Source organism: Bradyrhizobium sp. LMG 9283, assembly GCF_045571415.1.
In the GTDB taxonomy this organism is placed as follows: Bacteria; Pseudomonadota; Alphaproteobacteria; order Rhizobiales; family Xanthobacteraceae; genus Bradyrhizobium.
This window is the reverse complement of the sequence record NZ_CP120691.1, coordinates 7,894,628-8,350,124: the sequence shown is the minus strand read 5'-3', so window position 1 is coordinate 8,350,124 and position 455,497 is coordinate 7,894,628. Positions and strand designations below refer to the sequence as shown.

Below are 455,497 nucleotides of genomic sequence, written 5' to 3'. Positions count from 1 at the left end.
GTGATTGAAACGGTCGAACAGTTAGAAGCCATTTACGGCGCCACCAACGACGCCTCGACCGTGAAAGTCGCCGATCATGTCACGCCGCTCTACCGCATCTTCATCGAGAGGGCGCCGTTCGCCGCGCTCGCCACCATTGGCCCGGAGGGCATCGATTGCTCGCCGCGCGGCGACGTGCCCGGCTTCGTCCGCATTCACGATCCCAAGACGCTGATGCTGCCGGACCGTCGCGGCAACAACCGGGTCGATTCCCTGCGCAACATCGTGCGCGATCCCAGGGTGTCGCTGATGTTCCTGATCCCCGGCTCCGGTAACGCCGTCCGCGCCAACGGCCGCGCGCATCTGTCGATCAATCCGGAGTTGCTGGCCTCGTTCAAGGTCGAGGGCAAGGCGCCGCGCAGCGTCATGGTGATGAACGTGGAGGAAATCTACTTCCAATGCGCCCGCGCCATCGTCCGCTCCGATCTCTGGAATCCCGACAAGCGCGTCGATCCGAAGACCCTGCCGACGCCAGGACAGATCCTCGCAGAGATGAGCCAGAACAAGATCGGCGGCGCGGAGTACGACCGCATCTGGCCCCAGCGCGCTGCCGCGACGATGTGGTGAGAGTCCCGGCTCTCTCGTCTCCTCGCCCCGCTCTCTTGTCCGCCGAAGCCCGCCTTCGGGCGAAGGCGGATGCGGGGAGAGGGCGGGGTGAGGGGCTGCTTCCGCACGTGAGATCGTTGTGGGACCTGTATCCCCTCACCCGGATTGCATCTTGGATGCAATCCGACCCCTCCCCGCAAGCGGGGAGGGGTGAAGGAAGCGCCATTCCGCTTCAATTGAACGCCATCCCACCGCTCAGCGCGACCGTCTGCCCGGTCATGTAGGCGTTGTCCACCAGCAGCATCACCGCTTTCGCCACTTCCTCCGCCGTGCCGAAGCGGCCGAGGGGGATGCGGTTGACGAGGTCGGGTTGGCCGCTCATCATGTCGGTCTCGATCAGCGAGGGCGCCACCGCATTGACGGTGATGCCTTCCTTCACCAGCCGCGCCGCATAGCCTCGCGTGAGACCCTCCATGCCGGCCTTGGATGCATTGTAATGCGGGCCGATCGAGCCGGCGCCGCGCGCTGCGCCCGAGGAGATGTTGACGATACGGCCCCATTTCCGCGCGCGCATCGAAGGCAGCACCGCCTGCGTGCACAGAAAGGCCGATTTCAGATTGACCAGGATGGTGCGGTCGAAATCGTCCTCGGTGAGATCGTCGACGCCGCGCGCGATGGCGATGCCGGCATTGTTGACGAGGATGTCGATCGGGCCCAGCCCAGCCGTGACGCGCTCGACCATTCCGGCCACGGCCTCGCGCTGCGAGACGTCGGCGGCGACGACGATGGCGCGGCCGCCCTGCTTGCCGATCTCGCCCGCCAGTTGCTCGGCCTCGCCAATTCTTTCGCGGCAGTTGATCGCCACCCCCGCACCTGCTTCGGCCAGCGCACGGCAGACGGCAGCGCCAATTCCGCGCGAGCCGCCGGTGACGAGCGCCGTGCGCCTCTTCAGAGCATCCGCCATGCCTGGAACCTCCCAATCAATCCGCCTTGTCATGCATCGATCGTATCATGCTTGCAGCTTGCGCGCGTTGAACTCATCGCGAGATGAATCCGTCTGCCAGTGCTTGCGGCGGGAGAAGCGCCCGCGCGCGGCGGTCGCAAATATGGATAGCCATTTCATTGACCAATCGCGCCAACCGCTTGATATTCAGAGCATCAAAACTGCTCCTCGAGCCCAAGCCGCACCATGACAACCGATCGCCAGCGCAATCAGAACGACATGCAAGCATGCATGCCGCGGCGCTGCTTCTCGGCGGCGACGGGCGCCTGTTGTTGTCGCTGACCGCCTCCTAGCAGCACCTCACACTGAAAATTCGTAGACAGGAACGCCGAATTCCGGCGAACGAGCAGTCATGTCCCAAGCCCAGTCCAACGCCTACATCATCGAAATCCACGACCGCGCCGCCGGCATCATCACAAGGGATCAGCGCGGCTTCCGCTTCTTCTCCTCCGAGCGCCTGTTCGACAGCCTCGAAGGGCGCCAGTTCCGTTCGGCGCGCGAGGTCGAGCGCGCCGCCCGTGCCGTATTCTCCGAGCGTAGCCGTCGCGCGAGCTCGCAACTCTTCGCCAACTGATCCCATCGAAAGGACCATGTTATGATCACCCGACGACACATTCTGGCAGCGACGCTCCTGATTGCGACGGCCCTTGCGACCCCTGCGCGCGCCGAGGAGAAGCCGGCGGAAATCCGCATCGGCACGCAGAAGGGCGGCTTCTTTCCTGCGGTACGTCAGCGTCAGACGCTCGAGCGCGCCTTCAAGCCGCTCGGCATCGAGATCAAGTGGGTCGATTTCCAGTTCGGACCGCCGCTGCTGGAGGCCATCAATGTCGGCAGCGTCGATTTCGGCTATGTCGGCGACTCCCCGCCCATCTTTGCACAGGCCGGCGACGCCAAGATCCGCTATGTCGCCGCGGTGAAATCCGAAGGCAATACCCAGGCGATCATCGTGCCGAAGGACTCGCCGATCAAGACGCTTGGCGATCTCAAGGGCAAGCGCGTCGCCTTCGGCAAGGGATCGAGCGCGCATAATCTCCTGGTCGCGGCACTCGAAAAGGCCGGCCTGTCCTGGTCGGACATCACGCCGGCACCGCTCGGGCCGGCGGATGCGACGGCCGCCTTCGTCAAGGGCTCGGTCGATGCCTGGTCGATCTGGGATCCTTATCTCGCGCTCGCCGAATTGAAGGAGAACGCACGCGTCATCGCTTTCGACAAGGACGTCCACAAGCCGAACGCCTTCTACATCGCAGGCGCCGATTTCGTGGACAAGTATCCCGCGCTGATTGCGAAGCTCAACACGACCTTCGCGTCCGAAGGCGTCTGGGCGGACTCGCACCATGAAGATGTGGCGAAAGCGCAAGCCGATGCGACCGGCGTCGACATCGAGGCTGTCAGGCGCTTCGTCGACCGTTCCAACTATCGCGTGGTGCCGCTCGATGCCGAGGTGGTCAGGAGCCAACAGGCGGTAGCCGATCGTTTCGCAAAGCTCGGCCTGATCCCGAAGCCCGTCCACGTCTCCGACATCGTCTGGAAGTGGACGCCGGGCTCCTGATCTTTATCAACGCCGCCGACGCGCCCTGGTGCGCGCCGCCTTCTTTGCGGCGGCGGAGCGGACCTTGGCGCCTTTGGTGTGGCTCGCTTTCCGCGCGGCGGCCGAACGCGAGGCGGCGCTCCGGCTCTTTGCGGCGCGCTTGCCCTGCTTCGACAGTGCGCCGCGCGAGGCAGTCGAGCGCGGCTCCTTCTTCAGGACGTTCTCGACGGCACGCGAGACGCGCGGCCGCCGCTTCGGAGTGCGCTTGCCCTGACCGACCTCATAGGCATATTTGGCGCTGCGGCGTGTCGCCTTCTTGGTGCGCCCTTTGCGCGGCGGCGGCAGATCGACGCCCGCGCGCCGCGCTTCGGACAGGCCGATCGCGATGGCCTGCTTGGTCGAGCGCGCGCCGTGCTTGCCCTTGCGAATTTTGTCGATCTCGTCCTTGACGAATTCGCCGGCCTGCGTGCTGGCCGACTTGCCGGCTTGCTTGTCCCGCCTGGCTTTGCGAATGACTTCTTGTCTTGGCATGGTCGAGTTCCCCTTCGTGATTGGCAGGGATATCTGACGCAACGCGCAAGAGAGAAGATCGATCCGTTTTAGTTCCTCAGGGCGGCCAGCAACTCATCCGGTCGCTCGGCCATGATCATGTGGCCGGCGCCGGGCACCACGACGGTCTTTGCGTGCGGGATCGCGGCGGCGAGCGCCTTGCCCGCCTTGGCCGGTGTCATCATGTCCCGCTCGCCAAGAATGAGCGTCGCCGGCACCTTCACGCTTGCGGCAGCGGTCAGCGCATTGGCGTAGGCATTGCAGGCCGACAGATCCTTGAAAAGGACGCCCGGCTCGCAAGCCCTCAGCACCGCCTGCGCACCGCCATGCATCCACAGACCCGGCGCGAGGCTGCCGCCGAGCTCGGCCCTGAAGCCGAGGCCCCAGATCGCGACCATGTCGTTTGCATCCTGCGAGTTGGCCTCGGCGGCTTTCAAGAGATCCGGCCCGACCGTCATGGTCGCGGCGGTGCCGATCAGGCTCAGCGCCGAGACCTTGTCCGGATGCCGCGCGGCGGTCTCCAGCGAGATCAGCGAGCCCATGGAATGGCCGATCAGATGCGCCCTCGCGGCTCCCGCGGCATCGAGCAGCGCCGCCGTCCAGTCGGCCATCTCAGCGATGCTGCCAAGCGAAGGTCCGGCCGAGCGGCCGTGGCCGGGCAGGTCGGGCGCGAGAACGGAAAAGCCATGATGGGCGAACCAGCGCGTATGCAGCGCCCAGGTCGAATGATCGAAGCCGGCACCATGGATGAAGACCACGGCGGGCAGGGACTTGTCGAAATCGCGGCCGCCGGTTGCGACGAATACATCAGCGCCGTTGACGGAAAGCTTCATGATGTCAGGCCTTTTGCGAGATGCGCAGCGCTTGGTTGAGGTCGTCGATGATGTCGCTTGCCGTCTCGATACCGACTGAGAGGCGCACCAGCTCCTCGCCGATGCCGGCGGCCTTGAGCTGCTCGGCGTCCATCTGCTGATGCGTGGTCGAGGCAGGGTGGATCACCAGCGTCTTGGCATCGCCGACATTGGCGAGATGGCTGATCATGCGCAGCGATTCGATGAATTTGCGCCCGGCGGGTCGCCCGCCCTTGATGCCGAACGAGACGATCGAGCCGGCGCCGCGCGGTAGCAGCGTCTTAGCAAGCTGATAGTCCGGGTGGTTCTCCAGCGAGGGGTGCAGCACCCAGTCGACGGCCTTGTTGACCTTCAGCGCGTCCAGCACGGCGTGCGTGTTCTGCATGTGGCGGTCCATGCGTACACCGAGCGTCTCGACGCCCTGCAAGAGCTGGAACGCATTGGTCGGCGACAGGCAGGCGCCGAAATCGCGCAGGCCCTCGGTGCGGGCGCGCATGATGAAGGCGGCGGTGCCGAATTGCTCGTCGAAGACGATGCCGTGATAACCGCCATAGGGCTCAGTCAGCACGCCGAACTTGCCCGATGCGCGCCAGTCGAACCGGCCGCCGTCGATGATGGCGCCGCCGATTGCGATGCCGTGGCCGCCGATCCATTTGGTCGCCGAATGCATCACGACGTCCGCGCCAAGCTCGATCGGACGGCTGAGATAGGGCGTGGCAAAGGTGTTGTCGATCAGCAGCGGGATTTTTGCATCATGCGCGATCGCCGCGACCTTGGGGATGTCGAGCACCTCGAGCCCGGGATTTCCGATGGTCTCGCCGATCACGAGCTTCGTGTTCGGCCTGATCGCCGCGCGGAACGCGTCGAGATCGCGCGGCTTTACAAACGTGGTGGTGATGCCGAAGCGCGGCAGCGTGTGTGCCAGGAGATTGATGGTGCCGCCATAGAGCGAGCTCGACGCCACGATGTGGTCGCCGGCGCTCAGCAGCGTCGCGATGGCAAGATGCATCGCCGCCTGGCCGCTCGCCGTGCAGATCGCGCCGACGCCGCCCTCGAGCGCGGCAAGCCGCTCCTCCAGCACGCCGGTGGTCGGGTTGGAGATGCGGGTATAGATGTGGCCGGCGCGCTCCAGGTTGAACAGCGCCGCGGCGTGGTCGGAATCCTGGAACACGTAGGACGTGGTCTGGTAGATCGGCACCGCGCGGGCGCCGGTCACGGGATCCGGATGCTGGCCCGCATGCAGGCTCAGGGTCTCGAAGGCAGGCGGTTTTGGCGCGGGCATGCGTGGCCTCGTTGGTCAGTCGGCGATGGCGGCCGTTGTGCCATAAAAGGGCGCGCGAAGTCAGCCATTGACAGCGCCGCAGCGGTAGTGCGCCCCCTCGCCCCGCTTGCGGGGAGAGGCGAAGAAGCGCCGTCCGCGTGTCCCGCTCAGCCGCCGATCGCCTGCTCAATAATTCGCGCCTCCCGCAGCAGGATTTCCGCGACTTCCTGCTCGCGGCGGGGGCCAAGCCTCGTGCGAACGGCGGAGACGGTCATCGCCGCGGCGGGCTGTCCGTCCGGAGTCTTGATCCAGGTCGAGATCGATTTCGTCCCCTGCACCAGGCCAATCTCCCTCTTGCCGTAGCCCAACCGTCGCGCGGCGGTGACCTCGCCGAGCACCGTCGCGACGTCGGTCTTGTAGGCCTCGAACCGCTTCTCGTTCGCCGCGACGATCTTGCGCGCCTCCTGCGCCGGCATTGCGGCGAGGATGGCGACGCCGGCGCTGGAGACGCCGAGCGGCCGGCGCGCGCCGATCTCGATCGACAGCACCTGGATCGGATAAACGCCGATCCGGCGATCGACGCAGAGCGTGTCGTTCCCGGTGCGCACCGTCAGGAATAGCGTGTCGCCGATCTCCGCAGACGCGCGCTGCAGCGACGGATTTGCGGCGACCAGCAGCCGCGAGGGCCGCGGCCGTGCCAGCGCCAGCTCCGGCACCTGGTTGCCGATCGCGTAGCGGCCGCTCCTGCCATGCCGCTCGACGATGCCTTCCTCGATCAGCACGTGGACGATGCGATGCACGGTCGGGCGGGTGAGGCCCGTCGCCCGGATCACCTCGGCCAAGGGCACACCCTCCTCGCGACCTGCGGCAAGGATGCGCAGCACCGCGAGCGCGCGCCGGATCGCCTGCGCGCCCTGTCGCGGTTCCACGGTGCTGCGGACGGATTTCACTGATCGCCCCTTGTCCATAATATGGACAAGAACGCCACAATTCACTCGACAGGGCAAGCGCGCATCTGAAGATTGCGCTCCGATCGGAATGCCTTGAGATCTGTCTTGCACGACATCAAAGCATTCGACGTGAGTTGGAAGCGCCGCCGGGAGGTTAACATGAGATTAATCTGGATTGCCATAGCTGCCGTCACCGCGATGCTGGCGGGGCCGGCATCGGGCCAGCAATGGCCGGCGCGCAACGTCAAGCTGATCGTGCCTTATCCGGCCGGCGGCAATGTCGATAGCGCCGCACGCATCATCGCCGACAAGCTCCAGGAAAAGCTCGGCCAGCCCTTCGTCATCGAGAACAAGGCCGGTGCCGGCGGCATGATCGCGGGCGAGGCCTTCGCGAAGTCGGCACCCGACGGCTACACCCTGTTCGTCGGCGCCAATGGCCCGGTGCTGTTCGCGACCGAGATCAACAAGCGCGACGCCTATAACTGGAAGAAGGATTTTCTCCCGATCTCGACCATCTCGATGACACCGCTGGTGCTCGAGGTGCATCCGTCGGTGCAGGCCAACACTTTCAAGGAATTCAACGATCTCGCCAAGCGCGAGCCCGGCAAGCTGACCATGGCTTCGCCCGGCCCCGGCACCACCAATCATCTGCTCAGCGAGCTGATGCAGTCCAGCCTCGATCTGCAATGGGTCACGGCGCACTACCGCGGCAACGCGCCGGCCATCAACGATCTCCTAGGCGGCCAGGTGCAGTTCGCGTTCGACCAGCTCACGGTCAGCCTGCAGCACATCAAGGCCGGCCTGTTCCGCGCGCTCGCCGTCACCAGCCCGCATCGCCTGAAGTCGCTGCCTGACGTGCCGACCTTCGCGGAGCTCGGCTACAAGGATTTCGACGGCCAGACGTTCACGGGGCTGTTCGCGCCCGCAGGCACGCCGGCGCCGATCGTCGACAAGCTGCACGAAACGCTCGTCGCAATCCTCAAGGACCCCGCCGTGATCGACAAGTTCGAGAAGCTCGGCGGCGAAGCCACCGCAATGTCGCCGGACGAGTTCAAGGCCTATCTCGAACGCGAGGACGCCAAGTGGATTCCGGTGGTGCGCAAGGCCAATATCCGGGCGGATTGATCGATGCGCATCGATCCCACCGAGCTCGGCGCCGAGCGCATCTACCGGCTGATGACCGGCATCGTGGTGCCGCGCCCCATCGCGTGGGTGACGAGCCTGTCGCGCAGCGGTGTGCTCAACCTCGCCCCCTTCAGCGCCTTCACCTTCGTCTCGCAGAAGCCGCCGATGCTCGCCATCAGCGTCGGGCGCAAGGGCGCCGGCTACAAGGACACCGCGCACAATATCCTCGATACCGAGGAATATGTGATTCATATCGCCGACACCCCGCTGATGTCAGCGGTGCACGACAGCTCCGTCGAGCATCCGCCCGAGATCAGCGAGGTCGAGCATCTCGGCCTCGAGACGCTTGCCTGCGAGCGCATCAAGGTACCGCGGCTTGCCGCCGCGCCGGTCGCGATGGAGTGTCGCTTCCGGCAATGCCTCGAATTTGGCGACGCCAAGAGCCGGCTCATCGTCGGCGAGGTCGTGATGTTCCATTTGCGCGACGGTCTGGTGAACGACGGCAAGGTCGAGACCAAGGCGCTCGACCCGATCGCACGCATCGGCGGCCCGCGTTACGCCCGCCTCGGCGAGATCGTGACGCTCAACACCGTCTTCCAGACTCCCAAATCGAAAGACTGAGTGGGTCTGTCTCGGGCCCAGCTGCCTCAAGATCATTGGAGGGAAATGCAATGCGACTCCTGAGCTATCTCCTGGACGGAGAGCTGCGCTACGGCGCGGCGGTGGAAGGCGGCGTGGTCGATCTGACCAGGCGCATCGGTCGCGACTTTTCCGATATGAAAGCGCTGATCGCAGCCAATGCGCTCGCCGATGCGCAGGAGGCGGTGGCCGGACGGAAGCCGGACTATGCGCTCGACGAGCTCGTCCTGTTGCCGCCGGTGCTGGCGCCGGAAAAGCTCTGGTGCATCGGCGTCAACTACGCCGAGCGCAATGCAGAATATAAAGACAATTCCGACCTGCCCAAATATCCCAGCCTGTTCGTGCGCAGCATGTCCTCCATGACCGGCTCCGGCCATCCGATCGAGAAGCCAGGGGTCTCGGACCAGCTCGACTATGAAGGCGAGCTCGTCATCGTGATCGGGCAGGGCGGCCGTCACATCCCGCGCGAGAAGGCGTGGTCGCACATCTTCGGCATGACCTTGTGCAACGAGGGCACGGTCCGCGACTGGCTGCGTCACGGCAAGTTTAACGTCACGCAGGGCAAGAACTTTGACCGCTCCGGCAGCATCGGCCCGTGGATCGTGACGGCGGATGAGCTCGATCCGCGCGGACCGCATGACATCATCACGCGCGTCAATGGCGAGGTGCGGCAGCAGGACACCACCGAGCGGCTGATGTTCCCGTTCGATTTCCTGATCACCTATCTCTCGACCTTCGCCACGCTCAAGCCCGGCGACATGATCGTCACGGGCACGCCGACCGGCGCGGGCGCGCGCTTCGATCCGCCGCGCTGGCTGAAGGTCGGCGACGTCGTCGAGGTCGAGTCCAGCCGCATCGGCGTGCTGCGCAACACCGTCGTCGCGGAGAGTTAAATCATGCTGGACGCTGCCACGATCGAGCGCCTCGCCGCGCGCCTCGATGAAGCCGAACGCACCAAGACACTGATCCCGATGTTCTCCAAGGAATATCCCGATTTCAGCATCGACGACGCCTATGCCATTCAGCGCGCCTGGACCAAGCTCCAGCTCGGCCGCGGCCGCATTATCAGGGGACACAAGATCGGCCTGACCTCGAAGGCGATGCAGAACGCGGTCGGCATCAACGAGCCCGACTACGGCGTGCTGTTCGCCGACATGTTCTATGCCGACGCCACGCCTGTTCCGTTCGACCGCTTTCACGCGCCGCGCATCGAGGTCGAGCTCGCCTTCGTGCTGAAGGCGCCGCTGCGCGGGCCCGACTGCACCATCTTCGACGTGCTCAATGCCACAGATTACGTGACGCCCGCGCTGGAGATTTTGGAGACGCGCATGCATCGCGTCGACCCAGAGACCGGCAAGACGCGCAAGGTGATGGACACGATCTCGGACAATGCGGCCAATGCCGCGCTGGTGCTCGGCGGCCGGCCGATCCGCCCGATGGATGCGGACCTGCGCTGGATCGGCGCGCTCTTGTTCCGCAACGGTGAGGTCGAGGAGACCGGCCTTGCCGCCGGCGTGCTCAACCATCCCGCCAACGGCATCGCCTGGCTCGCCAACCGCCTCGCGCCGCATGACGAACATCTCGCCGCCGGCGAGGTCGTGCTGGCGGGATCGTTCACGCGGCCTGTCGACATCCGCCGTGGCGATACGTTTCACGCCGACTACGGCGCCTTCGGCTCGGTGTCGTGTCAGTTCGTCTGAACCAACAACAAACAGGGAGCGCACCATGAGTGGTCAAACGCGGCGCAAGAGCATCCACATCGGCGGCTTCAAGCACGTCAATCCGATTCCGAACGCCTGCCGCATCGGCAATCTCGTGATGTCGGGCGTCATCTTGGGGCGCGATCCCGCGACCAATGCGATGCCGGAAAGCCTCGACGCGCAGTGCGCCAACATGTTCGCGCACATGAAGGCGACGGTGGAGGCCGCCGGCGGCACCACCGACGACATCATCAAGATGACGGTGTGGCTGAAGGACCGCTCGCAGCGCGGCCCCGTCAATGTCGAATGGCTCAAGATGTTCCCGGACGAGCATTCGCGGCCCGCGCGCCACGCGCTGCCGATGGACAACATGGATGGCGGCGCGCTGGTGCAGTGCGACTTCACCGCCGTGATCGACTGAGGAGTTGCGCATGCCAACCTATCTGCCGTTCGATCCCAATCCGCGACGCCCGGTGAAGGCACCGCCGCCGAAGACCATCGACAGCCAATTCCATGTGTTAGGTCCGATCGACAAATATCCGGAGCGTCCCGGCGCCGCCTATCGGATGCCGACCGCGACCTGGGAAGCGGCGCTGCGCATGCACAAGACGCTCGGCATCGAGCACGGCATCATCGTGCAGACCACGACCTATGGCGCCGACCATGCCGTCGTGCTCGACGGCCTCGCCGCGATGGGCCCGAACTACCGCGGCTGCGCCAACGCGCTGGTGTTCGCGGAGGCGAGCGACTCCTATCTCGCCAAGCTGCATGATGCGGGCGTGCGCGGCGCGCGCTTCAGCTTCCGTCAGGAGCTCGGCGCCGTGCTGTCGGACGCCGATTTCGCCCGTGCCATCGCGCGCATCCGCGAGCTCGGTTGGTACGTCAAGATCCAGCCGGAGAAGGACGGCATCATGTCCAGCGTCGCCAATTACGAGAACCTCGACGTGCCCGTGCTGATCGACCACATGGCGCGCCCCGATCCGGAAGCCGGCAAGAACGATCCGAATTTGCGCAAGATGCTGGAGCTGCTCAAGAAGGGCAATTTCTGGGTTATGCTGTCGCTCGGCGAGAAGACGTCGAAGACTGGGGCTCCCTACGACGACGTGATCCCGATCGCGCGCGCCTATATCGAGGCCGCTCCCGACCGCTGCGTCTGGGCCAGCGACTGGCCGCACCCCGTCTCGGTGAAGCAGCCGCCGAACGACGCCGATCTGTTAGAGCTGATGTACCGCTACGCGCCCGACCAGGCGGAGCTGGAGAAGATCTTGGTGCACAATCCGGCCAGGCTGTTCGGGTTTGCGGATTAGAGGAGGATTGGGCTGAGCACCTCGCCACGCGCGCGGTGCGCTCCCTCTCCCGCTTGCGGGAGAGGGTCGGGGTGAGGGCTCTTTCCTCTAGGGGATTGTCCCATCGCGGAGACACCCTCTCCCCAACCCTCCCCCGCAAGCGGGGGAGGGAGCACAGCTCGCTTGGAGCGCCATCCTCACCTCACCAATTGCTTGGCCAACCTGTCGCGCACCTCCGCTGCGATCTCGAACGAGCGCAGCCGCGCGGAATGGTCGTAGATCTGCCCCGTCGTCATCAGCTCGTCCGCGCCGGTCTCGAGGATGAGCGCCTTCAGCTTCTCTTCGACCACATCAGGCGAGCCGATCGCGGAGCACGACAGTGCTTGCGCAACGCCGGCCTTCTCGCCCGGCGACCACAGCGCGTCCATGTCATCCACCGGTGGCGGCAGCGGCCCGGGCGTGCCGCGGCGCAGGTTGATGAACTGCTGCTGCAGCGATGAGAACATCCGCTGCGCCTCCGCCTCGCTGTCCGCCGCGAAGACGTTGACGCCGACCATCGCATAGGGCTTGTCGAGCTGCGCCGACGGCTCGAAGCGCGCACGATATTCGCGCAACGCAGGCATCATCATCTGCGGCGCGAAATGCGAGGCAAACGCAAAGGGCAGGCCGAGCATCGCCGCAAGCTGCGCGCCAAAGGTGCTCGATCCGAGGATCCAGAGCGGCACCTTGGTGCCCATGCCGGGCACGGCGCGGATCGCCTGGTTCGGCTGCACGTCGCCGAGCAGCGCCTGCAATTCCAAGACGTCGTGCGGAAAATTCTCGGACGTGGTGGCGAGGTCGCGCCGCAGTGCCCTTGCCGTGAACTGGTCAGTGCCCGGCGCCCGCCCGAGCCCGAGATCAATCCGCCCGGGATAAAGCGATTCCAGCGTGCCGAACTGCTCGGCGATGACCAGCGGCGAATGGTTCGGCAGCATGATCCCGCCGGAGCCGACGCGGATCGTCTTGGTCCCGCCCGCGACATGACCGATCACCACTGAGGTCGCCGCGCTCGCGATCCCCGTCATGTTGTGATGCTCGGCCAGCCAGAAGCGTTTGTAGCCCCACTTCTCCGCATGCTGGGCGAGATCGAGCGAGTTGCGAAAGGCCTGCGAGGCGTCGCCGCCCTGGCGGATGGGCGCGAGGTCGAGCACGGAGAAGGGGATCATGTGGGGAAACCTGACGTGAAAGGATCTGCGGGCGATGCGCGCAGGGACAGATGTAGTGTCAGGAAGACACCGTTGCTCGAAGGTTCGAGCAGGCCGCGCGCCCGTTCACAACACTGTTATTGCGACTTATGGCGCCCTTCGTCTGAACTGGGCGTTTTGCGCCTGTTGTTGTAGCTTGCGGGAGCAACCGCTGGGTTGCCGGGAGGAACCGACATGACCACGGTCGTAATCAACCGCCGGAGCCTGCTCGCCGCTGGCGGCTCCGTCCTCGCAACCGGGGCTTTGGTATCAGGCGTTTCCGGTCTGCTGCTGCCGGCTCGCGCGAGCGGCCTTGCGCCGACCGAGTCGATGTTGGGCGGAGCGAACAATTACCGCAAGGGCGCACCGATCGTGGAGCGGATCGGCAAGGGTGGCTTCTGGATGAGCGGCACCGTCCGCCGCGCCGGCGACGGCGCTCCGCTCGCGGGACAGCGCATCCAGATCTGGGCGCACACCGTCGAATGTCGGGAGCACGAGCCGCAGAGTCATGGCGCCACGCTCACCGACAAGGACGGCAAGTTCCGGCTCGAGATGCCGCAGATCATCCCCATCTTCGGCCAGCCGCATGGTCACCTCGCCTATGACAGCGGTGAATTCAAAACCGTTTTCCTGCGGCCGGTGATGCGGAGCGCAAAGGAAACCAGCCTCGAAGCGCACTTCGTTCTGCAGCCGGCTTGAATTCAAATTGCACATGAAGGGATCGAGATCGGCCCGGGCGATCCTGATCTGGGTTGCCCTTGCTTTGGCCATTGGCGTGCCGATCGCGCTAGCCGCGACAAGCGAGCAGCTGGCATGGCGCGGCCCAGTCTACATTCTCGCCAGCTTCGCCGGCATCATCGCCCTCGGTCTCGTGCTCGTTCAGCCCTTGCTGATCGGCGGATATCTGCCGGGATTGTCGGCTTACCGCGGGCGGCGTGCCCATCACTGGATCGGCGGCTCCTTGCTTGTGGCGATCGTGATCCACGTCGCCGGCCTCTGGATCACCAGTCCCCCTGATATGATCGACGCGCTGACCTACTCATCGCCGACGCCGTTCTCCCCCTTTGGCGTCACCGCGATGTGGGCCATCTTCGCTGTTGCGCTATTGGCTCCCCTGCGTCGGCGACTGGGACTGCGGCCGCGAACCTGGCGCTACGTTCATATGCCGCTGGCGATCGTCATCGTGGCAGGCAGCGTGGTCCATTGCCTGCTGATCGAGGGGACGATGGAGACAATCTCGAAGGCGGCGCTGTGTGCGCTCGTCCTCGCGGCAACCGTGAAAGTCATGATTGACCTGCAGGTGTGGCGAAAGCGACGGACGTTGCGCGGGGAGAGCATTGCGCGGCAGTAATCCGGGCGGACCAGGTCACATCCGAGACTTCCCCAGTTCCATCCTTTGTGTGCAGAATGGCGCGCGCCAAGGATTGTCATCGGGCCGGGAGGATCTCGAAATGGCAGAGCGGACAATTCACTTCGACGACGGTGCCGCCTATGAGCAGATGATGGGAATCTGGAGCCGGTTCGCTGGCGAGATATTCCTTGATTGGCTGGCACCTCCTGCCGGCTTGCGGTGGATCGACATCGGATGCGGCAACGGGGCCTTCACTGAACTCCTGGTCGAGCGCTGCAGCCCCGTCGAGGTCCAGGGCATTGACCCCTCCGCAGAGCAGCTTGCTTTTGCGCGCACGCGACCTGCGGCGCGCGTGGCAAAGTTTCGCCAAGGTGATGCCATGGCGCTCCCTTTCGCCGACGGCAGCTTCGATGCGGCCGTGATGGCGTTGGTTCTCGTGTTCGTTCCGGATCCCGCCAAGGGCGTCAGCGAAATGGTGCGAGTCGTTGTCCCTGGTGGTGCGGTCATGACGTACATGTGGGATATGTTGGGTGGCGGCTTTCCGCTTGATCCGATCTACGATGCGATAAAGGCAATGGGCCTTGCGGCGACCCGCCCACCACGGATGGACGCGTCTCGCATGGGAACATTGCGCGAGCTGTGGACCGGAGCAGGTCTCGAGGACGTGCAAACGCGAGAGATTGCGGTGCAACGGACTTTTTCAGGTTTCGATGACTTTTGGGCAACCAGTCTGAAGTCTCCTGCGCTTCGGCCTGCCGTTGCAGCGATGAAACCGGCAGACGTCGAGACTCTCATCTCGCGGGTTCGGGCACGCGTGCCGGCGGATGCCAATGGTCGCATCACCTGCAGTGCGCGCGCACACGCGATCAAGGGGCGCCGGCCCAAATAGCTTGCGGCGCGGAGGATGGGTAGCGCACTTGCGAAACCCATCATCTTCGCCACCGAACGCGTCTGATGGGTTTCGCTTCGCTCTACCCATCCTGCGCGCTAAAGTGATCCCCTCGACATTTTTCGAAGGCAACTCATCGCCATGGCTTTCTGGACAGCGGGCTCGTTTGCATTGGCGATCGCCTATGTCCTTGGTTCGATCCCCACGGGCTATCTGGCCGGGAAACTCCTTCGAGACATTGATATTCGTCAGCATGGTTCCAGATCCACCCGCGCTACGAATGTCTTGCGGACCCTTGGAAAATGGCCTGCGTTGCTGGTGCTGGTCGCCGACGTGCTGAAAGGCGTGGCGGCCATCATCGTTGCCCGCGCGTTCTGTCCTTGGCTCTATGCCGTGCCCTCCTCGATGCCGCCGACAGTATCTGACCTGCAAGTCTGGGTGCCGTGGGCCGTTTGCCTGGCGGGAGTTGCCGTGTTGCTCGGGCATAGCCGCTCGATCTGGTTGAATTTCACAGGCGGCAAATCGGCCGCGACCGGGCTCGGCGTGTTGCTGGCGATGTCGTAGCCCGTGGGACTGGGATCTGCCGCGGTCTTCGGCCTCGTGCTGGCCATTGCGAGGATCGTCTCCCTGAGCTCGATGCTCGCGGCATTGACCGCAATCGTTCTGGTCTGCGCCTTCGCGCAGCCGCTGCCCTATCGGTTGCTGGTGATCGGAGGCGGCATCTACGTGATCTTTCGCCATCGCGCCAACATTCAGCGGCTGTTGAGGGGGACGGAGCCGCGCCTAGGTCGAAATGGCCCCGACACGAAGGCAGAAGCGCAGGTGTAGCCATATGCAGGCCCTCAAAAACAAGCCGGGCGCGTGACGGCGTCGTCAGCGCCGATATGTGCTCTGCTTGCCGCAAATGGCGGCGGGGCGTATCCTTGTGCGATGCCTGCCACGGCTCCCGATCTGAAAGCGTTTCTGCTCGCGACGCCGTTCTTCGGTGGGCTCCCCGAGCCAAGTCTCGACCTCCTGATCTCGATGCTGGTCGAGTGCCGCTTCGATGCCAACGCGACCGTCGTGGCGGAGGGCGAGCCGGGACGTTCGATGTTCATCGTCAAATCCGGCCGGCTGGCGGTGAGCAAACGGACGAATGCGGGGAGCGTCATCCCAATATCCCGTTTGGAGCCAGGCGATTTCTTCGGCGAGATGACGCTGATCGAAATGCAGAACCGCTCCGCCACGGTGGTCGCGGAGGCGCCGACTGTGCTGTACGAGCTGACGGCCCAGAAGCTTTACGCGTGCTACAAGGACGACATCCACGCCTACGTGATCATCCTGCAGAACGTCAATCGCGAGCTTTGCCGGCGGCTACGCCGGGCGGACGATCGCTTCGCGGCACTGTCGGTGGATGACGGCAATGATCGTGCGTAGGGACAGAGCAGTTGCGAAACCATCATGTTTCGCCACTGAGCAAAGCCTCGACGGGTCTTAGCGATCACGACTTATCGTGCGCGTACTTCTCCAAGACCAGCCGATTATACTCATCCCTTACTGCTCTTCGGGAAATATGCCCCTTCCGGTCTTTGGCGATTTTCAGAAGGTCGGGGTCGGTCGGTGCCCTTGATTTCCGCCTAAATCTCGCAAAGAGGGGGGTCGTAGGCTCCGACATCCTCCCAAACAGCCGGTCAAACCATCCCATTGTGTCCTCCCGGACAGGCCGCAGGCTACAACATTATCACCCGGAATTTGGGGGTCAAACGGACAGTGCGGCTGCATTTTTTCGAAAAGCTCGACGCCACATAGTCCGCAACGGGTGCAGGCCTTAAGCGATGCAGTTCAGTGTCAGAGGCGGACATGGATGCTTCCTTGCTGCGCCGCGTCGAACCATTTCCGGAGGGGCAGTTGGTTTGCCGTGCGGCACGCTTTTGGATAGCTTTGGTTCAATCGTACGATCCTTACTTGCGTCATCTGAAGTACAGATGGACGGCGGCCGGAGCCCCTCATGATCACCCCGGGACGTCATCGTCCGCTTGCCCAGGACGCCTGGAACGAATCGGCTGTCAGGGTCACGATTGAAGAAATTGCGACCGATGCGATCACGCATTTCCATCCCGACACCTTCTGGCCGGCTCATCCGAGTGACGATGGGGTGGGAGATGGTGACCCCAGCCTCTACAAGGGGCACTAGATTACCTACATCGCATAGGGGCTACCCGCGCCGCCGAAGACTTTCGCTCTGTGCTGCCAAAGCTGATCGAGCGAACAATCATCGACCACGAAGCCAGTTCGCCGACCGATTATGAGAAGCATGGCTCGCTGCTTCGCGGCGATATGGGTGCCGCACTTCTCGCAATGCGCCTTGAGCCGACATCGAGCCTCGCCGACCTGGTTTATAGGCGCGCCGAAGCAAATAATGGACTGCCAATCCGAGAACTCATGTGGGGTATGCCGGGATCGATGATAGCTGCAGTCCATATGAGCGAGATGACGAGGGAAGAGCGATGGCGCGGACTCTTTGAAGTGCAGGCAGCGCGGCTGTTGGCCGAATTGGAGGACACGCCGCAAGGTCCTCTTTGGACCCAGGATTTTTATGGTGCCAAAGATCGCTTTCTCGGGCCCGTTCACGGCTTCGCCGGCAACGTCATTCCGTTATTGCTCGGATGGGATTGGTTGACGGCGGCGCAGCAAGCGTACGTAGCCGAATTTGTGCCGAAGTCGCTTGAAGCGAATGCGTGGCGATACGAACTTGGAACAACATGGGGCCCGAGAAGCAAGCGCGAGAAGCGGCTTTTCATATGTCAGCACTGTCACGGTGCACCGGGGATGGTGACGACTTTTGCTGACGCGCCTTTCAGTACGCCAGAATTTGACGCGCTTTTGCTGGATGGTGGGCGTTTTGCCTGGGCCGCCGGACCACTAACAAAGGGGTCGAACCTTTGCCATGGTACGGGTGGAAATGGCTACGCATTCCTCAAGCTCTACCGACGCACGCATGATCCCATTTGGCTCGACCGCGCGCGCCAGTTCGCCATGACTGCCATCCTCCAGTACCGCGGCGCTCAGATGGTGGCTGGCCGCGGTCGGTATTCGCTTTGGACTGGTGACATCGGTCTTGCGATCTACCTTTGGGACTGCATCACAGGGGATGCTCGGTTCCCGACTATCGATGTGTTCTGACATTAGGGAGCCGGGACCGTTTCAGGTCCGAAAGCTGATATCGATCGCAACGCTTCTGACCCGTCGGGCAAAACACCCCGCCTCCCGCCAAAACCCGTCAACTCCCTTCCGTAAAAATATTCCACTTTACCGAAATTCGGATTTGCGGCACTATTCCGCCATCCCGGTCCTCGAAGAGGGGCGATCGTACGTCGTAACGAACGTGGATCGGGGTGCGGTGGACGCGGCTGCGTCGGGCACGCGAAGGCGGGACCAGGGCGAGATGAACCTCGTGAGGTTTTGGCTAGCGTGCAGACGAACGGCGCCAATGCTCTGCAAAACCCTTCGGGGTGGAGCGGGGCGAAGCTGCGTACGGCAAAACGTGTGGTCCTGACCGTCGTTGCTACGGTCAAGCCTTGCGGAGATGCTTCGAGGCTCAACCGGGCCTGGAGGTATCGTCAATTCGCGAGGTGACGGAGGCCAGAAGGAACTCGGCTCCGGGGAGAGCAGGCATAAGCCGTCAAACCACTGCGCAGGGAAGGCCGTGTGTTGGGCTTCACCTGTATGCCGCTGTGCAGTTTTCTGCGTGTGCTTTCGCGCAGCGGACCGTGGGTGCCAGCCGGCACCCGGCCTTTCCTGCGCCCTCTTCACAGAAGAGGGACAAGGAAACGAGCAAAACTCGGGCGTTTCAGGCCGCGAGAATGCCGAGCCATGTGTGGAACATTGGTGCCGGCGAAACGACCAAGCTTTCTCGCCCCGCCGGTGTCGCTTGTGTATCAGCGGCGGGCGGCGATCGCCGTCAGCTCCAGTTTGATGCCCGGACCGAGATCCGCAACGCCAATGGCGGCGCGCGCCGGCAGACGGTCCGCGGTGAAATAGCGCTTCCACACCTGGTTGAACGCCGCCTTGTCGGCGAGATCCGTCAAAAAGATCGTCACCTGCAGAACGCAGGAGAGATCGGAGCCGGCCCCATCAAGCAGGGTCTTCAACTGGCGAAGCACATCCTCGGCCTGACCTGCCATATCGAGCCCCGCATCCTCGGGAACGATGCCGCCGAGATAGAGCACACCGTTATGCTCAACGATCTCGTGGAGCAGTCCTTCATAGGGTAGGGAACGTTTGATCACGATCGCGTCTTCGAGTGTTGCGGGCACGCTGGCCGGGCGAGAGCTCGCTTGGGGAAAGCTGGTGCTGCCAGACAGGATTGAACTGTCGACCTCTCCATTACCAATGGAGTGCTCTACCACTGAGCTACGGCAGCATGTGCTGGGATCAGAATCGGCCGCCACGGGGGCCTACCAAGCGGGCCGATATCTGCCACAAGCCCCCCTCCTGTGCAAGCTTGCAAGCCCCGCCAAAACGAGAAAATCGAGCCGATATCGAGGGCAAAATGCCCGTTTTCGCTCGAAACGACCGACTTTCTGCCGATTCGGGGACCGATATCCCCGCCCAACTGGCCAGTTGGACCAGGGCGCAGATTCAATCCATTTCGAGTTTCGCACGATCGGATCGCGCCGGCCTCTTGAGCTGCCATGTTCGTTGGGCATGTTATGGCCGATCGCTGCGGTGGACCTTTGATGACGGACCGGAACGACAAGAACTCGAGACAGAGCCGGGCGTCCCGAGACGACCGGCTGAAATCGGCGCTGCGCGAAAACCTGAAGCGGCGGAAGCTGCAGGCGCGCGAGCGTGCCGCAATCGCCGAGCCCTCGCAGAACGAGGATGGTTCCCTAAATGAGGGGACCGCCGGCAAGACCGACAGCTAGAATGGAATGAGCGGGAATGACGATGGCGCAGGACGAGGTGCAACGAACCGACAGGGAGGCGCTGATGGCGCAGTTCACGCGTCCTGAGCAGACCTTTCCGACGCTGACACAAGTCGAGATCGAGCGCCTGCGCCAGTTCGGCGAGCTCAGGCGGTATAAGGACGGCGAGCTGCTGTTCGAGACCGGCAAGCAAGGGCCGGGCATGTTCGTGGTGCTGGCGGGCTACGTCGCCATCACCCAGCGCGACGGGCTCGGTCACGTCACCCCGGTGATCGATCAGGGCCCCGGGCAATTTCTGGCGGAGCTCGGCCAGCTCTCGGGCCGGCCGGCGCTGGTCGATGGCCGCGCCGAGGGCGATGTCGAGGTGCTTCTCGTTCCGCCGGACCGGCTGCGCGCGCTGCTTGTGGCCGAAGCCGAGCTTGGCGAGCGCATCATGCGCGCGCTGATCCTGCGCCGGGTCAATCTGATCCAGGGCGGCATCGGTGGTCCCGTGCTGATCGGGCCGTCGAACTCCGCCGGCGTGGTGCGCCTGCAAGGCTTTCTCACCCGCAACGGCCAGCCGCATCATCTGCTCGATCCCAACAGCGAGCATGACGCCGCCGAACTGATCGCGCGCTATTCGCCGAAGCCGGAGGATTGGCCGCTCGTCGTCACGGCTGGCGGCACGGTGCTGCGCAATCCCAGCGAGACCGAGCTCGGCCGCGCCATCGGCATGATCGGCGGTGCCAAGGACAACCGCATCTACGACGTCGCCATCGTCGGCTGCGGGCCGGCAGGGCTCGCGACCGCGGTCTACGCGGCCTCCGAAGGTCTCTCGGTTGCCGTGCTCGACACTCGCGCGTTCGGCGGACAGGCCGGCGCCAGTGCGCGCATCGAGAATTATCTGGGTTTTCCGACCGGCATCTCCGGCCAGGCGCTGGCGGGCCGCGCCTTCACCCAGGCGCAGAAGTTCGGCGCGGACATCATGATTCCGATGTCGGTGCGCTCGCTGGATTGCTCGCGCGCCAACGGCACCTTCGCGCTGGCACTGGATTGCGGCGACACCTTGCGCTCACGCGCGGTGGTGGTCGCGAGCGGCGCGCGCTATCGCCGGCCCGACATCGCGAACCTCGACAAGTTCGAGGGGCGCGGCGTCTGGTACTGGGCCTCGCCGGTGGAGGCGCGGCTCTGCGCCGGCGAGGAGGTGGCGCTAGTCGGTGCCGGCAATTCGGCAGGGCAGGCCGCGGTGTTCCTGTCGGGCCACGCGAAAAAAGTGCTGATGATCATCCGCGGCGGAGGCCTCGGGGCCAGCATGTCGCGCTATCTCATCGAGCGCATCGAAGCGACGCCGAACATCGAATTGATGTTCAACACCGAGATCACGGCGCTCGAGGGCGACGAGGCCTCGCTGCTACGGCGCATCCGCTGGAAGAGTCGGCTGTCCGACGACGAGGATTCCGCCGACATCCGCAATCTCTTCCTGTTCGTCGGTGCGGATCCGGCCACCTCATGGCTCGACGGCTGCGGCGTCACGCTCGATCGCGGCGGCTTCGTCGTAACAGGCGCGCAGTCCGAGCAGAACCAGGGCAAGCTCGTGGCGCCGCTGGAAACCTCCGTGCCCGGCGTCTACGCCGTCGGTGACGTCCGCTCCGGATCGGTCAAGCGCGTCGGCGGCGCCATCGGCGAGGGCGCGCAGGTCGTCGCCTCCCTGCACGGCTATCTCGGCGACGCCGCAAAACCGGCGCTTTAGTCAAGGAGAAGGCAAGCAGATGGCAAGCCGAATCCGGCTTGCCATCTTGCGGCATCCCACAGACTATCGTCTCGTCGTGAGGCCAATCGCACGTGGAAAAACAAAGATTCCCGAGGGAGGACTAAATGGCTGAAGTCGTCGTGCTGTACAAAACACCCAAGGATGCTGCCGCCTTCGACAAGTATTATGCGGAGACGCACATCCCGCTCGCCAAGAAGCTTCCCGGCCTGAAGAAATACGCCGTCAGCAAGGGGCCGGTCGCATCTCCCGCAGGTCCTTCCGGAATCCATCTCGTCGCCATCCTCACCTTCGACAGCGTGGCCGACATCCAGGCGGCCTTCGCCAGTCCGGAAGGCAAGGCGACCGGCGCCGACGTGCCGAAATTCGCCAGTGGTGGTGCCGACATCCTGATCTTCGACACCAAGGAAGTGTGAAGGGTCGCTTCAACTTTCGTCAAAAGCCTGCAGCCCGGATGGAGCGAAGCGTAATCCGGGACTGCTGTCGCTTGTGGCAGGATTCCCGGATTTCGCTGCGCGCTCCATCCGGGCTACAACTGCTATCGTCTGTGACAGCGCTGCAAGAAATTCAGCCATGCGTTTGTCGATTCGCACGATGACGCGTGGCTGCGCCTCTGCATGTGACGACAACGTAGGTGGCAATCCCATGAGGGCCACAATACTACTCTCATCATTCAATGCGGAGAGTAGGAGGGATGTCATGGTCCTTGGGTTGAGCCTGCCTGCCTTCACGCTGGTCCATGTCGTCATCAGCCTGATCGCCATCGTCGCCGGCCTGGTCGTGATGTTCGGTCTGCTCGGCTCGAAGCCGATGCGCGGCTTCACCGCGATCTTCCTGCTGTTCACCATCCTCACCAGCGCCACCGGATTCCTATTCCCGTTCAAGGAGGTGCTGCCCTCGCACATCATCGGCATCATCTCGCTGGTGCTGCTCGCGATCGCCTGCGTCGCGCTCTACGGCATGCGGCTCGCCGGGGTCTGGCGCCCGGTCTACATCGTGACCGCGATGATCTCGCTGTATTTCAACGTCTTCGTGCTGGTGATCCAGTCGTTCCTGAAGGTGCCGGCGCTCGCTGCGCTGGCGCCTGCCGTGCCACCGGCTCCGCCATCGGGTCCGGTGTTCGCCGTCGTGCAGGGTATTGTGCTGGTGTTTTTCGTCGTGCTCACGATCGGCGCCTGGCGGCGCTACAAGCCGATGGCGTTTGCCTGATCACACGATTCTCAACGTTCGCAGGTGATGCGAGGCATCGCATTCGGGACGTCGCATAACCATCTGCAGATCGTCGGCGCGTGCCTGTTCGCGCGTAAACAATTTCACCGAAAGAGAGTAGTCTATGCCCACCATCACCACCAAAGACGGCGTCGAGATCTTCTACAAGGACTGGGGCGCGGGCCAGCCGATCGTGTTCAGCCATGGCTGGCCGCTGTCGTCGGACGATTGGGACGCGCAGATGCTATATTTCGTCACGCGCGGCTATCGCGTCATCGCCCATGACCGCCGCGGCCACGGCCGCTCGGCGCAGGTCGCCGACGGCCACGATATGGATCATTATGCGGACGATCTCGCCGCGCTCACCGCGCATCTCGACCTCAAGAACGCCATTCATGTCGGGCATTCCACCGGGGGCGGCGAAGTCGTGCACTACATCGCGCGCCATGGCGAGAGCCGGGTGGCGAAAGCCGCGATCCTCTCGGCGGTGCCGCCGCTGATGGTGCAGACGGCGGCCAATCCCGGCGGGCTCCCGAAGAGCGTGTTCGACGATCTCCAGAAGCAGCTCGCCGCCAGCCGCACGCAATTCTATCGCGACCTCCCCGCCGGCCCGTTCTACGGCTACAACCGCCCCGGCGCAAAACCGTCGGAAGCCGTGATCCAGAACTGGTGGCGCCAGGGCATGATGGGCGGTGCGAAAGCGCACTACGACGGCATCGTCGCATTCTCGCAAACCGATTTCACCGAAGACCTCAAGAAGATCAACGTGCCGGTGCTGGTGATGCACGGGGACGACGACCAGATCGTGCCCTATGCCGATTCGGCGCCGCTCTCGGCCAAGCTGCTCAAGAACGGCATCCTGAAAACGTACAAGGGATTTCCTCACGGCATGCCGACAACCCACGCCGAAACGATCAACGCGGACCTCCTGGCGTTTTTCAGGGAGTGACGCGCACTTACCCTTCCTGGAGGGGGAGGGTCGATCGCGCGCAGCGCGAACGGGGTGGGGTGATCTCTCCATTCGGGCACGGAGACATGGCATGACCGCAGGCTGTCTATGCTGTGTGCGGTCCGCTCTGGTCGGTGCTGCGCCGGATTTCGCCGCGGCTCGTGACCTCGACCGAGCAGGTCGGCCCCACCATGGTCCGCGTTGCCCGGGGAAGGGTATCCGCGCAAGGTGCTTGGAGATGGAGGATATCGATAGCCTCTGACCGGCTAATTTGTGCGGAAATTTCGAGGCCCGCGCGCGTTGAGTCCTGTCCACTCCAAAGGAGAAGCGTCGGCGATGTCGCCCCATCTCAAACTGATCGCACTCGACGCCGACGATCTCGCCGTGATCTCGACCCATGTCCAGGACGCCCGAGTCCAGACGTCCGACATCATCTGGCGGCAGAGCGAGAAGCGGCTTGTGGTCGGAATGAGCCGGCTGGACTGGGAGCAGACATTGGAGGGCGAGACCGAGCCACGCCGGCTGGTCGCCGCGCTCCGTTTCGACCGTGTGCTCGCCTGCAAGTCGCGCAACATCGACCTCGCCGCGCTGGACAAGGTGCTGGATCTCGTCGGCATTGAATTTCACCCCCAGGACGGGCGCCACGAGGAGCCCGGCGGCAGCGCCCTGCTTTTGTTCGCTCAGGGCGGCGCCATCCGCCTGGAGGTCGAGTGCCTGGAATGCGAGCTGACCGACCTCGGGGACGACGCGCTGGGAACGGGAATTGAGGGGAAGGGGTGAAGTGGCCGGTATACCAGCCAAACGGGCTCAGTCTCTCGTCGGAACGGCCTCTCCCGAGGGTTGACGCAGCTTCCCCGCCGCGCCATTGAGCAGGGGACCTGGTGCGCCGATCCGCCCCCCAAGACCAGCCAGAAGCCAAGCGAAACATGCCCGTTCGCCTCGACCGCAGCAGCGCCGATTTTGACCAGCGATTCGCCGCCTTCCTCGCCGCCAAGCGCGAGGCTTCGGCCGACGTCGAGGCCGCCGCGCGCGCGATTGTCGATGATGTGGCCAGGCGCGGCGACGCCGCCCTGCTCGAAGCAACGGCAAAGTTCGACCGCTTGACGCTGGATGCATCCTCCTTGCGCGTCTCGGCCGCCGAGATCGAGGCCGCCGTGAAGGCCTGCGATGCCGCGACGCTGGACGCGCTGAAACTCGCGCGGGACCGCATCGAGACCTATCACCGCCGTCAGCTTCCGAAGGACGAGCGCTTCACCGACCCGCTCGGCGTCGAGCTCGGCTGGCGCTACACGGCGATCGAATCGGCCGGCCTCTACGTGCCCGGCGGCACCGCGGCCTATCCGTCCTCGGTGCTGATGAACGCCGTGCCGGCGAAAGTCGCCGGCGTTGCGCGCCTCGTGATGGTGGTGCCCTCGCCGGACGGCAAGCTCAATCCGCTGGTGCTGGCGGCAGCGTATCTCGGTGGCGTCACCGAGATCTACCGTGTCGGCGGTGCGCAGGCCGTCGCCGCGCTCGCGCACGGCACCGCGACGATCGCACCGGTCGCAAAGATCGTTGGGCCTGGCAACGCCTATGTCGCCGCCGCAAAGCGGCTGGTGTTCGGCAAAGTCGGTATCGACATGATCGCGGGCCCCTCGGAGGTGCTCGTCATCGCCGATGAGACCGGCAACGCCGACTGGATCGCTGCTGACCTGCTGGCGCAGGCCGAGCACGACGCGAGCGCGCAGTCGATCCTGATCACGGATTCGGTGCGCCTTGCCGCCGATGTCGAAAAGGCGGTCGAGGCGCAGCTGAAGACGCTTCCGCGTGCCGCGATCGCAAGCAGCTCCTGGGCCGATTTCGGCGCCGTCATCATGGTGAAGAACCTCAACGACGCGATCCCGCTCGCGGACGCCATCGCTGCCGAGCATCTCGAGATCATGACGGCGGATCCGGACGCGCTCGCCGTCGAGATCCGCAATGCCGGCGCGGTATTCCTTGGGCCGCATACGCCTGAAGCGATCGGCGACTATGTCGGCGGCTCCAACCACGTGCTGCCGACGGCGCGCTCGGCGCGATTTTCCTCGGGGCTCTCGGTGCACGACTTCATGAAGCGCACCTCGATCCTGAAATGCGGGCCCGATCAATTGCGTGCGCTGGGTCCAGCCGCGATGACGCTCGGCAAGGCGGAGGGGCTGGATGCCCATTCGCGCTCGATTGGACTGCGCCTCAATCTGTCATGACAAAGCCGCCCGAACAGGACGACTCGACCAATCGCATCGTCGGTGTCACGCTCGACGAGGACTCGATCGGCCGCTCCGGGCCGGACATCGAGCATGAGCGGGCGATCGCGATCTACGATCTGATCGAGCAGAATTTGTTCGCGCCCGAGGGCGCGGAGGGCAACGGCCCGTTCACGCTGCATATCGGCATCACCGGCAATCGGCTGATGTTCGACATCCGCCACGAGGACGGCACGCCCGTGGTCGCGCATCTGCTGTCGCTGACGCCGTTCCGGCGGATCGTGAAGGACTATTTCATGATATGCGACAGCTACTACCAGGCGATCCGCACCGCGACCCCGGACAAGATCGAGGCCATCGACATGGGCCGCCGCGGCATCCATGACGAGGGATCGCGCACGCTGCAGGAGCGGCTGAAAGGCAAGGTGCGGGTCGATTTCGAGACCTCGCGCCGCCTGTTCACGCTCATTACCGTCCTGCATTGGAAGGGTTGAGCGCGCATGATCCCGAAAAATGGGAACCGGTTTTCGGATCGGATCATGCGCCAAAACAAAAGAGCGTAAGCGATGGCTGCGCCCGCACGCGCGCGCGATCCGCAATCGGTGCTGTTCGCCTGTGCGATGAACAGCGTGCGCTCGCCGATGGCCGAGAGCCTGTTGCAGCACATGTTTCCGCAGGGCCTCTATGTGAAGTCGGCCGGCACCAGGAAGGGCGAGCTCGATCCATTTGCAGTGGCCGTGATGGCCGAGCTTGGCCAGGACATCTCGGCTCACAAGCCGCAGACCTTCGAGGAGCTGGAGGACTGGGAGGGGCTGAATTTCGACCTCATCATCACGCTCTCGCCCGAGGCGCATCACAAGGCGCTGGAGCTGACGCGAACGCTCGCGGCCGATGTCGAGTACTGGCCGACGCAGGATCCTACCACCATCGAAGGCAGCCGCGACCAGAAGCTCGCGGCCTATCGCGAGGTCTGCGACCAGCTCCTGATGCGCATCCGGCGGCGCTTTGCCAAGGCGGGCGCGGCTTCGGGCTGATCTCGTGCCCCGGACGCGGCGCAGCGTGCAACGATGCGCTGCAGAGCCGGGGCCCATCTCACCGCAAGCCAAGCTCCTGGGTCCCGGCTCAGCGTCGCAGCATTCATGCCCGCCGCGTCCGGGACACGGGACCGGCGTAACACCCGCGTCACAGAGCGTAGGCACATGCGTGCTGAGGAAGCCTCGAATCACCTAACCTCCGGGTTCCCGGGTTGTGAAATCAGCCCCCTTCCGATAGGTTCCGCGCGCAATTCACCCCTGCCTCATTCCCCAAATCACCTGATGCTCGGCCGCCCCAAATTCGTACTTGCCTCCGGTTCGCCGCGTCGGCTGTCGCTGCTCAATCAGGCCGGCATCGAGCCGGACGCGCTCCGGCCAGCCGACGTCGACGAGACGCCGAGGCGGGGTGAGCTGCCGCGCGCCTGCGCCAATCGGCTCGCGAGGGCAAAGGCCGATGCAGCACTCAAATCGGTGCAGCTCGACGACGAGTTGCGCGGCGCCTTCATCCTCGCCGCCGACACCGTGGTGGCGGTCGGCCGCCGCATCCTGCCCAAGGCCAATCTGGTCGACGAGGCCGCGCAGTGCCTGCGGCTGCTGTCGGGCCGCAACCATCGCGTCTACACCGCGATCTGCCTCGTCACGCCGCGCGAAGCCTTCCGCCAGCGCCTGGTCGAGACCCGCGTGCGCTTCAAGCGTCTCTCGGAGGACGACATCCAGGCCTATATCGGCTCCGGTGAATGGCGCGGCAAAGCCGGCGGCTATGCCGTGCAAGGCATCGCCGGGTCCTTCGTGGTCAAGATGGTGGGGTCCTACACCAACGTCGTCGGCCTGCCGCTCTACGAGACCGCGACGCTGCTCGGCGGCGAAGGCTTTCCGATCCGTTTCGGCTGGCTCAACGCCACCGCAGTGTGAGCCGACAGGCCGCGATCCAACAAAAATCGCGAAAACAACCCCATGCACAGTAGAATGGCCTGAAGGCGCGCATGCGCCGCCGCCCGAGGAACTCGTTCGCCGACAGGCGCTTGAACCCCTTCACCCCGTGCAAGCTGCCGACATCATGGACGACCAAGTCAAAAAGCCCGCCAGCCCCCTCAAAGCCTGCCCGATCTGCGGCAAGCCGCAATCGGAAGCCACCCGTCCGTTCTGCTCGTCGCGCTGCCGCGACGTCGATCTGAACCGCTGGCTGAAAGGCTCCTACGTCATCCACGGCCGCGACGACGAAGTGGATGACGTCGAATAAATAAATAATATCAAGTATTTATGGAGATGTTCGATCCGCCGCGCGCCAGCCGCGGCAAGCCCGTTCTCCCTTGTGCACAGGCGGGCTGTCCCCGGCGAAGTCTCTTGGCGAAGCCGGGTGGACAGGCCGCCCCGAGCCCACTATAAACCGCCCGCTCGATGGGCTTTGGCCCCTCTCTTGGAGCACGCCCAGGTAGCTCAGTTGGTAGAGCATGCGACTGAAAATCGCAGTGTCGGTGGTTCGATTCCGCCCCTGGGCACCATTCTACGCTTGAGCACGATTTTGTACGATTGCGTTCGCTAGATGATCGCCGCCAAGGCGCTCGCGGATTTCTCTCCGTAGTAGAGCTCCGTACTTTCAAATCCAGATTAGCAACCACCGATTCTAACGATATCGGCGCAGGCTCCTGCTGCCGGCTCGAGATCGCGCCGACGATTGGACGGGCTTCGCGAGCTACGGAGCTGCGCCGGAGGAGTGCATTGAGAGGTAGCCGCTTTCGGAGGGGCGGCAAGTGGAAGCGGCGGGGGAACACGCGCGCCACGTCGAAGCGCGCATCATCAGTCAGCGAAGCACGCCGTTCGTCCGTAGCGAATGCACGAAATCGATCACCGCCAGAATCATCACGCCAACAACAATGACGATGAGCGGGATGGCCTTGATCCAAACCACCAGGATTCCAAGAAATGTCATCACAAGCGCGAGGCCGATGATTCCGGTGATCAGATTGGTCATCGCACTTTCCTTTTCTCCGCACCGGGGCTCGATTGCGACCCAGCGCTCGGGGCTTTGCGCCGACCGCCACGACGAGTGTGCCCGACATTCTTGACGAGCCAGTGCGCCGTGCGCAAGAGGCGGGCATCGTTTCCGCGACGGCCGACAAGCTGAACGCCCAGCGGAAGGCCGGTTTCGGAACTCATCAATGGCAGGCTGATAGCGGGCACACCGAGATAGGTCCAGGTCGTGCAGAAAATCGGGGTGCCGGTCGTCTCAATTCCGGGCGCCTCGCCTGGCGCGGCGGGCGTCAGGACGGCGTCGTATTCGTCGAAAACATGGTCCAGACCCTGGTTGAGCGGTGTAATCCCGGCCAGGGCGTTACAATAATCCACCGCGAGATGCGTGCGGCCGCGCTCGATCGCCTGCCGCAGCCGAGTGCTGAGCTTGTCGCCGCCTCGTTGGTAGTCACGCCGCAGATTGTGCGCCATATCAACTTCCATGATGATGCGGTGCATATCGACGACCTTATCGAAGCTTGGACCAAGCTCGACTTCGCTCGAAGCCTCGCCCAAAGCCCCGACAAGCTCAGCAAAGGCTTCACGTGTCACCGGCTCGGCCTGATCCCAGACCGCAGAGCGCACAAAGGCAAAGCGCGGTGGCAACGGCGGCTCGCTCGCCGCTACCGCAGAGAATGGCGGACGCGCAACAGGCCGCGTGTCCAGATCCTCCTGATCGAACCCGACCAATACCTCGGCCAGCAGCGCCACGTCCTCGACGCTGCGCCCGAACACGCCGACATGATCGAGTGTGCGCGACAATTCGAGCGCGCCACTGCGCGGAATGAGGCCGTGCGTGGGCTTGAAGCCGACCACGCCGCAGAAGGCGGCAGGACGAATTACCGAGCCGTTGGTCTGCGAGCCGATGGCACCTGGCACCATGAGCGCCGCAACGGCCGCGGCGGAGCCCGAGGACGATCCGCCGGGCGTGTGATCCCGGTTGTGCGGATTCCGGGTCTTGCCCGGATTGTAATACGCGTACTCGGTGGTCACCGTCTTGCCGAGGATCACAGCTCCTGCCGCGCGCAGACGCGCCACGGCCGCCGCATCGCGTCGCGGCGTGCGTCCGGCCCAAAGACTTGATCCGAATTCCGTCGGCATGTCGCCGGTGTCGAAGATATCCTTGATGCCGACCGGCACGCCGTGCAGCGGCCCCGTCGCCTTGCCTTGCTTGCGATGATCGTCGGCGGCCAAGGCCTGCCGCATCGCGTGCTCGCGATCGAGGAACGCCCAGGCCTCGATCTCGCGATCGACCTCGTCGATGCGCTTGAGGCAATCGGCGACAAGCTCCACCGAGCTGAAGCGGCCGTCGCGAATGCCGGCCGCGGCTTCAGTGAGGCTCAGCGCGGCAAGACTCATGCGCAACCTTTCAGCAGTTTACCGGGCCCGCTCATCTCGATCCATAGAGATAGCCGGGCAACCACAATGCGATGTCCGGGAAGATATAGACCAGTGCCATGGTGAGGAAGACGAGGCCAACAAAGGGAAGGGCGCCGGAGAAGATGTCGGTTAGCTTCACCTGCGGCGGTGCCACGCCCTTCAGATAGAAGGCGGCCATTGCGACTGGCGGCGTATTGAACGCGGTCTGCGTGTTCAGTGCCACCAGGATGCCGAAGAAGATCGGATCGATGCCGTACTGCGGAAGCAGCGGCAGGAAGATCGGCACAAAGATGATGATGATCTCGGTCCATTCCAGCGGCCAGCCGAGCAGAAAGATGATCACCTGGGTCAACAGCAGGAACTGGACCGGCGAAAGGTTCAGCGAGGTGAAGAACTGCTCGACCACCGCCTGTCCGCCAAGGACGGCAAAAACCGCGGAAAACGTCCAGGATCCGATGAACAGGTAGCAGACCATGGCTGTGGCGCGCACGGTCAGATACACCGATTCGCGGATCATCTCGTAATTGAGCGAACGATAGGCGGCAGCCAGAACGATGCTCATGAGGGCGCCTACTGCGGCCGCCTCCGAAGGCGTCGCCAGGCCAAACAGGATCGCGCCGAGCACCGAAACGATGAGCAACGCAAGCGGCAGGAATGACGTGACAAGCGCCCAGACCACCTTGGAGATCGGCACGTCGGTCTGCTCGGGCGGCAGCTTCGGTGCGAGCGCGGGATTGATGATCGCGCGGGTCATCGCATAGAGGACGTAGAAGCCAGCCAGCATGAACCCCGGAAAGAACGCGGCCGCATAAAGCTTGACCGCCGAAACGCCGGCGGTCGCCGCATAGACGATCAGGAGAATGCTCGGCGGAATCAGGATGCCGAGGCAGCCACCGGCGCAGACCACGCCTGCCGACAGCTTGGTGTCGTAGCCGGCTCGCAACATCGCGGGCAAGGCCAGCAGGCCCATCAGCGTGACAACGGCGCCGACAATGCCGGTGGCGGTCGCGAACATCGCGCAGGTGATCAGCGTGGCCACCGCAAGCGCGCCCGGCACGTTCTTCATCGACAACTGCAGCGAGTAGAACAGGCGGTCGAGAATGTTGGCGCGCTCGATCAAATAGCCCATGAACAGGAACAGCGGAACCGCGACCAGAACGTCGCTGGATGTGACCTCGAACGTCTTCTGCACCAGCAGCGTGAAGATGCGATTCTGGAAGAAGTCCTGACCGGGGGTGTAGTAGGCATAGTAGCCGAACGAGACGCCCATCGCCATCAGCGTGAAGGCTATCGGGAAGCCGAGCATGATGATGAAGATGAAGAGGCCCAACATCAGCATGCCGAGTTGAGGATCGGTCATGCGCCTGGTCCCTTCTCGCGCTGCGGCTCAACCGCCTGCTGCTGATGCTCGCGGATGACGAGGCTCTCGGTTTCTTCCACGTCGTGCAGGCGTTGCGGCCATCGGCCGGTGCGGATGCACAGCACACAGCGAATGATTTCAGCGAACCCTTGCAGAAACAGAAGAAAGCCGGTGAGCGGGATCAGCGCTTTCAGCGGAAACACCGGCACGCCAGCCGGACTGAAGATGCTGACCTCGCGGAAGCGCACCGACATCTGGGCGTAGTTCCAGCCCGAATACATCAGCGCCGCGATCGCCGGTAGGAAGAACAGAATATACAGGACGAGGTCCATCGTCGCCTGGGTGCGCGGCGACCAGAGGCGGTAGACTACATCTGCGCGCACATGGCCGTTGCGTGAGAGGGTATATGCGCCGGCCATCAGGAACATCGCGCCATAGGTGATGTAGCTGATGTCGAAAGCCCAAGTGGTCGGCGCACGCAGCACGTAGCGCACGAACACCTCGTAGCTGACACCCAGCGTAAGAACAAGAATCAGCCAAGCGAACGCCTTGCCGATCCAGGCGCTGAGCGCATCAATGAAGAAGAGAAATTTCGTCATGCGAGCTGAACTCGCCGCGAGCAGCACATCCGGATGTCCCCCTCCCATTCGTGGGCGGCGCTTCAGTTGCGCCGCCCGTCATCATACAGCGTCAGCGATGCCCCAAGACGTCAGACCTTGAGCACGCCCGGGAAGTGATGCTCGAAGGCACCGCGGTAGTCCGTCGCGTTGTACATGTTGTAGTAAACCACGCGGCGCACCCATTCCTTCTGCGAGTCCATCACCTTCTTCATGAATGGATCCGAACCGAGCTGGGCGATCAGACCGTCCCATGCCTTGATCTGCGCGTCGAACACCGACTTCGGTGTCCGCAGGACGTTGACCTTGTCCTTTTTGATCAGCTCCTGCAGGTCCTTGGAGTAGTAGTCCATGCCTTTCCATTCGTTGGCGGAGGAAGCAGCTTCGGCGGCGTATTGCAGGATCGCCTGCTGTTCTTTCGGCAGACCGTTGAACTTCGTCCGGTTGAACATGATCTCGAAGTATTCGGTCGCCTGATGGTGGCTACCCATCATGTAGTTCTTGGCGACATCCTGCGCGCCGAAGCGCCGGTCCGAGGTCGGATTGTTGAACTCGAACCCATCGATCACGCCGCGCTCCATCGCGGGTACGATCTCGCCGCCGGGAAGCTGCGCGACGGATGCACCCATCGCCTGGAAGAGATCGGCGGCAAGTCCCACCGTGCGATACTTCAAGCCCTTAAGATCAGCGTCGCTGGTGATGGGCTTCTTGAACCAGCCGAGCGGCTGGGTCGGCATCGGCATGGCGAAGAAGCTCTTAATGTTGACGTTCATGATTTTGGTTTGTAGTTCCTCGAACAGCTCCTTGCCGCCGCCGTTGTGGATCCAGCCGAGGCCTTCGTTGGCGTTGAAGCCGAATACGGGGCCTGTTCCGAACAGCGATGCTGCTTTGTGCTTGCCGTACCAGTAGACGGTCACCGTGTGCGCCGCATCGAGCTGGCCGCCATGCACGCCGTCGAATACCTGGAATGGATGCACGACCGAGCCGCCGACCAGATAGTCTATGCGCAGCCGGCCCCCGGCCATATCGTTGACTCGCTTCACATAATCTTCCGCCATCTCGTTGAAGACATCGGCCTTGCCCCACGAGCCCTGCATCCTCATGGTCACCGTCTGCGCCCGGCTGACTTGCGGCATGGCGATGGTAGCAGCGCCGGTCGCGCCGGCGGCCAGCAGGAATTTGCGACGAGTTGATCTGGTCTTTTCAGACTTTGCAGTCATGGACGTCCTCCCTAGCGGCCTTGTTGTTCGAACGCGCTTCGGTGCGCTTTTCGTTGATAACCGCTGGAGGTGTGCCGCATTCCAGCGACTTTGATCACAGTTTGGACGCATTGCCGTCATTCGACAAGCCGCCCGATGTCGCATCTTAGTCTTAGGCGATCCCATTCGGGCTCTGAGCAGCCGGATATTCACGCGTCCGTCGCGGCGCAGCAAAGATGCAGGCGGACTTCTGCCATTGGGGCGGCGTCCAGCTGCCCGACGAGTTGCTGCAGGATTGAGCGGCGCGCTGACCCGTCAGATACGGAGTGCAACAACGAACCTGAAGGAGTTCTGTGGCTGCCCAACTGTATCTACGGGAATCGACGCAGTGCGAACGCTCGCCGCCGAGTGCGGTGATCCGAACTGCGGTGACAGTGCGCTCATGCACGCTCGCGAGAACTCCGCGGCCGCGGGGGCTGCGAGCGATCCGGCGAAGCTTCGGAATCGAGCCGATGTTACCTCAATGGTGGGCCGACACGCTCTTGACGCATTGCGTCAGCAGATCAGGGGTGGCGGATTGGCTGATATCACCGAGACTGATCATGCCGACCATCCGCTTGCTCTTGTTGATCACGGGTAGCCTGCGGATTTTCAGCGTCTCCATGTGGTGCACGGCTTTCGCCAGATCGTCGTCTTCCCGGCAGCAATGGATGCCTTCGGTCATCACGTCCCGCGCTGTCATGCGCGCGGCATTGAAGTCCTTGCGCGCCAGCCCTTTGCAGACGATGTCGCGGTCGGTCACCATCCCGATCAAATGGTCGTCTTCGCCGATCGGAATGCAGCCGATGTCGTGCCCTTGCATCAACTTCGCGATCTCGGTGATCGGGGTGTCGGGGCTGACCCAATCGACGCCCTTGTGCATCACGTCCTTGACTTTCATGGAGGACCTCCGTTGCGAACGCAGCCCCCGCGAGTTTGACTATACAACGAACCGGGCGCGACCGCACGCGTCGCGGCGACGGCGTGCCGGGAATCTTCCCGCTGTCATGCCGCGTCAGTCGTGCGCACTGAAGCGTCCATGCGGTGCACTGGCCGTCAGGCGCGCGAACTGCGCCTGGGTGAGCTGAAGCAGCGTCTCGTGATCGCCGGCTTCGATATAGACCTGAGGCTGGGCGCGGATGCTGTCGTCGACGACGAGATCGAGCCCGTAGCACCGGCCGACCGCCGGAACGGCTCCCTGCGCGCAGTCCGCGAACAGCCGGTTGATCTCAGTCTCGTTGGCCATCACAAGATCTTCGCCGAGCCTCTCCTTCAAGTCCGGCAGGTTGAGATGGTGCGATGCCGGCAAGACCGCGAGCATATAGCCGCCGTCGTGCCGCAGCACGACGGCCTTGGCGAGGTGATCGCCCGAGATGTGGCAAGCCTGCGCCGTGCGCGCGGATGACATTGTGAGGGTGTGCGGGATCTCGGCATACTCGATGTTCTCGGCAGCCAGATATCGGTGCAATGTGGGGGCAATGGTCATGGCGTAGCCTTTCGGATGGATGTGCGAGCCATCCACCGTGAGGCTGCCCCCGCCGCACGATGGGCGGCCGCGTGATTGCCGGGCTTCAGCATAGGCCTTGCCTTCGAACGCCGCAATCAGAGCGTTTTTCCAGCAAAATGGCCCCGTTTGCTGGACGAATTGTATTTATATCTCAAATGGATAGGAGTTCGCAGCTTTGTTTGAATGGGGCGCCATGTCCCTGAGGTCGGACATCCCCGGGATGTGGCTGCGCCTGAGCCACTACCGCCGTTCGCTATACGTGCCCGGCTGTCGCTGATATGATGCCGGGACGGTAAACGGCAGCTCGCCACCATACTTTTCTGCGATGCCGGTCTTCTGATCGGATTCGATCCCGCTCGCGCCTTTTCGCATTGCCTCGACAAGAACGCTGAACAAATTCGTCAACGGCTGCTGTGTCCCCGCTCACATTGGGAGATGTGCCATGGCTGCATCGGACTGGCGTCTCGAAGGCGAATGGATGAAGAATTGCAATTGCGCGTTTGGCTGCCCCTGCGATTTCAATGCTCTACCGACCCACGGCTATTGCAAGGGCATGGTCGGCATGCGGATCACGAAGGGGCATTTTGAAGGCGTCAAGCTCGACGGCCTCTGTTTTGCGGTCGTGGTGGATTTCCCCGGTGCACTGCATCAAGGCAACGGCACGATGCAGCCCATCGTGGACCAGCGGGCCACGCCGGAGCAGCAACAGGCGTTGTTCAACATTCTGTCGGGCAAGCATTCGGCCGAGGGCACGCTGTTCCACATCTTCAGCCTGATCGTGACGACCATTCGCGATCCGATTTTCGTGCCGTTCGAATTTTCCTTCGACAAGAATGGCCGTATCGCAAAACTCGTCGCCGGCGATGTACTCGAGACCCAGGTGGAGCCGATCAAGAATCCCGTGACCGGCGCTCCCCATCGCGTTCAGGTGGTCATGCCCGAGGGCTTCGAGCACAGGGCTGCCGAGGTCGCGTCCGCCAATATCCGCTCGAGCGGTGCGATCTCGTTCGAGACCCAGGGCACGCACAGCTCGCTCGCCAATGTCGTGCAGACGCCCGAGGGCGTTGCGGCGTGATGCGGCGCTGACACCGAGACGACATCCCGGTGTCAGCTCCTCATCGCCATCCTGGACACGTCGATGCAGGGGCACCTGATGTTGGAACAGCTGCTCCACCGCGACCGGCTGATCGTCGCGATCGGGACCGCCGCAGTGGTGGCGCTCGCCTGGGCCTATCTCGCCGCGGGCGCCGGCATGGATACCGAGATGATGGCTGACATGCCGGACATGGCGCCGATGCCATGGACGCCGCTCTATGCAGTGCTGCTGTTCGTGATGTGGTGGGTGATGATGATCGCGATGATGGCGCCGAGCGCGGCGCCCACCGTTCTCTTGTATGCGACCGTCAAGCGCAAGCAGGAGACTGCCTCCCCCGCCGCGATCGATAGCTGGATCTTTCTCGCCGGCTATCTCGTGACGTGGGCCGGGTTCAGTCTCGCTGCGGCTCTGGTGCAAGGAGCGTTCGAACGCTTCGGGTTGCTGTCGATGGCGATGGCAAGCACCAGCGCGATGCTGGGCGGTGGTGTTCTGATTGCCGCAGGGCTTTATCAGTTCACGCCGCTCAAACAGGCCTGCTTGCGCTACTGCGAGAATCCGCTGTTGTTTCTCAGCAGGCATTGGCGGCCTGGCACGCGAGGGGCGTTCCGCATGGGGCTGCGCCACGGCAGTTACTGCGTGGGCTGCTGTTGGTTTCTGATGATATTGCTGTTCGTCGGTGGCGTGATGAACCTGTTCTGGATCATCGCGATCGCGCTCTATGTCGCCGCGGAGAAGCTGCTGCCGTTCGGCCGAAGATTGAGCTATGCGGCAGGCGGGATCCTCATCCTGTCCGGCGCGATCGTTCTTGTGCGCGGGGTGTGAGGCCGCGTAACCGCGGCGGCTACTGAGATACCGCCATCCAATATGCCAATCCCGGTTGCTCGAGAAACGGCTGACCTCCGTGATCATACGGGGTCGATAGTCGAAGAACTGAGCTTTGTCCCAACCGAAACTTAAGGCTGTCCCGCCTAGCTTCGGCGCCATGGACAAGCCCGCGTCCCGTTTTCCGCCCCTGGCCGTCCCGATGCAATCGAGGCGGAGACGGGCGGTGCCGTTTTCGGCGAGGAGCACTGTTCTGCCCCTGTGGCTGACACGGGAATGGGCACGATGATGCTCGCGAGATCAATCCGCAAGGCAGCGCTGACGATTCTGCGCAATGCCCCCCTGCAGATTGCATTATTCTTCCTGCCCCTCGTCTGGATCGGTTATTTCGCGATCACCTCGTCGGAGCGCGCGGATGCCGTCCAGCAGGCGCGGTCGCACGGCGACAGCGTCGCCGAACTGTTCGAGGAGAACACCGAGCGCATCTTCGAGCGCGTCGATCAGGCGCTGCTGGTGGTGCGCGCACTCTACGCCCAGGACCCGGCGACATTCAGCATGAAGTTCTGGTCCGACAAGACCCGCATTGCGACGGGCGACGTGCTTCAGTTCTCCCTGATCGGGCTGGACGGCTACATGCTCGATACGACCGCGGGCTATTCCGGTCCGCCGCTCTATCTCGGCGATCGCGAGCACTTCATTGAGGTCATGGCGCAAGCCGATGATCGTCTCTACGTGGCGAAGCCGGTGGTGGGGCGGGTGTCGCACCAATGGACCATCCAGCTCGCAAGAAAGGTGTTCGATCTCGCCAGGAATCCGGCGGGCGTGGTCGTCGGCTCGCTTAGTGTCGACGTTGTCGGCAGATTCTACGAGAACGCAAAGCTCGGCGCAGGAGGAACGCTGATGCTGAGAAATGCGAACCATGTCGTGCTTGCCGCGCGCGGCGTGGACCAAAACACCGTCCTGGGACGGCGGGCGCCGAACCGGGTCGAAGGGGAGCTGCGGGACCGCTTCTATGCGCAATACTGGAACGAGAACCGCCCGAACCGCAGTGACCGGCTGATCACCGCGCGCAAGTCGCGCGTATTTCCGCTCATCTTCACCGTCGGCATTTCGGAGCAGGAGATTTATTCCCGCGCCGCTTTGAGGCAGAAGGTCTATCTCGGCGGCGTGCTGCTGCTCACGTTCATCATCCTGGCCGCGACCACATTCCATTGGTGGCGGCAGCAGGCGCTGGATCGTGCCCACCGTGAGCTGCGCGATTTTGCCAGCAAGTTCGAGGATGCGCTCCGCAACCTTCCGCAGGGCTTGAGCATGTTCGACGGCCGCGATCGCCTGATCGCGTTCAACCGGCAATGGCTCGAACTCTATGGGCTGGTGCCTGAGGATATCCGGATCGGCATGGATTTCCGGGATGTATTCGCAAAACAGACCGCCGTGCTCGACGTCGAGGCCTACCTCGTCGATTTGAAGAACCGGCTCGCCCAATCGGAGCAGATCTCGAATACCGTGCAGTTTCCGGATGGGCGGGTCGTCTACATCTCCTACGGCCGGCGGGAGGGTGGCGGCTGGGTTGCTACCCATGAGGACATCACCGAACGCAAGGCGTCGGCGGATCGCATCGAGCGGCTGGCGCATTATGATAGCCTGACCGGCCTTGCCAATCGCAACCTGTTCAAGGAGCGCCTCGACGAGGCGCTGGTTCGCTCGCGCCGGCTGGAGCCCGCGTTCGCGGTACTCCTGCTGGATCTCGACAAGTTCAAGACGGTCAATGATGCGCTCGGCCATCAATGCGGCGACGCGTTGCTGAAGCAGGTTGCCGACCGGATCAAGTCGCAAATTCGCGACGCCGATACGGCGGCGCGAATCGGTGGCGACGAGTTTGCCGTGATCGTGGCACCAAGCCGGGCCGCGATGTGCGACGCCGCTGCGGGCCTGGCGGCGCGGCTGGTCCAGGCCATTGCCGAGCCCTATCACATCGATGGCCATCCCGTCGTGATCGGCTGTAGCATTGGCCTTGCGCTCGTGCCCGAGCACGGCACGCGGGTCGACGAGATACTTCGCAATGCCGATCTTGCACTCTACAGGTCGAAGAATGCCGGCCGAAGCTGCTTCCACGTCTATTCAGCGGAGCTCAAGGCCGAAGCGGATCAGCGCAACGTGCTCGAGATCGAGCTGCGCGAAGCGATCTGGCGCGAGGAGATCGAGGTATTTTATCAGCCCGTGGTCGAGCTCGGCACCGGTCGGGTCAAATCGGTCGAGGCCCTGGCGCGCTGGCATCACGGCACCAGGGGCTACATTCCTCCGGCGGAGTTCATTGCGGTTGCCGAGGCGGGGGGACTGATCGTCGAACTCGGCAATCAGGTGCTCGCCAGGGCATGTCGCGATGCGACGAGCATGCCGGCCGACGTCAAGGTCGCTGTCAACCTCTCCGCCCTGCAATTTGCCTGCACCAATCTCGTCGACACCGTGACGTTTGCGTTGGCGCAGAGCGGTCTTCCGCAAACCCGGCTCGAGCTCGAGATCACCGAGAGCGTATTTCTCGCCGACACCGAGGAGAACCTCAAGACGCTCCAACGCCTCAAGGCGCTCGGCGTCTCGATTGCCCTCGATGATTTCGGTGTCGGTTACTCCTCATTGTCCTATCTGACGGCGTTTCCGTTCGATAAGGTCAAGATCGACAAGTCGTTCATCGACAGGATCGATCGCAGCGAGACCGTCGCCGTGCTGAAGTCCATCGTGCAGCTCGCCAAGACGTTGAAGCTGTCGATCCTCGCAGAGGGGGTCGAGTCCTCCGAACAGGTCAGACGGCTCCAGTCACTCGGCATCCCGCTCGGCCAGGGATTTCACTTCGGCAAGCCCGTGCCGCTCGCCGGCCTGTCCTGGCGAGGCCCCACCGCGCGCCGGAAACGCCGGGCGGCGTGAGCTGAATGACTTCGGCGTTTGTCATCATGGCGCGCCACTGCAGCCCTTGCGTCCAAGAGAAGGAAGCTGAGCAGGTGATCTTCCTTCGTCTAAATTATCTCGCATTATTAATAGCTTGGACGATAAGACCTCGGTCGGCCCCCCGGGCATGGGCGGCTTCCGCCGAGAGCGGAAACACCGCGCCGCGCGGAGCTAATTCCTAAGCCAGATCGCGGCCCGCCATTTCCTGGCACTCTGCTTGCTCAGTCAGGGCTCAAGCCAGGCCTCGGCGGAGAGGCCGTTTCAGGTTGAGGCAAGCGATGCAGGAAATGTCCCGTTCTGGTGCTGCCGATGAACTCCGGCTCGACGCGTTGATCGCGGATTTGTGGTGGCGCGTTCGGCTGATTAACACCGATATTCTCGAGGAAGAGGCTCGCGCCGGGGTGTTCGACGTGCACCAGCCGACCTATCCGCTTCTCGCGCTCAATCTTCGCGCCCGACGCGACAACCTGGTCGCGACCATCGGGATGCTCGAGCAGCGTGCACGATCAACGTCGGAAGCGGCTTGAGAGCAGTCTCCGGTTGCGCCGGGATCGTCGGCGACTTCGCGGGCCCTTGCCAGGTTTATGTGGCGCCGGACAGGCAGCGTGGCTGTTTGGTTGCAAGAACTTGCGCTTCAACTCACGTGCGAACGTGATATCCTCGTCCTGGGGATGGAGTGGACCGTCCTCACATTTGGAAGGATGGGCCATGATGTTGTTGTCACGCTTCGCTGCCGGTGGCTGCCAGTCGAGCTTCAAGTCGGGCGACAAGCCGTTGGTCAGCTGCAACGTGTCAGGCGGTGTATATTCGGCAACGTGCCGCAACATCGGCAACTACAAGAGCTATGACGAGTGCAAGGAAGCCGGGCGCATCACCGGCTGGAGGTCGGGCGAGACCTCGGCGTATTGCAGCAGCGTTGGCCGCGGGCTGGCGTTGAAGAGGCCGCGGAGCGCGGCCGAAACGTGACGAATCGCGATGGTCATTGCGTGACCTCTCTCTGCGCCCGGTGACCGTCTGCGTATAGCGCCTAAGTCCATTCGCAATTGTGAGACTTGAGCGCGAGCCGCAGACGCGCCTCCGTGCTATGGCTGCTCCTCGTAGTTTTGCGCGAGGGCCTCCATGCTTCCCATTCCCGCCGATATCTTCACCGAGCCCGAGGACGTCTCGCCCGACGGACTTGCCAATCTCGGCCCGCTTCGCCGTCTCGCCGGCGTCTGGCAGGCGGACAAGGGCATCGACATCAATCCAAAGGCGGAAGGGCCGGAGCGGCGGACGTTCATCGAGCGCATCCGCATGGATCCTATCGATCCGCAGGCCAACGGGCCGCAGCTGCTGTACGGGCTGCGCTATCACATCCACATCAACACGCCCGAGGAAGACATTACGTTCCACGACCAGGTCGGCTACTGGCTGTGGGAGCCGGCGACCGGGCTGATCATGCAGACGCTGGCGATCCCGCGCGGACAGGTGCTGCTGGCCTCGGGCCAGGCCCAGCCTGATGACAGGACGATCTCGGTCACGGCCAAGCGCGGCGACACCGGATACGGGATCTGCTCGACCGATTTTCTGGAACAGGCCTTCCGCACCGATGCGTACCGCTGCGACATCACCTTCAACGACGACGGCAGCTGGACCTATCTGATCCAGACCGAGTTGTTCGTGCGCGGCGCGCCGTTCAATCATCACGACACCAACACGCTCCAGCTCGTCGCGCCGCCAAAGCTCAATCCGCTGGCGGTGATCGTGAACGATCGCGCCAAGGGGAATGCAGGTGGCGATGGATCGGCGGCCTGAGCGCTGTCCGGAGGATTGCATGAAACCGTATGTCATCTGCCTGATGCACTCCAGCCTCGACGGCCGCACACATCCCAGTCGCTGGCGTCCGAAGGGCGCAGGCACGGATTGGTTCGAGAAGATCCACGACGAGCTCGGCGGCGATGCCTGGGTGATCGGCCGCGTCACCGGGTCGGAGTTCGCCAAGGGCAAGTCCTATCCCGCGGCGGGCGCGAAATTTCCACGCGAGAACTGGTTTGCGCGGCGCGATGCGAAGACCTATGGTGTCGTGCTCGATGCGCAAGGCAAGATCGGCTGGGGGCGCGCGGACATCGGCGGCGATCCGATCGTCGTCGTGCTGACCGAGAACGTCCCGGATTCGCATCTCGCTGGCCTCCGCGGCGAGGGCGTGTCCTACATCTTTGCCGGCAAATCCGAGATCGACCTGGCCCTGACGCTGGACATCCTCGCCCGCGAGCTCGGCGTGAAACGTCTGCTGGTCGAGGGCGGCGGTGTCGCCAACGGCGCGTTCCTGCGCGCCGGCCTCATCGACGAATTCGATCTGATCCTCAGCCCCGCGATCGACGGTGCAAAGGGCGCCCCCTTCGTGTTCGATTCAACGGAGGCGGACAGCGAGCGGCGCGCGCCGATCGCCGCGATGACGCTGGAGAGCACGCGCCAACTCGGCGGCGGCGTCCTGCTGCTGCGATATCTGATCGAGAACGATCCGCATGCCGCGAGCCGGTAAGGCGCGGCCATGTCCGATACATCCGAGCACATCGTCATCGTCGGCGCTGGCGCGGCGGGCCTGATGGCGGCGCGCGAGCTGGCGCGTGCCGGCCGCAAGGTGACGATCCTGGAGGCGCGCCAGCGCTGTGGCGGTCGCATTCATCCGCTGCCGGCCTCGGAGTTCGGCTATCCCGCCGATGGCGGCGCTGAGTTCGTTCATGGCGAGGCGCCGGTCACGCGCGCACTCCTGCGCGAGGCCGGGCTATCGCTTCAGGAGATCGAAGGCGAGCAGTGGAGTTTTGACGGGACGAAGCTCTCCCGCGAGGAGCGCCTCGATCCGCATGAGGCCGAGCTTCAAGCGGTGCTGCGGGACTTGAAGGACGACCTCACGGTCGCCGACCTCCTGCGCCGGCATTTTTCCGGGGACGACTACGCGCCGATGCGCCATTCGATCGAACGGATGGTCGAGGGTTATGACGCGGCCGATCCTGAGCGCGCGTCCACGCTGGCGCTGCGCGCGGAATGGATGGATGGCGGACACGCTCCGCAGGCGCGCATCAATGGCGGATACGGCGCGATGATCGACGTGCTGGCCGCCGACTGCCGCAGGCACGGCGTGACTATCCGCCTCGGCTGCGTCGTGTCGGCCATTGCGGAGGAGGGCGGCGCGGTGGCCGTTCGCAGCACCGGCGGTGATGTGCATGCCTGCGATCGCGTGATCCTCACCGTGCCGCTGCCGCTGCTGCGCGAGATCGCGCTGCCGCCGGGGGCGCGGGCGAAGCTTGCTGCTGCCGACGACATCGGCTTTGGCAATGTCATCAAGATCCTGCTGCGCTTCGCACGGCCATGGTGGCGCGAGCGCAAGGAAGACCTTACGGACATGACCTTCCTGCTGTCGGATGAGGCGATCCCGGTATGGTGGACGCAATATCCGAGTCAGCACGCCGTGCTCACGGGCTGGTTCGGTGGTCCGCGCACGACGGAGCTGGAAAGCCTCGATCCCCAAGGACTGATCGATGCCGGGCTCGCCTCGCTCGCCGCCGTCTTCGTCCTGCCGCGCGATGACATCGCGCGCCAGCTGGTGGCGGGGGCTGCGACCAACTGGGCGCATGATCGCTTCGCGCGCGGCGCCTATTCGTGGGCGACGCCGCGGACGCGGGAGGCACAAGCGATCCTCTCGCGTGCAGACGGGCGGGTGCTGTTTTCCGGCGAAGCACTCTATTGCGGCCGCGACATGGGCACGGTCGAGGCGGCACTCGCGAGTGGCCTTGTGACGGCGCGGACGATCTTGCAGGGATAACAAAAGAGGCCCGCATCTCTGCGGGCCGCTTGTCTTTACCAGCTCTGTGTCTTACCAGCGTCCGCCGCCGAAGCTGAACGTCACGCCGGGACCGCCGCCATAGTAACCATAGGGGCCGCCGCCGTAATAGCCGTGGCGCGGGTAATAGCCGTAGCTTCTGTAATACGGCCGGTAATAGCCGTGATGCCGCCAGTGATGGTGACCATGCCAGCGATGGTGCCTGCGGTGCGCGCTGATGTCGGTGGATTGGCTTTCCTGCGCGGTCTGCTTGGCGCTTACGCTGCCGGCCGCGTTCGCCGATCCGCCGGCAAACGCCGCCGCACCGAGGGCGATCGCGGCAATGAGATATTTCATGTCATCACTCCAGTTGAATGTCGTGTGACAACACATGGGGATCCAGCGCGTTCCCGCCAGTGCGGGCGTCCAAACGACGCATATGTGAGTTCCGATGAATACGCGTTAACGTCTGTGGATGTTTGAAGGCCGCGCGTTCTATTGTCGCGTGACGGTGCATCGCCTGCGGATTCGTGCTCCGGATACAGCGCAGCCTCTCGTCGACGATGCGCTGCTGAACCGGGTCCCATGTTGCTGGTGTGCCGCTGCATGGGTCCCGGCTCTGCGCAGCAGCGCAAAGAGCGCTGAGCGCGTCCGGGACACCAGAGTGGGCACGCATTTTCGCACACACTCTCACGGATGCGGATCGGGAAAGCCGTGGCGCTCGGAGAGCGCGGCGAGCATTGCGTCCTTGTCGGCGAGAAGGCGCAGCCCTGGTGGCCGCCGGTCTGGTGCGGCGAAGTCGCCCCAATCGCGAGCACGAGCCGCGGCAGCGATTGGTTCTCCTCGCCAACCAGCGTGATCACGGCTTGCCGCGGCGGTGGCCAAGGAATCCGTTCGCGGCGCAGATGGCGGTCTATCAGCTCATGAAGGTCGATCGCCCTGTGCCGCCGGTAACGCGGCACGATAAGTCGCTCGCCGTGATCTTCGCGACGCTGGAAAAGGCGTTCGCATGATGGATGGAGCTACTTGAACGGATCCTGGATCGACGGTGCCGATTGGCGGATGCGGCGCACGCTGACCGGCGTGCCGTCGGAGACGAACAGGAGCTCGTATTTGCGTCCCTCGCTGTCGGTTGCCGAGCAGGTGACATCGTTCACCTTCCTGGCGGCGAAATTGCCGGTCTGTCGGCAGATGCCGGTGGAGGTCTGCTCGGCCGGCACCGGCAGGCCGTCGACCCTCGGGCGGTCCTTGGAGTTGAGCAGCATGCGGTCGATCGGCAGCTCGTAGGAATTGTCATCGGCGCGCTTGCCGTTCTCGCCGGAGAACGACACGACGTGGCTGTCATCGGAGGGATCGTCGACCGCGACCGCGAAATTGACCCGGCCCTTGTCGCCGTGAGCATAGGCCACCGTCTTGCACGCGAAGGGGCGGCCTGCGACCCTCAACGTCTTGCAGTGGCCGGACATCAGCGCGAGCAGATCGATGAAGGCGTTCTGCTGCGCCTGCGGATTGTCGAGCGGGATGGGTTTGGAAGTCTCGGCAAAACAAGGACTTGCCGAGGCCACGAGCAACGCGGCGAGGACCGCTCGACAGAAGCGCATCTTGAGGCTCATGTGCCAGAGGGCCGTGGCGGCGGACAAGTTCCGCATCATAACAATCGAACCGTAAATTGGTTGCGATCCCGTTTGTTCTGCAATTCCCGTCTGGAATACCACCGTGTCACCCCGACAGCGATTCGCCCAAATCGCCCAATCCGTTCCAAGAGGCACCTGCCATCACAGCGGTGTTTTTTTCGTGGCGGAGCTAGCTGTCGCCGCCTGCCAGCGCGCATCGCGTAGGGACGGCCGGCGGTGCAGGCGGGCGTCCAGTAGGGCACGGGCGCGGGGCAGCTCACCGCTGCGCACGAGCGCGACAATAAAGGTATCCTCGATCAGCTCGCGTTGGGCATGGCTGCCGCCGATGCGCACGACCTCGCCGAGGACCGGCGCGAGCATCTGCACGCAAGTCCCGTAATCCTCGCCGGCAAAAGCCGCGAGCGCCCGGAAGATCGCCGGCACCACGGGGCCCGCCGGCAGCTTACCGTCAGCGAGCCGCTGCTCGATCACTGCAAGGCGCGCGGCGAGCGCCTCGCGGTTCTGCGTCGCCGCCGCGAACAGCGCCATGTGGACGTCCGCAAAGGACAGGCTCGACTTCGGAAACAGCTTTTGCGCAGCGGCGTCGGCCTCGCGCCACAGCGCCTGCGGCACGGTATGACCGTAAGCCGACAGGCGCCAGAGCAGGGACGCGCTGTCGGTGATGACGTTGAGTGGCGGCGCCTGCGTCGCGGCGGGCTGAAGCACGTCGGCATAGATCGCAAGCGCCCGTGCGGCATCGCCATGTTCGAGCGCACCGAGCGCCTGATGCCAGCGGATATGGCCGTGCAGGATTCCGGCGCGATCGTAAGTCGGGATCCATTCGTCGACGAGACGATCGGCTGCGTCGATCGATCCATCCTCGAACATCGCGTGCAGCATCGCGTGCGCCCCGTGGGCATTGGCCCGGCGCAGATTGAAGCCGCGCTCGGTGACGGCGCGGCCGCGCGCGACCTCGCCATTCTCCGTCATCGCCCAGCCGAACATGGTGAGGAACCACCAGTCCTCGCCGTAATGCTGCGCCACGCGTTCGCAGAGCTCATGCCGGGCGCGATCATGGTCGGCCATGCCGGAGAAGGCGAACAGGCCGAACGCGCCGAGAGGCAGCGACAGCACCACGGCGTCGCGGGGCCATTCGTCGATGTGCTTCAGCGTCGATGCGATCGCCTCCGGCAGCCGGCCCTCGATCGCGAGCGCCAGCGTCTCGACATGCGAGCGCTCGCGCTCGGTGCCGCGCCTGGCCACCAGCTCGCGGGCGAGCGCCGCCTTGCCTCGGGCGAGATCGCCCTGCTGGTAGAAGGCATGCACGCGGCCGCGAGCGATATGGGCCAGCGCAAAATCCGGGTCAGTCGCAATCGCGCGCTCCAGCGTCTCCGCGGTGCCGGTCCACCCAGAGAGCATCAGGTCGACGCCCTCGCGATAGGCGCTTGCTGTCTCATGCGAGGTGGTGGAGAGCGGCAGGCCGTAGCGGTCTTCAAAGGCCATCGTGGTCTCCCTCTCTCACGCCGTCCGCGCGCGGCGGCCTTCGATCGGATAGGCCGGGTCGTTATAGCCCGGCGTTGAGGGATGGCCTGGCGTCACCAGGCGGTCGATCAGCGCCTCGTCCTCCGCGGTGAAACGATAATCGAGCGCGCTGATGTAGCCGTCCCATTGCTCCTCGGTGCGGGGGCCGGCGATCACGGACGAGACGAAGGCGGAGTTCAATACCCATGCGACCGCGAACTGGCCAGCGGTGATGCCATTCTTCTCCGCGTGCGTCTTGATCTCCTGCGCGAGCTGAAGCGATTCCGCTCGCCATTCGGTCTGCATCATGCGGGTGTCGTTGCGGCCCGCGCGCGTCTCCTTGTCAGGGGCCGCATCGGGCTTGTATTTGCCTGTCAGCACGCCGCGCGCCAAGGGACTATAGGGAACGATGCCGAGACCGTAATAGGAACAGGCCGGGAAGTGCTCGACCTCGGGCATGCGATTCATAGCGTTGTAATAGGGCTGGCTCACCGCGGGCCGGTCGATGCCGAGCCGATCGCAGATGTTGCAGATCTCGGCAACGCGCCAGGCGCGGTAATTCGAGACGCCGAAATAGCGCACCTTGCCCGCGCGGATCAGGTCGCCCATCGCGCGCACCGTTTCCTCCAGCGGCGTCGCATGATCTTCCTTGTGCAGATAGTAGATGTCGATGTGATCCGTGCCGAGCCGCTTCAAGCTCTCGTCAGCCGCCTGCAGCACCCAGCGCCGCGACAACCCGCCGCGATTGGGATCATCGCCCATGGGGTTGGCAAGTTTCGTCGCGAGCACCCAGGCGCTGCGATTGCTGGCGATCGCGCGGCCGACGACTTCCTCGGACGCGCCCTTCGAATAGGCGTCCGCGGTATCGATGAAATTGATCCCGGCATCACGCGCCTTCGCGATGATCTGTCTTGACGCGGCTTCATCGGTCGGCCCGCCGAACATCATTGTGCCGAGACAGATCGGCGACACTTTCAGGCCGCTGCGGCCGAGCTGACGGTATTGCATGGGCGGGTCCTCGGTGCGTCTTCATGCACCAGCATAGCCGCCCAGTACGGTCATTGCGAGCGCAGCGAAGATTCCATGGGGAGTGGATAGCGACCGGGTCTGAGGCCAGACTGAGGTTGCTGAAGCACTCAACCTGGAGACAACGATGTTGCTCGATCATCTTTCCGACGGACTGGCCGCTATCCGGACGCAGATTGGCGCAATTTTTGTGTCATTGGAACTGAGCCGTTCGACATGGCTGGTTACATCGCTGTCGCCCGGCAAGGGCGAGAAGATGTCCAAACACAGCGTGAAGGCCGGCGCTATTGCGGAGCTTTTGAAGCTCTTTGCAGCGCTGAAGCGTAAGGCACAGGCGCGAACGGGCGAGAGTTATCCGATCATCACCATCCAGGAGGCGGGGCTGGATGGGTTCTGGCTTCACCGCACTCTGCAGTCGGAGGGCGTCGAGAGCTACGTGGTCGATCCGGCCTCGATCGCGACGCCGCGCCGGCGCCGGCGGGCCAAGACGGACCGGTTGGACGGCGAGACGCTGTTGCGGTCGCTTCTGGCCTACAAGCGCGGCGAGCCACGGGTCTGCGCGATGGTCGTTGCCCCCTCTCCGGAAGAAGAGGACCGCCGCAGGCTTTGCCAGGAGCGGCGGACCTTGATCGCGGAGCGGATCGTGCATGTGAACCGGATCAAGGGTGTTCTGTTTGCGCAAGGGATATTCGACTACGTGCCGCTGCGGCGCGATCGACGGACGCGGCTTGAGGCCTTGCGCACGGGGGACGGGCGGCTGCTGCCGGCGCATTTGAAGGCGCAGATCAGCCGCGAGCTCGACCGGCTCGAACTTCTGCTTGACCAGATCGCGGCGGTAGAGCGCGAGCAGGATGCATTGCTGGCTGCAAGCCGACCAGCAGGCGAGAAGGCTGCATCGAACCCGGTCGCGATGCTGCTCGACTTGAAGGGCCTGGGCCCGAACTTTGCTGCCATTCTCTGGTCGGAGGCCTTCCACCGTCAGTTCACCAACCGCCGCCAGGTTGCGTCCTATGCCGGTCTTGCGGCCACGCCATGGCGCAGTGGCGGCATTGAGCGTGAGCAGGGCGTGTCGAAGGCCGGCAATCCGCGCCTGAGAACCACGATGATCCAGCTCGCCTGGCTGTGGATACGTCACCAGCCTCAATCGGCTCTGACCCAGTGGTTCAAGGCCAACAGCCAGCGCGGCCGCAAGCGCACAATCGTGGCGCTGGCGCGCAAGCTGCTCGTGGCCCTGTGGAAATACGTGACCGCCGGCGTCGTGATCGAGGGAGCCGTGGTGAAGCCCGGCGCCTGACACCACGCCTCTCAGCCTCAAAACCAATCCGCCGAGGTTGATCAGCCTCGGCCGATCCGGGTGGACGAACCGATGGATTGCATGGCTTCAAACGCCGTAACGAAGAAGGGTCTCGTCCTCTCGAGCCTGCCCGCCGCAAGCGGAATGTTGGTGCAGTCGCCACCGCGCAACGACCGAATGTGAGTTTGATCTGGCATGCAAACCAGATTGCCAAAACCGGCTCGACCCTTGGATCGCCAACCATAGGAGTAGTTCACGCCGCACTTCCCGACCTAACGAGCCTGAAGGCGTGCTCGCTCAGGTCAAGACCAAGCCGCTTCGCGGCGGCCCTCACGGGCCGGTCTTGACCTGATCTGCGCGCGCCATCCGAAAAGTTCCGCGGTCGGGACGAAGAGCTGGCCTGCAATCGAACAAAGAGCTGACCATAAATCTTGACACATCAAATCCCCATGTGAGCAATCCAGAGTGCCTCCGCGGGAAGATTCCGGATTGCTTCGCTTCGCTCGCAATGACGCGAGGGCGGAGCGACCTGACCGCGTAATCCTACGCCGGCCCCTTCAAGATCTTGAACACGCCATTCGCCATCACGATGCAGCGGTCGTCCACCGTCACTTCTGTGCTCATGAAGATCAGGCTGCGGGTCGAGCGGACCACGCGCGGACGGGAGATCAGGATGTCGCCGATCTGGCCGGCTTCCACGAAGTGCGTGTCGAGCTGCACCGTCGCCATATACTCCTTGCCGGAGACATAGCGGGCAGTCATGCCGCAGGTGCGATCGGCGAAGGTCATCATCACGCCGCCCTGGACCATGCCGCGGCGGTTGTGGTGCTTGTCTTCGGTGGCGAGTGCGAACTCGTAATGGCCGTCGACCTTGCGCTCCCACAACGGGCCGATCAGGTGCAGGAAGCCCGTGGTCTCCAAGATGCTCCAGCCGTCGGATTTCAGCCTTGCGGCGGCCTTGTTGGTCATGTCGTCGTCCGTTGCTGTGCGGGCCTTGCGAGCTCATTTCATCGGGGCCGGACGTGGTGTAGTCAAGCATCATGAGATCGTTCGACGATGCCACACGACGGAATATCGCGGATGCCTGCGCAGCCTTCACGCGGCTGCGGGAGGATGATGCGCCGGCGGCGCTGAAGCGCGCCGCGGTCGCGGTTGCGCTGACCGCGAGCGAGGGCGAGGACACTGCGCTGCTGCTCACGCTGCGGGCATCGCATCTGCGCGCCCATCGTGGCCAATGGGCGCTGCCTGGCGGCCGCTGCGATTCCGGCGAGACGCCGGTCGAAGCGGCGCTGCGCGAGCTCGACGAGGAGCTTGGCCTTCGCCTCACGTATGCGGATGTGCTCGGTACGCTGGACGATTACCCGACACGTTCCGGCTATCTGATCACGCCGGTCGTGGTCTGGGCGGCCGATAGCGCCGCGATCAGACCGAACCCGGACGAGGTCGCGTCCGTCCATCGCATCGCGCTCGCCACGATCGAGCGCGATGACGCTTTCGATTTCGTAGCGATTCCCGAAAGCAGCCGCCGCGTGATCCGCTTCCATCACCAGATGAGCCTGATCCATGCCCCGACGGCAGCGCTGATCTACCAGTTCCGCGAGGTGCTGGCGGGGCGGCATACCCGCGTCACCGACTTGGAACAACCGGTATTCGCCTGGAAGTGACGATGGTAAACGGCGCGTTAACGTGACGGTTACCGGATGCCTGCTAAGAGGGCAGCATGCATCACATACCGATTCGACGCGTCCTGACGCTGGTTCCATTCGCGCTCGTGCTGCTCGCGCCGGCCGCACGCGGCGGCGAGGCCGACACGCTGCCGCCGGCCGTTCGCAATGCCAACGCCCAGCTGCTCTCGCAGTTTTTCGCGCAAGGTGGGGCCTCGCCGGCGGTGCTCGAATATCGCCGCAAGCTCGCGGAATATCAGGCCGCGCGCGCTGCCTTCGACGCCGAGGCTGGCGCCTATTGGAGCCAGATCGCCGAGAAGCGGAAAACGCGCAATGCCAAGCGGCGCAGCGGACAGCAGATCACGTTAGATGATTACGTGCTGGAGCATCCGCCGATTTACACCGGGCCGAAGCGGCCGGTGAACCCGGAGCCGGAGGAAACGCCGGAGCGCCCGCCCCGAAAGCCCATTCCGGTGGTTGCCGATTTGCTGCGCGCGGCGCAGGAGCTCTATCAGTTTGTGCCGCAGCGCCCGTCAAGCGAGGTCGAGTTCAAGCGCGCCTATGCGCGCTACGCGCTGGCCTCGGGGTTGACGCGCGAGCAGGCGGTGCGGGTCTATTCGTTCGAAACCGGCGGTACCGGCAGTTACGACGTGCAGGCGGGCATCGAGCATGGCGGCAGGCGCGCGATCTCGACCGCGATGGGCTACAACCAGCTGCTGACCACCAACAGCGTCGAGCTGCTCGCCGAGCAGGGGCATGAATTCATCCGCGCGCTCTCGGACAAGGTGGCGCGGACGTCGGGGCCGACGCGCCAGACGCTCGAGCACAAGCTCGCCGTGCTGAAGAAAATGGTCGCGCATGCGAAGTCGGTGCCCGACACTTGGTCGGAGCACGAGAAGATCGGCAACACCGCGCAGGGCTGGGCCATGCATGCGATGGTGCTGGACATCGACATCGGGCCGATGCTGCAGACCCACAAGCTGCTGACTTCGGTGCTGTTCGCCCGCGCCAAGGGCTACAGCCGCCCGCTCACCGCGGCCGAGCTCGAGATGATGAACCTCACCGGCGACGGTACCGGCCTCGACATGGTGACGATGCCGCGGGCGATGCGCGAGCAGGTGCCGACCTCGAACTTCTTCCAGCGCGGAGGCTATGAGCGCAACCCCGTCGCGATCCGCCACAACACGGTGGCGAAGTTGCTCGCGGTGACGGATGAGCGCATGGACTCGAACAGCAGCAAAGCCGGCGCAAGGGAGCTGGCGGCGGCGTTTTAGATCTTCCTGCCTCAACCTCCGCTGTCACGCCCCGGCTTGCCGCCTTCGCTAAAGCTCCGGCGGGCCGAGCACCCTTGCAGGCCCGGCGTAGCCCTGGCGAAGACGGGACTGGGGCATCCAGTACGCCGCGGCCTCTCGATTCAACCACCACCGCCTCTGGAATACTGGATCACCCGCTTTCGCGGGTGATGACACCAGCTGTGTGGCGCTGCAACCGCCGGCCAGCCCAATCAAGCTTCTACTGGTCCGGCCCGAACTTGAACTTGCCGTCGCCCTCGAGATATGGGCCGGTGCGCATATAGAGCTGGCCGTTATGGCCGATGAAGAACAGCGTGCCCTTGGGCACCTTCTTGGCGCCCTTCAGCAGCTCGCCGGCGTTGCTGGTGCCCATCTTGTAGGAATAAGTCTTGCCGTCCTTGTCGTAGGCGTAGCCCGTATCGGGCTTGAGCTCCCAGGGCGTCGCTCCGGTTTGCGCCAATGCGGGCCCTGCGAATGCGCCGAGCGCGGCTGCGATTGCAAATGTCTTGATTAAAAATGCCGTCATCCCATCCTCCCACGGTCGGGACATTCCAGGCTTGAACAAATCACGAACGATGCGTCCGGGTCAATTTGCGAAAGCGCCGCAGCGCATCACGTCTTGCCCAGCAGCTTGTGATTTTCCCTTCGTCCCCTCGCGACTATGTTCCGCTTTCCGTCTAGAACGCAACTCGACAAAATTATTGGCAGGGATGATTCGGATGCGCCATGTGATCAAGCTTTGCTGGGCCGCTGTAATGTCGCTGACGGCGCTGGCGCCGGCAGCCCGGGCCGATGATTACCAGCTCAGCCACAACCAGCGAATCTCGTGCAGCCGCGGCCTTGCGCCGGGCAAGCTGAACACGGCGACCTGCAAGTCCTACACCTATCTCTTCAACACCAAGACCTCGGAATATTTCCGCTGCCAGGTCTCCCTGGCGCTGACCCGCGACAACAAGGAGGTCATCAACGTCCAGGCCGACGGCGGCTGCACCAAGAAGCCGCGCATCTTCGAGACCGACGGCCGTTATGACTTCGATGCCACCGAGACCGAGCCGCCGAACACCAACTCGTTCTTCGGCCCCGGCGGCTATTCGGTCTGGGCCGCCGAGGTCACCGCACGGAAGGTGCGCGGCTGCATCATCATCTCTTCCGGCCTCGGCTCCGACATCTCTAAATGCCTGGACATGACGTTCCAGTAGGACTTGCGACCGACAGTGCGCCACCTCGCCGCACCTGCTGGTTCCCTGGAATCGAACCAAAACGGCCATTTGCCGCAGTCCTGTTTTGCCTTTTGGATGGGTTGACCCGCACCCCTCATCCGGCCAATTTCGCCGCCGGTTTGGGGAGTACAACAACCATGAAACGAACAATTTTCGGCGTGGCCGCGGCTCTTGCTTTGGCGGCGTCGGCACCTTGCGCGCATGCGCAATCCTTCATCAACGTGCTGACCGGCGGCACTTCGGGGGTCTACTATCCGCTCGGGGTCGCGATCGGAAAGATCTATGGCGACAAGATTCCGAACGTGAAGACGCAGGTGCAGGCCACCAAGGCGTCGGTCGAGAACCTGATCCTGCTGCAGCAGGGGCGCGGCGAGCTGGCGTTCACGCTGGGCGACTCGCTGAAAGCGGCCTGGGACGGCGAGGAAGAGGCGGGCTTCAAGACCAAGCTCGACAAGCTGCGCGTGATCGGCGCGATCTATCCGAACTACATCCAGATCGTCGCGACTGCCGACAGCGGCATCAAGACGCTCGCCGACCTCAAGGGCAAGAGCCTGTCGGTCGGCGCGCCGAAGTCGGGCACCGAGTTGAACTCGCGCGCGATCCTCGCCGCGGCCGGCATGAGCTACAAGGATCTCGGCAAGGTCGAATATCTGCCGTTCGCCGAATCCGTCGATCTCATGAAGAACCGGCAGCTCAACGCCACGCTGCAATCGGCCGGGCTCGGCGTCGCCTCGCTGAAGGACCTGTCGACCTCGAGCCCGATCACGGTGGTATCGGTGCCGAAGGAGACCGTGGACAAGATCGGCCCGCCCTTCGTCTCGGCGATCATTCCGGCCAACACCTATACTGGCCAGGACAAGGACGTCCCGACTGCGGCCGTGATCAATTATCTCGTCACGAGCTCCGCCATATCGGACGATCTCGCCTATCAGATGACCAAGCTGGTTTACGAGTCGCTGCCGGAACTCGCCAACGCGCACGCCGCCGGCAAGGAGATCAAGCTCGAGACCGCGGCCACCGGCAGCCCGGTTCCGCTGCACCCCGGCGCGATCCGCTATTACAAGGAAAAGGGGCTGATCAAGTAATTCTCCGCTGTCATTCCGGGGCGGCTCGTCAGAGCCGAACCCGGAATCTCGAGATTCCGGGTTCGATGCTGCGCATCGCCCCGGAATGACGAAGAGGGAGTTTCGCAAATGCCCGGGAAAATCCCGGGCATGACGTTTTTAGGGCGCTGTGCCAACGCTAAGGCGCACGGACAGGCTGAGGACGAATGAAATGCTGGAAAAGGCAGAGGCCACCGAGGCCCCCATCAAGGTCGAGTTCGACAATTTCGAGCATGGCTTCCCGGAAGGCTTTGGCCCGGGCTGGTGGGGCCAGCTCGCCTACTGGATCGGCATCGCATTCGCGACCTTCCAGCTCTATGTCGCCGCCTTCAACTACTTGCCGAGCCAGGTGGTGCGCGGCGTCCATGTCGGCTTCCTAATCCTGCTTACCTTCGGCCTGATCGCGAATTTCACCGCGAAGAGCAATTTTGGCCGTGCGCTCGGCTGGCTGATCGGCGGCGCCGGCTTCCTCTGCGGTCTCTACCAATGGATCTTCTACGCCGACCTGATCGCCCGCGACGGCGATCCGACCCGACTCGATCTCGTGGTCGGCACGCTGCTGGCGGTGCTGATCTTCGAGGGCACGCGGCGGCTGATGGGCGCGGCGCTGCCGCTGATGTGCGGCGCGTGTCTGGTCTACTGGTTCTTTGGCCAGTACCTGCCGTCGCCGCTCAACCATCGCGGCTATGATTTCGACCAGATCGTCACCCATCTGTCGTTCGGCACCGAAGGATTCTACGGGGTGCCGATCTACGTTTCGGCGACCTACATCTTCCTGTTCATCCTGTTCGGCTCGTTTCTGGAGCGCGCCGGCATGATTCAGCTGTTCACCGATGTCTCGCTCGGCCTGTTCGGCCGCACCCGCGGCGGCCCGGCGAAAGTTGCGGTGTTCGCCTCGGGCATGATGGGCACGATCTCGGGCTCGGGCGTCGCCAATGTCGTGACCGTCGGCCAGTTCACGATTCCGCTGATGATCAGGTTCGGCTATCGCCGGGCGTTCGCCGCCGGCGTCGAGGCGACGGCCTCGATGGGCGGGCAGATCATGCCGCCAGTGATGGGCGCGGTCGCCTTCATCATGGCCGAGACGCTCGGCGTGCAATATTCGGAGATCGTCAAGGCGGCTGCGATCCCGGCGATCCTCTACTTCGCTTCGGCCTTCTGGATGGTTCATCTGGAGGCTGGCAAGCATGGCCTCACCGGCATGAAGCGCTCGGAAACACCGAGCGCCTGGCGGGCGCTGGTGAAGGGCTGGTACCTCGTGCTGCCGCTCGCAGCCCTGATCTACATGCTGTTCGAGGGCTTCACGCCGCTCTATGCCGGCAGCATGGGCCTGGCGCTGACCGTGGCATTGATCCTGGGGACCAGCATCACGGCGGGCGTCTCGGCGACCGTCATCCGCTACATCTTCTGGATCGGACTTGCCCTCGTCGTCGCCGCGCTGTCGCGTGACGGCCTCAAGATCGTGCCGGTCGCCTGCGTCGTGGTCGGACTGATCGTGATCACCGCCTTCGTGCGCGGCGGCTTCGCCGCCTTGCGCGCCTGCCGCGACGCGCTGGCCGAGAGCGCGAAATCCGCCATCACGGTCGGCATGGCCTGCGCCATCGTCGGCGTCATCATCGGGATGATGTCGCAGACCGGCGTCGGCACCATCTTCGGCGGCTGGGTGATCGGTCTCGGCGAGAAGAGCCTGTTCCTGGCGTTGGTCATGACCATGCTGCTGTCGATCCTGCTCGGTACCGGCATCCCGACCATCCCGACCTACATCATCACCGCCGCGCTCGCCGCGCCGGCGCTGGCCAAACTCGGCGTACCCCTGATCGCGAGCCACATGTTCGCGTTCTACTACGGCATCATGGCCGACCTGTCGCCGCCGGTGGCGCTCGCCGCGCTCGCGGCCGCGCCGATCGCCAAGGAGAACCCGGACAAGATCGGCTGGGAGGCGATGCGCATCGCGCTCGCCGGTTATGTCATCCCCTTCATCTTCGTCTATTCGCCAGCCTTGATGCTGCAGGCCGGCGATCCCATGGCCGCCAAGCTCGGCTTCTACGGCGCGGTGGCGCTGGCGAGCTTGAAGGCGCTGGTGGCGATCGCGCTGTTCGGCATGGTCGCGATCGGCTTCCTGTTCACGCGGCTGACGCTGATCGAGCGCCTGGGCGCGCTCGGCGCCGCGTTCTGCCTGCTCGGCGAATTCCCGTTCAGCGACACCGCGGGCTTCGTGCTCGCTGCGGCGCTCGTGCTGTGGCAATGGCGGCAGCGTCCGCCGGCGGCGGTCGAGGCGGCGTGAGCCTCTGCTTCGCAACGGCGCTCGGCGTGAAGGCGCTGGCGCTGTCCGCGTTCACGCTTGTCTGGACGCATTCGATTGCGAAGGTCGATTGGCAGGAAGACTGGCGCGTCACGCCCGCCGGCCTTGAGCTGGTGCAGGCACGCGTCAAGGGCACCGGACCCGGCATGGAGCCGCCGCCTGAGGCGCGGCTCGTCGACGGCTGGTTTCAATGGCAGCCGCAGCGTGCGCCGATGCCGGAGGTGGTGCTGGGCAATTCGGGTGAGGCCGGGGAATGGCGGTTGTGCCATGAGGGAAAGTGCCGGACATTGTCGGAGATTGTCGGGCATCCGATCGGTGCTAACGTCACGACGATGAGAGTTTGCAAGGATCCGTAGCCCGGATGGAGCGAAGCGTAATCCGGGACCGCTGCCCCGGATTGCGCTGCGCTCCATCCGGGCTACAAGAACAACAACGAGGAGACATACGATGGATCGGCTCAAGGGCAAGGTTGCGATGGTGGTGGGGGCCGGCTCGATCGGACCCGGTTGGGGTAATGGCAAGGCGACCGCCGTGACCTTCGCGCGCGAGGGCGCGCAGGTGTTTTGCGTCGATCGCAACGGTGCTGCGGCCGAGGAGACCGCGAAGATCATCACCGGCGAAGGCGGCAAGGCGATGGCTTTCACGGCCGACGTCTCTCGCGCCAGTGAGATCGAGGCGATGGTGGCGGCGTGCCTGAAGGCCTATGGCCGCATCGACGTGCTCGACAACAATGTCGGCATCGCCGAGATGGGCAGCGTTGTCGAGGTGAGCGAGGAGAGCTGGGACCGTGTCTTCAGCGTCAATCTCAAGAGCGCCTATCTGGCCATGAAGCACGTCATCCCCGTCATGGTGAAGCAGGGCGGCGGCTCGATCATCAACATCTCATCGATCGCCTCGATCCGCCACATGGGCATCTCCTATGTCACCTACGGCACCTCGAAGGCGGCGATGAACCAGATGACACGCACCACCGCGATCGAGTTCGCGCGCCATCATGTCCGCGTCAACGCGATCCTGCCCGGCCTGATGAAAACGCCGATGGTCGAGCACTCCGCCGGCCTCGCCGCCAGCTACGCCAAGGGCGACGTCGAAGCGATGTGGCGCGCACGCGATGCGCAAGTGCCGATGGGCCACATGGGCGATGCCTTCGATGTCGCCAACGCTGCGCTGTTCCTGGCCTCGGACGAGTCGAAATATGTGACGGGCATCGAGCTCGTGGTCGATGGCGGGATCACGTGCAAGGCAGGGGCGTAGCCTCAACCTCCCCCGTCGTCCCGGACAAGCGCGCGCCGATCCGGTACGACAGCGGAGTTTGTCGCTGCCTACTGCGCCAGCGCCAGAATCCCGCCGGCAAACGCGTGCCACGCTGCCGTCTCGCTGACCGGCCAGTTCAGCACCTTCACCGCCAGAAGCGCGAGCGTGCCGTAGATGTAGACCGGATGCACACGACCGTCGGTGCGCCAGTCGCGCACCATGGCGACGACGAGCAGAAGGGAGGCGACCACAGCCGGCGTAATCGTCACGGGCACCGGCGGCGGGCCGGGCGGTCCGGGAGGTGCGAGGAAGGTCAGGAACCAGCGCGCAATCGCGGCATCGAGGATCGAGACCGCCGCCAGCAGCATCAGGCGCTTGTGAATCTCGGGCCTGCGCGTGTTCATGATCGCCAGCACGAACACGACTGCGAAGAACGCGATTCCGCTCATCGGCACGATCGAAAAACCGATGCCGGCGTCCTTCTGCCCGAGCGCGGCGGAATGTTGCATCACGTGCACGGAGGCGAGGAAGCCGAAAATCGTCATCGCCGTCGCGAGCGATACGCCGGCGACGCCGAGCGAACGGTGATTGATCACACGGCCGGAGGCCGCGAGCCAGGTCTGGAGCACGAAATAAAGCGACCAGGTGAAGAACAACAGTCCGTGACAGTGAATCACTGGACTTGCGGAGAAGGTCCGCTGGGCGAGCGGCACCCAATAGGTCGGTGCGAAGCCGAGAAAGGCGGTGGCCGCGCAGGCCAGGGCCATGTGGAAATAAAAATATCGTGCAGGCGACGCATCACGCGCGCGTACACGACGGTCGTCGATCAGAGTCGTCATCAGGAATGAGTCTGGTGAAGCGGGGTTTGGTTCAAACGCCGGCCGTCACCCTCTGACGTCGTCCCGGACAAGCGCAAGCGCAGATCCGGGACCCCTAATCACAGGACGTGGTTCTGTCGCTGGCTGGCAACTCCGAGTTTTCGGCAAACATAATTTCGTGGCTATGGGTCCCGGATCTGCGCGCTTTGGGCGCGCTTATCCGGGACGACACGGAGTTTAACCCCCCGCGCTCAATTCTGCGCGATCGAGCTCTTCCTCGAGCCGGTGAAAAGCATCGTCGCCGATCACCTCGGTGGCGCGCAAATCGAAGATCGCCTTGCGCGCCGCTTCGATGGCGCGGCGGCGCAGGGGATCGGCGGGCAATTCGCCGTTGGCAATGCCTCCGTTCGGATCGGTCTCGGTCTGCATCAGGATGGCGCGGTATTCGAGCCGCAGAATTTCCGCCTCCTCCGACGGATCGCTTTCGATGGCATCGAGCGCCGCGCGATAGGCGACGGCGCGACCGCGCGCGACCTCGACGCCGACCGGATCGTCGTCCTTGAGGTCGAAGGCGAGGATCAGTGGCCGCAACGTCAAGCCCTGGATCACCAGCGAACCAAGCACCACCGCAAAGGCAATGAAGACGATGAAGTCGCGATAGGGAAAATTCTCCGGCAGGGCAAAGGCAGTGGCGAGCGTGACGAGGCCGCGCATGCCGCACCAGGAGATGATGAGGCCGCCCTTGGGCGAAGCGACGGCCCTCGGGTCCTTCGGATGATAGATCCCCTGCGCTACCAGCACACGCAAGGTCGTGCGGTAGAACGTTACCCAGCCAAGGCGCACCAGCATTACCGTGAGCAGGATCCAGGCGGCGGCCACGCAATATTCCCAACGCACGTCCGCGTCGAGCCGCGTCCAGATCGGCCGCATCTGCATGCCGATCAACATGAAGGCGAGCACGTTGAGCACGAACACCATCGTCTCCCAGACCGCATAGGAGGGCACCCGCAGCCGCGCCGGGATGCGCGCGGGCGCCGTGCGTGCGACGGTGATGGCATAGACCACGATGGTGAGGATGCCGGAGAGGCCGAGATGCTCGGCGGCGATCCAGACCAGGAAGGTGGTGGCGAACTGCACGATGATGGCGCTCGGCGCCTCCGTCACCTGCTCCATGAACAGCGGAATGATTCGGCCCGCGAGCAGGCCGGCGATGACGCTGCCGACCAGCGCCAGCGCCATGGTCGGACCGACCTGGCTCCACGTCAGGTGCTGAGTGGCGACCGCGCCGACCGCGATGCGATAGATCAGCAGCGCGGTCGCGTCGTTGAGCAGGCTCTCACCTTCCAGCACCTTGACCATGCGATGGGGCAGCTTCACCTGGCTCAGGATCGCGACCGCCGCCGCGGCGTCCGGCGGCGCGACGATGGCGCCGAGCGCGACCGCGGCGGCCCAGGGCATGTCAGGCATCAGCCGGTGCGCGACATAGGCCACGCCGGCCGTGGTCAGGCCGACCGCGGCGACGACCAGGGTTGAGACCGGAACCCAGTTGTTGCGCAGATCGCGCAGCGAGGTGTCGAAGGCGGCATCGAGCAGGACTGGTGCGACAAAAAGCGCCAAGGCGAGGTCCGGCTCCAGCACCCAGGACGGGCTCGATGGCACGAAGGCGACCAGCGCGCCGCCGATGGCGAGGAAGGTCGGGTAGGGGACCTTGATCCGCCGCGCCAGCGCCGATAAGGCAACAGCGCCGAGCAGCAGTGCAATGATCCATTCGAATGTCGACACGACGATCCCCGAAGCCGGTTTGAGCCGCGCCACAAGCTAGCACCAATCTGGCGGTATGATGGATAGTACGGCTCTAAAACAAGACCTTGAGACAAGACCTCCGACTGCAACGAGCATGCGTTTTCTCATTCACCTGTTCGGCGCCGGGCTGCTCTATGCATTCTCGCTGGCCCCGGCCAATGCTGCGACCGGCGGCGAGCCGGTGGCCGTGACGCAGGTCGATGTCGCGCCCTGCCTCACGGCGGCCGCGGCCGATGACATGGACAAGGCGGCCACTGACTGCGCCGCCGTGATCGACAATGAGAAGACGGCGAAGGACGACCTGATCAAGGCACTGATCGCGCGCGGCGCATTGTATGCGCGGCACGATCAGGTCGATCGTGCCATCGCCGACGACAGCCGTGCGCTTTTGCTCGATCCGGGCCTTGCGGATATCTTCAATGCACGTGGCGAGCTCTGGCTGAAGAAGGGCGACAAGCCCAAGGCGGTGCAGGATTTCGGCGCAGCGCTCAGAATCGATCCGAACCACGCGAAGGCTAAGGCCAATCACAAGGCGATGGCGCGTGAGCTCGAGCGGATCGGCGCGCAGATGGCGGTCGCTGGCAAGCCTAGCTTCAATTGCGCGCGAGCGCGTCGCGCGGTGGAAAGGGCGATCTGCGGCAACCGCGAACTCGCCGATCTCGATCGCGAGGTTTTTGCCTCCAATGCCCGTGCGATCCGGCAGGCGCGCGATGCAGCTGAAGTGAAGGTGCTCCAGCGCGAGCAGGATGAATTCATCGCCCGCCGCAACGCCCAATTCGGGCGGCCGGGTTACGATCTGAAAAATGCGATGCGGGAGCGCTTGCAACAGATCAACGGCGTCGACGGATATTGATGCCGCCCTTAGCCCTTCCTGCCGCCGGTGGAGAGGGAGAGCGCGCGGTTTGAACCTGTTGCCGGATGGCGGCGACAATGGGGAAAGCCCTTGTCACGGAGTCCAAAGCCATGTGCGGCATGCCCCGTTCCGCGCAAATGTCCTCGCTTGCCAAAATCTCGCTTCGCGCCTTCTTCCTCGGCGCGGCTATGGGCCTGACCTTCATCAGTCCGGCTTCCGCCGGCACCGATTGCGTGCCGGGGAGCAAGGCTGCTCCCGCAGAACTGGTCTCCGCGTGTAGCGCCATCATCGACCAGACCGCAAATCCGGCGTCTGAACGCTCCATGGCGCTCGTCGCTCGCGCCGAAGCCAATGCGCGAACCTCCGGAGGCCAGTCGCAGGCGCTGCGCGATCTGGACCGCGCCGTCGCGCTCGACGGCAAGAACGCAAAGGCCTGGCGCGTGCGCGGCAACCTCCTGCGCGAGGCCGGCGGCGACCTCAATCGCGCCGCGGCGGATCTGACCAAGGCGATCGAGCTCGATCCGCAGGATGCGGAAGCTTACGAGCTGCGCGGCGTCGTCTACACCAATCAGCATCGTTTCGACCGTGCCATTGCAGACTACGATCAGGCCATCAAGCTGAAGGCGGATTTCGCCCAGGCCTGGTCCGACCGCGGCGCGACCTTCTATCTGCGCGGCGACTACGACAAGGCCGTCGCTGACCTCAGCGAGGCGCTGCGGCTCGATCCGAACCGCGCGCGCAGTTACACTAACCGGGGCGCCGCCTACAAGAAGCTCGGCGAGCTCGACAGGGCGATCGCAGACGACAGCGAGGCGATCCGGCTCGATCCAAAGGTGCCGGAGTATTTCGACAACCGCGGTCTCACCTATGCCGCGATGAAGGAGTACGACAAGGCGATCGCCGATTACGATCAGGCGATCCGTCTCGAGCAGCGGGTGAACTTCCTGACCAACCGCGGCGACTCCTACCAATTCAAGGGCGAACTCGGTGCTGCGCTGTCGGACTACAACGACGCGCTGAAGCTCGATCCGAATTTTGCCAAGACCTACAACAACCGCGCCGTGCTCTACAAGAAGATGGGCGAGCGCAAGAAGGCGCTGGCCGACTACGAGGCGACGCTGCGGCTTGATCCCGCCAATGAGAACGCGCTGAGCGGCCGCCGCGCGATGATCGCCGAGATCGCAAAATTCGGCGGCGAGCCGGCCCGTGTGCTGAACGCCGCCGCCAGCCACCCGTCCTTCGATTGCGCCACCGCGAAGCGCGAGGTCGAGAAAGTGATCTGCGCCGATCCGCAGCTCGGCGTGCTCGACCGCCAGATCGCCGAGGCTTACGAGCGTGTGCTGAAATCCGCGAGCAAGCGCTCGGCGGATGGCCTGCGCAAGTCCCAGCGCGATTTTCTCGTCACGCGCGATGCGAGTTTCCGTCGCCCCGGCTATGACCTGAAAAAGGTCATGCAGCAGCGGTTGCAGAAGTTGAATGCGATCGAGAGCTGAGGCCCTCCTCGCCTCTTCCCGCCTGCGGGGAGCGGCCGGAATGCGCGCTGAAAGCGCGGATTCCGGGTGAGGGGGACTCTCCGCAAACTCATCTCTTACCGTCTTTTGCAGCCCCTCACCCCAACCCTCTCAGCGCGAGCGAAGCTCGTCGCGGCCCCGTAAAAACGGGGCGAGGGAGCGCACCGCCCGCCCGCCTCCGCCGAAAGGCCCATCCTTTTCGGCTTGAACCGCGGCCCATTCCCGCGAAAATATGCCCACAACACGGCCGGCAATTGATCCTGGTCATGGCGGGGCGCCTGTCCTGCCACAAGGGTCAGGGCCAGGCGAATAAAAGCACGGGAGCGCGGCAATGAACGTCCAGGGAAACGTCGACGGCAAACGTCGTTATCATGAGGTCCATGCGCGCTCGCTGGCCGATCCCGAAGGCTTTTGGGCCGAGGTGGCCAAGGAGATCGACTGGATCGAGCCTCCGACGAAGATCTTCGATCCCTCGCAAGGACCCTATGGCCGTTGGTTTGCCGGCGGCGTCGTCAACACCTGCTACAACGCGCTCGACCGCCATGTCGAACGCGGCCGTGCCGATCAGGTCGCGCTGATCCATGATTCGCCATTGACCAATTCGGTCACCAAATTCACCTATGCCGAACTGCTGAACGAAGTCCAGGCGCTCGCCGCCATCATGCAGGACTTCGGTGTTAGCAAGGGCGATCGTGTCATTCTCTATATGCCGATGGTGCCGGAGGCGGTGGTCGCGATGCTGGCCTGCGCGCGGCTCGGCGCGGTGCACTCCGTGGTGTTCGGCGGTTTTGCCGCGAAAGAGCTCGCCACACGGATCGACGATGCGCAGCCGAAGCTCATCCTCTCCGCAAGCTGCGGCATCGAACCCGGCCGCATCGTGCAGTACAAGCCGCTGCTCGACGAGGCGATCAGGCTTGCCGGCAGCAAGCCGAAAGCCTGTATCGTGCTGCAACGTCCGCAGCTCACCTGTGAGATGACGCCAACTCGCGACTACGACTGGGCCAGCCTGCGCCGCAGGGCGCTGAACGACGGCAAGAGCGCGGCTTGCGTGCCTGTCGCCGCCACCGATCCGCTCTACATCCTCTATACGTCGGGCACGACCGGCGTGCCGAAGGGCGTCGTGCGCGACAATGGCGGTCATCTCGTCGCGGTGAAATGGTCGATGTTCAACCTCTATGGCGTCAAGCCGGGTGAGGTCTGGTGGTGCGGCTCCGACATCGGTTGGGTGGTCGGCCACAGCTACATCGTCTACGGGCCGCTGCTTCATGGCGCGACCTCGATCATGTACGAGGGCAAGCCGGTCGGCACGCCCGATGCCGGCGCGTTCTGGCGCGTGATCTCCGAGCATAAGGCGGTGGCTTTCTTCACCGCGCCGACCGCGTTCCGCGCGATCCGAAAAGAGGATCCGGAAGGAAAGTTCATCCGGCAGTACGACCTCTCCAAATTCCGCACGCTGTTCCTGGCCGGCGAGCGTGCCGATCCGCCGACGGTGGAATGGGCGGAGCAGCAGCTGAAGGTGCCGGTGATCGACCATTGGTGGCAGACCGAGACCGGCTGGTGCATTGCCGGCAATCCGGTCGGCCTCGGCATGCTGCCGGTGAAGCACGGCTCGCCGACGGTGCCGATGCCGGGCTACCAAGTCGATGTCGTCGATGAAGCGGCAAAGCCAGTGGGGCCCAACACCATGGGCTCGATCGTCATCAAGCTGCCGATGCCGCCGGGCTGCCTGCCGACGCTGTGGAATCAGGACCAGCGCTTCAAGGAGGCTTACCTCAGCGAATTCCCCGGCTACTACAAAACCTCTGATGCCGGCTACAAGGACGAGGACGGCTATGTCTTCGTCATGGGCCGCACCGATGACATCATCAACGTCGCCGGCCATCGGCTCTCCACCGGCGGCATGGAGGAGATCTTGGCTTCGCATCCCGACGTCGCCGAATGCGCCGTGCTCGGCGTCAAGGACGCGATCAAGGGCGAGGTGCCCTGCGGCTTCCTGGTGCTCAAGGCCGGCGTGAAGCGCCCGCCTGCCGAGATCGAGAAGGAGATCGTCGCGCTGGTGCGCGACAAGCTCGGCCCGGTCGCCGCCTTCAAGCTCGCTATCACCGTCGGCCGCCTGCCCAAGACGCGCTCCGGAAAGATCCTGCGCGGCACCATCAAGAAGATCGCCGATGGCGAATCCTGGACCATGCCGGCGACGATCGAGGATCCCAAGGCGCTCGACGAGATCGGCGAGGCGCTGAAGGGAAGGGTGTGACGCGAAGCGTCTTCCCGGGGCGGTCCGCAGGACCGAACTATGGTGCGCAACTGCGCACCTGAGGATCTCGAGATTCGGGGTCTGGTGCTAACGCACCATCCCGGAATGACGGTGTATCGACTTACATTCTCCTCATTCCGCGCTAAACAGGGGCGGTCAACAAGGGATCCTCGATGCCACTTGCCGCCGCGCCACGCCTGCTGACCGCCTTAGCTCTCGCCATCGCTCTCTCCGCCTGCTCGGCGCGCTACCAGACACCGGTGGCGATGGGTGGCGATGATGACGATGCGGTCTGCCAGAGCCGGGGCTATGCGCAAGGTTCGCCGGAATACGTGGCCTGCCGCAAGGACCGCGACGTCCAGCGCAACGCCGCCACCGCGCGCGCCGACCGTCGCCAGCGCGATCTCGGCGAGTACATGCTGAACCACCCCGAGCGGCCGTAGGTCGTCCCGGTCAACGGAGGCCGTCATGAACGAGGACCAATTCAACACGTCTTTGCGTAAATACCTCAAGCAGGTCGGGGTCACCTCACAGCGCGAGATAGAGAAGGCCGTGCGCGATGCGATCGCAGCCGGCCGGATCAAGGGACACGAGAAGCTCAACGCGAAAATGGTGCTGACCATCGATGGCGTCGGGCTCGTCCACGAGGTCGACGACGTGATCGAGCTCGGCTGAGCTGCGACCTGCCGTGTAATACGCGTCAGTCCGACTTTCATCTTGGGGCTCGACTGTTCAGCCCGTGTCGTTCTGTGTGCCGTGCCCCAAAGCAAGAACGCGGCGGATGGTTCCGCCGCATTCGAGTCGATTTGGACGTTTGGCGCGAAGCCCGGAGTCTTATTCCTCCTCGTCTTCGTGCTTCTTGCCGCCGAGCGTCTTCAGCTTGGCGAACACGGCGTCGACATTGAGATCGTCGCTGGACTTTTCCGCGGGCTCGTACTCGTCCTTGCGGGTGGTCTCGGAGGCCGGCAGCAGGGTCGCGCCGCCATAGGCCGCGTCGATCGGCTTTTCCTTGGCGGCGCGCTGCACTTCGAAATCGAGTTCGATCTGCGAGCAGAGGCCGAGGGTGACCGGGTCGATCGGGGTCAGGGACGACGTGTTCCAGTGGGTACGGTCGCGCACGCTCGCGATCGTGCTCTTGGTGGTGCCGACCAGGCGCATGATCTGGGCGTCCTTGAGCTCCGGATGGTTGCGCAGCAGCCAGAGGATCGCGCTCGGACGTTCGTGGCGGCGCGAGACCGGGGTGTAACGCGGTCCCTTGCGCTTGGGCTGGGGCGGCAGCACCACCTTGCTCTCCTGGAGGCGGAGCCGGTAGTCCGGGTTCTTCTCACCCTTCTCGATCTCCTCGCGGGTCAGCTGGCCGTTGGAGAGGGGATCCATGCCTTTGATGCCCTGGGCGGCGTCGCCATCGGCGATGGCGCGGACCTCGAGGGGGTGCATTTTGGTGAAATCGGCGACCTGGTCGAAGGTCAGCGCGGTGTTGTCGAGCAGCCAGACGGCGGTCGCCTTGGGCATCAGAGGTGCGTTGCTCATGGCAAATCTCCTTTGTGCTTCGCCCACCCCTCTGGAGGCGAAACCGGTGGTCATCAGCGATGACAGGGAATTCGCGCTATATAAGCCCGGAGGGGGTAGCCATGCAATGGTTCTGCTATAGATAGTGCCTTGACACCGCCCGAAAGGGGGCCCAATTCCCTTTGAACCGCTGTAAGGTTCAAGCCGACAGTTTTAAGCCCTATTCCATCCCATCGACCGCCCCCGCCAGAAGGCGAAACGGGTGATTCGGTCACGAGATCGCCAATGTCAGCCAAACCAGACCTCAAGATCGTGCTTTGTTCTCCTCGCGGCTTCTGTGCCGGGGTGGTTCGGGCGATCGACACCGTGGAACGGGCGCTCGATAAGTACGGCGCCCCCGTCTATGTTCGCCACGAGATTGTGCATAACAAGTACGTCGTCGATGGGTTGAAGAAGAAGGGCGCCATCTTCGTCGAGGAACTCGCAGAGATTCCCGAAAATACCACCGCCCCGGTGGTGTTCTCGGCCCACGGCGTGCCGAAGTCGGTTCCCGCCGACGCCCAGTCCCGCAATCTGTTCTCGCTGGATGCGACCTGCCCGTTGGTGACCAAGGTGCACCGCGAGGCTGCGATCCACTTCAAGCGCGGCCGGGAGATCTTCCTGATCGGCCATTCCCACCATCCCGAGGTGGTCGGCACGCTCGGCCAGCTTCCGCCCGGCGCCGTGACGTTGATCGAGACCGCCGAGGACGCCAAGACCATCACGCCGAAGGACCCCGACAACCTCGCCTTCGTGACCCAGACCACGCTGTCGATCGACGACACCGCGGAGATCGTGGCGCTGCTCAAGGAGCGTTTCCCGAACATCAACGGGCCGCACAAGGAAGACATCTGCTACGCCACGACCAACCGCCAGCTCGCGGTGAAGAAGGTGGCGCCGGTGGTGGATGCGCTGATCGTGGTCGGTGCCCCCAATTCGTCGAACTCGCAGCGCCTGCGCGAGGTCGCCGAGCGCGAGGGCTGCAAGATCGCGGTGCTGGCGCAGCGCGCCACCGACATCGACTGGGCCAAGTTCGGCAACATCAAGAGCCTTGGTATCACTGCAGGCGCCTCCGCGCCTGAAGTGATCGTCGAGGAGATCATGGACGCCTTCGCCGAGCGCTACACGCTGCACGTGGAGACGGTCTCGGCCGCGGAGGAGAACGAGTTCTTCCCGCTGCCGCGTCAGGTGCGCCCCGAAGCTGCCGCCGAGTAGATCTTTATGGCGGTCTACACCGACGTCGCCGCCGACGAGCTTGCGGATTTCCTGAAGCAATACGATCTCGGCGAATTGCTCTCCTACAAGGGCATCGCCGAGGGCGTCGAAAACTCCAACTTCCTGCTGCACACCAGCCAGGGTTCGTTCATCCTCACGCTCTACGAGAAGCGCGTGGCGAAGAACGATCTGCCGTTCTTCCTTGCGCTGATGACGCATCTCGCCGAGCACGGCGTCAATTGCCCGCTGCCGGTGAAGGGACGCGACGGCGAGGCGCTGCGCGAGCTGGCGGGCCGCCCCGCCGCGATCATCACCTTTCTCGAAGGGGTCTGGCCGCGCAAGCCGAACGCGACCCATTGCGCCGGCGTCGGCGAGGGACTGGCGCGGATGCATCTGGCCGGCGCCAATTTCGCGGTTCGGCGCGCCAATGCGCTGTCGGTCTCGGGCTGGCGGCCGCTGTTCGACGCGGCGTCAAGCCGCGCCGACGAGGTGCAGCCGGGCCTGCGCGCATTCCTCGCCGCCGAGCTCGATCATCTCTCCAGCGGCATCTGGCCGACCAACCTGCCAGAGGGCGTGATCCACGCCGACCTCTTCAACGACAACGTCTTCTTCCTCGGCGACAAGCTCTCGGGGATCATCGACTTCACCTTCGCCTGCAACGACATGCTGGCCTATGACGTCGCGATCTGCCTCAATGCCTGGTGCTTCGAGCCGGATCATTCCTTCAACGTCACCAAGGCGCGCGCCTTCCTCAATGCCTATGGTCGCGTGCGCAAGCTCACAGAGGCGGAAGAGACGGCGCTTCCGCTGCTGGCGCGCGGCGCTGCGATCCGCTTCCTGCTGACGCGGCTGGTCGACTGGCTCAACGTGCCGCCGGGCGCGCTGGTCAAGCCGAAGGATCCCGTCGAATATGTCCGCAAGCTGCGCTTCCACCAGAGCGTGACGAGCGCGCGCGACTATGGGCTGACGCCGTCGGGGCTGGTGGCGTGAGCGAGCTTCCCAATGTCACGATCTATACCGATGGCGCCTGCTCGGGAAATCCAGGGCCGGGCGGCTGGGGCGCGATCCTGAAGTTCGGTGACAAGGAAAAGGAGCTGAACGGCGGCCAGCCGCACACCACCAACAACCAGATGGAGCTGATGGCGGCGATCTCCGCGCTCGAGGCGCTGAAGAAGCCGTGCACGGTCGATCTCTACACCGACAGCCAGTATGTCCGGCAGGGCATCACCGGCTGGATCTTCGGCTGGAAGCGCAATGGCTGGCGCACCGCCGACAAGAAGCCGGTGAAGAATGTCGAGCTATGGCAGCGCCTGGACGCCGCGCTGAAGCAGCACGAGGTCCGCTGGCACTGGGTCAAGGGCCACGCCGGCCACCCCGAGAACGAGCGCGCCGATCAGCTGGCGCGCGACGGGATCGCGATGGCGCGCTTGCAGCAGCGGGTGCGGGAGTAGCGCCGCGCGGTTGTGGTTCTACTCTCAACTGTCATCGCCCGCGACGGCGGGCGATCCAGTATCCCAGAGGGAGTTGTGATTCAGCCGAGAGGTCTCGGCGTACTGGATGCCCCGGTCAAGCCGGGGCATGACAGTGTCATTTGCGGCTAAGAACTGCGCGTATAGCTCACAGCTGCCCGAGCAGCGTATCCCCGCCGGAGACTTCGACCTTACCGGGCATCGCCTCGAGGTTCAGCTTCTTCACCACGCCGTCCTCGACCAGCATCGAATAGCGCTTGGAGCGGATGCCGAGGCCGTTGGCGGAGGCGTCCAGCTCCATGCCGATCGCCTTGGTGAAGTCGGCATTGCCGTCTGCCAGGAAGACGGCCTCGTCGCGCTGGTCGGTGTCGCGCTTCCAGGCGTTCATGACGAAGGCGTCGTTGACCGAGACGATGGCAATGGTGTCGACGCCTTTGTCCTTGATGGCGTAAGCATTGAGGAAGATGCTCGGCAGATGCATCTTGTGGCAGGTGCCGGTGTAGGCGCCGGGCACCGCGAACAGCGCCACCTTCTTGCCCTTGAAGATATCGTCGGTGGTCTTCACCTGCGGGCCGTCCGCAGTCATCACGCGGAATTTCGCCTCGGGCAGCTTGTCGCCAGTCTGGATCGCCATCGTCAGTCTCCCTGAAAATCGGTCCCGCTTTTTAGACCGGGCGGCGGACCTGCACAATATTGCCGGCGGCGGAAGCGACGAAGGCGGCGGCCGTTCACCATGATGTCATCAGCCGGAAAAGCCGCCATGATCGAGGAAGGCCTGCTCTTCCTCCGTCGTGTCGCGGCCGAGGAGGCGGTTGCGGTGGGGAAAGCGGCCGAACCGCTGGATGATGTCGGCGTGCTCGCGAGCGTATTTCAGGTTCTCGGCATTGTCGGTGTTTTGAAACAGCGCGACGCAGTGCAGCTGGTCAGCCAGATGCTCGGAATGCATGAAGGGCAAATAGAGGAATTCGAGCAGCATGGGATCGATCCTGCGGTCGACACCCCGATCGATGGCCCGGCGGGCGACGTCGCGCGCCAGCGCGTCACTGGCAAAAGTTTGTGGCGTGCCGCGGAACATGTTGCGGGGGAACTGGTCGAGCACGATGACGAGCGCGAGTGTGCCCCCGTCCGTCGTCTCCCATGATCCGAGCTCACCGGCGACCGCCTTCTGCCATACAGCGAGAAAGCGGCGCCTGACCTCTGCATCGAAAGCGTCGTCGCGCTTATACCAACGCTCGCGGCCGGCCTCGCGCCAGAAGGCGAGAATGCCTGATGGCTCGATGTCGCCAACCTCAGTCATCGGCCAGAAGCGTCGCCTTACGCCGCTTCCGCATTTTTCTCGGCGCGAAGCTGCCGGCGCAGGATCTTGCCGACATTGGTCTTCGGCAGGTCGTTGCGGAATTCGATTTGCTTGGGCACCTTGTAGCCGGTGAGCTGCTCGTTACAGAACTTGATCACGGCTTCCCCGGTGAGGTTCGGGTCCTTCCTGACCACGAAGGCCTTCACCGCCTCGCCCGACTTGGAATCGGGGATGCCGATCACGGCGCATTCCAGCACGCCCGGATGGCTCGCGATCACTTCCTCGATCTCGTTGGGATAGACGTTGAAGCCGGAGACCAGGATCATGTCCTTCTTGCGGTCGACGATCTTGGTGTAGCCCTTCTCGTCCATGATGCCGATGTCGCCGGTGCGGAAATATCCGTCGGCGGTCATCACCTTCGCGGTCTCTTCCGGCCTATTCCAGTAGCCGGACATGATTTGCGGGCCCTTGGCGCAGATCTCGCCGGGCTGGCCGAGCGGGACTTCGTTGCCGTCGTCGTCACGGATCGAGATCCAGGTCGAAGGCACGGGGATGCCGATCGTACCCGTGAACTCCGTTGCCGTCGCCGGATTGCAGGTCAGCGTCGGCGAGGTCTCCGACAGGCCGTAACCTTCGGCAATGAAGCAGCCGGTGATCGCCTTCCACTGATCGGCGACGGGGCGCTGCACCGCCATGCCGCCGCCGTTGGAAATCTTCAGCTTGGAGAAGTCGAGCTTCTTGAAATCGGGATGGTGCATCAACCCGTTGTAGAGCGTGTTCACGGCCGGGAAGCTGTTGACCTGATACTTCGCGAGCTCCTTGACGAAGCCTGCGATATCGCGCGGGTTCGGGATCAGGAGATTGCAGCCGCCGGCGCGCACCGCCAGCAGGTAGCAGGCCGTCAGCGCGAAGATGTGATAGAGCGGCAGCGCGCAGACGATCATGAGCTGGTCGACATGCGGCGGCGCGGCGAGCGCCGGCTGGAGCCAGGCGTCGTTCTGCAAGACGTTGGCGACGATGTTGCGATGGAGCAGCGTGGCGCCCTTGGAAACGCCGGTGGTGCCGCCGGTATATTGCAGGAAGGCGACGTCGCCGGGCGACAGCTTCGGCTTGTTGAAGGTCATGCCGCGTCCGGCCGACAGCGCGTCATTGAAGGGCACCGCGCCCGGCAGCGACCAGGCCGGTACCATCTTCTTGACCCGGCGGACGACGAGATTGACGATCACGCCCTTGAAGCCGAGCAGGTCGCCCATGCTGGCGACAATGACGTGCTTGACCTGCGTCCTGGCGATCACCTGCTCGACGGTGTGGGCAAAGTTCTCCAGCACGATGATGGCTTCCGCGCCGGAATCCTTGAGCTGATGCTCGAGCTCGCGCGGGGTGTAGAGCGGATTGACGTTGACCACGGCGAAACCGGCACGCAGCACGGCGGCGGTCGCGACCGGATATTGCAGCACGTTCGGCATCATGATGGCGACGCGGGCGCCGCGCTGGAGCCCGCGGCCTTGCAAGTAGGCGGCGAGCGCAATCGACATCTGGTCGAGGTCGCGATAGCTGATCGACTTGTCCATGCAGATGAACGCCTTGCGGTCGGCGAACTTGGTGAAGCTCTCCTCCAGCAGGTCGACCAGCGATGCGTATTGCGTCGGCTCGATATCGGCGGGCACGCCGGGCGGATATTGCTTGAGCCAGATGCGCTCCATGAAAGACTCCCCTCATTGACCAGAGCCCGTTGTGTCTCGGGCTTGCCTCGTTGCCGCCAGTATCCAGCTTGCCGGAACGGGTGGCAAGCCGTCGTGGCTTAGGGCAAAGGTCAGGTCGTCGCTATTGGAATCGTCGCAAACAGCACTGCCGCAGGTGCGAAGCGCGGGCTGCGGTGCAATTCCCGGGGGACGTTAACTGTTGTTCGCCGGCTTGGCGGCAGCGGCGGGCTTCGTCGCAGCCTTGGGCTTGGCGGGCTTCGCCGCCTGATCGCCGCCTGCCACAGGCTTCTCGGCAGGTTTGGCCGCATCGGGCTTGGCCGCAGCATGCTTCGCTCCGGCCGGCTTGGCAGCGGCCGGTTTGGCCGCGCTCTTACCGTCAGCCTGCTTGGCGTCCGGCTTCGCCGCTGCCGTCTTGCTGTCTTTGCCCGCGTCCTTGCTCGCGTCCCTGGGCTTGTCGGCCGCGTCGGGCTTCTTGGCGACGCGCGACTTCTTGCCACGCGGTTTGGACGCGGCCTGCTGGTCGGCGTCGGCCGCGACCGCCGCGATCAGCGCGGTGCCGGTGCGGGTCGGGCCGGTATAGACCAGCACGGGCTCGACCGCCGCGGGGGCCGAGGCCATCAGCTCGGAAGCCTTCATCAGCGGCGGCTGCAGGCCCGCCGTGAAGAAGGTGACCTGGGCCTCGCCGCCGGTGGCTGAGGCCGATCCGGTTGCACCGCCATTGGCCGCAATCAGCGCATCGTCGTCGTCACTGGCCGGCCGCTTGCGGTTGGGGCCGCACATCTCGTCTCGCAAATTCGGCGGCGAGGCGTCGACCGGCACGAGATTGTCGACAGTGCCGAGCGAGGGGCGCAGCCACGTCAGATTGTCTTGAGCGAAGCCTCGCTCGAGCAGCTGCGCGGCCTTCACCGCACGCGCGGTGCCGGAATTGGCACCCAGCACCACCGCGATCAGCCGGCGGCCGTTGCGCGTGGCCGAGGCGACGAGGTTGTAGCCGGAGGCGCAGATGAAGCCGGTCTTGAACCCGTCGGCGCCGGGATAACGGCCGATCAGCTTGTTGAAATTGCCGGTGATGCGTTTGCCGAAGCGGATCGCCGGAATGTGCACGAAGTATTCGTATTCCGGCAGGTCGCGCAGGAACGAGCGCGCCAAAATGCCGAGGTCACGCGCCGAAGTGATCTGGCCGTCGGCGGGCAAGCCGTTCGGATTGACGTAGCTCGTCTGCGTCATGCCGAGCTTCTTCGCGGTGTCGTTCATCATCGCGGAGAAGCCGTCGATCGAGCCGCCGACGCCTTCGGCGAGCACCACGGCCATGTCGTTCGCCGACTTGACCATCATCATCTTCAGCGCGTTGTCGACGGTGACCTGCGTTCCCGGGCGAAATCCCATCTTCGAGGGCGATTGCGAGGCCGCGGTCGGCGATACCGTGAGCAGCGTGTCGAGCGTGAGCCTGCCGTCCTTAACCGCCTTCAGGGTGACATAGGCGGTCATGATCTTGGTGACGGAGGCCGGGTACCAAGGGATGGTCGCGTTATCTGCCTGTAACACCTTGCCGCTGTCGGCCTCGATCAGCAGCAGCGCTTCGGCGCTCGCCGCGCGCGGCGCGAGCAATGCGGCACATGCGAGCGTCGCAGCGAACAGGTTGAACAGGGATTTGCGAAGCAGCGGGCGAAGGGCGTGCACTATCCGATTCCGGTCCTTGGAGATCCGTCTGATACGGACGGCTCTCGTGATCTGATTGTCGGTTCTGAAATCCGGCGCCGCCGCTTGCGGCGTCGCAAACCTATACCGGCTGGTGCGTCGAGAATAGGGGGATGGGCGCGGTATTCCGCAATGAAATAGGCCGAATTTCGACGGTGCTGTGGGCGCTTGCTAGGGAGATTTGGCCGTCGTCGCGGCAGTCTCGGCCGTCGTCACGCTGGCCCGCGCGTTCTCCTGAACCATGAACTGGGCCCTGGCCAGCTCGGCGAAATGGCCGCCTTTGGCCACGAGTTCATCGAAAGTTCCGCTTTCGATCACCCGGCCGTTCTCGAACACCAGGATCCGCGTGGCGTTGCGGATGGTGGAGAGGCGATGGGCGATCACGAAGGTGGTGCGGCCCTTCATCACTTCGTCGAGAGCGGCATTCACCTTGGCTTCGGTGACGGCGTCGAGCGCGCTGGTCGCTTCGTCCAGGATCAGGATCGGCGGATCTTTCAGCAGCGCGCGGGCGATGGAAAGGCGCTGGCGCTCGCCACCGGACAGCATGCGGCCGCGCTCGCCGGCATTCGTCTCGAAGCCGCCGCTGCGCTCGATGAAGTCGAGCGCCTGCGCGCGCTCGGCTGCCTTGCGCATCTCGTCTTCGGTCGCATCCGGCTTGCCGACCAGCAGATTCTCCGCAATCGAGCGGTTGAACAGCAGCGCCTCCTGGAACACCACGCCGATGTTCCGCCGCAGCGATGTCAGTGTGATCCCGCGCACGTCCATGCCGTCGATCCGGATGAAGCCGGATTGCGGGTCGAAGGCGCGATGCAAGAGCGCGATCGCGGTCGACTTGCCGGCGCCGGTCGGACCGACCAGTGCGATGGTCTGACCGGGCAGTGCGGAGAAGGAGAGGTCCTCGACCGCAGGGCGCTTGCCGTCATAGGAGAAGGTGACGTCGTGGAACTCGACGAGGCCGGACAACCTGCCGGCATCGATCGCGTCGGGCCTGTCGTGCACTGCGGGCACGGCGTCGAGCACATTGAAGAATTCGCGCAGCCGCGGCGCCTCCATGAACACGTTGTTGATGAAGCTCACGACCTGTTCGAGCCTCTGGATCAGCATCGTCGCAAAGCTCACGAACATCACGATCTCGCCGACTGATGTCAGCCCCTTGTCGTGCAGCGCGATACCTATGGTGAAGATCGTGAGCACCGTGATGGTGGTCGAGGCGCGCGTGATGACGGTGACGAGCGCCCACCAGGACAACACCGGCATCTGCGCGGCCAGCAGCTCGTCGGCGACGGAGCGCAGCCCTTTGACCTCGGATTCGACGCGGACGAAGCTCTGCACCAGCGCGACATTGCCGAGCGCGTCGGAGGCGCGCGCGGAGAGCTCGCTGTAATGCTCCTCGACCTCCATCTGCATGCCGAAGGTCTTGCGTACCACGAAGGTCGTCAGCGCGGTGAAGACGATGCAGAGCACGAACAGCAGGATTGCGAGCCGCCAGTTCAGGTACAGCGACAGCGGCAGCAGCACCACGACCGAAAGGATCGCGGCAAAGTGCTCACGGAAGAAGCCGAGCCATAGCCGCCACAGCGCATCCGTGCCGTTGAGCATCACCTTCATCAGTCGGCCCGAATGGGTACCGGAGTGGAAGGTCAACGGCAGTTGCAGGATGTGCTCGAAATAGTCGGTCAGCACCGCCTGGCGCTGGCGGTGCGAGAGCCGGTCGGCCTGCAAGGCCACGAGCGCGCTGCACGCGATGGTGAAGAGCCCGAACGCGACCCAGGCGGCCAGGAATGGCCAGGCCGAGTTCGACCCGGCCACCGTCTTGCCCGAGAGCACGTCGACAATACGGCCGAACAGCACAGGCTCGGCGAATTGCGAGCCCGCGAGTAGGAGATTGGCGACCGCGAGCAGCCAGCCCAGTCGCGCCTCCTTGCCGAGCAGCTCGAGAACGCGGGTGTAGAGACGGAGCATGGACATGCGGACGACGAGCTTGAGCGGATAACGGAGCCCGTATTCTAAGCAGGAATTGTGCTGTAGATACAGCGGAAGCTGCCAGTTTTGCTCAGTTGATCAGCCGCTCCGCCACGGCCGGCAGGAACTGGTCGTCGAAGACGTCGCGAGCCATGGGCCGCTTGCGGAATTTGAAGTCCTGCGCGATCTGGTCGATCGAGCGCTCCAGGCGCGCCGGCTCGACGCCGCCGAGGCCGTTGCGCTTGACCTCATCGGTCAGGATGTTGTCGGCGAGGACGGTGTGCAGGCGCTCCAGCTCCAGGTTGCGGTCGCCGTCGTCGATGCGGCTCGCCGCCTCCTCCGCCGCACGCCCCGGCTCCCTGACGGTGGCGTTGATGCCCGCGATCAAGGCGCGAAGGAAGCCCTTCACGGCGTCCGGCTTTGCTGCGGCGAAGGCCGGATTGACCACCACGGCAAAGCCATAGGCTTCGCAGCCATAGTCCGCATAGCGCAGCACGACGAGATCGGCTCCGGGCACGCCGCGGTCGCGCAGATTCACCGCCGAGAGAAAGCTGAAGCCGGCGACCGCATCGACTTGGCCCGCGGACAGGATCGGCTCGCGTACCGCCGCGCCGATCTTGTGGAATTTGACGCGTGATGCCTTGATGCCGTTCTGCTGCGCCAGCGCCGGCCACAGCCGCATCGACAGATCACTGTCGGCAACGCCGACGGTCTTGCCGTCGAGATCGGGCAGGAGGTGGATGCCGCGGCTCCTGCGCGCGACGATCGCATAGGGAGCGCGGTTGAACAGCACGAACACCGCCTTGACCGGCGCCGCGTCGTCCTTGTCACGAAAGCGGATCAGCTCGTTGATGTCGACGAGCGCAAGCTCGCTGTCGCCCTTGGCGACGCGTGCGAGCGCCTCCGGCGATCCGCTCGCACTGTTGAAGGACACGTTGAGACGTTCGGCGCCGAAGCTGCCGTCTTTCGCCGCAAGGAAGAACGGCGCCATACTCGCATCAATGGGACGGTCGAAGGTGAAGTGGATCGCTGTGGAGGGGACGCCGCTCTCGGCCCCTGTGGCCTCGCGCGCAGTCAATGCTGCGAACGAGATTGCAAGGGCCAGCAGGCCGTGAAGGGCGATCGTCTTGAATCCTGACATCGATTGCGCCGGTCCCGCATTGTTATGGTTTCGTGACGCTTGCAGCGCCGGCCCTCGGCGAGCGTGCGCGCGCCAACATGAACGGCGGATGAGCGCGGTTGCGTCACGATTGCGCAACCCCGTTCAGCTTGTGTTGGGGTTGGGGAACCCAACTTAGGTACTGCGGGTTTGAGAGGCATGAGCCTGTCCGCAGGCGTCCATTCCAGGTCCCAAAGGAGGGCCCAAGACATGTTCGAGCGATTCTCCAAGTTTGCGGGCCGAAAGGCCGTTCTTGCCACCGCCGCGGTGCTGGCGCTGACCACAATCGCCCCGACCGCTTCATATGCGGGCGGCCGCCACTGGCATGGTGGCGGAGGGGCGGCTGCTGCCGCGGCTTTCGCCGCCATCGGCACCGGTCTTGCCATCGCCGCAAGCCGTGACGCCTACGCCTATGACTACGGTCCAGGCTATGGCTATTACGGCGGTCCCGTCTATTACAGCGCCCCTGCCTATGGGCCGTATTATGGTCCAGGCCCGAACTTCCCGTATCATCGCTATGGCGGTACGGCTCCGTCCGAGTTCTGCGGCCAAGGCTATTATCAGAACTGCTACTAGCTCGGGCGCCCGAAGGTTGACCAAGACAGGCCGTCGTGCTTGCCGCGCCGGCCTGTTTTCTGCTTTTATTGTCGCGCGTTAACACGCCCGCCATTTGTTTAGAGTAGTTTGGAGTACCATGAGTGATTCGCTTGAGCGGCTATATCTGGCTGTGCTCGCGGCCAGGGATCTTGATCCGGCAACATCGCGCACGGCCCGGCTGTTTCAACGTGGGCCCTCCAAAATGGCGAAGAAGCTGGCCGAAGAGGCCATCGAAGTCGTCATCGATGCGGTCAATGGCGATAGCGAGGCCGTGATCCGTGAAAGCGCCGACCTGCTCTACAATCTCACCGTGCTGTGGGCTTCGGCCGGAGTACGTCCGGAGGACGTCTGGCGGGAAATGACGCGGCGGGAAGACTTGCTCGGTATTGCCGAGAAGCTGCCGAAGTCGCCGATGAAGCTGCCCAAAGTCGCGTCACCGCGCATGGCCTCTCGGCGGCCAATTGTCGCGCTCGAAGGCCGCGCCGGACGCAAGCGCCACTAGAAACGTCATAATTCGCCTCAATCTCGGCATGGACAAATCCGTCCCATGGTGCTTCATCGCGGCGCCATGCTGAAACGTATCTACGACTGGTGCATCGACGCCGCCCACAAGCCCTATGCGCTCTGGATCATGGGAGCAGTGGCTTTTGCAGAAAGCTCGTTCTTTCCGGTCCCGCCGGATGTGATGCTGATCCCGATGTCGCTGGCGCGCCCGCAGCGCGCCTGGGTCTATGCAATGGTCTGTACCATCACCTCGGTGGTCGGGGGCGTCGTCGGCTACGCCATCGGCGCGCTGCTGTTCGACTCGGTCGGCCAATGGCTGATCCAGGTCTACGGCCTCGGCGACAAGGTCGACGCCTTCCGCGCCTCCTATGCGGAATGGGGTGCGATCATCATCCTGCTCAAGGGGCTGACGCCGATCCCCTACAAGCTCGTCACGATCACCTCGGGTTTTGCCGGCTACAACATCGTCCTGTTCATCCTGTGCTCGATCGTCGCGCGCGGCGGACGCTTCTTCGTCGTGGCGATCCTGCTCAACCGCTATGGCGACTGGATCCGGGTCCGGATCGAGAAGCATCTCGGCCTGTGGGTCGCGATCGGCACCGCGGTGCTGGTGCTCGGCTTCGTGGTTGCCGTCAAGCTGATCTAGCGCCAGCGGCTTTGCCGCCGCGCCGGCTTCGGCTACGGTTGCCGCCATGATGGTTCGATCCGGCAAGCCGGCCATGTGGTTCGGGACGCTGATGTCAGCAGCGGTGTTGCTTCTGCTCGGTGGCGGCGAGACGGGGTGGACACAATCCGCCCCGCCGGCGCTCGGCCTCCAGGAGCAGGGAGTGCAGGCCGCGTCACCGCCATCGACACCCGCTCCATCGGCGCCGCCGGCGCACGAGGAAAATCCCGGGCTGATCAATGAAATGGGCAAGCTGTTCGACAAGCTGCCCGCGATTCTGCCGCCGATCAAAAGTCCGAGCGAGACCATGAACGACCTGTCGCGGCTGGCCAAGCCATCGACCATGGTGTCGGGACGCGTGGTCTGCCCGGTCTCGTCCAACGGCGCGCCCGACTGCAAGCAGGCCGCCGACCAGCTCTGCCAGGGCAAGGGTTACAAGGAAGGCAAGAGCCTCAACGCCGACTCCGCCGAGAAATGCTCGGCCAAGGTTCTCATCCCGGGCAGGCAACGTAAACCGGATGACTGCCGCACCGATACTTTCGTGACCAGCGCGCTGTGCCAGAATTGACGCGATGGCCCAGCGCGCAAGCAACAAGGAGCGCCCATGAGCCGGACGGAGCAGGACTTCCTCGGACAGCGTGAGATCGCCGACGACATCTACTACGGCGTCCAGACCATCCGGGGTAAGGAGAACTTCCACATCACCGGCATTCCGATGAGCCAGGAGCCTTACTTCGTGAAGGCGCTTGGCTACGTCAAGAAGGCCGCCGCCATGGCCAATCGTGATCTCGGCGCGCTCGACGCCAAGGTCGCGGATGCCATCATCGTCGGCTGCGACCGCGTCATCGCCGGCGACATGATGGATCAGTTCGTCACCGACTTCATCCAGGGCGGTGCCGGCACCTCGACCAACATGAACGCCAACGAGGTAATCGCCAACCTCGCGCTGGAATCGCTCGGCTTCACCAAGGGCGACTACCAGCACGTCAGCCCCAACGATCACGTCAATTACGGCCAGTCGACCAACGACACCTATCCGACCGCCTTTCGGCTGGCACTGATCCTGCGGCTCGAGAGCTACATGACGGCGCTGCGCCAGCTCCAGGAGGCCTTCTTCGCCAAGGGGCGCGAGTTCGACCGCGTGCTGAAGATGGGCCGCACCCATCTGCAGGACGCGGTACCGATGTCGCTGGGGGCCGAGTTCCGCGGCTGGGGCACCACGATCGGCGAGGAGGTCGATCGCATCTCGGAAGCGCGCGCGCTGCTGCGCGAGATCAATCTCGGTGCCACCGCGATCGGCACTTCCGTCACGGCCGCGGTCGGCTATCCCAAGCTCGCCGTTCGGCACCTCAGCGCGCTCACCGGCGTCGAATTCGTGCTCGCCAGCGATCTCGTCGAAGCGACCTCCGACACCGGCGCCTATGTGCAGCTCTCCGGCGTCCTCAAGCGCACGGCGAGCAAGCTGACAAAGATCTGCAACGACATCCGCCTGCTCGCCTCGGGCCCGCGCGCCGGCCTCAACGAGATCAACCTGCCGCAGCTGCAGCCGGGCTCCTCGATCATGCCCGGCAAGGTCAATCCGGTGATCCCGGAGGTGGTCAACCAGACCAGCTTCCTGGTCATCGGCCTCGACACCACGGTGACTTTGGCGGCCTCAGCGGGCCAGCTCCAGCTCAACGTGATGGAGCCGGTGATCTCGTTCGCGCTGTTCTTCTCGATCCGCACCATGGAGCGCGCGGTCAACAGCCTACGCGAGAATTGCGTTGTCGGCATCACCGCCAACGAGGAGCACACCCGCAACATGGTGCTGAACTCGCTCGGCATCGTCACCGTTCTGAAGCCGCTGCTCGGCTACAAGCAATGCGCCGAGATCGCCCGCGAGGGCTACAAGAGTGGCAAGTCGCTGCACCAGATCGTCGTGGTCGAGCGGAAATTGCTGACTCAGGAGAAGTGGGACGAGATGTTCTCGTTCGAGCGGCTGATCAATCCGGATTTGGTCGGGTGATCTACCGACACGCGCAGGTGCCACACCTCTCCCATGGGGAGAGGTTGGCGCGAAGCGCCGGGTGAGGGGGTACGCTTCCTCGTGGGACTTGATCCCCTCACCCGAATTCCTAGGGAGAGGTGAGGAGCGAATTCCGCCGCTTGGAATTGCGGTAGCCGCATCCGCCGCGGCGCCAAAACGCAATACTTGACAGTGGAAAGATTGCCTTGTTGGTATGACGGCCAACCTTCGATTTGAGCGTCAACAGAGGATCGTTCCGCAATGTCCATGCCTGCCTTGTTCAAAGGGCGCCTGTCGATCCCCGTGATCGGCTCGCCGCTCTTCATCATCTCGGTGCCCGATCTCGTGATCGCGCAGTGCAAGGCGGGTGTGGTCGGCTCGTTTCCGGCGCTGAATGCGCGGCCGCCGGAATTGCTCGACGAATGGCTGGCGCGGATCACCGAAGAGCTCGCGGCCTATGACCGCGCGCATCCCGACAAGCCGTCGGCGCCTTTCGCCGTCAACCAGATCGTGCACAAGTCGAACAACCGCCTCGACCACGACATGCAGCTCTGCGCCAAATACAAGGTGCCGATGATCATCTCTTCGCTCGGCGCGCGCGAAGAGCTGAACCAGGCCGTGCACGGCTGGGGCGGCATCGTCTTCCACGATGTGATCAACCAGAAATTCGCGCACAAGGCGATCGAGAAAGGCGCCGACGGCCTGATCCTGGTCGCAGCCGGTGCAGGCGGCCATGCCGGCACCATCTCGCCGCTGGCTTTCATTGCCGAAACGCGAAAATGGTTCGATGGCCCGATCGCGCTGTCGGGGGCGATCGGCAACGGCAAGGCGATCCGCGCCGCGCGCATCCTCGGCGCCGACTTCGCCTATATCGGCTCGGCCTTCATCGCGACCAAGGAGGCCAATGCGGTTGAGAAGTACAAGGAGATGATCGCGGGATCGTCGGCTGACGATATCGTCTATTCCAACCTCTTCACTGGCGTGCACGGCAACTATCTGAAGCCCTCGATCCTCGCCGCCGGCATGGATCCGGAAAATCTGCCGACGTCCGATCCCTCCAAGATGAATTTCGGCACCGACGCTTCCGGCGAGCGCGCCAAGCCGAAGGCCTGGAAGGAGATCTGGGGAAGCGGCCAGGGCATCGGCAGCATCGACAAGGTGGTGCCGGCAGCCGAGCTGATCGCGCGCCTCAAGAAGGAGTACGACGAAGCGATCGATCCGCCGTTGTAGAGCTCGTGTCCCGGACGCGGTGCGGCGCGAAGTGCCGCGCCGCCGAGCCGGGACCCATCGCCCAACGACTGGACCCCGGCTCAGCAGCGCACCGCCTACGCGCTGCGCAGCGTCCGGGGAACGCGCCGTGAGAGTGAGTACCAAATGTCCCCCATCTACCGCGTCGACGGCAACAGCGTCGTCACCAGTCCGGATGCGGCCGGTCCCTGGGACCGGCGCATGCAGCACGGCTCGGCACCGGCCTCGCTGGTGACGTGGGCGGCCGAACGCATCCCGACGCCAGTCGCGATGGACATCGCGCGCGTCACCATCGATCTGATGCGCCCGGTGCCGGTCGCGCCGCTCACGATTGGCACTGAGGTCCTGCGCGAGGGCCGCAAGATCCAGCTCTGCGAGATCAAGCTGCTCGCGGACGGCGTGCAGGTGGTCGGCGCCACCGTCCTCAAGATCAGGCGACAGGCGCAGGCGCTGCCGGACGAGATCAAGGAGGTGCCGGTCACGCTGCCGTCTCCGGAGGATTCGCTTGTGGAGGACGGTCATGCCGCGACCAGTCCCTTCGTGCGATCGGTCTCGATGCGCGCCGCGCGCGGCCGCTTCGGCCAAGCCGGTGCCGGCGCGATCTGGTTTCGCGTCGACCATCCCCTGATCGCAGGCGAAGCGGTCTCGCAGGCGATGCGCGCCGTGGTCGCCGCCGACTTCTCCAACGGTACCGCCTCGACGCTCGACTTCCGCGCCTGGACCTACATCAACGCCGATCTCACCGTGAGCTTCACGCGCCAGCCGGTCGGCGAGTGGATTTTGCTCGACGGTGACTCCTGGATCGGCCCTGACGGCGCGGGCCTTGCGATGTCGCGGCTGGCCGACCGGCACGGCTATTTCGGCCGCGCGGTGCAGAGCCTGGTGATCGAGAAGCGGTGAGGTGCTAGCGTACACCGCGCGCTTGAACGGCAGACTTCCGCCGCCGCGGAAGGGATGCTTGCCATCCTGCCAGTTCACAGACCGTAGAAGATCTTGATCTCCCACAGCACCACGATGATAGCCGTGATCAACGTAACCGCGGCGACTGCACTTTCCAGGGAAGCGACTCTCATATCTTACTCCGCTTCCCAGCCCCATCTGCGGTCTATTTGATTCCCTGATTCGCCGGCAATTGGGCGGGTATGGCCGACGCGCACTCCGTTGCCCGCTGTGGTGCCGGGGCCACAACGACACCGTAAGATCCCGGGGTTTTTACCCCACCATCCGGTCCCGCCCGCTCCAGAAGCCCGCGCGCAGCACCTTCTTGTCGACCTTGCCGACGCCGGTCATGGGCAGCTGCTTGACGAACTGGATCTGTTTCGGCGCATGCGCCGAGCCCTTTCGCGTCTTCACGAGATTAATCAGCTCGTTCGGATCGGGCCTTGCGCCGTCACGCGGCACGATGATGGCAGTAACGGCTTCGCCCCATTTCTCGTCGGGGATACCGACGACCGCGACCATTGCGACGTCGGCGTGCTGCGACAGCACGTCCTCGACCTCGCGCGGGAAGATGTTGAAGCCGCCGGAGACGATCATGTCCTTCTTGCGGTCGAGGATGGACATGTAGCCGCGCTCGTCCTTGCGCGCGATGTCGCCGGTGTGGACCCAGCCGTTCTTCAGTGTCTCGGCGGTGATCTCCGGCCGCTTCCAGTACTCCGCCATCACATGTGGGGCGCGCACGCAGATCTCGCCGGCCTCGCCCGTCTTCACTTCCTGGTCGTTATCGTCGAGGATCTTGACCTCACACGCCGCGATCGGGAAGCCGCAGGACAGGAACAGCTCCGGGTTCTTGGGGTCGTGATCAGACTTGCGCAGCACCGAGATCGGATAGCATTCGGTCTGGCCGTAGAGCTGCGAGAACACCGGGCCGATGCGTTCGATGCCTTCGACGAGCCGGCTCGGCGACATCGCGGAGGCGCCATAGAGCACGAGCTCGAGCGAGGACAGATCGGTCCTGCCCAGCGCGGGATGATCGAGCAGCACATAGATCATGGTCGGCACGAGCAGCGTGAAGTTGATGCGCTCGCGCGCGATCGTTGCCAGCACGGCTTCGGGATCGAAACCTTTCAGCATGTGCACGGTGCCGCCGCGCATCAGGGTCGGCAGCACCTTTGTGCCGGCGACATGGCTGATCGGGGCGACCGTCAGATAGCGCGCCCCCTCCGGGATTTCGAAGTCGGCGAGGATCGCGGCGGCGGCTCCGGCATTTTCGCGGTGGTAGCGCAGTGCGCCCTTGGATTTGCCGGTCGTGCCACCGGTGTAGTTCAGCGTGGAGAGGTCGTCAGGGCCGGCGAGGCATCGCGCGCTGAAACGGCCTCCGGTCTCGATCGCCTGCAACAGGTCGACGCCATAATCGGCGGGTCCCATGGTGAAGACCGCCTTCAGCCGGTCCGCCCTCACAGCGAGCTCGCCGCCGCGGTCGCGGAAGGCGGCCGCATCCACCACCAGCATCTCGGCCTCGGAATCTTCGAGCTGGAACAGCTGGTCGTCCAGCGATCCCAGTGGATGCAGCCAGGTGATGCAGAGCCGCGCCAGTTGCGCGGCGACGCCGGCGCACCAGGTATCGGCGCGGTTCGCGGTGAGGAAGGCGACGCGCGCGCCGGGCTCTAATCCAAGCCGCATGAACACGCCCTGGATGCGCCCGATCACGTTGATGGTGCCCTGATAGCTCAGCGATCCCTCAGGCCAGGCGAAAGCGGTGCGATCGGGATAGCGCGACAGCGCCCGCAGCGTCTGCGCACAAGCCGGAGATGATGCGTGGAGCGGATCAGACATGTGTTTCCTCGTTGCTTTGTCATCGGCTTCTGGCGTGCCAATGTTGCTGACGACGCTAGCACAGAGACCGCGGGAGGAAACGACAAAGCCCGCGAGAGGGAGGCATGCATGCCATCGGATCGACTGCAACGCTTCGGCGATCGTCTTGCGCTGCCGCTGATCGCGGCGCCGATGTTTCTGGTGTCGGGCGTCGAGCTCATGGTCGCAGCCTGCTGCAATGGGGTGATCGGCAGCTTTCCCACCGCGAATTGCCGTGGCGCGGAACAACTCGATCAATGGCTCACCGAGATCGAGACGCGGCTGCGGCGGCACGAAGACCAAACCGGCCGCAAGGCAGCGCCGCTCTGCCCGAACCTGATCGTGCACCGCTCCAATGCACGGCTCGAGCAGGATCTCGCCGTGCTGCTGCGGCACGGGCCGGAGGTCGTCATCACGTCCGTCGGCTCGCCAGCGCCGGTGCTGAAGCCGCTACATGACGCCGGCACACTGGTGCTGGCGGATGTCGCTTCGATCCGCCACGCCGAGCGCGCGGCGGAAGCAGGCGCGGACGGGCTGGTGCTGCTCACGGCGGGTGCGGGCGGGCAGACGGGCTGGCTCAACCCGTTCGCCTTCGTCCGCGCGGTGCGTGCATTCTATGACGGCATTATCGTGCTGGCGGGCGGCATCAGCGACGGCCGCGCGTTGCAGGCCGCGGAAGTGCTTGGCTGCGATCTCGCCTACATGGGCACGAAGTTCATTGCGACGCGGGAGAGCATGGCGGATGATCGCTACAAGCGGATGCTGGTCGAAAGCAGCGCGGACGACATCCTGCTCACCACCGCGTTCACGGGACTGCAGACCAGCATGTTGAGGCCGTCGATCATCGCTGCCGGGCTTGATCCAGACGAGCTGCCGGCGCGCGGCGCGATCGACATCGCTGAGGATATCGACGTCGCCGCGCGCGAGAACCGGCCAAAGCGCTGGCGCGACATCTGGAGCGCCGGCCACTCGGCATCGGGAGTGACCGACGTGCTCGCGGTCGATGATCTCGTCGCGCGAACAGTCGCCGAATATCGTCAGGCGGGTGGGCGGTAGGCTGTTCGCCTCTCCCCGCCTGCGGGGAGAGGCCGATGCGCGCCGAGCGATGCGAAGCATCGTCCGAGCGGGGCGGGTGAGGGGGAGCCTGCGCGAGTCCAACTGCCACCTTGGTTTCGGGGAGAGCCCTCCATCACGGTTAATCCCGCATTCTTCCGCTCCGCTCATTTAACGGCAGATTAACCATCGCCCGCCAAGAATCCCCTTCACGGCCGCCAATCAGGACCGAGAGGGACAGGCGATGGACTTCAATTATCTCAACGGCAAGAGAGCCGCGACGCTGGACGAGATCCGCATCCGCGTAGCCCATGCCCTCGCCCGCCATCCACTGTGCCGCAATGTGCGCTTCGACATCGTTAGCGTCCCCCGCACCCGCCGCGGCGGCAATTGGACGGTGACGCTGCAATCGGTCGAGCCGCGCGCGGTCTGGGAGGCCTCGGAGATCGTGGCCGACATCCAGGACGCCTATGATCTGGCGGCAGCTGCCTGATCTGCTTGGGGTTTCCGGGCGATGTCGCCGTAGTCCGCGCGATTGCCGCCGCAATGGCACGGTTAAGCCTTAATTATCGCCCAGTTTCCGGGCAGTGATCACGTGGACTTGAAGTCGGACGCGGAGAGACGTTTGTCCAAAGCCATCACCATCGTCGCGCTGACCTGTTTCCTCGTCCTCGGCGCCGCCACCACCGCAATTCTCGGCCGCGACAGCGTGCCCAGCGTCAGCGCCGAGATGATCGCCCAGACGCCCCCGCCCAAGCCGCTTGCAACCAACCGCGCCGCCAAGGCCGACCGTCTGGTCCCGACGCTTGCTCTGGCCTCGGCTGCGATCGAGCCGGTCCAGATCGCCGCCGACAAGCCCGCCCAGGCTCCCATGCTGAGCGAGCCGCTGCGCCAGGCCTTCGCCGCCGCCACGCCCTCCGATTTCCCGATGCCGAAAGCAAGCGCGCACGAGGCGCCTGCCGCAACCGAGGTTCCAACCGTCGAAGTTCCGGCCAAGCCGAAGGTCGTCGCCAAGCCGCAGCCGCAGAAGTCCTATTCGCTGCTGTCCGACGTGCAGATCGCGGGCATCAGGGATCGCCTGAAACTGTCGTCGTCTCAGGAATATTACTGGCCCTCGGTTGAGACCGCGCTGCGCAACGTCGCCCGCAAGATCCAGGCGAACAAGCTGTCGAATCCGAACGCGCCGCCCAGCGCGCAGATCGATCCGAACTGCGAGGAGGTGCAGCAGTTGAAATCGGCCGCGATGCCGCTGCTGTTCCAACTGCGCGATGATCAGAAGGAAGAAGTGCGCAAGCTCGCTCGCCTCATCGGGCTCGAGAAGGTCGCGCAGCAGATCTGATGTGCGCGGTTCCTCTTTGAGGAGCCGCGGCTATCAGGAACATCTGGCAATCCCCACGCGTTGCTCGCTCCAAAACAGGGAGTGGATGAATGCGCGCCTCGACAGCCTATTTTGTTGGTGCCGGAACCATCATCGCGGCCATCGCCATCGGTCTCGGCGGCGGTATCGTGGTCGGCAACATCATGAATCCGGTCGCTCCCAAACAGGGTCCGGACACCAGCAAGGTGGCGCAGCACACGGAGGCTCCCGCGCCGGCAGCTACGAACGCGCCGTCCGAGCGCGTGAACTATCTCACCGGCTCGCAAGCCTTTGGCGCGATGATCGCGGCACCCGCGCAGGCCGAAGCTAAGCCTGAAGCCGCAAAGCCTGATGCGCAAACCACGCAGGCGAATGCTGGGCCGCCGGCGCCGCGGCCCTCGCAAGCCGCTGCAGTTGAGCCGCCCAAGAAGCCTGCCGAGCAGCAGGCCTCCACCGAGCCGTCATCCTCGCCGAATAACGCCTATGCCAAGGCCAGGGATTCCGACGTGAAGCGCGCCGCGTCCGAACGGCGCCGGGCCGAGCGTCGCGAGCGCTGGGCCGAGCGCCGGCACTATGAATTCCGCGAGCCGCGCGGCATGCGCGACCGCACCGATTGGGACGACGTCGCGCGCAACATCCGCGAAGATTCCGATGCGCGCGATTTCGTGAGCCGGCCGCGCGGCGGCTTCCCCCAGATCAGGCTGTTCGAGCCTGACGACGATTAGCGCCTAGCCCAGGATCGCCGCCGCTGCGCATTCGGCAATCAGAATCGTCGGCGTCTGGATATTGCCTGAGATCATGATCGGGATCACCGAGGCATCGGCGACGTGCAGGCCGTCGATGCCGCGCACCTGCAATCGTTTGGGATCGACGACGGCCAGGTCGTCCGTGCCCATCCGGCAGGTCGAGGCGGCATGATAGAGCGTCGTGCAATGGCCGCGGATATAGTCGGCGATCTCGGTGTCGCTTGTCGCTTCCGCGCTTGGCGTGACCTCGCTTTCGATCATCTCCTTGAGCGGTGATTGCGCGGCGATGCGACGGTTGATGCGTACGCCTTCGATCATGGTCGCGAGGTCGCTGCCACTCGAGTCCGACGCGAAATAGCCGGGGTCGATCGCGGGATCCTCGATCGGATCGGCCGATCGCAGCGTGATCCGGCCGCGGCTCCTTGGCCGCTGCAAGGTCGCATGCAGGGTGATGCCCGGCTTGGACGATAGGAAGCGGACATAGTCGCGGTGCGGGCTGATCGCGCCATAGAGCTGGAGATCGGGCTCGACATCGGGGCGGCTGCGCACATGGGCGCCGGCGGCGACCCAGGGCGAGGTGCGCGGGCCGCTGCGGTGCGCTTGCCATTCTGCGAGGCTCGCCGCGAGACTTTCGTCGGTCCAGGCGCCGACGCCGATCCTCTCCTTCGTGTAGAAGGTGATGGGAATGTTGATGTGATCCTGGAGATCCCTGCCGACGCCGGGCAGGTCATGGACGACGTCGACGCCGACCGCCTTCAATTCATCGGCCGGGCCTACGCCTGACAGCAGGAGTTGGTGCGCCGAGCCGATGGCGCCGGAGGCGAGCACGATCTCGCCGGTGGCGAAGGCGCTCTTGAGTTGTCCATTATCGAGATAGGCGACGCCGATTGCGCGGCCGCGCTCGATGATGATGCGAGTAACGCGTACGCCGGTCTTCAGGACGAGATTGGGACGCGCCAGCGTCGGGCGGAGATAGGCCTTGCCGGTGCCGAAACGCTCGCCGTCCCTAATGACGAACTGGAAGAAACCGGCGCCTTCCTGGGCGGCGCCATTGAAATCGGGGTTGCGCGCGAGCCCTGCGGCCTGCGCCGCCTCCAGCCATTTCAATTCGTTGGGATCGACGAAAGGCACATCGGCGACGTGCAGCGGCCCGCTGGTGCCGTGGAAGGGATCGTCGGTGAAGCGGGCATTGTTCTCGAAGGCGATGAATTTCGGCAGCACGTCGCGCCAGGCCCAGCCTGCGCAGCCCGCCCGCGCCCATCCGTCGTAATCCGACGGCAGGCCGCGGATATAAATCATCGCATTCATCGCGCCGGAGCCGCCGACCATCTTGCCGCGCGGCCAGAAGATGCGCCGTCCGCGGCAGCCTGGTTGTGGCTCGGTGTGAAAGCCCCAATCGACCGCGGTGTTGAACATCGTCGGCCAGTCGGACGGAATGTCGGAGGCGGGCGGGGCAGCGCGACCGGCCTCCAGCACCAGCACCTTGCGGCTTGGATCGGCCGACAAGCGGTTGGCCAGCACGCAGCCGGCCGAGCCGGCACCCACGATGATCGTGTCGTACATTGAAGAGCGCTCCGCGAAGACATTCATGCCGCGGGCGCTTGCAAGATTCGTGCTTTGCGGATTGGCGCAGCTTAATTCCACTCCCCATGCACAATGGGGGGTACGCCGCCATCATCATCGCGCCACGGCTATTTCAGCCCGGCGCGCCGCAAGCCTTGGAGGTAATGCGCGCGATCCTCCTCCCGCAGCATCGGCAGCTCGCGCGTGATCCAGGCAAGCGAGACCTCGGGCTGGGCGCGGCGCAGGCCCTCCAGGGCGGCAGCCGAGAGCGCCGGATCGCCGAGCATGCCGGCGGCAGCCGTCAGCACGCGGTGCGCGCCGACGAAATCTCCGCGCTGGCGCATCGACTCCCGTGCCATCTGCACGGCCCCTTCGTAGTCGCGACCGACGAATCGGGCATAGGCCGCAACCCCGCAATAGATCGCCGCGAGCGGGTCGCGCGGGCTCAGCCGCAGCGCGCGGCGGGCGGCGGCATCGCCGTCCTGCCATCGTCCCGCATAGCACAGCGTCACACCGTGGAAGGCATGCGCCATCGCAAAATTTGGATTGAGCCTCAAAGCCAGTTCGAATTCGGCCAGCGCGTCATCGAAGCGGCGGCGGAACAGATAGGTATAAGCGAGGCCGTGATGGGCCCAGGCATCCTCGCGGTCGGCCTCCACCGCCGCGAGCGCCGCACGTTCGGCGATCGGCACGGTCGCGGCCATGTCGGCCCAGCCCATATGCGCGCCGAACATATGGCTGGTCGCAAGCAGGCCGAGCGCCTTGCCGTAGGCGGGATCGACCGCGACGGCTTCTTCCAGCAGCTTTTGCGCGGCGGCGTTGTCCTCGCGGGTGATGCGCCAGTAATGCGACAGCGCGCGCATCACGAGGTCCCATGCATCCAGGCTGCCCGGCGGCTTCTGCTGGGCTCGGAAGCTTTCGGCGGCATAGAGCTGTGGCTCGATGGCGGCGACGATCGCCTCGGTGATCTCGTCCTGCACGGCGAAGATGTCGGCGAGCTCGCGGTCGTAGCGTTCGGCCCAGAGATGGCTGCCGGTCGAAACGTCGTTGAGCTGTGCCGAGATGCGTACCCGCTCGCCGCTCCGCCGCACGCTGCCTTCGACCACGTAGCGCACCCCGAGTTCCCGCGCGACCTCGTGGATGTGCACGGCGCGGCCTTTGTAGACGAAGGAGGAGTTGCGCGCGATGACGAAGAACCACCGCAGCTTCGATAGCGCGGTGATGATGTCCTCGCTGATGCCGTCGGAGAAATAATCCTGCTCGGCCTCTCCGCTCATATTGGTGAACGGCAGCACGGCGATCGCGGGCCGCTCGGGCAACGCGAAGGCTGCCTGAGGCTGGGCGATGCGGAGCGGGTGCGGCGGAACCGCGCCGTGTTGTGTCTGGACATCGCCGACGAAGCGAAAACCCTTGCGGGTGATGGTGCGGATCAGCGCCTGGCTCGCGCCATCGTCGCCGATCGCCTTGCGCGCCGCGTTGATCCGACTGGTCAGGGTGGATTCGGAGACACTGCGCCCGTGCCAGATCTTGTCGATCAGCTCGTCCTTGCTGACCACCCGGTCGCGGTTCTGCATGAGGTGGACGACGAGGTCGAAAACCTGCGGCTCCACGGCAATGGGAACCTGCTCGCGGCTCAGCTCGCGCCGGTCGGTATCGAGAAGGTGGTCCCGGAACAGAAACTGCACGTTGAAAACTCAGGCCTCATTACGAAATCGGATGAGCAAAATGACAAAATGAAATTGGGCCGAAAATCGTGTGTCTGCCGAGGGGGGTGCTTGGTTCATCGCGATTACGTGATGGCAGCCATGCCGTTTTCGGAGGGGAATACAACCGCAGCTGGAATGTTGCGTTCGGCGGAGCGCCGACGGGGCGAGAATCATGCTCGCCGATCCAGCACCGTCGTCCTGAGGCGCCAGAGCACAGCGGAGGCCTCGAAGAATGGACGGCCCCGCTACATCGCGGCCGCTCATGCTTCGAGGCTCTTCGTGCGCTGCTGCGCATCGCACGCTTCGCACCTCGCGATGACGGAGTAACAGCATGACCTGCCGTCATAATGTCCTAGCGCGGTAGATGCGGCGAACGGTGAATGCCCTTTGCCGAATTGCGCCGGCTACGTAAGCTGTCCCCCACATGAAACACTAACCACGAAGAAGCGCCCATGCCTGCTTTCCCGGCCTCCACCACCGTGCTCGACTCCATGCTGTTTCGCGACGCCTTCGGCACGCCCGAGATGCGCGGGGTGTTCTCAGATTTCGCGACGGTCGCGCGCTATGCCGAGGTCGAGGTGGCGCTGGCGAAGGCGGAGGCGAAGTGCGGTGTGATCCCGCAGGAAGCCGCCGCGGCGATCGCGGCGCGGACCGACATTGTCGCGCTCGATTTCGATCTGCTGCGGCAGGAGACCGACATCGTCGGCTATCCGATCCTCCCTTTGGTACATCAGATGGTGAAGCAATGCGGCGAGGCCGGCCGCTACGTGCATTGGGGCGCGACCACGCAGGACATCATGGACACCGCCGTGGTGCTGCAACTGCGCGCCGCGCTCGAGATCGTCGAACGCGACATCGCCGAGTTGCGGAAGACTTTGGCTGATCTGTCGAAGCGCCATCGCGACACGGCGATGGCGGGTCGAACTCATCTGCAGCAGGCGCTGCCCGTCACCTTCGGCTACAAGACCGCGATCTGGCTTGGGATGTTCGATCGCCACGCCGAGCGGCTGGCGCAGCTGAAGCCGCGCGTGCTGGTCGGCCAGTTCGCCGGCGCTGCCGGCACGCTGGCCTCGCTTGGCGACAAGGGATTCGAGGTGCAGGAGGCGCTCTGCACTGAACTGAAGCTCGGCGTTCCCGCCTCGACATGGCACGTCGCGCGCGACGGCTTTGCCGAGGCGGTGAACTTCCTCGCCCTCGTCACCGGCTCGCTCGGCAAGATCGCGCTCGACATCATGATCATGGCCTCGACCGAGTTCGCCGAGGTCTACGAGCCCTTCGTCAAGGGGCGCGGCGCCTCCTCGACCATGCCGCAGAAGCGCAACCCGATTTCATCGGAACTGATGCTTGCGGCATCCAAGGCGGTGCGCCAGCACGCTGGCCTGATGCTGGACGCCATGGTGCAGGATTTCGAGCGAGCCACCGGTCCCTGGCACGCTGAATGGATCGCGATCCCCGAAAGCTTCGTGCTGACCGCCGGCGCGGTGCACCAGGCGAAGTTCGCGCTCGCAGGCCTCATCGTGGACGAGGCGAAGATGAACGATAATCTCGGCATCAGCCGCGGCCTGATTGTGGCCGAAGCGGTCATGATGGGGCTCGCGCCGCAGATCGGCCGGCAGGAGGCGCATGACGTCGTCTATGACGCCTGCCGTCAGGCTAACGAGAAAGGAATGAGCCTTGCCGATGCGCTGTCAGCGGATTCGCGGATATTGAGCTGCATCGATCGCGCCACAATCGAGGCGCTCACCTCACCGAAAAATTACCTCGGGCTCGCGCCCGCGATGGTCGATCGGGTGCTGAAATCGGCAACGCGTTGAAAACCAAAATGCGTGAAACCGCGTATCTTTCCTGCCTTGCAAGACGCTCGCACACTTGTGTCTTGCGATGCTAGACTTAGATTAACTGAGAGACTTTCGGCAGAGGGCCCGGCATGACTGATCAACGCAATACTTCCACTCCCATCGATCCCGCCAAGCTCGACCGGCTGGCCGAGGTGGCGGTGAAGGTGGGCCTGGGCTTGCGGCCGGGACAGGACCTGCTTCTAACCGCGCCCGCGATCGCGCTGCCGCTGGTGCGGCGGATTGCCGTGCATGCCTACAAGGCCGGTGCCGGCCTCGTGACGCCGATCCTGTCGGACGAGGAGATGACCCTGGCGCGCTACCGCCACGGCCGCGACAACAGCTTCGATCGTGCCGTCGGCTGGCTCTACGAGGGCATGGCCAAGGCGTTCTCGGACAACACCGCACGGCTCGCTATCGTCGGCGACAATCCGATGCTGCTGTCGGGCGAGGATCCTTCCAAAGTGGCGCGCGCAAGCAAGGCCAATTCCATGGCCTATCAGCCCGCGCTGGAGAAGATCGTCAATTTCGACACCAACTGGAACATCATCGCCTATCCGAGCCCGTCCTGGGCGAAGCTGGTGTTCCCTGATGATCCCGAGGATGTCGCGGTCGGCAAGCTCGCTGATGCGATTTTCGCCGCATCCCGTGTCGATCGCGAGGACGCGATCGGCAATTGGGCGAGCCACAACGCGGTGCTGCGCGAGCGCACCAATTGGCTCAACGGCCAGCGCTTCCGCGCCTTGCAATATTCGGGTCCCGGCACCGACCTCACAATCGGACTTGCCGACGGCCACGAATGGGAAGGCGGCGCCTCGCTCTCCAAGAACGGCATCAGCTGCAACGCCAATATTCCCACCGAAGAGGTCTTCACCACCCCGCATTGCCGCCGCGTCTACGGCCATGTCGTGAGCTCGAAGCCGCTATCCTATCAGGGCACGCTGATCGACAACATCGCGGTGCGCTTCGAGGACGGCAAGATCGTCGACGCCAAGGCCTCGCGCGGCGCCGAGGTGCTGAACAAGGTGCTTGATACCGACGAGGGCGCGCGGCGCCTCGGCGAAGTGGCGCTGGTGCCGCATTCCTCGCCGATCTCGCAGAGCGGGTTGTTGTTCTACAACACGCTGTTCGACGAGAACGCCGCCTCGCACATCGCGCTCGGCCAGTGCTATTCGAAATGCTTCGTCAACGGCGCCCAGCTCACGCCGCAGCAGATCGCGGCGCAAGGCGGCAATCAGAGCCTGATCCATATCGACTGGATGATCGGCTCGGCCGAGACCGACATCGACGGCATTTTGGCCGATGGCAGCAAGGTGCCCGTGTTCCGCAAGGGCGAGTGGGCGAAGTAGTCTGCTAGATTTTGATCCAATAGGCAGCCCTGGACGCGGTCCACCTCTCCTCGCTGGGGAGAGGTGAACGTCCTCGCGACAGTCTCTCCTGCCTCTCAGGCGGCAGCGTTGCGCAGCATCGGGTCGTTGTCGATACTGAAGCGGTTGAACAGCGTCGTGAACGGGCTGCCATCGGTGGCGCGCACGATGGCGTCGGAAGCGGCCACCGCCTCGTAGAGCGCGCCGACGGGATCGTCCGTCTCCGGCAGCTCAAGCGTGTCGCGGATTTCTTCGCGAGCCTCATTGACCTCATCCTCGTCGTCGAGTGTCGCCTCCAGCGCATCCGCTGCGCGGCGCATTTCGGCAAGGTCGCCGCCCGCGGAAAATTTGAGGATGTCGAGCCAATATGGGCGGGCGACGACGAGCTGGATGAATGCCTCGAAGCTCTCCGCGATGATTCCCGCGCGGCCCTCCGACGAGACGTACAGCACACTCTGCGACGGCAGCAGCACGAACGCGCTGCCAGAGCCGTCACTGCCGATGTGCCGCGGGCTTTCGATGCCGTCGATGGTGAACCAGGGCTCGTCGTCCGGCGCGAAGGAGACGTCGAGGCTGCAGAGCCGGGCGACTGCCGCGCTGTTGGCGGTCAGAACCTCGGGCGTGAGGGGCATCGGTGCGACTCCTTCCAATACTTCGCGCACTTTGTCGCACCCCGGAAAAGATCGGTTCATGTGTACGAATTTGCGGGGAAATCGGGACGTTAACCGTTTCGCACTTGCAACTAGGGGCTGATTGTCGAGCTCTGCGTAAGAAAGAATTAAAAACCGGCTACTAGCGTCCCAGCTTCTTTCGAAGCAATCCGGGCCTAGACCCGGCCATTCATATTATGTCTCCTGGGGAAGCAGATGTCGCGCGCATTGATTGAAATCGGTAGTTGCAATGTAGATCTCGAGCTGCGGCCGATCGAGCCGTCCTGGATCATCGAGGGCAATCCGGTATCCCGCTCGCGCGTCCTGTCGACCAGCGCCGACGGCACTGCCCAGACGATCATCTGGCACTGCACCGAGGGCCGCTTCAACTGGTACTATGACATCGACGAGACGATCATGATCATGGAAGGATCGATCGTGCTCGAAAGTGATGGCATGCCGCCGAAGCGCTACGGCCCCGGCGACGTCATTTTCTTCCGCGACGGGGCGCATGCCAAATGGCATGTCGAAGGCCACGTCAAGAAGATCGCCTTCTGCCGCAAGACCAATCCGGTGATGATCGGGTTCCTGATCCGCGTCGTCAACAAGCTGAAGAAGATGTTCGCCTTAACCGGCGAACGCCGTCCGGCCTCGCTGATGGGTGCCGGCTAAAGCGGACAATAGGGTTTCAAGGACGCTTCCCAGCGGCCACGACGAAGAGGGGTCGGGATCAGCATTCCGGCCCCTCTTCTCGTTTCATGGCCTGCCGATGTCATGGCCTGCGCCGTCGTGCCCTGACCTCCACCATCAGCCGCCAATCCTGCGCTGCTGCGGGCTTGGCCTCGCCGAGCCAATGGAAGGAGTCGTTGCTGATCCCGGTAAAGCTCCAGCGCGTCAGCTCGCCGGATTCGGTCGTGCCTTCCTGCACGATGTCGTTGCCACGCGGACGGCCGATCTGCTGCCGGAACACGCGGCGGCCCGGATCGAACCAGGAAATCCGCCATGCATCGATGGCCGGATCGTAGACGCGCAGCGTCGTGCCATACCAATTGCCGGCGATCGGAAAGGGCGGGCTGCCCGCGGGCCGGGGAATGATCCAGACGTCCTGCACCGCACGGCCTTCCAGCACCCAGCCGAAATGGATTTCGCCAACTGCCGTGTGTCTGGCGCCGTCCGGCGCATGTGCCGTGATCTCGCTGTTCCAGTCGCCGACGAAGCGGCCGTAAAGCCGAAGCGCCGCCTCGTGTTCGGGATGCGGCCCGCTCGCGTGCAGAAGTCTCGCAAAGTCGCTCATGTTGCTCTCCTGTTGCGGAGATTCCAGCACGAACGAGCCGCAGGCGACTTGGAGAAAATTGCCGTCGTCAGGTCTTGTGCAGTGACAGATGCCTCATGGCTCGATCGGCCTCTGCGTGCGTCCGCCGACTGCTCGAGCGTTCAGCGCGCCAGATGACCATAACGGAGACAATGACGAGACTCGCGCCCACCAGCATCATGCGAGAGAACGGCTCTCCGAGCACGACGGTGCCGAGCAGCACTGCGATCACCGGATTGACGAAGGTATAGGTCGAGACCAAGGAGGTCGACACGTTCTCGAGCAGCCAATTGTAGGCGACGAATCCGATCACGCTGCCGGAGATGATCAGCCAAAGCGCTGCCGCAATCGACGTCATCGAGACCTCGCTCGGTCTAAAACTCTCCAGCTCGCCCGTTAGCCAGCTGATCGCGAACAACACGGCGCCTCCGATCGATAGCTGCATGCCGGATATGGAGATCGCGGATGCCTGACGCGACATGCCGCGCGACAGCACCGTGCCGATCGACCACGACAGGGCCGCAGCAAGCAACCAGACGATGGGAAGCATGCTGATGCCGGCCTGCTCGGCATTCTGCCATGCCACAAGCCCGACGCCCACGAAGCCGGGCACGAGCGCGAGCAGCGCGATCGGCCGCGGGCGCTGATCGCCCGGAAACAACGTGTCGGCCAGAAGTATCCAGAACGGGATCGTGGCGAGCACGATGGCGGCCACGCCGGACGGAACCGATTGTTGCGCGAAGGCGAGAACGCCGTGGCAGCCGACGAAGAAGAGCAGCCCGCACAAGCCTGCCTGCAACCATGTCTGCCCCGAGGCACCAGCGATGTGCCGTCCGCTGAAGGCGAGCAAGATGGTGCCGCCGCAGAACGAGCGAAGCGCCATCAGCAGAAGCGGTGGTATCGATTTCAGGCCCAGCGTGATCGCAAAATAGGTGGAACCCCAGAGGAGATAGGATGGCCGCAAATGAGCCGATGACCAGGAACCGCTTGTTCATGATTGCTCCGACTGACGTGGCTCTCGGAGCAACCAAGTCGTCGATCGTTGATGCGTTCCGGTTTTGGCGCTCAGACCCCGTCGAGGATGATCACGGTCGGCTTCGTCGGCAACGTGTCCCGCGACATCTGGAACGAGCGCTCCATGCGCCGGTCGATCTCGAACTGCTGGCCGATCCTGCGCATGAAATCGTCGAGCGGGGTGGCGAAGCGGTGCATCGGCAGCACCACCGAGGCGCGCAGCCGCTTGGTGATCTCGGAGATGCCGTCCAGTGACATGGTATAGGTGCCGTCGATCGGCACCATCACGATGTCCAGTCGCCCGATCTGGGCGAAATGGCTGTCGTCGAGCTTATGGTGGAGATGGCCGAGATGGCCGATGCAGAGGCCGGCGACTTCGAAAATGAAGATCGAGTTGCCGTCGCGGATCATATCGGCGCCGGCATCGTCGCCGATATAGCGGCGGATGTCGGTGGTGACGTTGCGGATGAAGGTGTCACCGATGCGATCGGAGACGATGGCCGGCTTGCCGTCCTCGCCCCAGCCGTGCAGCACATGGGGAATTCGTTTGTCGGGATATAAAGAATAGTGCGTGCTGTGCGCCCGGTTCATGGTGACGACATCGGGCAGCCGCCCCACCTGATAGGCGCCGCTATAGTCGGTGGCGATGCGCAAGCCGCCGGGCGTGTCGATGAAATAGGTGGAGTGGCCGGCATAGGTGATCTCGACCTCAGCTGCAGCCGCCGCCTGCCTGAACACGACCGGCATGACTCGCGGCGCCGAATTGGCCATCGCCAGGCATTCGCTGCGCTGTGGCTGCTGGGCGAGGGCAGGTGAGAGGATTGCGCCGAACAGCGCCAGAGCCGCCGAAACCAGTCGCCACATGAATCCGTCCCCGATGGTGTCAAGGGAAAGTCTAGCGTGCGACGCAGTGCATGGCCAATGGGCCGCGATCAACAGCGCGTCAGTGTCGCACCTTCACGCCCGCCTTCTAGTCGCGCTTTGGGCTGAACTTCCAGGTGATCGCAACAAGGCCAGCGGTGATCAGGCCGCTGATGAGGCCGGCCAGTGGCAGGGCGAGCAGCAGCGCCGCACTCGCGGCCCAGCCGATCGAGGAGAAAGCTTCGGCAAAGGTCGCAAGTCGCGACGAGGTCTGGCGGCGGCGGAATTGGCTGCGCCGGGCCTGAACCCGGAACCAGAGCTGGATCGCGGTGGCGGACGCCGCGCTGACGATGATCGCTCCGGCACTCACTGCGGCCTGGAACGGCGAGGCAAAGGCCAGTGCTCCGACCAGTGGGCAGAAGATGACCGCGATCGCGATCAGCACCACCTCGATCTTGGCGCGGATGACGCTGGACGGCGTCAACGGCGCGGTGGCCACTAGGTCGGGGGCGTCCTCGCCGGAGATCGTCAGCCAGGCCAGCCCGCCGGCGAGCTGTCCCGCCGCCATCACGATCACGGGCGTGATCAGCGTCAGCGCCGCGGAGCTGTCGGCAAAATTGCGCCAGAGCAGCAGCGCCGGCGGCACCAGATAGAGCAGCTGCATCAAGGTCTGCGAGATCAGCCAGGGATCGCGCCAGAGCAGCATGAATTCCTTGCGACGCAGCGCCTGCTGGCGCGATCCGCCGCGGAACGGGCGTTCCTTCGCACGGACGCGGCCGGACGTGCCGTACGCCGCCGCATCGATCGCGGTGTCGGCGAAGCGGTGCGAGAAGATCGCCATCACGCTTCCGAGCAGCACCAGAGCGAGCGCGAGAAGCAGCAGCAGCGCCTCGCTGTCGCCCATGGTCGCCCGGGCCGGCCACCACCAGATGCTCTCGACATCGGGCGCGTAGGCGGCAAGGCTCCCCGAGGTCAGGATGGTGAAGCGCGACAGCGTGCCGTAGGACATGATCGCGGCGACCTGAAGTGCGATCACGAAGCCTGCGCCGATGATCGCGGCGACGATCTGGGCGATCAGGCGCGTTCGCGCCGGGCCGATCAGCCGGAATAGGAGAATGGTGACGGCGATGGCGATCGCCGCGGCCGACAGGCCCATCGCAACGACGACGCCGAAGGCGGCGAGCCAGCGCGCGCCGCCGCCGATCACCAGAACGTCGATGAAGGGCGTCGCGAACAGCAGTGCGAGCACGGTGACGGTCAGCGCGATCGCGGCGATGCGGACCGAGAACAGATTGGCCAGCGTCGCCGGCGAGGACATGATCAGGTCGAGATCGGCGCGGGCGTAGAACACCCGCGTCACCGACTCGATCGCCTGCGACAGCATCAAGGTCCAGGCGAGAAAGATCGTCGCCGAAATCACGATCAGCGAGGATTTGTCGAGCGGCAGCTGCAGGTCGGCGAAACGGCCGATCACCGCCCAGGCCGGCAGGTGCAGCAGCGCGGCGAAGCAGAGGAGGCCGATCGCCGCAACGCGCGTACGTTTGCGCCGGCCGCCCGTCATCATGGCGAACCATTCGCGCCAGGCGAGCCGCAGTTCGTGGCGGGCAAACCAGGACAGCGCGGTTGCCGAGCTCATGCCGCGGCCTGAAGCGTCACCAGCGCGATGAAGAGATCCTCCAGGCTGGTGTCGGCATGGCCATTCCGCTGGCGCAGCTCGGCGAGCGTGCCCTCGGCGACCAGGCGCCCGGATGCGATCACGCCGATGCGGTCGGCCATGCGCTCGGCGACCTCGAGAATATGCGTGGTCATGATCACGGTGCAGCCGGCGCGCACGCGCGCGCTGAGCAGGCCCTTCACATGGCGCGCGGAGACGGCATCGACCCCCGTCAGCGGCTCGTCGAGGATGATGAGGCGGGGATCGTGCACCAGTGCTCCTGCGAGAGCGACCTTCTGGCGCATGCCCTTGGAAAAGCCCTCGCAGCGCTCGTGCCGATGCGCCTCTAGCCCGAGCGAGCTGAGCAGCTCTTCCGCGACCGGCTCCGAGGCCGACGGGGCGATGCCCCAGAGGCCGGCGACGAATTCGAGATATTCGAGCGGGGTCAGCTTGTCATAGATCATGGGCTCGTCGGAGACCCAGGCCATCACCTGCTTGGCGGCGGTGGGATTCTCCAGCGCATCGATGCCGAAGATCGAGACCGCGCCGGCATCGGGCCGCAGCAGGCCCGCAACCATGCGCAAGCTGGTGGTCTTGCCGGCGCCGTTGGGGCCGACCAGGGCGTAGAATTCGCCGGCGTGGATGGTGAGATCGAGGCTGTCGACCGCCAGGCGGTCAAAACGCTTCGTTAACCCTCGGACTTCCAGCGCCGAGTTGCCCGGCTTCATCACGGCCATACCATCCGGTTTTGCATCGCCCGCGACCTTGACTGGAAGATGTTTCGGCACCGTGAATCTACGGCCGACAAATTCCGCCATCCGGGTTGGACTAAAGGCAAGTCACCGTTTGTTGACAGCGCGCGGGCGTTCAGGCTGAATTGATTCCGGACAAATGGCGCTAACGCAGCGAAACGACTGCGTAGCGACTGGACACAAGATGCGGCAAGGCGGTCACGAAGAACCGCCGGTTGCATCGGGAGGATGCACGGCGATGCTGGAGTTCGTTCAGCAGCTGGTTAGCGGTGTTGCGCTCGGCTGCGTTTACGGCCTGATCGCACTCGGCTTCGTGCTCGTCTACAAGGCCACCGAGGTCGTCAACTTCGCCCAGGGCGATCTGATGATGCTCGGCGGCTTCTTCGCCTTCACCTTCATCGGCATGATGGGCCTGAACTACTGGATCGGCTTTGCCGGTGCGGTCGCCGCCATGGCGCTGTTCGGCATGCTGGCCGAGCGCGTGGTGGTGCGGCCGATCCTCGGCTACCCGCAGTTCTCGATCATCATGGCCACGATCGGCCTCGGCTATTTCCTGCGCTCGGTCGCCGGCATGATCTGGGGCACCGACGATTTGAAGATCGAGACGCCGTTCAGCCAGGGTGTGCTGCGCATGGGTTCGCTGGTGCTCGCCTATGACAAGCTCTCGGTGATCGCGGCGACGATGATCCTGTGCGCGCTGCTGTGGCAGTTCTTCAACAAGACCATGCTCGGCACTGCGATGCGCGCCAGCTCCGAGAACATGCTGGCGGCCTACTATATGGGCATTCCGGTCAAGCGCGTGGTGTCGATCGTCTGGGCGATCAGCGCGGCGGTCGCGACCTGCGCCGGCGTGCTGCTGGCACCGATCACCTTCATCCACTCCAATGTCGGCCTCGTGCTCGGCCTCAAGGCATTTCCTGCCGCCGTGCTCGGCGGCTTTGGTTCGATTCCGGGCGCCGTGGTCGGCGGCGTCCTGATCGGCGTGATCGAGAGCATGGCCGGCTTTTACCTGCCCGAGGGCTGGAAGGACGTCGCGCCCTATGTGGTGTTGCTGACCGTGCTGCTGCTGAAGCCCGAAGGCCTGTTCGGCCTCCACGTCCGCAAGAAGGTCTGAACGCCATGCGCTTCCTGTTCAAGACCGACTACGAAGACGACATCAAGCTGTTTCCGCATTCGGGCTATGTCTTCTCCTACGGCATCCTGCTCGCGCTGCTGCTCATCGCGCCCTATGTACTCTCCAGCTATCTGATGAGCCAGCTCGTCTTCGTCTGCATCTATGCGACCGTCGGCGTGGCGCTCCTGATCCTGACCGGCTTCACCGGCCAGGCCTCGCTCGGGCATGCCGCGTTCCTCGCGATCGGGGCCTATACCGCGGCGTACTTGCAGAAATACAACGTGCCGTTCCCGGTCTACTTCCTCGGCGCCGGGCTCTTGACCGGCATCATCGGCGCGATGGTCGGCTTTCCCGCCCTGCGTCTCTCCGGTATCTATCTCGTCATCGCCACCATTTCCCTTGCATTGATCGTCGAGGAGATCCTGGCGCGCTGGGAAAGCGTCACCAACGGGAATGAGGGCATGCGGGTCAAGACGCTGTCGCTGTTCGGAGTCACCGTGCCGCGCGACAGCCCGACCTTCTATTATCTCTGTCTTGCCGTGCTGGTGCTGACCATCGTCGGCACGCTCAATCTCTTACGTTCGCCGACCGGCCGCGCCTTTGTCGCGATCCGCGACTCCGAGACGGCTGCGCGCAGCATGGGCGTCAATGTCGCGCTCTACAAGGTCAAATCCTTTGCGATCTCGGCGGCGATCACCGGCTTTGCCGGCGTCCTGTTCGCGCACAAGCTCTCCTTCATCTCGCCGGAGATGTTCACGCTCCAGCTCTCGATCGAGTTCATCATCGTGATCCTGATCGGCGGCACCTTCAGCCTGCACGGTGCAGTGCTGGGCGCGATCTTCATCGTGATGATCGATCCGTTCCTGACCTATCTCAAGGACGACATGCCCGGCATCATCGCCGGCATCGCCGCAACCTTCGGCGCGAGCCCGGCGACTGCGGGAAATATCCAGTCGAACGTCGCGGCCTTCGCCTCACTCAACGGCCTGAAAGGCGCGATCTATGGCATCATCATCGTGCTGTTCGTGCTGTTCGAGCCGCTCGGGCTCTATGGCCGCTGGCTGAAGATCAAACTCTTCTTCCAGCTGTTCCCGCTCTACAAGCGCGCCACCTTCAAGCGGCAGAAGATCTACGTGAAGTCGGAGCGCAACCGATGAGCTATTTTCGCGCCGAGAACCTGTCGCTGCATTTCGGCGGCCTCAAGGCGGTCGATGCGGTCTCGTTCGCGGTGGAGAAGGGCGAGATCCTCTCGATCATCGGGCCGAACGGCGCCGGCAAGAGCTCGATCTTCAACCTGATCTCGCGGATCTACCGGCCGACCTCGGGCCGCATCTTCTTCGAGGACCAGGACATCACCGAGCAGCCGCCCTACGACATCGCCAAGCTCGGCATCGCCCGCACCTTCCAGAACATCGAGCTGTTCGAGAACGCGACCGTGCTGTCGAATTTGCTGGTCGGGCGTCACCGCCATTCCACCACGCAGCTCTGGCAGGAGCTCCTGTTCCTGCCGAGTGTGCGTGCCAACGAGAAGGTGCATCGCCGCAGGGTCGAGCAGGTGATCGAATTCCTCGATCTCGAACCCTATCGCGACAAGCTGATCTCCGGCCTGCCTTACGGCGTGCGCAAGGTGATCGAGCTGGCGCGCGCCCTGTGCTCCGAACCGAAGCTGATCCTGCTCGATGAGCCGTCCTCCGGCCTCAATGTCGAGGAGACCGACGACATGTCGTTCTGGATCCGCGACATGAAGAGCGAGCTCGGCGTCACCGTGTTGATGGTCGAACATGACATGTCGCTGGTGAACCGCGTCTCCGATCGCGTCATCGCGCTGAACTATGGAAGGGTGCTCGCCATGGGCTCGCCCGCCGAGGTGCAACAGCACCCGGACGTCGTCGCCGCGTATCTGGGAGCCTGACGCATGGATGCCGCCGTGACCCCGGATATCATCCTCAAGCTCTCCAACATCGAGAGCTATTACGGGCCGATCATGGCGATCCGCGGCATCTCGCTGGAGGTGCCGCGCGGCCGCATTGTTACGCTGCTCGGGGCGAACGGGGCCGGCAAGACCACGGTGCTGAAGACGATCTCGGGCATCCTCGATCCGCAGAAGGGGACGATCGAGTTCATGGGCAGGCCGATTCAGCGCATGGAGGCTGACCGGATCGTGCGGCTCGGCCTCAGCCATGTGCCGGAGGGGCGCGAGGTGTTTCCGTTCCTTTCCGTGCGCGAGAACCTGATGATGGGCGCCTATCCGCGCAAGGACCGTGACGGCGTCGTGGAGGATCTGGAGCGCGTCTACGGCTATTTCCCGCGCCTGAAGGAGCGCATCGACCAGCCGGCCGGTCAGCTCTCCGGCGGCGAGCAGCAGATGCTGGCGATCGGCCGCGCGCTGATGAACCGGCCGATGCTACTGCTGTTAGATGAGCCCTCGCTCGGCCTGTCGCCGCTGCTGGTGAAGGAGATCTTCACCATCATCCGCCGGGTCAACGAGGAGCAGGGCATGTCGATCCTCCTGGTCGAGCAGAACGCCAAGGTGGCGCTGGAGACCGCGCATTACGGCTATGTGCTGGAGATCGGCCGGATCGTGATGAACGACAGCTGCGACCGCTTGATGCATTCCCAGGACATCCAGGAATTCTACCTTGGCGCCAAGGAAGCGGGCGCACGCGGCGAGCGGCGCTGGAAAAAGAAGAAGACGTGGCGGTGAGGAAGAGCTGGCAGTAAAATGAGCTTGTCATCCGCAAGATAGACCGCCCGCAAGGCAGGCAGCGGAGGCAGGCGACAGGGAGGAGAGGCGCATGGCCCGACCGGCGGTGCTGACGGTCGCTGATACGATCGCAAAGAGCTTCTTGCGCGCCGCGGAGACGCGGGGCGATCGGCCTGGGATCCGCGAGAAGAAGTTCGGCATCTGGCAGCCGACCAGCTGGCGCCAATGGCTCGCGATCTCGAAGGAGATCGCCTACGCGCTTCGCGCCATCGGCTTCATGCCCGGCGACGTCGCCTCCATCATCGCCAATGCCGTGCCCGAATGGGTCTATGCCGATATGGGCATATTGTGCGCCGGCGGCGTCTCCTCCGGAATCTATCCGACCGATTCCTCATCCCAGGTCGAGTATCTCGTCAACGACTCCGGCACGAAGGTGATCTTCGCCGAGGACGAGGAGCAGCTCGACAAGATCCTCACCTGCCGCGTGCGTTGCCCGTTCCTGCAGAAGATCATCGTGTTCGACATGGAAGGCCTCAGCGGCTTCTCCGACGACATGGTGATGTCGCTCGACGAGTTTCGCGCGCTTGGCCGCAATCACATGGTCGGCCGCGAGGCGCTGTGGCAAGAGATGATCGACAGCCGCAGTGCCGGCGATCTCGCCATCCTCGTCTACACCTCAGGTACGACCGGTCCGCCCAAGGGCGCGATGCACGCCAACCGCAGCGTCACGCACCAGATGCGGCATGCCAACGACTTCATCCCGGCACGGGAGGACGAAGACCGGCTGATCTTCCTGCCGCTCTGCCATGTCGCCGAGCGCATCGGCGGCTATTACATCTCGGTCGCGCTCGGCTCGGTGATGAATTTCGCCGAGAGCCCGGAAACAGTGCCGGACAATTTGCGCGAAGTGCAGCCGACCGCCTTTCTCGCTGTGCCGCGGATTTGGGAAAAATTCTATTCCGCCATCACCATCGCGCTGAAGGATGCAACGCCGCTGCAGCAATGGGTCTATCGCCGCGCCATCGGCATCGGCTATCGCATGGTCGACTACAGGCTCGAGGGCAGGGCGCCGCCGCTGTCGCTACGCATCGCCTACCGCATCGCCTACCAAGTCGCCTTCCGCAACATTCGCCGCATGATCGGGCTCGACCGCTGCCGCATCGCCTTCACCGGCGCAGCGCCGATCGCGCCGGAGCTGATCCGCTGGTATCTCGCGCTCGGCATCGACATGCACGAGGTCTACGGCCAGACCGAGAATTGCGGGGTCGCCACCATGATGCCGGCGGACAGAATCAAGCTCGGCTCCGTCGGCACCGCGGTGCCATGGGGCGAGGTCGCGCTGTCGCCGGACGGCGAGATCCTGATCAAGGGCGACTTCCTGTTCATGGGCTATTTGAACCAGCCGGAGAAGACCGCGGAGACGATCGATTCCCGCGGTTGGCTGCACACCGGCGACGTCGGTACCATCGACAATGAGGGCTTCGTCCGCGTCACCGACCGGATGAAGGACATCATCATCACCTCCGGCGGCAAGAACATCACGCCGTCCGAGATCGAGAACCAGCTCAAATTCTCGCCCTATATCTCGGACGCGGTCGTGATCGGGGACAAGCGGCCCTATCTCACCTGTCTCGTGATGATCGACCAGGAGAACGTCGAGAAGTTCGCCCAGGATCACGACATTCCCTTCACCAATTATGCGAGCCTGTGCCGGGCGAGGGAGATCCAGGATCTGATCGGGCGCGAGATCGAGCAGGTTAACGGCAACTTCGCCCGTGTCGAGACCATCAAGAAGTTTTACCTGATCGAGCGCCAGCTCACCCCGGAGGACGAGGAGCTGACGCCGACCATGAAGCTGAAGCGCGGCTTCGTGAACAAGCGCTACGCCGCCGAGATCGAAGCAATGTATCGAGAGCGCGCGGTGGCGTGACGAGCCTGCCGATTCAAGAAAGCGAAGGGGCTGTGGCCCTCGCCCTTCGTCCAACACGGGCCTTTAGAAGAGGAGACGTCAATGTCGAAGTCGTTCAGCGCATTCGGCCTTGCTGTGAGTGCCGTGGTGCTCACCTGTCTGCCGGCCGGAGCGCAAACCAAGGTCACCAACGAGGGCATCTCGGCGACCGAGATCGTCATCGGCACTCACCAGGACTTGTCGGGTCCGATCAAGGGGTGGGGCGTCCCGGTCGCAAACGGCATGAAGATGGCGACCGAGGAGATCAACGCATCCGGCGGAATCAACGGCCGCAAGATTCGACTGGTCGTCGAGGACAGCGGCTATGATCCGAAGAAGGCCGTGCTGGCGTCGCAAAAACTGATCGAGCGGGACAAGATCTTCGCGATGGTAGGGCCGATGGGATCGCCGACGGTGCTCGCCGCGCAGGACATCCTTTTCGACGCCGGCGTCCTGCAGCTCTTCCCGCTGACGGCGGCCGAGTTCACCTTCAAGTTCGATCCGGCCAAGCCGCAGGAGCGATTGAAGTTCAACAATCTGCTGCCCTACGTCGAGAGCACGCGGGCCGCGCTGAAATACATGATGGAGTGGAAGAACTTCAAGAAGCCCTGCATCATGCATCAGGATGACGAGTACGGTAAGAACGTGCTCGATGGCTTCAACCAGCAGCTCACGGCCATGAAGATGCAGCCGGCCTCGATCACGAGCTACAAGCGCGGCGCCTCCGATTTCAGCGCCCAGGTCGCCAAGATGAAGTCCGACGGCTGCGACCTCGTCGTGCTCGGCACCGTGCTCCGCGAGACCATAGGGGCGATGACCGAAGCCAAGAAGCTCGGCTGGGACGTCACCTTCCTCGGCGCCACTCCCACCAACGTGATGGAGGTCCCTGCGCTGGGCAAGGACGCCGTCGAGGGTCTCTATGCCGCCAGCGGCTTCGAGATTCCCTATGAGGACACGGCCAAGGGCAAGGTGAAGGATTGGCTCGTCAACTACAAGAAGATGTTCGGCACGGACGCCAACACGCAGGCCATCATCGGCTACAATGCGATGATGACGTTTGCGTTCTACGCGAACAAGGCTGGCAAGGATCTGACGGGCCAGAAGATGCTGGACGCGCTCGAGTCGGGCGAGAAATTCCTCGACATCTTCAACTCGCCGCCGACCAAGTTCTCCAAGACCGACCACCTCGCCAACACCATCACCCAGGTGCAGCAGGTCAAGGGCGGCCGCTGGGTGCTGGTGAAGGACAATCTGATGTTTTGATGCTTCTTCGCCTCTCCCCGCCTGCGGGGAGAGGCCGGAATTTGCGGAGCAAGTTCCGGGTGAGGGGGAGTCTGCGCGAGTCCGTCTCTCACCGTCTGTGCGGAAGCAGCCCCTCACCCCAACCCTCTCCCCGTAAGAACGGGGAGAGGGAGAGGCACCTACGATCCCCCGCCTGCCGTCCCCGAATTCACCGGCGCCAGCTCGTCCTCCCGGCAGCGCCAGCCGTCGGCGGCTTTCACGAAGGCGAAAGTTCGCTGGATCCGCAGGCGGCGCGTGACGTTGAAGGCTTCTGCGGAGCGCTCCTTGTTGCCGCTTCCAGGCTGCGGACGACCCGTCCTCCCGTCCCAGCAGGTCCCGGTGCAGGTGGAGGCGACTTTGCTGCACATGGTGAAGGGCGCCAGCACGGCCATCTCGATCTCGCCCGTGACCTGCGCCTCCTGCTCTGTCACCTGGCTGTCGAGCGCATAGACGCGGTTGATGCGCAGGAAGTTGCCGCAGGAATTGGCCGCATGGATTCGCGCGGCGCAGAAATCGACCGCGTCGGTGTCGGGCGAGCGGGCCGCGACCTGCCGGCCGAACACTTTTTTGGGATCGCCCTTCGCCGCGCGGATTTCGTCGCTCTTGCGTTTCATATGGTCGGCGAGGCAGTCCTCCGCGGATTCCAGCTCTTGCAGCGGCACGTTCTCCTTGCCGACCAGATTGCATTTGCGGTCGCGCTCTCGCGTCCACCTTCCATATTCGGCGAAGGCAAAGCGCGCGGCGGTCGGGTCCAGCTTGCCGATCAGACCAAGCACCTGGCCGTTGAGCTCGCTTTCGGCAAGCGCCAGCGACGGGTCGGCGCAGATCAGCGCGCCCGCTGCGGTGTTGGCCGCGAGGCAGTCGAAATCAGGGTCGCGCACGATGGCGGCGCGCTCCTCGGTGACCTTGAGCAGGCACCCCTTGACCCGGTCGAATTCGTCGGCGCGGATCGCGGTCTGGCCGACGATGCCGCAGCTGAGGTTGCGCTGGCGGATCCAGATCGCATTCTCCTCGATTGCGGGCAGGCGATCGGGCAGGCGGGCGAGCCGCGCCTCGATCGCGATGCTCAGCTTCTCGGCGGCGGCGGCAAGCTCGGCGTCACCGCAGAACAATTGGTTGCCGGGGTCGCGAATCTGCTGGCAGTTGTTCTTGGCAAATAGCGGCAGCCTGTCGGCGAGCGAGCCGTCGGATTCCGCGGACACGGGCGCCGCCGAGAACGCCAGCAGCGCAAGCACAAACAGCACGATGACCCGCATTCCAGTTGCCCCCACATGGAAGGTTCCATGCTAGCGTCTGGGATCGCGCGGCGAAATGGGTTTGTGGTGGGAGTGCAGCCGAGGTTATGAACGCGCCTCGCCGGCCGCCATCGAGACCTGCACCGGTTCGTCGACATACTTCATCACCGCCGACTGGTAGAGCACGAACAGCGGCTGGTAGCTCCGCGCCCCATCGTCCCGGACCATCGCCATGCGGCGATTGTCGAGCATCAGCCACTGGCCGTCGAGCTTCGCTGCGGCAATCGCGTGCTCCTCGCCGGCCCTGACGTCGCGCACCACGACGATGCGGAGGTCTTCAGCGGCAACGCCCGCCAGCCGCAGCGCGGCTAGCTTGGCGATGGCATAGTCCTCGCAATCGCCGGCGCCGCGCGCGAAGGTCGCAAGCGGCGAGCTCCAGACGTCGTCGGTGCCGTCATTGGCGGCGTGGATCGCGAGGTTGACGGCGCGGTTGGTCTCGCCGAGGCGCGCGCGGCCGTCGCGGGCGCGGGCCTGGTCGACGATGGCGAGCAGCCTCAAGGCCGCCGGGGATACGCAATTGTCGCGGTCGCCGTCGCACAACACGAGCTGCACCATGTCGTCGTCGAGCTTGTCCTTCAGTGCGGACCATTTCTGCTGCAGGCTGCCGGACGAGATGGCGAAGGCGAACACGCCGAACGGTTCGGCGGATTTGCGCACGAGGACGCCGGCACCCGGCGACAGCAGCGTGCCGGCGCGAAGCTCGGCGGCCGATCCGAGCAGGACCAAGCCGCACAAGACAAGGATTGCGCGCCAGGCGCGCGAGCGAGCAGCGGTCTCCATCTGACATCCCCTTCCCGGGCTTCACGAGATGCTCTCGATCTCGACGTGCCGGGGCTTGTTGCTTTCGCGGAGATAGTGCGAGACGGGCCGTTTTGTTCTGCTTAATGCGCCCGGCGGGGGCCCCAAAACCGGGTGACAGGCTGAAACAGACCTGCCTGAATTGCGTAAAATTTTACGATTCGGTGGCTAGGAGGGGCCTCGCAGCCGCGAAATCGAGCTAGTTGCAGGCAGAAGTTGTGAGACTGCCGATTCTGCCTCCTATGGCTAACAGCCCGCTATTTCACGGGTTCTGTTAGTTAGGTCACAGATTTAGCCCCGTATTTGCCGCAGGATGCTGCAGGGCACCACGAAGGAAAGATGACCCAAGTATCTGTTCTACCAACTGTACGATAGATGACTTTGTGTAAGGGGAAATGCGTGCATCTAAGCCTGTTTCGACCTCAGAATGCTTGAAATATTACTTCGTCTTGTCTGGGAAGGCGCCGCCCTGCGGCGGCTACTATGGCCAAGTGACGCGAAATCACACAAGCAATAGACGGTTTCGCTAAGGACTTGGTAATGCTAAGCAAGCTTAGGCAGTCGATACTTACTTAGATTTTAACCCTTTTTACGGTGCCCGATTGAACTACGCTGGTAAATTTGACGCCGCGACCTCCTTGAACGGCGAGGGTTCCAGCGCGTCCGCCTATGTCCATGCCGATTCCTTTGCGGCCAAGCCCTTCATCGCAAAGGCGCATGGTCATGTGCCTGATGGCGCGTTCGTTGTTCCCGACCCCAACCTGATCTTCAACGGCGAGTTCAAGCGCGCCGGCCTCGATCTCGTGCTGTCCCACGAAGGGCATGAGTTCGTGATTCACGACTATTTCAGGGGCGACAAGCGCGCCGCGATCGCCTCGCCCGACGGCGCCCACCTCACCGGCGACATCGTCAACGCCCTCACCGGCCACGTCCAGGTCGCCCAGGCCGGGCCCGGGGCCGCCGCGGCTCAGGTCATCGGTCACGTCACGAAGCTCGTGGGCAGCGCGACCGCGATCCGCAACGGCGTCTCGGTCATCCTGAACAACGGTGACAATGTCGAGAAGGGCGACGTGGTCTCGACCGGCGCCGATTCGACGCTCGGCATCACCTTCATCGACGGCACCGTGTTCGGCCTGTCCTCCAATGCGCGGATGGTGCTGAACGAGATGGTCTACGACCCCAACGGGTCGAACAACTCCTCGCTGCTCAGCCTGGTCGCGGGCACCATCACCTTCGTTGCCGGCGAGACCGCCAAGCACGGCGACATGAAGGTCGACACGCCGGTCGCAACCATGGGCATCCGCGGCACCGCGGTGCTGACGCAGATCAACTTCGTCGTTCCCGCCGGCGGAGGCGATCCGCAGCCGCAGGCGAGCTTCCAGGTGCTGGTCGAGCCGAATGGAACGACGGGCTCCTACATCCTGTTCGACAAGATCACGCTGCTGCCGATCGCGACGGTCAACCAGGCCGGCCAGATGATCCAGATCAGCGGCGGCAACGTCTCGATCTCCAATGCGCTGATGTCGCCGGAGGTGCAGAAACTGATCACGGACGTGTTCACGCTGAAGTTCACCGACAACAACACCAATACCAAGCTGACCACGAACTTCACCGACACGATCACACCGTTCGGCCAGGACCTTGTGTTCAAGTCGGGATCCGGCCCCGTCGTCATCGCGACGTTCGTCAACCTCAATCCGCAGGGACAGGACAATCCCGGCACGTCCACGCCGACCGTCGTCCGCATTCCCGGCCAGCCGATTGCTCAGAGCTTCGATCTCGGCGGCAATGTGAAGACGGCGTTCGCGCTGACCGAGCGCGCGGACACAACGGGCGATACGCATGCCGACACGATTTCCGGTCTGATCAGATTCGTCGATCAAAATCTCGGCGACCGGCCGTCGGTGAGCGTGAGCCTCGCCGAGGCACCGAACTATGTCTACAAGAATGCCGGCCAGCAGGACGTCACCGGCTCGCTCACCGCGCTCCAGAAGCAGGACATCGCGGCGACGCAGATCCAGATCAGTGTCGTGGCCGACCCCGCCAACAACAACAACGGCTCGGCGGTCTGGACCTACACGATCCCGGACAAGGTCTTCGACTTCCTGGCGGCCGGCGAGACGCTGACACTGACCTACATGGTTCGCGTCGACACCAATTTCGCGGTGAGCCCCGAGAGCGCATTCATCCCGATCACCATCACGATCACGGGAACGAACGATAAGCCCACCGTGGCGACGTCGGGCGGAACCGTCATTGAGAAGGTCGGGACTGGCAACGAGGCCCTGGACACCATCACGGGCACGGTCACCTTCACCGACGTCGATCTGACGGACCGGCCGATCGTGAGCGCGGCGCTCTCGTCGACCCAGCCGTTCAAATATCTCGATGCGCAAGGCCACGACATCACCGCGACGCTGACGCCGCAGCAACTCGCCGCGATCGCTGCCGTCGAGGTGCCGCTGACGGTGGTGCAGGGCGCGGGGAACGGCAACAACGGCTCGGCCACCTGGACCTACAGCGTTCCCGACCATCTCTTTGATTTCCTCGCCGAAGGCGAGACGCTGACCCTCAACTATGTGGTGCAGGTCGATGACGGACACGGCGGCGTGGTCAGCACGCCGATTACGGTGTCGATCAACGGTGCGGACGTCAATGTCGAGGGCACCAACGACGTGCCGACGATCGTCGAAGACTCCACCACCTCGACCGGTGCGGTGACCGAGGATGCGGCGGCCACGCTCACCGCGAACGGCACCATCACCTTCAACGATCCTGATCTCACAGACACGCACACCGCGAGCTTCGTCCTGAAGTCGACGAATTCGAGCGCGCATCTGCCCGGCTTCAACGACGGCACCTCGCATATCGGCACGTTCGCGCTGGCGGCGGTGAGCGAGAGCCCCGGCGTCAGCTCCCGCGGGTCTGTCGGCTGGACCTTCACGATCGACGACAACGATCCGGTGCTGCAGTCGCTGGCCAAGGACCAGACCATCACGCAGGTCTATACCGTTACGATCGACGATCATCACGGTGGGACGGTCACCAAGGACGTCACGGTCACGATTACCGGCACCAACGACGCCCCGACCATCACGAGCGATGCAGATGCGGCCACGGGGAGCGTCACCGAGGACACCGGCGCGACGCTGTCGACCGGTGGGACGCTGGCGATCCAGGACCTCGACCTAATCGACACGCACACCGCGCAGGCCGCGTTCAAGTCGGCGACGTCGAGCGCGCATCTGCCGGGCTTCGACGGCAACACGCCGCTCGGGACCTTCACGATCGATCCGTCGGTGGCCGAATCCAACAGCGACACCAGCAATGGTGCGACGCTGGGCTGGCACTTCACGCTCGACAACAGCAATCCGGTGTTGCAGTCCCTGGCTGAGGGGCAGACCATCACGCAGGTCTATACCGTCACCTTCACCGACAACAACGGTGCGCAGGTATCCCAGGACGTCACGGTCACCATCATCGGCACCAACGACGCGCCCACGATCACCAGCGATGCAGCAGCGGCCTCGGGGAGCGTCAGCGAGGATGCCTGCGCCACGCTGTCGATCGACGGCACGCTGGCGATCCAGGATCTCGACCTGATCGACACCCACACGGCGCAGGCCGTGTTCAAGTCGTCGACATCGAGTGCGCATCTGCCGGGCTTCGACGACGACACGCCGCTCGGCACTTTCACGATTGATCCGTCGGTGCACGAATTCAACACCGACACCGATATTGGTGCGACTCTGGGCTGGCACTTCAGCCTCGACAACAGCAATGCGGTGCTGCAATCGCTGGCGCAGGGCCAGACCATCACCCAGGTCTACACCGTCACCTTCACCGACGATCACGGCGCGCAGGTTTCGCAGGACGTCACCGTCACGATCAACGGCGCCAACGACGCGCCGACGGTCACGAGCGGCGCCGACGCGGCGGCGGGCGCGGTCACCGAGGACGAGGGCGCGTCGCTGACGACCGGCGGCACGCTGGCAATCCAGGACCTCGACCTGATCGACACCCACACGGCGGAGTGGTCGTTCAAGTCGTCGTCCGTCAGCACGGATCTGCCGGGCTTCGGGACCGGTTCGCATATCGGCACTTTCTCGATCGATTCGTCGGTGACCGAATCCGGCAGCGACACCAGCAACGGCGCGACGCTAGGCTGGCATTTCACCTTGGACAATGACGATCCCGTGCTGCAGTCGCTGGCGGAGGGGCAGACCATCACTCAGGTCTACACCGTCACGTTCGACGACCAGCATGGCGGCAAGGTTAGCCAGGACGTGACCGTCACGATCACCGGCACCAACGATGCGCCGGCGGTTTCCTATGTGACGTCGGACTACATGAATTTCGACGGCCAGACGATCGCCGTCGGCGAGGTGCCGACTGCGGCCACTGATGACGTGACGCTGGACGGCTGGGTCAACTGGAACGGCACAGCAGATGCCGGTCACGGCCAGATCCTGTTCTACAACGGCAACACCTCGACCACCGGTTTCGGTCTCCTCGGCACCGTCAACACGGATGGCACGATGGAGCTGCAGATTCTCGCTGGCGGCCGCCAGATCGCCGATACCGGCTTGGCGCTCACGGCGTCGCAGTGGCACAACATTGCGCTGACCCGCGAGAACGACACCTTCAAGCTTTATCTCGACGGGCACCTCGAATATTCGCATTCATGGACGGTCAACCCGATCGACCGCAGCCCGTCGAATCCGTCGGCGTCCTACATGATGATTGGTGCCGCAAGCGACTCAGGCGCGGCGGGCTTCGGCGCGGAAGGTTTCTTCGGCGCGATCGCCGATGTCAGCGTCTGGACCACCGCGCTCACGCAGGCGCAGATCCAGTCGATCGATTTCACCGCGCTCACGGGCAGTGAGACCAGCCTTGCTGCCTACTATCAGCTCGGTGACGGCAGCGGGAACTCCGCCTCCAATGCGGTCAATCCCGCCAAGAGCCTCACGATCGAGGGCGATGCGGACTGGGCCAGCGGCACCTCCGGGCCGGGCGGCGCCGTTGCCGATCTGATGGAAACCAATGCCGGCCAGCTTGCGCACGGCATGCTGGCGGTCTCGGACGTCGACGCCATCGATCACGTCACGGTGTCGGTCAGCCAGCTGCAGGTCTCTCTCGATGGCGTGCTGCAAACCGGCAATGTCGGCGGGCTGTCGCATGAGGCGCTGTTGAACTATCTCAGCGTTCCATCCGGCGACATCCTGAACGGCACCGCCACTCACGCGCAGTTCACCTGGTCCTTCAACTCGCAGGGACAGGCCTTCGACTTCCTCGCCGACGGCCAGACGCTGTCGCTGCAATACACGATCGTTCCGTCGGATGCTCATGGCGCCGGCACCGGTGGGGTCGTCACCATCAATATCGCAGGCAGCAACGACGCGCCGACGCTCGATAATGCGACGCTGGCTTCCGTCGCCGGCAACGACAGTGATCCGAGCGGAGCTGCGATCAGCAGCCTGTTCACGGACAAGTTCCACGACGCCGATGCCGGTGCGACGTTCAAGGCCGTCGCGGTAACGTCCGACGCCGCCACCGCCGGGCAGGGCGTCTGGCAATACGAGCTCGCCGGCACGGATCAATGGGTCGATATCGGGCCGGTCAGCGACACGACCGCGCTGGTGCTGAGCCCCGATACGCTGATCCGGTTCGTGCCCGCGAATGGCTTCAGCGGAACGCCGGGCGCGCTAGGAGTCCACGCACTCGACGACACCTATATCGGCGCCATCACGACTGATCTCTCGATCGCGACGATCGATCTTTCGGTCACCGGCACCGGCGGCAAGACTCCGGTCTCGCAGGATCTCACCACCATCGGCACGGCAGTGACTGCTCCCGCCGACGGCCCGGTCATCAACACCGAGAGCTTCCAGGTCGAGCACGTTATCGAGAACAACAGCGACATCATCACCGATCTCGTGGTCACCGAGGCCGGCGCTGCGACCCATGACTTCACCGTCACGCTGTCGACCGCACATCCGGGGCTCAGCCAGGTCGACTTCTATCCGGCGTCCGGCTCTCTCGACGAGATCAATCTGGGCTTCGAGACCGGCGCCACCTACAATCCGACGGGCGCCAGCTCCGATCCCGAAGCCCGGCCGCCGAACACCGATCAGATCACGCTGACGGTGACGGACCAGACCACCGGCCTGTTCGATACCGTTCACTTCATCTTCAACGAGGCCGGCGACACCTGCCAGGGCGTCACACTGGTAGGCACCAGCGGCAAGGACGTCATCTTCGCGACCGATACGAACGACACGCTGACCGGCGGCGGCGCCAAGGATCAGTTCGTGTTCGCGCCGGGCTTGATGTATGACAGTAACGGGCAGCCCGTCACCGATTTCTCGCACACCATCACCGATTTCACGGTGGGCCTCGACAAGATCGACCTGCGCCAGTTCTCGGACGTGAGCTCGATGAGCAGCCTCGCCATCACCCAGCAGCAGAATGGCGACACCCTGATCACCTGGAATCAGGAGGTCACGCTGCAATCCGGACCGATACAGGAACACGAGTCGCTCCTGCTTAAGAACGTGATTGCCGCAAATCTTCAGGCCAGCGATTTCATCTTCGGCACGCATGTCACGTGAGAACATCCGGCTCTTTCGGCCAATCGGCACATAACCTGACCGCGGCAAAAAATTCATAATCTACCACCGTCAGGGAATAGCCAATCGCGCGCCGACGCTCCATGATCGGTGCGCCCGGCGTGGTGCAGGGCAGGAAGTCCAGCTGGCATGAAGCGTCTCAAGATCCTGCGGCGATGGTTTGCGCGGAAGTTCGGCTTTGCGCGGCTAATGTGCCTTGCGCTGCTGGTTCTGTTTGCCGGCGCCCGCCTCTGGGATCCGCCGCCGATCCAGGAATTGCGGCTGCGCACCTTCGATATGTTTCAGTTGATCGATCCGCGCCACAAGACGGCGCGGCCGGTCACCATCGTCGATATCGACGACAAGAGCCTCGCCAAGCTCGGCCAGTGGCCGTGGCCGCGGACGCGGATCGCCGATATGATCCACAATCTCACCAACAACGGCGCGGTGGCGATCGGTTTCGACGTGGTCTTCTCGGAACCCGACCGGCTCAATCCGGATCTGGTCGTGGGCCAGATGCGTTATCTCGACGATGCCACCCGCGCCAAGCTGAGCGAGCTGCCGAGCAACGACCAGATCCTTGCCGAGGCGATCAAGCGCTCGCGCGTAGTGCTGGGCGAGACCGGGCAGCGGGCGATCTCGTCCGACATCGATAAGACGCTGCCTTTCACCGGCATCGCGACGGTTGGCGAGGAGAATGCCGAACGCTTTCTGTTCGAATTCCCGGGCCTGCTCCGCAACGTGCCCGTCATCGAGAAGGTCGCGGCCGGCCGCGGCCTGTTCACCATCAAGACCGAGCGCGACGGTCTGATCCGCCGCGTGCCGATGGTGATGCGCGCCCAGGGCAACATCATGCCCTCGCTCAGCCTCGAGACTTTGCGCGTCGCCACCGGCACGCCGACGCTGTTGATCCGGACCGACAAGACCGGCATCAGGGCCGTCCGCCTCAAGGGCGTCGAGATCCCGACCGACAAGAACGGTCAGCTCTGGGTACATTATGCGCGCCAGGACCCTTCGATCTACGTCTCGGCAGCCGACGTGCTCGACAACACCGTGCCGCCTGCCAAGCTCGCCGGCAAGCTGGTGCTGGTCGGCACCTCCGCGGTCGGGCTCAACGACATCAAGACCACGCCGGTGTCCTCGACCATGCCTGGGGTCGAGATCCATGCCCAGGTGCTCGAGAGCGTGCTGAGCGGCGCCGTGATTTCCCAGCCGAACTACGCGCTTGGCGTCGAATTGCTGGCCGCGCTCGTCATCGGACTTCTCGTCATCATCTTCACGCCGAATCTCGGTCCCGTGCGCCTCGTGCTCGCCGGCGCGACGTTCGCCGCGATCCTGGTTGGCACGTCCTGGTTCTTCTACGCGAAGTACCGTTACCTCATCGACTTCACCTATCCGCTGCTATCGACCACGGCGATCTATCTGACGCTGATCTTCGCCAGCTTCGTGCGCGAGCAGCGCCAGCGCGTGCAGATCCGCGGCATGTTCGCGCAATACATGTCGCCGGTGCTGGTCGAGCAGCTGGCGCAGTCGCCGGAGAAGCTCGTGCTCGGCGGTGAGGAGCGCGAGATGACGATCATGTTCTCCGACGTGCGCGGCTTCACCTCGATCTCGGAGAGCTACAAGCACGATCCGCAAGGGCTGATCGCGCTGATGAACCGCTTCCTGACGCCGCTGACCGACGTCATCATCGAGCGCAAGGGCTATATCGACAAATACATGGGCGACGCCATCATGGCGTTCTGGAACGCGCCGCTCGACGATGCCGAGCACGAGATCAACGCCTGCGAGGCCGCGATCCAGATGCTCGAACAGATCGATGCGGTCAACAAGGAGCGCGAGCAGGAAGCGGCCGACGGCGGACACGTGTACATCCCGCTCAATGTCGGCATCGGTCTCAACACCGGCATCGGCGTGGTCGGCAACATGGGGTCCGACCTGAAGAAGAATTACTCGGTGCTCGGCGACAGCGTGAACCTGGCCTCGCGCCTGGAAGGACAGTCGAAGGAGTACGGCTTTCCCATCATCATCGGTTCCAGGACCGCACTCGCCGCCAAGGAGAAGTTCGCGATCCTCGAGCTCGACTTCATCATGGTCAAGGGCAAGACCGAGCCGGAAGTGATCTACGCCATCGCGGGCCGCGAGGACGTAATGCATTCGGGCGCGTTCCAGCGCCTGCGCAACATCACCATCGAGATGCTCGGCTGCTACCGCAGCCGCGACTGGCAGGGCGCACTGGATGCGATCGAACGCGGCCGCAAGAGCGAGGACGCCGACACGTTGGAGAAGCTGTTCAGGCTTTACGAGGCAAGGATCAAGGATTTCCAGCTCAATCCACCGCCGGAGGGCTGGACCGGGGCGTATGCGCTGCTGACGAAGTAGCGGCGGCCGTCACCGCTCTCGTAGGGTGGGCAAAGGCGCGACGCGCCGTGCCCACCTTCCCATTCCGAATGTAGAAGTGGTGGGCACGCTTCGCTTTGCCCTACGATTACTGACGAAGTAGCGGTCACACTCACTGTTGTCCCGGACAAGCGCGCCCAAGGCGCGCGCCGATCCGGGACCCATACCGCTGACTCTCCCTTGGGGCAGGCCGAACGAGGCGAACAGCCTTCGCCAAATATCTTCCTGTCGCTATGGATCCCGGGTCTGCGCTGATGCTTGCGCGGGACGACAGCGGAATTTGACGCGCCAGTACGTCGTCCTCACTCCACCCCGATCGTCGTCAGATCCTGGAACCAGTGCTGCGCCTGCACGAACTGCTTGATCCTCGGCGACAGTGCATGCGGGTTGGTGTCGTGGACAACCCAGACCAGCGCGGCATCGTCGACGATCAACGCATGTGCCTGGGCCAGCAATTCGTCCTGCTTGGCGCTATCGAAGGTCTGCTTGGCCTCGTCGATCAACGCGTCGACCTTCGGGTTCTTGTAGCCGCCCCAGTTGACGCCGACAGGCGCGATCTGCCCCGAATGGAAGAAGCGGACGATAGCATAGAGCGGGTCCGAGGTGACATAGGCAATGTTGTTGGCGGTGATGCCGGCGTTCATCTCGTCTGCCGCGCCCTTGCGCCAATGCGTATAGAGCGTCTCGAGCTCGACCACTTTGAAGTCGATGTCGATGCCGATCTCCTTGAAGCTCTGCTGCAGGAATTCGTTCATGGGCAACGACAGCATCTGGCCGGTGCCGCCTTGCGCGATGATGAAGGTGGTCTTCAGCGGTTTTGCTTTTGAGTAGCCGGCTTCCTCGACCAGCTTCTTGGCGGCGGCAAGATCATACTTCAATTCGAAGCTCGGCTTGCCGAACCACGGGCTCGACGGATCGACCTGTCCCTTCGCTGGCTTTGCGAGCCCGTTCATCAGCCCGACCACCGCCTCACGATCGATCGCAAGGTTCAGCGCCTTGCGCAAGCGGATGTCGGTCCAGGGCGAGCCCGGCAGCACGCTGAGGTGATAATTCCAGACGTGCGGCGTGACGTTGTCGACGAGCTTCATGCCGGCCGCCTTCAGCTGCGGCACGGCATCCGGCGCCGGCGTCTCGATCAGGTCCACTTGTCCGGCGAGCAGCGCATTGGTGCGCGTCAGCGCTTCCGGCATCGGCACCAGCACGATCTTGTCGGTCTTGGGAATGCGCTTCTTGTTCCAGTAGTCCGGATTCTTCGTGAGCTCGGCGAGCTCGCGCGGCACCAGCTTTGTCAGCTTGAACGGGCCGGTGCCGGAGGGCTGGCTTGCGAACTTGTCCCAGTCCTTGCCGAGCTTCTCGTATTGCGCCGGGCTCGAGACCAGGAACCACAACATCTGATAGGGAAAGAAGGAATCGACCGTCTTGGTGGTGATCTCCACCGTGAAGTCGTCGATCTTGGCGTAGCTGGCGACGGAGGGAAGGCGGGTCTTCACCTGCGCGCTCTGCCGCTTGTCGAATTGCGGCGCCTTGTCGTTGAGCACCTTGTCGAGATTCCAGATCACGGCGTCGGCGTTGAACTCGCTGCCGTCGTGAAACTTCACGCCCTTGCGAAGCGTGAAGCGCCACTTCGTCTTGTCGGTATCGTCGACCTTCCATTCGGTGGCGAGGCCCGGCACCAGCTTGCCGGGGCGATCGGCGACGTCCATCTCCCAGGCCACCAGCGGATCGTAAATCGTGTAGGCGGTGAACTGATAGGCTCCGGCGCCGCGATCGGGTTGACCCGTGGTGAGCGGAATGTCCGCCATCGAGATGCCATAGCGCACCACCGTTTCGGCGCGTGCCGAGATTGCGGACAACGCCAGCGCAAGCACGGCGAGACAGGTCGATAGACGAATACGCATGGCCCAAAGCTCCCAGGAGAAGTCGAGGCCAAACTTGCAATCTTGATGCCAGAATAGGCAGCGCGCCGTTTCCGCCGGTGCGTCATTACAAGGACTTGTCGCCGCAGGGGCAATTTGCAGAATTTGTTTCTCCTTGGCATAGCCATTGCATACGATTGCATCAAAATTAATCATCGAAAGCCGGAAAAGGACTGAGGCGATGCTTATCAAGAACAACAAGACCCGCGCGGCGCTGATTGCGCTCTTGGCGCTCGGCAGCGCGGCCGCATGGCCATGCGCGGTAGCTGCGGAAACTGTGCTGCGCATCGGCATGACCGCTGCCGATATTCCGCGCACCCTGGGCCAGCCCGATCAGGGCTTTGAAGGCAATCGCTTCACCGGCCTCACCATGTATGACGCGCTGACCGGCTGGGATTTGTCCTCTGCCGACAAGGCAAGCGTGGTGATTCCCGGCCTTGCCACTGAGTGGAAGGTCGATGACGCCGACAAGACCAAGTGGGTCTTTAAGCTGCGCCCCGGCGTGACTTTCCATGATGGCTCGCCGTTTAATGCCGATGCCGTGGTGTGGAACGTCGAGAAGGTGCTGAAGCAGGATGCGCCGCAATTCGACGCCAGCCAGGTCGGCGTCACGGCCTCGCGCATGCCGACGCTGGCCTCTGCGAAGAAGATCGATGACATGACGGTCGAGCTCACCACCAAGGAGCCCGACAGCTTCCTGCCGATCAACCTCACCAATTTGTTCATGGCGAGCCCGGCGAAGTGGCAGGCCTTCTACGACAAGGCCGAAGGCGCCGATGCCAAGGCGAAGTCGCAAGCCGCTTGGACCGCGTTCGCCAAGGACGCCTCGGGCACCGGCCCGTGGAAGATGGCGAGCTTCACCCCGCGCGAACGGCTCGAGCTCGTCAAGAACGCGAACTATTGGGACAAGGCGCGCGTGCCCAAGATCGACAAGATGGTGCTCTTGCCGATGCCGGAGGCGAATGCGCGCACCGCGGCACTGCTCTCGGGGCAGGTCGATTGGGTCGAGGCGCCGGCGCCGGATGCGCTGCCCGAGCTCAAGCAGCGCGGCTTCAAGCTCTACGCCAACGAGCAGCCGCATGTCTGGCCGTGGCAGTTCTCGCGCGTCGAGGGCTCGCCCTGGAACGACATCCGCGTGCGCAAGGCGGCGAACCTCTGCGTCGATCGCGAAGGCCTCAAGGAGGGCTTGCTCGCCGGCTTGATGGTGCCAGCGACCGGCACCTTCGAGCCCGGCCATCCCTGGCGCGGCAATCCCACCTTCCAGATCAAGTATGACAAGGCGGCTGCGCAAAAGCTGATGCAGGAGGCCGGCTATGGTCCCAACAAGAAGCTGATCGTGAAGACGCAGACGTCTGCGTCCGGCTCGGGCCAGATGCAGCCCTTGCCGATGAACGAGTACCTCCAGCAGGCGCTCGCCGAGTGCTATTTCGACGTGAAGCTCGATGTCATCGAATGGAATACGCTGTTCACCAACTGGCGCCGCGGCGCCAAGGATCCCAGCGCCAACGGCTCGCACGCGACCAACGTGACCTATGCGGCGATGGATCCGTTCTTCGCGCTGGTGCGCTTCCTGCAATCGGGCATGGCGCCGCCGGTCTCGAACAATTGGGGCTTCATCAACAACCCCAAATTCGATGAGCTGGTGAAGAAGGCGCGTCAGACCTTCGATCCCGCTGCACGTGACGCCGCGCTCGCCGAGCTGCATGCCGCCTCCGTCGATGATGCCGCCTTCCTCTACGTCGCCCACGACGTTGGCCCGCGTGCGATGAGCCCAAAGGTGACAGGCGTCGTGCAGCCGAAGAGCTGGTTCATCGACTTCTCGCCGGTGTCGATCGCACAGTAGCGCGGCTTGCTCAGTGCACCCTCTCCCGTCCTGTCCGCCGACGCCTTGGCGAAGGCGGATGTGGGAGAGGGTGGCTTCGCGACAGCGAAGCCGGGTGAGGGGTTTCTCTCCGCGGAGAGACTCTCACTTATTTCCGAAAGTGGTATCCGCGGATAGACCCCTCTCATCCGGCGCTTCGCGCCACCTTCTCCCACAAGGGGAGAAGAGAAGAAAAGAAACAACGTGCTCGCCTATACCGCCAGACGCATCATCTACGTCGTCCCCATCGTCATCAGCGTGGCGCTGGTGTGCTTTTTGCTCGTGCACATCACGCCGGGCGATCCGCTCGTCGCCGTGCTGCCGGCCGACGCGTCGCAGGAGCTCGCCGCGCAGCTGCGCGCCGCCTACGGCTTCGACCGCCCGCTACCGGTGCAGTTCGGGCTCTGGTTGCTCCGTGCCCTTCATGGCGATCTCGGCAATTCCATCGCGACGGGACGCCCGGTGCTGGCGGAGGTCATGCGCGCGGTCGGCAACACCGTGACGCTCGCGATCGCTGCCGCCATCATCGGCTTCACCATGGGCATCCTGCTCGGCCTGATCGCCGGCTATTTCCGCGAGACCTGGATCGACAAGGTCGCGACCTCCTTTGCCGTCTCCGGCGTCTCCGTGCCGCATTACTGGCTCGGCATGCTGCTCGTCATCATCTTCTCGGTCCAGCTGAACTGGTTGCCCGCGGTCGGCGCCGGCCCCAGCGGCTCCAATTCCTGGGCCTGGGACTGGGCGCACCTGAAATATCTCGTGCTGCCGGCGATCACGACCTCGGTGATTCCGATGGGCATCGTCACCCGCACGGTGCGCGCGCTGACCGGCGATATCCTCTCGCAGGATTTCGTCGAGGCCTTGCGGGCAAAAGGCCTGCGCGAAACCGGCGTGTTCCGCCACGTCATCAAGAACGCCGCGCCCACCGCGCTCGCGGTAATGGGACTTCAGCTCGGTTACATGCTCGGCGGCTCGATCCTGATCGAGACCGTGTTCTCCTGGCCGGGTTCGGGCTTCCTGCTCAACTCCGCGATCTTCCAGCGCGACCTGCCGCTGCTGCAGGGCACGATCCTGATCCTGGCGCTGTTCTTCGTCTTCCTCAACCTGCTGGTCGACATCGCCCAAGCCGCGATCGACCCGCGCATCAAGCGGGGCTAGCGGGATGAACCTGGCTATCGCCACGCAAATGGTGCGTTCCCTCCCCCGCTCGCGGGGGAAGGTTGGGGAGAGGGTGTCTCCTCAATCGAGAACCCCCAAGAGGAGGAAGCCTTCACCCGGCGCTTCGCGCCGACCTCTCCCGCAAGCGGGAGAGGTCGAGCGAGCCCGCAGCTTGCACCGGCTACACCAATACGCGATGGGAGCCAGCCGATGAGCGAGCTTCCGTTGTCCGCCACCGCCGATGCCGCGCTGCAGGCCGCGCCCGCGACCAAGGCGCGCGGCTATTGGGCGACCGTCGGCCGCCGTATCAGGCGCGACAAGGTCAGCATGGCCTGCGCGCTGGTGCTGCTGCTGATCTTCCTCTCCGCGATCCTTGCGCCGTGGCTCGGTCTCGAAGACCCCTACAAAGGCTCGATGATCCGCCGCCTCCGTCACATCGGCACGACAGGCTATCCGCTCGGCACCGACGAGCTCGGCCGCGACATGCTGGCGCGGCTGATCTATGGCGGGCGGTTGTCGCTGGTGATCGGCATCCTGCCGGTGATTCTGGCCTTCTGCATCGGCACCTCGCTCGGCATCCTCGCCGGCTATGTCGGCGGCAAGCTCAACACCGCGATCATGCGCACGGTGGACGTGTTCTACGCCTTCCCGTCCGTGCTGCTGGCGATCGCGATCTCCGGTGCGCTCGGTGCCGGCATTCTCAACTCCATCGTGGCGCTGACCATCGTGTTCGTGCCGCAAATCACCCGCGTCGCCGAAAGCGTCACGACAGGCGTGCGCAACATGGACTTCGTCGAGGCCGCGCGTGCCTCGGGCGCCGGCGCCTTCACCATCATGCGCGTGCACATCCTCGGCAACGTGCTGGGCGCGATCTTCGTCTATGCCACCAGCCTGATCTCGGTCTCGATGATCCTGGCCGCCGGTCTCTCCTTCCTCGGCCTTGGGACAAAACCGCCGGAGCCGGAATGGGGCCTGATGCTGAACACGCTGCGCACCGCGATCTATGTCAATCCCTGGGTCGCAGCCTTGCCGGGCGCGATGATCTTCGCGGTCTCGATCTGCTTCAACCTGCTCTCGGACGGCCTGCGCAGCGCCATGGACATCAGGAACTAAGAATGATGATCGTGACACAGACCGCCGCGATATCGGTGCCACACCTCTCCCGAAGGGAGAGGTCGGATCGCATCGTCAGATGCGATCCGGGTGAGGGGTTACGCTGCACCGAGTTTGCCGCGCCCCCTCACCCGCGCCTTCGGCGCGATCTCTCCCCGATGGGGAGAGGTGGGAGATCGTGGCCATGAGCGAAACCAACACTTCTGTCGCCATGCTGGAGCAGGTCGAAGACCGCGGCGGCGTCGCGCAGCCGCTGCTCCAGGTGAACGGACTGACAAAACACTTCCCGGTGCGGGGCGGCCTGTTCGCCGCCAAGCGCACCGTGCGTGCGGTCGACAATGTCTCGTTCTCCGTCGCCAAGGGCGAAACGGTCGGCATCGTCGGTGAGTCCGGCTGCGGCAAGTCCACCACCGCGCGCCTCTTGATGCATCTGATGCCGCGCGATGACGGCGACATCATCTATGACGGCATGACCGTCGGGCAGTCGTTATCGCTGCGCGAGCTGCGCCGCGGCATGCAGATGGTGTTCCAGGACTCCTACGCCTCGCTCAATCCGCGCCTCACAATCGAGGAATCCATCGCCTTCGGCCCCAAGGTCCACGGCATGGCCGACGACACGGCCCGGGCGCTGGCGCGCGAGCTGCTCGGCAAGGTCGGCCTGCGTCCGGAAAACTTCGCCAACCGCTATCCGCACGAAATCTCGGGCGGCCAGCGCCAGCGTGTCAACATCGCCCGCGCACTGGCGCTGTCGCCGCGGCTGGTGATCCTGGACGAAGCCGTCTCGGCGCTCGACAAATCCGTCGAGGCGCAGGTGCTCAACCTGCTCGCCGATCTCAAGCGCGAGTTCGGCCTGACCTATCTTTTCATCAGCCACGACCTCAACGTCGTCCGTTACATCTCGGACCGCGTGCTGGTGATGTATCTCGGCGAGGTCGTCGAGCTCGGCCCGGTCGACCAGGTCTGGGATCAGCCGGCGCATCCCTACACGCGCGCCCTCCTCGCGGCGATGCCGTCATCGGACCCCGATAAGCGCACCGAGACGCCGCCGATCACGGGCGATCCGCCCAATCCGATCGATCCGCCCTCGGGCTGCCGCTTCCATACCCGTTGTCCGTTTGCGGAGCCGCTCTGCGCAAATGCGACACCAAAGCTCACTGCGCTGGATAATATGGGCCACGAGGCCGCGTGCTACATGGCCATACCGGGTTCAGGCCATAGCCGCGCGCCCAGGGAGAAGACCGCATGACCAGACCGACACCGAAAGAGATCAAGCCGATCGCGCAAATTGCCGGCGTGCCCGTGGACGACGAGATCGCAACCCGCATCTCCAATGCCATCGGACCTGCCTTCGAAGGCTTCGCCGCCATCGCCGGCACGCTGCCATTCGATCTCGAGCCCGCCGGCTATGTGCTCGCGCAGACGCAGAAGGTGTCGAAATGAGCGCCGAGCCTGCCTTGATGACGCTCACCGAGGTCGCGCGTGCGATCGCGATGAAGCAGCTGTCCTCACATGAGGTGACGCGCGCGCTGCTGCACCGCATCGCGCAATGGCAGCCGCATCTCAACGCCTTCATGTCGATCGAAGCGGAAGCGGCGCTGAAGGCGGCGGATGCTGCCGATGCCGAGCTGGCCAAGGGCAACGTCCGTGGGCCGCTGCACGGCGTGCCGCTCGCGCACAAGGATATGTATTACGATGCCGGCCACGTCTCGACCTGCGGCTCGCTGATCCGGCGCGATTTCGTGCCGAACGTCACTTCCACCGCCTTGCAGCGATTGAAGGACGCCGGCCAGGTCCGCCTCGGCACGTTGCATCTGGCTGAATTCGCCTATGGCCCGACCGGGCACAACGCCCATTATGGCCCGGTGCGTAATCCCTGGAACGTCGCCCATATCACCGGCGGCTCGTCCTCGGGCTCCGGCTCCGCGGTCGCCGCGCGGCTGACCTATGCCGCGCTCGGCTCGGACACCGGCGGCTCGATCCGCATGCCCGCGCATTTCTGCGGCGTCAGCGGCCTGAAGACGACCGTGGGCCGCGTCAGCCGCGCAGGCGCAATGCCGCTGTCGCAATCCCTCGATACCGTCGGCCCGCTCGCTCGCACCGCCGAGGACTGCGCGCTGTTGCTGGCGCTGATGGCCGGCCCCGATCCCGCCGATTCGACCTGCAGCGACGAGCCGCTGTCGGACTATGTCGCGGCGACGAAAGGCTCGCTGAAGGGCCTCAAGATCGGCGTCCCCACATCCTTCTATGTCGACGATCTCGACAGCGAGGTCGCGCGCGTGCTGGACGAGACAATCGCGGTGCTCAAGCGCGAGGGTGCCGACATCGTCAAGGTCGAGCTGCCGGACCAGCGCCAATTGTCCTCGGCCAGCCAGCTCGTGCTCGCCGCGGAAGCCGCCGCCTTCCACAAGCGCTGGATGATCGAGCGTCCACAGGACTATGGCACGCAGGTTCTGATGCGGCTCCAGAACGGCCTCGCCGTCCCCGCTATCACCTATCTGGAGGCAATGCGCTGGCGCGGGCCGGCGCTCGCTGCCCACAATGCCGCGACAGCGGGCGTCGATGCGGTGATCGCACCGGCCTCGCCGGTGCCGGCGCCAACTATCGAGGAGAGCGACGTCGGCGGTGGCCCGAACGCGCCGGCGCTGTTGCAGCGGCTGACGCTGTTCACCCGCCCGGTGAATTTCCTCGGCCTGCCGTCGCTCACCGTGCCCTCCGGCTTCACCAGAAGCGGCCTGCCGATCGGCATGCAGCTGATCGGCCGCTCCTTCGACGAAGCGACCTTGCTCACCATCGGCGCGGCCTTCCAGCGCGCCACCGACTATCACGACCGATTGCCAAAACTGCCGTCATGACCAAGCTCGTCGAGATCTCAGGCCTCAACATCCGCTTCACCGGCGAGCGCACGGTCTATGCCGTGAACGACCTCAGCCTGTCGCTCGGCAACAGCGAGGTGCTGGGCCTGCTCGGCGAGTCCGGTTCGGGCAAGAGTGTGACGTTACGTGCGCTGATGCGGCTATTGCCGAAGAAGCGCACGCAGGTCTCCGGCACCGTCAACGTCATGGGACAGGACGTGCTGGCGATGAATGACGAGCAGCTGTCGTCGTTCCGCGGCCAAACCATCTCGATGATCTTCCAGGAGCCCGCGCTCGCGCTCGATCCGGTCTACACCATCGGCGCGCAGATCGCCGAAAGCGTGGTGCGCCATGAAGGCAAGAGTTTTGCGGAGGGCAGGGCACGTGCGCTGGAGATGCTTGAGGTCGTGCGCATTCCCTCCGCCAAGCGGCGGCTGGACGCCTATCCGCATGAAATGTCCGGCGGCATGCGCCAGCGCGCGATGATTGCCTTGGCGCTCGCCTGCCGGCCAAAAATCCTGCTGGCGGACGAGCCGACCACAGCTCTCGATGCTACCGTGCAGATCCAGATCCTCTTGCTGCTGCGCGAGCTGCAGCGTGAGTTCGGCATGTCCGTCATCTTCGTCACCCACGACATCGGCGTCGCCATCGAAATTTGCGACCGCGTCGCGGTGATGTATGCCGGTCAGATCGTGGAGCAGGGCACGCTTCGCGACATCGTCCGTTCGCCCGTGCATCCCTATGCCAAGGGCCTGCTCGCCTCCACCATCCACGGCGCCAAGCGCGGCGCCCGCCTGGAGACCATTCCCGGCACGCCGCCCTCGCTCGCCGAGAAGCCGCACAATTGCTCCTTCGCTCCCCGCTGCGCTGTGGCCCAGCCGCGCTGCCTGGAGCAATTGCCTGCGAGTGTAGAGGTGGGGGCGGGACGAGCGGCAAGGTGTGTGCTGGCAGAGCCGGTGGTCGCGGCGTAGCCGCCGCCCAACCGGCGAGCTGCGAACAGCATTCACACCCCATTCATCCCGGTTCCCGTTCCATGGCTCCGTTCAAGGAGAGGGACCTTACTTATGTACATTTCTAACGAAGGCCTGCTCGTCATCCTGTTCGTCGGCCTGGTTGCCGGCTGGCTTGCCGGAAAGATCGTCCGGGGCGCTGGGTTCGGTATCATCGGCGACATCGTGATCGGCATTGCCGGTGCACTGGTCGCGAGTCTTCTGTTTCCCAAACTCGGCATCCGTCTCGGCACCGGCCTGGTCTCCGAGATCGTCTATTCCGCGATCGGCGCGGTCATCCTGCTGCTGGTGGTGCGGCTGGTGCGCGGCGGCGGCCGGCTCTAGCCAGCCGCCCGGCTCGATCAACCGGAACTTGTCACCTCTCCTGAGCAGGGGAGGGCGGCGGCCTCTGCACCAAAAAGCCGCAAAGACTGTGAAATACCGGACTTGCGTGCGGGGCCGTCAGGAGTAGATGTGGCCCATCAGGGTTTTGGATGAACTCGGCTGCGTTGGACGCAGAGCGAACATGATGTTAATCCGGGGCGAGTACCCTGAATTGCCCGTGAAATCAGGGGCTGTGGCCCCCACCTGAAAGAGATCAGACTGATGGCAGCCATCCCTGGCGTCCGCCGTTCGGAGCTCGGTGACGCCTTGCGCGCTTGTCGTACGGCGTTCATCGGCGTCGGCCTGATGAGCTGCATGATCAACCTGCTCTACCTGACCGGGTCGATCTTCATGCTGGAGGTCTACGACCGGGTGCTGCCGAGCCGCAGCATTCCGACCCTGGTCGGCCTCATCATCCTCGCCAGCTTCCTCTATATGGCGCAGGGCGTGCTCGACATGATTCGCAACCGCATCCTGGGGCGGATCGGCACCTCGCTCGACGAGGCCCTCAACAAGCGCGTGTTCGATACCATCGTGCGCCTGCCGCTCCTGGTCGGCAGCCGCAACGAGGGCCTGCAGCCGCTGCGCGATCTCGACAATGTCCGCTCCTTCCTCGGCGGCATGGGTCCGAGCGCGTTCTTCGACCTGCCCTGGCTGCCGCTCTATCTCGCCATCTGTTTCGCCTTCCATGTCCTGATCGGCGTCACCGCGCTGATCGGCGCCATCATCCTGGTCGGGCTGACGCTGGTCACCGAGTTCATGTCCCGCCAGCCGGCGAAAGAGGCGATGGGCCTTGCCGCCCAGCGCAACGATCTCGCCCAGTCCAGCCGCCGCAACGCCGAAGTGATGGTGGCGATGGGCATGGCCGGCCGGATGAATCAGCGCTGGAGCGAGGCCAACGAAAAATACCTTTCCGGCAATCAGCGGGCGAGCGACGTCGCCGGCGGTCTCGGCGCGGTCGCAAAAGTGCTGCGCATGATGCTGCAATCGGCCGTGCTCGCGGTCGGCGCCTATCTCGTCATCCACCAGGAGGCGACCGCCGGCATCATCATCGCCGGCTCGATCCTCTCCGCCCGCGCGCTCGCGCCGGTCGATCTTGCGATCGCGCACTGGAAATCCTTCGTCGCCGCGCGTCAGAGCTGGCAGCGCCTCACGCGTCTGCTGGAGCAGATGCCGGCGCAGACGATGCCCACCCAGCTGCAGGCGCCGACCAGCCGCCTCGCGGTCGAGGGCATCGCCATGGTGCCGCCGGGCGACCAGCGTCTCGTGGTGCAGGACATCACCTTCGCGCTGGCCGCCGGCAACGGCCTCGGTGTGATCGGCCCGAGCGGCTCCGGCAAGTCGTCGCTGATCCGGGCGCTGGTCGGGGTCTGGCAGCCGGTGCGCGGCAAGGTGCGGCTCGACGGCGCTGCGCTCGATCAGTGGTCAAGTGACGTGCTCGGCCGCCATATCGGCTACCTGCCGCAGGATGTCGAATTGTTCGGCGGCACCATCGCGCAGAACATCAGCCGGTTCGATCCGGCGGCGGCCTCTGAAGGCATCATCGCGGCTGCGAAAGAAGCCGGCGTGCACGAGATGATCATCAAGATGCGCGAGGGCTACAACACGCAAGTCGGCGAGCAGGGCGCCGCGCTGTCGGCAGGCCAGGCGCAGCGCGTGGCGCTGGCGCGCGCGCTCTACGGCAATCCCTTCCTGATCGTGCTCGACGAGCCCAACTCCAATCTCGACACCGAGGGCGATGAGGCGCTGACCCGCGCCATCCGCTCGGCGCGCGAGCGCGGCGCGATCGTCGTCGTGGTGGCGCACCGTCCGATCGGCGTCGAGGCGGTCGACCAGATCCTGGTGCTGCGTGACGGCCGCATGCAGGCCTTCGGACCGAAGGAACAGGTCCTCGCCCAGGTGCTGCAGCCGCGCGTGACGCCGCCGGCACCGATCAAGATCGTCAGCGAAGGCGGAGTGGCCAAATCATGAGCACAAAGTCATGAGCACAAAGTCATGAGCACGATGGCCATCGGCGGCTCGAAGCCTGCCGCGAAGAAGACCGTGCGCGAGTCGATCAAGTTCCACCTGATGCTCGGTCTTGCGATCGTGCTGGTCCTGGTCGTCGGCCTCGGCGGCTGGGCCTCGACGGTTCTCATCTCGGGCGCGCTGATCGCGCCGGGACAGATCGTTGTCGAATCCAACGTCAAGAAGGTTCAGCACCCGACCGGCGGCGTGGTCGGCGAGGTGCGTGCCCGCGACGGCGACCTGGTCAAGGCCGGCGACATCGTGGTGCGGCTCGACGACACCGTCACCAAGGCCAATCTTGCGATCGTCACCAAGAATCTGGACGCCGCGCAGGCACGTGCGGCGCGACTGCAGGCCGAGCAGCGCGGCCTCGACAAGATCGAATTCCCGCAAAGCCTCCTTGAGCGCGCCGACGATCCCGACGTCAAGGCGCTGCTCGCCGCCGAAACCAAGCTGTTCGACGTCCGCGTCAACGGCCGCACCGGGCAGAAGGCGCAGCTTCGCGAGCGCATCACGCAGCTCAACGAGGAAATCGCCGGTCTCAGCGCCCAGGAGAAGGCCAAGGATCAGGAGATCGCGCTGGTGCAGAACGAGCTCACCGGTGTGCGCGAGCTCTACGACAAGCGTCTGGTGCAGATTTCGCGCTTGACCCAGCTCGAGCGCGACTCGGCCCGCCTCAATGGCGAGCGCGCGCAGTACATCGCCTCACGCGCCCAGGCCAAGGGCAAGATCACCGAGACCGAGCTCCAGATCATCCAGATCGACAAGGACGTGGTCAGCGAGGTCTCCAAGGACCTGCGCGAGACCAACGACAAGATCGGCGAGCTGATCGAGCGCAAGGTCGCTGCCGAAGACCAGCTCCGCCGCGTCGATATCCGCGCGCCGCAGGACGGCATGGTGCTGCAATCGACCGTGCACACGGTCGGCGGCGTCGTCACCGCCGGCGATACCTTGATGCTGATCGTGCCGCAGGCCGACGATCTTCAGGTCGAGGCCAAGGTCAATCCGGTCGACATCGACAAGCTCCAGATCGGCCAGAAGACGTTGCTGCGCCTCTCCGCGTTCAACCAGCGCACCACGCCCGAGCTCAACGGCGTCGTCAGCCGCGTCTCGCCCGACGTCACCACCGACCAGCGCACCGGCCAAGGCTACTACACCATCCGCGTCTCGATGCCGCCCGAGGAGGTCGCCCGGCTCGGTGACGTCAAGCTGATTCCCGGCATGCCCGTGGAAGCTTTCGTCCAGACCGGCGACCGCACCATGTTGTCCTATCTGATGAAGCCGCTGCACGACCAGCTGATGCGCGCCTTCCGCGAGAAGTGACGCGCGACAGCGCGTCATCCCGGAGCGCGCTTAGTGCGTACCCGGATCTCGTGCTGCACACTCACTGTCATCGCCCGGCTAGGATGTCCCCGGGCTGAACACTAGGACCGGGCGATCCAGTATCCCAGAGACGTCAGTGATTGAACCGAGCGGTCGCGGCGTACTGAATGCCCTGGTCCCGGCTCCGCTAGGCTACGCCGGGCCTACAAGGGCGCTCGGCCGGCGAAGCTTTAGCGAAGACGGCAAGCCGGGGCATGACAGCGGTGTGTGTGGCGTACAATCTGCCCTTCGCTGACGCGTCTCGCTGTTCTTGCTATAGTTCGACTCAAAGCCAGCAAACCCGGCGGTCGAACAATGCAATCTCCATCCTCCATCGCCACCGAATCCTTCTCCGACGCAGGCCTTGCCGTTGCCCGCCTTGAAGAGATCTACGAGCGCAACACAAAATTCCTGCGCGATCGGTTCGAGGCTTACGTTGGCGGCGAAGCGGTCACGACGCGGGTTCGCGCTTACTATCCCTTCGTCCGCCTCACCACCGCGACGCATGCGAGGCTGGATTCGCGCCTGTCCTACGGTTTCGTCCATGGTCCCGGCGTGCACGAGACCAGCGTCACGCGGCCGGACCTGTTCCGCGCCTACCTCACCGAGCAGATCGGATTGCTGATTCAGAACCACGCGGTGCCCGTCGAGATCGGCGAGTCCGCCGAGCCGATCCCGATCCACTTCGCCTATCGCCGCGACATCAACATCGAGGCCGCCATCACCACCGGCGAGAAATCCGCCGTCACGCGCTCGCTGCGCGATGCTTTTGATGTGCCCGATCTCGCGACGATGGACGATTCGATCGCCGACGGCACCTTCGAGCTCAAGCCCGGCGCGCCCGAGCCGCTGTCCCTGTTCCGCGCCGCCCGTGTCGATTACTCGCTGCGCCGGCTCTATCACTACACCGGCACCGATCCAGAATATTTCCAGAATTTCGTGATCTTCACCAATTACCAGTTCTACGTCGATGCCTTCGCGCAGCTCTGCCAGCAGCGGCTTCAGTCCGGCGAGGCCGGTCTCGATGCTTTCGTCGCGCCCGGCAATGTGATCACATGCAGTGGCGGCGCCACCAGTGGGACGGCGCCGTCGCGCGCACCGCAGATGCCGGCTTTCCATCTGGTCGCGCCCGGCTATCGCGGCATCACCCTGATCAATATCGGCACCGGTCCATCCAATGCGCGCAACGTCACCGACCACGTCGCGGTGCTGCGGCCGCACGCCTGGTTGATGCTCGGTCATTGCGCGGGCCTGCGCAACACGCAGCGCCTCGGCGACTACGTGCTCGCGCACGGCTATGTGCGCGAGGATCACGTGCTCGATCGCGAGTTGCCGCTGTGGGTGCCGATCCCGGCGCTGGCCGAGATGCAGGTCGCGCTCGAGGAGGCGGTCGAGGATGTCACGGGGCTCGAAGGCTTCGAGCTCAAGCGCCTGATGCGCACCGGCACGGTGGCGAGCGTCGACAACCGCAACTGGGAGATTTCCGGGCCCGACGTGATCCGCCGCCTGTCGCAATCGCGCGCTGTCGCGCTCGACATGGAATCGGCTGCCATCGCCGCCAACGGCTACCGCTTCCGTGTTCCCTACGGCACGCTGCTGTGCGTCTCCGACAAGCCGCTGCACGGCGAGATCAAGCTCGCCGGCATGGCCAGCGAGTTCTACCGCCGCCGTGTCGGTCAGCATCTCGAGATCGGCCTGAAGGCGCTGGAGCGGCTGAAGCAGCAGGAGTCCGAACGACTGCATTCGCGCAAGCTTCGCAGCTTCGCCGAAGTGGCGTTCCAGTAAAGGACAACAGAGCTGCCGTACGAACGCTGACGTCTCCGTGAGCGCAGCGTCCCGGAATATTGTCGCGAGGGCAGGGTTATCACCTCGTCCGGGGCTGCTCGAAGCAGTACAGGAGACAGACATGATCACAGCGATGATCAGGCTCGTCGCGCCGGGTATATTTGCGGCAGCCTTGTTGAGCTCGCCGGCCCTTGCCGCCGGAGGCGGAGGTGGTGGAGGCGGTGGGGGCGGCTCCACGGATCCGTACGCTGGAGCCTATTCGGATCAGAAGCCGCAGCCAGCCTATCCGAAGCGCCCAGGTAACAAGGCCACCCAGAAAGGCAAGAAGCCGAACAGCCAGTCCAGCATTGGCGATCCCGCATTCGCGGCCGGCTACCGTATGGCCTATGACACCATCTACGAGCGCAACGACTATGCGGCCGCGATCGCGCAATTGAAGTCGCTTGGCCATGACGACCATCCGAACGTCGCCAATCTGATCGGTTACTCCTATCGCAAGCTCGGCGATTACGAGCAGTCCCAGGCCTGGTATGAGCGCGCATTGAAGGCCGATCCGAACCACGTGCTGACGTGGCAATATTATGGACTGTGGCAGCTCGAGCGTGGCAATCGCGAGCAAGCGCTCTATCACCTCGGCCGAATTGCATCGATCTGCGGAACCAATTGCGAGGAGTATAGATCGCTGGCTGCGGCACTCGATAAGCCGACAGGCACGGCGCTCGTCTACTGAGGCTGGAGAGCAGCAGCATCATCGCGCCGAGCTGCTGATGGCTCCAAATGACAGCCATGTCCTTTGGTTCGGATAGTGACAAGGCGTCAGATTTTCAGCATTGTCCCGTTCGGGGGCGCGAACGGGACAATTGGATGCCGCTGACGCGCGACAAGATCATCGGCCATGACCTTGAAAGGCTGGCTTTTCGCTTCACCATGCTGAACGACGGCGATGTGGTGCAGTGCCAGATCAGCGACGCCGCAATGGACGAGCTCGCAGGCATGCAGGGCACCGAAAGCAGTGCGCGTCAGGCGCAATTCCTGTCGTTGCGCGAGACCATCGAGCGGATCGCGTCAGATCTCTACGACGAGGCGCCGCGATTCCCGGGATATGTGGTGCGGATTTTCATGCGGCATTTGGGGCGGTAGCAGCTATCGCTCGATTGTCTGTCATCGCTCCCCACTCTCGGTGTCATGCCCCGGCTAGCCGCCTTCGCTAAAGCTTCGGCGGCCGAGCACCCTTCTGGCCCGGCGTAGCCTTGGCGGAGCCGGGACCGGGGCATCCGGTACGCCGCGGTCCATCAATTCGATCACAACCGACTCGGAGTACTGAATTGCCCGATCAATCCGGCGATGACAGCACTGTTGGTGGCGATGCTATCGCGGCTCACTTCGTCCGCACAGCAACTCACGCCTCCAGCTTCTTCAGCAACAGCTTCAGTGCCATCGCCGCGAACACCTGCATGTTGCCGAACCGGTCGTTCCTATCAGTCTCCAACGTCATCACCTCCGACGCAGGCCCCGCAACCGCCATGCAGCTGTGACCGGCGGCGTCGCCGTAGCGATTGCCGCTTGGGCCGGCGGCGCCGGTCTCGGACAGGCCCCAATCGCATCCGAAGCGTGCTCGCATCCGCTCAGCAAGCAGCTGCGCATAAGGCTCTGATGAGGACCGAAAGCCCTTCATTCCTTCGTCCGAAATATCCATCAGCGCGCGCCTGGCATCGCGCGTGTAGACCACGGCGCCGCCGAGGAAATAGGCGGAGGCGCCGGGCACCGCGAGCAGGCTGGCCGAGATCAGGCCGCCGGCTGATGATTCCGCAACCGCAATGGTCTGTTTGCGCGCGATCAGTTGGGCCGCGACCTGTTCCGCGATGCCGACGAGTTCTTTCATCTCTGGTACCCCATTCCTTCGCAACCGAGCTCAGCCTTCCTAGCATATGACAGATGCTTGGCCGAGTTGCGGGCGACGAGCAGGCCTGCTTGAATGGCGGGTGCAGGAAGAACATGCGAGGAAACGTGAGAAGGGAGACGTGATGGCGTCCCTGATCGCCGGCGGCATCGATTGCGACGTGCATCCGGCCGTGCCGCATCTGACCAGCCTGCTGCCGTACCTGAACGACTATTGGCGCGATCAGGTGACAACGCGCGGCATGGTCGACCTCGTCTCGCAATCCTATCCGCAGAACTCGCCGATCACGGCGCGGCCAGACTGGCGGCCGGAGGCCGGCAAGCCGGGCGAGAGTCTGGAGGCGATGCAGCGTCATGTGCTCGATCCCTTCCAGCTCAAGCATGCCATCTGCAATCCGCTGTACGGCGTGCAGATGGTGTTCTCCGAGGACATGCAGGCCGCCTTCTGCCGCGCGCTGAACGATTGGCTTGCGAAGGAATGGCTCGATCGCGACGCGCGGCTGCGCGGCTCCATCGTGATCCCCACGCAAAGCGTCGAGAAAGCCGTCGCCGAGATCGAGCGCCGCGCACAGGATAAACGCTTCGTGCAAGTGCTCATGCTGGTGATGGGCGATACGCTGCTCGGCAAGCGCGCGCTGTGGCCGATCTATGAGGCCGCAGAACGACTGGAACTTGCCGTCGGCATCCACGCCGGTTCTGCCTATCACAATCCGCCGACCGCCGTCGGCTGGGGGTCCTATCACATCGAGGATTATGTCGGGCAGGCCCAGGCGTTTCAGACCCAGCTCACCAGCCTGATTGTCGAGGGCGTGTTCGCCAAATATCCGCGGCTGAAAATGGTGATGCTGGAGTCCGGCGTCTCCTGGATCGCGCCCTATCTCTGGCGCCTGCGCAAGTTCTGGCGAGGGGTGCGGATGGAGACACCGTGGGTCGATCGCGCGCCGCTGGAGATTGTGCGCAGCAACATCCGCTTCTCGTTACAGCCATTTGATGCGCCGCCGGAACCTGAGACATTAATTCGCCTGTTTGAGCATATGCAGTCCGACGAATTGGTCCTATTCTCGACGGACTATCCGCACTGGCAGTTCGACGGCCAGGACGCGCTGCCCGAAGGTCTGTCCCCCGATCTCGTGCGCAAGATCATGATCGATAATCCCCATGCAACCTATCCCCGCCTGACGTGAGCCCGCTGCCAAAGGAGGCAAGGCGATGAATATCCAGTTCCGCGAGAACCAAGAAGCCGCTTCCCCACTGACCGTCAAAACCGCAATCGCGGACTGCGACATCCATCCGGCACGCGCCACCCGCACCGAGCTCTATCCCTACCTCGCCAAGCGCTGGCAGCATCACCTCGAAGTCTACGGCGTCCACGCCTATCAGGGCATGATGGAAGGCCCGCCCTATCCGAAGGCCCAGCCCAACGCCTCGCGCCGCGATGCCTATCCGCCGGAAGGCGGCCCGCAAGGCTCCTCGCTGTCCTTCATGCAGAAGCAATTGCTCGATCCCAATAATGTGCAGCTCGGGGTGCTCAATCCGCTCAACACCGGGCAGGGCATCCGCAATCACGAGCTTTCGGCAGCGTTATGCTCGGCGATCAACGACTGGCAAATCGACAAATGGACCAGCAAAGACAAGCGGCTGAAGGCGTCCATTGTCGTCGGTAATGAGGACGGGCTATCGGCCGCCGCCGAAATCCGCGAGCGCGCCGGCGACAAGAACTTTGTGCAGGTGCTGCTGCTCAGCCGCAATGTCGAGCCGCTCGGCCAGCGCCGTTACTGGCCGATCTACCAGGCTGCCGAGGAAGCCGGCCTTCCCGTCGGTGTCCACGCCTTCGGCTTCGGCGGTAATCCGATCACGCCGTCGGGCTGGCCGTCCTATTACATCGAGGAGATGGTGGGGCATTCGCAATGCCAGCAATCGGCGCTGGCTAGCCTCGTGCTCGAAGGCGTGTTCGAGCGCTTCCCGAAACTGAAGATGGTGATGATCGAGGCCGGCTTCGGCTGGGCGCCATCGCTGTGCTGGCGGCTCGACAAGGCCTGGCAGCGCCTGCGCAGCGAGGTGCCGCATGTGAAACGGCCGCCGTCGGAATATATCCGCGAGCAGGTGTGGTGGACGACGCAGCCGATGGAGGATCCGGAGCGGCGCGAGGATCTGTTCGACGTCATCAAGTGGATCGGCTGGGACAGGTTGCTGTTCGCAACCGATTATCCGCATTGGGACTACGACGAGCCGTCGCGCGTCTTGCCGGCCGGCGTCAGCGAAGCCAACCGCGAGGCGTTCTATTTCGGCAATGCGAAGAAGCTGTACGGCATTTTCTGATGGCAAGACACATCATTGCGCCAGTGGACGAGCTTCCGCCCGGCACGCGAAAATTCCTGGAGATCGACGGACGGCCGATCGCGGTCTTCAACATCAAGGGCGAGTACTTCGGCCTGATGAACCGCTGCCCGCATCAGGGCGCGGCGTTGTGCGAGGGGCCGCTTATCGGCCTCGCGCAGTCGAACAATCCCGGCGAGATCGAGTACACGAAACTCGGCGAGATCATTCGCTGCCCCTGGCACGGGTGGGAGTTCGACATCCGCACCGGACAATCCTACTGCGACCCTCGCCGCTTCCGCGTGAAGGCCTATCCGGCCAATGTCGAGCCGGGCGCGAGCGTGGTGAAGGGACCGTATGTCGCCGAGACTGTTACGGTCAGGATCGAGAGCGATTACGTGGTGGTGGAGCTGTAGCCGCACCGGCGGTGCGCTCCCTCGCCCCGTTCTTATGGGGAGAGGGTTGGGGTGAGGGGCTCTCTCAACACGTGAGATCGTTGAGAGACCTGTACCCCCTCACCCGAATTCGATCTGCGATCGAATTCGACCTCTCCCCGCAAGCGGGGAGAGGTGAAAAGAGCCATCAATGCCCTGCCACCGGCTCCGGCACCGCATCATACGCCGGCACCATCTTGCTGCCGCCGCGATACACCGTCGAGGCCGCGATGATGCCGAGCAGGGCAGCGAACATCAGCCAGAAGCCGGGCGAGGCCTTGTCGCCGGTGCGCTCGATCAGCCAGGTCGAGGCGAACGGCGTGAAGGTGCCGAACAGGGCGGCGGCGAGCGCAAAGGCAAGCGAGAAGCAGGTGGTGCGCACATGCGCCGGCACGATCTCGACGAGAGCCCCTAACATGGTGCCGCTGTAGACACCGAAATAGAACGAGAACATCATCTCGACCGCGAGCAGCTTGCCGAAGGTCGGCGCCGCCACCAGCCAGTGCAGCGCCGGATAAGCGGTGACGAGCGAGAGGCCTGCGATCGCGAGCAGCACCGGCTTGCGGCCAATGCGATCGGACAGCGCGCCGCCGACCGGATTCCAGATGAAGTTGGTCACCGCCACCAGCAGCGTCACGAGCAGCGCATCCTGTGTCGACAGCTTCAGCACGGTCTTGCCGAAGGTCGGCGTGTACACGGTGACGAAGTAGAACGTCGTCGTGGTCAGGATCGCGATCATCATGCCGAGGACGACGATGCGCCAGTTGGCGAGCGCCGAGGCAAACACCTCGTTGGCGGTCGGATGCTTCTTCATGGCGAGGAACGCCGGCGTCTCCTCCAGCGTACGCCGCAGGACGAAGATCAGCGGAATGATCAGGCAGCCGACGAAGAAGGGAATGCGCCAGCCCCAGGCAGCCACCGTGTCGGCGGGCATCACCTCTGAGAGGATGTAGCCGAGGATCGAGGCGACGAAGATCGCCACCTGTTGGCTCGACGATTGGAACGAGGTGTAGAAGCCGCGATTGCCGGGCGTTGCGATCTCCGCAAGATACACCGACACGCCGCCGAGCTCGACGCCGGCCGAGAAGCCTTGCAGCAGCCGGCCGATCAGCACGATGACGGGCGCTGCGATGCCAATGGTGGCATAGCTCGGGCAGAATGCGATGACGACGGTGCCGAACGCCATGATGCCGAGCGTGACGATCAGGCCCTGGCGGCGGCCGATGCGGTCGATATAGGCCCCTAACACGATGGCGCCGACAGGGCGCATCAAGGCGCCGAGCCAGAACACGCCGAACGTGTTGAGCAGCGAGGCGGTCTCGTTGGTGGAGGGGAAGAACGCCTTGCCGATCGCGGCGGCGTAGAAGCCGAACAGGAAGAAATCGAACTGCTCGAGGAAATTGCCGCTGGTGGCGCGCAGGATCGCGCCGATGCGCGACTTGATTGCGGGCGGATTGGTTGAGGCGGCTGGTCCAGCCATGACGTTGCTCCCTTGGAAAGGCGTGGCCGGGCCGAGATGCAGTTCACGGCAAGGCGACAGATTGATGGTGCGACAATTTGTCCTACCCCCTTCCCGCGCGGGGCGGGGCAAGTCAACCGGTTTTCCGGATGAAGCTGATGATTTTTCAGGCTTTATTTTGCGTTGCAGCAACGATCCATTGCCGGAATGCGGCGAGCTTCGGCGCCTCGCGGCGGCCCTCCGGCGCGACCAGATAGAACCCGGCATCTGCCGGCAGCGCGATCTTGAAGGGGACCACCAGCCGGCCCTTGGCGATGTCGTCCTGGACGTAGGAGGTCCGTCCCATCGCCACGCCGATGCCGTCGATCGCGGCCTGGATGGTCATGAAGATCATGTCGAAGGTGATGCCGGGCTGCCTCGCGATGTCGGCCGGCAGACCCGCCGCGGTCAGCCACAGTCGCCAGTCGTCGCTGTTGGCGTTGGATGTGTGCAGCAGCGGATGATTGCGCAGATCCTCGGGCCGGCGCAGCGGCTTGTCACCGCGCAGCAGTGACGGGCTGCACACCGGAAACAGCTCGTCCGCCATCAGCCAGTCGGCGCGCACGCCCGGCCACTGGCCGCGGCCATAGCGGATCGCGGCATCGACATTGTCGCGTTGGAAATCGACGAGGCTGGTCGAGGTGGTGATGCGCACGTCGATGCCGGGATGCTGCTCCTGGAAATCGGTCAGCCGCGGCAGCAGCCATTTTGCCGCGAGCGAGGCCAGCGTCGACACCGTCAGCACCTTGTCGTCCTCTTTCCGCAGCAGGCGGTCGGTTGCTAGGCGGAGGTCGTTGAAGGCCGCGCGGACGCCCGGCAGGTAGTCGCGTGCCTCCGGTGTCAGCGCCAGCGCGCGGTTCTGCCGGATGAACAGGCGGATGCCGAGCTCCTCCTCCAGCCTGCGGATCTGATGGCTGATCGCTGTCTGGGTCACGTTCAGCTCGCTGGCGGCCAGCGTGAAGCTGAGATGGCGCGCGGCAGCCTCGAACGCCCGCAATCCGTTCAGCGACGGCAATCTGGCAGTCATTTGGCAGCAGGATGCATGACGTTATTTCATGCGAAAAGGTACAAATTGTCGTTTGTCGCAGCGCAGCGGGAAGCAGATATTAGCGGCCAACTTAGCTCTAGGAGCTGAAAATGTCTACGCTGACAGATAATTCAATGACAAATCATCATGCACCCGGCCTGATCCGGCAGATCGGTGAGACCCTCCACCTCTGGCATGAGCGCTATCGCACCCGCCGCGAGCTCGCCAACTGGAGCGCCCGCGACCTTCACGACGTCGGACTGTCCTGGTCCGACATTGCCTACGAGGCTGACAAACCCTTCTGGCGGGCCTGATTGGCCGCCAGGCCGGCGCCGCCTGATTGTGGGGGCGCCGGCGGTCCCTTTTTCCGCATGGCACATGTCATGAGCACCCTTCGCCTCGAAGACCTCAAGCAATATTCGGACGTGCTGCGCACCCGGCACGGTGAGCGGCTCAATGTCCGCTTCGTCGAGCCGCGCGATACGGACGAGCTCCAGCACTATTTCCGCTCGCTCTCGACCCGCTCCCGCTACAACCGCTTCTTCGGCGCAATCAGCGAATTGCCGAAGGGCCTGCTGCACGATTTCCTTGAGGTCGGCGAGCGCGATCGTTTCACCATCGTGGCGACCACGATGGTCGACGGCTTCGAGACCATTGTGGCCGAAGCGCGCTATGCCTTCCACGCCGAGACCGCGACGCTCGAGTTCGGCCTCTCGGTCGATGATCGCTGGCACGGCCACGGCATCGCTACCGCGCTGCTGAAGAACCTGGAATGCCGTGCGGCCGCGCTTGGCGCCGAGCACATGTTCGGCGACACGCTGCGCTCCAACGAGGCCATGGTCTCGGTCGCGCGCAAAGCCGGCTTCGCCTTCGTCAATCATCCTGATGACTGGAAGCTGGTGCGCTTCGACAAGGAGATCAGCGTCGCACCGAAGGATATTCCCTGCGCGAGCTGGCGCCTCGCCGCCCTTTCCCGTCAGGCCGACAGCCCCTCAGCCTCGGCCTGACATTACTGAGAAGCCCGGCCTGGTCTCCAGCGCCGGGCATTTTTTTGCGCCGCTTACTTCCCCGAAAACACCGCCTTGCGCTTCTCGATGAAGGCCTGCACCGCCTCCTTGTGATCGGCGGTCGTGGTCAGGCGGATCAACCGCTCGGCTTCGTGGTCGCGCGCGGTCTCAAAGTCGAACAGCACGGCTTCGTCGAGATTGTCCTTCATGTAGCGCAGCGCGAGACGTGGGCCTTCGGCGAGCGACTTTGCCAGCGCGAACGCCTCAGTCTGCAATTTGTCGTCGGGCACAACGCGGTTGACGAGGCCGATCGCTTCGGCGCGCGCGGCATCGACCCGATCGCCGGTGAACATCAGTTCGCGCGCCCGGGCGGTGCCGACGAGACGGGTGAGCAGCCAGGCGATGCCGTAGTCGCCGCTGAGCGCGATGCGGACATAGCCTGTGGCGACGAAGGCCGATTGTGCGGCGATGCGGATGTCGCAGGCCATGGCGATGGCGAGCCCCGCGCCGACTGCGGGGCCGGGCAGCGCAGCGATGGTCGGCTTGCGCACCGACACCAGCGCGCCGGTGAGCAGCCGCTGCCGCTCCTGGAGATCGGCGACCTTGTCGTCAAAGGACATGTTGAGCTTCGCCTTGTCGCGATGCGCGCCCATGCCCTTGACATTGCCGCCGGCGCAAAACGCTTCGCCCGCGCCGGTCAGCAGCAGCGCGCCGACATCAGGATTCTCGCCGCAGGTCCGGATCATCGTGCGCAACGCCGGCGTCAGCGTATCCGACAGCGAGTTACGCGCCTCCGGCCGGTTCAGCGTGATGACAGCGACGCGGTCGCGGATGACGCAGAGGAGCTCGTTGGTACCGGTGTCGATGGTGGTTTCGCTGCTCATTGTTCCTCCCTGCTCCTGTAGGGTGGGCAAAGCGAAGCGTGCCCACCATCTGTTTCCTCGCTCGTCATGGCGGGCACGTCGCTGCGCGTCTTTGCCCACCCTACGATCGCTTCAAAACTTCTCCACCCAGGGCCGCAACTCGAGCTCCCAGCTCCAGGCGCTGCGCGGCTGCTGCAATACGTTCCAATAGCTCTGCGCGATCGCATCGGGATCGAGCATCGAGTCCGGCTTGTCATCCGGTTCGGTGCGCGCGGCGCTCTTGATGCCGCCGTCGATGACGAAATGCGCGACATGGATGCCCTGCGGCGAGAGTTCGCGCGCCATGCTCTGCGCGAGGCCGCGCAGCGCGAACTTGCCCATCGCGAACGAGGCCGACTGCGAATAGCCCTTGACGCTGGCCGAGGCGCCGGTGAACAGGATCGCGCCGTGCCTGTTCGGCAGCATGCGCTTGGCCGCCTGCTGCGCCACCAGGAAACCGCCATAGGCGCTGACCGCAATCGCCTGCGCGACCTCGGCCGGGACGAGGTCGATGAACGGCCCGCGCGTGCGGCCGCTGGCGTTGTAGATGACGAGATCGGGCGTGCCGATCTCGCGTTCGACGAGGCCGAACAGCCGCTCCACCTCGTCAGGCTCGGTGGCGTTGCAGGCATAGGCCTTGGCTCCGGTCTCGGAGCAGAGCGCGCCGAGCTTCTCGATTTTTCGCGCTGCAAGCGCGACGCGGATACCCTGCGCTGCAAGCAGGCGCGCCAGCGATGCGCTCAGACCTTCGCCGGCGCCGACGATGAGGGCGATCTTGTATTTCGGATGTTCCATGGCGTGATCTCTCGGAAACTGGAGCCGTTGATCTATGCACGGCCCGTGCGAACAACCAGCCGGAGCGCTCACAATTCCGCAGGGCGAATTGCTCCCTCGCGGCGGTCATGCCGCTCTGACGATTTGCGGCTTTATCGCTGTCCGCGACTGGAGCATGATCGACATCATCCCAAGCGGCAAGCGCAAAGAATTGCCGTCGGGCGGAAACGAAGAGGACGAACATGCACGAGCCGGCCACAGCGCAGCCACAAAATGTCGCGGCCGCACCATCCGGCCTGCTGGCGCCCGATACGTCAGGCATGAATTTCTACCGCGCCGATCCGGCGCTGGCGGACCTCTTGCGCATCCATCTGCCGGACAATCTGTTCCGCCACATCGAGCCGCATCTCGATCGCCTCGGTGAGCTCGCCGGCGGCCATCTCGACGAATGCGCGCGGCTCGCCGATCGACACACGCCGATTCTGCATCAGCGCGACAAGTTCGGCCGCGACGTGCAATGGATCGAATATCACCCGGCCTATCGCGAGCTGGAGAAGGCCGCGTTCGGTGAGTTCGGTATCCACGCGCTCTCGATCCGCAAGGGCATCATGGGCTGGCCGGAGAAATATCCCGTCGTCGCCAAGCATGCCTTCACCTTCCTGTTCAACCAGACCGAATTCGGCATGGGCTGTCCGATCAACGTCACCGACGGATGCGCGAAGCTGCTGGCGACTTTCGGCAGCGAGGCGTTGAAAGCAAAATATCTCGACGGCCTGACCTCGACCGACATGAGCAAGCTGACCCAGGGCGGCCAGTTCATGACCGAGAAAGAGGGCGGCTCCGACGTCGGCACGCTGACCACGCGCGCGGTGCAGGAGGGCGACCATTGGCGTCTCTACGGCGAGAAATGGTTCTGCTCGAATGCCGATGCAAAGGTCGTGATGCTGCTCGCGCGTCCCGAAGGCGCCGGTTCCGGCACGCGCGGCGTCGGCCTGTTCCTGATGCCACGCTTCCTCGACGACGGCGCGCAGAACCACTACCGGATCGTGCGCCTCAAGGACAAGCTCGGCACGCGCTCGATGGCGTCAGGCGAGATCAAGCTCGAAGGCGCGATTGCGTACGCGGTCGGCAAGCTCGACCGCGGCTTCGTGCAGATGGCCGAGATGGTGAATTCGTCGCGGTTGTCCAACGGCGTCAAATCCACCGCGCTGATGCGCCGCGCCTATCACGACGCGATGACGGTGGCGACCAATCGCGTCGTGTTCGGTCAGCGCATCATCGATCTGCCGTTGGGACGGCGGCAGATGCTGAAGATCATGCTGCCGGTCGAGCAGGCGCTGTCGATGAGCTTTCTCACCGCCGATGCGCTCGATCGCGCGGAAGCCGGCAGCCAGGATGCGGCGGCGCTCTTACGCATCCTCACCCCGACGCTCAAATTCCGTGCCACGCGTGACGCGCGAAAGGTCTGCGGCGATGCGCTCGAGATGCGCGGCGGCATCGGCTACATCGAGGAATTTGCCACCGCCCGCCTGCTGCGCGACGCGCATCTCGGCTCGGTCTGGGAGGGCACCGGCAACATCGTCGCCATCGATGCGCTGCGGCGCGCAGTGGGCCGTCACGGCGCGGAGTCCGCGCTCGCCGCCGATCTGCACGCCCGGCTCGACGACAGCGCCTCCGTGCCGCAGGCCTGGCGCGACCAGCTGCGCGGACTCACCGATCGTGCGGTCGGCTTCGCGCGCGAGGTTGCGAGCAAGTCCGAGAACGAGGCCGATGCGCGCCGCGCCACCAGCCTGCTCTATCATGTCGCAAGCTCCGTCGCGCTCGCCTGGGAGGCGCACCGCATCCACGAGAGGCGCGGTGATGCGCGCCGCTTGCTGCTGTCGCGCCTGGTGATTGACCACCGCGTGTCGTCGAGCGATCCGTTCCGGCTGACGGAAAATGCGGCGCAGGCGAAGATCGCCGAACTGCTGCTCGGCGATCGCGCAGGTAGCATGAGCGAGGTTGGCGAACTCGTTGTGGCGGCGTAGGCTCTCTCTTCACCTCTCCCATAGGGAGAGGTCGATTTGCGCAGCAAATCGGGTGAGGGGCTCAGGTCTCACGAGGGAGTGTAACCCCTCACCCGGCGCTTCGCGCCGACCTCTCCCTATGGGAGAGGTGGAGTCCCTGCACGTAACGAAAATCACAAATGAGGAAACACCAATGAAGGCCGCCGTCCTCTATGAAGTCAACCAGCCGCTCGTCATCGAGGACGTCAGCCTGCCCAAGCCCGGCCCGCGCGAAGTCCTGATCCGCACCGCGGTCGCCGGCCTCTGCCATTCCGACCTGCATTTCATAGAAGGGCTCTATCCGCATCCGCTGCCTGCGGTGCTCGGGCACGAATCCGCCGGCGTGGTCGAGCAGGTCGGCTCCGATGTCACTTACGTCAAGCCGGGCGACCATGTCGTGACTTGCCTGTCCGTGTTCTGCGGCACCTGCGACAACTGCACCACGGGCCGGACCGTGCTCTGCACCGACACCACGGTGAAGATGATGCCGGGTGTCTCGAACCGGATGCAATGGTCGAAGCCGGAAAAGCTACACCAGTTCCTCAACCTCTCCTCCTTCGCCGAGCAGATGCTGGTGCACGAGAACGCCATCGTCAAAATCAGGAAGGAGATGCCTCTGGATCTCGCCGCGCTGATCGGCTGCGGTGTCATCACCGGCTACGGCGCGGTCGTGAATACCGCGAAGGTAACGGCCGGCGAAACCGTGGCCGTGATCGGCTGCGGCGGCGTCGGCATGGCCGCGATCAACGGTGCGCAGATCGCCGGCGCCGGCCGCATTATCGCCATCGACACCAATCCGGCCAAGCTCCAGCTCGCGACCAAGCTGGGGGCGACCGACATCATCAACCCGGCGGATGGCGACGTGGTGAAGCAGGTGCGCGACCTCACCAATGGCGGCGTGCATCATTCCTTCGAGGTGCTCGGCCGGAAGGAGACCGCCGAGCAGGCGTTCGGCATGCTGGCCTCCGGCGGCACCGCCACCATCGTCGGCATGATCCCGTTCGGCCAGAAGATCGAGCTGCACGGCTTCGATTTCCTGCGCGAGCGCAAGATCCAGGGCTCGTCGATGGGCTCGAACCATTTTCGCGTCGACATGCCGCGCCTGGTCGATTTCTACCTGCGCGGCCGGCTGCACCTTGAAGACTGGATCTCGGCCAAGCTGAAATTGTCGGAGATCAACGAGGGATTCGCCAACATGAAAGCCGGCAAGACGCTGCGCAGCGTGATCGTGTTCGATAGTTGAGCGCTGGCGCTCGCCAGTATCGTCCCGAAACTGGTGTCATCGCCCGGCTTGACCGGCCGATCCAGTACTCCGCGGCGGGAGTTGTGTGAACGAACTGCTGCCGCGGAGTACTGGATGCCCCGGTCAGGCCGGCATGACAGCGGAAGGGGAGGCTGGTTGACCTCGCTTCACCGCGACACGTGGGCGGACACCGCCAGCCACGTCCCGTTCTTCTTCGCCCAGCAATCGGTGTATCGCCCCGTCGCCTGCTGGCCGTCTACCGTCGTGTAGCTCGTCGCCGCGTGGATGATGGCGAAGTCGCCCATGATGCGGATGATGACGTCATGCGCATGCAGATTGCGGATGTGATCGGCCGCGCCGTCTGCTCCAGGAAGGCCGCCCGATCGACCAGCGTCTTGTCGGGATTGGAGCAGTAGAACTCCGGCGCCAGGATCTCGTCGAAGCGCTTGACGTCGCAGTTCTGCACGGAGGCGACATAGTCGCGGTTCAGCGCGGTGAGCTGCTCGAGGTCGTCGCCCATGGTGTTCCCTCCCTGTCATTCCGGGGCGCGCGGAGCGCGAACCCGGAATCTCGATATTGTCTTACCCCGTCATTGCTAGCGAAGCGAAGCAATCCTGACTGTTTCCGCGGATACATCTCTGGATTGCTTCGCTCCGCTCGCAATGACGGAAGTATCAATCATCGAACATCTTCGGCGGCACGAACCCGCCAAATTCCTGCTCGATCAACTCGGCGAGTTTCAGCGGCGTACGGTCCTCCAGCCACGGACCGACGATCTGCACGCCGACCGGCAGACCGTCGGGTGCAAAGCCAGTCGGGATCGCGGTGGAGGGCAGGCCGGGCAGGGTCGCGATGCCCGGCCAGGCGAGCTGGTCGGGATAGACGTGCTCCTTGCCGTCTATTCTGATCCGGCGTGTCTCCTGGTCCGGCGAGTGGTCGTGCGGAAAGGCGGGCGTCGGCATCACCGGGCAGATCACGGCATCGAACGTCCTGAACAGCTCGCGCCATTGCGCGCGCAGCCGCGTGCGTCCATGGTTCGCCGCCTGCCAGTCGCGATGGCTCAGCGCGATGCCGCGCAGCCGCTCGGCGGCGAGACTGGTGTCGCCCTCCGGCAGCGCGGCCGCGGCCGCCTTGGCGCCGGCGTAGATATCGGGCGCGAAGGTCGCGCCGAAGAACGACATCAGCATGCGCATATAGAGGCGCGAAGAGGCCGCAAAATCCGGCAGCAGCGGGCTGCTACGCTCGATCCTCACGCCTGATCTGGCGAGGTTGTCTGCGAGCCTGTTGATGGTCCCGCGCACCACGGCGTCGGTCGGCAGCACTGGATCGGTGTCGATCACCAGCACGCGGAAATTCCTAAAAGCGGTATGGCGGGCCGGCGGCAGCTCGAGCCGGTAGGCGATGCCGACATCGATCGGATCAGGCCCGGCCATCACGTCGAGCACGAGCGAGAGATCGGCCGCGCTGCGCGCCATCGGACCGATCACCGAGAGGTCGCGCTCGAACGGCAGAGGCGGGAGCGGCGGCGGCGTGTGTCCGCGCATGGCGACGAGGTTGAAGGTCGGCTTGTGGGCGTAGATACCGCAATGGAACGCCGGCACGCGCAGCGAGCCGCCGATGTCCGAGCCGATCGAGAGCGGACCATAGCCCGCGGCGAGCGCCGCCGATGAGCCTCCGGAGGAGCCGCCGGGCGTGCGGCCGAGATCGTAGGGGTTGTTGGTGGTGCCGTAGATGTCGTTGTAGCTCTGCCAGTCGCCGAGTCCGAGTGGCACGTTGGTCTTGCCGATAACGATCGAACCGGCGTCCTTCACCCGCGTGACCGGCAGCGCGTCCTCCTTGGCGATGAAGTCCTTCTGCGCGGGAATGCCCCAGGTCGTCGGCAGGCCGGCGACGTTGTAGGATTCCTTCACCGTCATGGGCAGACCGAGCAGAGGCTTGCGCTCGCCGCGGGCCAATGCAGCGTCCGCTTCGCGCGCAGCAATCAGCGCTCGGTCAAAGTCCCGGACACAGATTGCGTTGATCCGGCCGTCATGCCGTTCGATGCGCTCGATCGCATCCCGTGTAAGCTCGACCGCCGAGACCTTCTTTGCGGTCAGCGCGGCCGACAGCTCGACCGCACTCTTGAAACTCCATTCCGATTTGGCCACGCTGTGTCTCCTGTTCTTGTCGAAGGATGATGCGCAGTTTGGCCGAACGCGGCAATGGCTGTTTGATCGCGATTGATATCCCGGCGGGACGAACGGACGGAGTCAAGAACTCGCTGTCATCGCCCGGCTCGGTAAGCCGCGGCGTACTGGATGCCGTGGTCAAGCCGGGGCATGACTGTGATAGCGGAATGTCTACGCCGCCCCGATCAATATCCCCACTGCCAGCACGATGGCACCGCCGAGCACGATCTGGAAGACGGCCTGGAGGAACGGCGTATCCATGTAGCGCGAGCGGATGAAGGCGATCGCCCACAATTCGAAGAACACGACGACGCAGGCGATTCCGGTCGCGATCCAGAACGCGTTGGCCCAGCTGTCGGGCACGAGATAGGGCGCGGTGTGACCGAGCCCGCCGAGCGTCGTCATTGCGCCGCAGGTGATGCCGCGCAGCCAGGGCGAGCCGCGCCCCGTGAGTGAGCCGTCGTCGGACAGCGCTTCCGCAAATCCCATGCTGATGCCGGCGCCGATCGACGCGGCAAGGCCGACCAGAAACGTCTGCCAGTTCTGGTGCGTGGCGAACGCGGCCGCGAACAGCGGTGCCAGCGTCGAGACCGAGCCGTCCATCAACCCGGCGAGGCCCGGCTGCACATATTGCAGCACGAACATCCGCCGGCGCGTGCGGTCTTCCTCCGCGCGCACGTCGGGCTTGAGGATTTCGCCGGTCAGCCGGGCGGCGGTGTGCTCGTGGCTCTTCTCGGCTTCGGCGAGATCGCCGAGCAGCCGGCGCACGTTGACGTCCTCGGCCTGCTCGGCGGCCTTGGCGTAGAAGCGCTCGGCCTCGAGCTCCATGGTCTCGACTTCCCTGCGGATGGTGTCGAGCGGCAGGTTCTTGGTCAACCAGATCGGCCGGCGGCGCAGAAAACCCTTGACGTCCTCGCGGCGGATCGGCGGCAGGTGCTGCCCGAAGCGCTGCTCATACATTTCCAGCAGCATGTGACGATGGCCGCGCTCCTCCTCGGCCATCTGCTCGAACAGCTTGGCCGAATCGGGATAGCGTTCCTTCAGGTCCTCGGCGAAGGTCATGTAGATGCGGCTGTCCTCCTCCTCGGAGGAGATCGCGACCGCCAGCACCTCGCGCTCGGTCAGATCGGCAAAATTCTTCACGTCGGCCCTGTTTCAATAGTTTAGAATCATTCTAAACTATATAGGACGCCGCGGTTTCCGGGTCAAATCAGGCCGTGCCGGCCTTTGCGAGGAAGTCGAGCAGCAACCGGGTCACCTCGGCCGGCTGCTCTTGCTGCACCCAATGGCCGGCGCCGTCGATGAGATGGCAGCCGAGCATTTTCGTGCACGCACGCGTCTGCATCGTCTCGAACACGCCGGGACGCTGATAAGTGCCCCAATCCTGCTTGCCCGAGATGAAGCAGGAAGGCACGTCGATGCTGCGTCCCGAGAACAGCTGCATCTCGTTGTTGAGCGTGCCCGACGCGCCATAGCGATACCATTGCAGGCCGCCCTGGAATCCGGTGCGGCTGTATTCGGCGCTGTAATAGGCGAGATCGCTGTCCGGCAGCCATCGATTGGCGGCAATCGCGGCGGGCGAGGGCATCTCCTTCGCGACCGTCTCCGCCATGGTCTCGCCCGCGTCCATCACGTAATAGGTCGGTAGTTTTGCGAGCTCGCCGGCCGACCACGACCTCAGCGGATACGGCTTGTTGTCGATCCAGTCCGCACTCTTGTGATGATAATAGGCGCGCAGGAAATCATGCACGCCCTGCGGCGCCCGGTGCATGTCGGCGTTCGCCTCGCGCGTCGAGTAGTACCACTGATAATGTTTGCGCGGGCGTGGCAACGCGGCGAGCTCGCGATGTACGGGATCTTCCACGGCAGGCTTTGCGGGACCATCCACCGTATTGAACGGCAACGTCGGGGCTCCGCCGAACGGCGCGCTCATCAGCGTCACCGAACGAAACACGTCGGGCCGGATCAGTGCGCACCACGCCGCGACCGGACTGCCGAAATCATGCCCGGCGAGATCGACCTGCCTGTAGCCGAAGGCCGACACCAGAGCGAGCGCATCGCGCACGAGGTTGAGAAGAGAGAACGGCGCGAGGTCGCCGTCATAGTCCGCGGTCCATCCCGTCGTGCGGCCATAGCCACGCTGGTCCGGCGCGATCACGTGATAGCCGGCGGCGGCGAGCGCCGGCATCACCTTGCGCCAGGAGAAGGCGAGCTCGGGAAAGCCGTGCAGCAGCAGGATGCAGGGCCGGCCCTTGGTCTCGAAACCGGCCTCCAGCACAAGCACGCGCAAGCCGTTGACGCCGTCGACGTAGCGCGAGCGGATGCCGGCGGGGAGGGGGATGTCGGGGAGTGATGTCATTTCTCTCTCCACTCGGGTGAAATCGTAGGATGGGCAAAGCGGAGCGTGCCCACCTGCCAAACGCGTTTAAGGAATGGTGGGCACGCCGCGCAAAGCCCGCCTTTGCCCGCCCTCTGGCATCTCGGCTAAATCACACCGCCGCGCACACGAACGCGTTGCCCTTGCGCCGGATCTTCCCGACCGACGGCGAGGGGAAATGCGCGGTGCAGCACAGCGTGTCGGTGTCGCAATAGCGCTCCAGGAAGCTGCGACGGGTTTTCGCCGCCGCGTCCGGATCGACGTCGAACTTGATCGACAGCTCCGGATAGAGCGTCTGGAGCGGCGAGTGCATGAGGTCGCCGGAGAACACCGCATCGTCCTTGCCGCGGCCCATGGTGATAGCGATGTGGCCCGGCGTGTGACCGGGTGTCGGCAGGATGCGGACGTGGTCGCCGATCGCATGGTCGTTGCCGACGAGTTCGTGGCGTCCCGCCTCGACCACGGGCAGCACGCTATCGGCGAAGGGCGGGATCTCCGCCTTCGCATTCTGTGCGGACCAGTGGTCGAATTCCTGCTTGGCGAAGATGTAACGCGCCTTCGGGAAGGTCGGCACCCAGCGGCCGTTCTCCAGCCGCGTGTTCCAGCCGACGTGGTCGACATGCAGATGCGTGCACATCACGAAGTCGATGTCATCGACCGAGAGCCCCGCGGCGCTGAGACCGCGCAAATAGGTATCGTCGGTCTTCATGTTCCATTTCGGCCGCTGCGGCCGCGGCTTGTCGTTGCCGATGCAGCTGTCGATCAGGATGGTGTGGTGCGGCGTCTTCACCACGTAGGACTGGAAGCACAGCAGCAGCACGTCTTCGTCATCGAGTGCCTTGGCCTGCCGCATCCAGGCCCGGTTCTCGGCCAGCACCTCGCCTGTCAGGCCCGGCAGCATTTCCAAAGCCGGGACGAATGAGGTTTCCTGCTCGATGATGCGATGGATGGTGAGATCGCCAACCGAGAACTTCAGGCTCATGAGAACTCCCGAGGTTTAGGCTGCCGGCGGCACCGAGATCTTGACGGAAGGCCGCTCCAGCATCTTCTGGTGGAAGGCGTCGAGCTTGGGATAGGCCTTGCGCCAGCCGCAATCAGCGAAGCGGAAGTCGGCATAGCCGAGCACGCAAACGAGGCCGATCTGCGAAATGTCGAACGGGCCGTTCAGCACCTCCGGCATGTTCTCGAAGCGCGCCATTCCGGTCCAGGCCCTGTTCCAATGATCGTCCGACCAGGCCTGCCATTGCAGGCCCTGCGGCCGCACCATCTTCTCGTAGCGGCATAGCAGCATGGAATCGAGCATGCCGTTGATCAGCGAGTGGTTGGTCTTGGCCTTCCAGCGCCGCGGGCCGTAATCCGGGATCAGGCCGCCGCCGGCCATCTCGTTGAGATATTCGACGATGACATAGGAGTCCAAGATCACGTCGCCGTCATTGGTGATCAGCACCGGCAGCTTCTTCAGCGGCGTGATGCGCGAATAGTCCTCGTTGGCGGTGCCCGGCGCGACGGTCGCCGGCACGAGCTCGATCTTGTCGATCAGCCCGAGCTCGATAGCGGCGATGCGCACCTTGCGGGCAAAGGGCGAGGCGGGGGAGAAGGTGAGCTTCATGGCGAGATCCCAAATGAAGTTGTGGTTCGTCATTGCGAGGAGCGAAGCGACAAAATTGCGAAGCAATTTTGCCCTGGAGCGACGTGAGCAATCCAGAGTGTCGCCGCGGAGGGATTCTGGATTGCTTCGCTTCGCTCGCAATGACGGGGAGAGGGGCTCCCTACGCCGCGACGATCTGCTGGCGCTGCTCGCCGAGGCCTTCGATGCCGAGCGTGACGACATCGCCGACATTGAGGAAGGTCGGCGGCTTCATGCCGAGGCCGACGCCGGGCGGGGTGCCGGTGGTGATGATGTCGCCGGGCAGCAGCGTCATGAATTGCGAGACATAGGAGATGCACTTGGCCATGGAGAAGATCATGGTCTTGGTCGAGCCGGTCTGGCGGCGCTGGCCATTGACGTCGAGCCACATCGACAGGTTCTGCACGTCCTTGATCTCGTCCTTGGTGGCGAGCCACGGCCCGAGCGGGCCGAACGTGTCGTGCGACTTGCCCTTGGTCCACTGGCCCAGGCGCTCGATCTGGAAGGCGCGCTCGGAGACGTCGTTGCAGACGCAATAGCCGGCGACATGGTTGAGCGCATCGGCTTCCGAGACGTACTTCGCACGGGTGCCGATGATGGCGGCGATCTCGACCTCCCAGTCGAGCTTGGTCGAGCCACGCGGCTTCTCGACCGGATCGTTCGGGCCGGACAGCGAGGTGTTGGCTTTCATGAAGATGATCGGCTCGCTCGGGATCTCGGCGCCCGTCTCCTTGGCATGGTCGCTGTAGTTGAGGCCGATCGCCACGAATTTGGAGATGCCGGTGACGGGCGCACCGAACCGCGGCTTACCGGAGACGGCGGGCAGCGAGGCGGGATCGAGCGCCGCCAGCTTCTTCAGGGACTCAGGCGAATAGGCATCGCCGGTGAGGTCCTTCAGATGCGCCGACAAGTCGCGCACCTGACCGGATCTGTCGATCAGGCCGGGTTTTTCCGCACCCTTCTCGCCATAACGAACAAGCTTCATTCTCGTTTCTCCCTGGAGATTGGATCGATCGGTTAATAGCTTCATGGAACAGGGCGGCAGGAAATTCAACCGCTCAAAACGGGCCGCATTGCAGGCTTCTGGATTCGGTGGGAGCGATCGTGTCCCGGACGCGGTGCAGCGTGCAACGCTGCTCCGCAGAACTGGGACCCAGATTGTGGCCACATGGGCCCCGGCTCAGCAGCGCATCACTTCGTGCTGCGCAGCATCCGGGGCACGAGATTTAGGCCAGCGCTACAAACCGGAACGCGTCCCCCTCCCGCTTGATATGTCCGGCCGAAAAGTGCCCGCCGATCACCAGCGTCGGCGTGTCGGCAAAGCGGCCGAACAGCGCTGCCCGCGTCGCGGCAGACTGCGTCTGGTCGGAATCGGCGGTCGAGGACCAGTCGAGATGCGCCATCTGGCAGGGATGATGGGCGACGTCGCCGGTGAGCAGGCCCTGTTCGCCTTCAGACTGGATCAGGATGCTCATATGGCCGGGGCTGTGACCCGGGGTCGGGATCATGTTGATCTCCTCAAAGAGCCGATGGTCGCTGGGAATCAAATCGGCCCTGTCAGCATCGATGATCGGCTGCACGGAATCGCCGAACACGGCCTGCTTGTCCGGCTCCGTCGAATGGTCGCGCCAGTATTCGTATTCGGTCCTGCCGAAAACGTAGCGCGCCTTCGGGAAAGTCGGCACCCATTTGCCGCCGGACAGTCTCGTATTCCAGCCGACGTGATCGACGTGAAGATGCGTGCACAGCACGGTATTGATGCTGTCGGGCGGAAAGCCGGCCGCCGTCATCGTCTCCAGAAACGGCGTGCTGCGGTTGTTCCAGGTCGGGACGTTGCGGCCCTGCTTGTCATTGCCAAGGCCGGTGTCGACCACGATGCGCTTGTCGGGCGTCTCCACCACCAGCGAATGGATCGACATTTTCAGCCGGCCTTCTTCGGTGGCGAAATGCGGGATCAGCCAGGGCAGCTTGCGGATTTCCTCGTTGCTCGCGAGCGGCAGGATGAAGCGGGTCGAACCGACCGTCTCCAATTCCACAACTTTGGTGATTTTGACCCTGCCAACCTTCCACTGCATCCGGCACCTTCCCGTGTTCTTTTTTTGGCGCCGAAACATGCGGCTTTCCGCCATCAAGCGCAATGGATCATCTGGCGCAATGCGGCGTTATCGCGGGAACCGGAGGAGGAGCCATGCCAGAGCTTGCAATATCCGCCGACAAGGTCGCCTTCATCATCGAGAAGGCACGCGAATTCGACGTCAAGGAGGCGGGCTCCGATCCGGATTCCGGCTCCAACCCGAGCGATGACGATGCGGTCGATGTCCTCGATGACGATGGCTCCGATCCTGTCGTCCAAGAACTCGGAAGCTTCATGATCGCTTTGAATGAGGACGAGCAGCTCGATCTCGTCGCGCTGACCTGGCTCGGTCGCGGCGACGGCACGATCGATGATTGGGACGATCTGCGGGCCCGCGCGGTGGAGGCGCGGGGGGAGTATCGCAGCCCGCGTCGCGAAACGGTGCATTATCTGCTTGGCGAGCCGATGCTGGGTGACCTGCTCGCCAATGGGCTCGACGAATTCGGCATCGATTGGACCGGCGAGCGACTCACCGCCGATTCCTCCGATCCTAGCGAGCGGGACGAGGACGAATCGACGAAGCGGCGGTGATCGACATTATGTCGTGTCGCTTGCGGAGCCCATCGCCGCTCCCGGTAAGAACGGGAGCGAGGGAGCACATCTGCGGCGGCGACTACAGCGTGCCCGGGAACGCACCACCATCCAGCAGAATGTTCTGCCCGGTGATGAAGCCGGCCTTGGCGCCGCACAGGAAGGCGCAGGCGTAGCCGAACTCGTCGGGCTGGCCGAAGCGGCCGGCGGGGTTGAGCTTGGCGCGCTCTGCCAGGATCTGCTCAGGGCTAACGCCACGCTTGTCGGCTTCGGCCTTCGCGGTGCCGGTGAGCCGATCGGTCTCGAACGGGCCCGGCAACAGGCCGTTGATGGTGACGTTGTTGATCACCGTCTTGCGCGAGAGCCCGGCGATGAAGCCGGTGAGGCCGGCGCGCGCGCCGTTGGAGAGGCCGAGGATGTCGATCGGCGCCTTCACCGCGGCCGAGGTGATGTTGACGATGCGGCCGAACTTGCGCGCCATCATGCCGTCGACCGTCGCCTTGATCAGCTCGATCGGCGTCAGCATGTTGGCGTCGATCGCCTTGATCCAGTCGTCGCGGGTCCAGTTGCGGAAATCGCCGGGCGGCGGGCCGCCGGCATTGTTGATCAGGATGTCGGGCTCGGGGCAGGCCTTCAGCACCGCCTCGCGGCCGGCGGGCGTCGTGATGTCGCCGACGATCTCGGTGACCGTCACATCGGGATAGGCCTTGCGGATCTCGTCCGCCGTCTTCTTCAGGGCCTCGGCGCCGCGCGCGGTCAGCGTGACATGAACGCCGGCCTCCGCCAGCGAGATGGCGCAGGCGCGCCCGAGGCCTTTGCTGGATGCGCAGACGATGGCGCGGCGACCTTTGATCCCAAGATCCACTGTTTCACTCCCGTAAATGTCAGGCAGGTTTTGGACGGACCGCACTCTAGCCAACTGTGACGCCGCTGATAAGGGAGACGCTCGCACCAAAATGCATGCGCCTCCGCGCTGCGATGCATATGCGCCGGATCAGATGCGCCGCTCCTGCTTGAGGCGGTCGATCGCGGCCGCGGCCTCCGGCGGCAGCGACTTGAAGCCCATCTGGCCCGCCGTCGAGAACAGCGGCCGCAGATGCGAGCCGGCGAGGAATGGCGGCTGCCAGTTCGCCGGCACGATCTGGTCGAACACCAAGACCAGCGTGGTGGCGAAGAGGCCGACCCTGACGGCGGCGAGCGCGGCGCCGCCGAGCCGGTCGCGATGCCGGTCTCACCGATGGTGTCGTTCAGCGCAATGCGGCCGATATGGCCGAACATCATGCCGACCACCACGAAGATGCCGAAGAACCAGATCCAGTTCTGCAGCAGGGGCGAGCTCGGATTGCCGGCGAGCTGCGGCGCGATCAGCGGCATCAGCGCCACCGCGATCGGCGCAGCGAGCAGATAGGCGAGGATGGTCATGGCGCTGTGCAGCAGGCCGGTCCTGAAGCCGAAGCCCACCGCGACGGCGAGCGCGGCATAAACGGCGAGATCGAAACTGTTCATGAGTACATCCCCGCCTCGAGGGAACGAATGAACGCCGGGCCGATCATTCCGGTTTCAGACCGTTAAAATCGTCTGTATTGATGGCGGCAAAAGCGAAGGGTTTATCGCCAATGTCAGACCTATTCGACGTCAGTCAAGAAACCATCCTCGTCACGGGCGCGAGCCAGGGGCTGGGCCGGCAGTTCGCCCGGGTGCTGGCGGCGCATGGCGCGGCCGTCGCGCTCGCCGCGCGGCAGGCTGACAAGCTGAAGAGCCTGGAGGAGGAGATCCGCGGCAAGGGCGGCCGCGCGGCTGCGGTCGCGCTCGATATCACCGACACGGCCTCGATCGCGAAAGCCGTGGATGCCGCGGAAGCGGCGCTCGGTCCCGTCACTGTGCTGATCAACAACGCCGGCATCGCCATCGAGAAGCTCGCGACCGAGCAGACCGAGGCCGATTGGGATGCCGTGATCGGCGCCAATCTCAAGGGCGCCTACTTCCTCGCGACCGAGATCGCGCGGCGCATGATCGCGCGCAAGCAGGAAGGCAACATCGTCAATATCGCCTCCGTGCTCGGCACCGGCGTGCTCAAGGCGGTCTCGCCTTACGCGATCTCCAAGGCCGGCATCATCCAGGCGACCAAGGCGATGGCGCTGGAGCTCGCCGGGCAAAACATCCGCATCAACGCGCTCGCGCCGGGCTATATCGACACCGAGATGAACCACGCCTTCTGGTCGACGCCGGCAGGCGAGCGCCTCGCCAAACGCATCCCGCAGCGCCGCGTCGGCGCCGAGTCCGATCTCGACGGCGCGATCCTGCTGCTGGCATCGAAGGCGTCGCGGTACATGACGGGGAGTGTTGTCACCGTCGACGGTGGTTTCCTGTTGAATTGAGCCCGCTTCGCCTTTCCCCGCGCGGGGAAGAGGCCGGAATTTGCGAAGCAAATACCGGGTGAGGGGACTTCCCGCGAGTTGAGATCGTTGGCGCGCGCAGTGCTCCGTCCACATCGTCATGTATGGACGGCCCCCTCTCGGCAAGGGCTTTTTGGTGCTTCAGCAAATGAATCGGGGAGCGGTCATGTATACGGCCTCGAGAAGCGGCCATTGACCGCGGGCCCTGATGGAGATCGCTGATCGAATTCCAATCATTGCGGCGCGCTGTGACGCGCGATGACGATGCGGAGTGTTTCGATCCCGTTTTCCAGACCATTTGCCATCACACCTTTAGTGCCCTTCCGATAGGCGTGGAGCGCGAGCGCGGCGGCTGTTGCCCCTCAACTAGGCCGCAGCCGGCGCGCTCGCGCGGTCTCGGTAGGTTTCTCCTTTGACCAGCATGGCCCAGATGATCCGGGCGGTTTTGGCCGCGAAGGCCACCATGGCGACCTTATAAGGCCGCCGCGCCAGCAGATCACGCAGCCACGGATCGGTGACGCCGCGCGCCTTCTGTTGCCGCAGATAGGCGCTGGCACCGCTGATCAACAGCGCTCGCAGCACACGGTCTCCCTGTTTGGAGATCCTCCCGGGGCGATGCTTGCCTCCGGTGCCGTGGTCCTTGCCGGTGATCCCGATCCAGGCTGCGAAGTCGCGACCGGAGCGGAACACTTTTGCGTCGGGCACTTTGGCCAGGACCGTACTGGCGATGATCGGGCCGACGCTTGGGACCTCCATGAGCCGCTTGGCGTCGCGATCGCCACGGGCAGCCTTGGCGAGCTGCCGTTCAAGCACCCGTTCGTCGGCATCGAGTGCCTGCCAGTGCTTGGCCAGCATCAACAGGGCGCTGCGCATCATCTCCGGAATCTCCTCACTCGGCTCTTCGAGCCGGGCCATCAGCCCGCGCAGCCCCTGATATCCTTGCGCTGCCACGATCCCGAGCTCACTCAGCGCTGCTGCTCGCAAGGCGTTCGCCACCATGGTCCGCTGCCGAACCAGCAAGGCACGCGCGCTATGAACCGCCAGCGTTGCCTGTTGCGCGATGCTCTTCACCGGAACAAACCGCATCGTCGGTCGGGTCACAGCCTCGCAGACCCCTTCGGCATCGCGGCCATCGTTCTTGTTGCGCTTGACGTAGGGCTTCACATAAGCCGGCGGCATCAACCGCACCTGGTGGTCATACCGGCCGATCACGCGCGCCCAATGATGAGCGCTGCCGCAAGCCTCCATGCCCACCAGGCACGGCGGCAACTGCGCGAAAAACTTCTCGACCGAGGCTCGCTTGAGCTGGCGCCTCACCACCACAGCTCCCGACGCGTCAATCGCGTGGACTTGAAAAACGTTCTTCGCCAGATCAACCCCAATCGTGCTAATCTTCGTCATGGACGGCTCCCTTTGTCTGGTTCGACTCAACATCACCAGTCTGGCACACCGATGCCGTTCGGGGGCCGTCCACCCCATCATTGCGAGCGCAGGGAAGCAAGCCTGTCACTGCGGAGAGATTCTGGATTGCTTCGCTGCGCTCGCAATGACGGTGTTCGACGAGCTACGACATGAACCGCATCAACTTCTCCAGCCGCGCGATCTTGCCGCCATAGGGCGGATAGAGATCGGCGAGGCGGTTGAACTTGGAGCGATAGAACACCGGCTTGTGCTTGCTGAACGTCTTGAATCCCCATTCGCCGTGATAGACGCCGGTGCCGGACGCGCCGACGCCGCCCATCGGTTGGTTGATTTGCGTGAAGTGAAACAGGCAGTCGTTGATGGTGACGCCGCCCGAGACGGTGCGCGCCAGCACCTCGTCGCGCGCGCTGCGGTCCTTGCCGAACCAGTAAAGCGCGAGCGGCCGGTCGCGGGCGTTGACGAAGGCGATCGCCTCCGCCGCATCGCGAGTGCCGAGCACCGGCAGCACCGGGCCAAAGATCTCCTCCTGCATCACCGCCATCGCGTCGGTCGCACCAAGGATCAGCGTCGGCGGGAATTTGCGATGCGCCTTCCAGTTGGGATCGTCGGGCTTTGCCGGTTGCAGGATTCTTGCACCACGCTGCGCGGCATCCGCAACCAGGCCTTCGAGCCGGGCATAGTGCCGGTCGGAGATGATGGAGGTGTAGTCCTTGTTTGAAGGATCGGTGCCGAGCATGCGCCGCATCTGCGCGCGCACCTTCTCGGCGAAGGCCTGCAGCGAGCGGTCCGGCACCAGCACATAATCCGGCGCGATGCAGGTTTGCCCGGCGTTGAGCAGCTTACCGTAGGCGATCCGCTCGGCTGTCTCGTCGAGATCGGCCGAGGCGTCGATGATCGCCGGCGACTTGCCGCCGAGCTCGAGCGTGACAGGCGTCAGATTGCGTCCCGCGGCCTCCGCGACCAGCCGCCCGACTCGCGTCGAGCCGGTGAAGACGAGGTGATCGAACGGCAGGCTCGCAAAGCCGCTGGCGATCTCGTCCTCGATGCCGGTGACGAGCACCTCCGCGGTGTCGAACCGCTGCGCGACCGTCTCCCTCAGCAGCGCCGCGAAGTGCGGGACCAGCTCGCTCGGCTTGATGATGACGCGGTTGCCGGCGGCAATGGCGCCGATCGCGGGCGCGAGCGTGAGCTGGAGCGGGTAATTCCACGGCGCGATGATGCCGACGACGCCGAGCGGCTGCGGCATCAGCCGGTTGCGCGCGGCAGGAATTGCAGCGCGGTCGCGACGCGCTGCGGCGTCATCCAGGCCTTGAGGTGCTTTGCGGCATGCCGGATCTCGGAGAACACCAGCATGATCTCGGCGATGGTGGTCTCGACCGCCGAGCGGTGGCCGAAATCGGCCGAGATCGCCTACCGGAAGCGCTCTTCATTGTCCGCGACCACCGCGCGCAGCCGCGCCAGCCGGTCGAGCCGCTGGGCGAGGCCCGGTACCGGCTCGTTCCGCGACCGCGCGCGCATGGTGTGGAAGGCCTCTTCGAGGGCCCGCAGCGGGGCGCTCGTCAGGGGGCGATCCAAGGGATGATCCAAGGCGTGGTCCATGGCGGTCCTCCCCAAGACGGCGTTTCGCCTCTGTTTGTTGCCGCAAGCTGGCCCTTTGCGGAAGTTCTGGCAAGTATGCGGCAAATCGACCGGAATCCGGTCCATCTGCCTGTCATAAAGTCGAAAAAAACGTTCTCGCAGCCCTTTCCAAAGGCACCTCGCCTTGATACATACGCCCCGCACCCGACGGGCTTTGGCCCCGGGTTGCCTTCCAAGGAAGCCTTTGGGACAGAAGAGCCAAGCCACGCGAACAGCGCCGGCCCTCATCCACCGTCCCCGGCATTTTGGCGAAGGCGCGCAGCGATTTAACGCGGGGTGGAGCAGCCCGGTAGCTCGTCAGGCTCATAACCTGAAGGTCATAGGTTCAAATCCTATCCCCGCAACCAAATTCGGATTGACCGGATCCGATACGAAAATGGCCCGCTTAATGCGGGCCATTTTTATTTCGGCAGAGGCTATTGCAAGGCCGTTTGGCCCCATCCGCAGGCTCAGCTTGGCGAGACGTTGCAGCAATGCGGACTTCTTGTCGCTCGATCGAATGTCCGCCCCGCAATTCCCGAAGGTGTTCACATCCACCATCTACATCTTTCCCCCGATGAATCGGAGCATCCCGGCCTCGGTCGGGTTGAACCCGCGGGGAAAGACGGTGCGATCGTCGTATGTCGCGCCGCTCAGCCTTGCCCCGGCAAGACGTGCATCGGTCAAATCGGCGCCCCTGAACCATGTGAGCCGCCAGTTAGGCAACTCACTGACGGCATTGGCGCCGGAAAGATCAGCGCCGATCAACTTCGCGCCAGTGAAATCCGCACCGCCATATTGGCCTGACGCAAGTCGGCACCTGACAGGTCAGCTCCAATGAAATCGGTCGAACCGCCGAGATTGTCGAGCCCACAATTGGCACTGCGAAGGTCGGCTCGGCGCAGATTGGCGTCATTGAAGGTTGCGCCGTGCAGATCGCAACGCGCCAAAATGGCGCCTTCGAGCAGCGCATCGTGAAACATTGCCCAGTAGAAGTCCGCTTCGGTCATGTTCACGCCGGCGAGCTGAGCGAACATCATATCGCGGCCCTGCTGCACCGTCCCGGCGAGCGAGCAGTCGTTGGGCGGCAGGCGCACCGTACGATCCAGAGGGTCATCCTCTTCAGGCAAAGCATTGGGATCATCGGATCTAGCCATGCAACTCTGTCGCGCGATCTGACGTTTTCGTTCGATCCGGCGTCGGTTGCGAAAGATCAATAGCCTGGAAGATGTTCACTGTGTCCGCGAGGCAGGAGGCGCCTCGATCAGATGGCAACCTGAACCGAATGCCGGTAGCGGTGGTCGCGTCCGCCCCCGCAACCAAATTCGGATGACCGGATCCGGTACGAAAATGGCCCGCGTGAAGCGGGCCATTTTTGTTTGGGGGGCGGGATGGTCGCCGGCGGTCTCCGAGGAGACCAGAACGCGGGCCGGCAAAGTGCCAGCTCGCGCCAGAGCAGGACGTGACGTCGCCGAGATGCGGCTTACTTCTCGGAGTGCCCTGCGGAGCCTCTGCCGAGGGCATCCGCCTTCCGCGGCTTGGTCGTGTAAGGGCAGACCATGGTCAGGTTGAGCAATGTCGGCGCCTGGTCTTCGCCGTTGCCGTATTCCCAGACCAGACGAATCTCGTGCTGATCGGAATTGGCGTCGTCCTTCTGGTGCTGCCGGATATCGGCCTTCATCGGGATCGGCGGCTCCGAATTGAAGCACTTGCGGATGGACGCATCCAGCAGCGCGCATTTCGTCGGCGGGACCACGACGCGCTCGTCGTTCGATAGCGGCGTGGTGTTGGGCTGGGCGGTTAGCTGAAGGCGGGCATGGCCCAAGGCCTTGAACCACACCTTGCCGCTGCCGTTCGGCCAGCTCTCCAGCGGCGACAGGATTGGTTGATACTGGCCGTATTCCATGGTCTCGATGTCGATCTGCTTAGAGGCCTTGAGCCGGGCGACGCTCCTCTTCATGTTCTCGAGCGGATAGTAGTTGCGGTTCATCAGGTCTTTGTATTGCTGGTCGTCGTATATTCCCGCCATCGATAGCTCCCCAATTCCTTGACCCGGCCCCTGAGAGCGTATCATTCGAAAAGAAACGACGTCAACGAAAGCAACCTGAGGGCGTTTCGTCGTGCGTGCCTATTTGTCGGCGACGCTCGCCAAATTCAGTTTGCCTCTCGTGTCCTCCTTGCGTGGCCCCCAGCGCGTAAACGCAACTGCTGCGCAGGAGAGAAGGCCGAGCGACGCCATCGAAGCGGCTGTGAGCATGAAGAAGCTCTCGGCGCTTGTCTCCCGCGACATCAGATACCAGCCGCCAAGAACGATAAAGAGGAGGCGCGCTGTCTGCGCCAGCACCGGACCGAGCACGTTGCCGGCGCCCTGCGACGAGAAATACATGGCCGAGGCAAGTCCGAGGAAGGCGTAGAACGGGGCGACGGTCCGGAGAAACTGCCGGCTGGCGACATCTGCGTCGGCATTGTCGGTGAAGAGCCGAACCCACGGGTCCGGGAAGAGAGCGACCGCGCTCGCGAGCGCCCCGACGACAACGAGAGCTACGAGGCCGGTCGTCCAGGCGATGCGGCGGGCGCGTGCGATACGTCCGGCGCCGATCGCAACGCCGATCATTGGCACCGAGCCGATGCCTACGGAAAAGGCAATGGTCGCCAGCACGTATTCAAGCCGTGCGCCGATGCCATACGCCGCGAGGACCGCCGTCCCAAACACGGCCAGCATATGAGTGAAGACGAGGTTGGTCAGCGTGTTTTGCAGCGGGGAGAAGCAGGCGACCGCGCCGACCTTGAGGATGTCGGCGAACAACCCCCATCGCATGCGAAGCCCTCGTAGCCGCGGAACGATGCGACCCCGGCCGGAGAACAGGTACCAGCTCATCACCGCGATGTTGATCGAATAGGCGATCAGCGATCCTGTCGCGACTCCTGGCATCCCGAATTGCGGTACAGGCCCGAAGCCAAGACCCAGCGTCCCGCCAAGGATAATCTGGCAGATCGCGGAATTGACGATCATCAGCGATGGAAGTTTCATATTGCCGGTGCCGCGCAGGACACCGGCCAGGATATTGACCAGCTAGGTGAGCACGGCTCCGCCGAAGTAGACCTGGCTGTAGGCAGTTGCCTGCGCCAGCACGTCACCCTGGCCGCCGAGCAACTCCAGGAGTTGCCGGCCACCGAGCAGCATCCCCAGCATGAAGACGAGGCCGAAGAAGATCGCGATCAGAAGCGCGTGCGTGGCGAGATTCTCGGCCCGGTCGCGGTCACCCGCGCCGAGCGCGCGGGCAATTGCTGAGGACACGCCCCCGCCCATGGCCGCGCCGGACATGCTCATGGTCAGCATCACGCAAGGAAACACCAGCGCCATCGCCGCCAGCGCCTCGACTCCCAGTCTGCCGATGTACGAAGTTTCCGCGATCGCAACCAGGGTGCCGGCCGAAAACGCGAGCGCATTCGGCCAGGCAAGCGAGAGCAGCGTGCGCAGGATCGGTCCGTCGAGCAACGCATTCGCGGCTGAGCGCGGCGGCGATGACATCAGGCCTTCCTCCGTCGACCCGTCAGGTTCGACCCGAGATCAGGACTTGGGAGGCTTATGCGGGCAGACCATCGTCAGATAGAGCAGCGTCGGCTTGTCCGAGCCCTTCTTGTATTCCCACTCCAACCGGATCTCGTGCCGATGGGCATAGGCGTCGCTCGCCGCGTGGCTGATGATGTTGGTTTTCATCGGGATCGGCGGTTCGGAGTTGAAGCACTTCCGGACGCAGGCATCGAGCAGGTCGCACCGTGTCAGAGGGATGACGCCGGGCTCGTCCCTGGACAGGGGGACCGTGTTGGGCTGGGTACTAAGGTCGACGCGAGCCCGGCCCTTCTCTTTGTGCCAGTACTTGGCGCTGCCTTGCGGTCATTTCGACGGCGGGTTCAAGATCAGGTGGTACTGGCCGTACTCCAAAGTCGGTAGATCGATGTCTTCCGAGGCCTTGAGCTTGGCCACACTCCTCTTCATGTTCGCCAGCGGATAGTAGTTGCTGTTCATCAGGTCTTTGAATGGCTTACCGGTATAGACGATCATGCCCATGTATTCTGCCCCTCAATGAGTGCTTGGCTTCCCCGGGAAATATGCAGCTCTGCGAAGCTTGACGGCGAGAACAAGAGCCTGGCGGTCCGTCGTTCAAAGCCACTTTTCGCGCAGCTCTTTGCAAGCTACCACCTGGGACTGTGAAACGTCCAGATCAGCAACCGGCTCGGGGGCTCTATGCCCAGGATGAACTGCATGCCCCGTTGCTAAGCAGGTTTTCATAAGCGATCTTATGGCCATCGTTCGCAGTGGCCGACCGACCATACCGCTGCAAGGTCTTGAGAGCACGGAATGCTTTGCACGGCGTGTCAGTCGACGATCGACCCAGGCGACAGCCGCTGCCCCAATTGCGGCGCAGGCGTGCGCCGCTCCGATCCCGACAGTGAACGACGGTTTGTCACAATCCTTCGGGCCGATGTGATCGATTCCACCGGGCTCGTTGCCGAGCTGGACCCGGAGGAGGCGGTCTCACGCCTGGAGCCGGCGCTGGCGGCGATGAGAGGGGCGGTCAGGCAGTTCGGCGGCATCGTCAGCAAGGAGTTGGGTGACGGGTTGGCCGCCGTATTTGGCGCCCCGATCGCCGATGACAACCATGCGCCGATGGCCTGTCACGCGGCGATCGAGCTCGTGCGGCGAGTCGCCAGCCTGGGTGACCCCGGTCTTCAAGTGCGGGTCGGCCTGCACTCCGGCCATGTGGTGGCCTACATGGTCGCCAGCGAGTTCTCCAAGGTCTACGAAATCGGTGGTGCCGCGCAGCACCTGGCCGCGCGACTGGAGGCCGCCGCCGAGGCGAATCAGATCTACGCCTCGGAAGCCTGTCAAAAGCTCGCCGAGGGACATGTCCGGTTTGAATCGCTGGGCCGCAAATCCCTGCGTGGCTTCAGCCAGCCCGTGCCGGTCTACCGGATCGTGGGCGCGAGCGACCTGTCGAGCTGGCGGGTGCGGCGGGCGCGCAGTGTCTCCCGCTTCGTCGATCGTACGGCCGAGCGGGCCCTGCTGGAGCGTACCGCCGGAAACGCCAGTGCTGGTCGGCAGACGGTTCTGCTACTTGGCGATGCGGGTATCGGCAAATCGCGACTCGCGCATGAGTTTGCTCAGGAACTGAAGGCCGACGGCTGGCGGTTGATCGACGCCGAGTCCAGTCCAAACCTTCAGGGTGCGCCTTTCAGCACGCTCAAGAGGATTTTGCTGTCGGCAATGGATGCGGCAGCGAAGGATCCCGACGGTTCGTGGGATCCCCGGAAAGACCTGCCGCCAATCCAGCAAGCCGCGCTCGAGGCGGTGCTTGACTTGCCGATATCGAATCTGCGGTGGGACGAGCTGGAGCCTCACGCGCGGGGACGCGCGATCTCCGATGCAAGCTGTGCGATCGTCGGAGGCTTGGCCAATCGCCAGCGGACGGTGGTTTTACTCGAAGATCTGCACTGGATCGACCGAGCCAGCGATGTTGTCGTAGCTGCCATTGCATCGCTACAGGCGGCCGGACTTCTCGTGCTCTTCACCTCGCGACCCGATGGTATGCCGGTTTGGATTGCGCGCTGCCAAGCAGAGATCGTCGCAATGCGGCCCCTCGACAACGATTCGGGGCTGGCGATGCTGGCTGACATGCTTGGCTCCTCCGAGTCGAATGCCGATTTGAGAAGCCGGATCATTTCTCATACTGCCAACGTCCCTCTGTACATCGAAGAGGTTTGCCGCGGATTGAAGGATAACGGCACGCTGCGCGGCCAATGGGGCGATCTTGCGCTCGTGCGTCCAATTGACGAACTCGGCATTCCCACGAGCATCCAGGGCGTCATTGCAGCGCGTCTCGATCGGATGTCTAAGCAGGAACGATCTGTTCTACAGATCGCAGCCACGTTGGGGCCGAGATCGAACGAAGCCATCCTGCGGAAGATCACAGCCCTGCCTGAGGATGTCTTGCAGGGTTGTCTCGTAGCACTGGACCGCGCCGAGTTGCTTGTCAGGATCGATCGCGAACTGGAGAATTCCCTGGAATTCCGCCATGAGATGGTCCGGCAGGTCACCTACGATTCAATGGTCGAAAGGGTGCGCGAAGATATCCATGCACGCGTTCTTGTGGCGCTTGAGGGCAGCGAAGGCGATGCCGAAGACCCCGACAAGCTCTGCTATCACGCCACCCGTGCCAAGGATTGGGACAAGTCGTTCAGCTACGGGAGGGCCTCGGCAAGAAGGTGCCTGGCGCGATCTGCATTCACAGATGCGGCTGATTATTTCGAGATCGCGATGAGGTCTTTGGACATGACGCCGGCCAGTTCCGCGAGGGAAGCGAATGCCGTGGATGTTCGCATCGAGGCGCGCGCGGCGTTCATTGCGTCCGGCCAGATTTCCGAATGGCTGAACCTCGGCAAGGAGGCCGAGCGTCGCGCCGATGCGATCAACGATATCGGACGGAAAGTAGCGGCCATGACGGTCATGGCGGCCGCACAGAATTTCTACGGCACGCCGGTAGAAGCAGTCACCATCGGCGAGGAAGTCGTGCGCCTCGCGGAAGAGTGGGGCAATCCGGGCTGGCTCAATGCCGCACAATACGGTCTCGGCCAGGTGTACTTTCTTGCCGGTCTTTATCGAGAAGCCGATCAGCTTTTCGCGCGGACCTGCGCACAACTGTCCGGGCCGGACGCCCGTGCTCCCTTTGGCTCGACCCCGAAATCCGCGTTGTTGCTGTGCTGCATGATGAGCAGCATCAACAATATCGTCATGGGCGAGCTCGATGCCGCCGAGCAGCTCCAGCAACAGGCCGCCGCGATTGCCGAGGAGACCGGCCGTCCCTACGACCGCGTCGCCGCCGCCTATAGCGGTGGCTGGCTGAAGCTCGGGCAGAACGATCCGGTGGCGGCCGCTGCCATCCTCGAAGACGGCTTCGTGCTGGCGCAGAAGCACGGCATCCGGCTGTTCGTGCCGGTGCTCGCCTGCCATCTCGGCATCGCCTATCTCGAGCAGGGGCTGTTCGAGCGGGCGCGGGGCATGCTGACCGAGGCGCGCGAGGAGGCGAGGGCGGTCGGTTATACCTCGGCGGTGCTGCGCAGCTCGATCTATCTGGCGCTCGCCACCCACCGCCTCGGCGATGTCAGGGCCGCGCAGAACATGCTGCGCGAGGCGCGCAACACCGCCCGTCAGCAGGGGTTTTCAGGTCTCGAGGCAGAAGCCTCGTTCGGCGAAGCCGTCGTGACCCCGCCATCGGATGCGGCGAACAAGGCCGCTATCCTTGTCGCTCTGCGCGCCGCCATCGCGCTCGCCTCCGAAAGCGGCGCGCTGCCGCTGAAGCACAAGGCCGAAGCGATGCTGAGCGCGATGCTGGCGAGCGGCGACGAGTTCACCTGACTCTGCCTCGGGCCGGTCCGCGATGGCGCCGCTGCGGCCGACCTCAGCGCCACTGCGAACGAACTGAGGCCAATCGACCGGTTGTCCCCGTGTCACTTCACAAGCGGGCAGCCGCCATCCTTCAGCGGCCGGAACGCCTGGTCGGCCGGGACTTCGGCGAGCAGCTTGTAGTAATCCCACGGCCCCTTCGATTCCTCCGGCTTCTTCACCTGGAACAGATACATGCTGTGCACCATGCGGCCGTCTTCGCGCAGCACGCCATTGTCGGTGAAGGCGTCCTTCACCGGCAGCTCGCGCATCTTGGCCATCACCGTCTTGGTGTCCTTGGTGCCGGCGGCCTGCACGGCCTTGAGGTAATGCAGCGTTGCACTGTAGGTCGCGGCTTGATTCATGGTCGGCATGCGCTTGACGCGCTCCAGGAAGCGCTTGCCGAAGGCGCGGGTCTTGTCGTTGAGGTCCCAGTAATAGGCCTCGGTGATGATCAGGCCTTGCGCCAGCTTTAAGCCAAGGCTGTGCACGTCGGAGATGAACATCACGATCGCAGCCAGGTTCTGGCCCGCGGCGACGATACCGAACTCGCCGGCCTGCTTGATCGCGTTGATGGTGTCGCCGCCGCCGTTCGCCAGGCCGATGATCTTGGCCTTGGATGCCTGGGCCTGAAGCAGGAACGAGGAGAAATCCGCCGTGTTGAGCGGATGCTTGACGCTGCCCAGCACCTTGCCGCCGGAGGCCTTCACGACGTCACCGGTGTCGCGCTCGACCGAATGGCCGAACACGTAATCGGCGGTGAGGAAGAACCAGGTATCGCCGCCGTTCTTGACGATGGCGCTGCCGACCGTGTGCGCGTTGGCATAGGTGTCGTAGGTCCAGTGCGCGGTGTAGGGCGAGCAGGATTTTCCGGTGATGTCGGAGCTCGCCGCATCCGTCACGATCATGATCTTCTCGTACTGCCTCGACAGCTCCATCACCGCGAGCGCAGTGGCCGAGGTCGGCAGGTCGATGATCATGTCGACGCCTTCGGTCTCCCACCATTTGCGGGCGATGGTGGAGGCGACGTCGGCCTTGTTGAGCACGTCGGCACTGATCATGTCGATCGGCTTGCCGAACATCTGACCGCCAAAATCCTCAATCGCCATTTTGGTGGCCTCGACATTCCCCATGCCGCCGATGTCGGAATAGACGGATGAGAAGTCGGAGAGCACCCCGATCTTGAGCGGCGCCTGCTGGGCCGAGGCGGGGGTCATCAGCGCAGCCGACAGCAGGCCGGCCGCAGACACGAGGGCTGCGATAAGTCTCATGGGTACGTTTCCTCTTAAGCGGAACTATTCTGCCCCTTTTGTCCGACAAAGCTAAAGCCGGGTTTCGGCTGAGTCAATTTGCTTCGTGCACCGCATAAATACCGCGGTTTGACGCATTCCGCCGCCGTGATTATAGTTTGTCCGACAATCGCCAATGGGGTCCGATTTGCCCGTCGCGCCGCTCTTTCGCCCGATCGATGTCGCGCCCGCCTATCAGAAGGTCGCCGACGCCATCGAGCGCGAGATCGTCAATGGCCGCATCAAGCCGGGCGATCCCATCGGCACCGAGCACGACCTGGTGCGCCAGTTCGGCGTCAATCGCTCGACCATTCGCGAGGGCATCCGCGTGCTGGAGGAGGGCGGGCTGATCCGGCGCGATTCCTCGCGTCGCCTACACGCCTGCCTGCCGCGCTACAGCAAGCTCGCAAGCCGTCTCAGCCGCGCCCTGGTCCTGCATGAGGTCACCTTCCGCGAGCTCTACGAGGCCTCGATGACACTGGAGGTCGCCAGCATCGAAGGCGCGGTGGAGCGCGCGAGCGAGGAGAATCTCGCGGAGCTCACCGACAATCTCGCACGCAGTGAGGCCGTGGTCGGAAATCCCGCAGCGCTCGCCGAATGCGACGCCGAATTCCACGTGCTGGTCGCCAAGGCGTCACAAAATCGCGTGCTCCAGCTCGCGCGCGAGCCGGCCGCGCAATTGTTCTATCCGACCACGGAAATGATTGTGACCGGTGTCGCCGAAGGCGGCCCGCGTCTCGTCGCGGCGCACCGCCATCTGATCGACGCGATCCGCCGCCGCGACCGCGAGGCCGGCGTGCTGTGGACGCGCCGGCACTTGCAGGATTGGCGACGCGGCTTCGAGAAGATCGCGTCGCTCGATCGTTCGGTCGAGCACATGTACATGGAGCACGCGCAGGCGGCCCGGCGCAGATAGCGCCCGTGGAATTCAAACGGCTTCAACAAACAAAGACAATCATTGGAGGAACACATGACCGGCGACACCGCAGCCACCATCTCGAAAGCGCGCGAGCATTCCATCGGCGATCTCCTGCGCCGCTCGGCCGGCCGGGAGCCGAACAAGCTCGCGGTGAGCTGCGGCAATGTCAGCTGGAGCTTTGCCGAGATGGATGCGATCTGCAACCGGCTCGGCCGCGGCCTGCTCGGTCTCGGCGTCAGGAAGGGCGATCGCCTCGCCGTGCTCTCCCGCAATTCGCACGCCTTCGCCGCGCTGCGCTTCGCCGTGGCGCGGATCGGCGCGGTGCTGGTGCCGATCAACTTCATGCTCAATCCGGATGAGATCAATTTCATCCTGAAGAGCTCCGGCGCCAAGCTGCTCGCGACCGGACCTGACTTCGTCGAGCCCGCGCGCGCGGCCAGCGCCAAGGATTGCGCGGTCGAGAAGATGATCTGGCTGCCGGGCGAGGATCCCGCGTCGGCTCCCGCGGGTCTCACCACCTTCGACGATCTCCTCAGCCCCGACAGCTCGTTCCTGGACGCTTCCGTCGACAGCCGCGATCTCGCGCAGATCGTCTACACCAGCGGCACGGAATCACTGCCCAAGGGCGCGATGCTGACCCATGAAGCCGTGATGTGGCAGTATGTCAGCTGCATCATCGACGGCGGCATGAGCGCGGAGGACAAGTTCCTGCACGCGCTGCCGCTGTATCACTGCGCCCAGCTCGACGTGTTCTTAGGCCCGCAAATCTATCTCGGCGCCTCCGGCGTCATCACGGGCAAGCCGACAGCCGACAACATTCTGGCGCTGATCCAGGCACACAAGATCACCTCGTTCTTCGCGCCGCCGACGATCTGGATCGCGATGCTGCGCTCGCCGAATTTCGACAAGACCGATCTGTCGACCCTGCAGAAGGGCTATTACGGCGCCTCGATCATGCCGGTGGAGGTGCTGCTCGAGCTGCAGCGCCGACTGCCCAGCGTCAAATTCTGGAATTTCTACGGCCAGACCGAGATTGCGCCGCTTGCCACCGTGCTGCGGCCTGAGGACCAGCTTCGGAAAGCGGGCTCCGCCGGCAAACCCGTGCTCAATGTCGAGACGCGCGTCGTCAACACGGCGATGGAGGACGTCAAGGTCGGCGAGGTCGGCGAGATCGTGCACCGCTCGCCGCATCTGCTCTCCGGCTATTACAACGATCCCGTCAAGACCGCGGCCGCGTTCTCCGGCGGCTGGTTTCACTCCGGAGATCTCGCCACCGTCGACGAGGAAGGCCACGTCACGGTGGTCGACCGCGTCAAGGACATGATCAAGACCGGCGGCGAGAATGTCGCGAGCCGCGAAGTCGAGGAAATGGTCTACCGCATCCCCGCCGTCTCCGAGGTCGCCGTCGTCGGCCTGCCTGATCCGCGCTGGATCGAGGCGGTGACCGCGATCGTCGTGGTCAAGAGCGGCGAGACGTTGGACGAAGACACCGTGATCAAGCACTGCGCCGGCCAGATGGCGCATTTCAAGGTGCCCAAGCGCGTCATCTTCGTGGATAGCCTGCCGAAGAATCCGAGCGGCAAGCTGCTCAAGCGCGAGCTGCGCCAGCGCTTCGTCGGCGGCGAGACGCTCGACAAGGCGATCCAGAAGAATTTTGGCTGAGGGCTGGATTGCTTCGCTGCGCTCGCAATGACGGAGAGGAGGAGGCTGCGTGAACCCAATCTTCTCCGCGTTGCTGCCTCAATACTTCTTCACCGCGGCGCCAAAGGCCAGCCACAGCGCGACCGACGCAACGCCAAAGCCGCCGAGCAGCAGGAAGGTCGGGCCGTAGCCGATCCATTGCGCGATCCAGCCGCCGAGCGCGGGACTGAGGCTCGCGCCGACGCCCTGCACCGTGATCACGGCGCCCTGGCCGAGATTGATGCGGCCGGTGCCGTTGAGCGAGCGCGCGACCATGCCGGGGACGGCGACAGTTTGCAGTCCGGTGCCGATGCCGTCGAGCACCTGCATCGGCACGACACCCCACCATCCCGTGACGAAGAAGGCAAGCACGCCGCGGACGGGTAAGAACATGAAGGAGACCAGGATCACCGGCCAGTAATTGCGCCTGCTCGCCGCCTTCATCGCGATCAGCGAGGTCACGATCATCACGCCCTGTGCGATCACGATGGTGGTTGCGACGAAGCTCGGGCCATTGGCCTGGCCGTCGACCACCGCCGCAAGTCCATAGAGCGGCACGATGGCGGCGTTGCCGAGATGGAACAGCGCGAGTGTCAGCGCCAGCACGAGCAGCGGCTTGTGCTTGAGCAGCATCGTGAGCGCATCCGGCGGAGCTTTGGAATCGTCCTCCTTGCTGCCGCGCGCGGCGCGATCGTCGATCGCCCGGGCGGGAATCATCAGCACGCAGGCGATCGCGATGGCGCCGAATATGGCGGCCAGCAGGAACACGGCGACATATCCGAACTTGTAGCCGAGATAGCCCGACAGCGCGGCGCCGACCATGTTGCCGGCGTGGTTGTACGCCTGGTTGCGGCCGTTGAGCGCGTTGAAGCCCTTCTGCTTGGCGATACCGAGCGTGATACCTGTCACCGCCGGCACGATCGCCGCACTCGCCAGCGATTGCGCGACCTGGGAAAAGGTGACGGCCCAGAAGTTTTGCGAGATCAGGATGATCGCGGAGGCAAGGACCACGCAGATGCCGGGGATGACGACCCACATGCGCTTGTCGCGGCTGGAATCGATGAAGCCGCCGATCGGAGTCGTGATCAGCATGCCCGCAACGTTGCCGATCGTCATGGCGGTGCCGATCAACCCGCTCGCCCAGCCGCGCTCCTGCAGGAAGACGCCGACGAACGGCCCGATGCCCGACTGCATGTCGGCCATGAAGAAGTTGAGCGCGAACAGGGGCCAGATACGAGACGGTGAAGGGCACGATGTCATCGAGACGCTGAACGCAAATGCTGCCGATCGACTGGGATCTCGCATGAGGCGGAGACTGCGGGCTCATAGGTGCCCGGGCGGACCAGAACCTAACCTGCGCTCATAGCGTTGGTTCCGATCGCCCTTGCGATCGCAGGCCCGCGACGTCATGTCATAGACGTCATGTCATACTTGCGACGGTCTCAATAGGATTACGGCCATGCCACTCTGGACCTGCGAAACCTGCGGCGCGCAATTTCCGGACAGCGGACATCCACCCGTATCCTGTCCGATCTGCGAGGATGAACGGCAGTATGTGAACTGGAAGGGGCAGACCTTCATGACGCGTGAGACGCTGGCGGAACGTCACCGCGTGGTCTGGCGCGACGATCTCGGCCTCACCGGTCTCGCCCTCGAGCCGAGTTTCGCCATCGGCCAGCGCGCGCTGCTGGTGCCGCTAGCGGATGGATGCATGATGTGGGACTGCGTGCCGCTGGTGACGCCGGAAGCGATCGCTCATGTCCGCTCGCTCGGCGGGTTAAAAGCGATCGCGATCTCGCATCCGCATTATTATGGTGCGCTCGCCGACTGGAGCGATGTCTTCGGCGGCGTGCCGGTCTATCTGCACGCGGAAGATGGCCAATGGGTGACGCGTCCGAATCCATCGATCGTGCATTGGACCGGCGATCAGCATCGCATCTCCGACGACGTGCTGCTGCTGCGCACCGGCGGCCATTTCGCCGGCGCCACCATGCTGCACTGGGCACGGGGTGCGGACGGCGGGGGCGCGCTGCTCACCGGGGACATCGCTCAGGTGACGATGGACCGGCGCTTCGTCAGCTTCATGTATTCCTACCCGAATTACATGCCGCTCAACGCCCCCGCGGTGCGGCGGATCGCTGATGCCGTCGAGCCGCTCGCCTTCGATCGGATCTACGGTGCCTGGTGGGGACGCAACATCGCCGGCGCTGCCAAGGCCGCGTTCGCGGCATCGGTGGCGCGATATATCGCGGCCATCACCTGAGACCGGCGCCCGATCGGATTTATCTTGCCGGTCCATAATAAATGTACTAAACGTACAGTTATTAAGTGTGACGCAATGGTGCGTCTTCGGCTGGCATGATCGATGCATCGCGGTTTCCGCGTCGCGTCGTGAGGGCCGCGAGCGAGAGTGGGACGCACAATGGCTGAGCGCGACTATGAGACCTTCGAGGCCGGCGACGTCGTGCTCCAATCCGGCGTCGTCTTTCCGAAGCTGAAGCTCGCCTACAAGACCTATGGCGCGCTGAGCCCGGCCAGAGACAACGTCATCCTCTATCCGACCTCGTTCAGCGCGCAGCACTTCGACACCGAGTGGCTGATCGGGCCTGACGGCGTGCTCGATCCCTCGCGCTATTTCATCGTCATCCCGAATCTGTTCGGTAACGGCCTGTCGTCCTCGCCGTCGAACTCCGCCGCGCCGTTCCCCGAATTCAGCTATCACGACGCCATCGCCGTTCAGCATCGCCTTCTCGCCGAGCGCTTCGGCATCACCAAGCTCGCGCTGGTTTATGGCTGGTCGATGGGCGGCATGCAGGCCTATCACTGGGCGGCACTTCATCCTGATATGGTCGCGCGTGCCGCGGTTGTCTGCGGCAGCGCGCGTTGCGCGCCGTACAACTACGTCTTCCTGGAAGGCGTGAAGGCCGCCTTGACAGGCGATCCCGCTTTCCGGGACGGCCGTTTCGTCGAAAGGCCCGTTGCCGGCTATCGCGCCATGGGACGCGTCTATGCCGGCTGGGCGATGTCGCACGGCTTCTATCGCGACGAGCTCTGGCGCGAGGCCGGCTTCACCTCGCTCGAGGACTATCTCGTTCGCGCCTGGGATGCGACTTTCGCGCGACGCGATGCCAACGATCTCCTGGCGCAGATCGGCATCTGGCAGCGCGGCGACATCAGCCGGTGCCCGGCCTTCGGCGGCGATCTCGATCGCGGGCTCGCCGCGATCAAGGCGCATATGCTGCTGATGCCGGGCGCGACCGATCGCTATTTCGACGTCCGCGACAACGAGGATGAACTCGGCAAGCTGGTCAATGCAAAATCAGCCGTGCTGCATCCGATCCAGTCGCTGCACGGCCATCGCGCCGGCAATCCCGTCAACAATCCCCGCGACAAGGCCTTCATCAAGGCCGAGATCGCCGGGCTCCTCCGCAAGTAAGACAGGCACCCGATCATGACTGACGCAACCGTTTCTGAGTCCGGCCATCGCCTGAAGCCGCTGAGCCCGGCGATGCTGCGCGAACTGTCGGCCCGCTCCAATTTTCAGGGCGCGGCGCGCAGCCTTTGCCATTACGGCGTGGTCATTCTGGTCGGGTCGTTGATCTGGAAAGTCAGCTCGAGCTATGGCGTCCTTTGGGCGCTGCCGCTGATAGTGGTACAGGGCTATTTCGTCGCCTTCTTGTTCATGGCGGTGCACGAGACCGCGCACAAGACCGCGTTCAAGAGCCGCGGCCTCAACCTCGCGGTCGGCTATCTCTCGGCCTTCATCATCGGGCAGCCTTACGAATATTACTGCCTGTTCCACTGGGACCATCATCGTTACACCCAGGATCCCGAGAAGGACCCGGAGCTGATCGTCGGCGTGAAGCCGAGATCCGACACCCAGATCGTGATCGCCTATAGCGGCCTGCTCCAGGTTGCGGGCCGCCTCCGGCTGATGCTCGGCCATGCCGTCACCGGCAAGGTCACGGTGCCCTGGATTCCCGAGAACAAGCGCGCCATTGTCGTGACCGAAGCGCGCGTCTATGCCGCCCTCTATGTTCTGCTGCTCGCGCTCTCACTGTGGTTCTCCTCCGCGCTGCTGCTCATGGTCTGGGTCGTTCCGCTGGTCATCGGGCAATTCTTCCTGCGGCCCTACCTCTTGGCCGAGCACACCGGTTGCGATCGCACCCGCAGCGCCTTCCACAATACCCGCACGACTTACACCGGCGCGGTTGTCAAATGGTTCGCGTGGAACATGCCCTACCATGTCGAGCACCACGCCTATCCCTCGATCCCCTTTCACGCGCTGCCGAAGCTGAACGCGATCGTCGATGGCGAGATTGTCCATCGCGGCCGCGGCTATATCAGAACGACACGCGAAACCTGGGCCTGGTTTCGCCGGCAGCGGCAGGCCAGCTAGCTCAACGCAAAGCTCCGGCCGCGATGCGACCGGAGCTTTGTCGTGAAGGCGAGATATCAGTAGATCCCGTAGGCGCAGACATTCACGACGCGCACGCGCAGGCCGTGACGGGTCTGGACCAGGCGCTCCTGGTAGCAGTTGCTGACGCCCGTGTTGAGGTAGATGCCGCCAAAGCCCCAGCCGGGACCCCAGTGATGATGACCGTGATGATGGTGATGGAAGCCGCCGGCCGAGGCCGCGGTGGGCGCGAGAGCGGCAGCGCCGAGCGAGCCGGCAGCGATCAGACCAAGAGCGAGCTTACGAAACATCTTCATTCTCCAGTTTGGCGCGAGGCCGTTGTTGTGTCCCTGCATCTCCGTCGGCACGAGCCGCGAATGCGTTCACGGCGCGAGGGAAGAATCGTGTTTCAGGATTGTTTCGTCGGCTGCGGCAAATGTGCCGCGATCAGGCGCTTCGTACCGCGCGATAGCGCACAGCCATCGCCTGTGTCAGCTCGGCCATCTTGTCGCGGAGATCGGCGGGTTCCAGCACCTCGGCCTCGGGCCCGAGCCGCAGCAACTCGGCTGCGGCGTGCCACGACGTCTTGCCGACCGGCACTCGCGCAATGCGCCAGCCGTCTGCGTCGGCCGTCTCGTCGAGCTGCGTGCGTGCCTTGACGTAGGGCTGGCTCAGCGCGTCGAGCAGCTTGACGCCGAACGGCGACAGCCGAACGATCGCGACATTGGGATGCATCTCGGCCTCGAGGCGAAGTGTCGCGGCCTGCCAATAGGCGGCGAGATCGAAATCGGCGGGCCGATCGAAGCGGTCGTCGAGCGCCGTGCAGTCGAGCACGCGCGCGACGCGATAGGTCCGCACGCTGCCGTCGACTTGCCCGGCGAGGTACCAGCTGCCGCCTTTCAGCACGAGGCCGAGCGGGGCGACGCAGCGCAGCTTCTCCGCGCGCCAGCTCTGGTAGCGGATCTTGATCAGCGTCCCGCGCAGGACTGCGCCGGCGATGCTGCGCAGGTGCCTTGGATCTTCCGCCTCGCCGAACCAGCCCGGCGCGTCCAGGTGAAAGCGCTCCTGCATCCGCCCGGCGTCTTCGCGCAGATTCGCGGGCAGCGCCGCCATCAGCTTGTTCTGCGCGGCGATCATCGCCGCGTCCAGCCCGAGCGCTGCGGCCGGGCCGGGCAATCCCGCCAGGAACAGCGCGCCTGCCTCGCTCTGCGAGAGCCCGTTCAGCCGCACGCGATAGCCGTCGAGCAGGCGATAGCCGCCTTCCGCGCCGCGGTCGGCGTAAACGGGGACACCGGACGCCGCGAGCGCATCGATGTCGCGATAGATCGTGCGCACCGAGACTTCGCAGGCCTCCGCGAGCTCGGGCGCGGTGACCCGCCCCCTGGCCTGAAGGGTGGTGAGGATCGACAGCATCCGGCTCGCGCGCATGATCGCTTAAACCATACCTGACAGAAGATGTCAGGTATGGTTCGCTACAAGCAGCCCCATCGTCAGCCGGCCAGATGGAGACTGCCATGACCGATCCGAACCGCATCACGCTGTATTATTCGCCGCAGACGCGTGCCACCGGCACGCGGGTGCTGCTGCAGGAGCTGGGGGCTCCTTATGATCTCCATGTCCTCAACATGAAGGCCGGCGAGCAGCGCAAGCCCGCCTATCTCGCCATCAACCCGCTCGGCAAGGTGCCGGCGATCCGCCACGGCGAGGCGCTGGTGACGGAGCAGGTCGCCATCACCATCTATCTCGCCGACCTGTTTCCGCAGGCCGGCCTCACGCCCGCCCTGAACGATCCGCTGCGCGGCCCTTATCTGCGCTGGATTTCGTATTACGGCTCTTCGTTCGAGCCGGCGCTGATCGACAAGTTCATGCAGCGCGAGCCGGCGCCGATCACGCAGTCGCCCTATGCCGATTACGATACAATGTTGAGTGCGCTCGAGGCGCAGCTGTCGAAGGGACCGTATCTGCTCGGCGAGCGCATGACGGCCGCCGATGTGTTGTGGGGCGTCGCCTTCAGCTGGACCATGATGTTCGGCATCGTGCCGAAGAAGGACGTGTTCGTTCGCTATGCCGAGCGCATGACGGGGCGGCCGGCGTTCCAGCGCATCAATGCCGCGGATGAAGAGATGGCCGCGCAGCATGCCGCTGCGGCGGGAGGATGAGAGGGCGCTTCAAAACCGCGGCGCGCGCTTCTCGGCAAACGCCTTGATGCCTTCCTTGATCTCGTCGCTGCGCATGCTGTCGCGGTGGCGCTGGTCGGCGGCTTTCTCGTCGAGCTCACCGCGGGCGAACTCGTTGATCGCGCGCTTCATGCCGCGCATCGCCTGTGGAGCGTTGCCGGCGAGGATCGCAGCGAGCTTGTCGACCTCCTCGTCCAGGAATTCCACCGGCACCATCGCGGTGAGATAGCCGATGCGCAGCATCTCCGGGGCGCTGATCTTTTGCGCGGTCAGGAACAGCTTCTTCGCATTGTCCACGCCGAGGCGGGTCACGTAGCGTTTGATACCGCTCGGGTAATAATGCAGCCCAAGCCGCGCCGCCGGCATGAACATTTCCGCGGTATCGACGCCAATGCGGAAATCGCAAGCGAGCGCGAGGTCGGTCGAGCCGCCATAGACGCCACCATTGAGCCGGCAGATCGTCGGCACGCCGAGATCCTCGAGCCGGTTGACGACCACCTCGAAAGCCGAACCCGCGCTCTGCTGCTCGCTGGCGCTGACGGCGCGCTCCGCTACCGAATTGAGATCGTAACCGGCGGAAAAGGCGCGCCCGGTGCCGGTCAGCACCAGCACGCGAATATCGGGATCGGCCTCGACCCTGTCGAACAGTCTTGTCAGTTCGCCGAGATCCTCCGCCTGGAGCCGGTTGAGATGGTTTGGCCGGTTGAGGCGGATGGTGGCGCGGGCGCCGGTGATCTCGAGCAGGGGGCTGGATGCCGCGTCGGCTGTGTCCGACATTCTTGTCTCCATTACTTGTTTTCGAGCGCACGCCGTTTTGCTTCGGCGTCGATGGTCTCGGCGAGATCGGGATGCCGCGCCATCAGCACGCGGAAATCGACGAGGTCGAGCACCAGAAGCCGTGACACTTTCGTGGTCGAGACGTTGGCCCCGCGCTTGTTGTTGCCGAGCAGCGCCATCTCGCCGAAGAAGGCGCCTTCGCCGAGCTGCACCTTCTTGCCGGGCAGATCGACCTCGACCTCGCCGGCGGCGATGAAATACATGCAGTCGCCTTGCGCACCTTTGCGGATGATCGTGGTGCGCGCCGGCAGCTCGATGGTGCGTAGCATGTGGGTGACGTCGGCGATGGCCGCGGGTCCCAGGGTCGCGAAGAACGGCACCTTGCTGACGGACTCCCAGGTCTTGAGGAAATTGTCGCGCCGCGTCTCCGCGGCGAAGCCGGTCGCCAGGATACCGGTCCAGAGGCCGAACACGCCGAGGCCGGAGATCATCACCAGGGCCGCCACCACGCGTCCGAGCGGCGTGACCGGCACGACGTCGCCATAGCCCGTCGTCGTCAGGGTCACCACCGCCCACCACAGCGCGGACGGCACGCTGCCGAAGGTCTGCGGCTGCACGTCCCGCTCCAGGAAATATTCGGCGACGGAAGCGAGGAAGACCACCATCAGAAAGATCACGAGCACGCTGACCAGCGGCCCCGATTCCAGCACCAGCACGCGGCGCAGCTGCCGCAGGCCGGGAATGCCCGGCACCACCTTCAACACCCAGAGCACGCTGAGCAGCCAGGCCGTCTTCGGCTCAACGCCGAGGAGAAGTGCGACCGGCACGGCCAGCGCCCCGATCGCGTCGACGATGCCGGCGGAGGAGGACACATAGAGCGAAAGACGCCCCTGCCGCGCCATGTGGCGCAGCCGCACCAGCCATTCGAACACGAAATAGGCGAGGCAGGTCCAGAGCAGGGCGTCGACCCAGCCGCGCGCCTCTTTGGCCCGGTTGTCCGTCAGCAACACCATGCTGAGCACGCCGACGATCACCGCGACATAGGCAGCCTTGGTCATGTTGCGGCCGGCCGTGGCGGCCGCGAACTGGGCCAGAGCGGAGATCAGCGGCTTGGACATGCGGGAAGGCTATTCGGTCTCGGGGCAAGTCTCGAGGCCCCGGTTGGGACGTCGGCGCCAAAGTGCCCGCCCGGGCGGAGGTCGTCAACGACGGCGCAGGCCGTTTTGCCGGCGCCGCTGCGCCGGGCCTTGCCCGTCCGTGCCGCCGTCGCTGGCGGAGTGCTTACCTGAAATGTGGCGGCTCGTCGTAGCCGCGGCGGCTGCTGAAGAACAGCAGCACCATCAGCCCGACGCCGACGATGACGGAAAACCCCGCGCCCAGCGCCAGCGCCACGTAGCCTTCCGTCGGGATCGGCTCACCTTCGATCGCCATTGCGGAATAGGCGAAGTAGGCGGCCGCCGTCAGCATTGCCAGAAGGAGGATGATGAGGAGTGCACGCATGCCGCGTTCTCCGGCTGTAACCGAAAACCAACGGTTGCGGAGGTGCAGGGTTCCAGACTGCCGGCTAACGATCGGGCGGGACGTCATAGCCTCGGTGTCGGGCCCGGACGCGACGCAGCACGTAGCGATGCGCTGCAGAGCCGGGGCCCATGTGGCAGCGCATGCTGTGGTGGGTTCCTGGGTCCCGGCTCAGCGCTGCAACGCCTTCGGCATTGCAGCTTGTTCGGGACACGACAGTCTGGTTGCCCCAACCCGGTGGATCAGGCGCTCTGGGCGGTCTTCACCACCACGACATTGCTGTCGTCCAGCGGGGCTGGCCCGGCATCGCGTACCGTCTTTTCGGCTTCGCCGGCATGACGTTTCAGATAGTCGCGGCGCATGCTGATCTCGTCGCGGACGAATTCGTAGCCGAGCTTGAAGGTGTCGAGCCCGTCGGTACTGATCGTGCCGTCTCTGAGGCCGATAACGGCGCCCCGCAAGATGGCCTCCAGCTCGTCCTGGAGACATTCGAGCTGATCCAGCGAGTGGGCGTGCTCGATCCGCTCGCCGATATCGAGAATGGCGGTCGAGAGCTCGCTGGCCTTCTCGGGTGCGATGCGGGTGATCTTGGCGTAGATCGCTGCGAAGATCGAGCCGATGACGCTAAGCGCGGCGGCGCCGAGATACATCATGTCGCTGTACTTATCCATGAACGACTTGGTGTCGTCGTTGATGTAGTCGGCGGCGCCCCGATGCGCGATGACGAAGGCGTCTTTCTCGACAGAGGCCGGCTCGATCCTGGTCGCGAAACCGTTGTCGAGCCCGAGCGCGGACTTGTTCTCGTAAATGGTGCGCGCGAGCTCGCCGGCGGTGGTCGGGGACATCCTGGATTGTGCGACCAGCAGCCATTCGAGCCCGATCGTGTCGAGATCGTCGTCGGGAATTTGCGGTGACGTCGACAACGTGCCCGCTGTCAGCGTCTCGTCGGAAATGCCCGGGAATTTGCGCGCCAGCGCCTTGGCCTCGTCGATCGCGTTCAGTGTGAAGCCGCCGCGTTTGGCGGTTTGCTCATAAGACTTGTCCCGCACCGCCTTCGAAGCGTGGACGATGGCGATCACTGCGCCGAAGCCGTTTGACGGCGCAAACAGCTTGTCCAGTGTTGCGCCCTGCGGCGCCATCTGGATCTTCGCAGCCTCGGAGCCGTCGGGAACGTCGAGGATGCTGCGGACGAAGGCGAGCGAGGATTCGTTCTCGGCGACGACCGCAACCTTCTTCTTCTTCAGCTCGGCGAGCGACTTGATTTTCTTGTTGCCGGGACCGAGCAGGAGCACGAGATCGTGCTCGAGGATCGCGAGCGTGCGCGCCCGCAGCGGTACCTTGGCATCTGTGCGCAGCACGGCGAGGTCGGCCTGCCTGCGGTCGAATTGGAGGACCGCCTTGGCGTTGTCGGCGTTGTTGACGATCTTGATCCGGAAGCGCGAGGCGTTGTTCTTAAGGAGAGCAGAGAGCTTGGCCGCGAACAGCGCCTCGTCGCTGTCGGGGCCACCGACGGCAAAGGTGAGCGTTTCCGAATTGTGCACCAGCGTGCGGCCGACCCAGACGGTGGCAAGCGACAGCAAGAGGGTCAGCACGACGTAGAGGAAAACCTGCTGCTGGTTGGTCTTGATCACCTTGGGACGCCGGGGCGGCGGCACGATCGGCGATGCGGTGGGACCTTCAGTACCCATGGCAGCACTCTGGCCTTATTCTTCGGTGGCGGGCGGTGCGCTCGTGGGCGGACGCCCTGTAATTCGTAAACGCCTGAAAAAAGAACGATATTCTCTATCGACGATGATAGCGCCAGGGTAGCGGAATGCAAATTTCGAGCCGGGGGTAACCTTACTCGATGTGGCCGCGGCTATTGGTCATCCTATCACCAGTTAGCCACACTTGGCGATTTTCCAGTTCCACCCGGCTGCATTCCGCCGCGGGAGATGTCATAAATCACGCGTCCCGGCGATTTGACCGGTCCAAGAAGAAGTTGCGCTGAACGCTCCAATTCTTTTCGTCACGTCAAATGAGGGCGTCAGCTTGTCGTTTCCACCCATGTCATCGGCGATTCCGGTTGAAGCGCTCATTGGCTGGATGTTGCTGCTCACCTTCAAGCACATCATCGCCGATTTCGTTCTTCAGACCGCCTGGATGGCCCACGGCAAGGACCAGAAGCATGGCTGGGCCCTGCCGCTTCTGGTGCACTGCCTGGTCCACCTTGCCGTTGCGCTGCCACTGATCGTGATCGTGGCGCCAAAATTCTGGTTCGTGGCCTTCATTGATTTCGCGATCCACATCACGATCGACCGCGCCAAGGGATTCGTCTCCGCCAATTTCGGCGTCGACCTTTCGCATCCCTGGTTCTGGACCCTGATCGGCATCGACCAGGCGCTGCATCACCTGACCGGCTTCGGCCTCTCCATCTTCATGGCGGCGAACTGACTGCTGCGCAGTCATTCCGGGACTCGCGAAGCGAGAACCCGGAATCTCGAGATTCCGAGTTCGGTCCTGCGGACCGCCCCGGAATGACGGACGCTCCAATCTCTGACCAATGTGATCTCCGCCGCCCTTCCGATTCGCGGGTCACGCGCAGCCACCCCGGACGACTACCGGACAGCGTGGTTAACCTTTCGTTAGAGAATTGCGCTGCATCTTCCGCACACGAGGGAGAACTGCAATGTTTTCAAGCCGCGACACCTTTGAAGGCGATTTCTGCCCGGTCCGCGACGAGCTCCTTGGCGAGATGTATCGCGCCAGCGAGAGTGGCCTGCCGAGGCTGGTTGAGAGTGTTTCCCCTGACGTTCGCGCCAGGCTGGCGCTGTTCTGCTACCGTCGCAGCCATCTGCACTCGCTGGCGGTCGCGATCGCAGCAAGCTGCAGCGAGCGCGACCTGATCGAGAACGGCGGCCGCGTCGGCTCGACGCTCTACGCGCTGTCGCGTGAGAGCTCGGCCAAATCGTCGCCGTCGCTGTCGGGCGGACGCAAGCCGATCACGCTGTCGACCAAGCCGCTCTCGGTGCTCGCTCCGCTCGATGACGAGTTCGACGACGAGATCAGCGAAGCCGTTCCGGCCTAAACGGCCTCTATCACCGGCAACCCGAACTTCCGCCGCGCCATCGCGCATTCGGCGTCGCCCGGCATGCAGGTGCGGCACACTTCCGGCCGCACTTCATAGATGCCGCAGGCCGTCGCTTTTCCGATTTCCCCCTGCAAGGCCGAGCAGCGATCACCCTCGCAGCGCATGCCGGACAGGCGCGTGTTGACCAGCGCGTCGGGAATCGCGGCAAGCTCCTCGTCGCTCTCGATCGAGAAGCGCGGCCAGTTCTCCGAATAGCCGCAGCAGGCGCCGCAACTCTGGCAACAGCTCGACAGGTCGATCTCTTCCATCGTCCTCACGTATCCTTTGGCGGACCCCAGACCAGACTCTGCCGCCATCTTGCGCGCAGCACGTCGCGCCGCTCCGGATATTTTTCGTCGAGATAGGTCGCCTCGACCACGCGGTCGGTACGGAAGCTGCGGAAGTCGCTGCGCAGCTCGCACCAGGCTGCCAGCAGCCGCACCGCTTCGAGATAGCCGACCGAAATCGGCCAGATCACGCGCTCGCTGGGGCGGCCTTGCTCGTCGCGATAGCGCAGCATGATCTTCTTGCCTTCGTGGATCTGGGTGCGGGTGCGCGCCATGTCGAGGCGGTCCGGCTCCCTGTTCCAGCTCGGCCGCGCCCGGCTCGCCGGCTCCAGCACGAAGGGTCGCAGGCGCTCAGGCACGGTGTCGGCGATCTTGGCCATCAAGTCTTCGGCCGCGCGCGCCAGCGCGGAGTCGGCGTGGCCCGCGACCCATTGCGCGCCCAGCACCGCCGCTTCGATCTCGTCGGGTGTCAGCATGAGCGGCGGGAGGTCAAAACCCTTTTCCAGGATGTAACCCATGCCGGCTTCGCCGCGGATCGGCACGCGCTGGCCGATCAGGGTCGCGATGTCGCGATAGATGGTGCGCTTCGAGGTCTCGAGCTCGGCTGCGATCGCGTCCGCCGTCAGCGGCTTACGCGTGCGCCTCAGCACCTGGATAATTTGAAACAGCCGGTCGGCGCGTCTCATGACAGGTCTCTTATCGCTGCTTTTTCTCGGTGGTCTTTCCCAGAAGGCGGCGCGTGGCTGCTGACAGGATGTTGGCAGCAGGGGAGTTCTATACCGGGACAACACATCGACTGAAGAGGATTTGTCCATGATCATTCCAACCCATTTCGGCCCGGCCGGCCCGTTGTGGCGGAGCCAGCCTTTCCAGGTGCAGGCGTGGGCATTCAGCCGCCTCGTTTCGCTTGATTTCACGGTCGTCGACCTCCGCCTTGCGCTCGCGACCGCCGTGACGCGCTCGCTGGTCCATGCCGCGGATGCGCTGGTCCGCCATTTCATGGGCCGCGCCTGGCGAGGGGCCCGCTTCGCAGAAGATATCACGGCTGCTGCCACCATGGTGGCAGCAGCCGGCCGCTAGGTTCCTTCAACTCGTTCGACAGGTTCAGGAGAGCTCGCATGATCACGCTTTACGGCTTTGGCGCCGGCTTCGGCCTGCCGGAAATCAGCCCCTTCGTCACCAAGACCGAGGTGCAGCTCAAGATGGCGGGGTTGCCTTACCGGAAGGAGCGGGCGATGCCGCCCGCCTCGCCCAAGGGGCAGCTGCCTTTCATCGACGACGGTGGCGAGGCGGTGGCCGATTCCACCTTCATCCGCGCCCATTTCGAGCGCCGCTACGGCTTCGATTTCGATGCCGGCCTCTCCTTGCAGGAGCGTGCGCAGGCCTGGGCGTTCGAGCGCATGATCGAGCATCACGTCTATTGGGCGCTGGTCGGCGCGCGCTGGGTGGATCCGGTCAATTTCGCCAAGGGCCCTGCGCATTTCTTCGACGGTGCGCCGGAGCACAATCGCGAGAAGCTGCGGGAGGATGCGCAGTTCCGCGTCGCCGAGAACTATCTGCTCTCCGGCCTTGGCCGCCATGCGCCTGATGACGACGTCGATCTTGCGGTGCGGTCGCTGTTCGCGCTGTCGGTGCAGCTCGGCGACAAGGCGTACCTAATGGGCAGCAAGCCCTGCGGCGTCGACGCCACCGCCTTCGGCGCACTCGCCGGGATCCTGACGCCATTCTTCGAATCGGCCCTGCGCCAGCGCGCCGAGGGATTTCCGAACCTCACCGCCTATGTCGATCGCATGATGGACACGTATTATCCGGAGTTCGCCTGGACCCCGCTGCGGCAGGCGGCGTGAGGCGCGCGGTGTATCCGCGGTCTCGCAGTAAGCTCGCCCGCTCTTGTCCGCCGAAGCCTTGGCGAAGGCGGATGCGGGAGGGGTCGGCGGGAGAGGGGGCGCAGTAACACTGCGGCCGCAGCTCTATCTAGAGCCAGAACGAAAAGAGCCGGTCCATCGGACCGGCTCTCGTCGTCTCAACTCTTTCGCTTGCGCCTACTTCACCAGCGTGTACTTGCCATTCTTCACCGTGAGCAGGATGCGCGAGCGCTCGTCGAGGCCGTAGCGGTCCTTTTCGGTGAAGTTGTAGACGCCCTGGCTCGCCGCCAGCTCCTTCTCCGTCAGCAGCGCCTGACGGATCGCTTCGCGGAATTCCGGCGTGCCGGGCTTTGCAGTTTTCAGCGCGGTCGGGATGATGCGCTTGAGGATCTCGAACGCATCGTAGGAATGGCCGGCGAACTGACTGCGGCTGTTCGGGCCGTATTTGGCTTCATAGGCCGAGTTGAGTGCGAGGCCCGGCTTCTTGGTGGCGGCTTCATCCGGCTGGTCTTCGGGGTCCATCACGGGGCCCGAGGCCATCAGCACGCCCTCGGCCGCTTTGCCGGCGATGCGGATGAAGTCCATGCTGGCCGCGCCATGGGTCTGGTAGATCAGGCCCTGATAGCCCCGCTCGCGCAGCTCGGTCTGTGGCAGCGCGGCCGCGGTGCCGGAGGCGCCGACCAGGATGGCATCGGGATTGGCGGCGACGAGCTTCAGCACCTGTCCGGTCACCGAGGTGTCAGGACGGGCGAAGCGCTCCTCGTCGACGATGGTCATGCCCATCGGCACGGCCTGCGCCTTGAGGTCGTTGAACCAGAGATCGCCGTAGGAGTCGGAATAGCCGATGTAGCCGAGCGTCTTCACGCCCTTGGCCTTCATGTGGTCGTACAGCACCTTGCCGACGATCGGAATCGGCTGCGGCATCGCCACCGACCACTTCATGCGTTCCGGCGTGATCGGGAAGGGCGCAAGACCAAAGTGCGGGATGCCGGCCTCGTTGGCGACGTTAGAGACCGCGATCGTCGGCGGCGTCAGCGCCGAGCCCATGATGATATCGGCCTTGGATTCGGTCACGAAGCGGCGAGCGTTGGTGGTTGCGGTGGTGGGATCGCCGCCGTCGTCGAGCACGATCACCTTCAGAGGCACGCCGCCGATCTCCTTCGGCACGAATTCCAGCGCGTTGCGCTCGGGAATGCCGAGCGCCGCGCCCGGGCCGGTCGTGGTGGTGGTGATGCCGATGGTGATTTCGCTGGTCTGGGCCAGCGCAGGCAATGCCGGCAGCGCCAGCGCGGCTGCGGTGATGGCAGCGGTCAAATAAAAGCGTTTCATCTATTCCTCCCTTGACGTCGTTCTTTGAAAGCAGAAATCGGGGGGTAATTCAGCCCCCTCTTTTGGTGATGCGGCGATTTAGCTTCCCGTGAATTTGGCGACCATCTCCGGCGGAAACGGTGCCGATTTCAGCTTGTCGGGATTGCCAGGGTCGCGGCCGACCAGGACGCGGGTCTCGAAACCCTCGATCGCCAGTGCCTCGCCCTTGTAGACATTGTGCTTCACCTCGAAGCTCGAGCGCTTGATGCTCTCGATCTTCGTTTCGATGGTGATCCAGTCGCCATAGGTCGAGGGGATGTAGAACTTGGCCCGCGTGTCGACCATGGGAATGCCCACCAGCCCGTATTTGCGGACCAGATCCTGCTTGGAGAAGCCGGCGACCTCGAACAGGGTCGAGGTCGAATCGTCGAACATCGCGAAATAGCGCGGGTAGTAGACGATGTTGGCAGGGTCGCAATCACCCCACTGGATCTGGACCTCGCGCCGGTTCACGAACATGAGCGGTGCCTTACTTCGGCGCCATGCGCAGCGAGCCGTCGAGGCGCACCACTTCGCCGTTCAGATACGCATTCTCCACCATGTGCAGGGCGAGCGCGGCGAACTCGTCGGCTTGGCCGAGCCGGCGCGGGAAGGGGATCGCGGCGGCGAGCGAGTCCTGGGCCTCCTGCGGCAGGTTGGCGAGCAGCGGGGTCAGGAACAGGCCGGGTGCAATCGTCAGCACGCGGATGCCGAACTGCGCGAGCTCGCGCGCGATCGGCAGCGTCATGCCGACGATGCCGCCCTTGGACGCCGAATAGGCGGACTGCCCGATCTGGCCGTCATAGGCGGCAACGGAGGCGGTGTTGATGATGACGCCGCGCTCGCCGGTCGCCTGCGGCTCCAGCTTGGACATCTCGGCCGCGGCGAGGCGCAGCATGTTGAAGGTGCCGATCAGGTTGACCTTGATCACCTTGTCGAAATCTGAAAGCGCCATCGGACCGTCGCGGCCGACCACGCGCTTGGCCACGCCGATGCCGGCGCAGTTGACCAGCACGCGCGCCGGGCCATGGGCCTTCGTCGCCTGCGCGATCGCGGCTTCCGCCGACGCGGCATCGGAGACGTCGCAGGTCACGGCCACGCCCTTGATCTCGGCGGCGACGGTTTCCGCAAGCTTGGCATTGAGATCGCACACCGCGACTTTGGCGCCCTGCGCCGCCAGCTTTCGCGCAGTGGCCGCGCCCAGTCCTGATGCGCCGCCGGTGACGATGGCTGCCTGATCCTTCAACAACATGGCATTCTCCTTTGGCGATGATTTCTCAGGCGACCGATATCACACGGTCCGACGGATTGGCAGCGTAGAGCTCGTCAATCAATGCGGTGCGATGTTCCAGCACGGCGCGCTGGTTGATCGAGCCCTTGTCGGTGACCTCGCCCTTGTCGATCGACAGCGGCGTGTCCATCAGGATCGCGCGGGTGATCCGTGTCGATGAGCCTGTGGCTTCGCTGAGGAAACGGGTGAGGCGTTCGCGGAACGCCTCGCGCACCAGCCGGTCGCGCGTCGCGACCACGAGATTGTCGGCCGGCAGCGTCGGGTTGATCAGCCGGCAGCCGTCGAGATCGAGCACGACCAGCGCGGAGATCTCGTCGCGGTTGATGCCGGCGATGACGACGTCGCGCACCAAGGGTGCACAGGCCGCAACGAAGCGCGCGCGCAAGGGGCCGACGCTGACCCAGGTGCCGCTCGCCAGCTTGAAATCCTCGCTGACGCGGCCGTCGAAGTCGAAGCCGGCATTGAGATCATTGGGATCGGCCGGCTTGAGCGCGTCGCCCATCTTGTAGAAGCCTTCCTCGTCGAAGGATTTTGCGGTGATGTCGGGCTGGCGCCAGTAGCCGGGCATCACGTTCGGCCCCTTGGCACGGACCTCCAGCTTGCCGTTGTTCGGCACAAGCTTGGCGTCATTGCCGGAGACGGGCAGGCCGACATGACCGGAGCGGCTGGTGCGCGGATTGACCGACATGAAGAACGGCGCGGTCTCGGTGGCGCCGAGCCCGGTCAGCATCGGCACGCGATAGCCCTTCTCCTTCACCGCGAGCTCGTCGAGACTGTTCCAGACGAACGGCGACAGCGCCGCACCCGAAAAGAACATCGCATGCAGCCGGTCGAAGAATTTTGCGCGCAGGCCCTGGTCGTCGCGCAAATAAGGCAGCAGCGATTCGTAGCCCTTGGGCACGTTGAAATAGACCGTCGGCGAGATCTCCTGGAGATTGCGCACGGTCTCCTCGATGCCGCCGGGCATCGGCTTGCCGGCGTCCAGATACATCGAGCCGCCGTTGTAGAGCGTCAGCCCGATATTGTGGTTGCCGCCAAAGGTGTGATTCCACGGCAGCCAGTCGATGATGACGGGCGGCTCGTCCTTGAGGAAGGCGAGCGTTTCGCGCAGCATCACCTGATTGGCGCAGATCATGCGCTGGGTGTTGATGACGGCCTTGGGATTGCCCGTGGAGCCCGAGGTCAGCAGGAATTTTGCGATCGTGTCGGGGCCGATCCTGCCGTGGACGTCGTCGAGGTCGCTGCGGATCGGCGTGGCCATGAGGTCGGCGAGCAGGGTGACGTCGCGGCCCGGCACGCTGCCGTAGGATGCCGCGATCTCGGTGCCGAGTGAGACGTTGGCGGCGAGCGCATCGGCGAACTTGCCGGCATCCTCGGCGAAGACGAGGCCCGGCGTCAGCAGCTTCATCAGATAGGACAGCTTGCCGTAATCCTTCGAGACCAGCGAATAGGCCGGCGACACCGGACAGAACGGAACGCCGGCATAGAACGCGCCGAAGGCCAGCAGGGCATGGTCGATCGAATTGCCGGAGAGGATCACGACCGGCCGCTCCGCCGACAGACCGCGCTGGATCAATACGGAGGCAATGTGCCGGCTCGCGGTCAGCAGCTCGGCATAGGTGATCTTGCGCCAGCCACGGCCGCCTTCACGCTCGGCCATGAAGACGCGGTCCGGTGTCGTCGTCGCCCAGTGATGCAGGCGATCGGTGATGCGGACCGGATAGTCGCCGAGCGGCTGCTTCGGCCTGAGGTAAATCGTCCCGTCTTCACGCCGCTCGATGTTGACGACGGGATCGCCGAACGAGATCGGCCGCAGCGGGAAAGTGCTCGCGCCGCGCTCCGTGCTGGAAGAGGACGGCTGCGCGCTCATGACTTCGGCTTCACCTTTGCGGTCTTGTGTTCGAGGAACTCGCGGATCCGGCGCTTGGCCTCCTTGTCGCTCTGCGCGACCGTGGCCATCAGCGATTCCATCAGGAGGCCGGTCTGCGGATTGGCCTCCGCGATCATCGGCAGCGCCTGGAGCACGGCGAAATTCGTCAGTGGGGCGTTGGAGGCCACCTTGGTCGCGAGCTCCAGCGCCTTGCCCAGCCCATTGCCGGCCTCGGTCAGATATTGCGCGAAGCCGTAGGACGCGCCCTCGGTCGCGCTATAGACGCGGCCGGTCAGCATCATGTCCATCATCCGGGCAACGCCGATCAGCCGCGGCAGCCGCACCGAGCCGCCGCCGCCGACGAAGATGCCGCGCTGTCCCTCCGGCAGCGCGAAATAGGTCGAGGGCTCGGCGACGCGGATATGCGCAGCACAGGCGAGCTCCAGCCCGCCGCCGATCACAGCGCCCCTGAGCGCCGCGATCACGGGCACGCGGCTGTACTGGATGCGGTCGAACACGCGGTGCCACATCTGGGAATGGAGCAGGCCGCCGGTGGCGTCATGCTCGGTCAATTCGGAGAGGTCGAGACCACTGGAGAAATGGTCGCCGATGCCGTGGATGACGACCACGCCAATGTCCTCGGGCAGGTTCGCAAAACACTCGCCGATTTCCAGGATGATGCCGTCATTGAGCGCATTGCGCTTGGCGGGCCGGTTCAGACCCACGGTCAGAACCCGGTCTGCCCGCTCGATCCGGAGTAGCCCGGAGGCGCCCGCGTTCGCGGTCTCGGCGTTTCCCTGTGTCATTTGCGTCCTTGTCAGAATAGTTATGTTGTATAACGAATTTTGGGGGAGTCAAGGTGGGGCTGCGCAGGATATGGCGCCTCGGGAGGCGACTGCTTGGCGCCCGACCGGCGGGGCGGCGGGTCGGGAGCGGTTATGGAGCGCAATTGATGCCACCATTCCCGTCATTGCGAGCGCAGCGAAGCAATCCAGAATCTTTCCGCGGAGCGACTCTGGATTGCTTCGCTGCGCTCGCAATGACGAGGTGGCAGCTTTCTCACATCACCTGATGCACGTCGATCACGACGCGATCCGCATGGCGCGCGGCTGAGCCGATGAAAATATGCTCCATCAGCCATCGATACTTTTCGTGCCCAGTCTCGAACTTGGGCACGGTACGGAAATAGATCAGTTTTGGATCGACCGGCTCGCCGCGCTTGAGCTTTTGCAAGAGCTCGACGGGTCCGAAGCGGAGCCCCTTGTTCTCCACATAGACGATTGCGCCCTCGTCGGTCTCGAAGGCGTACTTGGCTTCGAGATCAATCAGCTCGTTGAGGCGGATGGTCTGGAAGTCGGCGCCGAACGGCAGCACCTTGCCTGATATCGCGCCCGTTACTACGCCGCCGATGATCGGAATGATACGGCGGACGCCAATCCCGGTCTCGCCGGCGGTGATGACGTCGCCGATACGAGCGGTGATGGTGAAGGCGTACTTTGTTTCGAGAGTGGGGTTGGTCATGCTTGCCTCCAAATATCGACGAGGCGCTGACTTCCCTTCTCCCCTTGTTGTGGGAGAAGGTGGCGCGAAGCGCCGGATGAGGGGTCTATCTCCGCAGGCGTGCTCGCGGAGAGAGACCCCTCACCCGCCGAGCTTCGCTCGGCACCCTCTCCCACAAAGAGAGAGGGGAAGAGAGCTCGCCCGGACGAATTCTACGCCATGTATCCTCGTCAATGCGCCATCATCCGCGTCGGCAGCCAGGTCGCCAGGAGCGGGAAGGCGATTAAAATCACCAGCCGCACCAGGTCCGTCGCCACGAACGGGATCACGCCCTTGAAGATGGTGGAGAACGAGACATCCTTCACCACGCTCTTGATGACGAACACGTTCATGCCAACAGGCGGATGGATCAGGCCGAGCTCGACCGTCATCACGATGATGACGCCGAACCAGATCGGGTCAAAGCCGAGATGCATGATCACGGGGAAGATGATCGGCACGGTGAGGATGATCATCGCCATGGCATCCATCAGGCAGCCGAGCACGAGATACATCACCATGATCAGCGCCAGCACGCCGTAGGGTCCGAGGCCGAGCCCGGTCAGGAATTCCGTCACCTTCTGCGGCGTCTGCGTCACCGTGAGGAAATAGCCGAAGATCAACGCACCGATCAGCACGGTGAACACCGCGGCCGCGGTGCGTGTGGCCTGCAGCAGCGAGGCCAGCACCTTCTCGCGGTCGAGGCGGCCGGTCAGCACGCCGATGATGAAGGCGCCGGTGGCGCCGACGCCGCCGGCCTCGGTCGGCGTGAAGCGCGGCAGGAAGGGCAGGCCGTAGAGGCCGCCGATGACGAAGATGAACAGCAGCACCGGCGCCCAGATCTCCTTCAACCCGGCAAAGCGCTCGCGCCACGGCGTCACCTTGCCCTTGGGCAGGAAGTCGGGGCGGAAATAGCCGATCAGGAAGATCGTGATCATGTACATGGTCATCGCCAGCAGGCCCGGGATGATGCCGGCGATGAACAGCTTCCCGATGTCCTGCTCGGTGATGATGCCGTACACCGCAAGCACCGTGGAGGGCGGCAGCATCGCACCCAGCGTGCCGCCGGCCGCGATCACGCCGGTGGCAAAGGACTGCGGATAGCCGAAGCGCCGCATCTCGGGGTAGGCGACGGCGGAGAAGGTCGCGGCGGTCGCCACCGACGAGCCGCAGATCGCGGCAAAGCCGCCGCAGGCACCGACGGTGGCGATGCCGAGCCCGCCGCGCAGATGTCCGACGAAACCGTTGGCGGCGCGGAACAGCTCGCGGCTCATGCCGGAATGGGAGACGAACGAGCCCATCAGCAGGAACATCGGGATGACGCCGAACGTGTAGTCGGTGACCGTGCGCATCGAGGTCTGGCCGACCAGCTTCAGCGCTGCCGTCCCGTTGACGAGATAGGCGAAGCCGGAGACGCCGACGAGGCCCATGGCCATGCCGACGGGCACGCGGAGCAGCATCAGGACAAACAGGGAAACGAAGCCGATTAGGGCAACGGCATCGGTGCTCATGGTTACTCCGTCGCCTTGATCTTGGGGTCGTGCATCTCTTCGGGATGGAAGATCAGCCGGTAGGTGCGGATCGCGATCAGCAATACGGCGCAGACATCGCCGATCCAGGCGACCGCGAAGAACGGCCAGGTCGGCATGTGCAGGTCGAAAGTCTGGACGTTGTCGTTGTAGGTGCCGCGCACCTTGTCGAACAGCGTCCAGGTCTGCACCGTGACGACGAACAGCAGCACCAGTGTCGCGAACACGTCGATCCAGCGCTGGTAGCGCGGGCCGACATTGCCCCAGACCAGGTCGACCGTAATGTGGGTGCCGCGATAGGAGGTTGCCGCGATGCCCCAGAAAATGAGGATGCCGAGCAGCATGCGACCGATGTCGAAGGAATCAGGGATCGAATAGTTCAGCGTGTTGCGCAAGAGCACTGACACGAAGATGTCGAGCGCGACGAGGCCGACGAAGCCGGCCGCGATCCATTCGATCGAGTCGATCACGCGATCCATCCAGGCGCGCTTCATGAGGCGTTGATCCTATCGGGTGATGTCATTCGTTGATCCCAGTCTTGCGGCGCAGCTTGCCTCTCCCCGCGTGCTGGGAGAGGCCGGATTGCATCGGAGATGCAATCCGGGTGAGGGGGACTCTCCGCGAGTCCGACTGTCACCATTTTTGCGGAAGTAGCCCCTCACCCCAACCCTCTCCCCGTAAGAACGGGGAGAGGGGGAGAAAGAGGCCGCCATCGCCTCACTCCGCCAGCGCGTTGTACTTCTTCAGCGAGGCTTTCAGATCCGCCAGCGCCGCATCCGGATCGGCACCGGCCTTCTTGGCGCCGTCGCCCCAGGTCTTGACCAGCGGCTCGGCGGCCTTCTTCCAGGCGGCGGTCTGCTCGGCCGTGAGCTTGTAGACCTCGTGGCCGGATTCCGCCTTCACCTTGTCGATGCCGGCATCCTCGAACTTGCCCCAGTGCTCGCCGACCGCGCCGGCCATTTCGACCGAGCAGTTCTTGTCGATCGCCGCCTTCTGCTTGTCGGACATCGCGTTGTACTTGTCCTTATTGATCACGAACACGAAGGTCGTCGTGTAGAGCGGCGCCTCCATGTCGTATTTCGTCACCTTGTCGATGCCGAACAGCACGAGGGAGCCCCAGGGGAAGGTGACGCCGTCGGCGACGCCGCGCTCGATGATGTCGCGGACCTCAGGCGCCGAGGACTGCACGTTGGTGCCGCCAAGCGAGGTGACGAAGTTCGCCATGGTGGCGTGGGCGGGGCGGATCTTCATGCCCTTCACGTCCTCGGGGTTGGCGATCTTCTTGGTGCGGGAATGGAACGAGGAGGGCGAGTGGACGAAGGCGAGGCAGTATTTGACGTCCTTCATCTCCTTCTCGGCATATTTGCGGTACCAGGCGTCGAGCCCCATCGAGCCGCCCTTGGCGTCCGAGATCAGGAACGGCAATTCGCCGGCGCTGATGATCGGGAAGCGGCCGGGCTGATAGCCGGGATTGACGTAGGTGACGTCGGCAATGCCGTCGCGCGCCATGTCGTAATGGTCGAACGCCTTGCCGAGCTGCTGGGCCGGAAACACCTTGCCCTTGATGGTGCCGCCGGAATCCTTCTCGACCGCAGCGGCCCAGTCCTCCAGCGATTTCTGCAGGGGATGCGAGGCCGGCACCCAGTGCGAGATCTTCAGATCGAAGGTCTTGTCCTGCGCGAGCGCAGGCGTCACGCTTGCTGCCAGCAGCAACGCCAGACAGGCTTTTTTCATCACGCGTCTCTCCCTGTTTTCGACGGCGGGCTTCGATGGCCCGGTCTCGTTAATTAACATGTTATCTAATTGGTCGGCGCGTTCAAGCCGGAATTGACGCGCGCCTTGTCGCGCCATCTACGTCAGCCATGTTGCATGGATTTGTCGCTGCTCGGACGACGACCGCTCCCCTTTTGCCCGACCGTTATATGATATAATTATCGTCTGCGGGCCTTCGCCACAAGCAGGCCGCGACGAAAGCCTACAGCATCGGGAGGAGCAAGTATTGCGGACAAAAGTCGCAATCATCGGGGCCGGGCCGGCCGGATTGTTGCTTGGGCAACTTCTGCACACATACGGCATCGACAACGTCATCCTGGAGCGGCAAAGCCCGGACTATGTGCTCGGCCGCATTCGCGCGGGTCTCTTGGAAGAGGGAACCGTCGCACTGCTCGATCAGGTCGGCGCCGGGGAGCGGGCCCATGCCGAAGGCCTGGTGCATGAAGGCATCGAGCTCGCCTTCTCCGGCCGCCGTCACCGCATCGACATGAAGGGCGCGACCGGCAAGACGGTGATGATCTACGGCCAGACCGAGGTCACGCGCGACCTGATGAATGCGAGGAAGGCCGCGGGTCTCGTCTCGGTCTACGAGGCCAAGGACGTGGAGCCGCATGATTTCGGCGGCAGTCACCCCCGCGTGACCTACGTCAAGGACGGCGTCACCCACACGATCGATTGCGATTTCATCGCCGGCTGCGATGGCTTCCACGGCGTCAGCCGCGCCAGCGTCCCGTCTTCGGCCATCGAGGAGTTCGAGCGGGTGTATCCGTTCGGCTGGCTCGGCATCCTCTCGGATACGCCGCCGGTCAGCCATGAGCTGATCTACTCCAACCACGCCCGCGGCTTTGCGCTGTGCACCATGCGCTCGATGAAGCGCAGCCGGCACTACGTGCAGTGCTCGCTCGACGACCACGTCGATCAATGGCCGGACGACCGCTTCTGGGACGAATTGAAACGCCGGCTCGACCAGGAGGCGGCCGACAGCCTGGTCACGGGACCGTCGATCGAGAAGAGCATCGCCCCATTGCGCAGCTTCGTCGCCGAGCCGATGCGCTTCGGCAAAATGTTCCTGTGCGGCGACGCCGCCCACATCGTGCCGCCGACCGGCGCAAAGGGGTTGAATCTCGCCGCCAGCGACGCGCATTATCTGTCGAGCGCCTTGCGCGAGTTCTATGACGAGAAATCCGGCGCCGGCATCGATGCCTATTCCACCAAGGCGCTGGCCCGCGTCTGGAAAGCCGTGCGCTTCTCGTGGTGGATGACCTCGATGCTGCACAAATTCCCCGACACCGGCACCATCGGCGCCCGCATCCAACTCGCCGAGCTCGACTACGTCACGCAGTCCAAGGCCGCGATGACCTCGCTGTCGGAGAACTACGTGGGGCTGCCGTTTTGAGACGGTGCCTCCACATCGTCATTGCGAGCGAAGCGAAGCAATCCAGGAATCTCTCCACGGAGACAGCCTGGATTGCTTCGTCGCAACAGCTCCTCGCAATGACGGCGGCGCCCAATTCAAACACCCGCGCAAATGCCGTTTAAAACTTTGTAATTGATGCAGCCGTCATCCAGTTCGCGTTCAATGCCGGCGACCAGCAGCGCGAGACAGCAATGACGACCCCTGACATCCCCGCCGGCTTCGAGCCGCACTTCCGCAAAGCGCCCCTCACCGATCCCTGGGAGCCGCTCTATTCGAAGAAGACCGAGAAAGGCGTCACCGTGGGACTGCGGCTGGCGACGCCGCACACCAACGCGCGCGGACTGATCCATGGCGGGCTGATCGCAGCGCTTGCAGACGCCGCTATGGGCTATAGCTGCGCCCACGCGACGAACTGGATGACGTCCTTCGTCACCATCTCGCTCTCGGTCGACTATGTCGGCGCGGCTGAGATCGGCCAATGGCTCGCGGTCGAGGGGGAGGCAATCAAGACCGGCAGTACGATCTGCTTCGCACAATGCCTGGTGAAAGCGGACGATGCCGTGATCGCGCGGGCGAGCGGGACGTTTCGGGTGGTACCGAAGAAGGGGTGAGGCTCTCGCTCTCTCCGCGTCCCGGACGCGGTGCGGCGCGAAGTGCCACTCCGCAGAGCCGGGACACATCCATCCACGTGAGAACCAGCCGCCTTCTGGGTCCCGGCTCTGCGCCGCTTCGCGCCGCGTCCGGGACATGCGCCTAGCCAAACCTCCACTCCGCCGTCTCCACCACGAGATCGATGAACGCGCGCACCTTGGCCGAGAGCAGGCGCGAGGTCGGATAGACGATGTGGATCGGCAGCGCCGGCTGCTCGTATTTCGCCAAGACGATCTTCAAGCGTCCGCGCTTCAGCCCCTCGGCGGCCTGATAGGCCAGCACCCGCGTCACGCCGCCGCCGGCTTCCGCATATTGCAGCGCGGCGTCCGCGCTGTTGCTGGTGAAGCGCGGGGTCGGCGTCACCTCGATGTCGCGGCCGTCCTGCACGAAGTGCCAGCTGGCCGATGGCCCGAACTGGATGGTCTGGTGCTGGAGCAGAGCCTCCGGCGTCTTCGGCTCGCCGTGGCGCTTGAGATAGCCGGGCGCGGCCACCACGATGCGCCGCATCTCGCCGACCTGGCGCGCCACCAGCGAGGAATCTGCGAGATGGCCGATGCGGACGGCGGCGTCGACGGCGTCCTCCACGAGATTGACGAGGTGGTCCGACAGCCTGAGCTCGGCAGCGACTTCGGGATAGCGCTTGAGATAGTCCGTCATGACTGGCCCGACATGGAGCCGGCCGAAGCCGACCGGCGCCGACACCACGAGACGCCCGCTCGGCCGGTTGCGCTCCTGCCGCGCCGAGCCGTCGGCCTCCTCGACATCGGCGAGGATGCGCCTCGCGCGCTCCAGATAGCGCGCGCCGACGTCGGTCAGCGTCACTTGCCGCGTGGTCCGCTGCAGCAGGCGGGCGCCCAGATGCTCCTCCAGCGCTGCGATCATCCGCGTCACCGCCGAGGGCGACAGGTGCAACTTGCGCGCCGCGGGCGCAAAGCCGCGCAGATCGGCGACGGTGAGGAAGACATGCATGGCTTCGAGGCGGTCCATGGCCATTATTGCATATATTGCAACGATGAAGTGTCAAGCCACGAGATTGCTCTGGCCGGCGGAAGCTCCATCTTGATCGGCGAAGACGCAGAGATGCGCCGGAATTTCAGGAGATCGTCCGATGACGGCAGTACACACCTATGCCAGCGACGTCGCCTTCTCGCCGGCGGTGAAGGCGATCCAGGCCCGCAAGGGTTCGCGCGAAGCCTATGCCCGCAGCGAGCAGCGCGGCTGGCGCACCGAGATCGACGACAAGCTCGCGGCTTTCCTGGCCGACGCCAACAGCTTCTATTTCGCCACCGCCTCCGCGGACGGCCAGCCCTACATCCAGCACCGCGGCGGGCCCAAGGGCTTTCTCAAGGTGCTGGACAAGCAGACGCTGGCCTTTGCCGACTATGCCGGCAACCAGCAGTTTATCACCCAGGGCAATCTCTCGGAAAACCCCAAGGCCTACATCTTCGTGATGGACTACGCCCATCGCCGGCGCGTGAAGATCTGGGGCGAGGCGCGCGTCGTCGAGGACGACGAAGCATTGACCACGTCGCTGATGCCGAAGGGCTACCGCGCGCGGCCGGAACAGGTCATCCTGTTCAAGATCGCAGCCTGGGACACAAATTGCCCTCAGCACATCCCGCAGAAGTTCGACGCTGGTGATGTCGCCGCGGCGCTGGCGGCAAGGGATGCGCACATCGCGGAGCTGGAAGCGGAAGTTGCGGCGCTGAAGGGGGAGAAGGCGGCGTCAGGTTGAGCGGCCCTTTTCGCCTCTCCCCGCGTGCGGGGAGAGGCCGGATCGCATCGTAGATGCGATCCGCGTCGAGATCGCGCGTCCGGCTACCATCGTCTGCGCCGAGGTAGACCCCTGTAAGAACGGGAGAGGGAGAGGCAAGACTAAATCGCACTCTCGCCCTCGTGCTGGAAGCCGAGATAGCTCGCCGCCACCCGCTCGTTCGCCGCGATGTCGCTCGCTTTGCCGCTGAGCACGAACTCGCCGAGCTCCATGACATAGGCCTGGTCCGCGATCTTCAGCGCGGCCTGGGCGTTTTGCTCGACCAGCAGCACGGAGACGCCGCTGGCGCGCAGCTCGGTGACGATGCGGAAGATGTCGGCGACGATGATCGGCGCGAGGCCGAGGCTCGGTTCGTCCAGCATCAAGAGCTTCGGCTCACCCATCAGCGCCCGGCCCATCGCGAGCATCTGCTGCTCGCCGCCGGAGAGCGTGCCGGCGAGCTGCTTGCGCCGCTCCTTGAGCCGCGGAAACAGCGCATAGACCCGCTCGATCGAGGACTTCGCCCGGCTCCGCTCGATGCGGAAGGCCCCGAGCTCGAGATTGTCCTCGACATTCATGGTCACGAACAATTCGCGGTGCTCGGGGACGAGACCGAGGCCCATGGCGACGCGGTCCTCGATGTCGAGGCGGGCGAGATCCTGGCCGGCAAAAGCAACGTGGCCCTTCAGCGGCAGGATGCCCATGATGGCCGAGAGCAGCGTGGTCTTGCCGGCGCCGTTGGCGCCGACGATGGTGACGATCTCGTTGGTGCCGACCTCGAGCGAGACCGAGCGCACGGCCTCGACCTTGCCGTAGGCGACATGCGCGTCGGTGACGGACAACAGCGCGCTCATGCCGCCACTCCGAGATAGGCCTTGATCACTTCGGGATTGGTCTTGATCGTGGCGGGCGTGCCCTCCGCGATCTTGGTGCCGAAATCGAGCACCACGATGCGGTCGGCGAGGTTCATCACAAAACCCATGTCGTGCTCGACCAGCAGCACGCTCATGCCGCCGTCGCGTAAGTCACGCAGCAGCGTCGCGAGCCGCTGCTTCTCCATGTGGCGCAGGCCGGCGGCCGGCTCGTCGAGCAGCAGCAGCATCGGATCGACGCAGAGCGCGCGGGCGATCTCGACGATGCGCTGCTGGCCCAGCGACAGCGAGCCTGCGAGCTGGTGCATCTGCTCGGTCAGACCGACGCGCTCGATCTGGCGCGCGGCTTCCGCGAGCAGCTTGGCCTCATCGGCGCGGTCGAGCCGCAGCATCGATGAGATCGGGCCGGAATGGCCGCGCAGATGCGCGCCGATCGCGACGTTCTCCAGCACGGTCATGTCGGGGACGAGCTTGACGTGCTGGAAGGTCCTGCTGATGCCGAGCTTGACGATCTCCTGCGGCGGCGCGTTGTCAACCTTCTTGCCGAGCACCGAGATCGAGCCTGATGTCGCCGACAGCACGCCGGTGATCAGGTTGAAGGTGGTGCTCTTGCCGGCGCCATTCGGGCCGATCAGCGCGACGATCTCGCGGGCCTGGACCTCGAAGGAGACGTTGTTGACCGCGACCACGCCGCCGAACTGTTTTCGCGCTTTCTCCACCTGAAGCAGGACGCCGGACTCGCCAACCGCGCGGGCGCGATGCTCCAGCTTCAGCGAGGTGTCGGGCTTCCTGCCACCGCTGCGCTCGGGCAGGAATGATATCAGCCACGGCCACAGGCCGCCGGGCGCAAGCTGCAGCAACGCCACCAGCATGATGCCGAACACGATGGTCTCGACCTGGCCGGAGCCGGGCAGGATCAGCGGCAGATAGCTTTGCAGCACCTCCTTCAGCACCACGACGATCGCCGCGCCGAGCACGCCGCCCCAGACATAGCCGGCGCCGCCGACCACGGCGATGAAGAGATATTCGATGCCGGCCTGCGCGCCGAACGGAGTCGGGTTCACCGCGCGCTGGAGATGCGCGTAGAGCCAGCCCGAAAGCCCGGCGAGCACCGCGGCGTGGATGAACACCAAGAGCTTGGCCCGCGGTGTGTGCACGCCGAACGCTTCCGCCGCGACATGGCCGCGTCTGAGCGCGCGGATGGCCCGGCCGGTGCGGGAGTCCAACAGGTTCATGGTCAGCAGCGCCGAGAGGATGACGGCGACCCAGATCGCGTAGTAGATCGAGCCGGGCGAGAGCATCTTGAACGTGCCGATCGACAACGGCGGGATCGCCGAGATGCCGTCGTTTCTCCCTAAGAATTCCAGCTTGCTGAAGAGATAGAACAGCCCCAACCCCCAGGCGAGCGTGCCGAGCGGCAGATAATGGCCGGAGAGGCGGACCGTGATCAGCCCGAGCAGCACCGCCAGCGATCCGCTGACCACGAGCGACAGCGGCAGCGTCAGCCACGGCGACAAGCCGTAGGCCGTCGACAGAACCGCCGTGGTGTAGGCACCGAAGCCGACGAAGGCGGCTTGTCCGAACGAGGTCAGGCCGCCGACGCCGGTCAGCAGCACGAGGCCCATCGCGACCAGGGCGGCGAGGCCGATATTGTCGAGCAGCACGATCCAGAACGGGGGCATGCCCGGGACAAATGGGATTGCCGCCATGAGAGCTGCGAAGATGAGGATGGGAAGCCGGCTCTGCATCTCGCGTCAGTCCTTCTCTTCCTCGACCGCGGGCGCGGCGAGCGAGCGCAGCAGCAGCACGGGGATCAGCAGCATGAAGACGATCACTTCCTTGTAGTTGGAGGCATAGAAGGACGAGAACGCCTCGACGATGCCGACGACCAGCGCCGCGCCGGCGGTGAGGGGATAGCTGACGAGCCCGCCGATGATCGCGGCGACGAAGCCTTTCAGCCCGATCAGGAAGCCCGAGTCGTAATAGAGCGTCGTGATCGGCACGATCATGATGCCCGACAGCGCGCCGATGACCGAGGCCAGCAGGAAGGCGATCTGCCCCGACAGCGTGGTGCGGATGCCCGCAAGCCGCGCGCCCAGCCGGTTCACCGCGGTCGCGCGCAGCGCCTTGCCGTAGAGCGTCAGGCCGAAGAACAGCCAGAGCCCGACGATGAAGGCGATGGTGATGGCGTAGACTGTGATGCTCTGGCCGGTGAAGCGCAGCGCGCCGGCAGTGAAGGCGCCGGACAGCACGGCGGGCCCTCGCTGGCCTTCGGCGCCGAAGAACAGAAGGCCCAGGCCCTGCAGCGCGAGGTGAACGCCGACTGAGGCGATCAGCAGCACCAGCACGGAGGTGTGCGCCAGCGGCTGGAAGGCGATGCGGTAGAGATAGAGGCCGATCATCGCCACGATCACCAGCGACAGCGCGATGCAGACCGGCACCGGCGGCTTCTGCGCGGCGAAATAGATGGTCAGCGCCAGCACGATGGCCGGCAGCACGATATTGGTGATGCAGCTGCGCACGATCAGCCGCGCATGCAGCGCCTTGCGCGCCACGAACAGGTCGAAGGCGAAGGCGCCGATGCCGAGCGCCAGTGCCAGCTTGGCCGTGCCCGGCATCTGGCCCGCCGCCAGCGAGGCATAGGTCAGCGCGCCGTAGGTGACGAATTCGCCCTGGGGAATGAGGATGACGCGGGTGACGGCGAACACCAGCACCAGCGCCAGGCCGAGCAGCGCATAGATTGCGCCATTGGTGATGCCGTCCTGCACCAGGAACAGCATGATGGTGGTATTCAAGACCGGACGCTCCCCCTAATCCGGACCGGTCCTCTCGATTGCGGTGGACGGTCCGCTCACAGCCATTGAAAAACGCTGACGATATTTGATATGATCCATAACAATTATCAGATATAACATCAAGGGTGGGGAGCGACCCGTCCCGAATTTAGCGGGATTACGAGCACGAGGCGATGACCGTTTCCAGAACCGCTGAAAAGTCCTCCGAAAAGCCGGCCGACGCGGCCAAGGGCCGCAAGGACGCGGCCGAGCCGCAGAGCGAGGCGCTCCAGCTCGGCGAGTTATCCGAGCAGCTCGGTTATGTCCTGAAGCGGGCGCAGCTCAAGGTGTTCGAGAACTTTCTGCGCTGCATGGCCTCGCTCCAGCTGACACCGGCGCAGTTCTCGGTGCTGCTGCTGGTCGACAAGAACCCCGGCCGGAACCAGACCGAGATCGCCTCCACCCTCGGCATCCTCAGGCCGAATTTCGTGGCGATGCTCGACAACCTGGAAAGCCGCGACCTCTGCGCGCGGATCCGCTCCACCAACGACCGCCGCTCGCACATCCTCGTCCTGACCGACAAGGGCAAGGCCGTGCTGGCGCGCGCAAAAAAGCTCGTTGCCACCAAGCACGAGGCTCGGCTGAACGATCTGCTCGGCCAGGCCAACCGCGAGGCCCTGATCGGGATGCTCGCGAAGATCGCGAATGAGTTTTGAGCGAGTTCGTCATTCCGGGGCGATGCGAAGCATCGAACCCGGAATCTCGAGATTCCGGGTTCACGCTTGCGCGTGCCCCGGAATGACGGAAGAAGCGACCTCAATCCACCAAAATCACCCTGATATCATTGACGTTCGTCAGCGTCGGGCCGGGCTGTAGCAGGTCCCCTGTAGTCTCGAAAAACGTGGTCGCGTCGTTGTTGTCGAGATAGGCCTGCGGCTGCAGCCCTTGCGCCTTCATCTTCGCGAAGGTTGTCGCGTCGATCACCGCGCCGGCGGGATCGGTGGGGTGGCCGGCGCCGCCGTCGGCGCCGTCGGTGTCGCCGGCGAGTGCCGAAATATCCGGCGTGTCCTTGAGCAGCGCGGCGAGCGCCAGCGCGTATTCCTGGTTCGGTCCGCCGCGCCCATGGCCGCGCACGGTCACCGTGAGCTCGCCGCCGGAGAGGATCGCGATGCGCTTGCCCTGCGCGCGGGCCTGAAGCGCAAGCTTCGCATGATTGGCCGCGACCTCGCGCGCCTCGCCCTCGAGATCGGCGCCGAGATCGATGGTCTCGTAGCCGGCCTCGCGCGCGAGCTTCACCGCGGCGTCCAGCGATTGCTTGGGCCGCGCGATCAATTCGAACGACGCGCGCGCGAAGGCGGCGTCACCGGGCTTGCAGCTCTCGTTGGCGGGATCGTCGAGCGCGCGGCGCACGGCATCGTCGATGTCGAGCCTGTACTTGGCCACGATCGCGCGCGCATCCGCCAGCGTCGTCGCGTCGGGCACGGTGGGGCCGGAGGCGATCGCGGAGGGGTCGTCGTGCGGCACGTCGGAGATCGCGAGGGTGACGATCTCGGCCGCATTCCTGCCGGCGCGCGCCAGCCGGCCGCCTTTGATGCGCGACAGATGCTTGCGCACGACATTCATCTCGCCGATCGGCGCGCCCGAGCGGAGCAGCGCCTTGTTGACCGCCTGTTTCTGCGCGAAGCTGATGCCGTCCACGGGCGCGATCCAGTTCGCCGAGCCACCGCCGGTGAGCAGCACCAGCAGCAGATCGTCGGGCCCAGCCTCGCCGGCGAGCGCCAGCGTGTCGGCTGCGCCCTTGAGGCCCGCCTCGTCGGGCACGGGATGGCCGGCCTCGACCACGCGGATGCGGCGCGTCGGCACGCCGTAGCCGTGGCGCGTGGTGGCGATGCCGACCAGCCGCTCCGGCGCGAGCTCGAGCGTGTCGAGATAGTGCCGTTCCGCCGCCGCGGCCATCGCGCCGGCGCCCTTGCCGGCGGCAAGACAGATCACGCGTCCCTTGGGGGCAGGCCGCAAGTGACGGGCCAGCACCACATTGGGATGGGCGGCGGCAACGGCGGCGTCGTAGAGCGCGCGGAGCAAAGGACGGCGGTCGGTCATGGACATTGGCCTTGAGCAGACTGAGGTGGCGGCGACAAGGTCGCCGGTCATCTGCCTACCGCATCGTGCGCCAAAGCGTAAGCGGCCTTTACCATCATTCGATTGTGCAATCGCGTGATCATAATCGGCGCGCAAGCAAAAGCCCCCTGCGATCGTCTCGCAGGGGGCTCCTCGTCGTGTGTTTCGCGCTAGCCGCCGGCTTCGGCGTTGATCACGTCGCCGAACAGTTCCCATCGCTCGCCCTTGAAGCGTTGCAGCTGCAGTGAGCTGATCGGGGCGAAGTCGGTCGCCGAAGTGTTGATCTTGATGCCGGGTAGCAGCACCTCGGTGCGGAAGTCCTTCAGGCTCGCGGCCTGTTTCATCACATTCGCGCGCGTGAGATCGTCACCGCAGTTCTTCAGCACCTGGACCAGCGTCTGCGCGACGCCGTAGCCGACGATCGTGCCGTTGTCCGTCTTGTCGCCTTCGGGGAAGTACTTCGTCATGAAATCGAGGAATGCCTTCATGCCGGTGTCGTTGGCCCATTGCGCATCGGTGGTGTCTTTCAGATAGGCCGCCGAGATGATGCCTTGCGCGTTCTCGAAGCCGGCGGGCTTGATCACGCTGCCGACCGAGGCGGAGACGTTGTTGAGGAAATGGATCGGCTTCCATCCGATCTCGGCGTTCTTCTTGATCGCCTGCGCTGCGAATTTCGGCGTGGTGATGTTGACGAAGATATCGGCGCCGGTGGCCTTCAGCTTGACGATGTGGTTGTCGATCGTCGGTTCGGACGTCTCGTAGCTTTCCTCGGCCACGATCATGCTGGCGGCCTTGGCGCCGAGGCCGTCCTTCAGGCCCTTGAGATAGTCCTTGCCGTAATCGTCGTTCTGGAACAGGACGGCGATCTTCGCGTTCGGCATCTCCTTCAGGATGTACTTCGCGTAGATCTGCGTCTCGCTCTGGTAGTTGGGCTGCCAGCCCATGGTCCAAGGGAAATCTTTCGGATCGTTCCACTTGGTGGCGCCGGTGGCGACGAAGAGCTGCGGCACCTTCTTCGAGTTCATGTATTTCTGAATCGCCGAGTTCGGCGGCGTGCCGAGCGAGTTGAAGATGAACAGCACCTCGTCGCTCTCGACGAGCTTGCGCGCCTGCTCCACGGTCTTGGGCGGCGAATAGGCGTCGTCGTAAGAGATGAAGTTGATCTTGCGGCCGTTGATGCCGCCCTCGTCGTTGATCTTCTTGAAATAGGCGGCTTCGGTCCGCCCGATGATGCCGTAGGCGGAGGCCGGTCCGCTGTAAGGCATGATGTTGCCGATCTTGATCTCGGTGTCGGTCGCGCCGGTATCGTATTTCTTCTGGGCCGATGCAGTTGAGGTCGAAGCCGCGATGAGCGCGAGCGCCAATGATGCGGCCGCAAGCTTGCCGGTGACAGCAGGCATTCCAATCTCCCTGTTTGTCTTGGTGTGTGCGTCCCTTTTCTTGTCTCGGTTTTTTTTGGCGGCGCGACCGCAATTCAATACGATTTGCCCGAAAGCTTCAAGGAAAAGCCCCTGCGACTTGGCCGCAGGGGCTGCGTCTTTAGTCGTTAATCACGCCAGTCGATCCCCTAGCCTCCGACGTCGCTGCTGAGAACGTCGCCGAACCGCTCCCAGGCTTCTCCCTTGAAGCGGATGAGCTGCAACTGGGAGATCGGAGCAAAGTCGGTGGGGCTGGTGTTAACCTTGACACCCGGTAGCAGGCCGAGCGGTTCGAAATCCTTGAGGCTGGCCGCCTGCTTCATCACGTTCTCACGCGTCAGATTGTCGCCGCAGGCCTTCAGCACCTGCACGAGACCCTGGGACACGATGAAGCCGTACATCACCGAAGCGTCGGCCCGGTTGGCCTCGGGATAGTATTTGTCCAGGAACTCGTTCCAGGCCTTCATCGCGGGATCGTCCTTCCACTGCGGATCGGTGGGATCCTTGAAATATTGCGAGGAGATGATGCCCTGCGCGTTCTCGAAGCCTGCCGGCTTGATCACGCTGCCGATCGATGCCGACACGTTGTTGAGAAAATGGAGCGGCTTCCAGCCGATCTCCGCATTCTTCTTGATCGCCTGCGCCGCGAATTTCGGCGTCGTGATGTTGAAGAACACGTCCGCGCCGGATGACTTCAGCCTGACGATGTGGGAGTCGATGGTCGGCTCGGAGACTTCATAGCTGTCCTCGATGATGATCATCGAGGCCTTGGTCCCAAGTCCGTCCTTGAAGCCCTTCAGATAGTCCTTGCCGTAATCGTCGTTCTGATAGAGCACGCCGATCTTGGCGTCGGGATGGTTCTTCAGGATGTACTTTGCGTAAATCTGCGATTCGCTCTGGTAGTTGGGCTGCCAGCCCATGGTCCAGGGGAAATCTTTCGGATCGTTCCACTTGGTGGCGCCGGTGGCGACGAAGAGCTGCGGCACCTTTTTGGAGTTCATGTATTTCTGGATCGCCGAGTTAGGCGGCGTGCCGAGCGAGTTGAAGATCAGCAGAACCTCGTCGCTCTCGACGAGCTTGCGGGCCTGCTCCACCGTCTTCGGCGGCGAATAGGCGTCGTCATAGGTGATGAAGTTGATCTTGCGGCCGTTGATGCCGCCTTCTGCGTTGATCTTGCGGAAATAGGCCTCTTCGGTCTTGCCGATCACGCCGTAAGCGGACGCGGGACCGCTGTAGGGCATGATGTTGCCGATCTTGATTTCGGTGTCGGATGCGCCGGCGTCGTATTTCTTCTGCGCGAACGCTGTCGTGGACAGCGTGGCAGCCAGCACGAGGGCAGCCGAGAAGGCCCCCAAACGCACTTGCATTGCAGGCATCTTGCTCTCCCTAGGTCGGTTTGAATGTGTCGATTGTTCTTGGTTGGGAGCGATCTTTGCCCGTCACTCCGACGCACATTCAATACCCTTCCCGGGCGGCCAGCAAGGAGAACGCCCCGCCGGAGACACCGCGGCGAGGCGCTCTTTTTTTTGAGACGATGCGGAATATTCCGGCGCGCGAGATGGGGCGCGTCGTCGCTCGGCCGCGCTGAGATTGTCTCGCTGAATATCAGCTATTTTGAATTGCGCGCCGGGGTGCTCAATGCGCGAGCTCGCTGGAAATGATCTCGCCGACCAGCTCCCATCTTTTGCCTTTGAAGCGCATCATCTGGAGTTGTTCGATCGGAGCGAAATCGTCCGGAGCGGTGTTGATCTTGATGCCGGGCAGCAGCGTATCAGGTTCGAAGTCCTTCAGGCTGGCCGCCTGCTTCATGACGTTCTCACGGGTGAGATCGTCGCCGCACATCTGCAGCACCTTCACCATGGTCTGTGCGGCGGCATAGCCGAACACCACGCCGGCATCGAGCTTGTTGGCCTTGGGGTCATATTGGGCGAGGAAATTGTAGAACTTCGTCATGCCGTCATCGGCATTCCACTGCGGATCGGAGCCGTCCTTGGTGTAGCTCGCCGACAGGATGCCTTGCGAGATCTCGAACCCAGCCGGTTCGATCACGCCGCCGACCGAGGCGGAGACGTTGGAGATGATGTGGATCGGGTGCCAATTGATCTCCGCCGCCTTCTTGATCGCCTGCGCCGTGAATTTCGGTGTGGTGATGCTGAGGAAGACGTCGGCGCCGGACGCTTTCAGCTTCACGATATGCTCGTCGATTGCGGGCTCGGAGGTATCGTAGGCTTCTTCCAGCACGATCATCGCCGCTTTGGGCCCAAGGCCCTCCTTCAGCCCCTTTATATAGTCCTTGCCGAAATCGTCGTTTTGGTAGAGCACGCCGATCTTTCCGTCCGGCTTCTCCTTCATGATGTACTTGGCGTAGATGCGCGCCTCGCTCACGTAGCTAGGCTGCCACCCCATGGTCCAGGGATATTGCTTGGGATCGTTCCATTTCGACGCGCCGCTCGCCACGAACAATTGCGGCACCTTCTTCTCGTTCATGTATTTGCGGATGGCGCTGTTGGTGGAGGTGCCGAGCGAGCCGAAGATCAAGAGCACACCGTCGCTCTCGACCAGCTTGCGGGCCTGCTCGACCGTTTTCGGCGGCGAATACGCGTCGTCATAGGAGATGAACTTGATCTTACGGCCGTTGATGCCGCCCTCGGCATTGACCTTGTTGAAATAGGCTTCCTCGGCCTTGCCGATTGCGGCATAGGCGGAGGCCGGGCCGCTATAGGGCATGATGTTACCGATCTTGATCTCGGTATCGGAGGCGCCGCTGTCGTATTTCTTCTGCGCCAGCACTTCGCTGCTCATTGCAGTGCACAACGCGAATGCGACCCAGAGGGTCGCAACCTGAAAACGAACGGCAGTCATTGTTCTCCTACCCCGAGCTGGATCGGCCGCATTGAACAAGATTGCGGCCAGACGTCAACAAAAAGCCCCCGCGGTTGCCCGCGGGGGCTCTTCGCGCTGAATTGTTGCATCAGCGTGTCATTCGGAGGCGACGTCGCCGCTGATGATCTCGCCGAACAGTTCCCACCTCTCGCCCTTGAAGCGCATCATCTGGAGCTGCGCGATCGGAGCGAAGTCGGTGGCGCTGGTGCTGATCTTGACGCCGGGCAGCAGGGTATCCGGCGCAAAGTCCTTCAGGCTCGCCGCCTGCTTCATGAGGTTGGCGCGGGTGAGATCGTCACCGCACATTTCCAGTACCTTGGCCAGGGTCGACGCGGCGCCGTAGCCATAGACCATGCTGGTGTCGGACTTGTCGGCACCCGGCATGTACTTGTCGACGAACTCGTTCCACCTCTTCATGCCGGGGTCGTTGGACCACTGCGGATCCGTCGAATCCTTGGCATAGGCCGCCGACAGCACGCCCTGCGCATTCTCGAAGCCGGCCGGCTTCATCACGCTGCCGACCGAGATCGACACGTTGGTGAGGATCTGGAGCGGCTTCCAGCTGAGCTCGGCGGTCTTCTTGATGGTCTGGGCCGCGAACTTCGGCGTCGCATAGATCAGCAGCACGTCGGGATTGGCCGCCTTGATCTTGACGATGTGGCCGTCGATCGACGGCTCGGAGACCTCATAGCTCTCTTCCATGATGATCATGGATGAGGCCTTGGCGCCGAGCCCGTCCTTGGTGCCCTTGAGGTAGTCTTTGCCGAAATCGTCGTTCTGATAGAGGATCGCGATCTTGGCGTCGGGTTTCTCCTTCATCAGCCATTTCGCGTAGATGTGCGCTTCGCTCTGGTAGGAGGGCTGCCAGCCCATGGTCCAGGGGAAGTTCTTCGGATCGTTCCACTTGGTCGCGCCGGTGGCGACGAAGAGCTGCGGGATTTTCTTGGCGTTGAGGTATTTCTGGATCGCCGTGTTCGAGGGCGTGCCGAGCGGATTGAAGACGGTCAGCACCTCGTCGCTCTCGACCAGCTTGCGGACCTGCTCGACGGCTTTCGGCGGCGAATAGCCGTCGTCATAGGTCACGAAATTGATTTTGCGCCCGTTGATGCCGCCCTTGTCGTTGATCATCTTGAAATAGGCTTCTTCGGTCTTGCCGATGATGCCATAGGCCGACGCCGGACCGCTGTACGGCATGATGTTGCCGATCTTGATCTCGGTATCGGACGCGCCGGTGTCGTATTTCTTTTGGGCGAGTGCAGCGCCGGAGGTGAGAGTGATGGCCGCCGTTGCCGTGACCAGCGCGGCGGCTCGTAGTGTTCTTCCGAAAAGCAATTGGGTCTCCTTCGTTAAACAACAGTCCGTGAGAGTTTCTAGTTTTTCCTGAGCTTGCCGATGAGTTGCTGGCCTATGATCGCGACCTGCCTTGCGCCATGCGGCACGAGGTAGATGACGAGGAACAACAGCACGCCGAACACGGCACCGGAGAGGCCCTTGGAGATACTTTCCGCCATGTTCGGCACGAAGATGATGAAGGCCGCTCCGACGAACGAGCCGGGCAGCCAGCCGACGCCGCCGACGACCATGCCGAGGAACAGAGAGATTGCGAGGTTGATCGTGAAGCTGTCCGGCGCCACGAATTGCACTGCGATGGCGCCGAGCGAGCCGGCAACGCCGGTGATGGCGGCGGAGACGCCGAAGGCCAGCGTCTTGTAGAGCGCGACGTCGACGCCCATGGCCGAAGCCGCGATCTCGTTGTCGCGGATCGCCATGAAGGCGCGCCCCGAGCGTGAGCGCAACAGGTTCACCGAGAAGATGTAGATCGCGAGTACAACGGCGAGTGAAAAGTAGTAGAGCCACATGTCCTGCGACATCGGCAGGCCGAACGGCGCATCAGGCTTGGTGACAACAAGGCCTTGCACGCCGCCGGTCCAGTGCTCGAGGAAGTTCAGCTTCAACAGCTGCGGCATCGCGGTGGCGAGCGCGAAAGTCGCGAGCGCGAGATAGACACCGGACAGTCGCAGCGCCGGCTTGCCGAACAGGTAACCGAACGCGAAGCAGATCGCGGCGGAGATCGGAATGGTCAGCGCGTAGTTGATGTTGGCGTGCTCCATCAGCACCGCCGAGGTATAGGCGCCGACGGCATAGAACGCGCTCTGGCCGAGCGAGAACTGGCCGGAGCCGCCGGTCAGGATGTTCAGAGCCAGCACCGCAAGCCCGTAGATCAGGAGCATCGTCATCTGGAAGATGATGAAGTTCTTGACGAACACCGGCACGATCAACAGGGCTGCCAGCACTACAAGCGAGGTGCCGGTGCCCAGCGTCATGGCCCGCTTCGGAACCGCCTCGACCGCCTCGTGGCCTTCAACGACTTCTTCTACTGCGCTCATGATCAAACTCGCTTGACGATGTGCCGGCCGAACAGGCCAGCGGGTTTGACGACCAGGACGGAGATGATCAGCGCGAGCGCGATCGGGAGCTTCAGCTCGTTGCCGATGCCGGGAATGTAGGTGCCGACAAGGTTCTCGAAGATGCCCATCAGGAAGCCGCCGACCACGGCGCCGAGCGGCGAGGTCAGGCCGCCGAGCACAGCCGCAGCAAAGCCATAGAGCAGGACGCCGACCATCATGTTGGGTTCCAGGAATACGACCGGTGCGATCAGCATGCCGGCAATCGCGCCAATGGCAGAAGCCATGCCCCAGCCGAGTGCGATCATCCAGGATGTATTAATACCGACGAGCCGCGCCGATTCAGGCAACGAGGCGGCGGCTCGCATGGCGAGCCCGATCCGGGTGTACTGAAAGAAGAAGTAGAGCGCGACCAGGAGCAGCAGGGTGACACCGATCATGCCGGCCTGGTGGGTCGAGATCAGCTGGCTGCCCAGGAACGGCGAGGAGCCGAACGGGGTCGGATACTGCTTGATGGTGAAGTCCCAGATCAGGCCTGCCGAGGAGTTGATGATCGCAAACAGCGCGATGAAGCCGGCGACGTTGGTCAGGATCGGCGCCTTGGCGAGCGGCTTGAACAGGATGCGCTCGATGGCGATGCCGCCGACAAAGGCGAAGACCAGCGTAATCGCGAAAGCGCCCCAATAGGGCACGCCCCACTGCATCAGCTGCCATGAGACGAAAGTCGCAAACATCGCCATCTCGCCTTGCGCGAAGTTGAGATGGTCGATGGCCTGGTAGATCATGACCACGGCGAGCGCCATGCAGGCATAAATCGCGCCCGTGGCGATGCCGGCCAGGACTTGGTTGGTAAAGAGCTCCATTGTCCCGGCTCCCTCAGTAACCCAGATAGGATTTGCGGATTTCTTCGTTGTTCGCGATGTCCTTGGCCTTGCCCGACATGACGATGCGTCCGGTCTCGATCACGTAGGCGTGGTCGGCAAGCTCGAGCGCGAGCTGGGCGTTCTGCTCGACCACCAGGATCGACACCTTGTCCTCGCGATTGATCTTGCCGAGAATGCCGAACAGGTCGCGCACCACTAGCGGCGCGAGGCCGAAGGACGGCTCGTCCAGCAGCATCAGCCGCGGCCGCAGCATCAACGCGCGCGCAACCGCGAGCATCTGCTGCTCGCCGCCGGAGAGGGTGCCGGCCTGCTGGGTGTGCCGCTGCTTTAGCACAGGGAAATGCGCATACATGCGCTCGATATCGGAGACGATGCCGGCGCTGTCCTTGCGGGTGATCGCCCCGAGCTGGAGGTTCTCCTCCACCGTCATGTTGGTGAAGGTGCCGCGGCCCTGCGGTACATGGGCGATGCCGAACCGCACGATGTTCTCGGTCGAGCGGTTGTTCAGCGGCTTGCCGTCGAACTCGATCGCGCCGGTCGAGCGCACCATGTTGCAGATCGCGCGCAGAGTCGTGGTCTTGCCGGCGCCGTTGGCCCCGAGCAGCGTCGTCAGCGATCCCTCGTTGAGCGAGAACGACAGGCCATGGAGCGCCTGGACCTGGCCGTAATAGGCGCGCAAATCCTTGACGTTGAGCAGTGTCGTCATTGGTCTTTGCTCCCGAGATAGGCCTTGATGACGTCGGGGTCCGCCTGCACCTGCGCGGGGGTGCCTTCCGCGAGCTTCTTGCCGAAATTGAGCGCGACGACATGGTCGGCAATCGACATCACGAGGCCCATATGGTGCTCGACCAGCAGCACGGTCATGTGGCGCTCATCGCGGATGCGGCGGATGAGGTCGCCCAGCACATGGACTTCCTCATGATTGAGGCCGCCGGCCGGCTCGTCGAGCAGCAGGATCTTCGGGTCGGCCGCCAGCGCGCGCGCCAGCTCGACCCGCTTCTGTGTGCCGAAGGGCAGGCCGGAGACGATGGTGTGGGCGACGTCCTCGAGGTCGAGATAGGCGAGGATCTCGTGCACCTTCTTGTTGACACTGGTCTCGCTGCGCCGGACCCAGGCAAGCCTCAAGGAGTCGCTGATGATGTCGCTGGAGGTCTTCGAATGTGCGCCGACGCGGACATTGTCCATCACCGATAGATTCGGAAACAGCGCCACGTTCTGGAAGGTGCGGCCGATGCCGATCTCGGCGATCCGGTGCGGCGGCCGCGACAGGATGCTCACGCCTTCCATCAGGATGTCGCCGGACGACGGCTGGTAGAGCCGGCTGAGGCAGTTGAACAGCGTGGTCTTGCCGGCGCCGTTGGGGCCGATCAATCCGAGGATCTGGCCCTTGTGCATGTCGAAGGACACACCGTTGAGCGCAACGATGCCGCCGAACACGACGCTGACGTCGCGAACTGCGAGCAGGGGCGATGTCCCCCGCGCGAGCTGGGCCTGCGTCATCTCGTCTCGCTCACGTCGTTCAGTGAGCGATGGGGCGATGCGAACCGCTCCCGATGATGACAAATGCTATCTGAACCCCTCGGCCACACGCGCAACTTTTCCTCCTGATTTCAGCTTTTTGCTGATGTCTTTTTTGGAATGCGGCATCAGACCCCCGAGCGCCGCTTCGATGTTCCTTACCATCGCAAGCAGACGCGGTCCAATGTCGTTGATCAAACGTTCTTCCGTGAAGCGGAATGCGGGCGCGCCGCAATTAAATGCATAGGGCCCAGTTCCGTCGTTGAGCTTGAGTGCCACGCCGGCGGCGCCGATGTCGTCGTGCCAATCTCCGACCGAAATGGCGAAGCCGTATTTCGCGATGATCTCGCCGGACCGCTCCAAACCGTCGCGCATCTTCGGCCAGCGGCTGCCGTAATGTTCGCGCAGAATGCGCGACACTTCAGCGCGACCCTCGTCGTCGAGCGCCCAGTAATAGGCGCGGCCCATCGCGGTAGTTGCAATCGGGACGCGCGAGCCGACGTCAAGTTGAACACCGACCGTCTCGCTCCCGCGACTCTGCCCGAAATAGATCATGCTGTGACGGTCGCGGCCGCCGACGGCGACGGCGCCGCCGGTCGCGCGCATCACTTCCTCGCGGAACGGCTCGGACAAATGCCGAACGCCCAGATTGGCTAATGCCGCGTAGCCGAGCGACATCGCTGCGGGTGCGAGCTGGTACTTCTCGAACCGGGGAACCGGCGTCAGATAGCCGAGCTTGGTCAACGTGTAGGTCAGCCGCGACACGGTTGGCTTGGGCAGATTTGTCCGCGCCGCGATCTCCTGATTGCCGAGCAGGCCGTCATTGGGTTGGAACGCGCGCAATACATCCAGTCCGCGGGAAAGCGCGACGACGAAATTCCGATCGGTCGCAGTCTTCTTTCCTGTACGCTTCATCCCTGATCTGCTTCTTGCGCGGAGTCGTTGACAACGTCCGTGCTTCAAAATAACCCTGCCGTCAAGATGCGGAATTAAATTCCGCAGCGCGAAATCGAACAAAAGTAAATTCCCACCAAGGAGGGACACCGTGAGCGAAGTGGTCAAGCTTGAGCGTCATGATGAAGTCGGGATCGTCACGGTCAACAGCCCGCCGGTCAATGCGCTGAGTGCCGCAGTCCGCGGTGGTATCCTCGAGTGCATCAAGGCTGCAATCGCGGATCCCGCGATGAAGGGCATCGTGCTGACCTGCGCCGGCCGCACCTTCATCGCCGGTGCCGACATCACCGAGTTCGGCAAGCCGCCGAAGCCGCCCGCGCTCAACGACGTGCTGTCCGAGATCGAAAATTCGCCGAAGCCCGTGGTCGCCGCGATCCACGGCACTGCGCTCGGCGGCGGCCTCGAGGTCGCGCTCGCCTGCCATTTCCGCGTGGCGGTGAAAGAAGCCAAGCTCGGTCTGCCCGAGGTGAAGCTTGGCCTGTTGCCGGGTGCTGGCGGCACCCAGCGCCTGCCGCGTGCAGTGGGCCCAGAGCTCGCCGTCAAGATGATCGTCGGCGGCGATCCCATCGGTGCCGCGGAAGCGCTGAAGAACGGTTTGATCGAGGAGATCGTCGAAGGACCGGCGTCGGGCGGCGAAGCCTTCGTGCGCAAGCTGCTCGCCGAGAAGCGCCCGCTGCGCCGGCTGCGCGACGACGATTCCAAGCTCGCGGCCGCCAAGGCCGACCGCTCGATCTTCACCAATGCGGTTGCGGCCATGACCAAGAAGTCGCGCGGCCTGGAGGCGCCGTTCGCGGCCGCGGATGCCGTCGGCTATGCCATCGACCTGCCGTTCGACGAAGGTCTGAAGAAGGAGCGCGAGGGCTTCCTCAAGCTCGTCGCCAGCGACCAGTCCAAGGCGCAGCGCTACGCCTTCTTCGCCGAGCGCGAGGCCAACAAGATCGCGGGCGTGCCTGAAGGCACCAAGCCGCGCCCCGTTAACCGTGTCGCCATTCTCGGCGCCGGCACCATGGGCGGCGGCATCGCGATGTCCTTTGCCAATGCCGGCGTTCCCGTCACGCTGATCGAGACCGGCGAGGAGCAGCTCAAGCGCGGCATGGGCATCATGCAGAAGAACTGGGAAGCGACCGCAGCGCGCGGCGGCATCCCGGCCGATGCGCCCGCCAAGCGCATGGCGCTAATCGACGGCAAGGTCGGCATCGAGAATGTCGGCGATGCCGACCTCGTCATCGAGGCCGTGTTCGAGACTATGGCGGTGAAGAAGGAGGTGTTCGGCAAGCTCGACCAGTACGCCAAGCCCGGCGCGGTGCTCGCCTCCAACACCTCGTATCTGAACATCGACGAGATCGCGAAGTCGACCAAGCGTCCGCAGGACGTGCTCGGCATGCACTTCTTCTCGCCGGCCAATGTCATGAAGCTGTGCGAGATCGTGCGCGCCGACAAGACCGCGCCGGACGCTCTCGTGACGGCGGTCACGATCGCACGCAAGATCGCGAAGGTGCCGGCCGTTGTCGGCGTCTGTGATGGCTTCGTCGGCAACCGCATGCTGGCGCAGCGCGGCAAGCAGGCCGAGAAGCTCCTGTTCGAAGGCGCGCTGCCGCAGCAGGTCGATGCGGTGGTGACAAAATTCGGCATGCCGATGGGGCCGTTCGCGATGGGCGACCTCGCCGGCCTCGACATCGGCTGGCGTTCTCGCAAAGACCGCGGCATCAAGTCGGAGATCGCGGACGCTTTGTGCGAAGCCGGCCGCTTCGGCCAGAAGACCGGCAAGGGCTACTACAAGTATGAAGCCGGCTCCCGTGCGCCGCTGCCCGATCCGGAGGTCGAGAAGCTGATCGACGAGACGCTTCTCCGCCTCGGCCGCAAGAAGCGCGTCGTCAGCGACGAGGAGATCCTCGAGCGCATGATGTACCCGATGATCAACGAGGGCGCCAAGATCCTCGAAGAGGGCATCGCGGCGCGTCCCTCCGACATCGACGTGGTCTGGCTCTACGGCTACGGCTGGCCGATCTATCGCGGTGGCCCGATGTACTGGGCCGACACCGTCGGCCTCAAGCACATCGCCGACCGTCTTGCCTTCTACGCCAAGGAGACCAACGATCCGAGCCTCGAGCCCGCCCCGCTGCTGAAGAAGCTGGCGGCCGAAGGCAAGACGTTCGCCTCGCTGGCGGCGGCGTCGAAGGCGGCGTGATGGGGCTTTACGCTCCAACTCTCAGTCATTCCGGGGCGCCCGCAGGGCGAACCCGGAATCTCGAGATTCCGGGTTCGGCTCTTCGAGCCGCCCCGGAATGACTGTCCCTGTGGTTAAGCAAGCAATGACCCATCCCGGCGAACAGTTTTATCCCGAGGGCGTGCGGTGGGACGACACCATCGTCCAGGGCACGCTGCCTGACCTCTTGGCGAAAGCCGCCGCCGATTACGGCCCGCGCACCGCGCTGGAGTTCCGCGACCGTCCGATCAGCTACACCGAGCTCGCAGGGATGGCCGAGCGCGCGGCCGCCGCGTTCCTGCGCGCCGGCTGCGGCAAGAACAGCTCCGTCGCGCTGTTCCTCGGCAACACGCCCGACCACCCCGTCAATTTCTTCGGCGCGCTGAAGGCCGGCAGCCGCGTTGCGCATCTGTCGCCGCTCGACGGCGAGATCGCGCTGACCCACAAGGTCTCCGACTCCGGCTCGCGCCTGCTCGTGACCTCGAACCTCCAGGCGCTGCTGCCGACCGCGCTGAAATTTCTAGAGAAGGGCCTGATCGATCGCCTCGTCGTCTGCGAGGACGACCATTGGGGCAAGATCGGCACGCCGCAGGCGGCGATCCCCAATGATCCCCGTATCGTCACCTTCAAGGCCTTTGTCGAGGGCGCGACCGCGCCGGCTGAGTGGCCGCAAGTTGCGGCCGACGACGTCGCGCTGCTGCAATACACCGGCGGCACCACCGGCCTGCCCAAGGGCGCGATGCTGACGCACGGCAATCTCACCGCGGCGGTGTCGATCTACGACGTCTGGGGCAAGCCGTCGCGTGCCGCGCGCGGCGACGTGATCGAGCGCGTGATCTGCGTGCTGCCGCTGTTCCACATCTACGCGCTCACCGTCGTGCTGCTGTCCTCGCTGAGCCGCGGCAATCTGATCTCGCTGCATCAGCGCTTCGACGTCGAAGCCGTAATGCGCGACATCGAAGTGAAACGCGCGACCTATTTCCCGGGCGTGCCGACGATGTGGATCGCAATCGCCGCGCTCCCCGACCTCGACAAGCGCGACTTTTCCTCGCTCGCCACCATCGGCTCTGGCGGCGCGCCGCTGCCGGTGGAGATCGCGAGCTTCTTCGAGCGCAAGGTCGGCAAGAAGCTGCGCAGCGGCTGGGGCATGACCGAGACCTGTTCGCCCGGCACCGGCCATCCACCGACGGGTCCCGACAAGCCCGGCTCGATCGGCCTGATGCTGCCGGGCATCGAGCTCGACGTGGTCGCGCTCGACGATCCCAAACGCGTGCTGCCATCAGGCGAGGTCGGCGAAATCCGCATCAAGGGCCCGAACGTCACCAAGGGCTACTGGAACAAGCCGGAGGGATCCGCGGAGGCCTTCGTCGACGGCCGCTTCCTCACCGGCGATATCGGCTATGTCGACACCGACGGCTATTTCTTCCTGGTCGACCGCAAGAAGGACATGATCATCTCCGGCGGCTTCAACGTCTATCCGCAGATGATCGAGCAGGCGATCTACACCATCCCGGGCGTGCACGAGGTGATCGTGCTCGGCATCCCCGACCAGTATCGGGGCGAAGCCGCCAAAGCCTTCATCAAGCTGAAGCCCGACGCAAAGCCGTTCTCGCTTGAGGAACTGCGTGCGCAGCTGGCCGGCAAGCTCGGCAAGCACGAGCTGCCGGCGGCGGTCGAGTTCGTCGCCGACCTGCCGCGCACGCCGGTCGGAAAATTGTCGCGCCACGAATTGCGCCAGCAGCAGAAGCCGTCACAATCCATTCAACATGCATCAGGAGGTCGCGCTTGACCGACGCCGTCATCGTTTCCACCGCCCGCACCCCGATCGGCAAAGCCTATCGCGGCGCGCTCAATGCCACCGAGGGCGCAACGCTGCTCGGCCATGCCATCGGCGAGGCTGTCGCGCGCGCAAAAGTCGATCCGAAGGAGGTCGAGGACGTTGTGATGGGTGCAGCGCTGCAGCAGGGCGCGACCGGCGGCAACATCGCCCGCAAGGCACTGCTGCGCGCCGGACTTCCCGTCACCGTCGCCGGCACCACGATCGACCGGCAATGCGCCTCGGGCCTGCAGGCGATCGCGCTCGCCGCGCGCTCGGTCATTTTCGACGACGTCGAGATCGCGGTCGGCGGTGGCGGCGAGTCGATCAGCCTCGTGCAGAACGACAAGATGAACGGCTTCCATGCGCAGGACCCGGCGCTGCTGAAGATCAAGGGCGAGGTCTACATGCCCATGATCGACACCGCCGAGGTCGTCGCCAAGCGCTACGGCATCTCGCGTGAGAAGCAGGACGAGTACTCTCTCGAGAGCCAGCGCCGCACCGCCGCGGCCCAGCAAGGCGGCAAGTTCAAGGAGGAGATCGCACCGATCACGACGCAGATGGCGGTCACCGACAAGGCGACCGGCGCGGTGTCGATGAAAGAGGTCACCCTGTCGCAGGACGAGGGTCCGCGTCCCGAGACCACGATCGAAGGCCTCGCCGGCCTCAAGCCTGTGCGCGGCGAGGGGTTCACCATCACCGCCGGCAATGCCAGCCAGCTCTCCGACGGTGCCAGCGCCTCCGTCATCATGAGCGACAAGGAAGCCGCCAAGCGCGGCCTTGCGCCGCTCGGCATCTTCCGCGGCTTCGTCTCCGCCGGCTGCGAGCCGGACGAGATGGGCATCGGCCCGGTCTTCGCCGTGCCGCGCCTGCTCAAGCGCCACGGCCTGACGGTCGACGACATCGGCCCCTGGAAGCTCAACGAAGCCTTCGCGGTGCAGGTGCTCTATTGCCGCGACAAGCTCGGCATCGACCCTGACAAGATCAACGTCAATGGCGGCGCGATTTCGGTCGGCCATCCCTACGGCATGTCTGGCGCACGCCTCACCGGTCACGCTTTGATCGAAGGCCGCCGCCGCAAGGCGAAATACGCGGTCGTCACCATGTGCGTCGGTGGTGGCATGGGCGCTGCGGGGCTGTTCGAGGTGCTGCAGTAACTGCCGTCGTTAAGACGGCAACATAAAAATCGCTCACAGGAGGATCCGATGGATCTCGCATTCACGAAAGAAGAGCAGGCGTTTCGCGAGGAAGTGCGGCAGTTCTTCCGCGACAACGTGCCGCCGGACACGCGGCGCAAGCTGGTCGAGGGCCGTCATCTCACCAAGGACGAGATGGTGACGTGGTGGCGCATCCTCAACAAGAAGGGCTGGGGCGTCAGCCACTGGCCGAAGGAATATGGCGGCACCGGGTGGACCGCCGTGCAGCACTACATCTTCAACGAGGAGCTGCAGGCGCATCCCGCGCCGCAGCCGCTCGCCTTCGGCGTCAGCATGGTCGGCCCCGTCATCTACACGTTCGGCAACGAGGAGCAGAAGAAGAAATATCTTCCGCGCATCGCCAATGTCGACGACTGGTGGTGCCAGGGTTTTTCGGAGCCCGGCTCCGGCTCCGATCTTGCTTCGCTCAAGACCAAGGCCGAGCGCCGTGGCGACAAGTGGATCATCAACGGCCAGAAGACCTGGACCACGCTCGCCCAGCACGCCGACATGATCTTCTGCCTCTGCCGCACCGACAACAATGCCAAGAAGCAGATGGGCATCTCCTTCATCGTGTTCTCGATGAAGTCGAAGGGCGTCACCGTGCGCCCGATCCAGACCATCGACGGCGGCCATGAGGTCAACGAAGTCTTCTTCGACGACGTGGAAGTCCCGATCGAGAACCTGATCGGCGAGGAGAACAAGGGTTGGGACTACGCAAAGTTCCTGCTCGGCAATGAGCGCACCGGCATCGCCCGCGTCGGCGTCTCCAAGGAGCGCATCCGCCGCATCAAGGATCTCGCCTCCAAGGTCGAATCCGGCGGCAAGCCGATCATCCAGGATCCTGCCTTCCGCGAGAAGCTGGCGGCCTGCGAGATCGAGCTGAAGGCGCTCGAGCTCACACAGCTGCGCGTCGTCGCCGACGAGGGCAAGCACGGCAAGGGCAAGCCCAACCCGGCTTCGTCAGTTCTGAAGATCAAGGGCTCGGAGATCCAGCAGACCACCACCGAGCTCCTGATGGAAGTGATCGGTCCCTTCGCCGCGCCTTATGACGTGCATGGCGATGACGGCTCCAACGAAGCCATGGACTGGACCGCCCAGATCGCGCCGAGCTACTTCAACAACCGCAAGGTCTCGATCTACGGCGGCTCCAACGAGATCCAGCGCAACATCATCGCCAAGGCGGTGCTGGGGCTGTGATGCTCTTCTCCCTCTTCCCGTTCTTACGGGGAGAGGGGTGGGGTGAGGGGCTCTCTCCGCGCAGAGATTGCCGAGATAGCGGTACCCCCTCACCCGGATTGCATCTTCGATGCAATCCGACCTCTCCCCGCAAGCGGGGAGAGGTGAAGAGCCCCTCGCAACGCAGACACTTTTGACTCGAGGAAACAGAAATGGATTTTGATCTGTCCGAGGAGCAGCGGCTTCTCAAGGAAAGCATCGACGGCCTCTTGACCGATTCCTACGATTTCGAGAGCCGCAAGAAGTACATGAAGGAGAAGGGCGGCTGGAGCAAAACCGTCTGGCTCAAGCTCGCCGAGCAGGGCCTGCTCGGCCTGCCCTTCGCTGAGGCCGATGGCGGTTTCGGCGGCGGCGGCGTCGAGACCATGATCGTGATGGAGGCGCTCGGCAAGGCGCTGGTGCTCGAGCCTTATCTGGCGACGGTGGTGATCGGCGGCGGTTTCCTGCGCCACGCCGCCACCGATGCGCAGAAGGCCGCGCATGTGCCCGGGATCATCGACGGCAGCAAGACGCTCGCCTTCGCCCAGCTCGAGAAGAACTCGCGCTACGATCTCTTCGACGTCTCGACGACCGCGAAGAAGAAGGGCGATGGCTGGATCATCGACGGCGAGAAATTCGTCGTGCTCAACGGTGAGAATGCCGACACGCTTCTAGTCACCGCGCGCACCAAGGGCGATCGCCGCGACAAGACGGGTATCGGCGTGTTCCTGGTCCCCGCGAATGCCAAGGGCGTCGCCAAGAAGGGCTATCCGACCCAGGACGGCCTGCACGCTGCCGACATCACCTTCACCGGCGTCGAGGTCGGCCCGGACGCCGTGCTCGGCAACCCCGAGGATTCGCTCGCACTGATCGAGCGCGTGGTCGATGAAGCCCGCGTCGCACTCTGTGCCGAGGCGGTCGGACTGATGGATGAATCGCTCAAGACCACCGTCGAGTACATCAAGACCAGAAAACAGTTCGGCGTCGCGATCGGCTCGTTCCAGTCGCTCCAGCACCGCGCCTCCGACATGTTCGTGGCCGCCGAGCAGGCACGCTCGATGTCGATGTTCGCGACCATGGCGAACGATTTCGAGGACGCCAAGGAGCGCACCAATGCGATCGCTGCGGCCAAGGTGCAGATCGGCAAGTCGCTGAAATTTGTCGGCCAGCAGTCGATCCAGCTCCACGGCGGCATCGGCATGACCATGGAGGCGAAGATCGGCCACTACTTCAAGCGCCTCACCATGATCGAGAACACCTTTGGCGACACCGACTACCACCAGCGCCGGGTCGCGGACGCCGGTGGGTTGATCTAAGCCACACAAGGACTGTCATCCCGAGGCATCACGAAGCGATGAGCCCGGGATCTCTCCACGTCGTCATTGCGAGCGAAGGGAAGCAATCCAGGATCTTTCCGTTGAGGCAGTCTGGATTGCTTCGTCGCTTCGCTCCTCGCAATGACGGAGGTTGTTGAAGCAGCGGAACAACATCAATGAAAAACACCCCGTTCGATCTCACCGGCAAGGTCGCGGTCGTCACCGGCTCCAGCCGCGGCATCGGCCGCTCCTCCGCCGAACTGCTGGCGAAACTCGGCGCCAAGGTGGTCGTCTCCTCGCGCAAGGCCGACGCCTGCAAGGAAGTCGCCGATGGCATCATTGCGGCCGGCGGCGATGCCATCGTCATCCCCTGCAACATCGCGCGCAAGAACGAGGTCGAGGCGCTGATCGCGGGTAGCACCAAGCACTACGGCAAGATCGACATTCTCGTCTGCAATGCCGCGGTCAATCCCTATTACGGCCCGCTGCTCGACATCACCGATGAAGCCTTCGACAAGATCATGGGCTCGAACGTCAAGAGCAACATCTGGCTCGCCGCGCTCGCGATCCCTGAGATGGCCGAGCGCGGCAACGGCTCCGTGATCATCATCTCCTCGATCGGGGGCTTGCGCGGCTCCACCGTGATCGGCGCCTACGGCATCTCCAAAGCCGCCGATTTCGCGCTGTGCCGCTCGCTCGCCGGCGAATGGGGCCCGAAGGGCGTCCGGGTCAACTGCATCGCGCCCGGCCTCGTCAAGACCGATTTCGCCCGCGCGCTCTGGGAAGACGAAGCCAACCTGAAGCGCCGCACCGCCACCACCCCGCTCCGCCGCATCGGCGAACCCGACGAAATCGCCGGTGCCGTCGCCTACCTCGCCTCCGACGCTTCGAGCTTCATGACCGGCCAGACCATCGTCATCGATGGCGGCGTCACCACAGCGGCGGTGTAGCCGTCCCACTACTTGCAATTGTAACGCGAGCGCGCTTTCCTTACCCTCCCCTGGAGGGGTCCGGGACGAACGCAGCTCGCCCGTGGGTCGCTCGCGCGAAGCGCGAGCGGGGTGGGGTGAAGCCACGGCAATGGTCTCGACATCGATCCGACGCGCCGCCGCGAAGAAGCTGAGAGCGAACACCACGCCGCATGAGCGGATGCTGTGGCGCGCCCTCAAAGAACTTCCGATGGACGGCTCGCACTTCCGCCGGCAAGCGCCGCTCGGTCCTTACGTGGTTGATTTCTTCTTGCCAGCCAAGCGCCTCATCATCGAACTCGACGGTGGACACCACAACGAGGACAATGTGGCCGCCCGCGACCTCGAACGCCAACGCTGGCTCGAAAACGAAGGCTATCGCGTCATCCGTTTCTGGAATTCGGAGATCGTGAGTGACCTGACCGCTGTGCTCGAACGCATCTATATCGAGCTGTACGAATCGCGCGAAGCAGAAGCCGCACCATTGAGGCATCGCCGAACGTAATGTCTCGAGCGCTTCTTCTCTTACCCTCCCCTGGAGGGTAGGGCTATCGCATATGGCCGAGGGTGGAGAGAAGGAAGTCATTATTCCATCTGGCTTGGAGCATTTTATGGCTGATGCGCGCAGGACCGGGGGTTGCCTGCAGCGTATTGATGGCCAGCTTGCGGATGAGGGCGAGATTTTCCGCAGCGTGATCCTTGCGGCTGCGGCAGGCATCCTCATCGAACAGAACGTCGAGGACCCAGTGCAGGTTGTTCTCGATGCTCCAGTGGGTACGCACGACCTCGAGCAGCTTTTTGGCCGACAGCAGGCGCGAGGCCAGGAAGTATCGGACCGTATGCTTGGCGGTCTTGCCAGAGTTGGCGCGCCAACTGTCGATGCGAGCGACGGCGGCGATAGCGGGGAAGTCATATTGCTTCGCCAACTGTGGCGCCGGCGCGACGATGGCCTGCCGGCGCTCGACGCGGCCGTGCGCGGCGGCCTTCCGTTGACTCGCCCGTGCGGGCTTTCGGGCTGTGTCGATCAGCGTCTTGACGGCCTTGAAGAGCCGGCCACGGTTGCTCTTGATGGCCAACACGTAGTGCCCCTTCCGGTCGCGGATGGCCTGTGCGGTGTCGGGCCGGCAATGCAAGGCGTCGGCGGTGACAAGAGCCCCGTCCAGATCGAGCAGCGCCAGGACTTCGAGAGCCCCGGCAACCTCGTTGCGATTGGGAGCCTTCCGCTGAGCCAACGCCATGCGAGTGCCGGCCGCCCAGACATTGACCATATGCAGTGGCGTGGCCTGCCGGCCACGCGTGAAGGCTCCGCGCAGAGCCTTGCCGTCGATGCTGACCACCCCTTGATGCCGAAGCTCTTGCTGAACTTGCGCAAAACCGCTTCCAGACCCTTCGGGTCCAACGCACGGAAGACGTTGCTGAACGTATCGTGGCTCGGAATGCCGTGCCTGAGCTCCAGAAATCGCCGCAACAGCTCCTCGCGGCCTTGGCCAAAGAACTCGAACTCGGTGCAGGTCTTGGCGCCAGCCAGCGTGGCTGCCAATGCAATGACAAGGACATCCACCAGATCGTGTCGGGTGTTGCTGGCGCGCGGATCCTTGAGCGGTCGAAACAGGCGCTTGAGCTTGCGCATTCAGGGCTCCCTCGAGAAGCGAGAGACACCCTAAGAATCCAGTTCCAACCCCTTTGCAATACCCCTCTAGCGCCATATGCGATTCCCCTACCCTGGAGGGGGAGGGTCGCTGCGCATGCAATGCGCAGCGGGGTGGGGTGACAGACTATCCACGAATGCGGTGTTTCGGAATGGCACGGTGGAGATGCTCTTCGCCGCAAGAAAGGCCGCCTTTGTGGCTTCACCCCACCCCGTCCGCGCTGCGCGCGGTCGACCCTCCCCCTCCAGGGGAGGGTAAGAGAGACCAACCTTGACCTTGCCGCCCTAATCCGCTCCCTTTGCCGCGACGCAATGATCCCCTCCAGGGAAAACGCCAAGGTACGCCGCCATGTCTTTCGTCCTCGCCATCGACCAGGGCACCACCTCCTCGCGCGCGATCGTGTTTCGCGGCGATATTTCCATTGCGGCGAAGGCGCAGGCCGAGTTTCCGCAGCATTTTCCGGCCTCGGGCTGGGTCGAGCACGAGCCGGAGGACATCTGGACCTCGACCGTGATGGTCTGCCGCGAGGCCATCGAGCATGCCGGCATCAGCGCAAAGGACATCGCCGCGATCGGCATCACCAATCAGCGCGAGACCACGGTGGTGTGGGACCGCGCCACCGGGCAGGCCGTGCACCGCGCCATCGTGTGGCAAGACCGCCGCACCGCGGATATCTGCGCCAAGCTGAAAGCCGACGGCCGCGAGCCCGTGATCTCGCAGAAGACCGGCCTGATCATCGATCCCTATTTCTCTGGCACCAAGGTCGCCTGGATCCTCGACCACGTCCCCGGCGCCCGGGCACGCGCCGCGCGCGGCGAATTGATGTTCGGCACCATCGATTGCTACCTGCTCTGGCGTCTCACCGGCGGCAAGGTGCACGCTACCGACGCCACCAACGCTTCGCGCACGCTGCTGTTCAACATCCACACCGGCGAGTGGGACGACGAGTTGCTGGAGATCATCGGCGTGCCGCGCTCGATGCTGCCCGAGGTGAAGGATTCCTCCGCCCGTTTCGGCGAGAGCACGCCGGACCTGTTCGGCGGCCCCATTGCCATCTCCGGCATTGCCGGCGATCAGCAAGCCGCCACCATCGGCCAGGCCTGCTTCCGCCCGGGCATGATGAAATCCACTTACGGCACCGGCTGCTTTGCCTTGCTCAACACCGGCACGACGCCGGTGGTCTCCAAGAACAAGCTGCTCACCACTGTCGCCTATCAGCTCGATGGCAAACGCACCTACGCGCTCGAAGGCTCGATCTTTGTCGCCGGCAGCGCGGTGCAATGGCTGCGCGACGGCCTCGGCATCATCAAGCACGCCGCCGAAACCGGACCTCTTGCTGATCAGTCCGACTCCATGCAGAGCGTCTATCTCGTCCCCGCCTTCGTCGGCATGGGCGCGCCCTACTGGAATCCGCGCGTGCGCGGCGCGCTGTTCGGCCTCACCCGCAACACCGGCCCCGCCGAGCTCGCCCATGCCGCGCTCGAAAGCGTCTGCTACCAGACCTTCGACCTCTGGGCCGCGATGCGCGCGGACTGGCCGAGCTCGGAAACCGCAAGCGTCGTGCTGCGCGTCGACGGCGGCATGACCGCCTCCGACTGGACCATGCAGCGCCTCGCCGATCTCCTGGATGCCCCCGTCGACCGCCCCGTGATCCAGGAGACCACGGCGCTGGGCGCCGCCTATCTCGCCGGCCTCAATGCGGGCGTCTATCCCGAGCCGACCAAATTCGCCGACAATTGGCGCCTCGAGCATCGCTTCAAGCCGAACATGAGCGAGGCGACTCGGCAGCGGAAGCTCGCTGGATGGGCGCGGGCGGTGAAAGGCGTGCTGGCGAGCGACGAGGGGGAGGGCTAGCGGTAAACTTCGTAGCCCGGATGGAGCGAAGCGCAATCCGGGACCGCTGTCGCTTGTGGCACAAATCCCGGATTGCGCTTCGCTCCATCCGGGCTACACGGTTGTGGAGAAAAATGATCCTCCCCGACGGCTATTCCGACGTGCCCGCCGGCAAGATCGCGGCGGTCGTCACGCATCTGGAGATGACCGCGCCTCCCGCGCGCCGCGACGATCCCCCTGGCGCCTGGATCCTGCGCAAGGTCGACACGCCCGCGCTCCACTGGTACCGCGAACTCTTCCGCCGCGTCGGCGACGATTGGCTGTGGTTTTCGCGAGCCCGTATGACAGACACCGAGCTCGCCGCAATCATCCGCGCGCCTGAAATCGAGATCTACTCTCTGGTCGTGGACGGCCGCGATGAAGGCCTGCTCGAACTCGACTTCCGCGAGCCCGGCCAGTGCGAGCTCGTCTATTTCGGCGTCACCGCACCCTTGATTGGCACCGGCGCCGCCCGCTTTCTGATGAACCGCGCGCTGGAGCTTGCCTGGTCTCGCAACGTCCGCCGGGTCTGGGTGCACACCTGCACGCTCGACCATCCAGCGGCCGTCGCGTTCTATCAGCGCTCCGGCTTTCGCCCGTTCCGCCGCCAGATCGAGATCGCCGACGACCCGCGCCTCGACGGCACCGCGCCGCGGACGGCGGCGAAGCACGTGCCCATCATCGAATAGTGCGCGCGGCCGTAGCCCGGATGAGCGGAGCGATATCCGGGGAAGCCCTCAAGAAGTCCCCGCATGTCGCTTCGCTCATGCGGGCTACTCCTCAAAACACCTCCTGCTTTCCCCGCGCCAGCGAGAACCCCCGCTGCATCGCGTTGAAGCAAGTCAGCCCCGTCTGCTCCGACCGGCAAGTAAATCCCCCGCGCTGCCACACCCCGCCGTAGGCGAGCACCGGCAGCGAGGCATCCATCACCATGTCGCCGGCGCAGATGCGCCCCGCAGCCCCCTTCGCGCTCATCTCGAAGGCGTTGCCATAGTCGAGTTCGCAGTCGGCTGGCCGGTGCGGGCGCGCGTCCATGTTCATGATGTCGCAGCGGAGCACACCCTGTCCGTTCTCTGTGAAGAACTGGCAGGCGATGTTCTTCGACGGCGTCAGGAAGCCGGTCGGGCGGTCCTGGGCATGCGCGGTGCTTGCAGCGGCGAGCAGGACGAGGACGGTGAAGTATCGCAAGGACATGACAAACTCCCGGCTGGTCGGCGCCGCATTGATCCCCTTTTGTTGCGTCGCGCGCAATGCTCTCCTTCCAAGATAGTTGTTGCGATCCACGCGCATTGGCGATGAACTCGCGCGCCCTGCTATATCCCACGACTGACAAGAGCGAGAGCCATGTTCCTGATCGGCCAATATGATTCCCCCTTCGTCCGCCGTGTCGCGATTGCGCTCCGGCTTTACGGGCTCGCCTTCGAGCACAGACCGTGGTCGACCTTCGGCGATGCCGACAAGATCGCGCCCTACAATCCGCTGCGCCGCGTGCCGACCCTGGTGCTCGATGACGGCGAGGCGCTGATCGAGAGCACGATCATCCTCGATTATCTCGACGATCTCGTCGGACCCGGGAAGGCAATGCTGCCACGAGGTGGCATCGAGCGGCGCAAGCACTTGCGCATCTGCGCGCTTGCCTCCGGGCTCGGCGACAAGGCGGTGAGCCTGCTCTACGAGCGTGTGCTGCGGAAGGAGCAGCTGGCGCTGTGGGTCGAGCGCTGCCAGGCGCAGATCGCTGACGTGCTCGGCGTGCTCGAAGCCGAGCGGGCCAAGGTGACGACGCCGTACTGGCTGGGCGATCGCATCGGCCACGCCGACGTCGCGGTGGCCTGCGTCGTCCGCTTCACCCGCGAGGCGCACCCGCAGCTGTTCGAGCCTGCGCGTTACCCGGCGCTGTCGGCGCATGCCGAGCGTTGCGAGGCACTGGCACCGTTCAAGGAGATCGTGCAGCCACTGGCGCCGCCGAAGGGATGAGGCCCCTTACCCTCCCCTCGAGGGGGAGGGTCGATCGCGCGCAGCGCGAGCGGGGTGGGGTGACAGACCATCCGCGATCTCGCTGCTCGCGTGTCCTGCTCGAGGTTCTCAGTGCGATCGCGTTCGTGGCTTCACCCCACCTCGGTCCGCATTCCGCTGCGCTGCATGCGAACCGATCCTCCCCCTCCAGGGGAGGATGGGCATCGTGCATGTAGGAAGAGGTGAAGGGGCACTCGCATCCGCCCAAGTTGCGAAACCGGCGTGGTCGGCGACGATGAAACAATACCCCTGTTTTGCCCGACGCCGCAACTCGCTTTCGGTAAGACCGAAATTGCTCAACCTTTTCAACCCCATCGCTACTGTGCATGGGGTTGTTTTCTCACTTCTTGTTTTGCGGCCCGCCTATCCCGCCCCCGCGCGCTTCTTCTGCCAGACGAGGTGCACCGCGCAGGTGCAGCCCGGCGGATGCGAGGCGAGGTCTTTCGGCATCTCGTCGTTCGCCGGCGTCGCCGCGAAGGCCTTGTCCTGATGCGACGGGATGTAGTTCAGCACCGGCGCGAGCCAGCGCTCAGCTTTCGCGACGCTCATGCCCTTGCGTGCCGCGTAGTCCTCGACCTGATCGCGCTCGATCTTGCCGACGCCGAAATAATAGCTCGCCGGGTTTGCAAAATAGAGCCCGGATACGGACGAGCCCGGCCACATCGCAAAGTTCTCGGTGAGCTTCACGCCGGCGGTGGCTTCCGCATCGAGCAGCGCGAACAGCGTCGCCTTCTCGGTGTGATCGGGCTGGGCGGGATAGCCGGGCGCGGGGCGGATGCCCTGATACTTCTCGAGGATCAGCTCCTCGTTGGTGAGCGCTTCATCCGGCGCATAGGCCCAGAACTCCCGGCGCACGCGGGCATGCATGCGCTCGGCAAAGGCTTCGGCAAGGCGGTCGGCCAGCGCCTTGCACAGGATCGAGGAGTAATCGTCATTCGCTTTTCTGAAGCGGTCGGCGACCGCATCCTCGCCGATCCCTGCGGTGACGACGAAGCCGCCGATATAATCGGGCACGCCTGTGGGCGCGATGAAGTCCGAAAGCGCCGCGTTGAAACGGCCCTCGCGCTTCTCCAGCTGCTGGCGCAGCGTGTGCAGCGTCGCGATGCTCTTGGTCCGGCTTTCGTCGGCGTAGAGCACGATGTCGTCGCCTTGCGCGTTCGCCGGCCAGAAGCCGATCGTCGCACGGGCCCGGAACCATTTCTCCCTGACGATGGTGTCGAGCATCTTGCGCGCATCGTCATAGAGCGAGCGCGCGACCTCGCCGACCTTGGCATCGTCGAGAATGGCGGGGAAGCGTCCCGCGAGCTCCCAGGTCTGGAAGAACGGCGTCCAGTCGATATAGGGGACAAGCTCGGCGAGGTCATATTCGTCGAAGCTGCGGATGCCCAAGAAGGTCGGCTTCACCGGCTTGTTCGCGGCAAAGTCGACCGGCACGCGGTTGGCGCGGGCATCGCTGAGCTTGAGCCGCTTCTTGTCGGCCTGCGCACGCAGATGTGCCTCCGAGATCTTGGCGTACTCGGCCCGCACCTCGGCGGCATAGACCTCGCGCTTCTCGGGCGAGAGCAGCGCAGAGGCGACGCCGACGGCGCGGCTGGCATCGTTGACGTGGACGACGGGACCGGCGCGATAGCTCGGATCGATCTTCACCGCCGTGTGCACGCGGCTGGTCGTGGCGCCGCCGATCAAAAGCGGCAGCTTCAAGCCTTCGCGCTGCAATTCGCCGGCGAAGAACGCCATCTCGTCGAGCGAGGGCGTGATCAGGCCCGATAGCCCGACGATGTCGGCCTTCTCGGCTTTCACCGTCTCGACGATCTTCGCCGCCGGCACCATCACGCCGAGGTCGATGACCTCGAAGTTGTTGCACTGGAGCACGATGCCGACGATGTTCTTGCCGATGTCGTGGACGTCGCCCTTGACGGTCGCGAGCACGATCTTGCCGGCGGAGGAGTTCGCGTCCGTGCCGATGCCGCTGGCGAGGTTGCGCGCTTTCTCCTCCTCCATGAACGGCATCAGGTAAGCAACGGCCTGCTTCATCACGCGCGCGGACTTCACCACCTGCGGCAGGAACATCTTGCCGTCGCCGAAGAGATCGCCGACCACGTTCATGCCGGCCATCAGCGGCCCCTCGATCACGTCGAGCGGACGCGAGGAATTCTTGCGGGCCTCCTCGGTGTCCTGCTCGATGAACTCGGTGATGCCATGCACCAGCGAATGCGACAGCCGCTTCTCCACCGGCCATTCGCGCCAGGCGAGATCGGCTTCCTTGCTCTCGGTCTTCTTGCCGCGGAATTTTTCCGCGAGCGCCAGCAGGCGTTCGGAGGCCCCGGGGTCGCGGTTGAGGACGACGTCCTCGCATGTCTGCCGCAGCTCCGGATCGATGTCGTCATAGACGATCATCTGCCCGGCATTGACGATGCCCATGTCCATGCCGGCCTTGATGGCATGATACAGGAACACCGAGTGCATGGCCTCGCGCACCGGCTCGTTGCCGCGGAACGAGAACGACAGGTTGGAGACGCCGCCCGAGACATGCGCGCCCGGCAGGTTCTGTCGGATCCACCGCGTCGCCTCGATGAAGTCGACGCCGTAATTGTTGTGCTCCTCGATGCCGGTTGCGATCGCGAAGATGTTCGGATCGAAGATGATGTCCTCCGGCGGGAAGCCGACCTTGTTCACCAGGATGTCGTAGGCACGCTTGCAGATCTCGGTCTTGCGCGCGAACGTGTCGGCCTGGCCGACCTCGTCGAATGCCATCACGACGACCGCCGACCCATGGCGCCGCGCGATCCTCGCCTCGTGGATGAACTTCTCCTCGCCTTCCTTCATCGAGATCGAGTTGACGACCGGCTTGCCCTGCACGCATCTCAGGCCGGCCTCGATCACCGAGAATTTCGAGGAGTCGACCATCACGGGGACGCGGGCGATGTCGGGCTCGGCGGCGACAAGGTTGAGGAACGTCACCATCGCGGCTTCGGAGTCGAGCAGGCCCTCGTCCATGTTGACGTCGATAACTACCGCGCCGTTCTCGACCTGGTCGCGCGCGACCTGCAGCGCGGCGGTGTAGTCGCCGGCGGTGATCAGCTTGCGGAAGCGGGCCGATCCCGTGACGTTGGTGCGCTCGCCGACATTGACGAAGGGAATGGCGTCCGTCAGCACGAAGGGCTCAAGGCCAGAGAGGCGCAAGCGCGGTGCGATCTCCGGCACGATGCGCGGCTTGTGCGGAGCGACCGCGGCGGCGATTGCAGCGATGTGATCCGGCGTCGTGCCGCAGCAGCCGCCGACGATGTTGACGAGGCCGTCGCGCGCGAACTCGCCGATCAGGCGCGCCATGTACTCAGGCGTCTCGTCATACTGGCCGAACTCGTTCGGCAGGCCGGCATTGGGATAGGCACACACGAGCGTGTCGGCGACGCGGCCGATATCGGCGATGTGCGCGCGCAGATCCTCGGCGCCGAGCGCGCAGTTGAAGCCGATGGTGACAGGCTTGGCGTGCCGCACCGAATTCCAGAACGCTTCCGGCATCTGCCCGGATAGCAGGCGTCCGGATTTGTCGGTGATGGTGCCCGACACCATCACGGGCATGTCGATACCGAGCTCCTCGGTGATTTCGGCGATCGCATAGAGCGCCGCCTTGGCGTTGAGCGTGTCGAAGATGGTCTCAACCAGCAAGAGGTCGACGCCGCCGTCGATCAGTCCGCGGATCTGCTCGCCATAGGATTTACGGAGATCGTCGAAGGTGACGGCGCGATAGCCCGGATTGGACACGTCGGGCGAGATCGAGGCGGTGCGGTTGGTGGGGCCGATAGCGCCGGCAACGAAGCGCGGCTTGCCGTCCTCGGCTTCGACGCGGCGGGCGGCATTGCCGGCGAGGCGAGCGCCTTCGCGCGCCATCTCGTAGACGATATCGGTGAGATCGTAATCGGCCTGCGCGATCGAAGTCGTCGAGAAGGTGTTGGTTGCGACGATGTCGGCGCCGGCGCGCAAATAAGCGGCGTGGATGTCCTCGATCGCCTGCGGCTGGGTCAGGATCAACAGGTCGTTGTTGCCGCGAAGATCGCGATGGAAATTCTTGAAGCGCTCGCCACGGAAGGCAGACTCGTCGAGCTGGAGATTCTGGATCATCGTGCCCATGGCGCCGTCGAGCACGAGGATGCGCTGGCGCGCGGCGTTCAGCAGGGCAGTTCGCTTGGCGGAAACGGGTACGGTCATTTTCTCTTACGCTGCCTTCTGGGCGGTCTTGGCACGGATGCCGAGCAAATGGCTGATCGCGAACACGAGATCGGCGCGGTTCATGGTGTAGAAGTGGAAGGTATCGACGCCGTGCTTGGCGAGCTTCTGCACCTGGCCGGCGGCGACGGTCGCCGCCACCAGCTTGCGGGTCTCGGCGTCGTCATCGAGGCCCTCGAACTTCGCGGCGAACCAGTCGGGCACGGTGGTGCCGGCACGCGTCACGAAATTGCGTGCCTGCTTGAAATTGTGCATGGGCATGATGCCCGGCACGACAGGGATGTTGATCCCGCGGGCGCGGACGCGGTCGAGATAGCGGAAGTAGAGGTCGTTATCGAAGAACACCTGCGTGATCGCGCGGGTCGCGCCGGCGTCGACCTTGGCCTTCAGCGTGTCGATGTCGGCGTCGAAGTCGCGCGCCTCGGGGTGCTTTTCGGGATAGGCCGAAACGGACACCTCGATATCGCCATGCCGCTTCTTGATTCCCGCGACGAGCTCGGCAGAGCTCTGGTAGCCGTCGGGATGGCTGGAATAGGGTGTGCCGATGCCGCCAACGGGGTCACCGCGCAAGGCCACGATGTGACGCACGCCGACCTCGTGATAGCGGTCGACGATCTCGTCGATCTCGCCGCGCGATGCACCGACGCAGGTCAGATGCGCAGCCGGCAGCAGCGAGGTTTCTTTCAGGATGCGCGCAATGGTCGAATGGGTGCGCTCGCGGGTCGAGCCGCCGGCGCCATAGGTCACCGAGACGAATTTCGGCTCGAGCGGGGCCAGCCGCTTGATGGTCTCCCAGAGATTGCGCTCCATCTCCTCGGTCTTGGGCGGAAAGAACTCGAAGGAGATCGCAGGCCGCTTCAGGTGCCTGTCTTGCCCATTGGCTTGGCCAGGCGTCGTCGCGTCAGTCATGGCACCACTCACTCCAAGGTCTCGCTCAGCCACGGCGGCCAGCAGCCGCATCTAGCTCGGGGAGGCCTAAGATACGGCAAAGTGCGTTGGATCGACAGCCCATCATGGATGGGAAATGGCCCACTTGCGCCAAGAATAGCCGAATTAGTGAACGTTTGTCGATCTGAGTGGGAAATCCCTATAGGAAAATTCGCATTATAAATCAGTTCATTAGTCTAAGTCCGATCGAGGTTTGGCGCCTTTCTCCTATGTGGGCGACGTGAGCGTTGCGTCATTGTAGCTGTCTCAATCCCACCGTTTCCGTTCGGCCGGGCACGAGGGGCGCGCCGCTGGCATGCATCTGACCTGCGGAGCTGGCCCATTGCCGCTGCGCCGGCCTTCATTAGGTTAAGCCGCCATGATCCCGCTCTCAGTCCTCGACCTCTCCGTGGTCACCACCAGCACCCAGCCTGCCGCAGCGCTGCGCAACAGCATCGACCTGGCGCGCCACGTCGATGGGCTCGGCTATGTCCGCTATTGGCTCGCCGAGCATCACAACCTCGCCTCCGTCGCGAGCCCCGCGCCCGATGTGATGATCGGGCAGATCGCGGCGGTGACGAAGCACATCCGGGTCGGCTCAGGCGGAGTGATGCTGCCCAACCACGCGCCGCTGGTGGTGGCCGAGCGCTTCAAGATGCTGGAGGCGCTGTTTCCCGGCCGGATCGATCTCGGTCTCGGCCGTGCGCCGGGCACCGATGGCGCCACGGCCTATGCGCTGAGGAGCCGGCTCGACCGTCGCGAGGGCGACGATTTCCTGGAGCGGCTGCACGAACTGATCCTGTGGGAGACCCGCGAATTCCCCGCCGGGCACCCCTACAACAATGTCGTTGCGATGCCCGACGATACCAGGCTGCCGCCGATCTGGCTGCTTGGCTCCAGCGATTATTCCTCGGAATTGGCCGCCCAGGTCGGCATGGGCTTCGCCTTTGCCCATCATTTCGCTTCCCACGACGCGATCGATGCGATGGTGCATTACCGCAATCGTTTCCAGCCCTCAGCCTGGCGTGCGAGCCCGCACGCCATTCTCGCGGTCGCCGTCATTACGGCTGAAACCGATGAGGAGGCCGAAAGGCTCGCCTCTTCCTTCGACCTCAACCGCCTTCGCCGCGACCGTGGTCAATATCTGCCGCTGCCGAACGTCGAGGAGGCGATGGCCTATCCCTATACGGACGCCGAGCGCGCCTCGATCCTGCGCAACCGCTCGCGCCTGTTCGTCGGCAGCCCCGCGACGGTGCAGAAGAAGCTGCAGCCGCTGATCTACGCGAGCAAGCCGGACGAACTGATGGTGATCACTGCGGTGTACGACCATGAGGCGCGAAAGAAGTCGTATTCGCTGCTGGCGGAGGCGTTCGGGCTGGCGAAAAACGCGGCTTAGTCACGAGGGACACCGTGCCCCGGACGCAGTGCAGCGCGTAGCGGTGCGCTGCAGAGCCGGGGCCCATTGCAGTCCGTGTCTCGGGCCTCTGCGTCCCGGCTCGCGCTTCGCGCGACCGGGACACGCTACTAGTCCTGCGTCTCGCTGAATGTCGCCCGGAACGGATGGCCCGGATACACGCCGACGATGCGGAACTCGCGCGAGAAGAATTTCAGCTCCTCGATGGCGAAGGCGAGGCCCTTGTCTTCGGGGTGGCCGTCGACGTCGGCATAAAACTGCGTGGCGAAGAAATTGCCGTCGACCATGTAGCTCTCGAGCTTGGTCATGTTGACGCCGTTGGTGGCGAACCCGCCGAGCGCCTTGTAAAGCGCCGCCGGCAAGTTGCGCACGCGGAAAACAAAAGTGGTGACGAGCGGGCCGGTGCCTTGGGGCGCCCATTTCGGCTCACGCGCCAGCACCACGAAGCGCGTGGTGTTATGGGCCTCGTCCTCGATGTCGTCGGCAAGGATGTCGAGGCCGTAGATCTTGGCGGCCAGGCGCGAGGCGATCGCTGCGACGGTCTTGTCCTTGCGCTCGGAGATGTCGCGGGCGCTGCCGGCGGTGTCGGCGTGCACGATCGGCTTGATGCCGAGCTTGCGGATGATGCGCCGGCACTGGCCGAGCGCATGCACATGGCTCTCGACACTCTTGATGTCTTCGATCTTGGTGCCCTTCACCGCCATCAGCTGATGGCGGACCGGCAGAAACCATTCGCCAATGATGAACAGGCCAGAGGCCGGCAGCAGATGATGGATGTCAGCAACGCGGCCCGCGACCGAATTCTCGATCGGAATCATGCCGAGATCGGCCTCGCCCGAGGAGATCGCCGACAGCGCGTCCTCGAAGGTGGCGCAGGGCATCGGCTCGGCGTCGGGATAGGCCTCGACGATGGCGATGTGGGAATTGGCTCCGGGCTCGCCCTGGAATGCGATCTTCATCTTGCTCATGGTCGGCCTTGTAGCAGCGGCTCAGGATTTGGAAAGGATGCTGCGCGCGGTTTCGAGATCGGGCGGCGTGTCGACGCCGCGGGGTACGCTGTCGACGATCATGATGTCGATCCGCATGCCAGCCTCCACCGCCCGCAGCTGTTCCAGGCTTTCCTGGCGTTCCAGGGGCGAAGGCGGCAGCGACACGAACCGCTCCAGCGCGGCGCGACGATAGGCATAAAGGCCGATATGATGGTATCGCGGTCCGTTGCCGTAAGGGGCCGTGGCGCGGGTGAAATAAAGTGCCCGCAACCGCTTTGGCCCGATCGGCGAACCGATGGCCTTCACGACGCTCGGCGCGAGGTCCTCCTCCTCGCTGTGGATCTGCGAGGCCAATGTGACGATGTCGACTGCGGGGTCGTCGAACGGCGGCAGCACCTCGCGGATCGTTGCCGGCGTAATGGTCGGGAAATCACCCTGGAGGTTGATCACGATCTCGGCCTTGCCCTCGGGATCGAGCTTTTGCATGGCCTCGTGGATGCGGTCCGAGCCGGAGGGGTGGTCGGCGCGGGTCATCACGGCCTCGCCGCCATGAGCAGTGACGACCGAGGCGATCTCGTCGGTGTCCGTGGCGACCGCGACCCGGCCGATTGCCGCGGCCTCTGCACGGCGCAGCACATGTACGATCATCGGCAGACCCGCGATATCGGCGAGCGGCTTACCGGGCAGGCGGGTGGCGGCCATGCGGGCCGGGATCAGCACCAGAATGCGAGGATCGGTCATCGGGTCAAGAGCCTGGAAACGGGGCGTTTTCCGCACCGAGAAATGGAGTGGGGACGGGCTGAAAGCGCGGTCGCTTATACGGGTTGCCAGACCCCGGGCAAACCGATATCTCAATGGCAAAACTCGGGGAAACAATAAGGAACGTTCTTGATTCTCCCGAGGCTCGTCCTGGCGGCCATCTGAGCCGCTGTTTCCTTCTTGCGGTGGGGCCTGGCCGGAAATGGACTCTTTCGAACTCAACAAGATTCTCGGTGCCGTGCTCGGCACCTGTCTCCTTCTGCTGGTGACGAGCTTCACCGCCCAGGCGCTGTTCTCCCCCAAGATGCCGGAAAAGCCTGGCTTTGAGATCGCGGTGAAGGAAGATGCCGGCCACGGCAAGGAAGGTGGTGCCGCCGCAGCAGCCTCCTCGGAGCCGATCGAAAAGCTGCTCCAGACTGCCTCCGTCGAGAAGGGCGCTGCCGCCGCCAAGAAATGCGGCGCCTGCCACACCTTCGAGAAGGGTGGCCCGAATCGCGTTGGCCCGAACCTCTATGGCGTTGTCGGCGAGCCGAAGGGCGAGGGCCGCGGGTTCAATTTCTCCGCTGCGATGAAGGCCAAGGGCGGCACCTGGACGTTCGACGACCTCAACAAGTTCATCGCCAACCCGAAGGGCTTCATTCCGGGCACCGCGATGGGCTTCGCCGGCATTCCGAAGGACTCCGAGCGCGCCGACGTCATTGCCTATCTGAACTCGCTGTCGGAGCACCCTCAGCCGCTGCCGACCGCGTCGAAGTAAGGCTTCCAGAAACCATTTCGGAATGTGCGGCCAGGCTGAAAAGCCTGGCCGTTTCCTTATCCGGGCCTCGCGACGACGTTATCGAGGCGTTTGGCCGCATCCGATAGGTTGCAGGGGCTTCCAAGATGAGGAAAAAGCAACATATTCGGTCGAAACCTCGCCTATATTGGGAACTTAAAGGAGTAGCCTCCTTCAAGACAGGGATGTTGATTTGGCCATTACCCGACGCGATCTCCTGCTCACCGGCACTGCTGCCGCAGCGCTCCCCGCCCTTGGTTCCGTCGCGGGCGTTGCCGTCGGCTCGGCGCATGCGCAATCAGCAACTGAGCTGCCCTGGCGCCATGCGCTGTCGCTGTTCGGAAAGGTCAAGTATCCCGCCGATTTCCAGCACTTCGATTACGTCAATCCGGAAGCGCCCAAGGGCGGGGTTGCGCGCCAGATCGCCGTCGGCACATTCGACAATTTCAATATCGTCGTATCAGGTGTGAAGGGGCAGGTCGCCGGCGCCGTCGCCTTCATCTACGAATCCCTCACAACGCCCTCGCTCGACGAGGTCTCGACCGAATACGGCGCGCTAGCCGAAGCGGTCAGCCACCCCGACGACTTCTCCTTCGTCACCTACCGCTTGCGGCCGCAGGCGAAATGGCACGACGGCAAGCCCGTTACGCCGGATGACGTGATCTTCTCGCTCGATTCCTTCAAGAAGCACCATCCGATGTACTCGGCGTACTACAGCCATGTGGTAAAGGCCGAGAAGGTCGGCGAGCGTGAGGTGAAGTTCGTATTCGACGCGCCCGGCAACCGTGAGCTGCCGCAGATCGTGGGGCAGCTTATAGTCTTGCCGAAGCATTGGTGGGAGGGGACGGACGCGCAGGGCCGCAAGCGCGATGTCTCCGCCACGACGCTCGAAGTGCCGCTCGGCTCCGGCCCCTACAGGATCAAGGAATTCGTTGCAGGACGGTCGATCGCGCTGGAGCGCGTCAAGAATTATTGGGGCCGCGACTTTCCCACCAATGTGGGCCGCAACAATTTCGACGAGCTGCGCTATGAATATTTCCGCGACGCTACTGTCGCGATCGAGGCTTTCAAGGCCGATCAGGTCGATTGGCGTACCGAGAACAGCGCGAAGAACTGGGCGACTGCCTACGACTTCCCGGCCGTGACCGAAAAGCGGGTGATCCTCGAGGAATTCGCCAATCGCAGCTCGGGCGTGATGCAAGCCTTCGTGCCGAACCTGCGCCGTGCCAAGTTCAGTGATCCACGGGTGCGGCGTGCGCTCAACTACGCGTTCGACTTCGAGGAGATGAACAAGCAGATCTTCTACGGTCAGTACAAGCGCATCAGCAGCTATTTCGACGGCATCGAAGACCTGATGGCGACCGGCCTGCCGCAGGGGAAGGAGCTCGAGATCCTCGAGACTGTCCGGGCCCAGGTGCCGCCCGAAGTCTTCACGACCGCCTATACCAATCCGGTCGGCGGCAGTCCGGAGGCCGTGCGCGACAATCTGCGCGAGGCGCTACGCCTGTTCAAGGAAGCCGGGTATGAGGTGCGCGACCGCAAGCTGATCGATGTTAAAACCGGCGCCCAGTTCTCCCTGGAACTGCTGAACTCGGACCCGAGCTTCGAGCGGATCACGCTGTTCTACAAGCCATCTCTGGAACGGCTGGGCATTGCTGTCAGCGTGCGCACTGTCGATCCAACTCAATACGAGAACAGGACCCGCGAGTGGGATTTCGACATGGTCACCAACTCCTGGCCCGAATCGCAGTCGCCGGGCAATGAGCAGCGCGAATTCTGGTCGTCCAAGACGGCCGACATCGCCGGCTCGCGCAATCTTGCCGGCATCAAGAATCCGGCGGTTGACAAGCTGATCGAGCGGGTCATCTACGCCACCGATCGGGACGATCTCGTCGCCGCGACCAAGGCGCTCGACCGCGTGCTGCTGTGGAATCACTACGTCGTGCCGCAGTGGAATTATCCAAAGGTGCGCACTGCGCGCTGGGATCGCTTCGGCCGGCCGGCGGAATTGCCCAGATATGGTCTGTCAGGCTTCCCGTTCATCTGGTGGTACGACGCAGAGAAGGCAGTGCGGATCGCAAAGAAGTCGTGAAGGACAATCCCCGCATGACGCAGATGTCACGCCGCCATGTGTTGTTCTTGGGGGTTGGCGGCGCCCTCGGGGCGTCGCTGGGTGCGCAGCCGTTGCGCGGCGCGCGAGCGTCGGAAGCGGCGACCGAGGCGCACGGCATCTCGGCGTTCGGCGATCTCAAATATCCGGCCGACTTCCACCATTTCGATTACGTCAATGTCGCCGCGCCGAAGGGCGGTACGTTCTCGCTGATCCCGTCGGTGCGCTCGTACAACCAGTCCTACCAGACCTTCAACTCGCTCAACGCTTTCATCCTGAAGGGCGACGGCGCGCAGGGCATGGACATGACGTTTGCGCCGCTGATGGTGCGCGCAAACGACGAGCCCGATGCGATGTACGGGCTTGCCGCCAAATCCGTGCAGATCTCGCCGGACAAGCTGGTCTATCGCTTCACGATGCGGCCGGAGGCGAAATTCCATGATGGCACGAAGCTCACTGCCCACGACGCGGCGTTCTCGCTGACGACGCTGAAGGCCAAGGGCCATCCGCTGATCATCGTGCAGATGCGCGACATGGTCAGCGCGGAAGCGCTCGACAATGCGACGCTCGTCGTCACTTTTGCCAAGGGGCGTGCGCGCGATGTGCCGCTCTATATCGCTGGCCTGCCCATCTTCTCGAAGGCATACTACGCGTCTCGCCCGTTCGATGAATCGACGCTGGAGACTCCGCTGGGCTCGGGTCCGTACAAGGTCGGCAAGTTCGAGGTCAATCGCTATATCGAGTATGAGCGGGTGAAGGACTGGTGGGCTGCCGATCTGCCGCCCTGCCGCGGCACCTACAATTTCGATGTCGTCCGCTATGAGTTCTATCGTGACCGCGACGTCGCCTTCGAGGGTTTCACCGGCAAGAGCTATCTCTATCGCGAGGAGTTCACCTCGCGCATCTGGGCGACGCGCTATGACTTCCCGGCCGCGAAGGATGGCCGCGTCAAGCTGGAGGTCGTGCCCGACGACACGCCGTCCGGCGCGCAAGGCTGGTTCATCAACACGCGGCGCGACAAGTTTAGGGATCCGCGCGTGCGCGAGGCTCTGATCAACGCCTTCGATTTCGAATGGACCAACAAGAGCATCATGTACGGCGCGTATGCCCGTACGGTGTCGCCGTTCCAGAACTCGGACCTCATGGCGAGCGATGGGCCTCCTTCGCAGGAGGAACTCAAATTGCTCGAACCTTTCCGCGGTCGGGTTCCCGACGAAGTGTTCGCTGCGCCGTTTACGCCTCCGGTGTCGGACGGCTCCGGGCAAGACCGCAGCCTGTTGCGCAAGGCGCAGCAACTGCTGAACGAAGCAGGCGTACCGATCAAGGACGGCAAGCGGGTGCTGCCGAGCGGCGAGGTCTTCAGGATCGAGTTCCTGCTGGACGAGCCTTCGTTCCAGCCGCACCATGCGCCCTACATCAAAAATCTCGCGACGCTCGGTATCGAGGCGAGCGTCCGCCTGGTCGATGCGGTGCAACACAAGGCGCGCCAGGAAGATTTCGATTTCGACATGACAATCCAGCGCTTCAGCATGTCGGCGACACCAGGCGATGCCATGCGCGCGTTCTTCTCCTCGCAGGTGGCGAACACCAAGGGCTCGTACAATCTCGCGGGCGTCGCCAGCCCGGCGATCGATGCCATGATCGAGAAAATCATGGCGGCTGACAGCCGGGAAGAGTTGACAGTCGCCTGCCGCGCTTTCGATCGCCTGTTTCGCGCCGGCCGCTATTGGGTGCCGCAATGGTACAATAAGACGCACCGGCTGGCTTACTGGGATCAGTTCGGCCATCCGCAGAAGCTGCCGCGTTATGCCAACGGCGTCGGCGCGCCCGACATCTGGTGGCATGAACCCGCCAAGGCGGCCAAGCTCGAGCAGGCAAAATAGCCATGAGCGCCTATATCGCCCGTCGCATCCTCCTGATGATCCCGACGCTGCTCGGAATCCTCTTCGTGTCCTTCGTCGTCGTGCAGTTCGCGCCGGGCGGCCCGGTCGAGCGCGTGATCGCGCAGCTCTCGGGCGCCGATACCGGCGGCACGTCGCGCATTTCGGGCGGCGGCGATTTTGCGCAGCGCGCGCCGGGGCAAGTCGGCGCCGGCGCCGATGCCATCAACTCGAAATATCGCGGTGCGCAGGGGCTCGATCCTGATTTCATCAAGAAGCTGGAGGTGCAGTTCGGTTTCGACAAGCCGGCACCGGAGCGCTTCCTGCTGATGGTGTGGAATTTCGCTCGTTTCGATTTCGGCAAGAGCTATTTTCGCGATGTCAGCGTGCTCCAGCTCATCAAGGAGAAGTTGCCGGTCTCGATCTCGCTCGGCCTGTGGCTGACGCTTCTGACCTATCTGATCTCGATTCCGCTCGGCATCCGCAAGGCGGTGAAGGACGGCACGCGATTCGACACCTGGACGTCGACCGTGCTCGTGCTCGGCTATGCGATTCCCGGCTTCCTGTTTGCGATCCTCCTGATCATCCTGTTTGCCGGTGGCTCGTTCTTCAACTGGTTCCCGCTACGCGGACTAACCTCGGACGGCTGGTCGCAGTTTCCCTGGTACTGGAAGATCGTCGATTATTTCTGGCATCTGACGCTGCCGCTGATTGCCATGGGGCTTGGCGCGTTCACCACCATGACGTTCCTGTCCAAGAACTCGTTCCTGGACGAGATCCGCAAGCAATACGTCATGACTGCGCGGGCCAAGGGCTGCACCGAGAGCCGGGTGCTCTATGGCCATGTCTTCCGCAACGCGATGCTGATCGTGATCGCCGGTTTCCCCGGGACCTTCATCCACGCCTTTTTTTCAGGCTCGCTTCTGATCGAGACCATCTTCTCGCTGGATGGGCTCGGGCTGCTCAGCTTCGAGAGCGTGCTCAACCGCGACTATCCCGTGGTGTTCGGCACGCTCTACATCTTTTCGCTGGTCGGCCTCGTGATCAATTTGATCTCCGACCTGACCTATATGTGGATCGACCCTCGGATCGACTTCGAGGCGCGGGAGGTCTGATGACGATTACCGCGCCGACGCCGATCGAGACCACGGCCAAGTCTCCACTGGGAGGGGTCGTACCGATCACGCGCAAGCCCTTCGCGCCTTCGCCACTCAACAGGCGGCGTTGGCAGAACTTCAAGGCCAACCGGCGCGGCTATTGGTCGTTCTGGATATTCATCGGCTTGTTTGTGGTCTCGCTGTTTGCGGAACTTATCGCCAATGATCGACCCTTCCTGATCAAGTTCGACGGCCATCTCTATTGGCCGGCCTTCGTGACCTATTCGGAGACGACCTTCGGCGGCGATTTCGAGACGGCGGCCGACTACCGCGATCCCTATTTGCAGAAGCTGATCAAGGACAAGGGCGGCACCATCGTCTGGCCGCTGATCCGTTATTCCTACGACACGCATAATCTTGACCTGCCGACACCGGCACCGTCGCCGCCGACCTGGATGCTGACGGAGAAGCAGTGCAAGCCGGTGGTGGAGAAGAAGGGGCTGAAGAGCTGCCGCGATCTCGAATACAACTGGCTCGGCACTGACGATCAGGGTCGCGACGTGGTGGCGCGATTGATCTACGGTTTCCGCATCTCGGTGCTGTTCGGCCTTTGTCTCACGATCGTTTCGTCCGTCATCGGCATCGCGGCGGGAGCGGTGCAGGGCTATTTCGGCGGCCGGGTCGATCTCATCTTCCAGCGCTTCATCGAGATCTGGACGGCGATTCCCTCGCTCTATCTTCTCCTGATCCTATCCTCGGTCCTCGTGCCCGGCTTCTTCGTGCTGCTCGGAATACTCCTGCTGTTCTCCTGGGTCTCGCTGGTTGGTCTGGTGCGGGCCGAGTTCCTGCGCGGGCGCAATTTCGAATATATCCAGGCGGCGCGGGCGCTCGGCGTCTCCAACCCGGTCATCATGTTTCGCCACCTGCTGCCGAACGCGATGGTCGCGACCATGACGTTCCTGCCATTCATCGTGTCGAGCTCGGTGATGACACTGACGGCCCTCGATTTCCTCGGCTTCGGCCTGCCGCCCGGTTCGCCCTCGCTAGGTGAGCTTCTATCGCAGGCAAAGGCCAATGTGCAGGCACCATGGCTCGGCTTCTCCGGATTCTTCTCGGTCGCGATCATGCTGTCGCTGTTGATCTTCATCGGCGAAGCCGTGCGCGACGCCTTCGATCCGCGCAAGACGTTCAGGTAAGCCAATGGACGCCATCAACCAGCCCCTGCTCAGCGTGCGCGATCTCTCGGTGGCCTTCCACCAGGGCGGCGCCACCACGCTCGCGGTCGACAAGGTCTCGTTCCAGATCAAGCGCGGCGAATGCGTGGCGCTGGTCGGCGAATCCGGTTCCGGCAAGTCGGTCAGCGCGCTGTCGATCCTCAAGCTCCTGCCGTATCCGAACGCCTCGCATCCCTCGGGCAGCATCCGTTTCAAGGGGCAGGAGCTGATTGAGCAATCCGAGCAGCAGATGCGGGAGATCAGAGGCAGCGACATCTCCATCATCTTCCAGGAGCCGATGACGTCGCTCAATCCGCTGCACACGATCGAGGCGCAGATCGGCGAGATCATCCAGCTGCATAATCCCACCAGCAATGCCGGGGCGCGCAGACGGACTCTGGAGCTGCTCACGCAGGTCGGCATCCCCGAGCCCGAGACGCGGCTGAAGAGCTATCCGCACCAGCTCTCCGGCGGCCAGCGTCAACGCGTGATGATCGCGATGGCACTCGCAAACGAGCCGGATCTGTTGATCGCGGACGAGCCGACCACGGCGCTCGACGTCACCGTGCAGGCGCAGATCCTGGCCCTGCTCGCCGAAATCCGTTCGCGACTCGGCATGAGCCTGCTGTTCATCACCCACGATCTCGGCATCGTTCGCCGCATCGCCGATACCGTCTGCGTCATGAAGGGCGGTGTGATCGTCGAGCAGGGGCCGGTCGAGCAGGTCTTCAAGACCCCGAAACATCCCTATACGCGCGACCTGCTCGCCGCGGAGCCGAAGCCCGATCCCGCGCCGCCGCAGCCGGGTGCGCCGGTGGTGATGTCGGCCGATGATCTCAAAGTCTGGTTTCCGATCAAGCGCGGCTTGATGCGCAAGACGGTCGGCCACATCAAGGCGGTTGACGGCGTCAGTGTCGCCGTGCGCAAGGGCGAGACGCTTGGGGTGGTCGGCGAATCCGGCTCGGGCAAGACCACGCTGGGGCTCGCGCTGCTGCGGCTGATCTCCTCGAACGGCCGCATCGTGTTTTTGGGCAAGGACATCCAGGGCTTGCGCTTCAAGGAGATGCGGCCGTTCCGACGCGACATGCAGATCGTGTTCCAGGATCCGTTCGGCTCGCTCTCACCGCGCATGTCGGTCGCCGACATCATCGCCGAAGGTCTCTCCGTGCATCAGCCGAAGCAGTCGCGCGAGGAGCGCGAGGCACGCGTCGTCAAGGCGCTGGAGGATGTCGGGCTCGATCCGGATACGCGCTTCCGCTATCCGCATGAATTCTCCGGCGGCCAACGCCAGCGCATCAGCATCGCGCGGGCGGTGGTGCTGGAGCCGGATTTTGTCGTGCTGGACGAGCCGACCAGCGCGCTCGACATGCTGTTCCAGGCGCAGATGGTCGATCTGTTGCGCGAGCTCCAGCGCAAGCGCGAGCTCACCTACATGTTCATCTCGCACGACTTGCGCGTCGTCGCCTCGCTCGCCAGCCATCTCATCGTGATGCGCGGCGGCAAGGTGGTCGAGGAGGGGCAGGCGGCCGAGCTGTTTCGGAGTCCGAAGACCGATTACACCCGCGCGCTGTTCGCGGCCGCGTTCCGGCTGGAGACGGCGGGGAATGGGGCGGTCGCGACGTAGCGTTCGTTATTTCGGGGCGCGCAGCGCGAACCCGGAATCCAGAGATGATGGCGCGAGACTCCGGGTTCACGCGCGATGCGCGTGCCCCGGAATGACAAAGAATAATCAGAGCCGCTTGATTGCGACGACCTCGCTGCCGGCCTGCTTGATCCGCGCGATCGCGGGCTCGATCGGTTCGATCACGGTCGCCATGTGATGGGCATTGGCGTGGACCATGGTGCTGCCGTCGCGGACGATGGCGACATGGCCCTTCCAGAAGATCAGATCGCCACGCAGCAAGCTGCTCCGCTCATGCGGCTCCAGCGCGCGACCGAGACCCGCCAGCTGCAAATCGCTGTCGCGCGGGCAGCCGATCCCGGCTGATGTGAGCGAGACCTGTACCAGCCCCGAGCAATCGATGCCAAAACTGCTCTTGCCGCCCCAGAGATAAGGCGTGCCAACGAAGCGCTCGGCCACTGCGACGAAATCCGGCTCGCGATGATCGAGCGGCGCGAGATGAGTCCGTGGCAAGAACGTTCCTTCGCGCGTCATCGCGAAGGTCCCGTCCTCGCGCGCGATCGTGAGCCTTGATCCCAGGACCAGCGTGGCAGCCGGCGGCAGCTTGATCGACGGGCCGGGGAACGCAAACGTCCGAAGTACGCCCACCTTGTGCGTCGGCGCGGCCGTCGGCTTCAAGAGCGCCGCGTCGGGCAGCCAGCCGACATAGCCGTCGCCATTGAGCTGGCCCCAGGCCCAGCCTTCGCCGTTGTGGTCGTAGATCGTGACGCGCTCGCCCCGCACCGCCTCCGTCATCAGCATCGCATTCGAGGATGGCTGCTCGCGCACCGGCGCGAGCGCGTCGATCACCTCGAGTTCTTCGCCGGTGACGAAGCGCTCCGCCGCAACCTTGCCTTCGAGATATTTCGCGGCGATGTCGCCGCGCGCCGGCGTCAGCCTTGGATCGTGTCTTGGATCACGCATAGCGCTCGCTCAGGAGTGCGTAGATGGCGCGCGCGGCCTGGCACTCGCCGCCTTCGGGCCGCGCTGGCTTCGCCGACGGTGTCCAGCCGTAGATGTCGACATGCAACCAGCTCTTGGCGTGCTCGACGAACCGTTGCAGGAACAGGGCGCAGGTGATCGAGCCGGCAAAGCCGCCCGACGGCGCGTTGGTGATGGTCGCCGTCTTGGAGTCCAGCCAGGAATCGTAAGGCGGCCACAGCGGCATGCGCCACAACGGATCGTTCTCCTTCGCCGCGCAGCGCGCGACGTCGGCGGCCAGCGTCTCATCATTGGTGTAAAAGGGCGGTAAATCCGGCCCCAGCGCGACGCGCGCCGCGCCGGTCAGCGTGCCCAGGTCGATCAGCAGGTCCGGCTTCTCCTCGTCGGCCAGCGCCAGCGCATCGGCGAGCACCAGGCGTCCTTCCGCGTCCGTGTTGCCGATCTCGACCGTGATGCCCTTGCGCGAGGTAAAAATGTCGAGCGGGCGGAAGGCATTTCCGGCGACCGCATTCTCCACCGCGGGGATCAGCACGCGCAGCCGTACCCTCAGCTTTGCATCCATCACCATGCGCGCGAGCGCCAGCACGTTGGCGGCACCGCCCATGTCCTTCTTCATGATCAGCATGCCGCTCGACGGTTTCAGGTCGAGCCCGCCGGTGTCGAAGCACACGCCCTTGCCGACCAGCGTCACCTTGGGATGATCGGGATCGCCCCAGCCGATGTCGATCAGCCGCGGTGCGCGGCTAGAGGCCATGCCGACGGCATGGATCAACGGAAAGTTCGTCTTGAGATCCTCGCCGATTGTGCAGGCGAAGCTTGCGCCGAACTCGGCGGAGAGTGCTTGGGCGGCTGCGGCGAGTTCCGTCGGGCCCATGTCGTTGGACGGCGTGTTGATGAGGTCGCGCGCGAGCATTGCGGCATCAGCAATACGCTCGATCTCGGCCGGGTCGACACCGTCGGGTGGCACCAGCCGCACCTCGGGGCGATCTGCCTTGCGGTAGCGGCCAAAGCGGTAGCAGCCCAGTGCGAAGGCGAGCGCCGCCAGCCGCGCATCGTGCGGTGCATTGGCAAAGCGATAGGTGCCCGGCGGCAGCAGGCCGGGCAGGGCGCCGGGTCGGAACAGGTCGCGCGATCTGGCGCCCTCGTCTTCGAGGCCGAACAGCACCTGCGCGATCGCGCCGTCCGGCGTTGGCAGCGGCAGATAGCCGCCAGGCTTGGCGGCAAAGGCGCTCGCGGTCGCAAACTGGCGTTGCGCCGGCGGCAGCGTCTCGGCGACCTGATCCCAGCTCGACTTGGTGACGAAGGTGATCGGGGTGGCGGTGGGTGAGATCTCGAAGACAGAAGGCATTGGCGGGTCCGGATCGTCAGATCAAGCGGGTAGTCATGCGAACGGACGAGACTTCGCAGAGTTTCGCCGCCGCTGCAATCGGCTTTGCCGTCACCGTTCAGCGAGCCGCTACTCGCCGCAAGGGGGCCATGCTAGGTTCCGGGAAGCGGGCGCCAAATGTGGAGATCGCCGGCGACCGACGAGGAAGCGCCGGGAGGAAATGCGATGGAATTCGTGTGGAGCGTGGTCACATTCATCGGCCAGGCCGTCGAGGCGATCTTTGGCTATGTCGAGCATCACCATTGGATCTTCGCGTTCCTTGCCGGCGGCTACGTCTTCTATCTCCACGACCGTTCCGTGCACGCGCGGTTCGACGCGCTGGACAAGCGCGTCGACGAAATCCGCAAGCGGCTCGCCATCGAATATTGACCTGACGACATGAAACCGTCCTCAGGCGGACCTCGTAACTCACGCCGAGAACTGCCGTTCGCAAAGGCACGGCTGCAGGCTTTACTAGCGTTATGGTTGTGGCATTATCGACGAATATTTTAGATTGTGTCCTCCGCTCTGCTTGCACCGATCGCAGACACGCGGCGGCACGCGGTTGATACCTGTCCAGGTTTTTCTTGGCTGATACGGCCTGACTCTGTTCGTCGAAAGCATTTCTCTCATCGTTTGGGCGGCGCAGCATTTGCAGATGAGCGGCGCAAATGGATAGATCGTTCGTTATTGCGCAGATTTCCGACCTGCATCTGGATGGGTCGGGCCGGCTGCTTCCGACCGTCGAGACACTCACGGTCGCGATTCGCGAGAAGATGACAGGCGTCACGGATGTCCCCGATCGCATCCTGCTGATCACGGGGGATCTGGTGGACGATCCGAATCCGCGCGCGCTCGACGAGGCGCTCGCCGTGATCGCGTCCTTCCGGCAGACCGGGCTGTTCACCGACATCCAGGCCGTTGCCGGCAATCACGATGTCAAGCGGCGTGCAGGCCGTCACGACGCCTACGATTACCTGCATCTGCCGCGGACCTCGAAGAGTGTCTATTACCGGCAGGCAGGCCTCGACCTAGTGCTGCTCGATTCCAATCGCGCAAGCCTCATCACGCTCGCGAGCGGCAAGATCGACGAGAGCACTTACAAGGCGATGGTCGCAGATTCCGCCCGGCTGAGCGCCGAGCTCGCGGGCAGCATGGGTTCTGCGGGGCGCGCTGATTATGCCGAGCCAGCGGAAAACCTGGTGCGTGTGCTGGCCCTGCACCATCATCCGCTGCCGCAGGCCACCGGCGAAGGAAAGCGCTTTCTCGGCGTGCCCGACGAACCGCTGATGTATCTCGCCGCACCCGCGACCTTCCTCGAGGCCGCCACCTCGCTCAACGTCGATCTGGTTCTGCATGGTCATCGCCATGTCGAGGGACTGACCCGCTATTCCATCCCCGATCCGCGCGCGACGTCGGGCGAGAGTGAAGAAGCGTTCTGGCGCACGATCTACGTGCTCTCATGTCCATCCTCGACCGGACAAGCCGGCGACGCTGCCGGCTTCAACCTCATTCATTTCGGCCCCGTGTCCCGCGGCGGGCGCACGGAGCACCTTTTCGCGATCACCCGCTATTCAAGGCTGCGCAACGATGCCGCCTTCAGGTTGCTCGATTCGAACCTGCCGGACGGCGACATCAGGCTGCCGGCAGCGCGGGACTTTTCCCGTGATCCGGCCGTTCAGTCGGCGATCGAGGTCGCCTCATCCGCCTCAGTGAAGCGGGATCAGGTCGCGGCGATCACCCGCCGGCTGTTCATGCGCCGCAGCTTTTACGATGAAGCGGAGCCGAACTGGGCGGATGCGCTCTACACCTACGTCGTCTCGTCGCATGCCTGGGCGGAGCTCGAAGGCAAGGTCGCGAGGTCCGGGCCGAGATCTGACATCGACACGCTTGCGGCGGTGAGAACGCTGCTCGGCCGATTGATCGAGCAATCCGCCGACGTGCTCGGCATCGATAGCGCTCAGCTCGATGAGCTCTGCGGGAGGGGTCTGATCAACTGTGACGACTTCCTGCGTCAATTGCCGCGGTTGCCCTGCGAGGGCGTCGACGTTCAGCGGCAGGCGCGGCAGAGACTACAACTGCTGCGGGACCTGGACGAACAGGTGCAGGCGCTCGGCCTCGATCTGGGCCTCGGCGGTGAAGTGCCGCCGCAACAATCGCCGCCTTGAGAGGGGTAGGCCTGAGACGGCGTTAACCGGCCGTTAGGGTTAACATTCTATTGCTGGCGCGTTCGGCTCGATCGAGCGGCTCGAGAGTCAAGGCGTCATGCGTCAACGGATCAGTCTTACCCGGCTACTTGCCTCCACATCGCTGGTCGCGACGGTGGCGATGGGCCTCGGCGGCTGCACGGCCATGTCGAAACTCTCCGAGGTGACAGGCTCGGTCGGCCCTCGGGCGGAGGCGGCTCCCGCCGATCGTGCGCCCACCGATCCAACGCGTGCGGTCGAAGTCTACGGCGAGCGCTACCGCGCCAATCCCAAGGATGCCGACGCCGCGCTCGCTTACGGACAGGCCCTGCGCGCCAACGGTCAGCGCGCCCAGGCCGCCGCCGTGCTTGAGCAGGCGACCATCGCCAATCCCGGCAACAAGGCGCTGCTTGCCCAGTACGGCCGCGCACTCGCCGACAACGGCAATTTCCAGCAGGCTTACGATGTTCTGTCGAAGGCGCATTCGCCCGACAATCCCGACTGGCGCTTGCTTTCGGTACAGGGCACCGCGCTGGACCAGATGGGCCGTCACGAGGAGGCGCGATCCTATTACGCGAGCGCGCTGAAGATCGCACCGGGTGATCCCGGCGTGCTCTCCAATCTCGGCCTGTCCTACATGTTGTCGAGAGATCTGCCGAAGGCCGAAGAGGCGCTGCGGCAGGCCTATGCCTCGCCGCGTGCGAGCGCCCGGGTGCGGCAGAACCTCGCTTTGGTCGTCGGTCTCCAGGGCCGCTTCGCGGAAGCGGAGACCATCGTGAAAGCGGACCTGCCACCGGACCAGGCCGCGGCCAATGTCGCCTATCTCAAGGACATGCTGAGCCGCAGCGACGTCCCGCGCGGCGCACCGAAGCGGACGCCAGTTGCTTCGCTCAGCCAGCCCGACTGATCAGATCCGACCGTCTGATCTCGGCCTGAATGGTGAAGCGGGCGGTTCGCCTCGACTCAGTGCATCTCTGTGATCTTGATGCCGGTCGGTCCGAGAATGACCACGAACAGCACCGGCAGGAAGAACAGGATCATCGGCACCGTCAGCTTCGGCGGCAGAGCCGCGGCCTTCTTCTCGGCCTCGTTCATGCGCATGTCGCGGTTCTCCTGCGCCATGACGCGCAGGGAATGGCCGAGCGGGGTGCCGTAACGCTCCGCCTGCTGAAGCGCCAAACACACCGACTTGACGCCCTCGAGCCCGGTGCGCCGTGCCAGGTTCTCATAAGCGACCTTGCGATCCTGCAAATAGGACAGTTCGGCCGTGGTCAGGGTGAACTCCTCCGACAGCGCGATCGACTGGCCCACGATTTCGTTCGCAACCTTCCGGAACGCCATTTCGACCGACATGCCGGATTCGATGCAGATCAGGAGCAGGTCGAGCGCGTCGGGAAACGCACGCTTGATCGAGAGCTGGCGCTTGGAGATCGCATTCCTGAGGAACAGCATCGGCGCCTGGAGGCCGAGATAGGCAGCGCCGACGCAGATGCCGATCTTGATCGGCATCGCCTGCTCCATATGCGCGATCAGGAAGACGTAGAGGACCGAGCCGATCAAGAACACGATCGGGGCGACCATGCGGGCAAACAGGAAGGTGACGTAGGGCGCCTGGCCGCGGTAACCTGCCATGATGAGCTTGTCTCGCGCAGCTTCCTGCGCGAGCCATTTGGTCAGGTTGAAGTCCTCGACCACCTTGGAGACCAGTTGCTTCGGCGTCTGGCGCAGCGAGACTTTTTCGTTCTTGTGAAGACGCTCACGCTCGCGCTGCCGGATGCGCTCGCGTTCGCTCGCCACCGCTTTCATGCGCTTGGAGAGGCCCTCGCCGGCGAACAACGGCATCACCAGCGTATAGACGGTGGCGCTCGCGGCGATGGCCGCGAGCAGCATGGTCATGAAACGGACGTCGTGCAGTTTCGAGACGAGGAATTCGACCATACGGCACCGTCAGAAATCGAAATTGATCATCTTCTTCATCACCATGATGCCGATCGACATCCAGACGACGCAGCCGACCAGCATCAGCTGTCCGGTGGGATGAGTCCAAAGCAGCGAGATGTATTGCGGTGTCGTGAGATAGACGAGGAACATCACGATCGGCGGCAGCGAGCCGATGATACCGGCCGAGGCCTTGGCCTCCATCGACATCGCCTGGATCTTTTCCTTCATCTTCTTGCGGTCGCGCAGCACCTTGGAGAGATTGCCGAGCGCCTCGGAGAGGTTGCCGCCCGACTTCTGCTGGATCGACACCACGATGCCGAAGAAATTGGCCTCCGGAAGCGGCATGCGCTCATAAAGCCGCGCGCAGGCCTCGCCCAGTGGCATGCCGATCGCCTGCGTCTCGATGATCGCCAGGAACTCGCTGCGCAGCGGCTCGGGCGAATCGGCGGCCACGACCTTGATCGATTCGAACAGGGGCAGGCCCGCCTTGATGCCGCGGACAATCACGTCGACCGCGTCGGGCAGCGCAGCCAGGAACTTGGTTTCGCGGCGCTTCTTCAGGAAGCCGAGAGCCCAGCGCGGCAGGCCGAAGCCGCCGGCAAAGGCGAGACCGACGGCGCCGATCATGCCGCCGCCGGCGAACAGAGCGATCGCAAAAAATACGCCCGCCACGACGGCGGATACGATCCAGAATTTCTGCGGCGTCCAGTCGAGCCCGGCCTGCGACAGGCGGACGCTGAGCGGAGCGCTCTTCTCCTGCGCGCGCCGCGCCTCGAGGTCCTTGAGCGTGGTCTCGACCTGCTCGCGGCGCGAGCGCTGGGTCTTCTCGGCTTGGCGGGCCGTGGGCGCCTCGGCACGCGCGACCGAGGCGCGCCGGCTTTCCGCCTTTCGCTCTCCGGACAGCAGCGGATAGAGGAACACCCAGGCGATGCCACCGACAGCTGCGGTGGCGAGGAAGGCGAGGGCGAGGACCTGCATGTTCATGGCGGTGCTGACCTGCTCACGTCTTTGGCGCGACTTCCGCCGCGTCGAGCGCCGCGGCAAGGCGCTTTTCCTCGCCGTAATAGCGGGCGCGTTCCCAGAACTTCGGACGGCCGATGCCGGTCGAGCGGTGCCGGCCGATGATCTTGCCGTTGGCGTCCTCGCCGACCATGTCGTAGAGGAAGATGTCCTGGGTGATGATGGTGTCACCTTCCATACCCATCACCTCGGTGATGTGGGTGATGCGTCGGGAACCGTCGCGAAGGCGCGCGGCCTGGATGATGACGTCGATCGAGGCGCAGATCATCTCGCGAATGGTGCGCGAGGGTAGCGAGAAGCCGCCCATCGTGATCATGGATTCGCAGCGCGACAGCGCCTCGCGCGGGTTGTTGGCATGCAGCGTGCCCATCGAGCCGTCGTGGCCGGTGTTCATGGCCTGGAGCAGGTCGAAGGCCTCGGGTCCGCGAACCTCGCCGACGATGATGCGTTCGGGCCGCATACGCAGGCAGTTGCGCACCAATTCGCGCATGGTGACCTGGCCCTCGCCCTCGATATTGGGCGGGCGGGTTTCCAGCCGCACCACATGGGGCTGCTGAAGCTGGAGCTCGGCGGCGTCCTCGCAGGTGATGACGCGCTCGTCGTGCTCGATGTAGTTGGTGAGGCAGTTGAGCAGGGTGGTCTTGCCCGAGCCGGTACCGCCGGAAATCAGCACGTTGCAGCGGACGCGGCCGATGATCTGGAGGATCTCGGCGCCTTCCGGCGTGATCGCGCCGAACTTGACGAGCTGATCCAGCGTCAGCTTGTCTTTTTTGAATTTGCGGATGGTGAGCGCGGGGCCGTCGATCGACAGCGGCGGCACGATGGCGTTGACGCGAGAGCCGTCGGCGAGGCGCGCGTCGCAGATCGGCGAGGACTCGTCGACGCGCCGGCCGACTTGGCTGACAATGCGCTGGCAGATGTTGAGAAGCTGTTGGTTGTCGCGGAAGCGGATGCCGGTGCGTTGGATCTTGCCGCCGACCTCGATGTAGACGGTATTGGCGCCATTGACCATGATGTCGGCGATGTCGTCGCGCGACAACAGCGGTTCGAGCGGGCCGTAGCCGAGGACGTCGTTGCAGATGTCGTCGAGCAGCTCCTCCTGCTCGGCGATCGACATCACGATGTTCTTGATCGCGATGATCTCGTTGACGATGTCGCGGATTTCCTCGCGCGCGGACTCCGAATCGAGCTTGGCGAGCTGGGCAAGGTCGATGGCCTCGATCAGTGCGCCGAAGATGGTCGCCTTGACCTCGTAATAATTGTCCGAGCGCCGGCTCTCCATGGCCGGAGGTGGCGGGGCTTTGGCAGGAGCAAGCGGCGGCGAGGCGACGGCCGGCGGAGGCGGGGCGCGCGACACCGTCGGCGCTTGAGCCTGGGCAGGCTCGAGCGACGCGGCGCCGGGCTTCGGCGCCCGAAAGTCGGTGTCTGTTCCGCTACGCTTACCGAACACTTAACAACTCCATGCGGCGGCTTATCTTCCCCGCAACTTCTCAATCAGAGGTGAAAGCAGGGACGACTTTTGCTTCTTGGTCTCGCTGCGGCCGGTGAGGCGCTGGGCGATCTGCAGGAACATCTCGATCGACTTGTGGTTGGCGGAGATCTCCGCGATCATCTGGCCGTTGTTGGCCGCCGAGCCGAAGATCTGCGGCTCGAACGGGATCGAGACGACCGGCTGGCTCTCGATCGCCTTGGCGAACTCCGCGGCGGCGATTTCGGGCCGTTTCGGCACGCCGACCTGGTTCAGGCAGTAGAGCGGCGGCCGGTCGTTGGGGCGCGCGGCCTTCAACAGATCGAACAGGTTCTTGGTATTGCGCAAATTGGCGAGGTCCGGCGCGGCCACGATCAGGATGTCGTCCGCTCCGATTAGGGCGCGCTTGGTCCAGCCCGACCATTGATGCGGAACGTCGAGCACGATGCAGGGCATGGTGGATCGCAGCGTGTCGAACACGGCGTCGAAAGCGTCGGTGCCGAAATCATAGACTCGGTCGAGCGTCGCAGGCGCCGCCAGCAGGCTGAGATGGTCGGTGCATTTCGACAGCAGGCGGTCGATGAAAGCCGTGTCGACGCGGTCGGGCGAGAACACGGCATCGGCAATGCCCTGCGGCGGATCCTGATTGTAGTCGAGCCCGGCGGTGCCGAAGGCGAGGTCGAGGTCGGCGACGACAGCGTCCATCGCGAGGTCGCGCGCGATTGCCCAGGCGACATTGTGGGAGATGGTGGAGGCCCCGACGCCGCCCTTGGCGCCGACCACGGCGATGATGCGGCCGACCGCCTTGGCTTCCGGCGCCGAGAACAGGTTGCAGATCGAGCGCACGACGTCGATCGCGCCGACCGGCGCGAGCACGTAATCGCTGACGCCGCGGCGAACCAGCTCGCGATAGAGCGTGACGTCATTGATGCGGCCGATCACGACCACGCGGGTGCCGGCGTCGCAGACGGTGGCGAGCTGGTCGAGCCCGCCCAAGAGATCGCTGCGGCCGTCGCTTTCGAGCACGATCACGTTCGGCGTGGGGGCCGAGCGGTAGGCTTCGATTGCGGCCGCCATGCCGCCCATCTGGATTTTCAGATGGGCTTTGCCGAGACGGCGATCCTCACCGGCCGACTGGACCGCTGCGGCAGTCTCCACGGTCTCGCAGAAGGCCTGGACCGAGACGCGCGGCGCGGGCGCAATATGCTCCTCGACCGGCGGAGGAGCTGCTGCCGGCTGCTCTTCTTGTGTCTGGCGCGCGTAGCTGATCATTTGCCGGTGTCGCTGAGTTTGGCCTTGTCGGCGTCGGGATAGGTGGTCGCCGTCGAGAGCCCCTTGCGATATTTCTCGAGACCGGTGATGCGCCGCGGCGTGTATGACGGAGTTTCGGGCCGCGGCTGCTCGAGGTCCGACGGATTGTCGACCATGGCCGCGAGGTTGCGCTGATAGGCGCAGCCGTAATTGTAGTAATCCTTGTTCTCGAACCAGCGCTTGTTCTTAATCGAGGGGCCGATGTCCTCCGGCCACAGGCCGCAGGGACCGGCGACCGCCGCGATCTTGGAATAGGTGAGCCGGATCGGCGGCAGGAAACGCTTGTCTTCCGGCTGATACGGGTGAACGCTGACGCCGCGCGGCGGAACGCCTGCCGCCGCCAGCATCGCCTGGATATCACGCATCGTATCCGCGACCGGACGAGCATTGGGCGTATTGGAGGGCACGTCGATGCGAATGGCGCCGGTGCCCTCGTGCAACCACGCCGATGCGAGGCCCATCACGTCGGCGCGCTGGGCGGCGGTCAATCCGCCGCGGGCATGACCGACAAAGACGACGATCGAGCGGTTCTGCTCCTCGACCGCGATCGGGTGGCGCTGCTTGTAATCGTCGGGAATGGAGGCCGTGACGACTTCGTCGTGCTGGCAGCCGCCGAGCATGAGCGCCATGCCGACGAGCGCGCCACCAAGGCGGATGGCGCGTTTGCGAAGCTGGGGTGGTCTTGTGATCATCGTGAAGTCCCCGTTCCGCCTCAGTCGGTGATGAAGCCGTAGGTGCCGCGGTAGCTTTTGGCCGGTTCGGTCCGTCCGGGCACGCCGTAGAGCCGGTTGATATTGCCGATCAGCTGGGCCTGCGGATCCGCAGGCGGGGCGAAGCCGTCATCCGGCCGTGACAGATCCTTTGGTGCCACCGCGCGAACGACATAGGGTGTCACGATCACGACCAGCTCGGTCGCGTTGTTGACGAAGTCGCGGCTGCGGAACAGCGTGCCCAGGATCGGGAGCTGCATCAGTCCCGGCAATCCGCTGACCGCCTGCTTGGTCTGCTGCTGGATCAGGCCAGCCATCGCCATCGCGCCGCCGGAGGGAATTTCCAGCGAGGTCTCGGCGCGGCGGGTCCTGATCGAGGGCACAGTCAGCGAGTTCACCGAGTTCGAGGTGACGGCCTGCGACAGCGTGATCGCATTCTCGTTCGACAGCTCCGAGACCTCGGTCATCACCCGCAGGCTGATCTTGCCTTCGCTCAGCACCACGGGGGTGAAGTTCAGCGAGATGCCGAACTTCTTGAAGCTGATCTGGGTGGTACAGACATGCGTGGTGGGATCGCACGCATAGCCTGCCGGGACCGGGAATTCACCGCCAGCGATAAACGTCGCCGATTCACCGGAGATCGCGGTCAGGTTCGGTTCGGCCAGCGTGCGGATCACGCCCGAGGTTTCCATCGCACGCAAAGTGGCCTGCACCGACGGCGCGGCGCCGAACTTCGTGGTCAAGTTGTTGCCGTCCACGAGGTTCTTGCCGAGAGCCGTGAACGGATTGGAGTTGGAGAAGCTCACCACCGACGTGCCGTAGTTGAGGTTGGCGGTCAGGTCGATGCCGAGCTGCTTGATGATGCTGCGCTGGACTTCCGCCACCGTCACCTTGAGCATGATCTGGTCGCGGCCGCGCACCACGATCGAGTTCACCACCTTGTCGGCGCCGCCGGCCAGGCGCGCGGCGAGATCGTTGGCTTGCTGCGCTTCCATCGGGTTGGCGGCCGTGCCGGTCAGGACGATGCCATCGCCGAGGCCGTCGATCTGGATGTCGGCATTGGGCAGGACCTGCTTCAGCGCGGCCCGTACGCCGTTGAGGTCGCGCTTGACCGCGATGTCATAGGCCGCAATCTGCTGACCGGCGGAATCGAAGAACACGATGTTGGTCTGGCCGACCGCAGCACCGATGATATAGGCGCGCTGCGCCGAGCGGACCACCGCATTGGCAATCTTGGGATCGGCGACCAGCACGTCCTTGATGTCGCGCGGCAGGTCGATCACGATGGACTTGCCGACGCCGAGCGAGAGGAAGCGTGCGTTGATCTGGCCGTCCATCGCGGCCGGCGCCACGGGGCGGTAATCGGCAGCGACCGCCGGGGCGATCGCCGGGTTAAGCGCCAGGGCGAGGGCGGCCGAAAACGACAGGGCGCGGACCAGTGAGGCTCGTATCGTCGCCGAATCTGCCCTGCATTTGATATCGACTGTCTTCATCGTGCCTTAGCCGTCTGACTTGGAATGCCGTAGCGAATGATCGAAACACCCTCTCGCTTCTGCGCGGAGTCATCGAGCGTGATTTCGCTCATCTTGACGTCGACGATACTGCGCAGCGCCAGCGACAGCGTGCCGCTCTGCCGCGCCGCGGACAGCGTTGCGGTCTGCGCGGGACTGAGCTCGAGGGTGACGGTCTTGCCGATCACCGCGTTCTGGCCGTCCTTCTCCTTGGGCGCCTGGTCGATGGCGAGGACGCGGATATTGGCCAGGATGATCTCGGAGGTGACGACGTCGGGTGCGCCGCTGCTCTGGTCCGGGTTCTTCAACCGGCGCGTGAGCAGGACGTCGACGCGATCGTTGGGCAGGATGAAGCCGCCTGCGCCGGTCTCTGGCGAGATCTCGGTCGAGATCGCCCGCATGCCGGTGGGCAGGATTGCCGCCATGAAGCCGGAGCCTTCCGCCTTGACCAGCTTCTGGTCGCGGATCGGCTCACCCTGAATGAACGGAGCCCGTGCGATCGAACCAGCCACCTGGGTCGCACCATCGGGGCGCTCGTTGCGGCGGATGAAGGTGGTGCTGGCGGTCGCGGCCGGCCAGGTCTGCCATTGCACGTCTTCCGGCTTCACGGTCTGGCCGAGGCCGATGTCGTTCTTGGCTACGAGGACGTCGACGGTCGGCAGCTGCGCGACCGGAAGCGGAGGCGGCGCAGAATTGTCGGTGCCGCTCGCCAGGTACGCGGCGACGCCGCCGGCGCAGATGGCGACCGTCAGGACGACAATGCGTGCCCTATTCATACGCTTCAACTTTCCAACAATACGCCGCGACGCTGCCGCCGCCGTGCTCGGCAGTTGACCAGCTATTCGTCAAAGCATGGTTAATGAGGCGTATCTAAATCGCCTTAACGCCGGGTTTACCCGGTGCGTTCAGCGCAGGGCGAGGTGAGCGAGGTCGATCGCCTTCACCCATTCGGTCTCCGGGTAGACCATTAGTGCGCTCAACGCGAGCGCGATACCGTAGGGAATGCCGCTCTCCTTGGCGTGCAGCCGTGCGAGCCAGGCCTGACCCGCGAGCCCGTAGGGCAACGGCCATTGCCGGAACTGGAGCAGGAGCAGCGTCAGCGCGCCGCCGAACAGCGAGGCGTAGAGCAGGAAGTTCATCAGATGTGCAAAGCCGAACCAGAGCGCGACGGAAGCCGCGACCTTTGCGTCGCCGCCGCCCACCCAGCCCATCGCAAAGCAGGTGAAGGCCACGACCAGGAGAAGCGCGCCGGAGCCGACATGACTCAGCATCTCGTAAGGTGCCATGCCACCGGCAAGGGCGAGCACGAAGAAGCCTGCCACCAGCGCCAGCGAGACGCGGTTCGAGATCGTCATCGTGAAGAGATCGCTCGCGGCGGCGAATGCCATCAGGGCCGGGAAGAGCAGAAGGCGCGCAAGGTCGAGGATCATGGGCTGCGTCTTGAGGCCTGGGTTTGCCGCGGGAGCTGGCGTCGCCGGATGCTAGCGCGCAGTTGCTAAACAAACCGACAACGGCGGCGGGGCGCGCGACCGAGGCCGCCGAAGGCGCCTTCACCAGAAGCTGGCAATGCGCGCGGCGAGCGCGACCGTCGCAAGCAGCAGCGCAAGGCAGATCCAATAGGCCGGCGAGCCCGCCTGCGGCGCTTCCGCCTCGTGCGCCGCGACTGCGGTATCGGTTCTGAACTTGTGCAACGCCACTGGAACTCGCCGTCTTCAGAAAAACAAAGGCCCCGGAGGTCCGGGGCTTTTGTCGTCGCTCGTCGGTCGCTTACTTCAGCGACGTGCTGATCGAGCTGAACTTGGTGTTCATCGTGGTGCCGAGGTTGTTGACGACCGTGATGATGGCCAGCGCGATACCGGCGGCGATCAGACCGTATTCGATGGCGGTGGCGCCGGATTCATCCTTCGCGAAACGCGCAATCAAGTTCTTCATGAACCAAAACTCCGTCTAGTGGGATCGCCTCGTTCGGCGCTGTCTTTGACGCGGGGACCATGAGAGCCGAGCTCTTTCGGTAAAGTTAATTCGATCGGGTAAACCCACGCTGGGCGCAATGCTTTTGCCCAGAGTGAATTTCGCCTTAAGACCGCAGCTGCAATTCGTTCCGGTTCCGGATGCATCGGCAGCGCGGCGGCTGCTTCACCCTCCCTTAAATTTCGCGGAGTAGGCCTAAGCAATACTGGAATTCGCGGAGAGAGGCGACGATGTCGAGCCTGCCCATGCAAGTCGCCCTGATGCTCGGCGAGACCATCGTGAAGGTGATCCCCGTCACCTTCGTGCTTGCGGCCGTCTTCACCGTGCTGGAGCATTTCTGGGCCTGCAATCCCGGCGCGCCGTGGTGGCGCAAGCGGGAGATCGTCACCGACATCTGCTACTGGTTCTTCGTGCCGGTGTTCGCCCGCACCATGCGCATCGGACTACTGATCGTCGGCGCCGGCGCCGTCTTCAACATCCACGACGCCGACGAACTCATCGCCTTCTACGACAACGGCCATGGTCCGTTGGCGCAGCTGCCTCTGTGGGTGCAGGCCCTGCTGTTCCTGGTGCTTTCCGATTTCATGCTGTACTGGCTGCACCGGCTTTTCCACGACGGCGGCTTCTGGAAGTACCATGCCATCCATCATTCGTCGGAGGAGATCGGGTGGATCTCCGCGGCCCGTTTCCATCCCGTCAATCTCTTGCTCGGGACGATCAGCGTCGACGTCGTGCTGCTGATGGCCGGTATCTCCCCGAACGTCATGATCTGGGTCGGCCCGTTCACCACCTTCCATTCGGCCTTCGTGCACGCCAACCTGAACTGGACCTTCGGACCGTTCAGATACGTGCTGGCGACGCCGGTATTCCACCGTTGGCATCACACTTCGCTCGAAGAGGGCGGCGACACCAATTTCGCCGGGACTTTTCCGATCTGGGACGTGCTGTTCGGCACCTTCCGCATGCCGGAGGGAAAGCTGCCGCAGGATTATGGCAAGGACGAAGCGACCATGCCGAAGGAGATCGGAGGCCAGCTCGCTTATCCGTTCCGCCATTAGCAGGGGCAGCGGGGCCCGCGAATGCCAGTCCGTTCAAACAATCGTCGGCGAGTTTGCGGAACGTTCACGAATTGAAGGCAGGTTAGCCGGGTCGGGCACCGGCTCCGCTGTTATCTGATCGCTTCTGCCGGTTTGTGACGTCCCGGGGGTAAGAGTATGCGTAAGGAATTGCTGCGCCGCTATGCGCGCGTCTGTCTTCTGGTTGCCGCCGCGGTGCTGGCATGGCCGGCCGCTGGCCTTGCCGAGCCCACCGCCGACGTCATCGCAGTCAATGTCGATCAGGCCAAGCTGGTACGGCTGCCCGGCAAGGTGGCGACGATCGTGGTCGGCAATCCCCTGATCGCCGATGTCACGCTCCAGCCGGGCGGCATGATCGTCGTGACCGGGAAGGGCTATGGGGCCACCAACTTCATCGCGCTCGACCGGGGCGGCGAGATTCTGGTCGACCGCCAGATCCAGGTTGAAGGTCCGAGCGACCGGCTCGTCACCGTCTATCGTGGGATCGAGCGCGAGTCCTACAGTTGCGTACCGCTTTGCCAGCGTCGCGTGACGCTCGGCGACAGCGACACCTACTTCAACAACACGATGAGCCAGGCCGGCTCGCTCAGCAGCAGTGCCAGCGGCGGCGGCGGTGCCGGCGCGGCCGCCAAACCCAACTAGCCGACCGGCGCGTCTGCCAGGCTGCTTGCGGATTCCAGCGCGGCGTTCTCTGGGCGCGCCGTGCTTCCGTGCGGTCTGGTTAACGCATTCCTAACGGCGCGGTCCGCCGGACGCGGATCGCCTGAAACACTTAGACAATCAGTTTCCGCTATTGAACGGGCAGATGATCGCCCGTTGCTGGGGAATTTGACGATATGCCTTCCGCACCTACGAGGTTCACGCTCCGGAAAGCGCTGGCCCGGTTTCGCGGCAACCGCCGCGGCTCCGCAGCCGTCGAATTTGCGCTGGTCGCACCGATGTTCTTCGGGCTGCTGTTCGCCATCATCGAGACGGCGCTGATGTTCTTCTCGAGCCAGGTGCTCGAGACCGTCGCGCAGGATTCCGCGCGCGCGATTCTGACCGGCCAGGCGCAGGCACAGGGCGGCTCGGTGACGGCCTGTCAGACCACGCCCAACACGGTCTCTGCATGCGATCAGACGACGTTCAAGGCCTATGTCTGCAGTAAAATCCCGGCGCTGTTTGATTGCAGCAAGCTTTACGTCGACGTTGTCAGCACCAGCTCCTTCGGGACGCTCAGCCTCACCAACTATGGCGATTCCTGCAATTTCAACCCAACCGGCATGCAGTACAGTGCCGGGACGTCCGGCCAGGTCGTCGTGGTGCGCCTGTTCTATCAGTGGCCGCTCATCGTCACCGGCCTCGGCTACAACATGGGATGCAGCAACAAGCGGCTGATGGTGGCGACAGTGGCGTTCAAGAACGAACCCTTCTGAGGCAGATGGATCTGAGCGGACCAATGCAGGCGATTGCGAATATCTGGAGGAATGCACGTTGCTCCGTGCGCGACTTCGTCGCTGACAAGCGCGCGCTTGCGGCGACCGAATTCGCGGTCATCGTACCGCTGATGCTGGTAATGTTCTTCGGCACCGTCGAATTTTCGTCTGCCGTGGCGATCGACCGCAAGGTCACGTTGATTGCACGGACACTGTCCGATCTGACGTCGCAATCGACGACGCTCGCCGATTCCGACATGCAGAACACGTTTACGGCAAGCATCTCGGTCATCATGCCGTACGACGCTACGCTCGTGAAGGGCACGATCTCCCAGATCTACATCGATGCCAACAGCATCGCCACGGTCCAGTGGAGCAAGGCGGGCACCATTGCAAGCGGCGCGACACAAGCCACGCTGGCGACCTCGGCTCGGAAGGCCGGCGACAAGGTCACCACGATGATTCCCCCGGCGCTCTTGATTCCGTCGAGCTATCTCATACTGAGCGAGGCCAACTACACTTACACGCCGACCGTCGGTTACGTGTTGAAGTCGAGCATAACGCTGAGCGATCTCTCCTACACGCGGCCGCGCCAGGTCACCTGCGTGCCTTACAACGGCGTACCGTCGACGTGCTGAATTTGCGAGCCGACCCTGGAATGAAAAAGGCCGTGCGTCACGCACGGCCTTTTTTATTTGCTTTGTCTGCTCTGCCTCGCTCGAGCCGATCAGGGCTCAGGCCGGCGGGCTCAGCTCGCAGCGCGGAGATTGTCCGCCGCCGACTTGCCAGAGCGGCGGTCGGCCACGATCTCGTAGGAGATCTTCTGGCCTTCGCGCAGCGAGCCGAGACCGGCGCGCTCCACGGCGCTGATGTGGACGAACACGTCTTGGCCGCCGTCGTCGGGCTGAATGAAGCCATAGCCCTTGGTTGCGTTAAACCACTTCACGGTTCCCATGCTCACGGGGGTAGTCCCTTCTCAGATAACACAATGTCAGAGCCCGCTCGCGCGGGCAGGTTAGATCGAATTTCTGGAAGGGTCGTCAGCGTGTCTGAACCGGCTGTACCGGTGGATGCTAATGTCGTCCGGCCGAAAATCGATTAATTCATTTTATCGGAAACAGGGGCCCGAAACAATCCGGACGTGCACGATTTTTTGATCCGCCGTGATGTCAAACGGCGGATCAACATACAGACCGGAATTTATCCCGCGCTTCTCGCGCCGTAGCCTGCTAGCGGCGGCGGAACTGGCCGCCGCGCTGTCCGGGACGCGGCGGTCCGCCCGCCGTGCTGGGACGTTCGTCCTTGTGGCGGAAAATCAGTCGGCCCTTCTCGAGATCATAGGGCGACATCTCCACCGTCACGCGGTCGCCCGCGAGCGTCTTGATGCGGTTCTTCTTCATCTTGCCGGCGGTATAGGCAACGATCTCGTGTCCGGCGTCGAGCTGCACGCGGTAGCGGGCGTCGGGGAGGATTTCGGTGACCAGTCCTTCGAACTGGATCAGCTCTTCCTTAGCCATGAATTTCTCCAGGTCGTGGACGGCTAGTGCGAATAGGGTTTGCGGTTCGGTTGGCTGTTTGGCCGACTCTCGCGGCGCAAAAAGGCAACGCCTTGTATCCCATCAGACGTCCCGGCGCTATGCGCGGAACGCTGTTCCGGACGGTCGACAGGCGATGAATGCATCTTACCACCGGAGCGGCGGCGGCGAGAACCCTTGGAGGCATTCGGGCCGCTGCCGGGCCGTCCGTCAGCATGCCTTGACTCGGCGTGCCGGCCTTCACCGTGCCTGCTGCCGTCGCCTTGCTTGCCGGCGCTATGGTGGCGCCCGTCGGCATGCCGTTCGTCGGCACGGCGTCCATCACCGTGACGTGCGCCTTGCGGGCGCTGGCCGGGGCGGCCGCCCGGCCGGCCCTGTCGTTGCTGCGACGGGGCGGGCCCGGCATCGCGGCGGCCGGCATCGGTGCGATGGTCCTCGCGCGGCAGGGCCACGCGGATCAGCCGCTCGATGTCGCGGAGATAGCTGAGCTCCTCGCCGCCGGCGACCAGGGAGATCGCGGTGCCGTCGGCGCCGGCTCGCGCGGTGCGGCCGATGCGGTGGACGTAGGTTTCGGGGACGTTGGGCAGGTCGAAATTGATGACGTGGCTGATGCCGTCGACGTCGATGCCGCGGGCGGCAATGTCGGTGGCAACCAGGGTGCGGATCTCGCCCGAGCGGAACTGGGCGAGCGTGCGCTCGCGGTGATTCTGCGACTTGTTGCCGTGGATGGCGTTGGCAGCGATGCCGGCCTTGGCCAGCGTCTTCACCACCTTGTCGGCACCGTGCTTGGTGCGGGTGAAGACCAGCGCGCGGTTGATCGCTTCGTCTTGCAGCAGCTTGGTCAGGAAGGTGGGCTTGGCCGAGAAGTCCACCTGCAGGATACGCTGGTTGATCCGCTCGGCGGTCGAGGAGACCGGGGTCACCGCGACACGGGCGGGATCGCGCAGCATGGAATCGGCGAGCTCGGCGATGTCCTTCGGCATGGTGGCCGAGAAGAACAGCGTCTGCCGCTTGATCGGCAGCTTGGCGACGATCTTACGGATGTCGTTGATGAAACCCATGTCGAGCATGCGATCGGCCTCGTCGAGTACGAGGAATTCAACGCTTGAAAGCCTCAAGCCGTTGCTCTGCACGAGGTCGAGCAGGCGGCCGGGGGTGGCGACCAGCACGTCGACCCCCTGCATCAGGGCGCGGACCTGGCGGCCCATGGGAACCCCGCCGATGGCCAGCGCCGAGGACAGGCGGATGTGGCGGCCATAAGCGTTGAAGCTGTCGAGGATCTGGCCGGACAGCTCGCGGGTCGGCGACAGCACCAGGACACGGGCGGTCTTGGGCTGCGGCTTGATGCGGTTCTCGAGCAGACGATGCAGGATCGGCAGCGCGAAAGACGCGGTCTTGCCGGTGCCGGTCTGGGCGATACCGACGACGTCGCGGCCGGTCAGGGCCAGCGGGATGGTCTGGGCCTGGATCGGGGTCGGGGTGACGTAGTTTTCTTCGTTGAGGGCACGGGAAATGGGATCGGCCAGGCCGAAGTCCTGAAAGGAAGTCAAAAGAGGGGTTCTTTCCATGTCAAAAGCGGGCGCCCGGCGCATTCAGCGCGGCGCGCGCAAAAGGGTGTCTAGAAGACACCTGCGTGTTTGGGGTGTCGGATGGCTTGGGTGATATGGGGCAAGCCAGAGGCCCGGAGGGGCTTAAGAACACGCGGCTCGCTACGACCCCTTGATTCGCAAGGGGTCTCCGCTGTTCATATGGAACATCGGGGGGGCGCTTTCAAGGCAAGTCGGCCTCAAACAGCGGTTGCGGTGCAGAAATAGTTGTGCCGGAAATTTAGCCAGATTTGGCATTTTGCTCAGAAAATGCCCTGCCTGCCGCTTTCGCATACATTTGAGTTGCCTATAGTTTGGGCGATCTGACTGCGGCGAAACTCGGATTTCCGGCAATTACGTGAGTGGAGTCAATGAGTTGATGGGTGCTCAGTCCATGGCATGGTTCTTGCGATTCCGTTAATCGCAGGCGGCCGTGGGGCCGTTTCGCAGCGTTTTCACGTCTGCGTCAGGGAGATGAGACACTCATGTTTAGCAAATCCACTCACGATATAGCGGCGTCATTTAGCCGCCGCGGCGTGCTCGCCGCGACCGCCGGACTGGTGCTTGGTCTGGCTTCATTGACTGGCGCGAAGGCCGCGGACGACACCATCAAAGTCGGCGTGCTCCACTCCCTGTCCGGCACCATGGCGATCAGCGAAACCACGCTGAAGGACACCATCCTCTTCCTGATCGACGAGCAGAACAAGAAGGGCGGCGTGCTCGGCAAGAAGCTGGAAGCCGTCGTCGTCGACCCCGCGTCGAACTGGCCGCTGTTCGCCGAAAAGGCGCGCGAGCTGATCACCAAGGACAAGGTCTCGGTCGTGTTCGGCTGCTGGACCTCGGTGTCGCGCAAGTCGGTGCTCCCGGTGTTCAAGGAGCTCAACAACGTCCTGTTCTACCCTGTGCAGTACGAGGGCGAGGAGAGCGAGCGCAACGTGTTCTACACGGGTGCCGCGCCGAACCAGCAGGCGATCCCCGCCGTCGACTATCTGATGAAGGAAGAGAAGGTGAAGCGCTGGGTGCTTGCGGGCACCGACTACGTCTATCCGCGCACCACCAACAAGATCCTGGAAGCCTATCTGAAGTCGAAGGGGGTTGCCCAGGAAGACATCATGATCAACTACACGCCCTTCGGTCATTCCGACTGGCAGACGATCGTGGCTGACATCAAGAAGTTCGGCTCGGCCGGCAAGAAGACCGCGGTGGTCTCGACCATCAATGGCGACGCCAACGTTCCCTTCTACAAGGAGCTCGGCAACCAGGGCATCAAGGCGAAGGATATCCCGGTCGTCGCGTTCTCGGTGGGTGAGGAAGAGCTCGCCGGCATCGACACCAAGCCGCTGGTCGGCCATCTCGCCGCCTGGAACTACTTCGAGTCGATCAAGACCAAGGACGGATCGAACGAGAAGTTCATCAAGGACTGGCAGGCCTACACCAAGAATCCGAAGCGCGTGACCAACGACCCCATGGAAGCGCATGTGATCGGCTTCAACATGTGGGTGAAGGCGGTCGAGAAGGTGAAGTCGACCGATCCGGACAAGGTGATCGATGCGCTTCCCGGCATCGAGGCGCCGAACCTGACCGGTGGCGTGTCGAAGATGCTGCCGAACCACCACATCACCAAGCCGGTGTTCATCGGTGAGATCAAGGCGAACGGCCAGTTCGACGTGGTCTGGAAGACCCCCGGCCTCGTCGCGGGTGACGCCTGGTCGAAGGAGCTCGAGGGCTCCAAGGACCTGATCGGCGACTGGGTCGGCAAGAAGTGCGGCAACTTCAACACCAAGACCAACAAGTGCCTCGGCTCGGGTTCCTGATCCCGATCTGACGCTCCACTGCACGACCGGAGAGGGCGGCGATCCCGCCGCCTTCTCCACTCATTTCTGCCGGGGTCATTCACAGTGCCAGCCCATTTGTCTGCCCGTCTCTGCTCGCTTGCACTCTCGTTGTTGCTGATTGCGTTCGCGCTGCCGGCCTTCGCCGGTCCGTTCGAGGATGCGGTCGCCAAATTCGCCAACGACGACTTTTCCGACACGGAAGAGGCGATCGGCGTAGTCGCGAGCAGCGGCAACAAGCTGGCCTTCCCGATCATCAGCGCGCTCCAGGACGGCCGCCTCATGGCGGATCCTGACAGCAAGAAGGTTTACGTCACCGGCACCGACGGCAAGTCGATCGATGCTGCGACCGGCGAGGCCGTCGCCAGCGTTCCCGACAGCGCGAGCGCGGTTCGCCTCAACAACCGCCTGCGCCGCAGCGTCGATGCCGCGCTCGGCAGCCTGACGCTGCAGTCGCCCGATATCGGGACGCGCCTGCAGGCCGCGCAATCCGTCTTCAAGTCGCATGAGGAGACCGCGCTCGAGGCGGTCGATGCCGCACTCGCCAAGGAAACCAACCGATCCGTCAGGGTCGCGCTCGGCGAGGCCCGTGCCGCGATCCTGCTGTTCAAGTCCGATGCGACCGAGGTCGAGAAGCTCGAGGCGGTCGCAACCCTCAAGGCACGCGGCGACCAGGAGGCGCTGGCGCTGCTTACCGGCATGGGCGACCAGCCGGCGTCGGTCACCAAGGCCGCGACGAGCGCGATCGGTTCGATCCAGAACTCGCTCGCGGTCTGGTCCATGGTGCAGAATGCCTGGTACGGCCTCTCGCTTGGCTCGGTGCTGCTGCTCGCTGCGATCGGGCTCGCCATCACCTTCGGCGTGATGGGCGTCATCAACATGGCCCATGGCGAAATGGTGATGTTGGGGGCCTATACCACCTTCGTGGTGCAGGAGGTGATCCGTACCCGCTATCCCGGCCTGTTCGACTATTCGCTGTTGATCGCCGTGCCGCTCGCCTTCCTCGTCGCCGGCGCGATCGGCGTGCTGATCGAGCGCAGCATCATCCGTTTCCTCTACGGCCGGCCGCTGGAGACGTTGTTGGCGACCTGGGGCCTGTCGCTGGTGCTGCAGCAGGCGGTGCGGACCATGTTTGGCCCGACCAACCGCGAGGTCGGCAACCCCTCCTGGATGAGCGGCGCGTTCGAGCTCGGCCAGATCACGATTACCTATAACCGGCTCTGGATCCTTCTCTTCACGCTTGCCGTGTTCGCGATCCTGCTCGCGATGCTGCGCTACACCGCGCTCGGCCTGGAGATGCGCGCGGTGACGCAGAACCGCCGCATGGCGGCTTCGATGGGCATCGCAACCTCGCGCGTCGACGCGCTCACCTTCGGCCTCGGCTCGGGCATTGCCGGCATCGCCGGCGTGGCGCTGTCGCAGATCGACAATGTCAGCCCCAATCTCGGCCAGAGCTACATCATCGACAGTTTCATGGTCGTGGTGTTCGGTGGGGTAGGCAATCTATGGGGGACCCTCGTGGGCGCCTTCACGCTCGGCATCGCCAACAAGTTCCTGGAGCCGGTCGCCGGCGCCGTGCTCGGTAAGATCGCGATCCTGGTTCTCATCATCCTGTTCATTCAAAAGCGGCCGCGCGGCCTGTTCGCGCTCAAGGGCCGTGCGGTGGAAGCATGACCCCTCACATGCTGACGCGATCGCTGGACCGCGGCGCGACGATCTTCCTCGCGATCGTCGCGGCCTGCGGCATCCTCATTCCGCTCTCCAACCTGCTGCTGCCCGCCGGCTCGTTCCTGCAGGTGCCGACCTATCTTGTCGCGCTCTGGGGCAAATATGTCTGCTACGCGATCCTGGCGCTCGCGATCGACCTGATCTGGGGCTATTGCGGCATTCTCTCGCTTGGCCACGGCGCCTTTTTCGCGCTCGGCGGTTACGCCATGGGCATGTACCTGATGCGGCAGATCGGCACCCGCGGCGTTTACGGCAACCCGATCCTGCCCGACTTCATGGTGTTCCTGAACTGGCAGAAGCTGCCCTGGTACTGGTATGGCTTCGACATGTTCTGGTTCGCAGCGCTGATGGTGCTGGTCGTGCCCGGCCTGCTCGCCTTCTGCTTCGGCTGGCTCGCCTTCCGCTCCCGCGTCACCGGCGTGTATCTCTCGATCATCACGCAGGCCATGACCTATGCGCTGCTGCTCGCCTTCTTCCGCAACGATTTCGGCTTCGGCGGCAACAACGGCCTGACCGACTTCAAGGACATCCTGGGGTTCAACGTGCAGGCGGAGGGGACGCGTGCCGCGCTGTTCGCGCTGAGCTGCCTGGCGCTGATCATCGGTTTCCTGATCTGCCGTGCCATCGTCTCGTCCAAGCTCGGCAAGGTGCTGATCGCGGTGCGTGATGCGGAATCGCGCACGCGCTTCCTCGGCTACCGCGTCGAATCCTACAAGCTGTTCGTGTTCACGGTGTCGGCCTGCATGGCCGGGGTCGCCGGCGCGCTGTACGTGCCGCAGGTCGGCATCATCAATCCTAGCGAATTCGCGCCGGGCAATTCGATCGAGGCGGTGATCTGGGTCGCGGTCGGTGGCCGCGGCACGCTGGTCGGTGCCGCGCTCGGCGCCGTCGTCGTCAACTACGCCAAGACCTTCTTCACTTCGGGCGTGCTCGCGCCGTACTGGCTGTTCATGCTGGGCGCGTTGTTCATCCTGGTGACGCTGCTGCTGCCGAAAGGCATCGTCGGCACCTTCAACGCCTGGTGGGACTCGTCCAGGGAAAAGCGTACCGCTGCAGCCATTGTGAGCGCCGCGGCCGAAGACGGCGTCACCGAACCCAAGATGGCGGAGTAGGCGCAATGAACGTCATGGACACCCGCGCGACCTCCGCAATACTCTATCTCGACGGCGTGCACGTCTCCTTCGACGGCTTCCACGCCATCAATAATCTGTCGCTGACGCTCGAGCCCGGCGAGATGCGCGCCATCATCGGTCCGAACGGCGCCGGCAAGACCACGATGATGGACATCATCACCGGCAAGACCAAGCCCGACGAGGGCACCGTGCTGTTCGACGGCGTCACCGACCTGACGCGCCTCGACGAGACCCGCATCGCCGAGCTCGGCATCGGCCGCAAATTCCAGAAGCCGACCGTGTTCGAGAGTCAGACCGTGCAGGACAATCTGCTGCTGGCGCTCAATGTCGATCACTCGGTCCGCGGCACGCTGTTCTGGCGCGGCAGCAACGCGGAATCCCAGCGTATCGACAAGGTGCTGGAGACGATCCGCCTCACCGACGCCCGCAACCGCCTGGCCGGCAGCCTCAGCCACGGCCAGAAGCAGTGGCTCGAGATCGGCATGCTGCTGGCGCAGGATCCAAAACTGCTGCTGGTCGATGAGCCCGTCGCGGGAATGACTGACGTTGAGACGCATCTCACCGCAGAGCTGCTGAAGGAGATCAACAAGACCCACACCGTGATGGTCGTCGAGCACGACATGACGTTCGTGCGCGAACTTGGGGTCAAGGTCACCTGCCTGCACGAAGGTACGGTGCTCGCGGAAGGTACCATCGACCAGGTCTCGTCCAACGAGCGGGTCATCGAAGTCTATCTGGGACGCTGAGCGATGCTTGAGGTCAAGGACATCAACCTGTTCTACGGTGCGGCCCAGGCGCTGCGCGGCGTCTCGATCTCGGCCGAGCCGGGCAAGGTGACCTGCGTGCTCGGGCGCAACGGCGTCGGCAAGACTTCGCTGCTCCGCGCCATGGTCGGGCAATATCCGATCTCCTCGGGCGCGATCGTGCTCGACGGTAATGATATCACGGGCCTGAAGCCCTACGAGCGGGCGCGCAAGGGTATCGGCTTCGTGCCGCAGGGCCGCGAGATCTTTCCGCTGCTGACGGTCGAGGAGAACCTCAAGACCGGCTTCGGCCCGCTCAAGCGCGAGGACAAGCACATCCCGGACGACGTGTTCTCGCTGTTTCCGGTGCTGCAATCCATGCTCGGCCGGCGCGGCGGCGACCTCTCCGGCGGCCAACAGCAGCAGCTCGCGATCGGCCGCGCGCTGGTGATGCGGCCGAAGCTGCTTCTGCTCGATGAGCCGACCGAAGGCATCCAGCCCTCGATCATCAAGGACATCGGCCGTGCCATCTCGTACCTGCGCAACCTCGGCAACATCGCTATCGTGCTGGTCGAACAATATCTCGACTTTGCCTGCGAACTCGGCGACAGTTTTGCCGTGATGGATCGCGGCGCGGTGAAGTTCACCTGCGACCGCTCCAATCTCGACGCGAGCGAGATCAGCCGCCAGATGGCGCTGTAAGCCATTCTGTCGCGACCGGCTGGGGAGGCGGATGCGCAGCGACGTTTCTACCACGTCAGGGGTTTTCGAGGCGAACCGTGCCCGCGGCGCGGTGCGGTTCGACGTGCACGCACGTGACGGCGTGACGCGACGCGGCACCTTGCATGAATCCGGTTCGCTCCGCGTCCGCTTTCCCTCGCCGGAAGATCAGGGCCTGTCCGGCGTGTTCGTCAACACCGCCGGGGGAGTCGCCGGCGGTGATTGCTTCGACATCGAGATATCGGCGGCGGATAGCTCGCGATTGACGCTGACCACGGCGGCGGCGGAGAAGGTCTATCGCGCGTCGGGCTCGGCGGCCCAGCTCAATATCTCGCTGAAGGCCGGCCCAGGCGCGCATTTGTCCTGGCTGCCGCAGGAGACGATTCTGTTCGACTGTGCCCGCGTGCAGCGCCGCTTCGACATCGAGCTCGACGAAGCCGCCTCGCTCTTGCTCTGCGAGATCGTGGTGTTCGGCCGTATCGCTATGGGCGAGCGGATGGAGCAGGGCGAGTTCGTGGACCGTTGGCGGATGCGCCGCGCCGGCAAGCTGGTGTTCGCAGAGACCGTCCGGCTCGACGGCAATATCGGCGCAAAGCTCGCGCTATCCGCGGTCGCCAGAGGTGGCGCGGCGATTGGCACGGCTCTGCTCGTGCCCGGTGACGAGGCGCTGGTCGAGCGCATTCGCGAGGCGTCGGAGTCTTTCTCCGGCGAGGTCGGAATCTCAGCATGGAATGGCTTTGCAATGGCGCGGTTCTGTGCCCAAGATGCGGCCCGCCTGCGCGCCGACATGATGGCCGTGCTGGCGCGCACCGGCGCGGCCTTGCCACGGCTCTGGCTGAACTGATGACTGGCTGAATTGACGTGTTGAACGGAAGAGATGTCGCATGAACCTGTCTCCCCGCGAAAAGGACAAGCTTCTGATCTCGATGGCGGCGATCGTGGCGCGCCGCCGGCTGGACCGCGGCGTCAAGCTCAACCATCCCGAGGCGGTTGCGATCATCTCCGATTTCATTCTCGAAGGCGCCCGCGACGGACGCACCGTCGCCGAGCTGATGCAATCCGGCGCGCAGGTTTTGACGCGCGACCAGGTGATGCCCGGCATTCCCGAGATGATCCATGACATCCAGGTCGAGGCGACCTTTCCTGATGGCACCAAGCTTGTCACCGTGCACGAGCCGATCAGGTGAGACGAGTCGCTGTATCAACACCGTCATGCCCGGGCTTGTCCCGGGCATCACGATCTTCGAACCAAGTGGCGGCACGTGGATGGCCGGGACAAGCCCGGCCATGACGCAGCGGAGCAAGACGAGGTAGCACATGATTCCCGGCGAACTCTTCATCCAGGACGGCGAGATCGAGCTCAATGCCGGCCGCAAGACCGTGACGCTGACGGTCGCCAACACCGGCGACCGGCCGATCCAGGTCGGCTCGCACTACCACTTCTTCGAGACCAACCCGGCCCTGAAATTCGATCGCAAGAAGTCCCGCGGCATGCGCCTCGACATCGCCGCCGGCACCGCCGTCCGCTTCGAGCCCGGCCAGACCCGCGAAGTGCAACTCGTCGCCATGGCGGGGAAGAAGACGATCTACGGCTTCCGCGGCGATGTGATGGGGCAGCTGTGACGCTGGGAGGAACGAGCGCGATGCGGCACGGTTGAGGCGAAAACGGAGGTCCTTGCCATGCTGTCACCCATTCGCCTCGTTTCCGAAGCTGCCGAACTTGCAGCGCGCCGCCACAATGGGATGGTGCGCAAGGGGCGCGGCAACGAGCCCTATATCAATCACCTCGCCGAGGTCGCGAACCTGCTTGCGACCGCGACCGATGGTGCCGACGCCGAGTTGGTCGCGGCCGGCTGGCTGCATGATTCGATCGAGGACACCGACACCACGCGCGAGGAGCTCGCGCAGCGATTTTCCAAGCGTATCGCCTCGCTCGTCGCCGAGTGCACCGACGACATGAACCTGCCGAAATCCGAGCGGCGGCAGAAGCAGATTGAGGACGCCCCGCACAAATCCCCCGGCGCAAAGCTGATCAAGATCGCCGACAAGATCAGCAATATAGGGGCGCGCATTCAAACCGACCCGAGTGCCGAGGAGCGCGACGATCTTGCCGACTACACCGCCTGGGCCGAGCAGGTGGTCGCGGGCTGCCGCGGCGGCAATCCATGGCTTGACGAGAAATTCGATGATGCGGTGAAAGCAGCGAGAGCCTTGCTGTGATCCACCAAGAATTCAAACGCAAACGGGGCTTGTGATGTCCGTCAAGATGAAGCGATCCGTCTATGCCGATATGTTCGGCCCGACCACCGGCGACAAGGTACGGCTGGCCGACACCGACCTCATCATCGAGATCGAGAAGGATTTCACCACCTATGGCGAGGAGGTGAAGTTCGGTGGCGGCAAGGTGATCCGCGACGGCATGGGGCAGTCGCAGGTCACCAACAAGCAGGGTGCGGCCGATACGGTCATCACCAACGCGCTGATCGTCGACCACTGGGGCATCGTGAAGGCCGACGTCGCCATCAAGGACGGCATGATCTCCGCGATCGGCAAGGCCGGCAATCCCGATATCCAGCCGGGCGTCACCATCATTATTGGTCCGGGCACCGACGTGATCGCGGGCGAAGGAAAGATCCTCACTGCCGGCGGCTTCGACAGCCATATCCATTTCATCTGCCCGCAGCAGATCGAGCACGCGCTGATGTCGGGCGTCACCTCGATGTTGGGCGGCGGCACAGGCCCGTCGCACGGCACCTTCGCCACCACCTGCACGCCCGGCCCCTGGCACATCGCGCGGATGATCCAGTCGTTCGACGCCTTCCCGGTCAATCTCGGCATTTCCGGTAAGGGCAATGCCTCGCGCCCCGCGGCGCTGGTCGAGATGATCAAGGCTGGCGCCTGCGCGCTGAAGCTGCACGAAGACTGGGGCACGACGCCGGCCGCGATCGACAATTGCCTGTCGGTCGCCGACGATCACGATATCCAGGTGATGATCCATACCGACACGCTGAACGAATCCGGCTTCGTCGAGGACACGATCAAGGCGTTCAAGGGCCGCACCATCCACGCCTTCCACACCGAAGGCGCCGGCGGCGGCCATGCGCCTGACATCATCAAGGTTGCCGGCTTGAAGAACGTGCTGCCGTCCTCGACCAATCCGACGCGGCCGTTCACGCGCAACACCATCGACGAGCATCTGGACATGCTGATGGTGTGCCACCACCTCGATCCTTCGATCGCCGAAGATCTGGCCTTCGCCGAAAGCCGCATCCGCAAGGAGACGATCGCAGCCGAGGACATCCTGCACGACCTCGGCGCGCTCTCGATGATGTCCTCGGATTCCCAGGCCATGGGCCGCCTCGGCGAGGTCATCATCCGGACCTGGCAGACTGCGGACAAGATGAAGAAGCAGCGTGGCTCGCTGCCCCAGGACAAGGGCAAGGACAACGACAATTTCCGCGTCAAGCGCTATATCGCCAAGTACACGATCAATCCTGCGATCGCGCATGGCGTGTCGAAGCTGATCGGCTCGGTCGAGAAGGGCAAGCTCGCCGATCTCGTGCTGTGGTCGCCGGCCTTCTTCGGCGTCAAGCCGGACTGCATCGTCAAGGGCGGCACCATCGTGGCAGCCCCCATGGGCGATCCCAATGCCTCGATCCCGACGCCGCAGCCGGTGCACTATCAGCCGATGTTCGGCGCCTTCGGCAAGGCGCGCACGGCGTCCTCCGTGGTGTTCACCTCGAAAGCCGCGGTCGCCGGCGGGCTCGCGCGAAAGCTCGGCATCGAGAAGAAGCTCTATGCGGTCCAGAACACTCGCGGCAGGATCTCGAAGAAGAGCATGATCCACAACGACGCCACGCCCAATATCGAGGTCGATCCGGAAACCTACGAGGTCCGCGCCGACGGCGAACTCCTGACCTGCGCGCCCGCCGAGGTGCTGCCGATGGCGCAGCGATATTTCATGTACTGAAATAGCGCATCGACGCATGTCCCAAGAGTATGTTCGGAGTGCGTGTCCGGGGACCGCTTTTCCGGTGTTGCGTTCGGTCCTGCGTGGTCTAATGTCCCGCCCGGTATCTTAACGTTCAGAAGAAAAGCCGGGAGGATTTCTCGTGATCTACGTCGTTGCCACCTTGACCATCAAGCCCGAGACGCGCGCCGAATTCATTGCAGCCGCCACCGCCTGCATCAAGGAGACGCGGAAGGAGCCCGGTAACATCGCCTATGATCTGCATGAGAGCGTCACCGATCCCAGCAAGATGGTGTTCGTCGAGCAGTGGGAGAACGCCGATGCGCTGGTGCCGCATCGCGCCATGGAGCACATGAAGACGTTCGGCCGCGTCGCGGTAAAGTGCTTCACGGCACCTCCGAAGATTGAGGTGATCACGCCCGAGAGGGTCGAGACACGGTAACGAGGTAAGACGCATGATCCGGGCGACGCAGGTCAAGGGACAGCACCGCTTCACGGAAGCGCCAGCGGACACGGTCGTGCTCGATTTCGACGATCGGCACCGTCGCCGCATGGCGATGACGGGCACGCGCGGGCTCGAATTCCTGCTCGACCTGGAGCACGCCGTCGCGCTGCGGGGCGGCGACGCGCTGGTGCTGGAGGACGGCCGGCTGGTCGAGGTAGTGGCGGCGCCGGAGCCGCTGCTCGAGATCCGCGGCCGCGATCCGCACCATCTCATCCGCGTCGGCTGGCATCTCGGCAATCGCCACCTGCCGACGCAGATCATGGCTAAGAGCCTGCGCATCCGTCGCGACCACGTCATCGAGGCCATGGTGAAGGGCCTCGGTGCGCGCGTGATCGAGATCGAGGCGCCGTTCGATCCCGAAGGCGGTGCCTACGCCGATGCCGGCCATGGGCACGACGACCATGCGCATCACGGTCACGGCCATCACGATCATCATGATCATCACGGCCATGGCCACCAAAATCATGATCATGCCGCGCATGACCATGGCCATGGGCACCATCATCACCACGACGAGCATTGCGACCATCCCGACCATCACCACGGCCACAAGCATGCTCATGACCACAAATGAGCCGGTCGGCGCCGGCGCCCTCGCCGAGGGCGCGGCGGCGGCGCTGTACCGGCTGATGACCTGGCTGTCGCCGGCGTTCCCGGTCGGTGGTTTCTCCTACTCCAGCGGCCTCGAATGGGCGATCGAGGCGGGCGACATCACCGACGTAACGACGCTGGCGGATTGGCTCGATGCGATGCTCGGCGACGGCTCCGGCTTCTGTGACGCGACGTTTCTAGTCCACGCCTATCGCGCCACGGAAGCGGACGAGGCGACGGCTTTGAACGAGATCGCCGAGCTCGCCGCTGCCTTCGTGCCGTCGCGCGAGCGGCAGCTGGAGACGACCTCGCAGGGCCGCGCCTTCATCGATATCGCCCGCGCCGCGTGGGATGCCGATGGGCTTGATGCCACGGTCGCGGCATGCAGCACGCCACTGGTCTATCCGGTCGCCGTCGGTGTTGTTGCGGCGAGGCACGCCGTTCCGCTGGCGCCGACGCTGCACGCCTTCCTGCATGCGCTGGTCTCGAACTGGATTTCCGCGGCCAGCCGGCTCATTCCGCTCGGCCAGACCGATAGCCAGCGCGTTCTGGTGAGGCTGGAAGCCGCCGTCGCCGCGACCGCCAATCGTGCGCTGAATGCGACATTGGACGATCTCGGCAGCGCCACCTTCCGCGCCGATCTCGCCAGCCTGCGGCACGAGACGCAATATACGCGGCTGTTTCGGTCGTGACCTGTGCGGCCTTTAACCCATCGAGAGAGAGCGAATTACATGTCGAAATCTCACGGCCCCTTGCGTGTCGGCGTCGGCGGCCCGGTCGGATCGGGCAAGACCGCGCTGATGGACCTGCTCTGCAAGACCATGCGCGAGCGCTATGACATTGCCGCGATCACCAACGACATCTACACCAAATGGGATGCGGAGTTCCTGGTGCGTTCGGGATCGCTGACGCCGGATCGCATCGCCGGCGTCGAGACCGGCGGCTGCCCCCACACTGCGATCCGCGAGGATGCCTCGATGAATCTCGCTGCGGTCGCGGACATGCGCGCGAAATTTCCGGGGCTCGATCTCGTGCTGATCGAGTCCGGCGGCGACAATCTCGCTGCCACTTTTTCGCCGGAGCTGGCCGACCTCACCATCTACGTCATCGACGTCGCCGCCGGCGACAAGATCCCGTCCAAGGGCGGCCCCGGCATCACCCGGTCCGACCTCCTGGTCATCAACAAGACCGACCTCGCGCCCCATGTCGGCGCCTCCCTGGAGAAGATGGAGACGGACACCAGGCGCATGCGCGGCGAGCGTCCTTTCGTCATGACCAACCTGAAGAAAAGCGAGGGCCTCGACCGGATCGTCGCCTTCATCGAGGCCAAAGGCGGCCTGAAACGACAGGGCTGACTGGACGCGACCACTTGGCGCAGGCATTTTTCGCCGTTAACGCCTGGGCGACGCCGCAGCCGCGGAACAAATTTCGGACACGGCGATTAACTACCTCCGGCGCGCGGGGCGAATTCATCCCGTCCAGACTATCGGCCGGGCAGATTAAGCTTCTCAGGCGACCCAAGTTGCGTACTGATGCCTCCTCCTCCATTATCTCCGGCACTGGGGTTTACCCTGTTTCGGCAGATGGCCGTTCGAGCGGCGTTCATATGCTCTGTGTTTATTGCCGACCTCCTGCTTTCGCCTGAGTAGTCGCGTGGTCAGGCTGGGCTTCATCATCGGCTTCATCGCTCTGCTGGGAGCCTTGCTCTCCGGGCTTGCAGCCTATCGCGTCCACGACCAGGAGCTGGCGCTGGATCGGATCGCGCTCGCGCGCGCGATCGACGTTCATGCGAGCCTGGTTCAGGACCGCCTCACCGAGCGGGAGCTGCTCGCGCGTGTCGCCTCAGGCCTGTTCCGCGCGCCATCCGTGATCAAGCCGAACATGCTGGAGCCGCTACGCTCGGCGATCTACGCCTTCAAGACCGATTTCGTGGTGGCCGGCTGGATCGCCCGGCTGAAGCCGAACGAGCTTGCGGCCGCGCACGCCGCCATCGCCGGCGCCGGCTTCCCAAATCCGCAGATTCGCTCTTATGACGACAAGCCGATCAATCCGCCCGAAATTACTCAGCCGATCGACGTGCTGATGGACCTCGAGCCACGGAGCAACGAGACCAAGACGCTGCCCGGCCGCAGCTACGATCAGGATCCGGTTCGCAGCGCGATGCTGACGCGCGCGCGCGCCGAGAAGAAGTCGGTTGCCTCCGACCCGGTGCCGTTGATCGGCGGGAACGGCGCGATCGGCATCATCGTGGCTGCGCCCGTCATTCCCGAAGGAGCAACGGAGCCGGCCGGGTTCGTCACATTTTCCTACGAGCTCGCCTCGCTGATGCTGACCAATGACGACATGTCGCTGTTCGCGGTTGCGCTTAGGGATCCGCGCAAGGAAGGCGGCGAGCTGATCGCCAACGACCAGGGCGTGGTCTCGACGCGCATGGCGGCGGCGGACGGACCGGCGCCCTCGGCGACGCGCACGGTGAGCTTCGGCGGCCGTGATTGGCAGCTCGGCTATTACGCGAAGACCAACTCGGTGCGCCGCGCCGAGCAGACCGCAATCATCGTGGCGGCGATCGGCTTTGCGATCACGGCAATGGTGTGCGGCCTGTTCGGTTATGTCGCCTACAACAATCTGCGGCTCAGCCGGGAGATCCAGGTCAGGATCGGTTTCGAGCGCCGGCTGACCGCCGTCATCGACGAGCTCAACCACCGCGTCAAGAACATCCTGGCAGTGATCCAGTCGATCGTGACGCGCACCTTGCGCCACGGCTCGGACATCGACGTCGCGCGCGAGCTCCTGATCGGACGCATCCACGCCATGTCCAACGTGGTCTCGCTGCTCAGCGAGAGCCAGTGGCAGGGCGTCAAGCTGAAGGGCCTGTTCGAGGCGCGCGCCATCCCGCATGCCGACCGCATCGCCGTCACCGGTCCTGATATCGCGGTTAGCGCACGCGCGGCGCAGAGCCTCTCGCTGCTGTTTTTCGAGCTTGCCTCGCATTCCGACGAGGGCTTGTCGCTGGTTGGAAAGCATCCGCATATCACCGCCGCCTGGTCGGTGACGGGCGAGGAGGGCGAGGAGGTGTTCCATTTCCGCTGGGAGGAGTTCAACACCAGCGAGGCGACGCGCCGGCCCGATTCCGATTTCGGCCTGATCCTGCTCGACCGCGTCGCGCCGGAGGCGTTAGGGGGCACCGCCAAGCGCTTCTTCACCGACGTCTCCTACGTCTACGAATTGACCGCACCGATGGAGACGGTGGTCGACATGACCGAGCGCGACCGCACCGACAAGATCTCGGCGCCTGTCAGGCCTGTGCGCAGCTAACCCTTCGGCCGCAACACGAGGTCGACGAGGTTACGTGCGTAAGCCGGCGTGACCGGCGCGATGCCGAAGATGTAGCGATAGAACAGGCTGCCATAGATCGCGTCGTAGAGATCTTCAGGAAGCCCTTCGGCCAGAATGCTGCCATCCTTCTGGCCGGCGGCGATCATCTCGACCAGCGCGTCACGGCGGAATTGCAGATAGCGCGCGTAGAACAGCTCGGCCGAGCCGGTCTTGGAGATGCATTCGGAGATGACGGCGAGTTGGACCTTGCCGAACTCGCCCTGGAGTGCCTCGGCATAGGCCGCCGCATGGCGGCGCGCGCGCGCCGCGGGGCTGCCGGAGCTCGCCGGCGGCAGCGGCAGCATCTGCGCGGCGTGGTGAAGAAAGGCGTCGATCAAAAGCGCCTCGCGGGACGGCCACCATTTGTAGATCGTCATCTTGGAGACGCTGGAGTGCCGCGCGACCGCGTCGATGGTGGTGGCGGCAAGGCCGGTGGAGGCCATCAGCGCATAGGCACTTTCGAGAATGGCGTTGCTGGTCTCGATCGACCTTGGCCGGCCGCGCCGGGGCGCGTTGTCAGCCTCGTCACCCCCGCCTTTCGCCATCGCCACGCCCGGTCTCCCCACGCAGAGTCCCGGCATAGCGCAGCCGCCGCCTTCGGCCTAGCAGAATCGCACGATCCTTCCCTTAGGCCTGCTGCCGCAGGGCCGCGGGCAGGTCCTGCCGCTTCGACCAGGTGATGCAATAGGCGAGTGCGGTCATCGCGGCGAAGCCCGCGAGGCTCACAACGATCTGCATCACGATCAGATTGGGGCCGGTGATCAGGATGAGATGGCCGGCGAAGGACAGGAACACGCCGACGCAGAACACGGCGAGCCATTCCTCACCGCATCTGATGACCGCCTGAAGCGGTTTCAGTTGCAGGCCAGGATGGTCGGCCGGAATGAGATGGGTCGCGACGAGCGCGAGGGCGAGGAAGTGGAGCACGCGATAGGGCGCGAGATTTTCCTTGTCGGTCGGCGCGATGTTGTTGAGGAGCAAATCGGGCAGGTAGGCGGACAGGGCCGGCGAATGGCGCATCAGGGTGACCGCCATCGCGAGGACGAGGTACGCGCCTGCGAGGATCCGCAGCCAAGACATGCCGCGCAGCGTGCGCCCCGATGCGCCTGTGACGGCAAACCAGCCGCCCAGCACCATCAGCATCTGCCAGCACAGCGGATTGAAGGTCCATTCCTGGTCCGGATAGACCCGGAAGTTCCAGTCGAACCAGCGTGCGGCGACGTACAGCGCGATCGATGCCGCCAGCGTCAGGTTCGGCCATCGCAGCAGGCCCCACAGCACGAGCGGAAAGAACGTCATCAGCGGGATCATCAATTGCAGCAGGTCGAGGTTCAGCGGCTCTTCCTGGAGCACGAGACCGCGGATCAGGATGCGCAGCGGGTGCTCGAGAATCCCCGAGATGTTGTATTCGTGGATGATCTCCGGCGCCATCGATTGCGAGGCGACATAGGCGATGGTGTCGATATAGATCACGAACAGCACGACATAGGCAGCGTAGAGCCGCCAGACGCGGCGAAAGATCCGCGTCGCCGCGACCACGTAGCCGCGCTCCAGCGCCATCCTGCCATGGATGATGGCAACCCCGTAGCCCACCACGAACACGAAGAGATCGGCCGCGCCGCTGAAGCCGAAGTTGCGCAGCGTCAGCAGGTTGACGACGTTGTTCGGAACGTGGTCGACGAACACCGACCAATTGGCTATGCCGAGCGTCAAATAGAGCCTGGCGTCGTGCTGGAATGCGGCGAGGTTCGCCTTGACGGACGGTTTCATTGAGTAAAATAGCTTTGGGAATCAGGGTGATGCTTTTAACGGCAACCGCCTGCCCATCCGAGTAGCGTTTCCGTGAACGGCAGGGCATTCGTGCCGGATGGCGCAAAATTGCGCGGCGTCACCTGCATCGAATTCGAATAGATGCGCTCGCAGGACTTACGACGAAATTTTCTGACCCGCTCTGACCGCTACTCGGCAGGTTCGGCCGACACCTCCTCGGACGCACCGGCGCGGCTCGCCAGGATGCCGAGGGCGACACCGCCGATCGCCAGGATCGGCAACAGCCGCTTGATCCCGATGGCGCGAACGATCTGAAGTCCGGTGGCGAGGAGCATCGGATCTGCAAGCATGCTCTGCACCGTCGACTTCGCGGCGCGTTCGGCCGCGATCTGGGCACGCTTCCGCACCTCGCGCTTGTAGCCCCAATAGGAGCCTGCCGCGGCGAGGGTCAGCAGGAAGAAGATGCCGGCGCCGGTAAGACAGGCCTGCACCGGACCATATTTCTGCAAGACCGAGATGAAGACGGCGGCACAAAGGAAGCACGTCGTCACGAACAGACCGAAGGCGGCGCCCGCGGCAAGGGAGGTCAGCCGAACAGTCGTGCCGGTGGATGCACTGATCCCGTCGATGATGCGCTGAAACATGGCCTTGCTCCTCAAATCCCCCCACAAGCCGAACCGCCACACGCCGGCACTGGCGGCGCGGGCGGCGCCGCCATCTCGAGCTCCGTTCTGGAAACCTACCGGCGCCAGGCGACGCCGATCAGGAAGCCGATGCCGAGCGCGAGTCCGACGGTCGCGAGCGGCCGCTGCGTGATGGCGTCTTCCAGCGTCTCCTCGATCGAGCCATAGGCGTCCTGTGCTGCCTCCATCATCGCGCTGCCGCGCTCCGACATGTCGTCGATCGTGGAATCCATGTTCTCGCGCGCCTGGCGGTAGCCGCGGCGAGCCTGCTTGCTGGTGGACTTGGCGAAGGTATTGAGTGCGTCGGTGATCTGCTCGGTGAGGGCGGCGATATCGCTTTTCACGGCTGCTACATCCTTCTCGAGGCGTTCTCTGGTGGCTTTGTCGGTCCAGTCTCTCATCCCGGCTTCGGCATTGCTCGTGGACATCGGGAGCTCCAAACTCTTGACGGCTGAGATGTGCGGAGAACGTTTCGTGGACGGGTAAGTTCCGTTCGCTGAAACCGCTCAGGCCTGCGGCAGCTGCGGCGAATCGGCCGGCAACAGATGCTCCTTGAGGATCAGACCAACGATCAGGAGTGGCGAGGACAGGAATGCGCCCATCGGACCCCACATCCAGGTCCAGAATGCGAGCGCAAGCAGAACCGCAAGCGCGTTCAGCGCCAGCCGCCGGCCGATGATGGTCGGGGTGACGAAGTGCCCCTCCAGGAAGGTGAGGCCGCCGAAGGCGAGCGCAGCCATCAGGCCGCCGCCGATGGTCGGGAAGGCGACCAGCCCCACGACGACCAGCACCGCGAACATCGCCACAGGCCCGATGATCGGGATGAAATTGAGCGTTGCCGCCAGCGCGCCGAGCCCGGCGGGATTGGGCATTCCGGTGAGCGCACAGATGAGGCCGGTGCTAACGCCGACACCGATGTTGATGACGGTCACAGTCAGGAGATAGTTGCCGAGATGGACCTCGATCTCGTTGAGGATCCGCAGCGTGCGCAGCCGCGCATCATGGTCACTGAAGGTCATGATCATGGCCCGCCGCAGGTCGCGCCAGCTTGCGATGAACAGAATGAGGGTGACGAAGAACAGAACAAATTCAGTAAAGGTCGGTGACAGGAATTCCAGCGTTGGTTGCACCCACTCGAACTTCGGAATCTGAAAGCTAGGGAATTGCTCCGAGCCGCCGACCATGCCTTGCAGCTCGCGCCACAGCGCCAGCGGCCGGTCGAACACGTGCAGCTTGTCCTTCAACTGCGCGCCGAGCTCCGGCAGGCGCGTGCTCCACTCCATAATCGGCGAGGCGATCAGCGCGAGGACGAACGCGACCACCGCAGTCCCAGCGACCACGATCAGGACGGCCGCGAGCGCGCGCGGCACCTTGCATTGCTCGAGCAAGCTCGCCGCCGGCGACAGCATGGTGCCGATGACGAAGGCCATCACCACGGGCAGGAAGAATGCTTTTCCGACATAGAGCACCGTGGCGACCGCAATCAGCAGGAGGCCTGCGAGAGCGAAAGCGATGAACTCGGTGCGGCGGATGACTGGCGGCAGCTCACTATGGCTGTCGGGAAGCGGTTCGCTCTCGCTGTTGCCGGAAATCAGGCGTTCGCTGGGAAGGACGCGCACAATATCTCTCCCGCACGGAAACGCGATCCGCGCGCCCATTGACGACCTCACAACGCGTGGACGGCGTGCCGGTTCCATCGCGCCTTCGTGAATAGCTGCTCGCTTGACTGTGACGTCGCTGCCGCACGCTGCGCCGGAACTTCGATCCAGGCGGCGGAGTTTGTTGGGCAGCGCATCACCCTGATGCACATATCCAACGGGGCAGTACATGAAAAAGTTGTTTGCAGTCCGCCGCAGCCTCTCGCCGCGCGCCGTCACCGCATTCGTTTTCGCAACCGCTCTGCTCGCAGTGCCCTTAGGGACGGCGAGCGCGCAAACGTTCGGCTACGCGCGGATCCAGCCGTGGGCGTACCCGCTGGACCAGGGTTACTCTCAGGACGACCTCAACGAGGCGCCGCAGGCCGCCGACGAGGACGCCCAGTTGCCCGACCGGCTGCGCAAGCAGATCGTCAGCTTCGACAGGAGCGAGCCGGCCGGTACCATCGTCATCGATACCAACAATACCTATCTCTATTACGTGCTCGGCAATGGCCGCGCGATCCGCTACGGCGTTGGCGTCGGTCGCGAAGGCTTTACCTGGTCCGGCGTGCAGAGCGTCAGCCGGAAGGCCGAGTGGCCGGACTGGCATCCGCCGGCCGAGATGATCGCGCGCCAGCCCTATCTGCCGCGCTTCGTCGCCGGCGGTCCCGGCAATCCGCTCGGTGCGCGTGCAATGTATCTCGGCTCGAGCCAATACCGCATCCACGGCACCAACGATCCCTCGACCATCGGCAAGTTCGTCTCGTCCGGCTGCATCCGCATGACCAACGAGGACGTCATCGATCTATTCAATCGCGTCAATATCGGCGCCAAGGTCGTGGTGCTGCCGAAGAACGCTCCCTTGATGGCCAGGGGAGGCGACAGGGGAGGCGACAAGGCCGTCGACTCCGTGCGCAAGCGTCCGGCCGCGACGACGTTGCCCTCGGGCCGGCAGGCGTTGAACATCACGACATCGGCCGTCAACTAAGCATGAGCGAGGTCATATGAGCAGACGCCTGGTTGGCAAAGTGGTTGGCGGTACGGCGATCTTGATCGCTGCCTCCGCCGGTCTGGTGTCGGCACCGTCGGCGCATGCGGAGGATTTCTTCTCCGCATTGTTCGGCGGCTTCCGGATGCGGCCGCCGCCGGAGATCCGGATGCCGTTCCCGAACGACGACATGCCGCGTTATGACGCGCCACGCCAGCGGTCCTCCTATGGCGGCGGCACCGCCTATTGCGTGCGCGGCTGCGACGGCCGCTATTTCCCGGCGCAGGGAAGCGACGCCGAGAGCAAGGCGCAGTCCTGCAAGAGCTTCTGCCCGGCCTCGGAAACTTCGCTGGTCTACGGCAGCAATATCGACGACGCCACGACGGAGAACGGAAAGTCCTATTCCGACCTGCCGAACGCGTTCCGCTATCGCAACGAGATCGTCGCGGGCTGCACCTGCAATGGCAAGGACCCGGTCGGGCTCGCCCAGGTCAAGGTCGAAGACGACCCCACCCTGCGCAAGGGTGACATCGTCGCGGGCAGTGATGGCCTCATGGTCGCGACCCGCAACGCCAACGACCGTCGCGGCGTCGCGATGAATTTTTCGCCGCTGCCGGCCTCGGTGCGCGCCAAATTCCGCCAAGTCCCGGTGGTGGCGAAGGAGTAGGGGTGCGGCCGTTGGCTGAGTTGCCGCGCTAGCAGCCCCACAAGATTATCGTCCGGACAAGCGCCCAAAGCGCGCGCAGATCCGGGACCCATAGTCACAGGGGGTGGTTTGGCGAAGGCTTGAAGTTGCCAGCCCGCGCCTCGTCTGCTTCCTGTGGTGATGGGTTCCCCGCATGCGCGGGGACGACACCGCAGGTGCGGTACAGCCTTCTCCTTAACTCGCTCCTTTACGCCGCGCGGATCTTGCCCAGGAAGTCGCTGACCTGCTGACCGAGCTGGCGGCTTTGCGTCTCGAGCATCTCGGAGGCCTGCTTCACGTCCTCCGCGGCACCGGCTGCGGTGTCGGCATCGGCCTTCACGCCGCTGATGTTGTCCGAGACGTTCTTGGTGCCCTGTGCCGCCGATCACGACAACGAGTGCGGTGACAGGATCACTGCTTTCAGCAGCGCGAAGACGGTCAAGCAATTGAGCATCGGATACCCCGGTACGCGTTTCGAAGTTCGTGGCCCCGAACGGCAGCCCCCACGAACTGCGAACGACCAAAGGAATGCACAATAGACGCGCATGCCCAGGGCAGACGCTCGAGGGGCATTTGGCTTCAAAAGGGTGATAACTTAGACAGTGATGCTGCCGTAGAATTACGGAGGGACCGCTCCCGCCAGCCGAATTGTAATGAATGCAAGGGGTTGCAGAGTCGGAACCGGCGGGCCTTGCAAAGCGTTAGGACAACGTCAGCAACTTGCCTGAAGGGGGGCTCCAGCGATGCTGGTCGGCGTACTCGTCACCTTTCTCGTCGTCATTCTCGTGCTTTATCTCATCAACATGCTGCCGATGGACGGCCGCGCTAAGCAGATCGCGCGCGTGATCGTCATCATCATTGGCATCGTGTCGCTGCTGAAATATCTCGCGGTGTTCTAGCCAAGCTGTCGTCGCCTGGATCAGCTGGATCAGCGAAGCGAGATCCGGGGTGCCGCAACGAAGGTCCCGGATGTCGCCGCGCTCATCCAGGGGTACGAGTGCAGCAAAAAGCCCCGGCGTGAGCCGGGGCTTCGTCATGCTGCGTCAGTGCAGCGATTTCAGCCAGTCGTCGACGTCTTTGCGAACCTGGTCCTTGGCCTTGCCGTAGCGTTCCTGGAGTCGGCCCTCGAGCTGCTCGCGGCGCCCCTCGATTGATTGCAGATCGTCGTCAGTAAGCTTGCCCCATTTCTCCTTGGCCGAGCCCTTGAACTGCTTCCAGTTTCCTTCAATCCGATTCCAGTCCATGACCATCTCCCGTGGTTGATGGCCCGACAACGCTAGGCGTGCGCAGCCGTTCCGGGCCCGGCGCGACGTTTCGCGCGACAAAAAAGCCCCGGCTCGCGCCAGGGCTTTTGGCATTCAGTGAGATGGCTCAGCCTAGCGCCTTGGCCTCGCGGCGGCGCGCGGTGAGGATGTATTCGGTGTAGCCATTCGGCTGCTCGCGGCCCTTGAAGATGAGGTCGCAGGCCGCCTTGAAGGCGACGCCGTCGAAGGCGGGCGCCATCGGCTTGTAGATCGGATCGCCCGCATTCTGCTTGTCGACCACGATGGCCATGCGCTTGAGCGATTCCATCACCTGCGCCTCGGTGATCACGCCCTGGTGCAGCCAGTTGGCGAGATGCTGGCTGGAGATGCGCAAGGTGGCGCGGTCCTCCATCAGGCCGACATCGTGGATGTCGGGCACCTTGGAGCAGCCGACGCCCTGGTCGATCCAGCGCACAACGTAGCCCAAAATGCCCTGGCAGTTGTTGTCGATCTCCTGCTTGACGTCGTCGGGCGCCCAGTTCGACTTCGACACCGGAATGGTGAGGATGTCCGAGAGCTTCGCGCGCGGACCGCCCTTGGTGAGCTCCTGCTGGCGCGCGATCACGTTGACCTGGTGATAGTGCAGCGCGTGCAGCGTCGCCGCGGTCGGCGAGGGTACCCAGGCGGTGGTGGCGCCGGCCTGCGGGTGCGCGAGTTTCTGCACCAGCATGTCCGCCATCTTGTCGGGCGCGGCCCACATGCCCTTACCGATCTGAGCGTGGCCGGGCAGACCGTCGATCAGGCCCATATCGACGTTCCAGTCCTCATACGCCTTGATCCAGGCCTGCGCCTTCATCTCGTTCTTGCGGATCATCGGGCCCGCTTCCATCGAGGTGTGGATCTCGTCGCCGGTGCGGTCGAGGAAGCCGGTGTTGATGAACATGATGCGCTTGGAGGCGCGCTGGATGCAGGCCTTGAGGTTGACGGTGGTGCGCCGCTCCTCGTCCATGATGCCGACCTTGAGCGTGTTCTCGGGCAGGCCGAGCATTTTCTCGACGCGGTCGAAGATCTCGCAGGTGAGCGACACCTCGTCCGGGCCGTGCATCTTCGGCTTGACGATATAGGCAGATCCCGTGCGGCTGTTCTTGACCTTGGAGTTTCCCTTGAGGTCGTGGATCGCAAGCAGGCCCGAGACGGCGGCGTCCAGCAGGCCTTCCGGAACTTCCTCGCCATTCTCGTCTAGCACCGCGTCGGTGAACATGTGGTGACCGCAATTGCGCATCAGCAGCAGGCTGCGGCCGTGCAGCTTGAGCTCGCCCTTGCCGTCAGGCGTCTTGTAGACGCGGTCGGCATTGAGTGAACGTGTCAGCGTCTTGCCGCCCTTCTCGAAATCGGCCGACAGCGTGCCGTTCATCAGGCCGAGCGTGTTGCGGTAGACCAGCACCTTGTCATCGGCATCGACCGCGGCGACCGAATCCTCCATGTCGAGGATGGTGGAGACCGCGGCCTCCATGATCATGTCAGCGACGCCGGCCGGATCGTCCTTGCCGATCGCGCTGCTGCGATCGATTTTCACCTCGATATGCAGGCCGTTGTTGACCAGCAGCACTGCGCTCGGCGCGGCCGCATCGCCCTGGAAGCCCACGAACTGCGCGGCGTTCTTCAGCGCGGTGGCGTTGCCGCTCTTCAGCTTCACCGCGAGCTGGCCCGCGACGACGCTGTAGGCGGTGACGTCGGTGTGGCTACCGGTCGCCAGCGGCACGGCGGTATCGAGGAACGCCTTGGCCTTGGCGATCACCCTGTCGCCGCGCGCCTTGTTGTAGCCCTTGCCGCTTTCGGACGGATCGTGAGGGATCGCGTCGGTGCCGTAGAAGGCATCGTAGAGCGAGCCCCAGCGTGCATTCGCGGCGTTCAGCGCGTAGCGCGCATTGGTGAGGGGCACGACGAGCTGCGGGCCGCAGATCTTGCCGATCTCCTCGTCGACATTCGCGGTCTCGACCTTCTGCGTCGCCGGCTCCGGCACGAGATAGCCGATCTCCTTCAGGAAGGCGGTATAGGCGTCGAGGTCGAACGCCTTGCCCTTGTTGGCGCGGTGCCAATCGTCGATCTTGGCCTGCAGCGTGTCGCGGAAAGCGAGCAGTTCGCGGTTCTTCGGCCCCAGCTCCTTGATGATGGCGGCAACCCCGGCCCAGAACGCATCCGGCGCGATCCCCGTTTTCGGAGTCGCTTCCTTGGCGATGAAGTCAAACAGGACGGGAGCGATCTTCAATCCGTGGGCGTCGACGCGTTTCATGATGGGCTTTCTTGTTGGAAATGGCTGTTTTTGGCTGCTTTTGACCCGACAGCAGCAAAATGCGCCCACAGGGGACGGCTTTCGGGACCTATTAGCCCCAAAATCGGGGCGGTGAGAAGACCCCCGGGGGTTTGTCAAAATGTCAAGGAGAGGTGTGGGCGCACAGGTCTATCGCCCGAAAATGGAGCATATGCTGCCGCGATCACCAATCTATCACCGTCACCCTGAGGTGGCCGCTTCTTCAGCGGCCCTCGAAGGGCGACGGCCCGGCTGGTGGTTAGCATCGGGCCCGTACATCCTTCGAGGCGCCCCATGCGCCGCTCCGCGCCGCATGGCTCGTACCTCAGGATGACGGGACTATTGGCGTTGTCCTGGCCAGGACAACACGATGATGTAACGGGTGGTTGGCCGCTCAAATATTCGCGGCGAGGTCCACGAGTTCGTCGAACAGCACGCCGCTCGTCTTGAGCATGCGCTCGATCTCATCAGCTGCTTCGGCGACTGTCCGTGTCGAGGTGTCGATCACGAGCTCGGCCGCCTGCGGCGCCTCGTAGTCGTTGCCGATGCCGGTGAACGACGCGAGCGTGCCGGCGCGGGCCTTCTTGTAGTGGCCCTTGGGATCGCGCTCCTCGCAAACTTCGGCCGGCGTCGCGACATGGATCTCGCGGAACGCGGTGTCGGCGATGCGGCGCGCGGCGGCGCGGTCCTCGCGCGCGGGCGAGACCGCTGCGACGATCGCGATGTGGCCGTTGCGGGCGAGATGCGTCGCGACCTCGGCGAGGCGGCGGATGTTCTCGCTGCGATCGGCGGCGGAGAAGCCGAGATCGCTGTTCAGTCCGGCGCGCAGCGTGTCGCCGTCGAGCAGGATCGGCGAGCCGCCATTGGTGAAGAGACGCCGCTCCAGGGCCCGCGCCAGCGTCGACTTGCCGGAGGCAGGCAGGCCGGTGAGCCAGACCACGGCACCGTTGTGGCGATAGCGCGCGGAGCGCTCGTCGAGCCGCAGCGCCGATTCAACCGGCACGATGTCGACGGGCACGGCGCGTTGGCCGGCATCGACTGAGAGCACGAGACCGCCGCCGGCGATGCGCCCGGACACCTCGATCACGAGACGGCCGGTCCGTGGATTCTCCGTGTAGGGATCGGTGGCAATCGGATTCGAAAGCGAAATATCGATCTCGCCGACATGGTTGCGGCCGATCGCCTTGTTCTCGCTGCTCGAGAGCTCGCCGGGATCGACCGCCTTCTCGATCGCGACGACGGTGGCGCGGCTTTCCTTCGGCCCGCAGCGCACCAGCAGCTGGTCGCCCTTGGCGAGCGGCTTGTCGTGCAGCCAGAAGATCCGCGCGCGCAGACGCCGCGTCTCGCGCGGGGCCGTGCCGGCATGCGCGATGATGTCGCCGCGTTCGACGAACAGCTCGCGGTCGAGTGTGATACCAACCGAGCGGCCCGCGCCCTGCCGGCTAGTTACCGGCGTCACCGGCCAGCTCTCCACCGTCTTGATCTTAGCGATCTTGCCGGCCGGCATGATCACGATCTCGTCGCCGGCAATGAGGCTGCCGGACTCGATGCGGCCTGCCACGATACGGCGGTCGTCGAACTTGTAGATCGCCTGCACCGGCAGCCGCAGCGCCAACGCTTCCAGCGGCCGTGCTGGTTCGAGCCGGTCAAGCGCCTCGACCACGGTCGGGCCCTCGTACCAGGAGATGCGGTCGGTGCGCTCGGCGACGCCGTCGCCGTCGCGCGCGGAAATCGGGATCACCGCGGTCGGCGTCACGCCGAGGCCATTGAGATGCGCCGAAATCTCGTCGCTGATCTCCTTGAAGCGCTCGGCCGAGAAATCGACCCGGTCCATCTTGTTGACGACGACCGCAACCTGCTTCACGCCGAGCAGATGCAAGAGATAGCCGTGCCGCCTTGTCTGGTCGCGCACGCCTTCGAGCGCGTCGATGATCAGCACCGCGCCGTCGGCCTGCGACGCGCCGGTGATCATGTTGCGCAGGAATTCGGCATGGCCGGGCGCGTCGATCAGCACGATATCGCGCGAATTGGTGCGGAAGCGGATCTGCGTGGTGTCGATGGTGATGCCCTGGTCGCGCTCGGTCTGCAGCGCGTCGAGCAGGAACGACCATTCGAACGGCATGCCGCGCCGCGCGCTGACAGCTTTCAGCATCTCGAGCTTGCCCTCGGGCAGGCTGCCGGTCTCGTGCAGGAGGCGGCCGACCAGCGTCGATTTGCCGTGGTCGACATGGCCGACGATGACGATGCGTACTTGCGGACGCGTGGTGCCGTTCGGAGTTGCCGGCGAAGCCGTAGTGACGATCATGTTCATGCGACGCTCGCGTCCTTGGGAATCAGAGATAGCCGGCGACGCGAAGGCGCTCGAAAGCGTCCTCGGTCTCGTGGTCGAGCGCGCGGCCCGAGCGCTCCGGCACCTTGGTCTGTTCGAGCTCGATCAGGATCTCATCGATGCTCGACGCGGTCGAAGCGACCGGATGCGTGATGTCTTGATCGCCCAGCGAGCGATAGCGCTTGCCATCCTTGGCGAGATACAGCGGGATGATCGGGATGTTCTCGCGCTTGGTGTAGGCCCAGATGTCCGCCTCGGTCCAATGCAGGATCGGATGGATGCGTAAGTGCGCACCCTGCGGCGGCGAGGCGTTGAAGTGATCCCAGAACTCCGGCGGCTGATCGCGCACGTCCCAATTGCCCTCCAATCCACGCGGCGAGAACACGCGCTCCTTGGCGCGCGTCGCCTCCTCGTCGCGGCGGATCCCGGCGATCAGGCCGTCGAAGCCATACTTGGCGAGCGCCATTTTGAGGCCCTCGGTCTTGCGCGCGGCGGAACGCGCGGCCGGCGGCAGCGTCGGGTCGACGGCATCGATCGGCGGGCAGGGCTCGACACGCAAGTCGAGATCCCACTCTTTGCCGTAATGATCGCGGAAGCGATACATCTCCGGAAATTTCTTGCCGGTGTCGACGTGCAGAGCCGGAAACGGCATGCGGCCGAAGAACGCCTTGCGTGCCAGCCAGATCATGACGTTCGAGTCCTTGCCGAGCGACCACAGCAGGGCAATCTTCTTCAGCCGGGCAAAGGCCTCGCGGAAGATGTAGATACTCTGCGCCTCGAGCTGATCGAGATGGTCCATGCTTGGAGCAAGCTCGGCAGAAAATTCTTGCGCGCGCACGCGCTCCGCGAGCGCCGGATTGCTCAGTCGATCAGCAGCGGAATCGTCCTTGAGAAGATGCATCTCTGCCACTTTGCGTTTGGAGGCGAAAATTCTATAGTTGCAGTGCAGAAGAGAAGAAAAAATTTTCTCTTTGCGCGCTCGAAACGAGACATATATAGAAAATAATTCCAGTCAACCCCGTTTGTGGGGAAGCGAGTATCGCATGCGGTTCTTGCCGGTGTTTCTCGATCTGAAGGCCGGTCCGGTGGTCCTCATCGGCGCGGGTGAGCTTTTGCGCGCCAAGCTGCGCGTGCTCGCCGCTGCCGGCGCGCGCATCCGCGTGCACGCGATCGACGGCAATCATGATCTTGGCTTGAGCGCCGAGAGCACGGCGCGCATCGAAATCGTGTCGGCAGATCCGCTCAGCGCCGATCTCTCAGGCGTCATCGCCGTCGTCTGCGCCGGCGCGGGCGATGTTGGCGTTGCGATGTCGGTTCGCGCCAAGGCGCTCGGCCTGCCCGTCAACGTCATGGATGATCTCGAGCACTCCAGCTTCATCTTCCCGGCCATCGTCGACCGCGGCGACGTCGTGGTCGCAGTCGGCACCGGCGGCACCTCGCCGGTGGTGGCGCGGCGCGTGCGCGAGAAGATCGAGGCGCTGCTGCCGGCGCGCATCGGCGAGCTCGCCGAGTTCATTGGCACCTTCCGCAAGTCCATCAACGAACGCATTGCCGAGTTTCCGCTGCGCCGCCGCTTTTGGGAGCGCGTGATCGATGGCCCGATCGGCGCCGCCGTGCTCGCCGGCCGCAAGGGTGAAGCGGACGCATCGCTCAAGGCCATCACTGATCCCTCCGAATTCGCGCGCGCCGACAAGCCTGAAGGCTCGGTGGCGCTTGTCGGCGCCGGTCCCGGCGACCCTGACCTTCTCACCATCAAGGCACTGCGCGCACTTCAGGACGCCGATATCGTCTTCCACGATGAGCTGGTCTCGCCCGAGATTCTCGACCGCATTCGCCGCGACACCACGCGCGTTGCGGTCGGCCGCCGCGTCGGCAAGCCCGGCATCGGTCAGGACGCCATCAACAAGCGCATGATCGAGGCCGCGCAATCAGGCCAGCGTGTGGTGCGGCTTAAGGGCGGCGATCCCTTCGTGTTCGGCCGCGGCGGCGAAGAGGTCGAAGCGTTGCGCGCCGCCGGCGTCGCCTATTCGATCATTCCTGGTATCACCGCAGGGCTCGGCGGCGCCGCCGATTTCGAGGTGCCGCTCACCTATCGCCATGAGGCGACGCGCATCACATTCCTCACCGCGCACAAGGCGCGCGATGCCGAAGCTGTGGACTGGTCGACGCTGACCGACACCAAGATGACCGTCGTGGTCTACATGGGCATGACCGCAGCGCCGGCCGTGCGCGCGGGCCTGTTCGCATCCGGCCGCTCGCCGGAGACGCCGGTCGGCGTGTTCGCTCGTGTCACGCGGCCGGATGCGCAAAGCGCGATCGGTACGCTGCGCGACCTGCCCGAGCTCGTGCGGCGGATTCATGGCGGTCCCGCCATTCTCATCATCGGCGACGTGGTCCGGCATGCCGGCTCGCTTCGCCGCCAAACCTCAAAGCAAATCATCTCTGACCTCTTGGATGCAGCCGAATGACCTCTCCGCTTGAACAGAAGAAGATCAAGATCGCCGGCCCCTCGATCGTGACCGCCAACCGCACCTGGGACGGCATCGTGGTCTATCGCACCGCTGCCAAGGGCTGGTCCGCGGACCTGTCGGAAGCCGCGATCGTGCGCAACTCCGACGAGGCCAAGGCGTTGCTTGCGGAAGCGGTGGCCGATGACGTCGGTGCTATCGGTCCCTATATCGCGCCCGTGCAGGTCGGCGAGGACGGCAAGATCCTGCCGGGCAATCTGCGCGAACAGATCCGCCGCACCGGCGTCACGATCGGGCAGCCGGCCCAGGTTTAAGGCATTCTCTATGTACGCTTACGACGAAATCGACCGCACGCTCGTCAACGAGCGCGTCTCGGAGTTCCGCGACCAGGTGAAGCGCCGCCTCTCCGGCGAGCTCACCGAGGACGAGTTCAAGATCCTGCGCCTGCAGAACGGCGTCTATCTGCAACTCCACGCCTACATGTTCCGCGTCGCGATTCCCTACGGCACGCTGGCGACAAACCAGCTGCGGGCGCTCGCGCATGTCGCGCGCACATACGATCGCGGCTACGGCCATTTCACCACGCGGCAGAATATCCAGTTCAACTGGATCAAGCTCGCCGAATTGCCGGACGCGCTGGCCGATCTCGCCAAGGTCGGCATCCATGCGATGCAGACCTCCGGCAACAACATGCGCAACGTCACCTCGGACCAGTGGGCCGGCGTCGCGCCGGGCGAGATCGAGGATCCCCGCATCTGGTCGGAGCTGATCCGCCAGCACACCACGTTGCACCCGGAATTCTCGTTCCTGCCGCGCAAGTTCAAGATCGCGATCACCGCCTCGGACCACGATCGCGCCGCGATCAAGATCCACGACATCGGCCTTCGCCTGATCAAGAACGAGAAGGGCGAGACCGGTTTCGAGGTTCTGGTCGGCGGCGGGCTCGGCCGCACGCCTTTCATCGCCAAGACCATCAAGCACTTCGTGCACGGCCGGGACATCCTCAGCTACATCGAGGCTATCTTACGCGTCTACAACCAGTACGGCCGCCGCGACAACATTTACAAGGCGCGCATCAAGATCCTGGTGCATGAGCTCGGCATCGAGAAGTTCTCGCGCGAGGTCGAGGACGAGTGGCAGCACATCCGCAACTCCTCGCTCCAGATCGACGACGAGGTGATCGAGGATATCCGCTCGCGCTTCACCTATCCGGCCTACGAGAAGCTGCCGCACATGCCGGACGAGCTGCGCCAGGCCGCAGCCGACCCTAACTTCGAGGCGTGGCGCAAGAACTCGGTGGCTCCGCACAAGGTGCAGGGCTATTCGATCGTCACGATCTCGCTGAAGCCGACCGGCGGGCCTCCGGGCGATGCCACGGCCGAGCAGATGGATGCGCTCGCCGATCTCGCCGACAGATATTCGTTCGGCGAGATCCGCGTCGGCCACGAGCAGAACCTCGCGCTGCCGCACGTCGCCAAGCGCGATTTGCCGGCGCTGTGGAAGGCGCTCGACAAGCTCGGGCTTGCGACGCCCAACGTCAACCTGATCACCGACATCATCGCCTGCCCGGGGCTCGACTATTGCTCGCTGGCGAATGCGCGCTCGATCCCGATCGCGCAGGAGCTGACACGGCGCTTTGCCAACCATGAGCTCGCCAACCTGATCGGCCGCCTCCACATCAACATTTCCGGCTGCATCAATGCCTGCGGCCATCACCATGTCGGCCATATCGGCATTCTCGGCGTCGAGAAGAACGGCGAGGAGGTCTACCAGATCACCATCGGCGGCCGCGCCGACGAGAACGCCGCGCTCGGCACCCTGATCGGTCCCGGCGTCAAGTTCGACGAGGTCGCCGACGTCGTCGAGGACATCGTGGAAGCCTATCTGGCGCTGCGCGAGCGGCCCGAAGAATTGTTCATGGATACGGTAAAGCGCCTCGGCGTCGAACCCTTCAAGGAGCGCGTCTATGCCACTCGTTAACGGCGGAAAGATCGTCGACGACAGCTTCGTCAAGCTGGCCGTCGACACACCGCTGCCCGAGGGCGGCGACATACTGGTGCCGGCCGAGCGCTTTCTCGGCGAGGCCGACGCGCTGCTCAAGCGTTCGGGCAAGGTTGGCGTGATCTGGCCGAACAATCGCGATATCGCCGAGCTCGTGCCGTATCTCGGCAAGGTCGCCGCCGTCGCGCTGGTGTTCCCGACCTTCCGCGACGGACGCGCCTACAGCCAGGCGCGGCTGCTGCGCGAACGCTATAACTATCGCGGCGAGTTGCGTGCGACCGGCCAGGTGCTGCGCGACCAGTTCGTGTTCATGCTGCGTGCCGGCTTCGATGCCTTCGAGGTCAAGAAGCAGGCCGACGCGGAAGCGTTCATGCAGACGGCGAAGCGCTATTCGGTGTTCTACCAGCCGACCGGCGACGGCCGCATCACGGCGCTGCACCGTCGCATGCAGTTGCGTCACTCCGAAGGTGTCGGCACGTGAACGTGATCGCGCCCCAGCTCTCCTCCGTGTCCGCGTTTCCTTCGGCGGAAGAGCTCGATCGCGCCTTGCGCGACGCTTCGCCCGCGGAGATCATCGCCGCGGCGCTGAAGACGGTCGGGCGCGAGAAGCTCGCGCTCGTGTCCTCCTTCGGCACGGAATCGGCGACGTTGCTGAAGGTGATGGCGGATGTCGATCCTGCGATTCCGGTGATCTTTCTCGACACCGGTTGGTTGTTCGAGGAGACGCTGGCCTATCGCGATACACTGATTGCGACGCTGGGCCTGAAGGACGTCCGCTCGATCAAGCCTGCCGAGGAGACGCTGTCGCGCGAAGACCCCGATCGCGACCTCTGGTTCTCCGACCCCGACGCCTGCTGCCGCATCCGTAAGGTCGAGCCGCTGGCGCGCGCGCTGAAACCGTTCGATGCCTGGCTCAACGGCCGCAAGCGGTTCCAGGGCAATGCGCGCGCCGACATTCCGGTCGTCGAGGACGATGGCGCGCGGTTGAAGTTCAATCCCTTTGCCAATGTCTCGCACGAGGAGATCGAGGCGATCTTCACCCGCGCCAAATTGCCGCGTCATCCATTGGCCGCCTCCGGTTTCCTGTCGGTCGGGTGTATGCCTTGTACCAGCAGAACGGCTGAAGGCGAGGATGCACGCGCCGGTCGCTGGCGCGGCCGCGCCAAGACGGAATGCGGCATCCACACGATGAAGATTTCGTAGCACAGTCACGCTGCCACGCTGCGAACAAGAAAATTCGGTTCCGTTGACTTAAGAGCGTTTCGCCACGAGTTTCGCCTGCACGTCTTCGCTGACACCGACGTCGGCGAAGTGAATGGAGATGGACATGATGCGCCGTATCGTTCCGCTCGCTGCAGGACTCCTCTGGGCAAGCTCGGCTCTCGCCGCCGATATCAATTTGTTGAACGTGTCATACGATCCGACACGCGAGCTCTATGTCGAGTTCAACAGGGCGTTCGCGAACGCCTATCGGAAGGAAACCGGCAAGAGCGTCGAGATCAAGCAGTCGCATGGCGGCAGCGGGTCGCAGGCGCGCGCGGTGATCGACGGGTTGCAGGCTGACGTGGTGACGCTCGCACTCGCCTATGACATCGACGCGATCGCCGGCAAGGGCCTCACCGCTGCCGACTGGCAGAAGCGGCTGCCGCAGAATTCATCACCCTACACCTCGACCATCGTGTTCCTGGTCCGCAAGGGCAATCCCAAGGGCATCAAGGACTGGGACGACCTGCTCAAGCCGGGCGTCGCCGTGATCACGCCGAACCCGAAGACATCAGGCGGCGCGCGCTGGAATTATCTTGCAGCCTGGGGCTTTGCCCAGAAGAAGTACGGCTCGGCCGACAAGGCCAAGGAGTTCATCGGAAAGCTCTACCAGCAGGTTCCGGTACTCGATACGGGCGCGCGCGGCGCCACCGTGACCTTTGTCGAGCGCGGCGTCGGCGACGTGCTGCTCGCCTGGGAGAACGAGGCGTACCTCGCGCTGAAAGAGTTCGGCGCAAACAAGTTCGAGATCGTGGCGCCGCCGCAATCGATCCTGGCCGAGCCGCCGGTCGCGATCGTCGACAAGGTTGCCGATAAGAAAGGCACCCGCAACGCTGCCGACGCCTACCTCCAATATTGGTACAAGAAGGAAGGTCAGGAGATCGCCGCGCGCAACTTCTACCGTCCGCGCGATGCCGAAATCGCCAAGAAGTACGAAAACGCCTTCGCCAAGGTCGAACTGTTCACGATCGACGACGTTTTCGGCGGTTGGACCAAGGCGCAGAAGGAACATTTCGCCGACGGCGGCGTCTTCGATCAGATCTACAAGAACTGATCGGGCGCTGTCGTAGGGGCTTTCAGCAGGGGGCCGGGTGAGCGCAATTGCTGCACGACGTCGGACGTTGCCGGGCTTCGGTCTCACCATGGGACTGACGCTTTCCTGGCTGTCCGTCATCATCCTGATTCCGCTCGCCGGCCTGTTCCTGAAATCGCTCGAGCTCAGTCCCGAGCAGTTCTGGAACATCCTTTCCAGTCGCCGCACCCTGAACGCGCTCCGCGTGTCGTTCGGGCTCGCTTTCGCGGCGGCCTGCGTCAATCTGGTGATGGGCAGCATCATCGTCTGGGCACTGGTGCGCTACCGCTTTCCCGGCCGGCGCATCTTCGATGCCATCGTCGACGTGCCCTTCGCGCTGCCCACGGCGGTCGCCGGCGTCGCGCTGACCGCGCTGTTCGCCGAGAAGGGCTGGCTGGGCGCGCCGCTCGCAGCACTCGGCATCAAGGTGGCGTTCACCCCGGTCGGCATCTTCGTCGCCATGATTTTCATCGGCATTCCCTTCGTGGTGCGCACGGTGCAGCCGGTGCTCCAGGATCTCGATCCCGAGATCGAGGAGGCCGCGGGCAGTCTCGGCGCCAGCCGCTGGCAGACCATCATCCGCGTGATCCTGCCGTCGCTCGCACCGGCGCTGCTCACGGGCCTCGCGCTCGCCTTCGCCCGCGCGGTCGGCGAATATGGCTCTGTGATCTTCATCGCCGGCAATCTGCCCAACGTCTCCGAGATCGCGCCGCTCCTGATCGTGATCCGGCTCTCCGAATTCCGCTATGCCGATGCAACCGCCATCGCGGTTGTCATGCTCGTCGTCTCCTTCGTCATCATCTTCGCCGTCAACCGGCTCCAGCGCTGGGCGCAGAGCCGGATTCCGGCACGCTGAGGGCAGATCATGACGATGCAGATCGCAGATTCCGTGTCGCTCTCGGCCTCCGACGCCAAGGCACGTGCAAAGGCGCGCGCGCATGCGGCGGCAGCGCGCGACAACCTCCGCACCGAGCCGCGCGCGGTGCGCATCGCCATCATCACGCTGGCGATCATGTTCCTCACCGTCTTCGTCGTGCTACCGCTCGTTGTCGTGTTCGCGCAGGCGTTCTCGCGCGGCATCCTCGCCTATTTCGCCGCGCTGGCGGAGCCGGAGGCGATGGCGGCGATCAAGCTGACGTTGATTGTCGCGGCGATTTCGGTCGGCCTCAATCTGGTGTTCGGCCTCCTCGCCGCCTGGGCCATCGCCAAGTTCGACTTCAAGGGCAAGACCTTCCTGATCACGCTGATCGACCTGCCGTTCTCGGTCAGTCCGGTGATCTCGGGCCTCGTCTTCGTGCTGCTGTTCGGCGCGCAAGGCTATTTCGGCACCTGGCTACGGGATCACGACATTCAGATCCTGTTTGCCGTGCCAGGCATCGCGCTCGCCACCACCTTCGTGACCTTCCCGTTCGTGGCACGCGCGCTGATCCCGCTCATGCAGGAGCAGGGCACGCAGGAGGAGGAGGCCGCGATCTCCCTCGGCGCCTCCGGCCTGCAAACCTTCTTCCGCGTCACCCTGCCCAACATCAAATGGGGCGTGCTCTACGGCGTCCTGCTCTGCAACGCTCGAGCGATGGGCGAGTTCGGCGCGGTCTCCGTCGTCTCCGGCCACATCCGGGGCGAGACCAACACCATGCCGCTGCTGGTCGAGATTCTCTACAACGAGTACCAGTTCGTCGCCGCCTTCGCGATCGCCTCGCTGCTGGCGATGCTGGCGCTGATCACGCTGATCGCAAAAACCGTTCTCGAACGTCATCTCGACGAAGGAGAAGACGCCAGTGACCATTGAAGTCAGGAATCTCGTCAAGAAGTTCGGCAGTTTTGCCGCCCTCGACGGCGTCGACCTCAAGGTCGATAACGGCGAATTGCTGGCGCTGCTCGGTCCCTCCGGCTCCGGCAAGACCACCTTGCTGCGGATCATTGCCGGTCTCGACTGGCCTGATTCGGGCGAAGTCTCCTTCAACGGTGAGGACGCGCTGGCGCAGGGCGCGCGCGAGCGTCACGTCGGCTTCGTGTTCCAGCACTACGCGCTGTTCCGGCACATGACCGTGTTCGAGAACGTAGCCTTCGGCCTGCGCGTGCAGCCGCGCGCAGTCCGGAAGGATGAAGCGACCATCCGTGCGCGCGTAAAAGAGCTGCTCGACCTGGTGCAGCTCGACTGGCTTTCCGACCGCTATCCGAGCCAGCTCTCCGGCGGCCAGCGCCAGCGCATCGCGCTTGCCCGCGCGCTCGCGATCGAGCCGCGCATTCTCCTGCTCGACGAGCCCTTCGGTGCGCTGGATGCCAAGGTGCGGAAAGAGCTGCGCAAATGGCTGCGCTCGCTGCATCACGAGATCAACGTCACCTCCATCTTCGTCACCCACGACCAGGAGGAGGCGCTGGAAGTCGCCAACCGCGTCGTGGTGATGGACAAGGGCAGGATCGAGCAGATCGGCTCGCCCGATGAGGTCTACGACAACCCGGCGACCGCCTTCGTGCACGGTTTCATCGGCGAGTCCATCGTGCTGCCGGTCGATGTCGCTAATGGTGCGGTTCGGCTCGGTGACCGGCCGCTCGATCTCGCCGTCGGCGGGCTTGCGCCTGGCGCGTCACGACTGTTCGTGCGGCGACATGATATGCTGGTAGGGCCGCCCGGCACCGGCGCCTTCGAGGGCGCTGTGCAGCACGTCCGCAATTTCGGTCCCGTGCAGCGCGCCGAGGTCGCTCTGTCAGGCGGCGAAACCATCGAGATCGACGCCCCCCGCGACCGGGAACTGCGTGCCGGCGACACCATCGGCCTCGAGCCCCGCCGCTACCGGATATTTGCGGGCTAGAAATCCCCTTGTCATTTCGGGGCGATGCCGAGCATCGAACCCGTAATCCCGAGATGTCGCGCGAGATTCTCAGGTGCGCCATTGCGCACCAGAGTTCGCGCTGACGCGCGCCTCGGAATGACGGCTCAAATTTTCCGCAAAATTCACCTTTCAGCCACGGTTGGTATGCAACAACGGCCCCTCATTTGGGGGCCTCTAAACATGCGCGCTGCGGCCGCAATTCTTGTCACTTTGCTGCTCGCCGGCTGTGCCGGCAACGAAGCACCGGTCCAGCAGCCGTCGATGTATGCCGACATGGCGGTCCCGGGCTCCAAGCTCGATGCGCAGGCCGCCGCGGTGATGATCTCGCAATATCGCCAGAACAACGGGCTCGGCACCGTCATTGTCGACCCCGACCTGATGCTGCTCGCCGAATCCCAGTCTGGCGCCATGGCGGCCGCCAACAAGATGGACCACGACGTTCGCGCGCCGCTGGCCAAGCGGCTGGCCACCGGCGGCTATCCCGCGACCGTGGCGGTCGAGAACATCTCGGCCGGCTATCATACGCTGGCGGAAGCGTTTTCCGGCTGGCGCGACTCGCCTCCTCACCGCGCCAACATGCTCAAGGGCGGTGTCACAAAATTGGGCATCGCGGCGAGCTATGCTCCCGGCACCAAATACAAGGTGTTCTGGACCATGATCCTGGCCTCGACGGAGCCCCGATAAGCCAGACTTGATCCGGGATGCATTGACGCCGCGGCGGAGTGTCGCCACGGTGTCGCGCCATTTGCTATTGTTTCCTTATGACCGATCATAGTCCGGAATCCGCCAGCGTCCCCGCCAATGCGCAACGCGTCCTGGTCCTCCAGGGCGGCGGCGCGCTCGGCTCCTATCAGGCCGGCGCCTATCAGGCGCTGTGCGGCTACGGCTTCGAGCCGGAATGGATCGCCGGCATCTCGATCGGCGCGGTCAACGCCGCCATCATCGCCGGGAACGAGGGCCACACCCGCGTCAAGCGGCTGAAGGAATTCTGGGAAATGGTCTCCGCGCCGGTGCCGTGGAAGCCTGTCGGCAAGAGCGACCACAGCCGCGAGCTGTTCAATTCGACCAGCGCCGCGCTGATTGCGACGTTCGGTGTGCCCGGCTTCTTCACGCCGCGCATTCCACCGGCGCCGCTCTGGCCACCGGGGCATCCCGAGGCGGAGAGCTATTACGACACCTCGCCGCTCAAGAAGACGCTGGAGCGTCTCGTCGATTTCGATCGCATCAATGATCTGAAGACGCGGCTGTCGGTCGGCGCGGTCGGCGTCACCTCGGGCAACTTCAAATATTTCGACAATTACGAGTTCAAGAAGCTCGGCAAGAAGATCGGCCCCGAGCACATCATGGCCTCCGGCGCGCTGCCGCCCGGCTTTCCCTCCGTCGTTATCGACGGCGAGCATTATTGGGACGGCGGCATCGCCTCCAACACCCCGCTCGACTACGTGCTTGATGCCGAGGTCGAACGCGACATGCTGATCTTCCAGGTCGACTTGTTTTCCGCGCGCGGCGACCTGCCGAATTCGCTGCTTGAGGCCGCCGAGCGCGAGAAGGACATCCGCTATTCCAGCCGCACGCGGATGAACACCGACAAGAACAAGAAGCTGCACAATGCGCGCAGGGCCGTGCGCGACCTGATCGGCAAATTGCCGGACTATCTCAAGAACGATCCTTCCGTCGAATTCCTGGCGAAAGTGTCGCGCGAAAGCACCGTCACCGTGGTGCATCTGATCTACCGCAGCAAGAACTACGAATCCTCGTCCAAGGATTACGATTTCTCGCACGTTGCCATGGTCGAGCATTGGGAAGCCGGCGTCCGCGACGTCCATCTGTCGATGCGTCACAAGGATTGGCTCGAGCGGCCACAGTCCGGCGAGACCATGGTGACCTACGATCTCACGGGGGACGTCACCGCACCCTCGGCAAAAAGGAGCGAATGAAATGGGTAGTCTGTCAGGCAAGAACGCCGTCGTGACCGGGTCGACCAGCGGCATCGGGCTCGCTTACGCGCGCGCCTTCGCCGCCGCCGGAGCCAACGTCGTCATCAACGGCTTCGGCTCGCCCGAGGACATCGAGAAGGAACGCGCCAAGATCGAATCCGATTTCGGCGTCAAGGCCGTCTACTCGCCCGCCGACATGACCAAGCCGGCCGAAATCGCCGGGATGATCGCGCTCGGCGAGAAGACCTTCGGCTCGGTCGACATCCTCGTCAACAATGCCGGCATCCAGTTCGTCTCGCCGATCGAGGAATTCCCGCTGGAGAAGTGGGACCAGATCATCGCTATCAACCTGTCCTCGGCCTTCCATGCCATCCGCGCCGCCGTTCCCGGCATGAAGAAGAAGGGCTGGGGCCGCATCATCAACACGGCGTCGGCACATTCGCTGGTCGCCTCGCCTTTCAAGTCGGCCTATGTCTCAGCCAAGCACGGCATCGCCGGTCTCACCAAGACCGTGGCGCTGGAGGTCGCGACCCACAAGATCACCTGCAACTGCATCAGCCCAGGCTATGTCTGGACGCCGCTCGTCGAGAAGCAGATCCCCGACACCATGAAGGCGCGCAATCTGACACGCGAGCAGGTCATCAACGACGTGCTGCTCGATGCCCAGCCGACCAAGGAGTTCGTCACCTCCGAGCAGGTGGCCGCCCTCGCTCTGTTCCTGTGCAGCGACGCCGCCGCGCAGATCACCGGCTCCAATCTCTCGATCGACGGCGGCTGGACGGCGGAGTAAGGTCTCGATGCCGTAGGGTGGGCAAAGGCGCGCAAGCGCCGTGCCCACCATTTTTCCGCAATTGCTGGCTGAAATGGTGGGCACGCTTGCGCTTTGCCCACCCTACGAGAGCGAGAACGAGGCGGCAGTTGCCGCTCAATGGCTCCGCGCCAGCGCCGTGACGATCGCCGACGACAAATTCAACTCCGCGAACATGATCTTGCCGGCGACCACGAACAACACGCAGGCAAGCGTCAGGCGCAGCACGGTCTCGGGCACGCGCGTTGCGCTATAGCTGCCGACGATGATGCCGGGCAGCGAGCCCAGCAGCAGCACGCCCATCAGACCCCAGTCGACGTCGCCGAGCGCCCAGTGCCCGATGCCGGCAACCAGCGTCAGCGGCACGGCATGGGCGATGTCCGAACCGACGATGGTCGCCATCGGCAGGCGCGGATAGAGCAGCAGCAAGACGGTGACGCCGACCGCGCCGGCGCCGACAGAGGAGATCGAGACCAGCACGCCGAGCACGATGCCGGTGATGACGGTCGCAATCGCAGTGGTGCGCTCGTCGACCTGCTCGAGGCGCTTTCGATAACGCTCCATGATGGCTTTGCGGAAGATCAGCGACGTCGCGGTCAGCAGCAGCGCGAAGCACAGCACAAGATTGACGAGGCTGCGCTCGGCATCGCTCTTGAGGTCGAGCTTCCACAACACCAGCAGCGTCAGCGCGCTTGCTGGAATGCTGCCGCAGGCGAGCCGCAGCACCGCCGGCCAGTGCACGCTGCGCGACCAGCCGTGTACGATGCTGCCGCCGGTCTTGGTCGCGGCGGCATAGAGCAGGTCGGTTCCGACCGCGGTAGAAGGATGGACGCCGAACAGCAGGATCAGCAGCGGTGTCATCAACGAGCCGCCGCCTACGCCGGTCATGCCTACGAGCAGGCCGACACCAAATCCAGAGGCGACGTAGAGTGGATCGATCATGGTCAGGGGAATCTTAGGTTTATCTCGTCGGTCGGGCAATATGACGTAGAATAGACTTTCCCCGAGGCGCAACTACTTGGACGGAATAAGAAAAATCGTGCTGCGGGTTGGGGGCGGGTAGTCGTTTTGCCTCGTTCCCGGGCTTTTCACGCAATAGGCATTTCTCAAGCGGCAGGGCAGGCAGAGCTATTTTCCGAACGCCAGCACGTGCAGTCCCAGCCGCTGCCGCACGATCCAGAACAAGAGCACCGTCTCGAAGGTCAGCGAGATCGAGGTCGCGGCCGCCGCGCCGTGGCCGCCGAAGCGCGGTACCAGCGCAATGCAGAGCACGACGTTCATCACGAAGGCCAGCGCATAGGCCAGCGCGCAGATCTTCTGCTGGTCGAGCATGTTGAGCAGGCGCTCGACCGGGCCGATCGCGGCGCGCACTACGAGGCCGATCGCAGCGATGAACATGATGTCGTAGCCGACCGTGAATTGCGACCCGAACAGCCAGAGCAGCGGCTTGCCGAGCGCGAGCAGCACGATGGTCGCCGCCAGCGACGGCCAGAATGTCCAGTTGATCGCGTGCGCGACATAGGCTGATAGGCGCGCCTTGTCCCCGAGCGCATTGTATTCGGCAAATCGGTGTGCCGTCGTCGCCGACATCGCGTAATGCATGAACGAAACCAGCGCCAGCGTCTTCACCACGGCGAAATAGACGCCGACCTCGTCGGACGGGCGGAACTGCTGCAGCACCAGCACGTCGGTGTAGGACAAGAGCAGGTAGAAGCTTTCGACCAGCAGGATCGGCAATGAGACGGCGAGCCAGCCTCTGACGTCATAGGCCTTTGGTCCCGACTCGATGTGATCTGCGAGCTTGCGGTTCAATACCACCATCTGCCCGGTCATCGCGATCCACACCGCGCCCAGGCTCGCAACCATCGCCGCGACCGCGCCGAGATGATAGCCGAGCAGGAAGGCGAGCGCCGTGATGCCGATGATCAGCGCCTGGCGGATGATGAATTGCGGCATCAGGCCGAGCTGCATCCAGTCGTGCGAGCGCGCGATGCCGTCCTGGGTGTTGGCGACCACGAAAGCCGGCAACGTCATGCAGCCGATATAGAGCGGCAGCACCTCGGCCGGATCGATCCAGGGCGACAGCAGTTTGACGATGCCGGCAAGGCCGAGCGACACCAGGGTGGATACGGCAAAGGTCAGCCAGCGGCTGCCGGAGAGGAACCCGCGCAGCAGCGCATGCTCGCCGCTGGTGCGGTACTCCGGGATGATCTTTTGTGCGGACGCCGAGATGCCGAAATCCATCATGCTGCCGAGCAGCAGCACCCAAGTCCAGACATAGACATAGATGCCGTAGTCGGACGTGCCCATCCAGCGCGCCAGCAGCACCTGCGAGACATAGGCAAGCCCGGCGCTGATGACGCGGATGACGAAGATGGTGCCGGCGAGCCGCCGCGTCAGCGACGCCTCGCTCGATCCGCCCGCGAGCTTGCCGCGCAGCCGCGCGATCAGCCCGGCCGCTCCGGTCGTTGCGGGTGGTGCATCCGTCACGGCCAATTCTAAAATCCCCAAGCGCGTTCCGCACGCCGCTACAGGGTTGGGACTTAGCAACCATTCGTTAAGATTCGGTTGGGTGAGGCGCAATTTGCCCCATTCCGCTGTCGTCCCGGACAAGCGCGCCTCAAGCGCGCGCAGATCCGGGACCATAATCCTAGGGAGAGGTTGTTTGGGCGGCTGCCAACCACGAGTCTTCACCACATCCAATCCTGTGGCTGTGGGCCCCGGATCTGCGCTTACGCTCGGCCGGGACGACAGTGAATTGTGTCACGCCAGCAGGGCAACTCACTTGCCGTCCGGACGACCACTTACTCCAAATTCGTATTGAACTCGTACGCCTTCTCCGGTCCGACCAGCGTGAACTTCAGCGCCGCGCCATCCGCCTTGGCCCCTGGCGGCAGGCCGTCCAGTTCGAATGAAAACCGCATCACCCCAGGCGGGCTGGGCTGCACCGGCGCCGGAATCGGCAGCGCCCAGTCCGGCGTCGGGCCTTCCACGAACAGATTGACGTTGCGGCTGTCGGGCGCAACCACGTCGACCAGCACGTGCTTCGACCCGTCACGCTTGACGTCGCGGATGGTGAGCGGATTGGGGTCGCCGATATTGGCGGGCTTCGGCACGGTGTCGAGCGCGGCACGCAAGTTGGCATCCTCGGTCGAGGCGACGCTGTTGAAGCCGAGCTCGGCGTTGGCCTCGACCGGAATGCAGAGCTTCTCGCACACCGCGTAACTGATCTCGGCGCGCAGTGTCACCGGCTTGTCCGGTGCTTTGGCGACGATGCGCAAGGGCAGCACGATCTGGTCGCGATAGCCGATCGAATGGCCGCCCGCGCCGTCGTCGAATTTCAGCGGCGCCGGCCACATGATCGTCACCGCCTCGACATTGTCGGATTTCGAGAAGTCGAACCGCGGTGGAACGCCGGAATCGCCGGGGGTACGCCAGTAGGTCTTCCATCCCGGCTGGAGCTGGAACGCGATTCCGCCGAGCAGGACCGCGCCGCTGCGGGATCCCGCCAGCAGCCGTACCGCGGAATGTCCGTCTCGCTGCCACGGCGAAGCGTCATCGGCGCGGGCGGCGATGGCCAACGATGACGCGAGCAGGGTTGTCGCGACGCCAATCGCCGCACGCAGGGGAACTCTTGTGAGCATAGCACGTCTTTACAGGGTCGCCCCAGGCCAAACCATTGAATTGCTTGTGATGGATGCACTCGAATCGTGACGCCGCAAGCCTTGATTTGACAGCGGCTAGGTCCGACATCAGGATAGGAATTGAAACCGGAGTGCTTCACCGATGGCTCCCACTGGCAAGAGGACGGGCGAAGGCACCCGCAGCTCGGGCCCCGCGCTGCCCAATTCCGCCGGTTATCTCGACGGTCGGCTCCTGATCGCGATGCCCGTGATGGGCGATCCCCGCTTCGAGCGCTCGGTGATCTATCTCTGCGCCCATTCCGCCGAGGGAGCGATGGGCATCATCGTGAACCAGCCGGCCGGCAGCATCGACTTCCCCGAGCTGTTGGAGCAGCTCGGCATCATCAAGAAGGGCGAGCACATCAAGCTGCCGGAGAATGCCGAAAGCATGAAGGTGCTGCGCGGCGGGCCGGTCGATACCGGCCGCGGTTTCGTGCTGCATTCCAGCGACTTCTACATCGAGAACGCGACGCTGCGGATCGATGAAGGCGTCTGCCTCACTGCGACCGTCGACATCCTGCGCGCGATCGCCAACGGCTCCGGCCCCAAGCACGCCATCCTCGCGCTCGGCTATGCCGGCTGGGCGCCGGGCCAGCTCGAGACGGAGATCCAGAGCAACGGCTGGCTGCATTGCGATGCAGATGCGGATCTGATTTTCGGCGACGACGTCGATGACAAATATAACCGCGCTTTGCAGAAGATCGGCATCGATCCCGGCATGCTCTCCAACGAGGCCGGGCACGCGTAGCATTAGGTTCTCCGCTGTATTCGCCCCAATCACCGCTGTCGTCGCCCGGCCCGGCGATGACACCAGTTGTTGAGCAGCGATGCAGCGCCTACTCCGCCGCCTGTTGCTGCACCGTCGGCTCAGTGCCCGCAACTGTTGCCCTGCGCATGTCGCGGGGCTGGGACTGGTCGTAGCGGCGGACGCGGTGCATGGTCTGGCGGTTGTCCCACATCACGAGGTCATGCAGCTTCCATTTATGGACGTAGACGAACTCCGGCTGCGTCGCGTGCTCGTTGAGATCGCGCAGCAGGAGGCGTCCCTCCGGGACACTCATGCCGACGACCTTGCCGGCATGTGATGAGAGATACAGCGATTTGCGGCGATGCACGGGATGGGTCCGCACCAGCCGCTGCAGCACCGGCTTGAACATCTCCTTCTCCTCGTCGGTGTATTCGGTGAAGCCGAGCGATCCGCGCGAATACATCAGCGAGTGCTCGCAGACGAGGTCCTCGATCTCCGCCTTGGTCTCGTCGTCGAGCGCATCATAGGCCGCACGCATGTCGGCGAATTCAGTGTTGCCGCCTTTCGGGTTCACCACGCGTGCCGACAGCAGCGAGAATTTTGCCGGGATGGGGCGGAACGAGCTGTCGGAATGCCAGAGGCAATTGCCGAGATTGAACAGATGCGTGCGGCTGTCTTTCGCGAGCGGCTTGCCGTCCTTGCCGAGATTGGAGACGTCGTTCAGGCCGGATTGCAGCCGGTAGTCCTTCTCCTTGGTCACGGTGCCGCCGCGCGCGTCCTCGCGCTGGCCGAAATTCAGCGCAAAGGCCATCTGCTGCTCGTCGGTGATGTCCTGGTTATGGAAAACCAGCACCGCATATTTGTCCATGGCCGCCTCGACCTCGCGCGCCTCATCCGGTGTGAGAGGCTTTCGCAGGTCGAGGCCGGAAACCTCGCCGACAAAATGCTTCTGAAGCTGCCGGATAGCGATCGTCATGGCGTTTTCTCCCGCGGGTCGCGAGCGGTTGGTCCCGCTCTGTTGGCGAAAAAGCTACTCCCGTGTTAGTCCTTGTCAACGCTCGGCGCGCATAGCTGCCCGTAGCAGGCACGAAGTAGCCTGGGTGAGCGCAGCGATACCCGGGAGTGGGGCAGGCAAAGTCCCGGATGTCGCTTCGCTCATCCGGGCTACGCCTCTTGATCACACTCACGCATTCCGCGCCATCAGCCCGCCGTCGACCGGGATCACCGCACCGGTGAGGAACGATGCTGCCGGCAGGCACAGGCTCAGCGTCATATGCGCGACCTCTTCGGGATCGCCGTAACGGCCGAGCGCCGTGCGGCGCTTGGCGTAGATGGTCTTGTGCTCCTCGGAAATGCGGTCGGTGATCCCTGTGCGGATCGGACCCGGGCAGATGCAGTTGACGGTGATGCCCTCGCGGCCGAGCTCCACCGCCAGCGAGCGGGTGAGGCTCACGACGCCGCCCTTCGCTGCCGAGTAGGGGCTGTGCAATGCGGTGGCGCCGAGCGCCTCGGTCGAGGCGATGTTGACGATGCGCGGGCTCTTCGACTTGCGCAAGTAGGGCAGCGCCGCGCGGATGATGCGCGGATGCGCCGTCAACATCACGGCGATGCCCTTCGCCCAGGCCTCCTCATAGTCCTCATCATCGATCGCGACACGCACGGAGATGCCGGCATTGTTGACGACGATGTCGAGCCCGCCGAAATGCGCCGCGATATCGCCGACCACGCGCTTGATCTCGCCGCCGTCGGCGACGTCGAGCCTACACGCCCTTGCAGCGCCACCGCTCGCCGCAATTTCCTCGGCGACCGCATGCGCGCCTTGCTCGTCGAAATCCGTGACGGCAACGTTCGCACCCTCGCTGGCGAACACGCGCGCGGTCGCGCGCCCCATGCCGCTGGCCGCGCCGGTCACGAGAACGGTGAGGCCCTTCACGGACCGGCTGAGCTCCCTGGAGTCGGACATGCTGCTTTCCTCGTGCTGGGCTTGTTCTTGTTATGATTGACAAGGCTGGCATCGATCCGCAGACAGGTCAAACAAGCAAGACAAAGGGAGGCCGCAATGGCGAACGAGCTCGATTTCTCAGGCAAGCAGGTGCTGGTGGTCGGCGGTTCCAGCGGCATCGGCAACGGCATCGCGCAGGCTTTTCGTACCAAGGGCGCAGCTGTTGCCGTTTGCGGCACGCGCGCTCGCGCAACGGAATATTCAGCTGAAGAAGGCTCCGATCTCGCCGGCCTCGCCTATGCCCAGCTCGACGTCAGCAATCCCGCTGCGATCGAAGCGTTCAAGCCGTCGTTCGACAGGCTCGACATCCTCGTGCTCGCGCAGGGCGCGGTGCTCTATCGCCGCGGCGAGTTCGAGATGGCCGGCTTTCGCAAGGTGGTCGAGGTCAACCTGATGAGCCTGATGGCCTGCGCCACGCGCTTTCATTCCATGTTGCGGGATTCCAAGGGTTCGCTGATCATCGTGTCCTCGACCGCGGCCTATCATTCCACCATGGGCAATCCCGCCTACAATGCATCGAAGACGGGTGCAGTCGGACTGACGCGCACGCTGGGCGAGGCCTGGGCCGAGGACGGCATCCGCGTCAACGGCATCGCGCCCGGCCTCGTCGACACCAAGATGACGAAGGTGACGACCGACAATCCGAAGCGCCTCGAAGGCGCGCTCGCGCGCATCCCGCTGCGGCGATTGGGCACGCCGGCCGACACGGCAGGCGCGGCGCTGTTCCTGGCCTCGCCGCTGTCGTCCTACATCATCGGCCAGACACTGGTCGTCGATGGTGGGCTTATTCTGTAGGCAATCGCAAGGAACCGCGCTGCTTCTGATCGGTTACTTCGGCTGATCACCGAGGAGGATTACCATGGACGCGGATCGGATCATTGGATCAGCCAAGGAAATGGCTGGTGGCGTGGAAGGCACCGTCGGCGAGATGACGGAAGACGCAAAGACGCAGGCCTCAGGCAAGGCGCGAGAAGCCGCGGGCACGGTGCAGAATTTGTACGGTCAGGCCAAGGATGCCGTGCGTGATGCCACCGACACCGCCGCGAGCTATGCCAAGGATGCCTACGAGAACAGTGGCGAGACCTTCCGCGACGGCTCGAAAGCCATCGCGCAGAAGGTGCAGGACAACCCGCTTGGCGCGCTGCTGGTCGCCGGCGGCATCGGTTTCGCGCTGGCGCTTCTGATGTCGCGCCCCGCGCGCCGTCCGCCGCCGCGCTGGCGCTATTACGGCTGAGCGACAAACACTCATCGTGCCCCGGACGGAGCGCAGCACGCAGTGATGCGCTGCCGAGCCGGGGCCCATTTTTGTGAATACCGCCCAAGCTGGGTCCCGGCTCTGCGCAGCAACGAAGGAGCGTTGCGGCGCGTCCGGACACGAGACCGCAGTTCAGAAGATTACCGGAACATCTCCGCCGATCGCCCGACGTTGCCCGGCGGGCGCGGGATCCCTGGATTTGAGTTCGGATTGCGCGGCCCCGGGGCCGGCGTCAATTGACGCGGCGGCGGAGGCTGCGGAGAGCCGAAGCCGAAGAAATCCCGGAATGACGGCGTTGCCTGCGCCGGCTGCTGCGGCGGGACCTGCGGCTTCTTCGGCGCGAGCTTCGGCGGCGCGATCGCCGCGGCCGCCCCTGATGCATTGGGAGAGGCGGCGTTGCCGTCGGGCGTCGTTGCGGCCACCGGCGTATCGCCCTTGGCCTGCTCGCGGCCGACTTCCCGGCGCGGCCAGACATAATCGTCGGCGCGGCCGGCCGGAGCGGCCAGCGGCTCACCCTTCACCATGGTCTTCGCAGCGAGCGCATCGACGGCAGCGGGACGCGTGCCTGGCCCGCCCAGCAATTGATCGGTCGAAATCGAGGCTGCAACCAGCGGCACGATCGGCCCGGCCAGCGGCCGCGGTGCAGGCTTGCCCGGCTCGGCGCTGGTATCGGGGGTCGCAGGCTCGCTCGGCAGCGCGATCGGACCGGAACGTCCCGCAAGCAGGCGCGTGATCTCGCGCTCGACATAGTGCGCGAGCTTGCGCGCGCCGGCCTTGGTGAAATAGACGCCGTCAGAGCTGCGGAGCTGGCGGATCTGGCCTTCGAAGTCTGGGCCCTTCTGCAGGAAGCGGCCGGCTTCATCGACGAAGCCGTCCCACACGTCGACATAGGTTATGCCGGCCTTGGCTGCGCCCTCACGGTACAGCGAATCCAGGAACAGCGTGTCCGCGGTGCCCTTCGGGCCGCGAACTGCGGGGAGCCCGACCCAGAGCACCGGCACGCCCTTGGCCTTGAGGACGCCCGCGAGCTCCTCGATCTTCTTGCCGTAGAGCTCGACCCAGCGCTCGTCGCGGAATTCGTAGAGGCCGTTGGGATTGCGCGCCGTCTTTTCCGGCGCGGCCGCCGGCGTGTCGGCATTGTCGGCGTCGTCCTGCGGCAGGTCGGCATCTGCGGGCTTGTCGTCAGGCTTGGCGGCGGTGTCCGGCTTGGCGTCGCTGGGCTTGGCCGGTTGCTTGGCGCGCGCGCCCTTGTCGTTCTTCTTGTCCTTGTCTGAAGCCTTGTCCGACTTGTCGGCGGCAGGCTCGCGGATCGCGATGCGGTCGTTGAGGCCAAGCATGACGACGATCACGTCGGGCTTTTCAGTCTCGAGAATGCCCTTGGCCGCCGCCGCCCAGTCCGCGGGCTCACCCTTCGGCTGATACTTGATGAGACCGGACGTGGTCTTGTGCTTGCGGATCACGCCCATGTCGGGCTGCTCGGCGTAGGCGTCTTCGAGGCCATAGGCGAGCCAGTCAGCCATGGCGTCGCCGATCACCAGCACGTTCTTCTCAGGAATCGTGTCGCGCTTGGCTGGTGCCGGTGCGCGCGAAAAATCCTGGCGTGGTGCCTGCTGCGGCGGCTGTTGGAACGGCGCGAAGAAATCGCCGCCGAACCAGCCACCACCTCCGCCGCCACGTGGTGGCGGTGGGGCCGAACGCTGCGGCGGGCCGCCAAAGCCGGGGAAGTTGAAGAACTGCGCCGAGGCAGGTGCTGCGACCGAGACCAGGATCGCAAGCGCCGTCCCCAGCGCGATCAACGGGCCGGTCTCGGTCAGCGCCTTGAACAGGGACTTCTTCGACATGCGATCTCGGGCACGCGCAATGGGGCTGGAAGTAGCTCGATATAATAACGGAATCCGGCGCCAAACGGGCAAATTCCATCGCAGATTCTTGTGCCCATACACCGGGGAACGGCCGGCGCCGTCAAGGCTGCCGGCCAAAATCCCCGTTCAGGGTTACTTTCGGCGCGATTTTACCGCCCGCGCAGCCGGTCCAGCACGTCGGACGACGCAAATCCGTCGGCGGGCACGCCGATCGAGGCCTGGAAGTTGCGCAGGGCTTCCCGTGTCCGGCCGCCGAACTGACCGTCCGGGGTGCCCTTGTAGAAGCCGCGCTGCACCAAGAGCTGCTGCAGTTCCAGCCGCTCGGTGCGGGACAGCTCGCGCTCCTGGCGCGGCCAGGGCTGCACGAAGGGCGGCCCGCCGCGCAGGCGATCGGCGAAATGGCCGATCGCCAGCGCATAGGCTTCGGCCGGATTGTACTTCATGATGACGCGGTAATTCTGCAGCATCAGGAAGCCTGGTCCCTGCGCGCCGGCCGGTGCCAGCAGATAGGCTTTCTCCGCCGAGTGCGGGAAGGGCTGGTTGTTCGCCCGCCTGAGCCCGAGCTTCTCCCATTGCGCGATCGGCATCGCCTTGGCGCGGTCGGCCAGCATGTAGTTGAATCCTTCGGGCACCACGACCTCGAAGCCCCAGGTCTGGCCGGGCTGCCAACCGTCCTTCTTCAGATTGTTGGCGGTCGACGCGATCAGGTCGGTGGGATTGTCGACGACGTCGCGCCGCCCATCTCCATCGCCGTCGACGGCAAAACGCTTGAACGCGGTCGGCATGAACTGGGTCGGACCGAAGGCGCCCGCCCAGGAGCCCCGCATCTGCTCCGGGCGCAGATCGCCGCGGTTGAGGATCTCCAGCGCGGAGAGGAATTCATCCTTGAAATAGGCCTGGCGGCGGCCGATGCAGGCGAGCGTCGCGGTCGATTGCAGCACGCTGCGGTCGCCCATCTGCGTCGAGTAGTTGGACTCGATGCCCCAGATCGAGGCGATGATGTAGCGGTCGACGCCGGTGGCCTTTTCGGTGGCGTCGAACTGCGCCTTGTATTTGGCGAGGACCTCGCGGCCTTTGGCGAGGCGGTTGTCGTTCACTAAGATATCGAGATAGTCCCAGATCGATTTGGTGAACTCCGGCTGCGAATCCATGAGATCCATGATGCGCAGGTCAGGAGAGAGCCCGGCGGTGAAGCGCTGAAAATTCTCCTGGGTGACGCCGCGTCGTGCGGCATCAGGCCACATCGCGGCGACGCAATTGTTGAAGTTGCCGGCAGCCTCGCGGATCGCGGCAGCCGTCATCAGCGGATGGCCGGAGGCGCCGTCCTCGCCGCTCCAAGGTTGAGCCCCTGTTTGCGCGCCAGGGCCGGGCGCAGGTTGCGCCGGCCCGGGGTTGGATCCGGAGAAGAGGCCGCCGAACAAATTGGATAGGCCATTCTGCGCTTGGGCGTGCGCGCCAGCCGGCAGCAGCAAAGCGGCCGCAATGACCGCTCCGCCCGCCCGTTTTGCCAGCCCTGCCATCGTTTGCATCATGTCCCACCCGTCGGCCTGAAAATCCGCCACAGGAGGCCTGGTTAGCGTTGCCAATAGCTTAACAAAGGTGAAATTTTGGTGACGGCCTTTTTCTTAACTCTGTCGGGGCGAGGCCCCACATCCGCCTTTGTTGGCGGCTGCAAACAGGCTAGCAAGATGCCATTGCTCCGTTCACGTCCTCAGGTATTCGATCGATCACATGAAAATTCGCAAAGCTGTATTCCCAGTCGCCGGCCTCGGCACCCGCGTCCTGCCTGCCACCAAGGCGATGCCGAAGGAAATGCTGACCATCGTCGACAAGCCGCTGATCCAGTACGTCTATGACGAAGCGAAGGAGGCCGGCATCGAGCACTTCATCTTCGTCACCGGCCGCAACAAGAGCGTCATCGAGGATCATTTCGACCGGATGTTCGAGCTCGACGAGACGCTGGCTGCGCGCGGCAAGAAGGCCGAGCAGGAGATCCTGGCGCAGAACCAGCCCGACGCCGGCGCCGTCAGCTTCACCCGCCAGCAAGCGCCGCTCGGCCTCGGTCACGCGGTCTGGTGCGCGCGCGACATCGTCGGCGACGAGCCGTTCGCGGTCGTGCTGCCGGACGAGCTTGTGCTCAACACGCCCGGCTGCCTGAAGCAGATGATCGAGATGGCATCCTCGCTCGGCGAGAAATCCAATCTGATCGCGGTCGAGGCCGTGCCCGACCATCTCACCCACCAATACGGCATCTGCGGCGTCGGCAAGCGCAATGGCAAGATGTTCGAGGTCGACGGCATGGTCGAGAAGCCGGCCAAGGGCACCGCACCCTCCAACCTCTCGATCACCGGCCGCTACATCCTGCAGCCGGAGATCTTCAATATCCTGGAGACCCAGGAGCGCGGCGCCGGCGGCGAGATCCAGCTCACCGACGCCATGATCGGACTTGCCAAGACACAGAAATTCTACGGCGTCGAGTTCGAGGGCGAGCGCCATGATTGCGGCTCCAAGCCCGGCTTCCTGCGCGCCAACATCGCCTACGGCATGAAGCGCCCGGAATTGCGCGACGGGCTGATCGCCGAGATGAAGAAGTATCTGGGGACCTGACCTCACCTTTGACGTCATTCCGGGGCGATGCGTAGCATCGAACTATGGTGCGCGCTTGCGCACCAGAGAATCTCGAGATTCCGGGTTCGGCTCTTCGAGCCGCCCCGGAATGCCATCCAGACGAATGCCTCACGCCACCAGCGACAGCTGCGGCAAGCTGGCAACCACTGACTGGTTGCGCCCGCCCGCTTTCGCGGCATAGAGCGCCTTGTCGGCGGCGGCGACCAGGATCGACCAGTCCATGCCGGCGGCGGGCACGAGGCTGGCGATGCCGCAGGAGACAGTTGTGCTCGCCTGCTCGTCGGACCAGCCCTGCACCTTGAGGCGGATCGTTTCGGCCACCTTGAAGGCATCGACAGCCGAGGTGTTCGGCAGCAGCACCGCGAATTCCTCGCCGCCATAACGCGCGGCGCAGTCGCCGGCGCGGCTCACCGAATCGGAAATGCATATCGCGATGCCCACCAGCACCTGGTCGCCGGCCTGGTGGCCGAACGTGTCGTTGTAGGCCTTGAAATGATCGGCATCGATCATCAACAGCGCCATCGGCGCCTTCTGGCGCATGGCGCGCCGCCATTCGGCGTCGATGACGGAATCGAACTTGCGGCGGTTCTTCAGGCCGGTGAGCGCGTCCGTCGTCGCCATCTCCTCGAGCTTACGCTCGGCCTCGGCGCGCCGGCCGATCTCGCGCGCGAGCACGAGCGTCGATCCCAGCACGAACAGCGCGAGCGCCAACACGACGGCGCCGATGCGGAACGCCTCCTTCTCCCAGAGCGCGAACACTGCGGCCAGGGGTTTGCCCGCCACCACGAATAGCGGTCCGCTGTTGCTGCTGCGGACATAGAGCCGCGGCGTCGGATCGACCGGGCCGCGTCCCGAATAGGAGGTGCCGACCGGGAGATTGTCGGCCTTCCAGTTCTGGCGGTCGTTCAGGTTCGTGCCGATGATGTCGAGATCGAACGGTCGCCGCATCATGATGGTGCGGTCGCGCTTGAGCACGGTGATGGTGTCGTCGGGGTCGAGGTTCAGACGCTCGAACAATTCGTGGAAATAGCTGAAGCGGATCGAGCCTGCGACGACGCCCATGAAGCCGCCATCGGTATCGCTGATGCGCCGGCTCAGCACGATGGAATAGGCGCCGCGAAACAGCATCGGGCGGCTGACGAAGAGGTCGGCCTCGGGGTTGTCGCGATGAAACTTGAAATAGTCCTCCTCGCTGCGGTTCTCGGGGAGGGGATCGAGCGTGGAGGCGTCAATGGTCAGCCGGCCCTCGGCATCGAACACCTGGATGGCGCCGAAATGCTTGGCGGTGGTCGCATGGTCGAACAGGATCAGGTGACGGATCGGCTTGGAGACCGTTGCGAGCTCGGGCAGCAGCATGTTGGCGGCGACCGCCTTCAGCGACAGGTCGTAGATCTCGATGTTGCGGCTGATGTCGGACTCGATGGTGGTTGCGAGGTTCTCCAGCGTCTGGCGGGCGAGCGCCTCCTCGCCGCGGCGCATGTCCAGCATCACGTTGACGCAAATGGCGGAGAAGCCGATCACCGTCACCACGGACGAGATGATCAGCAGCTTCGCTGAAATCCGCCACGCCCGGCGGGCCGTGACGTCGCGCCATCCAGACAACATCATTCGCTCCTGGCACTAGTGGATGCGCCCGAAAGCTTGAGCAGTGTTTAAGGCAGGACGGCGCTGCCGCAATGAGTTAAGAATCGGTGTATGCGACTGACGGTTTTGGGCAGCCGCATGTGAGCGGGACGAGAGGACGATTGTGAACGACTACCACGCGTTGCGCGATTATCTGATGCGGCAGAAGCAGGATGAGTTCGTGCTGAGCTTCGAGCAGATCGAGGAGATCATCGGCGCGGCGCTGCCGCGCGCGGCGCATCGTGCCTCCTGGTGGGATAGCCTACGCAGCCCCGACATCCAGATGCCGCAACGCGAAGCCTGCCTCGCCGCCGGCTTCGTGGCGACGCGCATGCCGGACGGCCAGAGCGTGCGGTTCAGGAAGCAAAAGTTGCAGAGGCGATGAAGGAGGGGCGGATACTCCTGCGCTGGCTGAGAGGCGTTGTTGGCGTCGCCCTGATCTGTTTGGGGGTGCTATTCGCCCTTGCCTTCGAGGCCCGCTATTGGCGTTGGCGGGATTGCTTCAATGAGCTCGGCCGCTGCTATGATCCGGTCTCGCAGGACGTGTATCTCGATCAGCCGGATTGGTCTGGGGCGGTCTTGCGGCGATCTCGTTGCTGTCGGGTCTTTGTTTGGTCGCGGGTCTGCGACGCAACCCGGGCTAAACTAGCTCGCTGCTTCCAGCCGCGCTTCGGTCAGCAGCCGCATCGCGGCGTCCGCGTCCATCGGCTCGCCGAAGGCAAAGCCTTGCGCGTACTCACAGCCCATCTGGTAGAGCTCGACAGCGTCGGAATCGGTCTCGGCACCCTCGGCCACCACGTCCATGCCGAGGTCATGCGCGAGCGCGATGATCGACTTCAGAATCACCGGCCGCGTGCCGCGGCTGGTGGTGCGCACAAAGGACTGGTCGATCTTGATGGTGTCGAACGGGAAGCGCTGGAGATAGGCCAGCGAGGAATGGCCGGTGCCGAAATCGTCGAGCGAGAGCCCGGTGCCGAGCTCGCGGATCCGCGTCAGCATCTGCGCCGCGTGCTCCGGATTCTCCATCACCAGCGACTCCGTCAGCTCGAGCTTGAGCGTGCCGCGCGCGACCGACGAGCGCGACAGCACAGTGCGGATGTCGTGGATCAGATCGTGGCGCAGTAGCTGCCGCGAGGAGACGTTGACGGAAGCGAAGATCGGCTCGCGCGAGCGCATTGCGCGCTGCCACACCGAGAGCTGCTTGGCGGTCTGGTCGAGCACGAACATGCCGAGGTCGACGATCAGCCCGGTCTCTTCCGCGATGGTGATGAACTCCGACGGCGCCATGCGGCCGAGCTTCGGGTGGTCCCAGCGCGCCAAGGCCTCGAAGCCGGCGATCGAGCGATCCTCCAGCCGCACGATCGGCTGGTACAGGATAGTGATCTCCTGCCGCTCGATGGCACGGCGCAATTCGCTCTCCAGCGTCAGGCGATCGGTCTTCCGCGCACGCATCGCCGGCTTGTAGACGTCGATCCGATCGCCGCCGATGCGCTTGGAATGATACATCGCAAGCTCGGCGTCCTTGATGATCTCGTCCGTCAGCTGAACTTGCGGATCCGAGAGCGCAAGGCCGATCGACGCCGTGAGGAAGATCTCGCGATCGTTGAAGGCGATCGGCGCGCGGATGGTCTTGCGGATGGTCTCGGCGAAATTGGTGATCCGTGCCGGATCCTGCTCCGACAGCAGGATCAGGCCGAACTGGTCGCCGGCGAGCCGCGCCAGCGTGTCCTGCGGCTTCAGGATGCGGGTGAGGCGGCGGGCGAGCGTCAGCAGGATGGAATCGCCGACCGCAATCCCGACGGAGTCGTTGACCTGCTTGAAGCGGTCGAGGTCGATCACCATCAGCGTCGGCCGCAGCGTCGGCACGGTCTTGGCGAAGTTTGCGACCGCGCCGAGCCGGTCCATGAACAGTTTTCGGTTGGGCAGGCCGGTGAGGTTGTCATGCACGGAATCGTGCAGCAGGCGTTCCTCGGCGTTGCGCAGCTCGGTGACGTCGGTGAGGGTGCCGACCACGCGCGAGACTTCACCATCGGAGCCGACGACAGGGCGGGCCTTCAGCGCGAACCACATGAAATGGCCGTCCGGCGTGCGCAGGCGGAAATCCTGCACCAGGCGGCCGCGGCGCTGGTCGAGCACGCTGTCGAGCGCAGCGCGGAAACGGTCCTGGTCGAGCGGATGCAGCACTTCGAGCCACGAGGCTGCGGGCCCTTCCAGCGTGCCGCGCTTGAGGCCGAGCAGGGCTTCGGTCTCGGGGCTCGTAAAAACCTTGTCGGCGGAGACGTCCCAGTCCCAAATCAGATCGCCGGAGCCGGCCAGCGCCAGCGCGCGGCGCTCGATGTCGGAGACGACGCCGGTAGTGGCGCCGCCACCGGCAAAGGCGTGCTGCATCACCGTGAAGCCGATCAGCATCACGATCAGCACGAGGCCGCCGAGCAGGGCAGGGCCGACGATGTCGTTGGTGACGGAACCGGCGACCGTCATGCCGGCCGCGACCACCCAGACCACCAGGAGGAACCAGGTCGGGATCAAGAGCACGGCGCGGTCGAAGCCGTGGGTGGAGAGATAGACGATCAGCGCGAAGCCGGCGAAGGCGATCAGCACCAGCGAAATGCGCGCAATGCCCGAAGCCACCGCTGGATCGAACAGGGCGAGTGCCACCAGCGAACCGAGGAACGCGAGCCAGCCGACCGTGATGTGCGAATAGCGCACATGCCATCGACTGAGGTTCAGATAGGCAAACAGGAACACCAGCAGCGTGGCCGCCAGGATCGCCTCACCCGCCGCGCGCCAGATGCGCTCGGCGTTGTTCGACATGTCGAGCACCTTGCCCCAGAAGCCGAAATCGACGCCGATATAGACCAGCACCGCCCAGGCCAGCGCCGCCGCCGCCGGGAACATGATGCTGCCCTTCACCACGAACAAAATGGTGAGGACGAGCGCGAGAAGACCGGAGATGCCGATCACGATGCCCTGGTACAGCGTGAAGGAGTTGACCTTGTCCTTGTAGGCTTCCGGCTCCCAAAGATAGAGCTGCGGCAGCTTGTCGGTGCGCAGCTCCGCAACGAAGGTGACGACGGCGCCGGGGTCGAGCGTGATGCGGAACACGTCCGCGGTTGCGCTTTCCTGCCGTTCCGGCCGGTCGCCGATCGAGGGCGTGATCGTTGCGATCCGCGACAGGCCAAGGTCGGGCCACAGCAGCCCTGAGGAGACGATCCGGTAGTGCGGGGCGACGATCAGGCGGTCGAGCTGGTCGTCGGTGTTGTTGGCGAGCGCGAACACCACCCAGTTCTGGCCACCTTCGCGGGCGCGCACCTCGATGCGGCGGACGATGCCGTCGGTGCCGGGCGCGGTGGAGACCTGGATGCGGTCGGCATCGCTACGCTGATGCTCGAGCACGCCGGTGAGGTCGATCGCGGGCGCGTCGCTACGGACGCTGACGGCGTCGAGCGCGCGCGCGGGATACGCGGCGACAAGAATCATGAGGCCCAGCGCGATGGGCGCGAGGCACCTGATCAGACGCAAGGTCAGTTCTCCGCGTTCGACGCAAACTCTTCAGTGCAAGGCAAATCTAAAAGGCGGTTTCAGACCGGACCGAAGTGGTTCGGTGCGTCGCGATAGATGCCACGAAAGCGAGGAAAATCAAAGGGTTTCCGGCTTACCCTGTGGGCCGGCGGCCTAGGCCTCCAACACAATTTTGCCAATATGTGCGCTCGTCTCCATGCGCCGGTGGGCGTCCGCCGCCTTTTCCAGCGGGAAAGCGCTGTCCATCACCGGCTTGATGCGGCCTTCGCGCAAAAGCGGCATCACTTTTTCCTCGATCGCGGTCACCATTGCGGCCTTGTCCGCATTACTACGGGGGCGCAGCGTCGAGCCGGTATGGGTCAGGCGTTTGACCATCACCTTGGCGATGTTGACGCTGACCTTGGGGCCGTTGAGGGTCGCGATCTGGACGATGCGGCCGTCGACCGCGGCGGCATCATAGTTGCGATCGACATAATCGCCGGCGACCATGTCGAGGATCAGGCTGACGCCGGCCTTGTTGGTCTCTTCCTTGACCACAGCGACGAAGTCTTCCGTCTTGTAGTTGATGGCGCGGTCGGCACCCAGCTTGAGGCACGCGTCGATCTTGTCCTGCGATCCCACGGTGACGAACACCTTTGCGCCAAATGCTTTCGCGAGCTGGATCGCCATGGTGCCGATGCCGGAGGAGCCGCCATGGATCAGCAGCGTCTCGCCGGCTTTCAGCCCGCCGCGCTCGAACACGTTGTGCCAGACCGTCATCAGGGTTTCCGGCAGCGCACCGGCTTCCTTGATCGACAATGCCGGCGGCACGCTCATGGCCTGGGCGTCCTGGGCGATGCAGTATTGCGCATAGCCGCCGCCGGCGACCAGCGACATCACCTTGTCGCCGATCTTGTGCCGTTTGGCGTTGCTGCCGACCGCGACGACTTCACCGGCAATCTCGAGCCCCGGCAGGTCGCTGGCGCCGGGCGGAGGCGGATAGGCGCCGGAGCGCTGCGCCACGTCGGGCCGGTTCACGCCCGCAGCTTCGACCTTGACCAGGATCTCGTCAGGACCGGGCTGCGGCAGGCTGCGTTGTTCCGGGACCAGCACCTCCGGTCCGCCGGGCTTGGAGATGGCGATCACGGTCATTTGCGCGGGCAGCTTGTCCATGATGTGTCCTTGAGCAAAGGTGCGGGAGGAAACGAGGCCATTGCTTAGCCAGCGCGGCCCAAGCTGGCAACCGCCTCGGCCGTGTGACAGGCGCGAACGCAGGAGGAACGAGCATGCCGATCGAAGACGATGACCGCCCGCGCAAGAAGGTCACCCATGAAATCGGACAGGACCTCTCACTCTTGTCAGTGGAGGAACTGACCGAGCGCGTAGCCCTGCTCAAAACCGAGATCGCAAGGCTGGAAGAAGCCGCCACCAAGAAGCGCGCCTCGCGCGATGCGGCAAACAATTTCTTCAAGAAGTAGTCGCGGGCCTCCCTTGTCGTGTCCTGGACGCGGTGCAGCGTGCAATGCTGCTCCGCAGAGCCGGGACCCAGAAAGCAACACGGTGCGCGGTGACATGACGGGCCCCGGCTCAGCAGTGCACCGCCAAGAGGCGCTGCGCTGCGTCCGGGGCACGAGACGCTCGGCCACTGGCCGACATGGCTAACGAACTCTCAAAAAATTAGCTCGTTTACTTCAGATTAAGCTTTCGGGTTTATGACCGGAACTGTCCTTGTTTGGACACCGAGTGGCTCCTGTCCACTCTGTTTGACGCCTCCCTGTTATCAACTTTCAAAGCCGCCGGTCTCCGGCGGCTCTTTTTTTCGTCTATTCCCGGTTGAATTCCGAGGAATGACCCGCGGAAACCATATCCGCGCTTGTCACTGGACTCCGCGCTTCCAGCGCGCAATGATTTGTTCATCATAAGCCGGTGCCAAAGCCGGACAGTCAAACAGTTGCGTAAGAGGCGTTAACCATGGAACGTTTGCAGGCCGAGGGCGCTCTCGTTCAACTCAGCGAGCGGTTCACCAATTCTGCGGCGTTCGGCAACCTGTTCCGTGAGGGCATGGACCTCGTCGAGGAAACCGCCGCCTATCTCGACGGCGCCGGCCGCGTCGAGGCCAAGGCGCTCGATCGCGCCGTCAGCCTCACCTATGCGACCGAGAGCATGCGTCTCACCACGCGCCTGATGCAGCTTGCTTCCTGGCTGCTGCTGCATCGCGCGGTGAAGGAAGGCGAGATGACGCTGGTGCAGGCCAACCGCGAGAAGACCAAGGTCAAGCTCACCGCCGCCGATCCCGGCCCCGCCGACACCATCGAGAAGCTGCCCGCACAGCTCCAGGACCTGATCCATCGCTCGATGAGCCTGCAGTCCCGCGTGCGCCGCCTCGACACCACCATCCACACCCCGCCGGCGGAACACTCCGCGATCGGCAACCCGCTGGTGCCGCACCTCAACGCGCTGAAGGCCGCGTTCGAGCGGTAAGGGTCTATCTGCCGTCATTGCGAGCGAAGCGAAGCAATCCAGAAATCCTCCGCAGAGGCAGTCTGGAAGCTTCGTCGCAAGCGCTCCTCCCAATGACGGTAGCCCCACAACAAAAACGCCCCTGGTCTCCCAGGGGCGTTTTCGTCTCAGCCTTGCGGCCGGATCAATCCTTTTTGAGGAAGCCGGAAAACTTCTTCTGGAAGCGCGAGACGCGGCCGCCGCGATCCATGATCTGCGCGGAACCGCCGGTCCAGGCCGGGTGCGACTTCGGGTCGATGTCGAGGTTCAGCGTGTCGCCTTCCTTGCCCCAGGTCGAGCGGGTCAGGTACTCGGTTCCGTCAGTCATGACGACCTTAATCGTATGATAATTCGGATGAATTTCGGCTTTCATGGCAAATTCCTCGGCGCCCGGCGCCTTTTCTAGTGGCTAGCGAATGACGGATTTGCGCGGCTCTATACCTCACGAAACCCATCAAAACAAGCCATGCCGGGCGGCCGGACCGGGTTTGCCCTTTAAAGGACTTCCCGGATTTGCCACTACCCCCCACACCGGCCTATTGGGAGCAAACCAAGGCAATAGGTCGGATATCATGAGTGCGGTGGAACGGCTTGATGACCACGACGTCGAACGGTCTGCAATGAACTCCGCGGACATCCCGTCGATCGGGGCCGGGCTGATCGAGGAGCCCGCCAAGGGCCGCGCCAAGCTGCGGCCGCTGCTTGCGCTCGCGCCCTATGTGAGCCGCTATCGCGGCCGGGCGGCGCTGGCCTTCGTCGCGCTCACGATCGCCGCAATGACGACGCTGCTGGTGCCGGTCGCGGTGCGCAGGATGATCGATTTCGGCCTGACGCCTGAGGGCATCGAGCTGATCAACAGCTACTTCTCGGTGATGCTTGCGGTCGTCGGCGTGCTCGCGCTCGCGAGCGCCGCCCGCTACTACCTCGTGATGACGATCGGCGAGCGCATCGTCGCCGATTTGCGCCGCGACGTCTTCGCCCATCTGCTGTCGCTCTCCCCCGCCTTCTTTGATTCCGCGCGCAGCGGTGAATTGATCTCGCGGCTCACCGCCGACACCACTCAAATCAAGTCCGCCGTGGGCGCCTCCGTGTCGATCGCGCTGCGCAACCTGATGATGTTCCTCGGTGCGGCCACGATGATGGTGATCACCAGCCCGAAGTTGTCGGGCTTCGTGCTGCTGGCCATTCCCCTGATCGTGCTGCCGCTGGTCGCGTTCGGGCGCTGGGTGCGGCGGCTGTCGCGCAATGCGCAGGACACGCTCGCCGATGCCTCCGCCTATGCGGGCGAGCTGGTCGGCGCGATCCGCACCGTGCAGGCCTATACCAGCGAGCGGTTTGCCGAGACGCGATTCGGCGGCGAGGTCGAACAGGCCTATGAAGCCGCGCGTACCTCGACCCAGGCCCGCGCCGTGCTCACGGCCATCATCATCTTCATCGTGTTCGCAAGCGTGGTCGCCATCCTCTGGATCGGCTCGCATGACGTGCTGACCGGCGCCATCACGCCGGGCCGGCTCGGTCAGTTCGTGCTGTATGCCGTGTTCGCCGCGGCGGGGCTCGGCCAGCTTAGCGAGGTCTGGGGCGAGGTCTCGGCGGCATCAGGCGCGGCCGAGCGCCTGTTCGAGATCCTGCATGTAAAGCCCGAGATCACCGCGCCCGCGGCGCCGCTCGCGCTGTCGGTGACGGCGCGCGGCGAGGTCGGATTCGATCAGGTCAGCTTCGCCTATCCGGCGCGGTCCGACGTTAAAGTGCTCGATGCGGTGTCGTTCACCGTGCGGCCCGGCGAGAAGGTCGCGATCGTCGGTCCTTCCGGCGCCGGCAAGAGCACGATCTTTCATCTGCTGCTGCGCTTCTACGATCCGCGCCGCGGGACGATCGCGCTCGACGGCGTGCCGGTCAAATCCGCCGACCCCCGTGATTTCCGCGCCCGTATCGCGCTGGTGCCGCAGGAATCGGTGGTGTTCGCGGCGAGTGCCCGCGAGAACATCCGCTTCGGCCGGCCCGATGCGACCGATGCCGAGGTCGAGCGCGCCGCTGAGCTGGCGCATGCCGCCGAGTTCATCCGCCGCCTGCCCGAAGGTTTCGAGACGGCGCTCGGCGAGCGCGGCGTGACGCTGTCAGGCGGCCAGCGCCAGCGCATCGCGATCGCGCGCGCCATCCTGCGCGATGCGCCGCTCTTGCTGCTGGATGAAGCCACCTCCGCGCTCGACGCCGAAAGCGAGACGCTGGTGCAGACCGCGCTGGAAGAATTGATGCGCCACCGCACCACGCTGGTGATCGCGCATCGCCTCGCAACCGTGCTCTCCTGCGACCGCATCCTAGTGATGGATCAGGGCCGGATCGTCGAGCAGGGCACGCATGCCGAGCTCGTGGCGGCCAACGGGCTCTATGCGCGGCTGGCGCGATTGCAGTTCGAGGGGGCGTGAGCCCAACCGTTTCACCACAGCAAGCCCCTAAGGCTTCCATTCCATCTTCAGCACCGGCCGCCCGGAGGTCGGGTTCACATCGTCTCCCGCATGGGCAAAGCCGTTGCGTTCGTAGAAGCGGATGGCGCGGGCGTTGTCCTTGTTGACGAGCAGCGTGACGCCTGACGGCGACAGCCGCTTGGCCTCATCCACCAGCAGCCTTGCTGCGTCCGAACCCCAACGCGCGGGATCGACCACGAGCTGATCGAGATAGCTTTCGCCATCGATGGTGACGAAACCGATCAGCGCGCCGTCCTGTTCCGCCACCACGATCGAGGCCTTCGGCACCAGATCCCTGCGCCAGCGCTCACGCCACCACTCAAGCCGTGCCGCGAAGTCGATCTGCGGATAAGCCTGCTGCCAGGTGCGATGCCAGAGATCGATCGCGGCGGCTTCGTCCTTAGTGCGGTAGGGGCGGAGGTGGAGTGCGCTCACTACCGCTCCGTCAGCTTCAGCTCGATGCGGCGGTTGCGCTTGTAGGCCTCCTCGGTGTTGCCGGTATCGAGCGGCTGGAATTCGCCGAAGCCGGCCGCGACGAGGCGCTGGGCGGGCACGCCGAGCGAGATCAGGTACTGCACCACCGAGATCGAGCGGGCCGCGGACAGGTCCCAGTTCGACTTGAAGTTCGGGCCATTGACCGGACGCACATCGGTATGGCCGTCGACGCGCAGCACCCAGGGGATCTCGCTCGGGATCTTCTTGTCGAGGTCGATCAGCGCGGTCGCCAAGGTGTCGAGCTCGGCGCGGCCCTCGGGCAGCAGCGTCGCCTGGCCGGTGTCGAAGAACACTTCGGACTGGAACACGAAGCGGTCGCCGACGATACGGATGTCCGGGCGGTTGCCGAGAATGGCGCGCAGACGGCCGAAGAATTCCGAGCGGTAGCGCGACAATTCCTGCACGCGCTGCGCCAATGCAACGTTCAAGCGAGAGCCCAGATCGGCAATGCGGCTTTGCGATTCCTTGTCGCGCTTCTCGCTGGCATCGAGCGCCTCTTCCAGCGCGGCCAATTGCCGCCGCAGCGCGCTGATCTGCTGGTTCAGCACCTCGATCTGCGCCAGCGCCCGCGCCGAGACCGCCTTCTCCGACTCCAGCGCCTTGCCGAGCTCGGCGGTCTTGCCCTGCGCGTCGCTGCCGGCGGCGGCTAAGCCCTCATAGAGACCCTTGATGCGGTCGCGCTCGGACTCGGCCGAGGCGAGGCCCGCTTTCAATTGCGAGACCTGGTCGTCGAGCGAGAGCTTGCCGAGCTTCTCCAGCGACAACAGCTCGTTGAGCTGGGCGATCTTGGCGTTGAGCTGCTCCAGCGCCTTGTCCTTGCCGGTGACCTCCTGCGACAGGAAGAACTGCACCACCAGAAACACCGACAGCAGGAACACGATCGACAGCACCAGCGTCGACAGTGCGTCGACGAAGCCGGGCCAGTAGTTGAATGCGCCATCGCTGCGGCGGCCGCGCGCTAGAGCCATTTACGTCTCCGTTTCTCTCGTGTCCCGGACGCGCTGCAGCGCCTTGGCGATGCGCCGCTGAGCCGGGACCCAGCGTTAGTAGAAGATTCTGGACCCCGGCTCGGCAGCGCATTCACTGCGAGCTGCGCTGAGTCCAGGGGCACGCTCTCTCCATTCTCTCCATTGCTGTTCAACTCTTCTCGGGCTGACGCGCGATCCGCTCCAGCAGGCGCCGGATCTCGCGGTTCTGCTCGCCCTGGCCGTCGGCCCATTCGCGGATCATCTGTTGCTCGGTGCGCATGTGCGAGACCAGCGCCTGGATCGCTTCGGCAAGGCTCGCCATAGCCGCCGTGCTGCCGCGGCTGGCGCTGCCTTCCTCGAGCACGGAGCGCAGCCGCTCGACGGCGGCCTGGAGTTCGCCGGTGGCCACGCCACCGCCGCCGGCCGCGGCCGCCACTTCGTCCTTGCCATATTCACGCACGGTGGTGGCGAGCCAGTCTTCCAGGTCGGTGTAGAAGCGGTTCTGCGCCTGGCTCGATTGCAAATCGAGGAAGCCGAGGATCAGCGAGCCGGCAAGGCCGAACAGCGAGCTGGAGAATGAAATGCCCATGCCGCCGAGCGGGGCGGCGAGGCCCTCCTTGAGGGTATCGAACAGAGAGCCGGCATCGCCGCCGACCTTGAGCCCGTCGATCACCTTGCCCACCGAGCCGACCGTCTCGATCAGGCCCCAGAAGGTGCCGAGCAGGCCGAGGAAGACCAAGAGGCCGGTCATGTAGCGCGAGATGTCGCGGGCTTCGTCCAGCCGGGTCGCGATCGAATCGAGCAGGTGCCGCATGGTGGTCTGGGTGATGGTCATCCGCCCAAAGCGCTCGCCGCCCAGGATCGCCGCCATCGGCGCCAGCAGCTTGGGGTGGCGGGCCGGGGCCAGGCCAGGATCGGCGATACGGAAATTGTTGACCCAGGAGACTTCGGGGTAGAGCCGGATGACCTGGCGGAAGGCCAGCACGATGCCGATGAACAGCACGGCCCCGATCAGGGCATTGAGCCCGGGATTGGCGAAAAAGGCCTGGATGATCTGCTTGTAGAGCACCACGCCCACCAGCGTGCACAGCACCAGGAAGACCAGCATCCGTACCAGGAAGACGCTGGGCGAGGACAATTTGGTGTACTCGATATCCATAGTGGAGCGGGAAATGCCAGACCGCATGCCGGTATCATCCGTTACGAAGCTTGATTGCGGGGCGCACTATGGCACAGCGCCAGCCCAAAAAAAGCGCCGGTTGTGCCGATTCCGGGGACAGCTCGGGGAACCCGGGCTCGGAGCGCATGAGAGCGTTTCCGCGCTCCGGCTCTCATCGTTCGACCCGGCCAACCGCGACGACTGGATCGCGCAGCACGTCTTCACGGGCGGCTGATGCCGAGCCATCACCTCGTCAGGCAGTTCGACGATATCTTCGCGATCGAGAACGAATGGTGCTGGAGCGGTACCGCCAAGGTCTATGGCGAGGAGACCTCGAATGGGGTGTCAGCCACTATCGCATGAAGGCCGGTGATTGCGATTTTCCGTCGCAGCACGCAGCGATGGAACTCGACTCACAATTAGGTGAATCCACAAAAGCCATCTGAACTCAACAGGATAGGCCGTGTGACAATGAGCCGCCCGCAACATGCGTTGCGTCGCAGCAGTGCCACTCTATTTTGACGGCGTTAGCCGCGTGTAACGACCCAGAACGGGCCCGCGCGGTGTGATCAGGTTCAACAACACCGGGGCACCCCACTTCATGTCAGGACTTCGTGCGCGATCGGCATGCGTTGCAATGATGCTCGCGGCCCTTGCGCCGCTGCTGGGCGCTTGCGACGAATCCAGCTCCGCCGTGTCCGCTGCCCAGCCGCCCGCGGCTGACGTCAGCATCGTCGTCGTCAAGCCGCAAGCCCGCGCCGTGGTGCGTGAGCTGCCGGGCCGCATCGCGCCGACGCGGGTCTCCGACGTGCGGCCGCGCGTGTCCGGCATCGTGGTCGAGCGTCTGTTCCGCCAGGGCAGCGAGGTGAAGGCGGGCGATCCGCTTTACCGCATCGATCCGCGCCCGTTCGAGGTCGAGGTGATGGCCAACGAGGCCGCGCTTGCAAAGGCCGAAGCCGCCGCGATGCAGGCGCACCAGCAGGCACGCCGCATTGCCGCGCTCACTAAGGATCGTGCCGCGCCGGAGGCCGAGAACGAGAAGGCCATCGCCGCCGAACGCCAGGCTCAGGCCGAGGTCGAGGGACGCAAGGCCGAGCTTGCGCGCGCAAAGCTCAATCTCGACTACGCTACCGTGCGCGCGCCTATCGACGGCGTTGTCGGTGCGGCGCTGGTCAGCGAGGGCGCGCTCGCCGTGCAGAACGAGACCAATCTCGCCACCATCCAGCAGCTCGATCCGATCTATGCCGACTTCACCCAGTCGGTGACCGAGCTCAACCAACTCCGCCGCGCCTTCGAGACCGGCGACCTCGAGCGCATTGCGGCGGATGCCGCCAAGGTGCGCCTGGTGCTTGACGACAACACCATCTATTCGCTCGACGGTAAGCTGCTGTTCTCCGACGCCAAGGTCGATGCCCACACCGGGCAGGTGACGTTGCGTGGCGAGTTCCCCAATCCCAAGCGCGAGCTGCTGCCCGGCATGTATGTCCGGGTCCGCATCGACCAGGGTCTCGATTCCGACGCGATCGCGGTGCCGCAGCAGGCGATCCAGCGCAATGGCGGCGGCGGCAGCGAGGTGTTCGTGGTCAAGGACGACAACCACATCGCGGTGCAGCCGGTGCGCACCGGCTCGGTGCAGGACGGACTCTGGTTCATCACCGAAGGCCTGAAGGCCGGTGACAAGGTCGTGGTCGAAGGCTTCCAGAAGTTCGCGGCCGGCGACAAGGTCAAGCCGCAATCCTGGTCGGAAGCGGACGCAACCGCGGACAACCGGCACGCCCAGCAGCTCACGCGGTAACGCGCTATGCCGAGCTTCTTCATCGACAGGCCGATCTTCGCCTGGGTGGTCGCGCTGTTCATCTGCTTGATCGGTGCGATCGCGGTGCCGCTGCTGCCGATCGCGCAATATCCGATCATCGCGCCGCCCTCGATCTCCGTCTCGACCAGCTATCCCGGCGCCTCGCCCGAAAACCTCTACAACAGCGTCACGCGGCTGATCGAGGAGGAGCTCAACGGCGCCGCCAACATCCTCAACTTCGAATCGACCAGCGACTCGCTCGGCCAGGTCGAGATCATCGCCAATTTCCAGCCGGGCACTGATACCAGCGCCGCCTCGGTGGAGGTGCAGAACCGCATCAAGCGCGTCGAGGCCCGCCTGCCACGCGCAGTGATGCAGCAGGGCATCCTGATCGAGGAAGCCTCCAGCGCGGTGCTTCAGATCATCACCCTGAACTCGACCGACGGCAGCCTCGATGAGGTCGGCCTCGGCGACTTCATGATCCGCAACGTGCTCGGCGAGATCCGCCGCATTCCCGGCGTCGGTCGCGCCACGCTGTATTCGACCGAGCGCTCGCTTCGCGTCTGGGTCGATCCGGCCAAGCTCGTCGGCTATGGCCTGACCGCCGACGACATCAACAAGGCGATCGCCGCGCAGAACGCGCAGGTCGCTTCGGGCAGCATTGGTGCCGAGCCGTCGACGTCGAGCCAGCGCACCTCCGCACTGGTGCTGGTCAAGGGTCAGCTCTCCTCTCCGGAGGAGTTCGGCGCTATCATCCTGCGCGCCAATGCCGATGGCTCGACCGTGCGCCTGCGCGACGTCGCGCGCATCGAGGTCGGCGGCCTCAGCTACCAATTCAACACGCGCCTCAACGGCAAGCCGACCGCAGGCCTGTCGGTGCTGATGTCGCCGACCGGCAACGCGCTGGCAACCGCGAGCGCGGTCGAAGCCAAGATGAAGGAGCTGTCGCGCTTCTTCCCGGCCAACATCACCTACGAGATCCCCTACAACATCACGCCCGTGGTCGAAGCCTCGATCAAGAAGGTGCTGTCGACGCTGGTCGAGGCCGTGGTGCTGGTGTTCGTGGTGATGTTCCTGTTCCTCCAGAACATCCGCTACACCATCATTCCGACCATCGTGGTGCCGGTGGCGCTGCTAGGGGCCTGTTCCACGCTGCTGCTCGCCGGCTACTCCATCAACATGCTCTCGATGTTCGGCATGGTGCTCGCGGTCGGCATCCTCGTCGACGACGCCATCGTCGTGGTCGAGAACGTCGAGCGCATCATGGCCGAGGAAGGCCTCTCGCCGAAGGAAGCGACGCGGAAAGCCATGTCGCAGATCACTGGCGCCATCATCGGGATCACCTTGGTGCTGATGGCGGTGTTCGTGCCGATGGCATTCTTCCCGGGCTCGGTCGGCATCATCTACCGCCAGTTCTCCGTCACTATGGTCGCGGCGATCGGTTTCTCCGCCTTCCTGGCGCTGTCGCTGACACCGGCGCTGTGTGCGACCCTGCTCAAGCCCGTCGCGGCGGGCCACGGTCATGTCAGGCGGGGCGTGTTTGGCTGGTTCAACCGCATGCTCGAAGGCGGCAAGGAGCGCTATTCGCGCACTGTCGGGTTCTCGCTCAAGCGCACCGGCCGCTTGATGCTGGTCTATGCCGCGCTGCTGGTCGGCCTGTCCTGGGCCTTCGTCAATTTGCCCGGCGGCTTCTTGCCCGTCGACGACCAGGGCTTCGTCACCACCGACGTGCAGACGCCGTCGGACTCGTCCTATGCCCGCACCGAGGCGGTGATCGAGAAGGTCGAGAAATATCTCGCCGCACGGCCGGGCGTGAAGGATGTCACCTTCCTCACCGGCTTCAGTTTCTCCGGCCAGGGCATGAACACCGCGCAGGCCTTTATCACCTTGAAGGACTGGTCGGAGCGTGGGCCGAAGGACTCGGCCGCTGCGATCGTCAACGACATCAACCGCGATCTCTCATCGCTCCGCGATGCCAAGATCTCCGCGCTGCAGCCGCCGCCGATCGACAATCTCGGCAACTCATCCGGCTTCTCGTTCCGCCTCCAGGACCGCGGCCAGAAGGGCTATCAGCAATTGATGCGCGCCGCCGACCAGCTGATCGCGGAGGCCAATGCGAGCCCGGTGCTGCAGAAGGTCTATATCGAAGGCCTGCCCGAGTCGGGCGTGGTCAATCTCGTGATCGATCGCGAGAAGGCCGGCGCCTTCGGCGTCACCTTCGAGGACATCAACAACACGATCTCGACCAATCTCGGCTCGAACTACATCAACGACTTCCCGAATCGCGGCCGCATGCAGCGCGTCGTGGTGCAGGCCGACGCCCGCGACCGCATGCGGACCGAGGACATCCTCAACTACAACGTCAAGAACAGCCGCGGCCAGCTGGTGCCGTTCTCGTCCTTTGCCACGGTGGAATGGGCGCGCGGGCCGACGCAGATCGCCGGCTTCAACTATTATCCGGCGGTACGTATCTCCGGTGAAGCCCGGCCCGGCTTCACCTCGGGCGATGCCATCGCCGAGATGGAGCGGCTCGCCGACCGATTGCCGCGCGGCTTCGGCTATGAATGGACCGGACAATCGCTCCAGGAGAAGCTCTCGGGCTCGCAGGCGCCGTTCCTGCTAGCGCTCTCAGTATTCGTGGTGTTCCTGTGCCTGGCCGCACTCTACGAGAGCTGGACCATTCCGCTCGCCGTGCTGCTGACCGTGCCGCTTGGTATCGTCGGCGCGGTCGCCGCAGCGACGCTGCGGAGCCTGCCCAACGATGTCTATTTCACCGTCGGCCTGATCACCATCATCGGCCTTGCGGCCAAGGACGCGATCCTGATCATCGAGTTCGCCAAGGATCTGCGGAAAGAAGGCAAGCCGCTGGTGGAAGCCACTATCGAAGCCTGCCGCCTGCGCTTCCGCCCAATCCTGATGACCGGCCTCGCCTTCATCTGCGGCGTGCTGCCGATGGCGATCGCCCACGGCGCCGGTGGCGCCAGTCAGCAGGCGCTCGGCAGCGTCGTGATGGGCGGCATGATCGCGGTGGTGATCCTGGCGCTTTTGATGGTGCCGGTGTTCTTCGTCTCGGTGCAGCGCGTGCTGGCGGGGGATCGCGAGCCGAAGGCGGCGCGGGAAGCTGAAGCGTATGGGCCACCTGCGCCAGTGAAGCCATAGGGCACACTGTCATTCCGGGGCTCGCGCCGGAGGCGCGCCCCGGAATGACGAGCGGAGCTTGCCTTCTCGGGTCCGTCGATCCAGATTACATCTCTGGATTGAAAGAACGTGCATTCGCACTGCAGCGCGAATGCACACCTGCCGATTGAGAGCACCTGATGCGTCCGACCGATATTGCGATCTCGAACTATCGCTCGATCCGGCGGCTCTCCCTACCAATTCACCCCCTGTCCGTCTTCGTGGGGGAAAATGGCGTCGGCCAATCCAATCTCTACAAGTCCTTGTCGCTGTTGCGCGACGCGGCGACCGGGCGGATCACGCGCACGATCGCCGAGGAGGGCGGACTGAATTCGGTCTGCTGGTCAGGCATCCGCAAACGCGGCGAGGATGGACGACTGCGATTGTCGGCCAGATTCGATCGCCTGAAATATTCTATTGAGATCGGATTTCCCAGCCCGATTGCGGCAGCGTTTGCCGGCGAGCCGATGATCAAGGAAGAGAGTATCGAAGCGACGCAGGACAAACGAACGGTTCTGCTGATGGAGCGGAAGTATGCGCTCGTCAGCGTCCGCAGCGACAGCGGCGCATGGAGCAGCCACAAGGATGCTGTGCTGCCGTCCGAGACGGCGCTTGCGGGCTTCTTCAACGGCAAGGAATGCCCTGAAATCGATTTGATCAGAAGCGCAATGCTGGGCTGGCGCTTCTATCACGACTTTCGCACCGATCCGGCGTCACCGATACGAAAGCCTTGTCTCGCGATCACGACGCCCTCGCTCAGTGCCGATGGAAGCGACCTGGCCGCGGCCCTGGCGACACTCTATACGATCAGGGAAGACGCAACCGACTTGCGGGACGCGATCCAGGATGCCTTCCCGGGCGCTGAGCTCCGCGCGTGGGAAAGAAACGGCTCGTGTGAATTCGATCTGCAACTCGAGGATATGCCGCGTCCGTTTGGGGCGCATGAACTGTCCGACGGCACGCTGAAATACATTTGCCTGCTCGCCGTGTTCATGGGCTATCGGCTGCCGCCGTTCATCGCGCTGAACGAACCAGAGACCAGCCTGCATCCGTCGCTGCTGGCGCCGTTGGCCCGGCTGATCGTCAAGGCATCGGGCCGCGCCGACATCTGGATCGTCACCCACTCAGAGCAGTTGATGGAGGCCTTGCGAAGCGAGAGCTCGGTCCCGCTTCGCCGGGTGATCAAGTCAAGAGGCGCCACCATGATCGAGGGCCTGACCGTCGGCGGTGAGTACCGGGACGAGGAGTCCGACGATGACGAGTCTTAGCCGCGGTGGATCGAGCCACAGCGCTGGCGCGGCAGGGATTTGGAAGGAATAAGAGATCTATGAGAATCGTGGCCGTGATCGTGATCGCTTACCTACTTACAGGCGCGCTCTACGTTTGGAGGGATTTGCGAAGGCCGATCGATAAGCAACCCGCCTATGCCAAGTGGGGCGGGATACGGTCCATGGTTTTCATCATACTGTACTGGCTCCCCGGAACGCTTTCGTTTGCCTGTCGCGGCGGCGTCTTGCGAGACCAAGCCGGTCCATGGGCAATCTTTGCTGCCCTCACCGTCGCCGGACTTTACTTCTCGGGTATATAAATTACCGCAGGCCGGCAGCCAGTAGTCCCTGGTCATCCGTGTCCAACCGACGTCTCTGGAAACTGGATCATCTGCCTTCGCGAATGATGACAGCGTGGGGCTGGATTCTTACCTTAAGCCACCTTCCTCAACACCTTCACCAGCTCCCCGTGCACGTACTCATTGCCGCACACGACGTGTCCGGTGGTCAGCGCATCGCCGGGCGTGTCGATATCGCTCACCGTGCCGCCCGCTTCCTTGACCATGATCTGTCCGGCCGCGATGTCCCAGGGCGACAGATTCCGCTCCCAGTAGCCGTCGAGGCGGCCGGCGGCGACGAAGGCGAGGTCGAGTGAGGCGGCGCCGAAGCGGCGGAGGCCCGCGACGCGATCCTGGATCGCGGTCATCTCGCGGCGGAATTCATCGTGATCGCCGCGGCCGATATGAGGCAGGCCGCAGGCCACCACGCATTCATTGAGCTGGCGGCGGCCGGCGACGCGCAGGCGCTGGTCGTTGAGGAAGGCGCCCTTGCCGCGCTCGGCGATATAGAGCTCGTCATTGGCGGGGTTGTAGATCACGCCGGCGATCACGGTACCCTCGCGGGCGAGGCCGATCGAGATCGCGAATTGTGGGATGCCGTGCAGGAAGTTGGTGGTGCCGTCGAGCGGATCGACGATCCAGGTGTGGCTCTTGTCAGTGCCCTCGCGGGTGCCGCCCTCTTCGCCGATGAAGCCATAGCCGGGCCGGGCCTTGGCGAGATCTTGGTAAAGGATCTCCTCGGCGCGCTTGTCGGCGAGCGAGACGAAATTCGCCGGCCCCTTCAGCGAGACCTGGAGATGCTCGATCTCGCCGAGATCGCGCTTGAGGCTGCGGCCGGCGCGGCGCGCGGCCTTGACCATGACATTGATAGTGGCGGAGTACAGCATGAGCTCTGGTCTTGATCGGGGAGATTGGCGCAGAACCGCGCCTGTTTGAGGGACTGGGTGCCCCGTGAGGGAGCCCGCGTCAAGTCATTTGGTCCCGAGCCACTTCCTGGCGGCGGCCTCGGCCTTGGAGCGGTCCTCGGCCGGCAGTTCGGAGAACTGCTTGTCGAGCTCAGGGTCGCCCTTGCCGCTCGTTTTCGCCACCAAGTGCCATTTGAAACCCTCGACCTTGTCCGTCTGTGTGCCAATGCCGTTGATCAGCACCCATGCCAGCCGGTTCTGCGCGATCGCGCTGCCCTGGCGGGATGCCTTGCGGAGCAACGCGACGGCCGCCGGCTGGTTCTTTGGTGTGCCGGTGCCGTTGAACATCGCGATCGCATATTCGACCTCGGCATCAACATTGTCGGCGAGCGAGGCTGCCTGGAGCAGCCGCACTGCGCGTTCGGGGTCCTTCGGTACGCCGGTGCCTTCCTTGTAGAAGGTCGCGAGTGCGTATTGCGCCTCGGGCAGGCCTGCATCGGCGGCCTGGCGCAGCAATTCCGCTGAGCGCCGGACGTCCTGCGGCAGTGTCTGGCCGTCCAGATAGAGCAAGGCGAGGTTGTAGGCTGCCTTGGGCTCGCCGAGCTTGGCGGCGGACGCCATCAGCTTGACCGCCTCGTTCTTGTCGACCGGGCCGCCGCGACCCGAAATGCGCAGCATGGCGAGCGCGAACATCGCCTCGCGGTCGCCGGCATCCGCCGCGCGCTTGTACCATTCGGCTGCCTTGGCGTAGTCGCGCCGGATGCCCATAGCGTTGGAATAGAGTTCGCCGAGCATGGTCATCGCCTTGGGATCGCCGGCTTGTGCGCGGGCGGTGGCGAGCTCGAATGCCGTCTTGTACTGGCCGCGCTGATAGGCGCCGAACACCAGATCGACATTGGGATCGTCAGTCGGCGGCGCCGGGATCACGGTCGCGGCCGGCTTGGGCGAAGGGGACGGCTTGGGAGAGGCCGAAGGCTTCGGCGCGGGCGCGGCCTCCTTCTTTTTGGTGATCGTGTGCGGCTTGGGCTTCGGTTTTTCGGCGGGTGCGCTCGGCGTCGTGGCCGGCGGAGCGATCTGGAGCTGCGCGGCCGCGGGCGCTGTGAGCAGCAGCGTGGCCAGCATGGTGATGCATGGGAGTTTCATGTCGGGCGCTAGCCGTGCTCCTGACCAGCAGGATCTTGGCCAGCCGGCGCCGTCGCATGGGCCTTCTTGATCGCAGCATCGACTTCGATCAGCGCGGCCTTGGGCCCGCGCGGATCGGCCCAGATGAAGTCGCCGACCAGCACGAAATCGGCGCCGCTGGCGGCGAAATCGTGAGCCTCGTGCAGCGAGGTGGCAAAGCCGACGCAGGGCGGCTCGAACAGCTCGGCCCACCAGTCCAGCCGTTCGGCGATCGCTTGAGATGACGGCCGCTGGCCTTTCGCATCGGGCTCGCCGAACAGCACATAGTCGGCGCCTATCTCGCCCGCGCTCATGGAATCGTGGCGTGTGGCAAGTCCCCCGACGCCGGCGATGCGATCGGGCTTGAGCGAGGGCATCGCCTCCTCCAGGACGGCGATCCCGGAGAGATGCGCGCCATCGGCGCCGCCGCGCGCGACGATTTCGGGATGGCCGTCGACGAGGAGTGCTGCGCCTGCCTTCTGCACCGGCGGCGCCAACGCCTTGATGCGCGAGATCATGGTGCGCTGATCGGTTTCCTTCAGCCGCAGCAGCACGGCGGCAACATCGGCGGAGGCTAGCAGGCCCGGCAGCTCGGCGACGAGCGCAGCGGGATCATCGACCACAGGCGTCGCGAGATAGAGACGCGGCGCCGGGCGCGGCGGAGGCGGTTTGTTCGACAAGATCTAGGCTGCCTTCTGTTCCAGGCTGCTTTGCCATTCGCCCTTGGACGCAAGGCCGTTCATCCGTGCGCGATGGCTGAAGGCGCGCTGGCCGGCCGCGACATTCTCGGCCTTGCCGGACCAGGCCTTCTGCGGCGCGGCCTGCAGCGCGCGGCCGTAGGAGAAGGTCAGGCTCCAGGGTAATGCGCCGAGCTTGTGCATGGCGTTGAGATGCGCGGTTGCCTCCTCGTCGGACTGGCCGCCGGAAAGGAAGGCGATGCCGGGCACCGCCGCCGGCACGCAGGCCTTCAGCAGCCGGATTGTCTTCTCCGCGACCTCGTCGACAGAGGCCTGCTTCGGACATTTCTTGCCTGAGATCGCCATGTTCGGCTTCAGCACCATGCCCTCGAGCGCCACGCGCTGCTCGCGCAATTCCTGGAACGTTTTGTTGAGCACGCGTTGCGTCACCTCGTAGCAGCGATCGAGGTCGTGGTCGCCGTCCATCAGCACTTCCGGCTCGACGATCGGCACGATCTGTGCGGCCTGGCACAGCGCGGCGTAGCGCGCCAGCGCGTGGGCGTTGACGCTGATCGCGGTCATCGATGGGATGCCGCTGCCGATGTCGATCACCGCGCGCCATTTGGCGAAGCGCGCGCCGCGCTCATAATATTTCTTCAGGCGTTCGGCGAGCTTGTCGAGCCCGACGGTCACGAGCTCGCCCGGGCACATCGGCAGGGCTTGCGTGCCTTCGTCGACCTTGATGCCGGGAATGGCGCCGCTCTGCTCGATCAGCTTGATCAGCGGCGTGCCGTCCTTGGCATCCTGCCAGATCGTCTCGTCATAGAGAATCACACCCGAGATGTATTGGCTCATGGCGTCCTTGGAGCGAAACAGCATCTCGCGATAGTCGCGGCGGTTCTCTTCCGTCGACTCCACGCCGATCGCGTCAAAGCGCTTCTTGATGGTGCCGGAGGATTCGTCGGCGGCAAGGATGCCCTTGCCGGGGGCGGCCATGGCGGTCGCGATCCTGTTGAGCTCAGTCAGATTCATCGAGAGGTCCTCCCAAAACGATTCTGCCCTTGCCCGTGAAAATAGACCGTTCTCGGGCAATTGCCGAGTTAACGTTCGTCGCAGGGTAAAGGGGGAGGCGGGTTCTTCGCCTCTCCCCGCTTGCGGGGAGAGGCGAGATTTTGCGCGTAGCGTAAAATCCGGGTGAGGGGGACTCTCCGCGAGTCCGTCTGCTAGCGCCCCCGGGGAGACTCCCCCTCACCCTAACCCTCTCCCCGCAAGCGGGGCGAGGGGGAAGACAGGGCGGTGTCGGCCTTACGCCACCACGCGATCGCTTTAGGCGACGCGGGGATCGAGCTCGCCCTTGGCGTAGCGCTTGGCCATCTCGGCCGTGGTCAGCACCTTCTTGATCTTGGAGGCCTGGCCTGCGGTATTGAACTCCTGCAGGCGCTGCTTGCACAGCTTGGTCATGGCTTCCATCGCCGGCTTCAGGTACTTGCGCGGATCGAACTCTTCCGGGCTGTCCTTGAGCACTTTCCGGATCTGGCCAGTCATCGCCATGCGGTTGTCGGTGTCGATGTTGATCTTGCGCACGCCGTTCTTGATGCCGCGCTGGATCTCGCTCACCGGCACGCCCCAGGTCGGCTTCATCTTGCCGCCATAGGCGTTGATGATGTCCTGCAGCTCCTGCGGCACCGAGGATGAGCCGTGCATGACGAGATGCGTGTTAGGCAGCTTGCGATGGATTTCCTCGATCACGTTCATGGCGAGGATGTCGCCGTCGGGCTTGCGGGTAAATTTGTAAGCACCGTGTGACGTCCCCATCGCGATCGCGAGCGCGTCGACCTTGGTCTCCTTGACGAACTTCACGGCCTCGTCCGGATTGGTCAGCAGCTGGTCGTGGCTGAGCTTGCCTTCGGCGCCGTGGCCGTCTTCCTTGTCGCCCATGCCGGTTTCGAGCGAGCCGAGCACGCCGAGCTCGCCTTCGACCGAGATGCCGCCGAGATGGGCCATGTCGGTCACGGTCTTGGTGACGCCGACATTGTAGCCCCAGTCGCCGGGTGTCTTGCCGTCGGCCTTGAGCGAGCCGTCCATCATGACAGAGGTGAAGCCGGCCTGGATCGCGGTCATGCAGGTCGCCGGCTCGTTGCCGTGGTCGAGATGCACGCAGACCGGAATGTGCGGATAGATCTCGGTGACCGCATCCATCATGTGCTTGAGCATGACGTCGTTGGCGTAGGAGCGCGCGCCGCGCGAGGCCTGGATGATGACGGGGGCATCGACCTGGTTGGCCGCGTCCATGATCGCCAGCGCCTGCTCCATGTTGTTGATGTTGAAGGCCGGTACGCCGTAATCGTTCTCCGCCGCGTGGTCGAGCAGTTGACGTAACGTGATCCGAGCCATCTGTCTTTTTCTCCCGTTGGGGCCTGCAAGGCCGCTTGATTACTTGATGCGCAGAACTTCGACGCCGGGCAGGGGCTTGCCTTCCATCCATTCAAGGAACGCGCCGCCGGCGGTGGAGACATAGGTGAAGTCACCGGCCACATGGGCTTGGTTGAGTGCCGCGACGGTGTCGCCGCCGCCGGCGATCGAGATCAGCTTCTTCGCCTTGGTGCGCTCGGCGGCGTGCTTGGCGGCCGCGACCGTGCCGCGGTCGAACGGCTGCATCTCGAAGGCCCCGAGCGGTCCGTTCCAGACCAGCGTCGCCGCATCGTCGATCGCGGCGTGAACGCGCGCGACCGATTGCGGGCCGACGTCGAGGATCATGCCGTCGGCCGGGATCGCATCAAGGCCGTAAGCATGCGAGGGCGCGTTGGCCGCGAAATGATAGGCGACGGTGGCGTCGACGGGGAGGATGATGGCGCAGTTGGCGGCGCTCGCCTTCTCCATGATGCGCAGCGCAGTGGCGGCGAGATCCTTCTCGGCCAGCGACTTGCCGACCGCAACGCCTTGCGCGTGCAGGAAGGTGTTGGCCATGCCGCCGCCGATCACGAGCGCATCGACCTTGGTGACGAGGTTCTCGAGCAGGTCGATCTTGGTCGAGACTTTTGCGCCGCCGATGATCGCGATCACAGGCTTGGTCGGCGACCCCAGCGCCTTCTCCAGCGCATCGAGCTCGGCCTGCATGGTGCGGCCGGCATAGGCCGGCAGCTTGTGGCCGAGGCCTTCGGTCGAGGCGTGGGCGCGGTGCGCGGCCGAGAAGGCGTCATTGACCCAGATGTCGCCGAGCTTTGCGAGCTCCGCGACGAAGGCGGGATCGTTCTTTTCCTCTTCCTTGTGGAAGCGAGTGTTTTCCAGGCACAGGATGTCGCCGTCCTTCAAGCCAGCCACGGCCTTCGCTGCTTGTTCGCCGATGCAATCCTCGGCGAAGGCGACGGGCTTCTTCACGACCCTCGCGAGCGCCTCGGCGACGGGCTTGAGCGAGTCCTTGGCATCGCGCCCTTTCGGCCGGCCGAAATGCGCGAGCAGGATGACCTTGCCGCCCTTATCCGAGATTTCGCTGATGGTCGGCGCGACGCGCTCGAGCCGTGTCGCGTCGGTGACGCGTCCGTTCTCCATGGGCACGTTGAGGTCGACGCGCAGCAATACGCGTTTGCCCTTCACGTCGACGTCGTCGAGGGTGCGGAACTTGGCCATGTCCTGATCACTCGTTAGCTGGGGACGTTACGGCGCGTCGCGCTCGGGTGGATTGCCCTCCTGCTGGTCGTAACCTTGCTGCCCTGGCGAAATCCGTAGGCGATCAACGCGATCAGCAGGATGACGCCAGGGATGCCGATCCAGGCAGGAAGCATGACGCTTCCCTCAGAGCACCTTGCTCATCGCGACGGCGGTGTCCGCCATGCGGTTCGAGAAGCCCCACTCGTTGTCGTACCAGGACATCACGCGCACCAGCGTGCCGTTCTGCACCTTGGTCTGGTCCTCGTGGAACGTGGACGAGTGTGGGTCGTGGTTGAAGTCGATCGAGACGTTCGGCGCACTGGTGTAGCCGAGGATGCCCTTGAGCTGCTGCTCGCTGGCGCGCTTCATCGCCGCGTTGATCTCCTTGGCGTCGGTGGCGCGCTTGGCGACGATCTTGAGGTCAACCACCGAGACGTTCGGGGTCGGCACGCGGATCGCGACGCCGTCGAGCTTGCCCTTCAGCTCGGGCAGCACGAGGCCGATCGCTTTCGCAGCACCGGTCGAGGTCGGGATCATCGACATCGCAGCCGCGCGGCCGCGGTAGAGATCCTTGTGCAGCGTGTCCAGCGTCGGCTGGTCGCCGGTGTAAGCGTGGATCGTGGTCATGAAGCCGGTCTCGATGCCGACGAGGTCGTTCAGCACCTTGGCGACCGGCGCGAGGCAGTTGGTGGTGCAGCTTCCGTTGGAGACGACCAGATGATCCTTGGTCAGCGTCTCGTGATTGACGCCGTAGACGATGGTGGCATCGGCGCCGTCGGCGGGCGCGGAGACCAGCACGCGCTTGGCGCCGGCGGTCAGATGCGCGGAGGCCTTGTCTTTCGAGGTGAAGATGCCGGTGCATTCCAGCGCGATGTCGACGCCGAGATCCTTCCAGGGCAGCTTCGACGGATCGCGTTCGGCGGTCACCTTGATCTTGCTGTTGCCGAGGCTGATCGAGTCACCCTCGACAGTGACGGTGCCGGGGAAACGGCCATGGACGCTGTCGTAGCGGAGGAGATGGGCGTTGGTCTCGACCGGGCCGAGATCGTTGATGCCGACGACCTCGATGTCCTTGCGGCCTGACTCGGCGATAGCCCGCAGGACGTTGCGGCCGATGCGGCCAAAGCCGTTAATTCCGACGCGGACTGCCATGTTTCATCTCCTTCAATGACCGTTGTCATCCCGCACAGCGCGCGGTTGGCGCGCCTGCGAGGTTTTTTAGGGGCGGACGCCCGGTTCGGCCGGGCGGTGCTTGATCATATGGGAGATTACGTAGTCCTTTTTTGCGGCAAGCTCAACTCTCAGGAAACGCGCTTCAGCACAGCGTTAACCGCGGCCTCGGCGGTAATGCCGAAATGCTTGTAAAGCTCCTTGGCAGGACCGCTTTCGCCGAAGGAATGCATGCCGATGAACTCGCCATCCTGGCCGATCACGGCATCCCAGCCCCAGCGCACGGCGGCCTCGATCGCAATCTTGACCGGCGCGTTGCCGATGATTGCAGCGCGTTTCGCCTCTGGTTGCGCTAACAACAGCTCGAGCGAGGGAACAGAGACAACGCGTGACGCGATGCCGCGTTCCGCGAGCTGCTTCTGGGCCGCGACCGCGATCTCGACTTCGGAGCCGGAAGCGAACAGCGTCACCTTGGCTTCGCCCTGGGCCGGGACCAGCTCATAGGCGCCGGCGGCACAGGGATTGTCGTTCGGTGCGGTGGTCCGCAGCTGCGGCAGGTTCTGCCGCGTCAGCGCCAGCACGGTCGGTCCGTCCAAACGGTTGAGCGCGAGCTCCCAGCACTCGGCGACCTCGATGGCATCGCAGGGACGGAACACGCGCATGTTGGGAATGGCGCGAAGCGCGGCGAGATGCTCGACCGGCTGATGGGTCGGGCCGTCCTCGCCGAGGCCGATGGAGTCGTGGGTCATCACGTAGACGACGCCGGCACCCATCAGCGCGGCAAGGCGCATCGCCGGGCGCGCGTAGTCGGTGAACACCAGGAACGTCGCGCCGTTCGGCGCGAAGCCGCCGTGCAGGAAGATGCCGTTCATCGCGGCGGCCATGCCGTGCTCGCGGATGCCGTAATGGATGAAGCGGCCCTTCGGCGTCTTGGCCGAGAAGGCGGTCGCCGACTTCGCCTTGTTGTTGTTGGAGCCGGTGAGGTCGGCCGAGCCGGCGAGAAACTCCATCGGCATCGCGGCGGCGATCGCCTCGATCGCAGCCTCCGATGATTTGCGCGTCGCCGCCGTCAGCGGCTTCTCGAGCAGCTCCTTCTTGTGCGCGCGCAGCGCTTTTGCCAGCGATGCCGGACGTTCATGGCGCAGGCGGCGCTCGAACTCGGCGCGCTTGCGGCTGCCGAGTTCACTGATCCGTGCTTCCCATTCCTGCCGCGCCACAGCACCGCGGCTGCCGGCTGCGCGCCACGCCTTCAACACGTCGTCAGGCACGGAGAACGGCTCGAGCGAGATGCCGAGATTTTCCTTGGCAGCCTTGAGCTCGTCGGCCCCTAATGCCTCGCCATGCACCTTCGCCGTGCCGGCCTTGTGTGGCGCGCCGAAACCGATGGTGGTGCGGCAGGCAATCAGCGTCGGCTTGTTCGATTTCTTGGCGCGCGTGATGGCGTCGGCGATCGCGGCCTGGTCCTGGCCGTCGATCTTCTCGGCAGCCCAGCCCGCCGCTTTGAAGCGCTTCACCTGGTCGACGGAATCGGCGATCGAGGTCGGGCCGTCGATCGAGATGCCGTTGTCGTCGTAGAGCACGATCAGCTTGTTGAGCTTCCAGTGCCCGGCCATCGCGATCGCTTCCTGCGACACGCCTTCCATCAGGTCGCCGTCGGAGGCGAGCACATAGGTGTGGTGATCGACGATCTTCTTGCCGAACTCGGCGGCGAGCATCTTCTCGGCGAGCGCCATGCCGACGGCGGTCGAGATGCCCTGGCCGAGCGGCCCGGTGGTGGTCTCGACACCGCGGGTGCGGAAATTCTCGGGATGTCCGGGGGTCCGCGAGTCGACCTGGCGGAACTGCTTGATCTGGTCCAGCGTCATCTCGGAATTGCCGGTCAGATACAGCAGCGAATAGAGCAGCATCGAGCCGTGGCCGGCCGAGAGCACGAAGCGGTCGCGGTCGGGCCAGGCCGGCGCGGACGCGTCGAATTTCAGGAACTGCGTGAACAGCACCGTGGCGATATCGGCGGCGCCCATCGGCAGGCCGGGATGGCCCGATTTGGCCTTCTCGACGGCGTCCATCGAGAGCCCGCGGATAGCGTTGGCCATACGGGTGTGATCGACCTGCGTATTCGCCATACGGGTGGCATCGAGCTGCATCATGATGAAAATCCGTCTGAAATGAGGTGCTTGATGGCCGTGCACGCCGCGCGGGGTCGAGCCTAGCGGCCACGGGAGCCGGGGCTGGATAGCATCTCGGTTTCGGGAGTCCAAGGCAATCAAACGTGGGTTTGGCCGTAAAAGTGCCAGTGTGGAGATCGGTGTTCCGCCGGGACCGCGCCGGGAGAACCGACGGATCAGGACGCCTCCTCCTGATCTATCGGTGCATAGTTTCGCGGCGTTGTTGCGCTGGGCTAGCTTGCCACGTAAATTTCTGCTTCTAACCGCTTGCCGAACCGAGTCTTTTGCCGGACGGCAAGCTCCAGGGAAAGGCCACTGGGCAAAGGCCACAGGTTCCGCCGCTGACTGCATGAACGATCGCGTGTCCAACAGCTCTGCCATGACGGAGTCATCCGCCGTCGAGATCGAGATTGCGACCCGCAGGCTGATGGCGGCGCTCGACGCGCTCGAAAGCGCGGTCGAGCGGCGGCGCGATGCCGATCGCGACGAGAACGAGCTCGCAGCGCGGATTCAGGCGCTCGGCGCGGATCGCTCGCGCCTTGCCGACGAGCTCGACGGCGCACTGGTGAAGGCGCGCAAGCTCGAGCGCGCCAATCGCGAGATCTCTGACCGGCTGGATTCCGCAATCGTCACGATACGCTCGGTGCTCGATACCGGAGAGGACGGATGAGCCACATCAACGTCACCATCAACGGCCGGCAATACCGCATGGCCTGCGAGGAGGGCCAGGAGGTGCGGCTGCTCAAGCTCGCCGAAACCCTGGAGACACGCATCCAGTCGCTGCGGGGAAAATTCGGCGAAATCGGCGATGCGCGCCTCACGGTGATGGCGGCGCTGACCGTGTGCGACGAATTGATCGACACCAGCAACCGTGTCCGAACCCTCGAGCAGGAGCTGACCGAGCTCCGGGATTTCCGCAACGCCGCTGTCGAGCGCGCCAGGATGACGCAGACTGCCGTGGTCAACGCACTGAACGCCGCCGCCGAACGCATCGAGAAGTCGACCCAGGTGCTGAACCGCACCGTCGGCAACGGGATTGCGATCGGGTAGCGCCCACGGAGCGTAGCTGGTTTGCTCGATGTGTCCGCGCGCCTACCCTCCCCCTCCAGGGTAGGGGAATCGCATATGGCGCTAGAGGGGTATTGCAAAGGGGTTGGAACTGGATTCTTAGGGTGTCTCTCGCTTCTCGAGGGAGCCCTGAATGCGCAAGCTCAAGCGCCTGTTTCGACCGCTCAAGGATCCGCGCGCCAGCAACACCCGACACGATCTGGTGGATGTCCTTGTCATTGCATTGGCAGCCACGCTGGCTGGCGCCAAGACCTGCACCGAGTTCGAGTTCTTTGGCCAAGGCCGCGAGGAGCTGTTGCGGCGATTTCTGGAGCTCAGGCACGGCATTCCGAGCCACGATACGTTCAGCAACGTCTTCCGTGCGTTGGACCCGAAGGGTCTGGAAGCGGTTTTGCGCAAGTTCAGCAAGAGCTTCGGCATCAAGGGGGTGGTCAGCATCGACGGCAAGGCTCTGCGCGGAGCCTTCACGCGTGGCCGGCAGGCCACGCCACTGCATATGGTCAATGTCTGGGCGGCCGGCACTCGCATGGCGTTGGCTCAGCGGAAGGCTCCCAATCGCAACGAGGTTGCCGGGGCTCTCGAAGTCCTGGCGCTGCTCGATCTGGACGGGGCTCTTGTCACCGCCGACGCCTTGCATTGCCGGCCCGACACCGCACAGGCCATCCGCGACCGGAAGGGGCACTACGTGTTGGCCATCAAGAGCAACCGTGGCCGGCTCTTCAAGGCCGTCAAGACGCTGATCGACACAGCCCGAAAGCCCGCACGGGCGAGTCAACGGAAGGCCGCCGCGCACGGCCGCGTCGAGCGCCGGCAGGCCATCGTCGCGCCGGCGCCACAGTTGGCGAAGCAATATGACTTCCCCGCTATCGCCGCCGTCGCTCGCATCGACAGTTGGCGCGCCAACTCTGGCAAGACCGCCAAGCATACGGTCCGATACTTCCTGGCCTCGCGCCTGCTGTCGGCCAAAAAGCTGCTCGAGGTCGTGCGTACCCACTGGAGCATCGAGAACAACCTGCACTGGGTCCTCGACGTTCTGTTCGATGAGGATGCCTGCCGCAGCCGCAAGGATCACGCTGCGGAAAATCTCGCCCTCATCCGCAAGCTGGCCATCAATACGCTGCAGGCAACCCCCGGTCCTGCGCGCATCAGCCATAAAATGCTCCAAGCCAGATGGAATAATGACTTCCTTCTCTCCACCCTCGGCCATATGCGATAGCCCTACCCTCCAGGGGAGGGTGGCACCGTGAGGGCCGTGAAAGCGAGGCCTTCGGCCGGGCTGGCGATTCGGCAGTATCGTTGTTAGATTGCCTGAGCGAGGCTGCGACGTGCGTCAGGAGCCATATAATCCCCGGGGCCTTATCGATCCTTTAGGGAACTGTCCCTGGCCGGGCCCGTGGGCCCGGACATATGGTGCCCACCTACTTTCGTAGGGAACTCCGGGATCGAGTGCTTCAACGGCGTACGCGGCTTCGCACTGTTTTTTCCTTCTGGTTCGTGCCTGTCGAATTGCGTCCCCGACACGCGTGCGGTTCAGCTTAAGGTCGGTGTCATGCCCCCCGAGTGCGCAATTGCGCACGGGGCGGGGCATCCAGTACGCCGCGGCGTCGAGGTTCTTGCACTGGAGTCTCTGGAATACTGGATCGTCCGCATTCGCGGACGATGACGGCGGAGCAAGGCTCCGCCTTCGGGGGAAAACGCACATGTCCAACTCGAAATCCGAACTCCGCGCCAAAGCCCTCGCCAAGCGTGAGGCGCTGAGTGAGAAGAAGCGCACTGCCGCCGCCGCAAAACTCGCCAAACGCGGGCTGCCGTTCGAGCTGCTGCCCGGCAGCATCGTCTCCGGCTATTCGCCGATCCGCAGCGAGATCGATCCGATGCCGCTCTTGAAGATGCTTGCGGAGCAGGGCGCAAGGCTGGCGCTGCCGTGCGTCACCGCGCGCGGCCAGTCGCTGATCTTCCGCATCTTCCATCCGAACGACCGCCTGATGCTCGGCCCGCTCGGCATTCCCGAGCCGTCGCCTGCAGCGGCCGAGGTCATCCCCGACATCATGCTGACGCCGCTCGCCGCGTTCGACCGCCTCGGCCATCGCATCGGCTATGGCGCAGGCCATTACGATTTCACCTTCGCGCATTTGCGGAAAGCGAAGCACATCGTCGGCATCGGCCTTGCGTTTGCAGCGCAGGAGATCGAGGCGGTTCCGGCACTATCGCACGACGTGTCGCTGGATTATGTGCTAACGGAATCGGACGTGTTCGATTTCCGGAGTTCTGAAGTTGCGCATTCTCTTCGTGGGTGATGTCGTCGGCCGTAGCGGGCGCGAGGCGGTCGCCGAATATTTGCCCGGCATGGTCAAGGACTGGTCGCTCGATTTCGTCGTGGTCAACGGCGAGAATTCGGCAGGCGGCTTCGGCATCACGGAAGCGATCTACCAGGAATTCCTCGAGGCCGGCGCCGATGCGGTGACGCTCGGCAACCACTCCTGGGACCAGCGCGAGGCGCTCGTCTTCATCGAGCGCGCCGACCGCCTGGTGCGGCCCGCGAACTATCCGCGCGGCACGCCCGGCCGCGGCGCCGCCTTGGTCGAAACCAAGAACGGCAAGCATGCACTCGTCGTCAACGCCCTCGGCCGCGTCTTCATGACCCCGTTCGACGATCCCTTCGCCGCGCTCGAGCGCGAGCTGGGTGCCTGCCCGCTCGGCGTTGCCGCCGACGCCATCGTCGTCGACTTCCATTGCGAAGCGAGCAGCGAGAAGCAGGGCATCGGCTTCTTCTGCGATGGTCGCGCCAGCCTCGTCGTCGGCACCCACACCCATGTGCCGACCGCCGACCACCAGATCCTCACAGGCGGCACCGCCTACATGACCGATGCCGGCATGACCGGCGATTACGACTCTATCATCGGCATGCAGAAGGAAGAGCCGCTGCGCCGGTTCACCACGGGGATTCCGTCGGGCCGCTTCGAGCCGGCCGCAGGCACTGCAACGCTCAGCGCCGTCGCCGTGGAAACGGACGACGCAACGGGCCTCGCCTTGCGCATCGCACCGGTGCGCGTCGGCGGTCGGCTGGAGCCCGCGACGCCGAAGTTCTGGTTGAGTTGACAGTCTCGCGGCTCACGCCGCTGCCACCCTCCCCTGGAGGGGAGGATCGATCGCGCGTAGCGCGAGCGGGGTGGGGTGATCTCTCCACACGGGTACCGCTCAATGGGGAGAGAGCGTCACCCCACCCCGCTGCGCATTACGCTTCGCTGCATGCACAGCGACCCACGGGCGAGCTACGCTCGTCCCGGACCCCTCCAGGGGAGGGTAAGAGAAGACCTACTCCGCCGTCTGCCCGCGCAACTCAGCGATATCCTTCGCCGTCAGCTTCGAGCCCTTCGCGCCGAACCGCGCCGTGACATAATTCGCGACCGCCGCGATCTCGTCATTCGTGTATGCATTGCCGAACGCCGGCATCGACAGCGCACCATCCGGCGTGTGTCGTTTCGTACCCGAGATCACGATCTGCGCGACGTTGGTGGCGGCGGGATCGTTGACGGCCCAGGTGCCGGTCAGCGTCGCCATTGGTGAGACCGGGCTCTCGCCGCTCCAGCCGTGGCAGCTGGCGCAGGCGCTGGCGAACACCTTCTTGCCGCGCGCGTCCGCCGTGACGCCGTCGCGATGCGAGGCGGGGGCAACGGGCGCCGTGGTGGCGGGCAGGTCGGGCGAGGGCTGCGGCGGCACGCTGCGCAAGTAGGCAACGATGCTGCTGATGTCTTCGGGGGCGAATTGGCTAAAGCTGTGGTCGACCGCTTCGCCCATCGGACCCGAGGCCGAGCCGTGGCCCGGTGCATGGCCGAGCGACAGATACGAGATCAGATCCTGGTCGCTCCAATTGCCGAGACCGGTCGCCTTGTCGGAAGAAATATTGAAGGCGCGCCAGCCTGCCGTGATCGCGCCGGCGAACTTCCTGCGGTTGTCCAGCGCGAAGCCGAGATTGCGCGGGGTGTGGCACTCGCCGCAATGCGCCAGCGCCTCGGCGAGATACGCACCACGATTCCATGCCGGGCTCTTCGATGTATCCGGTGCAAAGCGCGTGTCCGGATTGAACACCGCCGACCAGAATATCATCGCCCAGCGCTGGTTGAACGGGAACGACAGCGTGTTGTCGGGCGCCTTGGCGCGCACCGCCGGCAGGCTGAAGAGATAGGCCTTCACCGCCAGCACGTCCTCGTCGGTCATGAACGTGTAGGACGTGTACGGCATCGCCGGATAGAGCCGCGCGCCGTCACGACGCTTGCCGTGCTGGACCGCGTTCAGGAAATCCTGGTCGGTGTAATTGCCGATGCCGGTATCCTTGTCCGGCGTGATGTTGGTCGAATAGAGCATGCCGAACGGCAGCTTGAAGGCCAGCCCGCCGGAATAGTCCTTCTCTCCCGGCTTGGTGTGGCAGACCATGCAGTCGGCGGCCTTCGCAAGATACTCACCGCGTTCGACCAGGCTTGCCTTCTCGAGCTTGGCGGGCACGCCGGTCGGCTTGCCGGCGCGGTAGTCCGCCAGCGCCACTTTCGTGCTGCCTGTAAAATCGAGCGGGCCGGGCCCGCGGATGATCCAGACGCCGAGTGCCACCGCGACGATGGCGATCACGACCAGGCTCGTGAGGATACGCATCTTGCCGCTCATGCCTTCTTCCCCGCAGCCAGCAGTGTCCGATCAATTCGCAGGCGCCGCAGCGCCACGCCGGTTGCGGCAAGTATCGCGTTGCGCAACGCCGGTGGTCCGGCATTGACGCCGGCCTCACCGATGCCGCCGGGCGCCTCGCCGCTCTTCACGACGATCACCTCGATCTTCGGCGTCTCGTTGATGCGCATCATGCGGTAGTCGTGGAAGTTCGACTGCTGCACGCGGCCCTTGTCGATGGTGATCTCGCCATAGAGCGCGGCGGTGAGGCCGAAGATCAGCCCGCCCTCGATCTGCGCCTTCACCGTGTCAGGGTTGACCGCGATACCGGTGTCGACCACCGAGGTGACGCGGCGGAGCGTGATCTCGCCGATGTCGTCGATCTCGGCCTCCACGACGGTCGCAATGAAGCTCGCGAATGACGGCTGCACGCAGACGCCGCGGCCGACGCGCGGAGGCAGCGGTTGGCCCCAGCCGGATTTCTCCGCGACCTGATTGAGCACCGCCAGCATGCGCGGGTTCTTGGTCAGCATGGACTTGCGGAATTCGATCGGGTCCTTGCCCGCCTTGCGCGCGAGCTCGTCCATCGCGCATTCGACCGCGAACACGTTGTTGTTCGGGCCGACGCCGCGCCAGAAGCCTGTCGGGACCGATAACGGCTCGGCACGGACATATTCGACGTGGAAATTGGCGAATTCGTAAGGTGCATCCACCGCGGCATCGACCGCGTCGATGTCGATGCCCTTCTGGAACGCCGGCGGCAGCCAGCGCGCCAGCACGGCGGAGCCGGCGACCTTGTACTTCCACCCCGCGACCTTGCCGTCGACCAGCGACGCCGTGATCTGGTCGCGATAGACCGGGCGGTAGACGTCGTGCTGGATGTCCTCCTCGCGGGTCCACACCACCTTCACGGGGTAGTCGACCTGTTTTGCGATCTTCACCGCGGCGACAACCATGTCCGGCTCGAGCTTGCGGCCGAAGCCGCCGCCGAGCAGATGGTTGTTGACGATCACCTTGTCGACGGGGAGGCCCGCGGCCTTCGCCGCTTCGGACTGCACACGCGTCATGATCTGCGTGCCGGTCCAGATCTCGCAGGAGTCGGGCTTCACGTGCACCGTGGCGTTGATGGGCTCCATCGACGCGTGCGCCAGGAACGGCAGCTCGTAAGCCGCCTCAAACTTGTCGCCGCTGGCGAGCGCCTTGCCGATGTCGCCGTCGGACTTTGCGACCACACCGTCGTTCTGGCTGGCCTTGCGCAGATCGTCCCAGATATCTTTCGTGGTGATCTTCGCGTTGGGTCCCTCGTTCCACTCGATCTTGAGCGCTTCGAGACCTTTCTTTGCCGCCCACATGTGATCACCGATCACGGCGACTGCGTCGTCGAGTATGACGACCTTGCGCACGCCCGCGACTTTCGTCGCGGCACTGTCGTCGACCTTGCCGACCTTGCCACCGAATACCGGGCAATTGGCGATCGCCGCGATCTTCATGCCGGGGAGGATCGCGTCGATGCCGTAGAGAGCTTTGCCGTTGACCTTGTCCGGCGTATCGAGCCGCTTCAGCGGTTGGCCGATGAGGACGAAGTCCTTGGGATCCTTGATTGCGACGTCTTTCGGGGGCGTCTGGCCCTGCGCGGCAAGCGCCAGTTCGCCATAGCCGAGCTTACGGCCGCTGGCTTCATGCGCGACCTCGCCCTTCGACGCGCTGCAGCTCGCAGGCTCGACACCCCATTGGGCGGCTGCGGCCTGCACCAGCATCGCGCGCGCGGTGGCGCCGGCCTTGCGCAGCGGCAGCCACCAGGCGCGGATCGAGTTGGAATTGCCGGTGACTTGCAGGCCGAAGGTCGGATTGCCGTAGAGCTTGTCGTTCGGCGGGGCGTGCTGGACCTCGACCTTGCTCCAGTCGGCATCCAACTCTTCGGCGAGCACGGCCGAGATCGAGGTATAGGTGCCCTGGCCCATCTCGACCTGCGGCATGATCAGCACGGTGCGGCCGGTTTCGTCGATGCGGATGAACGCGTTGGGCGCGAACCTGCCCTCGGTACTGTCGCGCGGCTGCACCGGCTCGTTCACGGCGGCGCGCAGCGGCAGATGGAAGGCGAGCAGGAAGCCGCCTGCGAGACCGCCGGTCAGCAACGCGCGACGGGTGACGCTGTGATGTGCATTCATGGCAGGCCTCACGACTGACGGCCGTTGGCGGCCTGCTTGATGGCCTCGCGGATGCGCACATAGGTGCCGCAGCGGCAGATGTTGCCGGCCATCGCAGCATCGATGTCGGAATCGTCAGGATTGGGCGTTGCCGCCAGCAGCGCGGCAGCTGCCATTATCTGGCCGGACTGGCAGTAACCGCACTGGACCACTTCGGCCTCGAGCCAGGCCTTCTGCACCTTGGCGCCCGCAGGCGTGCTGCCGACATGTTCGATGGTGATAATGGCGCGGTTCGCGACCGCGCTCACCGGCAGCACGCAGGAGCGCACGGCCTTGCCGTCGACATGCACCGTGCAGGCGCCGCATTGCGCGATGCCGCAGCCGAACTTGGTGCCGGTCATGCCGAGGACGTCACGCAGCACCCACAGCAACGGCATGTCAGGTGGTGCGTCGAAGGATTTTGTCTGGCCGTTGATGGTGAGTGTCGTTGCCATATGCATTCCCCTGCTCGACGACGCTTGCGGCGATCGCGTCGAATTTTTCGCGCGACCCTAATCATACCGATGCGAAACGATGAAGCTTCCAAATTCGCAGCAATGCATATTTGCGCGGTTGAAGCGGCAGACCATGACATTCACGAATTTGTGCGGCGATCGCTGCAGCGATTATAGGCTATTTGATATGATAATCGTCATGTTTTGACGCATTTTCGTCGCGCGCGCCGCCAAACGTCGCAGATCGTCGTGCGAATGCGCAAAATCATGCGATGACGAAATCCGTGCGATTGGGAAAATCGGACGATCGAGAGTGGTGCGGTGGCGAGTGCGGTACGTCTGACAGGGATCAGCGACCGGACATGCGCAGCGAAGGCCACCGCGCCCGATGATGCCATAGTGCTCCTGTTTTGCTCGACGGTGCAACTGTTGGTGCATCGGTGTGCACCCAGCACTCGAAACACCTCTCCCAAAGGGAGAGGTCGGATCGCATCGAAGATGCGATCCGGGTGAGGGGTCTAGGTCTCACCCAGTGCTGCGGTCCCTCACCCGGATTGCACCGGACGATGCTTCGCATCGCCGAGAGCAATCCGACCTCTCCCCGTCGTCGGGGAGAGGTGAACCACGCCCAGCCGATAGCGTTGACCCGGCGCCCAAGCCATTGATTCCGCACACCCCGGCTACTGTGCATGGGGTTGTTTTCGAGCTTTTTATTTTGGGGAGCCGGAAACGCTGTCGCGACGCCCGTCAGCCCTGCCGAAAACCCATGCGGAAGGCGCCCCAGTGCCTGCCGCGGACCATGATCGGCGAGGACAGGTCCTTCATCAGCACGAACTGCCCGCCGCCCATGTCGCGGCGATAGGTCTGCAGCAGGAACGGTTTGGTGTTGGCCGCGACCTTCTTCACCGCGCGGTCGGTGAACAGGCGGCGGTTGCGGCAATTGGCGTTATTCCAGACCGGATCTTTGCCTTGCGGCAAGCGGTAGTTCGGATTGTGGGTCGGCAGGTACCCGCCCCTGGCCCAGGCGACGCAGAATACGATGCGGGGATCGGATTTCTGAATCGGGTCCTGGATCGCGGGCAGCACGCGATCGGTGAACTCGACGTAATTGGTGAGGTATTGCTTCGGATCGGTGCCGGGGATCTCGCGATAGTTCTCGTCCATGAGATGGTCGAGCGTGATGTCGCCGCGATCGATCGCAGCTTCGAACTCGGCGGAGATCCGCTTGGCCGTCTCGACGACGACACGGATCAGCGGCACATCCGACGTCTCCACGCCGCTGTCGGCGATCAGCGCGATCAGGCCTTCGGAGGTGTCGAGCAGCTTCGCCACCCGCTGGTCGGCGATTCTGAGATCGCGCGAGGAGAGGTCGACGCCTTTTGCGAGTTCGTTGAGCTCGCTGATGACGGTGTCGCAGTGTCCGAGATTGGACGTCGCTGCGCGCGCGACGCTGTCGATCTCCGCTTCCACGGAGGCAAAGCCCTGCTGGACGCGCGAGATGATGCCGGAGATCTGCTGGGCGCCTTCGCCGGCGGTCTTGGCGCGCTGCGAGGCGTCGCTGCTTTCGCCGATCAGGCCTTCGATCTGACCGTCGAGATCGCGCACGGTGTCGGAGATCTGATGCGTGGCCTGGCGGGTGGCTTCCGCGAGGTTCTTCACCTCGCTCGCGACCACGGCAAAACCGCGGCCGGCATTGCCGGCGCGGGCTGCTTCGATGGTTGCGTTGAGCGCCAGCAGGTTGGTCTGCTTCGCGATCGCCTCGATCGAGCCTGATACCCTTGCCACCTGCGCCAGCGCCGAGCCCACCGCGCTGAGGCGCGCCTCGATCCGCTCTACGGCCGCGACCAGTTCGGAGATATGGCTGACGGCGGTATCGACCGCGCTGCGCGACTGCGCGATCTCGCCGACCGCGGCGGACGTCGTCGTCTGCACCGCCTGCGATGCATTGGCGATGTCGTGGTTGGCCGAGACCATCGTCTCCGCTGTCTTCTGGAGATTTTGGAATCGTTCCGACTGGTTGGCGACGCGGTTCGCCACTTCCTGGACGTTGCCGGCGATGTCGGCGAGCTCGACGCCGAGACCGCCGATGCGGTCAGCGAGCTGGTCGATCAGGCGTTCGGCGAGAGTCCGGTTGGATGCGGTGTCCAGTACTGCAAGTTGTGCCAGGGACATGTACGCGCTTTCTCCAGTCAGAACCGGTGATCGGCTCTCGGCGGCATTCCCATTCCAATCTCGATCTTAGAGGATGATTCGCTCGATCTTAGAGGATGATTCGCGCTCGGCGTCTTGCCCAAGAGTGCACGAGAGCGGGCACTACAGCTTGTAAGCCGTGCGGAATCCGCCCCAGTGCCGTCCCCTTGACGCGGATCGGCACGTCGATCTCGCGCATCATCACCGTGTTCCCGTTGCCCATGTCGCGGGCATAGCTCTGGACCAGGTACGAGCGCAGGTTGCGTGCGGCAGCCAACCCCGCCGGATCGTTGAAGATGCGCCGATTGCGGCTGTTGGCGGTGTTCCAGGCGACGTCGCCCGGCCGCTGCGGATGCGAATAGATCTTGTTGTGCACCGGCAGGAAGCCGTTGCCGTCGACCAAGGCGCAGAACGCCATCCGCGGGTCCTTGGCGAGAAAGGCTTCCTGGAACGGCGGCAGCGCGCGGTCGGCCCAGTCCAGATAGCGCGTGCGGTATTGCTGCGGATTGGTGCCGGTAATCTCCACGTAGTCGGTGTCGAAGAGGTCCTCCATCTTGACCTCGCCGCGCGCAACCGCCTGCTCGAATATTTTCGTCAGCGCATTGCCCGCCTCCATGGCACGGGTGACGAACTCCGCGTTCTCCTCATGGATCGACCAGAGCTTGTCCTCGATCTTCTCGTTGAGGGCGGCGTTGGGGCCAACGAATTGCGCGCGGGCGCCGGCCTTGGATTGCTCGACCACGCGCAGGCGGCAGGCGCCAATGTCTTCGAGGCTACCTTCGATCATCGCCTGCGGTGCAAGCCGGCCTGCGTCCGGGCCGCCAATCAGCACGCCTTCCATCGCGATCTCATAGACCGGCATCACGCCGCGCGAGGTCGCGAAGTTGAGGTGACAGGGCAGCCGCTCGGTCTTGCGGCGGTCGTCGTGTTCGCTCTGGCGCAGCAGCACGGCGCAGCGCGATTTCAGCTTCTGAGCAAAAGTGGTGACGGCTTTGCCGGCACTGGTGACGCTCTCGCCGTGGGTCTCGGCCGCCTTGGTCGCGGCATCGATCTCGGCCGCGCTCTCACCGACCGAGATGATGAACTCCGAGGCGCTGGCGGCGTTGCCGGAGACTTCGCTCGTGGTGGCATTCTGCTCGGCGACCGCGCCGTTGACGGTGTCGAACACCGGGCGGATCGCCTCGATCGCCAGCGAGATGCGATGCACCGCGTCCGCAGAGCCGGCGGCGTCGCGCTGCAGCGCGTCGATCTTCTTTGTGATCTCTTCCGTCGCGCTCTGGGTCTGCACCGCGAGGGCCTTGACCTCCGTGGCGACGACCGCAAAACCCTTTCCCGCATCGCCCGCGCGCGCGGCCTCGATGGTCGAGTTGAGCGCGAGCAGCGTGGTCTGCCGCGCGATCTGCGCGATCAGATTGACGACATTGCCGATGGCGGCGGAGGATTCGCGCAAGCGGTCGACATTGGCGCGCGCTTCCTGCGCCGCGGCACTGGCCTCGTCGGCGAGCTTGCCGGCTTCGCGGACCTGCGCGCCGATGCCTTGCGCGGACTGGGTGAACTTGTCGGCGGCATGGGCGAAGGTGGAGGCGGTCGACTGCGCCGCATTGGTGCGGCCGGTCAGGGCGTCGGTGCGGTCGCGAATGGCGGTAAGCGTCGCGGCGGTCGCCTCGGCGCCGCCGGCCACGGAATTGGCGGCACGTTCGAGCTGGCGAATCATAGCGCCGAGCTCGAGTTCCAGCAGTTCCAGGACTTCCCTGGCGGAATTGCCCTCAGGAGCCGGGGCGGGCTCGGAATTGGCCACCGGCTGCGCGGCCTGCGGAGCTGCCACAGGCGCGGCCATGTCAGGCAGACGCCTCCGAAATAGTCCGAACGCCATCACGTCTCTCTTGTCGGGGAACGGGCGGACGCTATTTTCGCAAGCCGGAATGAAATCAGGGTTAACGTTGCCCGACCTCTAGGCACGGGCCATTACGGCGGCTACCTCTACAGTGCTACCTTAAGGCAACCAGAGCCCTTTGATTCCGGTGGGTTGGCAGCCTATAAGGCCGCGCTTCCCACGCTCACCATTGGCTGACGATTCCTTAAGAGACCACGCATGGCCGGACATTCCCAATTCAAGAACATCATGCACCGCAAGGGGCGGCAGGATGCCCAGAAGTCGAAGATCTTCGGCAAGCTGGCGCGGGAAATCACCGTGGCCGCCAAACTGGGCACCCCCGACCCCGCCATGAACCCGCGCCTGCGTGCCGCCGTGATCGCGGCGCGCCAGGAGAACATGCCGAAGGATAATATCGAGCGCGCCATCAAAAAGGCGATCGGCAGCGAGGGCGAGAACTATGACGAGATCCGCTATGAGGGCTACGGGCCCGGCGGCGTTGCCGTCATCGTCGAGGCGCTGACCGACAACCGCAACCGCGCCGCCTCTGACATCCGCTCCTTCTTCACCAAGTCCGGCGGCAATCTCGGTGAAACCGGCTCGGTGTCCTTCATGTTCGACCGCACCGGCGTCATCGAATACGACCGCAGCGTCGCCTCCGACGACGCGGTGCTGGACGCCGCGATCGAGGCCGGCGCAGACGACGTCGTTTCCGGCGAGGGCGGCCACGAGATCTACGCCTCCACCGAAAGCTATCGCGACGTCGCCAAGGCGCTCGAAGCCAAGTTCGGCGAGCCGCGCAAGGCCGCTTTGATCTGGAAACCGCAGAACACGGTCGCGGTCGACGACGAGACCGGCGAGAAGCTCTTGAAGCTAATGGACTTGCTCAACGAGCACGACGATGTCCAGAACGTCTACGCCAATTTCGAGGTGTCGGACGCGCTGATGGCGAAGATGGGCGGGTAGGGCTTGCATGTCCCGGACGCGGTGCAGCGCGAAGCGGTGCGACGCAGAGCCGGGACCCACGGTGCCTCAAGCGCTGGCGGCGATATGGGCCCCGGTTCATCAGCACATCACTGCGTGCCGCGCTGCGCCCGGGGCATAAGAGCCGGGGACTTCCGTTCTGTTTCTGTTTCCCTCAGTCCGGCCAGCCGCTATCACTGGCCCATGACTGAGCTCCCGATTCGTGGCCCCGTTCGCATCATCGGCATCGACCCCGGCCTGCGCCGCACCGGCTGGGGCGTTATCGAGGCTGAGGGCAATCGCCTGATCTACATCGCCTGCGGCTCGGTGGAACCGCCGGACGATCTGCCCTTGTCGGGCCGGCTGCTCGCGATCCACGAAGGGCTCGCGTCCGTCCTCTCCAGCCACCAGCCGATCGAAGCCGCAGTCGAGCAGACTTTCGTCAACAAGGACGGCGTCGCGACGCTGAAGCTCGGCCAGGCCCGCGGGGTTGCCATGCTGGCGCCGGCAATGTTCGGCATCAGTGTTGCCGAATACGCGCCCAACCAGGTCAAGAAGACGGTGGTCGGCGCCGGCCACGCCGACAAGCAACAGATCGCGATGATGCTGAAGATATTGCTGCCGAAAGCCGAGCCGCCGTCCGCTGATGCTGCCGACGCACTCGCCATCGCCATCACCCACGCCCATCACCGCCAGAGCACCGCGCTCAGGCTGAAGGTAGCTGGGATATGATCGGCAAGCTCAAGGGCCTGATCGATTCCTACGGCGAGGATTTTGTCATCCTCGACGTCGGCGGCGTCGGCTATCAGGTGCATTGCTCGTCGCGCACGCTGCAGCATCTGCCGTCGCCGGGCGAGGCCGCCGTGCTGTCGATCGAGACTTACGTCCGCGAGGACCAGATAAAACTGTTCGGCTTTCGTACCGACCAGGAGCGCGAATGGTTTCGCCTGCTTCAGACCGTGCAGGGCGTCGGCGCCAAGGTCGCGCTCGCGGTGCTCGGCACGCTACAGCCTTCCGATCTCGCCAACGCCATTGCGCTGCGCGACAAGGCCGCGGTATCGCGCACGCCCGGCGTCGGTCCCAAGGTCGCCGAGCGCATCGTCACCGAATTGAAGGACAAGGCGCCGGCCTTCGCCAACGTCGATCCGGCCGTCGTGCATCTCTCCGGCGCTGTCGACGACCAGCGCGCGCCGCGCCCGGTGGCGGATGCGATCTCCGCGCTGGTCAATCTCGGCTACGGCCAGCCGCAGGCCGCTGCCGCGATCGCGTCGGCTTCGCGCAGCGCGGGTGAGAACGCCGAGACGGCGCAGCTCATTCGCCTCGGCCTGAAGGAATTGGCGAAGTGAGCGATCCCAAGGCCAGCCGCATGGTCTCGCCCGAGCGCCGCAGCGACGATGTCGGCGACACCGCGCTGCGTCCGCAGTCGCTGTCCGACTTCGTCGGCCAGCAGCAGGCGCGCAAGAACCTCTCGATCTTCATCGAAGCCGCGCGCAAGCGCGGCGAGGCGCTGGATCATGTGCTATTCGTCGGCCCGCCCGGCCTCGGCAAGACCACGCTGGCGCAGATCGTCGCCAAGGAGCTCGGCGTCGGCTTTCGCGCGACCTCGGGCCCGGTGATCGCCAAGGCCGGCGATCTCGCCGCGCTCCTCACCAATCTCGAAGAGCGCGACGTGCTCTTCATCGACGAGATCCATCGCCTCAGCCCGGCGGTGGAAGAGGTGCTCTATCCCGCGATGGAGGATTTCCAGCTCGACCTCATCATCGGCGAGGGCCCGGCGGCGCGATCGGTGAAGATCGAGCTGTCGAAATTCACCCTCGTCGGCGCCACCACGCGCGCCGGCCTTCTCACCAATCCCTTGCGCGATCGTTTCGGCATTCCGGTCCGGCTCAATTTCTACACGATCGAGGAATTGGAGAGCATCGTCAGCCGCGGCGCGCGTGTGCTCAATGTCGGCATGAGCGCGGATGGCGCCAACGAGATCGCGCGCCGGGCCCGCGGCACGCCGCGCATCGCCGGGCGTCTGCTCCGCCGTGTGCGCGATTTCGCCTCCGCGGCCGATGCCGACAAGATTGACCGCAAGATCGCCGACCACGCGCTGAGTGCGCTCGAGGTCGATGCCGCAGGGCTCGACGCCATGGACCGCCGCTATCTCACCACCATCGCGATGAACTATGGCGGCGGCCCGGTCGGCGTCGAGACCATGGCCGCGGCCTTGTCGGAGCCGCGCGATGCCATCGAGGATATAATCGAGCCCTATCTGATCCAGTGCGGCTATCTGCAGCGCACGCCGCGCGGCCGCCTGCTGACCTCGCACGCCTTCCGTCATCTCGGCATCGCCGAACCCTCGCGCGATGCGGCGCAGTTCGGCCTGTTCGGCACGGATGACAGCGACGAGTGATCTGCTGAAACGGTCGCTGTTCCGGCTTTGATGAATTTCCGGTAATCTCGTGCAGACGATCTGCACGAACGCACCCCAATTCCGCTCCAATCGGATATCATCAAGACGCCGCATCACCAGCGAGCTTCCATGATCACGCGCCGTCATCTCATCCGTTCCATCGGCGGCCTGTCCGCCCTCGGCGTCTCGACCGCGGCTTATGGCGTCGGCGTCGAGCCGATGCTGCGGCTCCGCGTCACCCGCTATCATCCAACGCCGCGGCAATGGCCGGCGGATCTTCCGCTGAAGATCGCCGTCATCGCCGACATCCATGCCTGCGATCCCTGGATGCCGCTGGACCGGATCGAGGCCATCGTCGACCGCACCAACGCGCTGAACGCCGACCTCATCGTGCTGCTCGGCGATTATGTCGCCGGCCTGCATCAGGTCACGCGCATCATCCCGTCGAGCGAATGGGCGAGGGTGCTGGCGGGCCTCAAGGCGCCGCTCGGCGTCCATGCCGTCATGGGCAACCACGATTATTGGGATGACAGGACGGTGCAGCGGGCCGGGCAGGGGGCGACCGTCGCGCATCGTGCGCTGGAGGCGGCCGGCATCCCCGTCTACGAGAACGATGTCGTGCGCCTCAGCAAGGACGGTCGCCCGTTTTGGCTCGCCGGCCTCGGCGATCAGCTCGCCTTCCTGCCGGCGCGGCGCTTCCGGAGCACGGGGCGCTTCGGTGCCGACGATCTCAATGCGACGCTCGCCAAGGTCACCGACGATGCGCCCGTGATCCTGCTCGCCCACGAGCCCAACATCGCGCCGCGCGTGCCCGCGCGCGTTGCGCTGCAACTGTCCGGCCACACCCATGGCGGGCAAGTCCGCCTGCTCGGCTGGTCGCCGGCCGTCCCAAAGCAGCATGGCGTCCGGCTTGCCTATGGTCATGTCAGGCTGAAATGCGACGTCATCATCTCCGGCGGCCTCGGTTGCAGCATCATGCCGCTCCGCGTCGGCGTGCCGCCGGAGATCGTGGAGGTGACGCTGGGGCGAGGGCCTTTGGTGGTGTAACCCACGCTTGCGTGGTCCGTTGTTTTTGCGCAAAACGGGCCGGTTACCGACAAGCGAAGAGGCTCGCGACGTGACAGCTCATCTCGACGGCGAGATCCGCGACGGCCGCCACCACATGCAGGTCCGTGTCTACTACGAGGACACGGATTTTTCCGGCATCGTCTATCACGCCAATTATCTGCGCTACATGGAACGCGGACGCACCAATCATCTCAGGCTGATGGGCGCCGAGCAGCAGGCGCTGTTCGAGCAGACCGAGGCGGAAGGCGCCGGCTTCGCCTTCGTGGTGCGCTCGATGCATCTGGACTTTTTGAAGCCCGCGCGGATGGACGACGTGCTCGATGTTGTGACTTGGCCGATCGCGGTGAAGGGCGCCTCCATCATGCTGGCGCAGGAGGTGCGGCGCGGCGACGACGTGCTGGTGAAAGCCGAGGTCCGCGTTGCCTTCATCAGCGGCGGTCGCGCCCAGCCTATCCCAAAGTCGATCCGCACGCTGATGAAAGCCGATTTGATTTCGTGATCGCCTGATTTGTGACGGCCTATCGACTCCGCCAGCTGCGGCGATAAATTCGCCGGCCCGATCAACCGATGAGGCCATCATGTCGCGCCCGCCGCTTCCACCCTTCACCCGCGAGACCGCCGCGCAAAAGGCCCGCATGGCCGAGGACGCCTGGAATTCACGCGATCCGGTGCGCGTCTCACTCGCCTATACCGAGGACAGCCGCTGGCGCAATCGTTCGGAAGTTTTTCAGGGCCGCGAAGCCATCGTCGCCTTCCTCACCCGCAAATGGGAGAAGGAGCAGGACTACCGCCTGATCAAGGATCTCTGGGCCTTCGACGGCAACCGCATTGCCGTGCGCTTCCAGTACGAATGGCACGACTCGAGCGGCCAGTGGTACCGCTCCTACGGCAACGAGCAGTGGGAGTTCGACGAGCACGGTCTGATGAAGCGGCGCGAGGCTTCGATCAACGACATCGCGATTGCAGAGAAGGATCGCCGGTTTCACTGGGCGGCGCCGGGACCGCGGCCGGCCGATGTGCCGGGGCTGGGGACGGATCCGTTCTGATATTTCCGCAAGCGACGCTGCTTCACCCTCTTCCCTTGTGGGAGAGGGTGCCGAGCGAAATTCGGCGGGTGAGGGGTCTCTATCCTCACGAGCAGTCCAGCAAGTGGATAGAACCCCTCATCCGGCGCTTCGCGCCATCTTCTCCCACAAGGGGAGAAGGGAAGAGATGCGTGCGGCGAGCACTGAATCAAGTGGCCGCGCGCTTCGTCAAGAATCGCGTAATCGCCCCGCCGAGCTTCGCGTTGTCCAGCGGCTCGGCCAGTGACGCCCTTGCCGTGGCAACGACATCCTCCGGCGCCTTGCCGTCACGAAGATCGCAACACACTTGCGCAAACTCGACGTCGAATTCCGGATGCGGCTGCACTGTCAACGTCGCGCCGTTGGCATAGAGCAGGCCGGCATGCGGGGTGAAGTTGGACGAGAGGATCGTCAGCGCGTCGTTTGGCGGCTCGATCACCTGATCCTGATGCGAGGCGGCGATCGCGACCGCTTCGCCGTCGACGACGCCGTTCTCCGACAGCACCTGATAGACGTGGCGGCCGATGCCCCAGCCTTTCTCGGATTTGCGCACGGTGCCGCCGAGCGCCTGCGCGATCAGCTGATGGCCGAAGCAGACGCCGACCATCGGCGTCTTGTTGGCGTAGGCTTTGCGGACGAAGTCCTCGAGCGGCGCGATCCAGTGGAGCCCGTCATAGACGCCGGCGGCCGCGCCGGTGATCAGGACGGCCTCGAGCTTGCCAGGATCGGGAAGCGCATCGCCGTTGGGGATGCTGATGACCTCGACCGTCGCCGTCGGATCCTCGGTGCGGATCATCCGTTCGAACATGTCCGGAAACGAGCCGTGCTGCTCGCGATATTTTTGTGGGACCCGCCCGGTCTCGATGATGGTGATGCGTGCCATGTGCCCCCGGGTAAAAGGTTGCGAAGCTTAGTTGCTTTCTGCCCCATGTTGCTGGTGTGACGCTGTGCGCTCCAGCAGTGCGCTCTCCTTGCGGACCTCGTTGAGAAAGGCCTTCGCCAGACGCGACAGCGGTTCGGCTTCCGACCATAGCATATAGGCGACCGCCTGCGTCGTCGGTATGAACGGACGGACGACGAGGCCGCTGCCGCCGTTCTGCCGCGGCGAGAACGGATCGACCACCGCGGCGCCGACGCCGGCGGCAGCGAGCACGCAGGCCGTGTTGCAATAACGCACCTCGACGCTCGGCTGGAACGGCGCGCCGGCGCGGGCAAAACTGTCGCGCACGGCTTCGCCAAGCCGCGTGCCGCGCTCGAGCCCGATGAAGGGCAGGCCGGACAGGTCCGCGGCCGAGATGACCGGCCGGTCGGCGAGCGGGTGCTGCGGCGGCAGCACGCAGACCATTTCGCCGGTGTGCACCACCTCATGCGCGATCCCTGGATGGTGCGTCAGCCCGAGCGCGAAGCCGAGCTCGGCGACGCGGCTCAGCACACCCTCGATGATGCCCTCATAGCGGCGCACGTCGAAGAACATGCGCGTCTCGGGGCGGCGGCGCAAAAAGCCGGACAGCGCGGAGGGAATGATGCTGTAGGCGAGCGGCGGCGTCGCCACGATGGCAAGATGCCCGGAGCGGTTCTCGCGTAGATCGCGCACGCGGTTCTCGAGCTTGGCGTGCAGCGCGAAGATCGCCTCGCTCTCCTTGTAGAGCGCCATCGCTTCCGCGGTCGGAAACAGCCTGTTGTTGACGCGCTCGAACAGCGCGAAGCCTGCCTGCGCTTCCATTATCTTCAGCGCATTGCTGACCGCGGGCTGCGACAGCGCCAGTTCGTCCGCCGCCGCAACCGTGGTGCGGTGGCGGATCACGGCACGGAGAATCTCGAGCTGACGCAGGTTCATATCACTGCCGGTTATAGTCAGGGCCAAAAGATCATAGCAGAGCGAATTGATTTTGCAGCCCCGCTCACTCGTAATGGAAGCGGATTTGCGCGTCGCATCAATGGGTTCATTCGCCCATTGAGGCAGCATGCGCACAGATTGGAGGCAATCTTGGTTCGTGTCCTTCGCGCCGCCGCCGCCCAGATGGGGCCGACGCAAAAAGCAGATTCGCGCGAGCATACGCTGGCGCGGATGCTTGCGCTTTTGGAGGAGGCCGCCGGTCGTGGCGCCAGCCTCGTGGTATTTCCGGAGCTTGCCTTCACCACCTTCTTCCCGCGCTGGCTGCTCGAAGGCGAGGCGCTCGACCGGTATTTCGAGCGCAGCATGCCGAACCCAGCGGTAGCAAAGCTGTTCGACCGCGCACGTCGGCTCCGTGTCGGCTTCTATGTCGGTTATGCCGAGCTGACGCCGGACGGTCGGCGCTACAACTGCTCTATCCTGGTCGATCGCGACGGCGAGATTCTCGGCCGCTATCGCAAGGTGCATTTGCCGGGCTCGGTCGAGCCGCGGCCGGGCGCGCGCTATCAGCAGCTCGAGAAGCGCTACTTTGAATATGGTGACCTCGGCTTCCCCGCATTCCGCGCCGGGTCGGCGTGGGCCCACGCCATCATGGGCATGATGATCTGCAACGATCGCCGCTGGCCGGAATCCTGGCGCGTGCTCGGCCTGCAAGGCGTCGAGCTCGTCTGCATCGGCTACAATTCGGCGGCGTATGATCCCAATGGCGGTACGACGGAAGACGGAGCCTTGCGCACCTTCCATTCGACGCTGGTGACGCAGGCCAATGCCTACATGAACGCGACCTGGGCGATTTCGGTGGCGAAGGCGGGCGAGGAGGATGGCTCCGGGCTCATCGGCGGCTCCTGCATCGTCGATCCCAACGGGCGCATCGTCGCGCAGGCGCAGACGCTGGCCGACGAGGTGATCGTCGCCGACATCGATCTCGATCTCTGCCGCCAGGGCAAGGACAAGATGTTCAACTTCGCCGCCCACCGGCGGCCCGAGCAATACAGGGTGATCACCGAACGCGCCGGCGTGATCGAGCCGGCCGTTCTCGACGCCGACTGAGCAGGTGGTACGGCGCTGGCAACGGAGCTGACATGGGCAAAGGAGCTGACATGACACGCCTCTCATTTTCTCTCGCTGTTGCCGCGCTGGCTGCGATGACCTCCGTGCGAGCCGCCGAGTTACCAGCGGAGATCAAGCAGGCGGGCACACTCAAGCTCACCGTCAACTCCACCTACGCGCCGATGGAATATCGCGATCCCGCGACGAGCGAACTGGTCGGACTCGACATTGATCTCGCCAACGAGCTCGCCAAGCGGCTCGGCGGCCTCAAGATCGTCTGGAGCGAGACGCCGTTCGCCGAGCTGATTCCCTCGCTCCAGACCAAGCGCGCCGACTTCATCATCTCCGGCATTTCGGATCGCGCCTCACGGCGCGAGACCGCCGACTTCGTCGACTACCTCGTGACCGGCCCGCAGTTCTTCGTGATGGCGGAGAGCGAGGCAAAGGCCGCGACCGATCTCTGCGGCAAGAAGGTCGGCACCACCCGCAGCACCAGCTTCCCGATCGAGATCGAGAAGTGGAGCAAGCAGAATTGCGAGGCGGCCGGCAAGCCCGCGATCCAATACGTGCCCGGCGAGAACTCGATCGACGTCCGCAACCAGCTCAAGCAGGGCCGCATCGACGCCGCGGTGCAGGGCAGCGAGACGCTGCCCTATGCGCAGACGCAGGAGCCCGGCAAATACCGCATCCTCGACGAGGCCTTCGCCAGGGGATATCAGGGCATCATGTTCCGGAAGGACGATGCGGCCTTGCGCGAGGTGGTGACGGAGAAGCTTGCCGCGATGATCGCGGATGGCTCCTATAAGGCCATTCTCGACAAATGGGGCTTAGGAGCCAACGCGGTGGCCCAGCCCATGCTGAACGCGGCGCCGCAATGAGGCCGGCACCGGCACTCGCGGAAGGTTTTCCCGATCTCTCGGGCATGCGGATCGCGCGCGAGCCGCACTGGTTTCGCTGGCTCAGCGCGGCCCTGATCGTCCTCGTGCTCGCGGCGATCGTGCGCGCGTTTGCGAACGGTCAGATCGAGTGGTCCTATGTCGGCCGCTTCCTGACCGTGAAGGTCATTCTCGAGGGCATCGTCAACACCATGGTGATGGCAGTGCTGGCGATGATGCTCGGCATCTTCCTCGGCATCGTCGTCGCGATCATGCGGCTGTCACCCAATCCGGTACTGAAGTCGGTGGCGGCCGGCTACACCTGGCTGTTCCGCGGCACCCCGCTGATCCTGCAACTGCTGCTGTGGTTCAATCTGGCGCTGGTGTTTCCGACCATCGGCATCCCCGGCCTGTGGAGCGCGCGGGCCGTCGACGTCATGACGCCGTTCCTCGCGGCGCTGCTTGGGCTCGCCATTAACCAGGGCGCCTACACCTCGGAAGTCATGCGCGCCGGCATGCTGTCGGTCGACATCGGACAATATGAGGCGGCGCAGGCGATCGGCATGGGACGGCTGCGCGCGCTACGCCGGATCGTGCTGCCGCAGGCGATGCGCGTCGTGATCCCGCCGCTCGGCAACGAGTTCATCGGCATGGTGAAGGCGACGTCCCTTGCGAGCGTGATCCAGTATCCGGAACTGCTGCACAACGCCGAAAACATCTACTACGCCAACTCCCGCGTCATCGAGCTCCTGATCGTCGCCGGGCTCTGGTACCTGCTTGTGGTCTCGATCCTGACCCCGCTGCAGATGCTGCTCGAACGCCATTTTGCACGCGGCACATTGCGGCTGGCGCGATGACCAAACCCCTCGTCGCAATCCGCTCCGTCAGCAAGATCTTTGGAGAGTTTCATGCTCTCAGAAGCGTCTCGCTCGACGTCTGGCCCGGAGAGGTGATGTGTCTGATCGGCGCCTCCGGATCGGGCAAGACCACGCTGCTCCGCTGCATCAACCAGCTCACCACGATCGATGCCGGCGGCATCTGGCTTGACGGCGAGCTTTTGGGGGTGCGTGAGCAGGGCGGACGGCTCCACCGATTGAGCGAGCAGCAGATCGGGCGGCAGCGGCTGAAGACTGGCATGGTGTTCCAGCGCTTCAACCTGTTTCCGCACAAGACCGCGCTGGAGAACATCACCGAGGGACCGACCCAGGTGCAGGGGCGTAAAGCCGACGAAGTACGCGCCGAGGCGATCGAACTGCTGCGGCGCGTCGGGCTGGCGGCCAAGGCGGACTCCTATCCGGCACAGCTCTCCGGCGGCCAGCAGCAGCGCGTCGCGATCGCGCGGGCGCTCGCGATGAAGCCGATGCTGATGCTGTTCGACGAGCCAACCAGCGCGCTAGATCCCGAGCTCGTCGGTGAGGTTCTTGCTGTGATGAAGGAACTGGCGAAGAGCGGCATGACCATGATGGTGGTGACGCACGAACTCGGCTTCGCGCGCGAGGTCGCCGACCGCGTCGTCTACATGGACCAGGGCGCGATCGTCGAGCAGGGGCGCGCGCCCGACGTGTTGGGCGCGCCGCGCGAGGAGCGCACCAAGGCATTTCTTTCAGCGGTGATCTGACATTGGGGGCGTGGCGATGAACAGACTTTTGCTTGCAGCGGCGTTGCTGGGCGTCATGAGCGCATCGGTGATGGCGATCGAGCTGCCACCTGACATCGTCAAGCGCGGCAGCATCAAGGTCGCGCTGGTGCCGAACTATCCGCCGATGGAATTCCGCGATCCTGCCACCAATGCGCTGTCCGGATTCGACATCGATCTCGGCGAGGCGATCGGCCGCAAGCTCGGCGTCAAGATCGAATGGACCGAGACCAGCTTTGCCGAGTTCATGCCGTCGATCTCGACCGGACGGGTGGATGCCATCCTGTCCGGCTTCACCGACTATGCCAGCCGGCACGAGATCGCGTCCTTCGTCGATTATTTGCGCAGCGGCCCGCAGTTCTTCGTGCAGCAGTCGCGCAAGGCCGAGTTCAAGGACGCGGTGGCGCTCTGCGGCAAGAAGGTCGGTGCCAGCCGCCGCACCATGTTCCCGGCGCAGATCGCGGCCTGGAGCGAGAAGAACTGCGGTAGCAATCCGATCCAGTTCGTCGGCACCGACGGCTCGGCCGACGCCCGCACCCAGCTGAGGCAGGGCCGCATCGATGCCGCCGCCCAGGGCAATGAGACGCTGCCCTACATCATGGACCTCGAGCCCGGCGCCTACGCGACGGTGGGCGAGCCCATCGCGCAGCAATTCACCGGCATTGCCCTGCCGGTGAAGGAGAAGGCATTGCAACAGGCGATGCTGGAAGCGGTCGATGCACTGATCGCTGACGGCACTTACAAGACCCTGCTTGCCAAATGGAAACTGACTGACAACGGACTAGAGAAGGCGACCATCAATGCTGGACAGTAAGGCACTCAAGAGCATCCCGCTCGTTCCGGCCAACACCGCGGATCCCGCGCCGGACTATCCCTGGCCGAAGCCGTACACATCTGCGATGTTCCTGTCGTTCGACGTGGACGCCGAGAGCGCCTGGACCAGCAAGGACGCAGGTCATGCGCAGCGGCTCATCACCATGAGCTACGGCGGCTACGAGGCCCGCGTCGGCACGCCGAAGCTTTTGGAACTGCTCGACCAGCTCGATCTCAAGGCGACGTTCTTCGTCACGGGGTGGTCGGTCGATGCGCATCCGGCGATGGCCGAATCGATTCTGAAGGCCGGCCACGAGATCGGCCATCACGGCTATCACCACCTCTTGCCCGATCCCGGCGATCCCTGGATCGAGGAGGAGCTGGAGCGCGGCTTCGAGGCGCTGAAGCGCCGGCTCGGCGTCAAGCCGACCGGCTATCGCGCGCCCTATGGCGAGTTCACCGAGGAACTGCGCGTCGCGCTAGTGCGCCATGGCATCGTCTACACCTCATCGTTCCGTGATGACGTGCGGCCCTATCGTCATCGTCTGGCAGACGGCAAGCCCGGCACGATCGAGCTGCCCGTGACCGCGAGCTATGACGATTGGATGCACGGCCTCTCCGCCCGCTTCAGCCCGCGCTCGATCTTCCCGAAAGAGCATGTGCTCTCGATGTGGAAGGACGAGCTTGACGAGGTTCGTGACTGGGGCGCGATGGTGACGACGGTGCTGCATCCGCAGTGCAGCGGCCGTCCGATGCGGCTCCGTCTGCTGCGCGAGTTTCTCACCTACGCAAAGTCGTGCCCGGACGTCTGGATCACCACGGGCGAGAAGATCGCGGAGAACTTCCTGCGTCACGAAGCCGGAAATCGCTGAGCAGTGCCATGAGCCGTCGCATCCTCGCCATCAATCCCAATTCCTCGGCGTCGGTGACGGCGGCGATCGACGACGCGGTGGCGCCGCTGCGCATCGCCGGCGGGCCAGAGATCGAGGTGGTCGGACTTGCCGAGGGACCGCCGGGCATCAGCTCGCAACGCGATGCCGACAGCGTCGTCATGCAGCTGGTGAGCCGCGTGTCGCGCGACAAGGCCGATGCCTTCGTGCTCGCTTACTTCAGCGATCCCGGTCTGCATGCGGTGCGTGAGGCCGCCGGTGGCTGCCCGGTGCTGGGCATCGCCGAATGCGGCATCTTTCGCGCGCTGATGCTGGGCGAACGCTTTGGCATCATCGCCTTGGCGCCGTCGAGCATCCGTCGCCAGCAGCGCATGGCGCGGGTGATGGGCGTCGACAGCCGCTACGCCGGAAGCTGGTCGGTCGGCGCGAGCGCGGCGGAAACCGCAGGTGCGGATATCCGCAGCCGCCTGATCGACGCCGGCCGCGCGCTGGTCACGCAATGCCGCGCCGATGTCGTGGTGATGGGCTGCGCCGGCATGGCCTCGCATCGCGTGGCGATTGAGGAGGCGATCGGCGTGCCCGTGGTCGAGCCGGCGCAGCAGGCGGTCGTCGCTGCCATCGGCGCGGTCTTGTTGAGTGCCTGAGGGGAAACGATGCGCTTGGATGTCTTGTATCTCTCTGGCTGCACGCTCGCTGCACCTCTCCCGCTTGCGGGAGAGGTCGGCGCGGAGCGCCGGGTGAGGGCTTTCTCCTCTTTGGGATTGTCCCGTTGCGGTGACACTCTCTCCCCAGCCCTCCCCCGCAAGCGGGGGAGGGAGCGCATTGCGGTCGCGACTGCATATCACGTCCCTTAGGAGCCTCTCGTAATGCCCATCTCTCGCCGTTCGCTCCTCAAGGCCGCCGCAGCCGTGCCGGCACTGTCGCTGCCGGGTATCGTCCGCGCCGAATCTCAATCCACGCTGCGCTTCATTCCCGTCATCGACCTCGCCTTCGTCGATCCGATCTACTCGACCGCGCAGGTGTCGCGAAACCACGGCTTCATGGTCTACGACACGCTCTACGGCATGAGCTCCTCGCTCCAGGTCTCGCCGCAGATGCTCTCGGGCCACGTCATCTCCGGTGACGGTCTCCAGTGGGACCTCAGCTTGCGCGACGGCCTCTTCTGGCATGACGGCGAGCGCGTGCTCGCGCGCGACTGTGTCGCCAGCATCCGCCGCTGGGCGGCGCGCGATGGCTTTGGCGGCGAGCTGATGGAGGCGACCGACGAATTGTCGGCCGCCGATGACCGCACCATCCGCTTCCGTCTCAAGCGTCCGTTCCCGTTGCTGCCACAGGCGCTCGGCAAGGCCGCGATCAACGCCTGCTTCATGATGCCGGAGCGGCTGGCGAGCCAGGATCCGTTCAAGCCGCTGACCGAGGTGATCGGCAGTGGCCCATTCCGCTATCTCGCCGACGAGCGGGTGCAGGGCGCCCGAAACGCCTACGCGAAGTTCGAACGCTACCAGCCGCGCACCGACGGCAAGCCTGATTGGACTGCCGGGCCTAAGATCGTTCACTACGACCGTGTGGTCTGGACCACCACGCCCGACGCCGGCACCGGCGTCGCCGCGCTCCAGACAGGCGAGCAGGACTGGCAGGAGACCACGCCGCATGATCTGTTGCCGGTGATCAAGGCCGCCGGCGACATCGAGACGCGCGTTCTCGACCCCAGAGGCTATGCCTGCATGCTGCGCCTCAATCATCTGCAGCCGCCGTTCGACAATCCTGCGATCCGCCGCGCGTTGCTGGGTGCGATCGACCAGTCCGCGTTCATGACCGCTGTCGCCGGCGTCGATCCCGCCTTCCAGGTCTCGCCGATCGGCTATTTCGCACCAGGCACGCCGATGGCGAGCGACGTCGGCCTCGACGTCTTCCGTGGCCCGCGCAATTACGACAAGGTCAAGGCCGATCTCAAAGCCGCCGGCTACAATGGCGAGAAGATCGTGGTGCTCGTTCCCACCAACTCGCTGGCGCAAAAACCGCTCGGCGAGATCGCGGTGGACTCGTTGCGCAAGGCCGGCATGAACGTCGAATATGCCGGGCTCGATTTCGCCGTCGTGCTGCAGCGCCAGCTGAAGAAGGACCCGCTTCCGCAGGGCGGCTGGAGCGCCGCCGTCGGCAACTGGCAGGGCATCGATTGGCTCAATCCGGCCGGCAACACCAATATCCGCGGCGAAGGTAAGGTCGCCGGCTGGTATGCGAGCGAGAAGATGGGGTCCTTGCGCAGCCGATGGCTGGCGGCCTCCGAGCTCGCCGAGCAGCAGCGTATCTGCCGCGAGATCCAGGCAGTCGCGTTCGAGGAAATCCCCTATATTCCGATCGGTCTGTACAAGCAGCCGACCGCCTATCGCAAAGCCACCACCGGCATTCTCGACGGCACCGCCGTCTTCTGGAACGTACGTCCCGCATGAGCACTACGGCAATTTTCGGCAGCTATGTGCTGTCACGGAAGGACGGCGCGCAGGATGTGCTGCGCGACCATTGGGTCCTGGTCGAAGGCAAGACAATCGCCGCAGTCACGCGCGACAAACCGCGCGCGGACGAAGTCTATGACCGCCCCGGCCGCTTCGTGCTGCCGGGCCTGCTCAACCTGCACAATCACTGCTTCTCCGAGGCGGTGGCGCGCAGTCACACCGAGGACGGCAACGGCCGCAAGAACAACCAGAGTATCGTTTACACGGTGCTGCTGCCGCTCACGAAGCGCGGCGCTGATATTTTGTCGGCGGAAGAACGTCTCGCGGTCGCACGGCTCGGCATCCTCCAGCTGCTCAAGGGCGGCGCCACCACGGTGATGGAGCCGTTCCGCAATTCGATCCCGGAGATGTTCGACGCTGCGGAAGAGATGGGCATCCGCTTCTACGGCGCGCCCTATCTGTTCTCGACATCCGATGCCAAGGCGGGCCCCGACGGCGTGGTCCGCTATTCCGGCGATGACGGCGCCGCCGACATGGTGACGTGGGATGCGCTCTATCAGCGCTGGCACAATCGCGGCGACGGCCGCATCAGCCTTGCGATGAGCCCGCATGCTACGGACACCTGCGGCCCCGATTTACTGAAGGCCTGCGCGGCGCGGGCGCGCGAGCTCGGTGTACCCATCACGACGCACATGGCGCAGAGCCGCGCCGAGGTCGAGACCATCGGCAAGCGTTACGGCGGCCGCACGCCGGCGCAATATCTGGACTGGCTCGGCCTGCTGGCGCCCGACCTTATGGCCGCGCACTGCATGTTCAGCAGCGACGACGATCTCAAGCTCATGGCCGCGCGCGGCATGACCGTGTTGAACTGCCCGCGCGTGTTCGCGCGCGCCGGCATCACCGCCGCCTTCAGCCGCTTCGCCGAGCACGGCGTACGCACCGTGGTCGGCACCGACGGCTACAACATGGACCTGCTCGGCGAGCTCAATGCGGCCTCGCTGATCTCCAAGATCACCTCGGCGCGTGCTGATGTCGCGAACTCCCCCGAGTTGATCGAGGCGAACACGGCGGTGGCCGCCGACGTCATCAAGCGGCCGGACCTCGGCCGCATCGAGCCGGGCGCGACCGCCGATCTTACCGTGGTCGATCTCACCCATCCGCATCTTCAGCCGCTGTTCGATCCGCGTCGCGCGCTGATCGCGCTCGCCAACCGCGCCAATATCGATCAGGTCATGGTCGACGGTCGCGTGCTGGTCGATGAAGGACGCTATCTCGGCGCGGATGAGGCGGCGATCACCGCAGCGGGCAGCGCTGCGATCGGCAAGATCTGGGATCTGCCGGAGGCGCAGGCCGCGTTTAACGGCTAGCTCTCGAACTCCAGCAGCGCCTTGCGCATGGTCTCGACCAGATCCAGCGCGACCGGCGACGGGCTGCGCTGCGGCGGAAAGACCGCGGAGAATTCGAAGTCGATGCGCGGCAGGAAGCGGCGGACGACGACGCCGCGCGTTGCAAACTCCTGCGCGGTGAAGGGATCGCAGATCGAGACCCCGAGCCCTGACGACACCATGCCGCACATGATCTCGGACAGCGTGGTTTCGACGCGCAGCACGCGGCGGACATCATGGCGATGGAAGACCTGATCGACGAGATGCCGGCTCGACGATCCCGCCGACAGCGAGATGAAGGTCTCGCCCTCGAAATCGCGCGGCTCCAGCACCTCCTTCTCGGCTAGGCGATGACCGGTCGGCAGCACCGCGACGCGCGCCAATGCCGGCAGCCGCTGGATCGGCAGGACGGAATGCGCGATCGGCACCTCGGCAAAGCCGACATCGCATTGATTGTTCAGCACCCAGTCGACCACGATCGGCGAGATCACGCCGAAGAAAGCCAGGTTGAGGTTGGGCCGCTCCATCAGGAAGTGCCCGGCCAGGCGCGGCAAATAGCCATTTGCCAGCGCCGGCAGTGCGGCGATGCGCAGCGATCCGGTGCGGCGGCCGCGGATCTCTTCGGCCGCCGCGGTGATACGCTCGAGACCGACGAACGAGCGCTCGACCTCGGTATAGAGCGCCATCGCCGCCGCGGTCGGCACCAGGCCGGTGCCGCGGCGCTCGAACAGCTCCATCTTGAGCAGCGCCTGGAGGTCGCGCAGCAGCCGACTCACCGCCGGCTGCGTCACCACCATCAGCTTCGCCGCCTCGGTGACGCTGCCGGTGAGCATGGTCGCGCGGAAGGCCTCCACCTGCCGCGAATTGATCCGCGCCATTCCATCCTCCAATCATAACATTTATGCATGAAGAGGGTGCCATTATTCATTGGACGATGGAAGCTTGGGTTTGCGATCTTTTTCATCAGGACTGGAGACAGCCCGCTTTTTCGGCAGATTGGAGGGTTCAAACCTCCAGATCGCGCCAAGACCCGCCGAATGGGGGCCGGAGCCCTGATCGGAAACGGATTGGCGCGGAAGGAAATGCGGCAACGCGCTTCAGCCAGCGAGACTCGTCGGCACGTCACCTCATTCCGGTATTTGGAGATCGGTCCACATGAAGACTCTTCGCCTTCTGGCAGCGGTCAGCATCGCGGCGCTCATTGCCGCCCCGTCGGCCGCCTCGGCCCAGCAGAAAACGCTCTATGTCGCCGGCTACGGCGGCTCGTTCGAGAAGACCGTCCGCGACGAGGTGATCCCGGCCTTCGAGAAGGAGAACGGCGTCAAGGTCGAATACGTCGCCGGAAACTCCACCGACACGCTGGCCAAGCTCCAGGCGCAGAAAGGCAACCAGCAGATCGACGTCGCCATCGTCGACGACGGCCCGATGTATCAGGCCATCCAGCTCGGCTTCTGCGGCAAGCTCGACGGCCTGCCCGCCGATCTCTACGACACCGCGCGCTTCAAGGACGATCGCGCCGTTGCGATCGGCATCGTCGCGACGGGCCTGATGTACAACACCAAGGTGTTTAAGGAGAAAGGCTGGGCGCCGCCGACCTCTTGGAACGATCTAAAGGACACGAAATACGCCAAACAGCTCGTGATTCCGCCGATCAATAACACTTACGGTCTCGAAGCGCTGGTGATGCTGTCGAGGATGAACGGCGGCGGCGAGACCAACGTCGATTCCGGCTTCAAGATCTTCAAGGAGCAGATCAATCCGAACGTGCTCGCCTATGAGCCGTCGCCGGGCAAGATGACCGAGCTGTTCCAGTCGGGCCAGGCCGTGATCGCGGTGTGGGGCACCGGCCGCGTGCAGAGCTTTGCCAACACCGGCTTTCCCGTCGACTTCGTCTATCCCAAGGAAGGCGCGGCGACCCTGCTGACCACGGCGTGTCCGATCAACAAGCCCAATGCTTCGCCGCTCGCTGCGAGCTTCGTCAAGATGCTGCTCGATCCCAAGATCCAGCTCGTGATGCTGAAGGACTATGGCTACGGGCCGGTGTTGAAATCGCTGGTGATCCCGCCGGAGCTCGGCAAGATGGCGCCGATCGGCGAGCGCGCGGCCAAGCTCTATAATCCGGACTGGACCGTTATCAACGAGAAGCGCGAGGAGTGGACCAAGCGCTGGAATCGCGAGGTCGAGCGCTGATCTGATCGTCGATAGCGGAGACAGCGCATGGCCTATCTCGAGCTCGATCGGGTCGCAAAACAGTTCGGTACGCAGACTGTGGTCGATGACTTCAGTCTGTCGGTGGGGAAGGGGGAGTTCATCTCCTTCCTCGGTCCGTCCGGCTGCGGCAAGACCACGACGTTGCAGATGATCGCGGGCTTCCTCGACCCCACGCGCGGCACGATCCGCCTCGAGGGCAAGGATCTGACCGCGATCCATCCGGCCAAGCGCGGGCTCGGGATCGTGTTCCAGAGCTACGCGCTGTTTCCGCACATGACCGCGGCAGAGAACGTCGCTTTTGGCCTGGAGATGCGTGACGTGCCGCGCAATGAGCGGACCGAGCGCGTCCGCGCCGCGCTCGCGATGGTGGGGCTCGCCGGTTACGAGGATCGTCATCCGCGCCGCATGTCCGGCGGCCAGCAGCAGCGCGTCGCACTGGCGCGCGCACTGGTGATCAAGCCGAGCGTGCTGCTGCTCGACGAGCCGCTGTCGAATCTCGACGCCAAGCTGCGCGAGGAGATGCAGATCGAGCTGCGCCAGATCCAGCGCACGATCGGCACCACCACCATCCTCGTCACCCACGACCAGAACGAGGCGATGTCGCTGTCCGACCGCATCGTGGTGATGAGCCAGGGCAAGATCGAGCAGATCGGCACCCCGCAGGAAACCTACGAGAAGCCGGCCTCGGCATTCGTCTCGCAGTTCCTCGGCAAGACCAACGATTTTGCCGCGACTATCGACCGGACCGTTTCGCCGACGCAACTGGTGGCGGGCTCCTGGCGCGCACCGGCGCCGGCCGGACTTGGTGGTCCCGTGACCGTCAGTGTTCGCCCCGAAAGAATCGGCTTTGGCGACACCGGCCTCACCGCAAAAATCGTCACCCGCATCTTCCAGGGCAATCACTGGCTGTTCCAGTGCGACAGCGAATGCGGACCGGCGATCGTGATCCGCCAGAATGATGGTCAGGCGCAGCCAGCCGAAGGCGAGGCCGTTCGCCTGTCCTGGCGTCCGGAGGACATGAGCGTGCGCGCGAGGGCCGGCGTATGAGCGCGGTGGCCGAGGAACGCAGCGCGCGTGCGCCATGGGCGCTAACGGCGCCCGCCTTAATGCTGTTCGTCGGCGTGCTGCTAATTCCGCTGGCGATGACCGTGATGCTGTCGTTCCACGATTGGGGCCAGTACAAGGGCATCGAGCCGGTCTTCATCCTCAAGAACTGGCACGAGATTGCGACCGATCCCTATTACGCCGAAATGTTCTGGCGGACGTTTCGCATCGCGATCCTGACCACGCTGCTCACCGCATTGCTGGGCGCACCCGAAGCCTACATCCTCAACCGCATGAGCGGCCGCTGGAAGAGCTTCTTCCTGCTGGTCATTCTCGGACCGCTGCTGATCTCCGTCGTCGCGCGCACGCTCGGCTGGGCGCTGCTGTTCGGCGGCAACAACGGCCTCGTCAACAAGCTCTTGATGTCGCTTGGCGCGATCCGCTCGCCCATTCCGTTCATGTTCACTGAAACCGGCATGGTGGTCGCGCTCGCGCATGTGATGATGCCGTTCATGGTCTTGTCGGTGTGGGCGGCGCTGCAGCGGCTCGATCCGCAGATCGAGAATGCCGCGATGTCGCTCGGCGCGGGCCCCGTGACGATCATACGCCGCATCATCATGCCGCAGATCATGCCGGGCGTGCTGTCGGGCGCGATCATCGTGTTCTCGCTCTCGGCCAGCGCCTTTGCGACGCCCGCGATCATCGGCGGCCGCCGGCTCAAGGTCGCGGCGACGCTCGCCTATGACGAGTTCCTCAACACGCTGAACTGGCCGCTCGGCGCTGCCGTGGCGAGCCTGCTGCTGGTCGCGCTGGTCCTGATCGTCGTGGGCAGCAACGCGCTGATCGAGCGCCGCTACGCAGAGGTGTTCCGATGAGACGGAACGGCCCGCTCGCGCTGATATTCCACACCATCTTCGTCATCGTCATGGTGGCGCCGATCCTTGTCGTCTGTCTCGTCGCCTTCACGCCCGAAGGTTTTCTGTCGCTGCCGACCAACGGCTTTTCGCTGCGCTGGTTCAGGACAATCGCCAACTATCCGGAATTCATCCACGCCTTCTGGGTCAGCCTTGGGCTGGGCGCGCTGTCCTCTTTCGTGGCGCTGCTGTTCGCGGTGCCGGCGGCGCTGGCGATCGCGCGCTATCGTTTCCGTGGCCGTGATGCGCTGGCGGCGCTCTTCCTGTCGCCGCTGATGATCCCACATGTCGTGCTCGGCATCGCTTTCCTGCGCTTCTTCACTTCGGCCGGCCTCGGCGGCAGCTTCGCCGCGCTGATCATCGCGCACGTCATCATCGTGTTTCCGTTCGCGCTGCGGCTGACGCTGGCGGCGGCGACCGGCATGGACCGCTCGGTCGAAATAGCGGCAGTCTCGCTCGGTGCGGGCGGCTGGACGCTGTTCCGCCGTGTGACGCTGCCGTTGATCCTGCCCGGCGTCATCAGCGGCTGGGCGCTCGCCTTCATCCAGTCCTTCGACGATCTCACCATGACCGTCTTCCTCGCGGCGCCCGGCACCGAAACGTTGCCCGTGCGCATGTTCCTTTATATCCAGGACAACATCGATCCGCTGGTGACGTCGGTCTCGGCCTGCGTGATCGCGATCACCATGACCGCCCTCATTCTGCTCGATCGCTTCTACGGGCTCGACCGCGTGCTCGCCGGCAAGGGCGATACGGGACGATAGGAGAACCTATGCGAACGGATTACGACGTCGCCGTCGTCGGCGGCGGACTGCTCGGCTCCGCCATTGCCTGGGGCCTCGGCCGCCTCGGCAAGAAAGTTGCCGTGCTCGACGAAGGCGATATCACCAAGCGCGCCTCGCGTGCGAACTTTGCGCTGGTCTGGGTGCAGAGCAAAGGGCTCGGCATGCCGGCCTATACGGTGTGGACCGTGCAGGCGTCGCAGGCGTGGGGCCGGCTTGCGTCCGAGCTGAAGCAGCAGACCGGACTCGACGTCGCGCTTCAGCAGAATGGCGGCTTTCATCTTACGCTCGGCGAGGACGAATTCGGTCAGCGTGCTGAACTGGTCAAGCGCATGCACAACCAGGTCGGCGCTGCCGACTACAAGATGGAGATGCTTTCCGCGTCCGAGGTGAAGAAGTCGCTGCCGCTGATCGGATCAGAGGTCTCCGGCGGCAGCTATTGTCCGCTCGACGGCCACGTTAATTCGCTGCGCACGTTCCGCGCGTTCCACACCGGCTTCAGGGCGTTCGGCATCGACTATTTTCCGGAGCGTCCGGTCTCGGCCATCAGCAAGAGCGGCGGCGAATTCCGCCTGACGACGCCGGCTGGCCAACTCCGTGCTGCGAAGATCGTGCTCGCCGCGGGCAATGCGAACCAGACACTCGCACCGATGGTCGGTCTCTACGCGCCGATGGGGCCGACTCGCGGCCAGGTCGTCGTAACCGAGCGCACCATGCCCTTCCTGCCGCATCCGCTGACCACGATCCGCCAGACCGACGAGGGCACGGTGATGATCGGCGACAGCAAGGAGGATCAACTGGATGATCGCGTGCTGAAGCCTTCGATCAGCGGCGTCATGGCCGATCGCGCGCAGCGCATGTTCCCGCATCTGTCGCGGCTCAACGTGGTCCGCAGTTGGTCCGGCATTCGCGTCATGCCGCAGGACGGCTTTCCGATCTACGACCAGTCGGAGACCTATCCCGGCGCCTTCGTCGCCTGCTGCCATTCCGGCGTGACGCTCGCCTCCAACCACGCTTTCGAGATTGCGCGCATGGTAGCGCAGGGCGCCCTCGAGCCCGAAGTGGTGGGGGCGTTCTCGGCCAGCCGTTTTGGTGGCGCGGGCGCGGCGAACAACAGCGGCTATTAGAGATATCAAGGAGCCAAGAGGCATCCATGTTTAGACGATCCGAACAGGACAAGCGCCCAGAGGTGCAGATCTTCGTCGACGGCGTTGCCGTCGCAGCGCGCCAGGGCGACACCGTCTCCGCGGCGCTATTGGCCTCCGGCGTTGACGCGCGGCGTTCCACTGCGGTGAGCGGCGCGCCGCGTCTGCCCTTTTGCATGATGGGCGTGTGCTTCGACTGCCTCGTCACCATCGATGGCGTCGGCAACCGCCAGGGGTGCCTCGTGCCCGTCGCCGAGGGCATGCAGATCGAAATCCAGAAGGGCAAGCGGGAGATCGGAAAATGACTGTGGCTCCCAAGCGCGAAGCCTATGACGTGGTGGTGATCGGCGCCGGGCCTGCGGGTCTTGCTGCTGCCGCGACCTCCGCCGAGGCCGGCCTGTCGACGCTGCTGCTCGACGAGAATATCGGCCCCGGCGGCCAGGTGTTCCGCGCCATCGCCTCGACGCCCGTGACGGATCGCAATCAGCTCGGCGCGGATTATTGGGTCGGTGCCGATCTCGTGCAGGCGCTGCGCGCCAGCAATGTGGAAGTGATCCAGCGTGCCACGGTCTGGAGCCTCGACCGCAATCTCGAGATCGCGGTGTCCATCGGCGGCGCCTCGGCCTTCATCAAGGCCAAGCGCGTGATCCTTGCGACCGGCGCGCTGGAGCGGCCGTTCCCGATTCCTGGCTGGACGCTGCCGGGCGTGATGACCGCAGGCGCGGCGCAGACCATGCTGAAGTCCTCGGCGCTGGTGCCCGACGGGCGCACGGTGATCGCAGGCCAGGGCCCGCTGCTCTGGCTGCTCGCGGCCCAGATCTTGCGCCTTGGCGGCCGCATCGACCGCATTCTCGACACCACCGAGCGCGGCAATTACTTCGCCGCGCTGCCCCACGCCTTCGCATTCCTAACCTCGCCCTATTTCACCAGGGGCCTGTCGATGGTGCGCGAGGTGAAGGCGAAGGTGCAGGTCGTCTCCGGCATCACCGAGCTTGCTGCGGCCGGCAACGGCCAGCTCGCGAGCGTGAGCTATGTTGCCGGCAGCAAGCGCGAGACCATTCCTGCGGATCTTCTGCTGCTGCATCAGGGTGTCGTGCCGAACGTCAATCTGGCGATGGCGGCCGGCGTCGAGCATCGCTGGGACGATCTGCAATTGTGCTGGTCGCCGGTACTGGACGCGAGCGGCAATTCGTCGGTCGCCGGCATCGCAATCGCCGGTGACGGCGCGGGCATCGGAGGTGCCAATGCAGCCGTGGTGCGCGGTCGCATTGCCGCGCGCGCCGCGGTCGAAGCGCTGGCGCCAGCAGCTGCCGCAAAACTCCCCGCAATGGCAACGCTTCGTGCCGATCTCGCCAAGGCCGAGCGCGGCCGCGTCTTCCTCGACACGCTGTTCCGCCCCGCGCAACAGTTCCGCATTCCCACAGGCGACACCATCGTCTGCCGCTGCGAGGAGGTGACGGCGAAGGATGTTCTCGATTCCGTCGCGATCGGCGCGACCGGGCCGAACCAGCTCAAGGCCTATCGTCGCACCGGCATGGGCCCGTGCCAGGGCCGGCTCTGCGGTCTCACCGTCACCGAGCTGATGGCGCAGGCGCGGGACAAGAGCCCGCAAGAGATCGGCTATTACCGGCTGCGCGCGCCGGTGAAGCCGATCACGCTCGCCGAGCTCGCCGCCGTCCCGAACAGCGAAGCCGACGTGAAGGCCGTGGTGCGCGGATGAGCAAGAACGTGGATGCAATCGTCATCGGCGGCGGCATCCACGGATGCTCGACCGCGCTGCACCTGTGCCTTGCCGGCTTGAAGCCGGTACTGATCGAGAAGGACTATGCCGGTCGGCACGCTTCCGGCGTCAACGCCGGCGGCGTGCGCCAGCTCGCGCGGCACATCCCTGAGATTCCGCTTTCGATCCGTTCGATGGGGATCTGGGAGAAGATCACTGATCTCCTCGACGACGATTGCAGCTTCGAGAGCTACGGCCAGGTTCTGGTCGCCGAGAACGAGGACGAGCTCGCCGTCTGCCGCACCCGCGTCGCCAAGCTGAATGCGCTTGGCTTCACTCATGAAGAGCTGATCGACGCAGCGGAATTGCGCCGGCTGGTGCCCGCGGTGGCCGAGACCTGTCCGGGCGGTGTGGCCTCGCGCCGTGACGGCGCGGCCAATCCGGCGCAGACAACGACGGCGTTCCGGCGCAAGGCTGAGCAGTTAGGTGCGACCGTGCGCGAGGGCGTGGCCGCTACCAACATCCGCTACAGCGACGGCCTCTGGCACGCCGATGCGGGCTTGGAGAGCTTTGCTGCGCCGGTGCTCGTCAATGCCGCCGGCGCCTGGGCCGGCAAGATCGCCGCTGATCTCGGCGAGCCCGTGCCCGTCGAGACCGTAGCGCCGATGCTGATGATTACCTCGCGCGTGCCGCACTTCATCGATCCCGTCGTGATCCTGCGCGGACGCAAGCTCTCCTTCAAGCAGTTCAAGAACGGCACCGTGCTGATCGGCGGTGGCCACCTCGCGACGCCGTACCAGGACCGCAACGAGACGGTGCTGGACTGGAAGAGTCTTGCGACCAGCGCGCAGACCGTATTCGAGCTGTTCCCGGTGATGCGCAGCGCGACCATCGTCCGCGCCTGGGCCGGCATCGAAGCCAAGATGAAAGACGATCTTCCCGTGTTCGGGCCGAGCAGCCGTCACAAGGGCCTCTATCACCAGTTCGGCTTCTCGCTGCACGGTTTCCAGCTCGGCCCCGGTGCCGGCGCCGTCATGGCGGAGCTGATCGTCAACGGCGGCACCCAGACCCGCGTCAGCGATCTCGGCATCGACCGCTTCCATCCTTCCACGCACTAGCAACAAGAGGACATCATGAGCATCACCCGCAGCATCCGCACGCCCATCATGCATCGCGCCGTCGAGGCCAATGGCTTCGTCTTTCTCGGTGGCACAATTGCCGACGACACCTCGGTCTCGATGGGCGACCAGACCCGCAACATCCTCGGCAAGATCGCCGGCTATCTGAAGGAAGCCGGCACCGACAAGAGCCGCGTCGTCAGCGCCTCGATCTTCGTCACGGATCTCTCCAAGAAGAAGGAGATGGACACAGCCTGGACCGAGTTCTTCGGCGACAATCTGCCGACCCGCGCCACCGTCGGCGTCGCCGATCTCGGCGGCGGCGCGCTGATCGAAGTGGTGGTCACCGCGCTCAAGGGCTGATCGCGTTGGCTGAGGGACGTTAGCGCTCTCGCGCGGTCGTCCCTTCGAGACCTCGCCGCCTCCGACAAGGTGGAGCGTACCGGTGGCGGGATCGTTTGATCCCGCCACCTCCGGAAATGTCAGTCTGTTCTGTGATTCTCAAAAACCCGACGCCCTGACCCAGCGCGTCGGGTGGAATGAATGAGTATCAATCCGTGATCCCAACGCAATCGTTGTGACCCGTGCCGCGCCAATTGACCACTCCGGGAAACTACCGCATGGAACTGAATGAGGTTTCACGCACCTCCACCCGGTTCCAGCGACTCGCCGATCTCCAGCGGATGAGCCATGGTCTCGTGCAGCGCCTCGCGGTCGAGCTCGCCTTCGGAGATGCTGATGACGATGCAGGCGACGCCATTGCCGATCAGATTGGTCAGCGCGCGGCATTCGCTCATGAACTTGTCGATGCCGACCAGGATCGCGATCGACTGGATCGGAATATCAGGCACGATCGAGAGCGTCGCGGCGAGCGTGATGAAGCCTGCGCCGGTGACGCCCGAAGCGCCCTTCGAGGTGATCATGGCGATGCCGAGGATGCCGAGTTCCTGCCAGATGGTCAGATGCGTGTTAGTCGCCTGCGCCAGGAACAACGTCGCCAGCGTCATGTAGATGTTGGTACCATCGAGGTTGAAGCTGTAGCCGGTTGGGATCACGAGGCCGACCACCGAGCGCGAGGCGCCGAGATGCTCCATCTTCTGAATCATCTGCGGCAGCACCGTCTCGGAGGACGAGGTGCCCAGCACGATCAGGAGCTCGTCCTTGATATAGGCGATGAAGCGCAGGATCGAGAAGCCCGCCAGCCGCGCAATCGCGCCGAGCACGATCAGTACGAACAGGATGCTGGTGAGATAGAAGGTGCCGATCAACGCGGCGAGATTGAGCAGCGAGCCGAGTCCGTAGGCCCCCACGGTGAACGCCATCGCGCCGAAGGCGCCGATCGGCGCGACGCGCACGATGATGCGAATGATGCCGAAGAACATTTTTGCGGCCTTGTCGATCGCGTCCGCAATGGGCTCGCCGGCCTTGCCGAGGAAGGCGATGGCGAAGCCGGAGAGAATCGAGATCAGCAGCACCTGCAAGAGGTCGCCGCGCGCGATGGCGCCCAGATAGCTGTCGGGGATGATCGCCATCAGATGGGCGACGATGCCCTCCTCCTTGGCCTTGGTGACGTAGGTCGCCACTGATTTCGGGTCGATCGTGGCGGGATCGATGTTGAAGCCGTGTCCGGGCTGGAGGATCTCGCCGACCAGCAGGCCGACCGCGAGCGCGACGGTCGACACCGTCTCGAAGTAGATCAGCGACTTCAGCCCGACCCGGCCGACACGCTTGAGATCGCCCATCGAGGAGATGCCGTGGACCACCGTGCAGAAGATCACCGGCGCGATCATCATCTTGATCAGCGCGATGAAACCGTCGCCAAGCGGCTTCAAGGCTTTTCCGAGATCGGGATAGAAGTAGCCGATGAGCACGCCGAGCACGATCGCGATCAGCACCTGGACGTAAAGGATCTTGTACCAGGGCTGGTGCCGGCGGAGGATGACTGGCTGGATCGCGACTTGTGTCATAGTGTAGGCCCAGGAACGTATTGATCTTGCATGATTTGCATCATGTGATGGGCGCCGCAGAAGCGACAATCACATTTTTGTCGGATCGCACGAACATCGATCGCTGGACCGCAACTGGGGGGAACATGACGATCGCAACAGACTCGGACGATCAGGCGCAGGGCTATTTTCCGCGTTGGAAACTCAAGACCTCGGGCGTGATCATGCCGGAGGAGCGGCTGTCCTGGGGCCAGACCATCGCCTCCGGTCTCCAGCATTGCGTCGCGATGTCGGGCTCGACGATCATCGCGCCGCTGCTGATGGGGTTCGATCCTAATGTTGCAGTCCTGTTCTCCGGCATCGGCACGCTGATCTTCTTCGTCATCGTCGCGGGGCGCGTGCCGAGCTATCTCGGCTCGAGCTTCGCGTTCATCGCCGTCGTCATCGCCGCCACCGGCTATGCCGGGCAGGGACCGAACCCGAACCTGTCGGTTGCGCTCGGCGGAATCGTCGGCGCCGGGGTGCTGTACGGCCTGATTTCGCTGATCGTGATGTGGTCCGGCGTCGGTTGGATCGAGCGGCTGCTGCCGCCGGCCGTCACCGGCGCCGTGGTCGCCGCGATCGGCCTCAACCTCGCGCCCGTGGCGATCAAGGCGGTGAGCGCCAATGCGTTCGACACCTGGATCGGGCTCGCGACTGTCCTGATCATCGGCGTGGTTGCCGTTGCCGCGCCTGGCCTGTGGCGCCGCCTGCCGATCATTGTCGGTGCGATCGGCGGATATCTCCTGTACCTGCTGTTCGCGAACGGCCTCGGCTTTGGCAAGCCGATCGACTTCAGCCAGCTCTCGGCCGCGCCGTGGCTCGGCCTGCCGAACTTCACCGCACCGAGCTTCCATGCCGATGCAATCTTCCTCATCGCGCCGGTGGCGGTCATTCTCGTCGCCGAGAACCTCGGGCACATCAAGGCGGTCGGGGCCATGACGGGGCGGAGCCTCGATGCCTATCTCGGCCGCGCCCTGTTCGCCGACAGCCTCGCGACCATCGTGGCGGCCTGCGGCGGCGGCACCGGGGTCACCACCTATGCCGAGAACATCGGCGTCATGGCGGCGACGAAGGTCTATTCGACCTTGCTGTTTGCCTTCGCAGCCCTTGTGTCGATCCTGCTCGGCTTCTCGCCGAAATTCGGTGCGTTGATCCTGTCGATCCCCGGCGCAGTCATTGGCGGCCTCTCGATCGTGCTGTTCGGATTGATCGCGGCGATGGCGGGACGAATCTGGGTCGAGAACAAGGTCGACTTCGCAAACCCTGCGAACCTCATCACCATCGCCGTGGCGCTGACTGCGGGCGCCGGCGACCTCACGCTCAAGTTCGGCGCGTTCACGATCGGCGGGATCGGCACCGCGACCTTCGGAGCCATCATTCTGTATCAGATACTGACTTCGCCGCTGGCGCAGCGCGCCGAGTGAATCCCGGCGATGCACCGAAAGGATGGAACAAAACGCCGGTTCCATCCATGATGATTCATCCCGGAGAGAACCCATGCCGCAAACCGATCGTTCAACCTCATTTCCCTCGCGTCTCGTCGGCCAATACGCGCTCGTGACCGGCGCCTCCCAAGGCATCGGCCGTGCCGTTGCCATCCGGCTCGCCCAGGAAGGCGCGACCGTCGCCATCAATTATTTTGGCAGTCCCGAAGGAGCGGAGGAGACGCTCGCGCTCGCACGAACGGCATCTGCCGACCGCGGCCATGGCAGGCTCGACCATGTCGTGGTCAAGGCCGATGTCGGCAACGGGCAGGACATTGCCGCGATGTTCGAGACTGTCCTTTCGCGCTGGAAGCGCCTCGACTGTCTCGTCAACAATGCCGGCTTCCAGCGGGAATCGCCGAGCGAGGCGCTCGACGTCGAAAGCTACCGCCGCATCATCGACGTCAATCTCAACGGCGCCGTGCTCTGCGCGCAGAAGGCGCTGGCGCATTTCGTCGCGCGCGGCGGAGGCGGCAGCATCATCAACTGTTCGAGCGTCCACCAGATCATCCCCAAGCCCGGCTATCTCGCTTATTCGATCAGCAAGGGCGGCATGGCCAATCTGACCCGCACGCTGGCGCTCGAATTCGCCGGCCAAGGCATCCGCGTCAATGCCGTCGGTCCCGGCGCCATCGACACGCCGATCAATGTGGCCTGGACCGGCGATCCCGCGAAGAGGGGCGTGGTCACCGCCCACATTCCCATGGGGCGCGTCGGCACGCCGGAAGAGATCGCTGCCGTGTTCGCCTTCCTCGCCTCGGACGAGGCGAGCTACATCACCGGCCAGACCATCTATGCCTGCGGGGGCCTGACGCTGTTTCCCGAATTCCGGGAAAACTGGGCGAGCTGAACTCAGTTCGGATCACCGGTGCCGCCCCCTGGAGATGGAAGCAGGACCGATTGGGTGTCTGCGGCGCCGTGTGCTATCGACCGGGGACGGCGCTACCGCTATTGGCAAGCGCCGACACGTGAAGGGCTCGTGACCACAACCATCAACATCAATGCCTACAGCGACGCGCTGGTGGTCCTCGGTACTGCCGGCGTCGTGGTGCCGATTGTCAGGCATTGGGGCATCAATCCGGTGCTGGGCTATCTCGGTGCCGGCGCCATTCTCGGTCCGCTCGGGCTCGGCTCGCTCGTAAGGGACCTTCCGTTCCTGTACTGGTTCACGGTCGCGGACGCGCAGAACGTCGAGGGTATCGCCAATCTCGGAATCGTGTTCCTGCTGTTCCTGATTGGGCTCGAGCTGTCCTTCCGGCGGCTCGTCACGATGCGGCGCCTGGTGTTCGGGCTGGGTGGCCTGCAGGTCCTGACAACGTCCGCCATGATTTTCGGCGCGGCGCTTCTCGCCGGACAGAGCTCCGATATCGCCGTCATCCTTGGCGCGAGCCTTGCGCTGTCCTCGACGGCGATCGTGCTCGAACTTCTGTCAGCTGAGAGGCGGCTTTCGACCGGTGCGGGGCGCGCCAGCTTCTCGGTGCTGTTGGCCCAGGACCTTGCCGTGGTTCCCATTCTGGTTCTCGTCTCGGTGCTCGGCGCAGACAGCGGCGGCTCCGTCGTGGTGCACATCTCCAGTGCGGTCCTGAAGGCGGCGCTGGCGGTCGCTGCCCTTACTCTGCTCGGACGGTTGCTGATGCGTCCGCTCTTCCAGATGGTTGCGGGCACCCATTCGACCGAATTGTTCGTTGCCGCGACCCTGTTCGTCATCGTCGGCGCAGGGCTTGCCGCGCACCAGGCTGGCCTGTCGATGGCGCTCGGAGCATTCGTTGCGGGGCTGATGCTGGCGGAGACCGAGTATGGCAAAGCCATTGAGGCCACTGTCGAACCGTTCAAGGGCCTGCTGCTGGGCATCTTCTTCTTCACCGTCGGTATGGCCATCGACTTCCGCGTGTTCATGCGCGAGCCTGGTTGGCTGCTGGCGGCCGTTATCGGCATTCTCGCCGGCAAGGCGATCGTGCTGATCATCCTGGGTCGCCTCTTCAGACTCTCTTGGCCGGCGGCGATCGAAATCGGCTTCTTGCTGGGTCCCGTCGGCGAATTCGCTTTCGTCAGCATCGGAATCGCGTCGGCCGGCGGCCTGATCGAACCCCGCGTGTCGAGCTTTGCCGTCGCCATCACCGCTGTGACGATGGCATCGACGCCGCTTCTGGGCATGCTCGGACGACGTTTGGCCGCGAAGCTGGGTAACGAGCGCACGCCCGACCCTGAACTCGCGGTCCGGCCGCCCGGCGACCGGGCGCAGGCCATCGTGGTCGGCTACGGCCGCGTCGGAAAAGTCGTGTGCTCGCTGCTGACCAGCCATGGTCTAGACTACATCGCGGTTGATCACGACGCCGTCGCAGTGGCGCGCGACCGCCGCGACGGTCACAAGGTCTATTTCGGCGACGCGACAGAACCGGGCTTCCTCGAAGCTTGCGGCCTGATGCAGACGACCGGCGTGATCATCACCATCCAATCGCGACCTGCGATCGATGCTGTCGTCGAGCGGATCCGCGCGGTGCGGCCTGACGTGCTGATCGTTTCGCGTGCGCGGGACGCCGATCATGCCCGCCACCTCTATGCGATCGGCGCGACCGATGCGGTGCCGGAAACCATCGAGGCAAGCCTGCAACTTTCCGAAGCCGCACTGGTCGGCCTCGGAGTTGCGGTCGGGCATGCAATCGCCTCGGTGCACGAGAAGCGGGACGAATTCCGGCTGATGCTGCAGCAAGCCGCTCGCAAGGCAGGAAAAGAGAAAGCTCGTCCGTTCGATCTCTCAGGGCGTCAGTCCTCGCGATAGCTGGCTCGCCGGGCGGCATGCGCTGCGGACTGTCATGATCTGGCAAAACGGGCTTGCCCGAACTACATCTGCGCCATGACCAATGCTCCGCTGGCAAACCGACCGCTCGAAGATTTCCTTGGCCGGCACGAACGTCTGTTCGTGCTGACCGGCGCCGGCTGCAGCACCAATTCGGGCATTCCCGATTATCGCGACAGCCAAGGCAACTGGAAACGGACCCAGCCGGTCAACTTCCAGGCCTTCATGTCGGAGGAGCATACGCGCCGGCGCTATTGGGCGCGCAGCATGGTCGGCTGGCGGCGGTTCGGTCAGGCGAAGCCGAACGATGCGCACCGTGCGCTGGCCCGGCTCGAGGCGAAAGGCCGGTGCGGGATGCTGCTGACCCAGAATGTCGACCGGCTGCATCAATCGGCCGGCCATCGGCAGGTCATCGACCTGCACGGTCGGCTCGATCTTGTCCGCTGCATGGCCTGCGGCCGCAAGACACCGCGCGACGAGTTTCAACATGCGCTTGGTGGCGCGAACGCGGCGTGGCTGACGCTCGATGCCGCCGATGCACCTGATGGCGACGCCGATCTGGAGCACGAGGATTTCTCGTCGTTCCAGGTGCCTGCCTGCGAAGCCTGTGGCGGCATCCTCAAGCCCGACGTCGTGTTCTTCGGCGAGAACGTTCCCCGCGACGTCGTCGCCACGGCGCAGGATCATCTGGCGCAAGCCGACGCCATGCTGATCGTCGGCTCCTCATTGATGGTCTACTCCGGCTTCCGCTTCGTCCAGGCTGCCGCGCACCGCAATATCCCGATCGCCGCGGTCAATCTCGGCCGCACCCGCGCCGATGATCTCCTGACGCTAAAGGTCGAGGAGCGCTGCGAGGCGGCGCTCGCATTCCTGCTCTGAACGCCCCAGCGGCGAACACGTCTTGCCTATTGCATAGGTGCCAAGCAGAATAGCCGGGCGCGGCGTTGTCCTCGTCGTCCATGGCATGGAAATTGCTGCGCTTTCGACCTCAGTCTTGACGATCAGCACGGAGAATTTGGAATGCTTGAGGGAGCCGAGGTGCGGCTTGCCGTAGATATCGGCGGCACGTTCACGGATATCGTGCTGGACGTGGGCGAGGCGCGCAAGACGCGCAAGGTGCTGACGACGCCGCAGCGCCCCGAGCAGGCGGTGCTGGACGGCATCCGCCTGATCCTCACTGATGCGCGTGCGCATATCAGCGACATCGACGTCTTCATCCACGGCACCACGCTCGCGACCAATGCCATCATCGAGCGCCGCGGGGCAAAAACGGCGCTGATCGCGACCGACGGCTTCCGCGACGTGCTCGATATCGGCACCGAAAGCCGCTACGACCAATATGATCTCAGCATCGACAAGCCGAAGCCGCTGGCGCCCCGTTCCCTGCGCTTCACCGTGCCAGAGCGCATCGACGCCCATGGCGCCGTCCGCCTCCCGCTGGACGAGACTGCCGTGCGCGGGCTCGCGCCGAAATTGCGTGAGCTGGGCGTCGAGAGCGTCGCGATCGCCTTTCTGCACTCCTATGCGAATCCCGAGCACGAGCGGCGCGCGGCCGCGATCCTGGCCGAGGAGATGCCCGGCATTTCCGTGACGGTGTCATCGGCGGTGTGTCCGGAAATCCGCGAATATGAGCGTACCTCCACCGCGGTCGCCAACGCCTATGTGCAACCGTTGATCGATGGCTATCTCGCCCGCATGGCCGATGCCTTGCAGGTCGAGCAGTTCCGCGGCGCGATCTATCTCGTCACCTCCGGCGGCGGCGTCACCTCGATCGAGACGGCGCGGCGTTTTCCGGTGCGCCTCGTCGAGTCCGGTCCGGCCGGCGGCGCCATTTTCGCCGCGCAGATCGCGGCGCGGTTAGGAGAGAGCAAGGTGCTGTCCTTCGACATGGGCGGCACCACGGCAAAAATCTGCCTGATCGAAAAATACCAGCCGGAGACCTCGCGCGTGTTCGAGGTCGATCGCGCCGCGCGCTTCCTCAAAGGCTCCGGCCTGCCGGTGCGCATTCCCGTGATCGAGATGGTCGAGATCGGCGCAGGCGGCGGCTCGATCGCCCATATCGACGCGATGAAGCGCGTCACCGTCGGCCCCGAAAGCGCCTCGTCGGAGCCGGGCCCGGCCTGCTACGGCCGCGGCGGTCAGCGCCCGGCCGTGACGGATGCGGACGTCGCGCTCGGCATGATCGATCCCGATGCCTTTGCAGGCGGCACGATCAAGCTCGACCCGGAACTGTCGAAGCAGGCGCTGCTGCGCGATGTCGGTGAGATACTCGGCCTGTCGGCGGAGACCGCGGCCTATGCCGTGCACGAGGTCGTCTGCGAGAACATGGCGAGCGCGGCACGCGTGCATGCGGTCGAGCGCGGCGCAGTGGTTGGCCAGCACACGCTGATCGCGTTCGGCGGTGCCGCGCCGCTGCATGCAGCGCGGGTCGCCGAGAAGATCGGTGTGTCCCGCGTGATCGTGCCCTCGAATGCCGGCGTCGGCTCGGCGGTGGGCTTCCTCGCCGCACCCATCGCCTATGAGCTGGTGCGCAGCCGGCATGTCCGCCTCGATGATTTCGACACCGAGGCGGTCTCCGATCTCCTGCAGGAGATGGCGACCGAGGCGCGTGCGCTGGTCGAGCCTGGCGCCGCCGGTGCGCCGGTGCGCGAGCGCCGCGCCGCCTTCATGCGCTATGTCGGCCAGGGCCACGAGATCACCGTCGAGCTGCCGAACCGGCGGCTGATGACGGCCGATCTCGCCGGCCTGCGCCAGAAGTTCGAGGCGGATTATTCCGCGATGTTCGAGCGGCCAATCCCGGGCGCTGCGATCGAGGTCTTGAGCTGGTCGGTGCTCGCCACCACCGAGGCGCGCAATCCGCCTGCCGTTGCGGCGGTCGCGCGCAAGCCCGCGGCCAAGGCATCCGGCATCCGCAAATTCTTCGACGGCAGGGCAGGCGAGGTGATCGAGATCCCGCTCTATCGCCGCGAGGACATGACGCCGGGCGCGACCATTGCCGGTCCCGCGGTGATCGCGGAGGACGAAACCTCGACCTTCGTCTCCACCAGTTTTGACGCGCATATCGACGGTGCCGGCAGCATCGTCATGGAACGAAAGGCGGCCTGATCATGAGCAAGGCAAATGGCGCGAGCCTGATCGACCTTCAGATTATGTGGCACCGGCTGATCGCCGTGGTCGAGGAGCAGGCGCAGGTGCTGCTCCGCACCGCGTTCAGCCCGATCGTGCGCGAATGCGGCGACCTCTCGGCCGGCGTGTTCGACCTCAGGGGGCGGATGCTGGCGCAGGCGGTGACCGGTACACCCGGCCACGTCAACTCGATGGCGGAATCGGTCAAGCATTTCATCAATCACTTCCCGATCGAGACGATGAAGCAGGGCGATGCCTACATCACCAACGATCCCTGGATGGGCACCGGCCATCTCAACGATTTCGTGGTGACCACGCCCTGCTTCAAGGACGGCAAGGTCGTCGCGCTGTTCTCCTGCACCAGCCATCTCATGGACATCGGCGGCATCGGCTTCGGGCCTGACGCCACCGACGTGTTCATGGAGGGGCTCTACATCCCCATGCTGAAGCTGATCGACCAGGGCGTCGTCAACGAGACGCTGATGGCGATGATCCGCACCAATACGCGGCTGCCGATCGACACCGAAGGCGACACCTATTCGCTCGCCGGCTGCAACGACGTCGGTTGCGAGCGCCTGGTCGAGATGATGACCGAGTTCGGCATCGACACGCTCGACGAGCTCGGCGATTACATCTGCGATCGCTCGCGCGAGGCCGTGCTGGCCGAGATCGCCAAGCTGCCGAAAGGCAGCTGGCGCAACACCATGGTGGTCGACGGCTATGATGCGCCGGTGACGCTGGCCGCGACGCTGACGATCTCGGACAAAGGCATTCACGTCGATTTCGACGGCACCTCCGCGGCCTCGAAGTTCGGCATCAACGTGCCGCTGTCCTACACCACCGCCTACACCGTGTTCGGCCTCGGCTGCGTCGTCGCCTCACAGATTCCGAACAATGCCGGCTCGCTCTCGCCGCTGACGGTCTCGGCGCCGGCGGGCGCGATCCTCAATGCGCCGAAGCCCGCGCCGGTCGCCTCGCGCCACGTCATCGGCCAGATGCTGCCCGACGTCGTGTTCGGCTGCCTGCGCCAGATCATTCCCGAGCGCGTGCCGGCGGAGGGCACCTCGTGCCTGTGGAATCTCAACGTGCGCGGGCAGACGCGAAGCGGCGTCGGCGGCAATTACGGGTTCTCCATGGCGGTCACCTCCAATGGCGGCACCGGCGCGCGCTTCGGCAAGGACGGGCTGTCGGCGACCGCTTATCCAAGCGGCGTGCGCGGCACGCCGGTGGAGATCGCGGAAACACAGACGCCGTTGATCTTCTGGCGCAAGGAGCTGCGTCCGGATTCCGGCGGGGCAGGGCGCACCCGCGGCGGCCTCGGCCAGATCATCGAAGTCGGCAGCGGCGTCGATGCGCCGTTCGACATTCTCGCTGCGTTCGACCGCATCGATCATCCGCCGCGCGGGCGCGATGGCGGCCGGGACGGCGAGCCCGGCTATGTCGGCCTGAAATCCGGGAAGAAGCTGCGCGGCAAGGGCTTTCAGCAGGTGCCTCCGGATGATCGCCTCGTGGTGCTGACGCCCGGCGGCGCCGGCATCGGTGCGCCAACCGAGCGCGATCGGGCAGCGATCAAGGACGACATGGAAAGCGGCCTCGTGTCTGCCGACAATGCGGCTTCAGTTTATGGATATGGGCGGTGACGCCATTCGGCGTCGGGTATAGCGAACGGAGGGGAGCAATGATCACGCGACGGAACTTCACCGCGGGCGCAGCGACGCTGCTCGCCGCAGGCCACATCTCGACCCGTGCGCGGGCGGCGACGACAAGCTGGGACATGTCGACGGTCTGGCCCGACGGCAACTTCCACACCCAGAACGCGATGGCCTTCGCTGAAGAAATGAAGAAGCAGAGCGGCGGTGCGGTCGTCATCACCGTGAAGGCGGGTGGCCAGCTCGGCTTCAAGGGCCCCGAGCATCTGCGCGCCGTGCGCGACGGCCTGGTGCCGCTCGCAGACGTCCTCAACATCCAGCAGGTCGGCGACGAGCCGTTCATGGGTGTCGAGAGCATCCCGTTCCTGTGCGGCTCCGTGGACGAGCTCAAGGTGCTGCACAAATATGTGCGGCCCGAATACGAGAAGATCGCCGCGCGCAACAACCAGAAGATCCTCTATGTCGTGCCATGGCCGACGCAGTATCTGCACCTCAAAGCCAAGGTCTCCGACGTCGAGGGTCTGAAGAACATCAAGATCCGCGTGCCCGACAAGAACGCGGTCGATATGCTGAACGCGATCGGTATGGCGGCCGTGATGATCCCCTGGGGCGAGACGATCCCCGCGCTCGCCTCCGGCGCGGTGGCCGGCGTTTCCACCTCGTCGGTGTCGGGCGTCGACGGCAAGTTCTGGGAATTCCTGAAATACGTCTACCCGACCAACCATGTGTGGTCGTCGCAGATGCTCACCGTCAATCTCGATTCCTGGAAGGCACTCTCCGCAGATCAGCAGAAACTCGTCGCGGATATCGCGGCCAAGATGGAGCCGGGCTTCTGGGCGAACTCGCTCAAGGCCGATATCGACAGCCTCAACCGCCTCAAGGAGGGCGGCATGGAGGTGGTACCGGTCTCGGACGCGATGATGACGGACATCCGGGCCAAGACCGCGCCGCAGCTCGACGCCTTCCTCAAGCGCGTGCCGGCGGCCGACAAGCCAGTGCGGGCCTATCTCGCCGAAATGAAGCGCGGCTGAGGGCGAGATAGTGGTGAGCGTTTCGCCCGAAGCACCGCAGAGCCTCAATGCAGCGGCGCCCGCGCCGCTGCGCATCGTCCTCGACGGCATCGATCGCCTCGGCCGGCTCGACGGCTGGATCGGCGGCGGGTGTCTCTTGATGCTGACGCTGCTGATGCTGTGCGAGGTCGCAACCCGCTTCCTCTCGAACTTCCTGCCGTTCTTCCCGCCGACCATCTCGATCGCCTGGGAATACTCGTCCTACCTGATGGCGGCGTCCTTCACCTTCGGCGCCGCCATGACCCTGCGCGTCGGCGGCCACATCCGCGTCGTGCTACTCCTGAAGAACGCACCAGTGCCGGTCCAGCGCGCGCTCGAGATTCTCTCGGCGGCCGCCGGCTTCGCCTTCATGGCGTTCCTGACCTCGGCCATGGCGAAATTCGCCTGGAGCGCGTTCGTGCGTGGCCAGGTCTCGACCTCGAGCGATACGCCGCTGTGGTTTCCACAAGCCGTCGTCACCTTCGGCATGCTGCTGCTGACGCTCCAGTTCCTGGCGCGCGCGATCCAGGCCGCGCTGGGCCTGCCGCTGGAGGATCACCGAATGAAGGCCTCCCCCGTCGAATGACCGCTTTGCCCGCTCCCGAGTTCAAGATCGCATGACCATCGAAGTCCTCGCCCTCTTTGCGATCCTGTTTGCGCTGCTGGCCTGCGGCGTCTGGATCGGCCTCACGCTTGCGCTCACCGCGACGCTGCTGCTCGCGATGTTCCGCTCGATCCCACTCGACAAGCTGCTGCCGCAATACGCCTGGAACATCCTGACCACGCAGGAGCTCCTGGCGCTGCCGCTGTTCATCCTGATGGGCGAGCTGTTGTTTCGCACCCGCCTGTCGCGCTCGCTGTTTCAGGGATTGGCGCCGTGGGCCGGTCTGCTGCCCGGCCGCCTGCTGCATGTGAACGTGATCGGCTGCACCATCTTCGCGGCGATCTCCGGCTCGTCGGCCGCGACCACGCAGGTGATCGGCCGCATGTCGCTCAACGAGCTGCTGCGCCGCGGCTATTCCCGCGACATCGCGATCGGCTCGCTGGCCGGTGCCGGCACGCTCGGCTTCCTGATCCCGCCGTCCAACATCATGATCATCTACGGCGTGCTCGGCGATGTCTCCATCCTGAAACTGTTCACGGCCGGCGTGCTGCCGGGATTTCTGCTGGCCGCGACCTTCATGGCCTGGGTGATGCTGCACACGAGCCTTAACGGCAGGATGGTCCCGGAGACGGAAGCCAAGCTTTCGCAGGTCCCGTGGGGCGAACGTTTCGCCGCGCTGAAGGACCTCGCGCCGGCGCTGTTCCTGATCGCCTGCGTGCTCGGCTCGATGTATGGCGGGCTCGCAACGCCTTCGGAGGCTGCGGCCGTCGGCGTGCTCGGCGCGGGGCTCGTCGCATGGGCGCAAGGTTCGATGTCGCAGCAGGTGATGCGCGACGTGCTCATCGGCTCGGTCGTCACCTGCTCGATGATCGCGCTGATCGTGCTCGGCGCCTCGATCCTCGGCAATGCGGCGGCATTCCTCGGCATTCCGCAGGCGGTGGCCGCCTTCGTCAAGGGGCTGGGCCTGTCGCCCTTCATGCTGATCGTGGCGCTGATCGTCTTCTATCTCGTGCTGGGCTGCTTCCTCGACGGTTTCTCGATGATTGTGATGACGCTGCCGATCGTGCTGCCGATCGTGAAGGGCGCCGGCTTCGACGAAATCTGGTTCGGCGTTTTCCTCGTGCTCGCCGTCGAAATGGCGCAGATCACGCCGCCGGTCGGCTTCAACCTGTTCGTGATCCAGGGCCTGACCGAGGACGGCCTCGGCTACATCGCGCGCGTCACGATGCCGTACCTGATGATCATGGTCGGCTTCGTGCTGCTGCTGACGCTCTGGCCGGGCATCGTCACGATACTGCCTCGGATGCTTTACGGATAATTTTGCGCCGCCCCGGCTGCACGGCCGGGACGGCGTTTCCATTTCCAAGCCTTACGCCGCCGCCTTTTTCCGCGCTTGCTCGGCCTTGTACAGCTCGAACTCTTCGGCGATCGCCTTCGCAATTGACGGCCGCTGACGCAGCCGCTCGTAATACGCCTTGACGTTCGGCCATTTCGCAAGCTCGATCTGCGGTGTCGCCATGGTCCAGTTGATGACCGTGACGAGATAGGCATCGGCCACGCTGAAATCGTCGAGCAGGAAGTCGCGCCCCTTCAGGTGATTGTCGAGGTAATCGAGCCGCGACAGGTACTTCTCGAGCGCATAAGCCTTTGTCTCCTGCGGTGCCTTGCGGTCGAGCACGGGAATGAAGAGGCCCTTGTGCAGCTCGGTGCCGATGAAGCAGAGCCATTGATGCAGCCGCGTGCGCTCGATGCCGGCGCTCGCGCCGAGGCCGGATTGCGGAAAACGGTCCGCGACATATTGCAGGATCGCGGCGTTCTCGGTCAGCACCACGCCGTCATCGGTGCGCAGCGTTGGCACGAGGCCGATCGGATTGATGGTGCGGAAGTCGGAGCCGTCGTTCAAGACCTTCTTGGTCGGCGGATCGACTTCGAGATAGTTCGCCTCGGCGCCGGCCTCATACAGCGCGACGCGTGTGGCCATCGAGCAGGCGAGCGGCGAGAAATAGAGATCCATCTGTAACCTCCTTGGGCAGTTCCTCTTGGGGTGTCGCTCAACCTGGCCAGATTGATTTTTGTACCATCTTGCATAATATGAGCTCGGTCAAGGATTATTTTGCGAGATGGTACAAAAATCAAAGCCGCCAGCTGCTGCCAATCAGTCCGAGCACCGCGGCGAACCTAAGCGCCGCGGCCGTCCCCGCGCCTACGAGCCTGATATCGCGCTTGGCAAGGCGCTCGACCTGTTCCGCAAGCAAGGCTTCGCGGCCACCTCGCTCGACGATCTCAGCGCCGCAACCGGCATGAATCGCCCGAGCCTCTACGGCGCCTTCGGCGACAAGCGCGAGCTCTACATCAAGAGCTACCAGCGTTATCGCGATGAGGCCGGCGCTTCCATGGTCGAGATCTTTCGCCAGGAGATGCCACTGCGCCAGCGGCTGGAGCGCATCTACGCATCCGCGCTCGACATCTATCTGTCCGGCGACACCGGACCGCGCGGTTGCTTCACGGTCGTGACCGCGGCGTCCGAGGCTGTTGGCGATCCCGAGATCCGCGCCATGGTACTCGACGGTCTCACCGGACTCGATAAGGCTTTTGCCAGTTGCTTCCGCCGCGCCAAGGAGAAAGGCGAGTTGTCGGAGAGCGCCGATCCAATCGCGCTGGCCCAGATCGCCTCCGCCACCATCCACACCATCGCCATCCGCTCGCGCGCCCGCGTCCCGCGCAAGGAGCTGGAGGCGATCGTGAAGGGTGCGATCGATGTGATGTTGGGTGCCAAAAGCCAGGCTGTCGTTCCGGACAAGCGCAGCGAAGCGGAGCGCAGATCCTGAACCCATAACCACAGGAAGACTGCGGCGAAGATCCGGATTTGCCTGCTCGCCTTACGACTTCTACCTGCGGCTATGGATTCCCGCCTTCGCGGCGATGACACCGAGTCTGAAGCGCCAGGGTTCGCGAAATCCGGCGCTCAATATCCCCTTCCCCGATCGACCACGTTCTCCAGCGCGCCGCCCGCCTCGAACCGCGCGATCTGCTCGGCGACATAGGCCGAGATCGCGTCGGCATCGGTGTCGGCGGCATTGTGCGGGGTCAGCACCACTTTCGGGTGGGTCCAGAACCGGCTGTCCTTCGGCTGCGGCTCCTGCACGAAGACGTCGAGCGAGGCAGCGCCCAGCATGCCGTCGTCGAGGCAGGCCAGGATATCGGCTTCGTTCTGCAGCCCGCCGCGGCCGGCATTGATCAGCACGGGCGCGCCGAGCGGGCTGTTGCGATGGAGCTTTGTGAACACGTCGCGGTTGAGGACGCCATGCGTGTCAGGCGTCAGCGGCAGGAGGCAGACCAGAATGTCGGTCGTGCGCAGGAACGCGTCCATTCCGGCGGGGCCATGGAAGCACTCGACTCCGTCGATCGTCCGCGGGCTGCGGCTCCAGCCGGCGACACGGAAGCCGAGCCGCCGCAGCACGTCGGCCGCATCGGCGCCCAATGTGCCCAATCCCATGACGCCGACCGTGATCGCGCTCGCCGGCCACTGATATTTTGGTTCCCAACGTTTCTCCCGCTGCGATTGCCTGAGGTAAAGCTCCTGGCGGTGATGCATCAGCACGTGCAGCACGACATATTCGGTCATGCGATTGGTGAGATCGGGCACGGCGACGCGCACCAGCGGCACATCGGGCAGGCTCTTGTCCGCCATCAGCGCGTCGACGCCGGCGCCGAGATTGAAGATCGCGCGCAGATTGGGGAACGCACCGAGATCGCCCGGCACCGGCTTCCACACCGCCGCATAGTGCACCTCCGCCGGATCGAGCCCAGCGTCCGGCAGCAGCACCACGCGGCGGCCGCCGCAGACCGAATCGAAGCGGGCCTTCCAGCGCTCCGGCAGCCAGTTTTGCTGCGTGCTGTTGATCAGGACGGCCAGTGTGCCCATGGTCATTCGAAGTGCCTCTTAGGTTCCGCTTGAGAAGGACCCTCCTTGGCACGATCTGCCGGATTTTTCTTGCAAATTTTTTCCGCAGCCCTGTCGGGGCGGGGCATATTGGCGCGTCTTCAGAACAGACGAGGAAGGTGCCGCCCATGCTTTACGCTATTCTTTGCTATCACGATGAGGACTTCGTCGGCTCCTGGAGCAAGGACCAGGACGAGGCCGTGATGAAGAAGCTCGCCGTGGTGCAGGAGAAGCTCACCAAGCAGGGCCGGCTCGGCCCGGTGGCGCGGCTGCTGCCGACGACCGCGGCGGCGACGCTGCGCAAGGAGGATCCGCCACTGGTGCTCGACGGTCCTTATGCCGAGACCAAGGAGCAGCTGCTCGGCTTCTACATCGTCGACTGCAAGAACCTCGACGACGCGCTCGACGTCGCGCGCGAGCTTGGAGCCGCCAATCCCGGTGGCGCCTACGAGGTGCGTCCCGTCGGCGTGTTCCGGCCCGGAGGAAATCTGACGTGAGCGAGGCCGACACCGCTTGGATCGAGACGGCGCTGACCTCGGCGCGACCCCAGGCGGTGGGCGCGCTGCTGCGCTATTTCCGCGATCTTGATACCGCAGAGGAGGCGTTTCAGAACGCCTGCCTGCGCGCGCTGAAAACCTGGCCGCAGAACGGCCCGCCGCGCGATCCCGCCGCCTGGCTGATCATGGTCGGCCGCAACGTCGCGATCGACGAGGTGCGGCGCGCCCGCAAGCAGAAGCCGCTGCCGGAGGACGACCAGGCGATCTCCGATCTCGACGACGCCGAAGGCGCACTCGCCGAGCGGCTCGACGGCTCGCACTATCGCGACGACATCTTGCGGCTGATGTTTATCTGCTGCCACCCCCAGCTGCCTGCAACGCAGCAGATCGCGCTGGCGTTGCGCATCGTCTCCGGCCTCACGGTGAAGCAGATCGCGCGCGCCTTCCTGGTCTCGGAGGCCGCGATGGAGCAGCGCATCACCCGCGCCAAGGCGAAGGTCGCCGGGGCCGGGACGCCGTTCGAGGCGCCCGGCGCGGTCGAGCGCTCCGAGCGGCTCGCCGGCGTCGCGGCGATGATCTACCTGATCTTCAACGAAGGCTATTCGGCGAGTGGCGACACCGCCGAAATCAGGAAGCCGCTGTGCGAGGAGGCGATCCGGCTGGCGCGGCTGCTGCTGCGGCTGTTTCCGAGCGAGCCGGAGATCATGGGCCTGACGGCGCTGATTCTGTTGCAACACGCGCGCAGCGCCGCGCGGTTTGCCGAGGACGGATCGCTGATTTTGCTGGAGGATCAGGATCGTTCCTTGTGGAGCGGCACCATGATCGCGGAGGGCCTCGCGCTGATCGACAAGGCCATGCGCCACCGCCGCAGCGGTCCCTACCAGATCCAGGCCGCGATCGCCGCGCTGCATGCGCGCGCCGCGACGCCGGAGGAGACCGACTGGACCCAGATCGATCTGCTCTATGGCGCGCTCGAAGTGGTGCAGCCCTCGCCGGTGGTGACGCTCAACCGTGCGGTCGCGGTCTCCAAGGTGCGCGGGCCGCAGGCCGCGCTCGAGCTGATCGAGCCGCTGGCGCCGAAGCTCGCCAACTACTTCCATTTCTACGGCGTGCGCGGCGCCTTCCTGATGCAGCTCGGCCGCAACGACGATGCGCGCATCGCCTTCGACCGCGCCATCGCGCTCGCCAATACGTCGGCCGAAGCCGCCCACATCCGCATGCATCTCGACCGGTTGATCCGGGATAGCCAGCCGAAGCCGAAGGAAAGCGCCAAGGCGAAGTGATGGCTCACCGTCATTCCGGGTCTGGTTCCTTCGGACCATCCCGGAATGACGGGCAAGAAAAATCTCATCTGCTCCTGTCGGCCCCTGCCGTGCCCCTTCGTCTTAATCCCGTATCCAGGGAGCCATTCATGCTGAAAGCCATTGCCATCATCGCCATCGTACTTGCGCTCGGAATTGCGGGGGTCCTCGTCTTTGCCCTGACGAAGCCCGACGCGTTCCGTGTAGAACGCTCGCTCGCGCTGAAGGCGCCGGCCGATGCGATCTATCCGCTAGTTGCCGATTTCCGCCGTTGGACCGCCTGGTCGCCCTATGAGGGGCGCGATCCCGCCATGAAGCGGACGTTCGGCGGAACCGCGGCGGGAAAGGGGGCGACCTATGCCTGGGACGGCAACAACAATGTCGGTGCCGGCCATATGGAGATCCTGGGAGCGGACGGCTCCTCCAAGCTCCGCATCAAGCTGGATTTCGAGCGGCCGTTTGAAGGGCACAATGTCGCCGAGTTCACCTTTGTGCCGCAAGGCGATGTCACACTCGTCACATGGGCGATGTACGGTCCGGCTCCGTTCCTGTCCAAGCTGATGCAGGTGTTCATCAACATGGACAACATGATCGGCAGGGATTTCGAGGCAGGCCTCGCCGGCCTGAAGAAGCTCACCGAGAAGCAATAGGTCTCACTGCGAACGAAGAAGAGGAGAGAAACGATGCTCAATCCCTATCTGTTCTATCAGGACACCTGCGAGGCGGCGTTCAACTACTACGCCAAGGTTCTCGGCGGCAAGATCGATGCAATGATGCGGGCTTCGGAGGCGCCGCCGGACATGCCAGCCGCACCCGGCCGCGAGAAAATGATCATGCATGCGCGGATGTCGCTGCCCGACGGCAGCGTATTGATGGCCTCCGACGCGCCGCCCGAGCATTTTCAGAAGCCGCAGGGCTTCTCGATCTCGCTCACCGTCACGGATCTCGCGGATGCCGAGCGTAAGTTCAACGCGCTCGCCGACGCGGGCAGCGTCACCATGCCCTTCAGCAAGACCTTCTGGGCCAAGGGCTTTGGCATGTGTGTCGACAAGTTCGGCATTCCCTGGATGGTGAACTGCCCCGCGGAGGGAATGTGACGGGCGCAACGGCGCATGCGGTCCGCTGAGCTGCGATCCCCTCTCTCGAATGCTGCGGGAGAGGGGACATGCATGGACCCGCTACGGCACGTGCCGATCGGCCGCCTGTCCTCTCACCGGATCGATCCAGTGACGTCCTCGCGCGGCGACGGCTCCACGCAGCGCGGGCAGATCACGAGCTTGCTGCCGAGCTGCCTGTCGTTCTCCGCCTGTATTTCGTCATGGACCGCCCACCATGCCTCGGAATATGGGCGCAAAGTGCCGAGCACTCTTTCCCGCTCCTGATTGGGATCACTTGCCGCGGGTGCGCGCTCCGTGACGCGCCGCTTCGCGACATGAGGACGGTTCGGATCCTTGCCAAGACCATCCCACGCGATGGGGCGACGTTCCTGCGCTGGAGCGCCTGCGCACGCGATCAGCGCTGTGCAAAGAGTGAGCAGGATGAAGACGTATCGAATCATGCCATGGGCCTTCGCTGCCTATACGACGCACAGAATCCGCGTGAGACACGCGCACCACGTCAGTTCGATGGAACTCAAGGCAAAACAAATTTGCCGGCATGGCCGAATGTGAGTCGTACTTTCGCATTACTTTGCGGGCGCAGTGAGGCCGCTTCGCGAAACCAGCTGCATCGCACAACAATTGGCGCAATATTGGGCTGTAATCTGCACGCCAGAATCGCTATTGGTGATTCATAAAAGTTACAAAACTGGGATGGACGTCACTTGCAAGGGGAGCGACCGATGGCGGCGGCGCTACAGATCAATTTTGCTCTTTGGGGAATGCTCATCTGCGCCAGCGCAAAGCTGGTACCGATGATACAGAATCTCTTCTGAACGAAGCCAGTGCCTGATGGCGCAGATCGCCCGGTGCGTACGCTGCATGCGAGCGCAGCGAACATGGCGTATGGCCTCGGACCAGCCAGGCAAATCGCCTTCGATGTGACGCGGTTCCCAGCTCTCATTCACATCACACGCGTGGCAGCTGCCAGCTTCGTCAGCGACACCGCGGATAGATCGCGGCGAGATCGCGCCCCTTCAACAGCAGCAGCCGTGAGTTCAGGCCGCCACGGCGGCTGATCCAGTCGCGTACCGGGCCGGGATAGGCGGCAAGCACCGCGACCGATGCCTCCGGCTCGGCATAGAAGCGCCCGTGCCGGTCTACCGAACGCGCGGCATGGAAACCGAGCACCGCGCGCTTGGTGACGCAGATGCGCTCGCCCGGGACGATGCTGAGCACCAGCGTGCAAGCGGACAGGCATGGACCGTCGATCACCACGCGCTCGCCGCTCTCGCGCACTTTCTCGAACAGATCGAGGAACGGCCCGACCTGTCCGCCCGGAGACTGGATGATGCGGATCTCGGCCGCGGCGGGCGTGACGGCGAGCAGCGCGGATGTAAGCGTCAAGGCTTTGAGGAAGGTGATGCGTTGCATGGAGCGCTCTCCGAACATTCGACATCGTAGGGTGGGCAAAGCGTAGCGTGCCCACCATTGGCACCCAAATCCGGAGAAGTGGTGGGCACGGCGCTTGCGCGTCTTTGCCCACCCTACAATTTCCCTGCCTACCCGTTGCGCCTCTGCCCGCGCAGCGTCGGCAGGCCGATACCCGCCGCATCGAAGCCGCCATCCACGGCCAAAATTTGTCCGGTGATGTAGCTCGCGCGCTCCGAGCACAGAAAGTAGATCGCTTCCGCGAGTTCCTCCTCCAAGCCGTACCGGTTGAGCGGGATGGCGTCGTGATAATCGGCGCGGATCTCCTTGGTGTGCACCTGCTTCGCCATCGCGGTGTCGACCGGTCCCGGCGCGACCGCGTTGACGCGGATGTTGAGGGAGGCGAGCTCGACCGCGAGCTGTTTTGTCAGATGCGCAAGGCCCGCCTTGCTGGTGCCGTAGGCCGAGCGCAGGGTCGAGGCGCGCACTGCCGAGATCGAGGTGATGTTGACGATGGCGCCGCCATTGCCGTCGCGCATCAAGGGCACCGCCGCCTTGGTGCAGAGGAACGGTCCGGTGAGATTGACCTCGAGCGCGCGGCACCAGTCAGCCTCCGACGTCTCCATCAGTGGCGCGAACACCGCGATACCGGCGTTGTTGACCAGCGCATCCAACCGGCCGAACCGCAGCTCGATCGTCGTCATCGCGGCGCTGACTGCGGCTGCGTCGGAGACATCGCAGGTCAGCGCCAGCGTCGCCTCGCTTTGGCCGATTTCGGCGACCGCGCGGCCGAGCAGGTCGCCCTCGATATCGAGCAGCGCCACGCGCCAGCCCTCGGAAAGGAACTTCTTCGCGGTCGCAAGCCCGATGCCGCGTGCGGCTCCGGTGACGAGGGCGACTTTTTGCGGGGCTTGCGGCATTGGCTGATCTGTCCTTCTGGCGGAAACGGAAGCCGCACGGGCGGCCAGCGCCTTTTACTTCGCTTCCGTTCCGGTAAGAAAGGCCCTGATCGAACGGCTCTGGCACGGCCGATCGGACGGCGGCGGGGTAGGAAAATGGCGCGTCGCTGCGCCGCATCCGGGAGACGAGCTAATGTGAGATTTCTCCAGCGCCGTGTCGGCGCGCCAAGGATCAGTTCGTCTTCTGACGGAGCGCTGATACCGGTCCAGCCATATCCGGTCCAGCCATATCAGGAGTAGCCATGTCTCTGACCCTGCATTTCCACCCGCTGTCCTCGTTTTGTTGGAAGGTGCTGATCGCGCTCTACGACACCGATGTGTCGTTCACGCCGAATCCGGTCGATCTGGGCAATCCCGGAGAGCGCGAGGCCTTTCTGAAGCTCTGGCCGATCGGCAAGTTCCCGGTGCTGGTGGACGCAGCGCGAGGCGAGACGGTGCCGGAGTCCAGCATCATCATCGAATATCTCGACCGTCATTATCCTGGCCGCACGCATTTGATACCAACGGACCCGGACCTCGCGCTGCGGACTCGTCTGTGCGACCGCCTCTATGATCTCTACGTCCACATGCCGATGCAGCAGATCGTTGGCGATCGGCTGCGTCCGCACGACAAGAAAGATCCATTGGGTGTGGAAGCGGCGCGAGCCCGCATCCGCTCCGCCTATGCAATGCTTGATCAGCGAACCGGACCTTACGCGATGGGAGAAGCGTTCACGCTCGCGGACTGTTCGGCGCTGCCCGCCTTGTTCTATGCCAACAACGTTGAGCCGATCGGCGCTGACCGCTCCAATATCTCCAGCTACCTCGAGCGGCTGAAAGTACGTCCATCGGTGGTGCGGGTCTTGCGCGAAGCCGAGCCCTATCTCGGGATGTTCCCTAAGGAGGGGTGAGATTTCCCCGCTGATGCCCGGCTGTCGATCTTCCGCGTCGGCAACCTCCGCAAAACAATTTTCTGCGGCATGTCGGTTCCCTGAGAGTTCATTCGTCTTGGAGGCGAGGGTGGGCGGCCCCACGACAGTGAAAGCGAGGAAACTCCATGCGATTCATGATGCTGATGATCCCGCTCGGCTACGAGAACGCGCCGCCTGACGTGCAACTCGATCCCGAGCGGGTTGCCGCGATGATGCGCTACAACGAGGCGCTGAAGGATGCCGGCGTGCTGATCACGCTCGACGGCCTGCACCCGCCCTCCATGGGTGCGCGCGTCTCGTTCGCGACCGGCGTGCCTGTCGTGACCGACGGGCCCTTCGCGGAAGCCAAGGAAGTCCTGGGCGGCTATTGGATGATCGAGGTCGCCTCGCGCGAGGAGGCGATCGCCTGGGCGAAGAAGTGTCCTGCCTCGCCCAACGAGATCATCGAGATCCGGCAGGTGCAGGAGATCGCCGACTACTCTCCTGAAGTGCAGGAGATCGTGGCCGGGTTTGGCGACCTGAAGACGTAGACGAGTTGGCCGCGACGCGACTTTCCAACCAATCAACCCTGAGGAGAAGCTCATGAGCACCGAAAACAAATTCCTCGCCGTCTATCTCGGCAGCATGACCGGATCGAAAATGGCGGCCTGGCGCGCGCTGCCCGAGGCCGAACGGAAGGCGAAGGAGCAGGAGGGCATGGCTGCCTGGCACGGCTGGGTCGAGAAGCACAAATCCGTCATCCTCGAGATGGGCGGCCCGCTCGGCAAGACCCGCAGGATCGACGGAAACGGCATCACCGCGGTCAGCAATGCGCTGACCGGTTTCACCGTGGTGCGCGCCGCCTCACAGGAGGAAGCTGCCAAACTGTTCGAGAACCATCCGCATTTTGCGATCTTTCCGGGCGAGGCGATCGAGGTGATGCCGGTCCTGCCCGTTCCGCAGATGTAGCTTCTGGCGAGCGTCATTCCGGGGCGATGCGAAGCATCGAACTCTGGTGCGCAATTGCGCACCTGAGAATCTCGGGATTCCGGGTTCGGCTCAATGAGCCGCCCCGGAATGACTGCGGAGAATACGGGTTAATCACGCGCGATTCCCGCTAGTGACCTTCACGTCCGGCTCATGTAAAGGTCGTTCACATGAGCTGGCGGAAGGAACAGCGCCGCGCCGAGCGCGGCTATCACCACGGCAATCTGAAGGAGGCCCTGTTGCAGGCCGCTCTCGGCCTGATCGCCGAGAAGGGCGCGGCGGGCTTCACCTTTGCCGATGCCGCCCGTATGGCCGGCGTCAGCGCAGCGGCGCCCTATCGGCATTTCCGCGACCGCGACGAGCTGTTGTCCTCGATCGCCCAGCGCGGCTTCGAGCAGTTTGAGGCGCGCCTGTCCGCGGCCTGGGACGACGGGCGGCCCGATACGGTCACCGCGTTCGAACGTGTCGGCAAGGCCTATCTCGCCTTCGCGCGCGAGGAGCCTGCCTTCTACAACGCGATATTCGAATCGGGCGTGCCGGTCGATGCCAATCCCGCACTCCAGGCCGCCAGCGAACGGGCCTTCAACATCATTCGCGCCGCCGCGGAGCGCCTCGCGGCGCTGACGCCACCCGGTACACCCCGTCCGCCGGCAATGATGATGGCGCTGCACATCTGGTCGATGTCGCACGGCGTCGCCTCGCTGTTCTCGCGTGGCGATGCGGCGCGGCGCAAGCTGCCGATGTCGCCGGACGAGCTGTTGGAGGCCGAGGTGCTGATCTATCTGCGCGGGCTCGGCTTCCCGATCGACCGCCGTCCGGCCAGCAAGAGTGCCGAGCCGCCGCCGGTGCCGCCGGAGGCTGCCTCCGGTTCTGGAGTGCCTCCGGGCGGCCCCTGGGGCAAGCCGAAATAAAGTTGCGCAAATAATTCGCCCGCCCTGTCTGGCGGCCGGCTTGACAAAATCGCGGGATGGTCTAGCTATGTAAATGTTATTTACATTCACAACGGCGCAGACGCCGTGATGGAGATGGGAAATGGCCTACACCGCTGATGTCAATCGATGGCGCGGCCCTTCGGACCAATACCAACAGTACGAGCGTCCCGGCATGCTCGATACGCCCTGGCATCCCGGGTGGATCGCCGTGACCATTCTCGGCTTCATCATTTGGTGGCCGATCGGACTTGCCCTTCTTTTTTTCACACTCGGGAGCAGAAGAATGTCGTGCTGGAGCCAACAGGATCGCTGGCAGAACAAGATGGAGCGGATGCAGTACAGGATGGATCGCATGCGTGACCGCATGGAGCGCCGCGGCTTCGGCTTTGGCTTCGGCCCGCCGTCCTCCGGCAACCGCGCCTTCGACGAATATCGCGCCGAGACGCTGCAGCGCCTCGAGGAAGAGCAGCGCGAGTTCAAGGATTTCCTGACCCGTCTGCGTCACGCCAAGGACAAGGAAGAGTTCGACCAGTTCATGGCGCAGCACAGGACGCGGCCGACCCCGCCGCCGACCGACCAGCAGCAGGGCTGACATCTCTCAAAGCCTTCAGGCGCATGCCCCCAAAGTCCTGATGGCCCCGAGCCGCCCGCCTGCGCAACCCGCAGGCGGGCGGTCTGGTCTTGGGGGACCAGCCGCGACGGTCAGGTCGAAGTCACGAGCTGCGCGCGAACCGACGCCAGGAAGTGTTCGTAGGCGTGGTCCACGATCTCGTTGAGCGATCGTGTTCGCGCGAACATCGCCTTGGCCTCGGCGAGAAACTCCTCTCGGGTCGGAATCTTCGGTAGATGCAGATGCGTCAGCGCATCGACGCCGTCATGCGCGCGATCGAGGATGTCGTGCAGCGTCGGCAGTTGCAGCTGGGCGAGGTCGGCCCGGCGCCGCGCCGACGAGATCGCATGCGCCAGGGTCTGAGCATCGAACCGTCCGGCAAGCTCGTGGGCGGCCCGCTTGATGACCCGGGCGCCGAGCGGCTGTTCGTTGCGCAGCACTTGTTCGGGCGGCGCCTTCATGTTCCAGACGACGCCGATCCAAAACAAGACCTTCAGGATGTAATAGGTCACGTCGACCTCCCACCAGCGAAAGCCCTGTCGTACGCTGCTCTGATAGGCGTGGTGATTGTTGTGCCAGCCTTCACCCAGCGTGAACAATGCCAGCAGCCAGTTGTTGCGGGAATCATCGCCCGTCACGTAGCGCTTGCGTCCGTGAACATGGGCAAGTGAATTGATGCAGAAGGTCGCGTGATAGAGCAGCACCGTGCTCCAGAGAAAGCCGACGACCAGACCTGACCATCCCGCCATCAGGAAGCAGAGCGCTGCAAGCGTAAAGGCCGGCAGCAGCTCGAGCCGATGCAGCCACATCAGCTCCGGATAGGCGGCGAAATCGGCGACTTTCACGAGATCGGTCCCGTCGTGCCGCCGGGAAAAAATCCAGCCGAGATGGCTGTAGAGGAAGCCGCGGTGACGCGGCGAATGCACGTCAGTTTCGGTGTCGGAATGCAGGTGATGGTGTCGATGCTTGGCCGCCCACCACAAGACGCTCTTCTGCGCGCTGCTCTGTGCGAGCCAGGCCAGGACGAACTGAAACACCCGGCCGGTCGCAAACGCCCGATGCGAGAAATAGCGGTGGTAGCCGGCTCCTATCGCAAACATCCGCACGCAATAGAGTGAGATGCAGATCGCGACGGCCTGCCAATCGATGCCTGACCAGATCGCTGCAATGCAGCCGAGATGGACCAGGAGAAACGGTAGGACGGAGGGATACATGATGTCGTCGTGCTCGTCGTCAGCGGCGGTATTGGGCGACATGTTTTCAGAGTGACCTTGAACGAAGAGGATGCGCGCCACGCTCCAGCGGAGCTAAAGCCTGTCAGGTGTGAAAAACCCCGCTGATGGCGTGCCACCGCGGGGTCGCGAACGAGATGCTTTGCCGGTCCATTCCGGCCAAAGCAGTCGGCCGAAGCTCGATGGCTGAGCATATGGTTCTGAATGCCTGGTATGCAAGCACGTAGTCTCACGGAGCCGCTGCGGCGCTGAGCCACTGGCCGGCTTGGCGCACAGGTGACCGACGGCCTAGATTTGTCACCTGAGAAGGAGGCATCGGAGGCGACGATGACGGGAGCTATGACGGTGACGAGCGGCGACCTCTGGCGGCAAATGCGCGCCGAGGCGCACCACGCAGGCGCCGCAGATCCCATCTTCGGCAGGGTCCTCGTAGACGCCATTCTCGCCCACGACGATCTTGGCGCCGCCTTGTCTGATCTGATCGGGCGACGGCTTGGTGGCAGCGCCGCCACACGCGCGCGCTTCACGGCGTTCGCCAACGAGGCCTTGCACGGCGAGCCGGATTTGGTCGAGGCGGCAAGCCGCGACCTGCAAGCGATCGTGTTTCGCGATCCGGCCATCGCCGGCCTGTTGCCGCCGATGCTACATTTCAAGGGATATGCGGCGCTGCAGGCCTGGCGCGTCTCGAACTGGCTCTGGCGTCATGATCATCGCGACGCGGCGCTGCTGTTTCAGAACGAAGCGTCGAACGTGCTCCAGGTCAGCATTCATCCGACGGCCAGCATCGGGTCCGCCGTGTATCTCGATCACGCCACCGGCATCGTGATCGGCGCCAACGTCGTCATCGGCGACGACGTCACCATCCTTCAGAACGTCAGCATCGGCCGCAGCAGCGAACTGCCGGCGCGCTCGCCGCGCATCGGCTGCGGCGTCTACATCGGCGCGGGCGCAAGCATCCTCGGCGACATCAGCATCGGCGATTTCGCCAAAATCGGCGCCGACACTGTCGTGACGAGCGACATCCCCGCTGGCTGCACGGCGGTCGGCTATCCTACGCGCCTGACCAACTGCCCCGAGTCCGCCCCAGCCGCCTGAGGCGCCCCTCGCTTAGGCGGCGCGGCGGTGGCTTTCGCCGCCATGAGGCGGCGTGACCGGCTCCGAGCTGGTCTGGCCCGGTGCATCCATCACGGCGACGTGATGCCGATAGACCATCTCCCAGCCCTTCCATCCCGTGAACAGCAGGATGCCGAGCACGACCAGCGAGAGCACCACGCCCCACGGCTTGATCGCGGCCTCTGCACCCTGCGCGTAGCGAAGATAGAAATTGACCAGTGCCAGCACGACCGCCGTGAGATTGCCGACCATGTGGTACCAGGCGTCATTGAGACGGCGGATGCGCGGCTCGCTCAAGAAGTCCGTAAAGCCGGCTACGGCGGCAACCAGCGCCATGACGATGCCGGCGCCGATCAGCCACATCGTGGCGCGCGCCCAGAAGGCGTCGCCGGTTCCAATGAAGGCCAGATCGGCGATGGGCGCGCCGACCAAGAACGCGACGGGGAACGGGATGAGCATGGGGTGGAGCGGATGATCGCCGATGGCGGCGGTCGTCTTTGGGTTGATGGTCATGGCAGGAGCCTCGCCGAAATGATTTTCCGGACAATGTTCCGGGGCGAGGGGGGTTCCTTCGGTTGGACGTGGGCGCGGAACTCGTGCCCCGGACGCAGCGCAGCGTCTCTTGGCCGATGCGGTGCGTCCGGGACACGAGCCATGGCCGGCCCGCCGCCCCATCCCCCTGCGCTGCCTGCCTTTCCGGCAGCCAAATTCGCGGCCGGTAACCCCGCATTAACCAACGCCGGGCTCTGGTAAGAGCGGACAGTCACGCCCGAAGCCGTGTCGAGGCCCTTAGTTTTGACATCTTGGCGGGGAATGCAGGCGGCCGGCTTGGACGAGCCCTGCACCCCAGAAAGACAAGGCTTTGAGCGGGCTTGCTGGCCGCGCGCCGGTTCTAGCGCGGCTGTTGGGGAACACCGGCAGCGAATGGCTGGCCGAAGGACATTAGGTAACGATCGCCTTGAGAGGATACTGCTTATGAATCCGGCCGACGTGGCTCAGTCAGCCCTTCCGGTTGCTGCCTCCGCCGACGTGTCGCTGATTGCGCTGTTCTGGCAGGCTCACTGGATCGTGAAAGCGGTGATGCTGGGACTTCTGTCCTGCTCGGTCTGGGTCTGGGCGATTGCCATCGACAAGATCTTTCTTTACGCGCGCACCCGCCGCTCGATGGATCGGTTTGAGCAGGCGTTCTGGTCCGGCGAGTCGATCGAGGAGCTCTATCGCACGCTTTCGGCCAAGCCGACGCATTCCATGGCGGCCTGCTTCGTGGCTGCGATGCGCGAGTGGAAGCGTTCCTTCGAGAGCCATGCCCGCTCGGTCGCAGGGCTCCAGATGCGCATCGACAAGGTGATGAACGTCTCGATCGCGCGCGAGGTCGAGCGCCTGGAACGGCGCCTGCTGGTGCTGGCGACTGTCGGCTCTGCCGGCCCCTTCGTCGGCCTGTTCGGCACGGTCTGGGGCATCATGTCGAGCTTCCAGTCGATCGCGGCGTCGAAAAATACCTCCCTGGCGGTGGTGGCCCCCGGTATCGCCGAGGCGCTGTTTGCGACCGCGGTCGGCCTTATCGCCGCCATTCCTGCCACTATTTTCTACAATAAGTTCACGTCCGAGGTGAACCGTCAGGCTCAGCGGCTGGAGGGCTTCGCCGATGAATTTTCAGCCATTTTGTCCCGTCAGATCGACGAGCGGGGCTGACGGACGGCATGTATAGTGTGAAGGGCAATTTGGGCACGCGATCATGGCGATGAACGTTGCGAGTTCGTCCGGCGGCGGTGGGCGCCGCGGCCGGCGCAAGCCGGTCGTGGCCGAGATCAACGTCACGCCGATGGTCGATGTCATGCTGGTGCTGCTCATCATCTTCATGGTGTCGGCGCCGATGTTGACGGTCGGCGTGCCGCTGGACCTGCCTCAGACCCAGGCCAAGAGCCTCGAAAACAACGACCAGAAGCCGATCCAGATGTCGGTCGACATCAAGGGCAAGGTGTTCATCAACGATGCCGAGATCGCGCTGAACGAGCTGGTGCCGAAGCTCAAGGCGATCACGGATGCGCGCGGCGGGCTCGAGGAACGCATCTATCTCCGCGCCGACAAGAAGGCGGATTACGGCACGGTGGCCAAGGTGATGGGCCTGTTGTCCGGCGCCGGATTCAAGAAGCTGGCGCTCGTCACGGAAGCGGATCAGGGGTCTTGAAGCCGTGAAGGTGAACGTCGACAAGACACTCGTTGCGTCGATTGCCCTCCACGTCCTCGTGCTGGGATGGGGGCTGCTCACCTTTAGCAGCAAGGCTTACATCGCTCCGGAGGAGTCGCTTCCGGTCGACATCATCTCCACCGATCAGCTCGCCAAGATGATGGCGGGGCAGAAGACCGGCAAGAAGGAAGAGCCGAAGCCCAAGGTCGAGAAGATCGCGGAAGCGAAGCCCGAAGAGGATGCCGTCGGCAAGGTCACCGAGAAGAAAGAGCTGATCAAGACCGACTCGGCGCCCGAGCCGCCGCCGAAACCCGTCGAGAAGCCGGTCGAGAAGAAGCCCGAGCCGCCGAAGCCGGTCGCCGAGGCCAAGCCGAAGGAAGAGCCGAAGCCGCAGGAAAAGAAGCCTGATCCGGCCAAGGAAGATCCGATCGCCGAACTCCAGAAGAAGCTGGAGACCAAGAAGCCGCCGCCCAAGCCGGTGGAGCAAAAGGTCGCTGCGGTCCAGCCACAGCATCAGCCGAAGCCGAAGGAGCGCACTTTCGATCCCGCGCAGATCCAGCGCGACCTCGACAAGCGCGCCGCGACTCGGCACGAGCTTGCCGGCTCGGCGCTGAATGCGTCGGCCTCGCTGGGGGCGGCGACGGGGACAGCCGCCAACAACGTCGCGACCTGGCGGGGTGCGTTCCAGGGCGCCGTCAAGCGCTGCTTCACGCCGACCTATAACGGACAGGACGCCGATCAGTACGAGGCCGACATCGACATTCCCATGAAGATCGACGGATCGCTTGCTTCGGAGCCGATTGTCGTCGCGGTGCGAGGACCGTCGCGCTCGATTGCTCAGGCCATCGCCGAGAGTGCCAAGCGCGCCATCGTGCAGTGCCAGGTCTATTCGTTCATGCCGAAGCAGCAGTATGAGAGCTGGAAGCTCATTCCGATGACCTTCGGTCTGAAAGATATGTTGTGACATCCGAACAAAAGAATTTTGCGATGAATGACGTCCGATCGATGAACCGCCGCCGCTTCATGACCGTCACCGGATCGACGCTTGCCATGCTCGGGAGCGGACGCGCCTTCGCTCAAGGGCAGGAGGGCCGTCTCCGCATCGATCCCACGGCATTCCAGCCGATCCCGATCGCGATCACCAACTTCCTGCCGGGCTCGCCCTCCGACGGCGAAGTCGGCAACGGCGTTACACAGGTCATCACCAACAATCTGAAACGCTCGGGCCTGTTCGCACCGATCGACCAGGCCGCCTTCATCGAGCGCATCAGCAACATGGACGTCGCGCCGCAATTTCAGAACTGGAAGACCATCAACGCCCAGGCCCTCGTCACCGGCCGCATGACGCGGCAGCCGGACGGCCGCCTCAAGGCCGAATTCCGCCTGTGGGACGTCATCTCCGGCCAGCAGCTCACGGGACAACAATATTTCACCTCGCCGGAATATTGGCGCCGCATCGCCCACATCATCTCCGACCAGATCTACGAGCGGATGACCGGCGAGAAGGGTTATTTCGACAGCCGCGTGGTGTTCGTCGATGAGACCGGATCGAAGGAGCGCCGTGTCAAGCGGCTTGCCATGATGGATCAGGACGGCGCCAATGTGCGCTACCTGACCCGCGGCTCCGACCTCGTGCTGACGCCGCGCTTCTCGCCGAACTCGCAAGAGATCACCTACATGGAATTTGGCCAGGGCGATCCGAAGGTCTATCTCTTCAACATCGAGACCGGCCAGCGCGAGATCGTCGGTAACTTCCCCGGCATGACCTTTGCGCCGCGCTTCTCGCCGGATGGCCAGCGCGTCATCATGAGCCTGCAGCAGGGCGGCAATTCCAACCTGTTCGTGATGGATCTGCGCTCGCGTTCGACCACGCGCCTCACCGATACGCCGGCAATCGACACGTCTCCGTCCTACTCGCCCGACGGCACTCGCATCTGCTTCGAGTCCGATCGTGGCGGCAGGTCGCAGATCTATGTGATGGCGGCAGGCGGAGGACAGGCGCAGCGCATCTCCTTTTCCAAGGATGACACCAACGCCAGCTATTCGACACCAGTGTGGTCGCCGAAGGGCGATTACATCGCCTTCACCAGGCAGGGCGGTGGCCAGTTCTCGATCGGCGTCATGAAGCCCGATGGCAGCGGCGAGCGGCTGCTCACCTCCGGCTTCCACAACGAGGGCCCGACCTTCTCGCCGAACGGCCGCGTGCTGATGTTCTTCCGCGATCCCGGCGGCAACAGCGGGCCGTCGCTGTACTCCGTCGACATCTCCGGCCGCAATGAGCTGAAGGTGCCGACGCCGGGCTTCGCCTCCGACCCCGCATGGTCGCCGCTGCTGTCCTCGACGTCGGGCTGACAACCTCGCAGTTGAAACATCGCGTGTTCAGAACGCGCGATGTTTTCGAAAAAGCGCGCCGATTTTTTCGCGTTCGTTGCGCAGAGCAAGACTTCCTTCACCTTGCGCCCGGCAACGCTTGCCTAGCTGCTTGATATCTAAGCGGAAATATATTCGTTATTACCGAAAAACAACTCGAATTTAACGATGTTCCCTCAGAAAAGCTTCATCTCGGCTGGGTAAGACTACGCGCCGAACAGGACGCGCGTACAAACCAAAATGCAGTTCGCAAGCCAGAGCGGAGAGCACGGGCAGCCGCCGCGGGTCAACCCGGCAGCGCAAATCGATTCGCTCTTTGAAGCGCCGGGACCGCTGCTGGCCGGACTCATCTTCGTGTCGATCGGTGCTGCGCTGACGGCGCTGAAGACGGGCGAGCCCCTCATTTGGGCATGCGTGGCGCTACTCGTCTTGGCTGGGACGGTGCGGGCGATCGACTTGCGTCGCTATCAGGCGCGTAAGTCGAACGTGACCGCCGAGGCGGCCAAACGCTGGCAGACGCGTTATCAGATCGGTGCGATGATTCAGGCAGCTGCGATTGGCACCTGGTGCGGCACGACCCTGCTTGCGACCGACGACGCGGTCGCGCACATGATTGCTCTGTCGGTCACCACAGGCATTGCCGCAGGGGGAGCGGCAAGGGCGTACGGACGACCGTCGATCTTCCATCTTCAGGCCGTGCTCATTTTCGCCCCGGCGGTCTTGGCATTGGCGTGGCGCGGCACGCCTTACTATGTCGCGATGGCGGTTGTGAGCGCTGCCTTCCTATTGGCGATCATGCAGCTCTCGGTCAACCTGCACAGGATATTCATGAGAGCGGTGGTGGCCCGCGAGCGCGAAGCGGCGCTCGCGGGCCAGTTCGACACCGCCCTGAACAACATGCCGCACGGGCTTTGCATGTTCCACCTCGATGGGCAGCTCGCCGTGATGAATCACCGTTTCGCGGCGATGATGAGCCTGCCCGACAATCTGCCGCAGAGCGGCGCCAGCGCGCGCGACATCATCGCGGCGTGTGTCAAAGCCGGATCCATCTCGGTTGCGAACGGCGAGCAGATCATCGCTGGCATCGAGAGTTCGCTGGAGAAGGAGATCATCACCGCCGATACGAACATCGAGCGAAATCGGTCGCTGTCCTGGACCGTTCAGCCGATGGCAGACGGAGGAGCCGTGCTGCTGCTCGAGGATATTACGGAGCGGCGCAACGCCGAAGCCAAGATCAGCCATCTTGCGCGATATGATGACCTCACGGCCCTCCCGAACAGGGTCAATTTCCGCGACGAGATCGAGCACCTGCTGGCTGTCTCGCACGATGCGGAGCAGCTCTCCGCGCTGCTGTTCATCGATCTCGACCAGTTCAAGCAGGTCAACGACACGCTGGGCCATCCCTGCGGCGACCAGCTCCTGTGCGCCGTCGCCAACCGCCTGCGCGAGATGCTGCGGCCCGAGGATTTCGTCGCCCGGTTCGGCGGCGACGAGTTCGTCGTGTTCCAGCAGAACATCGCCGCGCCCGAGGACGCCGCAGCGCTCGCCCGCCGCATCGTCGAGCGGTTGAGCGAGCGTTATCGCATCGACAATCACCTGGTCGAGATCGGCGCCAGCGTCGGCATCGCACTGACCTCGCCTGACGGCACCAGCGCCGATACGCTGCTCAAGAACGCCGACATGGCGCTGTATCGCGCCAAGGCCGACGGCCGCGGCACCTTCTGCTTTTTCCGCGACGAGATGGCGGCGACCGTCGAGGCCCGCCGCATCCTCGAGCTCGACCTGCGCAAGGCGCTCGCCAACGAGGAATTCGAGCTGTTCTTCCAACCGCTGGTCAATCTGAAGTCCGGCAAGATCACCACCTGTGAGGCGCTGCTGCGCTGGAATCATCCGGTCCGTGGCACGGTTTCGCCGGTCGATATCATCCCGGTCGCCGAGGACATGGGCCTGATCGTCGATCTCGGTCGCTGGATCCTGCGCCGCGCCTGCATGGAATGCATGAAGTGGCCGGAGAGTGTCAGCGTCGCCGTCAACTTCTCGCCGCAGCAATTCCACCAGCGCGATGTCTTGAGCGAAATCCGCTACGCGCTCGAAGTGTCGGGCTTGCCGGCGCATCGACTGGAGATCGAGATCACCGAGTCCTCGCTGCTGCGCAACACCCAGCTCACTCACGACATCCTGTCGCAATTGCACGCGCTCGGCGTGCGCATCTCGCTCGACGATTTCGGCACCGGCTACTCCAGCCTCAGCTACCTGCACAACTTCCCGATGCAGAAAGTGAAGATCGACCGTTCCTTCCTCGAAGGCATCGATACCGACCGGCCGTTGACGCTGCTGCGCGGCGTCGCGCGGCTGTCCGCCGACCTCGGCATGGCCGTCGTGGTCGAGGGTATCGAGACCAACGAGCAGCTCGAGCTGATCAGCGCCGACGGCACCGTGACCGAAGGGCAGGGGTACCTGTTCAGCCGGCCCGTTCCGGCGGTGCGAATCCGCCAATTGCTCAACGCCTCGCATGGCCGCCGTATGCCTGACGACCAGCTCGCCGTCGCGTCATCGCGATCGGCCTGATCCTTTCCTGGCAGCTTCCTTCATCACAATCGGCTCTCGCTTGCTCCGTAGTCTTGCGGAGCCCGCAAAAGTTAACCCTAACAGTTCTAAGGCTTTGCAATTTCGTTAAGGAACCATTAATCTCCTGCTACTCGCGGAAGTTGCTTGGAGTGTAGAGGTAGCAGATGAAGTCCGGAGCCGAACCGACCTCGGCGCTCCTTCCCCGAGGGGCAGCGTTGTTTGACCGCATCGATTACCGGCTCATCGAAACTCCCGAGGACAAGGACAAGCTGTATTTGATGCGCTACCGCGCCTATCTGCAGGCCGGTCTGATCGAGCCGTCCGCTTCACTGCGCGTCAGCGATCGCTTCGACGAGACGCCCAACACCTGGAATTTCGGGATCTATGTTGATGGAGAGCTTTGCAGCTCCGTCCGCATTCATCTTCTGACCTCGGAATGGCGGATGTCCTATACCACCGAGGTGTTCGGCGACATGCTGCATCCCCGCCTCGATCGCGGCGAGGTCTTTGTCGATCCGTGTCGGCTTGTTGCTGATCCCGACAAGCACCAGCGCTTTCCCGAACTGCCCTACCTCACGGTCCGCCTGGCCTTCGTCGCGTGCGATCACTTCAATGCCGACACCGGCCTCGCCATGATCCGGACCGATCATCAGGCGTTTTACCGCCGCATCTTCCTGCACGAGACCATTTCGCCGGAGCCGCGGGGGTTTCCGGGCTGGCCCACCAAGAAGGCGGTCCTGATGGCGACCGACGTTCGGCGGCAGCGGGACAAGGTTCTGGCACGCTTTCCGATCATGCGCTCCAGCGCGTTTGAGCGGCGCATGCTGTTTGAGCGGAGCACGGCGCGCCAAGCCGCGACCCGACCGGTGCTGCTAACCACGCCGCGTAACCTGGATGTGTCGGCTCCGGCGCTTGGTTCCGTCCAGTAGGAGCAACCAGGCCTTCGATTAGGCCTAAAATTCCAGCAAAGGCCGGCGCTTTTGCCGACCGACGCGGCTTGCCTTCACCCTCGCGCCACATTTACAACTCATTAACCATGCCGGTTGCTTTTCGCTGGTTGGGGGGCATTTGACCGGCTGTGGCAAGGTTCCGTCAAGGTTGACGGAACGTTCGCTTAACCAACCCCCTGTAGACCGGACAGCAGTGGACTAACGTGAGCGTGGAGGCTCCGGAATGAAACATCCTATGCGTATCCTCCAGGGATTGAAGCTGGCCGCGGTGCTCGCTGTCGCGCTGTCGATGGGCGCCTGCGCCAACAAGAATGCTGCGACGGATGCGATGGCCAATGCGGCGACGCCCGGCAGCCAGCAGGATTTCGTCGTCAACGTGGGTGACCGCGTCTTCTTCGAAAGCGACCAGACCGATCTGACCCCGCAGGCGATCGTGACGCTCGAGAAGCAGGCACAGTGGCTCCAGACCTATCCGCGCTACTCCTTCACCATCGAAGGTCATGCCGACGAGCGCGGCACCCGCGAATACAACATCGCGCTCGGCGCCCGCCGTGCCCAGTCGGTGCGGTCGTTCCTCGCCTCGCGCGGCATCGATCCGAATCGCATGCGCACGATCTCCTACGGCAAGGAGCGGCCCGTGGCCGTCTGTAACGACATCTCCTGCTGGTCGCAGAACCGCCGCGCCGTCACTGTCTTGAACGCGAGCTCCTGACGTCCAGCCAGGTTCCTGACGATCAGTCAGGTACCGTTCAGCTTCGGAATTGGATGATGCCGGCGCCTTCTCGGGCGCCGGTTTCGTTTCAGCATTCTGTGACAGAAACCCCTTGGTATCAGTCACATTTTTGGCGTACTCCACTTCAATGTGTGGCGCGCGAAGGTTCCGTCGCAGGCCATTTCGCTTTCGTCGTCAGGGCAAGATGTCATCCAGATTTAAGGTCTTTACCGGCACCGTGGCGACCGCCGCGCTGCTCTCTTTGTGCTCGCCCGCACTTGCGCAATCGGTCTTCGCGCAGTCGGATGATGCCGACCCGGAGATGCGGATCGAGCGGCTGGAGAACCAGCTGCGCCAGCTCACCGGCCAGAACGAGGAGCTGCAATACCGCAACCGCCAGCTCGAGGAGCGGCTGCGGGCGCTCGAGGGTGGCGCGCAAGCCGCGCCCGGACAGGCGCCCAACGTCGCGGCGATGCCGCCTGCGCAGATCGCACCAAGTCAGATCGCGCCCGGCTATCGCCAGCAGCCGCCGCAACAGCAGGCCGTGCAGCCGAACTACGAGCAGCCGCAGATCGCCGCGCCCGCGCCGATCGTTCAGGAGCAGCCGGCGCCCGGCGCACCCGGCACGCGCCGCCGTGGCGATGCCTTCGATCCGAGCCAGAACCCGAACGCGCCGGGCGCGCCGCGCGCGCTCGGCGGCGGGCAGCAGCCGATGCCGGCAGGAGCTCCGAGCGGGGCACCCGGCGGCCGCAACGCAGGCGAGCCACTCGATCTCGCCAACACCAGCCCCCGCTACCAGCAAGGTGTGCCGCCAGCCGCGCAGCCCGGCTATCCGCCGGCGCAATCCGGCTATCCCGCGCCATCGGGCGGCGCTGGCCTGACGACGCTGCCGCCCTCGGCGACGCCGCGCGACGAGTTCGACCTCGGCATCGGCTACATGCAGCGCAAGGACTATGCCCTCGCCGAGCAGACCATGAAGAACTTTGCGCAGAAATTTCCGAGCGACCCGCTCGTGGGAGATGCGCAATACTGGCTCGGCGAGAGCTACTTCCAGCGCCAGCAATATCGCGACTCCGCGGAAGCCTTCCTCGCCGTGACCACCAAATACGAAAAATCGGCCAAGGCGCCGGACGCGCTGCTGCGGCTCGGCCAGTCGCTCGCCGCGCTGAAGGAGAAGGAGGCCGCCTGCGCCGCCTTCGGCGAGGTCGGCCGCAAATATCCGCGCGCCTCCGCCGGCGTCAAAGCCGCGGTCGATCGCGAGCAGAAGCGGGTGAAGTGCTAGCGAGTTAGACCTTACTGGTCGGCCGATGTTCACCTCTCCCTACGGGAGAGGTGAACATCGGCAGACATCCGACTCGCAGCGTTAGGGCGCTGACAGTGCGGAGCGCGCTGCGTTAAACAGTCTGGCGACTGTCAGGGCCACGTCATGTCCTACGACGACAATTCTCCGATCTCGGCGCGCGAGGCGAGGCGGCTCTTCGCCGGCCTGAAGGCTGCGCCGGCGCTGGTGCTCGCGGTCTCCGGCGGGCCCGACTCGGTCGCGCTGATGTGGCTTGCGGCACGCTGGCAGCGCAGCCTCGCGCGCGGGCCGCAACTCACCGTCGTCACCGTCGATCACGGCCTGCGCCCCGAGGCAGCCCGCGAGGCACGCGAGGTCAAGCGGCTCGCCGCCGAGCTCGGATTGCCGCATCGGACCCTGCGCTGGCGCGGCGCAAAGCCGAAGACGGGGCTGCCTGCCGCTGCGCGCGAGGCCCGCTACCGCCTGCTCGCAGAGGCCGCGCGTGCCGCCGGTGCGAGCCATGTGCTGACGGCCCACACCCGCGACGACCAGGCCGAAACCCTGTTGATGCGCCTCTTCCGCGGCAGCGGACTTGCCGGGCTGTCGGCCATGGCGCCCCTCAGCGAGCGCGACGGAATCGTGCTGGCGCGTCCGCTGCTCGATGTCCCGAAATCGCAGCTGATCGCGACCTTGAGGCGGGCGAAGGTGGGCTTTGCCGAGGACCCCACCAACCGGGACACCGCCTTCACCCGGCCGCGACTGCGCGCGCTGCTGCCGCTTCTCGCGGCGGAGGGCGGCGACGCCCGCAATCTGGCGCGGCTCGCGGCAAGGCTGGCACGGGCCAATGCGGCGGTCGAGGTGCTGGCCGACGGTGCCGAGCGCTTCCTCCGTTTGCGGGATCGCGGCGATGCGCCACAGGCGGGCGTCCGAAGCTTCGAGGCCTCGGCTTTTGCCGTCCTGCCGGAGGAGGTCCGGCTGCGGCTCCTGCTGCGGGCCATCAACGCGCTCGGACATGAAGGGCCGGCGGAACTCGGCAAGGTCGAAACCCTGCTGTCCGCATTGGACCAGGCCATTGCCGCAAGTCTCGATGCCCGCGCCACGGGCCGGCCGGTCCTGAAGCAAACCCTCGCGGGAGCCTTGATCAGCTTCGCCGGCGGGCGTATCCAAATCGCACCGGCGCCGGCAAGGCGTCGTGGGGGTGGATAAGCTCGGGACCGGGGCGGATCATGACACCAGCCATTTCGGCCCCGCGCCGTCAGGACACCTTAACCAGGTAGGAAAAACCTCGCTCCGGGCGCCATTATTTCAGCGGGAATCGCTCTAAGATGGGCTAAATAGTCCCATCTCATTCCCTTGGCAGCGACCCGGGCGGCACCTAAATTGTATGCGTCTAACCGAGAGGATTCCTTGGGGATTTTCTCTAGTTTGCCCAAGTAACTCCTGAAGGACCAGGCCGCGATCCGCGCGACCACGAAGGAAGATCGATGAACGCCAATCTGCGCAATTTCGCCCTCTGGGTCATCATTGTTTTGCTGCTGTTGGCGTTGTTCACGCTCTTCCAGAATCCGGGTCAGCGGGCGTCCTCGCAGGACATCGCCTTCTCCCAGCTCCTGAGCGAAGTTGACCGCGGCAATGTGCGCGACGTCGTGATCCAGGGGCCGGACATCCACGGCACCTTCACCAACGGCTCGAGCTTCCAGACCTATGCGCCGAACGATCCGACGCTGGTGAAGCGGCTCTACGACAGCAAGGTGCAGATCACCGCGAAGCCGCCGGGCGACAACGTGCCCTGGTTCGTCTCGCTGCTGGTCTCCTGGCTGCCCTTCATCGCGCTGATCGGCGTCTGGATCTTCCTGTCCAGGCAGATGCAGGGCGGCGCCGGCAAGGCGATGGGCTTCGGCAAGTCGCGCGCCAAGATGCTGACGGAGGCGCATGGCCGCGTCACCTTCGAGGACGTCGCCGGCGTGGATGAGGCCAAGCAGGACCTGCAGGAGATCGTGGAATTCCTGCGCGACCCCGGCAAATTCCAGCGCCTCGGCGGCCGCATTCCGCGCGGCGTGCTGCTGGTCGGCCCGCCCGGCACCGGTAAGACCCTGATCGCGCGTGCGGTCGCGGGTGAAGCCAACGTGCCGTTCTTCACCATTTCCGGTTCGGACTTCGTCGAAATGTTCGTCGGCGTCGGCGCGAGCCGCGTTCGCGACATGTTCGAGCAGGCCAAGAAGAACGCGCCCTGCATCATCTTCATCGACGAAATCGACGCCGTCGGTCGTCACCGCGGCGCCGGTCTCGGCGGCGGCAATGACGAGCGCGAGCAGACGCTGAATCAGCTGCTGGTCGAGATGGACGGCTTCGAGGCCAACGAAGGCGTGATCCTGATCGCCGCGACCAACCGTCCCGACGTGCTTGATCCCGCGCTGCTGCGTCCGGGCCGCTTCGACCGCCAGGTCGTTGTGCCCAATCCCGATGTCGTCGGCCGCGAGCAGATCCTCAAGGTTCACGTCCGCAAGGTGCCGCTGGCGCCCGATATCAACCTCAAGACCATCGCGCGCGGCACCCCGGGCTTCTCCGGCGCCGACCTGATGAACCTCGTCAACGAGGCTGCGCTCACCGCCGCCCGCCGCAACAAGCGGATGGTGACGCAGGCCGAGTTCGAGGAAGCCAAGGACAAGGTGATGATGGGCGCCGAGCGCAAGTCGCTCGTCATGACCGAGGAAGAGAAGCTGCTCACGGCCTATCACGAGGGCGGTCACGCCATCGTCGGCCTCAACGTGCCTGCGACCGATCCGATCCACAAGGCGACCATCATCCCGCGCGGCCGTGCGCTCGGCATGGTCATGCAGCTGCCCGAGCGCGACAAGCTGTCGATGTCGCTGGAGCAGATGACCTCGCGCCTTGCCATCATGATGGGCGGCCGCGTCGCCGAAGAGCTGATCTTCGGCCGCGAGAAGGTGACCTCGGGCGCCGCCTCCGACATCGAACAGGCCACCCGCCTTGCCCGCATGATGGTGACACGCTGGGGCCTGTCAGAGGAGCTCGGCACCGTCTCGTATGGCGAGAACCAGGACGAGGTCTTCCTCGGCATGTCGGTGTCGCGCACGCAGAACGCGTCGGAAGCCACCGTCCAGAAGATCGATTCCGAGATCAAGCGCCTGGTCGAAGAGGGCTACAAGGAAGCGACCCGCATTCTCACCGAGAAGCGCGCCGATCTCGAGACGCTGGCCAAGGGCCTGCTCGAGTTCGAGACGCTGACCGGCGAGGAGATTGTCGACCTGCTCAGGGGCAAGAAGCCGAACCGCGAGTCCGTGCTTGAGCCGACCACGCCGCGCGCCTCCGCCGTGCCCCCGGCCGGCAAGCCGCGCCCGCGCCCCGATCCGGATCCGGGCCTCGAGCCGCAGCCGCAGGCCTGATCGAGAAGCGGCAGATCGAATTGAAGAACGCGGCGGCAACGCCGCGTTTTTTGTTGGGCAGCGGCGATTTGCACCGCAGGCAATTCGGTGCTCCGTCATTGCTGTGAGCGCAGCGAAGATTCCATGGGAGTGGATAGCGACCGGGTCTGAGGCCAGACTGAGGTTGCTGAAGCACTCAACCTGGAGACAACGATGTTGCTCGATCATCTTTCCGACGGACTGGCCGCTATCCGGACGCAGATTGGCGCAATTTTTGTGTCATTGGAACTGAGCCGTTCGACATGGCTGGTTACATCGCTGTCGCCCGGCAAGGGCGAGAAGATGTCCAAACACAGCGTGAAGGCCGGCGCTATTGCGGAGCTTTTGAAGCTCTTTGCAGCGCTGAAGCGTAAGGCCCAGGCGCGAACGGGCGAGAGTTATCCGATCATCACCATCCAGGAGGCGGGGCTGGATGGGTTCTGGCTTCACCGCACTCTGCAGTCGGAGGGCGTCGAGAGCTACGTGGTCGATCCGGCCTCGATCGCGACGCCGCGCCGACGCCGGCGGGCCAAGACGGACCGGTTGGACGGCGAGACGCTGTTGCGGTCGCTTCTGGCCTACAAGCGCGGCGAGCCACGGGTCTGCGCGATGGTCGTTGCCCCCTCTCCGGAAGAAGAGGACCGCCGCAGGCTTTGCCGGGAGCGGCGGACCTTGATCGCGGAGCGGATCGTGCATGTGAACCGGATCAAGGGTGTTCTGTTTGCGCAAGGGATATTCGACTACGTGCCGCTGCGGCGCGATCGACGGACGCGGCTCGAGGCCTTGCGCACGGGGGACGGGCGGCTGCTGCCGGCGCATTTGAAGGCGCAGATCAGCCGCGAGCTCGACCGGCTCGAACTTCTGCTCGACCAGATCGCGGCGGTAGAGCGCGAGCAGGATGCATTGCTGGCTGCAAGCCGACCAGCAGGCGAGAAGGCTGCATCGAACCCGGTCGCGATGCTGCTCGACTTGAAGGGCCTGGGCCCGAACTTTGCTGCCATTCTCTGGTCGGAGGCCTTCCACCGTCAGTTCACCAACCGCCGCCAGGTTGCGTCCTATGCCGGTCTTGCGGCCACGCCATGGCGCAGTGGCGGCATTGAGCGTGAGCAGGGCGTGTCGAAGGCCGGCAATCCGCGCCTGAGAACCACGATGATCCAGCTCGCCTGGTTGTGGATACGTCACCAGCCTCAATCGGCTCTGACCCAGTGGTTCAAGGCCAACAGCCAGCGCGGCCGCAAGCGCACAATCGTCGCGCTGGCGCGCAAGCTGCTCGTGGCCCTGTGGAAATACGTGACCGCCGGCGTCGTGATCGAGGGAGCCGTGGTGAAGCCCGGCGCCTGACACCACGCCTCTCAGCCTCAAAACCAATCCGCCGAGGTTGATCAGCCTCGGCCGATCCGGGTGGACGAACCGATGGATTGCATGGCTTCAAACGCCGTAACGAAGAAGGGTCTCGTCCTCTCGAGCCTGCCCGCCGCAAGCGGAATGTTGGTGCAGTCGCCACCGCGCAACGACCGAATGTGAGTTTGATCTGGCATGCAAACCAGATTGCCAAAACCGGCTCGACCCTTGGATCGCCAACCATAGGAGTAGTTCACGCCGCACTTCCCGACCTAACGAGCCTGAAGGCGTGCTCGCTCAGGTCAAGACCAAGCCGCTTCGCGGCGGCCCTCACGGGCCGGTCTTGACCTGATCTGCGCGCGCCATCCGAAAGGTTCCGCGGTCGGGACGAAGAGCTGGCCTGCAATCGAACAAAGAGCTGACCATAAATCTTGACACATCAAATCCCCATGTGAGCAATCCAGACTGTCACAGCGGAGGGATTCTGGATTGCTTCGCTGCGCTCGCAAATGACGATCTTGATGCAGTTGCGCTCGCCCTGACTTGGCACCAGCTTTGTGGGGTGGAAAGGCGCACTTGTGCCGTGCCCGCCATGTCACAGTATTCGCAGCAGAAGTGGTGGGCACGCTGGCGCTTGGCCCGCCCTGCGATCTTCTCGTTTCGGCGCGGGCTGCGGCTTCTCACCGCCACGCCCAAGGAAATGAGCACGTCCTCGTTAAACTGCTCGGGATCCTGCAAGAACGAGAGGTGACTGCCCCCGCGACTGGGTACTCCTGAACGCGGGCTGCGACGGCTGGATCGCGTCACTGAACGAAACAACCATTAGCGCTCAGCCAATTCGGCGGTGAGTGCCTTTGCGGCAAGGAGGTCACACGTTTCGAACCCTTCTGTAAACCATTCGTACGTTGAGGCAAGGAGAGCCCGCGCTTCGATAAGCTTGCCTTGGTCGCGCCAAAGCCGAGCCAGACTCATGGCCGCACGCAGCTCGAGGGACTTCGCACTTTGCCTGCGTGCCACATCAAGTGCAGTTTGCAAATAGGCCTCGACCTCATCCGCTGGAGCTGCAAGAATGCGCCTTAGTTCGCCACCAATGCATGCAACCTCTGCGTCCCACATATGTTCGTCATTGCGCGCCGCGAGGTCCTTTGCTTCTGCCAGCGCAGCGAGCCCTTTCTCGCCATCACCAAGCTGCAAATGGGCTGATGCCAGCATGCACAAGTACCGAATTTGGTACCAGCTGGCTCCGAGCCTGTCCCGCTCGTTCAATGCTTGACGCATGAGCGCCAAGCCACCCTCCGCCTCGCCTTCCTGCGCTATGGCCCAACCCCGAAGGATGAGACCGCTCAACCGCCAGTAGTTCAAGCTGTGCTGATCGGCGAGGTCGATGATGGCGTCTGCGTGCGCACGCACGGCCGCCACGTCACCCATCAGCTCCGCAGGTCCCGCTCCGCCATACACCGCGACGTGAGCGGTAAGGTTCGTCTGGTTCAGCTCCGCAGCGTACTCAAACGCCGCACGGCTTGTTCTCAGGGCCTGATCGGGATAGCCAAGGACCCAAAGCACGACCGCCAGGTACGGTAACGCGGAGGCCTTCGGGTCATGGACATAGTGCACAGGCGCTGGCCGATGGGCGACCGGGTCATACTGGTCCAAGATCGTCTCGAACTCGCAGCGGGCCGTAAGGAAGTCACCGGCGTGCATAGCCGTGAGAGCCGCCAAACGATGCGCACCCAATTCCAGTGCCATGTCCTTGGTTCGCTCGGCTGCGAGGCGTGCCTCGGCAGCCAGGCTCTGCATGGCTTGGTAATCGCCTCTCACGAAATGAAAAATATACTTGCCGCTCAGTGTGGCGAACAACGCATCCGTGTCGTCGAGTTCATAGCAGAGCGCATGAGCCCTGCTGAAAGCAGTGCCAAGCTGAGGAGCCGTGTATCCATGAATGGCGATCAGCGGACCTCCAATTGCTGTCTGGAGCGCGAGTTCTTGGCGATCCCGCTCCGGCCCTTCTGGACGGGCCTTGAGCGCCTCCAGCCCTTTTGAGAGATGCGTGATCGCTTCGAGATTGGCGGAACGCCCCGCGGCGTTTCGGCCGGCTTGCAGCCAATAGCCGACCGCGTTGGCCGCCAGCCCGGCCTCTGCGAGATGCAAAGCTATCGTCTCCGGCTCCATCTCCGCACGCGCAGGAAAATGCTCTTCGAGAGCTGCTGCGATACGAGTGTGGATCTGCTGTCGCTTGCTCTTCAACAAGCTCTCGTGCGCGATGTCCTGTACCAGCGCATGCTTGAACGTGTAGCCGATATCCGGGGGCACTCCTCGTCGGAAGACGAGTTCCGCCTCCAAGAGTTCGTTGATAGCGCGCTGGAGGGCATCTTCACTGAGCGGCGTTACTGCTTTCAGAAGGTTATGTCCAAACTCACGCCCAATGCAGGCCGCTATCTGGGCGACCTCCTTAACGGGTGCCAACCGGTCAAGACGGGCCATCAACGAATCCTGGAGCGTTGTCGGGATCGCCAGCGAGGGCAATGGACCAACAAGCTCATAGCAGCTCCCCCGATCCTTAAGCAGCCCAGATTCAAGGACGGTCTTGGTGAGCTCCTCGACGAACAACGGGACACCGTCTGTCTTAGCTAAAATCTGCTCGAGCACCTCCTGCGGAAGCAGTTTGCCGCCGGTTATCCGCTCGATCACGGCAGTACCTTGCCTGCGCCCCAGCCGGCTCAAGAAGAGTGCTGTCACGTGTCCGTGCGCCGTCCAGCGCGGAACGAATTCCGGTCGGAAAGTAACGATCATCAGGATCGAGTGGCGCTGCACCTCGTCAACGGCCCGATCAATGAATTCGAGCGTGGTGGGATCGGCCCAGTGGACGTCCTCGTAGATGGCAAGAACAGGTTGCTTTGCTGCCAAGCCCTTGATCTGCTCCAACAGAGCCTGGAACGTTCGCTCCTTCTTTTGGTGCGGACTAAGCGCCAGCGGAGAGTAGCGCTCGCCTGTCGGGATGGCCAACAAGTCTGCGAGAACCGGTGCGCTCCCGCGCACGTCGTCTGTCGCAAGAGTGAGCATTGCCTCAAGTTTATCGAGCTGTTCTTCGGAAGGGTCTTCTCGCCGTATCCTCGCTGCCCGTTCAAGGAGCCCAACGATAGGATACAGGGCGCTGTTGGTATGGAATGGCGAACAGAAATGACTCAGGCATGTGTGCGGCAGGCCTGCCAGCCGATCGCGCAGTGCTCGCACCAGGTGAGATTTGCCGATGCCCGGTTCGCCGCCGAGCAGAACGATCTGTCCCTCTCGCCCTTTCGCCTGCTCCCATCGGTCCAAGAGAAGTGCGAGCTCCTGGTCGCGCCCGACCAGCGCGGTTGTCGACATCCCGTGCTGGGCGTCAAATCGACTCTCGGCCGCGCCCTCGCTGATGACGAGCCACGCCCGCACCGGCCCTGGGAATCCTTTGAGAGGCACCGTTCCCAAATCTTGGTATATGAAGGCCTCTCCGATAAGGCGGCGCGTTGAATCGGCGATTACAACGCCGCCGGGCTCGGCGAGCCCTTGCAAGCGGGCAGCCAGATTCGGGGTTTCTCCAATGACCGAACGCTCGCGGGCTTCTCCCTCGCCAGTCAGTTCGCCGACGACGACCAGACCGGTTGCGATGCCAACGCGAGCAGCAAGTGCCGCACCAGCCGGCTCCGTAAGGGCGGCGACCGCTTTGGATATCCGAAGCCCGGCGCGAACTGCGCGCTCCGCCTCATCTTCATGCGCCCGCGGCCAGCCGAAGTAAGCGAGAACGCCATCGCCCAGAAACTTGGCAACGTGGCCCTCGAACCGGGTGATCTCGCTCGCTACGGTGTTGTCATAGGCCTGCATCAGGTCCCGCAGCTCCTCAGGGTCACGTCCCGAGGCGAGTGCAGTTGAGCCGACCAGATCGACAAACATGACTGTGAGCTGCCGCCGGTCTGCCTCCGACGGCAGTGGCAGTTTTGGCGGTCCAGGCGAGGCGCGAACCTCCACAGGTATGGGACGGCTCGACGGAGCGAGTGCGTGAATCGCCTTCAACACCGTCTTGCGCGGGCCGAGTGGCAAGCCAAGTTCCCGCAAGTCATCCTCGGTGAGCTCTGGCAGTACCTCAGGCGTGACTTCCGCATCCTGGAAGGCCTGGGAGTACCGCTCCAGCCCAAGACCATGGAGCCATTCCGCGATGTTCACGCGACGCCTCCTCGCCTGGTGTCAGGCGAGGCGTACGGCCGGCTTAGTTGAAAGTGTGCAACCTCAGCTTCAGCGAGCCGTCCGCCTGACGCTCAAACACGTGCGTAGCGATCCCGCCGGCAGCTTGGCGGGACCCATCCCCTCCCTTGCCGTTGGCGCTCCATCTCGCCGTGCCGTAGGCTACCTTCTCGTCCCCACCCGCATCTATGATCGTCAGGTTGTGATCGGCGAATCCGCTCGAAAAAAGCCCAGCGAAGAAATTCTCGATTTCTGCCGTACCCGATATGATTTGATGTGTCGGAGGCAGCACTTTAGCGTTCGAGGCGTACGCTTCGGCCACCGCTTTAGCATCAGCTTTGTTGAATGCCGAATCCCAGGCGGCATAAGCCGCGGTAATTTCGGCTCTGATGTCGAAGCTCGTCGAGGGGCCCAAGTTCGTCATGATTCCCTCCCTCAGAGTAGTGCTGGTGACCGCCGGATCATACTCCAACTGAGCGGTGGGAAAATCCGGAATGTGCGGGGGAACCAGCCGACGTGCTGAGGTAAGCGGGGAGGTAACCGAAAGTCCGCAAAGAGGTCAGTAGGCGAGCTAGCCGCAGTGCCTGCCATGTCCGCTCCAGATTTGGAAGCGGACTTCTCATTTGGAAGCACACGCCCTGGACTTCGTCTTCACTTCGACGGCACTCCTTCCGCATCATCCCGCACATGGATCACCGCGATGTCGTCCGCATAGATCCGCTTCCAGCCCTTGAGTCTGCGTCATCGTGAAGGTGAAGCGGTGATGCCCCATGTAGAGCGACGTCGAGGTCCAGCCTGCCGCCACGATCATCAGCGCGCCAAGCGCGGTGACATAGCGGGCCGGCCAGCGGTCGGCACCGGTGGCGTCAGGCGCGGCTCGCGCTCTCTCACTTCCGCACGCGCCAGACCGTCCAGCCCAATTTCGATACGGCCTCGACTTTCTCCAGGTAATCTGGAGCTTCATCGCGGCCGAGCCGCGCGGCGAGGCCCTCCGGCGCGATGCGGACAAGGTCCTCCTGATCGGCAGAGCGGTTGCAGGTCAGGACGTAGTCGACCTGCCGCGCGCGGAGCATTGTGCGCGCGGCTTCCGGCGTTGCCGTCATCGTATGCACCATGACAAGGTTGCCGTCGTTGTTACGGTGATAGGGACCGGCGAACACGGAATGGCCCGTCGCAGCCAGGATCGCTGGGCCCGAGTCGATCGGCGCCATGACCCGCCCGGGCGTCAAGGTGGCGAGCGGCGCGGCGCTGGAGATGGTCTGGCAGGACACGTTGCGCTCGGGCATCGCGATCTCGTGGCTGCCTGTTCCCGCGGCGAGCGCCGGCCACACTGCAAAGCCGATGCCGCCAAGGGTGGCGGGCGATACCAGCAGTGCGGCACGTACCAGCCCCCAATCGGCCACGGCACCCGTGCGCAGCGCCGCGATTCCCATGACGCAGAGCGGAGCCGCAATGATGTTGGCGGCGGCTGCGCCGCGCAATTCCCACAGGCTGACGCCGAACAGCGCTGCAAGCGTGACGCTCGAGACGATCCAGCGAAAGCGCGCCTGCGCCGTGTCGCGGATCATGGCGGCAAGGCACAGGCCGAGCGTCAGCAACGGAAACGCATAATACCCGAGCAGTTTCTGCGGTTGCATCCGCGCCAGCTCCGTCACCGGCATGGTCTCGCTGACCCGGTCGAGCCAGAAGCTGACGAGCAGGGGATCGACTTGCGCATAGGGCGAGGCCACGCAGCTCGGATACGATGTGAAGAACGCGCCCAGCAGGAGCGCACCGGCAAGCGCTGCCGCCGCGAGCCGCGTCCAGATGGACCGGCTGAGATAGCTGACGCCGGCCATCGCAAGCAGCGCGATGCCACCGCCCGCAGACAGGAGCAGGATGGGGCCGCCGAAGGCATCGCAGACGGGCCTCGCAAGACTGTTCATCGGGAGCAGCAGCAGTGCCAGCAACAGCGCCGATCCGGCGAGGCCAGCACCAAAGGCGCAGGCGGAGCGCAGGACGTCGGTGCCCTTCCAGATCAGCAGCCCGACCACGGCCGCGCTCGCCACGGCGACCGCAGGCAGCATTTCCAACCCGATCGCCAGCGACAGCGCCGCGAGACATCCGGCCAGAGCCGCCTTGGCGGCGCGGTGCTCGAGATCGGTGATGCAGAGCATGAAGCCGAGCAGCAGCACGATCTGGACGTTGTGATGATCAATCGCGCCGGCGCGGAAGTGGATCAGGGCAGGGATCGACAGCGCCGTGACCAGAATCGTGGCGAGCCGTATCCGCGGCCGGTCGGCCGGGGCACCTGCCTGACTTGCGATCGTCGCCGCGAGCCAGAGCGCGGCCGCCATCAACAGCGAGGGCCAAGCGACCAGCACGAGGGCTTCCGAAGCGTGTTGGCCGAGCAGGGGGCGAAACAACAGGATCAGCAGGGCCAGGGGCACATCGACGATGCGAGACCAGTGCATCGCAATTCCGGGCGGATCGAGCCGGTATTGAGTCAGGTCGAACCAGCTCTGGCCGGCCAGGAGATCGCGTACCTCGACCAGCCGCATCGCATCGTCGGTCGACAGCGTGTCGAACACGCCCGTCTTGATCGCGGGAAACCCGAGCGCCACCACGATCGCCGCCCAGGCGATCGTGAGCACGATGGCAGGATTCGGCCCAGCGCCGGACGCTCGTTCGGTCGGCAGCACAAGGGGCGGCATCGGCCTGCGCCTCAATTCGGTGCGGCGGGCATGGGCCTGCTATCCGCGCTCTGGCCGTCCTCCCGCACATGGATCACTGCGATGTCGTCCGCATAGATCCGCTTCCAGCCCTTGAGCTGGTCGAGGATCTGCGGCCCCGGCGCGTCGGCGACCAATAGCGTCGCGTCGATCTTGTACTCATCCAGAAGGCGCGGCAGCAGCTCGGGCTTCTTGCCCTCCGTCGCCTTGAAGAAGTCCATGACGAACTTCTCGCCATAGAGCTCGGCGCGGCCGTCGACGAAAACGGGGATATCGCGCGAGATCAGATAGCCGCCGAACTGGTAGGCGTTGAAGATGCGCTGCACCTTGCGTTGCTCGAGCAGATCGACCGCCGCAACAGGCGTCTGCGTCATCGTGAAGGTGAAGCGGTGATGCCCCATGTAGAGCGACGTCGAAGTCCAGCCTGCCGCCACGATCATCAGCGCGCCAAGCGCGGTGACATAGCGGGCCGGCCAGCGGTCGGCACCGGTGACGTCAGGCGTCGGGCGCGGAAACATCTCGCCGAGCGGTCTTGCCAGCACCAGCGGCACCAGGAACGCAAATGCCTCGATGCTCCTGACATGAGTCAGCGCGCTCCAGGTCAGGAGCAGGATCAGGAAGATCCGGGGCGCCGACAGCACCAGGCCGCGATAATAGCCGAATGCGATCAGGGCGAGCAGGGCGCCCTCGAACGAGGTAAACGTGGCGAAGTTCGCCGGCATCCATTCGAAGATCAGCGACAGCAGCTCGCCGAGGCTGAGGATGTTGGTCGCGCCCTGCAGCGTCCGCCATCCGTACGGCGTGCAGCAGCTCGCGATCAGCGCGCCGATTCCGAACAGCACCCAGCGCATGAACAGCGAAAGCCGCCGTCCCTTCTCGGCATGCTCGACCGCTTCGAGCGAGATCGGACCGATCAGCGCGAGGCCAAGCACGAAGCCGCCATGCAGGTTCGCCCAGAGCGCCATCAGCGGCAGCCAAGTCCAGGACGGCGCGCTCTTGCGGTCGGCAGCCGCCATCAACAAGCCGACCCACGCCACCATGACGGGCAGCGCCAGAATATGCGGACGCGCCAGCACGTGATGGATCGACAGCAGCAGCGCCAGCATCGCGAACAGCACCGCGCGCGGTGCCTCGATCTGCGCGTCGAGCAGATAGGCGAAGATTGCGACCGCGAGCGCGAGGGCGATCGCGGTGAGGATGACGGGACCTGCCCAGCCCCATTGCGCATGGGAGAACGCGAACGCGACCTGCGACAGCCACGAGGTCGATATCCACGGCGCGCCCGTTCGCGTGAAGGAATAGAAGTCGGTGGTTGGCATGGCGCCGTGATCGAGGATCCATTGCCCGATCTTGATCTGCCAGAACGAGTCGGAATCCTGAAGCAGCGTATCGCCGAGAAAAAGGAAGAACAGATAGGCGCCGGCGCCGACGCAGAGCGGCACCAGGGCCCGCGCGCGGCTCTGCACCGCGATGTTGTTGGCAAAGGAAAGGGACATGCCGCCTCGTCATCCTGGTGTTCTTGTCGGTCCGAGCATGATCCGGAGGGCCGCGTTAGCGCAAAGTGTGGTGCGGCTTTCCGGGAAGATCATGCGCAAACAATAAGCTGGAGCGCGGTGAACGATTTATCTCATCGCGTCATCGCGCTTCAGTCCGAGCGGCCGGCATTGGACCACGTCGGTCATAACTTCGGGTAAACCGGCTGCGCCAGGTCGGCTTCATGTCCTGACAATTTAACGGATTGTTTTGGAGTTCGATTTACCATGGGCGAATACACGCAAACCGCCCAGCGTTTACGCAGTCGAATTAACTGCGGCGCAATTCTTTGCCTCTAGGTTCCGTTCCATGGTCGGGCGGCGCTGGGAAGCCGAAAAGACCAGATCAGTTGTAAGCCTCGTGTACTCATTTGGAGCACTCCATGAAGAACCTCGTTGCGCGTTTCGTGAAGGATGAATCCGGCGCCACCGCCATTGAATACGGCCTGATCGCTGCCGGCATCGCGCTGGCGATCATCACCGTCATCAACCAGCTCGGCACCACGCTGAACACCAAGTTCAGCTCGATCTCGACCAGCCTCAAGTAAGGCCGGACGATCTGAGAATTTCCGAGAGCCCCGTCCTTCGGGGCTCTTTTCTTTTGGGCGGTGGTGCTCGTCTTTTGGGCGGTGGTGCTCGCCTTCGGGCTCCTCACCCTGGGGGTCTCATATCTCGCCGCAAGACACGACCTCATCCTGAGGGCCCGCCGCAGGCGGGCGTCTCGAAGAATGACTGCAGTAAGCTTTCCGCCGTATTTTCCTCGCATGCTGTCCAGGGGCCGAGCGAGCTGGTGGCCCTGTCTTGACTCACCGTGACTCGGAAGGAAGCTGCGCCGGTGCGTCGTCGCGGACGTGAACCACGGCAATATCGTCCGCATGGAGGCGCTTCCAGCCCGGCAAATGGTCCATGATTCTGGCGACGGGGATGGCGGTGTTCAGCAGCGTCGCGTCGATCCGGTAGGTCTCGAGCAGACGCAGCAGAGTCTCCACGTTCTTGCCCTCGACGGCATCGAAATAGTCAAGCACAAACTGCTCCCCATACAGCTCGGCCCGGCCATCGATGAATGTCTTGATGTTGCGGGTGATCAGATAGCCGCCAATCGAAGCGGTACTGAATATCCGTTGCGCGTGCCGCCGTTCGAGCAGGTCGATTGCAGCCGAAGGACATTTGGCGCCGGAAAAGGCATACCTGTACGGCGTGGCGTAGGAGCGCGTGATAGCCCAGCCGGCGGTGACGATGGCGAGCGCCGCGATTGCGGTCATTGCAAAGGAGGACCGCGCTTGTTGCGCCACCGCTCTCGTCAATCGCAATTGTTCGGCGACCGGCTTCGCAACCACGAGCGGGGTCAAGAGTGCAAAGACCTCGATGTTTCTGACGTGGGTGAGGGCCGCCCAGGTCAGGCCGAGCAGCAGGAGAATGCGGGTCCACGGCAGCACCAGCCCGCTGCAATAGCCGATGGCGATCAAACCGAGCAGGGCGGCTTCAAACATGCTGAACGAACTGAAGTCGGCCGGCATCCACTCCGCGATCAACGAAAGCACCTTGCCGAGGCTGAGGATTTTCGTGGCTCCGAGGAGCGTGTCCGAGCCGTAGGGCGTGCAGCAGCTCGCGGCAATCGCAGCAAGCCCGAACAAGGCCCAGCGCGCCGCCAGCGCAAATCGGTCCTTGCGATCGGCGGACGCGATCGCATCGAGGCCAATAGGTCCAATCAAGATCAGCCCCAGGACGAAGCCGCCGTGAAGGTTGGCCCACAACGCCATCAAAGGCAGCAACAGCCAGGAGGGCGCGGTGCGCCGATCGGCGGCCACCAGCAGCCCGCCGACAAAAGCCAGCATGACAGGCATTGCCAGCATGTGCGGGCGGGCGAGAAAGTGGCCTACCGACATCCCGAGGAGCGGGATGACGAGCAGAAAGGCGCGCATAGGTCCTAGGTAAGGCTCGAGCAGGTAGACAATAATCGCTGCAGTCGCACCGATCGCGAGCGATGTCAGGATAACTGCGCCCGACCAGTTCGAGGGCTCGTAAACAAGTGCGAACAGGACTTGCGACAGCCAGGAACTCGAGATCCAGGCCTCACCGGCTCGCGTGAACGAATAGATGTCGCTGTAGGGCAGCGCGCGATGTTCGAGAATCCACTGGCCGATCTTGATTTGCCACCACGTATCGGTATCGCGCAGCATGACGTTGCCGATGCCCAGAAAGAACGCGTAGACAAGAGCGCCGATGCAGAACGGCATGAGCCAGCGCGCCACGCCGCTGACGAGAACGCTGCTTGTAGCGGAAATCGACATTGGGCACTCGGGAGTTGAACAACAGTGCGACAGCACCTGAGCATTTTCTCCTTTAAGTTGCGGTAAACTGTGGCGCCGCGCGGTGCAAGGATGCGTTTACGACCTGCTCGTTTGCAGCTCGGAATTGCAGGGCGCCCGCATGCGCATTTCCCATCTTGTCATTCATCCTGAATAGTTGTTCAGTCCTTGCGGGGCGATTTGCATCTTTGACGTGACGAAGCGTTCGGCCGCAGGGCGTGCGGCCGGCGTGGTGGGACAGGAAGCGCGCCATGGTTTATCGGCGGACGCATCAAGTGGTGAAGCGCCTTGCGGCGCGGCGCAGCGCGATTCTGGCGGCGGCGCGGGAGGCGGCGGCGGAAGGCGGGATGGCGGCGGTGCAGATCGCGCCGGTCGCGGTCCGGGCCAACGTCGCAGCCGGCACCGTCTACCGCTATTTCCCTTCCAAGGCCGAGCTGATCTCTGAGCTCATTGCCGAGGTCTCCCGCGACGAGCTCGCGGCGATCCGCCGGGCGGCCGATGCCGCGCCGGGGCCGTCCTCGGCGCTGGCGGCCGCCGTGACCACCGTAGCGGTTCATACGCTGTCGCAGCGCAGGCTGGCCTGGGGCATCCTGGCCGAGCCGGTCGATGTCGATGTCAGCGCCTCCAGGCTGGCCAGCCGGCGCGAGATCGCGGGCGAGATCGCCTCGCGGATCGACGCTGCGGTGCGCGCCGGCCATCTGCCGGCTCAGGACACCGCGCTTGCCGCCACCGCGCTGCTGGGGGCGCTGCATGAGGCGCTGGTCGGGCCGCTCGCGCCCGATAATCTCGAAGACCCCGTCAAGATGCGCGATGCGGTGCAGACCGTGACGCTGCTGGCGCTGCGCGCCGTCGGCGTCATGGACGCCCGGGCCCGCGGCCTGGTGGTGCAGCAGACGCTGCTGCCGACGACGAAAGCGCTGGTTGGGGCATAAAATCGCGCCGCGGCCGAGGCGGCGCCCTGATCGCGCTCAGGTGATTGCCAGAGCGTGCCTTTTCGCGAAATCCCAGCAAGTCCGCCGGGCCGGCCGGCTACTGTGCATGGGGTTGTTTTCCGACTTTTTTGTTTCGACCCGTCGACGGACCTACATGTTCGCTTCGCCCTCGGGGCCGACCGAGGCGATGCGCACCATGTTGGTGGTGCCGGGGATGCCGAGCGGCACGCCGGCGACGATGATCACGCGCTGGCCGGCGCGGACGAAACCGTCCCGGAACGCGATCTGGCCGGCGCGGCTCACCATGTCGTCCTGGTCGCGCGCGTCCTCCGCCACCACGCAATGCACGCCCCAGACCACCGCGAGGCGGCGGCCCGCCGTGATGTTCGGCGTGATCGCCACGATCGGCGGCTTGGGCCGCTCGCGTGCCACGCGCACCGCGGTCGAGCCCGATGAGGTCCAGCAGATCAAAGCGGGCAGGTCGAGGGTTTCCGCCATCACGCGCGAGGCGTCTGCGATGGCATCGCCGACGGTTGATTCGGGGTCCGGCCGCTGCGCCATGATCACCGAACGGTAGGTCGGGTCGCGCTCGACCTCCTCGCCGATGCGGTTCATGGTCGAGACCGCCTCGACCGGGAATTTGCCGGCTGCCGATTCCGCCGACAGCATGATGGCGTCGGCGCCTTCATAGACGGCGGTGGCGACGTCGGAGACTTCGGCGCGGGTCGGCACCGGCGACTGGATCATCGATTCCAGCATCTGGGTCGCGATCACCACCGGCTTGCCAGCGCGGCGCGCCATCCGCGTCATCTGCTTCTGCAGGCTCGGCACGCGCTCGAGCGGCAGCTCGACGCCGAGGTCGCCGCGCGCCACCATCAGCGCATCGGAGGCCTCGATGATGTCGGCGAGGCGGTCGATCGCCTGCGGCTTCTCGATTTTGGCCATCACGGCGGCGCGGCCGCGAATCATCCTCTTGGCCTCGAGCACGTCGTCGGCGCGCTGCACGAAGGACAGCGCGATCCAGTCGACGCCGGTGACGAGGGCCGCCTCGAGGTCGGCGCGGTCCTTCGGCGTCATCGCCGAGACCGGCAGGTCGGTATCGGGCAGGCTGACGCCCTTGCGGTCGCTCATCTTGCCGCCGACCACGACACGCGTCACCGCATGCTCTTTCGAGGTCTCCTCCGCGATCAGCCGCACCTTGCCGTCGTCGAGCAGCAGCGCATGGCCCGGCCGCAGCGCGGCCAGGATCTCCGGATGCGGGAGTTGGACGCGCGTGGCATCGCCGGGCGTCTTGTCGGAATCCAGCGTGAAGGTCTGCCCGTTCTGGAGCTGGACCGCGCCGTCGGCGAAAGAGCCGAGTCTCAGCTTCGGTCCCTGAAGGTCGACCAGGATGCCGATAGGCCGGCCATAGCTGCTCTCGACATTGCGGATCGTCGCCACCAGCTCCCGCATCTTGTCATGCGGGGTGTGGCTCATGTTGATGCGGAACAGGTCGGCGCCGGCTTCGAACAGGCGGCGGATCATCGCGAGGTCTGAAGAGGCGGGTCCCAGGGTCGCGAGAATCTTGATACGGCGAAGACGCCTCATGGCTTATTTCCAGACGGGGGCGCCGGCGGAAGGCCGGGCGCGGCGGGGGGCGTACCACCGGGCGGACTATTGGGCAAACCCGGAACGCCGCCCGGGCCCACCGGGCCGGGCAGGCCAGGTACGCGTTGCTGCGCCGGCTGTTCGTTGGCGTCGGTCAACTGCACGGTCCAGGCCCGCTGCTCACCGGTGTCGACCTCGAAATAGCCTGTCCGGTCATAGCCTCGCGCCAGGCAGTCCTCGGTGCCGCGGATGGTGAACTCCTTGTCGCGCGAGCACATGAAGGCCTGGCCCGACCATTCGCCGCCGCGGTCATAATCGATGGCGTAGATGTAGTAATAGCGAGCGACCAGCGTGCCCCGCAGCAGCGTCTCACAGGAGCGCGACGAGATGTTCCACCAGCCCTCGGTGGTCCAGCCCTCGGCGTCCTTGTAGCCGAGCGCAATCCCGACCCGGCTCGAAGTGTTGTTGCAGAGGCGGAAATCGGCGGAGGCGGGACTGGCCCAGAGGCACAGCAGGCCAACCACCAGCACCGGGACCAACCGGGCGAGCAGGCGAAGCGGGAAGCGGGGAGATTCGGCAATCATTGTCGCGGAAGCTATACCAGATCATTGACGATTTGGCGTAGGGCCGGGGAACTGCCCCATAGCCGGGCTTTGGCCCGTTTGCGCCGCGATATGGCAAAATCTGTGACAGGACCCACCTGATCCCGTAAGGGTGACTGCGATCGGGACGGGCCTTAAGGAAGACAGCCATGGCAATCGACGACAAAACCAGAACGGAGCTCGAGGCGGCCGCTTTCCGGCGCCTGGTCGAGCATCTGCGGGGCCGGACGGACGTCCAGAACATCGACCTGATGAATCTGGCCGGCTTCTGCCGCAACTGCCTCTCCAACTGGCTCAAGGATGCCGCGGACGCCCAGGGCGTGCCCCTGAGCAAGGACGAGAGCCGGGAGGCCGTCTACGGCATGCCTTACGAGACCTGGAAGGCAAAGTACCAGGGCACGGCCACGCCCGAGCAGCTCGAGGCGATGAAGAAGGTCCATCCCCACGGGCACTGACGCTCCGTCACGCCGCTCTGAGTCGCACCACACAACAGCTTTCTTTGCGTCGGCGCAGGAAGGTGTGGGCGCGCTGTGGACGAGCGCGATGCTTGCTTGAACGCTGGGAGCGCCGACCCTAAGGGTCTACCCAGCACGCGCGGTGAGGGATGCCGGCGTCACCTCGTTTTGCCAGTTCCATTGGGAGTACCAAGATGGCCACCTCCGCCGCCGTCCGCGACGACGAGCCCGCGACGAAATTTGCCAAGGACCAGCTCAAATCCATCATCGAGCGCATCGAGCGGCTGGAGGAAGAGAAGAAGGCGATCTCCGACGACATCCGCGACGTCTATGCCGAGAGCAAGGGCAACGGCTACGACGTCAAGGCGCTGCGCACCATCGTGCGCCTGCGCAAGCAGGACCCCAACGAGCGTGCCGAGGCCGAGACCATCCTCGAGACCTACATGCAGGCGCTGGGGATGCTCTGAGGCGTCTCGTCCGGTCGGCGTTGCAGCGCACCAAGCTTGGGCGAAATCTCGTCATCTGCTAGACTGCTCGGTGAAGGGACCGAGCAATGGATGTGCCTGGACCAGAGCGCAGGCTCGCCGCGGTCCTCGCGGCTGACATGGTTGGCTTTAGTCGGCTCATGGAGGTCGACGAGGGAGGCACGCTCGCGCGCCTCAAAACCCACCGGATCGAGCTCATCGATCCGGCGATTGCCAAAAATCACGGCCGCATCATCAAGACGACGGGCGACGGCCTGCTCGTCGAATTCCATAGCGTCGTCGACGCAGTGTTGTGCGCGGCTGAAATTCAGAGCCGGATGGGGCGCCGCAACGCCGATGTCCCGCCGCCGCGATTGATACAATTCCGCATCGGTATCAATCTGGGCGACGTGATCGTCGATCAGAACGACATCTTCGGCGACGGCGTCAACGTCGCGGCGCGACTGGAGGCGCTGGCCGAGCCTGGAGGAATCTGCGTTTCGGGCGCGGTGCGCGATCAGGTCGGCGACCGGCTGGATGGAGTTCAGTTCGACGATCTCGGTGAACAGAGTGTCAAGAACATCGCCCGTCCGATCCGAGTCTTCCGCATTCGGCTGGCCGAGGGGCCTGCAAGCCTGGCCGATGGGTCGAACCCTGCTCTGATGCCACTGAGTGTTTCGAAGAAGCCGTCCATCGCCGTGCTGCCGTTCGCCAATATGAGCGGCGATCCGGAGCAGGAGTTCTTCGCGGACGGTCTCACCGAGGACATCATCACCGAGCTTTCGCGCTTCCACGACCTCCTTGTCATCTCCCGCAACTCGACGTTCGTCTACAAGGGCAAGGCCGTAAAGGTGCAGGACATCGGCCGAGAGTTCGGCGTCGACTATGTCATCGAGGGCAGCGTTCGGAAGGCCGGAGAGCGCGTCCGCGTCACCGTGCAGCTGATCGATGCAGAGACCGATCGCCATATCTGGGCCGAACGCTACGACCGCGAGCTCCGGGATATTTTCGCCATTCAGGACGAGATGACCCGCGCGATCGTGGCGACGCTGCCGGGTCGGGTAGAAGCCGCAACGCACGACCGCACCAAGCGCAAGCCGACCGACAACATGCCCGCTTACGAATGCGTGCTGGCGGCAAAGCTCCTGCATCACCGGTCAACCCGCGACGACAACGCTCAGGCGCAGACGCTGCTCAACCGTGCGCTGGCGATGGATCCGAACTATGCCCACGCTCATGCCTGGAAGGCATGCGTGCTCGGCCAGTGCTGGATCTATGGCTGGTGCGACGACCGTGACGCGACGTTCGAGCAGGTGGCTTCGGAACTGGAGATTGCGTTGGCGCTCGACGACAATGACGCGGACGTGCACCGGATTCTCGCCGCGCTCAATCTGACGCGGCACGATTACGAAAAGGCCACCTATCATCAGGAGCGTGCGCTCGCCCTCAACCCGAACTACGACCTGGTGGTCGTGCAACAGGGAGAGCTCCTGACTTGGCTAGGCCTGCCGGAGGAAGGCATCGACTGGATCAGGAAAGCGATGCGCCTCAACCCCTACCATCCCGAGCGCTTCTGGAGTCATTTGGGCCGCGCTTATTATTGCGCGGAGAAATACGCCGAGGCTGCGGAGGCGTTTTCAAGGATCACGCGGCCCGACTATACCCATCACGCGTTCCTGGCGGCGACATTTGCGCAGATGAAGAATGCGATCGCAGCCGGCGCTCACGCCGCGGAGGTTTTGAAGCGCGAACCCGGGTTCTCGGTGGCAGCTTATCTTGCGACGCTGCACTACAAGCGCGAACTCGACCGGCAGCGCCACGAGGCAGGCCTCATCGCGGCTGGCTTGCCGGCTTGATCGACTCGGGCAAGGAGAGCAGACGGAGCGTTGCTGGCACCCAGGACTCAGCGCAGCGCCGCCGTCCGCATGACGAATGACGTCGTGTCAAGCTTGGCGGTTGCGCTGCCCGAGAAGCTATCGCAGGACATGCCCTGCATCGGATCGTCGACAAAGCCCATGGCGATCACAGTGCGCGGCTTGACGAAATAGCCGCGCAGCGCAGCCATATCGAGCTCGCCCATCAGCGTCACCGACATGGCGCGGCTGGCGCTCGGCGACAGCATCACGATCTTGAGCCAGATGCTCTCGCCCTTAGCCGCGGAGAGGCGGGTGGCGGTTGCGATCCTGCCGTCGATGCTCTTGCCCACCACCGTGTTGATCTCCGTCGCCTGAGCCACGCTGCGGGTCCCGGCGGGGCGGGTGGTGCGCGGGATCGGCGCGGAGGCGGCGACGACATTGGCGCGGTCGACCGGGGAGGCGGCGGGCGCGTAAGCCAGGGCCTGGAAGGCCGCGTTGGACACGCTCGCGGTTGGTTGCGGATCGGTGGCGGCGGCGAGTGCCTGGCGAGCCTTCAACGCTGCCACCTGCGCCGGCGTGGCCTGCTGCGGCGCAGCCGGGACATCATCCCAGAAGCCGCGGGCATTGATGATGTCGGCCGGTGTCTCCGGCTTTCCATCAACAGACTTGCCGGTCGGCGGCTTGTCAGCCAGGGGCGCGGCCTTCGGCTTGGGCGACGCAACGATCTGCGCATCGGCCGAGGCGAGCTGGAGGGTTGCGGCGATCTGCGGCTTGGCCCGCGGCGTCGGCACCGGCTCGGCGGGCTTTGCGGCGGCTGCGACCACGGTCGGCGCCGCCGGCTTCGCGGCCATTGCCGGCGCTCCCTCATCATCCTCGTCGTTGCTCGCGGTGGCGGGAGCTTGCTTGCTCTTGAACAAGGCGGCAAAGAAATTCGGCTTGCTGCCGGCATCGTCACCGCTGCTGCGCCGCTCGATCTCGGCCTTGGCAAGCTCATAGCCTTTCAGCGGCACGCCGTCGGTCGGCAGATGCACCGTCTTTCCGTCCGGGAAGACGCGGGCGAGTTGGTCATGCGTCATGCGCGGCCAGTGCCGGATGCTGCCGGTGTCGAGGTGCACGAAGGGCGAGCCGGAGGTGGGATAGAAGCCGACGCCGCCGCGCTGCAGGCGCAGGCCGGCGAAGCGGATCTGCTCCAGCGGCACGCCCGGGATGTAGAAGTCCATCGCGTGTCCCAGCATGTGCTGGCTGAAGCGCGCCACACCGGACGAGCGGCGGCGGAGCATGGCGTTGGTGGCGGGAGAGCGATAGGAGGAGATGATCTGGATCGGTTGCTTGCCGTCGACGTCGCGATAGACCTCCCAGAGGATGTCGAAGAGGCGACGGTCCATGACCGTCTCGTCCTGGGTGCGCCAGTCGCGCAGGAAGTGGTTGAGCTGCTTCAGCGCCGCTTCGTCGTAGCGCCCGTCGCGCTTGAAGGTGACGGTGAGATCTTCGCCGGAATGGGTGTGGTGGAACGAGAGCGTCTTGGTCTCGTTCAACGCGGCCGCGTCATGAACCGATCCCGCGGCCGCAAGCAGCAGCGCGGCAGCGAGGCCGATCCGGGATCCGGCCTTCAAGCCCGCATGGGACAACGACAGCACAGCGAATTGGCGTGCGAGACCAGTCAGCACGTATGAGCCCACCCAGTCGACGAGCGTTCAAATGGACTCTCCCGCCAAACCCGTTAGCAGCGCGAAAGAGGATGAACGCTTTCTTAAAACGAGAAGGTTAATTCGAGGTTGACCTTCCCGCCCCCAAACCAAGTCAGGATACGATCCTAAACGGTTGACTGTGGCAAAAAAACGCCCGCTGCCCGAGCGCAGGTTGGAGAGTGGTTAACGTTAAACGGCCCCATCCAGAGGACAGGGCCGCTGATTTCATGGCAGAATTCTTGTGAACCAGGCGCTGAGCCGGGCTCAGCGGGTAAACACCCGCTGCGGACGACGGCCGACTGGAGCTGGCGGCTGGGTCGTGGCCGGCGCTCCGAACAGCCGCTCGAAGAAGTTTGGCCCAGACGAGCCGAAGCCCCCGCCATTGTTGGCCACCGCGACCCCTGACGGCAGCGTCGTCGCCGGGCGGGAATAGCTCGGCTGAGAATGGGCCACGACGGCCTCAAGGTCCTTGCCGCGGTTGTTCTTCAGGATGTTGAGCATGGTCGCGTCGCGGCCATAGACGTCCTTGCGGAATTGCAGCTTGCCGGCGTCGTCCACGAACGCGGTCTGATAGGTGATGTTGACCGGGATCGGCGTCGGGAATTTCAGGTCGATCTCGCTCTTGCCATACATGCTGCGCACGCGCTCGGGCGTGTACTTCTCGTTCGGCATGGTGATGTTGAGCAGCACGGACGCGTATTGATCCGGATTCTGCACCCGCATGCAGCCATGGCTGAAGGCGCGGTCTTCCTTGGCGAACAGGTTCTTGTCCGGCGTGTCGTGCTGATAGACCAGGAACTTGTTCGGGAAGTTGAAGCGGATGCGGCCGAGCGCGTTGGCTTCGCCCGGCGGCTGCGAGATGTGCACCGAGCCGTCGCGGTTCTGTTCGAGCTTGAGGCCCATGCGCTGGAGCACGGTCGGGTCCTGCTGAAGTGCGGGCAGATATTCGTTGTAGACGATTGACGGCGGCACATTCCAAGTCGGGTTGACCGTGATGTACTTCATCGTCTCGGTCAGCAGCGGCGTGGCGTGCTGGCCCGGCTTGCCGGTGACGACGCGGGTGGTCCAGACCTGCTGGCCGCGCTGCATCACCTTCAGCGTATAGTCAGGAATGTTCAGGATGACATAGGCATCGCCCAGCGAAGGCGCGCCGAGATCGCGCGGCAGCCAGCGCCAGCGCTCCATGTTCACCAGCACGGTGTCGATCTGCTTATCGCGCTTCGGGGTGTTGAGCGCCTTGACCGTCTTGTCGTCGAGAATGCCGGTCGGCTTCATCTCGGCGCCGCTCTGGAATTTGCGCACGGCTTCTGCGACCGCTGCGTCATAGCGGGTGTCGCTGGCATTCTCGGTGATTCCGAGCTTGGCGCGGAGCTGCGGCACGCGCGGATCGTCCACGACGATCTCGGCCTGCTTCTTGCCGGCGGGGGTGTATTTTAGCTTCGGGCCCTCGGCGATCTCGATCACCGGGCCGTTGCCCTGGCCGCGCAGCTCAGCGAGCTTGGCCTTCAGATCCTTGTAGAGCTTGTGCGGCGGGTTGTAGCTGTCGAGCGCTGCGGACGCGTCCGTCGCGGTCGTGACCTTGGCGAGCACCTCGTTCGGATCGACCGGATGTTCGGGATAAAGGATGTCGCCGCTGACCTGCGACCAGTGCATGCGGCCGCTCTGGGCCTGCCGCGCATAGTCGAACATGCTGGCGGTGAGCTTGAGCTCGGCATCCGCCAACGCATCGGGCGTCGTGGCGGCGGCGAAATCCGGCACCGGATAGTCGGCGGGATTGAGGCCGTCGGAGGCCGCGTCCTTCAGCCGCGCGATCACGCCCTTGGCCGCAGCGGTCAGGGCGCCGCCTTGCGTCCAGACCGGCGCGAAGTCGCGGGCACCGTAGAACTTCTCGACCGCTGCGCGCTCGTTCTTGCGGTCGAAATGGCGCGAAGTCTTGGCGCCGATGATGTCCTTGAGCTTGTCCGCGACCGGCTGGTCGGCGGCGGGCACGTTGCTCGCTGCCTTTACGGGCTCGGTGGCGGGAGCCGCTGCGGCAGCAGGTGCCGTGGGAGCGGCCGGCGCGACGGTGGCGGTGTCAGCCTTGGCGGGCTCGGTCTTGGCAGGCTCGATGTTGGCGGGCTCGGTCTTCGCCGTCTCGCTCTTCGGCGCTTCAGGCGCGGGCGTGGTGGCTACGTCGGACGGCTTGGTCTCGACCTTGTCCGGCGCCGGCGCGGCATCCGCCTTAATCGACTCCCTCGCAGTTTCCTTGCTGGAGTCCTGCACAGTGGCGGTGGTGTCGAGCTTGATGTCGGCTGCAGTCGGGGGCGGGACGTTGGCCGGCTCGGGGCGCGGGATCGCAGCTTCGATCGCGAGCTCGGCGGCGCTGCTGCGCGCCTGATCCTGCGCCAGGGCCGAGCTGGCCGACACCGTGAGGAAGGTCGCCGCGACCGTCATCAAGACACGGTCAAAGCCCGCACGGTGGTTCAAACAGTCACGCATTGTGTCGCACCCCTCGGGTGAGCTGTCCCCTCGTGGAACAGCTTCGTTATCGCCTATTGGTGAGTTTCGGCTAAACCGCGCCCGCCTCTCGAAAGTTGCACGCCTGCACGCAACGATACCTACGCAGACGATATACAGGCCCCGATTTTGCAGCCAGCGCTACCCGGGACAACTCACGACAAACTGACTTCAAGGGAGCCTCTTGGCAACGGATTGTGCGCTTCTGCCACGCGCTTTTCCCTCTGTCTGTCACTTCCAAGTCACGGTTCAAATCGCAGTCGAATTCTGTCGTCATGCGAACGGCTTACAGCCGTCTCGCACCGTCGCGCGAACCTCCGTTCGCACTGGGCTCAGTGCGTCTCCTCACCGCTTTTCCCGCCATGTCCGGGAACCCCTGCCTCGTCGAGTTTGCGGTAGAGTGTTGACCGGCCGATTTTGAGCCGGCGAGCCACCTCGGACATCTGGCCGCGATAGTGCGAGATCGCGAAGCGGATGATCTCGTTCTCCATGTCTTCCAGCGAGCGGACATCCCCGGTCGCAGTGAGCATGGCGAGAGTTCCCACGGCGGGGAGCGGAGCGATTGGTATTTCATTACCCGATATCACAGAAGGCGTCGCCGCCGGCTCGAGCATCAGCGGGGCGGTCGGAATATCCGTGATGGGATGCGGCTGTGAGGCGAGCAGGGGGAAATCGTCAAGGCCGAGCTGGTCGCCGTCGCTCATCACCACCGCGCGGTAGACCGCGTTCTCGAGCTGGCGGATGTTGCCGGGCCAGTCGAGCTGGGCAAGCTGAGCCACGGCCTCGCCGCTGATGCCGGTGATAGGGCGGTTCTCCTCGGCGGCAAAGCGCGCGATGAAATGTCTGAGCAGATGCGGGATATCCTCACGCCGGGCGCGCAACGAAGGGATCGTCAGCGGCAGCACGTGCAGGCGATAGAACAGGTCTTCCCGGAAATGTCCCTGCTTCACCCGCTCCAGCAGCTTGCGATTGGTGGCCGAGATGATGCGGACGTCGACCTTGACCGGCTTGCGGCCGCCGACTGCCTCCACGGCGCCTTCCTGGAGCGCGCGCAGCAGCTTCACTTGCGCGGTCAGCGGCAGTTCGCTGACTTCATCCAGAAACAGCGTGCCGCCATGGGCCTCGACAAACTTGCCCATGTGTCGCTCGGTGGCGCCGGTGAAGGCGCCCTTCTCGTGGCCGAACAGGATGGACTCGACGAGATTGTCGGGAATCGCGCCGCAATTGACCGCGACGAAGGGCTTGGCCTTGCGCTCGCCGCTGCCGTGGATGGCGCGCGCGAACATCTCCTTGCCGACGCCGGACTCGCCCTCGATCAGCACGGGGATCGCGGAGTTTGCCGCCTTCTGTGCGGCTCGCATCACGGGAGTCATGGCCTCCGCGCGCGTAATGATGTCCGAGAAGGTCAGCCGGCCTTCGCGGCTATGACGGATACGCTGCAATTCGCCCTTGAGCGCGGACGTGTTGAGCGCGTTGCGCAAGGAGACCTGGAGCCGCTCCACGCCGACCGGCTTGACGACGAAATCGGCCGCGCCCGCGCGCATCGCCGAGATCACGTTGTCAATGCCGCCATGGGCGGTCTGCACGATGACGGGGATGCTCAGGCCTGCTTCGCGGATTTTCGCCAATACGCCCATGCCGTCGAGGCCGGGCATCACGAGATCTAGGATGACGGCGTCGATGGTCGGTGCGTCAGGGGCGGTGAGAGCGGCAATTGCGGCGTCGCCGGAGGCCACGACGACCGTCTCATAGCCGCATTTCTGCACCATGTTCTCGACCAGCCGGCGGGCTACAGCGTCGTCGTCGGCGATCAAAATACTGGCAGCCATGGTGTTCCCCGCACGCTACTACTATCTGTCTCGAATCGGGGCACTCTGGCCGAAGCCGATTAACGCACGCTTAAACCTTGATGCCCCCGCCCGCCGCCGCGATTGTTGAACACAGGTTTCCCACACAATGAATTCGCGCTCCAAGTCCGCTCTCACGAAGACCGCTCTGACGAAATCTGCTCTCCGCAAGCCAGCCACCAAGACATCCGTCGCCAAGAAATTTGCCGCCAAAGCAAAACCCTCCAAGCCCTCGCTCGCCAAGCCTTCACTCGCCAAGCCTTCGCCCGCAAAGCCTGCGAGCAGGACCGGCAAGCTTCCGGAGTGGAACCTGGCCGATCTCTATTCCGGGATCGATGCGCCGGAAGTGGCGCGCGATCTCGAAAAATTGGACGCCGACTGCGTCGCTTTCGAGACGGACTACAAGGGCAAGCTGGCGACAGGGACAGCAAACGAAGATGGCGGAAAATGGCTCGCCGATGCGGTGCGACGCTATGAGGCGATCGACGATCTTGCCGGCCGTCTCGGCTCCTATGCCGGTCTCGTCCATGCCGGCGACAGCGTGGACCCTGCGATTTCAAAGTTTTACGGCGACGTGTCCGAGCGCCTGACGGCGGCGTCCACGCATCTGTTGTTCTTCGCGCTCGAGCTCAATCGGATCGATGACGATATTTTGAATCGCGCGATGCAGGCCGCCGAGCTCGCGCACTATCGTCCCTGGATCGAGGATCTGCGCAAGGAGAAGCCCTACCAGCTCGACGACAAGCTCGAGCAGCTCTTCCTGGAGAAGGCACAGACCGGCTATTCCGCCTTCAACCGGCTGTTCGATCAGACCATCTCGGGCCTGCGCTTCAAGGTCGGCTCCAAGGAGCTCGCGATCGAGCCGACGCTCAATCTGCTGCAGGACCGCGACGGCTTAAAGCGCAAGAGCGCGGCGGAGGCGCTGGCGAAAACCTTCAAGGCCAATGAACGCACCTTCGCGCTGATCACCAACACGCTCGCCAAAGACAAGGACATCTCCGACCGCTGGCGTGGCTTCAAGGACGTCGCGGATTCCCGGCACCTCAACAACCGCGTCGAGCGCGAGGTCGTCGACGCGCTGGTCGCCTCGGTGCGCGCAGCCTATCCGAAGCTGTCGCATCGCTATTATGCGCTGAAGGCGAAGTGGTTCGGCAAGAAGCGGCTGGCCTATTGGGACCGCAACGCGCCGCTGCCGTTTGCGGCGACCGACGTTATCGCTTGGCCAGAAGCGCGAAGCATGGTGCTGACAGCCTATCGCGGCTTCTCGTCTGAGATGGCCGATATCGCCGAGCGCTTCTTCACGGACCGCTGGATCGACGCGCCGGTGCGGCCGGGCAAGGTGCCGGGGGCGTTCTCGCATCCGACCACGCCGTCGGCGCACCCCTACGTGCTGATGAACTACCAGGGCAAGCCGCGCGACGTGATGACGCTCGCGCATGAGCTTGGCCATGGTGTCCATCAGGTGCTGGCGGCAAAGAACGGGGCGCTGATGGCGCCGACGCCACTGACGCTGGCGGAGACCGCGAGCGTGTTCGGCGAGATGCTCACTTTCAAGCGTCTGCTTGCCCAGACCAAGAACACAAAGCAGCGACAGGCGCTGCTCGCCGGCAAGGTCGAGGACATGATCAACACCGTGGTGCGGCAGATCGCGTTCTATTCCTTCGAGCGCGCGGTCCACACCGAGCGCAAGAACGGCGAACTCACCGCGACGCGGCTCGGCGAGATCTGGCTCTCGGTGCAGGGGGAGAGCTTAGGTCCGGCGATCGAGATCAAGGCGGGCTACGAGAACTACTGGATGTACATCCCGCACTTCATCCACTCGCCGTTCTACGTCTACGCCTACGCGTTCGGTGATTGTCTCGTGAACTCGCTTTACGCTGTCTACGAGAATGCGGCCGAAGGCTTTGCCGAGCGCTATCTCGACATGCTCGCCGCCGGCGGCACCAAACATTATTCCGAGCTGCTGCGCCCGTTTGGGCTCGATGCCAAGGACCCGAAGTTCTGGGATGGCGGGCTCAGCGTCATCGCCGGGATGATCGACGAGCTGGAGGCCATGAGGTGAGGGGCGGTGCCTCATTTGTGGGCAGGAGGGCGTAAAACATTTGTTGAACTGCTTTGTCGACGATGTTATACACATGTATAACATCGTCGGAACAAGGCCATGAAGATCGAGATCAAGAAGATCGGCAATTCGGATGGTCTGCTGCTGCCCCGTGAGTTGATGCAGCGGCTCGATCTCAAGCGGGGGCAGCAATTGCACATCGTGGAATTGCCCGGCGGTGGTTTTCAATTGCTGCCCTACGACCCCGATTTCGAGCGGACGATGGAAATCGCCGATGAGGTGATGGACAAGTATCGCGACACGCTTGCCGCGCTCGCAAAATAATCGGCGACGCGCATGAGCGATCCTCAGGAGCCGCTCTGGGTCACCTATGAGCAGGCTGTCGCAATTCATAGTCGACAACTCCGGCGCTTCGGTGGCGCGCCGGGACTGCGCGACGAGGGCATGCTGCGCTCTGCGCTGGAGCGGCCGATCAACAAATGGCGCTATGAGCAGGCGCCAATGGACGAACTCGCTGCAGCCTATGCATTCGGCCTCGCGAATACCCCTGCATTCGTCGACAGAAACGAGCGCATCGCTTTCCTGGCGATGACAGTGTTCCTGCGCAAGAACAAGGCGGACTTCAGTCCCGATCCCGCGGAAGCTGCCATCATCATCCTCTCGCTCGCCGCAGGCGAAGTCAGCGAGCAGAGCCTTGCGCGCTGGATCCGCACTCATTGGGATTCCAAATGAGTCCATTTGCGGGAAAACTGCGCTTCCGTGCCGTTGCCCTGCCCGAAGCTTTGCGGTATCCCAGCCGAAGAATTCGACTTTCGACTGGGGACATCCATGGCAGATCATAGCGAAGTTGCGTACAGCACCGCCGACGGCAACGACTACGTTGCGCACGAGCAGACCTATGAGGGCTTCATCAAGCTGGTGAAGTACGGCACGGCTTCGGTCGCGCTCATCGTGATCCTGATGGCGATCTTCCTCACCTGACCCGTCTTCGGCAGCTGCACACGCCAGCGGCAGCTGCTGCTCAGAAAACTTGCATACAAACCGGTCCCAGAACCGGTATCGAACGCCGCGGGAGTAACGCTTAGTTTGCGCGTGCGCTGTCCCGCGCCGCCGGAGGAGCTATGAAGATCGCCGTTGCCAAGGAAATCGATCCGTTCGAGCCGCGGGTCGCTGCTTCGCCCGATACGGTGAAGAAGTTCAAGGCGCTGGGCGCCGAAATCGCCGTCGAGCCGGGTGCCGGCATCAAGTCGGGCCTGCCGGATTCCGAGTTCACCGCCGCGGGTGCCACCGTCAGCGCCGACGCGCTCAAGGACGCGGATATCATCATCAAGGTGAAGCGTCCGGAGGCGTCCGAGCTTTCGCAGTACAAGCGCGGCGCACTCGTCATCGCCATCATGGACCCCTATGGCAGCGAGGCTGCGCTGAAGGCGATGGCCGATGCTGGCGTTGCCGCCTTCGCGATGGAATTGATGCCGCGCATCACCCGTGCGCAGGTGATGGACGTGCTGTCTTCGCAGGCGAATCTCGCCGGCTATCGCGCGGTGATCGAGGGTGCCGAGGCGTTCGGTCGCGCCTTCCCGATGATGATGACCGCGGCCGGCACCGTGCCCGCGGCGAAGGTGTTCGTGATGGGCGTCGGCGTCGCCGGCCTTCAGGCGATCGCGACCGCGCGCCGTCTCGGCGCGGTGGTCACCGCGACCGACGTGCGGCCCGCCACCAAGGAGCAGGTGGAATCGCTCGGTGCGAAATTCCTCGCCGTCGAGGACGAGGAGTTCAAGAACGCGCAGACCGCCGGCGGCTACGCCAAGGAAATGTCCAAGGAATATCAGGCCAAGCAGGCCGCGCTCACCGCCGAGCACATCAAGAAGCAGGACATCGTGATCACCACCGCGCTGATCCCGGGCCGCCCGGCGCCGAAGCTCGTCAGTGCTGAAATGGTCAAGTCGATGAAGCCGGGCTCGGTGCTGGTCGATCTCGCCGTCGAGCGCGGCGGCAATGTCGAAGGCGCCAAGGCCGGCGAGGTCGTCGACCTCGATGGCATCAAGATCGTCGGCTACACCAACGTCGCCGGCCGCGTCGCGGCCTCGGCCTCCAGCCTCTACGCACGCAATCTGTTCTCCTTCATCGAGACCATGGTTGACAAGAAGGAGAAGAAGCTCGCCGTGAACTGGGACGACGAGCTCGTCAAGGCGACCGCGCTGACGAAAGACGGCGCCGTGATCCACCCGAACTTCCAGCCGAAGGTTTAAGGAGAGCCGCCATGGAGCATGCAGCACAGGTCGTCGACCCCTTCATCTTCCGGCTGTCGATCTTCGTCCTCGCCGTCTTCGTCGGCTATTTCGTGGTGTGGTCGGTGACGCCGGCGCTGCACACGCCGCTGATGAGCGTGACCAACGCGATCTCCTCGGTGATCGTGGTCGGCGCGCTGCTCGCGGTCGGCGTCGGCATGGTTTCGAGCGGCTCGGGCTGGGCGCGCGGCTTCGGCTTCATCGCGCTCATCTTCGCCTGCGTGAACATCTTTGGCGGCTTCCTTGTCACCCAGCGCATGCTGGCGATGTACAAGAAGAAGTCGAAGTAAGCGGCCACCTCGGGCTGAAGGGATTAATGGGGACCTGAGATGAGCGCCAATCTCTCTGCATTCTTATATCTCGTGGCGGGGGTGCTGTTCATCCTGTCGCTGCGCGGGCTGTCGAGCCCTGCATCGTCGCGCCAGGGCAATCTG

Annotated in this window: 418 protein-coding genes, 3 tRNA genes, 1 other RNA gene and 9 pseudogenes (2 of these 431 cut by a window edge); 253 read left to right on the top strand and 178 right to left on the bottom strand. The window is 64.3% G+C overall.

Annotation, left to right across the window (positions count from 1 at the left end):
* On the top strand, nt 1-606 hold the 3' portion of the coding sequence (locus P6U29_RS38895) for a pyridoxamine 5'-phosphate oxidase family protein (protein ID WP_407115381.1). It extends 6 nt beyond the left edge of the window; the window shows 606 of its 612 coding nt (coding positions 7-612); its start codon lies off the left edge, out of view; the stop codon is at nt 604-606.
* A gap of 211 nt (nt 607-817) precedes the next feature.
* Here the strand turns inward: P6U29_RS38895 and P6U29_RS38890 are convergent, their stop codons facing one another.
* On the bottom strand, nt 818-1,549 hold the full coding sequence (locus P6U29_RS38890) for an SDR family NAD(P)-dependent oxidoreductase (protein WP_407115380.1): 732 nt from the start codon (nt 1,547-1,549) through the stop codon (nt 818-820).
* Between the two features lie 158 nt (nt 1,550-1,707).
* Here P6U29_RS38890 and P6U29_RS38885 point away from each other — a divergent pair, with 158 nt between their 5' ends.
* From P6U29_RS38885 to P6U29_RS38875, 3 genes are read left to right on the top strand one after another with little or no spacing between them, the layout of a single operon-like run.
* A complete protein-coding gene (locus P6U29_RS38885; RefSeq protein ID WP_407115379.1) occupies nt 1,708-1,881 on the top strand; it encodes a hypothetical protein in 174 nt (57 codons plus the stop codon).
* A 59-nt stretch (nt 1,882-1,940) separates the two neighbouring features.
* Nucleotides 1,941-2,162: a hypothetical protein gene (locus P6U29_RS38880; protein WP_407115378.1), complete on the top strand. Its 222-nt coding sequence runs from the start codon at nt 1,941-1,943 to the stop codon at nt 2,160-2,162.
* A 21-nt stretch (nt 2,163-2,183) separates the two neighbouring features.
* Nucleotides 2,184-3,137, top strand: coding sequence for an aliphatic sulfonate ABC transporter substrate-binding protein (locus P6U29_RS38875; RefSeq protein WP_407115377.1), 954 nt, complete (start codon nt 2,184-2,186; stop codon nt 3,135-3,137).
* A 6-nt stretch (nt 3,138-3,143) separates the two neighbouring features.
* Here the strand turns inward: P6U29_RS38875 and P6U29_RS38870 are convergent, their stop codons facing one another.
* The 4 genes from P6U29_RS38870 to P6U29_RS38855 form a co-directional block, all read right to left on the bottom strand.
* Nucleotides 3,144-3,647, bottom strand: a complete 504-nt coding sequence (locus P6U29_RS38870; RefSeq protein WP_407115376.1) for a DUF6496 domain-containing protein — start codon at nt 3,645-3,647, stop codon at nt 3,144-3,146.
* Nucleotides 3,648-3,715: 68 nt separating this feature from the next.
* On the bottom strand, nt 3,716-4,498 hold the full coding sequence (locus tag P6U29_RS38865) for an alpha/beta fold hydrolase (protein WP_407115375.1): 783 nt from the start codon (nt 4,496-4,498) through the stop codon (nt 3,716-3,718).
* 4 nt (nt 4,499-4,502) lie between these two features.
* Nucleotides 4,503-5,798: an O-acetylhomoserine aminocarboxypropyltransferase gene (locus P6U29_RS38860; protein ID WP_407115374.1), complete on the bottom strand. Its 1,296-nt coding sequence runs from the start codon at nt 5,796-5,798 to the stop codon at nt 4,503-4,505.
* A 146-nt stretch (nt 5,799-5,944) separates the two neighbouring features.
* The gene (locus tag P6U29_RS38855; RefSeq protein ID WP_407115373.1) at nt 5,945-6,745 is read right to left on the bottom strand and encodes an IclR family transcriptional regulator; all 801 of its coding nucleotides are present in this window, start codon (nt 6,743-6,745) and stop codon (nt 5,945-5,947) included.
* A 141-nt stretch (nt 6,746-6,886) separates the two neighbouring features.
* On the opposite strand from P6U29_RS38855, the gene P6U29_RS38850 reads away from it, so the two are divergent.
* From P6U29_RS38850 to P6U29_RS38825, 6 genes are read left to right on the top strand one after another with little or no spacing between them, the layout of a single operon-like run.
* Nucleotides 6,887-7,852 carry a Bug family tripartite tricarboxylate transporter substrate binding protein gene (locus P6U29_RS38850; RefSeq protein WP_407115372.1) on the top strand — a complete coding sequence of 322 codons (966 nt, stop codon included), beginning with the start codon at nt 6,887-6,889 and terminating at the stop codon, nt 7,850-7,852.
* A 3-nt stretch (nt 7,853-7,855) separates the two neighbouring features.
* Nucleotides 7,856-8,473 (top strand): flavin reductase family protein, encoded by a 618-nt coding sequence (locus tag P6U29_RS38845; RefSeq protein ID WP_407115371.1) that lies wholly within the window; start codon nt 7,856-7,858, stop codon nt 8,471-8,473.
* 50 nt (nt 8,474-8,523) lie between these two features.
* The gene (locus P6U29_RS38840) at nt 8,524-9,384 is read left to right on the top strand and encodes a fumarylacetoacetate hydrolase family protein (RefSeq protein WP_407115370.1); all 861 of its coding nucleotides are present in this window, start codon (nt 8,524-8,526) and stop codon (nt 9,382-9,384) included.
* A gap of 3 nt (nt 9,385-9,387) precedes the next feature.
* Entirely contained in the window at nt 9,388-10,191 is an 804-nt protein-coding gene (hpaH, locus tag P6U29_RS38835; RefSeq protein WP_407115369.1) for a 2-oxo-hept-4-ene-1,7-dioate hydratase, read from the top strand.
* A gap of 25 nt (nt 10,192-10,216) precedes the next feature.
* Nucleotides 10,217-10,612 (top strand): RidA family protein, encoded by a 396-nt coding sequence (locus tag P6U29_RS38830; RefSeq protein WP_407115368.1) that lies wholly within the window; start codon nt 10,217-10,219, stop codon nt 10,610-10,612.
* A 10-nt stretch (nt 10,613-10,622) separates the two neighbouring features.
* On the top strand, nt 10,623-11,498 hold the full coding sequence (locus P6U29_RS38825; protein WP_407115367.1) for an amidohydrolase family protein: 876 nt from the start codon (nt 10,623-10,625) through the stop codon (nt 11,496-11,498).
* A 176-nt stretch (nt 11,499-11,674) separates the two neighbouring features.
* On the opposite strand, the gene P6U29_RS38820 is transcribed toward P6U29_RS38825, so the two are convergent.
* Nucleotides 11,675-12,682, bottom strand: a complete 1,008-nt coding sequence (locus P6U29_RS38820; protein WP_407115366.1) for an LLM class flavin-dependent oxidoreductase — start codon at nt 12,680-12,682, stop codon at nt 11,675-11,677.
* Nucleotides 12,683-12,895: 213 nt separating this feature from the next.
* On the opposite strand from P6U29_RS38820, the gene P6U29_RS38815 reads away from it, so the two are divergent.
* The 7 genes and pseudogenes from P6U29_RS38815 (at nt 12,896) to P6U29_RS38785 (ending at nt 18,102) form a co-directional block, all read left to right on the top strand.
* The gene (locus P6U29_RS38815) at nt 12,896-13,399 is read left to right on the top strand and encodes a Twin-arginine translocation pathway signal (RefSeq protein WP_407115365.1); all 504 of its coding nucleotides are present in this window, start codon (nt 12,896-12,898) and stop codon (nt 13,397-13,399) included.
* A gap of 13 nt (nt 13,400-13,412) precedes the next feature.
* The gene (locus P6U29_RS38810) at nt 13,413-14,051 is read left to right on the top strand and encodes a ferric reductase-like transmembrane domain-containing protein (RefSeq protein ID WP_407115364.1); all 639 of its coding nucleotides are present in this window, start codon (nt 13,413-13,415) and stop codon (nt 14,049-14,051) included.
* Nucleotides 14,052-14,151: 100 nt separating this feature from the next.
* Nucleotides 14,152-14,940, top strand: a complete 789-nt coding sequence (locus tag P6U29_RS38805; RefSeq protein WP_407115363.1) for a class I SAM-dependent methyltransferase — start codon at nt 14,152-14,154, stop codon at nt 14,938-14,940.
* A gap of 141 nt (nt 14,941-15,081) precedes the next feature.
* Nucleotides 15,082-15,768: pseudogene (gene plsY, locus P6U29_RS38800) on the top strand (glycerol-3-phosphate 1-O-acyltransferase PlsY).
* 102 nt (nt 15,769-15,870) lie between these two features.
* The gene (locus P6U29_RS38795) at nt 15,871-16,356 is read left to right on the top strand and encodes a Crp/Fnr family transcriptional regulator (RefSeq protein WP_407115362.1); all 486 of its coding nucleotides are present in this window, start codon (nt 15,871-15,873) and stop codon (nt 16,354-16,356) included.
* Between the two features lie 571 nt (nt 16,357-16,927).
* On the top strand, nt 16,928-17,113 hold the full coding sequence (locus P6U29_RS38790; RefSeq protein WP_407115361.1) for a hypothetical protein: 186 nt from the start codon (nt 16,928-16,930) through the stop codon (nt 17,111-17,113).
* Between the two features lie 50 nt (nt 17,114-17,163).
* Complete coding sequence (locus tag P6U29_RS38785; RefSeq protein WP_407115360.1) at nt 17,164-18,102, top strand: lanthionine synthetase C family protein; 939 nt, start codon at nt 17,164-17,166, stop codon at nt 18,100-18,102.
* Between the two features lie 755 nt (nt 18,103-18,857).
* Here P6U29_RS38785 and P6U29_RS38780 read toward each other — a convergent pair.
* Together P6U29_RS38780 and P6U29_RS38775 are read right to left on the bottom strand one after the other, a co-directional pair.
* Nucleotides 18,858-19,208, bottom strand: a complete 351-nt coding sequence (locus P6U29_RS38780; RefSeq protein WP_407115359.1) for a RidA family protein — start codon at nt 19,206-19,208, stop codon at nt 18,858-18,860.
* 59 nt (nt 19,209-19,267) lie between these two features.
* Nucleotides 19,268-19,342: transfer RNA gene (locus tag P6U29_RS38775), tRNA-Thr, on the bottom strand.
* 316 nt (nt 19,343-19,658) lie between these two features.
* On the opposite strand from P6U29_RS38775, the gene P6U29_RS38770 reads away from it, so the two are divergent.
* From P6U29_RS38770 to P6U29_RS38715, 12 genes are all read left to right on the top strand, one after another.
* Entirely contained in the window at nt 19,659-19,847 is a 189-nt protein-coding gene (locus P6U29_RS38770) for a hypothetical protein (RefSeq protein WP_407115358.1), read from the top strand.
* Nucleotides 19,848-19,869: 22 nt separating this feature from the next.
* Nucleotides 19,870-21,576, top strand: a complete 1,707-nt coding sequence (locus P6U29_RS38765) for an FAD-dependent oxidoreductase (RefSeq protein ID WP_407119551.1) — start codon at nt 19,870-19,872, stop codon at nt 21,574-21,576.
* A gap of 125 nt (nt 21,577-21,701) precedes the next feature.
* On the top strand, nt 21,702-22,010 hold the full coding sequence (locus P6U29_RS38760; RefSeq protein ID WP_407115357.1) for an EthD family reductase: 309 nt from the start codon (nt 21,702-21,704) through the stop codon (nt 22,008-22,010).
* Nucleotides 22,011-22,293: 283 nt separating this feature from the next.
* The gene (locus tag P6U29_RS38755; protein ID WP_407115356.1) at nt 22,294-22,803 is read left to right on the top strand and encodes a hypothetical protein; all 510 of its coding nucleotides are present in this window, start codon (nt 22,294-22,296) and stop codon (nt 22,801-22,803) included.
* A gap of 124 nt (nt 22,804-22,927) precedes the next feature.
* Nucleotides 22,928-23,752 carry an alpha/beta fold hydrolase gene (locus P6U29_RS38750; protein WP_407115355.1) on the top strand — a complete coding sequence of 275 codons (825 nt, stop codon included), beginning with the start codon at nt 22,928-22,930 and terminating at the stop codon, nt 23,750-23,752.
* 336 nt (nt 23,753-24,088) lie between these two features.
* Entirely contained in the window at nt 24,089-24,532 is a 444-nt protein-coding gene (locus tag P6U29_RS38745; protein WP_407115354.1) for a DUF2948 family protein, read from the top strand.
* A gap of 146 nt (nt 24,533-24,678) precedes the next feature.
* Nucleotides 24,679-25,974 (top strand): histidinol dehydrogenase, encoded by a 1,296-nt coding sequence (gene hisD / locus P6U29_RS38740; protein ID WP_407115353.1) that lies wholly within the window; start codon nt 24,679-24,681, stop codon nt 25,972-25,974.
* A complete protein-coding gene (locus P6U29_RS38735; protein WP_407115352.1) occupies nt 25,971-26,468 on the top strand; it encodes a UPF0262 family protein in 498 nt (165 codons plus the stop codon). Before hisD ends, P6U29_RS38735 begins: the two co-directional genes overlap by 4 nt.
* Before the next feature lie 72 nt (nt 26,469-26,540).
* Nucleotides 26,541-27,008: a low molecular weight phosphatase family protein gene (locus tag P6U29_RS38730; RefSeq protein WP_407115351.1), complete on the top strand. Its 468-nt coding sequence runs from the start codon at nt 26,541-26,543 to the stop codon at nt 27,006-27,008.
* Between the two features lie 282 nt (nt 27,009-27,290).
* Nucleotides 27,291-27,920, top strand: a complete 630-nt coding sequence (locus P6U29_RS38725) for a Maf-like protein (protein WP_122405928.1) — start codon at nt 27,291-27,293, stop codon at nt 27,918-27,920.
* A gap of 145 nt (nt 27,921-28,065) precedes the next feature.
* Nucleotides 28,066-28,248: a DNA gyrase inhibitor YacG gene (yacG, locus tag P6U29_RS38720; RefSeq protein WP_407119550.1), complete on the top strand. Its 183-nt coding sequence runs from the start codon at nt 28,066-28,068 to the stop codon at nt 28,246-28,248.
* 186 nt (nt 28,249-28,434) lie between these two features.
* Nucleotides 28,435-28,510: transfer RNA gene (locus tag P6U29_RS38715), tRNA-Phe, on the top strand.
* A gap of 299 nt (nt 28,511-28,809) precedes the next feature.
* Here the strand turns inward: P6U29_RS38715 and P6U29_RS38710 are convergent.
* From P6U29_RS38710 to P6U29_RS38680, 7 genes are all read right to left on the bottom strand, one after another.
* Nucleotides 28,810-28,980 carry a hypothetical protein gene (locus P6U29_RS38710; protein ID WP_212372168.1) on the bottom strand — a complete coding sequence of 57 codons (171 nt, stop codon included), beginning with the start codon at nt 28,978-28,980 and terminating at the stop codon, nt 28,810-28,812.
* Nucleotides 28,977-30,377: an amidase gene (locus P6U29_RS38705; RefSeq protein ID WP_407115350.1), complete on the bottom strand. Its 1,401-nt coding sequence runs from the start codon at nt 30,375-30,377 to the stop codon at nt 28,977-28,979. The genes P6U29_RS38710 and P6U29_RS38705 overlap by 4 nt, the downstream gene beginning before the upstream one ends.
* A 31-nt stretch (nt 30,378-30,408) precedes the next feature.
* On the bottom strand, nt 30,409-31,758 hold the full coding sequence (locus P6U29_RS38700; RefSeq protein ID WP_407115349.1) for a TRAP transporter large permease subunit: 1,350 nt from the start codon (nt 31,756-31,758) through the stop codon (nt 30,409-30,411).
* The gene (locus P6U29_RS38695) at nt 31,755-32,357 is read right to left on the bottom strand and encodes a TRAP transporter small permease subunit (protein WP_407115348.1); all 603 of its coding nucleotides are present in this window, start codon (nt 32,355-32,357) and stop codon (nt 31,755-31,757) included. Before P6U29_RS38695 ends, P6U29_RS38700 begins: the two co-directional genes overlap by 4 nt.
* Before the next feature lie 110 nt (nt 32,358-32,467).
* Entirely contained in the window at nt 32,468-33,595 is a 1,128-nt protein-coding gene (locus P6U29_RS38690; protein WP_407115347.1) for a TRAP transporter substrate-binding protein, read from the bottom strand.
* 499 nt (nt 33,596-34,094) lie between these two features.
* Nucleotides 34,095-34,514 (bottom strand): CBS domain-containing protein, encoded by a 420-nt coding sequence (locus tag P6U29_RS38685; protein WP_407115346.1) that lies wholly within the window; start codon nt 34,512-34,514, stop codon nt 34,095-34,097.
* Between the two features lie 114 nt (nt 34,515-34,628).
* Nucleotides 34,629-35,099: an aminoacyl-tRNA deacylase gene (locus tag P6U29_RS38680; protein ID WP_407115345.1), complete on the bottom strand. Its 471-nt coding sequence runs from the start codon at nt 35,097-35,099 to the stop codon at nt 34,629-34,631.
* A gap of 463 nt (nt 35,100-35,562) precedes the next feature.
* Here P6U29_RS38680 and P6U29_RS38675 point away from each other — a divergent pair, with 463 nt between their 5' ends.
* The 8 genes from P6U29_RS38675 (at nt 35,563) to P6U29_RS38640 (ending at nt 43,783) form a co-directional block, all read left to right on the top strand.
* A complete protein-coding gene (locus tag P6U29_RS38675) occupies nt 35,563-36,195 on the top strand; it encodes a DUF1326 domain-containing protein (protein ID WP_407115344.1) in 633 nt (210 codons plus the stop codon).
* Nucleotides 36,196-36,330: 135 nt separating this feature from the next.
* On the top strand, nt 36,331-37,038 hold the full coding sequence (locus P6U29_RS38670) for a DUF2182 domain-containing protein (RefSeq protein WP_407115343.1): 708 nt from the start codon (nt 36,331-36,333) through the stop codon (nt 37,036-37,038).
* Between the two features lie 285 nt (nt 37,039-37,323).
* Nucleotides 37,324-39,960, top strand: coding sequence for an EAL domain-containing protein (locus tag P6U29_RS38665; protein WP_407115342.1), 2,637 nt, complete (start codon nt 37,324-37,326; stop codon nt 39,958-39,960).
* 299 nt (nt 39,961-40,259) lie between these two features.
* Nucleotides 40,260-40,508 carry a hypothetical protein gene (locus P6U29_RS38660; RefSeq protein ID WP_407115341.1) on the top strand — a complete coding sequence of 83 codons (249 nt, stop codon included), beginning with the start codon at nt 40,260-40,262 and terminating at the stop codon, nt 40,506-40,508.
* A 181-nt stretch (nt 40,509-40,689) separates the two neighbouring features.
* Nucleotides 40,690-40,947 carry a hypothetical protein gene (locus tag P6U29_RS38655; RefSeq protein ID WP_407115340.1) on the top strand — a complete coding sequence of 86 codons (258 nt, stop codon included), beginning with the start codon at nt 40,690-40,692 and terminating at the stop codon, nt 40,945-40,947.
* A 153-nt stretch (nt 40,948-41,100) separates the two neighbouring features.
* Nucleotides 41,101-41,775, top strand: a complete 675-nt coding sequence (locus tag P6U29_RS38650; protein WP_407115339.1) for an FABP family protein — start codon at nt 41,101-41,103, stop codon at nt 41,773-41,775.
* A gap of 19 nt (nt 41,776-41,794) precedes the next feature.
* Entirely contained in the window at nt 41,795-42,502 is a 708-nt protein-coding gene (locus P6U29_RS38645; RefSeq protein WP_407115338.1) for a RibD family protein, read from the top strand.
* 9 nt (nt 42,503-42,511) lie between these two features.
* Nucleotides 42,512-43,783, top strand: a complete 1,272-nt coding sequence (locus tag P6U29_RS38640; protein WP_407115337.1) for a flavin monoamine oxidase family protein — start codon at nt 42,512-42,514, stop codon at nt 43,781-43,783.
* Between the two features lie 51 nt (nt 43,784-43,834).
* Here P6U29_RS38640 and P6U29_RS38635 read toward each other — a convergent pair whose 3' ends face one another.
* The 5 genes and pseudogenes from P6U29_RS38635 to P6U29_RS38615 all read right to left on the bottom strand — a co-directional run bounded on the left by P6U29_RS38635 (nt 43,835) and on the right by P6U29_RS38615 (nt 47,922).
* Entirely contained in the window at nt 43,835-44,137 is a 303-nt protein-coding gene (locus P6U29_RS38635) for a hypothetical protein (protein ID WP_407115336.1), read from the bottom strand.
* A gap of 333 nt (nt 44,138-44,470) precedes the next feature.
* Nucleotides 44,471-44,676: pseudogene (locus tag P6U29_RS38630) on the bottom strand (DUF3088 family protein); the annotation flags it as partial.
* A 126-nt stretch (nt 44,677-44,802) separates the two neighbouring features.
* On the bottom strand, nt 44,803-45,381 hold the full coding sequence (locus P6U29_RS38625; RefSeq protein ID WP_407119549.1) for a hypothetical protein: 579 nt from the start codon (nt 45,379-45,381) through the stop codon (nt 44,803-44,805).
* Nucleotides 45,382-45,555: 174 nt separating this feature from the next.
* Entirely contained in the window at nt 45,556-46,896 is a 1,341-nt protein-coding gene (locus P6U29_RS38620) for a tetratricopeptide repeat protein (RefSeq protein WP_407115335.1), read from the bottom strand.
* A 15-nt stretch (nt 46,897-46,911) separates the two neighbouring features.
* Nucleotides 46,912-47,922 (bottom strand): aldo/keto reductase, encoded by a 1,011-nt coding sequence (locus P6U29_RS38615; RefSeq protein WP_407115334.1) that lies wholly within the window; start codon nt 47,920-47,922, stop codon nt 46,912-46,914.
* Between the two features lie 145 nt (nt 47,923-48,067).
* On the opposite strand from P6U29_RS38615, the gene P6U29_RS38610 reads away from it, so the two are divergent.
* Nucleotides 48,068-49,234, top strand: coding sequence for an IS110 family transposase (locus tag P6U29_RS38610; RefSeq protein WP_407115333.1), 1,167 nt, complete (start codon nt 48,068-48,070; stop codon nt 49,232-49,234).
* Nucleotides 49,235-49,777: 543 nt separating this feature from the next.
* Here P6U29_RS38610 and P6U29_RS38605 read toward each other — a convergent pair.
* A complete protein-coding gene (locus P6U29_RS38605; RefSeq protein WP_407115332.1) occupies nt 49,778-50,203 on the bottom strand; it encodes a PaaI family thioesterase in 426 nt (141 codons plus the stop codon).
* 68 nt (nt 50,204-50,271) lie between these two features.
* On the opposite strand from P6U29_RS38605, the gene P6U29_RS38600 reads away from it, so the two are divergent.
* Both P6U29_RS38600 and P6U29_RS38595 read left to right on the top strand, forming a co-directional pair.
* Nucleotides 50,272-50,898 carry an NUDIX hydrolase gene (locus P6U29_RS38600; RefSeq protein ID WP_407119548.1) on the top strand — a complete coding sequence of 209 codons (627 nt, stop codon included), beginning with the start codon at nt 50,272-50,274 and terminating at the stop codon, nt 50,896-50,898.
* Between the two features lie 56 nt (nt 50,899-50,954).
* The gene (locus P6U29_RS38595) at nt 50,955-52,172 is read left to right on the top strand and encodes a hypothetical protein (RefSeq protein ID WP_407115331.1); all 1,218 of its coding nucleotides are present in this window, start codon (nt 50,955-50,957) and stop codon (nt 52,170-52,172) included.
* Nucleotides 52,173-52,410: 238 nt separating this feature from the next.
* On the opposite strand, the gene P6U29_RS38590 is transcribed toward P6U29_RS38595, so the two are convergent.
* Complete coding sequence (locus P6U29_RS38590) at nt 52,411-52,716, bottom strand: hypothetical protein (RefSeq protein ID WP_407115330.1); 306 nt, start codon at nt 52,714-52,716, stop codon at nt 52,411-52,413.
* A gap of 193 nt (nt 52,717-52,909) precedes the next feature.
* On the opposite strand from P6U29_RS38590, the gene P6U29_RS38585 reads away from it, so the two are divergent.
* The 5 genes from P6U29_RS38585 to P6U29_RS38565 all read left to right on the top strand — a co-directional run bounded on the left by P6U29_RS38585 (nt 52,910) and on the right by P6U29_RS38565 (nt 58,069).
* Nucleotides 52,910-53,389, top strand: coding sequence for a hypothetical protein (locus P6U29_RS38585; RefSeq protein ID WP_407115329.1), 480 nt, complete (start codon nt 52,910-52,912; stop codon nt 53,387-53,389).
* A gap of 158 nt (nt 53,390-53,547) precedes the next feature.
* Entirely contained in the window at nt 53,548-54,495 is a 948-nt protein-coding gene (locus P6U29_RS38580; protein WP_407115328.1) for a TAXI family TRAP transporter solute-binding subunit, read from the top strand.
* A 190-nt stretch (nt 54,496-54,685) separates the two neighbouring features.
* Nucleotides 54,686-56,797: a TRAP transporter permease gene (locus P6U29_RS38575; protein ID WP_407115327.1), complete on the top strand. Its 2,112-nt coding sequence runs from the start codon at nt 54,686-54,688 to the stop codon at nt 56,795-56,797.
* Complete coding sequence (locus P6U29_RS38570) at nt 56,758-57,171, top strand: DUF1850 domain-containing protein (protein WP_407115326.1); 414 nt, start codon at nt 56,758-56,760, stop codon at nt 57,169-57,171. The genes P6U29_RS38575 and P6U29_RS38570 overlap by 40 nt, the downstream gene beginning before the upstream one ends.
* Before the next feature lie 91 nt (nt 57,172-57,262).
* Nucleotides 57,263-58,069 carry an SDR family NAD(P)-dependent oxidoreductase gene (locus tag P6U29_RS38565; protein ID WP_407115325.1) on the top strand — a complete coding sequence of 269 codons (807 nt, stop codon included), beginning with the start codon at nt 57,263-57,265 and terminating at the stop codon, nt 58,067-58,069.
* Between the two features lie 68 nt (nt 58,070-58,137).
* On the opposite strand, the gene P6U29_RS38560 is transcribed toward P6U29_RS38565, so the two are convergent.
* Together P6U29_RS38560 and P6U29_RS38555 are read right to left on the bottom strand one after the other, a co-directional pair.
* Entirely contained in the window at nt 58,138-58,908 is a 771-nt protein-coding gene (locus P6U29_RS38560; protein WP_407115324.1) for a hypothetical protein, read from the bottom strand.
* Nucleotides 58,909-59,124: 216 nt separating this feature from the next.
* Nucleotides 59,125-60,702 carry a cation:proton antiporter gene (locus P6U29_RS38555; RefSeq protein WP_407115323.1) on the bottom strand — a complete coding sequence of 526 codons (1,578 nt, stop codon included), beginning with the start codon at nt 60,700-60,702 and terminating at the stop codon, nt 59,125-59,127.
* Nucleotides 60,703-60,784: 82 nt separating this feature from the next.
* Here P6U29_RS38555 and P6U29_RS38550 point away from each other — a divergent pair, with 82 nt between their 5' ends.
* The 5 genes from P6U29_RS38550 to P6U29_RS38530 all read left to right on the top strand — a co-directional run bounded on the left by P6U29_RS38550 (nt 60,785) and on the right by P6U29_RS38530 (nt 65,983).
* Nucleotides 60,785-61,543 (top strand): tetratricopeptide repeat protein, encoded by a 759-nt coding sequence (locus tag P6U29_RS38550; RefSeq protein WP_407115322.1) that lies wholly within the window; start codon nt 60,785-60,787, stop codon nt 61,541-61,543.
* Nucleotides 61,544-61,653: 110 nt separating this feature from the next.
* Nucleotides 61,654-63,036, top strand: a complete 1,383-nt coding sequence (locus P6U29_RS38545; RefSeq protein WP_407119547.1) for a tetratricopeptide repeat protein — start codon at nt 61,654-61,656, stop codon at nt 63,034-63,036.
* A gap of 349 nt (nt 63,037-63,385) precedes the next feature.
* On the top strand, nt 63,386-65,308 hold the full coding sequence (locus P6U29_RS38540; protein ID WP_407115321.1) for a propionyl-CoA synthetase: 1,923 nt from the start codon (nt 63,386-63,388) through the stop codon (nt 65,306-65,308).
* A 173-nt stretch (nt 65,309-65,481) separates the two neighbouring features.
* Nucleotides 65,482-65,751, top strand: coding sequence for a hypothetical protein (locus P6U29_RS38535; protein WP_407115320.1), 270 nt, complete (start codon nt 65,482-65,484; stop codon nt 65,749-65,751).
* A 25-nt stretch (nt 65,752-65,776) separates the two neighbouring features.
* A complete protein-coding gene (locus tag P6U29_RS38530; protein ID WP_407115319.1) occupies nt 65,777-65,983 on the top strand; it encodes a DUF6494 family protein in 207 nt (68 codons plus the stop codon).
* A gap of 159 nt (nt 65,984-66,142) precedes the next feature.
* Here P6U29_RS38530 and P6U29_RS38525 read toward each other — a convergent pair whose 3' ends face one another.
* Nucleotides 66,143-66,838 (bottom strand): DUF1013 domain-containing protein, encoded by a 696-nt coding sequence (locus P6U29_RS38525; protein ID WP_407115318.1) that lies wholly within the window; start codon nt 66,836-66,838, stop codon nt 66,143-66,145.
* A 264-nt stretch (nt 66,839-67,102) separates the two neighbouring features.
* Here P6U29_RS38525 and ispH point away from each other — a divergent pair, with 264 nt between their 5' ends.
* From ispH to rnhA, 3 genes are read left to right on the top strand one after another with little or no spacing between them, the layout of a single operon-like run.
* Nucleotides 67,103-68,071, top strand: a complete 969-nt coding sequence (ispH, locus tag P6U29_RS38520) for a 4-hydroxy-3-methylbut-2-enyl diphosphate reductase (protein ID WP_407115317.1) — start codon at nt 67,103-67,105, stop codon at nt 68,069-68,071.
* A 6-nt stretch (nt 68,072-68,077) separates the two neighbouring features.
* Nucleotides 68,078-69,061 carry a homoserine kinase gene (locus P6U29_RS38515; RefSeq protein WP_407115316.1) on the top strand — a complete coding sequence of 328 codons (984 nt, stop codon included), beginning with the start codon at nt 68,078-68,080 and terminating at the stop codon, nt 69,059-69,061.
* Nucleotides 69,058-69,522 (top strand): ribonuclease HI, encoded by a 465-nt coding sequence (gene rnhA, locus P6U29_RS38510; protein ID WP_407115315.1) that lies wholly within the window; start codon nt 69,058-69,060, stop codon nt 69,520-69,522. Before P6U29_RS38515 ends, rnhA begins: the two co-directional genes overlap by 4 nt.
* A gap of 166 nt (nt 69,523-69,688) precedes the next feature.
* On the opposite strand, the gene P6U29_RS38505 is transcribed toward rnhA, so the two are convergent.
* The 6 genes from P6U29_RS38505 to P6U29_RS38480 form a co-directional block, all read right to left on the bottom strand.
* Complete coding sequence (locus P6U29_RS38505) at nt 69,689-70,174, bottom strand: peroxiredoxin (protein WP_027575420.1); 486 nt, start codon at nt 70,172-70,174, stop codon at nt 69,689-69,691.
* A 108-nt stretch (nt 70,175-70,282) separates the two neighbouring features.
* The gene (locus tag P6U29_RS38500; protein ID WP_407115314.1) at nt 70,283-70,837 is read right to left on the bottom strand and encodes a DUF924 family protein; all 555 of its coding nucleotides are present in this window, start codon (nt 70,835-70,837) and stop codon (nt 70,283-70,285) included.
* Between the two features lie 17 nt (nt 70,838-70,854).
* A complete protein-coding gene (locus P6U29_RS38495; protein WP_407115313.1) occupies nt 70,855-72,540 on the bottom strand; it encodes a long-chain fatty acid--CoA ligase in 1,686 nt (561 codons plus the stop codon).
* 192 nt (nt 72,541-72,732) lie between these two features.
* A complete protein-coding gene (locus tag P6U29_RS38490) occupies nt 72,733-74,220 on the bottom strand; it encodes a D-alanyl-D-alanine carboxypeptidase family protein (RefSeq protein ID WP_407115312.1) in 1,488 nt (495 codons plus the stop codon).
* Between the two features lie 189 nt (nt 74,221-74,409).
* Nucleotides 74,410-76,206, bottom strand: a complete 1,797-nt coding sequence (locus P6U29_RS38485) for a glucan ABC transporter ATP-binding protein/ permease (protein ID WP_407115311.1) — start codon at nt 76,204-76,206, stop codon at nt 74,410-74,412.
* An 85-nt stretch (nt 76,207-76,291) separates the two neighbouring features.
* Nucleotides 76,292-77,341, bottom strand: coding sequence for an ABC transporter substrate-binding protein (locus tag P6U29_RS38480; protein WP_407115310.1), 1,050 nt, complete (start codon nt 77,339-77,341; stop codon nt 76,292-76,294).
* A gap of 228 nt (nt 77,342-77,569) precedes the next feature.
* Here P6U29_RS38480 and P6U29_RS38475 point away from each other — a divergent pair, with 228 nt between their 5' ends.
* The 7 genes from P6U29_RS38475 (at nt 77,570) to P6U29_RS38445 (ending at nt 83,277) form a co-directional block, all read left to right on the top strand.
* On the top strand, nt 77,570-77,935 hold the full coding sequence (locus P6U29_RS38475; RefSeq protein WP_407115309.1) for a hypothetical protein: 366 nt from the start codon (nt 77,570-77,572) through the stop codon (nt 77,933-77,935).
* A 118-nt stretch (nt 77,936-78,053) separates the two neighbouring features.
* On the top strand, nt 78,054-78,458 hold the full coding sequence (gene hisE / locus P6U29_RS38470) for a phosphoribosyl-ATP diphosphatase (RefSeq protein ID WP_129142772.1): 405 nt from the start codon (nt 78,054-78,056) through the stop codon (nt 78,456-78,458).
* Between the two features lie 45 nt (nt 78,459-78,503).
* Nucleotides 78,504-79,106: a YqaA family protein gene (locus P6U29_RS38465; protein ID WP_407115308.1), complete on the top strand. Its 603-nt coding sequence runs from the start codon at nt 78,504-78,506 to the stop codon at nt 79,104-79,106.
* 46 nt (nt 79,107-79,152) lie between these two features.
* Entirely contained in the window at nt 79,153-79,692 is a 540-nt protein-coding gene (locus tag P6U29_RS38460) for a hypothetical protein (protein ID WP_407115307.1), read from the top strand.
* A gap of 36 nt (nt 79,693-79,728) precedes the next feature.
* Entirely contained in the window at nt 79,729-81,129 is a 1,401-nt protein-coding gene (locus P6U29_RS38455) for an aspartate ammonia-lyase (RefSeq protein WP_407115306.1), read from the top strand.
* 261 nt (nt 81,130-81,390) lie between these two features.
* Nucleotides 81,391-82,359 carry an NAD(P)H-dependent flavin oxidoreductase gene (locus P6U29_RS38450; RefSeq protein WP_407115305.1) on the top strand — a complete coding sequence of 323 codons (969 nt, stop codon included), beginning with the start codon at nt 81,391-81,393 and terminating at the stop codon, nt 82,357-82,359.
* Between the two features lie 144 nt (nt 82,360-82,503).
* Nucleotides 82,504-83,277, top strand: a complete 774-nt coding sequence (locus tag P6U29_RS38445; RefSeq protein ID WP_407115304.1) for a thioesterase family protein — start codon at nt 82,504-82,506, stop codon at nt 83,275-83,277.
* Nucleotides 83,278-83,589: 312 nt separating this feature from the next.
* On the opposite strand, the gene P6U29_RS38440 is transcribed toward P6U29_RS38445, so the two are convergent.
* Nucleotides 83,590-85,152 (bottom strand): AMP-binding protein, encoded by a 1,563-nt coding sequence (locus P6U29_RS38440; protein WP_407115303.1) that lies wholly within the window; start codon nt 85,150-85,152, stop codon nt 83,590-83,592.
* Between the two features lie 108 nt (nt 85,153-85,260).
* On the opposite strand from P6U29_RS38440, the gene P6U29_RS38435 reads away from it, so the two are divergent.
* From P6U29_RS38435 to P6U29_RS38420, 4 genes are all read left to right on the top strand, one after another.
* Entirely contained in the window at nt 85,261-86,226 is a 966-nt protein-coding gene (locus tag P6U29_RS38435; protein ID WP_407115302.1) for an NAD(P)H-dependent flavin oxidoreductase, read from the top strand.
* Nucleotides 86,227-86,467: 241 nt separating this feature from the next.
* Nucleotides 86,468-86,716 carry a hypothetical protein gene (locus P6U29_RS38430; protein WP_407115301.1) on the top strand — a complete coding sequence of 83 codons (249 nt, stop codon included), beginning with the start codon at nt 86,468-86,470 and terminating at the stop codon, nt 86,714-86,716.
* Nucleotides 86,717-86,848: 132 nt separating this feature from the next.
* Complete coding sequence (locus P6U29_RS38425; RefSeq protein WP_407115300.1) at nt 86,849-87,562, top strand: hypothetical protein; 714 nt, start codon at nt 86,849-86,851, stop codon at nt 87,560-87,562.
* A gap of 89 nt (nt 87,563-87,651) precedes the next feature.
* Nucleotides 87,652-88,305: a hypothetical protein gene (locus P6U29_RS38420; protein ID WP_407115299.1), complete on the top strand. Its 654-nt coding sequence runs from the start codon at nt 87,652-87,654 to the stop codon at nt 88,303-88,305.
* Between the two features lie 3 nt (nt 88,306-88,308).
* Here the strand turns inward: P6U29_RS38420 and P6U29_RS38415 are convergent, their stop codons facing one another.
* Both P6U29_RS38415 and P6U29_RS38410 read right to left on the bottom strand, forming a co-directional pair.
* Nucleotides 88,309-89,889, bottom strand: coding sequence for a GMC family oxidoreductase (locus tag P6U29_RS38415; protein ID WP_407115298.1), 1,581 nt, complete (start codon nt 89,887-89,889; stop codon nt 88,309-88,311).
* A 128-nt stretch (nt 89,890-90,017) separates the two neighbouring features.
* Entirely contained in the window at nt 90,018-91,574 is a 1,557-nt protein-coding gene (locus tag P6U29_RS38410; protein WP_407115297.1) for a winged helix-turn-helix domain-containing tetratricopeptide repeat protein, read from the bottom strand.
* Between the two features lie 473 nt (nt 91,575-92,047).
* Between P6U29_RS38410 and P6U29_RS38405 the strand changes: the two genes are divergently transcribed.
* Together P6U29_RS38405 and P6U29_RS38400 are read left to right on the top strand one after the other, a co-directional pair.
* The gene (locus tag P6U29_RS38405; protein WP_407115296.1) at nt 92,048-93,409 is read left to right on the top strand and encodes an adenylosuccinate lyase family protein; all 1,362 of its coding nucleotides are present in this window, start codon (nt 92,048-92,050) and stop codon (nt 93,407-93,409) included.
* 113 nt (nt 93,410-93,522) lie between these two features.
* Nucleotides 93,523-94,779 (top strand): aminopeptidase, encoded by a 1,257-nt coding sequence (locus P6U29_RS38400; protein ID WP_407115295.1) that lies wholly within the window; start codon nt 93,523-93,525, stop codon nt 94,777-94,779.
* 95 nt (nt 94,780-94,874) lie between these two features.
* On the opposite strand, the gene P6U29_RS38395 is transcribed toward P6U29_RS38400, so the two are convergent.
* The gene (locus P6U29_RS38395) at nt 94,875-95,429 is read right to left on the bottom strand and encodes a hypothetical protein (protein WP_407115294.1); all 555 of its coding nucleotides are present in this window, start codon (nt 95,427-95,429) and stop codon (nt 94,875-94,877) included.
* Nucleotides 95,430-95,663: 234 nt separating this feature from the next.
* On the opposite strand from P6U29_RS38395, the gene P6U29_RS38390 reads away from it, so the two are divergent.
* Nucleotides 95,664-96,119: a cupin domain-containing protein gene (locus P6U29_RS38390; protein WP_407115293.1), complete on the top strand. Its 456-nt coding sequence runs from the start codon at nt 95,664-95,666 to the stop codon at nt 96,117-96,119.
* A gap of 100 nt (nt 96,120-96,219) precedes the next feature.
* On the opposite strand, the gene P6U29_RS38385 is transcribed toward P6U29_RS38390, so the two are convergent.
* From P6U29_RS38385 to P6U29_RS38365, 5 genes are all read right to left on the bottom strand, one after another.
* Nucleotides 96,220-96,741, bottom strand: a complete 522-nt coding sequence (locus P6U29_RS38385; protein WP_407115292.1) for a hypothetical protein — start codon at nt 96,739-96,741, stop codon at nt 96,220-96,222.
* 67 nt (nt 96,742-96,808) lie between these two features.
* Nucleotides 96,809-97,723 carry an EamA family transporter gene (locus tag P6U29_RS38380; protein ID WP_407115291.1) on the bottom strand — a complete coding sequence of 305 codons (915 nt, stop codon included), beginning with the start codon at nt 97,721-97,723 and terminating at the stop codon, nt 96,809-96,811.
* A 101-nt stretch (nt 97,724-97,824) separates the two neighbouring features.
* Nucleotides 97,825-98,637, bottom strand: a complete 813-nt coding sequence (locus tag P6U29_RS38375) for an MBL fold metallo-hydrolase (protein ID WP_407115290.1) — start codon at nt 98,635-98,637, stop codon at nt 97,825-97,827.
* Between the two features lie 106 nt (nt 98,638-98,743).
* A complete protein-coding gene (locus tag P6U29_RS38370) occupies nt 98,744-100,270 on the bottom strand; it encodes a permease (protein WP_407115289.1) in 1,527 nt (508 codons plus the stop codon).
* The gene (locus P6U29_RS38365; RefSeq protein WP_407119546.1) at nt 100,267-101,016 is read right to left on the bottom strand and encodes an ABC transporter ATP-binding protein; all 750 of its coding nucleotides are present in this window, start codon (nt 101,014-101,016) and stop codon (nt 100,267-100,269) included. The genes P6U29_RS38370 and P6U29_RS38365 overlap by 4 nt, the downstream gene beginning before the upstream one ends.
* A 262-nt stretch (nt 101,017-101,278) precedes the next feature.
* Here P6U29_RS38365 and P6U29_RS38360 point away from each other — a divergent pair, with 262 nt between their 5' ends.
* The 6 genes from P6U29_RS38360 to P6U29_RS38335 all read left to right on the top strand — a co-directional run bounded on the left by P6U29_RS38360 (nt 101,279) and on the right by P6U29_RS38335 (nt 108,069).
* Nucleotides 101,279-102,154: a branched-chain amino acid ABC transporter permease gene (locus P6U29_RS38360; protein WP_407115288.1), complete on the top strand. Its 876-nt coding sequence runs from the start codon at nt 101,279-101,281 to the stop codon at nt 102,152-102,154.
* A gap of 5 nt (nt 102,155-102,159) precedes the next feature.
* Nucleotides 102,160-103,311, top strand: coding sequence for a branched-chain amino acid ABC transporter permease (locus tag P6U29_RS38355; RefSeq protein ID WP_407115287.1), 1,152 nt, complete (start codon nt 102,160-102,162; stop codon nt 103,309-103,311).
* The gene (locus tag P6U29_RS38350) at nt 103,308-104,066 is read left to right on the top strand and encodes an ABC transporter ATP-binding protein (protein WP_197953824.1); all 759 of its coding nucleotides are present in this window, start codon (nt 103,308-103,310) and stop codon (nt 104,064-104,066) included. The genes P6U29_RS38355 and P6U29_RS38350 overlap by 4 nt, the downstream gene beginning before the upstream one ends.
* A gap of 3 nt (nt 104,067-104,069) precedes the next feature.
* Nucleotides 104,070-104,858, top strand: coding sequence for an ABC transporter ATP-binding protein (locus P6U29_RS38345; RefSeq protein WP_407115286.1), 789 nt, complete (start codon nt 104,070-104,072; stop codon nt 104,856-104,858).
* A gap of 91 nt (nt 104,859-104,949) precedes the next feature.
* Nucleotides 104,950-106,788: an AMP-dependent synthetase/ligase gene (locus tag P6U29_RS38340; RefSeq protein ID WP_407115285.1), complete on the top strand. Its 1,839-nt coding sequence runs from the start codon at nt 104,950-104,952 to the stop codon at nt 106,786-106,788.
* Between the two features lie 81 nt (nt 106,789-106,869).
* Complete coding sequence (locus tag P6U29_RS38335) at nt 106,870-108,069, top strand: ABC transporter substrate-binding protein (RefSeq protein WP_407115284.1); 1,200 nt, start codon at nt 106,870-106,872, stop codon at nt 108,067-108,069.
* A 158-nt stretch (nt 108,070-108,227) separates the two neighbouring features.
* Here the strand turns inward: P6U29_RS38335 and P6U29_RS38330 are convergent, their stop codons facing one another.
* Nucleotides 108,228-109,343 (bottom strand): lysozyme inhibitor LprI family protein, encoded by a 1,116-nt coding sequence (locus tag P6U29_RS38330; RefSeq protein ID WP_407115283.1) that lies wholly within the window; start codon nt 109,341-109,343, stop codon nt 108,228-108,230.
* An 84-nt stretch (nt 109,344-109,427) separates the two neighbouring features.
* Nucleotides 109,428-110,162 (bottom strand): transglutaminase-like cysteine peptidase, encoded by a 735-nt coding sequence (locus P6U29_RS38325; protein WP_407115282.1) that lies wholly within the window; start codon nt 110,160-110,162, stop codon nt 109,428-109,430.
* Nucleotides 110,163-110,782: 620 nt separating this feature from the next.
* Between P6U29_RS38325 and P6U29_RS38320 the strand changes: the two genes are divergently transcribed.
* The gene (locus tag P6U29_RS38320; RefSeq protein WP_407115281.1) at nt 110,783-116,791 is read left to right on the top strand and encodes a VCBS domain-containing protein; all 6,009 of its coding nucleotides are present in this window, start codon (nt 110,783-110,785) and stop codon (nt 116,789-116,791) included.
* Between the two features lie 147 nt (nt 116,792-116,938).
* Entirely contained in the window at nt 116,939-119,170 is a 2,232-nt protein-coding gene (locus tag P6U29_RS38315) for a CHASE2 domain-containing protein (RefSeq protein ID WP_407115280.1), read from the top strand.
* A gap of 320 nt (nt 119,171-119,490) precedes the next feature.
* Here the strand turns inward: P6U29_RS38315 and P6U29_RS38310 are convergent, their stop codons facing one another.
* Nucleotides 119,491-121,086, bottom strand: a complete 1,596-nt coding sequence (locus P6U29_RS38310; RefSeq protein WP_407115279.1) for an ABC transporter substrate-binding protein — start codon at nt 121,084-121,086, stop codon at nt 119,491-119,493.
* A 199-nt stretch (nt 121,087-121,285) separates the two neighbouring features.
* Here P6U29_RS38310 and P6U29_RS38305 point away from each other — a divergent pair, with 199 nt between their 5' ends.
* The 13 genes from P6U29_RS38305 to P6U29_RS38245 all read left to right on the top strand — a co-directional run bounded on the left by P6U29_RS38305 (nt 121,286) and on the right by P6U29_RS38245 (nt 135,755).
* Nucleotides 121,286-122,947, top strand: a complete 1,662-nt coding sequence (locus tag P6U29_RS38305) for an ABC transporter substrate-binding protein (protein ID WP_407115278.1) — start codon at nt 121,286-121,288, stop codon at nt 122,945-122,947.
* A 222-nt stretch (nt 122,948-123,169) separates the two neighbouring features.
* The gene (locus P6U29_RS38300; RefSeq protein ID WP_407115277.1) at nt 123,170-124,123 is read left to right on the top strand and encodes an ABC transporter permease; all 954 of its coding nucleotides are present in this window, start codon (nt 123,170-123,172) and stop codon (nt 124,121-124,123) included.
* 210 nt (nt 124,124-124,333) lie between these two features.
* Entirely contained in the window at nt 124,334-125,236 is a 903-nt protein-coding gene (locus tag P6U29_RS38295; protein WP_407115276.1) for an ABC transporter permease, read from the top strand.
* A 184-nt stretch (nt 125,237-125,420) separates the two neighbouring features.
* Entirely contained in the window at nt 125,421-126,482 is a 1,062-nt protein-coding gene (locus P6U29_RS38290; RefSeq protein ID WP_407115275.1) for an ABC transporter ATP-binding protein, read from the top strand.
* Nucleotides 126,479-126,676: a hypothetical protein gene (locus P6U29_RS38285; RefSeq protein ID WP_024338962.1), complete on the top strand. Its 198-nt coding sequence runs from the start codon at nt 126,479-126,481 to the stop codon at nt 126,674-126,676. Before P6U29_RS38290 ends, P6U29_RS38285 begins: the two co-directional genes overlap by 4 nt.
* The gene (locus P6U29_RS38280) at nt 126,673-128,088 is read left to right on the top strand and encodes an amidase (RefSeq protein WP_407115274.1); all 1,416 of its coding nucleotides are present in this window, start codon (nt 126,673-126,675) and stop codon (nt 128,086-128,088) included. Before P6U29_RS38285 ends, P6U29_RS38280 begins: the two co-directional genes overlap by 4 nt.
* The gene (locus tag P6U29_RS38275) at nt 128,085-129,059 is read left to right on the top strand and encodes an ABC transporter ATP-binding protein (RefSeq protein ID WP_407115273.1); all 975 of its coding nucleotides are present in this window, start codon (nt 128,085-128,087) and stop codon (nt 129,057-129,059) included. The genes P6U29_RS38280 and P6U29_RS38275 overlap by 4 nt, the downstream gene beginning before the upstream one ends.
* 93 nt (nt 129,060-129,152) lie before the next feature.
* Nucleotides 129,153-129,422 carry a GlsB/YeaQ/YmgE family stress response membrane protein gene (locus P6U29_RS38270; protein ID WP_027574999.1) on the top strand — a complete coding sequence of 90 codons (270 nt, stop codon included), beginning with the start codon at nt 129,153-129,155 and terminating at the stop codon, nt 129,420-129,422.
* A gap of 261 nt (nt 129,423-129,683) precedes the next feature.
* Nucleotides 129,684-131,432, top strand: a complete 1,749-nt coding sequence (locus P6U29_RS38265; RefSeq protein WP_407115272.1) for a type I secretion system permease/ATPase — start codon at nt 129,684-129,686, stop codon at nt 131,430-131,432.
* 24 nt (nt 131,433-131,456) lie between these two features.
* Entirely contained in the window at nt 131,457-132,791 is a 1,335-nt protein-coding gene (locus tag P6U29_RS38260; RefSeq protein WP_407115271.1) for an HlyD family type I secretion periplasmic adaptor subunit, read from the top strand.
* A gap of 354 nt (nt 132,792-133,145) precedes the next feature.
* Entirely contained in the window at nt 133,146-134,615 is a 1,470-nt protein-coding gene (locus P6U29_RS38255) for an AMP nucleosidase (protein WP_407115270.1), read from the top strand.
* 121 nt (nt 134,616-134,736) lie between these two features.
* A complete protein-coding gene (locus tag P6U29_RS38250; protein WP_407115269.1) occupies nt 134,737-135,345 on the top strand; it encodes a tetratricopeptide repeat protein in 609 nt (202 codons plus the stop codon).
* Between the two features lie 134 nt (nt 135,346-135,479).
* Nucleotides 135,480-135,755, top strand: a complete 276-nt coding sequence (locus tag P6U29_RS38245; RefSeq protein WP_100232278.1) for a DUF1488 family protein — start codon at nt 135,480-135,482, stop codon at nt 135,753-135,755.
* Nucleotides 135,756-136,014: 259 nt separating this feature from the next.
* On the opposite strand, the gene P6U29_RS38240 is transcribed toward P6U29_RS38245, so the two are convergent.
* Nucleotides 136,015-136,497 carry a CinA family protein gene (locus P6U29_RS38240; protein ID WP_407115268.1) on the bottom strand — a complete coding sequence of 161 codons (483 nt, stop codon included), beginning with the start codon at nt 136,495-136,497 and terminating at the stop codon, nt 136,015-136,017.
* Nucleotides 136,498-136,639: 142 nt separating this feature from the next.
* Between P6U29_RS38240 and P6U29_RS38235 the strand changes: the two genes are divergently transcribed.
* From P6U29_RS38235 to P6U29_RS38225, 3 genes are read left to right on the top strand one after another with little or no spacing between them, the layout of a single operon-like run.
* Nucleotides 136,640-137,698, top strand: a complete 1,059-nt coding sequence (locus P6U29_RS38235) for an amidohydrolase family protein (protein ID WP_407115267.1) — start codon at nt 136,640-136,642, stop codon at nt 137,696-137,698.
* Nucleotides 137,699-137,723: 25 nt separating this feature from the next.
* Complete coding sequence (locus P6U29_RS38230) at nt 137,724-138,833, top strand: amidohydrolase family protein (RefSeq protein ID WP_407115266.1); 1,110 nt, start codon at nt 137,724-137,726, stop codon at nt 138,831-138,833.
* Complete coding sequence (locus P6U29_RS38225) at nt 138,833-139,246, top strand: Rieske (2Fe-2S) protein (protein WP_407115265.1); 414 nt, start codon at nt 138,833-138,835, stop codon at nt 139,244-139,246. Before P6U29_RS38230 ends, P6U29_RS38225 begins: the two co-directional genes overlap by 1 nt.
* A gap of 166 nt (nt 139,247-139,412) precedes the next feature.
* Here the strand turns inward: P6U29_RS38225 and P6U29_RS38220 are convergent, their stop codons facing one another.
* Together P6U29_RS38220 and P6U29_RS38215 are read right to left on the bottom strand one after the other, a co-directional pair.
* A complete protein-coding gene (locus tag P6U29_RS38220) occupies nt 139,413-140,744 on the bottom strand; it encodes an MFS transporter (RefSeq protein ID WP_407115264.1) in 1,332 nt (443 codons plus the stop codon).
* Between the two features lie 145 nt (nt 140,745-140,889).
* On the bottom strand, nt 140,890-141,789 hold the full coding sequence (locus P6U29_RS38215) for a transcriptional regulator GcvA (RefSeq protein ID WP_370135586.1): 900 nt from the start codon (nt 141,787-141,789) through the stop codon (nt 140,890-140,892).
* A gap of 110 nt (nt 141,790-141,899) precedes the next feature.
* Between P6U29_RS38215 and P6U29_RS38210 the strand changes: the two genes are divergently transcribed.
* On the top strand, nt 141,900-142,103 hold the full coding sequence (locus P6U29_RS38210; protein WP_407115263.1) for a DUF1127 domain-containing protein: 204 nt from the start codon (nt 141,900-141,902) through the stop codon (nt 142,101-142,103).
* A 69-nt stretch (nt 142,104-142,172) separates the two neighbouring features.
* Nucleotides 142,173-142,796, top strand: coding sequence for a GNAT family N-acetyltransferase (locus P6U29_RS38205; protein WP_407115262.1), 624 nt, complete (start codon nt 142,173-142,175; stop codon nt 142,794-142,796).
* A 53-nt stretch (nt 142,797-142,849) separates the two neighbouring features.
* Here P6U29_RS38205 and P6U29_RS38200 read toward each other — a convergent pair whose 3' ends face one another.
* A complete protein-coding gene (locus P6U29_RS38200; RefSeq protein ID WP_407115261.1) occupies nt 142,850-143,680 on the bottom strand; it encodes an enoyl-CoA hydratase in 831 nt (276 codons plus the stop codon).
* A 111-nt stretch (nt 143,681-143,791) separates the two neighbouring features.
* The gene (locus P6U29_RS38195; protein WP_407115260.1) at nt 143,792-144,493 is read right to left on the bottom strand and encodes an SDR family oxidoreductase; all 702 of its coding nucleotides are present in this window, start codon (nt 144,491-144,493) and stop codon (nt 143,792-143,794) included.
* 221 nt (nt 144,494-144,714) lie between these two features.
* Between P6U29_RS38195 and P6U29_RS38190 the strand changes: the two genes are divergently transcribed.
* Both P6U29_RS38190 and P6U29_RS38185 read left to right on the top strand, forming a co-directional pair.
* Complete coding sequence (locus P6U29_RS38190; RefSeq protein WP_407115259.1) at nt 144,715-146,499, top strand: acyl-CoA dehydrogenase family protein; 1,785 nt, start codon at nt 144,715-144,717, stop codon at nt 146,497-146,499.
* Between the two features lie 172 nt (nt 146,500-146,671).
* Complete coding sequence (locus P6U29_RS38185; protein WP_407115258.1) at nt 146,672-147,760, top strand: Zn-dependent alcohol dehydrogenase; 1,089 nt, start codon at nt 146,672-146,674, stop codon at nt 147,758-147,760.
* Between the two features lie 167 nt (nt 147,761-147,927).
* On the opposite strand, the pseudogene P6U29_RS38180 reads toward P6U29_RS38185, so the two are convergent.
* The 8 genes and pseudogenes from P6U29_RS38180 to P6U29_RS38145 all read right to left on the bottom strand — a co-directional run bounded on the left by P6U29_RS38180 (nt 147,928) and on the right by P6U29_RS38145 (nt 156,007).
* Nucleotides 147,928-148,280 (bottom strand): annotated as a pseudogene (locus P6U29_RS38180) (nuclear transport factor 2 family protein).
* 154 nt (nt 148,281-148,434) lie between these two features.
* On the bottom strand, nt 148,435-149,907 hold the full coding sequence (locus tag P6U29_RS38175) for an amidase (protein ID WP_407115257.1): 1,473 nt from the start codon (nt 149,905-149,907) through the stop codon (nt 148,435-148,437).
* Between the two features lie 192 nt (nt 149,908-150,099).
* Entirely contained in the window at nt 150,100-151,071 is a 972-nt protein-coding gene (mbfA, locus tag P6U29_RS38170) for an iron exporter MbfA (protein WP_122405839.1), read from the bottom strand.
* 67 nt (nt 151,072-151,138) lie between these two features.
* On the bottom strand, nt 151,139-152,287 hold the full coding sequence (locus P6U29_RS38165; protein WP_407115256.1) for an alpha/beta fold hydrolase: 1,149 nt from the start codon (nt 152,285-152,287) through the stop codon (nt 151,139-151,141).
* A 130-nt stretch (nt 152,288-152,417) separates the two neighbouring features.
* Nucleotides 152,418-153,287, bottom strand: coding sequence for an MBL fold metallo-hydrolase (locus P6U29_RS38160; protein ID WP_407115255.1), 870 nt, complete (start codon nt 153,285-153,287; stop codon nt 152,418-152,420).
* A gap of 15 nt (nt 153,288-153,302) precedes the next feature.
* Nucleotides 153,303-153,914: a glutathione S-transferase family protein gene (locus P6U29_RS38155; protein ID WP_407115254.1), complete on the bottom strand. Its 612-nt coding sequence runs from the start codon at nt 153,912-153,914 to the stop codon at nt 153,303-153,305.
* 160 nt (nt 153,915-154,074) lie between these two features.
* Nucleotides 154,075-154,917 carry a fumarylacetoacetate hydrolase family protein gene (locus P6U29_RS38150; RefSeq protein WP_407115253.1) on the bottom strand — a complete coding sequence of 281 codons (843 nt, stop codon included), beginning with the start codon at nt 154,915-154,917 and terminating at the stop codon, nt 154,075-154,077.
* Nucleotides 154,918-155,158: 241 nt separating this feature from the next.
* Entirely contained in the window at nt 155,159-156,007 is an 849-nt protein-coding gene (locus tag P6U29_RS38145; protein WP_407115252.1) for an MBL fold metallo-hydrolase, read from the bottom strand.
* Between the two features lie 113 nt (nt 156,008-156,120).
* Here P6U29_RS38145 and P6U29_RS38140 point away from each other — a divergent pair, with 113 nt between their 5' ends.
* Complete coding sequence (locus tag P6U29_RS38140) at nt 156,121-156,597, top strand: DUF3775 domain-containing protein (RefSeq protein ID WP_407115251.1); 477 nt, start codon at nt 156,121-156,123, stop codon at nt 156,595-156,597.
* An 82-nt stretch (nt 156,598-156,679) separates the two neighbouring features.
* On the opposite strand, the gene P6U29_RS38135 is transcribed toward P6U29_RS38140, so the two are convergent.
* Nucleotides 156,680-157,462 carry an SDR family oxidoreductase gene (locus tag P6U29_RS38135; RefSeq protein ID WP_122405833.1) on the bottom strand — a complete coding sequence of 261 codons (783 nt, stop codon included), beginning with the start codon at nt 157,460-157,462 and terminating at the stop codon, nt 156,680-156,682.
* Between the two features lie 129 nt (nt 157,463-157,591).
* Nucleotides 157,592-158,103, bottom strand: a pseudogene (locus P6U29_RS38130) (CvpA family protein).
* Between the two features lie 110 nt (nt 158,104-158,213).
* Between P6U29_RS38130 and P6U29_RS38125 the strand changes: the two are divergent.
* A complete protein-coding gene (locus P6U29_RS38125; protein WP_407115250.1) occupies nt 158,214-158,975 on the top strand; it encodes an SDR family NAD(P)-dependent oxidoreductase in 762 nt (253 codons plus the stop codon).
* Between the two features lie 384 nt (nt 158,976-159,359).
* Here the strand turns inward: P6U29_RS38125 and P6U29_RS38120 are convergent, their stop codons facing one another.
* Both P6U29_RS38120 and P6U29_RS38115 read right to left on the bottom strand, forming a co-directional pair.
* Complete coding sequence (locus P6U29_RS38120) at nt 159,360-160,394, bottom strand: IS110 family transposase (RefSeq protein WP_407115249.1); 1,035 nt, start codon at nt 160,392-160,394, stop codon at nt 159,360-159,362.
* A 163-nt stretch (nt 160,395-160,557) separates the two neighbouring features.
* Nucleotides 160,558-162,014 (bottom strand): annotated as a pseudogene (locus P6U29_RS38115) (coniferyl aldehyde dehydrogenase).
* A 309-nt stretch (nt 162,015-162,323) separates the two neighbouring features.
* On the opposite strand from P6U29_RS38115, the gene P6U29_RS38110 reads away from it, so the two are divergent.
* A tRNA-Met gene (locus P6U29_RS38110) sits at nt 162,324-162,400 on the top strand.
* Between the two features lie 193 nt (nt 162,401-162,593).
* Here the strand turns inward: P6U29_RS38110 and P6U29_RS38105 are convergent.
* The 5 genes and pseudogenes from P6U29_RS38105 to P6U29_RS38085 form a co-directional block, all read right to left on the bottom strand.
* Nucleotides 162,594-162,800: a pentapeptide repeat-containing protein gene (locus P6U29_RS38105; protein ID WP_407115248.1), complete on the bottom strand. Its 207-nt coding sequence runs from the start codon at nt 162,798-162,800 to the stop codon at nt 162,594-162,596.
* A complete protein-coding gene (locus P6U29_RS38100) occupies nt 162,797-163,249 on the bottom strand; it encodes a pentapeptide repeat-containing protein (RefSeq protein ID WP_407115247.1) in 453 nt (150 codons plus the stop codon). The genes P6U29_RS38105 and P6U29_RS38100 overlap by 4 nt, the downstream gene beginning before the upstream one ends.
* 266 nt (nt 163,250-163,515) lie before the next feature.
* Nucleotides 163,516-164,061 (bottom strand): hypothetical protein, encoded by a 546-nt coding sequence (locus P6U29_RS38095; RefSeq protein WP_407115246.1) that lies wholly within the window; start codon nt 164,059-164,061, stop codon nt 163,516-163,518.
* A gap of 99 nt (nt 164,062-164,160) precedes the next feature.
* Nucleotides 164,161-165,564: pseudogene (locus tag P6U29_RS38090) on the bottom strand (MATE family efflux transporter).
* 39 nt (nt 165,565-165,603) lie between these two features.
* Nucleotides 165,604-166,104, bottom strand: a pseudogene (locus P6U29_RS38085) (hypothetical protein).
* Nucleotides 166,105-166,395: 291 nt separating this feature from the next.
* Here P6U29_RS38085 and P6U29_RS38080 point away from each other — a divergent pair.
* Nucleotides 166,396-169,449, top strand: a complete 3,054-nt coding sequence (locus P6U29_RS38080) for an ATP-binding protein (protein ID WP_407115245.1) — start codon at nt 166,396-166,398, stop codon at nt 169,447-169,449.
* A 92-nt stretch (nt 169,450-169,541) separates the two neighbouring features.
* Here the strand turns inward: P6U29_RS38080 and P6U29_RS38075 are convergent, their stop codons facing one another.
* Nucleotides 169,542-170,747 (bottom strand): ABC transporter substrate-binding protein, encoded by a 1,206-nt coding sequence (locus P6U29_RS38075; protein WP_407115244.1) that lies wholly within the window; start codon nt 170,745-170,747, stop codon nt 169,542-169,544.
* Between the two features lie 154 nt (nt 170,748-170,901).
* Here P6U29_RS38075 and P6U29_RS38070 point away from each other — a divergent pair, with 154 nt between their 5' ends.
* Nucleotides 170,902-171,681 carry a FadR/GntR family transcriptional regulator gene (locus P6U29_RS38070; RefSeq protein WP_407115243.1) on the top strand — a complete coding sequence of 260 codons (780 nt, stop codon included), beginning with the start codon at nt 170,902-170,904 and terminating at the stop codon, nt 171,679-171,681.
* A 54-nt stretch (nt 171,682-171,735) separates the two neighbouring features.
* Nucleotides 171,736-173,346 (top strand): acyl-CoA synthetase, encoded by a 1,611-nt coding sequence (locus P6U29_RS38065; protein ID WP_407115242.1) that lies wholly within the window; start codon nt 171,736-171,738, stop codon nt 173,344-173,346.
* Between the two features lie 78 nt (nt 173,347-173,424).
* Here the strand turns inward: P6U29_RS38065 and P6U29_RS38060 are convergent, their stop codons facing one another.
* Entirely contained in the window at nt 173,425-174,624 is a 1,200-nt protein-coding gene (locus P6U29_RS38060; protein ID WP_407115241.1) for an MFS transporter, read from the bottom strand.
* Nucleotides 174,625-174,823: 199 nt separating this feature from the next.
* Between P6U29_RS38060 and P6U29_RS38055 the strand changes: the two genes are divergently transcribed.
* The 3 genes from P6U29_RS38055 (at nt 174,824) to P6U29_RS38045 (ending at nt 177,763) form a co-directional block, all read left to right on the top strand.
* Nucleotides 174,824-175,627 carry an MBL fold metallo-hydrolase gene (locus P6U29_RS38055; protein ID WP_407115240.1) on the top strand — a complete coding sequence of 268 codons (804 nt, stop codon included), beginning with the start codon at nt 174,824-174,826 and terminating at the stop codon, nt 175,625-175,627.
* Nucleotides 175,628-175,786: 159 nt separating this feature from the next.
* Complete coding sequence (locus P6U29_RS38050) at nt 175,787-176,800, top strand: alpha/beta fold hydrolase (protein ID WP_407115239.1); 1,014 nt, start codon at nt 175,787-175,789, stop codon at nt 176,798-176,800.
* A gap of 15 nt (nt 176,801-176,815) precedes the next feature.
* Nucleotides 176,816-177,763, top strand: coding sequence for a fatty acid desaturase (locus P6U29_RS38045; protein ID WP_407115238.1), 948 nt, complete (start codon nt 176,816-176,818; stop codon nt 177,761-177,763).
* Nucleotides 177,764-177,819: 56 nt separating this feature from the next.
* Here P6U29_RS38045 and P6U29_RS38040 read toward each other — a convergent pair whose 3' ends face one another.
* Nucleotides 177,820-178,071: a hypothetical protein gene (locus tag P6U29_RS38040; RefSeq protein WP_407115237.1), complete on the bottom strand. Its 252-nt coding sequence runs from the start codon at nt 178,069-178,071 to the stop codon at nt 177,820-177,822.
* A 136-nt stretch (nt 178,072-178,207) separates the two neighbouring features.
* On the bottom strand, nt 178,208-179,188 hold the full coding sequence (locus tag P6U29_RS38035; RefSeq protein ID WP_407115236.1) for a helix-turn-helix transcriptional regulator: 981 nt from the start codon (nt 179,186-179,188) through the stop codon (nt 178,208-178,210).
* Nucleotides 179,189-179,274: 86 nt separating this feature from the next.
* Here P6U29_RS38035 and P6U29_RS38030 point away from each other — a divergent pair, with 86 nt between their 5' ends.
* On the top strand, nt 179,275-179,919 hold the full coding sequence (locus tag P6U29_RS38030) for a glutathione S-transferase family protein (RefSeq protein ID WP_407115235.1): 645 nt from the start codon (nt 179,275-179,277) through the stop codon (nt 179,917-179,919).
* A gap of 9 nt (nt 179,920-179,928) precedes the next feature.
* Here P6U29_RS38030 and P6U29_RS38025 read toward each other — a convergent pair whose 3' ends face one another.
* The 4 genes from P6U29_RS38025 to P6U29_RS38010 form a co-directional block, all read right to left on the bottom strand.
* Complete coding sequence (locus tag P6U29_RS38025; RefSeq protein WP_407115234.1) at nt 179,929-180,714, bottom strand: enoyl-CoA hydratase/isomerase family protein; 786 nt, start codon at nt 180,712-180,714, stop codon at nt 179,929-179,931.
* An 11-nt stretch (nt 180,715-180,725) separates the two neighbouring features.
* Nucleotides 180,726-181,832: a cyclic nucleotide-gated ion channel gene (locus tag P6U29_RS38020; protein ID WP_407115233.1), complete on the bottom strand. Its 1,107-nt coding sequence runs from the start codon at nt 181,830-181,832 to the stop codon at nt 180,726-180,728.
* Between the two features lie 163 nt (nt 181,833-181,995).
* A complete protein-coding gene (locus P6U29_RS38015; RefSeq protein WP_407115232.1) occupies nt 181,996-182,214 on the bottom strand; it encodes a hypothetical protein in 219 nt (72 codons plus the stop codon).
* 260 nt (nt 182,215-182,474) lie between these two features.
* Nucleotides 182,475-183,920: a TAXI family TRAP transporter solute-binding subunit gene (locus P6U29_RS38010; RefSeq protein ID WP_407115231.1), complete on the bottom strand. Its 1,446-nt coding sequence runs from the start codon at nt 183,918-183,920 to the stop codon at nt 182,475-182,477.
* A gap of 397 nt (nt 183,921-184,317) precedes the next feature.
* Between P6U29_RS38010 and P6U29_RS38005 the strand changes: the two genes are divergently transcribed.
* Together P6U29_RS38005 and P6U29_RS38000 are read left to right on the top strand one after the other, a co-directional pair.
* Nucleotides 184,318-184,665, top strand: a complete 348-nt coding sequence (locus tag P6U29_RS38005; RefSeq protein ID WP_407119545.1) for a DUF3307 domain-containing protein — start codon at nt 184,318-184,320, stop codon at nt 184,663-184,665.
* 235 nt (nt 184,666-184,900) lie between these two features.
* Nucleotides 184,901-185,299, top strand: coding sequence for a hypothetical protein (locus P6U29_RS38000; RefSeq protein WP_407115230.1), 399 nt, complete (start codon nt 184,901-184,903; stop codon nt 185,297-185,299).
* Here P6U29_RS38000 and P6U29_RS37995 read toward each other — a convergent pair.
* Both P6U29_RS37995 and P6U29_RS37990 read right to left on the bottom strand, forming a co-directional pair.
* Nucleotides 185,296-185,610 carry a YkgJ family cysteine cluster protein gene (locus P6U29_RS37995; RefSeq protein ID WP_407115229.1) on the bottom strand — a complete coding sequence of 105 codons (315 nt, stop codon included), beginning with the start codon at nt 185,608-185,610 and terminating at the stop codon, nt 185,296-185,298. The genes P6U29_RS38000 and P6U29_RS37995 overlap by 4 nt on opposite strands.
* A 5-nt stretch (nt 185,611-185,615) precedes the next feature.
* Nucleotides 185,616-186,314: a YafY family protein gene (locus P6U29_RS37990; RefSeq protein WP_212372287.1), complete on the bottom strand. Its 699-nt coding sequence runs from the start codon at nt 186,312-186,314 to the stop codon at nt 185,616-185,618.
* A gap of 127 nt (nt 186,315-186,441) precedes the next feature.
* Here P6U29_RS37990 and P6U29_RS37985 point away from each other — a divergent pair, with 127 nt between their 5' ends.
* Both P6U29_RS37985 and P6U29_RS37980 read left to right on the top strand, forming a co-directional pair.
* Nucleotides 186,442-186,708 (top strand): hypothetical protein, encoded by a 267-nt coding sequence (locus P6U29_RS37985; RefSeq protein ID WP_407115228.1) that lies wholly within the window; start codon nt 186,442-186,444, stop codon nt 186,706-186,708.
* 38 nt (nt 186,709-186,746) lie between these two features.
* Nucleotides 186,747-187,475 (top strand): glutathione S-transferase family protein, encoded by a 729-nt coding sequence (locus P6U29_RS37980; RefSeq protein WP_407115227.1) that lies wholly within the window; start codon nt 186,747-186,749, stop codon nt 187,473-187,475.
* Between the two features lie 195 nt (nt 187,476-187,670).
* On the opposite strand, the gene P6U29_RS37975 is transcribed toward P6U29_RS37980, so the two are convergent.
* From P6U29_RS37975 to P6U29_RS37935, 9 genes are all read right to left on the bottom strand, one after another.
* Nucleotides 187,671-188,822: an ABC transporter substrate-binding protein gene (locus P6U29_RS37975; protein ID WP_407115226.1), complete on the bottom strand. Its 1,152-nt coding sequence runs from the start codon at nt 188,820-188,822 to the stop codon at nt 187,671-187,673.
* A 78-nt stretch (nt 188,823-188,900) separates the two neighbouring features.
* Nucleotides 188,901-189,320 carry an acyl-CoA thioesterase gene (locus tag P6U29_RS37970; protein WP_407115225.1) on the bottom strand — a complete coding sequence of 140 codons (420 nt, stop codon included), beginning with the start codon at nt 189,318-189,320 and terminating at the stop codon, nt 188,901-188,903.
* Nucleotides 189,321-189,330: 10 nt separating this feature from the next.
* Entirely contained in the window at nt 189,331-190,092 is a 762-nt protein-coding gene (locus P6U29_RS37965) for an SDR family NAD(P)-dependent oxidoreductase (RefSeq protein WP_407115224.1), read from the bottom strand.
* Nucleotides 190,093-190,117: 25 nt separating this feature from the next.
* Nucleotides 190,118-192,001 (bottom strand): feruloyl-CoA synthase, encoded by a 1,884-nt coding sequence (locus tag P6U29_RS37960; protein ID WP_407115223.1) that lies wholly within the window; start codon nt 191,999-192,001, stop codon nt 190,118-190,120.
* Nucleotides 191,998-192,807 (bottom strand): crotonase/enoyl-CoA hydratase family protein, encoded by an 810-nt coding sequence (locus tag P6U29_RS37955; RefSeq protein ID WP_407115222.1) that lies wholly within the window; start codon nt 192,805-192,807, stop codon nt 191,998-192,000. The genes P6U29_RS37960 and P6U29_RS37955 overlap by 4 nt, the downstream gene beginning before the upstream one ends.
* A gap of 253 nt (nt 192,808-193,060) precedes the next feature.
* Nucleotides 193,061-193,522 (bottom strand): DUF3237 domain-containing protein, encoded by a 462-nt coding sequence (locus tag P6U29_RS37950; protein ID WP_407115221.1) that lies wholly within the window; start codon nt 193,520-193,522, stop codon nt 193,061-193,063.
* 209 nt (nt 193,523-193,731) lie between these two features.
* Nucleotides 193,732-195,051: a TRAP transporter large permease gene (locus P6U29_RS37945; protein WP_407115220.1), complete on the bottom strand. Its 1,320-nt coding sequence runs from the start codon at nt 195,049-195,051 to the stop codon at nt 193,732-193,734.
* A 2-nt stretch (nt 195,052-195,053) separates the two neighbouring features.
* Entirely contained in the window at nt 195,054-195,563 is a 510-nt protein-coding gene (locus P6U29_RS37940; protein ID WP_407115219.1) for a TRAP transporter small permease, read from the bottom strand.
* Nucleotides 195,564-195,786: 223 nt separating this feature from the next.
* Nucleotides 195,787-196,803, bottom strand: a complete 1,017-nt coding sequence (locus P6U29_RS37935) for a TRAP transporter substrate-binding protein (protein ID WP_407115218.1) — start codon at nt 196,801-196,803, stop codon at nt 195,787-195,789.
* 265 nt (nt 196,804-197,068) lie between these two features.
* Between P6U29_RS37935 and pobA the strand changes: the two genes are divergently transcribed.
* Both pobA and P6U29_RS37925 read left to right on the top strand, forming a co-directional pair.
* Complete coding sequence (gene pobA, locus P6U29_RS37930) at nt 197,069-198,238, top strand: 4-hydroxybenzoate 3-monooxygenase (protein WP_407115217.1); 1,170 nt, start codon at nt 197,069-197,071, stop codon at nt 198,236-198,238.
* A gap of 212 nt (nt 198,239-198,450) precedes the next feature.
* The gene (locus P6U29_RS37925; RefSeq protein ID WP_407115216.1) at nt 198,451-198,870 is read left to right on the top strand and encodes a PaaI family thioesterase; all 420 of its coding nucleotides are present in this window, start codon (nt 198,451-198,453) and stop codon (nt 198,868-198,870) included.
* 142 nt (nt 198,871-199,012) lie between these two features.
* Here the strand turns inward: P6U29_RS37925 and P6U29_RS37920 are convergent, their stop codons facing one another.
* Nucleotides 199,013-199,897 carry a LysR family transcriptional regulator gene (locus P6U29_RS37920; RefSeq protein ID WP_407115215.1) on the bottom strand — a complete coding sequence of 295 codons (885 nt, stop codon included), beginning with the start codon at nt 199,895-199,897 and terminating at the stop codon, nt 199,013-199,015.
* A 121-nt stretch (nt 199,898-200,018) separates the two neighbouring features.
* On the opposite strand from P6U29_RS37920, the gene P6U29_RS37915 reads away from it, so the two are divergent.
* Nucleotides 200,019-200,645, top strand: coding sequence for a pyridoxamine 5'-phosphate oxidase family protein (locus P6U29_RS37915; protein ID WP_407115214.1), 627 nt, complete (start codon nt 200,019-200,021; stop codon nt 200,643-200,645).
* A gap of 140 nt (nt 200,646-200,785) precedes the next feature.
* Here the strand turns inward: P6U29_RS37915 and P6U29_RS37910 are convergent, their stop codons facing one another.
* From P6U29_RS37910 to P6U29_RS37900, 3 genes are read right to left on the bottom strand one after another with little or no spacing between them, the layout of a single operon-like run.
* A complete protein-coding gene (locus tag P6U29_RS37910) occupies nt 200,786-201,517 on the bottom strand; it encodes an ABC transporter ATP-binding protein (RefSeq protein ID WP_407115213.1) in 732 nt (243 codons plus the stop codon).
* Nucleotides 201,514-203,283, bottom strand: a complete 1,770-nt coding sequence (locus P6U29_RS37905) for an ABC transporter permease subunit (RefSeq protein WP_407115212.1) — start codon at nt 203,281-203,283, stop codon at nt 201,514-201,516. The genes P6U29_RS37910 and P6U29_RS37905 overlap by 4 nt, the downstream gene beginning before the upstream one ends.
* Nucleotides 203,284-203,289: 6 nt before the next feature.
* Entirely contained in the window at nt 203,290-204,330 is a 1,041-nt protein-coding gene (locus P6U29_RS37900; protein ID WP_407115211.1) for a branched-chain amino acid ABC transporter permease, read from the bottom strand.
* Between the two features lie 173 nt (nt 204,331-204,503).
* Between P6U29_RS37900 and P6U29_RS37895 the strand changes: the two genes are divergently transcribed.
* Nucleotides 204,504-205,025: a MarR family winged helix-turn-helix transcriptional regulator gene (locus tag P6U29_RS37895; RefSeq protein WP_407115210.1), complete on the top strand. Its 522-nt coding sequence runs from the start codon at nt 204,504-204,506 to the stop codon at nt 205,023-205,025.
* 100 nt (nt 205,026-205,125) lie between these two features.
* On the opposite strand, the gene P6U29_RS37890 is transcribed toward P6U29_RS37895, so the two are convergent.
* The 10 genes from P6U29_RS37890 to P6U29_RS37845 form a co-directional block, all read right to left on the bottom strand.
* A complete protein-coding gene (locus tag P6U29_RS37890) occupies nt 205,126-206,409 on the bottom strand; it encodes a glycerate kinase (RefSeq protein ID WP_407115209.1) in 1,284 nt (427 codons plus the stop codon).
* 188 nt (nt 206,410-206,597) lie between these two features.
* Entirely contained in the window at nt 206,598-207,827 is a 1,230-nt protein-coding gene (locus P6U29_RS37885) for an ABC transporter substrate-binding protein (RefSeq protein WP_407115208.1), read from the bottom strand.
* A gap of 167 nt (nt 207,828-207,994) precedes the next feature.
* Complete coding sequence (locus tag P6U29_RS37880; protein ID WP_407115207.1) at nt 207,995-209,221, bottom strand: ABC transporter substrate-binding protein; 1,227 nt, start codon at nt 209,219-209,221, stop codon at nt 207,995-207,997.
* Between the two features lie 259 nt (nt 209,222-209,480).
* Nucleotides 209,481-210,707: an ABC transporter substrate-binding protein gene (locus P6U29_RS37875; protein ID WP_407115206.1), complete on the bottom strand. Its 1,227-nt coding sequence runs from the start codon at nt 210,705-210,707 to the stop codon at nt 209,481-209,483.
* Between the two features lie 117 nt (nt 210,708-210,824).
* Nucleotides 210,825-212,060, bottom strand: coding sequence for an ABC transporter substrate-binding protein (locus tag P6U29_RS37870; RefSeq protein WP_407115205.1), 1,236 nt, complete (start codon nt 212,058-212,060; stop codon nt 210,825-210,827).
* Nucleotides 212,061-212,098: 38 nt separating this feature from the next.
* A complete protein-coding gene (locus P6U29_RS37865) occupies nt 212,099-213,115 on the bottom strand; it encodes a branched-chain amino acid ABC transporter permease (RefSeq protein WP_407115204.1) in 1,017 nt (338 codons plus the stop codon).
* Nucleotides 213,116-213,117: 2 nt separating this feature from the next.
* A complete protein-coding gene (locus P6U29_RS37860) occupies nt 213,118-213,996 on the bottom strand; it encodes a branched-chain amino acid ABC transporter permease (RefSeq protein ID WP_407115203.1) in 879 nt (292 codons plus the stop codon).
* Nucleotides 213,997-214,009: 13 nt separating this feature from the next.
* Nucleotides 214,010-214,723, bottom strand: coding sequence for an ABC transporter ATP-binding protein (locus tag P6U29_RS37855; protein ID WP_407115202.1), 714 nt, complete (start codon nt 214,721-214,723; stop codon nt 214,010-214,012).
* Complete coding sequence (locus P6U29_RS37850) at nt 214,720-215,517, bottom strand: ABC transporter ATP-binding protein (RefSeq protein WP_407115201.1); 798 nt, start codon at nt 215,515-215,517, stop codon at nt 214,720-214,722. The genes P6U29_RS37855 and P6U29_RS37850 overlap by 4 nt, the downstream gene beginning before the upstream one ends.
* 66 nt (nt 215,518-215,583) lie before the next feature.
* Nucleotides 215,584-216,450: an IclR family transcriptional regulator gene (locus P6U29_RS37845; RefSeq protein WP_407119544.1), complete on the bottom strand. Its 867-nt coding sequence runs from the start codon at nt 216,448-216,450 to the stop codon at nt 215,584-215,586.
* 130 nt (nt 216,451-216,580) lie between these two features.
* Between P6U29_RS37845 and P6U29_RS37840 the strand changes: the two genes are divergently transcribed.
* The 7 genes from P6U29_RS37840 (at nt 216,581) to P6U29_RS37810 (ending at nt 225,714) form a co-directional block, all read left to right on the top strand.
* Entirely contained in the window at nt 216,581-218,677 is a 2,097-nt protein-coding gene (locus tag P6U29_RS37840) for a 3-hydroxyacyl-CoA dehydrogenase NAD-binding domain-containing protein (RefSeq protein ID WP_407115200.1), read from the top strand.
* A 124-nt stretch (nt 218,678-218,801) separates the two neighbouring features.
* Nucleotides 218,802-220,484: a dicarboxylate--CoA ligase PimA gene (gene pimA / locus P6U29_RS37835; protein ID WP_407115199.1), complete on the top strand. Its 1,683-nt coding sequence runs from the start codon at nt 218,802-218,804 to the stop codon at nt 220,482-220,484.
* Nucleotides 220,481-221,668, top strand: coding sequence for an acetyl-CoA C-acyltransferase (locus tag P6U29_RS37830; protein WP_407115198.1), 1,188 nt, complete (start codon nt 220,481-220,483; stop codon nt 221,666-221,668). The genes pimA and P6U29_RS37830 overlap by 4 nt, the downstream gene beginning before the upstream one ends.
* Nucleotides 221,669-221,716: 48 nt before the next feature.
* Complete coding sequence (gene pimC / locus P6U29_RS37825; RefSeq protein WP_407115197.1) at nt 221,717-222,907, top strand: pimeloyl-CoA dehydrogenase large subunit; 1,191 nt, start codon at nt 221,717-221,719, stop codon at nt 222,905-222,907.
* Nucleotides 222,908-223,098: 191 nt separating this feature from the next.
* Nucleotides 223,099-224,241 carry a pimeloyl-CoA dehydrogenase small subunit gene (gene pimD, locus P6U29_RS37820; RefSeq protein WP_407115196.1) on the top strand — a complete coding sequence of 381 codons (1,143 nt, stop codon included), beginning with the start codon at nt 223,099-223,101 and terminating at the stop codon, nt 224,239-224,241.
* Nucleotides 224,242-224,417: 176 nt separating this feature from the next.
* Nucleotides 224,418-225,191 carry an SDR family NAD(P)-dependent oxidoreductase gene (locus P6U29_RS37815; protein ID WP_407115195.1) on the top strand — a complete coding sequence of 258 codons (774 nt, stop codon included), beginning with the start codon at nt 224,418-224,420 and terminating at the stop codon, nt 225,189-225,191.
* 130 nt (nt 225,192-225,321) lie between these two features.
* Nucleotides 225,322-225,714, top strand: a complete 393-nt coding sequence (locus P6U29_RS37810; RefSeq protein ID WP_407115194.1) for an endonuclease domain-containing protein — start codon at nt 225,322-225,324, stop codon at nt 225,712-225,714.
* 43 nt (nt 225,715-225,757) lie between these two features.
* Here P6U29_RS37810 and P6U29_RS37805 read toward each other — a convergent pair.
* A pseudogene (locus P6U29_RS37805) lies at nt 225,758-226,839 on the bottom strand (ISAs1 family transposase).
* Nucleotides 226,840-227,206: 367 nt separating this feature from the next.
* On the opposite strand from P6U29_RS37805, the gene glpK reads away from it, so the two are divergent.
* Together glpK and P6U29_RS37795 are read left to right on the top strand one after the other, a co-directional pair.
* A complete protein-coding gene (gene glpK / locus P6U29_RS37800) occupies nt 227,207-228,712 on the top strand; it encodes a glycerol kinase GlpK (RefSeq protein ID WP_407115193.1) in 1,506 nt (501 codons plus the stop codon).
* A gap of 113 nt (nt 228,713-228,825) precedes the next feature.
* Entirely contained in the window at nt 228,826-229,419 is a 594-nt protein-coding gene (locus tag P6U29_RS37795) for a GNAT family N-acetyltransferase (protein WP_407115192.1), read from the top strand.
* Between the two features lie 91 nt (nt 229,420-229,510).
* Here the strand turns inward: P6U29_RS37795 and P6U29_RS37790 are convergent, their stop codons facing one another.
* Nucleotides 229,511-230,020: a DUF6636 domain-containing protein gene (locus P6U29_RS37790; protein ID WP_407115191.1), complete on the bottom strand. Its 510-nt coding sequence runs from the start codon at nt 230,018-230,020 to the stop codon at nt 229,511-229,513.
* Nucleotides 230,021-230,074: 54 nt separating this feature from the next.
* Here P6U29_RS37790 and P6U29_RS37785 point away from each other — a divergent pair, with 54 nt between their 5' ends.
* Nucleotides 230,075-230,704: a glutathione S-transferase family protein gene (locus tag P6U29_RS37785; protein ID WP_407115190.1), complete on the top strand. Its 630-nt coding sequence runs from the start codon at nt 230,075-230,077 to the stop codon at nt 230,702-230,704.
* 402 nt (nt 230,705-231,106) lie between these two features.
* Here the strand turns inward: P6U29_RS37785 and metH are convergent, their stop codons facing one another.
* Entirely contained in the window at nt 231,107-234,952 is a 3,846-nt protein-coding gene (metH, locus tag P6U29_RS37780; protein ID WP_407115189.1) for a methionine synthase, read from the bottom strand.
* 6 nt (nt 234,953-234,958) lie between these two features.
* Nucleotides 234,959-235,879, bottom strand: coding sequence for a methylenetetrahydrofolate reductase [NAD(P)H] (gene metF / locus P6U29_RS37775; RefSeq protein ID WP_407115188.1), 921 nt, complete (start codon nt 235,877-235,879; stop codon nt 234,959-234,961).
* A gap of 397 nt (nt 235,880-236,276) precedes the next feature.
* Between metF and P6U29_RS37770 the strand changes: the two genes are divergently transcribed.
* Complete coding sequence (locus P6U29_RS37770; RefSeq protein ID WP_407115187.1) at nt 236,277-237,293, top strand: LLM class flavin-dependent oxidoreductase; 1,017 nt, start codon at nt 236,277-236,279, stop codon at nt 237,291-237,293.
* 128 nt (nt 237,294-237,421) lie between these two features.
* Here P6U29_RS37770 and P6U29_RS37765 read toward each other — a convergent pair whose 3' ends face one another.
* Nucleotides 237,422-238,279, bottom strand: a complete 858-nt coding sequence (locus P6U29_RS37765) for a prephenate dehydratase (RefSeq protein ID WP_407115186.1) — start codon at nt 238,277-238,279, stop codon at nt 237,422-237,424.
* 21 nt (nt 238,280-238,300) lie between these two features.
* Nucleotides 238,301-239,041 carry a 3-deoxy-manno-octulosonate cytidylyltransferase gene (locus tag P6U29_RS37760; RefSeq protein ID WP_407115185.1) on the bottom strand — a complete coding sequence of 247 codons (741 nt, stop codon included), beginning with the start codon at nt 239,039-239,041 and terminating at the stop codon, nt 238,301-238,303.
* A gap of 220 nt (nt 239,042-239,261) precedes the next feature.
* Between P6U29_RS37760 and P6U29_RS37755 the strand changes: the two genes are divergently transcribed.
* The 6 genes from P6U29_RS37755 to P6U29_RS37730 all read left to right on the top strand — a co-directional run bounded on the left by P6U29_RS37755 (nt 239,262) and on the right by P6U29_RS37730 (nt 247,759).
* Nucleotides 239,262-239,816, top strand: coding sequence for a c-type cytochrome (locus tag P6U29_RS37755; RefSeq protein WP_407115184.1), 555 nt, complete (start codon nt 239,262-239,264; stop codon nt 239,814-239,816).
* Nucleotides 239,817-240,027: 211 nt separating this feature from the next.
* A complete protein-coding gene (locus P6U29_RS37750) occupies nt 240,028-241,926 on the top strand; it encodes an extracellular solute-binding protein (protein ID WP_407115183.1) in 1,899 nt (632 codons plus the stop codon).
* Nucleotides 241,927-241,940: 14 nt separating this feature from the next.
* Nucleotides 241,941-243,827 (top strand): extracellular solute-binding protein, encoded by a 1,887-nt coding sequence (locus P6U29_RS37745; protein WP_407115182.1) that lies wholly within the window; start codon nt 241,941-241,943, stop codon nt 243,825-243,827.
* A gap of 2 nt (nt 243,828-243,829) precedes the next feature.
* Entirely contained in the window at nt 243,830-244,939 is a 1,110-nt protein-coding gene (locus tag P6U29_RS37740; RefSeq protein WP_407115181.1) for a microcin C ABC transporter permease YejB, read from the top strand.
* Nucleotides 244,939-246,117: an ABC transporter permease gene (locus P6U29_RS37735; RefSeq protein WP_407115180.1), complete on the top strand. Its 1,179-nt coding sequence runs from the start codon at nt 244,939-244,941 to the stop codon at nt 246,115-246,117. Before P6U29_RS37740 ends, P6U29_RS37735 begins: the two co-directional genes overlap by 1 nt.
* Before the next feature lie 4 nt (nt 246,118-246,121).
* On the top strand, nt 246,122-247,759 hold the full coding sequence (locus tag P6U29_RS37730; RefSeq protein WP_407115179.1) for an ABC transporter ATP-binding protein: 1,638 nt from the start codon (nt 246,122-246,124) through the stop codon (nt 247,757-247,759).
* 105 nt (nt 247,760-247,864) lie between these two features.
* Here P6U29_RS37730 and P6U29_RS37725 read toward each other — a convergent pair whose 3' ends face one another.
* Both P6U29_RS37725 and P6U29_RS37720 read right to left on the bottom strand, forming a co-directional pair.
* Complete coding sequence (locus tag P6U29_RS37725; RefSeq protein WP_407115178.1) at nt 247,865-248,719, bottom strand: NlpC/P60 family protein; 855 nt, start codon at nt 248,717-248,719, stop codon at nt 247,865-247,867.
* Entirely contained in the window at nt 248,712-250,085 is a 1,374-nt protein-coding gene (locus P6U29_RS37720) for a leucyl aminopeptidase family protein (protein WP_407115177.1), read from the bottom strand. Before P6U29_RS37720 ends, P6U29_RS37725 begins: the two co-directional genes overlap by 8 nt.
* Nucleotides 250,086-250,289: 204 nt before the next feature.
* On the opposite strand from P6U29_RS37720, the gene P6U29_RS37715 reads away from it, so the two are divergent.
* From P6U29_RS37715 to P6U29_RS37705, 3 genes are all read left to right on the top strand, one after another.
* Nucleotides 250,290-250,493, top strand: coding sequence for a hypothetical protein (locus P6U29_RS37715; RefSeq protein ID WP_183247077.1), 204 nt, complete (start codon nt 250,290-250,292; stop codon nt 250,491-250,493).
* 281 nt (nt 250,494-250,774) lie between these two features.
* Nucleotides 250,775-252,271, top strand: coding sequence for a metallophosphoesterase family protein (locus tag P6U29_RS37710; protein ID WP_407115176.1), 1,497 nt, complete (start codon nt 250,775-250,777; stop codon nt 252,269-252,271).
* 97 nt (nt 252,272-252,368) lie between these two features.
* Complete coding sequence (locus P6U29_RS37705; RefSeq protein WP_407115175.1) at nt 252,369-253,196, top strand: tetratricopeptide repeat protein; 828 nt, start codon at nt 252,369-252,371, stop codon at nt 253,194-253,196.
* 56 nt (nt 253,197-253,252) lie between these two features.
* On the opposite strand, the gene P6U29_RS37700 is transcribed toward P6U29_RS37705, so the two are convergent.
* The 10 genes from P6U29_RS37700 to P6U29_RS37655 all read right to left on the bottom strand — a co-directional run bounded on the left by P6U29_RS37700 (nt 253,253) and on the right by P6U29_RS37655 (nt 262,182).
* Entirely contained in the window at nt 253,253-254,227 is a 975-nt protein-coding gene (locus P6U29_RS37700; protein ID WP_407115174.1) for a type II secretion system F family protein, read from the bottom strand.
* 9 nt (nt 254,228-254,236) lie between these two features.
* Nucleotides 254,237-255,214 (bottom strand): type II secretion system F family protein, encoded by a 978-nt coding sequence (locus tag P6U29_RS37695; RefSeq protein ID WP_407115173.1) that lies wholly within the window; start codon nt 255,212-255,214, stop codon nt 254,237-254,239.
* Nucleotides 255,215-255,230: 16 nt separating this feature from the next.
* On the bottom strand, nt 255,231-256,700 hold the full coding sequence (locus P6U29_RS37690) for a CpaF family protein (RefSeq protein WP_407115172.1): 1,470 nt from the start codon (nt 256,698-256,700) through the stop codon (nt 255,231-255,233).
* Between the two features lie 21 nt (nt 256,701-256,721).
* On the bottom strand, nt 256,722-257,990 hold the full coding sequence (locus P6U29_RS37685) for an AAA family ATPase (RefSeq protein WP_122405761.1): 1,269 nt from the start codon (nt 257,988-257,990) through the stop codon (nt 256,722-256,724).
* Nucleotides 257,987-258,721, bottom strand: a complete 735-nt coding sequence (locus P6U29_RS37680; RefSeq protein WP_407115171.1) for a CpaD family pilus assembly protein — start codon at nt 258,719-258,721, stop codon at nt 257,987-257,989. The genes P6U29_RS37685 and P6U29_RS37680 overlap by 4 nt, the downstream gene beginning before the upstream one ends.
* Before the next feature lie 20 nt (nt 258,722-258,741).
* Nucleotides 258,742-260,232 carry a type II and III secretion system protein family protein gene (locus tag P6U29_RS37675; protein ID WP_407115170.1) on the bottom strand — a complete coding sequence of 497 codons (1,491 nt, stop codon included), beginning with the start codon at nt 260,230-260,232 and terminating at the stop codon, nt 258,742-258,744.
* Nucleotides 260,229-261,026, bottom strand: coding sequence for a Flp pilus assembly protein CpaB (gene cpaB / locus P6U29_RS37670; RefSeq protein ID WP_407115169.1), 798 nt, complete (start codon nt 261,024-261,026; stop codon nt 260,229-260,231). The genes P6U29_RS37675 and cpaB overlap by 4 nt, the downstream gene beginning before the upstream one ends.
* 129 nt (nt 261,027-261,155) lie before the next feature.
* Nucleotides 261,156-261,680, bottom strand: a complete 525-nt coding sequence (locus P6U29_RS37665; protein ID WP_407115168.1) for a prepilin peptidase — start codon at nt 261,678-261,680, stop codon at nt 261,156-261,158.
* Between the two features lie 120 nt (nt 261,681-261,800).
* The gene (locus P6U29_RS37660; protein WP_407115167.1) at nt 261,801-261,947 is read right to left on the bottom strand and encodes a hypothetical protein; all 147 of its coding nucleotides are present in this window, start codon (nt 261,945-261,947) and stop codon (nt 261,801-261,803) included.
* Between the two features lie 70 nt (nt 261,948-262,017).
* The gene (locus P6U29_RS37655) at nt 262,018-262,182 is read right to left on the bottom strand and encodes a Flp family type IVb pilin (protein WP_407115166.1); all 165 of its coding nucleotides are present in this window, start codon (nt 262,180-262,182) and stop codon (nt 262,018-262,020) included.
* Nucleotides 262,183-262,451: 269 nt separating this feature from the next.
* On the opposite strand from P6U29_RS37655, the gene P6U29_RS37650 reads away from it, so the two are divergent.
* The 4 genes from P6U29_RS37650 (at nt 262,452) to P6U29_RS37635 (ending at nt 265,350) form a co-directional block, all read left to right on the top strand.
* The gene (locus P6U29_RS37650; protein ID WP_407115165.1) at nt 262,452-263,279 is read left to right on the top strand and encodes a sterol desaturase family protein; all 828 of its coding nucleotides are present in this window, start codon (nt 262,452-262,454) and stop codon (nt 263,277-263,279) included.
* A gap of 156 nt (nt 263,280-263,435) precedes the next feature.
* Complete coding sequence (locus P6U29_RS37645) at nt 263,436-263,939, top strand: pilus assembly protein N-terminal domain-containing protein (protein WP_407115164.1); 504 nt, start codon at nt 263,436-263,438, stop codon at nt 263,937-263,939.
* 194 nt (nt 263,940-264,133) lie between these two features.
* Nucleotides 264,134-264,712, top strand: a complete 579-nt coding sequence (locus P6U29_RS37640) for a TadE/TadG family type IV pilus assembly protein (protein WP_407115163.1) — start codon at nt 264,134-264,136, stop codon at nt 264,710-264,712.
* Nucleotides 264,713-264,735: 23 nt separating this feature from the next.
* Nucleotides 264,736-265,350 carry a TadE/TadG family type IV pilus assembly protein gene (locus tag P6U29_RS37635; RefSeq protein WP_407115162.1) on the top strand — a complete coding sequence of 205 codons (615 nt, stop codon included), beginning with the start codon at nt 264,736-264,738 and terminating at the stop codon, nt 265,348-265,350.
* A gap of 110 nt (nt 265,351-265,460) precedes the next feature.
* Here the strand turns inward: P6U29_RS37635 and P6U29_RS37630 are convergent, their stop codons facing one another.
* The 3 genes from P6U29_RS37630 to P6U29_RS37620 all read right to left on the bottom strand — a co-directional run bounded on the left by P6U29_RS37630 (nt 265,461) and on the right by P6U29_RS37620 (nt 267,839).
* Nucleotides 265,461-265,673 (bottom strand): cold-shock protein, encoded by a 213-nt coding sequence (locus P6U29_RS37630; RefSeq protein ID WP_027573722.1) that lies wholly within the window; start codon nt 265,671-265,673, stop codon nt 265,461-265,463.
* A 268-nt stretch (nt 265,674-265,941) separates the two neighbouring features.
* Complete coding sequence (gene infA, locus P6U29_RS37625) at nt 265,942-266,229, bottom strand: translation initiation factor IF-1 (RefSeq protein WP_024340539.1); 288 nt, start codon at nt 266,227-266,229, stop codon at nt 265,942-265,944.
* A gap of 23 nt (nt 266,230-266,252) precedes the next feature.
* Complete coding sequence (locus tag P6U29_RS37620; RefSeq protein WP_407115161.1) at nt 266,253-267,839, bottom strand: DEAD/DEAH box helicase; 1,587 nt, start codon at nt 267,837-267,839, stop codon at nt 266,253-266,255.
* A gap of 479 nt (nt 267,840-268,318) precedes the next feature.
* Here P6U29_RS37620 and urtA point away from each other — a divergent pair, with 479 nt between their 5' ends.
* From urtA to P6U29_RS37545, 15 genes are all read left to right on the top strand, one after another.
* Nucleotides 268,319-269,647 (top strand): urea ABC transporter substrate-binding protein, encoded by a 1,329-nt coding sequence (gene urtA, locus P6U29_RS37615; protein ID WP_407115160.1) that lies wholly within the window; start codon nt 268,319-268,321, stop codon nt 269,645-269,647.
* Between the two features lie 84 nt (nt 269,648-269,731).
* The gene (gene urtB, locus P6U29_RS37610; RefSeq protein ID WP_407115159.1) at nt 269,732-271,339 is read left to right on the top strand and encodes an urea ABC transporter permease subunit UrtB; all 1,608 of its coding nucleotides are present in this window, start codon (nt 269,732-269,734) and stop codon (nt 271,337-271,339) included.
* Nucleotides 271,336-272,505 carry an urea ABC transporter permease subunit UrtC gene (urtC, locus tag P6U29_RS37605; protein ID WP_407115158.1) on the top strand — a complete coding sequence of 390 codons (1,170 nt, stop codon included), beginning with the start codon at nt 271,336-271,338 and terminating at the stop codon, nt 272,503-272,505. Before urtB ends, urtC begins: the two co-directional genes overlap by 4 nt.
* Before the next feature lie 5 nt (nt 272,506-272,510).
* A complete protein-coding gene (gene urtD / locus P6U29_RS37600; RefSeq protein ID WP_407115157.1) occupies nt 272,511-273,272 on the top strand; it encodes an urea ABC transporter ATP-binding protein UrtD in 762 nt (253 codons plus the stop codon).
* 3 nt (nt 273,273-273,275) lie between these two features.
* Nucleotides 273,276-273,971: an urea ABC transporter ATP-binding subunit UrtE gene (gene urtE, locus P6U29_RS37595; protein ID WP_091881260.1), complete on the top strand. Its 696-nt coding sequence runs from the start codon at nt 273,276-273,278 to the stop codon at nt 273,969-273,971.
* A 31-nt stretch (nt 273,972-274,002) separates the two neighbouring features.
* Nucleotides 274,003-274,833 (top strand): urease accessory protein UreD, encoded by an 831-nt coding sequence (locus P6U29_RS37590; RefSeq protein WP_407115156.1) that lies wholly within the window; start codon nt 274,003-274,005, stop codon nt 274,831-274,833.
* 40 nt (nt 274,834-274,873) lie between these two features.
* On the top strand, nt 274,874-275,176 hold the full coding sequence (locus tag P6U29_RS37585; protein WP_027553946.1) for an urease subunit gamma: 303 nt from the start codon (nt 274,874-274,876) through the stop codon (nt 275,174-275,176).
* Between the two features lie 130 nt (nt 275,177-275,306).
* A complete protein-coding gene (locus P6U29_RS37580; protein WP_407115155.1) occupies nt 275,307-275,612 on the top strand; it encodes an urease subunit beta in 306 nt (101 codons plus the stop codon).
* Nucleotides 275,613-275,669: 57 nt separating this feature from the next.
* Nucleotides 275,670-276,209: an HD domain-containing protein gene (locus P6U29_RS37575; protein WP_407115154.1), complete on the top strand. Its 540-nt coding sequence runs from the start codon at nt 275,670-275,672 to the stop codon at nt 276,207-276,209.
* A gap of 34 nt (nt 276,210-276,243) precedes the next feature.
* Complete coding sequence (gene ureC, locus P6U29_RS37570; protein WP_407115153.1) at nt 276,244-277,959, top strand: urease subunit alpha; 1,716 nt, start codon at nt 276,244-276,246, stop codon at nt 277,957-277,959.
* Nucleotides 277,960-278,101: 142 nt separating this feature from the next.
* A complete protein-coding gene (locus P6U29_RS37565; RefSeq protein ID WP_407115152.1) occupies nt 278,102-278,401 on the top strand; it encodes a putative quinol monooxygenase in 300 nt (99 codons plus the stop codon).
* A gap of 13 nt (nt 278,402-278,414) precedes the next feature.
* A complete protein-coding gene (locus tag P6U29_RS37560; RefSeq protein WP_407115151.1) occupies nt 278,415-279,038 on the top strand; it encodes an urease accessory protein UreE in 624 nt (207 codons plus the stop codon).
* Nucleotides 279,019-279,747 carry an urease accessory protein UreF gene (locus P6U29_RS37555; RefSeq protein WP_407119543.1) on the top strand — a complete coding sequence of 243 codons (729 nt, stop codon included), beginning with the start codon at nt 279,019-279,021 and terminating at the stop codon, nt 279,745-279,747. The genes P6U29_RS37560 and P6U29_RS37555 overlap by 20 nt, the downstream gene beginning before the upstream one ends.
* A 39-nt stretch (nt 279,748-279,786) precedes the next feature.
* The gene (gene ureG, locus P6U29_RS37550; protein WP_407115150.1) at nt 279,787-280,410 is read left to right on the top strand and encodes an urease accessory protein UreG; all 624 of its coding nucleotides are present in this window, start codon (nt 279,787-279,789) and stop codon (nt 280,408-280,410) included.
* A gap of 298 nt (nt 280,411-280,708) precedes the next feature.
* A complete protein-coding gene (locus P6U29_RS37545; RefSeq protein ID WP_407115149.1) occupies nt 280,709-282,370 on the top strand; it encodes an HWE histidine kinase domain-containing protein in 1,662 nt (553 codons plus the stop codon).
* Here the strand turns inward: P6U29_RS37545 and P6U29_RS37540 are convergent.
* The 5 genes from P6U29_RS37540 to P6U29_RS37520 form a co-directional block, all read right to left on the bottom strand.
* Nucleotides 282,367-282,975 carry a TetR/AcrR family transcriptional regulator gene (locus tag P6U29_RS37540; protein ID WP_407119542.1) on the bottom strand — a complete coding sequence of 203 codons (609 nt, stop codon included), beginning with the start codon at nt 282,973-282,975 and terminating at the stop codon, nt 282,367-282,369. The genes P6U29_RS37545 and P6U29_RS37540 overlap by 4 nt on opposite strands.
* Nucleotides 282,976-283,057: 82 nt before the next feature.
* A complete protein-coding gene (locus tag P6U29_RS37535) occupies nt 283,058-284,200 on the bottom strand; it encodes an OpgC domain-containing protein (RefSeq protein WP_407115148.1) in 1,143 nt (380 codons plus the stop codon).
* A 188-nt stretch (nt 284,201-284,388) separates the two neighbouring features.
* Nucleotides 284,389-284,844: a hypothetical protein gene (locus P6U29_RS37530; protein WP_407115147.1), complete on the bottom strand. Its 456-nt coding sequence runs from the start codon at nt 284,842-284,844 to the stop codon at nt 284,389-284,391.
* A 95-nt stretch (nt 284,845-284,939) separates the two neighbouring features.
* Nucleotides 284,940-285,311 (bottom strand): YqjD family protein, encoded by a 372-nt coding sequence (locus P6U29_RS37525; protein WP_407115146.1) that lies wholly within the window; start codon nt 285,309-285,311, stop codon nt 284,940-284,942.
* 78 nt (nt 285,312-285,389) lie between these two features.
* Entirely contained in the window at nt 285,390-286,502 is a 1,113-nt protein-coding gene (locus tag P6U29_RS37520) for an AI-2E family transporter (RefSeq protein ID WP_407115145.1), read from the bottom strand.
* Between the two features lie 208 nt (nt 286,503-286,710).
* On the opposite strand from P6U29_RS37520, the gene P6U29_RS37515 reads away from it, so the two are divergent.
* Nucleotides 286,711-287,508 (top strand): L,D-transpeptidase, encoded by a 798-nt coding sequence (locus P6U29_RS37515; protein ID WP_407115144.1) that lies wholly within the window; start codon nt 286,711-286,713, stop codon nt 287,506-287,508.
* Nucleotides 287,509-287,524: 16 nt separating this feature from the next.
* On the top strand, nt 287,525-288,175 hold the full coding sequence (locus P6U29_RS37510) for a DUF2865 domain-containing protein (protein ID WP_407115143.1): 651 nt from the start codon (nt 287,525-287,527) through the stop codon (nt 288,173-288,175).
* A gap of 226 nt (nt 288,176-288,401) precedes the next feature.
* Here P6U29_RS37510 and P6U29_RS37505 read toward each other — a convergent pair whose 3' ends face one another.
* A complete protein-coding gene (locus tag P6U29_RS37505) occupies nt 288,402-288,533 on the bottom strand; it encodes a hypothetical protein (RefSeq protein ID WP_407115142.1) in 132 nt (43 codons plus the stop codon).
* A gap of 403 nt (nt 288,534-288,936) precedes the next feature.
* On the opposite strand from P6U29_RS37505, the gene P6U29_RS37500 reads away from it, so the two are divergent.
* Nucleotides 288,937-289,092, top strand: coding sequence for a Thivi_2564 family membrane protein (locus P6U29_RS37500; protein ID WP_008546817.1), 156 nt, complete (start codon nt 288,937-288,939; stop codon nt 289,090-289,092).
* A 144-nt stretch (nt 289,093-289,236) separates the two neighbouring features.
* Here the strand turns inward: P6U29_RS37500 and P6U29_RS37495 are convergent, their stop codons facing one another.
* From P6U29_RS37495 to cysD, 4 genes are all read right to left on the bottom strand, one after another.
* Nucleotides 289,237-289,437 carry a CsbD family protein gene (locus P6U29_RS37495; protein WP_407115141.1) on the bottom strand — a complete coding sequence of 67 codons (201 nt, stop codon included), beginning with the start codon at nt 289,435-289,437 and terminating at the stop codon, nt 289,237-289,239.
* 127 nt (nt 289,438-289,564) lie between these two features.
* Nucleotides 289,565-291,730 carry a malate synthase G gene (locus P6U29_RS37490; protein ID WP_407115140.1) on the bottom strand — a complete coding sequence of 722 codons (2,166 nt, stop codon included), beginning with the start codon at nt 291,728-291,730 and terminating at the stop codon, nt 289,565-289,567.
* A gap of 412 nt (nt 291,731-292,142) precedes the next feature.
* A complete protein-coding gene (gene cysC, locus P6U29_RS37485) occupies nt 292,143-294,059 on the bottom strand; it encodes an adenylyl-sulfate kinase (protein WP_407115139.1) in 1,917 nt (638 codons plus the stop codon).
* A gap of 22 nt (nt 294,060-294,081) precedes the next feature.
* The gene (cysD, locus tag P6U29_RS37480) at nt 294,082-294,876 is read right to left on the bottom strand and encodes a sulfate adenylyltransferase subunit CysD (protein WP_407119541.1); all 795 of its coding nucleotides are present in this window, start codon (nt 294,874-294,876) and stop codon (nt 294,082-294,084) included.
* Nucleotides 294,877-295,120: 244 nt separating this feature from the next.
* Here cysD and cysG point away from each other — a divergent pair, with 244 nt between their 5' ends.
* From cysG to P6U29_RS37420, 12 genes are all read left to right on the top strand, one after another.
* Nucleotides 295,121-296,545, top strand: coding sequence for a siroheme synthase CysG (gene cysG, locus P6U29_RS37475; RefSeq protein WP_407115138.1), 1,425 nt, complete (start codon nt 295,121-295,123; stop codon nt 296,543-296,545).
* A complete protein-coding gene (locus P6U29_RS37470; RefSeq protein ID WP_407115137.1) occupies nt 296,542-296,859 on the top strand; it encodes a DUF2849 domain-containing protein in 318 nt (105 codons plus the stop codon). Before cysG ends, P6U29_RS37470 begins: the two co-directional genes overlap by 4 nt.
* Nucleotides 296,860-296,869: 10 nt before the next feature.
* The gene (locus P6U29_RS37465; RefSeq protein ID WP_407115136.1) at nt 296,870-298,525 is read left to right on the top strand and encodes a nitrite/sulfite reductase; all 1,656 of its coding nucleotides are present in this window, start codon (nt 296,870-296,872) and stop codon (nt 298,523-298,525) included.
* The gene (locus tag P6U29_RS37460; protein ID WP_407115135.1) at nt 298,512-299,027 is read left to right on the top strand and encodes a DUF934 domain-containing protein; all 516 of its coding nucleotides are present in this window, start codon (nt 298,512-298,514) and stop codon (nt 299,025-299,027) included. The genes P6U29_RS37465 and P6U29_RS37460 overlap by 14 nt, the downstream gene beginning before the upstream one ends.
* The gene (locus tag P6U29_RS37455) at nt 299,024-299,749 is read left to right on the top strand and encodes a phosphoadenylyl-sulfate reductase (RefSeq protein WP_407115134.1); all 726 of its coding nucleotides are present in this window, start codon (nt 299,024-299,026) and stop codon (nt 299,747-299,749) included. The genes P6U29_RS37460 and P6U29_RS37455 overlap by 4 nt, the downstream gene beginning before the upstream one ends.
* A gap of 112 nt (nt 299,750-299,861) precedes the next feature.
* Nucleotides 299,862-300,863 (top strand): sulfate ABC transporter substrate-binding protein, encoded by a 1,002-nt coding sequence (locus P6U29_RS37450; protein WP_407115133.1) that lies wholly within the window; start codon nt 299,862-299,864, stop codon nt 300,861-300,863.
* 88 nt (nt 300,864-300,951) lie between these two features.
* The gene (gene cysT / locus P6U29_RS37445; RefSeq protein WP_063200835.1) at nt 300,952-301,737 is read left to right on the top strand and encodes a sulfate ABC transporter permease subunit CysT; all 786 of its coding nucleotides are present in this window, start codon (nt 300,952-300,954) and stop codon (nt 301,735-301,737) included.
* Nucleotides 301,738-301,746: 9 nt separating this feature from the next.
* Nucleotides 301,747-302,670, top strand: coding sequence for a sulfate ABC transporter permease subunit CysW (gene cysW, locus P6U29_RS37440; protein ID WP_407115132.1), 924 nt, complete (start codon nt 301,747-301,749; stop codon nt 302,668-302,670).
* Nucleotides 302,660-303,694, top strand: coding sequence for a sulfate/molybdate ABC transporter ATP-binding protein (locus P6U29_RS37435; RefSeq protein WP_407115131.1), 1,035 nt, complete (start codon nt 302,660-302,662; stop codon nt 303,692-303,694). Before cysW ends, P6U29_RS37435 begins: the two co-directional genes overlap by 11 nt.
* Before the next feature lie 201 nt (nt 303,695-303,895).
* The gene (locus P6U29_RS37430; RefSeq protein ID WP_407115130.1) at nt 303,896-304,399 is read left to right on the top strand and encodes a CAP domain-containing protein; all 504 of its coding nucleotides are present in this window, start codon (nt 303,896-303,898) and stop codon (nt 304,397-304,399) included.
* 77 nt (nt 304,400-304,476) lie between these two features.
* Entirely contained in the window at nt 304,477-305,652 is a 1,176-nt protein-coding gene (locus P6U29_RS37425) for a DUF3734 domain-containing protein (protein ID WP_407115129.1), read from the top strand.
* A 1-nt stretch (nt 305,653) separates the two neighbouring features.
* A complete protein-coding gene (locus P6U29_RS37420) occupies nt 305,654-306,442 on the top strand; it encodes a 3-hydroxybutyrate dehydrogenase (protein WP_407115128.1) in 789 nt (262 codons plus the stop codon).
* Nucleotides 306,443-306,577: 135 nt separating this feature from the next.
* On the opposite strand, the gene P6U29_RS37415 is transcribed toward P6U29_RS37420, so the two are convergent.
* The 3 genes from P6U29_RS37415 to P6U29_RS37405 all read right to left on the bottom strand — a co-directional run bounded on the left by P6U29_RS37415 (nt 306,578) and on the right by P6U29_RS37405 (nt 310,104).
* Complete coding sequence (locus P6U29_RS37415; protein WP_407115127.1) at nt 306,578-307,402, bottom strand: sulfite exporter TauE/SafE family protein; 825 nt, start codon at nt 307,400-307,402, stop codon at nt 306,578-306,580.
* A 186-nt stretch (nt 307,403-307,588) separates the two neighbouring features.
* Complete coding sequence (locus tag P6U29_RS37410; RefSeq protein WP_407115126.1) at nt 307,589-308,956, bottom strand: flippase; 1,368 nt, start codon at nt 308,954-308,956, stop codon at nt 307,589-307,591.
* Nucleotides 308,957-309,264: 308 nt separating this feature from the next.
* The gene (locus P6U29_RS37405; protein WP_407115125.1) at nt 309,265-310,104 is read right to left on the bottom strand and encodes a protein-disulfide reductase DsbD domain-containing protein; all 840 of its coding nucleotides are present in this window, start codon (nt 310,102-310,104) and stop codon (nt 309,265-309,267) included.
* Nucleotides 310,105-310,246: 142 nt separating this feature from the next.
* Here P6U29_RS37405 and P6U29_RS37400 point away from each other — a divergent pair, with 142 nt between their 5' ends.
* The gene (locus P6U29_RS37400; protein ID WP_407115124.1) at nt 310,247-310,891 is read left to right on the top strand and encodes a YqgE/AlgH family protein; all 645 of its coding nucleotides are present in this window, start codon (nt 310,247-310,249) and stop codon (nt 310,889-310,891) included.
* Nucleotides 310,892-310,979: 88 nt separating this feature from the next.
* Here P6U29_RS37400 and P6U29_RS37395 read toward each other — a convergent pair whose 3' ends face one another.
* Nucleotides 310,980-311,867 (bottom strand): TauD/TfdA dioxygenase family protein, encoded by an 888-nt coding sequence (locus P6U29_RS37395; protein ID WP_407115123.1) that lies wholly within the window; start codon nt 311,865-311,867, stop codon nt 310,980-310,982.
* Between the two features lie 207 nt (nt 311,868-312,074).
* Entirely contained in the window at nt 312,075-312,854 is a 780-nt protein-coding gene (locus P6U29_RS37390; protein ID WP_407115122.1) for an SDR family NAD(P)-dependent oxidoreductase, read from the bottom strand.
* 96 nt (nt 312,855-312,950) lie between these two features.
* On the opposite strand from P6U29_RS37390, the gene P6U29_RS37385 reads away from it, so the two are divergent.
* Entirely contained in the window at nt 312,951-313,688 is a 738-nt protein-coding gene (locus P6U29_RS37385) for an SDR family NAD(P)-dependent oxidoreductase (RefSeq protein ID WP_407115121.1), read from the top strand.
* Nucleotides 313,689-313,752: 64 nt separating this feature from the next.
* A complete protein-coding gene (locus tag P6U29_RS37380) occupies nt 313,753-314,127 on the top strand; it encodes a CsbD family protein (protein ID WP_407115120.1) in 375 nt (124 codons plus the stop codon).
* Between the two features lie 161 nt (nt 314,128-314,288).
* On the opposite strand, the gene P6U29_RS37375 is transcribed toward P6U29_RS37380, so the two are convergent.
* Both P6U29_RS37375 and P6U29_RS37370 read right to left on the bottom strand, forming a co-directional pair.
* Nucleotides 314,289-315,989 carry an SGNH family hydrolase gene (locus P6U29_RS37375; RefSeq protein WP_407115119.1) on the bottom strand — a complete coding sequence of 567 codons (1,701 nt, stop codon included), beginning with the start codon at nt 315,987-315,989 and terminating at the stop codon, nt 314,289-314,291.
* A 170-nt stretch (nt 315,990-316,159) separates the two neighbouring features.
* Nucleotides 316,160-317,539 carry a lytic murein transglycosylase gene (locus P6U29_RS37370; protein ID WP_407119540.1) on the bottom strand — a complete coding sequence of 460 codons (1,380 nt, stop codon included), beginning with the start codon at nt 317,537-317,539 and terminating at the stop codon, nt 316,160-316,162.
* Nucleotides 317,540-317,741: 202 nt separating this feature from the next.
* On the opposite strand from P6U29_RS37370, the gene P6U29_RS37365 reads away from it, so the two are divergent.
* Entirely contained in the window at nt 317,742-318,617 is an 876-nt protein-coding gene (locus P6U29_RS37365; RefSeq protein ID WP_407115118.1) for a UTP--glucose-1-phosphate uridylyltransferase, read from the top strand.
* A 129-nt stretch (nt 318,618-318,746) separates the two neighbouring features.
* On the opposite strand, the gene P6U29_RS37360 is transcribed toward P6U29_RS37365, so the two are convergent.
* Entirely contained in the window at nt 318,747-320,243 is a 1,497-nt protein-coding gene (locus P6U29_RS37360; protein WP_407115117.1) for a diguanylate cyclase, read from the bottom strand.
* Between the two features lie 142 nt (nt 320,244-320,385).
* Between P6U29_RS37360 and P6U29_RS37355 the strand changes: the two genes are divergently transcribed.
* Nucleotides 320,386-320,646 carry a hypothetical protein gene (locus tag P6U29_RS37355; protein WP_407115116.1) on the top strand — a complete coding sequence of 87 codons (261 nt, stop codon included), beginning with the start codon at nt 320,386-320,388 and terminating at the stop codon, nt 320,644-320,646.
* A 260-nt stretch (nt 320,647-320,906) separates the two neighbouring features.
* On the opposite strand, the gene P6U29_RS37350 is transcribed toward P6U29_RS37355, so the two are convergent.
* Nucleotides 320,907-323,783, bottom strand: coding sequence for an EAL domain-containing protein (locus tag P6U29_RS37350; protein ID WP_407115115.1), 2,877 nt, complete (start codon nt 323,781-323,783; stop codon nt 320,907-320,909).
* A 153-nt stretch (nt 323,784-323,936) separates the two neighbouring features.
* Nucleotides 323,937-324,935: an NAD(P)H-quinone oxidoreductase gene (locus P6U29_RS37345; protein ID WP_407115114.1), complete on the bottom strand. Its 999-nt coding sequence runs from the start codon at nt 324,933-324,935 to the stop codon at nt 323,937-323,939.
* A gap of 113 nt (nt 324,936-325,048) precedes the next feature.
* Here P6U29_RS37345 and P6U29_RS37340 point away from each other — a divergent pair, with 113 nt between their 5' ends.
* Both P6U29_RS37340 and P6U29_RS37335 read left to right on the top strand, forming a co-directional pair.
* Nucleotides 325,049-325,240: a DUF1192 domain-containing protein gene (locus tag P6U29_RS37340; protein ID WP_407115113.1), complete on the top strand. Its 192-nt coding sequence runs from the start codon at nt 325,049-325,051 to the stop codon at nt 325,238-325,240.
* Nucleotides 325,241-325,733: 493 nt separating this feature from the next.
* Nucleotides 325,734-326,243, top strand: coding sequence for a DUF1465 family protein (locus P6U29_RS37335; RefSeq protein ID WP_122405704.1), 510 nt, complete (start codon nt 325,734-325,736; stop codon nt 326,241-326,243).
* A gap of 163 nt (nt 326,244-326,406) precedes the next feature.
* Here the strand turns inward: P6U29_RS37335 and rpmE are convergent, their stop codons facing one another.
* Complete coding sequence (gene rpmE / locus P6U29_RS37330; protein ID WP_027573780.1) at nt 326,407-326,634, bottom strand: 50S ribosomal protein L31; 228 nt, start codon at nt 326,632-326,634, stop codon at nt 326,407-326,409.
* Between the two features lie 199 nt (nt 326,635-326,833).
* Here rpmE and P6U29_RS37325 point away from each other — a divergent pair, with 199 nt between their 5' ends.
* Nucleotides 326,834-328,684 (top strand): ABC transporter ATP-binding protein/permease, encoded by a 1,851-nt coding sequence (locus tag P6U29_RS37325; protein WP_407115112.1) that lies wholly within the window; start codon nt 326,834-326,836, stop codon nt 328,682-328,684.
* Between the two features lie 27 nt (nt 328,685-328,711).
* Here P6U29_RS37325 and P6U29_RS37320 read toward each other — a convergent pair whose 3' ends face one another.
* The 3 genes from P6U29_RS37320 to P6U29_RS37310 form a co-directional block, all read right to left on the bottom strand.
* On the bottom strand, nt 328,712-329,158 hold the full coding sequence (locus P6U29_RS37320; RefSeq protein WP_407115111.1) for a GNAT family N-acetyltransferase: 447 nt from the start codon (nt 329,156-329,158) through the stop codon (nt 328,712-328,714).
* The gene (locus P6U29_RS37315) at nt 329,158-330,186 is read right to left on the bottom strand and encodes a peptidoglycan -binding protein (protein ID WP_407115110.1); all 1,029 of its coding nucleotides are present in this window, start codon (nt 330,184-330,186) and stop codon (nt 329,158-329,160) included. Before P6U29_RS37315 ends, P6U29_RS37320 begins: the two co-directional genes overlap by 1 nt.
* A gap of 169 nt (nt 330,187-330,355) precedes the next feature.
* The gene (locus tag P6U29_RS37310) at nt 330,356-331,372 is read right to left on the bottom strand and encodes a flagellar motor protein MotA (RefSeq protein WP_407115109.1); all 1,017 of its coding nucleotides are present in this window, start codon (nt 331,370-331,372) and stop codon (nt 330,356-330,358) included.
* Nucleotides 331,373-331,579: 207 nt separating this feature from the next.
* Between P6U29_RS37310 and P6U29_RS37305 the strand changes: the two genes are divergently transcribed.
* The 4 genes from P6U29_RS37305 (at nt 331,580) to P6U29_RS37290 (ending at nt 337,585) form a co-directional block, all read left to right on the top strand.
* Nucleotides 331,580-331,708 (top strand): hypothetical protein, encoded by a 129-nt coding sequence (locus P6U29_RS37305; RefSeq protein WP_407115108.1) that lies wholly within the window; start codon nt 331,580-331,582, stop codon nt 331,706-331,708.
* A gap of 238 nt (nt 331,709-331,946) precedes the next feature.
* Nucleotides 331,947-333,140, top strand: a complete 1,194-nt coding sequence (locus P6U29_RS37300) for an efflux RND transporter periplasmic adaptor subunit (protein WP_407115107.1) — start codon at nt 331,947-331,949, stop codon at nt 333,138-333,140.
* Between the two features lie 6 nt (nt 333,141-333,146).
* Complete coding sequence (locus P6U29_RS37295) at nt 333,147-336,299, top strand: multidrug efflux RND transporter permease subunit (protein WP_407115106.1); 3,153 nt, start codon at nt 333,147-333,149, stop codon at nt 336,297-336,299.
* Nucleotides 336,300-336,457: 158 nt separating this feature from the next.
* Nucleotides 336,458-337,585, top strand: a complete 1,128-nt coding sequence (locus P6U29_RS37290) for an AAA family ATPase (protein ID WP_407115105.1) — start codon at nt 336,458-336,460, stop codon at nt 337,583-337,585.
* A 433-nt stretch (nt 337,586-338,018) separates the two neighbouring features.
* Here the strand turns inward: P6U29_RS37290 and P6U29_RS37285 are convergent, their stop codons facing one another.
* The 9 genes from P6U29_RS37285 to tkt all read right to left on the bottom strand — a co-directional run bounded on the left by P6U29_RS37285 (nt 338,019) and on the right by tkt (nt 347,631).
* Nucleotides 338,019-338,810 (bottom strand): inositol monophosphatase family protein, encoded by a 792-nt coding sequence (locus tag P6U29_RS37285; RefSeq protein WP_407115104.1) that lies wholly within the window; start codon nt 338,808-338,810, stop codon nt 338,019-338,021.
* Nucleotides 338,811-338,894: 84 nt separating this feature from the next.
* Entirely contained in the window at nt 338,895-339,971 is a 1,077-nt protein-coding gene (locus P6U29_RS37280; RefSeq protein ID WP_407115103.1) for a tetratricopeptide repeat protein, read from the bottom strand.
* An 8-nt stretch (nt 339,972-339,979) separates the two neighbouring features.
* Nucleotides 339,980-340,669 (bottom strand): thiamine phosphate synthase, encoded by a 690-nt coding sequence (locus P6U29_RS37275; protein ID WP_407115102.1) that lies wholly within the window; start codon nt 340,667-340,669, stop codon nt 339,980-339,982.
* Nucleotides 340,670-340,672: 3 nt separating this feature from the next.
* Nucleotides 340,673-341,698 carry a class I fructose-bisphosphate aldolase gene (locus P6U29_RS37270; RefSeq protein ID WP_407115101.1) on the bottom strand — a complete coding sequence of 342 codons (1,026 nt, stop codon included), beginning with the start codon at nt 341,696-341,698 and terminating at the stop codon, nt 340,673-340,675.
* Nucleotides 341,699-341,992: 294 nt separating this feature from the next.
* Complete coding sequence (gene fba / locus P6U29_RS37265; RefSeq protein ID WP_122405693.1) at nt 341,993-343,060, bottom strand: class II fructose-bisphosphate aldolase; 1,068 nt, start codon at nt 343,058-343,060, stop codon at nt 341,993-341,995.
* A 39-nt stretch (nt 343,061-343,099) separates the two neighbouring features.
* Complete coding sequence (locus tag P6U29_RS37260; protein WP_407115100.1) at nt 343,100-344,293, bottom strand: phosphoglycerate kinase; 1,194 nt, start codon at nt 344,291-344,293, stop codon at nt 343,100-343,102.
* Between the two features lie 14 nt (nt 344,294-344,307).
* Nucleotides 344,308-344,448 (bottom strand): hypothetical protein, encoded by a 141-nt coding sequence (locus P6U29_RS37255; protein ID WP_407115099.1) that lies wholly within the window; start codon nt 344,446-344,448, stop codon nt 344,308-344,310.
* A 10-nt stretch (nt 344,449-344,458) separates the two neighbouring features.
* On the bottom strand, nt 344,459-345,466 hold the full coding sequence (gap, locus tag P6U29_RS37250; RefSeq protein ID WP_407115098.1) for a type I glyceraldehyde-3-phosphate dehydrogenase: 1,008 nt from the start codon (nt 345,464-345,466) through the stop codon (nt 344,459-344,461).
* 149 nt (nt 345,467-345,615) lie between these two features.
* Nucleotides 345,616-347,631 (bottom strand): transketolase, encoded by a 2,016-nt coding sequence (gene tkt, locus P6U29_RS37245; RefSeq protein WP_407115097.1) that lies wholly within the window; start codon nt 347,629-347,631, stop codon nt 345,616-345,618.
* A 367-nt stretch (nt 347,632-347,998) separates the two neighbouring features.
* Here tkt and P6U29_RS37240 point away from each other — a divergent pair, with 367 nt between their 5' ends.
* The 6 genes from P6U29_RS37240 (at nt 347,999) to P6U29_RS37215 (ending at nt 351,816) form a co-directional block, all read left to right on the top strand.
* Nucleotides 347,999-348,319 carry a DUF4164 domain-containing protein gene (locus P6U29_RS37240; protein WP_407115096.1) on the top strand — a complete coding sequence of 107 codons (321 nt, stop codon included), beginning with the start codon at nt 347,999-348,001 and terminating at the stop codon, nt 348,317-348,319.
* Nucleotides 348,316-348,699: a cell division protein ZapA gene (locus tag P6U29_RS37235; RefSeq protein WP_061025095.1), complete on the top strand. Its 384-nt coding sequence runs from the start codon at nt 348,316-348,318 to the stop codon at nt 348,697-348,699. The genes P6U29_RS37240 and P6U29_RS37235 overlap by 4 nt, the downstream gene beginning before the upstream one ends.
* 151 nt (nt 348,700-348,850) lie before the next feature.
* Entirely contained in the window at nt 348,851-349,933 is a 1,083-nt protein-coding gene (locus P6U29_RS37230) for an ISAs1 family transposase (protein WP_407113315.1), read from the top strand.
* 96 nt (nt 349,934-350,029) lie between these two features.
* Nucleotides 350,030-350,191: non-coding RNA, 6S RNA (ssrS, locus tag P6U29_RS37225), on the top strand.
* A 226-nt stretch (nt 350,192-350,417) separates the two neighbouring features.
* Nucleotides 350,418-351,014 (top strand): 5-formyltetrahydrofolate cyclo-ligase, encoded by a 597-nt coding sequence (locus tag P6U29_RS37220; protein ID WP_407115095.1) that lies wholly within the window; start codon nt 350,418-350,420, stop codon nt 351,012-351,014.
* Complete coding sequence (locus P6U29_RS37215; RefSeq protein WP_407115094.1) at nt 350,992-351,816, top strand: TIGR00282 family metallophosphoesterase; 825 nt, start codon at nt 350,992-350,994, stop codon at nt 351,814-351,816. The genes P6U29_RS37220 and P6U29_RS37215 overlap by 23 nt, the downstream gene beginning before the upstream one ends.
* 216 nt (nt 351,817-352,032) lie before the next feature.
* On the opposite strand, the gene P6U29_RS37210 is transcribed toward P6U29_RS37215, so the two are convergent.
* From P6U29_RS37210 to P6U29_RS37190, 5 genes and pseudogenes are all read right to left on the bottom strand, one after another.
* The gene (locus P6U29_RS37210; RefSeq protein WP_407115093.1) at nt 352,033-353,376 is read right to left on the bottom strand and encodes a c-type cytochrome; all 1,344 of its coding nucleotides are present in this window, start codon (nt 353,374-353,376) and stop codon (nt 352,033-352,035) included.
* Nucleotides 353,373-355,541, bottom strand: coding sequence for a molybdopterin cofactor-binding domain-containing protein (locus P6U29_RS37205; protein ID WP_407115092.1), 2,169 nt, complete (start codon nt 355,539-355,541; stop codon nt 353,373-353,375). The genes P6U29_RS37210 and P6U29_RS37205 overlap by 4 nt, the downstream gene beginning before the upstream one ends.
* Before the next feature lie 8 nt (nt 355,542-355,549).
* Nucleotides 355,550-356,014, bottom strand: coding sequence for a (2Fe-2S)-binding protein (locus P6U29_RS37200; RefSeq protein ID WP_407115091.1), 465 nt, complete (start codon nt 356,012-356,014; stop codon nt 355,550-355,552).
* A 747-nt stretch (nt 356,015-356,761) separates the two neighbouring features.
* Nucleotides 356,762-358,186, bottom strand: a complete 1,425-nt coding sequence (locus P6U29_RS37195; RefSeq protein ID WP_407115090.1) for a methyl-accepting chemotaxis protein — start codon at nt 358,184-358,186, stop codon at nt 356,762-356,764.
* Between the two features lie 141 nt (nt 358,187-358,327).
* Nucleotides 358,328-360,077 (bottom strand): annotated as a pseudogene (locus tag P6U29_RS37190) (methyl-accepting chemotaxis protein).
* Nucleotides 360,078-360,296: 219 nt separating this feature from the next.
* Here P6U29_RS37190 and P6U29_RS37185 point away from each other — a divergent pair.
* The 7 genes from P6U29_RS37185 (at nt 360,297) to P6U29_RS37155 (ending at nt 365,552) form a co-directional block, all read left to right on the top strand.
* Complete coding sequence (locus P6U29_RS37185) at nt 360,297-361,043, top strand: YebC/PmpR family DNA-binding transcriptional regulator (RefSeq protein WP_407115089.1); 747 nt, start codon at nt 360,297-360,299, stop codon at nt 361,041-361,043.
* A gap of 201 nt (nt 361,044-361,244) precedes the next feature.
* On the top strand, nt 361,245-361,772 hold the full coding sequence (gene ruvC, locus P6U29_RS37180) for a crossover junction endodeoxyribonuclease RuvC (protein ID WP_407115088.1): 528 nt from the start codon (nt 361,245-361,247) through the stop codon (nt 361,770-361,772).
* On the top strand, nt 361,769-362,386 hold the full coding sequence (gene ruvA / locus P6U29_RS37175; RefSeq protein WP_407115087.1) for a Holliday junction branch migration protein RuvA: 618 nt from the start codon (nt 361,769-361,771) through the stop codon (nt 362,384-362,386). The genes ruvC and ruvA overlap by 4 nt, the downstream gene beginning before the upstream one ends.
* A 20-nt stretch (nt 362,387-362,406) precedes the next feature.
* The gene (gene ruvB / locus P6U29_RS37170; RefSeq protein ID WP_407119539.1) at nt 362,407-363,438 is read left to right on the top strand and encodes a Holliday junction branch migration DNA helicase RuvB; all 1,032 of its coding nucleotides are present in this window, start codon (nt 362,407-362,409) and stop codon (nt 363,436-363,438) included.
* 129 nt (nt 363,439-363,567) lie between these two features.
* Nucleotides 363,568-364,485 (top strand): metallophosphoesterase, encoded by a 918-nt coding sequence (locus P6U29_RS37165; protein ID WP_407115086.1) that lies wholly within the window; start codon nt 363,568-363,570, stop codon nt 364,483-364,485.
* A 70-nt stretch (nt 364,486-364,555) separates the two neighbouring features.
* Nucleotides 364,556-365,005 carry a tol-pal system-associated acyl-CoA thioesterase gene (ybgC, locus tag P6U29_RS37160; protein WP_407115085.1) on the top strand — a complete coding sequence of 150 codons (450 nt, stop codon included), beginning with the start codon at nt 364,556-364,558 and terminating at the stop codon, nt 365,003-365,005.
* 79 nt (nt 365,006-365,084) lie between these two features.
* A complete protein-coding gene (locus P6U29_RS37155) occupies nt 365,085-365,552 on the top strand; it encodes a DUF1348 family protein (protein ID WP_407115084.1) in 468 nt (155 codons plus the stop codon).
* Between the two features lie 187 nt (nt 365,553-365,739).
* Here P6U29_RS37155 and P6U29_RS37150 read toward each other — a convergent pair whose 3' ends face one another.
* A complete protein-coding gene (locus P6U29_RS37150) occupies nt 365,740-366,453 on the bottom strand; it encodes a type 1 glutamine amidotransferase (RefSeq protein ID WP_407115083.1) in 714 nt (237 codons plus the stop codon).
* Nucleotides 366,454-366,480: 27 nt separating this feature from the next.
* Nucleotides 366,481-367,407: a LysR family transcriptional regulator gene (locus tag P6U29_RS37145; RefSeq protein ID WP_407115082.1), complete on the bottom strand. Its 927-nt coding sequence runs from the start codon at nt 367,405-367,407 to the stop codon at nt 366,481-366,483.
* 183 nt (nt 367,408-367,590) lie between these two features.
* Here P6U29_RS37145 and P6U29_RS37140 point away from each other — a divergent pair, with 183 nt between their 5' ends.
* The 9 genes from P6U29_RS37140 (at nt 367,591) to P6U29_RS37100 (ending at nt 376,548) form a co-directional block, all read left to right on the top strand.
* A complete protein-coding gene (locus P6U29_RS37140; RefSeq protein WP_407119538.1) occupies nt 367,591-368,514 on the top strand; it encodes an N-carbamoyl-D-amino-acid hydrolase in 924 nt (307 codons plus the stop codon).
* A 50-nt stretch (nt 368,515-368,564) separates the two neighbouring features.
* On the top strand, nt 368,565-369,392 hold the full coding sequence (locus P6U29_RS37135) for an ABC transporter substrate-binding protein (protein ID WP_407115081.1): 828 nt from the start codon (nt 368,565-368,567) through the stop codon (nt 369,390-369,392).
* Nucleotides 369,389-370,246, top strand: a complete 858-nt coding sequence (locus P6U29_RS37130; protein ID WP_407115080.1) for an amino acid ABC transporter permease — start codon at nt 369,389-369,391, stop codon at nt 370,244-370,246. The genes P6U29_RS37135 and P6U29_RS37130 overlap by 4 nt, the downstream gene beginning before the upstream one ends.
* On the top strand, nt 370,243-371,007 hold the full coding sequence (locus P6U29_RS37125; RefSeq protein ID WP_407115079.1) for an amino acid ABC transporter ATP-binding protein: 765 nt from the start codon (nt 370,243-370,245) through the stop codon (nt 371,005-371,007). The genes P6U29_RS37130 and P6U29_RS37125 overlap by 4 nt, the downstream gene beginning before the upstream one ends.
* Nucleotides 371,008-371,023: 16 nt before the next feature.
* The gene (locus P6U29_RS37120) at nt 371,024-371,839 is read left to right on the top strand and encodes an ABC transporter substrate-binding protein (RefSeq protein ID WP_407115078.1); all 816 of its coding nucleotides are present in this window, start codon (nt 371,024-371,026) and stop codon (nt 371,837-371,839) included.
* Complete coding sequence (locus P6U29_RS37115) at nt 371,826-372,710, top strand: polysaccharide deacetylase family protein (protein ID WP_407115077.1); 885 nt, start codon at nt 371,826-371,828, stop codon at nt 372,708-372,710. Before P6U29_RS37120 ends, P6U29_RS37115 begins: the two co-directional genes overlap by 14 nt.
* Nucleotides 372,711-372,718: 8 nt before the next feature.
* Nucleotides 372,719-373,372, top strand: coding sequence for an aspartate/glutamate racemase family protein (locus P6U29_RS37110; RefSeq protein ID WP_407115076.1), 654 nt, complete (start codon nt 372,719-372,721; stop codon nt 373,370-373,372).
* 222 nt (nt 373,373-373,594) lie between these two features.
* The gene (locus tag P6U29_RS37105) at nt 373,595-375,178 is read left to right on the top strand and encodes an ABC transporter substrate-binding protein (protein ID WP_407115075.1); all 1,584 of its coding nucleotides are present in this window, start codon (nt 373,595-373,597) and stop codon (nt 375,176-375,178) included.
* Nucleotides 375,175-376,548 carry an amidohydrolase family protein gene (locus P6U29_RS37100; RefSeq protein ID WP_407115074.1) on the top strand — a complete coding sequence of 458 codons (1,374 nt, stop codon included), beginning with the start codon at nt 375,175-375,177 and terminating at the stop codon, nt 376,546-376,548. The genes P6U29_RS37105 and P6U29_RS37100 overlap by 4 nt, the downstream gene beginning before the upstream one ends.
* On the opposite strand, the gene P6U29_RS37095 is transcribed toward P6U29_RS37100, so the two are convergent.
* Entirely contained in the window at nt 376,545-377,444 is a 900-nt protein-coding gene (locus tag P6U29_RS37095; RefSeq protein WP_407115073.1) for a LysR substrate-binding domain-containing protein, read from the bottom strand. The genes P6U29_RS37100 and P6U29_RS37095 overlap by 4 nt on opposite strands.
* Nucleotides 377,445-377,721: 277 nt before the next feature.
* Here P6U29_RS37095 and P6U29_RS37090 point away from each other — a divergent pair, with 277 nt between their 5' ends.
* Genes P6U29_RS37090 through P6U29_RS37050 form a run of 9 tightly spaced genes read left to right on the top strand, consistent with a single transcriptional unit; the run spans nt 377,722 to nt 385,863 of the window.
* Nucleotides 377,722-378,756, top strand: a complete 1,035-nt coding sequence (locus P6U29_RS37090) for an ABC transporter substrate-binding protein (RefSeq protein WP_407115072.1) — start codon at nt 377,722-377,724, stop codon at nt 378,754-378,756.
* Nucleotides 378,757-378,783: 27 nt separating this feature from the next.
* Nucleotides 378,784-379,824, top strand: coding sequence for an ABC transporter ATP-binding protein (locus P6U29_RS37085; RefSeq protein WP_407115071.1), 1,041 nt, complete (start codon nt 378,784-378,786; stop codon nt 379,822-379,824).
* The gene (locus P6U29_RS37080) at nt 379,821-380,696 is read left to right on the top strand and encodes an ABC transporter permease (protein ID WP_407115070.1); all 876 of its coding nucleotides are present in this window, start codon (nt 379,821-379,823) and stop codon (nt 380,694-380,696) included. The genes P6U29_RS37085 and P6U29_RS37080 overlap by 4 nt, the downstream gene beginning before the upstream one ends.
* On the top strand, nt 380,693-381,499 hold the full coding sequence (locus tag P6U29_RS37075) for an ABC transporter permease (RefSeq protein WP_407115069.1): 807 nt from the start codon (nt 380,693-380,695) through the stop codon (nt 381,497-381,499). The genes P6U29_RS37080 and P6U29_RS37075 overlap by 4 nt, the downstream gene beginning before the upstream one ends.
* An 8-nt stretch (nt 381,500-381,507) precedes the next feature.
* Nucleotides 381,508-382,644, top strand: a complete 1,137-nt coding sequence (locus P6U29_RS37070; RefSeq protein ID WP_407115068.1) for an NAD(P)/FAD-dependent oxidoreductase — start codon at nt 381,508-381,510, stop codon at nt 382,642-382,644.
* Nucleotides 382,645-382,670: 26 nt separating this feature from the next.
* Entirely contained in the window at nt 382,671-382,967 is a 297-nt protein-coding gene (locus P6U29_RS37065; RefSeq protein ID WP_407115067.1) for a (2Fe-2S)-binding protein, read from the top strand.
* Nucleotides 382,964-384,382, top strand: a complete 1,419-nt coding sequence (locus P6U29_RS37060; RefSeq protein WP_407115066.1) for an NAD(P)/FAD-dependent oxidoreductase — start codon at nt 382,964-382,966, stop codon at nt 384,380-384,382. The genes P6U29_RS37065 and P6U29_RS37060 overlap by 4 nt, the downstream gene beginning before the upstream one ends.
* On the top strand, nt 384,379-385,500 hold the full coding sequence (locus P6U29_RS37055; RefSeq protein ID WP_407115065.1) for an NAD(P)/FAD-dependent oxidoreductase: 1,122 nt from the start codon (nt 384,379-384,381) through the stop codon (nt 385,498-385,500). The genes P6U29_RS37060 and P6U29_RS37055 overlap by 4 nt, the downstream gene beginning before the upstream one ends.
* A 15-nt stretch (nt 385,501-385,515) precedes the next feature.
* Nucleotides 385,516-385,863, top strand: a complete 348-nt coding sequence (locus P6U29_RS37050; protein ID WP_407115064.1) for a RidA family protein — start codon at nt 385,516-385,518, stop codon at nt 385,861-385,863.
* 275 nt (nt 385,864-386,138) lie between these two features.
* Here P6U29_RS37050 and P6U29_RS37045 read toward each other — a convergent pair whose 3' ends face one another.
* Nucleotides 386,139-387,467: a dicarboxylate/amino acid:cation symporter gene (locus P6U29_RS37045; RefSeq protein WP_407115063.1), complete on the bottom strand. Its 1,329-nt coding sequence runs from the start codon at nt 387,465-387,467 to the stop codon at nt 386,139-386,141.
* Between the two features lie 125 nt (nt 387,468-387,592).
* On the opposite strand from P6U29_RS37045, the gene P6U29_RS37040 reads away from it, so the two are divergent.
* The 9 genes from P6U29_RS37040 (at nt 387,593) to P6U29_RS37000 (ending at nt 399,515) form a co-directional block, all read left to right on the top strand.
* A complete protein-coding gene (locus P6U29_RS37040; protein ID WP_407115062.1) occupies nt 387,593-388,912 on the top strand; it encodes a solute carrier family 23 protein in 1,320 nt (439 codons plus the stop codon).
* A gap of 73 nt (nt 388,913-388,985) precedes the next feature.
* On the top strand, nt 388,986-389,822 hold the full coding sequence (locus P6U29_RS37035) for an SDR family oxidoreductase (RefSeq protein ID WP_407115061.1): 837 nt from the start codon (nt 388,986-388,988) through the stop codon (nt 389,820-389,822).
* A gap of 129 nt (nt 389,823-389,951) precedes the next feature.
* Entirely contained in the window at nt 389,952-391,751 is a 1,800-nt protein-coding gene (locus tag P6U29_RS37030) for a cation:proton antiporter (RefSeq protein WP_407115060.1), read from the top strand.
* Between the two features lie 75 nt (nt 391,752-391,826).
* On the top strand, nt 391,827-392,648 hold the full coding sequence (locus P6U29_RS37025) for an NAD-dependent protein deacetylase (protein WP_407115059.1): 822 nt from the start codon (nt 391,827-391,829) through the stop codon (nt 392,646-392,648).
* A 141-nt stretch (nt 392,649-392,789) separates the two neighbouring features.
* Nucleotides 392,790-394,874, top strand: coding sequence for a hydantoinase/oxoprolinase family protein (locus P6U29_RS37020; RefSeq protein WP_407115058.1), 2,085 nt, complete (start codon nt 392,790-392,792; stop codon nt 394,872-394,874).
* Nucleotides 394,875-394,876: 2 nt separating this feature from the next.
* The gene (locus tag P6U29_RS37015) at nt 394,877-396,535 is read left to right on the top strand and encodes a hydantoinase B/oxoprolinase family protein (protein ID WP_407115057.1); all 1,659 of its coding nucleotides are present in this window, start codon (nt 394,877-394,879) and stop codon (nt 396,533-396,535) included.
* 38 nt (nt 396,536-396,573) lie between these two features.
* Complete coding sequence (locus P6U29_RS37010; RefSeq protein WP_407115056.1) at nt 396,574-397,575, top strand: TRAP transporter substrate-binding protein; 1,002 nt, start codon at nt 396,574-396,576, stop codon at nt 397,573-397,575.
* 10 nt (nt 397,576-397,585) lie between these two features.
* The gene (locus tag P6U29_RS37005) at nt 397,586-398,179 is read left to right on the top strand and encodes a TRAP transporter small permease subunit (protein ID WP_407115055.1); all 594 of its coding nucleotides are present in this window, start codon (nt 397,586-397,588) and stop codon (nt 398,177-398,179) included.
* Nucleotides 398,180-398,210: 31 nt separating this feature from the next.
* Nucleotides 398,211-399,515, top strand: a complete 1,305-nt coding sequence (locus P6U29_RS37000; protein WP_407115054.1) for a TRAP transporter large permease — start codon at nt 398,211-398,213, stop codon at nt 399,513-399,515.
* A gap of 51 nt (nt 399,516-399,566) precedes the next feature.
* Here the strand turns inward: P6U29_RS37000 and P6U29_RS36995 are convergent, their stop codons facing one another.
* Nucleotides 399,567-400,211, bottom strand: a complete 645-nt coding sequence (locus P6U29_RS36995; protein WP_407115053.1) for a glutathione binding-like protein — start codon at nt 400,209-400,211, stop codon at nt 399,567-399,569.
* Between the two features lie 106 nt (nt 400,212-400,317).
* Here P6U29_RS36995 and P6U29_RS36990 point away from each other — a divergent pair, with 106 nt between their 5' ends.
* The gene (locus tag P6U29_RS36990; protein ID WP_407115052.1) at nt 400,318-401,025 is read left to right on the top strand and encodes a TetR/AcrR family transcriptional regulator; all 708 of its coding nucleotides are present in this window, start codon (nt 400,318-400,320) and stop codon (nt 401,023-401,025) included.
* Between the two features lie 137 nt (nt 401,026-401,162).
* Here P6U29_RS36990 and P6U29_RS36985 read toward each other — a convergent pair whose 3' ends face one another.
* Entirely contained in the window at nt 401,163-402,128 is a 966-nt protein-coding gene (locus P6U29_RS36985; RefSeq protein WP_407115051.1) for a 2-hydroxyacid dehydrogenase, read from the bottom strand.
* A 140-nt stretch (nt 402,129-402,268) separates the two neighbouring features.
* On the opposite strand from P6U29_RS36985, the gene P6U29_RS36980 reads away from it, so the two are divergent.
* The 4 genes from P6U29_RS36980 (at nt 402,269) to P6U29_RS36965 (ending at nt 405,035) form a co-directional block, all read left to right on the top strand.
* Nucleotides 402,269-402,637, top strand: coding sequence for a YciI family protein (locus P6U29_RS36980; RefSeq protein WP_024337611.1), 369 nt, complete (start codon nt 402,269-402,271; stop codon nt 402,635-402,637).
* The gene (locus P6U29_RS36975; RefSeq protein WP_407115050.1) at nt 402,634-403,920 is read left to right on the top strand and encodes an RNA polymerase sigma factor; all 1,287 of its coding nucleotides are present in this window, start codon (nt 402,634-402,636) and stop codon (nt 403,918-403,920) included. The genes P6U29_RS36980 and P6U29_RS36975 overlap by 4 nt, the downstream gene beginning before the upstream one ends.
* Nucleotides 403,921-404,048: 128 nt before the next feature.
* Nucleotides 404,049-404,588, top strand: a complete 540-nt coding sequence (locus P6U29_RS36970; RefSeq protein WP_407115049.1) for an SRPBCC family protein — start codon at nt 404,049-404,051, stop codon at nt 404,586-404,588.
* Nucleotides 404,589-404,621: 33 nt separating this feature from the next.
* Nucleotides 404,622-405,035 (top strand): VOC family protein, encoded by a 414-nt coding sequence (locus tag P6U29_RS36965; RefSeq protein ID WP_407115048.1) that lies wholly within the window; start codon nt 404,622-404,624, stop codon nt 405,033-405,035.
* Nucleotides 405,036-405,148: 113 nt separating this feature from the next.
* Here the strand turns inward: P6U29_RS36965 and P6U29_RS36960 are convergent, their stop codons facing one another.
* The 3 genes from P6U29_RS36960 to P6U29_RS36950 all read right to left on the bottom strand — a co-directional run bounded on the left by P6U29_RS36960 (nt 405,149) and on the right by P6U29_RS36950 (nt 407,386).
* On the bottom strand, nt 405,149-405,496 hold the full coding sequence (locus P6U29_RS36960; RefSeq protein WP_407115047.1) for a hypothetical protein: 348 nt from the start codon (nt 405,494-405,496) through the stop codon (nt 405,149-405,151).
* Between the two features lie 535 nt (nt 405,497-406,031).
* A complete protein-coding gene (locus P6U29_RS36955) occupies nt 406,032-406,469 on the bottom strand; it encodes a hypothetical protein (RefSeq protein WP_407115046.1) in 438 nt (145 codons plus the stop codon).
* A gap of 128 nt (nt 406,470-406,597) precedes the next feature.
* Nucleotides 406,598-407,386: an SDR family NAD(P)-dependent oxidoreductase gene (locus P6U29_RS36950; protein WP_407115045.1), complete on the bottom strand. Its 789-nt coding sequence runs from the start codon at nt 407,384-407,386 to the stop codon at nt 406,598-406,600.
* Nucleotides 407,387-407,667: 281 nt separating this feature from the next.
* On the opposite strand from P6U29_RS36950, the gene P6U29_RS36945 reads away from it, so the two are divergent.
* From P6U29_RS36945 to P6U29_RS36925, 5 genes are all read left to right on the top strand, one after another.
* Nucleotides 407,668-408,315 (top strand): glutathione S-transferase family protein, encoded by a 648-nt coding sequence (locus P6U29_RS36945; protein WP_407115044.1) that lies wholly within the window; start codon nt 407,668-407,670, stop codon nt 408,313-408,315.
* A 146-nt stretch (nt 408,316-408,461) separates the two neighbouring features.
* Nucleotides 408,462-408,866 (top strand): YciI family protein, encoded by a 405-nt coding sequence (locus P6U29_RS36940; protein ID WP_407115043.1) that lies wholly within the window; start codon nt 408,462-408,464, stop codon nt 408,864-408,866.
* 52 nt (nt 408,867-408,918) lie between these two features.
* Nucleotides 408,919-409,284: a YciI family protein gene (locus P6U29_RS36935; RefSeq protein WP_407115042.1), complete on the top strand. Its 366-nt coding sequence runs from the start codon at nt 408,919-408,921 to the stop codon at nt 409,282-409,284.
* Between the two features lie 188 nt (nt 409,285-409,472).
* Nucleotides 409,473-410,213, top strand: coding sequence for a TetR/AcrR family transcriptional regulator (locus tag P6U29_RS36930; protein ID WP_407115041.1), 741 nt, complete (start codon nt 409,473-409,475; stop codon nt 410,211-410,213).
* Nucleotides 410,214-410,334: 121 nt separating this feature from the next.
* Entirely contained in the window at nt 410,335-410,826 is a 492-nt protein-coding gene (locus tag P6U29_RS36925; RefSeq protein WP_407115040.1) for a DUF2852 domain-containing protein, read from the top strand.
* A gap of 110 nt (nt 410,827-410,936) precedes the next feature.
* Here P6U29_RS36925 and P6U29_RS36920 read toward each other — a convergent pair whose 3' ends face one another.
* The gene (locus P6U29_RS36920) at nt 410,937-412,100 is read right to left on the bottom strand and encodes an acyl-CoA desaturase (protein WP_407115039.1); all 1,164 of its coding nucleotides are present in this window, start codon (nt 412,098-412,100) and stop codon (nt 410,937-410,939) included.
* A gap of 303 nt (nt 412,101-412,403) precedes the next feature.
* Here P6U29_RS36920 and P6U29_RS36915 point away from each other — a divergent pair, with 303 nt between their 5' ends.
* Nucleotides 412,404-413,171 (top strand): serine acetyltransferase, encoded by a 768-nt coding sequence (locus tag P6U29_RS36915; protein WP_407115038.1) that lies wholly within the window; start codon nt 412,404-412,406, stop codon nt 413,169-413,171.
* Between the two features lie 12 nt (nt 413,172-413,183).
* On the opposite strand, the gene P6U29_RS36910 is transcribed toward P6U29_RS36915, so the two are convergent.
* Nucleotides 413,184-413,702 carry a DUF2231 domain-containing protein gene (locus P6U29_RS36910; RefSeq protein WP_407115037.1) on the bottom strand — a complete coding sequence of 173 codons (519 nt, stop codon included), beginning with the start codon at nt 413,700-413,702 and terminating at the stop codon, nt 413,184-413,186.
* Nucleotides 413,703-414,164: 462 nt separating this feature from the next.
* Between P6U29_RS36910 and tolQ the strand changes: the two genes are divergently transcribed.
* The 11 genes from tolQ to P6U29_RS36855 all read left to right on the top strand — a co-directional run bounded on the left by tolQ (nt 414,165) and on the right by P6U29_RS36855 (nt 428,022).
* Nucleotides 414,165-414,881, top strand: coding sequence for a protein TolQ (gene tolQ, locus P6U29_RS36905; RefSeq protein WP_028180156.1), 717 nt, complete (start codon nt 414,165-414,167; stop codon nt 414,879-414,881).
* A 43-nt stretch (nt 414,882-414,924) separates the two neighbouring features.
* A complete protein-coding gene (gene tolR / locus P6U29_RS36900; RefSeq protein ID WP_407115036.1) occupies nt 414,925-415,377 on the top strand; it encodes a protein TolR in 453 nt (150 codons plus the stop codon).
* Nucleotides 415,378-415,381: 4 nt separating this feature from the next.
* A complete protein-coding gene (locus tag P6U29_RS36895) occupies nt 415,382-416,341 on the top strand; it encodes a protein TolA (RefSeq protein ID WP_407115035.1) in 960 nt (319 codons plus the stop codon).
* Nucleotides 416,342-416,382: 41 nt separating this feature from the next.
* Nucleotides 416,383-417,729, top strand: coding sequence for a Tol-Pal system beta propeller repeat protein TolB (gene tolB / locus P6U29_RS36890; protein WP_407119537.1), 1,347 nt, complete (start codon nt 416,383-416,385; stop codon nt 417,727-417,729).
* A 258-nt stretch (nt 417,730-417,987) separates the two neighbouring features.
* Nucleotides 417,988-420,315 carry a putative bifunctional diguanylate cyclase/phosphodiesterase gene (locus tag P6U29_RS36885; protein ID WP_407115034.1) on the top strand — a complete coding sequence of 776 codons (2,328 nt, stop codon included), beginning with the start codon at nt 417,988-417,990 and terminating at the stop codon, nt 420,313-420,315.
* A gap of 164 nt (nt 420,316-420,479) precedes the next feature.
* Nucleotides 420,480-421,244, top strand: a complete 765-nt coding sequence (locus P6U29_RS36880) for an N-acyl amino acid synthase FeeM domain-containing protein (RefSeq protein WP_407115033.1) — start codon at nt 420,480-420,482, stop codon at nt 421,242-421,244.
* Between the two features lie 244 nt (nt 421,245-421,488).
* On the top strand, nt 421,489-421,977 hold the full coding sequence (pal, locus tag P6U29_RS36875; RefSeq protein WP_018641585.1) for a peptidoglycan-associated lipoprotein Pal: 489 nt from the start codon (nt 421,489-421,491) through the stop codon (nt 421,975-421,977).
* A gap of 205 nt (nt 421,978-422,182) precedes the next feature.
* On the top strand, nt 422,183-423,259 hold the full coding sequence (gene ybgF, locus P6U29_RS36870; protein WP_407115032.1) for a tol-pal system protein YbgF: 1,077 nt from the start codon (nt 422,183-422,185) through the stop codon (nt 423,257-423,259).
* Nucleotides 423,260-423,403: 144 nt separating this feature from the next.
* The gene (gene tilS, locus P6U29_RS36865; protein ID WP_407115031.1) at nt 423,404-424,462 is read left to right on the top strand and encodes a tRNA lysidine(34) synthetase TilS; all 1,059 of its coding nucleotides are present in this window, start codon (nt 423,404-423,406) and stop codon (nt 424,460-424,462) included.
* A gap of 278 nt (nt 424,463-424,740) precedes the next feature.
* Nucleotides 424,741-426,663, top strand: a complete 1,923-nt coding sequence (gene ftsH, locus P6U29_RS36860) for an ATP-dependent zinc metalloprotease FtsH (RefSeq protein ID WP_027573106.1) — start codon at nt 424,741-424,743, stop codon at nt 426,661-426,663.
* 192 nt (nt 426,664-426,855) lie between these two features.
* The gene (locus tag P6U29_RS36855) at nt 426,856-428,022 is read left to right on the top strand and encodes an IS110 family transposase (protein ID WP_407112656.1); all 1,167 of its coding nucleotides are present in this window, start codon (nt 426,856-426,858) and stop codon (nt 428,020-428,022) included.
* 822 nt (nt 428,023-428,844) lie between these two features.
* Here P6U29_RS36855 and P6U29_RS36850 read toward each other — a convergent pair.
* The 4 genes from P6U29_RS36850 to P6U29_RS36835 form a co-directional block, all read right to left on the bottom strand.
* Entirely contained in the window at nt 428,845-432,216 is a 3,372-nt protein-coding gene (locus tag P6U29_RS36850; RefSeq protein WP_407115030.1) for an AAA family ATPase, read from the bottom strand.
* Nucleotides 432,217-432,259: 43 nt separating this feature from the next.
* Nucleotides 432,260-432,658 carry a YybH family protein gene (locus P6U29_RS36845; RefSeq protein ID WP_407115029.1) on the bottom strand — a complete coding sequence of 133 codons (399 nt, stop codon included), beginning with the start codon at nt 432,656-432,658 and terminating at the stop codon, nt 432,260-432,262.
* Nucleotides 432,659-433,121: 463 nt separating this feature from the next.
* Nucleotides 433,122-434,927: a hypothetical protein gene (locus P6U29_RS36840; RefSeq protein WP_407115028.1), complete on the bottom strand. Its 1,806-nt coding sequence runs from the start codon at nt 434,925-434,927 to the stop codon at nt 433,122-433,124.
* An 11-nt stretch (nt 434,928-434,938) separates the two neighbouring features.
* The gene (locus tag P6U29_RS36835; protein ID WP_407115027.1) at nt 434,939-436,441 is read right to left on the bottom strand and encodes a hypothetical protein; all 1,503 of its coding nucleotides are present in this window, start codon (nt 436,439-436,441) and stop codon (nt 434,939-434,941) included.
* Between the two features lie 419 nt (nt 436,442-436,860).
* On the opposite strand from P6U29_RS36835, the gene P6U29_RS36830 reads away from it, so the two are divergent.
* Nucleotides 436,861-437,025 carry a Flp family type IVb pilin gene (locus tag P6U29_RS36830; protein WP_407115026.1) on the top strand — a complete coding sequence of 55 codons (165 nt, stop codon included), beginning with the start codon at nt 436,861-436,863 and terminating at the stop codon, nt 437,023-437,025.
* 258 nt (nt 437,026-437,283) lie between these two features.
* Here P6U29_RS36830 and P6U29_RS36825 read toward each other — a convergent pair whose 3' ends face one another.
* On the bottom strand, nt 437,284-438,714 hold the full coding sequence (locus P6U29_RS36825; RefSeq protein ID WP_407115025.1) for a hypothetical protein: 1,431 nt from the start codon (nt 438,712-438,714) through the stop codon (nt 437,284-437,286).
* 323 nt (nt 438,715-439,037) lie between these two features.
* On the opposite strand from P6U29_RS36825, the gene P6U29_RS36820 reads away from it, so the two are divergent.
* Nucleotides 439,038-439,718: a TetR/AcrR family transcriptional regulator gene (locus P6U29_RS36820; protein ID WP_063694085.1), complete on the top strand. Its 681-nt coding sequence runs from the start codon at nt 439,038-439,040 to the stop codon at nt 439,716-439,718.
* A 150-nt stretch (nt 439,719-439,868) separates the two neighbouring features.
* Here P6U29_RS36820 and pyk read toward each other — a convergent pair whose 3' ends face one another.
* The gene (pyk, locus tag P6U29_RS36815) at nt 439,869-441,305 is read right to left on the bottom strand and encodes a pyruvate kinase (protein ID WP_407115024.1); all 1,437 of its coding nucleotides are present in this window, start codon (nt 441,303-441,305) and stop codon (nt 439,869-439,871) included.
* Nucleotides 441,302-441,889 (bottom strand): DUF1036 domain-containing protein, encoded by a 588-nt coding sequence (locus tag P6U29_RS36810; protein WP_407115023.1) that lies wholly within the window; start codon nt 441,887-441,889, stop codon nt 441,302-441,304. Before P6U29_RS36810 ends, pyk begins: the two co-directional genes overlap by 4 nt.
* A gap of 167 nt (nt 441,890-442,056) precedes the next feature.
* Here P6U29_RS36810 and P6U29_RS36805 point away from each other — a divergent pair, with 167 nt between their 5' ends.
* From P6U29_RS36805 to P6U29_RS36795, 3 genes are all read left to right on the top strand, one after another.
* The gene (locus P6U29_RS36805) at nt 442,057-442,362 is read left to right on the top strand and encodes a DUF1244 domain-containing protein (protein ID WP_407115022.1); all 306 of its coding nucleotides are present in this window, start codon (nt 442,057-442,059) and stop codon (nt 442,360-442,362) included.
* A gap of 194 nt (nt 442,363-442,556) precedes the next feature.
* Entirely contained in the window at nt 442,557-442,829 is a 273-nt protein-coding gene (locus tag P6U29_RS36800) for a DUF2312 domain-containing protein (RefSeq protein WP_018641571.1), read from the top strand.
* 86 nt (nt 442,830-442,915) lie between these two features.
* On the top strand, nt 442,916-444,682 hold the full coding sequence (locus P6U29_RS36795; RefSeq protein WP_407115021.1) for an adenylate/guanylate cyclase domain-containing protein: 1,767 nt from the start codon (nt 442,916-442,918) through the stop codon (nt 444,680-444,682).
* Nucleotides 444,683-444,729: 47 nt separating this feature from the next.
* On the opposite strand, the gene P6U29_RS36790 is transcribed toward P6U29_RS36795, so the two are convergent.
* The 3 genes from P6U29_RS36790 to P6U29_RS36780 form a co-directional block, all read right to left on the bottom strand.
* Nucleotides 444,730-446,349: a DUF882 domain-containing protein gene (locus tag P6U29_RS36790; protein ID WP_407115020.1), complete on the bottom strand. Its 1,620-nt coding sequence runs from the start codon at nt 446,347-446,349 to the stop codon at nt 444,730-444,732.
* 285 nt (nt 446,350-446,634) lie between these two features.
* The gene (locus tag P6U29_RS36785) at nt 446,635-448,848 is read right to left on the bottom strand and encodes a L,D-transpeptidase family protein (protein WP_407115019.1); all 2,214 of its coding nucleotides are present in this window, start codon (nt 448,846-448,848) and stop codon (nt 446,635-446,637) included.
* Nucleotides 448,849-449,198: 350 nt separating this feature from the next.
* Nucleotides 449,199-450,695 carry a sigma-54-dependent transcriptional regulator gene (locus tag P6U29_RS36780; protein WP_407115018.1) on the bottom strand — a complete coding sequence of 499 codons (1,497 nt, stop codon included), beginning with the start codon at nt 450,693-450,695 and terminating at the stop codon, nt 449,199-449,201.
* A 127-nt stretch (nt 450,696-450,822) separates the two neighbouring features.
* On the opposite strand from P6U29_RS36780, the gene P6U29_RS36775 reads away from it, so the two are divergent.
* The 7 genes from P6U29_RS36775 to P6U29_RS36745 all read left to right on the top strand — a co-directional run.
* Entirely contained in the window at nt 450,823-452,775 is a 1,953-nt protein-coding gene (locus P6U29_RS36775) for a M3 family oligoendopeptidase (RefSeq protein ID WP_407115017.1), read from the top strand.
* Between the two features lie 99 nt (nt 452,776-452,874).
* Nucleotides 452,875-453,099, top strand: a complete 225-nt coding sequence (locus P6U29_RS36770; protein ID WP_018641564.1) for an AbrB family transcriptional regulator — start codon at nt 452,875-452,877, stop codon at nt 453,097-453,099.
* Nucleotides 453,100-453,111: 12 nt separating this feature from the next.
* The gene (locus P6U29_RS36765) at nt 453,112-453,507 is read left to right on the top strand and encodes a type II toxin-antitoxin system death-on-curing family toxin (RefSeq protein ID WP_407115016.1); all 396 of its coding nucleotides are present in this window, start codon (nt 453,112-453,114) and stop codon (nt 453,505-453,507) included.
* A 96-nt stretch (nt 453,508-453,603) separates the two neighbouring features.
* Nucleotides 453,604-453,756: an aa3-type cytochrome c oxidase subunit IV gene (locus P6U29_RS36760; RefSeq protein ID WP_018317799.1), complete on the top strand. Its 153-nt coding sequence runs from the start codon at nt 453,604-453,606 to the stop codon at nt 453,754-453,756.
* A gap of 140 nt (nt 453,757-453,896) precedes the next feature.
* Complete coding sequence (locus tag P6U29_RS36755) at nt 453,897-455,024, top strand: Re/Si-specific NAD(P)(+) transhydrogenase subunit alpha (RefSeq protein ID WP_407115015.1); 1,128 nt, start codon at nt 453,897-453,899, stop codon at nt 455,022-455,024.
* 11 nt (nt 455,025-455,035) lie between these two features.
* On the top strand, nt 455,036-455,353 hold the full coding sequence (locus tag P6U29_RS36750; RefSeq protein WP_407115014.1) for a proton-translocating transhydrogenase family protein: 318 nt from the start codon (nt 455,036-455,038) through the stop codon (nt 455,351-455,353).
* A gap of 39 nt (nt 455,354-455,392) precedes the next feature.
* Nucleotides 455,393-455,497, top strand: the beginning of a protein-coding gene (locus P6U29_RS36745) for an NAD(P)(+) transhydrogenase (Re/Si-specific) subunit beta (protein ID WP_407115013.1). The gene runs 1,293 nt beyond the window's last position; 105 of the gene's 1,398 nt are visible here — the first part of the coding sequence; the start codon lies at nt 455,393-455,395; the stop codon falls past the right edge of the window.

Bases quoted from the DNA above. Each gene is read 5' to 3' on its own strand.
- P6U29_RS38890 (WP_407115380.1), bottom strand. From the start codon at position 1,549: ATGGCGGATGCTCTGAAGAGGCGCACGGCGCTCGTCACCGGCGGCTCG.
- P6U29_RS38880 (WP_407115378.1), top strand. From the start codon at position 1,941: ATGTCCCAAGCCCAGTCCAACGCCTACATCATCGAAATCCACGACCGC.
- P6U29_RS38875 (WP_407115377.1), top strand. From the start codon at position 2,184: ATGATCACCCGACGACACATTCTGGCAGCGACGCTCCTGATTGCGACG.
- P6U29_RS38870 (WP_407115376.1), bottom strand. From the start codon at position 3,647: ATGCCAAGACAAGAAGTCATTCGCAAAGCCAGGCGGGACAAGCAAGCC.
- P6U29_RS38865 (WP_407115375.1), bottom strand. From the start codon at position 4,498: ATGAAGCTTTCCGTCAACGGCGCTGATGTATTCGTCGCAACCGGCGGC.
- P6U29_RS38860 (WP_407115374.1), bottom strand. From the start codon at position 5,798: ATGCCCGCGCCAAAACCGCCTGCCTTCGAGACCCTGAGCCTGCATGCG.
- P6U29_RS38855 (WP_407115373.1), bottom strand. From the start codon at position 6,745: ATGGACAAGGGGCGATCAGTGAAATCCGTCCGCAGCACCGTGGAACCG.
- P6U29_RS38850 (WP_407115372.1), top strand. From the start codon at position 6,887: ATGAGATTAATCTGGATTGCCATAGCTGCCGTCACCGCGATGCTGGCG.
- P6U29_RS38845 (WP_407115371.1), top strand. From the start codon at position 7,856: ATGCGCATCGATCCCACCGAGCTCGGCGCCGAGCGCATCTACCGGCTG.
- P6U29_RS38840 (WP_407115370.1), top strand. From the start codon at position 8,524: ATGCGACTCCTGAGCTATCTCCTGGACGGAGAGCTGCGCTACGGCGCG.
- hpaH (WP_407115369.1), top strand. From the start codon at position 9,388: ATGCTGGACGCTGCCACGATCGAGCGCCTCGCCGCGCGCCTCGATGAA.
- P6U29_RS38830 (WP_407115368.1), top strand. From the start codon at position 10,217: ATGAGTGGTCAAACGCGGCGCAAGAGCATCCACATCGGCGGCTTCAAG.
- P6U29_RS38825 (WP_407115367.1), top strand. From the start codon at position 10,623: ATGCCAACCTATCTGCCGTTCGATCCCAATCCGCGACGCCCGGTGAAG.
- P6U29_RS38820 (WP_407115366.1), bottom strand. From the start codon at position 12,682: ATGATCCCCTTCTCCGTGCTCGACCTCGCGCCCATCCGCCAGGGCGGC.
- P6U29_RS38815 (WP_407115365.1), top strand. From the start codon at position 12,896: ATGACCACGGTCGTAATCAACCGCCGGAGCCTGCTCGCCGCTGGCGGC.
- P6U29_RS38810 (WP_407115364.1), top strand. From the start codon at position 13,413: ATGAAGGGATCGAGATCGGCCCGGGCGATCCTGATCTGGGTTGCCCTT.
- P6U29_RS38805 (WP_407115363.1), top strand. From the start codon at position 14,152: ATGGCAGAGCGGACAATTCACTTCGACGACGGTGCCGCCTATGAGCAG.
- P6U29_RS38795 (WP_407115362.1), top strand. From the start codon at position 15,871: ATGCCTGCCACGGCTCCCGATCTGAAAGCGTTTCTGCTCGCGACGCCG.
- P6U29_RS38790 (WP_407115361.1), top strand. From the start codon at position 16,928: ATGATCACCCCGGGACGTCATCGTCCGCTTGCCCAGGACGCCTGGAAC.
- P6U29_RS38770 (WP_407115358.1), top strand. From the start codon at position 19,659: ATGACGGACCGGAACGACAAGAACTCGAGACAGAGCCGGGCGTCCCGA.
- P6U29_RS38765 (WP_407119551.1), top strand. From the start codon at position 19,870: ATGGCGCAGGACGAGGTGCAACGAACCGACAGGGAGGCGCTGATGGCG.
- P6U29_RS38760 (WP_407115357.1), top strand. From the start codon at position 21,702: ATGGCTGAAGTCGTCGTGCTGTACAAAACACCCAAGGATGCTGCCGCC.
- P6U29_RS38755 (WP_407115356.1), top strand. From the start codon at position 22,294: ATGGTCCTTGGGTTGAGCCTGCCTGCCTTCACGCTGGTCCATGTCGTC.
- P6U29_RS38750 (WP_407115355.1), top strand. From the start codon at position 22,928: ATGCCCACCATCACCACCAAAGACGGCGTCGAGATCTTCTACAAGGAC.
- P6U29_RS38745 (WP_407115354.1), top strand. From the start codon at position 24,089: ATGTCGCCCCATCTCAAACTGATCGCACTCGACGCCGACGATCTCGCC.
- hisD (WP_407115353.1), top strand. From the start codon at position 24,679: ATGCCCGTTCGCCTCGACCGCAGCAGCGCCGATTTTGACCAGCGATTC.
- P6U29_RS38735 (WP_407115352.1), top strand. From the start codon at position 25,971: ATGACAAAGCCGCCCGAACAGGACGACTCGACCAATCGCATCGTCGGT.
- P6U29_RS38730 (WP_407115351.1), top strand. From the start codon at position 26,541: ATGGCTGCGCCCGCACGCGCGCGCGATCCGCAATCGGTGCTGTTCGCC.
- P6U29_RS38725 (WP_122405928.1), top strand. From the start codon at position 27,291: ATGCTCGGCCGCCCCAAATTCGTACTTGCCTCCGGTTCGCCGCGTCGG.
- yacG (WP_407119550.1), top strand. From the start codon at position 28,066: ATGGACGACCAAGTCAAAAAGCCCGCCAGCCCCCTCAAAGCCTGCCCG.
- P6U29_RS38710 (WP_212372168.1), bottom strand. From the start codon at position 28,980: ATGACCAATCTGATCACCGGAATCATCGGCCTCGCGCTTGTGATGACA.
- P6U29_RS38705 (WP_407115350.1), bottom strand. From the start codon at position 30,377: ATGAGTCTTGCCGCGCTGAGCCTCACTGAAGCCGCGGCCGGCATTCGC.
- P6U29_RS38700 (WP_407115349.1), bottom strand. From the start codon at position 31,758: ATGACCGATCCTCAACTCGGCATGCTGATGTTGGGCCTCTTCATCTTC.
- P6U29_RS38695 (WP_407115348.1), bottom strand. From the start codon at position 32,357: ATGACGAAATTTCTCTTCTTCATTGATGCGCTCAGCGCCTGGATCGGC.
- P6U29_RS38690 (WP_407115347.1), bottom strand. From the start codon at position 33,595: ATGACTGCAAAGTCTGAAAAGACCAGATCAACTCGTCGCAAATTCCTG.
- P6U29_RS38685 (WP_407115346.1), bottom strand. From the start codon at position 34,514: ATGAAAGTCAAGGACGTGATGCACAAGGGCGTCGATTGGGTCAGCCCC.
- P6U29_RS38680 (WP_407115345.1), bottom strand. From the start codon at position 35,099: ATGACCATTGCCCCCACATTGCACCGATATCTGGCTGCCGAGAACATC.
- P6U29_RS38675 (WP_407115344.1), top strand. From the start codon at position 35,563: ATGGCTGCATCGGACTGGCGTCTCGAAGGCGAATGGATGAAGAATTGC.
- P6U29_RS38665 (WP_407115342.1), top strand. From the start codon at position 37,324: ATGATGCTCGCGAGATCAATCCGCAAGGCAGCGCTGACGATTCTGCGC.
- P6U29_RS38660 (WP_407115341.1), top strand. From the start codon at position 40,260: ATGCAGGAAATGTCCCGTTCTGGTGCTGCCGATGAACTCCGGCTCGAC.
- P6U29_RS38655 (WP_407115340.1), top strand. From the start codon at position 40,690: ATGATGTTGTTGTCACGCTTCGCTGCCGGTGGCTGCCAGTCGAGCTTC.
- P6U29_RS38650 (WP_407115339.1), top strand. From the start codon at position 41,101: ATGCTTCCCATTCCCGCCGATATCTTCACCGAGCCCGAGGACGTCTCG.
- P6U29_RS38645 (WP_407115338.1), top strand. From the start codon at position 41,795: ATGAAACCGTATGTCATCTGCCTGATGCACTCCAGCCTCGACGGCCGC.
- P6U29_RS38640 (WP_407115337.1), top strand. From the start codon at position 42,512: ATGTCCGATACATCCGAGCACATCGTCATCGTCGGCGCTGGCGCGGCG.
- P6U29_RS38635 (WP_407115336.1), bottom strand. From the start codon at position 44,137: ATGAAATATCTCATTGCCGCGATCGCCCTCGGTGCGGCGGCGTTTGCC.
- P6U29_RS38625 (WP_407119549.1), bottom strand. From the start codon at position 45,381: ATGCGCTTCTGTCGAGCGGTCCTCGCCGCGTTGCTCGTGGCCTCGGCA.
- P6U29_RS38620 (WP_407115335.1), bottom strand. From the start codon at position 46,896: ATGGCCTTTGAAGACCGCTACGGCCTGCCGCTCTCCACCACCTCGCAT.
- P6U29_RS38615 (WP_407115334.1), bottom strand. From the start codon at position 47,922: ATGCAATACCGTCAGCTCGGCCGCAGCGGCCTGAAAGTGTCGCCGATC.
- P6U29_RS38610 (WP_407115333.1), top strand. From the start codon at position 48,068: ATGTTGCTCGATCATCTTTCCGACGGACTGGCCGCTATCCGGACGCAG.
- P6U29_RS38605 (WP_407115332.1), bottom strand. From the start codon at position 50,203: ATGACCAACAAGGCCGCCGCAAGGCTGAAATCCGACGGCTGGAGCATC.
- P6U29_RS38595 (WP_407115331.1), top strand. From the start codon at position 50,955: ATGCATCACATACCGATTCGACGCGTCCTGACGCTGGTTCCATTCGCG.
- P6U29_RS38590 (WP_407115330.1), bottom strand. From the start codon at position 52,716: ATGACGGCATTTTTAATCAAGACATTTGCAATCGCAGCCGCGCTCGGC.
- P6U29_RS38585 (WP_407115329.1), top strand. From the start codon at position 52,910: ATGCGCCATGTGATCAAGCTTTGCTGGGCCGCTGTAATGTCGCTGACG.
- P6U29_RS38580 (WP_407115328.1), top strand. From the start codon at position 53,548: ATGAAACGAACAATTTTCGGCGTGGCCGCGGCTCTTGCTTTGGCGGCG.
- P6U29_RS38575 (WP_407115327.1), top strand. From the start codon at position 54,686: ATGCTGGAAAAGGCAGAGGCCACCGAGGCCCCCATCAAGGTCGAGTTC.
- P6U29_RS38570 (WP_407115326.1), top strand. From the start codon at position 56,758: ATGGCGGCAGCGTCCGCCGGCGGCGGTCGAGGCGGCGTGAGCCTCTGC.
- P6U29_RS38565 (WP_407115325.1), top strand. From the start codon at position 57,263: ATGGATCGGCTCAAGGGCAAGGTTGCGATGGTGGTGGGGGCCGGCTCG.
- P6U29_RS38560 (WP_407115324.1), bottom strand. From the start codon at position 58,908: ATGACGACTCTGATCGACGACCGTCGTGTACGCGCGCGTGATGCGTCG.
- P6U29_RS38550 (WP_407115322.1), top strand. From the start codon at position 60,785: ATGCGTTTTCTCATTCACCTGTTCGGCGCCGGGCTGCTCTATGCATTC.
- P6U29_RS38545 (WP_407119547.1), top strand. From the start codon at position 61,654: ATGTGCGGCATGCCCCGTTCCGCGCAAATGTCCTCGCTTGCCAAAATC.
- P6U29_RS38540 (WP_407115321.1), top strand. From the start codon at position 63,386: ATGAACGTCCAGGGAAACGTCGACGGCAAACGTCGTTATCATGAGGTC.
- P6U29_RS38535 (WP_407115320.1), top strand. From the start codon at position 65,482: ATGCCACTTGCCGCCGCGCCACGCCTGCTGACCGCCTTAGCTCTCGCC.
- P6U29_RS38530 (WP_407115319.1), top strand. From the start codon at position 65,777: ATGAACGAGGACCAATTCAACACGTCTTTGCGTAAATACCTCAAGCAG.
- P6U29_RS38525 (WP_407115318.1), bottom strand. From the start codon at position 66,838: ATGAGCAACGCACCTCTGATGCCCAAGGCGACCGCCGTCTGGCTGCTC.
- ispH (WP_407115317.1), top strand. From the start codon at position 67,103: ATGTCAGCCAAACCAGACCTCAAGATCGTGCTTTGTTCTCCTCGCGGC.
- P6U29_RS38515 (WP_407115316.1), top strand. From the start codon at position 68,078: ATGGCGGTCTACACCGACGTCGCCGCCGACGAGCTTGCGGATTTCCTG.
- P6U29_RS38505 (WP_027575420.1), bottom strand. From the start codon at position 70,174: ATGGCGATCCAGACTGGCGACAAGCTGCCCGAGGCGAAATTCCGCGTG.
- P6U29_RS38500 (WP_407115314.1), bottom strand. From the start codon at position 70,837: ATGACTGAGGTTGGCGACATCGAGCCATCAGGCATTCTCGCCTTCTGG.
- P6U29_RS38495 (WP_407115313.1), bottom strand. From the start codon at position 72,540: ATGGAGCGCATCTGGCTCAAGCAATATCCGCCCGGCGTGCCCGCCGAT.
- P6U29_RS38485 (WP_407115311.1), bottom strand. From the start codon at position 76,206: ATGTCCATGCTCCGTCTCTACACCCGCGTTCTCGAGCTGCTCGGCAAG.
- P6U29_RS38480 (WP_407115310.1), bottom strand. From the start codon at position 77,341: ATGTCAGGATTCAAGACGATCGCCCTTCACGGCCTGCTGGCCCTTGCA.
- P6U29_RS38475 (WP_407115309.1), top strand. From the start codon at position 77,570: ATGTTCGAGCGATTCTCCAAGTTTGCGGGCCGAAAGGCCGTTCTTGCC.
- hisE (WP_129142772.1), top strand. From the start codon at position 78,054: ATGAGTGATTCGCTTGAGCGGCTATATCTGGCTGTGCTCGCGGCCAGG.
- P6U29_RS38465 (WP_407115308.1), top strand. From the start codon at position 78,504: ATGGTGCTTCATCGCGGCGCCATGCTGAAACGTATCTACGACTGGTGC.
- P6U29_RS38460 (WP_407115307.1), top strand. From the start codon at position 79,153: ATGATGGTTCGATCCGGCAAGCCGGCCATGTGGTTCGGGACGCTGATG.
- P6U29_RS38455 (WP_407115306.1), top strand. From the start codon at position 79,729: ATGAGCCGGACGGAGCAGGACTTCCTCGGACAGCGTGAGATCGCCGAC.
- P6U29_RS38450 (WP_407115305.1), top strand. From the start codon at position 81,391: ATGTCCATGCCTGCCTTGTTCAAAGGGCGCCTGTCGATCCCCGTGATC.
- P6U29_RS38445 (WP_407115304.1), top strand. From the start codon at position 82,504: ATGTCCCCCATCTACCGCGTCGACGGCAACAGCGTCGTCACCAGTCCG.
- P6U29_RS38440 (WP_407115303.1), bottom strand. From the start codon at position 85,152: ATGTCTGATCCGCTCCACGCATCATCTCCGGCTTGTGCGCAGACGCTG.
- P6U29_RS38435 (WP_407115302.1), top strand. From the start codon at position 85,261: ATGCCATCGGATCGACTGCAACGCTTCGGCGATCGTCTTGCGCTGCCG.
- P6U29_RS38430 (WP_407115301.1), top strand. From the start codon at position 86,468: ATGGACTTCAATTATCTCAACGGCAAGAGAGCCGCGACGCTGGACGAG.
- P6U29_RS38420 (WP_407115299.1), top strand. From the start codon at position 87,652: ATGCGCGCCTCGACAGCCTATTTTGTTGGTGCCGGAACCATCATCGCG.
- P6U29_RS38415 (WP_407115298.1), bottom strand. From the start codon at position 89,889: ATGTACGACACGATCATCGTGGGTGCCGGCTCGGCCGGCTGCGTGCTG.
- P6U29_RS38405 (WP_407115296.1), top strand. From the start codon at position 92,048: ATGCCTGCTTTCCCGGCCTCCACCACCGTGCTCGACTCCATGCTGTTT.
- P6U29_RS38400 (WP_407115295.1), top strand. From the start codon at position 93,523: ATGACTGATCAACGCAATACTTCCACTCCCATCGATCCCGCCAAGCTC.
- P6U29_RS38395 (WP_407115294.1), bottom strand. From the start codon at position 95,429: ATGCCCCTCACGCCCGAGGTTCTGACCGCCAACAGCGCGGCAGTCGCC.
- P6U29_RS38390 (WP_407115293.1), top strand. From the start codon at position 95,664: ATGTCGCGCGCATTGATTGAAATCGGTAGTTGCAATGTAGATCTCGAG.
- P6U29_RS38385 (WP_407115292.1), bottom strand. From the start codon at position 96,741: ATGAGCGACTTTGCGAGACTTCTGCACGCGAGCGGGCCGCATCCCGAA.
- P6U29_RS38375 (WP_407115290.1), bottom strand. From the start codon at position 98,637: ATGTGGCGACTGGTTTCGGCGGCTCTGGCGCTGTTCGGCGCAATCCTC.
- P6U29_RS38370 (WP_407115289.1), bottom strand. From the start codon at position 100,270: ATGAGCTCGGCAACCGCGCTGTCCTGGTTTGCCCGCCACGAACTGCGG.
- P6U29_RS38365 (WP_407119546.1), bottom strand. From the start codon at position 101,016: ATGAAGCCGGGCAACTCGGCGCTGGAAGTCCGAGGGTTAACGAAGCGT.
- P6U29_RS38360 (WP_407115288.1), top strand. From the start codon at position 101,279: ATGCTGGAGTTCGTTCAGCAGCTGGTTAGCGGTGTTGCGCTCGGCTGC.
- P6U29_RS38355 (WP_407115287.1), top strand. From the start codon at position 102,160: ATGCGCTTCCTGTTCAAGACCGACTACGAAGACGACATCAAGCTGTTT.
- P6U29_RS38350 (WP_197953824.1), top strand. From the start codon at position 103,308: ATGAGCTATTTTCGCGCCGAGAACCTGTCGCTGCATTTCGGCGGCCTC.
- P6U29_RS38345 (WP_407115286.1), top strand. From the start codon at position 104,070: ATGGATGCCGCCGTGACCCCGGATATCATCCTCAAGCTCTCCAACATC.
- P6U29_RS38340 (WP_407115285.1), top strand. From the start codon at position 104,950: ATGGCCCGACCGGCGGTGCTGACGGTCGCTGATACGATCGCAAAGAGC.
- P6U29_RS38335 (WP_407115284.1), top strand. From the start codon at position 106,870: ATGTCGAAGTCGTTCAGCGCATTCGGCCTTGCTGTGAGTGCCGTGGTG.
- P6U29_RS38330 (WP_407115283.1), bottom strand. From the start codon at position 109,343: ATGCGGGTCATCGTGCTGTTTGTGCTTGCGCTGCTGGCGTTCTCGGCG.
- P6U29_RS38325 (WP_407115282.1), bottom strand. From the start codon at position 110,162: ATGGAGACCGCTGCTCGCTCGCGCGCCTGGCGCGCAATCCTTGTCTTG.
- P6U29_RS38315 (WP_407115280.1), top strand. From the start codon at position 116,939: ATGAAGCGTCTCAAGATCCTGCGGCGATGGTTTGCGCGGAAGTTCGGC.
- P6U29_RS38310 (WP_407115279.1), bottom strand. From the start codon at position 121,086: ATGCGTATTCGTCTATCGACCTGTCTCGCCGTGCTTGCGCTGGCGTTG.
- P6U29_RS38305 (WP_407115278.1), top strand. From the start codon at position 121,286: ATGCTTATCAAGAACAACAAGACCCGCGCGGCGCTGATTGCGCTCTTG.
- P6U29_RS38295 (WP_407115276.1), top strand. From the start codon at position 124,334: ATGAGCGAGCTTCCGTTGTCCGCCACCGCCGATGCCGCGCTGCAGGCC.
- P6U29_RS38290 (WP_407115275.1), top strand. From the start codon at position 125,421: ATGAGCGAAACCAACACTTCTGTCGCCATGCTGGAGCAGGTCGAAGAC.
- P6U29_RS38285 (WP_024338962.1), top strand. From the start codon at position 126,479: ATGACCAGACCGACACCGAAAGAGATCAAGCCGATCGCGCAAATTGCC.
- P6U29_RS38280 (WP_407115274.1), top strand. From the start codon at position 126,673: ATGAGCGCCGAGCCTGCCTTGATGACGCTCACCGAGGTCGCGCGTGCG.
- P6U29_RS38275 (WP_407115273.1), top strand. From the start codon at position 128,085: ATGACCAAGCTCGTCGAGATCTCAGGCCTCAACATCCGCTTCACCGGC.
- P6U29_RS38270 (WP_027574999.1), top strand. From the start codon at position 129,153: ATGTACATTTCTAACGAAGGCCTGCTCGTCATCCTGTTCGTCGGCCTG.
- P6U29_RS38265 (WP_407115272.1), top strand. From the start codon at position 129,684: ATGGCAGCCATCCCTGGCGTCCGCCGTTCGGAGCTCGGTGACGCCTTG.
- P6U29_RS38260 (WP_407115271.1), top strand. From the start codon at position 131,457: ATGAGCACGATGGCCATCGGCGGCTCGAAGCCTGCCGCGAAGAAGACC.
- P6U29_RS38255 (WP_407115270.1), top strand. From the start codon at position 133,146: ATGCAATCTCCATCCTCCATCGCCACCGAATCCTTCTCCGACGCAGGC.
- P6U29_RS38250 (WP_407115269.1), top strand. From the start codon at position 134,737: ATGATCACAGCGATGATCAGGCTCGTCGCGCCGGGTATATTTGCGGCA.
- P6U29_RS38245 (WP_100232278.1), top strand. From the start codon at position 135,480: ATGCCGCTGACGCGCGACAAGATCATCGGCCATGACCTTGAAAGGCTG.
- P6U29_RS38240 (WP_407115268.1), bottom strand. From the start codon at position 136,497: ATGAAAGAACTCGTCGGCATCGCGGAACAGGTCGCGGCCCAACTGATC.
- P6U29_RS38235 (WP_407115267.1), top strand. From the start codon at position 136,640: ATGGCGTCCCTGATCGCCGGCGGCATCGATTGCGACGTGCATCCGGCC.
- P6U29_RS38230 (WP_407115266.1), top strand. From the start codon at position 137,724: ATGAATATCCAGTTCCGCGAGAACCAAGAAGCCGCTTCCCCACTGACC.
- P6U29_RS38225 (WP_407115265.1), top strand. From the start codon at position 138,833: ATGGCAAGACACATCATTGCGCCAGTGGACGAGCTTCCGCCCGGCACG.
- P6U29_RS38220 (WP_407115264.1), bottom strand. From the start codon at position 140,744: ATGGCTGGACCAGCCGCCTCAACCAATCCGCCCGCAATCAAGTCGCGC.
- P6U29_RS38215 (WP_370135586.1), bottom strand. From the start codon at position 141,789: ATGACTGCCAGATTGCCGTCGCTGAACGGATTGCGGGCGTTCGAGGCT.
- P6U29_RS38210 (WP_407115263.1), top strand. From the start codon at position 141,900: ATGTCTACGCTGACAGATAATTCAATGACAAATCATCATGCACCCGGC.
- P6U29_RS38205 (WP_407115262.1), top strand. From the start codon at position 142,173: ATGAGCACCCTTCGCCTCGAAGACCTCAAGCAATATTCGGACGTGCTG.
- P6U29_RS38200 (WP_407115261.1), bottom strand. From the start codon at position 143,680: ATGAGCAGCGAAACCACCATCGACACCGGTACCAACGAGCTCCTCTGC.
- P6U29_RS38195 (WP_407115260.1), bottom strand. From the start codon at position 144,493: ATGGAACATCCGAAATACAAGATCGCCCTCATCGTCGGCGCCGGCGAA.
- P6U29_RS38190 (WP_407115259.1), top strand. From the start codon at position 144,715: ATGCACGAGCCGGCCACAGCGCAGCCACAAAATGTCGCGGCCGCACCA.
- P6U29_RS38185 (WP_407115258.1), top strand. From the start codon at position 146,672: ATGAAGGCCGCCGTCCTCTATGAAGTCAACCAGCCGCTCGTCATCGAG.
- P6U29_RS38165 (WP_407115256.1), bottom strand. From the start codon at position 152,287: ATGACATCACTCCCCGACATCCCCCTCCCCGCCGGCATCCGCTCGCGC.
- P6U29_RS38160 (WP_407115255.1), bottom strand. From the start codon at position 153,287: ATGAGCCTGAAGTTCTCGGTTGGCGATCTCACCATCCATCGCATCATC.
- P6U29_RS38155 (WP_407115254.1), bottom strand. From the start codon at position 153,914: ATGAAGCTCACCTTCTCCCCCGCCTCGCCCTTTGCCCGCAAGGTGCGC.
- P6U29_RS38150 (WP_407115253.1), bottom strand. From the start codon at position 154,917: ATGAAGCTTGTTCGTTATGGCGAGAAGGGTGCGGAAAAACCCGGCCTG.
- P6U29_RS38145 (WP_407115252.1), bottom strand. From the start codon at position 156,007: ATGCAGTGGAAGGTTGGCAGGGTCAAAATCACCAAAGTTGTGGAATTG.
- P6U29_RS38140 (WP_407115251.1), top strand. From the start codon at position 156,121: ATGCCAGAGCTTGCAATATCCGCCGACAAGGTCGCCTTCATCATCGAG.
- P6U29_RS38125 (WP_407115250.1), top strand. From the start codon at position 158,214: ATGTCAGACCTATTCGACGTCAGTCAAGAAACCATCCTCGTCACGGGC.
- P6U29_RS38120 (WP_407115249.1), bottom strand. From the start codon at position 160,394: ATGACGAAGATTAGCACGATTGGGGTTGATCTGGCGAAGAACGTTTTT.
- P6U29_RS38095 (WP_407115246.1), bottom strand. From the start codon at position 164,061: ATGGCGGGAATATACGACGACCAGCAATACAAAGACCTGATGAACCGC.
- P6U29_RS38080 (WP_407115245.1), top strand. From the start codon at position 166,396: ATGCTTTGCACGGCGTGTCAGTCGACGATCGACCCAGGCGACAGCCGC.
- P6U29_RS38075 (WP_407115244.1), bottom strand. From the start codon at position 170,747: ATGAGACTTATCGCAGCCCTCGTGTCTGCGGCCGGCCTGCTGTCGGCT.
- P6U29_RS38070 (WP_407115243.1), top strand. From the start codon at position 170,902: ATGGGGTCCGATTTGCCCGTCGCGCCGCTCTTTCGCCCGATCGATGTC.
- P6U29_RS38065 (WP_407115242.1), top strand. From the start codon at position 171,736: ATGACCGGCGACACCGCAGCCACCATCTCGAAAGCGCGCGAGCATTCC.
- P6U29_RS38060 (WP_407115241.1), bottom strand. From the start codon at position 174,624: ATGACATCGTGCCCTTCACCGTCTCGTATCTGGCCCCTGTTCGCGCTC.
- P6U29_RS38055 (WP_407115240.1), top strand. From the start codon at position 174,824: ATGCCACTCTGGACCTGCGAAACCTGCGGCGCGCAATTTCCGGACAGC.
- P6U29_RS38050 (WP_407115239.1), top strand. From the start codon at position 175,787: ATGGCTGAGCGCGACTATGAGACCTTCGAGGCCGGCGACGTCGTGCTC.
- P6U29_RS38045 (WP_407115238.1), top strand. From the start codon at position 176,816: ATGACTGACGCAACCGTTTCTGAGTCCGGCCATCGCCTGAAGCCGCTG.
- P6U29_RS38040 (WP_407115237.1), bottom strand. From the start codon at position 178,071: ATGTTTCGTAAGCTCGCTCTTGGTCTGATCGCTGCCGGCTCGCTCGGC.
- P6U29_RS38035 (WP_407115236.1), bottom strand. From the start codon at position 179,188: ATGCGCGCGAGCCGGATGCTGTCGATCCTCACCACCCTTCAGGCCAGG.
- P6U29_RS38030 (WP_407115235.1), top strand. From the start codon at position 179,275: ATGACCGATCCGAACCGCATCACGCTGTATTATTCGCCGCAGACGCGT.
- P6U29_RS38025 (WP_407115234.1), bottom strand. From the start codon at position 180,714: ATGTCGGACACAGCCGACGCGGCATCCAGCCCCCTGCTCGAGATCACC.
- P6U29_RS38020 (WP_407115233.1), bottom strand. From the start codon at position 181,832: ATGTCCAAGCCGCTGATCTCCGCTCTGGCCCAGTTCGCGGCCGCCACG.
- P6U29_RS38015 (WP_407115232.1), bottom strand. From the start codon at position 182,214: ATGCGTGCACTCCTCATCATCCTCCTTCTGGCAATGCTGACGGCGGCC.
- P6U29_RS38010 (WP_407115231.1), bottom strand. From the start codon at position 183,920: ATGGGTACTGAAGGTCCCACCGCATCGCCGATCGTGCCGCCGCCCCGG.
- P6U29_RS38005 (WP_407119545.1), top strand. From the start codon at position 184,318: ATGTTGCTGCTCACCTTCAAGCACATCATCGCCGATTTCGTTCTTCAG.
- P6U29_RS38000 (WP_407115230.1), top strand. From the start codon at position 184,901: ATGTTTTCAAGCCGCGACACCTTTGAAGGCGATTTCTGCCCGGTCCGC.
- P6U29_RS37995 (WP_407115229.1), bottom strand. From the start codon at position 185,610: ATGGAAGAGATCGACCTGTCGAGCTGTTGCCAGAGTTGCGGCGCCTGC.
- P6U29_RS37990 (WP_212372287.1), bottom strand. From the start codon at position 186,314: ATGAGACGCGCCGACCGGCTGTTTCAAATTATCCAGGTGCTGAGGCGC.
- P6U29_RS37985 (WP_407115228.1), top strand. From the start codon at position 186,442: ATGATCATTCCAACCCATTTCGGCCCGGCCGGCCCGTTGTGGCGGAGC.
- P6U29_RS37980 (WP_407115227.1), top strand. From the start codon at position 186,747: ATGATCACGCTTTACGGCTTTGGCGCCGGCTTCGGCCTGCCGGAAATC.
- P6U29_RS37975 (WP_407115226.1), bottom strand. From the start codon at position 188,822: ATGAAACGCTTTTATTTGACCGCTGCCATCACCGCAGCCGCGCTGGCG.
- P6U29_RS37970 (WP_407115225.1), bottom strand. From the start codon at position 189,320: ATGTTCGTGAACCGGCGCGAGGTCCAGATCCAGTGGGGTGATTGCGAC.
- P6U29_RS37965 (WP_407115224.1), bottom strand. From the start codon at position 190,092: ATGTTGTTGAAGGATCAGGCAGCCATCGTCACCGGCGGCGCATCAGGA.
- P6U29_RS37960 (WP_407115223.1), bottom strand. From the start codon at position 192,001: ATGAGCGCGCAGCCGTCCTCTTCCAGCACGGAGCGCGGCGCGAGCACT.
- P6U29_RS37955 (WP_407115222.1), bottom strand. From the start codon at position 192,807: ATGACACAGGGAAACGCCGAGACCGCGAACGCGGGCGCCTCCGGGCTA.
- P6U29_RS37950 (WP_407115221.1), bottom strand. From the start codon at position 193,522: ATGACCAACCCCACTCTCGAAACAAAGTACGCCTTCACCATCACCGCT.
- P6U29_RS37945 (WP_407115220.1), bottom strand. From the start codon at position 195,051: ATGAGCACCGATGCCGTTGCCCTAATCGGCTTCGTTTCCCTGTTTGTC.
- P6U29_RS37940 (WP_407115219.1), bottom strand. From the start codon at position 195,563: ATGAAGCGCGCCTGGATGGATCGCGTGATCGACTCGATCGAATGGATC.
- P6U29_RS37935 (WP_407115218.1), bottom strand. From the start codon at position 196,803: ATGAAAAAAGCCTGTCTGGCGTTGCTGCTGGCAGCAAGCGTGACGCCT.
- P6U29_RS37925 (WP_407115216.1), top strand. From the start codon at position 198,451: ATGACGACCCCTGACATCCCCGCCGGCTTCGAGCCGCACTTCCGCAAA.
- P6U29_RS37920 (WP_407115215.1), bottom strand. From the start codon at position 199,897: ATGGACCGCCTCGAAGCCATGCATGTCTTCCTCACCGTCGCCGATCTG.
- P6U29_RS37915 (WP_407115214.1), top strand. From the start codon at position 200,019: ATGACGGCAGTACACACCTATGCCAGCGACGTCGCCTTCTCGCCGGCG.
- P6U29_RS37910 (WP_407115213.1), bottom strand. From the start codon at position 201,517: ATGAGCGCGCTGTTGTCCGTCACCGACGCGCATGTCGCCTACGGCAAG.
- P6U29_RS37905 (WP_407115212.1), bottom strand. From the start codon at position 203,283: ATGCAGAGCCGGCTTCCCATCCTCATCTTCGCAGCTCTCATGGCGGCA.
- P6U29_RS37895 (WP_407115210.1), top strand. From the start codon at position 204,504: ATGACCGTTTCCAGAACCGCTGAAAAGTCCTCCGAAAAGCCGGCCGAC.
- P6U29_RS37890 (WP_407115209.1), bottom strand. From the start codon at position 206,409: ATGACCGACCGCCGTCCTTTGCTCCGCGCGCTCTACGACGCCGCCGTT.
- P6U29_RS37885 (WP_407115208.1), bottom strand. From the start codon at position 207,827: ATGCCTGCTGTCACCGGCAAGCTTGCGGCCGCATCATTGGCGCTCGCG.
- P6U29_RS37880 (WP_407115207.1), bottom strand. From the start codon at position 209,221: ATGCCTGCAATGCAAGTGCGTTTGGGGGCCTTCTCGGCTGCCCTCGTG.
- P6U29_RS37875 (WP_407115206.1), bottom strand. From the start codon at position 210,707: ATGACTGCCGTTCGTTTTCAGGTTGCGACCCTCTGGGTCGCATTCGCG.
- P6U29_RS37865 (WP_407115204.1), bottom strand. From the start codon at position 213,115: ATGAGCGCAGTAGAAGAAGTCGTTGAAGGCCACGAGGCGGTCGAGGCG.
- P6U29_RS37860 (WP_407115203.1), bottom strand. From the start codon at position 213,996: ATGGAGCTCTTTACCAACCAAGTCCTGGCCGGCATCGCCACGGGCGCG.
- P6U29_RS37855 (WP_407115202.1), bottom strand. From the start codon at position 214,723: ATGACGACACTGCTCAACGTCAAGGATTTGCGCGCCTATTACGGCCAG.
- P6U29_RS37850 (WP_407115201.1), bottom strand. From the start codon at position 215,517: ATGACGCAGGCCCAGCTCGCGCGGGGGACATCGCCCCTGCTCGCAGTT.
- P6U29_RS37845 (WP_407119544.1), bottom strand. From the start codon at position 216,450: ATGAAGCGTACAGGAAAGAAGACTGCGACCGATCGGAATTTCGTCGTC.
- pimA (WP_407115199.1), top strand. From the start codon at position 218,802: ATGACCCATCCCGGCGAACAGTTTTATCCCGAGGGCGTGCGGTGGGAC.
- pimC (WP_407115197.1), top strand. From the start codon at position 221,717: ATGGATCTCGCATTCACGAAAGAAGAGCAGGCGTTTCGCGAGGAAGTG.
- pimD (WP_407115196.1), top strand. From the start codon at position 223,099: ATGGATTTTGATCTGTCCGAGGAGCAGCGGCTTCTCAAGGAAAGCATC.
- P6U29_RS37815 (WP_407115195.1), top strand. From the start codon at position 224,418: ATGAAAAACACCCCGTTCGATCTCACCGGCAAGGTCGCGGTCGTCACC.
- P6U29_RS37810 (WP_407115194.1), top strand. From the start codon at position 225,322: ATGGTCTCGACATCGATCCGACGCGCCGCCGCGAAGAAGCTGAGAGCG.
- glpK (WP_407115193.1), top strand. From the start codon at position 227,207: ATGTCTTTCGTCCTCGCCATCGACCAGGGCACCACCTCCTCGCGCGCG.
- P6U29_RS37795 (WP_407115192.1), top strand. From the start codon at position 228,826: ATGATCCTCCCCGACGGCTATTCCGACGTGCCCGCCGGCAAGATCGCG.
- P6U29_RS37790 (WP_407115191.1), bottom strand. From the start codon at position 230,020: ATGCGCGTGGATCGCAACAACTATCTTGGAAGGAGAGCATTGCGCGCG.
- P6U29_RS37785 (WP_407115190.1), top strand. From the start codon at position 230,075: ATGTTCCTGATCGGCCAATATGATTCCCCCTTCGTCCGCCGTGTCGCG.
- metH (WP_407115189.1), bottom strand. From the start codon at position 234,952: ATGACCGTACCCGTTTCCGCCAAGCGAACTGCCCTGCTGAACGCCGCG.
- metF (WP_407115188.1), bottom strand. From the start codon at position 235,879: ATGACTGACGCGACGACGCCTGGCCAAGCCAATGGGCAAGACAGGCAC.
- P6U29_RS37770 (WP_407115187.1), top strand. From the start codon at position 236,277: ATGATCCCGCTCTCAGTCCTCGACCTCTCCGTGGTCACCACCAGCACC.
- P6U29_RS37765 (WP_407115186.1), bottom strand. From the start codon at position 238,279: ATGAGCAAGATGAAGATCGCATTCCAGGGCGAGCCCGGAGCCAATTCC.
- P6U29_RS37760 (WP_407115185.1), bottom strand. From the start codon at position 239,041: ATGACCGATCCTCGCATTCTGGTGCTGATCCCGGCCCGCATGGCCGCC.
- P6U29_RS37755 (WP_407115184.1), top strand. From the start codon at position 239,262: ATGGACTCTTTCGAACTCAACAAGATTCTCGGTGCCGTGCTCGGCACC.
- P6U29_RS37745 (WP_407115182.1), top strand. From the start codon at position 241,941: ATGACGCAGATGTCACGCCGCCATGTGTTGTTCTTGGGGGTTGGCGGC.
- P6U29_RS37740 (WP_407115181.1), top strand. From the start codon at position 243,830: ATGAGCGCCTATATCGCCCGTCGCATCCTCCTGATGATCCCGACGCTG.
- P6U29_RS37735 (WP_407115180.1), top strand. From the start codon at position 244,939: ATGACGATTACCGCGCCGACGCCGATCGAGACCACGGCCAAGTCTCCA.
- P6U29_RS37730 (WP_407115179.1), top strand. From the start codon at position 246,122: ATGGACGCCATCAACCAGCCCCTGCTCAGCGTGCGCGATCTCTCGGTG.
- P6U29_RS37725 (WP_407115178.1), bottom strand. From the start codon at position 248,719: ATGCGTGATCCAAGACACGATCCAAGGCTGACGCCGGCGCGCGGCGAC.
- P6U29_RS37720 (WP_407115177.1), bottom strand. From the start codon at position 250,085: ATGCCTTCTGTCTTCGAGATCTCACCCACCGCCACCCCGATCACCTTC.
- P6U29_RS37715 (WP_183247077.1), top strand. From the start codon at position 250,290: ATGGAATTCGTGTGGAGCGTGGTCACATTCATCGGCCAGGCCGTCGAG.
- P6U29_RS37710 (WP_407115176.1), top strand. From the start codon at position 250,775: ATGGATAGATCGTTCGTTATTGCGCAGATTTCCGACCTGCATCTGGAT.
- P6U29_RS37705 (WP_407115175.1), top strand. From the start codon at position 252,369: ATGCGTCAACGGATCAGTCTTACCCGGCTACTTGCCTCCACATCGCTG.
- P6U29_RS37700 (WP_407115174.1), bottom strand. From the start codon at position 254,227: ATGGTCGAATTCCTCGTCTCGAAACTGCACGACGTCCGTTTCATGACC.
- P6U29_RS37695 (WP_407115173.1), bottom strand. From the start codon at position 255,214: ATGAACATGCAGGTCCTCGCCCTCGCCTTCCTCGCCACCGCAGCTGTC.
- P6U29_RS37685 (WP_122405761.1), bottom strand. From the start codon at position 257,990: ATGATCAGCTACGCGCGCCAGACACAAGAAGAGCAGCCGGCAGCAGCT.
- P6U29_RS37680 (WP_407115171.1), bottom strand. From the start codon at position 258,721: ATGATCACAAGACCACCCCAGCTTCGCAAACGCGCCATCCGCCTTGGT.
- P6U29_RS37675 (WP_407115170.1), bottom strand. From the start codon at position 260,232: ATGAAGACAGTCGATATCAAATGCAGGGCAGATTCGGCGACGATACGA.
- cpaB (WP_407115169.1), bottom strand. From the start codon at position 261,026: ATGAATAGGGCACGCATTGTCGTCCTGACGGTCGCCATCTGCGCCGGC.
- P6U29_RS37665 (WP_407115168.1), bottom strand. From the start codon at position 261,680: ATGATCCTCGACCTTGCGCGCCTTCTGCTCTTCCCGGCCCTGATGGCA.
- P6U29_RS37655 (WP_407115166.1), bottom strand. From the start codon at position 262,182: ATGAAGAACTTGATTGCGCGTTTCGCGAAGGATGAATCCGGCGCCACC.
- P6U29_RS37650 (WP_407115165.1), top strand. From the start codon at position 262,452: ATGTCGAGCCTGCCCATGCAAGTCGCCCTGATGCTCGGCGAGACCATC.
- P6U29_RS37645 (WP_407115164.1), top strand. From the start codon at position 263,436: ATGCGTAAGGAATTGCTGCGCCGCTATGCGCGCGTCTGTCTTCTGGTT.
- P6U29_RS37640 (WP_407115163.1), top strand. From the start codon at position 264,134: ATGCCTTCCGCACCTACGAGGTTCACGCTCCGGAAAGCGCTGGCCCGG.
- P6U29_RS37635 (WP_407115162.1), top strand. From the start codon at position 264,736: ATGCAGGCGATTGCGAATATCTGGAGGAATGCACGTTGCTCCGTGCGC.
- infA (WP_024340539.1), bottom strand. From the start codon at position 266,229: ATGGCTAAGGAAGAGCTGATCCAGTTCGAAGGACTGGTCACCGAAATC.
- P6U29_RS37620 (WP_407115161.1), bottom strand. From the start codon at position 267,839: ATGCGCCGGGCGCCCGCTTTTGACATGGAAAGAACCCCTCTTTTGACT.
- urtA (WP_407115160.1), top strand. From the start codon at position 268,319: ATGTTTAGCAAATCCACTCACGATATAGCGGCGTCATTTAGCCGCCGC.
- urtC (WP_407115158.1), top strand. From the start codon at position 271,336: ATGACCCCTCACATGCTGACGCGATCGCTGGACCGCGGCGCGACGATC.
- urtD (WP_407115157.1), top strand. From the start codon at position 272,511: ATGAACGTCATGGACACCCGCGCGACCTCCGCAATACTCTATCTCGAC.
- urtE (WP_091881260.1), top strand. From the start codon at position 273,276: ATGCTTGAGGTCAAGGACATCAACCTGTTCTACGGTGCGGCCCAGGCG.
- P6U29_RS37590 (WP_407115156.1), top strand. From the start codon at position 274,003: ATGCGCAGCGACGTTTCTACCACGTCAGGGGTTTTCGAGGCGAACCGT.
- P6U29_RS37585 (WP_027553946.1), top strand. From the start codon at position 274,874: ATGAACCTGTCTCCCCGCGAAAAGGACAAGCTTCTGATCTCGATGGCG.
- P6U29_RS37580 (WP_407115155.1), top strand. From the start codon at position 275,307: ATGATTCCCGGCGAACTCTTCATCCAGGACGGCGAGATCGAGCTCAAT.
- P6U29_RS37575 (WP_407115154.1), top strand. From the start codon at position 275,670: ATGCTGTCACCCATTCGCCTCGTTTCCGAAGCTGCCGAACTTGCAGCG.
- ureC (WP_407115153.1), top strand. From the start codon at position 276,244: ATGTCCGTCAAGATGAAGCGATCCGTCTATGCCGATATGTTCGGCCCG.
- P6U29_RS37560 (WP_407115151.1), top strand. From the start codon at position 278,415: ATGATCCGGGCGACGCAGGTCAAGGGACAGCACCGCTTCACGGAAGCG.
- P6U29_RS37555 (WP_407119543.1), top strand. From the start codon at position 279,019: ATGCTCATGACCACAAATGAGCCGGTCGGCGCCGGCGCCCTCGCCGAG.
- ureG (WP_407115150.1), top strand. From the start codon at position 279,787: ATGTCGAAATCTCACGGCCCCTTGCGTGTCGGCGTCGGCGGCCCGGTC.
- P6U29_RS37540 (WP_407119542.1), bottom strand. From the start codon at position 282,975: ATGGCGAAAGGCGGGGGTGACGAGGCTGACAACGCGCCCCGGCGCGGC.
- P6U29_RS37535 (WP_407115148.1), bottom strand. From the start codon at position 284,200: ATGAAACCGTCCGTCAAGGCGAACCTCGCCGCATTCCAGCACGACGCC.
- P6U29_RS37530 (WP_407115147.1), bottom strand. From the start codon at position 284,844: ATGTTTCAGCGCATCATCGACGGGATCAGTGCATCCACCGGCACGACT.
- P6U29_RS37525 (WP_407115146.1), bottom strand. From the start codon at position 285,311: ATGTCCACGAGCAATGCCGAAGCCGGGATGAGAGACTGGACCGACAAA.
- P6U29_RS37515 (WP_407115144.1), top strand. From the start codon at position 286,711: ATGAAAAAGTTGTTTGCAGTCCGCCGCAGCCTCTCGCCGCGCGCCGTC.
- P6U29_RS37510 (WP_407115143.1), top strand. From the start codon at position 287,525: ATGAGCAGACGCCTGGTTGGCAAAGTGGTTGGCGGTACGGCGATCTTG.
- P6U29_RS37500 (WP_008546817.1), top strand. From the start codon at position 288,937: ATGCTGGTCGGCGTACTCGTCACCTTTCTCGTCGTCATTCTCGTGCTT.
- P6U29_RS37495 (WP_407115141.1), bottom strand. From the start codon at position 289,437: ATGGACTGGAATCGGATTGAAGGAAACTGGAAGCAGTTCAAGGGCTCG.
- P6U29_RS37490 (WP_407115140.1), bottom strand. From the start codon at position 291,730: ATGAAACGCGTCGACGCCCACGGATTGAAGATCGCTCCCGTCCTGTTT.
- cysC (WP_407115139.1), bottom strand. From the start codon at position 294,059: ATGAACATGATCGTCACTACGGCTTCGCCGGCAACTCCGAACGGCACC.
- cysD (WP_407119541.1), bottom strand. From the start codon at position 294,876: ATGGACCATCTCGATCAGCTCGAGGCGCAGAGTATCTACATCTTCCGC.
- cysG (WP_407115138.1), top strand. From the start codon at position 295,121: ATGCGGTTCTTGCCGGTGTTTCTCGATCTGAAGGCCGGTCCGGTGGTC.
- P6U29_RS37470 (WP_407115137.1), top strand. From the start codon at position 296,542: ATGACCTCTCCGCTTGAACAGAAGAAGATCAAGATCGCCGGCCCCTCG.
- P6U29_RS37465 (WP_407115136.1), top strand. From the start codon at position 296,870: ATGTACGCTTACGACGAAATCGACCGCACGCTCGTCAACGAGCGCGTC.
- P6U29_RS37460 (WP_407115135.1), top strand. From the start codon at position 298,512: ATGCCACTCGTTAACGGCGGAAAGATCGTCGACGACAGCTTCGTCAAG.
- P6U29_RS37450 (WP_407115133.1), top strand. From the start codon at position 299,862: ATGGAGATGGACATGATGCGCCGTATCGTTCCGCTCGCTGCAGGACTC.
- cysT (WP_063200835.1), top strand. From the start codon at position 300,952: ATGGGACTGACGCTTTCCTGGCTGTCCGTCATCATCCTGATTCCGCTC.
- cysW (WP_407115132.1), top strand. From the start codon at position 301,747: ATGACGATGCAGATCGCAGATTCCGTGTCGCTCTCGGCCTCCGACGCC.
- P6U29_RS37430 (WP_407115130.1), top strand. From the start codon at position 303,896: ATGCGCGCTGCGGCCGCAATTCTTGTCACTTTGCTGCTCGCCGGCTGT.
- P6U29_RS37425 (WP_407115129.1), top strand. From the start codon at position 304,477: ATGACCGATCATAGTCCGGAATCCGCCAGCGTCCCCGCCAATGCGCAA.
- P6U29_RS37420 (WP_407115128.1), top strand. From the start codon at position 305,654: ATGGGTAGTCTGTCAGGCAAGAACGCCGTCGTGACCGGGTCGACCAGC.
- P6U29_RS37415 (WP_407115127.1), bottom strand. From the start codon at position 307,402: ATGATCGATCCACTCTACGTCGCCTCTGGATTTGGTGTCGGCCTGCTC.
- P6U29_RS37405 (WP_407115125.1), bottom strand. From the start codon at position 310,104: ATGCTCACAAGAGTTCCCCTGCGTGCGGCGATTGGCGTCGCGACAACC.
- P6U29_RS37400 (WP_407115124.1), top strand. From the start codon at position 310,247: ATGGCTCCCACTGGCAAGAGGACGGGCGAAGGCACCCGCAGCTCGGGC.
- P6U29_RS37395 (WP_407115123.1), bottom strand. From the start codon at position 311,867: ATGACGATCGCTATCCGGCAGCTTCAGAAGCATTTTGTCGGCGAGGTT.
- P6U29_RS37390 (WP_407115122.1), bottom strand. From the start codon at position 312,854: ATGTCCGACTCCAGGGAGCTCAGCCGGTCCGTGAAGGGCCTCACCGTT.
- P6U29_RS37385 (WP_407115121.1), top strand. From the start codon at position 312,951: ATGGCGAACGAGCTCGATTTCTCAGGCAAGCAGGTGCTGGTGGTCGGC.
- P6U29_RS37380 (WP_407115120.1), top strand. From the start codon at position 313,753: ATGGACGCGGATCGGATCATTGGATCAGCCAAGGAAATGGCTGGTGGC.
- P6U29_RS37375 (WP_407115119.1), bottom strand. From the start codon at position 315,989: ATGTCGAAGAAGTCCCTGTTCAAGGCGCTGACCGAGACCGGCCCGTTG.
- P6U29_RS37370 (WP_407119540.1), bottom strand. From the start codon at position 317,539: ATGCAAACGATGGCAGGGCTGGCAAAACGGGCGGGCGGAGCGGTCATT.
- P6U29_RS37365 (WP_407115118.1), top strand. From the start codon at position 317,742: ATGAAAATTCGCAAAGCTGTATTCCCAGTCGCCGGCCTCGGCACCCGC.
- P6U29_RS37360 (WP_407115117.1), bottom strand. From the start codon at position 320,243: ATGTTGTCTGGATGGCGCGACGTCACGGCCCGCCGGGCGTGGCGGATT.
- P6U29_RS37345 (WP_407115114.1), bottom strand. From the start codon at position 324,935: ATGGACAAGCTGCCCGCGCAAATGACCGTGATCGCCATCTCCAAGCCC.
- P6U29_RS37340 (WP_407115113.1), top strand. From the start codon at position 325,049: ATGCCGATCGAAGACGATGACCGCCCGCGCAAGAAGGTCACCCATGAA.
- P6U29_RS37335 (WP_122405704.1), top strand. From the start codon at position 325,734: ATGGAACGTTTGCAGGCCGAGGGCGCTCTCGTTCAACTCAGCGAGCGG.
- rpmE (WP_027573780.1), bottom strand. From the start codon at position 326,634: ATGAAAGCCGAAATTCATCCGAATTATCATACGATTAAGGTCGTCATG.
- P6U29_RS37325 (WP_407115112.1), top strand. From the start codon at position 326,834: ATGAGTGCGGTGGAACGGCTTGATGACCACGACGTCGAACGGTCTGCA.
- P6U29_RS37315 (WP_407115110.1), bottom strand. From the start codon at position 330,186: ATGGCTCTAGCGCGCGGCCGCCGCAGCGATGGCGCATTCAACTACTGG.
- P6U29_RS37310 (WP_407115109.1), bottom strand. From the start codon at position 331,372: ATGCGGTCTGGCATTTCCCGCTCCACTATGGATATCGAGTACACCAAA.
- P6U29_RS37305 (WP_407115108.1), top strand. From the start codon at position 331,580: ATGCCGAGCCATCACCTCGTCAGGCAGTTCGACGATATCTTCGCGATC.
- P6U29_RS37300 (WP_407115107.1), top strand. From the start codon at position 331,947: ATGTCAGGACTTCGTGCGCGATCGGCATGCGTTGCAATGATGCTCGCG.
- P6U29_RS37295 (WP_407115106.1), top strand. From the start codon at position 333,147: ATGCCGAGCTTCTTCATCGACAGGCCGATCTTCGCCTGGGTGGTCGCG.
- P6U29_RS37290 (WP_407115105.1), top strand. From the start codon at position 336,458: ATGCGTCCGACCGATATTGCGATCTCGAACTATCGCTCGATCCGGCGG.
- P6U29_RS37285 (WP_407115104.1), bottom strand. From the start codon at position 338,810: ATGCTGTACTCCGCCACTATCAATGTCATGGTCAAGGCCGCGCGCCGC.
- P6U29_RS37280 (WP_407115103.1), bottom strand. From the start codon at position 339,971: ATGAAACTCCCATGCATCACCATGCTGGCCACGCTGCTGCTCACAGCG.
- P6U29_RS37270 (WP_407115101.1), bottom strand. From the start codon at position 341,698: ATGAATCTGACTGAGCTCAACAGGATCGCGACCGCCATGGCCGCCCCC.
- fba (WP_122405693.1), bottom strand. From the start codon at position 343,060: ATGGCTCGGATCACGTTACGTCAACTGCTCGACCACGCGGCGGAGAAC.
- P6U29_RS37260 (WP_407115100.1), bottom strand. From the start codon at position 344,293: ATGGCCAAGTTCCGCACCCTCGACGACGTCGACGTGAAGGGCAAACGC.
- P6U29_RS37255 (WP_407115099.1), bottom strand. From the start codon at position 344,448: ATGCTTCCTGCCTGGATCGGCATCCCTGGCGTCATCCTGCTGATCGCG.
- gap (WP_407115098.1), bottom strand. From the start codon at position 345,466: ATGGCAGTCCGCGTCGGAATTAACGGCTTTGGCCGCATCGGCCGCAAC.
- tkt (WP_407115097.1), bottom strand. From the start codon at position 347,631: ATGATGCAGCTCGATGCCACCCGTATGGCGAATACGCAGGTCGATCAC.
- P6U29_RS37240 (WP_407115096.1), top strand. From the start codon at position 347,999: ATGAACGATCGCGTGTCCAACAGCTCTGCCATGACGGAGTCATCCGCC.
- P6U29_RS37235 (WP_061025095.1), top strand. From the start codon at position 348,316: ATGAGCCACATCAACGTCACCATCAACGGCCGGCAATACCGCATGGCC.
- P6U29_RS37230 (WP_407113315.1), top strand. From the start codon at position 348,851: ATGCGCAAGCTCAAGCGCCTGTTTCGACCGCTCAAGGATCCGCGCGCC.
- P6U29_RS37220 (WP_407115095.1), top strand. From the start codon at position 350,418: ATGTCCAACTCGAAATCCGAACTCCGCGCCAAAGCCCTCGCCAAGCGT.
- P6U29_RS37210 (WP_407115093.1), bottom strand. From the start codon at position 353,376: ATGAGCGGCAAGATGCGTATCCTCACGAGCCTGGTCGTGATCGCCATC.
- P6U29_RS37205 (WP_407115092.1), bottom strand. From the start codon at position 355,541: ATGAATGCACATCACAGCGTCACCCGTCGCGCGTTGCTGACCGGCGGT.
- P6U29_RS37200 (WP_407115091.1), bottom strand. From the start codon at position 356,014: ATGGCAACGACACTCACCATCAACGGCCAGACAAAATCCTTCGACGCA.
- P6U29_RS37195 (WP_407115090.1), bottom strand. From the start codon at position 358,186: ATGTCCCTGGCACAACTTGCAGTACTGGACACCGCATCCAACCGGACT.
- P6U29_RS37185 (WP_407115089.1), top strand. From the start codon at position 360,297: ATGGCCGGACATTCCCAATTCAAGAACATCATGCACCGCAAGGGGCGG.
- ruvC (WP_407115088.1), top strand. From the start codon at position 361,245: ATGACTGAGCTCCCGATTCGTGGCCCCGTTCGCATCATCGGCATCGAC.
- ruvA (WP_407115087.1), top strand. From the start codon at position 361,769: ATGATCGGCAAGCTCAAGGGCCTGATCGATTCCTACGGCGAGGATTTT.
- ruvB (WP_407119539.1), top strand. From the start codon at position 362,407: ATGGTCTCGCCCGAGCGCCGCAGCGACGATGTCGGCGACACCGCGCTG.
- P6U29_RS37165 (WP_407115086.1), top strand. From the start codon at position 363,568: ATGATCACGCGCCGTCATCTCATCCGTTCCATCGGCGGCCTGTCCGCC.
- P6U29_RS37155 (WP_407115084.1), top strand. From the start codon at position 365,085: ATGTCGCGCCCGCCGCTTCCACCCTTCACCCGCGAGACCGCCGCGCAA.
- P6U29_RS37150 (WP_407115083.1), bottom strand. From the start codon at position 366,453: ATGGCACGCATCACCATCATCGAGACCGGGCGGGTCCCACAAAAATAT.
- P6U29_RS37145 (WP_407115082.1), bottom strand. From the start codon at position 367,407: ATGAACCTGCGTCAGCTCGAGATTCTCCGTGCCGTGATCCGCCACCGC.
- P6U29_RS37140 (WP_407119538.1), top strand. From the start codon at position 367,591: ATGGGGCCGACGCAAAAAGCAGATTCGCGCGAGCATACGCTGGCGCGG.
- P6U29_RS37135 (WP_407115081.1), top strand. From the start codon at position 368,565: ATGACACGCCTCTCATTTTCTCTCGCTGTTGCCGCGCTGGCTGCGATG.
- P6U29_RS37130 (WP_407115080.1), top strand. From the start codon at position 369,389: ATGAGGCCGGCACCGGCACTCGCGGAAGGTTTTCCCGATCTCTCGGGC.
- P6U29_RS37125 (WP_407115079.1), top strand. From the start codon at position 370,243: ATGACCAAACCCCTCGTCGCAATCCGCTCCGTCAGCAAGATCTTTGGA.
- P6U29_RS37120 (WP_407115078.1), top strand. From the start codon at position 371,024: ATGAACAGACTTTTGCTTGCAGCGGCGTTGCTGGGCGTCATGAGCGCA.
- P6U29_RS37115 (WP_407115077.1), top strand. From the start codon at position 371,826: ATGCTGGACAGTAAGGCACTCAAGAGCATCCCGCTCGTTCCGGCCAAC.
- P6U29_RS37110 (WP_407115076.1), top strand. From the start codon at position 372,719: ATGAGCCGTCGCATCCTCGCCATCAATCCCAATTCCTCGGCGTCGGTG.
- P6U29_RS37105 (WP_407115075.1), top strand. From the start codon at position 373,595: ATGCCCATCTCTCGCCGTTCGCTCCTCAAGGCCGCCGCAGCCGTGCCG.
- P6U29_RS37100 (WP_407115074.1), top strand. From the start codon at position 375,175: ATGAGCACTACGGCAATTTTCGGCAGCTATGTGCTGTCACGGAAGGAC.
- P6U29_RS37095 (WP_407115073.1), bottom strand. From the start codon at position 377,444: ATGGCGCGGATCAATTCGCGGCAGGTGGAGGCCTTCCGCGCGACCATG.
- P6U29_RS37090 (WP_407115072.1), top strand. From the start codon at position 377,722: ATGAAGACTCTTCGCCTTCTGGCAGCGGTCAGCATCGCGGCGCTCATT.
- P6U29_RS37085 (WP_407115071.1), top strand. From the start codon at position 378,784: ATGGCCTATCTCGAGCTCGATCGGGTCGCAAAACAGTTCGGTACGCAG.
- P6U29_RS37080 (WP_407115070.1), top strand. From the start codon at position 379,821: ATGAGCGCGGTGGCCGAGGAACGCAGCGCGCGTGCGCCATGGGCGCTA.
- P6U29_RS37075 (WP_407115069.1), top strand. From the start codon at position 380,693: ATGAGACGGAACGGCCCGCTCGCGCTGATATTCCACACCATCTTCGTC.
- P6U29_RS37070 (WP_407115068.1), top strand. From the start codon at position 381,508: ATGCGAACGGATTACGACGTCGCCGTCGTCGGCGGCGGACTGCTCGGC.
- P6U29_RS37065 (WP_407115067.1), top strand. From the start codon at position 382,671: ATGTTTAGACGATCCGAACAGGACAAGCGCCCAGAGGTGCAGATCTTC.
- P6U29_RS37060 (WP_407115066.1), top strand. From the start codon at position 382,964: ATGACTGTGGCTCCCAAGCGCGAAGCCTATGACGTGGTGGTGATCGGC.
- P6U29_RS37055 (WP_407115065.1), top strand. From the start codon at position 384,379: ATGAGCAAGAACGTGGATGCAATCGTCATCGGCGGCGGCATCCACGGA.
- P6U29_RS37050 (WP_407115064.1), top strand. From the start codon at position 385,516: ATGAGCATCACCCGCAGCATCCGCACGCCCATCATGCATCGCGCCGTC.
- P6U29_RS37045 (WP_407115063.1), bottom strand. From the start codon at position 387,467: ATGACACAAGTCGCGATCCAGCCAGTCATCCTCCGCCGGCACCAGCCC.
- P6U29_RS37040 (WP_407115062.1), top strand. From the start codon at position 387,593: ATGACGATCGCAACAGACTCGGACGATCAGGCGCAGGGCTATTTTCCG.
- P6U29_RS37035 (WP_407115061.1), top strand. From the start codon at position 388,986: ATGCCGCAAACCGATCGTTCAACCTCATTTCCCTCGCGTCTCGTCGGC.
- P6U29_RS37025 (WP_407115059.1), top strand. From the start codon at position 391,827: ATGACCAATGCTCCGCTGGCAAACCGACCGCTCGAAGATTTCCTTGGC.
- P6U29_RS37020 (WP_407115058.1), top strand. From the start codon at position 392,790: ATGCTTGAGGGAGCCGAGGTGCGGCTTGCCGTAGATATCGGCGGCACG.
- P6U29_RS37015 (WP_407115057.1), top strand. From the start codon at position 394,877: ATGAGCAAGGCAAATGGCGCGAGCCTGATCGACCTTCAGATTATGTGG.
- P6U29_RS37010 (WP_407115056.1), top strand. From the start codon at position 396,574: ATGATCACGCGACGGAACTTCACCGCGGGCGCAGCGACGCTGCTCGCC.
- P6U29_RS37000 (WP_407115054.1), top strand. From the start codon at position 398,211: ATGACCATCGAAGTCCTCGCCCTCTTTGCGATCCTGTTTGCGCTGCTG.
- P6U29_RS36995 (WP_407115053.1), bottom strand. From the start codon at position 400,211: ATGGATCTCTATTTCTCGCCGCTCGCCTGCTCGATGGCCACACGCGTC.
- P6U29_RS36990 (WP_407115052.1), top strand. From the start codon at position 400,318: ATGGTACAAAAATCAAAGCCGCCAGCTGCTGCCAATCAGTCCGAGCAC.
- P6U29_RS36985 (WP_407115051.1), bottom strand. From the start codon at position 402,128: ATGACCATGGGCACACTGGCCGTCCTGATCAACAGCACGCAGCAAAAC.
- P6U29_RS36980 (WP_024337611.1), top strand. From the start codon at position 402,269: ATGCTTTACGCTATTCTTTGCTATCACGATGAGGACTTCGTCGGCTCC.
- P6U29_RS36970 (WP_407115049.1), top strand. From the start codon at position 404,049: ATGCTGAAAGCCATTGCCATCATCGCCATCGTACTTGCGCTCGGAATT.
- P6U29_RS36965 (WP_407115048.1), top strand. From the start codon at position 404,622: ATGCTCAATCCCTATCTGTTCTATCAGGACACCTGCGAGGCGGCGTTC.
- P6U29_RS36960 (WP_407115047.1), bottom strand. From the start codon at position 405,496: ATGATTCGATACGTCTTCATCCTGCTCACTCTTTGCACAGCGCTGATC.
- P6U29_RS36955 (WP_407115046.1), bottom strand. From the start codon at position 406,469: ATGCAACGCATCACCTTCCTCAAAGCCTTGACGCTTACATCCGCGCTG.
- P6U29_RS36950 (WP_407115045.1), bottom strand. From the start codon at position 407,386: ATGCCGCAAGCCCCGCAAAAAGTCGCCCTCGTCACCGGAGCCGCACGC.
- P6U29_RS36945 (WP_407115044.1), top strand. From the start codon at position 407,668: ATGTCTCTGACCCTGCATTTCCACCCGCTGTCCTCGTTTTGTTGGAAG.
- P6U29_RS36940 (WP_407115043.1), top strand. From the start codon at position 408,462: ATGCGATTCATGATGCTGATGATCCCGCTCGGCTACGAGAACGCGCCG.
- P6U29_RS36935 (WP_407115042.1), top strand. From the start codon at position 408,919: ATGAGCACCGAAAACAAATTCCTCGCCGTCTATCTCGGCAGCATGACC.
- P6U29_RS36930 (WP_407115041.1), top strand. From the start codon at position 409,473: ATGAGCTGGCGGAAGGAACAGCGCCGCGCCGAGCGCGGCTATCACCAC.
- P6U29_RS36925 (WP_407115040.1), top strand. From the start codon at position 410,335: ATGGCCTACACCGCTGATGTCAATCGATGGCGCGGCCCTTCGGACCAA.
- P6U29_RS36920 (WP_407115039.1), bottom strand. From the start codon at position 412,100: ATGTCGCCCAATACCGCCGCTGACGACGAGCACGACGACATCATGTAT.
- P6U29_RS36915 (WP_407115038.1), top strand. From the start codon at position 412,404: ATGACGGGAGCTATGACGGTGACGAGCGGCGACCTCTGGCGGCAAATG.
- P6U29_RS36910 (WP_407115037.1), bottom strand. From the start codon at position 413,702: ATGACCATCAACCCAAAGACGACCGCCGCCATCGGCGATCATCCGCTC.
- tolQ (WP_028180156.1), top strand. From the start codon at position 414,165: ATGAATCCGGCCGACGTGGCTCAGTCAGCCCTTCCGGTTGCTGCCTCC.
- tolR (WP_407115036.1), top strand. From the start codon at position 414,925: ATGGCGATGAACGTTGCGAGTTCGTCCGGCGGCGGTGGGCGCCGCGGC.
- tolB (WP_407119537.1), top strand. From the start codon at position 416,383: ATGAACCGCCGCCGCTTCATGACCGTCACCGGATCGACGCTTGCCATG.
- P6U29_RS36885 (WP_407115034.1), top strand. From the start codon at position 417,988: ATGCAGTTCGCAAGCCAGAGCGGAGAGCACGGGCAGCCGCCGCGGGTC.
- P6U29_RS36880 (WP_407115033.1), top strand. From the start codon at position 420,480: ATGAAGTCCGGAGCCGAACCGACCTCGGCGCTCCTTCCCCGAGGGGCA.
- pal (WP_018641585.1), top strand. From the start codon at position 421,489: ATGAAACATCCTATGCGTATCCTCCAGGGATTGAAGCTGGCCGCGGTG.
- ybgF (WP_407115032.1), top strand. From the start codon at position 422,183: ATGTCATCCAGATTTAAGGTCTTTACCGGCACCGTGGCGACCGCCGCG.
- tilS (WP_407115031.1), top strand. From the start codon at position 423,404: ATGTCCTACGACGACAATTCTCCGATCTCGGCGCGCGAGGCGAGGCGG.
- ftsH (WP_027573106.1), top strand. From the start codon at position 424,741: ATGAACGCCAATCTGCGCAATTTCGCCCTCTGGGTCATCATTGTTTTG.
- P6U29_RS36855 (WP_407112656.1), top strand. From the start codon at position 426,856: ATGTTGCTCGATCATCTTTCCGACGGACTGGCCGCTATCCGGACGCAG.
- P6U29_RS36845 (WP_407115029.1), bottom strand. From the start codon at position 432,658: ATGACGAACTTGGGCCCCTCGACGAGCTTCGACATCAGAGCCGAAATT.
- P6U29_RS36840 (WP_407115028.1), bottom strand. From the start codon at position 434,927: ATGCCGCCCCTTGTGCTGCCGACCGAACGAGCGTCCGGCGCTGGGCCG.
- P6U29_RS36835 (WP_407115027.1), bottom strand. From the start codon at position 436,441: ATGTCCCTTTCCTTTGCCAACAACATCGCGGTGCAGAGCCGCGCGCGG.
- P6U29_RS36830 (WP_407115026.1), top strand. From the start codon at position 436,861: ATGAAGAACCTCGTTGCGCGTTTCGTGAAGGATGAATCCGGCGCCACC.
- P6U29_RS36825 (WP_407115025.1), bottom strand. From the start codon at position 438,714: ATGCCGTTCTGCATCGGCGCTCTTGTCTACGCGTTCTTTCTGGGCATC.
- P6U29_RS36820 (WP_063694085.1), top strand. From the start codon at position 439,038: ATGGTTTATCGGCGGACGCATCAAGTGGTGAAGCGCCTTGCGGCGCGG.
- pyk (WP_407115024.1), bottom strand. From the start codon at position 441,305: ATGAGGCGTCTTCGCCGTATCAAGATTCTCGCGACCCTGGGACCCGCC.
- P6U29_RS36810 (WP_407115023.1), bottom strand. From the start codon at position 441,889: ATGATTGCCGAATCTCCCCGCTTCCCGCTTCGCCTGCTCGCCCGGTTG.
- P6U29_RS36805 (WP_407115022.1), top strand. From the start codon at position 442,057: ATGGCAATCGACGACAAAACCAGAACGGAGCTCGAGGCGGCCGCTTTC.
- P6U29_RS36800 (WP_018641571.1), top strand. From the start codon at position 442,557: ATGGCCACCTCCGCCGCCGTCCGCGACGACGAGCCCGCGACGAAATTT.
- P6U29_RS36795 (WP_407115021.1), top strand. From the start codon at position 442,916: ATGGATGTGCCTGGACCAGAGCGCAGGCTCGCCGCGGTCCTCGCGGCT.
- P6U29_RS36785 (WP_407115019.1), bottom strand. From the start codon at position 448,848: ATGCGTGACTGTTTGAACCACCGTGCGGGCTTTGACCGTGTCTTGATG.
- P6U29_RS36780 (WP_407115018.1), bottom strand. From the start codon at position 450,695: ATGGCTGCCAGTATTTTGATCGCCGACGACGACGCTGTAGCCCGCCGG.
- P6U29_RS36775 (WP_407115017.1), top strand. From the start codon at position 450,823: ATGAATTCGCGCTCCAAGTCCGCTCTCACGAAGACCGCTCTGACGAAA.
- P6U29_RS36770 (WP_018641564.1), top strand. From the start codon at position 452,875: ATGAAGATCGAGATCAAGAAGATCGGCAATTCGGATGGTCTGCTGCTG.
- P6U29_RS36765 (WP_407115016.1), top strand. From the start codon at position 453,112: ATGAGCGATCCTCAGGAGCCGCTCTGGGTCACCTATGAGCAGGCTGTC.
- P6U29_RS36760 (WP_018317799.1), top strand. From the start codon at position 453,604: ATGGCAGATCATAGCGAAGTTGCGTACAGCACCGCCGACGGCAACGAC.
- P6U29_RS36755 (WP_407115015.1), top strand. From the start codon at position 453,897: ATGAAGATCGCCGTTGCCAAGGAAATCGATCCGTTCGAGCCGCGGGTC.
- P6U29_RS36750 (WP_407115014.1), top strand. From the start codon at position 455,036: ATGGAGCATGCAGCACAGGTCGTCGACCCCTTCATCTTCCGGCTGTCG.